Source organism: Pseudomonas sp. KnCO4 (assembly GCF_045344305.1).
Classification (GTDB): Bacteria; Pseudomonadota; Gammaproteobacteria; order Pseudomonadales; family Pseudomonadaceae; genus Aquipseudomonas; species Aquipseudomonas anuradhapurensis.
The window spans coordinates 2645586-3104033 of record NZ_CP174199.1 but is presented as its reverse complement, the minus strand read 5'-3'; the positions used below and the strand labels follow the sequence as shown (position 1 = coordinate 3104033).

The following is a 458448-nucleotide window of genomic DNA, read 5'->3' as shown; positions in this document are numbered from 1 at the left end:
GTGCGCCTGCTTGCCGACACCCTCAGGCAGGTGACCTTGGCCCCGGCGGCAGCCATCCAGTTCGGCAACGATGGCACCTTCGCCTACGTGGTCAACGAGCAGAGCACGGTGAACGTGCGCAAGCTCAAGGTGGGCGCCAGCGACGGTGAGTACAGCGTCATCCTCGAAGGCCTCAAGGCCGGTGAGCGCCTGGTGCTGGAGGGCACCGACCGGCTGCGCGAAGGCACCAAGGTGGAAGTGGTCGAAGACAGCTCGCAAGTGCCGACCAGCCCCGGCCAGCAGCTGCAGGGGCAGGAGGCCAAGGGCGCGGCGCAGGCCGGTGAAGCCCAGCCCGGCCAGGCCGCAGGCAAGGCCGGCGCATGAACCTCTCGCGCCCGTTCATCCTGCGCCCGGTCGCCACCACGCTGAGCATGCTGGCCATCGTCCTGGCCGGCCTGATCGCCTACAAGCTGCTGCCGGTTTCCGCCTTGCCGCAGGTGGATTACCCGACCATCCGGGTCATGACCCTGTACCCCGGCGCCAGCCCGCAGGTCATGACCAGCGCCGTCACTGCGCCGCTGGAGCGCCAGTTCGGGCAGATGCCGGGCCTGGAACAGATGGCCTCGACCAGCTCCGGCGGCGCCTCGGTGCTGACCCTGCGCTTCAACCTCGACATGAACATGGACGTGGCCGAGCAGCAGGTGCAGGCCGCGATCAATGCCGCCAGCAACCTGTTGCCCAGCGACCTGCCGGCGCCACCGGTGTACAACAAGGTCAACCCGGCCGACACGCCGGTGCTGACCCTGGCCATTTCCAGCAAGACCATGCCGTTGCCCAAGCTCAACGACCTGGTCGATACCCGCGTGGCGCAGAAGCTCGCGCAGATCAGTGGCGTGGGCATGGTCAGCATCGCCGGCGGCCAGCGCCAGGCGGTGCGGATCAAGGTCAATGTCGATGCCCTGGCTGCCAACGGCCTGAACCTGGAGGACGTGCGCACCCTGATCGGTGCCTCCAACGTCAACCAGCCCAAGGGCAACTTCGACGGGCCGACCCGCGTCTCGATGCTCGACGCCAACGACCAGCTGCGCTCTCCCGAGGAGTACGCCAACCTGATCCTGGCCTACAACAACGGGGCACCGCTGCGCCTGAAGGACGTCGCCGAAATCGTCGATGGCGCGGAGAACGAACGCCTGGCCGCCTGGGCCAATGACAACCACGCGGTGCTGCTGAACATCCAGCGCCAGCCGGGCGCCAACGTCATTGAAGTGGTCGATCGGATCAAGGAGCTGTTGCCGTCGATCACCGACAACCTGCCGGCCGGCCTCGACGTCTCGGTGCTCACCGACCGCACCCAGACCATCCGTGCCGCAGTCAAGGACGTGCAGCACGAGTTGCTGCTGGCCATCGCCCTGGTGGTGATGGTCACCTTTGTCTTCCTGCGCCGGTTCAGCGCCACCATCATCCCGTCGATTGCCGTGCCGCTGTCGCTGATCGGAACCTTCGGCGTGATGTACCTGGCCGGTTTCTCGGTCAACAACCTGACGCTGATGGCCCTGACCATCGCCACCGGCTTCGTGGTCGACGATGCCATCGTCATGCTGGAGAACATCTCCCGGCACATCGAGGAGGGCGAGACACCGATGCAGGCGGCGCTCAAGGGCGCCCGGCAGATCGGCTTCACCCTGGTCTCGCTGACCTTCTCGCTGATTGCGGTACTGATTCCGCTGCTGTTCATGGCCGATGTGGTCGGCCGCCTGTTCCGCGAGTTCGCCATCACCCTGGCGGTGGCCATCCTGATTTCCCTGGTGGTGTCGCTGACCCTCACGCCGATGATGTGCGCGCGCCTGCTCAAGCGTGAGCCCGAGCCCGCAGAACAGGGCCGTTTCTACCGCGCCAGTGGCGCCTGGATCGACTGGCTGATCAGGCACTACGGCAGTGCCTTGCAGTGGGTACTCAAGCACCAGCCGCTGACCTTGCTGGTGGCCGTGGCCAGCCTGGCGCTCACCGTGTTCCTCTACATGATGGTGCCCAAGGGCTTCTTCCCGGTGCAGGACACCGGGGTGATCCAGGGTATTTCCGAAGCGCCGCAAGCCACCTCGTTCGCCGCCATGAGCGAGCGCCAGCAAGCCTTGAGCAAGGTGATCCTGCAGGACCCGGCGGTGCAGAGCCTGTCGTCCTACATCGGCGTCGATGGCGACAACGCCACGCTCAACAGTGGCCGCCTGCTGATCAACCTCAAGCCGCATGGCGAGCGCGATGTCAGCGCCAGCGAGGTGATCAGCCGCCTGCAGCCGCAACTCGATCGCCTGGTGGGGATCCGCCTGTTCATGCAGCCGGTGCAGGACCTGAGCATCGAGGACCGGGTCAGCCGTACCCAGTACCAGTTCAGCCTGTCGTCACCGGATGCCGACCTGCTGGCGCAGTGGAGCGGCAAGCTGGTGCAGGCGCTGCAGCAACGCCCGGAACTGGCCGACGTGGCCAGTGACCTGCAGGACAAGGGCCTGCAGGTATACCTGGTGATTGACCGCGACATGGCCAGCCGCCTGGGCATCAGCGTGTCGCAGATCACCAACGCCCTGTACGACGCGTTCGGCCAGCGGCAGATCTCCACCATCTACACCCAGGCCAGCCAATACCGCGTGGTGCTGCAGTCGAAAGACGCAGCGGTCATTGGCCCGCAGGCGCTGGAGTCGGTCCATGTCAAGGCGAGTGATGGCGGCCAGGTGCGGCTGTCGGCCCTGGCGCGCATCGAGCAGCGCCAGGCGCAGCTGGCGATTTCCCACATCGGCCAGTTCCCGGCGGTGACCCTGTCGTTCAACCTGGCCCACGGCGCATCGCTGGGCAAGGCGGTGCAGGTGATCGAGCAGGTGCAACAGGACATCGGCATGCCGCTGGGCGTGCAGACCCGCTTCCAGGGCGCCGCCGAGGCGTTCCAGGCGTCGCTGTCGAGCACCCTGCTGCTGATCCTGGCGGCGGTGGTGACCATGTACATCGTGCTCGGCGTGCTGTACGAAAGCTACATCCACCCGGTGACCATCCTCTCCACCCTGCCGTCGGCAGCGGTCGGGGCCTTGCTGGCCTTGCTCATCAGCGGCAATGACCTGGGCATGATCGCCATCATCGGCATCATCCTGCTGATCGGCATCGTCAAGAAGAACGCGATCATGATGATCGACTTTGCCCTCGAGGCCGAGCGCCAGCAGGGCATGAGCCCGCGCGATGCAATCTACCAGGCGGCACTGCTGCGCTTCCGGCCGATCCTGATGACCACCCTGGCCGCGCTGTTCGGCGCCGTGCCGCTGATGTTCGCCACCGGTTCCGGTGCCGAGCTGCGCCAGCCGCTGGGCCTGGTGATGGTCGGCGGGTTGCTGGTCAGCCAGGTGCTGACGCTGTTCACCACCCCGGTCATCTACCTGTACTTCGATCGCCTGGCCCGTCGCTGGCGCCCGACCACCGATGTTAGGCAGGCCCAGGCATGAACCTGTCCGGCCCGTTCATCCGTCGCCCGGTGGCAACCATGCTGCTGAGCCTGGCGATCATGCTGCTGGGTGGGGTCAGCTTCGGCCTGCTGCCGGTGGCACCGCTTCCGCAGATGGACTTCCCGGTGATCGTAGTGACGGCCAACCTGCCCGGCGCCAGCCCCGAGGTCATGGCCTCCACCGTGGCCACGCCGCTGGAACGCAAGCTCGGCAGTATCGCTGGCGTGACCACCTTGACCAGCAGCTCCAACCAGGGCTCCACCCGGGTGATCATCGGCTTCGAGATCGGCCGTGACATCGACGGGGCGGCGCGCGAGGTGCAGGCCGCGATCAACGCCACCCGCAACCTGTTGCCCAGCGGCATGCGCAGCATGCCCACCTACAAGAAGGTCAACCCGTCGCAGGCACCGATCATGGTGCTGTCGCTGACCTCGCAGGTGCTGCAGAAAGGCCAGTTGTACGACCTGGCCGATACCATCCTGGCGCAAAGCCTGGCACAGGTGCCGGGGGTAGGGGAGGTGCAGATCGGCGGCAGTTCGCTGCCGGCGGTGCGGATTGCTGTGGAACCGCAACTGCTCAACCAGTACGGTGTGTCGCTGGACGAGGTGCGCACGGCGGTATCCAACGCCAACCAGCGCCGGCCCATGGGCTTTGTCGAGGATGCCGAGCGTAACTGGCAGGTGCGCGCCAACGATCAGCTGGAAAGCGCCAGGGACTACGAGCCGGTGGTGATCCGCCAGCAGAACGGCACCATTCTGCGCCTTTCCGACGTGGCGACCATTACCGATGGTGTCGAGAACCGCTACAACAGCGGTTTCTTCAACGACCAGAGTGCCGTCCTGCTGGTGGTCAACCGCCAGAGCGGCGCCAACATCATCGAGACCGTGGACCAGATCAAGGCGCAACTGCCGGCCTTGCAGTCATTGTTGCCGGCCAGCGTGCAACTGAACGTGGCCATGGACCGCTCGCCGGTGATCAAGGCCACCCTGAAGGAAGCCGAGCACACCCTGCTGATCGCGGTGGTGCTGGTGATCCTGGTGGTCTACCTGTTCCTCGGCAGCCTGCGCGCCTCGCTGATCCCCAGCCTGGCCGTGCCGGTGTCGCTGGTGGGGACCTTCGCGGTCATGTACCTGTGTGGCTTCTCGCTCAACAACCTGTCGCTGATGGCGCTGATCCTGGCCACCGGGCTGGTGGTGGACGATGCCATCGTGGTGCTGGAAAACATCTCCCGGCATATCGAGGATGGCCAGCCGCCGCTGAAGGCGGCCTACCTCGGTGCCAGGGAGGTGGGCTTCACCTTGCTGTCGATGAACGTGTCGCTGGTGGCGGTGTTCGTGTCCATCCTGTTCATGGGTGGCATCGTGCGCAACCTGTTCCAGGAGTTCTCGATCACCCTGGCGGCGGCGATCATCGTGTCGCTGGTGGTTTCGCTGACCCTCACGCCGATGCTCTGCGCCCGCTGGCTGCGGCCACACCGGGCCGAGCAGACCCGCCTGCAGCGCTGGAGCGACAAGCTGCACCGGAACATGGTCGAGGCCTATGACCGCAGCCTGGGCTGGGCCTTGCGGCACAAGCGCCTGACCCTGGTCAGCCTGCTGGCGACCATCGGCATCAATATCGCCCTGTACGTGGTGGTCCCCAAGACGCTGATGCCGCAGCAGGACACTGGCCAGCTGATGGGCTTCATCCGGGGTGACGACGGTTTGTCGTTCAGCGTGATGCAACCGAAGATGGAAATCTATCGCCGTGCCTTGCTGGCCGACCCGGCGGTGCAGAGCGTTGCCGGCTTCATCGGCGGCAACAGCGGCACGAACAACGCCTTCGTGCTGGTGCGCCTGAAACCGATTCACGAGCGCAAGCTCGATGCGCAGAAGGTGATCGAACGCCTGCGCAAAGAGATGCCCAAGGTGCCAGGCGGGCGCCTGTTCCTGATGGCCGACCAGGACCTGCAACTGGGCGGCGGCGGCCGTGACCAGACCTCGTCGCAGTACCTGTACACCTTGCAGAGTGGCGACCTGGCGGCGTTGCGCGAGTGGTTCCCGAAAGTGGTTGCAGCACTGCGTGCGCTGCCGCAGCTGACCGCCATCGATGCCCGCGACGGGGCCGGGACCCAGCAGGTAACCCTGGTGGTCGACCGTGACCAGGCCAAGCGCCTGGGGATCGACATGGACATGGTCACCACGGTGCTCAACAACGCCTACAGCCAACGGCAGATCTCCACCATCTACGACAGCCTCAACCAGTACCAGGTGGTGCTGGAGATCAACCCGAAATACGCCTGGGACCCGAGCACCCTGGAGCAGGTGCAGGTAATCACCGCTGATGGCGCCCGCGTTCCGCTGTCGACCATCGCCCATTACGAGAACAGCCTGGCCAACGACCGGGTCAGCCATGAAGGGCAATTCGCGGCCGAAAGCATCGCCTTCGATATCGCCGAAGGCTACAGCCCCGACCAGGCCATGGTGGCGCTGGAGCGCGCGGTGGCCAAGCTGGGCCTGCCGGAGGAAGTGATTGCCAGGCTCGGTGGCAGTGCCGATGCCTTCGCCAAGACCCAGCAAGGCCAGCCGCTGATGATCCTGGGCGCGCTGGTGCTGGTGTACCTGGTGCTGGGTATCCTCTACGAAAGCTACATTCACCCGCTGACCATCCTGTCGACACTGCCCTCGGCTGGCGTCGGCGCCTTGCTGGCGCTGTACGTCACGGGTGGCGAGTTCAGCCTGATCTCGCTACTGGGCTTGTTCCTGTTGATTGGCGTGGTGAAGAAGAACGCGATCCTGATGATCGACCTGGCCTTGCAACTGGAACGTCACCAGGGCCTGTCGCCGGAGGCGTCGATCCGCCGTGCCTGCCTGCTGCGCCTGCGGCCGATCCTGATGACCACCCTGGCGGCCATCCTCGGTGCCTTGCCGCTGCTGCTGAGCAGTGCCGAAGGCGCGGAAATGCGCCAACCGCTGGGCCTGACCATCATCGGAGGGCTGGTGTTCAGCCAGGTCCTCACCCTTTACACGACGCCGGTGGTGTACCTGTACCTGGACCGCCTGCGTCACCGTTTCAACCGTTGGCGCGGCGTGCGCAGCGACGCCGCCCTGGATACCCCGCTATGACTTTTGCCCACACCCCGCTTCACCGAACCCTGCAAGTGCTGGCGCGTGCGCGTGGCTCACACCTGCTCGCTGCCGGGTTGTGCGTGGCCTTGCTCAGTGCCTGCACCCTCAGCCCGGATTATCACCGCCCCGAGATGAGCGGCACGGCGCAGTTCAAGCACGCCGAAGGCTGGACCCAGGCCACGCCGTCCGATGCCATCGCCCGCGGAGCCTGGTGGGAGATCTACGGCGATGCCGGGCTCAATGCGCTGGTCGAGGAACTGAACCGCAGCAACCAGACCGTGGCGCAGTCCGAGGCCCAGTATCGCCAGGCCCAGGCGCTGGTGCGCAGCAGCCGCGCGGCACTGTTCCCCAGCCTCGACCTGAGTGTCGGCAAGAACCGCTCGGCTCAGGGCACCGGCAGCTCCAGTTCGAGCCTGTCCAACAACAGCAGCGGCATTCGCAACACCTACAATGCCCAGCTCGGCGTCAGCTGGGAAATCGACCTGTGGGGCAAGCTGCGCGAAACCCTCGATGCCAACCAGGCGAGTGCCGAAGCCAGCCTGGCCGACCTGGCCTCGATCCGCCTCAGCCAGCAGTCGGAACTGGTGCAGAACTACCTGCAGTTGCGGGTGATCGACGAGCAGAAGCGCCTGCTGGAAGCCACCGTGGCCGCCTATGAGCGTTCGCTGCGGATGACCCAGAACCAGTACCGCGCGGGCGTTGCCGGCCCGGATGCGGTGGCCCAGGCGCGTACCCAGCTGAAAACCACCCAGGCCGACCTGATCGACCTGGCCTGGCAGCGCGCGCAGTTCGAGAATGCCATTGCCGTGTTGCTGGGCAAGGCCCCGGCCGAGTTTGCCCTGGCCGACAGCAAAAGCCTGCCGACACTACCGCAGGTGCCGGTATCCCTGCCATCGCAGTTGCTGGAACGGCGCCCGGACATCGCTGCCGCCGAACGCAACGTGATGGCAGCCAACGCCAACATTGGCGTGGCGCGGGCGGCGTATTTCCCGGACCTCAGCCTGAGCATGAGTGGCGGCTATTCCAGCAGCAGTTTCAACAACTGGATCGAGCTGCCCAACCGCTACTGGTCGGTGGGCCCGCAGCTGGCGCTGACCCTGTTCGATGCCGGCAAGCGCAGCGCCGAAGTGGACCGCACCGTGGCGGTGTATGACCAGACCGTGGCGCAGTACCGCCAGACCGTGCTCGACGGCTTCAAGGAAGTGGAGAACCTGCTGGTGCAGCTGAAAGTGTATGGCGATGAGGCAGTGGTGCGCCAGGAAGCGCTGGATGCTGCGCGCGAGTCGCTGCGCCTGACCGAAAACCAGTACCGTGCGGGGCTGATCGGCTACCTCGATGTGGTCAATGTGCAGACCACCGCGCTGAGCAACGAGCGCAGTGTGTTGAACCTGCTGCAAGGGCGCCTGGTGGCCAGCGTTCAGCTGATTGCCGCGCTGGGCGGGGGCTGGGATGCCGGGCAGGCATTCGCCGCGCAGGACTGACCTGCCTGGCGTCCGCAAGGCACAAAAACCCCGTGCGTTTCGCCTAAGCTTGAGTACAATCGTCAGCTTTTTCCGGGCCTGGCCCCTCGCTGGTACCTTCCAATGCTGACCGGTAGCTACTCCTCTTCGCTGGTGTTGATTTCGCTGTGCGTGGCGATTCTGGCGTCCTATACCGCCCTTGACCTGACTGGCCGCATCGCCACGGCAAAGGGCCGGGCGGCGTTGCTGTGGATGGGGGGTGGTGCACTGGCCATGGGCATCGGTGTGTGGTCGATGCATTTCATCGGCATGCTCGCCTTCAGCCTGCCCATCGAACTGGGCTATGACTTGGGCCTGACCGCGTTTTCGCTGCTGATTGCCGTATTGTCTTCGGGTTTTGCCCTGTGGCTGGTCAGCCAGCCGAGCCTGCCGGCGTTGCAGCTGGGCTTCGGTGCGCTGGTGATGGGGGCCGGCATCGCCTGCATGCACTACACCGGCATGGCGGCGCTGCGCATGCTGCCGGGCATCGACTATGACCCGAGCCTGTTCGGCGCCTCGTTGCTGATTGCCGTGGGCGCCTCGGCAGCGGCCCTGTGGATTGCCTTCCGCCTGCGTACGCACACGCCCTACGTCCGGCAGATCCGCGGCGTGGCGGCGGTAGTGATGGGGATTGCCATCGTCGGTATGCACTACACTGGCATGGCCGCGGCGAATTTCCCCGAAGGCAGCTTTTGCGGCGCGCTGGCGGGTGGCGGCTTGCAGGGCGATGGCCTGGTCTACCTGGTGCTGATCACCACCCTGGCGGTGCTGGCCGTGGCCTTGCTCACCTCGGTGCTGGATGCCCGCCTCGAAGCGCGCACCGCCGAGCTGGCCCGTTCGCTGACCCTGGCCAACCAGGAGCTCACCCAGCTGGCCCTGCACGACACCCTCACCGACCTGCCCAACCGTACCCTGCTGGCCGACCGCATCGAACAGGCCATCGCCAAGGTGGCGGAGCAGGGCGGCTGCTTTGCCTTGATGTTCATCGACCTGGACGGTTTCAAGCCGGTCAACGATGCCTTCGGCCACCACATCGGCGATCTGCTGCTCAAGGCCGTTGCGGCCCGCCTGCGCGGCCACCTGCACAGCCAGGACACGCTGGCGCGCATTGGTGGTGACGAATTCGTGTTGTTGGTGGAATTGCAGGAGCCGAACGATGCCGTGGACGTGGCGGTGAAGCAGGTCAACCTGGTATCGCGGCCGTTCCGCGTGGCCGAGCATGACCTGCAGCTGTCGGCGAGCCTGGGCATCGTCCTGTACCCGGGTAACGGCCAGGACCAGCACGAGTTGCTGCGCAACGCCGACGCCGCCATGTACCACGTCAAGAGCGCCGGCAAGAACGGCTACAGCTTCTTCGACGCGTCGATGAACAGCAACGCCCGCCAGCAACTGCAACTGCTGCAGGACTTGCGCCAGGCGCTGGAGCTGCGCCAGTTCCGCCTGCACTACCAGCCCAAGTTCGACGCCCAGGCTTGCCAACCGATCGGCGCCGAGGCCTTGCTGCGCTGGGAACATCCGCAGCAGGGCCTGCTGCTGCCCGATCGCTTCATTGGGCTGGCGGAAAAGACCGGCCTGATCATCCCTATCGGTGAGTGGGTGCTGATCGAGGCCTGTCGGCAGATGCGTCAGTGGCTGGACCAGGGCTATCAGGGCTGGCGCATGGCCGTGAACCTGTCAGCCATCCAGTTCTGCCATGCCGGGCTGGTCGAGAGCGTGGCCCGGGCGTTGCAGCAATCCGGTCTGCCAGCCAACTGCCTGACCCTGGAAATTACCGAGACCACCGCCATGCACGACGCCGATGCCAGCCTGACGGTGCTGCAGCGCCTGTCCGACATGGGCGTGGACCTGTCCATCGATGATTTTGGTACCGGTTATTCCAGCCTGATGTATCTCAAGCGTCTGCCGGCCAACGAGCTGAAGATCGACCGCGGGTTCGTCCGCGACCTGGAGCAGGACAGCGACGATGCGGCGATCGTTTCCGCTATCGTGGCGTTGGGCCAGGCACTGGGCCTGCGGATCGTTGCCGAAGGGGTGGAAACCGACAAGCAGCAGGCGTTTCTGACCCGCCTGGGTTGTGATTCGCTGCAAGGTTACCTGCTAGGCCAGCCGGTGCCGGCCGAGCAGTTCATGGGCAAGTTGCAGGCCATGCGCGAGGGTACTACGGCAGTGGGTTAGACCGCGTCGCGCAGGGGGATGGCGGGGATGAAGGCATCCATTTCCGCTTCGACGGCTTCGATGATGCGTTCTACGTCGGCCGCGGCCATGATCGCCGCACAGGGGATGCCGGCGATCGCCAGCAGGGTTTCGCCGGTGGCGCGGTCGAACAGCCGCGCGACCATGCTGCGTGGCGCATCCATGCTGGCTTCGAAGCCCAGTGGGTGGAAATGCCAGCGCATCACCTGGCAGGCGTTGGGGAACGTCATTTTGTTCATGCCAGCCTCCTTGTCCGTACCCGGACGTGGTGAGCGGGTGGCCACCTCGCTGTGGCCACCGGGAAGGTAACCATAGCACCTGCCACGAGCAATTCTCGCTGGCAAATGCGACAAAAGTACTAATGCATGATGGCGGTCACAACTCTGGCCTCGCCGTCGACCTCTGCGTGCCGCGCTGGCAAACGTTTGCCCGGCAGCATAGCGGCGGTCAGCCTGGTGTCGTCCGCCGCTGCATGGATGTGCGGGTGAGGTTTTTTTCGGACGAACGGCCCGGTTAACCCAGCAACCCCGCCGCGATATTGATGGTGAACCCGAGAATCGCGGTATTGAAAACGAACCCCACCAGTGAATGCGCCAGCACCACCTTGCGCAGGCCGCGCCCGGCGACGCCGACGTCCGAGGTTTGCACCGCGATGCTGATGGTGAACGAGAAGTAGTGGAAGTCCCAGTAATCCGGGTTGCGCTCGCCGTCGGCGAAACGCAGCGGCGGCTCATGCTGTTGCGCGGTGTAGAACAGCCGGGCGTAATGCAGGCTGAAGATGCAGCCGATCAGCAACCACGAGCCGGCCACGGTCAGGCCGGTATAGAGGTAGTGCAGCGCCTGTGGGGTGCCTTGCAGGCCGCGACTGGACACCAGTTGCAAGGTGACTGCAGCGAGGCTGGCTATCGCGGCGATGCACACGGTGAGCAAGACCAGGCCGGCGTTTTCATCTTCGACCCGGGCAACCTTGCGCACCTTGTCCGGGTTGGCATTCCAGGTCAGGTAGAACACCAACAGCAGGTAAAGCCATACCCCCAGGTTCCAGCCGGCAAGGATGCGCTGGACGGTGTCGTCTGCAGGAATCAGCCAGGCGCCGAGCAGGCCGGCCAGGGTGGCGACAGTCAGGCGCGGGTGGGTGTGGGTCAGGCGGTGAAAAGCCATGTGGCCTCGCTGGCAAAGGGAGTGGCTACTACTCTAGACGGTGACCGAGATAAGTGGCACGCCCCGGTCCATTGTCGGCGCGAGCATGCCCGCTCGCACGGGGCGGGCGCAATCGTCGGGCTGCGTGGCCGGGTGTTTGTTTGATGTCGCCCATCGCACGGCATTGCAACTCTCAGTACACTGCACGCTCCAATCAACATCCCCACCATCCGTTGAACTCGAGGTTTTTGCATGACGCTCAGTCCTTTGGCAGGCAAGCCGGCTCCGGCCAGCGTGCTGGTCGATATCCCACGACTGCTCACCGCCTATTACACCGGCCGCCCCGATGCTGCCGTGGCGGCCCAGCGGGTGGCCTTCGGCACCTCGGGGCACCGGGGCACTTCACTTGAGTTGAGCTTCAACGAATACCACGTCCTGGCCATCACCCAGGCCATCTGCCTGTATCGCCAGGAGAAGGGCATCGACGGCCCGCTGTTCATCGGCGCCGATACCCATGCCCTGTCGGCACCGGCTACTGCCAGCGCCGTGGAAGTGCTGGCGGCCAACGGCGTGCAGGTGATGCTGTCCAAGGACGACGAGTACACGCCGACCCCGGCCGTGTCCCACGCCATCCTCTGCCATAACCGTGGCCGCACGCAGGGCCTGGCCGATGGCATCGTCATCACCCCGTCGCACAACCCGCCGCAGAGCGGTGGCTTCAAGTACAACCCACCCAATGGCGGCCCGGCCGACAGCGACGTGACCAAGTGGATCGAAGCCAAGGCCAACGAACTGCTGGCGGCGAACCTGGCGGGGGTCAAGCGCATGGCGCATGCCCAGGCGCTGCAGGCCGCCACCACCCAGCGTCACGACTATGTCAGCAGCTACGTGGCCGACCTGGAAAATGTCATCGACTTCGACGTCATCCGTGGCGCCAAGCTGCGCCTGGGTGTCGACCCGCTGGGCGGGGCCGGGGTGCGCTACTGGTCGGCGATTGCCGAGCGCTACCAGCTGGACCTGGAAGTGGTGAATACCGAGGTCGACCCGACCTTCCGCTTCATGAGCGTGGACTGGGACGGCCAGATCCGCATGGACCCGTCCTCGCCGTACGCCATGCAAGGCCTGATCGGCCTGCGCGAGCGCTTCGACGTGGCGTTCGCCTGCGACCCGGACCATGACCGCCACGGCATCGTCACCCCGGATGGCCTGCTGCAGCCCAACAACTACCTGGCCGTAGCCATCGACTACCTGTACCGCCACCGCCCGCAATGGCGCAGTGACGCCGCAGTGGGCAAGACCGTGGTGTCCAGCGGCCTGATCGACCGCGTTACCCAGCGCCTGGGCCGCGAGTTGTACGAAGTGCCGGTGGGCTTCAAGTTCTTCGCCCAAGGGCTGTTCGACGGGACGCTCGGCTTTGGTGGCGAGGAGAGTGCAGGGGCTTCGTTCCTGCGCCGCGATGGCTCGGTCTGGGCCACCGACAAGGACGGCCTGATCCCGGCCTTGCTGGCTGCCGAGATGACCGCCCGCACCGGGCGCAACCCGAGCCAGGCCTACGCCGACCTTACAGCGGCGCTGGGCAAGCCGTTTGCTACGCGGGTCGAAGCCAAGGCTGATGCCCGGCAGAAGGCGCTGCTGAGCAAGCTGGCACCAGAGCAGGTGAAGTCGACCGAACTGGCCGGAGAGCCGATCGTGCAGATCCTCAGCCACGCGCCGGGCAATGGCCAGGCGATTGGCGGGCTGAAGGTGATGACCGCCAATGGCTGGTTCGCCGCGCGGCCGTCGGGCACCGAGGACATCTACAAGATCTACGCCGAAAGCTTCATCGACGAGGCGCACCTGCAGCGCCTGGTGCAGGAAGCGCAGGTGTTGGTGGACGCCGCGATCGCCTGACCAGGGCAATCCGTGCAGGAGCGGCCTTGCGTCGCGATGGGCTGCGCAGCAGCCCCGGCAATGTGCATATTCGCTGAGATCCGGGGGCTGCTGCGCAGCCCATCGCGACGCAAGGCCGCTCCTGCAAGCGACCGCGTCAAACCGTTCAGGCGGGGTCGGGCACCACGGCGATCACGTCGATCTCCATCAGCCACTCGGCCTGGGCCAACCCGGCGACCACCAGCCCGGTGGAAATCGGGAACACGCCTTTCAGCCATTTCCCCACTTCCTTGTACACCGGCTCGCGAAAGCGCGGGTCGGTGATGTAGGTGGTGGTCTTGACGATGTGCGACAGCTCCGAGCCGGCCTCTTCAAGCAGTTGCTTGACATTCTTCATTGCCTGCTCGGCCTGCGCCCGCGGGTCGCCCAGGCCCACCAGGTTGCCGTCGAAGTCGGTGCCGACCTGGCCGCGCACATAGATGGTATTACCGGCACGCACCGCCTGGCACAGGTCGTTGTCCAGGGTCTGGTTGGGGTAGGTGGCCTTGGTGTTGAACATGCGGATGCGAGTATGGGTAGGCATTAGTGGGCTCCGAAGGTGCTGACGTTGCTGATCTGGGTTTGTTGCTGCTCATCCGCGGCGCGTTGCTGGCGGTCGCGGTAGGCGCTATAGGTGCGTTGCGTGGCGATGTGCCCGGCGACGTGCTTGGCGTCGTGCCATACGCCCCAGATGAACGATGAGCCACGCCGCGACAGCCACGGCAGGCCAAGGAAGTAGATGCCCGGCTCGCGGGCCACGCCGCGCTGGTGCTGGGGCTTGCCGTTGGCGTCGAAGGTGTCGACCTGCAGCCAGCTGAAATCCACGCTGTAACCGGTGGCCCAGATGATGCTGGTGACCCCGGCCTTGGCCAGGTCCAGTTGCAGCAGCGGGTTGCGCATGCAGTCCGGGTCGGCCAGGCGTTGACGGGCTTCGGGCTCTTCCGGCAGGTCAAGGCCGTTGCGCTGGATGTAGGCATCGGCGGCATCCAGCAGGGCCAGGTAGTTTTCGTCGCCGCGGTTGATGTTCTCGACCAGGTTGTCCTGGAAGCGTGCCACACCGTTGTCGAACGACTGGGTCAGGCCGACCAGGGTCATGCCTTGGTGGGCAAGGGCGCGGAAGTCCACGGTATGGCCGCCACGGGCACCGCTGACGGCAATGGTCACATGCTCGCGGCCGGGCTTGGCGACTTCCGCGTCCCACTCACCCAGCACACCCAGCCACCAGCAGAAGTCACGGTTGCGGTAGGCGCGTGGCGGGCGGTCGTGGGCACCGACCGACAGGTATACCTGACGCCCGGCACGCATCAGTTCTTCGGCGATCTGTACACCCGAGGAGCCGGCGCCGACCACCAGCACAGCCCCTGCTGGCAGTTGTGCGGGGTTGTAATAGGCCGCCGAGTGGATCTGGTGCAGGTTGCTGTCGTGCGGCGCGATGGCCGGGATCACCGGTTTCTGGAACGGGCCGGTGGCAGCGACGACGCGGTTGGCGCGGATCACGCCTTGGTTGGTTTCGATGGTGAAGCCGGGGCGGTCGCTGTTGCGCACGACCTTCTTCACTTCGATGCCGGTGCGTACTGGCAGGTTGTACTTGCGTACATACTGCTCGAAGTAGTCGGCCACTTGGTCCTTGCCGGCAAAGGCATCGGCGTCGAGGTCGAATTCCAGCCCCGGGAAGCGGTCGTGCCAGGCCGGGCCGTTGGCCACCAGCGAGTCCCAGCGGCCGCTGCGCCAGGCCTCGGCGATACGCTTGCGCTCCAGCACCAGGTGCGGCACGCCAAGCTTGCTCAGGTGTTCGCTCATGGCCACGCCGGCCTGGCCGGCGCCGACCACGAGCGTGTCGATTTCGAGATTGTTCAGTGTCATGTCCGAGCCCTTGTTCAGGCGGTTTTTGTCAGGTCGGTTTGGAGGACCGCCGTTGCCTGGGGCCAGACTAGGGATGCCGTGGAAACGGCGAAAATAGTATTTAGCTGGGGCTTGCCGATAAAACGGCGAAGGCCCCTGTTCTTGTGGCCTGCAGGGCTGAGTACAGCAGTATTTGCGGGGATTCTGGGGGGGGGCTTGGCCTGGCCTTAGTTTTTTCCTCTGCAAGGCCTCGGAAAAAGGTGGTTTCGTCTGCCGGAAGGTTCCACCCAGAATGCCCTGCATCGCACAGCACAACAGGAACCATGACATGACTTTCTCCATCATCGGCCGCTGTCAGGAAACCGGGCAGGTCGGTATCGCCATCAGCTCGTCGAGCATCGCGGTGGGCGCCCGCTGCCCGTGGGTGCGGGCCGGCGTTGGCGCGGTGGCCACGCAGAACATCACCTTGCCAGCTTTGGGGCCGCAGATTCTCGATGCCCTGGAACAGCAGCTGCCGCCCGCCGCGGCGCTGGACCGGGTGCTGAGCGCCAATGGCTGGAGTGAATACCGCCAGGTCACGGTGATCGACAGCCACGGCCAGGTCGCGCTGTTTACCGGGAAACAAGCCCTGGGCACGCATCACGCCGTGGCCGGTGAACAATGTGCGGCAGCTGGCAACCTGCTGGCCTCGCCCCAGGTGATCGAGGCGATGGTGCAGGCTTTTGAACAGGCTGGAGGGCACCTGGCCGATCGCCTGCTGGCGGCCATGCAAGCGGCGCTGGCCGCTGGCGGCGAGGCCGGGCCTGTGCACTCGGCGGCGTTGAAGATTGCCGGCGAACTGACCTGGCCGTTGGTGGACCTGCGGGTGGATTGGGCCGACGCCGACCCGATCGGCGTGCTCGACGGCCTGTGGCAGGCGTACCGGCCGCAGATGCAGGACTACGTCACCCGTGCGCTCAACCCGACTGTGGCGCCAAGCTACGGGGTGCCGGGCGATGAGTGAAGATGCCAGCCGCACGCTGCTGGCCCGGCTGATCGGCTTTGCCACGGTCAGCCGCGATTCCAACCTGGCGCTGATCGGTTTCATCCGCGATTACCTGGCCGGGCTGGGCGTGGAAAGCGAACTGTTCCATAACCCGGAGGGCACCAAGGCCAACCTGTTCGCCACCATCGGGCCGAGGGACGTTGGCGGCATCGTGCTGTCTGGGCATACCGATGTGGTACCGGTCGACGGCCAGGCCTGGACCGTCGAACCGTTTGCCCTGAGCGAACGCGACGGTCGCCTGTATGGCCGCGGCACGGCCGACATGAAGGGCTTCATCGCCTCGGTCCTGGCGGCTGTGCCGGCGTTGGTCGCGCAGCCGTTGCGCCTGCCGGTGCACCTGGCGTTTTCCTATGACGAGGAAGTCGGCTGCCTGGGCGTGCGCTCGCTGTTGGCCGCACTCGAACAGCGCCCGCACAAGCCTCGGCTGTGCCTGATTGGCGAGCCCACCGAACTCAAGCCGGTACTCGGGCACAAGGGCAAGCTGGCGATGCGTTGCCAGGTGCAGGGTGCGGCCTGTCATTCGGCCTATGCGCCGTATGGGGTGAACGCCATCGAGTATGCGGCGAAGCTGATCGGCAAGCTCGGTGATATCGGTGAGGCCCTGGCCTTGCCGGAACACCACGACGCGCGCTTCGATCCGCCGTTCTCCACGGTGCAGACCGGTGTGATCAAGGGCGGCAGGGCGCTGAACATCGTGCCGGCAGAGTGCGAGTTCGATTTCGAAGTACGCACTTTGCCGGGGTTTGCAGCGCAGGCGGTGGCCGACCAGTTGCAAACCTATGCCGAGGCCGAGTTGCTCCCGCGCATGCGCAAGGTCAATGCGGCCAGCGCGATACGCTTGCAACCGTTGAGTGCCTACCCGGGGCTGGCGACCCCGGCAGACAGTGAGGCGGCACAGTTGGTGGCGTTGCTGAGCGGGTCGGAGGCGTTCGGTACGGTGGCGTTTGGCACCGAAGGTGGATTGTTCGACCAGGCGGGGATCCCGACCGTGGTGTGTGGGCCGGGAAGCATGGATCAGGGGCACAAGCCGGATGAGTTTGTCAGTGTCGAGCAACTGCAGGGCTGCGATGCCATGCTGTCGAGGCTGGTGGATTACCTCAGGCAGCACTGATGGGCTGGCCGTGAATGGGCCGCACGGCGGCCCATGCGCCTCAGAAGGTCGCCTTGACCTGCAGGCCAAGCACCAGCGCGTTGTCGATGGCTTTCCCGGAGAATGCCCCTGGCTCGATGATGTACTGCATGTCCGGGCGCAGGTTCAGCCACGGCGTCGCCTGGTAGCCATAGCTCAGCTCGATCAGCTGCTCGGCGCTGTCGATATCGGGGAACGGCTGGCCAGCGTTGTAGGCGGCATCCTCCAGTGCGTCGCGGCTACGTGGGTTGGGCACGGCGCGGCCATAACCCAGCGCCACGGTATCCTTTGGGCGCCCCGCGAACGGCTGGTACAGCACCACGCCGGCACCATACCAGCGGGTGAACGGCGAAGCGGCCTTGCTCGATGCCGAATACTGGCCGAAGGCATGCAGGCTGCGGCCCGGCGAACCCTCATCGTTCCACAGTGCCTGGTCGACCAGCAGGTAGTGGCCGCCACGCCCTGACACCTGCTCATGGCTGCCGATGCGCTTCACATCGGAGCTGTCGTAGTAGTAACCCAGCTTGTACTCGCCAGGCAGCGCGCCCTGCAGCTTGTACACCAGCTCGACCGGTATCACGGTGCCCGTCGTGTGCTTGGGCCCCAGGTGCCAGGCGCGGCTGGCGTTGCCGTTGCTCTCGGGGTCGACGTTGAACGCCGCCACGCGCAGTTGCCAGGCCGGCGACAGGTCGTACTTCACCCGTGCGCCCAGGTGCGCATTGGGGTAATTGGTCCAGCCACTGCCGCCGGACATGTTCAGCGGGTGGCCGCAGAAGCCGGCGTTCATGAAATTGCACAGGATGCCGCTGTCCAGGCCGCCGAGGTCGTTGCCCATGGCCATGTAGCCAAGCTTGACGTTGAGCGCCGGGGTAAACAGGGTGCGCTCGTAGCTCAGTTCGGTCAGGCGGGTGTAGAGGCCGCCGTAGTTTTCCTGGATCGGCAGGCGGTTGCCCACCAGGTCTTCCGAAGCGCTGTTACCGCGCCGGTCGTTGATGGTCAGCTGGACCTTGCCGCCGTTGTCCAGGCCATACAGTTTCGACAGGTCGAACTGCACGCCCAGTTTCAGGTTTTGCGAATAGCGCGCCGAGCGGTGCAGGCCGCCATGGGCGTTATAGGCGGTTTCGCCGCTGTAGTCGCCTGTTAACTTGACGCCGTCTGCTTCCAATTGATGGCGCAGGCCGCCCCAGTCGCCGGTAAGGGTGCTGCGGGTGGTCAGGTCGCCGTCGGCCAGGGCGGTGGTGCTGGCCAGGGCCAGTAGCAGGGTGGGGGTGATGCGGGTTACGCAGGGCATTACTGAATCTCGGAGTGTGTTCCAGGGGTATTCGCAAGCAAGCCTGCGTCCCACAGGGCCACTGGTGGCCCTGTGGGAGCGGGCGTGCCCGCGAAGCAGGCGACGCGGTGTCACGGCAGCGCGTAAGCCATCACGTAGTCGCCGCGGTCAGTCGACTGGCGCGCGCCGCCAGCCGTGACTACCACGTATTGCTTGCCGGTTTTCGGCGAGACATAGGTCATCGGGCCGCCCTGGCTGCCCACGGGCAGGCGGGCCTTCCAGACTTCGTTGCCGTTGCTGCTGTCGTAGGCGCGCAGGTAGAAGTCCTGGGTGCCGGCGATGAACACCAGGCCGCCTTGGGTCGACAAGGTGCCACCGAGGGTCGGCAGGCCGATCTTGATCGGCAGGTGCATGCGGATGCCCAGCGGGCCGGTGTCTTCGACAGTACCGACCGGCACCTGCCAGGCCACCTGGCGGGTTTTCATGTCGATGGCGGTGAGGGTGCCAAATGGTGGCGCCTGGCACGGAATACCGGCTACCGAGAGGAAGCGGTTCTTGTTCACTGCATACGGTGTGCCCTTGAGCGGTACGGCGCCCATGCCGGTATTCAGCGCCTCGCCGCCCGAGGCGGCACCGCCCTTGTTCTGCGACGGGATCATCTGGATCCACAGGCCCAGGCGCATGTCGTTGACGAAGATGAAACCATGCACCGGGTCGGTGGAAATGCTGCCCCAGTTCATGCCGCCCAGCGAGCCCGGGAAGCTCAGCGCCAGGTCGGTGCCGGGTGCGGTGTACAGGCCGTCATAACGCATCTTCTTGAAGTCGATACGGCACAGCAGCTGGTCATATGGGGTGGCGCCCCACATGTCGGATTCGGTCAGCGTCTGTGCGCCGATCTGCGGCATGCCCACCGACTTCGGCTGGGTCGGGGAATAGGGTTCGTTGGGAATGTTGCCGGGCTTGACCGGCACTTCGTCGACCTGGGTCAGCGGCTTGCCGGTGGCGCGGTCGAGCACGTAGATCTGCCCGGCCTTGGTGCCGATTACTACCGCCGGTACCGACTGGCCGTCATCCTTGGTGAAGTCGATCAGGCTCGGCTGCATCGGCAGGTCGAAGTCCCACAGGTCGTTGTGCACGGTCTGGAACACCCACTTCTGGTTGCCGGTGGTGGCGTCCAGGGCCAGCACCGAAGCGCCGTAGGTGTGGTCCAGCCGGGTGCGTTCGACGCCGTAGATATCGGTGGACGACGAGCCCATCGGCAGGAACACGGTGTTCATCGCCGGGTCGTAGGACATCGGTGCCCAGCTGTTCGGGGTGCTGCGCACGTAGGTCTTGTCGCCCTGTGGCGCCTGTCGGTCGTCCGGGTTGCCCGGGTCGAAGGCCCAGCGCATTTCACCGCTGAACACGTCGAAACCACGGATCACGCCGCCAGGCATGTCGGTCTGCACGTTATCGGCGATACGCCCGCCGACCACCACCGTGGTGCCGGCCATCAGCGGTGCAGAGGACAGCTGGTAGTAGGAGTCCGGTACATTGCCCAGGCCGGCCAGCAGGTTGACCTGGCCGTTGTTGCCGAAGCCTTGGCAGAACTCGCCGGTGTCGGCGTCTACGGCAATCAGGCGGCCATCGATGGTATTGGTCAGCAGGCGACGCTGGCAGTTGGCACCGGCCGGCACGCTACCGACAGTGACCGGCGTGCTGTTCGGCTGGGTTGGCTGGGCGATTGGCGCGCTGGCGTCGAAATAGGCCATGCCACGGCAGCGCTGCCAGACCTTGGACTGCGCGTTGATCGGGTTCTTCCACAGTTCCTTGCCGGAGTCGGCGTCAAGCGCGATCAGGTTGTTGTGCGGGGTGCAGATGAACACCTTGTTGCCAACCTGCAGCGGGGTCAGCTGGTCCTCGGCACCGTTGCCGTCGCTGATGGCCACGTCACCAGTGTGGTAGGTCCAGGCCACCTGGAGCTTGCTGACGTTGTCGCGATTGATCTGGTCCAGCGCGGCGAAGCGGCTGCCGCCTTCGCTGTTGCCGTAGTGCGCCCAGTCCTTCTGCTGCTTGCCGGCTTCGACCGGGGTCATGCCCGGGCCCTTGCCGGTAGGGGCGACAGTGGGGTGGGCAACGAACATGTTGCCGACGGCGATGACCAGTGCCACGGCCATGACCGCGGCCACGCCATAGGCACCACGGCCGCTGCTGGCGCCGCTGGCACGCGCCAGCAGCGGGTAGACCAGCGCCACCACCAGGCCGATGGCGGCGAACATGAACAGGCGCGAGAACAGCGGCCAGAACACCAGGCCGGCGTCGGCCAGCGCCCAGATCGCGGTACCTACCAGGAACGCTGCGTACAGCCAGGCGCCAGCCGGCTTGCGACGTGCGATGAGAATACCGGCGATGGCCATGGCCAGGCCGCCGATCAGGAAGTACCAGGAACCGCCCAGGCCGGCCAGCTTGACGCCGCCCGCCGCCAGGAGGAGGCCAAGCAGGGCGACGATTACGCCCAGGCCGACCAGGATGATGTGTGTGGCGCCGGAAGCGCGCGGTATTGCTTTCATGCCAGGGATCTCAGCAGGTGGAATACGCGCAGTTTAAACGCTTAGCTTGCTAATTAACAAGTTGGTACATAATTTTGTGAGGCTGATTGTCGCAGGGTTGAACTGGCCTGTTAGCCGCAAAATGTATGGATCAGGCGGCGAAAATGACGATAAAAAAGCGCTTCGGGTGGGCCGGGCTGCGGAAACTCGACAGGTTACGCCGGCCACGGACTGCCTCTGCTGTAGAAAACCGCAAGCCAGATCGTCGCTGTGCCGGGGGCAGTCCATTCCACGCGATGGCGGTAATGTGGCGGGATGTCCAGGCAATCGCCCGCCGCCAGCAGGCGGGTGTACTGTTCGTGCTCGAAGCGCAGGCCCGCGGCACCGCTGAGCAGGACCACCCATTCGCCTTCGGCCTGGTCGTACCAGAACCCGGGTGGGCTGGCCTGCCCAGTGGAGACGATGCGTTCCACGCGTATGCCCGGGCGACTGAGCAGTTCATCGACACGTTCAGCGCTGGTGGCGGCGCAAGGGGGCAGGTCGGTCAGGAGGTTGCGCAATGTCATGGAATGCCTCGCTCGAAGGGGACTGCTTCCACTATGGACGCGATTTCCCGGTGCCGCGCTTCTTGACCCGCCCGGCCGTTTGTAAGAACTTTCCGAGATTTGGAAGACGGGCAGCAAATGGACAAACTCCTGGCGATGAAAATGTTCGTGGCCACCGTCGATGCCCAAGGCTTTTCGGCTGCCGCGCGCAGGCTTGGGCTGGCGACTTCGTCGGTGACGCGCCTGGTTGACGCCCTGGAAACCACCTTGGGTGCCACCTTGCTCAACCGCTCGACCCGCCAGGTCAGCCTGACCGAGGCCGGCGCGCGCTATTACGAGCGCGCCCGGGGTATTTTCGAAGCGCTGGACGAGGCCGATGCCAGCGTCGCCGACCGCGGCGAGGAGCCGGTCGGCGTGCTGCGCCTGTGCTTGCCGGTGGAATTCGGCAGGCGGGTCATCGCCCCGCACCTGGGGCCGTTCCTGGCGCAGCACCCGGCACTGGAACTGGACATCGACCTCAGCGACCGCCTGGATGATTTGCTCGATGGCCGCTACGACCTGTCGATCCGCCTGGGTGACCCTTCGCCCAACGATGAGCTGGTGTGTCGCCAGCTGGGCCGCTTCGAGCGCTGGCTGGTGGCCAGCCCGGCCTACCTGGCCGGGCGTGATGCGCTGCAGCATCCCCGGCAGCTGCTCGAGCACGCTTGCCTGCGCTTTCGCTATGGTCAGAAAGGCCGCCCTTGGCGCCTGACCCGGGCGCAGGAGAGCCTGGAGCTGGAAGTGAGCGGGCCGTTGCGCAGCGCCAATGCCGACCTGCTGCGCGAGACCGCATTGGCCGGCAGCGGCATTGCACTGCTGGCCGATTGGTTGGTGCGCGAGGACGTGGCGGCCGGGCGCCTGCAGCGGCTATTCCCCGATTGGCGGGCCAGCCCTGGGGCGGCCAACGACAGCATCAATGCCCTGTACCTGCCCAACCACCGTGGTTCCAGGCGGGTGAACGCGTTCATTCACTTTTGCGAAGCGGTACTGGCGCAGCGCGCCTAGCGTTGCGCAACACGCAAAAGCCCGTTGCGCCAGCGCCGGATTCCCGCTGCCGACGCCGCTGGGTAAGGTGGTCGGCATATTCCATCCGTTGCCGAGGAACCTCGCATGAATCCCTCCCTTGCCGCCGCGCAGCCGGCAGCCACCGGCCTGAGCCGGGCCCTGGTCGCACTGCTGGCGTTCTGCTGTGGCGCGATTGTCGCCAACATCTACTATGCCCAGCCCATCGTCGGGCTGATTGCCCCCGACCTTGGGCTGTCCACCGAACACGCCAGCCTGATCGTCTCGCTCACCCAGCTGGGCTATGCCTTGGGCCTGTTGCTGCTGGTGCCGCTGGCCGACCTGCTGGAAAACCGCCGGCTGATGGTGGCCACTGCGGTACTGGCCGGGGTCAGCCTGCTGCTGGCGGGCACCAGCCGCAGTGGCCAGGGCCAGCTGTTCCTGGGCTATGCACTGCTGATCGGCTTCAGCTCGGTGGCGGTGCAGATGCTCATCCCGCTGGCGGCGCACCTGGCGCCGGAGCAGCAGCGTGGACGCGTGGTCGGCAACATCATGGGCGGCCTGCTGCTGGGCATCCTGCTGGCGCGGCCGTTGTCGAGCCTGGTGGCCGACCACTTTGGCTGGCGTGCAGTGTTCATCGGCGCCGCTGCGGTCATGCTGGCGATCATCCTGTTGCTGGCGCTGACCCTGCCGCAGCGCCGCCCCGAGCACAAGGCCAGCTATGCCGACTTGATGCTGTCGCTGCTGACGCTGCTGCGCCGTTACCCCTTGCTGCGCCAGCGCTCGCTGTACCAGGCGTTGATGTTCGCGGCGTTCAGCCTGTACTGGACCGCAGTGCCGATGGCCTTGGCCGGTGCGCATGGCTTGTCGCAGAGCCAGATCGCCGTATTCGCCCTGGTCGGCGCGGTGGGTGCCGTTGCCGCCCCGCTGGCCGGTCGCCTGGCCGATGCCGGGCATGCCCGGGCTGGCTCGCTGCTGGCGCTGCTGCTGGCACCGGCGGCCCTGCTGCTGGGGCTGACGGCGCCGGGCTACAGCGTGATTGGCCTGGGGCTTACCGGGGTGCTGCTGGATTTCGCCGTGCAGATGAACATGGTGATTGGCCAGCGCGAGGTCTACGCACTGGACCCGGCCAGCCGCGGGCGCTTGAACGCGGTGTACATGACCAGCATCTTCCTCGGCGGGGCGCTGGGCTCGGCGGTCGCCAGCGCGTTGTTCAGCCAGTTCGGCTGGCAGGGTGTGGCGTGGCTGGGGGCTGGGTTGCCGGGTGTAGCCTTGGTCATTTTCCTGGCCAAGGCCGGCCGCAACTGAAGGACGACGCGCCCTGCTGCGCAAGCTGCCTGGCTCATCGCCCAAGCGGCAGCGCGACGCCGATCAGGGCAAACAGGCTGCCACAGCAGCGATTGAAACCTTTGCCGCCCTTGGCCAGCCAGGGGCGGATGCGAAACGCCAGGCGGGCCAACAGGTATTCGACCAGAAACTCGACACTGGCAAAGGTCGCTGCCATGACCACGAACTGCACGAACAGCCCACGCTGCGGGTCGATGAATTGCGGCAGGAACGCACCATAGAACAACAGCACCTTGGGGTTGGCCATGGCCGACAGCAGGCCCTGGCGGAACAGGCTGGCATTGCCCAGCCGGGCGCTTTGCCCGGTCAACTCAAGGTGCAAGCCGGGGCTGCGCCACAGCTGGATTCCCAGCCAGATCAGATAGGCACCCCCCACCCACTTGAGCACGCTCAGTACCGAGGCCGAAGCCTGCAGCAATGCGCTGAGGCCGAACATGGCCAGGGCGATCAGGGCGCTGAAGCCGAACACCCCGCCGATGATGGTGAACAACGTCCGCCGCGCCCCATACAGTGCGCCATGGCTCAGGGCCAGCAGGCTGTTGGGGCCAGGGGTCAGCGACAGGCCGATGCTGGCCAGCAGGTAGATCAGCCAGGTGTGGAGTGCCATGGCGGGTGAGCCTCGTTGAGAAGAAAATAGCGCCAATTGTAGGAGCGGATTTATCCGCGAAGCAGGCGACGCGGAGAATGGCACGGGCTCTGCCGGTATTCGCGAGCATGGAGGGATACCACGATGTGAGCTGAGCCCCTCATGCCGAACGGCTGAAACCAGGCTATCTCCGCCTGGCTCATTGCGGGGCCCCGAACACCCCCGTCCAGTAGATGCCCGCATCGCTCTTCGGGTCCACCGCATAGGCAGCCCCCAGTTCGCGGAACTCCGGGTTCATCAGCGTGGCGCAATGCCCCGGACTGTCCAGCCAGCCATCGACCACCTTGTGCGCAGTGTCACGCCCTGCAGCGATGTTCTCGCCAATCTGCCGGTACAGGTAGCCGGCCAGTTCGGCCCGGTCACCGGGGGTACGGCCATCCTTGTCGATATGGTCGAAGAAGTTCTGGTTGGCCATGGCCCGGGTGTGGTTGGCGGCGACGCCGGCCAGCACGCTGCTCCAGCTCAGCGCAGGGGCGGCGGCAAACGGCTGGCCACCGCACTGGCGCGGCACTTTGCGCGCAGCATTGATTTCCTGCAGCACTTTCTGCCCTTCGGCCTGCCAGTCGCCCAGGCGGCCACTGAGCAGTGGCCGCGCCAACACGATACGCCATTCGCGGCCTTCCTGGCTGACGCCGATATCGACGAACTGCGGGTCGAGCACCACCTGGCAGAAGCTCTCCTCGATGGCGTGCATGGCGGCGCGTGCATCGCGCGGCCCCGACAGGCTGATGGCCTGCACGTTGACCATCGGGTAAGCGGCGCGGGTCATCGCCTGCTGCAGGTCGCGGGTGCCTTCCGGTGACAGCGCCAGGCGGGTATCGCTGTTGAGTGGCGGCAGCTCCAGCGACGCTTCGCCACCGCAGGGCTGGGCCTTGCTGCGGTAGGTATTGATCGAATCGATCAGTTGCGCCTCTTCGCCGGTGGCAGCCAGCGCCCCGGTCGAGACGACCAGGGCCAGCGCCAAGGCGGCAACAGATGACAGGACGCGCATGTGGATCTCCCTATGACTGGCAGCGTCGTGGTTTGCGCTGCTCATCCTACACAAGCCCGGGGCTTTTGGCCCGGGATCGTGCAAAGCAATGAAAACGCCGGCAATCGTGGCTGGCGGCAAAAGAGGGAGTAGACCTGCCAGCGCCGAAAAAGTGCGATCAGCGCCTCATTGGCCAGCCTGGGCCCGTGTCAGCGGGCCAGTGCCTGGTTGGGCTTGTAGAACAGAAAATGCTGCGTCTGGGCGGTCCTGCGATAGGCTTTGGCCCAGTCCGGGCGAACGTTGCGGTCATGAAAGTACAACGCCCCGCCGGTGCTGTCCTTCAATTGCTGGTTGAGCGCCTTGCGCGCGATCTCCTTGGCAATGCCATAACGCTGCGGTTCCTCGACCTGGTCAGGGCGCCCGTCGCACCACCAGGAGAACTGGCAGGCCTTGCTCTCGACACCTTGTTTGACCACGCCGCAAATAGTGTCCGGGAAGCCCTCGCTACCCAGCCGATTGAGTACCACGCTGGCCACGGCGGCCATGTCTTCGGCGTCGGCGCCCTTGGCCTCCCAGTAAACGGTCCGGGCCAGGCAGGTGATGCTGTCATCCAATGCTGCCTGGCCGGCCGGGTCCACGGCCTGCGCTTCTGCCGGGGTAAGGGTTTCTGCCTTGTTTGGCGGTGGCGCGTCGTTCACCACCTTGTCCTCGAGCCGCGTGGCCTTGTCTTCGGCGATCGCTGCCTTGACGGGGTCGGCAGCGTCCACTGGGCCCGAGAGCAGGGCCAGGCCGGTCAGTATCCAGAACAGGCGCATGGGCGGGCTCCGAACCGTGAGGTGGTTCACAGTCTAGTCAAGCGCAAGCATCAGTACCAAGGGCAACGTCGCAGCGGCAGCCACGGTCTGCAGCGCGATGATGGCAGCCATCAGCGGTGCGTTGCCGCCCATTTGTCGGGCCATCACATAGGAAGAGGAAGCCGTGGGCAGCGCCTGGAACAACACGGCCACCACTGCCGCCTGGCCACCCAGGCCCAGCAAGCGACACAGGCCCCAGGTCGTCAGTGGCATGATCAAGAACTTGAACGCCGAGGCGGCCAGCAACGGGCGCAGCTGCTGGCCCAGGCTGGCGCCGCCAAGGGCGGCGCCGACACACAGCAGGCCCAGCGGCAGGGCCGCCTGGCCCAGCGCCTTGACGGTGGGCTCGATACCCGCCGGCAAGCCCAGCCCGCTGGCGCGCAGCAGCAAGCCGCCAGCGCAACCGACGATCAGCGGGTTGGCGAAGATCGCCCGCAGTACCGTGGCGGGTGAGCTATGGCGGGCGCTGAAGCGGGCGAACACCAGCACGCAAAGCAGGTTGACCAAGGGCACGATGGCGGCGTTGGCCACCGCGGCCAGGGCGATGCCGGCGCTGCCGTAGATGCCCGCTGCCAGGGTGGCGCCGATGTAGTTGTTGAAGCGGATACCGCCTTGGAACACTGACGTGAAGTCGGCACCAGCATGGTTCATTGCGCCCTGGTACAGCACCAGCAGCACGGCCCCGGCCAAGGTCGAGAGCATCAGCACGCCGACCATGCCGAGCACCGGTACGCCATCGAGGTTGGCGCTGGCCAGGCCGTGCAGAAACAGCGACGGCAACAGCACGTAGTAGCTCAGGCGCTCGGCGCCAGGCCAGAAGCTTTCTACGACAAAGCCACGCCGCCGCAGGAACGTGCCCAAGGCAATCAGCAGGATGATCGGTAGCAGGGTGGTCAGCAGCAAGTGGAGCATGATCAGCGTTCCGTGGCCGGGTACCGGGCAAGATTACGGAGGCTGTTTGATTTATAAAAACGTTGTTTTCTTCATTGACCGTTGAGCAAAAATGCATGTTCGCCCAGCCACTGAGTGTGTAGGAGCGGCCTTGCGTCGCGAAAGGGGTGCGAAGCGCCCCCAGCGCTTCATCTTCGCCACCACCTTTTTACGGTTCGTTCACGACAAAAGGCCGCCCCTGGCGGTCACCCGTAACCTCAAGCTTCCAACGCAGTCTTCAGCACTGCACTCAAATGCCGCCGTTGGCTTTTCTGATGCTCCAGCAAGACCACCCGCCGGGTCAGCTGCGGTTCGCCAAACGGCAGGCAGGTCGCTGCTGGCAGGCGGGCAAGGTCTTCGTCGGCCATGGGCACGATCGCCACACCCAGGCCCATCACCGCCATGCGCGCCAGGGCTTCCTGGCTATCCAGTTCCATCTGTTCACTCACCTGCAGGTGCTGGCGGCGCAGTTCCTGCTCGATCTGGCGGCCGGCCCAGGCACGCTTGTCGAAGCGCAGGAAGGGCTGGCTGGCCAGCAACTGCGCCACACTGTGCCCGGCCAGCTCGGCGCTGGCGATGGCCCAGAAGCGGTCCTCGAACAACGGCGTGTAGTCCAGGCTCTGCGGGTAGGGGCTGACCGGTTCGGTGGTGATCGCTGCATCGAGCTCGCCATCTTCCACGCGCCGTGCCAGTTCGGCCGACATGCCGGATGCCACGCTGATGTGCAGCTGTGGGTGGTGCGCCTTGAGCCACACCAGCGCCTTCGGCAAGCGCCGCGCCAGCACCGTGTGGATCGCCCCCAGGCGCAGGCGGCCGCGCAGGCTCGGGCCGCTGGCCAGGGTATCGGCCAGTTCGTCATAGGCAGCCAGGATGGACTCGGCGCGGGCTACCGCCAACTGGCCGGCCTCAGTCAGCGCCACCTGCCTGCGGCTGCGGTCGAACAGTGTCACTTGCAGTTCGTCTTCGAGGGTCTTGATGTGCAGGCTCACCGCCGAGGGCGTGAGGCTGAGCAGGTCGGCGGCACGGGCAAAGGTGCCATGCCGGGCGATGGTCACCAAGGTGCGCAGGGCTTTGAGAGACATGCGGGTGGGTCCGGGCTGGTCGGTCGGTGCGGCATTGTCAGGCGCGGCCCTGTTGCCGGCAAGCCAGGACCTTGCCGGCCAAGCCTGCGCCAGCCGCTGCTCAGAGGCTGGCCTCGACCTTGCTGGCGACGTCCGCAGGCAGCCAGGCCTTCCACACTTGGCGGTTATCGCGCAGGAAGGCTAGGGCGGCGTCACGGGGTGGGGTGCGCTTTTCGCTCATGTCGGCCAGCGCCTTGTTCAACCGATCGATGGGCAACTCGACCTGCTCGAACACCCGCACCAGCTCCGGGTAGTGTTGATGAAACGCCTTGGACACCCCGATCGACAATTTCGCCGGCAGCGAACGGCTGCCCTTGGGGTTGGGGTTGCCGGGATCGGTGAGGGTGGCCCAGGCCTGGGCGTCGAACGGCGGTTCTTCCAGGCGTATGAGCTTGTAGCGGCCCATCAATGGGGTCGGGTTCCAGTAATAGAACAGCACGGCTTGGCCGCGGCGGATAGCCGAGCCGATCTCGGCATCCATCGCCGCTCCCGAGCCCGTACGGAAGTTGCTGTACAGCGTGTCCAGGCCATAGGCCTTGAGTTTCTGGCTGTTGACGGTTTCCGATGTCCAGCCGCTGGGGCTGTTCAGAAAGCGCCCTTTGCCGGGCGATTCCGGGTCGCGGAAAACCTGCGGGTAGCGCTTGAGGTCCTCGACGCTGCGAAGGTCGGGTGCCATGGGCTTCAGCTTGCGTGCAGCGTCACCTTCGATCACATAGGCAGGTACCCACCAGCCTTCCTCGGCGTTTTTCACGGTATCGCCCAAGGCGTACACCTGCCCGGCCTGCTCGGCCTTGACCCATGCGGGGCTGCGCCCGGCCCATTCCTCGGCGATCACCTGCAGGTCGTTACGGGCCAGCGCCACCTCCATGCTGACCGTGCTGCCGGGCAGGGTGTCGGTGGGGTAGCCATAGCCACGCTCCACGATCAGGCGCAGGATTTCGGTGGTCAGGGCGCCGCTTTCCCAGCCTATGGCGCCAAAGTGGATGGGCTCGCTGCGTTCAGCCGAGGCGGCACTGTCGGTACTGGCCAGGCCTAGGGTGAGCAGCAGGCCGGCCAACAGTGTTGGGATCTTCTTCATCCAGGCCCTCGTCGGTTGCCGTTGAGTGGTGCGGCAAGTGTAGACGACCCGCCCGGATGCCCGGCGGCGGCGAGGTTGCAGGGCCGGCGGGGCGCCGGCCCTGCCTGCGGTCATACGCGGAACTGATCCATCAGCGCCTGCTGCTGGTTGGCCAGGCTGTTCAGCGACTGGCTGACCCGCGCCGATTCGTTGGCTTGGCCCGACAGCGACTCGGTGACGTCGCGGATGGTCGCCACGTTGCTGTTGATTTCCTCGGCTACGGCGCTCTGTTCCTCGGCAGCCGAGGCGATCTGCAGGTTCATGTCGGTAATCACCGTCACCGCCTGGCCGATGCGTTGCAGCGCAGTGACCGCCTGGCCAACCTGCTCGACACCACCCTGGGCCTGGCGGTGGCTGTTGTCCATTGCCCCGACCACTTCACGGGTACCGTTCTGCAGCGCCTCGATCACCTGGCGGGTTTCTTCCACCGACTCCTGGGTACGCTGGGCCAGGTTGCGCACTTCGTCGGCCACCACGGCAAAACCACGTCCTGCCTCGCCGGCGCGGGCAGCCTCGATGGCGGCGTTGAGTGCCAGCAGGTTGGTCTGTTCGGCGATCGAGCGGATCACCTCCAGCACCGAACCGATTTTCTCGCTGTTTTGCGCCAGGCCCTCGACTTCGGCCATGGCTTCGCTCATGTTGGCAGCCAGCGCATCGATGCTGGTGGTCGTACGCTCGATCACCGCGAGGCCCTCGCGGGTCGCCTGGTCGGCGTCGCGGGCGGCCTGCGCGGCCTGCGCGGCGCTGCGGGCGACGTCCTGGGCGGTGGCGCTCATCTCGTGCGAGGCGGTGGCCACCTGGTCGACCTGGCGATACTGCTGCTCCATGCCAGCGCTGGTCTGCGTGGCAATTGCCGAGGACTGGTCGGCGGTGCCACGAGCGGCTTGCACCGATTGCTTGACCTCGGCAATGGTCGGCTGCAACTTGTCGAGGAAGCGGTTGAACCAGCCAGCCAATTCGCCCAGTTCGTCACGCTTCTGGTAGGTCAGGCGGCGGGTCAGGTCGCCTTCGCCGCTGGCGATGTCCTTGAGCATGGCCGCCACGCCGAGGATCGGCCGGGTCACGCCGCGAGCCATCAGCCACACCATCAGCAGGCCGGCCACTGCCGCAGCCAGGCCGAGGCCCAGCTCCAGCAGGGTGCCGCTGGTGTTCAGCGCGTCCAGTTCCTGCTTCAGCGCCTCGGCCGGGCCGGTCAGGGCATCTTCCGGCACGTCCAGCAACACGCCCCATGGCTGGGCATCCGGGATCGGGCGGAACGCTGCCAGCACTTTCAGGCGCTGTTGGTCGTGCAGGGTGGTCAACTTGCCATCGGCCAGCGTGCGCACCAGTTCGGCGCCCTTGGCTGTATCGACCTGGTCGAAGCGCTGGGCCAGCTTGCTGGCATCGGCGCTGTAGCCGGCCAGCAGGCCGACCGGGCTGAGGATGCCGACCGTGGTGCGGCCTTCGTACAGGCTGCGGCTGGCCTCCTGGCTCAGGGCCTGCAGGCTGTTGAGGTTGATGTCCACGGACAGGGTGGCGATCACCTTGCCGTCTACCCGCAGCGGGAAGACGATGCTGGTCATCAGGACCTGCTGGCCATCGATGTCATAGAAGTATGGTTCCACCACACAGACCTTGCCGGACGTACGCGGGCAGACCCACCAGGTGTTGGCCGGCTGGCCGCTGGGGCCGATCTCGGTGTTGGCCATGTCGGTTTCAGGCAGGGCCATGGAGGTCAGCTGGCCGACCCGCGGCTGCGACCAGTACAGGGCGAAACGCCCGGTGGCGTTGCTGCCCAGTTCCGCCTTGCCGGCGAACAGGCTGTCCTTGTTGTCCAGCGCGTTGGGTTCGAACACCAGCGACAGGCCGAGCAGGTCCGGGTTGGCCTGCAAGGCAGCGCGCACCTGACGGGTCATGTCTTCACGCAGGTCGAAGGCATCGAGGAAGCGCTTTTCGGCCTGTTCACGCAGGAACAGCACCTGGCGGGCGAAGCCGGCGCCGTACTGGTAGGCGTCCATGAACTGGCGGCGGATGTTCAAGGCCTGCACCTCGCCTTGCGATTCGATGCGCGACTGTGCCGACTCGGTCAGCATCTGCATGCTGCTGGCCTTGACCAGGTCCGAGCTGTGCTCCATGCGGTACAGCGACAGGCCGACGAGCAGGGTGACGATGCCGGCCAGGCAGAGACCGGCGAGCAGGGTAATCTTCCACTGGATGGAAAGTTGTCGCAAAGGCATGGGATGGGTCCCTTGTAATAGGAGTGTGGCTGACGTCTGTGTCGGCCGGCGCAGGTTTTTCTTTATTCAAACGTTCAATTTAACCTGCAGGCCTGCGTCGCCCTGGTAGGAGCGGCCTCGTGTCGCGAAAGGGCCGCAATGCGGCCCCAGGGTTCCAGCATCAGCAGACGAATGGCTGCGGCCGCGTTGCGCCTCAGGCGCGACGCCAGGCCGCCCTTTCAGGGCAGCGCGCCGGGCATTGGTAATCTGCCGCAGCATGGCGCTTTTGACTTCTGCCGCCCACTGCTTCAGAGTGCCGGCTTTTTTTCTGTCGCAACGAGGTAAGCCAACCATGAATGCAGTGATCGCCGCGGTCGGCATCATGCTGATACTCAGCCTGTCCCGCGTGCACGTGGTCATCGCCCTGATCATTGGCGCCCTGGCCGGTGGGCTGGTCGGTGGCCTGGGTATCGAGGGTACGCTCAAGGCCTTCAACGGCGGCCTGGGTGGTGGTGCCACGGTGGCCCTGTCCTATGCACTGCTGGGCGCCTTTGCCGTGGCCATCGCCAAGTCTGGCCTGGCGCATGCCCTGGCCGACCGTGCCCTGGGCATGATCGAGCGCCAGGGCCATGCCAATGGCGGCAAGGTGAAATGGCTGCTGATCGGCCTGATGCTGGTGGTGGCGGTGTCGTCGCAGAACATCCTGCCCATCCACATCGCCTTCATCCCGCTACTGGTGCCGCCGCTGCTCTATGTGCTGACTCGCCTGCGCATCGACCGTCGGTTGATCGCCTGCGTCATCACCTTCGGCCTGATTACCCCGTACATGTTCCTGCCGGTGGGTTTTGGCAACATCTTCCTCAACGAAATCCTGCTGGCCAACGTCGCCCGCGCGGGCGTCGATGTGAGTGGCGTCAATGTCACCCACGCCATGGCCATTCCAGCCGGCGGCATGCTTACCGGGCTGTTGCTGGCGGTATTCGTCAGCTACCGCAAGAAGCGTGACTACGACCTGGCGCGCATCGAGCAGGTAGAGCAGGTGAGCGTGCAGTACAACCCGCTGACCCTGCTGGTGGCCGGGCTGGCCATTGCCGCGGCGTTCATCGTCCAGTTGTGGCTGGACTCGATGATCATCGGTGCCATGGTCGGCTTCCTGATCTTCTCGCTGTCGGGCATCGTGCGCTGGAAAGACACCGACGACCTGTTCACCGAGGGTATGAAGATGATGGCCATGATCGGCTTCATCATGATCGCCGCCTCGGGCTTCGCCGATGTGATGAAAGCCACCGGCGAGGTGAAAAGCCTGGTGGAAACGTCGGCGCAGTGGATCAACCACAGCAAGGCTGTCGGTGCCTTGCTGATGCTGTTGGTGGGGCTGCTGGTGACCATGGGCATTGGCTCGTCCTTCTCCACCGTACCGATCCTGGCGGCGATCTTCGTGCCGTTGTGCGTGCAACTGGGCTTCGACCCGCTGGCCACGGTGTGCATCGTGGGAACTGCGGGTGCCCTGGGCGACGCGGGTTCGCCGGCCTCGGACTCGACCCTTGGCCCGACCTCGGGGTTGAACGTGGACGGCCAGCACCACCACATCTGGGACACCGTGGTACCCACCTTCATCCATTACAACCTGCCGCTGCTGGCGTTCGGCTGGCTGGCGGCGATGACGCTGTAGGGCAGGGTAGGCGTCAGCCCTTGTCGGGTGGCGGCGAGATGCGGTTGAGCACAGTGCTGCCATCCTTGCTGCGGGTCAGGTAGACCGGCAGCACCTTGGGCAGGTTGTTGACCAGGCGCCCCACCTCGCGGGTGTTGTAGATACCGCTGATGCGGATGCGCCCGGTGCTGGCATCGGCCAGCAGCAGCGGTGCATCGAGGTAACGGTTGATCATCGGCAGCGCCTGGGCCAGGCTCAGGTTGTCGAGCACCAGTTTGCCGTCACGCCAGGCCAGGCTGTTGGCGTAATCGCCGCTCTGTTGCAATTGCGGTTCGAAATCGCCCTGGCGATAGCTGGCCTGCATCCCCGGGCCGAGGCGGTAGCCGCCGTCGCTGCCGTCGCTGGACACCAGTACCGAACCTTCCACCAGCGTGACCTTGACTTGGTCCTGGTACTTCCACACGTTGAACTGGGTGCCGGTGACACGGGTCTGGCCACGGCCGGCATGCACGATAAACGGGTGGTTGCTGTCGTGGCGCACCTTGAAGAACGCCTCGCCACGCTTGAGCGTGACCTGGCGCTGGTCCTTGTAGTTGAGGTAGGTGAGCTCGGTGTTGAGGTTGAGCTGCACCGTGCTGCCATCGCTCAGTTCCACGGTCTGCATGTGCTCGACGGCGGCGAAGTGCTGGTAATGGTTGGGCAGCCAGCCTTGTTCCCAGCCCAGCCAGCCGGCCAGCGGCAGCACTGCCAGGGCGATGGCGGCAGCCGAGGCGAATGGCCGCCAGCCACGCGGGCGTGCCGGCTGCTGGACGGGCGGGTTGAAATCGATGGCGGTGGCGGTGCGTGGCAGCAGGTCGGCGGTGTGCCAGATCTCCAGCATTGCCTGGTATTCCTCGGCATGCTGCGGGTCGGCCGCCAGCCAGCGGCTGAACGCCTCGCGCTCGACCAGCGTGCAATCCTCGGCATGCAGGCGCATGCACCAGTGCGCGGCGGCGTCGGTGATGGCATCGTCTGGGCTGGGGTTGCGGCGGTCGTGGTTCATTGCGGCTCCGGGTTTTGCGCATTCTACCCTTGGCGCAGGGCTCCGGAGAACTGCGGTAACGGCGAGTGATTCTCTGTTGTGCCGGTTTTTCGTCGGATTGGCAACGGTTTTCCAGCGTTTGAGAACGCTTCGCGGCAGCAACCCGTTCCACCTGGCCGCCATCGCCGGCAAGCCGGGCTCCTACAGGGCCTGCGCAGTGCCTGTGGGAGCCGGCTTGCCGACGCTGAGGGCGGGCAGGGCGATCAGAATTGCCCGGCGGTCATGCCATAAAGGCTGGCGCTCCCTGCACGAATACTCGCGTCCAGGCCCAAGCCACGTGGCAGGACGCGCTGGAAGTAGAACTCCGCACAGGCCAGCTTGGCCGCATGAAACGCATCGTCCTCGTCACGCTTGGCCAACGCCACCGCGGCCATCCGTGCCCACATGTAGGCATACGCGGTCAGCCCGAACAGCTGCAGGTATTCCACCGCCACGGCACTGACCAGGTTGGGCTCCTCGCCCGCGCGCGCGCGCAGCCAGGCGCTGGTCGCCTCCAGCCGTGCCAGGCTCGCTTGCAGGGCTTCACGGTGCAGCGGCGCGTCGAGGCTGAAGGCACGTACCTCGGCAGCAAAGCTGGCCAGTGCCTGGCCGCCGTCGGCCAGCACCTTGCGCCCGAGCAGGTCGAGGGCCTGGATGCCGTTGGTACCTTCATAGATCTGGGCGATGCGCACGTCGCGCACGCGCTGCTCCTGGCCCCATTCACGGATGTAGCCATGGCCACCATACACCTGTTGGCCGAGCACGCAGCTTTCCAGGCCGTTGTCGGTGAAGAACGCCTTGGCCACTGGCGTCAGCAGTGCCACCAGGCGCTGGGCGTGCTCGCGTTCGCCGGCGTCCTCGGCGTAGCGCGCCAGGTCCAGCTGTTGGCCAACGTAGGCGGCGAACGCCCGGCCCCCTTCGGTGAGGGTGCGCATGGTCAGCAGCATGCGCCGCACATCGCCATGCTGGATGATCGGGTCGGCCATCTTGTCCTTGGCTTGCGGGCCGCTGGCTGCGCGGCTTTGCAGGCGTTCATTGGCATAGCGGGCGGCGCTCTGGTAGGACGCTTCGGCACAGCCGATGCCCTGCAGGCCGATGGACAGGCGCTCGTAGTTCATCATGGTGAACATCGCGGCCAGGCCCTTGTTCGGCTCACCCACCAGATAGCCGACCGCACCGTCGAAGTTCATCACGCAGGTGGCCGAGGCCTTGATGCCCATCTTGTGTTCGATCGAGCCGCAATGCGCCGGGTTGCGCCTACCCAGGCTGCCATCGGCCTCGACCAGGTACTTGGGCACCAGGAACAGCGAGATGCCTTTGGCACCTGCCGGCGCATCCGGCAGTTTGGCCAGTACCAGGTGGATGATGTTTTCGGTCAGGTCCTGCTCGCCGCCGGTGATGAAGATCTTGCTGCCGCTGATGCGATAGCTGCCGTCGGCCTGGGGCTCGGCGCGGCTGCGGATCAGCCCCAGGTCGGTGCCGGCATGAGGCTCGGTGAGGCACATGGTGCCGGCCCAGCGGCCTGCGTAGAGGGGCGGCAGGTAGGTGGCCTTGAGCGCTTCGCTGGCGTGGGCATCGATCGCCAGGCAGCTGCCGGCGCTCAACGCCGAATACAGGCTGAAGCTGCAGTCGGCGGCATAGAGCATCTCCTCGAACAGCACGCCGAGCATTTTCGGCATGCCCATGCCGCCATGCTCGGGGTTGCCACCCAGGCCGACCCAGCCACCTTCGCGGTAGGTGTGCCAGGCCTCGCGGAAGCCATCGGGGGTGGTGACGGTGCCGGCCGCGAAACGCACGCCCTGCTCGTCGCCGTTGCGGCTGAGCGGGGCGATCAGCTGGCCGGTGACCTTGGCTGCTTCCTCGAGGATGGCATCGGCGGTTTCGGCGTCGATGCGCTCGGCCAGGGCGGGCAGGCGGGCCCACAGGGCGGGGGCGTTGAACACATCATGCAGGACGAAGCGCATGTCGCGCAGGGGGGCGGTATAGGTGGTCATCGTGTGCTCTTGGAAGATTGAGGTTGTCTGTGCGCGCCCCACCACCGGCCAGCTGCCACAGGCATTGCACAAGGATCGAGGCTTGCCTCGACCCTGTGGCAACTGGCTTGCCGGCGATGAGGCAGCTGCGGCTTCAGAGGGCCTTGGCCCGGTCGCGCAGCACGTACTTCTGGATCTTGCCGGTGGAGGTTTTCGGCAGTTCGCCGAACACCACGGTCTTCGGCACCTTGAACCCGGCCAGGTGCTCGCGGCACCAGCCGGTGATGTCGGCCTCGCGGGTGTCTTCGCGGCCCGGCTTGAGGGCGACGAAGGCGCACGGGGTTTCCCCCCATTTTTCATCCGGGCGTGCCACTACTGCGGCTTCCAGCACGGCCGGGTGCTTGTACAGGGCGTCTTCCACCTCGATGGTGGAGATGTTCTCGCCGCCGGAAATGATGATGTCCTTGAGCCGGTCCTTGATCTCGACATAGCCGTCGGCATGCCACACGGCCAGGTCGCCGGTGTGGAACCAGCCACCACGGAAAGCTTCGGCGGTCGCTTCGGGGTTCTTCAGGTAACCCTTCATCACGGTGTTGCCACGCATGAAGATCTCGCCCAGGGTGTTGCCGTCGCGCGGTACCGGCTCGAGGGTCTGCGGGTCGGCGACCATCAAGCCATCGAGGGTCGGGTAGCGCACGCCCTGGCGCGACTTGATCCGCGCGCGTTCTTCCAGCGCCAGTTGGTCCCATTCGTCATGCCAGGCACACACGGTCACCGGGCCGTAGACTTCGGTCAGGCCGTAGGTGTGGGTCACCTGGATGCCCATTTCCTCCACCGCGCCGATCACCTTGGCGGGAGGCGCGGCGCCGGCGACCATGGCCTGCACCGGGTGCTCGATGGCCGCCTTGGCCGCCTCGGGCATGTTGACCAGGGCATTGAGCACGATCGGCGCGCCACACAGGTGGCTGACCTGGTGTTCGCGGATCAGGGTGAGGATTTTCTGCGGGTCGACCCGGCGCAGGAACACGTGGGTGCCGGCCAGCGCGGTGATGGTCCACGGGTAGCACCAGCCGTTGCAGTGGAACATCGGCAGGGTCCACAGGTACACCGGGCGGTGGCCCATGGCCCAGGTCATCTGGTTGCCCAGGGCATTCAGGTAGGCGCCACGGTGGTGATAGACCACGCCCTTGGGGTTGCCGGTGGTGCCGGAGGTGTAGTTGAGCGAGATCGCCTGCCACTCGTCATCGGGCCATTCCCAGGCAAATTCCGGGTCGCCTTCGGCGAGGAAGGCCTCGTAGTCGAGTTCGCTGAGCGCGCGGCCTTCGCCGTACTCCGGGTCATCCACATCCACCACCAGCGGCGGGTGTTCGAGCAGGGCCAGGGCAGCCGCGATGACCGTGTGGAATTCGCGGTCGGTAATCAGCACCTTGGCCTCGCCATGCTGCAGCATGAAGGCGATGGCCTCGGCATCCAGGCGCACATTCAGCGTGTTGAGCACAGCGCCGGTCATGGGCACACCGAAGTGGGCCTCGAGCATGGCCGGAATGTTCGGCAACATCACCGCCACGGTATCGCCGCGGCCGATACCCCGGCCGGCCAGGGCGCTGGCCAGGCGTCGGCAGCGCTGGTAGGTTTCCTGCCAGTTGCGGCGGATGGCACCGTGGACCACCGCTGGATAATTGCCGTAAACGGCAGCGGTGCGTTCGATGAAACTCAGCGGGGTGAGGGCGACATGGTTGACGGCAGCGGGCATCAGGCCCTGGGCATAGATCGACATGCGGTAATCCTGTAGGGGAGGCAGGCGCAGCCAGTGCGCTTGGCCCCCGGTGGCTGATTGTTAGCTCTGATCAGGGTGCAGGGTGACGGACGGTGGGCCGTTACCCTTGTCGCTGTTTTACGCGAGTCGCTATGGTATTAGGAATATCGACTATAGCAATATAGTAAAACTACTATAACAACGAGCTGCTCATTTTGGACAAGACTGCCTACCCCTTGCTTGCCAAGGACCCTCAGCCCAGCCTGATGCTTTCCGCCGACGCCACGCCGCTGGCAGTCAACCCGGCGTTGCAGGCGTGGCTCGATGAGGGCCCCGCACTGGCCAGCTGGTTGCCAGCCAACTGTGCCTCCCTGGTGCGCGCCTGCCTGCGCCAGCACCGGGCGATTGCCGACGTCGAGGTACAGGTTGGCGAGCGCATCGTGCTGTGGAACTTCATCCCCGACGATCAGGGCCAGCAAGTGCTGGCGCGTTGCCGCGACGCCAGTGACGAGCGCCACGCTGCACGCGAGGCCAGCCGCGCCCGGCGCCTGTACCGGTTGATCATCGAGAACACCACCGACCTGATCTCCCGGCACAGCCCTGATGGCCGTTTTCTCGATGCCTCGCCGGCGGCCTTTCGCCTGCTTGGGCTGTGGCCCGAGCAACTGCGCGGCAGGCTGGTGCATACCCTGCTGCACCCGCGCGAACGTCGCCAGGTGCTGCGCCAGGCCGCCGCCGCCCTTGACCAGGACGGCTACCACACCATGACCTGCCGGGTGCGCCAGGCCGCAGGCGGCTACCGCTGGTTCGAGATCGCCAGCCGGGCCATCCGCGAAACCTATACCGGCGCGGTGGTGGAGGTGGTCAGCGTGTCCCGCGACATCACCTTGCGTATCGAGGCCCAGGAGAGCCTGGCGCACAGTGCCCGCCTGGCCACCCTGGGCGAGCTGGCTTCTGGTATCGCCCACGAGATCAACCAGCCATTGGCCGCAGTGGTCAACTATGCCAATGCCAGCCAGCGCTACCTGCAGGCTGTGGCACACGACCCGCAGGCGCGTGAGCGGGTTGGGCAGGGCCTGCAGCGCATCAGCGAGCAGGCCACCCATGCTGCCGAGGTGATCCGCCGCCTGCGCGCCTTCCTGCGCAAAGGGCCGCGCCGCCTGCAGGCACTGGACGTGGCCGAGGTGGCCGGTGAAGCCATGCGCCTGTGTGCCTGGGAAGCTGCGCGCGACCAGGTGCTGGTCGAATTGCGCATGAGTGCGCAACTGCCCTCGGTGTACGCCGACCGGGTACTGCTGGAGCAAGTGCTGCTGAACCTGCTGCGCAACGCCATCGAGGCCAACCGCGAGCAGCACGGCGAGCGGCCGTCGCGTATCCTGCTGAGCGCCACGCGCGATGGCGACGGCGTGCTGGTAGAAGTGGCCGACCAGGGACCGGGCGTAGCCCCCGAGCGGCTGGATGATATCTTCACGCCGTTCACCACCAGCAAGGCCGACGGCCTGGGCCTGGGTTTGAGCATGAGCCGCAGCCTGATCGAAGGCTTTGGCGGCAGCCTGTGGGCGCGGGCAGGTGACAAGGGCGGTCTGGTGCTGTGCTGCCGCCTGGCGGTCAGCAGGGGATAAGGGGAGGCGCGGTGCAAGCGAAAGTGTATGTGGTCGATGACGACCAGGGCATGCGGGATTCGACGGTGTGGCTGCTGCAGTCGGTAGGTTTGCAGGCACTGCCGTTTGCCAGCGGGCAAGCGTTTCTCGATGCCTGCGTTGATGACGGGCCGGCCTGCGTGCTGCTGGATGTGCGCATGCCGGGGTTGGGTGGGTTGGCAGTGCAGCAGGCGATCCGCGAGCGCGGGCTGGCGCTGCCGGTGATCTTCGTCAGTGGCCATGCCGATGTGCCGATCGTGGTGCGGGCGTTCAAGGCTGGCGCCTGCGATTTCATCGAAAAGCCGTATAACGATCAGTTGCTGCTCGACAGCGTACAGGCCGCGCTGGACCAGGCCGGGCGGGCGCGTCAGGACGATCAGGCGCTGGCTCAGGTGCAGGCGCGGGTCGATGCCCTGACGCCGCGCGAGCGCGACGTGTTCGTGCCGTTGGCGCAGGGCTTGAGCAACCGTGAGGTCGCCGAACGGCTGGGAGTCAGCGTGAAGACCGTGGACCTGTACCGCGGCCGGGTGATGAAACGCTTGCAGGCACAAAGCCTGGCCGAGCTGGTCGGTATTGCCATCGCCTGCGGGGCGGTGCAGGCATTGGGCCTGCGCGCCTTGTAGGAGCGGCCTTGCGTCGCGATGGGCCGCGCAGCGGCCCTGGATCTGTGTTGCGGCACAAACTGTTGGGGCCATTTTGTGGCCCATCGCGACGCAAGGCCGCTTCTACACAGGCCGGCGGATCGGGCGAAATCATGAAATATTTCATAGCTTGCTAATCAAGGCTTTGACATTCACTGCCTAAGCAGTAATATTTTTACACACTTACCCGAGCAGTTCCCGATGGCCCATTTCACCCCAGACAACTTTCAGACCTGCGCCATCGGCATGCTGCTTGGCCGTGCGGCAATCCTCAAGGACCGCATCCTTGACTGGCACCTCGAATCCGAGGGCGTCACCGCCGCGCAGTTCAAGGTGCTGATCATCGTCACCCAGTACCAGGTGGATACCCCGGCCGAATTGTGCCGCTACCTGGGCCTGGACAGCGGTTCGATGACGCGCATGCTCGACCGCCTCGAGCAGAAGGAGCTGATCGTGCGCACCCGTTGTGCCGACGACCGTCGCCAGGTGCGCCTGGCCTTGACTGCCGACGGCCAGCGCCTGGCCGACCGGCTGCCGGAGATCGGCGCCGCCGCCATGAACGAACTGTGCGGCGCACTGGACGCCGAAGAACTGAAGGCCCTGGAGGGCCTGCTGGCCAAGGTGCTGCTCGCTGCCGGCGACCCGTTGACGATCCGCCGCTTCGGTGATCGCTGAACCCTGTCACGCATTTTCCAAGGTACTGTCATGGCCACTTCCGCAGACACCCCGTCTCCCTCCGCAACGCCCGAGCCCTCGCGCAAGCGCAAGGCCTGGCTGCTTGGCCTGTTGTTGCTGGTGATCCTGGCCGCCGCAGGCGCCTGGGCCTGGTACAGCCTGGTCGGGCGTTGGCACGAAAGCACCGACGATGCCTACGTCAACGGCAACGTGGTGGAAATCACCCCTTTGGTCAGCGGTACGGTCACCAGTATCGGCGCCGATGACGGCGACCTGGTGCATGCCGGCCAGGTGCTGCTGCAGTTCGATCCAGCCGACAGCGAAGTGGCCTTGCAGTCCGCCGAAGCCAGGCTGGCGCGCAGCGTGCGCCAGGTGCGCGGCCTGTACAGCAACGTCGACTCGCTCAAGGCCCAGCTGGAAACCCGCCTGGCCGAACTGCGCAAGGCCCAGCAGGACTTCAACCGGCGCAAGGTGCTGGCCGACAGCGGCGCCATTGCCGCAGAAGAACTGTCCCACGCCCGCGACGACTTGAGCGTGGCCCAGGCCGCCGTCAACAGCGCGCGCCAGCAGCTCAGCACCAGCAGCGCGCTGGTCGATGACACCGTGGTGTCCTCGCACCCCGAGGTGATGGCTGCCGCGGCCGACCTGCGCCAGGCGTACCTCGACCATGCCCGTACAACCCTGGTGGCACCGGTGACCGGCTACGTTGCCAAGCGTACCGTGCAACTGGGCCAGCGCCTGCAGCCTGGCACCGCGACCATGGCGGTGATCCCGCTGGATCAGGTGTGGATCGATGCCAACTTCAAGGAAACCCAACTGCGCGACATGCGCATTGGCCAGCCGGTGCAGATCAGCGCCGACCTGTATGGCAGCGAGGTCAAGTACAGCGGCACGGTCGACAGCCTTGGCGCCGGCACCGGCAGCGCCTTTGCCTTGTTACCGGCGCAGAATGCCACCGGTAACTGGATCAAGATCGTCCAGCGCGTGCCGGTACGCATTCACCTGAGCCCCGACCAGCTCAAGGAGCACCCGCTGCGCATCGGCCTGTCCACCGTGGTCGAGGTCGACTTGCACGACCAGAGCGGCCCGGCACTGGCCCAGCAGCCACCCCAGCAGGCCAGCTATACCACCCAGGTCTATGACCGTCAGCTGGTCGAAGCCGACAATCTGATCGCCCGGCTGATCCACGAGAACAGCGCAACCGGCAAGACGGCGCAGCGATGAGCAATACTGCTGCGGCCCAGTTCACCCCGCCAAGCCTGCTGCTGACCACCATTGGCCTGTCGCTGGCGACGTTCATGCAGGTGCTCGACACCACCATTGCCAACGTGGCCCTGCCGACCATTTCCGGCAACCTGGGGGTGAGCTACGAGCAGGGTACCTGGGTCATTACCTCGTTCGCGGTGAGCAACGCCATTGCCTTGCCGCTCACTGGCTGGCTGAGCCGGCGGTTTGGCGAAGTGAAGCTGTTCATCTGGGCCACACTGCTGTTCGTGCTGGCCTCGTTCCTGTGCGGGATTGCCCAGTCGATGCCGGAGCTGGTCGGCTTTCGCGTGCTGCAGGGGGTGGTGGCCGGGCCCTTGTACCCGATGACCCAGACCTTGCTGATTGCGGTGTACCCACCGGCCAAGCGCGGGATGGCCCTGGCGTTGCTGGCGATGGTGACCGTGGTGGCGCCGATTGCCGGGCCGATTCTCGGTGGCTGGATCACCGACAGCTACAGCTGGCCGTGGATTTTCTTCATCAACGTACCCATCGGCCTGTTCGCCGCCGCCGTGGTGCGCCAGCAGATGCGCAGCCGGCCGGTGGTCACCAGCCGCCAACCGATGGACTACATCGGCCTGTTGACGCTGATCATTGGCGTCGGTGCCTTGCAGGTAGTGCTGGACAAAGGCAACGACCTGGACTGGTTCGAATCATCGTTCATCGTCACCGGCAGCCTGATTTCGCTGGTGTTCCTGACGGTGTTCGTGATCTGGGAGCTGACCGACCGTCATCCGGTAGTGAACCTGCGCCTGTTCGTGCACCGCAACTTCCGGGTTGGCACCCTCGTGCTGGTCGGCGGCTATGCGGGGTTCTTCGGCATCAACCTGATCCTGCCACAGTGGTTGCAGACGCAGATGGGCTATACCGCCACCTGGGCGGGCCTGGCGGTGGCGCCGATCGGCCTGCTGCCGGTGATCATGTCGCCGTTCGTGGGCAAGTACGCGCACCGTTTCGACCTGCGTGTGCTGGCGGGGCTGGCATTTCTGGCGATCGGCGCCAGTTGCTACATGCGCGCCGGCTTCACCAATGAGGTGGACTTCCAGCACGTGGCGTTGGTGCAGCTGTTCATGGGCATCGGCGTGGCATTGTTCTTCATGCCGACCTTGAGCATCCTGCTATCCGACCTGCCGCCACAGCAGATTGCCGATGGCTCCGGGCTGGCGACCTTCCTGCGTACCCTGGGCGGGAGTTTTGCGGCGTCGTTGACCACCTGGATCTGGATTCGTCGAGCGGACCAGCACCATGCCTACCTGAGTGAACACATCAGCCAGTTCGACCCGGCGACGCGGCATACCCTCGAGCAGTTGGGCGGGGCCAGCCCGCAAAGCTATGCGCAGCTGGAGCAGATGCTGAACGGCCAGGCCTACATGATGTCGACGGTGGATTACTTCACCCTGATGACCTGGGTGTTCGCCGGGTTGATCCTGCTGGTGTGGTTTGCCAAGCCGCCCTTTACCGCCAAGGCGGGGCCGGCGTCGGCGGGGCATTGAGGCGACCGGGTGCCTGGCTTGGGATGTCGGCTGGGGCGCATCGAGCGCCAGCCAACCGCTTGCGCCAGGCACCTGGCAGGCCCCGCCTTCTATTCCCACACGGTGCCTTTTCCCCTATTGTCGATCGTCCCTTCCCAACGATCGACCTATCCATGCAGAACGTCATCGTCATTACCGGTGCCAGCCGTGGCATCGGCGCCGCCACAGCGCTGCTGGCCGCTCGCCAGGGCTACCGCATCTGCATCAATTACCACGCTGACGACCAGGCTGCGGCAGACATCCTCGGCCAGGTCCGCGCCCTGGGCGCCGAGGCCATTGCCGTGCGGGCCGACGCCAGCGTCGAAGACGAGGTCATACAGCTGTTCCTGCGTGTCGATCAGGAACTCGGCCCGGTCACCGCGCTGGTCAACAATGCTGGCACCATCGGCCAGCAGAGCCGGGTCGAGGACATGTCCGAATTCCGCCTGCTCAAGGTCATGAAAACCAACATTGTCGGCCCCATGCTCTGCGCCAAGCACGCCTTGCTGCGCATGGCGCGCCGACACGGCGGCCAGGGCGGTGCCATCGTCAACGTGTCATCGGTGGCTGCACGCCTGGGCTCGCCCAACGAATACGTGGACTACGCCGCCTCCAAGGGCGCGCTCGATACCTTTACCATCGGCCTGGCCAAGGAAGTGGCAGGCGAGGGCGTGCGGGTCAATGGCGTTCGGCCAGGCTATATCCATACAGGGTTCCACGCGCTGTCCGGCGACCCCGACCGGGTCAGCAAACTTGAGCCCGGCTTGCCCATGGGCCGTGGCGGGCGCCCCGAGGAAGTCGCCGAGGCCATCCTCTGGTTGCTCTCGGACAAGGCGTCGTACGCTACCGGCAGCTTCGTCGACCTGGGCGGCGGGCGCTGACCCCCGTCAACCGTCCAGCAGCGTGCGTATCCGTTCGGCCAGTACCTGCAGCTCGAACGGCTTGGTCAGCACCAGCGTGCCTTGCAGCAGCTGGCCGTCTCTGAGCGCCGCGCTTTCATCGTAGCCGGTGATGAACAGTACCTTGAGGTTGGGGTAGCGCTCGCGGCAACGTTCCGCTACCTGGCGGCCATTCAGCCCTCCCGGCAGGCCGATATCGCTCAGCAACAGGTCTGGCCGCGCGCCGGTTTGCAGGTGGGCGAGGGCGGCCGGGCCGTTGTCGAAAGCATCGACCTGGTAGCCCAGCTCTTCCAGCACTTCGCAGACCACCACGCGCAAGGCGATCTGGTCTTCGATCAGCAGGATACGCTGCGCCGCCGTGCTGCGTTTTTCCGGCGCCGTGCGCTGCGCCATGGGCGCCGGTACTTGCGGTTGCTCATGGTGACGGGGCAGCAGCAGCTCGACGCGGGTGCCTTCGCCAAGCGTCGACAACAGCCGCAGTTGCCCACCCGACTGACGCACGAAACCGTAGGTCATCGACAAGCCCAGGCCAGTGCCCTGGCCCATCGGCTTGGTGGTGAAGAACGGGTCCACTGCGCGCTGGGCCACCTCTGCCGACATGCCCTTGCCGTTGTCGCTGATGCTCAGCCGCACATACTCACCGGCGGGCAGTTCCAGGGCGCGGGCGTGCTCGTCGTCCAGCAACAGGTTGTCGCCATGGATATCGATCACGCCACCGTCAGGCATGGCATCGCGGGCATTGATGCAGACGTTGAGCAGGGCGCTTTCCAGTTGCGGCGGGTCGATGAACGTCGGCCACAGCTGGTAGGGAAAGCGGCTGGTCAGGTTGATGGACGGACCGATGCTGCGGCGCAGCAGCTCTTCCATGCCAGCCACCAGCGTGGCCACCTGGGTGGAACGGGGTTGCAGGGTTTGCTGGCGGGAAAACGCCAGCAGCCGGTGCACCAGCGCAGAAGCCCGTTGCGCCGAGCCACTGGACAATGCCAGCAACGGCTCCAGGCTGTCGAAACGTGACTGCTCCAGGTGCTGGCGCATCAGTTCCTGGGCACCCAGGATGCCGCCCAGCAGGTTGTTGAAGTCGTGGGCGATGCCACCGCTGAGCTGGCCTACTGCTTCCATTTTCTGCGCCTGGCGCAGGGCCTCCTCGGCCTTGGCCAGCCGTGCTTGTTCCTGCACCCGCTGGCTGATGTCATAGGCGAACAGATAGGCGCCCTGGATCTCGCCGGCATGGTCGCGCAGGGCGTTGAAGCGCAGCTCGTAATGGCGCTGCACGGGGGCCTGGCCAAAGGTGCCGGTCTCGATGAACTGCTCGCCCTGCAGTGCGCGATGCCACAGGGGCAGGATCGGCGTCTGCTCGGGCTGGCCGTCATCGATCAGCGCGGGCATGTAGTCGCCGATCTCCGGCGTTTGCCCGTACAGCAACTGGAAATCGTGCCTGGCCTGCCGATTGACCGCCAGCCAGCGCATGTCCTTGTCGATCACATGCACGTTGACCACGCTGTGATCGACCAGCTCGGCAAACAGCCTGCGCTCTGCCAGCGCAGTGCTTACCCGCTGCTCGAGCTCTTCGTTCAGGCGCTGCACGGCCTGCTCTGCCCGGCGCCGTTCGGTGACGTCCTTGAACAGCACGGCCACCTGGCGTTTCTCGGCGGGCTCGACGCGGAACGTGGTAATGGACAACACCCGCCCGGTAGCCACCAGCTCCTGCTCGAAATGCAGGGGTTCGCCGGTGCGCAGCACGGCACCGTAGCGTGCTGCCCAGTCATCGGCCTCATCCGGCACCATCTCGCGCAGCTTCTGCCCGACCACATTGGCAATGCCGGCATGCTTGGTATAGGCCGCGTTGGCCAGCACATGCACGTAGTCACTGAGCGGGCCGTGCGGGCCGTCGAAGAACTCGATGATGCAGAAGCCTTCGTCCATGGTGTCGAACAACCAGCGGTAGAAGTCCTGGCCGTGGTCCTGCTGGCTCGAAAGCTGTGCTTCCAACAACGCGTTCTGCCGTTGCAGGTCTTCGACTTGTTGACGCAGGGTGAGCAGGTCGCGATGAGGCATGTCGCTATCCGACAAAAGGTAACGCCCAGACTTTAGCGTGTTAGCCTGCCGCCGAATAGCGGTCAGCGCGGCTGCGGGTGGGTGCCCAGCAGCTGGCCGATCCGTTCGCCAAGGGTTTGCAGGGTGAACGGCTTGGCCAACAGGGCGGTGCGCTGGCCAAGCCCGGCCTCGGGTAGCGCATCGGTCATTTCGTAACCGGTAATCAGCAATACCGGGGCGTCTTTGACAAGTTTCTGATAAATCTCTGCCAGCTGGTAGCCGTCGGTTCCTCCGGGCAGGCCGATATCCGCGACCAGCAAGTCCGGCGGTGGGTTCTGGCGCAGCGCCTCGACGGCCTGACGGCCATCTTCCAGGGCCTGCACCTCGTGGCCCAGCTCGGTCAGCACTTCGACCAGCACCAGGCGCAGCGCCGGCTGGTCCTCTACCAGCAGGATGCGCTGCCCGCGTGGGCCTGCGGGTTCGCCATGGGCTGCGCCAGCCAGCGCGCTGTCCGCAACACCCGGGCCTTGGTACCGGGGAAAGTACAGATGAACGCAGGTGCCCCGCCCGGCGATGCTGTCGATCAATAACTGCCCACCGGACTGGCGAGCAAAGCCATAGGCCATCGCCAAGCCCAGGCCGGTCCCCTGGCCCAGTGGCTTGGTGGTGAAGAACGGTTCGAGGGCGCGCTGCAGTACCGCACTGGGCATGCCCAGGCCGTTGTCCTCGACAGCAATGTGCAGGTAGTGGCCTGGCGGCAGGTCCAGGCGCTTGGCCTCGGCCACTGCGAGATCGACGTTTGCACAGCTGATGCTCAGGTTACCGCCGCTTGGCATGGCGTCACGGGCGTTGATGCACAGGTTGAGCAAGACGCTTTCCAGCTGCTGCGGGTCGATACGGATCGGCCATTGTCCGGCCAGCGTCTGGTCCTGAAACGCGATGTGCGGGCCGGTCGAGCTGCGGATCAGGTCGTGCATGTCGGCAACCAGCTGGTGCACATCGACGGCTTGCGGCACGAGGGTCTGCTGGCGTGAAAAAGCCAGCAGGTGCTGCACCAAGGCAGTGGCGCGCAATACGTTGTTGCGGCTGAGTTCGAGCATCCGCGCGGTGTCAGCGAGGCGCTGCTGGCCCAGGCGTTGCTCGGCGAGTTCCAGCGAGCCCAGCAAGCTGCCCAGCAGGTTGTTGAAGTCGTGTGCGATGCCCCCGGTCAACTGGCCGACGGCTTCCATTTTCTGCGCCTGGCGCAGTGCTTCCTCGGCCTGGCGCAGGCGCTGCTGGTTGGCCATGCGCTCGGTGATGTCATAAGCGAACATGTAGCCGCCCAGGATCCGCTGCTCGGCATCGCGCCACGGGTGGTAGCGGATTTCGTAATGGCGCGGGGCCTCAGACGGCCCGACGGTAATGGTATCGATGAACGCTTCACCGGCCAGCACGCGTGGCCACACCGGTGCCAGGCGGCCCATGAGGTCGGGTTGGTCGAGCAGAAACTGCGGCACGTAGTCGCCAATCTGCGGCACAAAGCCACGATACCGTTCGAAGGTTTCCCGGGCCGTCCGGTTGATCGCCACCAGGCGCAACTTGCGGTCGGCGGCAAACACGTTGGCCCGGCTGTTGTCGAGCAATTCGCCCAGCAAGCGGTTGTGGGCCAGGGCGCCGTCGTCACGCTCGGCCAGGCGTGCCTCCAGTTCGGCGACACGCGCCTGCAGCTGCGCCAACGACGGGAGCGGATCGGGTTGCATGGCGAAGTCCCGGTGAACGGATCGGGCAACTATAGTCGCCTACCGGGTCATCAGCCATCAGAACGAGCGAATGATCCGCCCCAGGGTCTCCATGGCGCGTTCGGCGTCGTCATGCCAGGGGCTGCCGTAGTTCAGGCGGATGCAGTTGCCGAAACGCCGGGTGGGCGAGAAGATCGGCCCTGGAGCGATGCTGATGCCTTGGGCCAGGGCCATGTGGAACAGCTTCAGCGCATCCATCTGTTCGGGCAGCTCCAGCCACAGGAAGTAACCGCCGGAGGGCTGGCTGACCCGCGTCTGCGCCGGGAAATGCCGCGCGATGGCCGCCAGCATGTTGGCCTGCTGACCTTCCAGGGCGTAGCGCAGCTTGCGCAGGTGGCGGTCGTAGCCGCCGTGCTGCAGGTAGTCGGCAATGGCTGCCTGGGCCGGCATCGATGCACACAGCGAGGTCATCAGCTTCAGGCGCTCGATCTTTTGCGCAAAGCGCCCGGCGGCGACCCAACCGATACGGTAGCCAGGTGCCAGGCTCTTGGCAAACGAACCACAATGCATCACCAGGCCCTGGGTATCGAAAGCCTTGGCCGGTTTGGGGGCCTGCTGGGCGTAGTACAGCTCGGCATACACATCGTCTTCGATCAACGGTACCTGATGGCGCGTCAGCAGCTCCACCAGTGCCTGTTTTTTCGCTTCCGGCATGCTGGCGCCCACCGGGTTCTGGAAATTGGTCATGCACCACACGGCTTTGACCGGGTGTTTTTCCAAGGTCTGCGCCAGCACGCCGAGGTCCATGCCTTCGCGCGGATGCACGGGTATTTCCACGGCCTTGAGCTTGAGCCGCTCCAGCACCTGCAGGCAGGCATAGAACGTCGGTGCCTCGATGGCCACCAGGTCGCCGGGCTGGGTGACCGCCTGCAGGCACAGGTTCAGTGCTTCCAGCGCGCCGTTGGTGATCAGCAACTCTTCCATCGGCAACATCAGCCCGCCGACCATGTAGCGCAAGGCGATCTGCCGGCGCAGCTGCGGGTTGCCGGGCGACAGGTCGGTGACCACCATGCGCGGGTCCATGCTGCGGCCGGCGCTGGCCAGCGAACGCGACAGGCGTTGCAGCGGGAACAGCTCGGGGCTGGGGAAGGCCGAACCGAACGGCACGGTGTTGGGGTCCTTGATCGAGTCGAGGATCGAGAACACCAGTGCGCTGACGTCGACATTGGTGGACTCGCTGACCGGCTGCAAGGCCTGCGGCTCGCTGAACTGGCGAGGGGTATAGGCGTTGACGAAGTAACCTGAACGCGGCCGCGCGCGGATCAGGCCACGGCGCTCCAGCAGGTAGTAGGCCTGGAACACGGTGGACGGGCTGACCCCATGGGTCTGGCTGGCATAGCGCACCGAGGGCACGCGCTGGCCGGGGCCTAGCACCCCGGAGCGAATCAGTTCGGCAATGTCATCGGCAAAGCGTTCGTAGCGTTTCATTCTGGCCTTCTGTCGAAGCCTGGCAGGCAAGGTGGGGTCAGTGTACGGGATCAACGGTTCAGCGGTGCGACGAAGCGGCTACGGGCCACACTGCGGATGGCCGGATCGTCGCGCTCGCTGATTTCGAAGCTCAGCGTCTGCGCGCTGCTGGCCGGGCGCTCGGCCAACAGCGCCACCGACACCGGCAGTTCGCTCATTTCGCCGGCCGCGAGGGTGAATGCGGTCTTGCCCTGCAAGCGCAAGCCGTCGGCATCGAGCAGGCGCAACGTGTAGTGCTGCGGGCGGGCGGTCTTGTTGATGACCTTGAGCAGATAGATGTTCTCGATCTGGCCGAGGGCATTCTCGCGGAACAGGCTGCGGTCCTTGATCACATCCAGCGATACCATTGGCCGCAGGTGCAAGGCCAGCACCAGCGCCGTGATCATCACCCCCAGGGCGGCGGCATAGCCCAGCAGGCGCGGGCGCCACCAATGGGTGGTGCCACCTTGCAGGCTGTGTTCGGACTTGTAGCCGATCAGGCCGCGGGCGTAACCCATCTTGTCCATGACTGCGTCACAGGCGTCGATGCAGGCGGCACAACCGATGCAGGCCATCTGCAAGCCGTCACGGATATCGATGCCGGTGGGGCATACCTGCACGCACAAGGTGCAGTCGATGCAATCACCCAGGCCCTGCGCGCGGGCATCGCTGCCTTTCTTGCGCGCGCCACGGGCCTCGCCACGCCGCGGGTCATAGGCGACTGCCAGGGTGTCCTTGTCGAACATCACGCTCTGGAAGCGGGCATAGGGGCACATGTGCAGGCACACCGCTTCGCGCAGCAGGCCGGCATTGAGGTAGGTGGCGGCGGTGAAGAACAGTACCCAGAACAGCGCCACACCGCCCAGTTGCAAGGTGAACAGCTCTGCGGCCAGTGGGCGGATCGGGGTGAAATAGCCGACGAAGGTCAGGCCGGTGAGCAGGCCGATGGCCAACCACAGGCTGTGCTTCAGCGCGCGGCGGCCCAGTTTGTTCAGGCTCCAGGGGGCGGCGGCCAGCTTGATGCGCTGGTTGCGGTCACCCTCGGTGACCTTTTCGCACCACATGAACAACCAGGTCCAGGTGCTTTGCGGGCAGCTGTAGCCGCACCACACGCGGCCAGCGTACACCGTGATGGCGAACAGGCCGAAGGCACAGATGATCAGCAGCGCCGACAACAGGATGAAGTCCTGCGGCCAGAAGGTGGCGGCAAAGATGTGGAACTTGCTGTTGCCCAGGTCCCACAGCACGGCCTGGCGACCGTCCCAGTCCAGCCAGGCCGTGCCGAAAAACAGCAGGAACAGGGCGCCGGCGAAGCCGATGCGCAGGTTGCGGTACCGCCCGGAGAAGCTGCGGGTATGGATGCCGGTGTCGGTGCGTGGTGACTGGGGGCTGGCTGGGGCAGTGGCGATCTCTGTGCAAAGGATTCTATCGGTCATGGCGCGGTGCTCATCAGGCCTCGATCAGGCGTGAACACTATGGCCCTGAGCCTGTTATCAGCACAGGCTCAGATTTTACGATAAAAACCGTATCAGATTGCCTGGCTTGCCCCGCCAGGCCCTAGGCCCTGCACGAAAAGCCTTGATACTTGTTCATGCTGCGTTGAAAACAGCCTCGGAATGCTCATGTACTCCAGTACACTCCGCTTCCTCGGCTGTTTTCGCCTTGCCTGACCTGCGTCTCAAGACTTTTCGTACAGAGCCTAGATGACCGAGCCTGGCGCGCTGGCCTTCAGATGCCTGCGGCTATCCACCGCACCCGCTACAGTCAGCGCATCGGCCTCGGCCTCGGTGATCGGCACGCGCTGGCCGGCGAGCAGGGCTACCGACATGCGCAGCTGTTCATCGGTGATGATCTCGATGGCCGGGCCTTCGCCTTCGATGCGCAGATCCTCGCCGATGAGGGTGCAGCGGCGGGTGGTTGGGTCGATTTCAACGGGCATGGGGTGGTCCTCCTGCAGCAGTTAAAAAGTGGACCACCGAATCGGGCCGGTTGCTGCATCGGCAGGTTCAGCGGCACTTTGCCCTGGCTATGCTGGTCAATCGTTGCAGATGCCAGGCCCGGCCTCTTCGCAGATGAACCCGCGGGCCTGGTAACACCAAGCTCAGGCATGGGAACGACCGCGATGGACCTCATCTGGCAAGCAATCCAGGCCGAATTCGCCGATATCACCGACGCCCGCGAAGTCACGCAGATACTCGTGCGCCTGCTGATGGCCGCCTTGCTCGGTGCGGTGCTGGGCTTCGAGCGTGAACACAAGGGCAAGTCGGCTGGCGTGCGCACGCATATGCTGGTGTCGCTGGGAGCGGCACTGTTCGTGCTGGCACCGAGCATGGCCGGTGCCGAGGAAGACGCCTTGAGCAGGGTGATCCAGGGTATCGTCGCCGGTATCGGCTTTCTCGGTGCAGGTACCATCCTGAAAGGTAACGGCCAGGACCCCAGCCATGTCAAAGGCCTGACGACGGCCGCCGGGTTATGGATGACTGCCGCCATCGGCACGGCCGCCGGCATGGGCCGCGAAGCCACGGCACTGATCAGCACGGTGCTGGCCCTGCTGGTGCTGGGCACGATGCCGTTGCTGGTAGAGAAGCTTGAAGGGCAGGATGAGAAAAAGCAGGAAGAGGAAGAGGGCAGGAAGCACTGAGGGGAGCCGAAGCTCCCCTCAAAGCGTTGTTGCCTGCTCTATTTTTATTATTGGGACCGGCCTGTTGTTGTTTTTGTCAGCCTGTCCGGGTGTTGCGGGCGACCCCCATGCGGGGTCAAGAGCAAACGTATTTTTTTGAGCGCTGACCTGCTTTCATCATGGCTGATCCGAACCTGGCTGCCGCTACCTTGAGGTAGTTTTATTGTTCTGTGCCAGACCGCGGGGCGTACCCCTGAAAAGCGTGTCGACTCCAAAAAAATCTGCTTGCTACGCCTCTGCCGTATTGTTCTTGTTATGTCAGAGCCGTTACCTGTTGTTTTTATTGGGTGTCACGTTTTTTTTGTTGTTGTGCCAGAGATATAGCAGGGTGCGTGCCAACTTTTTAAATCCCTTTAAAAACAGGCGGTTAAGGATTTTCACCGGCATCGCCTGGCCTGAGATTTTGCCGATTTGTTTCCCTGTTACCCGATTTTTTGCTGTGAAACGTGGCGGCGGTAACACTTCACCCACATCGATGTGACACCCGTATGACTATCGTGCGCTGCACGCGCGTGCGACCCGCGACCCATTGTCGCGGCCCAGCACAGCGCTGATGCGCTGGCCGGCAGCGATCAGCCGCTGCAGGTCGATGCCGGTGTCGATGCCCAGCCCCTGCAGCAGGTACACCACATCTTCGCTGGCGACGTTGCCAGTCGCGCCCTTGGCGTAAGGGCAACCGCCCAGCCCGGCGACCGAGCTGTCGAACACGCTGATGCCTTCGAGCAGGCTGGCATACACATTGGCCAAGGCCTGGCCATAGGTGTCGTGGAAGTGCCCGGCCAACCGCTCGCGCGGTACTTGTGCCGACACTGTGTCGAACAGGCGTCGGGTATCACCTGCGGTGCCGGTGCCGATGGTGTCGCCCAGCGAGACCTCGTAGCAGCCCATGTCGTACAGGGCGCGAGCCACTGGCGCAACCTGGCCGGCGTCGACCTTGCCTTCATAGGGACAGCCAAGTACGCAGGAGACATAGCCCCGCACACGCACGCCGTGCTCACGGGCGGCTTCCATGATCGGCTCGAAGCGCTTGAGGCTGTCGCTGATCGAGCAATTGATGTTGCGCTGGGAGAAGGCTTCCGAAGCCGCGGCGAATACCGCCACTTCCTTTACCCCGGCAGCCAGGGCATCTTCGAAACCGCGCAGGTTGGGCGCCAGCGCGGCATAGGTGACACCCGGGCGTTGCTGGATACCAGCGAACACTTCTGCGGAACCGGCCATTTGCGGCACCCATTTGGGCGAGACGAAACTGCCCACTTCGATGTAGGCCAGGCCCGCCTCGGTAAGGTCATCCACCAGGCGTACCTTGTCGGCGACGCTGATGGGCTGGGCTTCGTTCTGCAGGCCGTCGCGAGGGCCGACTTCGACCAGGCGGACGTGTTTGGGCAGGGACATGGCGGGTTTCCTGTGGCTTCAGCGGTTGTCTTTGTTGTTCAGGGTGGCGGCCAGGGCCTGTTCGCAGCGCTCCTGGGCGGTATCCAGTTCCAGTTGCATCTGGTGGATGTCGAGCATCTGCTGTTCCAGCTGGGCGCGGCGCTCGGCGATTTTCGCCAGCATGCTGTTGAGCTGCTTGAGGTTGCCGCTGGACGGGTCGTACAGCTCGATCAGCTCACGGCATTCGGCCAGCGAAAAGCCGATGCGCTTGCCGCGCAGGATGAGCTTCAGGCTGACCTTGTCGCGCGCCGAATAGATACGTTCCAGGCCACGGCGTTCAGGGCTCAGCAGGCCCTGTTCTTCATAGAAGCGGATGGCGCGGGTGGTGATGTCCAGCTCGCGGGACAGGTCGGAAATGCTGTAGGTCTGGGTGCTCATGCTGGGGCTCGGCGTGGTGTATGGCGGTATCCTGACCGCAGGTTGACGTAAACGTCAAGCAGAGGCTGAGTGTGTTTATCGCCGGTACCGGCGATAGCCAATCAGCCCAGCTGCACTGCCCGCCGATAGCCATTGGGCGTCTGCCCACTCAAGCGCTTGAACCAGCGGGCAAAGTAGGTCGGGTCGGTGAACCCCAGGCTATCCGACAGCTGGCCGATACTCATCCGCGTGTAGGCCAGATTGCGCCGTGCCTCCAGCAGCAGCCGCTGGTGCACCACCTGCAGCGCCGTTTGCCCGCTCAGCGCCCGGCACAGCTGGTTCAGTTGCAGGCTGGGAATGTTCAGCCGGGCGGCAAAATCCTCCACCGACAGGTGCTCGCGATAATGCGCCTCGACCAGGCGCAGATACTGCCCGAGCACGTGCCGGTCCCGCTCGTCCCGGTTGCGCGGTGCCTGCCCCGACTGCTGGCGACGGCTGATCCACACCATCAGCGCCGTCACCAGGGCCTCGAGCAGCGCCGCGCGTGCCGGTGCGTTGCCCTGGTATTCCTGCTGCAGGGTGTCGATCAGGCTGCGCAGGCGTACACGGTCCTGGCCCAGCGGGTAACACGCCGCTTTCGCCAGCACCGCCAGCGGTGCCTCCAGGCGCTGTTCCAGGTTCGCCAGCAGCGCCGTACCGAAGGTCAGCACATGCCCCTGGATGTCGGCACTGAAGCGAAAGCCATGCACGGTCAGCGGCGGCACCACCTGGATCGCCGCTTCGCCGATGGTACTGCGTAGCCCTTCGATTTCCACCTCGGCCCGGCCGCGCTGCACGTACAGCAGCTGGAACAGCTCGGCATGCTGGTGCGGCTTGATTTCCCAGTGGTGCAGGCGGCTACGCGCCGGGATCGACTCGCAGTGCAGCAGGTCGGTGCCGGGCCAGGCCTGGTTTTCTCCGTACAGCTTGAACAACGGGACACCGGGGAGCGGAGATTTCATGCGGGAGCGCCTGTCCGTTAATCGAACGTTATTTGTAAAAGTGCAGTTTTTGCATGGAATAGCACACTTCAGTGGCAGTTTTTGCCCGTAAAAATGCACAGGCAAACCCTAACAGCAGGTGCCGCTCCGCTGCCAGTCCCGGGCCGGCATCGTCCGCACAGAGACAACAACAATGAACACTCAGGTTGCAATTATTGGTGCAGGCCCGTCTGGCCTGCTGCTGGGCCAGCTGCTGCACAATGCCGGGATCGATACGCTGATCGTCGAACGCCAGACCCCGGCGTACGTGCTGGGCCGCATCCGTGCCGGCGTGCTGGAACAAGGTACGGTCGATCTGCTGCGCGAAGCCGGCGTAGCCGCGCGCATGGACCGCGAAGGCCTGGTCCATGAAGGCGTCGAGCTGCTGGTCGGCGGGCGCCGCCAGCGCCTGGATCTCAAGGCCCTGACCGGTGGCAAGACGGTGATGGTGTACGGCCAGACTGAAGTCACCCGTGACCTGATGCAGGCACGTGAGGCCAGTGGGGCGCCGATCATCTACGCGGCGAGCAATGTCCAGCCGCATGAGCTCAAGGGCGAGCGGCCCTACCTGACGTACGAGAAGGACGGCCAGGTCCATCGGCTGGACTGCGACTACATCGCCGGCTGTGACGGCTTCCACGGCGTCTCGCGGCAAAGCATTCCCGACGGAGTGCTGAAGCACTACGAGCGGGTCTACCCGTTCGGCTGGCTGGGCCTGCTGGCCGATACCCCGCCAGTCAATCACGAGCTGATCTACGCGCACCACGCACGCGGGTTCGTGCTGTGCAGCCAGCGCTCGCCGACCCGCAGCCGCTATTACCTGCAAGTGCCGCTGGACGAGCAGGTGGAGGCGTGGTCCGACGAGCGCTTCTGGAACGAGCTCAAAGCGCGGCTGCCCGAAGACGTGGCGGCGCGCCTGGTGACGGGCCCGGCCCTGGAGAAGAGCATCGCGCCGCTGCGCAGCCTGGTGGTCGAGCCGATGCAGTACGGTCGCCTGTTCCTGGTCGGTGACGCCGCGCACATCGTCCCGCCGACCGGGGCCAAGGGCCTGAACCTGGCGGCCTCGGACGTCAACTACCTGTACCGCATCCTGCTCAAGGTGTATCGCGAGGGGCGCACCGACCTGCTGCAGCAATATTCGCCGCTGGCCCTGCGCCGGGTGTGGAAGGGTGAGCGCTTCAGCTGGTTCATGACCCAGCTGCTGCATGACTTCGGCAGCCACCAGGACGCCTGGGACCAGAAGATGCAGGAGGCCGACCGCGAGTACTTCCTGACATCGCCGGCGGGGTTGGCGAATATTGCCGAGAACTATGTGGGCCTGCCATTCGAGGAAGTTGCCTGAAGCCCGCGCCCATTGCCAGCAGGCCAAAAAAACGCCAGGGCTTGCAGTCAAGTTTGCCTATGCCCACAGTGCCGTGCTGAACAGGTAATGGCAGGAAGCAAACGATGACATTCCCCAAGTCCCTGGTGGGCACCCTGTGCCTGCTGGCTACCAGTGGCTGGGCCTGTGCCGACCCGGTACTGCCCGCGCCACCCGAACTGGCCTCTGGCTTCCGCACTGGCCTGCAGCCGGTGCACGCCAGCCGGCACATGGTGGCTGCCGCCAACCCACTGGCCAGCGAGGCCGGGCGAGCCATGCTGCGTGCCGGCGGCAGCGCGATCGACGCGGCCATCGCCATGCAGATGGTGCTGACCCTGGTCGAGCCGCAATCCAGTGGTATTGGTGGCGGGGCGTTCATCCTGTACTGGGACGGCCAGCGCGTGCAGGCCTACGATGGCCGCGAGACGGCCCCGGCAGAAGTGTCGGAAAATCTGTTCCTGCAGGCCGACGGCTCACCGATGCCGTTCCGGGCCGCGCAGATCGGCGGGCGTTCGGTGGGGGTGCCCGGGGTCTTGCGGGCATTGCAACTGGCCCATGCGCAACACGGCAAGTTGCCTTGGCGTGAGCTGTTCACCCCGGCGATCAGGTTGGCGCGCAACGGTTTCCCGGTTTCCGAACGCCTTCATGCCCTGGTGGCGAGCGACCCGTTCATTGCTCGGTCAGCGGCCATGGCCCGCTACTTCCTGGATGAGCACGGCAAGCCGCTGGCGGTCGGCACGACCTTGCGCAACCCCGAATTGGCGCACACTTTCGAGCAGATTGCCGCGCATGGCGCCGAGGCGTTCTACACCGGCGCAATCGCCGAAGCCATGGTGGCCAGGGTGCGCAGCCATGCCAACCGCGGCTACCTGTCGTTGCAGGACCTGCAGCAGTACCAGGCCAAGGTGCGCGAGCCGGTCTGCGGCCCGTACAAGGCCTGGCGCATCTGCGGCATGCCACCGCCGTCGTCGGGCGGGGTGGCGGTGCTGCAGACCCTGGGCATTCTCGAAGCGTTGCAGCGGGCTTCGCCGTCACGCGACCTTGCCGCCATGCGGCCGTTGCGCACGTCATCCGCGGCCGGGCTGGAGGCGCCGCCGTTGGCCGTGCACCTGGTTGCCGAGGCCGAGCGCCTGGCCTATGCCGACCGTGCCCAGTACCTGGCCGACAGCGATTATGTACCGGTCCCGGTCAAGGCCTTGACCGACCCCGCCTACCTGGCCGCCCGCGCCGCACAAGTCGGCCAATACAGCATGAAGCGCGCCCGCCCTGGCCAGCCGCAGGGCGCCGACCTGGCGATGGCCCCCGACCGCTCGCCACTGCGCATTTCCACCTCGCACCTCAGTGCGGTGGATGACCACGGCCAGGCGCTGGCCATGACCACCTCAGTGGAAGCGGCGTTCGGCGCGCACCTGATGGTCAAGGGTTTTCTGCTCAACAATCACCTGACCGACTTCTCGTTCATTGCGCAAGAGCAGGGCAAGCCTGTGGCCAACCGGGTGCAACCGGGCAAGCGGCCGCTGTCGTCCATGGCGCCGACCCTGGTGTTCTCGCGGGCCTCTGGCGAACTGGTGGCCAGCCTCGGCTCGCCCGGTGGCTCGCAGATCATCGGTTACGTCAACAAGGCGCTGGTCGGCCTGCTGGATTGGCAGCTTGATCCGCAGCAGGCCGCCGGCTTGCCCAACTTTGGTAGCCGCAATGCCGCCACCGAAGTGGAGGCGGGGCTGGCCAGCCCGGCGCTGATCCGCCAGCTGGCGGCCTGGGGGCATGCGCTGACGCCGATGACCATGACCAGTGGCATGCAGATCATCCAGCGCAGCGGCGATGGCTGGTCGGGCGGTGCCGACCCGCGACGCGAAGGCGTGGCACTGGGCGACTAGTGGTGTGCGTTGCGGTGCAGGGAGGGGCGTGATAGAAAACAGCCTTGCCATTAAAAAGTTGAATACCAGGATGTCTACTGGCGTGAAATCGAATAGGGCGCTGTTCGACCTCGACCTGCTGCGTGCCATCGTGGTGGTGGCCGATTGTGGCAGTTTCACCACGGCTGCGGCCCGCCTGCATTCGACCCAATCGACCATCAGCCAGAAAGTACGGCGCCTCGAAGACATGGTTGGCCATCGCCTGCTGGTGCGGGGCAATCGCGATGTATTGCCGACCGACGCCGGGCAGACCTTGCTCGGCTATGCCCGGCACATGCTGGCCCTGAACGACCAGATGCTCGAAGCCCTGGCCGGGGCGATGGTGGGGGTGAGCGTACGCCTGGGGGTGCCCGAGGACTTCGTCGGCGGGCGCACCACCAACGCGCTGTCGGCATTCAGCAGGCGCAACCCGCAGGTAAAGCTGGAGGTGACCAGCGGCCTGTGCCGCGACCTCAGCCAGGCCTACGACAACGGTGAACTCGACCTGGTGCTGCTCAAGCAGCGGCGCAACGCCCGCGAGGGCGTGGCTTGCTGGCCGGAGCGCCTGCAATGGATCGACAGCGCGCGCACGCCGGCCTTCGAGCTGGACCCGATCCCGCTGGTGACCTTCCCGCCCCGGGGCCTGTACCGCGACGATATGATCAACGCCATCGAGGGCATCGGCCGCCGCTGGCGCATCAGCTTCACCAGCTCCAGCCTCAGTGGCATCCAGGCCGCAGTGGCCGATGGCATGGGCATCAGCCTGCTGCCACCGCGGGCCGCTACCGGCGAGCACCGGGTGCTGGGCGCAGGCCAGGGCCTGCCGGAGGTCGACAGCTATGAAATCGTCATCGTCCACCGGCCGACGGCGGATGCCATGGTCAAGGCCCTGGCCGAGGTGATAACGCAATTGCTGGCGGGCGGCGGCATCTGAGCGCTGCAATTGCGCTAACGGGTTCGGCGACGTGTCGAATGCGGTGTATTTCCCCTGCAACGATGGCTGCAGCCTCGATCGTTCCCACACGGCAGGAGCGGGTTTCTGAATGATTCGCGGGGAGTCTGGCTAAAGCCATCCAGGCTGGGCAGAACATAGGATCTGCTGCGCAACCCCTTTGATCTCATTCCGGAGACCCTATGAAAAAGATTGCATTCATAACCCTGCTGGCCGCCGCAGGCCTGGTTCAAGTAGCCCATGGCAACGAGCCTGAAGAGGCGGATACTGCTGTCAGCGAAGCGACTGCAGCGGCTACCGAGCAGCCTGAAGCTCGTCGTAGGACTGTCCGGAGCGTGCCCAGTACACCCTGCCCTGAAGGTACCTACCTGACCGAGGCCGGCCATTGCAACCCGCCCTTCGATTTTGACTGAAACCCGGGCTTTTTGACGGGGCCCTCCGGCGAGCATTCGCCTGGGCCCCTGACTACCGCGCAGCGGCCCTCAAGGCTGGCGCTCGGCTACCGCCCTCAGGGTTCTGAGGGTTACCACCGGCGCATCCACCACGAACCGATTGGCCAGCCAACCCGGCACATCCCCTGCCGGGTCGGCTTGCAACTGGTAGATCACCTCGGTCTTGCGCTCGCCGAGCGGCTTCATGATCCATTCGCCCGACAAGTGCTGCACGCGGATCAGCCCGGGCTCTTCGGGCAAACGGCCCGGCTCGGCGCTGAGGTGGCGCACCAAGGTACCGTCGTCAAGCCGCTCGGTGGTCACCTTGAGCACGATGTCGCGTGGCATTGTCGGCCATGGCAGGTCGGTGGTCAGGTACACCCAGGTATCGGCACCGTTCACTTCCAGCAGGCGCATCTGGGCGCAGGCATACAGCCATTTGCAGGCGACCCGCAGGTTTTCCTGCAGGTCGGTGAGCGTGCGCAGGCTGGCTTGCATGGTACTGACACCACGGAACTGCTGGTATGGCGAACCGGCAACGCCACTCAGGTACACGCGAATGCCTTCGCGGTCGTAGGCCAGGTTCCAGCCATCGGCGGCCAGGGCGCGGGCGCAGAGCAGCAGGGCGGCGAGCAGCAGGCAGCGGTTCATGACAGGTACCGCGCAGGGACGGGGTTCCAGTATGCGCGGCAAACACAAAGCCCGCCAGATTGGCGGGCTTGTGGGCATCAGCCGGAGCTTAGCGCTTGGGGTTCAGCGTCAGGTGCACGTGGCGGTTCACATCCTTGTACAGCAGGTAGCTGAACTTGCCTGGGCCACCGGCGTAGCAGGCTTGCGGGCAGAACGCGCGCAGCCACATGAAGTCGCCGGCTTCCACTTCGACCCAGTCCTGGTTCAGGCGGTATACCGCCTTGCCTTCCAGCACGTACAGGCCGTGTTCCATCACGTGGGTTTCGGCGAACGGGATCACGCCGCCGGGCTGGAAGGTGACGATGTTCACGTGCATGTCGTGGCGCATGTCGGCCATGTCGACGAAGCGGGTGGTGACCCAGCGGCCTTCGGTGCCTGGCATTTCGATGACGGTGGCGTTGTCACGGTGGGTGACGAAGGATTCTGGAACGTCCAGGCCCTCGACCTTCTGGTAGTGCTTGCGCAGCCAGTGGAAGGTGACGTTGGCCTTGCTGTTGTTGCGCAGGCTCCACTCGGCGCCGGGTGCCAGGAAGGCGTAGCCGCCCGGTACCAGGGTGTGGTGCTTGCCTTCGACGGTGATGTCCAGTTCGCCTTCGACGATGAACACCACGGCTTCGGCGTTCGGGTCCAGCTCAGGGCGCTCGCTGCCGCCTTCCGGGGCGACTTCGACGATGTACTGCGAGAAGGTCTCGGCAAAACCGGTCAATGGGCGGGCGATGACCCACATGCGCATCTTGTCCCAGAACGGCAGGTGGCTGGTGACGATGTCACGCATCACGCCCTTGGGGATGACCGCATAGGCTTCGGTGAACATGGCACGGTCAGTCAGCAGCTCGGTCTGAGCCGGGTGCCCACCGTGGGGGGCGAAGTAGGAATGGTTCGACATGGACGATCTCGACTTGTTGTTCTCTCCCCATGCCGTGAACCGCACCGGCCGGTGCGGCGCAGGGGATGTGGCGACAGAATAGGGGCGAGTGCGTGCCATCCACAAATTAAATGTTGGAATACCCGGTATTTGCCAGCTAAATGCGAACCTGACGGCCTGGGTGCGCTGCCGGCAACCGGTCACCTTGGCCGAACAGCTTGTGCCGCAAGCTGCCCTCGGCATAGCTCAGCGGGTAGCGGCCACGCCGTTGCAGCTCGGGTACCAGTAGCTCGACCACTTGGGCGAGGTCGTCCGGTTGCACGGCGTAGGTCAGGTTGAAACCATCGATGCCAGTCTCCTCCAACCAGCTTTCCAACTGGTCGGCGACTTCGCCGACGGCGCCGACCAGCACCGGGCCCCGGCCACCCAGGCCGACGAATTCGGCGGCCTCGCGTACGGTCCAGCGGCGGTTCGGGTCGGCCGCGGTGAAGGCGGCGAGGGCTGCACGGCCGGCATCGTTCTCGACATATTCGATCGGCGCATCGGGATCGAGGCCGGCGAAGTCGATGCCGGTCCAGCCCGACAGCAGCGCCAAGGCGGCGTCCAGGTCTACATAACGGCGGTACTCGGCGAAGCGTGCTTCGGCTTGTTCCCGGGAGGGCGCGACAATTACCAATGCCTGGGCGTAGATCAGGACTGCGTCACGCTCGCGCCCGGCGGCCTCGCTGGCCTGGCGGATGCCGTCGGCGTAGCGGCGCAGCACCGTGGGGGTCGGCCCGCTGATGAACACGCATTCGGCGTGCCGTGCCGCGAACTGCTGGCCGCGTGCCGAGGCGCCGGCCTGGAACAGCACCGGCGTGCGTTGGGGCGACGGCTGGCACAGGTGCATGCCGGGCACCTGGAAATGCTCGCCGGCATGCTTGATAGGGCGCACCCGGGAGGGCTCGATATAGCGCCCGCTGTCACGCTCCAGCAACACGGCGTCGTCGTCCCAGCTCTTTTCCCAGAGTTTGTACAGCACCTGCAGGTATTCCTCCGCCAGGTCGTAGCGCTGGTCATGGCCCAGCTGCTGCGCCAGGCCCAGGTTTCTTGCGGCGCTGTCGAGGTAGCCGGTGACGATGTTCCAGCCGACCCGGCCATTGCTCAGGTGGTCGAGCGTGGACATGCGTCGGGCGAACGGGTAGGGGTGTTCGTAGGTGAGCGAGAAGGTGACGCCAAAGCCCAGGTGTTCGGTAACCCCGGCCATGGCCGGCACCAGCAGCAGTGGGTCGTTGACCGGTACCTGTACGCCGCCGCGCAGGGCGGCTTCGGGGCCGCCCTGGTACACGTCGTAGATGCCCAGCACATCGGCGATGAACAGGGCGTCGAACAGGCCGCGTTCGAGCAGGCGGGCCAGGTCGGTCCAGTAGTCCAGGCGGTTGAACGCCACACTGGTGTTGCGCGGGTGACGCCACAGGCCGGGCGACTGGTGGCTGGCGGCGTTCATGCTGAAGGCATTGAAGCGGATCGGGCGCGGCATGCTGGGGGCTCCGTTCAAGGCAACACGGAAGCCGGGTAGACCGCATCGGCCACCTGCAGCTTGCGCGGAATCAGGCCCAGGCCCTGGAAGGTATCGGCCAGCTTCTGCTGCTCGGCGACGATCTGCGGGGTGATCGCCACGGCGTTGTAGTTGCGGCGCTCACTGGCCACTTGCAGCACGTCGGCGCTGATCCCCAGTTGGGGGGCCAGCAGCGCGGCGACTTCGCCAGGCTTGGCATTGGCCCACTGGCTGACCTTGCCCAGTTCGCTGAAGAAGGTTTTCAGCAGGTCGCGGTGCTGGTCGGCGAAGCTGGCGGTGGACAGGTAGAAGGTGCGGTTGTTGGACAGGCCGCTGCCGTCGCGCAGGTTTTTCAGGCCTGGCTGGCTTTCTGCCGCAGCCAGGAACGGGTCCCACAGGGTCACGGCCTGGACGCTGCCTGATTGCAGGGCGGCCACGGCATCGGCGGCGTTGTTGACGTAGGCCGGGGTGATGTCACGGTAGCTGAGGCCGGCCTGCTCCAGGGCAACTGCCAGCAGGTACTGGGCATTCCAGCCGCGCCCCGTGGCGACGCGCTTGCCCTTGAGGTCCTGGACACTGGCCAGGTGATCCTGCTCGCGCACCACCAGGCCGATGCCACGTGGGTAGGGCTGCTCGGCAGCCAGGTACACCACCGGCTTGCCTGCGGCCTGGGCGAATACCGAGGGGGCGTCGGCGGCATGGCCAAGGTCGATGGCGCCGGTGCTCAGCGCTTCGAGCAGTTGCGGGCCGGCGGCGAACTCATGCCAGCTGACGGTCACGCCTTGCGGTGCCAGGGCCTTCTCCAGGGCGCCGCTGCCCTTGAGGATGTTGATGCTGTTGAACTTCTGGTAGCCGATGCGCAGGGTCCTGGTGTCGTCGGCCAGGGCTTGCGACCAGGGCAACAGGGTGCTGACGACACTGGCCAGCAAGCCGCCGAGCAACAGGCGGCGCAGGGGGGAGAAAGCACGGGCAGGCATGGGCGTGGCTCCTTGGATCGGTTGGGAAAGGATGCAACCAGACTAAGGAGGTGGCGTTTGGCTTTCAATTTTTATATTCCATTTGATTAGATCATTTAGGCATTTCTATATCGTTTTGTTTTATGTCGATCGATGCACGCCAGGGGCGCTCCACCAACAGCGTGCTTCCCTGCGTCGCCGCGCTCACGGATAATCCGCTCAATCCAATAAGCAGCCTGTGAGTGGGTATGAGTGATTCCGTAGTCAGCCTCGGCCAGCCTGAAATCGAAGGGGGGCGCAAGACGCGCAAGAACAACCCCGAGAAAACGCGTGAGGACATCCTTCAGGCCGCCATCCACGAGTTCGTCCAGCAAGGGCTGGCCGGTGCCCGTGTTGACGCCATCGCCGAGCGCACCGCCACCTCCAAGCGCATGATCTACTACTACTTCGGCAGCAAGGAGCAGCTGTACTGCGAATGCCTGGTCAAGTTGTACGGGGATATCCGCAAGACCGAGCAAAGCCTGGACCTGGAGTCGCTGCCGGCCGAGCAGGCGATCCGCCGGCTGGTGGAGTTCACCTTCGATCACCACGACCGCAACGTCGATTTCGTGCGGATCATCTGTACCGAGAACATCCACTATGGCGAGTACGTGAAGCAGTCGCCGGCGATCCGCGAAATGAGCAGCCTGGTGCTCGAGGCCCTCGGCAATACCCTGCGCCGGGGTGTCGAGGAAGGGGTGTTCCGCGCCGGCATCGAGGTCATCGACCTGCACATGCTGATGAGTTCGTTCTGCTTCTACCGGGTATCGAACCGCCATACCTTTGGCGAGATCTTCCAGATCGACCTCTCCGCTGACGAGGTCAAGCAGCGCCACAAAGCCATGATCTGCGATGCAGTGCTGCGCTATATCCGCGCCTGACCGGTATTTTCTGAATACCTGGGCGGGCCGTCATTCGCCCAGTCGCTGCTCACGCGATGGCGGGTAGCCGAAGTACGCCGCATAGCACTTGCTGAAGTGTGATACCGAGACGAAACCGCAGGCCACTGCCACCTCCATCACCGACAGGTCGGAGTACTGCAGCAGGCGGCGGCTCTTGGTGATGCGCAACTCCATGTAGTAGCGCCGTGGCGAGGTACCCAGCTGGGCCTGGAACAGGCGGTCGATCTGCCGGCGCGAGCGCCCACTGTAGGCGGCCAGCTGGTCGAGGCTGAGGGTTTCCTCGAGGTTGTTCTCCATCAGCTCGACGATGGTGCGCAGGTGCAGGCTCATGGATTTCTTCGCCCCCGGGCCAACCTGGCGGTAGCGCGCGCCGGAGAACGACAGGATCTCTTCCACGCCTTCGGCCAGGCCGTCGCCATACAGCCGGCGCACCAGGCCCAGCATCAGCTCCATGGCGCCATTGGGGCTGGCGGCACTGAGCCGGTCGCGATCGAGGGTGAAGCTGGCCGGGGTGATGCGGGTTTGCGGGCTGCGTTCACACAGGCTGGCGCGTTGTTCGGGGTGGATGCTGCACCCATAATCGTCCAGCACCCCGGCGCGGCCAAGGAACCAGGCACCGTTCCACAGGCCGCCCAAGGCCATGCCGTGAGCTGCACAGTCACCCAGCAGGCGGTCCAGCTCGGGGTATTTCAGCGGCGTGCGCAAGCCGCCGCAGATAATCAGCAGGTCAAGTTCCTTCAGCGCCTCGGCAGACATTTCGCTGGCCACCAGCTCCAGCCCCAGGTCGCTGAGCACACGGTCGCCGTCCAGTGACAGCGGGGTGAAGCGGAAACTGTCGGCACGCAGCAGGTTGGCCGTGACCAGCACGTCCATGGCCACGGTGAAGCTGGCCATCGAGAAGTGTTCGAGCAATACGAAATCGACCCGGTAAGGGGCCTGGGCACTGGTGCTGTTGGACTTCAGCCGCAGCATGTTGCTGGTACTGGTCTTCTTGCTGAACTGGCGTGGCGTGGGCACTCTGGACTCCGCTTCCGGGCTGGCCTGGAGAGTGTGGCGGGTGGCCGTGGGAAAGACAATCTCGTGGGTGGCGCTGGCATATTCGAGGTCGTGTTCAGGCAAGCTGTCTGGCTGGGTCGGTTACCGTTATGCTGATGCTCCCGTCACTGAGGATGCCTTGATGAAATACGCCGCTGCCGTGTTGCTTTGCCTGATGCCGCTCTTGGCCAATGCCCTGCAACCGGGTGAGAAGCTCGCACCGTGGACGTTGCTCGACCAACACGACCAGGCCTACAGCCTCGATGCCGGCACGCATATCCTGCTGGTGGCGCGCGACATGGACGGTGCCAAGCTGGTCAAGGCGGCCTTGGCCGAACAGCCCAAGGGCTACCTGGAAGCGCGTGATGCAGTATTCGTCGCCGATATCCAGCGCATGCCGGCGCTGATCAGCAAGCTGTTCGCCATTCCTGCCATGCGCGACTACCACTACCGCGTGCTGCTTGACCGCGATGGGCGGGTAGCCAGCCGTTATCCCGGGCAGGATGGCCAGGTGCAGTGGCTGCAACTGGAACAGGGCAAGCTGGTGAGCCAGCAGGCGTTTGCCGATGCGCCAGCGTTGAAGGCGGCGCTGGAGAATGCACCACGGCACTGAGGCCGGCCTGTGCAGCCTTGAAGCCGGAAAGCCAGACAAATCAATCTGAACCCCGGGCGTCCTCCGCAACCCAAAGCAGTACATGCCATTGGGAGGATGCTCATGGAAATCGGAACGATCTGGTTCATCGTCGCCATTCTGGTGATCGTGCTGGAAATCTGGGCCATCTGGCACATCATCGGCAGTGACCGGCGCGCCGAACGCAAGATGCTGTGGATTGTCTTCGTGGTCTACGCGCCATTCCCCGGCCTGCTGTTCTGGGCCTGGCGTGGGCCACGGGCGGTGAAGGGCAGGGCGGTGCTGGAGGAAAAATAAGCTGGTCGGCATCAGGCGCGGGGGCGCCTGATGCCTTGCCGTCCTACAGGATATCGATGCGAATGGCCGGGCCCAGGCCACTCACCATCAGGCTGCCATAGAACTTGACGCTCGACAGGACCTGCAAGCGCTTCAGTTCGGCGTGGATCCGCTCACGGACCAAGCGCTGCGCTTCCCTGACCCGATCATCCGCGGTTGTGCTGGCCAGCTGCACAAGGCCCAGCAGTGTGGTCTCGATATGCTCGACGGTGTCCAGGCCAAGGTTTTCACGCAGGTGGTGGCGCGCCTGGGCTGCATCCGGCTCATCCCGCTCAGGGTCGCGCGGCTTGATGGTATAGGCGAGTTGAAAGTCGTGTTTGCTCATGGTTTTTCCTTGTTGCGTGCAGGCCTCCGTGCCGGGGCATGCAATCTAGCGTGTAGCCGCCACCGTGCATACATACGCGTGGTTCACGGGGGGGCTGCGCCTTGTGCGAAAGGTCCTACGCATCGCACTTGACCTCGAGTTAACTCGAGGTCCGATACTGCGCCCTTCCTGCAACCGATCGAGGGCTTACCGTGACCCATTCAACCGCATTCCAGCTGAGCAATCCCGAAGGCCTGTACGACCCTGGCGACAATGCCTATTCCCACGTCGCCGAGGTCCGTGCCGGCAGCCGTCTGCTGTTTATCGCCGGCCAGGGCGGGGAAGACCGCCACGGGCAGCTGTCGCCGCTGTTCGCCGAGCAGGCACGCCAGGCGCTGGCCAACCTGGAGCTGGCCCTGGGTTCGAAAGGCGCCAACCTGGCCCAGGTGTTCAAACTCACGCTGTTGATCGTCGACCACTCGCAAACGCGCCTGCGTGAGTGGGTCGCCGAGGCTGACAAGGCCTGGGGCCCGCAGCTGAAACCGACCTGTACGTTGATCCCGGTAGCGCGGCTGGCGCTGGACGACATGCTGGTGGAGATCGAGGCGGTGGCAGCGCTGTAGCGCCGACGATGCACTGGTGGCGGCAACGGAACAGGCTGTTGTATATCGGTGCTGGTCAGATCAGCATGGCCGCTATAACAACAATTCCTTCTCAGAGGTGACCACACCATGAGTACCGGCACCACCACGCTCTACCACCGCAAGGCCCGGTCCTGGCTGTGGCCTGCACTGTTCAGCCTGGTGGCCTTTGCTGCCAACTCGGTGTTCTGTCGCCTGGCGCTGAAGGACGGCGCCATCGACCCGGCATCCTTCACGGTGGTGCGCCTGGCCAGTGGCGCACTGTTTTTGCTGGCCCTGATCCGCCTGCGCAAGCCGGTGTTGGCCATGGGCGGCAGCTGGCGGGGTGGCCTGGCCTTGTTCCTCTATGCGTTCCTGTTTTCTGCCGCGTACCTGCAACTGGGCGCCGGTGCCGGTGCGTTGCTGTTGTTCGGTGCGGTGCAGATCAGCATGTTCGGTTTCGCCTGGTACACCGGTGAACGGATCACCGCGCGGATGTTGCTGGGCATGCTGATTGCCTTTGCCGGGCTTTTGCTGCTGCTGTTGCCCGGCAGCGCAGCGCCCCCCTTGGCCAGTGCCTTGCTGATGGCGGCGTCCGGCGTGTCCTGGGGGGTGTATTCGCTCCTCGGCAAAGGCTCGCCCAGGCCGTTGGCGGACACTGCTGGCAATTTCGCCCGCAGCCTGCCGTGCCTGGTACTGCTGGCGCCGATGCTGTTACTGGGCGCCGAGCTGCAGGTGACCCCATTGGGCGTGTTGTATGCCCTGGGCTCCGGCGTCCTGGCATCAGGTGCCGGCTACGCCGTGTGGTACAGCGTGGTCAGGCAGATCAGTGCACAACAGGCGGCAACCTTGCAGCTCAGCGTACCGGTGATCGCCGCACTGGGTGGGGTTGCCCTGATCGGTGAAACGTTGTCGTTGCGCTTGCTGCTGGCGTGCGTCGTTGTGCTCGGCGGCATAGCCCTGGCCCTGGTGCGAAAACGCTAGAAGAACCTGCGCTGCGCCTTCAGCGTGAGCATGCTGTCGCAATAGCTGTTGCTGCCGGAATACGCATCGCAAGCACCACCACTGAGGTTGGAGTCGCTGTAGATCAGGTCCAGGTCAATGCCAAGCCAGGGCCGGGACAGCGCCAGCGACCAATCGGCAAAGCCGTTCACCTGGCTACCATCGCCAACGGTGAAGGGCTGGCCCAGGCGGTGATGAGCGAGCTTGGCGGTGAGCTCGACGCCGAACAGCGGCAATTGGCCGAAATCGGCGAACAGCGTGCCGGTGCGATGGCCAGGGCTGTCGCGCAGCGCGCCACCGAAACGGCTGCCCAGTACCGACACCCCAGCGTACAGGGCATGACTGTCAGGGCCGGCGATGTTTGGCTGGCTATACTGGATCAACCCCACCTCGTAGCCCAGGCTGCTGTCGAAGCGCTGTTTGTAACCGAGGTAACTGTCCAGGCGCAGGGTGGAATCAGGTGACACGCCCATGCTTGGGGCGTATTGGCCGAGGTACCAGCCACTGCGGTGGTTGAAGTCGAGACCACCGTGGAACGCACCGATCGCCGTGGGCGAGATCAGCCCTTGGGCCATGCTGCGTGAGGGGCTGGTGCCGAGGGTGAAGTCGAATTCGCCCAGCTCGCGTTTGATCTGTTGGGCCAGCAGCACAGGGCAGAACAGCAGTGCCGCACCCAGCAACAGAAGGGGCCTGGTCATGGTCGCCATCCTGCAAGGCTTGTGCTTGAGCGGTAAAGCATACCGGTGCGGGAGGACCGAGGGAACCTCTGGCGGGCCCGTTCAGCCGTTGCTCAAACCGTCGCTGTCGGCGGCTTCGGTCACCACAGGCAGGCTGCCGGCACGCTGGATCACCCGCCGTTGTTGCTCGTAATCGTCCAGCGACAAGCCACGCCGTTGCAGCGCCTCGAGTTGCAGCTGGCGGGTTTCTTCGGCGCTGTAGGGGCGCAGTTCGGGGTGGTTGGCACAACCGCTGGCGCTGACGATCGCAGCAGTGGCAAGGGTGGCGAACAGCAGGCGGGCCAGGGTGTTCATCGGGTAGCTCCAGGGACCGGTGTCGGGAAGGTCAAGTCGATGGAGTCAGGGTATTCCGCCAGGCCACTGGGCAGAAATTGCCGTTCTCGATAGTGACTATCGATGGGTGCTGCAGAACCGGGAGGGCGTGATGAAGCTGCCACCACGGCACTGCACCCTTGGTGCATGAAAAGTTTGCGCCTGTGCATCTGGCCAAAAGCATGGCCGTTGCTACCCTTAACCCACGCGGTCCGGCCTCATGGAGAGAAGCGATGCGCAAGCCATTGTCAATGGTGTTGTCGGTGCTGCTGTATCTGAGCGCGATGCCTGGCCCGGTGTCGGCAGAGGATGTGCCCGCCCCGGACCCGGCACCGCAAGCCGAGACGGTGCTGGCCAAGGACCCGGTGTTCAGCCAGGAACAACTGGACCAGATGCTCGCGCCCATCGCCCTGTACCCCGATGCCTTGCTGGCCCAGGTGCTGATGGCCGCCACCTACCCTGGGCAGGTCAGCGAAGCGGTGAGTTGGTCCAAGGCCAACCCCAAGGCCTCTGGTGACGCGGCCGTCAAGCAGGTGGCGAACCAGCCCTGGGACCCCAGCGTACAAGCGTTGGTGGCCTTCCCCCAGGTATTGGCCACCTTGGGCCAGGACCCGGTGTGGGTGCAGCGGCTGGGCGATGCCTTCCTCGCGCAGCCCGACGATGTCATGGGCGGCGTGCAGCGCCTGCGTCACCAGGCCCAGGCGGCGGGTAACCTGCAGAGCAACCAGTACCAGAACGTGACCGTGCAGGCCGCCCCGGCACCAGCGCCGGCCGCCAGCGGTGGCACTACCCAGGTGGTCGCGGCCAGCAGCCCGCCCACCACCATCGTCATCGAGCCGGCCGACCCGCAAGTGGTGTACGTGCCCAGTTATAACCCGACTACCGCCTATGGCAGTTGGGCCTACCCGGCTTCGCCGCCACCGTATTACCCGCCGCCACCCATGTACTACCCCGGTTCCGCGCTGGTTGCCGGCCTGGCCTTTGGTACCGGCGTGGCGATCGTCGCCTCGTTGTGGGGGGACTGCGACTGGGACAACCACGACATCGATATCGACGTCGACCGCTACAACAACATCAATGCCAACAACCGCATCAGCAACACCCAGAACAAATGGCAGCACAACGCCGCCAACCGCGACGGCGTGCCGTACCGCGATGCCCGCAGCCGCCAGCAATATGGTCGCCAGCTCGACGGTGCCAGCCAGCGTACCGCCTTCCGTGGCGATGACGCCCAGCGCGCCCAGGCCCGCGACAAGGCCCGTGCGTCCATGGACCGGGCCGGCATCGAACGGCCGGCCACCAGCAATCGCCAGGCGCGCCAGCAGATGCGCGAGGCGCAAGCGGGCAATACGCTCGGCAACCGCCTGCAAACGCGTGACGACAACACCAGGGCAGCCGAGCGCCGTCAGGACGCCCGCAGTACCCAGGCCCGCCTGCAGAACAACCAGGTGACCCCGCGCAGGCAGGGTGAAGGCCAGGCGCGGCAACTCGCGCAGAAGCGGCCCGGCAGCGGTGCCGGTCGGGCCCGCAACAATGCCTTCGATGGCGTGCGAGCGCCGTCGCGCACCAGCATGCAGGCCAGCCGTGGTCGCACCAGCCAGTCGTTCGCCCAGCGGCCGGGCGCGTCGCGTGCCGCCGGGCACACGATCTCCCGGCCCAGTGCGCCTGTACGCCGCGGGGGAGGTGGCCGTCGATGAACCGTCAACCGATAGCGGCACTGGTAATCGCGGCCGGTATGATCTGGTCAACCCTGGTTACGGCGCAGGAAGCCTTCCCGACACCGGAAAAGGCCGTGGACGCCTTCGTTGCGGCGCTGGGCGAAGCGAAACCCGATGAAGCCCGTCTGGCCCAGCTGCTGGGCGATGACTGGCGTATCTACATACCGCGCGGCGGTGTGCAACGCAGTGACGTGGACACGTTCCTGGAGCAGTATCGCGCGCAGCACAGCATCGACCGGTCGGGGGATGGCAAGGCCATCCTCGCGGTGGGCAGTGAACACTGGACGCTGCCCATCCCGCTTACTCAAGGTAGCCAGGGCTGGCGCTTCGACCTCAAGGCCGGCAGCGCCGAAATCCGCGCCCGGCGTATTGGCCGCAACGAACTGGGGGCCATGCAATCACTATTGGCCTACCACGACGCGCAGATGGATTACGCCACCCAGGACCATAACGGTGACGGCGCCCTGGAATATGCGCAGAAGATCTTCAGCGAACCTGGCAAGCATGACGGGTTGTACTGGGATGAGGACGGCGACGGGCAAGTCAGCCCACTGGGCCCGCTGTTTGGCCAGGACGTGGCCGGCGACGCGTGGTATGGCTACCACTTCCGCATCCTCGACGCGCAAGGCCCATCCGCCCCCGGCGGTGCCTACAGCTACCTGATTGGCAAGCACATGAGCCGCGGCTTTGCCATGGTCGCCTGGCCGGCGAAGTACGACGATAGCGGGGTGATGAGCTTCATGATCAGCCATGACGGCGAGGTGTTCGAGAAGGACCTCGGGCCGCAAGGTGACCACCTGGCCAGGCAGATGAAGCGCTTCGACCCGGATGACAGCTGGAAGGTGGTGGAGGTGCCGGCGGAGGATTGAGGGGGGGGGGCCCGTGATGGTTCAGGGCGCGGTTCGCGATTCCAGGTCCATTTCTGCTGGCCACACGACCCTAGGCGCCAGGCGCAGGGCGAATTCACACCAGAGCACATCATTGTGGTCTTTGGGTTCGCCGGCTGGTGGCAGGGCTGAGGGGCCTTCTTCCATGTAGGTGCAAATGTAGGCCCATACGTGCTCATTGGCGCCCATGAAACTTAAATGGAAGCGGTCTATGACATTATTCGTGCCAGGCTCCACGATGGATAGCACAACGCCGTTGTTGAAAAAGAACCCTCCGTTAGGAAGAACTGCGTTGCGCCACCAGAGCTCAGCACGTACCTGTGACCAGTCGTAGCTCACGGGAACAACCTTCCATGCTTCGAAGGGATTCCACCATCGGTATCTAAAGTTGTAAGCATAGACTTTCCGACGAGCTCTGTTGAAGCGGATGGGTTCATCTCTCGGTGCGGAAGTACTGAGTCGAAACATGAAGAGGGAAGCCCATAATCCAGGGGTGGCTGCAAATACGCACATCAGTGCAGTTTCGTAATCACTATGATGTATGCTGTCAACGATTAGGCTGGGTAACTGCAGCGTAGCTAAGGCGGTAAGCAAGGAATAAATCATGAGTAAATGTCTAAAGTTAAATGTGCGCCTTGGTAATTCCAGGTATAGCGGGCATTGATGATTGGGTACCTGACTGCCTACTGCTGCTTTAGATGAAATAGACTCCTCAGGAGCAGGTAGGTCCTTCATCCATCCAGGGCAAGGGGGGTTAAGCAGTGGGCGTTTCATGGGAACGGCCTCAGGCTGTTAAGTCTGTTTTCCCTGAAGATTATTTTGGCTTGCGTCGAACTGTCGTTTTTATCTGGCCAGTAAGTGAGTGTCAGGTCGATCGAGAGGATGTTGTGGTTGGTTGTAAGGGGTAGAGAATCTTGGATGCGCAGCGTGCTGGTGTATGGATCGATATATAAGAAGCGTGGTGATTCCGGGTTAAGCAGTATGCTTTCAGCATTTTCTATAGCTACGAAAGGCTCCGCGTTAGTGTGCTCGCTTAATAGGGTGGCTGTTTTTCCGTATTCGCCTGATTGAAGTAGTCTCATCTGCCATTGGTAGTGTGACTTATTTTTGCAGAAGTTTGGAAGTTTCATGGCGTAGTTCAGTCTGTAGTGCGCCGGTACCGAAGCGTCATCACTGCTGATAGGGGCTGGAGTGTTGTGATTGACCTCTGAGCCAAGGTGAATTTCAAATGCGGCCTCGGCTGTTAATCCGAGCGTGGCAGCATTGAGCGAACCGATCGCAGAATCTAGATCTTTTGCATCAATCAAACGCCGATGCTCTGAAGGCAAACCCCACCTGCTATGGCGAGCCCATAATTCCGTTGCGGACGATTCGAGCGTTTTGGCTGATGTTGCGAGTCTGTATGCCATAAGGCCCAAAATAGCCGCCGCGGCGACAGGAAGTAATAACCCGGTGAGCGCCGCAGCGATACCTGCACCCGACGCAACGACAGAAATCACAGTCGCAGCTTTGTATCTTCGGGAAGATGTTGAGTCTCCTGTCCGTGTTGTTCTCATCGCAGCATATGCGTACTGCACACCATCCATGACTCCTGCGATCGCCGTAATTGCACCACCATACTTGGCCAGGCTGCTCCCCAGTGATGCCGCAGTTACCGTCCCGGGCCACGGTATCTTCGGGCGTACTACCGCGACGACACCCCCAGCCACTTCAACCCCAACCCCCAGCAACCCAAGCGACGAAGACCAGATCGCCGCCAGCGCTTCCGGATTGTTCTGATGCGTTTCCTGCAATGCCCGATAGTTCCTGCCCAGGCTGTCCTGGTGAAACCACAGGCTGCCCAGGGCAAACAGCAAGCCGACGCTGCCGCCACTGGCGGCGGCATCGCGCAGGCTGCGCATGGCGTCGCTGGCCACGCTTTGCGCGGCCAGCGAGCTGATCTTCAACCCCTCCGTGACCTGTGTACGCAGCGTACCCGCACCTATCGCGATATTCCGTACCAGCGCCCCGACACCACCGGCTGCTCCCTCCCGCAGCTGCACCAGCCGCGCCTGCAAGCTCTCGGCGCTTTCGAACGTCCACAGCACCACCTCGATCATCTGGTTGCGATTGCCCGGCGCGGTGATATTGATCGCCCCGCTCAGCACCATGGCCCGCACCTTGCGGCCCAGGGGATCGCGGAACTGCTGGTCGACCTGCTGCAAGAACGCCTCGGTGCGTGCCTGCACGGCCTCGTCGAGCAGGCTCATGTATTCACCCAGGGTCAGCGAGAGCCGGAACGGGGTCACCTGCTGCCCGGCGAACAGTGCCAACGCCGAGCGGTGCACGTGGCCGATCAGCCTCTTGGCCCGCTCACTGAGGTGCTGGCTGAGTGCGTTCCCCGCACTGTTGGTCGCGCCCAGCAACTGGCCGACGGCATCCTGGATCGGCTTGATCATCAACAGCTGGCCGTCGCCAGTCCCGGCGATGCCCTTGATGATGTCGTGCACCTTGCCGAAGTCGTCGCCGGACAGCGCAGCGACCACCTGCTGCATCAGGCCCTGGTGCTTGGCCAGCAGTGCCTGGTACAGCAGGCTCTGGTCATCTTCCAGCAGCTGCTGCCAGACATGCTGGGTCAGCCCGAGCGGCTGGCCTTGCTCGGGCAGGGCTTCAGTAGGGCCACCGGCCAGGCAGGACGCCATCATCTGGATGAAATACTCGACCGAGACAGGATCTGTCGCGTCATAGTCGAAGTAACCGATCTGCTGAAACGCGCTCGCAGCGTAGTGCCGTGCATACAGCTTGCCGACCTGATCGATCATCGCCTGCCAGTTCTGCAGCTCGCGATCGTAATCGGCCTGGAACGCGGCGCGGGCGCTTTCGTCGTAACGCTCCTCCAGGCGCTCGCGGGCTTCCTGCTGTTTGCGCGCGATGTTGCGTTCGCTCCTTGCCTCGATGTCCACCGACGGCAGGGGCGCCTTGCCGGCCAGCGCGCTGTGGTTCCACTGCTCGACCTCTCGCGCCTCGCGCTCTGCGTCCTCGGCACCCTGCGCGGCGGCAGTGACGGCGTGCAGCTCGCGGATGCCCAGCAGCGCCTGCGAGGTGAAGTATTCGAAGTGCCGCTGCGGCTGCGCGCGCCACTCCTGCATGGCCTGGACCCAGCCCGTGCGTTGTGCATTCAGCTCCATCACCAGGCCGACCGGGTCGGGCACTGTCAGCGCCAGGATGCCGTTGGGCAGTTCCTCGCGCTGGATGGCGTTGCGCACCTGGACGCGGGTTTCGTGCCAGCGCCCCAGGCGGCTGTAGAAGCCATGCACGCTGGCATACCTGGCAGAGGAAAACGTCGAGAACTCCAGCACATCCTCCAGGCCGAAGCGGAAGCTGTCGGTCATGGCGATGCCGAGGCTGGCAGGGTCGTTGCGCGCGGTGTCCAGGTCCACCTCGACAAAGCGGGCGAGGGTGCCCGGGTCAGCGCTGGCGATGCCTTGCCGGTAGCGGTCGAGGACCGCCCGCGGCCAGGGGTCGTTGGCGAAGGCGATCCAGGCTTTGCGGTAGAGCAGGGTGTCGATGTTGATGAACGAGGCGATGATGTCATGGCCCTCGGTGGCGCACCACTTGGGCAATGGCCTGGGTGGCGCCAGGGGCATCTGCGACACCGGGAAACGCTGCAGGGTCCCGGCTGCCGCAACCTCGTAGGCTTGCCAGATTTCCTGGTCGAGCAGCACGTAGACGTAACCTTGGCGCAGCAGGCGCAACTGGTCGGTGTGCATCGGGTGGAAGGTGATCTCGCTGTCTTCCGCCAGGCGATAGGGGCGCTCGCTATCCGGGCGCGGGGCGTAGGCTTGGCGCAGCAGCAGGATCGGCAGGCCGAGCCGTCCGCAGGCATTGCAGTGGCCGTAGGTGTTGGGGATCTCTTCCTGCATGGCGATGTGGATGGCTTTGCTGATGCTCATGAGGAGTTCCTTTCCAGTGATTTGACGCAACGGTCAGAACACTAGCGAGGAACACCTTCGCGGGGGAGCAACAGGCTTCCTAAAACATCGTAGGAATCTTCGGTTTAGCGCCCGGTGCGGGCTGGCTGCGTGCCGGCCAGATCAGCCTGCTGCCCCAGCATCTGCCGCACCAGCCACTGCCCCGCAGGCCCCAGCGCCTGCCTGCCTGACCAGACCACATCCATGGCGACACGCCGTGGGTAACCGGCCACCTGCAGCTCCAGCAACCCGTCGCCAAACCGCGCCACCAGCGCCCTGGGTAGTTCGGCCCAGCCAAATCCGCGCACGGCGAACTCCAGCAGGGTGAGGTAGTCCGGCGCCGACCAGGCCTGGCCGCGGCCCTGGTGCGGGCTGGGGGCATAGGTCCTGATGTACAGCTGGCGTGTGCTTTCAAGGTGCTGCATTTGCAACGGAGCCTGGTTCGCCAGCGGGTGATCGCTGGCCACGTATACGCCGAACTCCGCCTGCTCCGGCAAGCGGGCGACGGCCACGTCGGCGGGGTACCCAGGTTGCGCGGCAAGGATGCCGATCTGCGCCAGGCCCTGCTGGATCAGCTCGATGACATCGGCATCTTCGGACGGGCCGCAGCGCAGTTCGGTATGCGGATAACGCTCGGCAAAGCGGGCCATCAGCGCGCCCTGGAAGGTGACGCTGTAACTGTCCGACATCACCACCGACACCAATGCCTCGACCTTTTCCGCCAGCCGTACCGCCAAGGCATCGAGCTGGGCGCTGGCATCGAGAATCGCCTCGACATGGCTCAACACTTGCCGGCCCGCCTGGTTCAAGGTGGGGTGGCGACCGCTGCGGTCGAACAATGGGCAGCCGATATCGGCCTCGAAATTGGCGATGGCGATGCTGATGGTGGACTGGCTTTTACGCAGCTTGCGCGCTGCCGCGGAGAACGAGCCCAGCGATGCGGCTTCGACAAAGGCGAGCAGAGCTTCGGGTGAGTAGCGCATGGTATTGATAAAACCGATGGTAGCTATGTCGCGAGTATCAGTTTTAACAAAGAAAATGGGAAGCACGACTCAAGCAATATGATGGGCTTTGCCATGAAAAACGTTTCCTTCATTGAACGCCTGGTTCATGCCGTTGGTTATGAAGTGTTCGCCGTGCTGCTGTGTGCGCCGCTGTTGTCCTGGATCATGGGCAAGCCGCTGGCAACGACAGGGATGCTGGCGGTGATGCTGTCGCTGATCGCGATGCTGTGGAACATGGTCTACAACGCGCTGGTCGATCGCCATGTACGGCTTGAGCGGATCCACTGGACGGCCCGCGCACGGTTTGTGCACGGCCTGGGTTTCGAGGCGGGGCTGGTGGTCTGGTGCCTGCCGCTGGCGGCGTGGATGCTGGATATTTCCCTGGTGCAGGCGTTCATGGTGGAGCTGGGCTTCTTCGTGATCATCCTGCCTTACACCGTGCTGTACAACTGGGTGTTCGACAAGGCGCGGCACCTGTTTCTGCTGCGCCGTGCTGAACAAGTCACCCGCTCGACCCGAACCCTGTAGCAGCGCGCAAGTTCAATGAATGCAAGTAAAAACGGGGCATGCCATCGCTGGCATGCCCCGTTTCATTCCACCAAGGCGCCTCAGGCGACTTTGACGATCCAGCCTGCCGGTGCTTCGATATCACCGCTCTGGATGCCGGTCAGCTCGTTGTAGAGCTTCTGGGTAACCGGGCCGACTTTTTCCAGATCATGGAACACGTGCAGCTTGCCGTTGTACTCGATGCCGCCGATCGGGGTAATCACCGCAGCAGTACCGCAGGCGCCGGCTTCGACGAAACGGTCCAGCTTGTTGATTTCGACATCGCCTTCGATCACGGTCAGGCCCAGGCGCGATTGCGCCAGTTCCATCAGCGACAGACGGGTGATGCCCGGCAGCACCGAGGCCGATTTCGGCGTGACGAACTCGTTGTTGGCGGTGATGCCAAAGAAGTTGGCCGAACCGACTTCCTCGATCTTGGTGTGGGTCAGCGGGTCGAGGTAGATGGCATCGGCGAAGTTGGCCTTCTTCGCTTCGGCGCCCGGCTGCAGGCTGGCGGCGTAGTTGCCACCGACCTTGGCCGCGCCAGTGCCTTGCGGGGCCGCGCGGTCGTAGCTGGAAATCTGGAAGTTGTGCGGCTTCATGCCGCCCTTGAAGTACGAGCCCACCGGGATGGCGAAGATCGAGAAGATGAACTCGGGGGCGGTGCGCACGCCAATGTTGTCACCGGTGCCGATCACGAACGGGCGCAGGTAGAGGGCGCCTTTGCCGTGAGGCGGGACGAACTTCTCGTTGGCCTTGACCACTTGCTTGCACGCCTCGATGAACACATCGGTCGGCACCTGCGGCATCAGCAGGCGGGCGCAGCTGCGTTGCATGCGCGCGGCGTTCTGGTCCGGGCGGAACAGGTTGATCGAACCGTCCTTGCAGCGGTAGGCCTTGAGGCCTTCGAAACATTGCTGGCCGTAGTGCAGGGCAGTGGAGCCTTCACTGATGTGCAGCACGTTGTCTTCGGTCAGGGTGCCTTTGTCCCACTCGCCATTGCGCCATACGGACAGGTAGCGTTTGTCGGTCTTGATGTAGTCGAAACCCAGCTTGTCCCAATTAATGCTTTCGTTGCTCATGACACCCTCATTGTCTTGCAAGTGCCCAATCACTCGGGCTGCTGTTATATGCGCACCACGCCACCATAATACATCCGCGGCAGATCGGGAACGGCCAGTCACGAAACTCCCTGCTGGCGGAGGTCTTTCAGCGCCTGGAGGGGCCGGGCGCCGCCAGGCGGCGCTCGGTCTCCCAGGCGCTGAACATATCGCGACAAACCCCAGCGGCAATGGTTGACCACCCGCCAACCACTGCGTAGCCTTGCCACTTCGAGGTTCTTCGGCCAGGCCGAAGCTAAGACGGGAACGCGGTACAAGCCGCGGCTGCCCCCGCAACTGTAAGCACCGACAACGGATCGACACAGCCACTGCGCCCGCGCGCGGGAAGGCGTCATCCCGCCAGCCTGCCGCATTGGCGAGCAACTGGAACGGTGCGAGCCAGGAGACCTGCCTCGGCACGTTTTCGACTTTCAACCGGGCGGGGTGATCCGGTGGCGAACAAGCCCGGCCGGCCTGGCCTGCGGCTGTCGTCCTGCATGCCCGCGCCAATCTGCCAAGGGCAATGCGACATGAAAACACTGGCCAAGCTCCCCGTCACCATCGTCACCGGCTTCCTCGGCTCGGGCAAGACCACCTTGCTGCGGCACATGCTCGACAACGCCCAGGGCCGCCGCATCGCGGTAATCGTCAACGAGTTCGGTGAATTGGGCATCGACGGTGAAATCCTCAAGCAGTGCAGCATCGGTTGCACCGAGGAAGAAGCCAGCGGTCGGGTCTACGAGCTGGCCAACGGCTGCCTGTGCTGCACCGTGCAGGAAGAGTTCTTCCCGGTCATGCGCGAGCTGGTGGCGCGCCGTGGCGACCTTGACCACATCCTCATCGAAACCAGCGGCCTGGCCCTGCCCAAGCCACTGGTGCAAGCCTTCCAGTGGCCGGAAATCCGCAATGCCTGCACCGTCGATGCGGTGATTACCGTGGTCGACAGCCCGGCGGTGGCCGCCGGCACCTTCGCCGCCTACCCGGAGCAGGTCGATGCCCAGCGCAAGCTTGACCCCAACCTCGACCACGAGTCGCCACTGCACGAACTGTTCGCCGACCAACTGGCCAGCGCCGACCTGGTAGTGCTGAACAAGGCCGACCTGATAGACGCTGCGGGCCTGGCCAAGGTCCGTGCCGAAGTGGCCGAAGAACTGCCACCGGCAGTCAAGGTGATCGAGGCCAGCAGCGGCAAGTTGCCGCTGGACGTGCTGCTGGGCGTGGGCGCCGAAGCCGAGGCACACATCGATGGCCGCCGTACCCACCACGACGCGCACCATGACGGCGATGAGCATGACGATCATGACCACGACGCCTTCGACTCCATTTCCATCGACCTGCCAGAGGCTGACGAAAGCCTGCTGCTCGATGCCCTGACCCAGTTGGTGGTCGACTTCGGCATCCTGCGTGCCAAAGGTTTCGCCGCCATTCCGGGCAAGCCGATGCGCCTGCTGGTGCAAGGCGTGGGTACCCGTTTCGACAAGCACTTCGACCGCGCCTGGCGGGCCGACGAGCCACGCATCACCCGCCTGGTGCTGATCGGCCAGGACCTCGACGCTGCCCGCCTGGAAGCGCGCCTGCGCCAGGCCCTGGGCGCCTGACCCATGCACCTGCTGCGGACCCAGCCCGGCGGCTTCGTGCCGGATGACAGCATTGCCGACCTTGGCCAGACCCCTGCCGAGCTGGTGATCCTATGCAGCGGCGATTCGCACCTGGCATTGCTCGCCGATACCGCCGAGCTGTTGCCCGAGGATTTCCCCAGCCTGCGCCTGGCCAACCCGATGCAGGTGCAGAACCATGCCTCGGTCGACTTGTACGTCGACCAGGTGTTGCGTCATGCCAAGGTCATCCTGGTGTCGTTGCACGGTGGTGTGGGGTACTGGCGCTACGGCGTCGAGCAACTGGTCGAGCTGGCTGCCCGCGGCGTGCAGCTGATCCTGGTGCCGGGCGATGATCGCCCGGACCCGGAACTGACCCGCCTGGGCACCGTCAGCGGCGAGCAGGCCGAGCGCCTCTGGCACTACCTGCGCCAGGGCGGCAAGGCCAACGCCATCAACCTGTTCAACTGCCTGGCCAGCGAATATCTGGGCCGCGATTATGCCTGGGACGAGCCGCAGCCGTTGCCACGCACCGTGGTATATCACCCGGCCAAGGGCAGTGCCACGTTGCAGGACTGGTACCCGCAGTGGCACCCCGAGCAGCCGGTGGCACCGCTGCTGTTCTACCGCTCGCACCTGCAGGCGGCCAATACCGCATTCATCGACGTGTTCTGCCAGCGGCTGCAGGCTGCCGGGCTCAACCCCCTGCCGATCGCCGTGGCCAGCCTCAAGGAAAGCGCGTGCCTGGAGCAGATCGAAGCCTGGCTGGACGAGGTTGGCGCCGAGGTGCTGGTCAATACCACCGGCTTTGCCCTGTCCAGCCCCGAACGGCCCAACCTGCGCCCGTTCCGTCGCGACATCCCGGTGCTCCAGGCCATTTGCGCGCAGGACAACCAGCCCGGTTGGGAAGCCAGCGAGCAGGGCCTGGGCGCGCGCGACCTGGCCATGCACATTGCCTTGCCGGAACTGGACGGGCGCATCATCACCCGCCCGGTCAGTTTCAAGGACATGGCCTGGCGCAGCGAGCGCAGCCAGTCCGATGTGGTGTGCTACCGTGCCCACCCCGAACGCATGGATTTCGTCGCCGAGCTGGCCCGCCGCTGGGTCGAGCTGGCGCGTTTGCCTAATGCCCAGAAGCGGGTGGCCCTGGTGTTGGCCAACTACCCGACCCGGGATGGCCGCATCGGCAACGGTGTCGGCCTGGACACGCCAGCGGCTGCGCTGAACATTCTCAAGGCGCTGCGGGCCGAAGGTTACCCGTTGGCCGATTTGCCGGGCAGCGGCACGCAACTGATTCAGCAACTGCTGGGTGGCGTGACCAATGACCTCGACCAGCTGGACCTGCGCCCCTGCGCGCAAAGCCTGAGCCTGGCCGATTACCAGGCCGCCTTCGACCGCCTGCCCGAAGCCAACCGCCAGGCAGTGCTGGAGCGCTGGGGACCGCCACAGCAGGACCCGATGTACCGCAGTGGCCGGTTGATGGTCGCCGGCCTGCGCTTCGGCCTGACCTTTGTCGGTATCCAGCCGGCCCGCGGCTACCAGGTGGATCCCAGTGCGGTGTACCACGACCCCGACCTGGTGCCGCCGCACGGCTACCTGGCGTTTCACTTCTGGCTGCGCCATGCCTTTGCCGCCGACGCGGTGATCCACGTGGGCAAGCACGGCAACCTCGAATGGCTGCCGGGCAAGGGCGTCGGCTTGTCGGCACAGTGCTGGCCGGACGCGCTGCTCGGCCCGCTGCCGAACATCTACCCGTTCATCGTCAATGACCCGGGCGAGGGCGCCCAGGCCAAACGGCGTACCCAGGCGGTGATCATCGACCACCTGATGCCGCCGCTGACGCGCGCCGAAACCTATGGCCCGTTGCGCCATCTGGAGCAACTGGCCGATGAATTCTACGAAGCGCAGCTGCTCGACCCAAGGCGCGCCCGCGAACTGCAGCGCGACATCCTCGAACTGGTCAAGGCCAACCACATCGACCGCGAGCTGCAACTGGAAGGGCAACTGGACGACGCCGCCGTGTGGCTGCCGCGCCTGGATACCTACCTGTGCGACCTGAAGGAGTCACAGATTCGCGATGGCCTGCATGTGTTCGGCCAGTCGCCGCAAGGGCGGCTGCGCGTGGATACCCTGCTGGCGCTGTTACGGGTCGAGCGGGGCGATGGTCGTGGCGGCAATGCCAGCCTGCTGCGCGTGTTGGCCAAGGCGCTGGTGCCGGGCTTCGACCCGCTCGATTGCGACCTCGGCCAGCCGTGGCAGGGCGCCCGCCCCGAGCGCCTGCAGGCCATCAGTGATGAGCCTTGGCGCACCTGTGGCGACACCCGCGAGCGTCTTGAGCTGTTGGCGCTGCAGGCGATCGAGCAGGCACTGGACGGCACCGTACAGTTACCGGAACAGGGCGTATGGCAGCCGGTGCATGATGTGCTGCAGGCCCTGCGTGAAGCGGTGGCGCCCAGCCTGGACGCCTGCGGCGCCGCCGAAATCAGCGGCCTGCTGGCTGCGCTGGCAGGGCGTTTCGTGCCTGCCGGCCCGAGTGGTGCACCCAGCCGTGGGCGCCTGGATGTGCTGCCCACCGGCCGCAACTTCTATACCGTGGATGTGCGCAACCTGCCCACCACCACGGCCTGGCGCCTGGGCTTCGCCTCGGCCAACCTGATCCTCGAACGCCACCTGCAGGACCACGGCGACCACCTGCGCCAGCTCGGCCTTTCGGTATGGGGCACGGCGACCATGCGCACCGGTGGCGACGACATCGCCCAGGCCATGGCGCTGATGGGCGTACGGCCGGTCTGGGCCAGTGGCAGCCAGCGCGTCGACGATTTCGAAATCCTGCCGTTGAGCTTGCTCGACCGCCCGCGGGTGGACGTGACCTTGCGCGTTTCCGGGTTTTTCCGCGATGCCTTCGGCAACCTCATTCGCCTGTTCGATGCCGCTGTGCAGGCGGTCGCTGCGCTGGACGAGCCGGACGATCTCAACCCCTTGGCTGCCCGTGTGCGCAGCGAACGTGCCACGCTGCAGGCGCAAGGGCTGGATGCCGAGCAGGCTGCGCGCCAGGCTGGTTGGCGGGTGTTCGGCGCCAAACCCGGGGCCTATGGCGCCGGCGTCCAGAACGCTATCGACGGGCGCCTGTGGCACAGCCGCGACGACCTGGCCGAGGTCTACCTCAACCATGGCGGCTATGCCTACGGCGGCAGCGACGACGGGACACCGGCCCGCGCCCAGTTCGCCCAGCGCCTGGCCAGGGTGCAGGCGGTGTTGCAGAACCAGGACAACCACGAGCACGACCTGCTCGACTCCAACGACTATTACCAGTTCCAGGGTGGCATGCTGGCGGCGTCGGAAACCTTGTCCGCTGCGGCCGTGGCCAGCTACCACGGCGACCACAGCCAGGCCGACCGACCGCGCATCCGTACCCTCAAGGAAGAGCTGAACCGGGTCATCCGCGCCCGCGCGCTCAACCCGAAGTGGATCGACGGGGTCAAGCGCCATGGCTACAAGGGCGCGTTCGAGATGGCGGCGACGGTCGACAACCTGTTTGCCTTCGATGCCACCACGCAGCTGATCGACGACCATCATTACCAGGCGCTGGCCGATGCCTATGTGCTCGACCCGGCGACCCGCAACTTCATGCGCGAGCACAACCCCGAGGCCTTGCGCGACCTTACCGAGCGCCTGCTGGAGGCCCAGCAACGCGGCCTCTGGCAGGCGCCGGGCGATTACCGCGAAGCCCTCGAGGAGCAGCTGCTCGACGGCGAGGAACAGGCTTGAAATGAGTGAACCCGTGCAATTTCCGCTGGCCGCCGTGGTCGGTGCCGACGACCTCAAGCTGGCGCTGTGCCTGACGGCCATCGACCCGAAGATCGGCGGTGTGCTGATCGAGGGGCCACGTGGCATGGCCAAGAGCACCCTGGCCCGTGGCCTCGCCGACCTGCTGGGGGAGGGCCCATTCGTCACCCTGCCGCTAGGGGCCAGTGAGGAACGCCTGGTCGGCACCCTCGACCTGGATGCCGCGCTCGGCCAGGGCAAGGCGCAGTTTTCCCCGGGTGTGCTGGCCCAAGCCGATGGCGGCGTGCTGTACGTCGACGAGGTCAACCTGCTGCCCGACACGCTGGTCGACCTGTTGCTCGACGTGGCGGCCAGCGGTACCAACCGGGTCGAGCGTGACGGCATTTCGCATCGGCACAGTGCCCGCTTCGTATTGATCGGCACCATGAACCCGGAGGAAGGCGAACTGCGCCCGCAGCTGCTCGACCGCTTCGGCCTGAACGTGGCCCTGGAGGGCTTGCCCGAGCCTGCGGCGCGTCAACAGATCATTCGTCGCCGCCTGGCGTTCGACAGCGACCCGCAGGCATTCTGCGCGCAATGGGCCCCGGCCCAGGCGCAATTGCGCGAACGCTGCCAGGCCGCCCGCCACGCCCTGGCCGACATCGCCCTGGATGACCAGGCGCTGGCCTGGATCACCGAGCGCTGCTTTGCCGCCGGGGTCGATGGCCTGCGTGCCGACCTGGTCTGGTTGCGGGCTGCGCGCGCGCACTGCGCCTGGCGCGGTGCTGCAGCCATCGAAGAGGCCGATGTCGAGGCGGTGGCCGAGTTCGCCCTGCGCCATCGTCGCCGGGTTACAGCCCAGGCCAACCCGCCGTCGACGCCATCGCAAGCTGAGCAGCAGCCTGTGCCGCAAGGTGCCGGTAACCCGGGCGCACAGGCCGGGCAGGGCGACTGGGGGGCATTGCCGGCGCAGCCGGTCGCCAGCGGTGCTCGCCGTGAGGTGCCGAACTGGGCAAAAAAGCCCTGAGCATCCCCCAGCCAACTGCCAAGGGGCCGGATGCCAAAGCAGGCGCAGGCAAGCAGGACGGTACCCGCACGGGCCGTGCGCGGCATGCCGCGAGCGGTCGGGTGGCCTGGCTGCCGACCTTGCTCAAGGGCCGGCCACGGCTGCGCCAGGACCTGTGCTGGCAGCTGCGCCAGGCCAGGCCAGCCGAGTTGTGGCTGGTTATCGTCGATGCCTCGGCCTCGACCCGGCGCCACCAGGCGCTGGCGCAGACCAAGGGGCTGCTGGCGACACTGTTCGACCAGGCGTACCGCCAGCGCGCCCGGCTGGCCTTGCTCACCGCCAGCGGGCGCACGCCGCAGTGGCAGCGCCACGGCCTGAAGGCTTCAGCGGCCTTGCAGCCGTGGCTGCAGGCCTTGGGTGCCGGTGGCGGGACGCCGTTGCTTGCCGCACTGGAACAGGCCCGGCATTGGCTACAGGCGCGGCAACGCGCCCACCCGCAGGAAGCGTTGCGTTGCCTGGTGTTTACCGATGGCCGCCTGCAGCACTGCAATGGCGTACGGCCGATGCCGTGTGCCACGTTGCTGGTGGATATGGAACTGGCGCCGGTGCGCCTGGGGCGCGCGCAGCGTCTGGCGGAACAACTGCAAGCGGATTATCAGCACTTGCAACAGTTCAAGGTGCGGGAATGAAAACTATCGGCGCGACACAATGTCGCAACAAGCAGCGTTGCCACAACAGCAACTGTGGAAGTTGTACAAGTGCGTGGCAATGCACGCACTTGGTTGTGGCCGGCTTATATTATTTCGGCATCGACCACGGTTGCAGGTCGTAACCTTTTTCGCACAGTTCCGCGCGCACTTCTTCAATCAGGCTGGCCCACTGGGCCGGGTCGGAATAGATGCTCGACGACACTTGCTTGCTGCCGATGCGGGTGCTGGTCCGGTCGATCACTGCCAGGCTCAGTTCACCAGTACCGTTGGGAGCATCCCAGGCTACGCACTGGAAGGGTTCGAAGGCGTGGTCGGCGATCAGCAGTGCTTCGTTGACACGGAGCGGGGCATTCATGGTTCGGTCTCTCTATGGTCCCAAACATCCAGATGAAGTCCGCGTTGCTTTGAAGTCGCCTCAGTGGTCGCGAAGTGCAGCGCGGGGTTATGTGTACTGATGCTCAATGTCCGGGGGCAAGTCACACAGGGTTGGTAAAAATTTTTTCAGGGCGGTGTTTCATTCCGGCCCTTGCCGCCATGTGATGTCGATAAAGTGCGAAAATTCCCATGGCAGATTGTAAAAAAATGATTCGGCAGACAGACGGTACTGGGCACCGTCAACTTCGTTGCTACTGTTAATCGGGCGCCACAACTTGCTGTTTTATTTCACAAAACCAAAAACTGGCGCCAAGGATCGGTCATGCAACAGCCAGCCGCCCAACGCCGTCTGCTCATCGTCGACCCTTGCGACGACTGCCACCGCTTGTTGCCAGGCCTGCGCAGCGCAGGCTGGGATGTGGACAGCTGCAGGCTCGGCGCCGCGCTGGATCAACCTTGCGATGTGGGCCTGTTACGCTTGCAGGCTAGCCACCTGCGGCATCCGGATGCGGTCAAGGACCTGATCACGCGCAGCAACACCGAATGGATTGCCGTGCTCAGCGCCGAACAGTTGCGCATGCCGGCGGTCGGCGATTTTGTTTGCGAATGGTTTTTCGACTTCCATACCCTGCCATTCGACGTATCCCGGGTGCAGGTCACCCTGGGCCGTGCCTTCGGCATGGCCCGCCTGCGCGGCAGGGGCGTGCGCAAGGTCGAGGAAACCACCCACGAGCTGCTGGGTGAAAGCCGCCCGATCCGCGAGCTGCGCAAGCTGCTGGGCAAGCTGGCACCCACCGAGTCGCCAGTGCTGATCCGTGGTGAAAGTGGTACCGGCAAGGAGCTGGTCGCGCGTACCCTGCATCGCCAGTCGCAGCGCAGCGAGCAACCGTTCATCGCCATCAACTGCGGGGCGATACCCGAACACCTGATCCAGTCGGAATTGTTCGGCCACGAAAAAGGGGCGTTCACCGGTGCCCACCAGCGCAAGACCGGGCGCATCGAAGCCGCCCACGGCGGCACGCTGTTCCTCGACGAAATCGGCGACTTGCCGCTGGAGCTGCAGGCCAACCTGCTGCGCTTTCTGCAGGAAAAGCAAATCGAGCGCGTGGGCGGCAGCCAGCCGATCCCGGTAGACGTGCGGGTGCTGGCGGCTACCCATGTGGACCTGGAAAAGGCCATCGAACAAGGGCGCTTCCGTGAGGACCTTTACTACCGCCTCAACGTCCTGCAGGTGGTTACCGCGCCACTGCGTGACCGGCATGGTGACCTGGCCATGCTGGCCAGCCACTTTGCCCAGTTCTACAGCCTGGAAACCGGGCGGCGCCCGCGATCGTTCAGCGATAACGCCCTGGCGGCCATGGGCCGGCATGACTGGCCGGGTAACGTGCGCGAGCTGGCCAACCGGGTGCGCCGCGGGCTGGTACTTGCCGAGGGCCGGCAAATCGAGGCGCAGGACCTCGGGCTGGAGACGCTCGACCCGGCACAACCGCCACTGGGCACGCTGGAGCAGTACAAGCACCGGGCCGAGCGCCAGGCGCTATGCGACGTACTCAACCGGCACAGCGACAACCTGAGCGCGGCGGCCAAGGTGCTGGGTATTTCGCGGCCGACATTCTATCGGTTGCTGCACAAGCACCAGATACGCTGAAGGCGGGTTGCCCGGGCCTTGGCGGACCGGGAAACCCGCTGCCGGGCCATTGCAGGCCTATGCTCAATGCGGCCCGCGTGGAATGGTCTTGAGCAAGTCTTCCGGGCTGATGTGCCCGACCACCTGGGCCACCGCGCTGCCTGGGGTCGGCAGGTCGATGATGTGGCTCTTCATCTTGCCGATCACATGCATTTCGCACGGCTTGCAGTCGAACTTCAGGGTCAGTACTTCGTCGCCTTGAATCAGCTGCATCGGCGCCACCTTGGTGCGCACGCCGGTCACGCCCTTGGCCTGCTTGGGGCACAGGTTGAAGGAGAAACGCAGGCAGTGCTTGGTGATCATCACCGGCACTTCGCCATGCTCTTCATGGGCCTCGTAGGCTGCGTCGATCAGTTGCACCCCGTGGCGGTGGTAGAAGTCGCGGGCCTTCTGGTTGTACACGTTGGCCAGGAACGACAGATGCGACTCGGGGTACACCGGCGGTGGCGTGGTCTCGGCCTTGCGCCCACCACGCGGGTGCGCCTGCACACGTGCGGCGGTCAACGCCTCGATGGCTTCGCGGCGCAGGGCCTTGAGCTGCGAGTTGGGGATGAAGTACGCCTGCGGGGCGTCCAGCTCGACGCTGTCGGCGTGGTACATCGTGGTACCCAGCTGGCCGAGCAGGTCGTGCAACTGCTCCAGCGCCTGCTGCGGCTTGTTGGCCGGGCCGAACGGGCCGTCCAGCGCCACCTGCGCATTCACACCTTCCTCGCTGGTGACGGTCAGCGCCAGGCGCTGCTCGCGCAATACCGCGTGCCAGTGCACGCCGACCCGGCGTTCGGCCGAGGTGCGTTGCAGGGCCTGCTGCCAGTTGTGGTCGAGGTTGCGCGACAGCGGGTGGTTGGGCCGCAGCTTGTGCAGGCCTTCGGGCATTTCGTTGGGCTCGACGCGGTAACGGTAGCGCTTCTCGCCGTCTTCCTCGAATTCGCTGCGCAGCTCGGCGATGTTGGCGCGGAAACCCACCACTTCGCGCTTGACCAGCACGTTGAGGCCGTCGCCATTGGTCAGCGGCACTTCGGTGACTACCTGCAGGTCGCGCTTGCCGACTTTCTCCACCACACCCACCGGCAGGCCGGTGAAGGTCGGCGAGTCGAAGGCACCGATGTCGACCTTGCGCTCGGTGACGAAGTAGTCGGTGCTGCCGCGGTGGAAGGTCTTGTCCGGGTCGGGTACGAAGAAGTGCTCGGTGCGGCCGCTGGAGGCGCGGGCCAGGTCCGGGCGGTCTTCGAGGATGGCGTCGAGTTCCTTGCGGTAGTGGGCAGTGATGTTCTTCACATAGCCCATGTCCTTGTAGCGGCCTTCGATCTTGAACGAGCGTACGCCGGCATCGACCAGGTCGCGCAGGTTGGCGGTCTGGTTGTTGTCCTTCATCGACAGCAGGTGCTTCTCGAAGGCCACCACGCGGCCCTGGTCATCCTTCAGGGTGTAGGGCAGGCGGCAGGCCTGGGAGCAATCGCCACGGTTGGCGCTGCGGCCGGTTTGCGCGTGGGAGATGTTGCACTGGCCGGAGAAGGCCACGCACAACGCGCCGTGGATGAAGAACTCGATGGCGGCATCGGTCTCGGCGGCAATGGCGCGGATCTGCTGCAGGTTCAGCTCGCGGGCCAGCACCAGCTGGGAGAAGCCGGCCTGGTCGAGGAACTTGGCCCGCTCCAGAGTGCGGATGTCGGTCTGGGTACTGGCGTGCAGCTCGATCGGCGGGATGTCCAGTTCCATCACGCCCAGGTCCTGCACGATCAGGGCGTCGACGCCGGCGTCGTACAACTGGTGGATCAGCGTGCGCGCGGGTTCCAGTTCGTTGTCGTGGAGGATGGTGTTGATGGTGGTGAAAACGCGTGCGTGGTAGCGATGGGCGAACTCGACCAGTTCGGCGATATCGCTGACTTCGTTGCAGGCGTTATGGCGCGCGCCGAAGCTCGGGCCGCCGATATAGATGGCGTCAGCGCCGTGCAGGATCGCTTCGCGGGCGATGGCAACGTCACGGGCAGGGCTGAGCAGTTCCAGGTGATTCTTTGGAAGGGACATGTCGTTATAGGTTCGGGCTGTCACGGTTTAGGCGGGCATTGTAGCGGCGAAAGCGGGCGGCAGCATCATTGCACTGCCGAGAGGTGCAGGACGGTAGCGGGTAGGGCCTGTGTAGGAGCGGCCTTGCGTCGCGATGGGCCGCAACGCGGCCCCGGCGATATCGACGCGCAACTGATGGCCTGGGGGCGCTGCGCACCCCTTTCGCGAGGCAAGGCCGCTCCTGCACGGATTGTGCGTTATGGATCGCTCAGCGCTTGGCGGCCATCGCGGTCACTTCCACGCGCATGCCATCGACCGCCAGCGCGGCCACGCCCACGGCGGCGCGTACTGGCCAGGGCTTGCTGAAGTAGCGCTGGTACACCTCGTTGAACGCCGCGCGGTCGGCCATGTCGGTCAGGTAGATGGTCAGGTGCAGCACGCGGTCCATGCCGCTGCCGGCTTTTTCCAGCGCCACCTTCAGCGCCTGCAGGGTGCACTCGCTCTGCTCGACGATGCCACCCAGCTCCAGGCTGCCATCGGCGTGGGTCGGGATCTGGGTGGTGACCAGCACGCCATTGTATTCGGCGACGTCAGAAGAGATCGACTCGGCGTCCGGGTCCGGGGTGTAGATGATGTCTGCATTTGCCATGGTGTGTCTTGCCTTGCAACGGAAGGAAAGCGGCAAGCCTACGCGAGCGCGCTGGCCCGGTCGAGGGCGCCCCGGAGTTTGAAATGCCTGGCGTTCGCCGTCACAATCGCGCCCCATTGCAAAGCCAGGGGTTTACCGTGAACGAACAGACATTGTCCAGGCGCCTGGAGCGCGTGGCCGCCTATGTGCCACAAGACGCGCGCCTGGCCGACATCGGCTCGGACCACGGCTACCTGCCGGTGGCCCTGATGTTGCGTGGCGTGCTGACGGCAGCGGTTGCCGGCGAGGTGGCCCAGGCACCGTTCGCCTCGGCCCAGCGCAACGTGCGCAGGAACGGCCTGGACGGCCGGGTCAGCGTGCGCCTGGCCGATGGCCTGGCAGCGATCGAGCCGCAGGACCGCATCTCGGTGGTGAGCATCTGTGGCATGGGCGGCGACACCATGCGTGACATTCTCCAAGCCGGCAAGCAGCGCCTGGCTGGCGTCACCCGCCTGGTGCTCCAGCCCAATGGCGGTGAGCGCGAGCTGCGCCAATGGCTGATGGACAATGGCTTGCGCATCGTCCACGAAGAACTGCTGCGGGAGAACCGCTTCGACTACGAGATCATCGTCGCCGAGCCAGGTGTGGCGGCGTACACCGCTGAACAGCTGTATTTCGGCCCGCTGCTGTTGCAGGAGAAGAGCGAGGCGTTCCTGGTCAAGTGGCGGCGCATGCTGCGGCAGAAGCAGCAGACCCTGGCCAACTTCGAGCGGGCTCGCGATGCGGTGCCTCAAGCGAAGCTCGACCACTTCAGGCAACAGCTGGGCTGGATCAGCGCAGTCCTGGCCTGAGTCATTGCTGCGAGCAGTTGCCCATCTCCCGGTAGTCGATTTCACGCTGCTGGCCCTGGTGGTCGACATACACCATGTGCGCGGTGCCGACCTGGCAGTCGGCGGCATTGCTGGCCGGGGTGATGGAAATGACCTTGGCCACGTCCAGCGGCATGCCGTATTCATAGTGGGTACTGACGGGCTGGCTGCCAACGGTGTCGGCGAGGGCGCCGAACGAGGCGAGGCTGGCGGCTATGGCAAGGACAGTGATCGAGCGTTTCATGGCAGGCTCCTTTGAATGGATGCTGATGATCCATTCATTGCTCATCCACAATAAATGGGCTAATCCGTGATAGATTCCTGCCTATGGCGCAAGAATAATGTGATCAAGGAGCCCCATTCATGGACATGCTGCATGCCATGCGTACCTTCGCCCGGGTAGTGGAGTGCGGCAGCTTCGCTGCGGCTGCCAATGCCCTGGACATTTCCGCGGCGCAGGTATCGCGCATTGTTGCCGAGCTGGAAAACCAGCTGCAGACCCGCCTGCTGCACCGTACGACGCGGCGTTTGCGCATGAGCGAGGCCGGCGAGCGATTTCTTGAACGCTCGCGGCAGATCCTGTTGCTGACCGAAGAAGCGGTGGGCGAAGCCCGTGGTGCGCACCTGACCCCGCGTGGCCACCTGCGTCTGCATTGCCCGCACGGCCTGGGGCTGTTGCTGATGCCGCTGGTGGCCGGCTACAACGCGCTGTGCCCGGAGGTGGTGATCGAGCTGACCCTGTCGCAGCGCAACCCCGACCCACTGGCCGAAGGGCATGACGTGGTGATTACCGTAGACGGGGCCCTGCCGGACTCGCAGTTGATCGCCGTGCCGCTGGGCAACATCTTCAGCATTCCGTGTGCGGCGCCCAGCTACCTGCAGGCCAACGGCGTACCCGAGCGCCCGGAAGACCTGCACCAGCACCGCTGTCTGCGCATGGCCTACCCGATGTACGAAGGGGACTGGGTATTCCCGCAAGGGGTGGACCAGTGCGTGATCGCGCCGAGCGACAGTTTCTCCACCAACGTCGCCGACGCCATGCTGGTGGCCAGCGAGCTGGGCATGGGCATTGGCCTGCTGCCGTTCTATACCGCCAGCCAGGCGATTGAACAGGGGCGCTTGTGCCGCTTGCTGGCCCCGTACCGGCTGCGGGAGAACGCGCTGTACGCGGTATACCCGTCACGCCATTACCTGGATGCCAAGGTGCGGACCTGGATCGACTACCTCAAGGAGCAGTTGCCGGCGTTGTTCGAGGGCCATGCCAGCGTGGTGGATGATGCGCGCTATTGGCGATAGCCGAGTGGGGGGGCGGTCAACGCTGGCTTGTGCAGGAGCGGCCTTGTGTCGCGATAGGGCCGCATGGCGGCCCCAGCAATGTGTGCATCAAAGCTGACATCCTGGTGCGGCGTTACGGCCCTGTCGCGACACGAGGCCGCTTAGGCTCTGTACCAAAAGTCTTGAGACGCAGGTCAGGCAAGGCGAAAACAGCCGAGGAAGCGGAGTGTACTGGAGTACATGAGCATTCCGAGGCTGTTTTCAACGCAGCATGAACAAGTATCAAGGCTTTTCGTACAGAGCCTAGGGTGTGTGCAAGGCTTTAAATCGGGTAGTGCTTCAGCTCGCGGGCAATCAGCATCCGCTGGATCTCGCTCGACCCCTCATAGATCTGCGTGATCCGCGCATCGCGGTAGTAGCGCTCCACCGGGTAGTCCTCGAGGTAGCCGTACCCGCCATGCACCTGGATCGCCATCGAGCACACCCGCTCGGCCATTTCCGAAGCGAACAGCTTGGCCTGTGACGCTTCCGACAGGCACGGCTTGCCGGCGCTGCGCAGGCGCGCGGCATGCAGGATGAGCAGGCGCGCAGCATTCACCTGTACCTGCATGTCGGCCAGCAGGTTGGCGATGCTCTGGTGCTCGTTGATCGGCTTGCCGAACTGTACGCGGTCCCGTGAGTACAGCAGCGCGGCCTCGAAGGCGGCGCGGGCAATGCCCAAGGCTTGCGCGGCAATGCCGATGCGGCCGCCTTCGAGGTTGGACAGGGCGATGGCCAGGCCCTTGCCACGTTCACCGAGGATATTGGCAGCGGGGATGCGGCAGTTGTCGAAGGTCACGGCGCAGGTATCGGAGGCGCGGATGCCCATCTTGTGCTCGCTGCGGTCGACCTTGAAGCCCGGGTTGTCGGTGGGCACCAGGAATGCCGACAGGCCCTTCTTGCCCAGCTCAGGGTCGGTCACCGCGAAGACGATTGCCAAGCCGGCGCGGCGGGCGTTGCTCACGAACTGCTTGGCGCCGTTGATCACCCACTGGCCGTCCACCAGCTCGGCGCGGGTGCGCAGATTGTGCGCTTCGGAGCCGGCCTGCGGTTCGGTCAGGCAGAAGCAGCCGATCACCTCGCCGCTGGCCAGGCGCGGCAACCACTGCTGTTGCTGCTCCGCTGTGCCGTAGGCCAGCAGCGGGCCACAGCCCACCGAATTGTGGATGCTCATCATCGCCCCGGTGGCGCCACAGCCGGCGGCGATCTCTTCCACGGCCAGGGCGTAGGCGACATAGTCGGTGTAGCTGCCGCCGAATTGTTCCGGCACGACCATGCCCAGCAGGCCCAGTTCGCCCATCTTGCGCACCACGCCATCGTCGATCCAGCCGGCCTTTTCCCAGGCCTGGGCATGCGGGGCGATCTCGCCGCGGGAGAAGTCCCGGGCCATGTCGCGGATCATGATCTGCTCTTCGCTCAGTTCCAGGTCTTGCATCTGTGTACTCCCCGGCTCACAGGCCTTCGAAGAATTGTTCGACGCGCTGGCGCTGCAACGCGGCCAGGGTCGGTGGGTTCCAGCGTGGCTGCTTGTCCTTGTCGATGATCAGCGCACGCACACCCTCGATGATGTCGCCGTGCTGGAACCACTGGCGGTCCAGGTGCAGCTCCATGGCAAAGCAGTCCTCCAGGCCCAGGTGGCGGCCGCGGCGCAGCATTTCCAAGGTAACCGCCATGGCCAGCGGCGAGCGGCTTTCCAGCTGGTCGGCGGTGGCCACGGCCCAGGCGTGGCTGTCGCCAATGCTGACGGCACGCAGTTGCTCGACGATGGCCGGCACATCGGGCAGGGCGAAGAAGTGGTCGATGACCGGGCGCAGTTTTTCCAGCGGGGCATCGTCGAGCACCTGGGTGCCGAGCCTGGCCAGCAGGTTCTGCAGGTCCTTGAGTGGATGGTCGCCAAAGCGCAGTTGGTCGAGGCCCTGGTCGAGGGCGGCGAGCTGGTCGCTGGCCAGGTACCAGTCGGCCAGGCCGCAGTACAGCGCATCGGCGGCCTGGATCTGCGCGCCGCTGACGCCCAGGTAGGTGCCCAGCTCGCCGGGGATGCGCGACAGGAAGTAGCTGCCGCCGACATCCGGGAAATAGCCGATGCCCACTTCGGGCATGCCCAGGCGGCTGCGCTCGGTGACCACGCGCAGGTCGCAGCCCTGGGCCAGGCCCATGCCGCCGCCCAGGGTGAAGCCGTCCATCAGCACCAGCACCGGCTTGCGGTAATGGTGGATGACCAGGTCGAGCGCGTATTCCTCGACGAAGAACGTCTCGTGCAGCGTTTCGCCCGCTTTGAAGCTGTCATGCAGCGAACGGATGTCGCCACCGGCGCAGAAGCCTTTGGGGCCCTCGCCACGCAGCACCACGGCCTGCACCTGCGGGTCTTTGGCCCACAGGTCGAAGTGCCAGCGCAGGCTACGCACCATGTCCAGGGTCAGGGCATTGAGGCCGGCAGGGCGGTTCAGGGTCAGGTGGCCGATATGGTTGCGGACTTCGGCCAATACAGGGTCGGTGGCTGAGGTAGTAGCGTGCGCAGTCATTGCGTTCTCCCTGCTTTGTTATTGATTTTCCAAGTGAAGTCTGGAATTCGCTGGAGGATCGCAGAATCCTGTCATGCGAATTTGCCGTGCACAATCGACAAATCTGCAGGGGGATTCTGCATTTTTGCCTTGGCCGACGCCATCAACACTCTAGCAAGGTTTCGCCTGGTCCCCGAATTCGGGCCACCGCCCGCTGGCATTCGTTAACCTGGGCGTAACGATAAGCCCCTGAGCTTGATTGATGCGGCAACCACCCCAGCCCTAAGGTGGCTCCACGACAGCGAACCCGTGGAGTCAGCATGACAACAACACACAATCCACCGCCGCAATGGTCGCGACGGCGCGCCGAGAAGCAGCGCCGTCTCGACCGGGTACGCCACCTCGCCGATGGCGTGGTGCTGCCCAGCGAACGCATCGTCGAAGCCCTGGAGCTGCTGCTAGCCCCCGGCGACCGGGTGGTGCTGGAAGGCAACAACCAGAAGCAGGCCGACTTTCTTTCGCGTGCCCTGGCCAAGGTCGACCCCGGCCGCCTGCATGACCTGCACATGATCATGCCCAGCGTCAGCCGCGCCGAGCACCTGGACCTGTTCGAACGCGGCATCGCGCGCAAGCTGGACTTTTCCTTTGCCGGCCCGCAAAGCCTGCGCATCGGCCAGCTGCTGGAAGACGGCCTGCTGGAAGTGGGCGCCATCCACACCTACATCGAATTGTACTCGCGGCTGCTGGTGGACCTGATTCCCAATGTCACCCTGGTGGCAGGTTTCATGGCCGACCGCGACGGCAACCTGTACACCGGCCCCAGCACCGAGGACACCCCGGCGCTGATGGAGCCTGCGGCCTTCAGTGACGGCATCGTCATCGCCCAGGTCAACCAGCTGGTGGACCGCGCCGCTGACCTGCCACGGGTCGATATCCCCGCATCCTGGGTAGATTTTGTGGTGGTTGCCGATCGGCCCTTCTACATAGAGCCGTTGTTCACCCGGGACCCGCGCCATATCAAGCCGGTGCATGTGTTGATGGCGATGATGGCCATCCGCGGCATCTACGAAAAGCACCAGGTGCAGTCGTTGAACCACGGCATTGGCTTCAATACCGCAGCCATCGAACTGATCCTGCCGACCTACGGTGAGTCCTTGGGGCTGAAGGGCAAGATCTGCCGCAACTGGACGCTCAACCCGCACCCGACCCTGATCCCGGCCATCGAGACTGGCTGGGTGCAAAGCGTGCACTGCTTCGGCACCGAGCTGGGCATGGAGGACTACATCGCCCAGCGCCCCGATGTGTTCTTCACCGGGCGCGATGGCTCGCTGCGGTCAAACCGCATGATGTGCCAGCTGGCTGGGCAGTACGCCGTCGACCTGTTCATCGGCGCCACCCTGCAGGTGGATGGCGATGGCCATTCCTCGACCGTGACCCGTGGCCGCCTGGCCGGTTTCGGTGGTGCCCCGAACATGGGCCACGACCCGCGTGGCCGGCGCCATGCCACCCCGGCGTGGCTCGACATGACCGTGCCGGAAACCTTGCTCGAACGTGGCCGCAAGCTGGTGGTGCAGATGGTCGAGACCTACCAGGAGGGCGGCAAGCCCACCTTCGTCGAAACCCTGGATGCCGTGGAGGTGGCCAAGAAGGCCGGCATGCCGCTGGCACCGGTGATGATCTATGGCGACGACGTCACCCACCTGTTGACCGAAGAGGGGATTGCCTACCTGTACAAGGCGCGCAGCCTGGAGCAGCGCCAGCAGATGATCGCCGCTGTCGCCGGGGTCACCGTCATCGGCCTGCGCCACGCCCCCAAGGACACCTTGCGCCTGCGCCAGCAGGGCCTGGTCGCCTTGCCGGAAGACCTCGGCATCCGCCGCACCGACGCCAGCCGTGAGCTGCTGGCCGCGCGCAGCATTGCCGACCTGGTGGAATGGTCCGGCGGCCTCTATAACCCGCCTGCACGGTTCAGGAGCTGGTGATGAAAGCACACGACATGCTGGATACCGCCGCAGCCCCTGTGGCAGCGGGCCTGCCCGCGCAGAGGCCGGCCCAGGTAGCTGCAATCTCCCTGGCCGAACACCTCGCCGACCTGGCGGTGGAGGCCCTGATCGACGAAGCCGACCTGTCTCCCAAGCCCGGCCTGGTCGACCGCCGCGGCAGCGGCGCGCACGGCGACATGACCCTGGCCCTGATGCACGCCTCGGCGCTTTCCCTGTGGCCATGCCTGCGGCAAATGGCCGAAGCCGCTCAGGCCATCGGCACCGTCAGCCAGGCCCTGCGTGCCCGCCTGGGCCACCTCGGCCGTGAAGGCGAGGCGGCCATGCTGGCCGTCACCGGCGGGGTGAACACCCACCGTGGCGCCATCTGGGCACTGGGCTTGCTGGTTGCCGCCAGGGCCCTCGATGCCCGCGCCGACGCCGCTACCCTGGCCGCTCGCGCCGGGCGCATCGCCGTGCACGACGACCCGGCTACCGCTGCGCACGACAGCCATGGCCAGCAGGTGCGCCGCCGCTATGGCTCGGCAGGCGCCCGCGAACAAGCACAACAAGGCTTCCCTGCGGTCATCGAGCACGGCCTGCCACAACTGCAGCGCAGCCGCGGCAACGGTGCCAGCGAGGCGCATGCCCGGCTTGACGCCTTGCTGGCGATCATGGCCGTGCTCAGCGACACCTGCGTACTCTGGCGCGCCGGCCCACAGGGGTTGCAAACCCTGCAGGAGGGGGCCCGCGCGGTACTGGACGCCGGCGGTAGTGGCAGCCTTGCTGGTCGCCGCCAGTTGCGTCTGCTGGACGCCCAGCTGCTACGCCTGAACGCCTCACCGGGCGGGGCTGCCGATCTGCTGGCCGCTTGCCTGTTCCTCGACAAAGCCGGGAGCCTGTGACATGGAAACCCTGACCTTTCAATTCCCCGCCGGCGAACCGGGCCGTGGCTGTACAGTGGTGGGCTGCGTCAGCTCTGGCGACCTCGAAGTGCTGATCGAACCGGGTACCGCCGGTACTTTGCAGATCCAGCTGGTGACCTCGGTCAACGGCAGCGGCGCCCGCTGGAGGCAATTGTTCCAGCGCCTGTTCGCAGGCCACACCTGGCCGGCCATGAACATCGACATCCATGATTTCGGCGCCACCCCAGGCGTGGTCCGCCTGCGCCTGGAGCAGGGCTTCGAGGAGATCGCCCCATGACTGACACCGCACGTTTGCTGCGCAGCCGCAGCTTTGTCGAACTGGGCGGTCGCCAGCGTGCCCGTGCCTTGCTCGACCCGGGCAGTTTCCGCGAACTGCTGGGCCCGTTCGACCGGCTGATGTCGCCGTGGCTGCCGCGCCAGGGCATCGTGCCGCAGGCCGATGATGGCGTGGTCATCGCCAAGGGCCTGTTGAACGGGCGCAACGCCGTGGTCGCGGCCATCGAAGGTGGCTTCCAGGGCGGCAGCATGGGCGAGGTGGGCGGGGCCAAGATCGCCGGTGCACTGGAGCTGGCCATCGAAGACAACCGCAACGGCATCCCCACCTGTGCCGTGTTGCTGCTGGAAACCGGCGGTGTGCGCCTGCAGGAAGCCAACCTGGGGCTGGCCGCAATTGCCGAAATCCAGGCAGCGATTGTCGAGCTGCGGGAGTGGCAACCCGTGGTCGGGTTGATTGCCGGCGCGGTCGGCTGCTTTGGCGGCATGGCCATCGCCGCTGGCCTGTGCAGCCATTTGCTGGTTACCCGCGAGGCGCGCCTGGGCCTCAACGGCCCACAGGTGATCGAGCAGGAGGCCGGCATCGCCGAGTACGACGCCAAGGACCGGCCGTTCATCTGGAGCCTGAGCGGTGGCGAGCAACGCCATGCCAGCGGCCTGGCCGATGGCTATGTGGCCGATGACATCGAGGCCCTGCGCGAACGCTTGCTGCAGCTGCTCGAGCAGCCCTCCAGGGACCGCGCCAGCCAGCACGGCTGGTTCCTTGAACGCCTGGCCCGGCTGGGTGCTGCCTGCCCGCAACTGGACGCCGCCGCTGTGTGCGCCCTCTACCAAGGAGAAGCCCAATGAACCGCGCCTTGAACTGGCTGGCGAGCCTGTCCGGCAGCCAAGCCCTGCCGGGTTACCCGGCGTCGTTGCGGGTAGTCGACGCTGAACTGGACAACCGCCTGGCGCGCTTCATCGCCGTGGTGCCGGATGCCGACAACCCGTTCCCCCGGGCCCGCTCGGGCGAAGTCGGCTTGCTGGAGGGCTGGGCCCTGGCCAAGGCTGTGAGCGAGGCGGTCGAGGCTGACCGTGATGGCCAGAAGCGGGCGATCGTTGCGGTGATCGACGTGCCCAGCCAGGCCTATGGCCGCCGTGAAGAGGCGCTGGGCATTCATCAGGCGCTGGCCGCTGCAGTGCAGGCTTATGCCCAGGCGCGCCTGGCCGGGCACCCGGTAATCGGCCTGCTGGTCGGCAAGGCCATGTCCGGTGCGTTTCTGGCCCACGGCTATCAAGCCCAGCGCCTTGTCGCGCTGGATGATGCCGGGGTCATGGTGCACGCCATGGGCAAGGCGGCAGCGGCGCGGATCACCCTGCGCAGTGTCGAGCAACTGGAGGCCTTGGCTGCCGAGGTGCCGCCGATGGCCTACGACCTGGCCAGCTACGCGTCCCTCGGCCTGTTGTGGCGCCGGTTGACGGTGGATGACGCCGAGGCGCCGAGCGCTGCCGACATCGCCCGGGTGCGCGCTTGCCTGGCCGAAGCAGTACACGATATCGGCACTTCGACCGATCTGTCACCGCGGCTGGCGGGCGAGCAGCGCAACGCTTCGCGCCAGGTGCGCGAACAATTGCGCCGCCAATGGCAGGGCGCTTGAAATGAACGCGCCAAGGCCGCACGACCTGCTCTGGGGGATGCCTGCCTCCGGCTTGCCAAGCGACGCGCCGCAGTGGGCGCGAGAGGTGTTGCTTGGCGGCCAGCCGGTGGTGGTACGCCGAGCCATGGGTAGAGACGGCTGGGTGGCGGTGGGGGTGCGCGGCCAGGGCCGGGCGCAGCGCCTGGCAACAATGATGCGCCTGGCGCATATCCAGCGTCAGCAAGGGCCGGAAGCACTGCACTGGCAAGCGCAGAGCCGGTGGCCGGCCTTGCAGGCATTGGTCTCGCTCGCGCCAGTACTGAATGCCAGCGGGCTGGCCTGGGGGCCTACCGGCTCGGTCGGTTACCAGCTCGCTAGTGGTATCGAAGTGGTCCACGCCGAGAGCGACCTCGACTTGCTGCTGCGTGCGCCACAACCGCTGTCCCGTGCGCAGGCGCGGGGCCTGCTGGCTGCCCTCGACGGTGCGCCGTGCCGTGTCGACGTGCAGCTGGAAACGCCGGCGGGCGCTGTCGCCTTGCGCGAGTGGGCCGGCCTGGCCCGCCGCGTGCTGCTCAAGGCAGCCCATGGCCCACGCCTGGTCAGCGACCCGTGGGCAGTCATGGAGTGTGTCGCATGAGCAGCCTGTTCGCCTTCCCCGGCCAGGGCGCCCAGCAGGTGGGCATGTTGCAGCACTTGCCTGATGGCGCCGGACCGTTGCTCGAAGAGGCCAGCGACATCCTTGGCCTGCAGGCGCTGGCGCTGGACAGCCAGCAGGCGCTGCAGACCACCCGTGCCGTGCAACTGTGCCTGCTGCTGGCCGGTGTGGCCTGGGCACGCTGGTTGATGCAACGTAGCCCCGCGCCGGGCTATGTCGCGGGCTTGTCGATCGGGGCTTACCCGGCGGCAGTCACGGCGGGCGCCCTGGGCTTTGCCGACGCCGTGCGCCTGGTTGCCCTGCGGGGCGAGCTGATGCAGCGCGCCTATCCGCAAGGTTATGGCATGACAGCGCTCAGTGGCCTCGACCTGGCCAGCGTCGAGCGCTTGCTGAAGGCGGTGGGCGGCGAGGTGTACGTCGCCAACCTCAACAGTGACAACCAGATCGTCATCGCTGGCAGCGACTCGGCGATGGCGGCGGTGGCCAACCTGGCGCGGCGGTCGGGGCAGGGCAGTGCCCGGCGGCTGGCGGTTGGCGTGCCGTCGCATTGTCCGCTGCTGGCCGGCCCGGCAGCGGAACTCGCCAGTGCGTTCGCCCGGGTCGAGCTGCAGCGGCCACGTATTACCTATCTCAGTGGCAGCAGCGCGCGGCCAGTCTTCGACCCGCAGCGGCTGCGCGACGACCTGGCCGGCAACATGGCGCGGCTGGTCGACTGGCGTGCGACGTTGCGCAACGCCTACGAGCGCGGTGTGCGCCTGCACCTGGAAATGCCACCTGGCAGCGTACTCAGCGGGCTGGCCAGGCCGGTGTTCGAACAAGGCCGGGTGATGGCTGTTGAAGGCACCCGATGGGACAGCCTGGATGCGCTATTGCGCCAGGAGGTGGCCAGCGATCGATGATGGCACCCCCCCACACATCGGCCCTGCGGCACACGTGTGCTTACGAAGGACAACAACAAGCAACTTCGACACTACCTGAGGACAACAACAATGATTATCTATGGTGTGGCTCTGCTGGCGGTCTGCACGCTTGCCGGCGTCATCGTCGGCGACTTCCTGGGCGTGCTGCTGGGTGTCAAATCCAATGTGGGCGGGGTCGGTATCGCCATGATCCTGCTGATCTGTGCGCGCCTGTACATGCACCGCAACGGTGGCATGAGCAAGGAGTGCGAATTCGGCGTGGGCTTCTGGGGGGCCATGTACATCCCGGTGGTGGTCGCCATGGCGGCCCAGCAGAACGTGGTGACCGCCTTGCACGGCGGGCCGGTGGCGCTGTTGGCCGCAGTGGGCGCGGTACTGGTATGCGGTGCGACCATCGCCCTGATCAGCCGCAGCCATCGCGGCGCACCCTTGCCGGCAGACACCGGCGCCGAAACCAGCGCGCAGGCTGCCCCTGCCGGAGGGCACTGAGCATGTGGCCGATCATTGACAATGCGCTGCAACATAACGCCCTGATCACGGCATTCGCGGTGGTGGGCGCCATCATGTGGCTGTCGGTGCTGCTGTCGAAGTACCTGACCTTTGGCCGCGTGCATGGCTCGGCCATCGCCATCGTCATCGGCCTGGTCCTGGCCTGGGTGGGCGGTACCCTGACCGGTGGCCAGAAAGGCCTGGCGGACACGGCGCTGTTCTCCGGCATCGGCCTGATGGGCGGGGCCATGCTGCGTGACTTTGCGATTGTCGCCACGGCCTTCGAAGTGCAGGCCACCGAGGCACGCAAGGCCGGCCTGGTCGGCGCGCTGGCGCTGTTGCTGGGCACGCTGCTGCCGTTTGTGGTTGGTGCGGCGGTGGCCTATGCCTTCGGCTACCGCGATGCGGTAAGCATGACCACCATCGGCGCCGGTGCGGTGACCTATATTGTCGGCCCGGTGACCGGCGCGGCGTTGGGCGCCAGTTCGGACGTGATGGCCCTGTCGATTGCCACCGGGTTGATCAAGGCGATCCTGGTGATGGTGTTCACCCCGGTGTCGGCGCGGCTGCTGGCGCTGGACAACCCGCGCTCGGCGATGGTGTTCGGCGGCTTGGCAGGGACGGTATCGGGGGTGACCGCCGGCTTGGCGGCGACCGACCGGCGCTTGGTGCCGTATGGCGCGTTGACGGCGACCTTCCACACCGGGTTGGGCTGCCTGATGGGGCCTTCGATCCTGTACTTCTGTGTACGCGGCCTGGTCGGCTGAGGCTGCTGCCACGCCAGTGTCGCAGGCACCCGTCGGCTGGAGCCGAAACCATCGTCCGCGGGAGGCCAGCCCCCACAGGTTCAGCGTGACCCAGCACAACGCCGTCCCTGTGGGAGCGGGTTCACCCGCGCAGAGGCGCCCGCATCAAGCCCAGGAAATTTCCGAAACTTGAAAGTGGCTGGCCGAGGTCGGCCGAGCCAGGGCATGCCCTGGCCACCCATCACGCATCCACCAGATGACGCCCGGCCTTTTCTCGCGCACACTGCGGAAAATTCCCAAGCCCGTTCCCCGCCACCTTGTGGGGCACAGCCGGAGTAGAACATGGCGCGACAACTTATAACAAACGCCCACGATCCGTTGCACGAATCCCGCCAGGCCCGCCTGAAGCTGGCCCGCGAAGGCGAACTGCCGCTGGGCATGCTGCGCGACGAGATAGACGCTTCCTGGCGCCGTAGCCTGGGCCATGGCCTGGACTGCCTGCAGGGCGAGCAGGTCGGCCTGGGCCTGGAGCAAGGCCATGACCTGCGCCTGCTGCTGGAGCGCAACCGTCTGCTGCTGGATGCCGTCACCCCCGAACTGGACTACCTGGTCGCGCGCCAGGGCAAGGCCGGTATCGTCATCCTCGGCGATGCCCAGGCCAATGTGCTGGCCATCGAAGGGCAGAAGCACGTGCTGCAGCGCGAAGGCCTGCGCGACCTGCACCCGGGCAGTTGCTGGAGCGAGTCGCTGCGCGGCACCAATGCCATTGGCACGGCGGTGGTGGAAGGCCGGCCAACGCTGATCAACTGCGGCGAACATTACCTGGACCGCCTCAGCCCGTTCTCCTGCACCTCTGTGCCGCTGCGCGACCCGCAAGGCGAAGTGATCGGTGTGCTCGACATCACCCGCGAGGGCGTGATGGCGCAGCCGCAGGACAGCTTGTCGACGCTGATGCTGGCAGCCGGCAACATCGAAAGCCGGCTGTTCGGCTTGTGCCACCCGGAGCAGTGGGTGCTGGCTTTCCACAGCCGCCCGCAGTACCTCAACAGCGCCTGGCATGGCCTGCTGGCACTGAGCCTGGAGGGTGAAGTACTGGCCGCCAACGACAGTGCCTGCCAATTGTTGCAGGTGCCGCGCCGTGAGCTGATCGGGCGGCGCAGCAGCGACCTGTTGGGCGAACGTGCACCGGCCTTCATCGCCCGCCTGTGGCAGGGCGGCGTGAGCAGTGTGCAAACGGCCAAGGGCGAGTTTCATTTCCGCGCCCTGCAGTTGCCGCGCCATGCCCGGGTCAACGGCAGCACCCCGGCCAGCAAGCCGGCGCCGAGCAAGCAGTCGCCGGCACTGGATGCCCTGGCCGGTGGCGACCCGCGCCTGGCCCGCAACCTGCGCATGGCCGGCCAAGGCTTGGGCAGTGGCCTGCCGGTGCTGCTGCTGGGCGAGACCGGCACCGGCAAGGAAGTGGTCGCCCGCGCCTTGCACCAGGCCAGCGCGCGGGCCGGCAAGCCGTTCGTGGCGGTCAACTGCGCGGCCATTCCCGAAGGGCTGATCGAGTCCGAGCTGTTTGGCTACCGCGAGGGCGCGTTTACCGGTTCGCGCCGGGGCGGCATGGTCGGGCGGCTGATGCAGGCTCATGGCGGCACGCTGTTCCTCGACGAGATCGGCGACATGCCCCTGGCCCTGCAGGCGCGCCTGCTGCGCGTGCTGCAGGAGCGGCGGGTGGCGCCGTTGGGCGCGGGTGACGAGCAGGACATCGACGTGGCGCTGATCTGCGCCACCCACCGCGACCTCAAGCGCCTGGTCCAGGAGCAGCATTTCCGCGAGGACCTGTACTACCGGGTCAACGGCGTGTCGCTGCGCCTGCCGGCGCTGCGCGAGCGCGATGACCTGGCGGCGATCATCCAGGGGCTGCTGGACAAGTCCGAGGCGCGCGGGGTCACGCTCGACCCGGCGCTGAGCGCGCTGCTCGCGGGGTTCGACTGGCCGGGCAATATCCGCCAGCTGGAAATGGTCGTGCGCACGGCGCTGGCCATGCGCGAGGACGGCGAGCAAGTGCTGACCCTGGACCACCTCACCGATTGCCTGCTGGACGAACTGGCCAGCGCCGCGCCAGCCTCCGGCAGCCTCAAGGACAACGAACTGGAAATGATCCGCGGCGCCCTGGCGCGCCACCAGGGCAACGTGTCCGCCGCCGCCGAGGCGCTTGGCATCAGCCGGGCCACGTTGTACCGCAAGCTCAAGCAGTTGCGGGGCTGACATGGGCAGCCTGTTCGCCCGCCTGGTAGAGTCCAGCGACCCGGTCCTCATGCGCCAGGCGTTGGCCTGGTTGTATGGTTTCGTGCGCCCGCATCGGCGCGCCATCGGCTTGTTGCTGGGCTTGTCGCTGGGCGCCTCGCTGCTGGCCCTGGCGCAACCCTGGCTGGTCAAGACCTTGATCGACGAGGGCTTGCTGGCCAGGGATTACCAGACGCTCTGGCACATCGCGGCGTTGATGATCGCCGCCGGCCTGCTGGGTACCGTGCTGGCCGGGGTCAACCGCTACCTGCACACGCGCCTGTCGGGGCGCATCCTGTTTGCCCTGCGTGATGACCTGTACCGGCACCTGCAGCAATTGTCGCCGACGTTCTATGGCCGGCGCCGTATCGGCGACCTGCTGTCGCGGCTGGATGGTGACGTGGCGGAGATCCAGCGCTTTGCCGTGGATTCGCTGTTCTCCGCCGTGTCCGCCGTGATTGGCCTGCTGGGCGCGGTGGCGTTGATGCTGATGCTGTCGTGGCAGTTGTCGTTGCTGCTGGTGCTGCTGGTGCCGATCGAAGTGCTGTGGCTGCGCTGGATGCGGCGCAAGGTCGAGCGTGAAGTGCGCAACCTGCGCGAACGCTCGGCGGATGTGTCGGCGTTCCTGGTGGAAACCTTGCCGGCGATGAAGTTCATCCAGGCGGCCGGCCAGCAGCACCGCGAGGCCGGGCGCCTGGACCAGCTGGGGCAGGGCTACATGCGCCAGCTGCTCAAGGTACAGGTGACCGAGTTCTTCACCCAGGCCATCCCCGGTACGCTGACTTCCTGGTGTCGCGCCTGTGCGTTCCTGGTCGGCGGCTGGTGGGTGATCGAGGGTACCTGGCAACTGGGCGCGCTGATCGCTTTTTCCACCTACATGGGCATGGCGGTCGGGCCGGTGCAGAGCCTGCTGGGCCTGTACGTGGCGGTGCAGCGCATGGCGGTGAGCCTGGGGCGGGTAATGGAGCTCAAGCAGGAGGCAGTAACCGTGCGCTCGCCGGCCAGCCCGCAGCCGATACCCGCAGGCCCTGGCGAACTGCGCCTCGAGGCGCTGAGCTTTGCCCATGCAGGGCGCCAGGGTGCAGTCCTGAACAACGTGCAGCTGTGCGTGCCCGGTGGCCTGAAAGTGGCCATCAGCGGTGCCTCGGGGGTCGGCAAGTCGACCCTGATCGATCTGTTGCAGCGCTTCTACGACCCGGATGCCGGGCGCATCCTGCTGGATGGCACCGACCTGCGCGAACTGGACCTGGTCGCATTGCGCCGGCGCATTGCCGTGGTCAGCCAGGACATCGTGCTGTTCCGTGGCACCCTGGCGCAGAACCTGGCCTACGGCATGCCCGAGGCCACCCGCGCAGAGCTTGAGCGGGTGGTGCAACTGGCACGCCTGGGCAGCCTGGTCGAAAGCTTGCCACAGGGCCTGGACGGCATGCTCGGTGAGCGTGGCCAGCAATTGTCCGGCGGCCAGAAGCAACGCATCGCCATCGCCCGCGCGGTGCTGCAGGCCCCGGCGATCCTGGTGCTGGACGAGGCCACCTCGGCGGTGGACGAAGCGACCGAGCGCGAAGTGATCGCGGCCATCGACCAGTTGTTTGCCGGCCGTACGCGGATCCTGATCAGCCACCGTGCATCGACCCTGGCCGATGCCGACCTGCACCTGCAATTGCACGATGGCCAACTGCAGGTGTTGCCGCGGGAGGTGCTCAGCCATGGGCACTGACCTGTGCGTTGGCATCATCGACAGCGGCTGCTCGCCGGAGCAGGCCAGCGCGCTGCGGGGGGCGCGACGTTTCTGGCTGGAGGATGGCCAGTTGCGCGAAGGTGAAACGCTGCCCGACCCGCTCGGGCACGGGGGCGCGGTGCTGGACGCCTTGCAGCGTCAGGCCGGGCCGGTACCGGTGCTGGTGGCCCAGGTATTCAATGGCCAGGCCAGTACCAGTGCGTTGCAGGTGGCAGCCGCGCTGCTGTGGCTGGTAGAGGCGGGGGCCAGTCTGGTCAACCTCAGCCTGGGCCTGCAGCAAGACCGGCCCGTGCTGCAGCAGGCGTGTGCCGAAGCCGTGGCCGCCGGCGTGCTGCTGTGTGCCTCCAGCCCGGCACAAGGCGGGCCGGTGTATCCGGCCAGTTACCCAGGGGTGATTCGGGTCACCGGCGATGCCCGCTGCGCGCCGGGCCAATGGTCGTGGCTTGGCACCCGCCAGGCGGACTTCGGCGGCTATGTGGGGGCGGGTGGCAGGGCCGGCGCGAGCCTGGGGTGCGCAGCCCTGAGCGGGCGAATCGCTGCGCTGCTGCGGGAGGCGCCCGGCATGGGTCGCCCGCAGGTGCATGACTGGTTGCGCCAGCACGCGGCGTTTGCCGGCCCCGAGCGGCGGGGGGGCGGGCATGCCTGAACCGCACATTGTAGTGCTGGGTGCCGGCCCGGCGGGCGCGGCCACGGCCATTGGCTTGCGGCGCCTGGGCTACCCGGTCACGGTGGTGTCCGAGTGGCGGCGGTTCGCGGCGGTCGAAGGGGTTTCGCAACGGGTGCTGGAGGGCCTGCGTCACGCGGGCCTTGGCGCGGCCCTGGGCCAGGCGGCGCTGCCGGCCACGCGACGGGTGCAGTGGAACGGCCAGCAACTGCAGCTGAACCAGGAATTCCTGCTCGACCGGCAGCGGTTTGACCGGGCGCTGCGCGACGACCTTCGGCAGGCGGGCGTCAGCGTGGTCGAGGGGCGCGTGCGCGACGTCTCGCGCGACGGCGGCCACCAGGTGCGCGTGGACGATGGCCAGGTACTGCTGGCCGATTTCCTGGTCGAGGCCCGCGGCCGTCAGGCGCCGTTGACAGCTGATCGCCTGCGCGGGCCGGAGACGGTCAGCCTGCTCAATGTCTGGCAGGGCAGCCCGGGTGCACCGGCATCGGCGGTCGAGAGCGTGGAGGATGGCTGGGCGTGGATGGCGCGACTGGAAGATGGCCGCTGCTACTGGCAGGTCACCGTGGACGCCGCCGGCCTGCCGGGCAAGGCCGGGTTGCCGGCGTACTGTGCAGCGCGGCGCGCCCGCAGCGCGCTGGTGGCAGAGCTGTTCGACGCCCAGGCATTGGCGCCGGCGCAGGTGCATGCGCGCAGTAGTACGGCAATCCTGGCTGGCGACTGCGTGGGGCAGGACTGGATACGGGTAGGCGATGCCGCGATGGCTGTTGACCCGTTGTCGGGCAACGGGATCTTTCAGTCGCTGTCGTCAGCGTTGCAGGCGCCGCTGGTGATCAATACCTTGCTGGGCCAGCCCGAGCGGGCTGCATTGGCGCGGCGCTTCCACCAGCAGCGGGTCGAACAGCTGTTCTTGCGCTTTGCCAGGATCGGGCGGGATTTCTATGGCCAGGAACAGACTCGGGCGGGGCAGGCGTTCTGGGAGCAACGCCAGGCATGGCCGGATCGGCAGGCGTTGCATGTGGCGGCAGACTGGCAGACGCTCAGGGTTGAGCGGCGGCCGGTATTGCGCGATGGCTGGGTGGACGAGGCCGATGTGGTGGTGACGACGGATCAGCCGTTGGGGGTGTGGCATTTGCAGGGGGTGGAGTTGGCGCCAGTGGTACGGGCGTTGCAGGCTGGCCGGCCACTTGAGGCGCTGATGCACGATCTGCCGGTCGCGCAGCAGATGATGGTGCGGCGGTGGCTGGCAGAGCAAGGTTATCGCTGAGAGCCCGGGGCCGTTTTGTGGCCCGGGCGCCATTAAGCCAGTTCCACAGGGACAGCACTGGCCGCGAGGGCAGTGGTTGAGCTGTGGAGCTGGCGGGCCGTCGAGCGAGCCAGATCTGAGGTTTGGTCAGAGCTTGATCAGCACCGACTTCAGTTCGGTGTAATGCTCGATGGCCGCCGCGCCCATCTCGCGGCCGACACCGGACATCTTGTAGCCACCAAACGGCAGGGCCGGGTCCAGCGCGCTGTGGCAGTTGACCCACACCGACCCCGACTTGATGCGCGGGATCATCCGGTGCACGGCGGCGAGGTCGTTCGACCAGATGCTCGCGCCCAACCCATAGGGGTTGTCATTGGCCAGGCCGATCACTTCGTCGATGTCGTCGAACGGCATCGCCACCAGCACTGGCCCGAAGATTTCTTCCTGTACCAGACGATGGCGCTGGTCGACGTCGACGATCACCGTCGGCTTGACGAAATAGCCCGGCCCGAAACCTTCGCCACCACAGGCGATGGTCGCGCCCAGTTCACGGCCAAGTTCGATATAGCCGGTGACGCGGTCCTGCTGCTTGGCCGAGATCAACGGCCCCATCTGCACCGCCGGGTCCAGTCCGTTGCCGAGTTTCATGCCGTTGGCGATGCCGGCGATGTCGGCCACCACATTGTCGAAATGCTTGCGCTGTACATACAGCCGGGAACCTGCGCAGCACACCTGGCCCTGGTTGAAGAAAATCGCCGTGGCGGCACCGGCGGCCGCCTCCTGCAGGTTGGCATCGGGCATGACGATGGTCGGCGACTTGCCGCCAAGTTCCAGGGTGACGCGGGTCATGTTGTCCATGGCCGCCTTGCCGATCAGCTTGCCAACTTCGGTGGAGCCGGTGAAGGTCAGCTTGTCCACGCCGGGGTGGCGGCTGAGCGCGGCGCCGGCGTTCAGGCCGGTGCCGGTGACCACGTTGAACACCCCGGCCGGGTAGCCGGCTTCATCCACCAGTTCGGCCAGCTTGAGCACGCTCAGCGGTGTTTCATCGGCGGGCTTGAGCACTACGGTACAACCCGTGGCCAGCGCCGGGCCGAGTTTCCAGCAGGCCAGCAGCAACGGGAAGTTCCAGGCGACGATGGCGCCGACCACGCCGACGGCTTCGCGGCGGACGAACGCGTGGAACTGGTCGTTGGGCAGCAACGGCAGCGAGGGTTCGACGGTGCTACCCTCGATCTTGGTGGCCCAGCCAGCCATGTAGCGCAGGAAATCGATGGCCAGCTGCACGTCCATCACCTGCGCAACGGCGGCACTCTTGCCGTTGTTCAGGCATTCCAGTTCGGCCAGTTGGCGGGCGTCGCGCTCCATCAGGTCGGCCAGGCGCCACAACAGGTTCTGCCGCTCTCGCGGGCGCAGGCGGCTCCAGGCGGAATCGTCGAAGGCCTGGCGTGCCGCGCGCACCGCGCGGTCGACGTCTTCGGCGTCGGCGGCGGGCACCTCACCCAGCACCTCACCGGTGGCCGGGTTGCGGAAGGACAGGGTGCGGCCGCTGGCGGCGTCCTGCCAGTCGGCGCCGATGCGCATCTTCAGCTTGCGTTCGAGGAAGGCGCGGGTGGCGGGCAGGATGGGCAGTTCGGAAAGCATCGGGCTGTGCCTCTTGTCATTGGGTGTGACGGGCATAGGCGCAATGGCCGTGCCAAGCTGGGCAAGTGCCGGTAAAGCCTTGAAGGCGCTGGCTTTTGCCTGCGAGCAAGGTTGCCGGTGCAGGGTGGCGCTGTTGCACATTGAGACGCTGTGAGACGGTGTTGCAACACTGGCCTCCCGGGCCGTTCGCCGGCAAGCCAGCGCCCGCGGGTACAGCGCCGAACCCAGGCACCGTGCAATTTCTGTGGGCGCTGGCTTGCCAGCGATTGGCCTGCGCCGCGGGCCCTGTCTCAAGCTGAAACACGCTGTCGCGAAATGGCACGCTGCACTCGGCCATCGCTGCTGGCATCAAACGCCCGGAAACCGCCTAACAGGTTGAAAGAAAACGCTTTTGCAACATCTGGCACAGATCCTGTATCGCAACCGTCACATGCACACCTGCTGTTCCAAAGCGTGCGAAAACGATAAGAACAACAACCGTGGAGGTCTGACCTTGAAGACGACTCGACTCCGGCGGCATGCGGGCAAACTGGCGCTGGTCGCCGCCGCGCTGCTGAGCACCCAGGCCATGGCGGCCGAGCAGGGCCCGAGCCTGTTGCAGAACAAGTGCATGGGGTGCCATATCCCCGAAGGCAACGACAGCTACAGCCGTATCAGCCACCAGCGAAAAACACCGGAAGGCTGGTTGATGAGCATTGCGCGCATGCAGGTGATGCACGGCCTGCAGATCAGTGACGATGAGCGCCGCACGCTGGTCAAATACCTCGCCGACAAGCAGGGCCTGGCACCCAGCGAAACCGAAGGTGTGCGTTACGCCATGGAGCGCCGGCTGAACACCGTCGAGCAGTTCGACACCCAGCTCAGCGAAACCTGTGGCCGTTGCCATTCCGGTGCCCGCGTTGCCTTGCAGCGTCGTCCGGCCAAGGAGTGGGAACATCTGGTCAACTTCCACCTCGGCCAGTGGCCATCCCTCGAGTACCAGGCCCAGGCGCGTGACCGCGACTGGCTGCCGATCGCCCTGCAGCAAGTGGTGCCCGAGCTGGCCAAACGCTACCCACTGGAAAGCCCGGCCTGGGCTCAATGGCAGCAGCTGAAACCGAAAGCCGACGCGCTGCCGGGGCAGTGGCCGTTCAGCGGCCACATGCTGGCCAAGGGCGATGTACGCGGGGTGATGAGTGTGACCGCGGACCAGGGCGATACCTTCAAGGTCGAGATCAACGGGGCCTACGCCGACGGCACGCCGTTCAATGGCAGTGGTACCGCAATCCTCTACAACGGCTACGAATGGCGCGGCACCGTCAAGGTTGGCGAGGTCAACCTGCGCCAGGTGTTCGCCGCGCTGGACGGTGAAATGAAAGGCCGCATGTTCGAGGCCGAGCATGATGAGCGCGGCCTGGACTTCACTGCGGTGAAAGCGGGCCAGGCGCGCCTGCTGGCCGTGCAGCCGGCCTTCATCAAGGCCGGCGGCGAAAGCGAGATCACCCTGGTCGGCAGCGGCCTGGCTGGCAGCGCGGACCTGGGCGCCGGGGTGCAAGTGGTCGAAGTGCTGGAGCAGACGCCAAGCCTGCTCCGGGTCAAGGCGCGCGCCGCGGCCGACGCCAGGCCTGGCCAGCGCGAAGTCGCGGTAGGCGCGCTCAAGGGCGCGTACCTGGCGGTGTACGACAAGGTCGAGGCAGTGAAGGTGGTCCCGGCGTTCTCCATCGCCCGCATCGGCGAAAACGGCGCCTCGGTGCCCAAGGTGCAGGGCCGCTTCGAGGCCGAGGCCTGGGGCAAGGACGCCAACGGCCAGCCACTGCGCATCGGCTACCTGCCGGCCAGCTGGAAGGTCGAGCCGTTCAACGAGCGTGCGGTCGAGGACGAAGACGTCAAGTTCGCCGGGCAGATGCAGGCCGATGGCGTGTTCGTGCCCGGCGGCGCCGGCCCCAACCCGGCGCGCAAGATGATGACCAACAATGCCGGCAACCTGAAGGTCATCGCCACCCTGGCCGACGGCGGCCAGACCGGCGAAGGGCACATGATCGTCACCGTACAGCGCTGGAACAACCCGCCGCTGCCGTAACGGCAGGGGCTGACGGTTTGCCAACGGATCGATTATCGGAGGTCGCCATGGGCGCACTACTGAACCTGGTCGAACGCAACCTGCACGAAGTGCAGGTCGATGCCGACCGCATGCTGTTCCACATTCCCAGCAGTTCGCTGTTTACCGCCGATGCGGTGACCGCTGGCATCATCGACACCCTGCGCCAGCAGGGCTGCTCGGCCGAGGAGTTGCTGCAGCGCCTTGGCCAGCAGTTTGCCGGCGATGATATCCACGACACCCTGCGCGAGCTGATGGCGCTGGAGCTGGTCAGCGACGGCTCGCCGCTGACCCCGGAAATCGCCCTCAAGCAGGTCGAGCGCACCGCGCTGAACACCGTGGTGCTCAACGTCAACACCGGTTGCAACCTCAGCTGCACCTATTGCTACAAGGAAGACCTGGACAAGCCCTCGGCGGGCAAGAAGATGAACGTTGCCACCGCCGAGGCTTCGGTGGAGATGCTGCTCAAGGAATCGCCCGACGAGCCGCGTTACAGCGTGGTGTTCTTCGGTGGCGAGCCGCTGTCCAACCGGCCGTTGATCGAGCATATGGTGGCCTACTGCGAGCGGCGCTTCGCCGAAGCCGGCAAGCAGGTGGAATTCATCATGACCACCAACGCCACCCTGCTGAGCGAAGAAATCATCGACTGGCTCAATGCCCATCGCTTCGGCTTGTCGGTGAGCATCGACGGCCCCAAGACCGTGCATGACCGCAACCGCATCACGGTGGGCGGGCAGGGTACCTATGACGTGGTGCGGCGCAAGGTCGACCTGCTGCTGTCGCGTTACCACAGCCGCCCGGTGGGCGCGCGGGTGACCCTGACCCGGGGCATCACCGACGTCGAGACCATCTGGAACCACCTGTTCAACGAGCTGGGCTTCGCCGAAGTCGGTTTTGCCCCGGTGACCTCCGGCGACATGGCCGCTTTCAACCTCACCAGTGAAGAGCTGGTGCAGGTGTTCGCCAACATGAAGGCGCTCGGTCGCAAGTACCTGCAGGCGGCGCTGGAGCACCGCAACATCGGTTTCTCCAACCTGCACCAGCTGATCACCGACATCCATGAAGGGCACAAGAAGGCACTGCCGTGTGGTGCTGGGCTGAAGATGCTGGCGGTGGATCACCAGGGCGAGTTGAACCTGTGCCATCGCTTCACCGGTTCCAGCCTGCCGACCTTCGGCAATGTGCACCAGGGGGTGAAGCAGGCGCAGCTCAACGACTTCCTGTCGCAGCGCCTGGACCGCAGCAACACCGGCTGCGACAGCTGCCGCATCCGCAACCTGTGCTCCGGCGGCTGCTATCACGAAAGCTACGCCCGCTATGGCGACCCGCAGCACCCGACCTACCACTATTGCGAACTGATGCGCGACTGGGTCGACTTCGGCATCGAAGTCTACAGCCGCATCATGGCCGCCAACCCGGCCTTCATCGATCGCTACATCACCCCGCGCAAGGCACACTGACATGAAGCACTTGAAGCCCCTGAACAACAAGGCGCGCATCCTCGAGCAGGCCGCCGCCGAAGATCGCGTCGAAGAGGTCATGGCCATGAGTGCGGTGGCCGGCTGTACCGCCACCACCGACCCGGGCTGGGAAGTGGACGCCTTCGGCGGCGTGAGTTCGCTGTGCCAGCCGATGGAGGCCGACCTGTATGGCTGCTCCGACCCTTGCTGGTGGCCGGCCCAGGTGCCGGACATGATGAGCACCTACCAGGACTGGAACGCCCAGGCGAGCAATTCTGCCGAAGACTGGCGCAACCTTGGCACCGTGTTCCCGAAAGACAAGTGACCGGCCCAACAAGAACGACAAGGGGAAACCGCATGAAAGCTGGACGCTGCGCGTCACTCGCGCTCACCATCGCCGCCACGGCCTGCGCCGGGCTGGTACAGGCCGCCGACACCGGGCCGGCGCTGAAGGCTGGCCACGAATACATGATCGTGACCAACTACCCGAACAACCTGCATGTGCTCGATGTGGCCAGCGACACTGTCTACAAGAGTTGCAACATGCCGGACAAGTTCGGCCCCGGCAGCGCAATGATGGCGCCGGACAACCGCACCGCCTATGTGCTCAACAACCACTACGGCGACATTTACGGCATCGACCTGGACACCTGCAAGAACACCTTCCATGCCAGCCTGTCCAGCGTGGCGGGCGAGGTCGGCAAGTCGATGTACTCGTTCGCCATCAGCCCCGACGGCAAGGAAGTCTATGCCACGGTCAACCCGACCCAACGGCTGAACGACCACTACGTGGTCAAGCCACCGCGGTTGGAAGTGTTCAGCACTGCCGATGGCCTGCAGGCGAAGCCCGTACGCACCTTCCCGATGCCGCGCCAGGTGTACCTGATGCGCGCGGCGGACGACGGCAGCCTGTACGTTGCCGGGCCGGACATCTACAAGATGGATGTGCACACCGGCAAGTACACGGTGGCGCTACCGCTGCGCAACTGGCATCGCAAGGGCTACAGCGCCCCGGACGTGCTGTACTTCTGGCCGCACCAGAGCCCGCGTCACGAGTTCTCGATGCTGTACACCATCGCCAGGTTCAAGGACGACAAGCAGGACCCGGCCACTGCCGAGTTGCTGTATGGCTACCTGAGCGTCGACCTGAAGACCGGCAAGACCCACACCCAGGAATTCGCCGACCTGACCGAGTTGTACTTCACCGGGTTGCGTTCGCCAAAAGACCCCAACCAGATCTACGGTGTACTCAACCGCCTGGCCAAGTACGACCTCAAGCAACGCAAGCTGATCAAGGCGGCGAACCTGGACCACACTTACTACTGCGTCACCTTCGACCGCAAGGGCGACAAGCTGTACCTGGGCGGCACCTTCAACGACCTGGCGGTGTTCGACCCGGATACCCTGGAGAAGGTGAAGAACATCAAGCTGCCGGGTGGGGACATGTCGACCACTACGCCGCAGGTGTTCGTCCGCTAAGCCGGTGTTGGCTTCATCGCGGATAAATCCGCTCCTACAGGATTTATCCGCGATAGGTCCGGTACAACCAACAAAAGAACAACAAGAGAACGCCATGCCCCAGCCAAGCTACTCCCAGGGCAACCAGACCAAGGCCCTGCTCAGCCAATGCATCGGCGACGCCTTCGACAGCACCGTTGCCCGCTTCCCCGAGCGTGAAGCCCTGGTGGTCCGCCACCAGGCCCTGCGCTACACCTGGCAGCAATTGGCCGCGGCCGTCGACCAGCACGCCCGGGCGCTGATGGCCCTGGGCGTGCAGCCCGGCGACCGCCTGGGTATCTGGGCTCCGAACTGCGCCGAGTGGTGCATCACCCAGTTCGCCAGCGCCAAGGTCGGCGCGATACTGGTCAACATCAACCCGGCCTACCGTTCCAGTGAACTGGACTATGCCCTTGGCCAGTCCGGCTGCAGTTGGGTGATCTGCGCCGACGCGTTCAAGACCTCCGACTACCACGCCATGCTGCAGGGCCTGGTGCCGGGCCTGGCCAGCGGCCAGCCGGGGGCCCTGGCCTGCGAGCGCTTCCCGCAACTGCGCGGGGTGGTCAGCCTGGCCGCCGCGCCACCGCCGGGCTTTCTTGCCTGGCACCACCTGCAAGCCCGTGCCGCAGCCGTCAGCTGCAAGGCCCTGAGCGAGCGCCAGGCGCAACTGCGTTGCGATGACCCGATCAATATCCAGTACACCTCCGGCACCACGGGCTTCCCCAAGGGCGCCACGCTCAGCCATGCCAATATCCTCAACAACGGCTACATGGTCGGCGAAAGCCTCGGCCTGACCGAGCATGACCGGTTGGTGGTGCCGGTACCGCTGTACCACTGCTTCGGCATGGTCATGGCCAACCTCGGCTGCATGACCCACGGCAGTACCCTGATCTACCCCAGCGACGCGTTCGACCCGCTGGCCACGCTACGTGCGGTCGCCGAAGAACGGGCCACTGCGCTGTATGGCGTGCCGACCATGTTCATCGCCGAACTGGACCACCCGCAGCGTGGCGAATTCGACCTGTCCAGCCTGCGCACCGGGATCATGGCGGGTGCCACCTGTCCTATCGAGGTGATGCGCCGGGTGATCGGCGAGATGCACATGGCCGAGGTGCAGATTGCCTATGGCATGACCGAGACCAGCCCGGTATCGCTGCAGACTGGCGCCAGCGACGACCTGGAACGTCGCGTGACCAGCGTCGGGCGCACCCAGCCGCGGTTGGAGAACAAAGTGATCGATGGCGACGGCAACACCGTGCCGCGCGGCGAGATCGGTGAGCTGTGTACGCGCGGTTACAGTGTGATGCTGGGCTATTGGAACAACCCCGAGGCCACCGCCGAAAGCATTGACCAGGACGGCTGGATGCACACCGGCGACCTCGCGGTGATGGACGAGCAGGGCTACGTGCGCATCGTCGGGCGCAGCAAGGACATGATCATTCGCGGCGGGGAGAACATCTACCCGCGTGAACTGGAGGAGTTCTTCTTCACCCACCCGGCGGTGGCCGATGTGCAGGTGATCGGCGTGCCCTGCAGCAAGTACGGTGAAGAGATCGTCGCCTGGGTGAGGCTGCATCCGGGGCAGGTGGCCAGCGAGGAACAACTGCGCGAGTGGGCGAAGGCACGGATCGCCCACTTCAAGGTGCCGCGCTACTTCCGCTTTGTCGAAGAGTTTCCCATGACGGTGACCGGCAAGGTGCAGAAGTTCAGGATGCGTGAGATCAGTATCGAGGAGCTGACGGCCAGTTGATGTATTGCCTGTGCCGGCCCTCTTCGCGGGCTCGCCCGCTCCCACAGGTACAGCGCATAGCTCAAGTAATGCGCAAGTCCTGTGGGAGCGGGCGAGCCCGCGAAGAGGCCATCAAAGACAGTAGAGGTTTCAGCCTTGTAGCAACTCCGGGCTATTGAAGTTGCTCAACCTGCGATCATCCTCGGCACACTCCAGCCCTTGCACGGTCTCGCGCAGCAAGGCCTTCTGCAAACTCCGCTCACCCGCCGCCCAGGCCTGCTCCAGCACCGGCAACAGCCGACGTGGCAACACGCTGAACATTGGTTGCCAGTAGCCACCCTGGCGCACCATGGCCGCACTGTCACGGGGCACCGCCAGCCGCAGCAGGTCCTCGACCAACCCCCGGTCAACCAGCGGCGCATCACAGGCCAGCAGCACCACCCATTCATGCCGCGCCACCTTGAGCCCGGCAATCACCCCCGCCAACGGCCCGGGGTAGCCGGCCTCGGCATCGCCCACCAACTGGTCGGCATACGCCCGGTAGGCCTGCTGGTTACGGTTGCAGGAAATCACCAGGTCATCGCTGAGCGGACGTACCGCGCGCTGCACATGCGCCACCAGCGGTTCGCCCTGCCAGTCGATCAGGCCCTTGTCGCGGCCGCCCATGCGTTGGCCGCGGCCACCGGCGAGAATGAGGATCGAGCAGGGGGGCAGTGCATCAGGCATGAAAAAGGGTTCCAGGCAGTCAGTGCCGGGAACCCTCCCATGTCACGCGCTGCTTGTCCAGTCAGCGCTCGCTGGCCACGCCCGGTGTGTCGCTATCACGCGCTTGGCGGCGCCCGGCCAGGCGCATCACCACCACGAAAAACACCGGCACGAACACCACCGCCAGGGTGGCGCTGAGCATGCCGCCGATCACCCCGGTGCCAATCGCCTGCTGGCTGGCCGAGCTGGCGCCGCTGGCGATGGCCAGGGGCACTACGCCGAGGATGAACGCCAGCGAGGTCATCACGATCGGGCGCAGGCGCAGGCGTGCGGCTTGCACGGCGGCGTCAACGGCATCGACGCCCTGGTCGACCAGGCTCTTGGCGAACTCGATGATGAGGATGGCGTTCTTCGCCGACAACCCGATCAGGGTGATCAGGCCAACCTTGAAGAACACGTCGTTGGGCATGCCGCGCAGGGTCACGGCCAGCACCGCGCCGAGTACCCCAAGCGGCACCACCAGCAGCACTGCGGTCGGGATCGACCAGCTTTCGTACAGCGCCGCCAGGCACAGGAACACCACCAGCAACGACAGCGCCATCAACATCGGCGCCTGGCTGCCGGACAGCCGTTCCTGCAGCGACAGGCCGGTCCATTCCAGGCCGGAGCCGGCCGGCAGCTGGGCCACCAGGCGCTCGATCTCGGCCATGGCTTCGCCCGAGCTGTAGCCGGCCGCCGGCTCGCCGGAAATCGACACTGCCGGGTAGCCGTTGTAACGGGTCAGCTGCACCGGGCCGCTGAGCCATCTGGCCTGGACGAATGCACCCAACGGCACCATCTTGCCGCTGTCGTTGCGCACGTGGATCCTCAGCAGGTCCTCGACCTGGCTGCGCTGGTCGCCTTCGGCCTGCACCACCACCCGTTGCATGCGGCCCTGGTTGGGGAAGTCGTTGACGTAACTGGAGCCCACGGCCACGTCCAGGACCGTGCCGATATCGGCGAACGATACGCCCAGGGCGTTGGCCTGGCGGCGGTCGATTTCCAGCTGGACCTGCGGGCTTTCCGCCAGCGACGCTTCGCGCACGTTGGCCAGGACCTTGCTCTTGCCCGCATTGGCCAGCAGCTCGTCGCGGGCGGCCATCAGTGCGGCGTGGCCCATGCCGCCGCGGTCCTGCAGGCGGAACTCGAAGCCGGTCGACTCACCGAGGCCGTCGATCGGTGGCGGCAGCACGGAGAACGCCACGGCGTCCTTGAGCTGGGTGAAGGCCAGGGTGGCACGGTCGGCGATCGACTGGGCGCTGTCATCGCCACCGCGCTCGGACCAGTCCTTGAGCGTGGTGAAGGCCAGCGCCGCGTTCTGCCCGCTACCCGAGAAGCTGAAGCCGAGAATCAGCGTGGTGTTGCCCACCCCCGGCTCCTCGGCGTTGTGCGCCTCGATCTGGGCCGCCACCTGTTCGGTGCGCATGCGGCTGGCGCCTGGCGGCAGCTGGATGTCGGTGATGGTGTAGCCTTGGTCTTCGGTAGGCAGGAATGCCGTCGGCAACTGGCTGAAGCCATAGCCCAGCACGGCCAGCAGCACCGCGTACACCAGCAGGTAGCGGCCACTGCGCCTGAGCGCCTGCATCACCCAGCGCTGGTAGCCGTTGCTCATGCTCTCGAAACGGCGGTTGAACCAGCCGAAGAAACCTTTGCGCTCATGCTGCTCGCCCTTGGCCACCGGCTTGAGCAGGGTGGCGCACAGTGCCGGGGTCAGGCTGAGGGCAAGAAACGCCGAGAACAGGATCGACACCGCCATCGACAGCGCGAACTGCTGGTAGATCACGCCCACCGAGCCTGGCATGAAGGCCATGGGCAGGAACACTGCGACCAGCACCAGGGTGATGCCGACGATCGCGCCGCTGATCTGGCCCATGGCCTTGCGCGTGGCCGCTTTCGGCGGCAGGCCTTCCTCGGCCATGATCCGCTCGACGTTCTCCACCACCACGATGGCATCGTCGACCAGGATGCCGATGGCCAGCACCATGCCGAACAGGGTCAGTACATTGACCGAGAAGCCCATGGCCAGCATCACGGCAAAGGTGCCCATCAGCGCCACCGGCACCACCAGGGTGGGAATCAGGGTGTAGCGCAGGTTCTGCAGGAACAGGAACATCACCGCAAACACCAGCAGCATGGCCTCGAACAGGGTGTTGATCACCTGCTCGATCGACACCTTGACGAACGGCGAGGTGTCGTAGGGGATGTCGTACTTCACGTCTGCGGGGAAGTAGCGCGCCAGGTCGTGCATTTTCGCCCGCACCAGCGTGGCGGTTTCCATGGCGTTGGCCCCCGGCGCCAGCTGCACGCTGAAGGCGGTGGCCGGCTTGCCGTTCAGGCGGGTGCCGTACTGGTACTCCTGGGCGCCGATCTCGACCCGGGCGACATCACCGATGGTAACGCTGGAGCCGTCCGGGTTGGCGCGCAGGACGATGGCGGCGAATTCCTCGGGGGTGCTCAACTGACCCTTGACCACCACGTTGGCGGTGATTTCCTGGGTGCTGCGGCCGGGCAGGTCGCCGATGCTGCCAGGCGCAACCTGGATGTTCTGCGCCGCGACCGCCGCAGCCACGTCGTTGGGCGTGAGGTTGAAGCCGATCAGCTTGCGCGGGTCGATCCAGATGCGCATGGCGCGCTCCGAGCCGTACAGCTGGGCCTTGCCGACGCCCTTGAGGCGGCGGATCTCATCCATCACGTTGCGCGCAAGAATATCCGACAGCGCGGTTTCGTCGAGCTTGCCGTCCTCGGAGGTGAGCGTGGCCAGCAGCAGGAAACCGGTGGATACCTTCTCCACCTGCAGCCCTTGCTGGGTGACCGGGCGCGGCAGGCGCGACTCGACCACTTTCAAGCGGTTCTGCACGTCGACCTGGGCCAGGTCCGGGTTGGTGCCCGGGGCGAAGGTGGCGGTGATGGTGGCGCTGCCCAGGCTGCTCTGCGACTCGAAGTACAGCAGGTTGTCGGCGCCGTTGAGCTCCTGCTCGATCAGGCTGACCACGCTTTCGTCCATGGTCGCCGCCGAGGCGCCCGGGTACACGGCGTAGATCTCCACTTGCGGCGGTGCCACATTGGGGTACTGGGCCACCGGCAGCTGCGGGATGGCCAGCGCGCCGGCGAGCAGGATGAACAGTGCGACCACCCAGGCGAATACCGGGCGGTCGATGAAGAATTGCGGCATGAATCAGGCCCTCACTGGCCAGTGTGCTGTGCGATGGGCGGCGCCCCGGATGCATTGTCGACCTGCACCTGGTCACCGGCCTTGACGTGTTGCAGGCCCTCGACCACCACCCGCTCGCCGGGCGCCAGGCCTTCGCTGACGATCCAGCGGTCGCCCTGGGCGCTGCCCAGGACCACCTGGCGATCGCTGACCCGGGCCTGCGGGTCGACCACCAGCACCTTGGGCACGCCGGCACTGTCGCGCAGGATGGCACGCTGCGGCACGCTCAGGCCCTGGGGCTGCACGGCCTGCTCCAGGCGCACGCGCACGTAGCTGCCGGGCAGCAGGTCGAGGTCCGGGTTGGGGAACTCGCTGCGCAGGGTGATCTGGTTGGTGCTGGGGTCGACGCTGATATCGGAGAACAGCAGCTTGCCTGGCAGCGGATAGGCGCTGCCGTCGTCCTGGATCAGCGTGGCACGGGCCTGACCATCGCCGACCTGCTGCAGCTCACCCGCCCGCAGGGCCCGGCGCAAGGCGTTGAGTTCACGCGTCGACTGGGTGACATCGGCGTGGATCGGGTCCAGCTGCTGAATGGTCGCCAGCGGCGTGCTCTCGTTTTGCCCGACCAGCGCGCCTTCGGTGACCAGGGCGCGACCGATACGCCCGGATATCGGCGCGGTCACGGTGGCATAGCCCAGGTTCAGGCGGGCACGCTCCAGGGCGGCCCTGGCTTCGGCGACGGCGGCATCGGCCTGCAGGAACGCCGCCCTGGCGTTGTCGTATTCCTGGCGGCTGACGGCCTTGTCGTCGACCAGCTCGCGGTAGCGCTGCTCTTGCAGGCGTGCCTGGTACAGCGTGGCCTCGGCCTTGGCCAGGGTGGCGCGGGCGCTGTCATGGTCGGCCTTGAACGGCGCCGGGTCGATCAGGAACAGCACATCGCCTTGCTTGACGTCGCTGCCTTCGCGGTACACCCGCTTGAGCACCACGCCAGCCACCCGGGCGCGGACTTCGGCGGTGCGCGGCGCCAGGATGCGACCGCTGAGTTCGCTGCTGATGGCCAGTGGTTGCAGCTGCAGGGTTTCCACCCGTACTTGCGGGGTGGCGGCCTGTTCGTCTTGCTCGGCGCTGTCGCCGCAGCCAGCCAGGGACAGGCCCAGAAACGCCAGAAGCGCCACGGGGCGCAGGCATTGGGGGAGGGTAATAGACATACGGATCTTCCGATGATGACCGCCCATATGCTAAGGCAGGCGCTGCTTGGGTGGCTGTTAATACCTGTAGGACGAGTGTGAAAAAGTGTGAAGAACAATCCTGTGGTGCTATCGGGTTCTATATTCTGCGTACGTCTGCACCGGGCGGTTCGCGGAGTTTTCCACGCACAGCCCGGTAAGGTCTACCACCCCTGGATGCCCAACCGCCTATGCCGAACATTTTCCTGGTCGAAGACGACAGTGCCCTGTCCGAGTTGATCGCCAGCTACCTGCAACGCAACGACTTCCATGTCCAGGTGATCGCCCGTGGCGACCACGTGCTGGACGAGTACCGTCGGCAAAGGCCCGACCTGGTCATCCTCGACCTGATGCTGCCGGGCATCGATGGGCTGCAGCTGTGCCGCCTGTTGCGCCAGGAATCGCAGAGCCTGCCGATTCTGATGCTGACCGCCCGCGATGACAGCCATGACCAGGTCCTGGGCCTGGAAATGGGCGCCGACGACTATGTGACCAAGCCCTGCGAGCCACGCGTGCTACTGGCCCGCGTGCGCACCCTGTTGCGCCGCAGCAGCATCCACGAACCGCGCCTGGACAACGAGCTGATCCTGATCGGCGGCCTGCGCATCGACCTGGCCGAGCGCACAGTGAGCTGGCGCGGCGAGGAGGTGGAGCTGTCCAGTGGTGAATACAACCTGCTGGTGGTGCTGGCGCGCAATGCCGGCGAGGTGCTGAACCGCGACCGCATCCTGCAGCAGCTGCGCGGCATCGAGTTCAATGGCACCGACCGTTCGGTGGACGTGGCCATTTCCAAGCTGCGGCGCAAGTTCGACGACAACGCTGGCGAGGCGCGCAAGATCAAGACCGTATGGGGCAAGGGCTACCTGTTCAGCCGCGTCGAGTGGGAGTGCTGATCGGCCATGCTCAAGATCCTGGTGCGCCTGTACCTGGTCATCATCGTCGCCTATGCCGGTGCGCTGCTGTTCATCCCTGACACCATCGTCGGGCTGTTCCAGGAGCGCTTCATGGCCTACAACCTGGACCAGGCCAAGGGCGTGCAGGCGCTGATCGTGCGCCAGTTCCGCCAGGCCCCGCGCGAGCAGTGGCCGGCAGTGGAACAGGAGCTGGCCAGGGATTTCGCGCCGCTGCAATTGCAGCTGCTGCGCATGGACCAGGCCGGCCTGAGCGAGGCCGAGCAGGCGCGCCTGGAGCATGGCCTGCATGTGGTGCGCATCGCCGAGTGGGGCTACTACGAAACGGTGCTGGCACCGCTGGACAAGGAATGGCTGGTGCGCCTGCACTCACCCCCCGACCCGCTGGACATCAACGTGCTGTCGTGGGGGGTGACCGTACTGATCGGTGCGGTCATGCTCGGCTGCCTGCTGCTGTGGGTCTGGCCGCACTGGCGCGACCTGGAGCGTTTGAAAGAAACCGCCCGGCGCCTGGGCCAGGGGCAGATGGCCGAGCGCACGCACATCTCGCCGCATTCCAACATCGGTGAGCTGGCCGGGGTGTTCGACACCATGGCCGGCGACCTGGAGCGCCACGTCAACCAGCAGCGCGAGCTGCTCAATGCGGTGTCGCACGAGTTGCGCACACCGCTGACCCGGCTGGATTTCGGCCTGGTGCTGCTGTTCGACGAAGTCCCGCCGGCCAGCCGCAAGCGCCTGCTGGAGCTGGTCGGGCACGTGCGCGAACTGGACGAACTGGTGCTGGAATTGCTGTCCTACAGCCGCCTGTACAACGCCGACCAGGCCCGCGAGCGGGTCGAGGTGTCGTTGTTGGAGCTGGTCGACAGCGTACTCGGCGGCTTTGCCGAGGAGCTCGATGGCCGCGGCATCAAGTGGGAAGTGCGCGCCGAAGGTGATTTGCCACGTTTTGTCCTGGACCCCAGGTTGACGGCGCGCGCGGTGCAGAACCTGGTGCGCAATGCCATGCGTTATTGCGACGAGAGCTTGTTGCTGCGTTTGCGCCGGGAAGAGGATGGCACCTGCCTGGTGACGGTGGAAGATGACGGGATTGGCATACCGGTGGAAGAGCGCGAGCGGATCTTCCAGCCGTTCTACCGGCTGGACCGCAGCCGTGACCGCAATACGGGTGGGTTTGGCCTGGGGCTGGCGATCAGCCGGCGGGCGATCGAGGGGCAGGGCGGTACCTTGACCGTGGCGCAGTCGGCGCTGGGCGGGGCGCAGTTCCGGATTCGCCTGCCTGCCGGGTGAGGTGTCGGCTGTGCCGGCCGCTTCGCGGGTAAGCTCGCTGGCGCAGCTATCGCGCTGAACCTGCGTGCCATGCAAATGCTGCAGGAGCGGGTTTGCCCGCGAAACGGCCGAGCCTGCTAATCAGTGCCTGCCAGCGTGCCTGACCACAGCACGAAGCGGTCCTTGCCACTGTGCTTGGCTTCATACAGCGCCCGGTCGGCGCGCACCAGCGCCGTGGTCAGGCTGTCTCCCGGGGCTACCCGGGCCAGGCCGATGCTGACGGTCACCGGGTGCTCGGCAATGTCCTCGCGCACCCGTTGGCACAAAGCCGCCACCCGCTGCTCGACACCTTGCTGGTCCAGCCCCTGGAAAAACACCGCGAACTCCTCGCCGCCCAGCCGGGCAAATTCGAAACCGGCCATGCTCGCCTTGATATGCATGGCCACGCGCTTGAGCACTTCATCACCCACGTCATGGCCAAAGCGGTCATTCACCCGTTTGAAGTTGTCGATGTCGATCATCGCCAGGTACTGCCCGGCCTTAGCCAGGCGCAGTTGGTCGCCCGCCTGGGTCATGAACGAGCGGCGGTTGGGGATTTCGGTCAGGGCGTCGACATAGGCCTGCTCCAGCAGCACCTTGGACAGATAGAAGTTGTGCAGCTTGGCCTTGCGCATCTGCACGTAGCTGTAGATGACCAGGCCGCTGAGGAACACTGCGTAGCTCAGCAGCATGGCCCCTTCGAGTTCGTCCGCGTCGATACGGGTGTGATAGAACGGGCTGAGCAGCACCCAGGTGATGGCCATGGCGCAGAAGAACGACCAGCGCCGAACCGGTAGCACCGACACGGCATACAGCACGGTGGACACGCCGAGGACCAGCCACACCGGGCGCTGGGCCACCGGGATGCCTTCGATCACCAGGCGCATGCCCAGGGTGATCACCGCGACGAACAGCAGGTTGAGCACATCGAAGTGATGGCTGCGGCGGGTGAAGCGCAGCACCAGGGTAAGGCAGCCGAGCAGGGCGAGAAACAGGCACGACAGCCAGGTGAAGCCCTGGCCGCCGAGGAAGCTGACGATCAGGTCGAAGACCAGCCAGATCAGGATACTGACGCAGAACACCAGCAGGCAGAACGGGCGCATGGACTCGAATTCGTGCTGGCGGAACTCGGCGCGCAGGGCGGCTGGGGCGACCTGCTTGCGTACGTGCGCTTCGATGGTCTTGAACATCGCTGGGCTCCTGGGAGTACTGCCAGGCCCGGCCTGTTCGCGGGTAGGGCCGCCTCTACCGGTCCGCCACAGTGCCCCAACACCTGTGCCGTCCCTGTGCGAGCTGGTTTACCCGTGAACAGGCCGGGCCTGGCGACTCAATTGTTGGGCAGAATACCCCGGGCCCAAGGCCGGTAACGCAAGTCGAACACGGCCTCGGCATGGCAACCGCCGCCCAGCTGCGGTTCAGCGGGCTCGGCGCGGAACGGCTGCCCTGGCGCGCTTACCTGGCGGAACGCCTCGCGCACCACGCCCACCCGGCACGGCAAGGCCTGCTCATAGCCCTGGCGTACCAGCGCGGGCAAGCGCCCGGTGCCAGTGCCGTCCTGCCACCACACGGTCACGCCCAGGCCGGCCAGCTGATCCAGCCAGGCGCCATTGACCCGCGGCGACAGTTTGCCCGCGCTGAAGGCACTGATGTGCAAGGGCTTGTCGAGCTGGCGGTTGAAGGCCTGCAACTGGCTGAACAGCGCAGCGCGCCGCTCGGCTTGACGAAAATGCAGGTCGTCCAGTTCCATCGGCAGGTACCAGCCATCCACAGGCAATTGCCAGGTCTGGCGCAGTTGCTGGTAGTGGCTGAGCGAGCGCCCCAACTGTGCCTGCCAGTACCTGGTGAGGCCATCACCATCGAGCTGGTCAAGGCGCTGGTAATAGGCCGGGTCCATGTACAACCCCAGCACCAGCTGCAAGCCTTCGGCGCGGGCGCTGCGCAGGCTGTTGGCCAGCCAGCCGTTCGCGCCGCCGAAATCGCTGTCGCCGTAGGCGCTCCATTGCACGATCAGGGTCTTGCCGCCCTGCGCGGCGGTGGCGTGCCACAGCTGTTGCCATTGGCCAGGGGTGATGCTGGCGTCGCGGTTGAGCGGTTGGTAGAACAGGCGCTGGTCGGCGTTGGCCGGCAACCACAGGGCGAGCAGGCACAGGGCAAGGAGTGTACGCATCAGAAGGTCATCTCCGCACCGACCAGCACGCCATTGGCGCGCTCATAGAGGTTGCCGCCCAGCGATTGCTGGTACTCGGCACGCACTTTCAGCGAACCGCGGTAGGCGTTGTAGCGGTCGTCATCGAACCACCATTGCCAGCGCACACCGACCCCGGCCCGGGCATCCTGGCGCCAGTCGTTGCTCGGGTCCTGGCTGGAGAACTCGACAAAGCCATACGGCATGAGGGTCTGCGGCGAACTGCCCGGCAGCTTCCAGGCGTGGCCCTGCTGGTAGCGCGACAGCCAGGCGTGGTCACCGGCACGGGTCCACCAGGCGGCGTCGAGGTAGAGGAAGCGCTCGTTCCAGTCGTCCTCGTCGACCCGCCAGTCGTTGCGCCAGGCGCCCTGGTCGAGGAACGAGGCGGTGGCGCGCAACAGCAGGTCATTGCTCGATTCGGCGTGGTGGCGCAGGTCGCCCCAGTTGCCGCCGACCTTGGCCGGGCTCAGCAGCTGCCCCAGGCTCAGGCCGCGGTAGTGCGCCTCGTCGACCTGGCGCTGGTGGTACAGCTCGGTGTACAGGTTGAGGTTGGCCTGGCCGAGCGGCTTGTAGCGCAGGCCGACGCCGGTGCCCATGCTTTGTGCGTAGTCGGTACGGCTTTGCCCGCCGAACAGCACCCGGCCATACACCGACAGGGTGCTGCCATTGCGGCTGGGCTCTTCACCCAGGGCATGGTCCCACATGGCCAACTGCACGTTCTGCGATTGTGCGTGGCGCGAAGTGCCACTGCGCTGGCCATTGTCGAGGAACCTGTCGTTGGTCGAGGTACCGGCCGGCGACCAGGTGCTGGCCAGGGTGATGGTGTCGCGCCGCGACAGGCTCTCATGGGCCCGCCGCTGGCGGTACTTGCGGGCCTCCAGGCTGCCGTACTCGTCATCGCCGTCGACCAGGTTCTGCTCGACATCGAGCACCCGGCGCAGCTCGCGACGTGCCGCGGCGCTGTCTTCGACCTCGTCGTAGCGCAACGCCAGCGTCTCGCCCAGGCGGAAATCCTCGGGAAAGTCGTGGGTGGCACGTTCCAGCAAGGGGATCGACTGGCGGCGCTGGTTTTTGTCTGCCGAGCCGGCCAGGCGCATGCCGTAGTCGGCGCGGTAGCGCGGCTGGTCGGGGGCCAGGCGTACGGCTTCGGCCAGCCAGGCGCTGCTTTGCGCGGGGTCGCCGGCCAGTTGCGCGGTGCTGGCGGCGGCGTAGTAATGGTCGGCTCGCGGCGCATGCGCCAAGGCCTGGCGTTGCAAGGCCAGCGCGCCCTGGTAATCGCCTTGCTGCTGGGCGATGGCCGCACCCAGCGCCCAGTCGTCGGCGCTATGCTGCCCGGCGGCCTCCCAATAGCGGCGGGCCGCCTGCGGGTCGCCGGCGTTCAGCGCGCCACGGGCAGCGGTGAGGCGCGCGTTCTCGGTCCAGGTACTGTCCGGCAGGCTGCGCCAGATGGCCAGGGCGGCCTCGGAGTCACCGGCAGCCTCGAGGGCATAGGCCAGCGGCAGACGGCTGCCACGGTCGCCCAGGCGCTCAGCGGCCTGATAGTAGACGACTGCTTCACCGGGCTGGTCAGGCATGGCGCAGCGGCCCAGCGCGCGGTACTGGCCGGGCTCGCTGGGGGCGGCCGGTATGGCCTGGCGCACGGCATCGCAGTGGCCGGCCTCGGCCAGGCGGCCGAGCAGCTGGGCGCGGGTATTGGCGTCGACCCGGGGGACCAGGCCGAGCATGCGGCGACGGTCCAGCGGCCCGTCGTTGCGTGCATACAGGTTGCCCAGGCGCTGCAGCAGCGACGGGGCCAGGCGGCCCTGGTGGCGGTCGTAGGCTTGCTCCAGCAATTGCCGGGCGTGATCAGTGCGGCCCTGTTGGGTCAGCAGGAAGGTGGCTTGCTCCAGCGCCGCCAGGTCACCGCTTTGCCGGTAGCGGTTTGCCCATTCGGCGGCAGTGTGTGGTTGCGCAGGCTGTGGTGGGTCACCGTACAGACGCTGCCTGAGCACGGCGTAGGCCTTGGGGTCGGTGCTGGCCGTGCAACCCTTGAATTGCTCGCGGGCCAGCGCCGGGTCGCGGCGCGACAGCCAGTCGACGGTTTCCAGGCAGGGGCGTTGCAGTTCGTTGCTCAGGCGCTGCACCAGCGCGGCATCCTCGCCTTGGCGGGCCAGTTCCCACAACTGCTGGCGCTGCTCCGGCTGGTTCAGTTGCTCGGTCGGCAGCGCCTGCAGCCAGCGCTGGGCCTGCTGGTTGTGGCCGACGGCGATGGCTCGGTTGGCCATGGCCAGGCGGGCCTGGTCGGCGGCTGCGGCGGATGGGGCGCTGGGCAGCAGTGCGTTCAAGCCGTTTTCGTCCACCTGCTGGATATAGGCATTGGCCAGGCGCTGCCAGTCCTGGGCCGGCAACTGGCGCTGATCGGCGAGCGGCTGCAGCTGTTCGATGGTTTCCTTCCAGTTGTGCAGCTGTTCGGCAAAGTTGGCCCGGGCCAGGCGCAGGACCTGGCCGTCCTCCCGTAGCGGCAGGTGATTGAGCCAGTCCAGGGCCTTGGCGGCGCCAGCGGACTTGGCCAGGCTCAGGCTGTAGGCCTGCCACAGGCGCACGCGCTGGGCGCCATCGCTGCTGGCCAGCCAGCGCTCCACCTGGCTGGCCGCGGGCGGGTCCTGCTCGATCCAGGCCAGACGCAGTTCGAGCAGGGCGTTGGCCTGCGCCGGGTCGTCCCCCAGTTGTTCGGCCAGCGCTTCGGCTTCCTGGTAGCGGCGTTGGTGGGCCAGGGCTTGCACCAGCAATGCGCGGGCTTCGTCATTGTTCGGTACCCGCTCGAGGACGTGCCGGGTCAGGCGCTCGACCTCGGCCCAGTTGTCCTTCTTCGCCTCTCGGTAGCTACGTTCCATGAACGGGTAGCTGGTGAACCGCTGGAAGTCGGTCATCGGTGTCGATGCTGCGGCGGGCAGGGCGGCGGAACACAGCAACAGGCCAGTGAAAGTGAGGGAAAAGCGCGGCTTCATGCCACCTCCCGGGTCAGGTCAAAGGCGGCCTGCTGTTCGCTGGCCTGTTCGATCAGGGCTTCTTGCAGCACCTGCTCGGTGATGATGCCGCGGGTGATCAGGTATTCGCCCAGGCTCTGGTGGTCGGGGTTGTAGTCGATCAGCGCCTGGTTGAACAGGGTCACCGGCACCATGCCGCGCACCTGCAGCAGGGCACCGAGCATCACCTGGTGATGGCTGACCCGTTCCAGCAGCGCTTCATCGTCCTGGCAGCGTTCCAGAACGGCCAGCATGTCGCGGGTTTCGGCTTTCTGCCAGGGGCTCGGGTAGTGATAACGCAGGCCCAGGGTCACCCGGCCCTGGGGGGCCAGGCGTGCGCTGACCGGGCGTTTCAACTGCCGGCTTATCACCCCCAGCGACACCTGGCTGACCGGGCTTTCGCTGGCCAGGATCAGCGTGTCACCGTCTTCGGCTACCGGTAGCACGCCGTAGTGCGTGGCCAGCTTGCGTGGCAGCTTGGCGATCAGCCGCGGGTCGAGCTTGAACGGGTTCAGCGGTGCCCAGGGCAGGTCGAGTTGTTCGGCCAGGGTAGCCACCAGCTGTTCGCTGTTCAGCCAGCCGCGCAGCAGCAGTTCACGGCCCAGGCGTCGGCGTACCGGGCTGATGATCGCCTGTTGCAACTGCTCGTCGCTGATCAGGCCCTTGGCAATCAGGCGTTGGCCCAGCGGGGTGCGGGCCGGGGCGGCAATGGCGGGGAATTCGTGAGTGGTCTTGTCCCAGGCCACGCGCCGCGAGTCGCCCATTTCCATCACCTGGCGCAAGGCGCGCAAGTTGGCGAAGAAGTTGACGAAGTTGCTCCACATCATCCGGGGTGCCGACAGCAGGCCCTCGCCGATACCGTAGAAGCGGGTGACGAACCAGGCGCGCTGGAACAGGCGGTTGACCAGCAGCAGGCCGTTCAGCCAGAGCAACGTGGCCAGCAGCGGGCTGTCATCGAGGATCGACATGAAGCGCCACGACTCCGGTGCAATGACCGTGACCAGCCACATGGCCAGCAACACCAGCAGCAACAGGTTGACCAGGAAGCTCAGCAGGTAGGCGAACAAGCCGCGGCGGTCACGCCAGAGGAAGTAGTTGAGCGCGCCCTTGCGGCTCCAGCCAAGGTTGCTGGTGCCCTGGAACACGATGCCGACGATCCAGCGTGACTTCTGCCGGATGGCGTGTTGCCAGTCGCGCGGGAAGTGCTCGCGCACGCAGATCACCTGCGAGAATTCGCGGCTCATGCCCGGGCGCCACTCCTGCTTCAGGGTCAGGCTCGGGTCGGTGATGGAATAGCGGGCGAAAATGCACTTCATGCCCTTTTGCTTCAGGCGAAAACCGATGTCGTAGTCTTCGGTCAGGCTCTGCACGTCGAAGGCGATGCCGTCGCCGTCCTCGAGCAGCGCAGCGATGGCGCGGCGGCTGAAACAGGTACCCACGCCAGCACTGGGCACCTGGCCGGTGAGGGCTTCGCGCACGATCACGTCCTTGCCGTGGTTTTCGGCAAACTCGTCGACATAATGGCCGGCGGTGAAGCCTTTCCATTCCGGTGCATAGGGGTACACCGGAATCTGGATCATGTCCTTGTTCGGCAGCAGGTAATTGAACAGGCGCAACTCCATGGGGGAAATCACGTCTTCGGCGTCATGCAGGATGAAACCGGCGAATTCGATGCCAGCGTCCTGCTGGAAGCGCAGCAGGGCGTCGATGATGTTGTTCAGGCAGTCGGCCTTGCTGGTGGGGCCGGGGCGCGCGCAGACTACCTTGTGCACGTTGGGGTAGTGCAGGCACACCGCGTCGACATCGGCCTGGGTTTGCGGGTCGTTGGGGTAGGTGCCAACGAAGATCTGGTAATTTTCATAGTCGATGGTCGAAGCGGCAAGGCGCGCCATTTCGCCCACCACGCCCACTTCGTTCCAGGCTGGAACCATGATCGCCAGGGGCTTTTCCGGTACCTCGAACAAGCGTTTTTCGTCGGCTCTTTCGTACTTGTCATAGATACGAAAACGCCGGACCAGCTTGCGGCACCAGTAGCACAGGTCGATGAACAGGTCGTCCAGGCCCAGCAGGAACATCAGCGAGGCCAGCACGATCGCGAAGATCTTCAGGCCGAACAGCACATAGGTAAGGAAATCGATGAATGCCAGGCTCATGTGCCGGCCACCAGTAAAAAGGCGTAAGCCATTGTCTTTATCCTCGTTCGATTCCTTGGACGAAGTAGTACGACATGTCGGCGTCTGTCCTCGATAGATACAAGCAGCCGGATGCAGTGTTGTCCAAATTTCAGGCTTTTTCTTACAAGCCAGTTCTAGTAGTTTACAGATCGTTCACCCAGGGAGCAGAACATGCAAGGCAAGGCACGCAAGATCGTCCAGGCCATTCTCTACGAAGCCATCGCCGTCGCCTGTGTGGCGCCCGCGCTGGAACTGGCGTTCGGCGCAGGTATGGCGCAGTCGACCGTGTTGTCGGTGCTGATGTCGGGCATCGCGATGAGCTGGAACATGGCCTACAACTGGGTATTCGAGCGCTGGGAAGCGCGTCAGCGCCGGCGTGAGCGGACCTTCCTGCGACGTCTGATGCATGCCCTGGGCTTCGAAGGCGGGCTGGTGCTGATCCTGCTGCCGCTGGTGGCCTACTGGCTGGATGTCAGCCTGTGGGCGGCGCTGCTGACCAACCTGGCGTTGTTCGTGTTCTTCTTCGTTTATGCGTTTGTCTTCCAGTGGGGCTTCGACAAGGTGTTCGATGTGCCGCTTTCGGCGCAGCACGCCAAGTGTTGACTTCATGCCGCAGGACCGGCTAAGTTCTTGGGCATGAAAACCTTCCCGCACGCGCACGCCATTATTATTACCGCCATTATCAGCTTGGCGGGCTAGCGCGTACGTGCACCGAACCCGCCCTGGAGGCGGGTTTCTTCTCTCTGACTCCTGGGCAACGTGAATAAAAGCCAAGGAGTTGCAATCGATGACCAGCCTCAATGTCAGCCCTCGTACCCCGACTTCCACGCAGCAACTGCTGTCGGAACAGGTGCGCCGTATTCTCTCTGCGCCCGTGTACGACCTGGCCATCGAGACACCCTTGCAAGGCGCGCCCGCGTTATCGGCGAGGCTTGGCAACCAGGTGTTGCTCAAGCGTGAAGACCTGCAACCGACCTTCTCGTTCAAGATTCGTGGTGCCTACACGCGTCTGTCACGCCTGAGCAGCGTGCAGCGCGAGCGCGGGGTGATCACCGCGTCGGCAGGCAACCATGCCCAGGGCGTGGCCCTGGCAGCGTCGCACCTGGGCATGAAAGCCACCATTGTCATGCCTACCACGACACCGTCGCTGAAAGTGGAGGGTGTGCGTTCGCGCGGTGGCCATGTCGTGTTGCACGGTGAGAGCTTCCCTCATGCCCTGGCCCACGCGCTGAAACTGGCCGACAGCGAAGGCGCTACCTTCGTGCCGCCGTTCGATGACCCGGATGTGATTGCCGGGCAAGGCACCGTGGCCATGGAAATCCTCCGCCAGCGACCGGGTGCGCTGGACGCCATCTTCGTGCCGGTGGGCGGTGGCGGGCTGATCGCGGGTATTGCTGCCTATGTGAAGTACCTGCGCCCGGAGGTGAAGGTGATCGGCGTCGAGCCAGAAGACTCCAACTGCCTGCAGGCGGCCATGGCCGCTGGCGAACGGGTGATCCTGCCACAGGTCGGCACCTTCGCCGACGGGGTGGCGGTGGCACAGGTGGGTGCCCATTGCTTCGAACTGTGCCGGCAGTTCGTCGACGAGGTACTGACCGTGAGCAGCGATGAGTTGTGCGCGGCGATCAAGGATATCTACGATGACACCCGTTCCATCACCGAACCGTCCGGCGCCCTGGCTGTGGCCGGGATCAAGAAGTACGTGGCGCGCGAAGGCGTGCAGGGTCACACCCTGGTGGCCATCGACTCCGGGGCCAACGTCAACTTCGACCGCCTGCGCCATGTGGCCGAGCGTGCCGAACTGGGCGAGCAGCGCGAGGCAATCATCGCCGTGACCATCCCGGAACAGCCCGGTAGCTTTCGTGCCTTCTGCCAGGCGCTGGGCAAGCGGCAGATCACCGAATTCAACTACCGCTACTATCCCGGCAAGGAGGCGCGCCTGTTCGTGGGGGTACAGACACACCCGCTGCACGACCCGCGCGAGCGCTTGCTGGCCAGCCTGCGTGAGCAGGGCTACAGCGTACTTGACCTGACCGACAACGAACTGGCCAAGTTGCATGTGCGTCATACGGTGGGCGGCCACGCCGCGCCAGGTGCTGACGAGCGGGTGCTGCGCTTCGAGTTTGCAGAGCGTCCGGGGGCGTTGCTGGGCTTCCTGGAGCGATTGGGCAAGCGCTGGAACATCAGCCTGTTCCATTACCGCAACCATGGTGCGGCAGAGGCTCGGGTGTTCGCTGCGCTGGAAGTGCCGGGGGATGAGCTGGCGAGTTTGCCGCTGGCGCTGGATGAGATGGGGTACCGCTATTGGGACGAGACCGACAACCCGGCGTACAAGCTGTTTCTTGGCTGAGCCGTTTGTTTGGTAACGGGGGTGCATGCCGTTTGATTTGTAGCGCCTGTGAGATCGAGCGCCGCCCGCGCGGCGCTCGATTTGCCAGGCGCTACAAAGGCTCCGGCGAGCCCCCAATGGCCCTCAGCGCTCACGCATGAAGAACCCCGCAACGTACTTGCGGAAGGTTTCCGGGCTCTTGAAGTCAGCGTAGCGCTTGAAGTTCTCGGTATCCGGCTCGGGCCCGATCGGCTGCTCCAGCAGCGATACCGACAGCACCCGGTCCTGGTCCGAGGTCAGCACCAGTTCATCCATCACCTCGCCGCCGATCACCGGCCGGCGCATCTGCACTTTCACGCCCTTGCTGGCCATCCAGTCGATCAGTGACACCAGCGCCTTGAGCGGTTCGCGCTCTTCATCGCGATAGACCGGAAACAGGTGCGCCCGCGACAGCACCGGCACGCTGGCCACATGAATCAGCTCGTAGAAATGGCTGCCAGCGCTGGTCGGCGAGTACAGCGCCAGGGCCAGCAACGGCCCGGCGGTGCGGCTGCCACCCCAGTACAGGTGGTGCCCCTGGAAATCGAAGCCATCGGCATTGCCGTGGTTGAACAGCTTGCGTCCTTTGACCTGGTCCAGGCAGTCCAGCAGCAGGCCGTGGCGGCGGTGGTTGCCGAACACCGTGGCTTCGCGCAGGCGGGACTTGAGCATCATCATGTGCTTCATGTCCAGGCGGGTTTCCAGGTAGTTGCTGGCCGGCACCCGCTCCAGCAGCGGGTAGCGGCTGGCCACGCTGCGCAATTCGGCAAACTGCCCGGTCAGGTCCCGTTTCAGGTGGGTGGCATACAGGTTGAGGCCGCTGGTTTCGATCCAGGTCAGCAGCAGCGCCAGCAGGCGCTGCTGCTCGCGCCGTTCGTTGCTGTCGCCGCCGGCACCGGCAGCGCCGCTGTGGAAGTCACCGATCAGGCGCAGGGGCGTGTCCGGAGGCAGCCAGGCAGCAGGCGGGGCGGGGTGGTTTTCGCGCTCGGCGGCTTCCCGCTCGTCCTTGCTGAACGGGCAGCCGGGCGCATGCTCGGCGGTACCGGGGTTGTTCTTGAGAAACAGCGTACCGGTATTGCCGTTCAGGGTGACATTGAGCACCGGCAAGGCATCGCTGCGGCAGTCGCAGGCCAGCCACTGGTTGGCGCTGCGCACCTTCATCAGCATCTGGTTGGCTTGCAGCAGGCGCGGGCCGGCGAGGGTGCCGCTGGCAAAGCCGACCAGCAGCTCCTCTTCCGCGGGGGTCAGGCTGCGCACCTGTGCGGCGGTTTTGTCGATGATTCGCATGAAGCGGCTCCAGGCTACGAGCGCCAAGCTTCAGGCAAAGTCGCGCCGCTTTCAACCTGCCGCTCAGTTGCCGCCGAACAGCTTCGCGGCCCGGGCGCGAATTTCCTCGGGGGTCAGGTCCTCCTTGTGGGTGGAAATGAACCAGATATTGCCGAATGGGTCTTTCAGCGTGCCGCTACGGTCGCCATAGAACTGGTCTGTCACTGCGCTCAGCTGGGTGGCGCCGGCTGCCAACGCCTGGGCATGGACCTTGTCGCTGTCCTCGACATACAGGTGCAGCCCTACACCCGCGCCGGTGAGCTTCTGGCTGGCGGTGAGGCCGCCTTCCATGTCGCACGGGTCACCCAGCATCAGCGACGAGTCGCCGATCTTCAGCTCGGCGTGGCCAATGCGGCCACCCGGGGCGTCGAGGCGGAACATTTCGACGGCACCGAAGGCCTTCTTGTAGAACTCGATGGCCTTGGCGGCATCGTTGATGGCCAGGTAGGGGGTGATGCTGTGCTGGCCTTCGGGAATGGGTCTGGCTGGCATGTTCGACGCTCCTTTGCAATTGGGCGCCGGCGGGCGCCCTGTTGCTTAGAGTCGTTTGCGCGGATGGAAAATCGACCGTATTGATGGATCGATTGGCTATAAGGGCGCTGGTCAGAAGATGTAGTCGGTAGTCAGGAAACTCGACTGCCGGTTGCGGATGATCTCGCTGATGAGCGCCTTGTTGGCTGCCTGGAAGCGTGTTGCCACCAGCGTCCGGATCGAGAACACGCGCAGGGCGTCATGCACCGACAGGGTGCCTTCGGCGCTGTTCTTGCGGCCATTGAACGGGTAGGTGTCCGGGCCGCGCTGGCATTGCGCGTTGATGTTGATCCGGCCGACCTGGTTGGCGAAGGTGTCGACCAGGCTGCCGATGGTTGCCGGGTCGTTGCCGAACAGGCTCAGTTGCTGGCCGTAATCGGAGTCCAGCACGTAATCGATCACCGTCTGCAGGTCGCGGTAAGGCACCACCGGCACCACTGGGCCGAACTGTTCCTCGTGGTACACGCGCATGTCGGGCTGCACCGGGTACAGCACGGCCGGGTAGAAGAACGAGCCGCGGCTGTGCCCGCCACCTGCGTTGACTACCCGTGCACCCTTGGCCTTGGCATCGGCGACCAGGCCGTCAAGGTAATCGACCTTGCCCGGCTCCGGCAGTGGCGTCAGCGCTACACCAGGCTCCCAGGGCATGCCGGGCTTCAGTGCGGCCAGCTTGCGCTGGAACTTGTCGAGGAAGGCGTCCACCACGTCCTCGTGGACGAACAGGATCTTCAACGCCGTGCAGCGCTGGCCATTGAACGACAGCGCGCCGGTGACGGCTTCCTCGACGGCGTTGTCGAGGTCCACCTGGGGCAGGACGATGCCCGGGTTCTTGGCATCCAGGCCCAGCGCGGCGCGCAGGCGGTGCGGGCGCGGGTGCAGTTTTTTCAGGTCACTGGCGGCCTTGTGCGTGCCGATGAAGGCGAACACATCGATCTTGCCGCTGGCCATCAGCGCGCTCACCGTTTCCCGCCCACGGCCATAGATGACGTTGATCACACCTGGCGGGAAGCTGTCGCGGAACGCTTCGAGCAGCGGCCGAATCAGCAGTACGCCGAACTTGGCCGGTTTGAACACCACGGTGTTGCCCATGATCAAGGCCGGGATCAACGTGGTGAAGGTTTCGTTGAGCGGGTAGTTGTACGGCCCCATGCACAGCGCTACGCCCAACGGCGCCCGGCGGATCTGGCCCAGCGTGCCCTGTTCCAGCTCGAAGCGACTGGAGCGGCGATCGAGGTCCTTGAGGGCGTTGATGGTGTCGACGATATAGTCGCAGGTGCGGTCGAATTCCTTTTCCGAGTCCTTGAGGTTCTTGCCGATTTCCCACATCAGCAGCTTGACCACTGCTTCGCGCTGCTCACGCATGCGCGCCAGGAACGCCTCGACATGCTGGATGCGCTCGGCCACGCGCAGGGTGGGCCAGGCGCCGCGGCCTTTGTCGTAGGCCTGTACGGCGGCATCAAGGGCGGTAAGCGCGGTATCGGCGTCGAGCAGCGGCGCGCTGCCCAGCACCACCTGGTGTTCTTCGTTGCCGTCCTTGAGCCAGACCGGGCTGCGCACCGTGGCCAGGGGGCCGTCCCAGCGCCTGAGCTCGCCGTTCACCAAGTAGTCGCGTTGTTCCAGGGGAGCTTCCAGGCGCCAGGCTTGCGGGATGTTTTCGGCACTGGGGAAGAGTGAATCGAGCAGACGGTCCATGGGTACTGCACCTCACATTGCTGGGCGGGTTTAGAGCCGGGTGAAACGCTTCAGCTGCGAGCATGCACCGGCTGCCGGAAAAACACCAGTCTGGCCTAACCTGGGCACAAGTGCCTGCTGTTGTAGCGGCAGGCACCCCGGAGCAAGGTCAAATCGGCAGGTTGAACAGGTCGTACGGCGGGTGCGTCAACCATTGCTGGCGCAGGTCAGCGTCAGCGTCGAGCACGGACAGGCGTCGCCAGAACTCTGTACGGGCATGTTGTGGATGGGACAGGAACGGTTCACGTTCAAGCAAGGGCCTGAGATCGCGGCGGTACTGCAGTGGTAACCGTTGCCACAGGGCCGCTTCGGCCGGGCCGGTCTGCTCGAAGAATTCCAGGTAATCACCTGCGTTTACCAGCAGGTCCACCTGGTGCATGGCGTTGTAGGCTTCGATCTGCGCAAGCACCGGGGCGCCCAGCCACTCGCTTTCCAGGCGCAGCGCGTCGGCGACTGGCCGTGGCACGTTGAAACCCTCGGGCAACTGCAGCAGCTGATTGTCGCCAATATCGAGGATGATCGGCTCGCTTACCAGCTCCAGGCCGCGTGGTAATTCGCTGAGCGTACAGTTGTTCAGGAACAGCGTTTTCAGATAAGCCAGCCCGCGCAGGTCCGGCGCCTGCACCAAGGGGTTGCCCGACAGGTCCAGAACAACCAGGCCGAAGCAGCTATCCAGGGTTTGCTGGGCCTGGGCATCCCAGATGATACGGTTGCCTTCCATATCCAGCCAGCTCAACTGGGCAGGGTTGCCCAGGCGCGGCAGTGTGTCGAAGCGGCAGTCAGTCAGCAGCAAGCGCCGCAGGTTGGGGAAGCGCTGGCAGAATCCGCCCGGCAACTGGCTGAGCGAACGGTTATAGCTCAAGGACAGATGCTCCACATGGCTGAAGTCATTGGGCAGTGGCAGGCTGGCCAGGGCCTGGTTGTCCAGTTCCAGGCCGGACAGGTCCAGGCTGTGCAGGCGACCACCGCCTTCCAGCGCTACGGTCGAGAGCCGTTGCCAGGCATTGAGGATGGGGCGGATCGCCCGGTGCCTCTGATGCGCGCGCTGCGGGTCGGGCCGGGCCCACACCCGCAGGTTGCGACGCAGGGTATCCAGACGCTGCTGCAGGTCGCGCAGCCGCTGGGTGGGGGAGCGAAGGTCATCGAGGTACGGGTTGTCCTCATCGTTGCCGAGCCAGTTTTCAAATTCCTGATCGGTGGCGTCGGGGTACAGGCGGCGGTAGGCCCCGGCCAGCGACCCTGCCAGGCGCGGCTGCTGGGGGTGTGGGGCAAGTGGCCGGCCGCCGTACAGGGTGCCCTTGGGCCTGCGCAGCAACGCGCGGTGCCCCCACAGCCGCTGTGCCAGTGCCGCCCGGTGCTGGTCGGCCCACGCCAGTACACGCTGGCGTAGCGTGCTGCCATCGTCGGTGAGCAAACCCAGCGCCTGGCGTTGCGCGGCTGGCAGGGCCTGTTCTACCGCACGGCACAGGTCGTGATCACGCCGTGCGGGTGCAGGGCGTTCGCCGAGGTCGGCCTCATAGCCATCGGCTGTCTTGATCACGCGGCACAGGGTGGTGGCCCGGTCGCTGCCGACCTGGTCCAGGCGGACGCCTTCCGGGCTGGCGCCGCGCAACTCCAGGCGCTCTTCCTCCGGCCAGCCCGGCATGGCATCCAGTGCGCTGAACAACAGGCGTTCGCTGGCGCTGCTGGCCCGGGCTGGCTGAAGCAGGCCTTCCAGCGCGCGTACCAGCGGTAGCTCGCTGTGTACCTGCTCCAGCGCTTGACGAACCCGCACAGGCAACTGGCTGCGCTGTTGCCAGGCGAGCAGTTCGGCCTCATCCAGCGGTGCCAGCAAGCGCCTGGCCAGGGCAGGGGAAAGCCGCGGGTAGGTGTCGAGCAGTTTCTGCGTCGGCGGAGTAATGGCTGCGTTACCGTTGTACAGCCGTTCGAACAAGCCGGTCGGGGCCTTGCCAGCCAGAACCTTGACCTCGGCCTGTGCCGCCATGCGTTGCAGCGCATCGAGCAACAGTGGCGGCGTTGGCAGGCCTTCCAGGTGCACCCGGCGCAACTGCGCGGCATCGATGCCACAGAGCTGTCCAGCCTGCGCCAACTGCTCGGGGGTGAAGGTGCGGTAGGCCTCGCCAAGCCGGCGCGCCAGCTGGGCAAATGGCCACTGCTCGGGGTGCTCATGCTGGCCACGCCAGGCGCCTTGGCCATTATGCGTCAGCGGTGGCTGCCAGGCATCCGGCGTATCGGGGTGAACCACCCGCCATTGCTGCAGGTCGTTGTCGAACCGTTGTTCGAACAGATGGCCGTCCATGCGGATGAAATGGCGGCCCTCGTACAGGTATTGGCCAAGTGGATTGGGCTGCAGGTATTCGGGCAGGACCCGGGCACTGCGGTAGGGGGTGAGGTCTTCATTCCACAGCCGGTAGCGCCCGTCGCGGCCGCGTACCTGCTGCAGGCTTTCCATCAATGGGCTGTTGAACAGCTTGGGTACCACCTTGGCAGCTACCGCGAAGCCGCCGATCAAGGCCAGGTTCAGGCCGACCGCCTCCAGGTGGCGCAGCGCCAGGTGCCGGTCGCCTTCCTGCCAGGCCTCATAGCCCTCGAAGGCTTCGCCGAGCAGCTGGCATGCGGTAACGGCCAGCATCAGGGTGCCTACGCCTGGGATGAAGAATCCGGCGATGTTCAGTGCATCCAGGCCAAGGCTTTCCCATGCCTCCAGGCGCTTGGCCCGCGCGCTGGCATCGGCCGCGGCGGTCGGCACCGCCAGCAGGCTGGCTTCGTGCTTGAGACGGGCCAGGTGCAGGTCCTGGTAGTGGCCGAAAGGCTCGGCCGTGATCGCCAGGCGCGTGGGGCGCAGGTCGGCGTGTGCTGCACGCTGCCAGGTGCGGTCGAGGGCGCTGTTGCCGGTAGCGTCGAGGTTCTGCTGCAACAGGTCGAGAAAGTGCGCGCGCTGGTCCTGGCTGATGTAGGCGCTGAAGGTCTGGCGGGCATCGGCTTCCAGCAGCAAGGTCGCCAGGGCATCGTGCACCGCCTCCAGGTTGCTGCACTGTCGCAGGGCTGGGTCATGGCCGGGCAGGTACAATGCCAACCCTGCGTGGCCGGCATCGATCAGCATGACTTCGTGCAGGGTGATGCCGAACAGCGCCAGCTGCCAGCACTTCACCTCGCCACCTTGCAGCAGTTGCTCGACCTGATCACGCGTACTGCCGTCGATCAGGTGCCGCAGGTAGGCAAGGTCGGCGGCCAGGCGCAGGCGGCCTTTCTGCACCTTGATGGCCAACGCTCGGGTGGTAGGTTGGGCGAAGTGTTGTTCAAGGTGGTGCTGGTATGCACCCCCCAGGTCCAGTTCACGGCACAACGTGGCAAAGGTGGCGGCGGGCAGCGGCAGGCGCTCCACCCGGTAGCGCTCGGACTTCAGCGGAAAGTGGGCCACGGGTACCTGCATGCCCAATGTGACCGAACCTTGTACCTCGACCTCTGTCACCTGGATGTTGCCGCTCAAGGCAATGGCACTCTCGGCGGTGAACACCTCGTCGTCGGCGAAATTCTGCAGGGCGGCCTGGAGCAAGTCATGCCGCTGGTGACGATAGAGATAGCGCATGCCGCCCCAATGCCAGGTGCGTTCGACCCGCAGCAACTCGGCGCTGCGCAGGGCGTGAATGCCATGTTGGGCAAGGCGGCCCTGCAGCAATGGCTCAGCGAATTCAGTGATCTGTTTCAGGCTTTTCAGTGAGTGGGCCAAGGCTGCTTGCGCGTGGAGCAGGCGCGTGCTGCTGGCGTGCACGGCCTGGCGCAGGTCTGGGGGTGAATTGGCGAACCAGTCCTGTGCCTGCCACGGGGCGACCTGGGTACGCGGCAAGGTGGCCCACTGTTCTGGCGTTGCCTGGCGGGCCCACTGCGGTAGTTGCGCTTCGAGCACGGTTTGATGAGGGTTGTTGGCGGGCACGGCGATGCTCCTTCTCGGTAAAGAAGGCATCAAACGTTATTTCTTGCTGGCCAAGTGGTAACGGGATAACGCGGGAGCGCAGGCTCACGGCGCGTGTTCAGCGGATGCGCTGTTCAGGCAGGAAATTGACGCCATGAAACGCTGCAGCAGCCGGAACAGGTGTCAGAAAATGCAATCAAAGCGTTGCTTGCGATACGGTTCAGCTACACCTTAAATTTTTATTCGATAGCACACTTTCTGGGTAAAACGCGCCTATCCCTGACCAGCCGTTGCTGAACAGTTGTCCTGTCCCGATAGACCAAGAGCACATCGAAGGACGTCGAAGAAGAAATGAAAGCGACCTTGACGGCTTTGGCGCGTAAACACTTGTCGCCCTCGATACGCTACGAAATCAGACACCTGGCCAGCAAACTGCGTGAAGGACTGGCGCGTGCCTGCTTCTGGCGCTGGGAAGTGGCCAGGTTCCGCTTGCAGCAGGAAAGCCCCTACGAGATTGTCTACGTCGGGCGCAAGCAGCAGAGGGAAATGGCCAAGCTGCTGATCGCCGGCAAGGGCCAGGCCAGCACGGCAATCATCGACAGCGCCAGCGCGACCACGGCAGCCGACCACCGGGTGGTGGTCAGCGAAATGCCGACGGCGGGGGCGTTGTCGGTGCCGCATTACCTGAGCGCCGTGGTGCCGCTGGGCCGTCCGCTGGAGGACATCACGGCGCGCTACGACAGCGAGCTCAGACGCAGCATCCGCAAGCATCGCCCGCTGTACCGTATGCGCCAGGCCCTGACGGACGAGGAGATCGCCATGGCCGACCGCGACCTTCTGCGCCCCTATGCCAGCGCCAGGCAGGGGATCCATGCCGCCCAGTTCCCCACGCCGGAAGTGTTCCGCATTGCCAGGAGCGCCGGTCGGCTCGACCTGATCACATTGAACGACGAAGTGATTGGCTGCCACCTGGGCTGTGAAGTGGTGCGTGGCGGCAAGCGTTATTGGAGCACGTTGCGTTTCGGCTATTGCGAGGCGGTGTTTGCCGATGCGCGCAGGTTGCGCGAGGTGAACTCGATCACCACCTTCATGGCGCTGGAATGGGCCCTGGAGAAGGGCTTCGATTACTACGACATTGGCCTTTGCCTGGCGCGCCCGGACGACGGGTTGCTGAAATGGAAGCGCCGCCGCGGCGGCGATATCGATTCGCTTGGCAACCATGCCTGTCTGTTTGTTCGCTTACCCAGGACCGGCACCGCGAAGTTCCTCTGGGACACCCCGATGTTCGCCATCGAAGGCGACAAGCTCACGCTGCATCTGGGGTTGCCCGAAGGCCCGAGTGACGCGGAAGTCGCCAGCCGCTACCAGGAAATGGTGTTTGGCGGCCTGCACAAGATCTACCTCTACGGCCGCAGCGGTGCAGGCGAGCCATTCATGGAGAGCTTACGCAGCCGCTACGCCAGCCTGCAGTCACCGCCCAGCATGGAGCGGATCATGTGCAGTTGAAGGGCTGCCAGGGAGACGTTGATGTGGCGTGCAACGCCAGGTCGCGTCTTGTCAGCAAGGGAGGACGCCTCATGGGCAGCGACATCTCGCAGTGCAGTGCATCACCGCCCGCCAGGCAGCACACCTGGACCTTGGCCGCCTACCAGTACATGTTGCGCAAACGGCTGGGCAGGTGCAGCGTCATCGACCTGAAGAGCGTCGCCGCCAACAGCTGGGACATCGCGCCCGGTGAAGTCACGCTCTCGCCCCCGGCCATTTACCTGCCAGGCCAACTGGAGCGGGTGACCGGGTGGGAAGGCCAGCGGTTCTATCCGTACGTGCACCCGGGGCCGACCATGCGCGGCGGCATCAGCATGCAGCAGGGGCCGACCCGCGGCTACCTGATCAAGGATGTATGGCTGGTAGAAGGGGCACTGTACAAGGGCAATGCCAGCCACTGGCTGTCGCTGAAGCCCAGCACTTTCCCGACCATCAGCGTGGACCACGAAGTTGATCGCGCGGCAATCTACTGCACGCAGAACGGTAATACCTGGTTCGGCAACTGGCTGACGGAAGATTGCCCGACCTACGCGTTGGCCTGCAACGAGGGCATACCGGTGACCACGGCACCTTCGGCCAGATTCCCGCTGTATCCGCAGGTGCCGGCCTATGAAGACTGGCTGGAGATGAGGCCGCTGCGCTTGCGCAGTGCGTTCTTCCGGGAACTGGTGCTGTTCGATGACCAGGCCAACAACCGCAACCGGCATGCCCGTTACCGGGCCATGGCCGACAAGTTGCTGGCGCATGTGGCACATGCCCCGCACCCTGGTGTGTTTGTGCTGCGGGGCGGGGAGGGCGACCGGCGGCTGTTGCGCAACGAACTGGCGCTGGCCGAGCACCTGCGCGCGACCCGCGGCTTTCGCATCGTCAACCCGGCGCAGGCCGACGTCGCGAGCATCGTGGCGGCCTGTGCAGGTGCGCGCGTGGTCATCGGCGTCGAAGGCAGCCAGCTGGCACACGGGGTCAATGTATTGCCGCCGGGTGGCTGCCTGCTGGCCTTGCAACCGCCCAACCGCTTTGTCAGCTACTACAAGTACCTGACGGATCGTGACCACCAGCATTTTGCCTTTGTGGTGGGGAGGCCGGACGGCGATGGCTTCACGGTCGATATCGGCGAAGTGGAACGGACGCTGGACCTGGTTGCACGACAGGCGTGTAGTATCCAGGGCCATGGCGCTGACAAGCGGAGCGAGGGATGATCGAAGTATCAAGGTTCTGGCGCGATCCGGCGTTGCCCTTCGTCGAAGCGCGACGGGTAGGGGATGGGCGCCAGGTGTGTTACGCCGCGCACTCCCATGAGAGCTTTTCCCTGGGGGTGATCACCGGTGGGCGCAGCACCTACCTCAACGGTGACCGGCAGCTCGAGGTGGCAGCGGGTACCACGGTGCTGATGAACCCAGGCGTGGTGCATGCCTGCAACCCCATTGCCGGGGAAGCATGGTCGTACCTGATGCTGTTCGTCGACATGCCCTGGTTGCAGGCGCAGGGGTTTGCCTTGCCGGCCCAGGCCTGGAGTCGCTCGGCGGAATTGTACCGGCGGCTGTTGCAGCTGTTTGCCGACCTGTTCGATGCCAGTGTGCCAGACCGCGAACGCCGCCTGGCGGCGCTGTTCGCCGCGTTGCCGGGCCTGCTCGGCGGCAACAGCGGGGTGGCCGAGGAGGGCAACCCGCGGTTGGCCGCCGCGGCTGCGTTCATCCGTGCCCATCGCAGCGACCCGCTGAGCCTGGAAGACATCTGCGCCGCCTGCGGTCTGTCACGCTCCTACCTGATCCGCGCATTCCGCCAGCGCTTCGGCCTGACGCCGCATGGCTACCTGCTCGACCAGCGCGTGCAACTGGCCAGGGCGCAATTGCGCCAGGGCCGGGCGATTGCCGAGGTAGCGCAGGAAGCCGGGTTTGCCGACCAGGCACACCTGCAGCGGGCGTTCAAGCAGCACCTGGCGGCCACCCCCGGGCATTACCGCAATGCCGCCCCTTGCTGGCCCTGAAACACCAGGTAGATCGCGCTGCCCACCAACAGCACGGCCAAGCCCCGGTTCAGCCGGCGCAGGTGCCGTGGGTTGCCCAGGTATTGCCGGACCACGCTGCCTGCCCACGCCCAGCTGGCCACTGAAAGGAAACAGATCGGCCCATAGATCCAGGCGAACAGCCACAGCAGCTGCTGCTCACCGCCGGTGTAGGCACCAACCCCGGCCACCGCTGCCAGCCAGGCCTTGGGGTTGAGCCATTGCATCGCCGCGCCGTGCCACGCCGACGGGGCCTGCAGCGGATGGCTGCCAGCCAGTTGCCCATCGTCGGCTGCCAGCTTCCACGCCATGTACAGCAGGAACGCCACGCCGCCCCAGTGCAACAGCAGGCCCAGTAGTGGCCAGCGCAGCAGCAACTGGTGCAGGCCCAGGCCGACCAGCACCAGCAGCAGACAGAAGCCCAGCGTGGCGCCGGCCACATGGGCCAGGCTGGCACGCAGGCCATGGCGGGCACCGCTGCCCAGCGCGACGATGTTGACCGGGCCGGGGGAGATCGAAGCCGCCAGTGCGAAGGCGGCCATGGACAGGGACAGGCTCATGAGGAAATCCGTTTGGTTGAGAGAGGGCTTCATCCTCGGCTAATGACGGCCGCTGGTATTGAAGAAAAGTACCCAGCGCCGGGCCAGCGGTTTGCTACGGTGAGTGGCTACAGGTTTTGTAATAGTTTTGTGTTATCAAGATCAGCTGCTCAGCCGGTACGATCGTTTTCCCTATTTGCTATCAAGGTCCCTATGAGCACCTTCGCGGAGCCCCCCAGTCCCCGGCCTTCACGGTCTTTCTTTTCTCGTCCTCGTGACGTTGCCCAGATGAGTATCCGCTAATGGAATGGCTAGCCGACCCCACGGCCTGGCTGGGCCTGTTGACGCTTATCATCCTCGAGCTGGTGCTGGGCATCGACAACCTGGTGTTCATTGCCATCCTCGCCGACAAGCTGCCGCCGCATCAGCGCGACCGCGCGCGGGTGATTGGCCTGAGCCTGGCGCTGATCATGCGCCTGGGCCTGCTGGCCAGCATTTCCTGGATGGTCACCCTCACCACGCCGTTGTTCGAGGTGTTTGCCAAGAGCTTCTCCGGCCGGGACCTGATCATGCTGTTCGGTGGTGTGTTCCTGCTGTTCAAGGCCACCATGGAGTTGCATGAACGTCTGGAGGGCCATGTGGCCCAGGCCAGCGGCGCGGTGCGCCACGCCGCGTTCTGGCCGATCGTTGCGCAGATCGTGGTGCTCGACGCGGTGTTCTCGCTCGATGCGGTCATCACCGCAGTGGGCATGGTCGAACAGTTGTCGGTGATGATGATCGCGGTGGTCTTCTCGATCGGCATCATGATCGTTGCCAGCAAGCCGCTGACCCGCTTCGTCAACGCCCACCCCACGGTGATCATGCTGTGCCTGGGCTTCCTGATGATGATCGGCTTCAGCCTGACGGCCGAAGGCCTGGGCTTCCATATCCCGAAAGGCTACCTGTACGCGGCGATCGGCTTCTCCATCCTGATCGAACTGTTCAACCAGCTGGCCCGTGCCCGCCGCAAGCGCAGCCTGCAGCAGCACCGGCCGCTGCGCGAACGTACTGCGCATGCTGTGCTGCGCCTGCTGGGTGGTCGCCGGGTCGAGGCTGACGAGGTGGGTGAAGAGATCGCCGACCTGGTCGCCGGCGGCGAGGAGCAGGTGGTGTTCGACCGTCGCGAGCGGGTGATGATCAGTGGCGTGCTGAACCTCGCCGAGCGGCCGATCCGCACGGTGATGACGGCACGCACCGAGGTCGACGTGATCGACCTGGCGCAGCCGGCCGACGCCATTGCCCAGGCCCTGGCCAATTCGCCGTACTCGCGCCTGCCGTTGATCCGCGATGGGCGCGTGGACGAGCCACTGGGCTTCGTGCACAAGAAGGAACTGCTCAAGGAGCTGCTGGCGGGTAACCAGCCGGACCTGGAAGGTATGGCTCGGGCGCCATTGAACCTGCTGGAAAGCTTCAGCATCCTCAACGCCCTGGAACAGATGCGTGGCCAGTCCACCCACATTGCCTTCGTGGTCAACGAGTTCGGTGACTTTACCGGCTTGCTGACCATGACCGACATCCTCGAGTCGATCGCCGGTGAACTGCCCGATGCCAGCGAGGTTGAAGGGCCGGGCATCGTCGAGGAGGGTGAGGGCTTCGTCGTCAGCGGTGCGGTGAACCTGAGCCAGGTACAGGCACGCACGGGGTTCAGCGCCCGCGCCACCGAGGACTACCAGACCCTCGCGGGCCTGGTCATGAGCTTGCTGGACCGCCTGCCGGTGGTTGGCGACCGCCTGGCCTGGAACGGCTGGACGCTGGTCGTGGAGGCGGTTGAAGAGCGACGGGTGCGCCAGGTTCGGCTTACACCGAACGACGCCGTTGACGCAGCAGGTGCCTGAACCCTTCGAGGATCAGCACCAGCACCGCGGCCCAGATCGGCAGGTAGGTCAGCCACTGGTCCGGGCCGATGGTCTCGCCGAGCAGCAGCGCCACACCCACCAGCAGCACGGGTTCGACATAGCTGAGCAGGCCGAACAGGCTGAAGGGCAGCAAACGGCTGGCCAGCACATAGGCGATCAGCGCCGAGGCGCTGATTGCTCCGAGAATCGGGATCAGCGCATACAACCCGGGGTATGCCTGCAGGTCGGCCGTGGACAGCGGGCCCTGGATCACGAAATACAACGCCCACGGCAACAGCAGGCACATGTCGCACCACAGGCCACCGAGGTGGTCTGTGCGGCAACGCCGGCGCAACACGAAGTAGATCGGGTAGCCGATCGTCACCACCAGGGTTTCCCAGGCAAAACTGCCATGCTGGAACAGTTCGTGGCCTACGCCCAGCGCGGCACACGCCACGGCCACCTTTTGCAGGCGTGACAGCCGCTCGCCATAGACCAGCCGCCCGGTCAGGACCATGGCCAGCGGCAGCAGGAAGTAGCCCATCGACACTTCCAGGCTGCGCCCGTGCAGGGGCGCCCAGAGGAACAGCCACAGCTGCACCCCCATCAGCCACGATGTACCGAGCATGCCCAGCGCCAGCAGCGGCGTGCGTCTGACCCGGGCGAGCAGTTCGGCGACCCGTTTCCAGTCCTGCGAGACCAGCATGAACAGGGTGAGGCAAGGCAAGGTCAGCAGCGTGCGCCAGCCGAAGATTTCCTCGCCGTCCAGTGGAGTGAGCAGCGAGGTATAGAAGTACATCACGGCGAACAGACAGGACGCCATGACCGACGAGAGAATGCCTTTTGACACGAATGCCTCGAATTGGGAGTTGAGCGGCTGGATCAGCCGCGCATGATCTCAGGGGGCGCAGCTTGCGGCAACCGCGATGCGCTCGCATGTGCAGCCAACGCTTCGAGGAACGCCGCCGCCGGCATGGGCCTGGCGTACAGGTAGCCCTGCTGGAAGTCGACATCATGATGGGCCAGGTAGTCGCGCTGGGCTTCGGTCTCGACCCCCTCGGCGACAATCCCCAGGCCCAGCTTGGCCGACAGCTCGATGATGGTGTCGAGGATGTGCACCGACAGCGCGTCACCGCCGATCATGGCGACGAAACTCTGGTCGATCTTCAGGTAGTCGACCTTGAACTGGCGCAGGTAGTTGAGGCTGGACTGGCCGGTACCGAAGTCGTCGAGGGCGATTTTCACGCCCATGGCGTCCAGCTTCTCGAACAGTTCCAGGGTCACCGGCGTAGCCTCGATCAACTTGCGCTCGGTCAGCTCCAGGGTCAGCACCACCCGGCCAGGTGGGAAATGCTGGAGGAAGGTACGGCAGTCGTCCAGCAGGCTAAAGTCGCGGCAATGGTCGGCGGTGATGTTGATGCCGATATGAAAGCCGTCTTCCAGTAGCCCGGCATACGGCGCCAGGCTGTGGGCCGTGTGCGTCATCAGCGCGCGGGTCATGGCGACGATCTGCCCACTGTGTTCGGCGTAGGGGATGAACAGGTCGGGCCGCACCAGGCCTTCCTGCGGGTGATTCCAGCGCATCAGCACTTCGGCGCCGGCCCAACGGTAATCACCCTTGCGCACCACCGGCTGGAAGAATGGCAGGAATTCGTCGGCCTCCAGGGCCCGGCGCAGCTCGGCACGGGGCGAGGTGATGCGGCGTATCTGCCAGCGGCATACCAGGGCGGACACCGCACCCAGCACCAGCAGCAGGCCGAACAGGGCGGGGTAGTGGCTGCGCCATAGCTGGCCTGGCCTGTCGCTGCCATAACCTCCCTGCACGCTGAACGGGTAACGCGTCGAGCCCACCTGCACATTCGCCTTGGCGGCGGCGGGGGGCTGGCCCTTGTGCACGATGCCATCCTTGCCCAGCCAGGCATTGCCCACGCGGATCTGCAGCGTTTCGTCGGGGCCGATCAGGCGCAGCGCCGTGAGCAGGTGCTCACCATCGACCGTGCTGATCGCGCCCTGGTCATTGTCGCTGGCCCGATAGACCAGCAGTGGATGGCCCGGGGTGACCGAGTTGCCATCCATCAGCCACAGCTTGCCGTCGGCATAGTCGCCAGCGTTGACTGGCTCGTCGAAGTCGCCGAACAACGAGGTGCAATAAAGGGTGTTATGCCGGAACAGGTTGGTCGAGCGGACGAAGGCGTTGCGCGTGACCTCGGCGCGCAATCTGAGTTTGACCTGCTCGCACGGGCTGCCGGCAAGCGGCAGCAGGGAGTCGGCAGCACTGGACAGGTTGTCGAGAATACGTTCGACATGCGCCACCACCTGGCGAGTGGTGGCTTGGCTGCTGGCCTGCATTTCGCGTTCGATCTGCCAGTTCATCACGGCCAGGCCGCACACCACCGGCAGCACGCCGACGACCCAGGGCAGCAGGGTGCGCCAGGTCAGGCCGGCGCGGCGTTTGGCTGTAAGGGGCATGCTGGCTGATCTGCAAGAATAAAACCAGAGGATAGCCGTTTGTCGGCAGGCGTGAGCAACTAAAAACGCGACAAACCAATTTACGCCCTGTAGAATCGATTTACGAATACAACAATAAGGTCCTTCAATGCCGAAGGATCAAGCCCGCCGAGAATGGGTCCATATGACATATCATGGGTTCAAGCTGATCATAGGTGACTTCCTCGCCCGCAGCGTGCGTGGAATCCCCTGCTCACCGCCGTTTCCGTCCGACATCCCACGCAATCATTAATTTTTCGCTGCAGATGAGGACACGAACATGGCTGATATCTTCGACAATCCAATGGGCCTGATGGGCTTCGAATTCATCGAGCTGGCTTCGCCGGCGCCTGGCGTACTCGAGCCGGTATTCCAGATGCTGGGCTTCACCAAGGTGGCTACCCACCGTTCCAAGGATGTGCACCTGTATCGCCAGGGCGGCATCAACCTGATCCTGAACAACGAACCCAAGAGCATCGCCTCGTACTTCGCCGCCGAACATGGCCCATCGGTGTGTGGCATGGCGTTCCGCGTGCGCAACGCCCATGAGGCCTATGCCCGTGCCCTGGAGCTGGGCGCCCAGCCAGTGGAAATCGAAACCGGCCCGATGGAGCTGCGCCTGCCGGCCATCAAGGGTATCGGCGGAGCACCGTTGTACCTGATCGACCGCTTCGAAGAGGGCAGCTCGATCTACGATATCGACTTCAAGTTCATCGAAGGCGTGGACCGTAACCCGGTGGGTGCCGGCCTGAAGATCATCGATCACCTCACCCACAACGTTTATCGTGGGCGCATGGCGTACTGGGCCGGCTTCTACGAGAAACTGTTCAACTTCCGCGAGATTCGCTACTTCGACATCAAGGGCGAATACACCGGCCTGACGTCGAAGGCCATGACCGCACCGGATGGCATGATCCGTATCCCCCTCAACGAAGAGTCTTCGAAGGGCGCCGGGCAGATCGAAGAGTTCCTGATGCAGTTCAACGGCGAAGGCATCCAGCACGTGGCCTTCCTCACCGATGACCTGCTCAAGACCTGGGATGCCCTGAAAGGCCTTGGCATGCGCTTCATGACGGCACCGCCGCAAACCTACTACGAAATGCTCGAAGAGCGCCTGCCTGGCCATGGCGAGCCAGTCGATGAACTGAAGGCACGGGGCATTTTGCTCGATGGTGCCTCGCAACCTGGTGACAAGCGCCTGCTGTTGCAGATCTTCTCGGAAACGCTGCTCGGCCCGGTGTTCTTCGAGTTCATCCAGCGCAAGGGGGATGATGGTTTCGGCGAGGGCAACTTCAAGGCGCTGTTCGAATCCATCGAACGTGACCAGGTACGCCGTGGTGTGCTGAGCACCGACTGATAGCTCGAGGGGTACCGCCGTCATGGATCGATGGCGGCGGTATCTGCCTTTCTCTTGCGGTTTTTGGCCAGGCCCAGGTATGTAATGAACATGCTGGCGACCCCGACCAGTACCAGCGAAGGGAGTACCTGATGCAGGGAAAGGCGGAACTCCTGCGCGGTATACCCTTTGGCGTAGCCTCCGATCACCACGTAGCCATATTTTTCCGATACTGCTCGCTGGTTGTATTCGACTTGCGAAGGACGTTGTGGGTCGCGGCTGTCGCCGTCGCTCCAGATGTACTGGTCGTTGAATTCCAGCAGCAAGGTCAGGCCGTCCTGAAAGGCGCGCAGTTCGTCGCGCAACAGTCGACCATAGGCGGTTGCGATGACACCGGGATCGCTGTGCGGTTTCTGGATCTTGATAATCGCCGCGTTGGGCGACGAAGGGGCGTCGAATGCCAGCTTCGCCTGCCGTCCGGACTCGGAGAAGGCAGAGAGATACTCCAACGGGTCCATGTCGGTCGCACAATACGCTTGTTGCCCGCGGGTCAGCGCCAATGAACGAAGGTGCGGGCTGCTGGCGACGCTCTGGTCCAGCGCATCCAGCACAACGGTACAGGGTTTGCCGGCCAGCGGCAGGATTGTTTCCAGGCTGGCCTCCATGCGGCCCAATGCCTGGTCGATACTGAAAACCGCCTCCTGAACGGAAATCTGGGCGTTCTCTTCAAGTTTCCTTTCCAGTTGATAATCCATCATCAGCAACCCGGATAGCACGGGTATGACGCCGATGGCCAGAATCAGCAACAGTTTTCGCCAATTGATAGTGTGAATCATGATAGTTGCCATAGGCGTGCCGCTCCGTTGACCCTTGCTGTTCGGGGTGAACAGGTCAGCATCGATCCTATGTGCTTGATGACAGGCCGGCTGTAGGCGACAAGTGTTGCAGCTTTACAGAAAAGCCGAAGCCCGTTGTCAGCTTCAACTCTGCTTCAGTTTCGCCAACACCTTCTCGGCCAGCAGGGCGGTGGAGGCCGGATTCTGCCCGGTAATCAGCCGATCATCGGCTACCACGTAGGGCATCCACGGGTCCTCATGCTTGCTGTAGTGGCCGCCGCGCGCACCCAGCTCGTTCTCCGTCAGGAACGGGACCACCTTGTCCAGCTCGGCGAGCTTTTCCTCGGTGTTGGAGAAGCCGGTTACCTTGCGCTCCTTCAGCAACAGGCTGTGGTCGCTGAGCTTGATGTTCAGCAGGCCGACAACACCATGGCAGACTGCAGCGACAATGCCGCCGTTCTCATATACCTGGCGCGCCAGTTCCTGCAGCGGCTGGTTATCGGCAAAGTCGTACATCACCCCATGGCCGCCGGTGTAGTAGATGACGCTGTACTCGGTGGCCTTCACCCGGCCAGGGCTCAAGGTACTGCCCAGGCGCGACATGAAACGTTTGTCGTCATACCACTGCCAGTCCAGGTCGGGGGCCATTGGCAGGCTGTGCGGGTCGACGGGGACGTAGCCGCCCAGCGGGCTGACATAATCGACCTTGTAGCCGGCTCTTTCGACTTTCTCGACAAAGTGCACGGCTTCCCCCAGCCACAATCCGGTTGCCCGCTTGAGGGTCGGATACTTGGCCGTATTGGTCAGCACCACCAGCATTTTCTTGCTCATGACCACGCTCCCGTCGGCAACCTGAGTGGGCCGTTGTTCCCTGGCCCAGGGGAAACCTAATGAGCATAGCCGTCCTGTGCACGTACGCCATAGCAGCTGGTGCGCGCTGTGCTACCTTGAACGAAAACCATGGTGCAGCCCTGAGCACAGCGGGAGTAAGAATAATTGGTCGCAAACGCTACGCCGCACGAACCTGCGTCGCAGGTCACCCTGCAACCGCCTGTTGCGCCGTTGGCCGAAACGATGGCCGAGCGGATTTCGCAGTTCGATTGGGGGCGTACTGCGCTTGGGCCCTGGCCGCGCTGGCCGGCATCGCTGCGTATCGCCGTCGACATGATGCATGTGTCACCGTTCCCGTGTGCCGTGGTCTGGGGGCCGGATCTCAACGTGGTCCACAATGATGCCTATCGGACGCTGCGGCCTGTTGCCCCGGATGCGTTGGGCATGGCCTTCGATGCATTGTGGAGCGACGTCTGGCCGCACATGGGGCCCTGGGTGTTCAAGGCCCTGGAGGGGCGCTCGAGTTTTGTCGAGGACCCTCCGCTGCGTATTGCCCGCAATGCCGGTGCCGAGGCACTTTGGTGTGCGTTCGGCTATGCCCCGTTGCACGATGAACTGGGCAGCGTGGCGGGGTTCCTGCACACCGTGATCGAGACTGCCGCCGACGTCGAGGCCCACCGTCATTGGCGCGAACAGGCACGCAGTTTCGAATTGCAGATCGAACGGCATGTGGCTGAACGCGAGCAATTCTGGCAACTGTCGCGTGACGCGATGATGACCGTGACCCCCGAACTGAGGATGTGCGCCGCCAACCCCGCCTGGTACCGCATCCTGGGCTGGAGCGAGGAGCAAGTGCGCGATGCGCTGGTGCTGGACCTGGTGCATCCGGCCGACCGGGCAGAGGTGCAGGTGGCCGTCAGCGGCTTCCTGCAGTACCGCAACAGCGAGCAGATCGAGACCCGCCTGCGCCACCGCGACGGCCATTATCACTGGTTTCGCTGGAGCGCGCGTTTCGATGGCAGCCTGCTGACTGCGGTCGGCCGGGATATCACCGAAGACCGTGAGGAAGCCGCTCGTCAATCCGAAGCACTGATGCGCAACCACCAGCGCCTGGAGGTGGTTGGCCAGTTGGCCGGGGGCATGGGCCATGAAATGAACAATTTGCTGTCCGGTATCGGCGGTAGTCTGGAACTGTTGCAGCGCCGCTTCCAGGAAGGGCGCCTGGAACGGGTCGAGGCGTATGTGGAAGTGGCGCGCGATTCGGTGCAGCGTGCCATGGAGCTGACCCATCGCCTGCTGGCCTTTTCACGCCATCAGCCGCTGGCGCCGAAGCCGCTGGATTTCAACCGGCAGCTGCGCTTGAGTGAGCCGCTGCTGCTCAGGGCCCTGGGCGCAGAGATGTGCCTGCACTGGCAGCTGGATGTCACCCCGTGGGCGGTATGCCTCGATAGCGTCCAGCTCGAAAATGCCTTGATCAACCTCTGCACCAATGCGCGCGAAGCCTGTCTGGAGCGGGGCAATGTCACCGTGCGTAGCGTCAACAAGCGTCTGACGGCCTGGTTCCCTGACGAAAAGGGTTTACCGCCAGGCGACTATGTCGCCTTGCATGTCGAGGATGATGGTCATGGCATGGCGGCAGCGGACATTGCCAGGGCCTTTGAGCCGTTCTTCACTACCAAACCCATCGGGCGTGGGTCCGGGCTTGGCTTGTCGATGGTATATGGCTTCGTTGGCCAGTCGGGGGGCTATGCCTGGATCGAGTCGGCGCCGAACCAGGGCACCCGGGTCTCCATGCTGTTTCCAAGGTGCCGTGAGCCGATTCCCGAGGCGCCTCGGGTGGTAGAGCGCGCACAACGCATGTCACGCGGCGAGCGCCTGCTCCTGGTTGATGACGAGCTGGGTTTGCGCGCGGTCATGCGCGAGTACCTGGCCGAGCGTGGTTTCGACATCACCGAAGCTGGCGACGCCAATACCGCGCTGGAGCGCTTCCGCCATGATGGCCCGTTCGACCTGGTGATCACCGACATCGGCCTGCCGGGTGGTTTCAGTGGCCGACAAGTGGCCAAGGCCATGCGCATGCAGCTTCCGCGTCAGAGGATCCTGTTCATCACTGGCTATGCGGACCAGCGGATCGAGCCGCAGTTGCTTGAACAGCCCGGCACCGCATTGATGAACAAGCCGTTCCCGCTGGCGGACCTTGCGGACGAGGCAATGCGCCTGCTCGACGAGTGAACTGTTCAGGGCCGGCCGAGGATCTGGCTCACCAGCGCCTGCAGTTGCTGCAGCTCGAACGGCTTGCCCATCAAGTGCATGCCAGCCGCCAGGAAGCCGTCGCGGGCCATGGCTGTTTCCGCGTAACCGGTAATGAACAGTACCGGCAAGCGCGGGCGCAGGTTGCGGGCAATCTCGGCCAACTGCCGGCCGTTCATGCCGGGCAAGCCTATATCCGTGAGCAGCAGGTCAATGGGTTGGCTCGAGCGCAGCACCTTCAGGCCGTGACTGGCATCGGCGGCACTGTGGCAGGCGAAGCCATCTTCGCACAGGGCCTGGCACAGCAATTGGCGCACATCCGGGTCATCTTCGACCACCAGCACGTGACGGCCACCGCCATGCTGCACGGCTGGCATCGGCTCGTTCGATGCCTGGGCCTGGCCCAGGTGGCGCGGCAGGTACAGCTCCACCTGGGTCCCTCGGCCGATCTGGCTATGCAGGGTGACATGGCCGCGGGACTGCTTGCTGAAACCGTACACCATCGACAGGCCGAGGCCGATGCCCTGGCCGATCGCCTTGGTACTGAAGAACGGCTCGAACGCGTGCTCCAGCGTGCTCTGCGCCATGCCCTGGCCGTCATCGATGATACGCAAGCACACATAGTCACCGGCACACAAGGCACCGTCCATGGGATGCCCGGCAGCAATCGACTGGTTACTCGCCTCGATGCGCAAATGACCGCCACTGGGCATGGCTTCGCAAGCATTGAGCAGCAGGTTGTCGAGGGCTTCCTGTAATTGCGCGCCATCGGCTTCGACAGGCCATAAGCCCTGGGCAATATCCACTTGCAGGCTTACGGCCGGGTTCACGCACGCCATCAGGCGCTTCGCCTGCAGCAGGTCATGCAGGTCGATACGCTGGCTATGCAGTGATTGCCGCGAGGAGAAGGCCAGTAGCCGATGGGTCAGTTGGGCCGCGCGTGACACCGCCTCGCGGCCCATGCGCAGCATGCTGCCCAGGCCGTCGCTGCGGCCCTGCTGCAGGCGCCGGTCGATCAGTTCGAAACTGCCGCCGATGCTGGTGAGCAGGTTGTTGAAATCATGTGCGACTCCACCGGCGAGCTGGCCGATGGCTTCCATTTTACGCGCCTGGTAGCGGGCGAACTCGTCACGCTCCCGGGCCTCGCCGGGTATGCCCTGAGCTTGCAAGCGTAGCTGCAGATCAAGCAGCTGGTCGCGCACCCGGTATTGCCGGTGTCGGTTGCGCAGTGCGGATTGGGCCATCTGCAGCAGTTGGGCGTGTTCGAACGGTACCGCCAGCCGTATCAGATTGCCCTGCGGAAGGTGACACGCAGGCGTGACGCCATGAGCGCCCTGGGTGAGCAGCACAATGGGCAGGTCCGACCAGTTGGGTTGCTGGTCGAGGAACGCCTGCAGCAAGGGGCTCGGGCCTGGATCGAAGACCTGCTCGGCAATCAACGCCAGGCCTGCGCCTTCCGCCAGGCCAGCCTGCAGTTGGGCCAGGTCGAGTGCGCACAGGCTATCGATACCGGCGCCAGCCAGCTGCCGAGCGACATCGGTAGCTAAGGACGACGGCGCCAGGATCAAGGCACGTTCGTCCAACGCCAACGAACTGGCCAAAACGTTTCTCCCGTAAGGGTGGTCCGATATCCACTGGACCCTGGCCACGGCCTCCGGGTTCAACCCAGTTGCAACTTGCCCTACAGGCCCTGTTGCAACACCGGGTCGTCCGGGTTCTGCTGCTCCAGCTCCGCCAGCAGCACCTGCACGTTCTGCAACTGGCCGGTTTCTTTCCAGTACTGGATCAGCAACACCCGCGCGCGGCGATTGGCAGGTTGCCGGTTGATTACGGCTTCCAGCTGTTTTTGCGCCGCGTCGTACTGCTCCAGCTCATGCAGGGTCACCGCCAGGGTGTAGCGGTAGTCGGTGTTGTCCGGGTCCAGCTCGACAGCACGGGACAAGGCCAGCAGGGCGTATTCGCGCTGTTCATGGCGGTTGAGCCAGAGGCCTAGCTCGTACTGCAGGAATGCCGAGTCGGGGCTCAGTGCCAAGGCCTTGGCCAGGACCTGCCGCGAGGCATCGTGATGGCCCTGGCGTTCCAGCAGGCGGACCTGGGTCGCCAATGCGTCGAGGTTGCCGGGGGCGACCGCGAGGGCGCGCTGCAGGGCGGTGGCGGCGCGCGGGTAATCGTTTTCGTGCAGGTACAGGCGCGCCAGGTGTACTTGGGCGTCGGCATCCTCGGGTTGTTCCTCAAGGGCCTGTTGATACTGTTCGAGGGCGGTCTGCAAGGGGCCGAAATACAGGCCGATGGCGTCCGGGTCGAGGCCCAGCAGGGCATCCACGGTGGCAAAGCGCACGCTTTGCTCGTCGTCGTCCAGCAGCGGGCCGAGCACCAGGCTGCGCTGCGCCGCTGGCAGCAGGCGGCGGATGCTGGCAATGGCCGCTCGCCGTACCAGCGGGTCGCCGTGTTCGAGGTCCTGGCGGGCAAGTTTCAATGCCTGCGGCGAAGGATAGTTGGGCAATTCGGCGTACAAGGCGGCACGTCGAACCGCAGGCAGATCGTTGCGTTGCAGTTGCTGGTACAGCACCCGCGCAGCGCCGGGCTGGCCTTCGTGGGCCTGGCGCAAGGCCTTGGCATAGCTGTGTGCAGGCAAGGTTGGCGGGGTTGGCTGGTCGTCGCGCCACAGGTAGCCGAACAGGGCCGATACCAGGATCAACAGCAGCAGGGCGATCAGGTAGCGGTTGCGTCTGGGCATCGGACGATCCGTGGCGGCGGGAAGGGCAGAGCTTGGGGCAGGTGAGGGGTAAATGCAACCGGGTGGGGAGAGGCAAGTGTCTGGCTTGGGTTTTGCGGTGGGGCGGCGCTCGGCCTCACAGGCAACGCACATTCCATGGCGTACACCCCGCGCCCGATATACCTCCCGGACCATAAAAAAGCCCCGCGGGCCTTCGCCTGCGGGGCAAACGGTTGGGGGAGGTGCCAACCAAAGGAGTCGTTGAAACAGGTCGAATCAGCGGGCGCTGGCGACGGTCTCCGGTTGCCAGCCGCCGCCCAGGGCCTTGTAGATCGAGACGATGCCGCGGTACAGCTCGACCTCGCCCTGGGCTTGCGCATCTTCCGCACTGAGCCGCTCACGCTCGGCATCGAGCAGCACCAGGTAATCCACCGTACCTTCGCGGTAACGAATCGAAGCCAGCTCCGCTGCCTTGCGGCTGGCATCGCTCTGGCGCATCAGCGACAACAGCCGCTGCTGGGTCTTGTCGTAATCGCTGAAGGCGTTGGCCGATTCTTCCAGGGCCAGCAACACTTGCTGTTCATAGTTGGCCAGCGCCCCTTCGGCATCGGCCTTGGCACCGCGCAGGCGGGCCCGCACGCTGCCCAGGTCGAAGGCGGCCCAGGTGATGCTCGGGCCCAGTGCCCAGGCGTTGGCCGCCGAAGAACCGATCTGCGAGCCGCGGGCGGCAGTAAAGCCTAGGAAGCCGCTGAGACTGACGCGGGGGAACAGGTCGGCCGTGGCTACGCCGACATTGGCCGTGGCCGCCGCCAACTGGCGCTCGGCGCTACGGATGTCCGGGCGACGACGCAGCAGTTCTGCCGGGTCTCCCACCGGCAGAGCCTTGGCGATCGCCGGCAAGGCCTTGGGCGACAGGTCGACGCTGAGCGCTTCGGGGCGTTGGCCAAGCAAGGTGGCGATACGGTGCCGGGCGCGGGCCTGTTCCGCCTGCAGTTGCGGCACCGTCGCCTCGACCCCGGCCAGGCGCGCGTCGGCACGCACCACGTCGAGGTCATTGCCGACCCCGGCGTCACGCAGGGTTTCAGTGATGGCCCGCGATTCCTGTTGGGTCTTGAGGTTGGCCAGGGCAATTTTCTCGCGCAACTGCGCGCCGCGCAGCTGGCCGTAGGCATCGACCAGCTCGGCGATCAGGCTGACCTGCAACTGCTGCAGGTCGGCTGCAGCCACCGCTTCCTGGGCTTCGCTGGCCTCGATCTGGCGCTGGATGCGGCCGAACAGGTCAAGCTCCCAGGCCATGTCCAGGCCCAGGTCGTAGCGCTCGCTGTTCACCCGTTGCGTGGTCTGGCCGGGGATCTGGCCCTTGCCGATATCGCTGCTGGCGCGGCTGGTGACTACCGGGAACTGATCATTCTCGGCGTCTTCACGGATCGAGCGGGCCGATTTCAGCCGGGCGAAGGCCACGCGCAGGTCACGGTTGCCGTCCAGCGAAGCCTGCACCAACTGGTTCAGTACCGGGTCGTCGAACTGCTTCCACCACAGGCTTTCGAAGCGGCTACGGTCGTAGGCCTTGGCCTGTACGTCGCTGCTCAGCTGCGCGGGTTCGGTGGCCGGTGCCTGGTAGTCCGGGCCTACCGCGCAGGCCGCCAGGGCCAGCGCCAGCAGGCTCGGGGTCAAGGGTTTGAGCAGGTTCATGCATGGCTCTCCAGCGAGTGCACGCGTTCGGCCTTGCGGGCCTGGCGGCGTTCGACAAAACGGCGGATCAGGAAGAAGAACACCGGGGTCAGGAACAGGCCGAACACGGTCACGCCGATCATCCCCGAGAACACCGCCACACCCATGGCATGGCGCATTTCCGAGCCGGCACCGGAGGAGAACACCAGCGGTACCACACCCATGATGAAGGCAATCGAGGTCATCAGGATCGGCCGCAGGCGCAAGCGGCAGGCTTCCAGCACCGCGGCCAGCGGATCGAGGCCCTCGGCCTGCTTGTCCTTGGCGAACTCGACGATCAGGATCGCGTTCTTGCACGCCAGGCCGACCAGTACGATCAGGCCGATCTGGGTGAAGATGTTGTTGTCACCGCCGGAAATGATCACCCCGGTAATCGCCGACAGCAGGGTCATCGGCACGATCAGGATCACCGCCAGCGGCAGGCTCCAGCTTTCGTACTGGGCGGCCAGCACCAGGAACGCCAGCAGCACGCACAGCGGGAAGACGAACAGCGCGGTGTTGCCCGCCAGGATCTGCTGGTAGGTCAGGTCGGTCCACTCGAAGGTCATGCCGTTGGGCAATTCCGCTTTCAGCAGCTTTTCCATCGCCGCTTCCGCCTGGCCAGAGCTGTAGCCCGGGGCCGCAGCACCGTTGATTTCTGCGGTGATGAAGCCGTTGTAGTGCATGACCCGGTCCGGCCCGGAGGTGTCGCTGACCTTGAGGAAGGTCGCCAGCGGGATCATCTCGCCGAGGTTGTTGCGTACCTTCAGTTGGCCGATCTGTTCGGCGTCGAGGCGGAACTGCTGCTCAGCCTGGACGTTGACCTGGTAGGTGCGGCCAAAGCGGTTGAAGTCGTTGGTGTACAGCGAGCCCAGGTAGACCTGCAGGGTGTCGAAGATGTCGGTGATGGCTACGCCGTGGGTCTTGGCCTTTTCCCGGTCGATGGCGGCATCCACCTGCGGCACGTTGACCTGGTAGCTGGTGAACAGGCCCGCCAGCTCCGGTACGTTGCGGCTCTTGGCGATGATGTTCTGGGTTTCCTTGTACAGCGCTTCGTAGCCCAGGTTGCCGCGGTCCTCGATCTGCAGGCGGAAGCCGCCAATGGTGCCCAGGCCTTGCACCGGTGGTGGCGGGAAGATCGCGATGTAGGCGTCCTGGATATCGGCGAACTGGGCATTCAGCGCGGCGGCGATCGCGGCGGCCGACTGGCTCGGGTCCTTGCGCTCGTCAAACGGCTTGAGCGGGGTGAACACGATGCCGCTGTTGGGGCTGTTGGTGAAGCCGTTGATCGACAGGCCAGGGAAGGCTACCGAGTCGGCTACGCCAGGTTGCTTCAGGGCGATCTCGCTCATGCGCTTGATCACCGCCTCGGTGCGGTCGAGGCTGGCCGCGTCAGGCAATTGGGCGAACGCTACCAGGTACTGCTTGTCCTGCGCCGGCACGAAACCGGTCGGGGTGGACGAGAAGCCCAGGTAGGTCAGGCCCATCAGGCCGGCATACACGAACAGGGCGATACCGCTGGAGCGGATGACCCGGCGCACGCCACCGACGTAGCGGTTGGAAGCCCGGTCGAAGAAGCGGTTGAACGGCGCGAACAGCCAGCTGCCCAGCAGCTTTTCCAGGAACCGCGAGAAACGGTCCTTGGGCGCATGGTGGTCCTTGAGCAGCACGGCTGCCAGGGCCGGCGACAGGGTCAGCGAGTTGAAGGCCGAAATCACCGTGGAAATCGCGATGGTCAGGGCGAACTGCTTGTAGAACTGCCCGGTCAGGCCGGAAATGAACGCGGCAGGCACGAACACGGCGCACAGGACCAGGGCGGTGGCGATGATCGGGCCGGTCACCTCGCTCATGGCCTTTTGCGTGGCATCCAGCGGTTTCAGGCCCAGGCCGATGTTGCGCTCGACGTTTTCCACCACCACGATGGCGTCGTCGACCACGATACCGATGGCCAGGACCAGGCCGAACAATGACAGCGCGTTGAGCGAGAAGCCGAACAGGTGCATGACCGCGAAGGTACCGATCAGCGAGACCGGCACGGCCAGCAGCGGGATGATCGAGGCGCGCCAGGTCTGCAGGAACAGGATCACCACCAGTACCACCAGCACCAGCGCTTCGAACAGGGTGTGCACCACCGCTTCGATCGAGCCACGGACGAACACGGTCGGGTCATAGACGATGCTGTAGTCCATGCCTTCGGGGAAGTCCTTTTTCAGCTCGGCCATTTTTGCCCGCACTTCGTCGGAAATCTCGATGGCATTGGAGCCTGGGCGCTGGAAGATCGGGATGGCCACCGCCGGCTGGTTGTTCAGCAGCGAACGCAAGGCGTACTGGCTGGAGCCGAGCTCAACCCGGGCGATGTCCTTCAGGCGGGTGATTTCGCCATCGGCGCCGGCGCGGATGATGATGTTCTCGAACTCTTCCTCGTTGACCAGGCGGCCCTGGGTGTTGATCGACAGCTGGAAGCTGGTCGCACCCGGGGCGGGCGGCGCGCCCAGCTGGCCAGCAGCCACCTGGCGGTTCTGCTCGCGGATCGCTGCCACTACGTCGCTGGCCGTGAGGTTGCGTGAAGCGGTCTTGTTCGGGTCGAGCCACACGCGCAGCGAGTAGTCACCCATGCCGAACAGTTGCACGTCGCCCACGCCGCCCAGGCGCGCCAGCTCATCCTTGATGTTGAGGATGGCGTAGTTGGACAGGTAGAGCATGTCGTAGCGGTTGTCCGGCGAGGTCAGGTGCACGACCATGGTCAGGTCGGGCGAGGCCTTGTCGACGGTGATGCCGATGCGGGTCACTTCCTCGGGCAGCTTGGGCTGGGTACGGGTGACACGGTTCTGTACCTGCACCTGGGCATTGTCCAGGTCGGTGCCCAGGGCGAAGGTGATGGTCAGCGTCAGTTTGCCGTCAGCGGTGGACTGGGAAGACATGTACAGCATGTTCTCCACGCCGGTGATGGCCTGCTCCAGCGGTGCCGCGACGGTTTCGCCGATGACCTTGGGGTTGGCGCCGGGGAAGTTGGCACGTACCACCACGGTCGGCGGCACGACTTCGGGGTATTCACTGATCGGCAGCTGGAACAGCGAGATCGAGCCTGCGATCAGCAGCACCAGCGACAGCACCGCGGCGAAGATCGGCCGGGTAATGAAGAATTTCGAGAAGTTCATCGGTGTGGTCCCTTAACCGCGTGGCGCCGGGGCGCTGGCGACTTTCACGTTGTTGCCCGCCACCTTCGGCGTCGGGTTGCTGGCCTCCAGTGCCTGGCGCTGCTGGGCGAGGGCGGCGAGGGTCTGTTCGCTGGCCATCGGGGTCTCTTCCGGGGTGACCGGCGAACCTGGGCGGACGCGCTGCAGGCCCTTGACCACGATACGGTCGTCCTTGCCCAGGCCGCTGCGCACGATGCGCAGGCCTTCCAGCTTCGGCCCCAGCTCCACGGCGCGGTAGGCGGCCTTGTTGTCCTTGTCCATCACCAGCACGAACTTCTTGCCAAGGTCGGTGCCCACGGCTTCGTCATTGATCAGCACGGCTTGGTACTGGGCGCTGCCGACCAGCTTCAGGCGCGCGTACAGGCCCGGGGTGAACTGGCCGTCGCTGTTGTCGAACACTGCGCGACCACGGATGGTGCCGGTGCGCGGGTTGACCTGGTTGTCGACGAAGTTCATCTGGCCCAGGTGCGGGTTGCCGGTTTCGTTGGTCAGGCCCAGGTATACCGGGGTGCTCTGGCCACGCTGGCCTTCGCGGGCCAGCTGGGTGTACTTGAGGTACACGCGCTCGTCGGCGTCGAAGTAGGCGTAGACCTTGTCGGTAGACACCACGCTGGTCAGCGGGGTGACATCGGCAGTGACGATGTTGCCGGCAGTGAACTGGGCACGGCTGACCCGGCCGCTGATGGGCGCGGTGACGCGGGTGAAGCTGAGGTTGAGGCGCGCCAGGTCAAGCTGGGCCTGGATCGCATCAACCCCGGCGCGGGCTTCGGCGGCGGCGCTGCTGCGCGATTCGGCAAGCTCCGCGGAGATGGCGTTGCTGTCCCGCAGGCGCTCGCCGCGGCGCGCTTCGTTGGCACTGCGGATGGCAGTGGCCTTGGCCTGCTGCAGTTGCGCTTCGAGGCGGCGGACCTCGGCCTGGAACGGGCGTGGGTCGATCTGGAACAGCAGGTCGCCTTTCTTGACCTGGGCGCCTTCGGTGAATGCCACCAGGTCGATCTGGCCGGACACCCGCGGGCGTACTTCGACGGTTTCCGGGGCCTCGAGGCGGCCGGTGAACTCGTCCCATTCGTTGATCGGTTGCTCGATCACCTTGGCCACACTGACCTTCGGCGCGGTGGGAGCCTGCACAGCGTCGGGGGTTCGGCCGCAAGCGCTGATCACCACCACTGCCAGGGCAGCGAGGGGAAAGCGCAAGGGTTTGAGTGATTGTTCCATGGAGAACTCCGCCAATGTATTAGTAGTGGGCGGAGTGTGAGTGTCTTGCGCGCGAGGCACGAATCGAACGAGACGAAGGTTATTATCACGCTGAATGATATCTGCCGATGAATCATCGACGGCGGCCATGGCGCGGCTGCCAGGCCGCGTGCCAGGGCGCCCCGCTGCATGCAGACAGGGCGCCGGCGCCTGGGTGCATTAGCCGGGTTCAGCGCGGCCACTGCAACCTGAGGCAGCTGGCAAATCGGCGTCTCAACGCTGACTGTCGCCGGTGCCCTGGCGCCCGGTGCCTTCCGAGCCACTGCCATCCATTCCCGGCAAGTCGCGGTTGTCGTTCTGCTTCGCCGGCGGGCTGTCGGGGTCGTTGCCCTTGATGCGCGGGTCGGTGTCCCGTGGCATGGGCTTCTCGATCGGGTTGAGGGTGCTGTCCACGCCCGGTTTCGGGGCCGGGTTGTGCGGGTCGTCGGGGTAGGTGGGGCCGGTACCGGCCGCCAGGGCCAGCGGCGTAGCGAGCAGGGCGATCAGCAGGATGCTTGGACGGTGCATGGCAGGCTCCTTTGCTTCGGGTAGGGCTGATACTTCCTTTCGGCCCTACCCGAAACGTCAGGGTGCCATTACCCCGATCAACGGTTACACCACCAGTGACAGCAACAGGATGAAGATGATGCCGACGATCGACAGGATGGTCTCCATCATGCTCCAGGTCTTGAAGGTTTCCGCCACGGTCATGTTGAAGTACTGCTTCACCAGCCAGAAGCCGGCGTCATTGACATGCGACAGGATCAGCGAGCCGGCACCGGTGGCCAGCACCAGCAACTCACGGTTCACCCCCGGCACCAGGTCGATCACTGGCGCAACGATACCGGCGCCAGTGATGGTGGCGACCGTGGCAGAACCAGTAGCGATGCGGATTACCGCAGCCACCAGCCAGGCCAGCAGGATCGGCGAAATCTCGGCCTGCACGGCCATCTGCCCGATCACGTTGCCCACGCCGGTATCGACCAGCATCTGCTTGAAACCACCGCCGGCACCGACGATCAGCACGATCGCGGCGGTTGGTGCCAGGCTCTGGTCGAGCATCTTCATGATCTGCTGGCGGTTGAAGCCACGGGCCGCGCCGAAGGTATAGAAGGCCAGCAGCAGGGCTGCGAGCAGGGCGGTGATGGGGTGGCCGATCAGGTCCATCCACTGGCGCACGATGTGCTCGGCAGGCAGCACCACGTCGGCGAAGGTCTTCAGCAGCATCAGTACCACGGGCAGCAGCACGGTGACCAGGGTGATGGTGAAGCTCGGCAGGTTGCCCTGGTCGGATTCCTTGGCGATCTGGTCCATCAGTTCCTGCGACGGGCTGCCCGGGATGTAGCGGGCGATGAAGTTACCGAACAGCGGGCCGGCGATGATGGCGGTCGGCAGGGCCACGATCAGGCCATAGAAGATGGTCTTGCCGATGTCGGCATGGAAGATGCCGATGGCCAGCAGCGGGCCCGGGTGCGGCGGGACCAGGCCGTGCACCACCGACAGGCCGGCCAGCAGCGGAATGCCGATCTTGATCAGCGACACCCCGGAGCGCCGGGCAACGATGAACACCAGCGGGATCAGCAGCACGAAGCCGATCTCGAAGAACAGCGGGATGCCCACCAGGAAGGCGGCGAACATCATGGCCCAGTGCACGTTCTTCTTGCCGAAGGCGCGAATCAGCGTTTGCGCGATCTGGTCGGCGCCGCCGGAGTCGGCCATCAGCTTGCCAAGCATGGTGCCCAGGGCGAGCACGATGCCGACGAAGCCCAGCACGCCACCAAAACCGTCCTGGAACGATTTCATCACCTTGGCCACCGGCATGCCGGAGGTCAGGCCAAGGAAGCCGGCCGCGAGGGTCAGGGCGACGAAGGGGTGGACCTTGAAGTGGGTAATCAGCAGGATCAGCCCGACGATGGTAACCAGCGCGTCGAGCAGCAGGAAGGTATCAGTAGCCAGTCCGAACATGGTTTGAAGGCCTCGGTATTATCGTTGTTTTGGCGTAGATGTTTGAAACTTTGCCCGCAGGTACGGGTCGGGTAGCGCTGTCTTTGCCAGGCCGATGAAGCCGCCGGGTCAGGCGGTTTGTGCCAGGCTCCGCTCACCGCGCTGCTTTAGCCAGCTGTCCACCGCCTCGGCAAGGGCATCGACGGGCTGGGTTGCGTCAAGTGCCAGGGTCAGGGGTTCGCCACGGGGCGATTCGAGGGCGGCGAACTGGCTGTCGATGAGGCTTGCCGGCATGAAATGCCCAGGGCGGGCCAGCACGCGTTTTTCCGCCTCGGCGGGCGACAGTTCGAGGAACACGAACACCAGCCCGGGCATGGCCTGGCGCAGGGTTTCGCGGTAGCGGCGCTTGAGCGCCGAGCAGGTCAGGATCGGCCGCTCGCCCGCCTGGGTGGTCGCCTGCAGTTCCTGGCCGAGGCGCACCAGCCAGCCGGCACGGTCACTGTCGTCCAGGGGAATGCCAGCGCTCATCTTGCGGATATTTTCGGCAGGGTGGAAAGCGTCGCCTTCGATCAGGCGGCCACCGCTTCGGGCGGCGATGGCAGCACCGATGCAGCTTTTGCCGCAACCGGCCACGCCCATCACCACGATGGCAGACAGGGGAGAATTCATCAGTACCTCCTGCGGGTGAGATAGCGCTGTCTCGTCGTCGACGAACAGTCACCTCCCCGGTGTTATTGATCTTGTCCTTACGCAGTATGGACGCCTGGCGGCGAGCCGATGATGGCTGCGACCAAAGATTACATTGCCTGCATCCTGAGACAGCGCTACCTTAGTGGCCGTTCCCCTTCCTTGCAAGTAGTAAAATTACAACATTCATGTCCCGCACCGGCTCCCGTACCACAGGTCGTCCTACTCTGGCAGAAGTTGCCAGGCATTCCGGGGTTTCCCCGATTACCGCATCGCGCGCCCTGCGTGGTGTCAGCACGGTTGCCCCGGAGCTGGTGGAAAAGGTCCTTGCCGCAGCGGCGAGCCTGGGCTATGTGGCGAACCCGGCAGCCCGTGCCCTGGCCTCGGCCCGCAGCCAGTCAGTAGTGGTATTGATCCCGTCGTTGTCCAACCAGCTGTTCATCGACACCCTGGAAGCCATCCACGATGTCATGCGCCCGCGTGGCTTGGAGGTGCTGATCGGCAACTACCACTATGACTTGGCCGAGGAAGAAAACCTGATCCGCAATTACCTGGCCTACCAGCCTTGCGGCATGTTGCTGACCGGTTTCGAGCGCAGCGAGGCGTCGCGGCAGATGCTGGCGGCCAGCGGTGTGCCTTGTGTGCACATGATGGAACTGAACGGCGATGCCGGGGCTTTGTCGGTCGGTTTTTCCCAGCAGCAGGCCGGCCGCGCTGCGGCGCGCCATTTGATCGAGCGCGGGCGCAAGCGCCTGGCGTTCATTGCTGCGCAGCTCGACCCACGGGTGATGCAGCGCGCCGAGGGCTTCCGCCAGGCGCTGGCCGAGGCCGGCTTGCAGGCGGCCGAGCTGGAGGTGCTGGCGCCGGAACCGTCTTCCATCGCCCTCGGTAGCGCGCTGTTCAGCCAGTTGCTGCAACAGGCGCCGGATGTCGACGGCATCTTCTTCTGCAACGACGACCTGGCCCAGGGCGCGGTGCTGCAGGCATTGCGCCAGGGGGTCGAAGTACCCGGTCAGGTGGCGATGGTCGGTTTCAACGACCTGCCGGCTTCGGCGCACATGGTGCCGCGGCTGACCTCGATTCGCACGCCCAGGGCCGCCGTGGGACGCGGTGCGGCACAGGCGCTGCTGGCGTTGCTGGATGGCAAGCGGGTGGCGAACGCCCAGCAGGACCTCGGCTTCGAACTGATGGTGCGGGAAAGTTCCTGATCTGCCTCTGGCCAAGTGCCGCGTTCGGTAACGCGGCTATTGCCTGTACACGCTGATAGCACTGTGCTTGCATGGCCCCGACGGCGATCTATGCTCAGGACACCGCGCATACAGGAGGCCGTCGCCATGTTCGATTTTCATCGCCAATCCGATCTGGTCGAGATCCAGCGCAGCCATCAGGCGTTGGCCGGTTTGCAGGCCAAGCTGGCGGCGATCAGCCGCGCCATGGCCATGATCGAATTCGCTCCCGACGGCACCATCCTCGACGCCAACGAGCGTTTCTGCCAGGCCATGGGCTACAGCGCCGACGAATTGCGTGGCAAGCACCACCGGCTGTTCTGCGACCCTGACTACGCAAAAAGCGCTGAATACCAGCAATTGTGGCGTGAACTGGGGCAGGGCAAAGCCATCAGCGGTACCTTCGAGCGCATCGACAAGGCGGGCCGCGAGGTTTGGCTGGAGGCCAGCTACATGCCGGTACTGGACGAGCAGCAGCAGGTCAGCAGCGTGATCAAGGTCGCGGCCGATATCAGCCAGCGGGTGGTCGAGGAACACGAAAGCGAAAGCTTGCTCAAGGCTATCAGCCGGTCGATGGCGGTGATCGAGTTCACCCCGCAAGGCCGGGTGATCACGGCCAACCAGAACTTTCTCGACACCATGGGCTATCGCCTGGAAGAGGTGGTCGGCCGCCATCACGGGCTGTTCTGCCTGGCGCAGGAGCGCGAGTCGGCGGGCTACCGCGAGTTCTGGGCGTCGCTCAACCGCGGCGAATACCATTCGCATCGCTTCGAGCGCGTCGACAAGCACGGCCGGACGGTGTACCTGGAGGCCTCCTACAACCCGATCTTCGACAGCAAGGGCCGCTTGTACAAGGTCGTCAAGTTCGCCCGCGACATCACCCGCCAGGTCAGTACCCAGCAAAGCGCTGCCGATGCCGCCCATGCCAGCTCGGTGCAAACCGATGCCTGCGCACGCAAGGGCACCCAGGTGGTGCAGCAAGCCGTGCAGGTGATCGAACAGATTTCCCAGGAACTCAACGACGCCGCTCGCAGCATCGACGCGGTGAGCAAACAGTCGGATGTGATCGGCCAGATCGTGCTGACCATCCGCGGGATTGCCGACCAGACCAACCTGCTGGCGTTGAATGCGGCGATCGAGGCGGCCCGCGCCGGCGAGCACGGGCGCGGTTTCGCCGTGGTAGCCGACGAAGTGCGCAGCCTGGCGGCGCGGACCAGCAAGGCCACCCTGGACATTGTCGATGTGGTGCGGCAGAACCATGACCTTTCACTGTTGGCCGTGGCCAGCATGCAGTCCAGCCTGACCCGCACCGGGCATGGCGTGGCCCTGGCCAACGAGGCCGGCACGGTGATCATGGAAATTCAACAGGGTTCACGACACGTGGTGGATGCCATCAGCCAGATCAGTTCGTCGCTGCAATTGCACTGAGCGTATCGCCCAGTTCGCCTTGCAGGGCCTGTAAGCTGTGTTCCAGTTGCAGGCGTAGTTCCGCCGTTGGCAGGCCCTGGGCGTGGGCCTGTTCGATGGCTTCGCAGGCCTTGACCAGTGCGCGCATCCTGAGCATCTTCGCGCCGCCCTTGATCCGGTGGGCCAGGGCGCGCACTGCCTCGCTGGGGGCGTCTGGGCCCAGTGCGCGCAGTGCGGCCAGGTCTTCGCTGGTACTTTGCGACAGTTGTTCCAGCAAATGCCGCGTCAGTTGTTCATCGTCCTGGGTCAAATGGCGTAGCTCGCCGAGGTCGAAGCCGCTGGCGTGCTGGGCTGGCGGCGGTTGCCGGGGCTGGGCCTGGGGCAAATGGGTCTTGAGCGTACGCAGGCCGATCGGTTTGAACAGGCACTCGTCCATGCCGCTGGCCAGGCAGCGGGCACGCTCCTCGGCCTGGGCGTTGGCGGTCACTCCGAGAATTCGGCAAGGCGCCAGGCCGCGCTCGCCCTCGAGGCTGCGGATTCGACGGGTCAACTGATGGCCGTCCATGACCGGCATGCTGCAATCGGTAATCACCAGGTCGAAGTGCGCCGCCTGCCAGCGGGCCAAGGCGATTTCGCCGTTCTCGGCCAACGTCACGCTGTGCCCCAGGCTGTGCAGCTGGCGTTCCAGTAACAGCAGGTTGGCGGGGTAGTCGTCCACTACCAGTATGTTCAACGGGCCACTGCTGTCTTCCGATACTGGCGCATGTTGTTCGGCCGGGGTTGGGGCTGTGCAGGCGGGCAGTTGCAGGTTGACCTGCACCTTGGTGCCTACGCCTTCGACGCTTTGCAAGTTCAACGAACCGCCCATCAATTCGGCGAGGGTGCGGCTGATGACCAGGCCCAGGCCGGCCCCCTGGCGGGCCCGGGGGCCGTCGGCCTGGACGAAGGCATTGAACAGCCGGGCCTGGTCGGCAGGGCTGATGCCGATGCCGGTGTCGCGTACTGTCAGTTCCACCGTCAACGGGGCGGCGTCGGTGTCGGCGGCAAGCAGGCGCAGGCTGGCCTGGACCTCGCCGCGGTCGGTGAACTTGATGGCGTTGCTGATCAGGTTGGACAACACCTGCTTGAGGCGTAGCGGATCCGCCTCGACCCAGACCGACGCGTCAGGCAGCTCGCTGTACAGGTGCAGGCCTTTGGCGCGTGCGTTGCCTTCGAACACGCGGACGCTGGCCCGTACCAGCTCGACCAGGTTGGTGGGCACCGGCTGCAAAGTGATGTGCCCGGATTCGATGCGGGAAATGTCGAGAATATCGCCGATCAGCTCAAGCAGGCCGATTGCCGAATCATGCGCGGTCTGCAGCGTCTGGGTGTCGCAGTGGCCGCTGCGGCTGTCCTCCAGGGCCATCTCGAGCAAGCCGATCACCGCGTTCATCGGGGTCCGGATTTCATGGCTCATGGTGGCCAGGAAGGTACTTTTGGTCTGGCTGGCCTGCTCGGCGTCGTCCTTGGCCTGACGCAGTTGCTCCAGCAGGCCGCGGCTGAGTGCCAGCTGCGCTTGCAGGGCATGCTGGGCCTCGGTGCGCTGGTTGATCAGTTTGCGCAGGTAGCTGTTCCAGAACACCACCCCAGCCAGCAGCAAGGCCGACAGCACCAGTACCTGCAGGGCCAGGGTGCGATAGTCGCGCCAGGGGCTGTCGCTGACCAGGGTGCTGGTGCGCCAGCGGTTGATCAGCTGGTCCAGCTCGTCCGGGGGGATGCTCAGCAGGGCCTTGTCGAGGATCGCCTGCAGCTGTGGCTGGTCTGCGGCCACGGCAAAGGCAGCGACGGCTGGGTCGTCGTCGAGCACACTGGTGATGCGCAAGCGGTCCTTGAACACATGGCTGATGTAGTAGGCGGCATTGATATGGCTGCTCAAGGCGACGTCGGCGTCACCGTTGGCCACGGCTTCCATCAGGCCGAGCGGGTTATCCACTTCGACCAGCGTGGCTTGGGGATAGCGCCGCTGCAACATGGCCCGTTGCGGAGAGCCGCGTACCAAGGCAATGCGCTGGCCCTGCAGCGTGTTGGCCTGGGCGGGTGGCGCGGGTTCGTTGCGGGTGACCAAGACCCGCGGGCTGACCAGGTAGGGGCGGGTATAGCGCAGTTGTTTCGAACGGTCCGCGCCATAACCCAGGGCACCGATCATCTGTGCATCGCCGCGCATCAGGCGTTCGATCATTGTATGCGCCGAAGGGCTTTCGACCGGCTTGAAGCGCAACCCCGTGCGCAGCGATATCTGCTTGAGCAGATCGAGGGTGATGCCGCTGGGATGATTTTGCGGATCGTTGAAGGTCAGTGGTGCCAGCGAGGTATTGATCAGCACACTGACAGTGGGGTTGGCGGCGATCCAGGCTTCTTCCTCGGCGGTGAGGGCGGCGAGGTGGCGTTGCAGCAGCAGGCTGGTATTGCCGCTGCTCCAACGGCGCAGGATGTTCAGGCGCTCGCTTTCGCTGATGCGCGCCAGCGCCTCGTCGACCAACCGACGCAGGCGTGGGTTGTCGCTGGCCAGGGCGAAGGCAAACGCCCCGGGCGCGACCTGACAGAAGTGGTCGATCTTCAACAGGCCCTGGTAGCTCTTGCCAATCGTGAAATCGGTACTGATGGCATCGCCCAGGTAGGCATCGGCCTCACCCAGCTCGACGGCAGCCAGGCCCGCCAGGGTGGAGCGATACAGGCTCAATTGCGCCTTGGGGTAGAGGGCCCGGACAGTGCTGGCGGGCAGGTAGTGGTCGACCATGGCCAGGCGCAGGCCAGCAAGATCGGAGCCGCTCTTCAAACGTTGCCCTTCGCGGGTGACGATGACCGGCAGGTCATCAGCGTAGGGGGCGCTGAGGCTGAGTTGGGCATCGGCTGCCTCGAACGCGTTGGAACTGCCCAACAGGTCGATACGGCCATCGCGCAGCGCAGCGATGGCTTCGTGGCGGCTGTCAAAACGGCGCACTTCGATATCGACACCCAGCTGTTCGCCAATGATGCCTGCGTAATCGGCGCTGAGGCCTTCATAGTCACGTTGGCTGACATTGATTTCCAGCGGTGGATAGTCGGGCCGCGAACTGCCCAGCAGCAGGCGCTGGCGTTGCTGCAACCATTGCCGGTCGTCGCTGGAAAGTGCCATTGGCGCGGCCGCGCTGACCGAGCGGGCCAGCAACTGGCGGGGCTCGCTGCTGGCTAGCAGCGCACTGGAACTGGCCAGGGCGATGACCAGAAGGGCGCTTGCCAGCAGGCGTTTCATGGCGGGGCCACGCTCACTGGACGCTGTTGCGTTTGGCCAGGTCGACCATTTCCACCAGGGATTCGGTCTTGAGCTTTTCCATGATGCGGCCCCGGTAGGTGCTGATGGTCTTGGCACTGAGGTTCATGCAGGTGCCGATGTTCTTGTTGTTCTCGCCGCGCGCCAGGCGCCGCAGCACTTCCATTTCACGGTTGGAGAGGCTGGCCAGGCGCACCGGCTCGCTTTCCAGCGAGTTGCTGTTGACCGACATCTGCGGGAAGGTCGAGTAGCCCTTGACCAACGCCTTGAGGGCAAACAGCAATGCATCGTGGTCCTCTTCCTTGGTGACGAAGGCACCGATCCCGGCATCCAGGCAGCGCCGCACGTACAGGTCGGTCGCCTGCCCGGTCAGGACCATGACCTTGGGTACCGGCTCCAGGCATTGCAGGCGTTTGATCACTTCCATGCCATCCAGGCCGGGCAGGCCGATATCGAGAATGACCACATCCGGGCGCAGTTCGCGGGCGACCTGCGCCACTTCGCTGCCATTGCCGACCTCACCGACGACATCGAAGCGCTCGCGCTCGAGCATTATGCGCAAGGACAGCCGGACGATGGGATGGTCGTCAACGATCAGCACGGTTGTCATGAAGGAAACTCCTGTCGGGATGTGGTCCGCTTCCTGGAACACTCAGGAATACGTCTGAACAAGGGGGGTTATCGGAAGCGCTGCACGATACGACCATTCCCGAAGTTTGGTAATGCCGAGTATAGAAGTGTTGAAAGTCCCCGCGCTTGTTGTTGAAAATTCCTACAAATATGGGAAGCATCACCCTACCAAAGCGGTGATGCCCGTTTGTTGAGGCGGGTCAAGCGCAGGCAGAATGCGCCTTGTTCACCCGCAGAGTCGAGGCAGGGTTGTTGGCCAGCGCCTGGCCGACCCGCGTCGGGCGGGCCACCAGCTGGCCGGCGCAGTTCGGGCAACGCCCGTGGAAACGGGTTTCGGCACAGGTGCGGCAGAACGTGCATTCGAACGAGCAGATCAACGCATCGGGGCTGTCACCCGGCAGGTTGGCATCGCAGCACTCGCAGTTGGGGCGTAGATCCAGCATTGGCATGACTCCTGTTCGCAGGTAGGAACAAAGAGTCTGCTATGCCTGCGCCGGCCCTGGCAATGCTCAGTTCCCAGGGCGATACAGATGGGCGTGGCCGGCACGGTACAGGGCCGACTCGGCGAACGGTGTGTCGCCCAGGACATGCCCGACCAGGATCAGTGAGGTACGCCGAAAGTCCTTGGCTGCTACGCGCTCGACGATATCGCCCAAGGTGCCACGCACCCAATCCTGGTCTGGCCAGGTGGCGCGATGCACCACCGCCACCGGGCACTGTGCGCCGTAGTGCGGCAGCAGTTCATCGACAATGCGCGGCAGGTGCCGGACCCCCAGGTGAATCGCCAGCGTGCTGCCATGCCGCGCCAGGTCGGCCAGTTGCTCGCCGGGAGGCATTGGCGAGCTGTCGCCATAGCGGGTCAGGATGACCGTCTGGGCGACTTGTGGCAGGGTCAGTTCGCAGCCGAGCAGGGCGGCGCTGGCCGCTGTGGCAGTGACCCCGGGAACGATCTGGTAGTCGATGCCCAGCGCCTGCAGGTGGCGAATCTGCTCGCCGATCGCGCCGTACAGGCTGGGGTCGCCGCTGTGCACCCGGGCCACGTCCTGGCCTTGTTCGTGCGCGCTGCGCATGGCGGCGATGATTTGCTCCAGGTGCAGTTCGGCACTGTTGATCACGGTCTCGGCCTGATGGCCCTCGAGCACTGCGGCAGGGACCAGCGAACCGGCATAGATGATCACCGGGCACTGGCGGATCAGCCGTTGCCCCTTGACTGTGATCAGTTCCGGGTCGCCGGGGCCGGCGCCGATGAAATAGACCGTCATGGAAAGTCCTTGCAGAAAAGTGGCGGTGAAACCTTCAACAAGCCAGGGCGAGGGTCGCCGGGCCCAGTACCTGACGCGTCAGCAGCAACCTGGCGGTGCCACGTCGCTGGCTGGCCAACGCCAGGGCTGCGCTTTCTGCCACGCCCCAGCAGCCGCTGTGGGCATGGGCCGCAGCAGAGTGGTGGCTGAGCTGCGCCTGGTAGGCGTGTAGTTGCGCGGTAGGGTACAACACCAAGGGCACGGCGAGGCGTTCGGCCAGCTGTTGCAGGCCGGGTTCGTCGGCCTTCAGGTTGATGCTGGCGATGCCATGCAGGTCGGCCAGGGCCAGGCGCTGAGTGCTCAGGGCCTGGCGGAGCAACGCTTCCAAGGCCTCCGCCGGGCAACCCCGGCGGCAGCCGAAGCCGGCATAGAAGGGCGCCATCAGGCCTGCTTGGCGCGGCGGAACAGCCAGGCGCTGAGCAGGCCCAGGGCCAGCCAGAAGGCGGCGTTGGTCAGCCACGAGGCGAGCTTGAACTGGGTTTCCAGCGCTTCGGGAGCCAGGCTTTCATGCACCTCGGGCTGTGGCGCGCCAATCACATGCGGGACCACCAGCAGGGCAACGCCCAGCACTTTCAGCAGCCAGTGGCGGGCGAACACCAGCAAGGCCAGGCCCAGGGCGGTAGCGCTGGCCGTGCCGATCCACCAGGCCTGGCGTTGGCCCAGGTCGGCGGCAGCGGTGCCTGGCAGCTCCGGCGGCAAGCCCAGGGTCGGGGCCAGGCAGAACACGGCGAAACCGGCCAGGCCCCACAGTGCACCGGTGCCGATACGCCGCGGTTCGCGCAGGCTGTAAAGGGCGGCCAGGATCAGGGCAAAGCCGACGGCAACCACCAGGTTGCCGCCAGTAGTCGACAGCACGCGTTGCCAACCGTCTTCCGGCGACCAGGCTTCGGCACTGTGCTCATGGGCCGGCACTTCGCTGCCATGCTCGTGCTGAGCCGCTGGCGCCGACGTCTCGTAGGTTTCCGCCTCGAGAATCAGCGGGGCGACCCAGAAGCTTTGCAGCAGGGTCAGCAACAAGGCCGCTAGCAGCCCGCTGAAGCCCGCGGTACGGGCAATGCGCATGATCATCAGGCGTACTCAGTGGCAGGGGAAGGCGGCGCTGTGGCGGGTGTCGTGAGCGGCGTTGTGCACGGCCTCGATGTGTGAGAAACCGGCGAAGTACACCAGGCACAGGCCCAGCAGGCTGGCGCCGACGGCGATGACGACACGCTGGCTGAGCGTGACGGGAGTGGCAAGGCTGTGTGGCTTGGCGCTGGTGACAGGCATGACGCGTTCCTCTGCTGTTGGAAGCAACGGGCGAGCGCGGCAACCCCGGGCGTGACTGCCCAGGGAAATGCAACAGCGCCCGCCCACCGCGGGGTGTTCATGAACGCCAGGCCGGTCTCCGGGCTTGCGAGGAGGAGCCGGGCTCCTGGAAAGCATCGCCTTCCCATGCCCGACTACAGGGCACAGTGGTATTGACGCTTCGCTCGCTTACCGTTGCGGGGGCAGCACCGGCTTTGTCCGGCCCTGCTGGAGGGCCTGTGACGCACCGGTTTCCCGTTTCACCCCAAGGGGGCACCTGAACGCGAGGTGTAAGAAGACCATGGGCTGCGCCTGGCGTCAATTGTCAGATGCCTCTGGGGCAGGGAATTGATCGGCGCCAAGCGGGTGCCGCGAAGGCTCGCAAGGCCGCCCGCGGCAGTGTATGGCTGCTCACCCGCGCGCAAATGCCGCCAGCTTGTCGCCATCCAGGCGATAGCGTACCCACTCATCCTGCGCCTCGGCCCCCAGCGACCGGTAAAAGCCGATCGCCGGCTCGTTCCAGTCCAGTACGCTCCATTCGAGCCGCCCGCAGTGGTTGGCCACCGCTTCGCGGGCAATGTGCCGCAGCAGTTGCCGACCGGCACCGTCGCCGCGTTGTTCAGGGGTCACGTACAGGTCCTCGAGATAGATGCCGTTGCGCCCCAGCCAGGTCGAATAGCTGTAGAAATACACGGCAAAGCCAATTGCCCGGCCATCGCGCTCGCAGATCAGGCTGTGCACCGTGCTGCCTTCACCGAACAGGCTGTGCTCGATATCGGCAACGCTGGCGATGACCTCGTGACGGGCGCGTTCGTACTCGGCCAGCTCGGTGATGAAGGCCAGGATCTGCTCGGCATCGGTGCGTACGGCAGGGCGAATGGTGACGGTCATGGTGACGGCTTCCTTGGGCTCATGGTGGCGGTACAGTAATGTGTATCTGAATAATTTATCGGAACTGTACCCGTCGCGAAGAAGGCAACTCCGCTAGTGTGGCAGCACCGATGAAGAAAATGGAATGCCCGCCATGCTTGCCTCTGCCGACCTGCTGACCGCCTTTGTGCTGTTCGCCTTCGTATCCTCGATCACGCCAGGGCCCAATAACACCATGCTGCTGGCGTCGGGGGTGAACTTCGGTGTGCGCCGCTCGATTCCGCACGCGATGGGCATCAGTGTCGGTTTCATGCTGATGGTACTGGCCGTCGGCCTGGGCCTAGGCGAGGTGTTCAAGGCCTGGCCAATGCTGTACACGGTATTGCGCTACAGCGGCGCTGCCTACCTGCTGTACCTGGCGTGGAAGATTGCCACCTCCGGGCCGGTCGGCACGGCCTCGACCAGCGCCGGTAAACCGCTGGGGTTCTGGGGGGCTGCGGCATTTCAATGGGTCAACCCAAAGGCCTGGGTGATGGCGGTGGGGGCCATTACCACCTACACGCCGGCGCAGGGCTATGTGGCCAACGTGATCGTCATTGCCGCCTTGTTCGCCTTGGTCAACCTGCCCAGCGTGGGGGTGTGGGTGATGTTCGGCAGCGCCCTGCGCACACTGTTGCAGAACCCGCGCTGGCTGATGCTGTTCAATGTCCTGATGGCCTTGCTGCTGGTGATTTCACTGTACCCGCTGCTGTTTGTAGAATCGGCGTTTTCCTGACCCCGCGAGTACAGCAAGCCGATGCAGTTGATCCCCTGGTCCCATGAATGCACCGAAGGCTTCACCCTGCGGGGCTGGCGAAGCCCGGCCAGTGGCCGGCCGTTGCTGCACTTTTTGCACGGCAACGGCTTCTGCTGCCTGGCTTACCAGCCTTTGCTGCTGCGGTTGGGCGAGCATTTCGACCTGTGGCTGAGCGATGTCCAGGGCCATGGCGACAGCGACCATGGTGGGGCCTTTCGTGGCTGGAACCGTACCGCTGCGCTGGCGGTGGAGGCTTTCGCCGCCGGGCGGGGCGAGTATGGCGATGTACCACGGTATGCCGTGGGGCACAGCTTCGGGGGCGTGCTCACGGCCTTGATCCTGGCCAGTGAGCCGCAACTGTTCGGCCGTGCCGTGCTGCTTGATCCGGTGTTGTTCAGCCGGCGCATGCTCGGGGTAATGGGCGCGGCTGCATTGCTTGGCCTGCACCGGCGCCACGCGCTCGCACGCAAGGCCGCCAGCCGCCGTAGCCACTGGCCTGATCGAGAGACGGCGCTGGCTTCGCTACAGGGCCGCGGGATCTTCAAGGGATGGACCGATGCAGCGCTGCACGCCTATGTCGAGCATGCCATCGGTGACTGCGGTGAGGCGGTGGTACTCAAGTGCCGGCCCAGCCGCGAAGTGGAAATATTCAGTTCGTTCCCCCGTCGCCTCTGGGCCAGCCTGGCGGCGATCCGCACACCTACGCACGTCTTGTATGGCGAGGATACGTATCCCTTCGTGCCCCATTCGGTCAAGCGCCTGACCGCGCTCACCCCTCAGGTGAGCGGCAGGCAGGTTGCCGGTGGGCACTGCTTCATGCAGGAACATCCCGAGGCTTGTGCCGATGCCGTGCGGGCCTTCCTGCTGCAGCAGGCGGGATAGTTTTCCAGCCAGCATTGGCCAGGACGGCGTGGCTGATCTGGAGCATTGTTCGAGGTCGCAATACCCGGGGCATCCGATCCTCCACGCCCTGTTCTTCTGATTGTCCTTCATATGGAACGATGTATGCCATTTCAGCCAGCTACTGCCTGATTGGCATCGCTGGTAAGGTGATCGCAGCCAAGAGAGGAGCCTTCTCATGAAAAGCATACTGGGTATCCACCGCAGCCCTCACGCCCATTGGGTGGGTGATGGCTTCCCGGTGCGTAGCCTGTTCACCTACGACAATCTGGCCAGCAAGATCAGCCCGTTTCTGTTGCTGGATTATGCCGGCCCTCATCCGTTCACGCCGACCAACGCGCGGCGCGGCGTCGGCCAGCATCCGCACCGCGGCTTCGAGACCGTGACCATCGTCTACCAGGGCGAACTGGAGCACCGTGACTCCACGGGTGCGGGTGGCTTGATCGGCCCCGGTGACGTGCAATGGATGACCGCTGCCAACGGCATCATCCATGAGGAGTTCCATTCCCCAGGCTTTGCCCGCAGTGGCGGCATGCTGGAAATGGTCCAGCTGTGGGTCAACCTGCCGGCGCGGGACAAGCGTGCAGCGGCTGGCTACCAGACGCTGCTGGCCAAGGATATCCCGCTGGTCATGCTGGACGGCGAGGGCGGGAGCCTGCGGGTGATCGCGGGTGACTATCGCGGGCACTCGGGGCCGGCGCGGACCTTTACCGCCATGGATGTCTGGGACTTGCGCCTGAATGCCGGTGCCACCCTGCGCCTGCCGGTGGCCGCCGGGCGCAACGCGGCGCTGGTGGTGTTGCGCGGCAACGTGCGGGTCAACCATGAGCGCGAAGCTGGCCCGGCCAGCCTGGTGCTGCTTGACCGGTCGGGTGAAGACGTCGCCATCGAAGCGCTGGAGGGTGCCAGCGTACTGCTGCTCAGCGGTGAGCCGATCGATGAACCGATCGTGGGGTATGGCCCGTTCGTGATGAACAGCCAGGCGGAGATTGCCGAGTCGTTCGATGATTTCCATGCCGGACGGTTCGGGCAGATGCACGACGCCCGGAACACGACGGAACCGTGATTGAACGGCCTGTACCGGCTACGACGCCGGTACAGCTCGTGCATTTGCTGGCATGATGCAGCCATGGCCAAGCTCACTTCCCTGCACACGGTGCGCCGATCGCTGCCCGGCGCCAGCCACCAGACCCTGTGGCTACGCTACCGTGCCCCCTATCATTGGCCCTCGACCCTGGCCTTCCTCGCCGCCCGCTGTATCCCTGGCGTCGAGACCTGTCTGGGTGGCACCTACAGTCGCTCGATGGTGGCTGCGGGGCGGCATGCGGTTGTACACGCCACGCCTTCGGGTAACCAGTACCTGCGCATCCGTCTTGAAGGCGTTCCGGCCCGGGCGCTGCCAGGCCTGGTCGCCAGGCTGCGGCGGGTGTTCGACCTTGATGCCGAGCCTGCGCAGATCAATGCCGGGCTTGCCCACGATCCGCTGATGGCCCGCTTGCTGCAGCAGCGCCCAGGCCTGCGCGTGCCACAAGGTTGGGACGCCGGTGAGCAAGCCATGCGCACAGTGCTGGGCCAGCAGATCAGCGTGGCCGGGGCCATGACCCTGGCCGGGCGCCTGGTGCAACGCCACGGTGAAGCCCTGCGCCTGGTGGTACCAGGGTTGAGCCACGTTTTCCCGACACTGCCGGTATTGGCGGCCGCGCAGTTCGAAAACATGGGGATGCCACGTGCACGCGCAGCGACCCTGGGCACCCTGGCCAATGCCTTGCTCGCCGAACCTGGATTGCTGCGGCGTGGGCAGCCGCTTGATACGCTGCTGCGCGACCTGTGCCGGCTGAAAGGCATCGGCCCGTGGAGCGCGTCCTACCTGGCGCTGCGCCAGGCCGGCGCAGCCGATGCCTTGCCGTTGGGCGATGTGGCCTTGGCCAAGGCGTTGCGCAAGCTTGAAGGCGACCAGGCGAACCTGGCCGAACGGGCCCTGGCCTGGCGACCCTGGCGAGCCTATGCGGCTCAGCACCTATGGGCGTCCTTGGGGCCGGATGGGACCGCTCGTCGTTAAATCCGCCATTGGATCCGAACACCCGGCGCACACCGGCAATCTTCCACTAAGGTGCTAAAGGATTTCCGCATGACCATTGCCTCGGCGTTATGAATGCCTGCCCCGGCATGCGCAATATCAATTGGCACCGTGCCTGACAAAGGTGTACTCCACACAAACAGGCCATCCCACAGAGAGGGTCGTACCATGTCGTTGATAGGAGTTTCGATGCTGGAGATGCGGCAGATGATCGAGCAGGCCTGCCTGCCCGACCGCTGTGAAGTCAGCTGCCCGGACGGCGCCAACCTGACCATCCGCCTGGGTCAGGGCCAGAGTCTCGAAGAGGGCGTGACCCTGAGCGGGGTCCCGCTGCAAAGCCTTAACAGTTGCCGCGACCTGGTCAACCTGGTAGGGCAACTGCACGCGCTGCGTGACAGTCACCCCGCACCCCTCAAGGCGATTGCCTGAAGGGCGCCTTTGCGCTCCGGTCAGCCCAGGCTGGCCGGGCGCACATATTCCGGCATGAGGCCGTTGAACCAGAACAGGATCATCGCCACCAGGATGGTTACCAGCAGCAACAGGCCCACCCCCCACACGCAGGTGGCGAACAGCAAGGCCTGTTCTTTTTTCAGCCGCAGGAACGTCTGCAATCCGCCATACAGCAACACACTGGCATACGCCGACGCCGCCAAGAGCGCGACCACGGCCAGCCAGCGGATCGGCAGCAGGCCGACCACGCCGGCAAAGAACCATGGCGTGGCGCAGTAGGCGGCAAAGCCGATGCATTGGTTGAGGCTGGGCTGGGCATCGAAACCTCGCGACATCCAGCGAATCATCACCCCCATCAGCATGACCCCGACCACCGTGGTGCCGTAGAGCAAGGCGGCCAGTTGCGCGGCACTGCCCATGCTCAGGCGCACCCGCTCCCCGGCCGCCAGGCTCCAGCCGAACGTGGTGGTGCCAACGAACAGGCAGACGGCAGGGATCAACGCCAGGGCCAGCAGACGTGGCAGGTATTGCTGCGGGCGGTCTTCCTCGGCCCGGCGGATGTCCAGCCAGGCGTCGGCGGGGTGGGTGAAGAGCTTGAGCAACGGGCTGTTCATGGCATTCTCCGGCGGGCGTGGGCTCTTTTGTATGGAGACGCGCCGTGCCCGGCAGGTTCAGCCGGGTTGGCCACCGTTGATCGGCTTCACTGCAGTTCCAGCAGCAGGTTCAGGCCGCCGTCCCCGCATTTGCCCTGGTCGCGGACCACGCCGTGGTAGCTGCGCCCATCCCAGACAAACGCCACGCTGTGGGCACGCTCCACCTTGTCGGGCAATGGCGGGCAGATGTGCAGGCGCAGGCCTGGGCGGCCTTGCAGGTTGAGGGCGGCAATCTGGCATTGGCATTCCATGCTCTGCGCGACCGGGCCGAACAGGGTGTCGCGCACGTAATCGAGCTGCAGTGAGGCATTGGGCGCGCGGCAGGGCATTTTCATGGTCGCGCTGCTCCGGTGCAAAGGCGGCTGGCAGAGTACAGGTAGGGCATGGCGGGCTCCCGGCTGAAAAAGGCATGGCCTATCTTTTGAAGCTTGCCAGGCCAAGATGTTCAACCTGTTTCATGCGCGTTCATCCAGTTGCGCCGATGCTGCAGCCCAGGCCCGGTTCAGCGCCCGGCCTTGCGCAGGGTCAGGTTGATGCGCCGTTCACCCAGGCGCGGATGCACGCCAGGCTTGATCGGCAGCACGCCATGGAAGCGCAAGCGGTCTGCGCCACCCCAGACCAGTACATCGCCATGGCTCAGGGCGATGCGCCGGGGCTTGTCGGCGCGCTGCAAGCCACCGAACAGGAACACCGCCGGCAAGCCCAGGGACAGCGACACGATCGGCTGGCCGAAGTCCTGTTCATCGCGGTCCTGGTGCAGGCTGAGGCGGGTACCGGGGAGGTAATGATTGACCAGGCAGGCATCCGGCACGAAACCGTCGAAGCCGGCCACGGCCGCCGCGCGGTTGGCCAGGGCAAGCAATACCGGGGGCAGGGCAGGCCAGGGTTGGCCGCTGAGCGGGTCGCAGTGGCTGTAACGGTAACCCTGTTCATCGCTGACCCAACCCAGCGTGCCGCAGTTGGTGAGCGCTACAGCCATGCGCAGGCCACCCGGGGTGTACATGTGCCGGAACGGCGCGGCACGCAATACCGGGCGCAGGGCGTCGAGCACAGGCTCGACTTCAGCCAGGGCGAAGCCGGGCAGCAGCACGGTGTGGCTGGCCAGGCGTTGCGCTTGGGTGCCGAACAGGTCGAGGTCGGACTGGATCATTGGCTGGAGTATCGGGCCGAGTAGCAAGCATTGTACTGCGCTTGCCGGGCCTGGCCTATCCATGCGCAACCCACTGCCAGATACAGATCCATGTTTATCATTATTATCAATTGCTTATTAACGATAGTTAATGTTTGACATTGTTTCATCCATGGCTTGCCGACCAACGGCAGGTTGACGAACGCGCATGGTTTTGCTGTATTGAAACCGGTTTCATCGCTATCACAACAATCATAAGGAACAGCCCATGACCGACGCGCCTGGCCATCCCCGTGAACGGGTCACCATCAGCGAAGTGGCGCGGGTCGCCGGCGTGTCCAAGGCCACCGTCTCGCGCTATATCGGCGGCGACCGGCAGTTGCTGGCCGAAGCCACGGCCAAGCGCCTGGAGCAGGTCATCGAGCGCCTCGGTTACCGCCCCAACCAAATGGCCCGTGGCTTGAAGCGCGGCCAGACGCGGTTGGTCGGCATGCTGGTAGCCGATATTCTCAACCCCTATTCGGTGGCCGTGATGCACGGCGTGGAAACCGCCTGCCGCCAGCACGGCTACAGCCTGGTGGTATGCAACACCAACCGCGACGACGAGCAGGAACGTCACCATCTGGTGGCGTTGCAGTCGTACAACGTCGAAGGGCTGATCGTGAACACCCTCGGCCATCACCCCGGCGAACTGCTCACCCTGCAGCGCGACATCCCGATGGTGCTGGTCGATCGTCAACTGCCCGAGCTGAAGGTCGACCTGGTGGGGCTGGATAACGCCGACGCGGTCGAGCAGGCCCTGGACCACCTGCAAGCGCAAGGCTACCGCGATATCCTCGCGGTCACCGAGCCTCTGGATGGCACCAGCTCACGTGTGGAGCGGGTCCAGGCGTTTGCCGCGTCGATCGGCCGTCGCCCTGGCATGCGCCAGCAGGTACTGGAAACCAACACCGGCTTGAATGGCCAACTGGCCTCGTTTCTTGCCGGCAAAGGCCATGGCCCGCAGGCCATCTTCACGTTCAACGGCATTGCCACCCTGGCCGTCACCCGGGCCCTGCATGACGCCGGATGCAACCTGTTTGCAGACGTCGGTCTGATAGCCCTGGACGACCTCGACTGGTACCCCTTGGTCGGCAGTGGCATCACCGCACTGGCCCAGCCTACCGAGCGTATCGGTATGGCGGCGTTCGACAGCCTGCTGGCTCGTCTGCGCGGCGACAGTGGGGCGGCCAGGCGCATCGATTTCAAGGCCAACCTGATCATCCGCGGTTCAACCCCCCGACACTAATCAGCGGCAGGTGACTGCCTGCTGGGCTATCAAGAAATGAAACCGGTTTCATAAGGACAACAACAATGCACACGAACCCCGTTTCCATCAGCCTCTCCAGCTACGGTGCCGATCTGGTTAGGCAACGTGGCCAGGAGCACTTCCTTGGCCTGCTGGTTGCCGCTGGCGCTACCCGTGTGGAACTACGCGAAGAATTGTTCAGCGGTGTGCCGGACACTGCCGCGCTGGCTGCTGCCATTGCCGCGCAGCGCCTGGAATGCGTGTATTCCACGCCACTTGAGTTGTGGACGGCGCGCGGCCTGCCTGACCCGCAACTGCGGGACAGGCTGGCAACCGCCCACGCCCTCGGCGCGGTGGCTCTCAAGGTTTCCCTGGGGCATTACCGGGAAGGGTGCGATTTCGCGGCCCTGGCGCGGCTGTTGCCAGGCCCCGGGCCAGTGCTGCTGGTGGAGAATGACCAGACCGTGCAGGGCGGCAGCATCCAGCCGCTGCAGCAGTTTTTCCAGCGCGCCGAAGAGCTTGGGCTGAGCCTGGGCATGACCTTCGATATCGGCAACTGGCAGTGGCAGGGCGAGCCTGCCCGACACGCCGCGCGCCTGCTCGGCCGCTGGGTGCGTTACGTGCATTGCAAAGCCGTGCAGCGCCTGGCCGATGGCCGCCTGGTTGCCGTACCACCGCAGGCCTCGGACTTGCAGGAATGGGCTGCGCTGCTGGCGGAGTTCACCCCCGGTGTGGTGCGCGCTGTCGAATACCCCTTGGCCGGCGGCGACCTGCTGGCGCTGACCCGCACCCAGGTGCGCAACTTGGCGGCGCTGGGACGGCGTGCCACAGCGCACAAGGAGCCGAGCCATGCATGAACATGACGTGCTGTGTTTTGGCGAGACCATGGCCATGTTCGTCGCCGAGCAGGCCGGGGACCTGGCCAGTGTCGGCCAGTTCGGCAAGCGCATTGCCGGGGCGGACAGCAACGTGGCCATCGGCCTGGCGCGGCTCGGCTTCAAGGTCCGTTGGCTGAGCCGGGTGGGTGACGATTCGCTTGGCCGTTTCGTGCTCGACAGCCTGCGCCGCGAAGGCCTGGATTGTTCCGCTGTCGAGGTCGATGCCAGCTATCCCACCGGTTTCCAGCTCAAGGCCCGCTGCGACGATGGCAGTGATCCGGCGGTGGAGTACTTCCGTCGTGGCTCGGCGGCCAGCAGACTGTCGCCGGCGCTGATCCGCCCAGGCTGGCTGCAGGCTCGCCACCTGCACGCCACCGGCATCCCGCTGGCCTTGTCGGCAGGTTGTCGGGCGCTGTCGCATGCCCTGGTGGATGGCATGCGCGATGCCGGGCGCAGCATTTCCTTCGATCCCAACCTGCGCCCCTCGCTGTGGCCTGACCAGGGCAGCATGCTGCGCGAAATCAATGCCCTGGCGGCCAAGGCCGACTGGGTGTTGCCCGGCCTGGAGGAGGGCCGGCTGCTGACCGGCCAGCACACGCCGGCAGACATCGCGGCGTTCTACCTCGACCTGGGGGTGACCCGGGTGGTGATAAAGCTGGGCGAAGCGGGTGCCTACTTCCGCAGTGCCGAAGGCGAGGGCCTGGTCGCGCCAGTGCCGGTCAGCCGCGTGGTGGACACCGTCGGTGCCGGCGATGCCTTCGCTGTCGGCGTGCTCAGCGCGCTACTGGAAGGCCGGCCCATGGCCGAAGCGGTGGCGCGCGGCAACTGGTGCGGCAGCCGCGCCGTGCAGTCGCGCGGCGACATGGAAGGGCTGCCGCTGCGCCATGAACTGGAGGCCCACGACCTGCGCAGAAGTGCCTGAACAGCGCATACCTCGAAACACCTGTTGCAACAAAAACAACAAGCTCAGGAGAAACACCGATGCAAAAGCACAACCTGGCCTCGCGCCGCTGGTGGTACATCATCCCGATCGTCTTCGTCACCTATAGCCTGGCGTACCTGGACCGCGCCAATTACGGCTTCGCCGCCGCTTCCGGGATGGCCGAAGACCTGCACATCACGCCCGTGCTGTCATCGCTGCTGGGGGCGCTGTTCTTCCTCGGCTACTTCTTCTTCCAGGTACCCGGTGCCATCTATGCCGAGAAGCGCAGCGTGAAGCAGCTGATCTTCGTCTGCCTGATCCTCTGGGGCGGCCTGGCCACGCTCACCGGCATGGTCAGCAACGTGTACATGCTGGTCGGCATCCGCTTCCTGCTCGGGGTGGTGGAGGCGGCGGTGATGCCAGCGATGCTGGTGTACCTGTGCCACTGGTTCACCCGTGCCGAGCGCTCGCGAGCCAATACCTTCCTGATGCTCGGCAACCCGGTGACCATCCTGTGGATGTCGGTGGTGTCGGGTTACCTGATCAAGCATTACGACTGGCGCTGGATGTTCATCATCGAAGGCCTGCCTGCGGTGATCTGGGCGTTCTGCTGGTGGCGCCTGGTCGACGACCGCCCGGCCCAGGTGAACTGGCTGAGCGAGCAGGAAAAGACCGCCCTGCAGCAGGCGCTGGCCGCCGAGCAGCAAGGTATCAGGCCGGTGAAGAACTACCGCGAGGCGTTCCGCTCGCCACAAGTGATCATTCTCGCGCTGCAGTATTTCTGCTGGAGCATCGGCGTGTACGGCTTCGTGCTGTGGTTGCCGTCGATCCTCAAGCAGGCGGCCAACGTTGATATCGTACAGGCCGGCTGGCTGGCGTCGGTGCCGTACCTGGCGGCGGTACTGGCCATGGTAGGCGTGTCGTGGGCGTCCGACCGCCTGCAGAAGCGCAAGCGCTTCGTCTGGCCGCCATTGCTGATCGCCGCCGTGGCCTTCTATGGCTCCTACGCCCTGGGCAGCCAGCACTTCTGGCTGTCGTACGCGCTGCTGGTGCTGGCCGGCGCCTGCATGTATGCACCTTATGGGCCGTTCTTCGCGATCGTGCCGGAAATCCTCCCGGCCAATGTCGCTGGCGGCGCCATGGCGCTGATCAACAGCATGGGCGCGCTGGGCTCGTTCGGCGGTTCGTGGCTGGTGGGCTACCTCAATGGCGCCACCGGTGGGCCCGGTGCCTCTTACCTGTTCATGTGTGGCGCGCTGCTTGCCGCAGTGGCGTTGACCGCCGCACTGGACACTTCCCAGACGTCCGGCCGAGCCAAGCGCGGCGGTTCGCGTCTGGCCATGAGCCAATAGGAAACCTGCGATGAACAAGCGAATCGTGTTGTACAAACGCCTGTCCGACGACCTGATGGCGCGCCTGCAAGCGCGCGTCGAGGTGACCTGGGTGGATATCAACCAACCCGACGGCCTGGCCCGCCTGCGCGATGCCTTGCCGGGGGCGCACGGGCTGCTGGGGGCCAGCCTGCGGCTGGACGCAGGCCTGCTTGACCTGGCACCGCAATTGGAAGTGGTTGCCAGCGTTTCGGTTGGCGTGGACAACTATGACATTGCCGAGCTCAGCCGCCGCGGGGTGATGCTGACCAACACCCCCGATGTGCTGACCGAGACCACCGCCGACACTGGCTTTGCCCTGATCCTGGCCACTGCCAGGCGGGTTGTGGAGCTGGCGAACTGGGTCCGCGCCGGGCACTGGCAGGCGAGCCTGGGCGCGGCGCATTTCGGTAGCGATGTGCATGGCAAGACGTTGGGCATCGTCGGCATGGGGCGCATTGGCGAGGCCCTGGCCCGGCGCGCCGCGGCTGGCTTCGGCATGCGTGTGCTGTATCACAGCCAGCGGGCCAAGCCGCAGGTGGAGGCGCGTTATGCTGCGCGTCAATGCAGCCTGGACGAGTTGTTGCAGCAGGCAGATTTCGTCTGCCTGACCGTGCCGCTGAGTGCCGCCACCGAAGGCCTGATCGGCGCACGGGAGTTGGCGTTGATGAAGCCTGAGGCAATCCTGGTGAATATTTCCCGCGGGCGGGTAGTGGACGAGGCCGCACTGGTCGAAGCGCTGCGCGCCAGGCGCATACGCGGCGCGGGGCTGGATGTGTTCGTGCAGGAACCGTTGTCGCTGGACTCGCCCCTGCTGCAACTCGACAACGTGGTGGCGACCCCGCATATCGGCTCGGCGACCGAGGAAACCCGCCAGGCCATGGCACGTTGCGCGGTGGACAACCTGCTCAGCGCACTGGCGGGTGAGCGGCCGGCGAATCTGGTCAATGAGCTGCCCAGGGCTTGAGGTTGCGGGCATACCCGCGAACGGCTGCAGGCGCGGCTTCAGCCGCGATCACCGGCAAGGCCGGTGCCAGCCACCGCGTCGCTTGCTTCGCGGATAAATCCGCTCCTACGCCCTTGCAGCGCACCGCAGGTGCTTACCGGCAGTTGCCCGCCTTGCGATAACCCGCCGCCTGCGCTTCACCCTCGGTAGCGAAGGTGACCTGGTTCTTCGCCGTAACCTGGGCATACCCCGGGCAGCCGTTGGCCAGGTGATAAACGTGGCTGTTGCGGTTGCCAAGCACTGGCCCCAGCGACCCACCGCTGGCCAGGCTTGGCTTGGCTTCGGCCTTGGTGGGCTTGGCCGTTGCCGCTTGCACCACGCCGCTACCCACCGGCTTGTAGTCGGCTGTCCATTTGCGCTCCCCGGTCACGAACGGGTTGGCGTGCCCCATGATCGCAGCAATACGGCGGTTACGCTCTTTTTCCCAGGCCGATACCGGGTACTGCCTGTCCCAGGCCATCAGCAGTTGTTGCTGCTGGCGCGACATGTTCAGCTTGTAGCGGTCGTACATGTAGAACGTTGTGCGCGCCACCAGGCCCTTCACTTCGTCACGCGGTTCGGCCGCACGCTGCACGAAGTCGACCTTGGTGCTGCACTGCCCGTATTGCCCGGCATTGCCATTGACCATGGCGTAGTTGAAGTTGCTGCGGTCACCGTTGACCTCGCCCACCGCCGGGTACAGGTTGAACAGGTCGGCTTCCATGGCGCGGAACACCGGGTCGTCGTCCACACAGTGCTCGCGGCCGCCGTTCTTCCAGCACTGGCGCTGGCTGCCGAAGGTGTAGGCGGGCACGATGTGCTCCCACTCGGTGCGCTCGGCGCGGTTTTGCTGCTTGCGCGTCTGGTAGCCGCACGAGGCGGTATCGATACGCCCGCCGGATTTGCCCACCCAGGTCCACTTGCAGCCGCAGTACAGCTCGCCCATGGCACTGCTGGCCTGGTCCATGTACACCTGCTGCTTGGCCACTACCTTGGCCTCGGTAAAGGTGGCTGGCGGACTGGCCAGGGCAGGGAAATTGAAGGAAAACAGTAAGGTTATGGCGTAAAGCAGTGATTTCATGGGGAAAACATATTTCAAAGACGGGCCGGCATTGTAAAGGTTTCGCCAAGGCTGGCCAGCCCGCTGAACTCAATGCCCGCCCTTCATCCGCCGCGCCGCCAGGTAGATCAGCAGGCCGACCAAGGCAGTCGCCGCGCCGATGTACCCGGTGCTGGTCCAGCCCAGGCCGGCGCTGATCGCCATGCCACCCAACCATGGCCCAAGCGCATTGGCCAGGTTGAACGCCGCATGGTTCGACGCAGCCGCCAGGCTCGGTGCTTCATGAGCGATGTCCATCAGGCGGATCTGCAGCGGTGCCGCCAGGGCAATCATGGTCCCGACCAGGCCAATGCCCAGTAGCAGGCTCCACAATGCCTGGGCAGCGAAGGTGAAGAACAGCAGCACGGCCATCGACCATATCAGCACCAGCCCCACGGCGCGGAACTGCAGGCGGTCGAACAGCTTGCCGCCAGCCAGGTTGCCGACGATGCCACCCACGCCGAACGCAGCCAGGCCGAACGGAATCCACTGCGGCGACACCTGGGTCACCTGCAACATGGTCGGCGCCAGGTAGCTGAATACACAGAACATACCGGCAAAGCCGATCGCGGCGATCGCCAGGGCCATCCATACCTGCGGCAGGGCAAATGCTTGCAATTCCTTGCGCGGGTCGCTGCGCACTTCATCGTGGCGCTGGGGCACGAAGCGCCAGACCAGTGCCAAGGTGCACAGGGCAATACCACCCACCAGCACGAATGCCGAACGCCAGCCGAAATACTGGCCCAGCAACGTGGCGACCGGGTTGCCGAGCAGCATGGCCAACGTCAGGCCCAGCATCACCCGCGCCACCGCCCCGGCGCGCTGGTTGTTCGCCACCATGCTCGAGGCCACCACGGCGGCTATACCGAAGTAGGCGCCATGGGGCAGGCCACTGATAAAGCGGAAAGCGACCAGGCCGCCGAACGAGGGAGCGAAGGCGGTCGCCAGGTTGCCGAGGGCGTACAGCGCCATCAATAACAGCAGCATGTGCTTGCGCAGCAGTCGGGCACCGAGAATGGCCAGCGTCGGGGCGCCGACCACCACCCCCAATGCATAGGCACTGATCGCGTGGCCTACCTGGGGCTCACTCAGCTGCAGGTTGCTGGCGATATCCGGCATCAGGCCCATGATGGCGAACTCGCCGGTGCCGATGGCAAAACTGCCCAGCGCCATGGAGGCTTCCATTTTCGCGATGGTGCTTTTGTGCGGGGGAGGCGCTAATTCCTGAACTGACATCTGAATCCTTGTTGAAACATGCTGAAACGTTCAAGTCGGGGATCATAGTCAATTCAGGGCGGCAACGTCGATGAAATGCGCGGCTTGCCACTGGCTTGTGCCGCGCAATGGCCCGGCCGGCGTCAGCGCTCGAGGTAATGGGTTTGCGCGGCAAAGTCGATGAAGCGCTTGCTGGCGAGCGACAGGTATTCCCCCGAGCGCCAGCACAAGCGGAAGCTCATCAGCTGCGCTGGCCGGAACGGTACGCCGACGATGCCTGGCGTGCGCTGCTGCACCGAGCGCAGCAGGGTGGCCACCCCCATGTTGTCCAGAGCCGCCTGCACCACCAGCGAGACGAAGTTGCTCTGCAGTGCCACCTGGTAGGTGATGCCGTGTTCGGCGAAGAACGCGTCGAGCAGGTGACGCTGCACGAAGGTGCGGTCGAACACCACCATGTCGGTATTGCGCAGGTCCTCGGCAGTGAGGAAGGCCTTGCCGGCATAAGGGTGATCGGGGTGCATGCACGCCAGCATCTCGTCGCTGCCCAGCAGGATCGATTCCTTGTCGGGCGGCACGCGCCTGGACTCCAGCAGCGCAAGGTCGATTTCCCGCTGTTCGAGGCGCTGGCCAATGTCCTCGGCGCTGCCTTCGAACACGGTCATGGCAATGCCCGGGTACAACCGGCGGAAGGCGTTCATCAAACCGGGTACATAGTGCAAGCCGAACATCGGTGGGATACCCAGGCGTACTTCGCCGCGCTTGAGGTCGGCCATGTCGCGCAGCTCCTGCCGGGCCACGTCCATTTCGCGCAGGGCCGAGGCAATCCGTGGCAGGAACCGCTCGCCCTCGGCGGTGAGGATGACTTTGCGGGTAGTGCGGTTGAACAGGGTCACGCCCAGTTCCTCTTCCAGGCGGGTAACGGCCATGCTCAGCGCCGGCTGGGCGATGTGCAGGTGCTGCGCGGCCTTGGTGAAGCTGCCCTGGCGCACGATTTCGACGCAGCAACGCAGTGCCTTGAGATTCATTGTGGGGGACTACCAATCAGAGGAGTTGCATTCATAACGAACTGTGATGTCAGGCATCATAACAATATATTTATTATTATTAACCGGAGGGCCTACGATGCGCGCCACTGAGACATCCTGCAACATCTCAGTCACGCAGCTTGATAAATCTGCAATCCCACGAAGATTTTGAGGTAGTACCCTAAATGGCCAAGGCCGCCGATGTCGTTGTGCAATGCCTGGAAAACGAAGGTGTCGAGTATGTATTCGGCATTCCAGGTGAGGAAAACCTCGACTTGCTGGAATCCCTGCGCAAGTCGAAGATCAAACTGGTACTCACCCGTCACGAGCAGTCCGCAGGTTTCATGGCTGCCACCTATGGTCGCCTGACCGGCAAGACCGGCGTCAGCCTGTCCACCCTCGGCCCCGGCGCGACCAACCTGGTTACCGCCAGCGCCTACGCCTACCTGGGCGGCATGCCGATGATGATGATCACCGGCCAGAAGCCGATCAAGAAGTCCAAGCAGGGCCGTTTCCAGATCATCGACGTGTGCGGCATGATGGACCCCATCACCAAGTACACCCACCAGTTCGCCTCAGCCGACAACATCCCGGCGCGCATGCGCGAAGCCTTCCGCCTGGCTGAAGAAGAAAAACCGGGTGCGGTCCACCTGGAACTGCCAGAAGACATCGCCGCCGAGCAGACCGACGCACTGCCGATCCCGCCAAGCCTGCACCGCCGCCCGCTGGCCGAGCACGTGGCCATCGAGGCTGCCGTGCAGAAGCTGCAGAACGCGCGTAGCCCGATCCTGGTGATCGGTGCTGGCGCCAACCGCAAGATGACTGCCAAGGTCCTCAAGCAACTGATCGACAAGACCGGCATCCCATTCGTCACCACGCAGATGGGTAAAGGTGTGGTCGACGAGCGCCACCCGCGCTTCCTCGGCAACGCTGCGTTGTCGTCCGGTGACTTCGTCCACCGTGCGATCGAAGCTGCCGACCTGATCGTCAACATTGGCCACGACGTGATCGAGAAGCCGCCGTTCTTCATGGTCCGTGGCGGCACCGAGGTCATCCACATCAACTTCCGCTCCGCTGAAGTGGATGCCGTGTACTTCCCGCAGGTGGAAGTGATCGGTGATATCGCCAACGCCGTCTGGCAGATCGGCGAAGCGCTGAGCGACACCTCGCACTGGGACTTCACCCGCCTGATGGCCATCCGTGAAGCCAACGAAGCACAGATCGCCGAAGGTGCCGATGATAGCCGCTTCCCGGTCTACCCGCAGCGCCTGGTCGCCGACATCCGTCGCGTGCTGCCGTCCGAAGGTATCGTGGCCCTGGACAACGGCATCTACAAGATCTGGTTCGCCCGCAACTACAAGGCGCACAAGCCCAACACGGTGCTGCTGGACAACGCCCTGGCGACCATGGGCGCCGGCCTGCCATCGGCGATGGCGGCGCACCTGGTGCACCCGGACCGCCCGGTGATTTCGGTGTGCGGCGATGGCGGCTTCATGATGAACAGCCAGGAGCTGGAAACGGCAGTGCGCCTGGGCATGCACATCACCGTGGTGATCCTGCGTGACGACGGCTATGGCATGATCCGCTGGAAGCAGGCCAACATGGGCTTCACCGATTTCGGCCTGGACTACGGCAACCCGGACTTCGTCAAGTACGCCGAAGCCTACGGGGCCAACGGCCACCGCGTGGAAAGCGCCGACGGCCTGCTGCCGCTGCTCGAGCACTGCATCAAGACCCCGGGCGTGCACGTGATCGACTGCCCGGTCGATTACAGCGAGAACGACCGCATCCTCAACAGCGAGCTGCGTGAGCGCGCGCTGGCGGTGTAACGCCTGACCGGCCTGCGCCAATGCAGGCTTGTAGGAGCGGCCTTGTGTCGCGATGGGCCGCAGAGCGGCCCCCGGTTATCAGTATCACCGCGGCAAACGCCGGGGGCCGCTCTGCGGCCCATCGCGACACAAGGCCGCTCCTACACAATGAGCTGCGCCCCAGCGATGGACAGGTATCCGACATTAGCGGCGCAGGTCAGGTTGCGCTTCAACCCTTGCACCGTTAGCGGAGTCTTCTACGCTCTGAAGGGGGCAGGGGGAGCCGGTTTCATGGAGCGAAAGAGCGCGCAGTTCATTGGCATTCGCGGCCTGATGCTGGTGCTGTTGTCAGCCAGTGTCCTGGTCACGCTGGCCACGTGCCTGGTCGTGGCGCATGGGGTGCTGCGCGACGCGCTGATCCATTCGGCGCTGGAATCCCATAAGGCCTACGCCTACAAGGTGGCGTCAGGCATCGACCAGTTCATCCATTCGGTGCACGAGCGCCTGCAATACAGCAGCTTGCTGATTGGCCCGGGCTTTACCGACCGCAGCCTGGTGCAAGCCGAAGTGAAACGCCTGCAGGTGCAGGATTCCGAGCTGCAGATCGTGATCACCGCCGATGCTTCGGGGAACATCCTTGACGGTTACCCGCCCTTGGACTTCGACAAGGCCGTGAACCTTTCCAACGCCGTCAGGCGAGCGGCAAGCGCAGGGCGTCCGCTGGTCAGCCAGGCGTTCATTTCTCCAGCAGGGCACTTCAGTGTGCTCATCTCCAACCCGGTACGCGACGGCGCGGGCAAGGTGCTCGGCTTGATCGGCGGGGTGGTCAACCTGCGCGAGGGCGGGGTCATGAGTACCTTGCTGGGTGGCCATCAACTGGCTGATGCATTTGCGTTCGTCGTGGATGAAAACCTGCAGATCCTTTACCACCCGGATGCAGCCAGGCTGGGTGCGGTACTGAACACCAGCGCGACGGCTCATGCGGCCTTGCGCAGCGGGGAAGAGGGCGAACTGGAAGCGACGGATTACCGGGGCATTCCGATGTTGGCCGGGTATGCCGAAGTCAAGGGCGCGCATTGGGCAGTCGTCACCCAGCAGCCACGAGACAACGCATTGTATCCCTTGCGTAACCTGATGCATGACATGTTGTTCAAGTTGCTTCCGGTGAGTTTGCTCGGGTTGGCGCTGATGCTGGTGGTGTCCACCTGGGTGACTCGCCCGCTGCGCCAGTTGGCCAGAAGCGCGCAACACGTTCCTGAACTGGCCGCCAGCCGGGAACTGAATGCAATGAACGCCTGGTACGCGGAAGCCGCCGCCATTCGCAGCGCATTGGTGGCCGGGATACAGTCATTGGACCGCAAGATCAGCAGCCTCAGCCAGGCTGCAGAAAGTGACCCACTGACCGGGCTGGTCAACCGTCGGGGCATGAACGCAGCGCTGGCAATCCTCGACGGGCAGGCGCAACCGTACTGTGCGCTGGCACTGGATATCGATCATTTCAAGCGGGTAAACGATACCTGGGGGCACGATGTGGGGGATATTGCCTTGCAGCATATCGCGGCCATCATCCAGGCCTGTTCGCGTGCCGGCGACCTGGCTTGCCGCGCCGGGGGCGAAGAATTCTGCCTGCTGTTGCCGGATACTGGCCTGCAAATTGCAACCGAGATTGCCGAACGCATCCGCACGACGATTGCGACCAGCCCGCTGGACAAGGTCGGCACCATGACGATTTCCATCGGGGTTGCCTGTCGCAGCCGTGCAGAACAGACCTCCGCCGCTATCCTCAAATGCGCTGACGAGCGCTTGTACAAAGCCAAGGCAACAGGGCGCAACCGTGTGATCAGCGCCGATTGGCCGCTGGCAGGCGAGCCGCCCGCCTGAGCTTCGGCCTGGCTGATGGCGTTATCGAGCCGCGCCCTGCTTGCGGTCACGCAAGCCTTGAAGCCAGGCCACGATCAATGCTCTCATCCCGCGCCCAGACCAACTGGTATCGAGCAATGACCCGCCCGTTTTTTGTTTCCATCGATGGGCCCAAGGGCACCGGCAAGACCACGCTTCTTGAGGCCGTTACCAAAGCCTTGAGGGCCGCCAACCATAAAGTTGTCCGGCTCAGCGAAAAGAACAGCGACCCCTGCCGCAGGGAAACCATGGCCTTGGTCAATCAGCTGGCCAGGCATCCCTGCCGGGATCTGGAGTTGCGCGTGTGCGAGCGCCTTGCCGAAAGCCGTGCGTGGATTTCCCGGCAGGTGTTGCCGGCGCAACCACCGGGCAGCATCATCCTGATTGACCGCTGGTACCCGTCGGATGCCGCATTCCGCCGCACAGTGCCGTTCGACGAGATCCTGCGGCTGAACATCGCCCGACGTGTGCAAGTGCCGGATTTGCACGTCGGGGTTGTCACCGCCGCTGTTACTTCATGGGCAAGGGCGGCGGCACGAACGCGCGGGTTGGGCAGTACGGTGATGCATAGCCTGGACGAGCAGGTGGCTTGTACCGAGGCGTTCGAACGTGCGGTTGTGGAGCATGGCTGGGTACTGTGCCGTAATGAAGGGCCGATTGAGCAGGCAACACTGCAGATCGTGAGCGAGATCAGTGCCTGCATCGGCCGTCTCGCCTGAGCCTGGCCCCCATTCCTGTTGCAGGAGAAATACGATGGCAATTGATTCGCTGGCGTTCACGCCATGGTCCGCGCTGGCCGGTGGTGTGTTGATCGGGCTCGGCGCAGGCCTGTTCGCAGTGCTGAACGGCCGTATCGCCGGGATCAGCGGTTTGCTCGGTTCGTTGTTGCAGCCCGGCGGGCAAGGGCGCGCGGAGAAACTGGCCTTCATTCTGGGGTTGCTGGCGGCACCGCTGCTGTGGGGGATGTTTGCCAGCGTGCCGGCCCCCCGATTCACCGCAGCAGCCGCGACACTGGTGGCTGCCGGGCTGCTGGTCGGGCTCGGCACGCGCTACGGCAGTGGTTGTACCAGCGGCCATGGTGTCTGTGGCCTGTCGCGGCTGTCTCCCCGGTCAGCCGTGGCAACGCTGTGCTTCATGGCCAGCGGTTTTGCCACGGTGTATGTCGTCCGACACCTGGTACAAGGGGCCTGACATGCGTGCTCTCAGTGGGTTTATCGCCGGGCTGTTGTTCGGCGCAGGGTTGCTGCTGGCCGGGATGGCCGACCCGGCTAAAGTCCTTGCTTTCCTCGACATCGCCGGGCAGTGGGACCCTTCGCTGGCGCTGGTGATGATCGGCGCTATTGCTGCGGCATGGTGGCCTATGCGCTGGGCACGCGGGCATCCGGCGGCATTGCTGGGTGGGCCGATGCAGCTGCCTCACCGACGTGACGTAGATCGTCGCCTTGTCGGCGGCAGCCTGTTGTTCGGCATAGGCTGGGGCCTTGCCGGCATGTGCCCGGGGCCAGCGTTGGTGCTGTTGCCGGCGGGGTACTGGCAAGCCTGGCTGTTCGTGGCATCGATGCTAGGCGGCATGGTGGTGTTCGAGTTGTTGCACAAGCGTGGGGGGACGGTATAGCTCGGCGGTACATGCATATTCCAAAATGGTAGTTCAATTAGGTTTTATATTTCTATTTACTATTTATAAGCCTATTGTCTACTGAGTAACCGTCGATGTCCGAAGCGAAGCCCCTATTGTTTGCGCTCTACGAACAGGCCAGTGTTGGGTGCGGTGGTGCACCGAGTCTCTGGACCCACCCAGCTGACGAGCGCCTGGCGGCCAATACCTTCGAGTTCTGGTCCAACCAGGCCCGAATTGCCGACCAGGCCAACCTCGACATGCTGTTCTTCGCCGATGTACTGGGGTTCTACGACGTGTTCGGCGGTAATCCGGATGCAGCGCTGAAATGGGCCGTCGAGGCGCCTGCCAACGATCCGTTGATGATCATTCCGGGGCTGGCTGCGATCACTCGGCACTTGGCATTCGGTGCCACCGTTACCACGACCTACGAACACCCGTTCAGCCACGCCCGGCGGTTCAGCACGCTGGACCACATGACCCAAGGCAGGATCGGCTGGAACATCGTCACCTCGTATCTTTCCAGCGCGGCGCGTAATTTTGGCCTGGAGCAGATGATCCGCCATGCCGACCGCTACGAGCGTGCCGAAGAATTCATGGACGTGGTGTACAAGCTGTGGGAAGGCAGTTGGGCGGATGATGCGGTCGTCGCCGACAAGGCACGCCAGGTGTATGCCCAGGGTGACCGGGTCAAGCCTGTCGGGCACATTGGCGAGCATTATCGAGTGGCTGGGCCACACCTTTGTGCGCCGTCACCACAGCGCACGCCGCTGTTGATCCAGGCCGGCTGGTCGGGCAGGGGCCGCGAGTTCGCCGCCAAACATGCCGAGCTGATATTCATCGCCAAGTCCGACCCCCACGAAATTCGCCAGGGCCTGGAACAAATCTGGGCCATGGCCGAGGCCCGTGGCCGCAGCCGGGGCGATGTGCAGTCGTTGACGGTGCTGCGGATCGTCACCGGCAAAACCGAGATCGAGGCGCAGCGCAAGTACGATCAGTTGCAAGGCAACTACCACCTGGAGGCCCAGCTGGTGAGTTATGCCGGCGACACCGGCTTCGACCTGAGCCGCTATGCCGACAGTGATGCACTGTCGAATCATACCGAAGGCCTGACCTCCTACATGATGCGCCCGGATGGCAGCGGCAAGCCGTTGACCGCAGGGGACGTCAGGAAGCGTTTTGCCAACGTCACGCGGGGCACCGACCTGATCCTGGTGGGCACGCCGCAGCAAGTGGCTGATCGCATCGAGGAACATGCGCGCATTTCAGGTACCAGTGGCTACATGCTCAACCCATTGACCAGCCCCGGGACGCTGGAAGATTTTGTCGAGTTGGTCGTACCGGAGCTGCAGAAGCGTGGGCTTTACCGGAGCCAACCGCAAACCGGAACCTTCCGCTCCCGATTGAGAGCGGATGGTGCCAGCCGTCTGCCACCAAGCGCCTATGGCGCGTCATTCCGTTCGGCCTGGTGACGGCCTGGCGGCGGATGCGTGCGGGTCGCCCGCGGGGCCGACTCAGGCAACGGGAATCGGGTTGTCGACCAGCGCCTGGTTGAACTGGTTGATCAGCGCGTGCTCGTTGATCCCCTGGTTGGCGCGCAGCGGGACGACCTGGTCCACCAGCACCTCGGTCGTCGCGCTCTCGAGCTTGACCAGGGTCTGCTCGATGAAGGCATCGAGCGGCATGGCACGTGCGTCGCCGCTTTTGTGGACCAGGTCGGTATCGACCCAAGGCGGGGCGATTTCCAGCACCTTTACACTGGTGTCGCGCAGGCTGAAGCGCTGCGACAGGGAATAGGAGTGCAGGGCAGCCTTGGTCGCCGAATACAGTGCGGTGGCCGCCAGTGGCAAGTAGGCGAGCACCGAGCTGTTATTGATGATGTAGGCGTCAGGCTGGCGTTTGAGGTGTTCGACGAAAGCGGCGCTGACACGCACCGGGCCGAGCAGATTGGTCTGCAGCAGGCTCACCGCCTGGGCGTCGTCGTAGTCACCCGATGCCGGGTTGTCGAACGGCATGATACCGGCGTTATTGATGATCACATTCAGCGAAGGGTGGCGCCGGATGACCTCCTGGGCGACCTCCTTGATCTGCTGCGGGTCGTTGATATCGAGCCGCACGGTATCGATACCGGGGTTGGCCTTGGCGATCTCGTCCAGCAGTGCTTGGCGGCGGCCCGCCACGATCACCTGGTTGCCTCGCTGATGGAAGGCTTCGGCCAGGGCGCGACCAATGCCCGAGGTGCCGCCAGTGATGAAAATGGTGTTGGCGCTGAGTTTCATGGGTGGTTTCCTGTCTTGGCGATCAATTGGCGGCGTAACGCGGGGCCAGGCGGTTGCTGGACAACTGGCTGAACAGAGCCTGGCGGCTGGCTTCGTAGCGCTCGAACGCCTCGAGGTCATGCAGCGAGGGAATGGAGATCAGCTTGCCGGCGTCGAAATCCTGCAGGGCACCGTCCACCAGGTCCTCGGCCGACATCACGATGGCGGGGTCGAGGTTCTCGACCGGCAAGCCGCCGATCTGCCAGAAGTCGGTCGCGGTGGCGCCGGGCAGTACCGCCTGGATCTGGATGCCTTGGTCGGCAAGTTCCCTGTGCAGGGAATGGCTGAACGCGGTGACATAGGCCTTGCTGCCGCCATACACGCCATTGAGCCGCTCGGGGGCGAGGCTCACCACCGACGAGATGTTGATCACCGCGCCGTGCTGGCGAGCGACAAAGCCCGGGACGGCGGCGTAGGTCAGGCGGGTGAGGGCGGTGACGTTGAGGGTGATCATTTCGGCCATGCGCTCGACATCACTTTCCAACAGGCTGGTATGGGTGCCGATGCCGGCATTATTCACCAACAGGCTGATACTGGCGTCTTCGCGCAACTTGCGCTCCACCTTGGCCAGGTCCTGGGCATTGGCCAGGTCTGCCGGAAACACTTCCACGTTCTGTCGGGTTTCGCTGGTAAGGCGGCTGGCCAGGTCGTTCAGGCGCTCGCGGTTGCGCGCCACCAGTACCAGGTCGTAGCCGCGTCGGGCCAGGCGTTCTGCGTAGATCGCGCCGATTCCGGTGGAAGCGCCGGTGATGAGCGCGGTGCCTTTGAATTGCTGCGTCATGGTCATGCTCCAGTGGTGGGTTGCGGTGGAGCCATGATGACAAAGGCCAGGCTTGTCTCAAACGACGTATATGGTACGCTTTCGAGACATTGCAGCAGGAGTTCAGCGATGCACCGGGTCGGCTATCTGATGACCGAAGGCTTCCAGATCATGTCCCTGGCGACCCAGGCTGTGTTCGAGTTTGCCAATATCGTGACGGGCGAAGCGGTCTACCGGATTCAGAACTTTTCCATCCAGGGCGGCACCGTGCGCTCCTCCCTGGGCATGCATATCGACACGCTGCCTGTGGGCGCTCCGGGCCTGGCCGACACCTGGATGGTCACTGGCACCCTGACGCCCTTGACGGCACCTGATGAGGCGGTGCTGGCCAGTGTGCGCGGCTTTGTCGAAGGCGCCCGGCGCACCGCCGGCCTGTGTACCGGCAGCTTCGTCCTGGCCCATGCGGGTGTGCTGCAGGGGCGTCGAGCGACGACCCACTGGGCCTATGCGAAAAAGCTGCGCGAAATGTACCCGCAGGTCGAGGTAGAGGAAGACCGCATCTTCATCGTCGATGGGCCGGTCTGGACCTCTGCCGGCATGACGGCAGCCTTGGACATGGCGCTGGGCATGGTGGAAAAGGACCTCGGCGCTGACGTGGCCAGGTCGGTAGCGCACAAGCTGGTCATGCACCAACGCCGTTCAGGCGGGCAATCGCAGCATTCCGAGCTGCTTGCGCTGTCGCCCCGGTCGGACCGTATCCAGGCCGCGCTGGATTATGCGCGCAAGCATTTGAGCCGTTCGTTGAGCGTCGAGGAGCTGGCCGGGGTGGTGCACCTGAGCCCGCGTCAGTTTACCCGCGTATTCACCGCCGAAACCGGGCAATCACCGGCCAAGGCTGTGGAAGGCCTGCGCCTGGAGGCGGCGCGGTTGATGATCGAGCAGAGCCGGCATAGCCTCGATGTGGTCGCCAGGGAGACCGGTTTCAGGGACCGCCGTCACATGCGCGAGGTCTTCCTGCGCGGCTTCGGCGTGCCGCCGCAAGCGGTGCGCAGGGATGCCAGGCGGGTAGTTTCTGCATGAACAACAGGGCGCAAAGGCCCTTCAACACCGAACCAGGAGCGTGCACATGGCTGCTGTCGAGCAGAACAAGCTGTATTTCGAAGACCTTGCGGTAGGTGCGTCGTTCGCCAGCGAGTCCTATGAAATGACCACCGAGGGCATTTTGCAGTTCGCTTCCGAGTTCGACCCGCAACCGTTCCATACCGATGCCGAGGCAGCGCAGGCGAGTTTTTTCAATGGCCTTGCGGCCAGCGGGTGGCACACGGCGGCGGTGACCATGCGCTTGCTGGTGGCAAGTGTTCCGTTGGCTGGCGGGCTGATCGGTGCCGGCAGCGAGGTCAGCTGGCCGCGGGCCGTGCGTCCGGGCGACCGCTTACGCGTCACGACGACGGTAAAGGAACTGATCAGCTCCAAGTCCCGGCCTGAGCGGGGCATGGCGGTGCTGGAAAGCGAAACCTGCAATCAGGACGGCGCCGTGTGCCAGCGCAGCGTGGCGCGGGTACTGGTGTTTCGCCGCGAGCCAGGCTAGGACACACTCGGAACCGAAGTCGGGGCGATCGATGATCGCCCCGTGTGCGCTTCAGCGCCGGTCCTTCAGGGTTTCGAAGGCTTGGACACGCTTGATCAGGCTGTGCTTGCTGGCGGAGCTGGCACTGTTGAACAGGAACGAGAAGTCCGAGGCCAGCGAACTGCTGCCGGCAATCGTCGCGTACTGATGGCACTGGTTGCAGTCATCACCTTGCACATAGGTTTCCAGGGTGGTGTTGGCCACGGGCACATTGCCCTGGCTGATGTACGCCCCGTACGACAACGGCACCGGCGCGTTGGCGCCGGGTTCCGGGCTGGGCGGGTTGGGCGCGAGGGTCCAGAGTACGTTGATCAGTTTGTAGTACTGGAACACCGACTTGCCCTGGCTGTGCTGCGCGAAGGTGGCTTGCACTGCACCGTTCAGCGCTTGCAGGTCGCTCGGCACAGGATGCTCGCGCGTGGTCTGCACTGGCTGGTCGCGTGGGAACAGATCGGTGCAGTCCCGGTCGGGGTGGTGTTGCTTGCATTGGATGCGGGGCTGGTTCGGTTCACACTCAGGGCCGCTGCCGCAGTCCGGGTTGTTGAAGGCGAAGCCGTTCGGCGGGGTTTGTTGCGGCGGTACCTGACCCGGCTCGGGCACGTTGTCGACCTGCTCGAAGGTAGTCCAGATGAAGTTCGGCGAGGCCTGGGTCTTGTTGATGATATGCAGGCCCACCAGCCCCACTACCTCCTGGGTACACGTCAGCGTGTCGGGGCGCTTGAGCCAGGCGACGGTGGTCAGGTAGCGCCCGAACAGTTCGGGTTTGCCGGTCAGTATGCGCCAGGCGGCCTTGAGCTCGATCGCGCCGAGTTGTTCCTGCGGCACCGGGGATGGCGGCAGCGAGCGCATCGGCTCGCCAATGGGCAGCGACAGCCCCTCCGGTGTAGTGCCGTCGGCGTTTTGCGCGACCTTCAACTGGTTGGCGGCGTCATACAGCCCCTTGCCGACGATGTAGTCGAACTCGGCCTTGCCCACCTTGCGCTCGAAGAACACCAGGTTGCCCGCCTGGTCGGTCAGCCAGCCGCCGGATGCTTCCATGATCGAGTCGGGAAGGGATGCGAGCGTCCCGCTGGACAAGTGGAAACCGTGCACGGCGTTGATCGCGCTTTCGGAGGTGGCGTTCATGAACTTGCGTGCTCCCACCTTGAGCGCCTTGAGGCTGCCCTGGGTGCCGCAACCGGATGGCACCAGGGTTTGCTCGCCCCAGCCGCTGGGCTTGGGCGCGCCGGGCAGGAAGATGTCGTTGGCGTCCTTGTAGCTGGCCCACACCGGCGCCACGCTCATCGGCTGCCCTGGGTCGGTGGGTACACCGAACTGCGCCAGGGTGCTGTTCATGTCGGGTTCGCCGGCCAGGCTGGCGGTGGCTGGCCAACCGGGATTCACCGGCCAGTTCAGGGCAATGAACAGCTGCCAGGCAAAACAGTTCATGAACGCCTGGTTGCTGGCATTGAAGTTGTTGACCGGCAGAAACCTGCCGCTGGCCGGGTTGAACACCAACTGTTGCTGTACGCAGGCGTCGGCCTCCGCCATTGGCGCCGCCGTGGCGGCTGGCAGGGTCGACAGGCACAGCAGCATGCCGCTTAGTAGCGACAGAAGACTCAAGCGTAACCTGGACATCATCGCGCTCCTTGCAAGCAGTGAGGCCGCACCCGAAGGTGCGGCGATAGAGGGCGTGCTTCAGGCGCCAGGCACCAGCGCCAGGCCGGATTCCCACGGGTGGTCCGCCGCGCTCACGTTCGCGTCTTCGCCCGGATTGAGCGCACGTACCGTTACCAGGCCGGGGGCTGCGCTGGGGCTGACCGTGATGCTCAGGATGTAGGCCTGGGTGCCGCCCGCGTTGGTCTGCCCGGGAATGGCCGAGGCGTCAGGCAGGAACTGGGTGACCTGCGCGTTAATACCGGGGTTGGAGAACTGCACCCTGGCAGTCTGCGCCGTGGTGTTCGGGTCGGCGCCTTGTACCACCAGCACGAACTGATTGCTGCTGCCCGGGGCAAGCCAGGCCGGCAGGTCGGTGGGCGACTGGCCGTAGAACAGGTCCAGCGGCAGCAGTTGCACCGGCCAGGGCTGCAGGCCTGTCACCCGGTCCTGCACGCAGGGGAAGGAAGGCGGGGTGGTGGCGGGCGGCAGGGCACTGACGCTCAGGCCTACCAGCAGTTGCTGGGCGATGACCCATACATAGTCGACCGGTTGTTTGTTGATGGTGATCTCGTTGATCGAGAAGCCAGCGCTTTCCGGCACCTCGAACACGGCCTGGAGGATCTGGTCGGAGCCATTGGCAGCCGACTTGGCAGTGCCGCGCGTGACCCGCCAATACTGGCTCACGTCCTGGCCTTGCGGGCCTTTCCAGCTGCTGAAATCGGTGGGTTGCTGCAGGTACAGGCCAATCGGGTTGGTCAGTGACAGCCGGTTGTTCACTGCCGCGGAGTTGGCCATGAAGCCGATGTGCGGGTCGGAGTTGCGGTAGTTCTGCCCATACTGGGCGCAGCAGATCAGCGACTGGGCGTTCTGGCTGCTGGCTATCGGGCGCAGGATGGTGGCGGCGGCGGCCAGGTACACCTCGGCGCTGAGGGTGTTGGGGCCGGAGGTCAGGTGCATCGCCCCGCCATATTGGCCAGGCACACAGGCGGTGCCGGCATTCCACTTGTTGACTGTGTCATAGGCCGGCAGGCCAGTGGGGGGGTCGATGACCGGGTCGCCGGCCTTGCCAGTCGGGCAGTCGACGGTGTAGCGCAGGTACAGGTCTTCGAGCTGTACGTTGGGGTCGATGTATTCGCGGTACAGGCCCAGCACGGCGTTCGGGTCAATGCGCCACATGGCCAGGTAGTACGCCGGGTTTTCGCAGGTGAAGGTGATCTTGCGCATGTTGCCGTTGGCATCGCGCACGATCGACCACTCGCAGTATTCATCCAGCCAGCCGCGTGGGCCGGAGGGCGAGAACGCGGTGTACTTGCCGTTCCAGTCGATGCTGGGGCAGCGTTTGGCCGGCAGCTGCAGCAGGGTGCCCTTGTTGTCCGGGTCGTACAGCGTGTAGAGGGTGTCGTTGAGGGTGATCTGACCGTAGTCGGCCAACTCCATCACCTGTTGCAGGGTCATGGCTTTGCCGCCCAGCTGGGGAACGACTGCGGCTCCGTTGTTGTAAAAGAACGTCCATAGCCGGTTGGGGAAGGGCGCCCAGGTGATCGCCGGCACCACCACATCACCGAAACCTTCCACCAGCGGGTTGTAGTAGCCCGAGCGCGGCGCGTCGTACAGGCTCGACCATGGGTTGCCGATGATGGACGATTCGGTCCAGCCGGTGAGGTAGTTGTTCCAGTCGCGTTCGAACTTCGGCAGCTGGTCTTCCAGGCCCAGCTTGTTGTAGTCCTTGGGCGCTTGTTCGGCGGGAGAAGTGAACTGGTTGAAGGGCGTGCTCATGTCGGTTCTCCAGGTGTGCGTGGGGTGGAAACGGAGCAGCAGCCGGCGACCGGGGGCGGGCCGGCGAGGGTCTGGCGTGGGTCGTCCCACACCAGTTGGGCGATGAAACCGGGCAGGTGGATGTATTCGTCAGGCGTCAGCACGCGGCCACTGTCGGGATGGGTCACCAGCAGCGACACCTGCACTGCATCGGCGGGGCCAAGGCCCAGCGCAGTGGCGTTGCGGGCCGCATTCAATGCGCGCGACACGCCATGGCTGATACAGCGGCCCTTGTCGTCCTCCAGGCCCATGCCGATGCGGCTGAAACGCCCCACGTAGTGAGGGTTGTCGGCGCTGATGTGCTGTGCGGTAGCGTCGGGCTGATCGAGAAACACGTCGATCAGATAGGTGTCGTGGGTGCAGCGCACATGATCGAACACCACCCATGGCCCGGGCCCCGTGCTGTTTTCGGCGCTGGCGGCGACTGCGCTGTGCTGGCAACAGGCGTGGCTGGCCGCCTTGCGCGTGCCGAACTGGGGGGCTACTGGCACGCCGTAGTCGTAACCGATATGCCGGCTGTCCTGGGCCATGTCGCCGAGGGTGGTGTAGCGCCAAGCGTCGGCGCTGGTAAAGGTGACCTGCGTGGCGTCGCGGCCGGAGAACGGCTGGAGCAGGCACTGCGTGGTGAATTGCGCCCCCGGGTTGGCCCTGATCCAGACTTCGAGCATGCGGTCGATGTTGGCGTGATAGGAGCAGAACACCGGGTCGAAGGCGGTGTAGGCGTTGTCGGCCATGTCGCCGCCGATCCAGCCGTGATAGTTGTCGTGGGGTTGCTCGTAGAGGCCGTCGAAGTTGAGGGCACGGTTGGGGTACAGGCTGTCCTCCTGGGGCGGGTCGAACACCGGGATGTTGGCCCAGGGATAACCGGGCACACCCTGTGGCTGGCTGAAGGTGGTGAACTTCAGGGCATCCACCACCTGCTGCTGGAAAATCCGGCTCATGCCATACAAGCGGGTGCGCTCCAGGCGCGATTGATCCCCGCGGGTGTAGAACAACGGGTTGCGCTGCACATACAGGCAGTCCACGTCCTTGGCCGCGCTGGTGCACAGCTTGGAACGGCCGTCCTTGGCGGCTGCGAAGCGCAGGGGGTTGCGTCGGGTTTGGCCGGTGTGCGGGTGCACATAGCTTTCATCGAGAAAAGCCTGGGGCAGGCCGGCCTGCGGGCTGCCATCGACGCTGGCGTCCTCGGCCATCCAGTCCCAATAGGGGATGGCGCAGTCGATCAGTTGCTCCAGGTACAACAGGTACGCCCGGTGCCAGAGCGCGAACGCCTCCTGGTAATGCAGGCACCAGTTGGTATGGATGTAGGCGTAGCGTTGCCATGGCGAACCGCTGTCGGGGTCGCCTACCTGCATCACGTCGTCCAGGCGGGCGCGGTACAGGTTGAGTTCCTCGAGGCTCAGCGCGCGGATGTCCTGCCGCACCCGCTTGACCGGGTGCGGCAGGTCGGGTGGCGGGATGCGCTCGGCTACATCGAATGGCGAACTGGCGTCGAGGCGCCAGCCCTGGTTGACCCACAAGCGGAAGGTTTCCAGCGCATCGATGGGCCAGAACTGCTGCTGGTCGAGGGTCAGCGGCATGTTGCGCGAGGCCAGGTGCTGGTAGATGGTCTCTGACCAGGCCTTGACCGACGCCGGTTCATCCAGATACACGAAATAGCCGTTCATGCACCCGGCCCAGGACGCCGCCACGGCCGCACGCTGCGCGGCAGGAATCCAGTAGGGGGCGGTAAAAAGGCCGTGGATGTCCGCCGTCCACGTTGGTTTGGCAATGATCATGAGGTCCCTCTCCTGCGCCCTGCAGGCCAGATCTGGCCGGGCTGCTAAGCTGAGTTGATGTTAGAGGGCCAGCGCGCAGGGAATCGTGCAACTTGGCGCGTCCGTGCGGCGGATTCATTGCATTTTTTCAAGGAAGACACGGGAAAAATGACAGACGCCATGGATCTGAAGATTCTGGGAAAGCTGCAAAAGGATTGCTCCCAGAATCTGGAGCTGCTCAGTGACAGCGTCGGGCTGTCTTCCACCAGTTGCTACCGGCGGATCAGGCGCCTGGAGAGCGAGGGCATCATCAAGGCCAAGGTCGCGATACTGGACGAGCGCAAGCTGGGTATTCAGGTGACCGCCTTTTTTCTGGTCAAGCTGGACCGCGACAGCAACGACATCGATCGCAAGATGCAGCACATCCTGACCCGCCACCCGGAGATCCAGGACTGCTACCTGATGACCGGCGAGTTCGATTTCGTCATGGTGGCCAAGTTTCGCGACGCTACCGAGTACACCGACTATATCTATCGGTTCCTCGACACGTACCGGGATATTCCGATCCGCACGTATACCTCTACCTTGGTCGTGCGTACGGTGAAGAAGTCTTTCGAGTTGCCACTGGGAGGCGGTTTACAGCACGCCCTGGATGGCTGACCCTGAAATTGCCCCAGAGAGCACCTTATTGCGCCATGGCTCGGCTAGCGAACGAGTACCGGGGCGGCCGCGGCCAACCCCGGTTGTTAAACACTAGGCTCTGTACGAAAAGTCTTGAGACGCAGGTCAGGCAAGGCGAAAACAGCCGAGGAAGCGGAGTGTACTGGAGTACATGAGCATTCCGAGGCTGTTTTCAACGCAGCATGAACAAGTATCAAGGCTTTTCGTACAGAACCTAGGTTTGCTCAGCTTTCGTTACTCTGGTCACACCTTCCCAGCGAGCAATGACCAGCGGTGCAACGGCATTGCCCAGGACATTGAGTGCAGTGGTTCCACTTTCGATGACACGGAAGATACCAGCCACCATGGCTACCGCTTCGAGTGGCAAGCCCGCTGAAGCGAGCGTTGCCGAAAGGATGATGATGGCAAAACCAGGCACGCCTGCTGCGCCTTTGGATGTCAGCACCATGGTCAACACCAGCAATACCTGCTGGGTAATGGACAGGTCAATGCCATATAACTGTGCGATGAAGATGGTCGCCACACCGAGGAAAATGGACGCGCCATCGAGGTTGAAGGCGTACCCTACAGGCACTACGAAACTCACGATCCGACGCGGTACGCCGTATTTTTCAAGTTTTTCCATCAGCTGAGGCATGACGGCAGCAGACGCTGCACTTGAGCAGGCGAGGATCAGCTCATCTTTGAAATAGCGAGTCAGTTTGAACAGACTCTCGCCCATCATGTAGCAGATACCCCCCAGAACAACCAGGGCAAACAGGATCAGCGCGAAATAGACGACGCCGACCAGTTTCAGCAGCGGCAGCAGCGAGGCAAAACCGAACGTGGCGACTGTGGAACCAATCATGCCGAAGACACCGACAGGTGCGTAGGCCATGACATAATTCGCCAGCTTGAACATCGCATCGGCTGTCCCTCGCAGCACGGCGACCACCGGAGCGCTCTTTTCTTGTGGAAGGGCGTTGAGCGCCATGCCAAACAGAACGGCAAAGAACAGCGTGGAAAGCAGCTTGCCTTCGGAAAGCGCGCGAAAAAGGTTATCCGGGACGATATGCTGCAGGACTACCAGGGCCCCTTTGGGCGTCTCGGTGTTTATAACCGCCTCTGTATAAGCCATGCCGGTGAACCGAGTGCCGACACCCGGTTGCAGAAGGTTGCCGAGCACCAGGCCAACGATGATCGCCAGGGTCGTGATGGCAAAGAAGTAACCGAGTGCTTTCGCGCCCATGCGCCCGAACGACTTGTTTTCACCGCCGCCTGTGACGCCCAGCACCATACAGCAGAAAACGATGGGCATGACGATCATCTTCATCATGCTGATGAAGATTTCACCGAGCGGTTTCAGTATTTCAGCACTGGCCCATTGCTGATGTTGCGGATTGGTATTGAAGTACCATCCGACCAGTATGCCTAACAACAGCCCGGCAACTATTTGCCAGACGAGTGGGATTCTTTTCATGGCTCTAGCCTTTTTTTTATAAGAAGGTTTGCTGCCTGTCAGGCAGTAGCTAGATGCGTGCCCGGGTCGCTCACGCTGCTTGGGCATGCTCTGCAACGCATGCCTGAGCGCGCTTACCTGGCGAAGATCTGGCTCATGTCCTTGAACGACTTGAACTCCAGCGCGTTGCCGCACGGATCGAGGAGAAACAGAGTGGCTTGCTCACCGACCTGGCCTTTGAAGCGGACGTAGGGCTCAATCACGAACTGGGTGCCCAGGTTGGTCAGGTGTTGTGCCAGCGTTTCCCACTCGTCCCAGCGCAGGATCACGCCGAAGTGAGGGGCGGGGACGTTATGGCCGTCAACCGGGTTGCTGAGGGCATTCTCCTGGTACGCCATTTTCGGGTGTTCGTGGATGACCAGTTGATGGCCGTAGAAATTGAAGTCGACCCACTGTGCTGCGGAGCGGCCTTCTTCCAGGTTGAACACTTCACCGTAGAATTTGCGCGCTGCAGGCAAGTCGTAAACCGGGATTGCAAGGTGGAAGGGGGACAGGCTCATCAGAAACTCCGGATTGTTCATTCTTGAAAATGTTCAAAGGCCTCTGCTTTCGAACGTTCTGCCAACATCGACGACGAGAACCCGGTCGGCCGCGCCGGCCCTTTTGCTGTTGGTCACGGTGATTCTAGGGCTGTAGAATCTAAAAAAAAATCAATGTATTTTTGTTAGAATCACAAAGGATATCTATCAGTGATACGCGAGCTGAAGACCCTGGTGGCCGTAGCGCGAGAAGGCACCTTTGCCGCTGCTGGCGCCAGGATCAACCTGACCCAGGCGGCCGTCAGCGCCCAGATGCAGCGGCTCGAAGCCGAGCTGGGTTTCAAGTTGTTCGAGCGCAAGGGGCGCACGGCTCAACTGAACCGGCGTGGTCAGCAGATCTTGCTGCAGGCGCAGGAAGTGATCCGGCTGTATGGCAATCTGGGGGCAACCGAGCCGGGTGCATCACCCTCAGTCCAGTTGAACATCGGCGCCATCGCCTCTATTCAGCGCTCCTTGCTACCTGGCGCTCTGGCTCAGTTCCATCGGGCCAGGCCGGAGTGCCGCACGCGGGTCATCCCCGGGCTTTCTCTGGAACTGTTGAGTGCGGTCGACTCTGGCGAAATTGACCTGGCAGTGATCATCAGGCCGCCGTTTACGCTGCAGTCCGACCTTTGCTGGACGAACCTCGCCAGCGAGCCCTATCGGCTCATCGTTCCCAGAACGTTTGCGCAGGCAGACTGGAGCGAACTGCTTTCGACTCAGCCGTTCATTCGTTATGACCGATCCTCCTTCGGCGGACGGCAGGTTGACCGTTTCCTGCGCCAGATGCATTTCACGCCCAGAGAGGTATGTGAAATGGACGAGCTCGATGCAATCACTGAACTCGTGGGGAAGGGGGTAGGCGTGGCGCTGGTTCCGCAGACCGTGATGCGCCGACGCTGGCCTTCCGCAGTAAGGGCACTCGACCTGGGAGACAACACCTTTCACCGCGATATCGGGCTTGTTCACCACGCCCACATCATGCTGAGCGAGCATGTGACTCAGCTGGCGGAACTGATTGCGGAGACGGTCACGGGCGTGGACGGTGATAACTGAAACTGTTCAACCCGTATGAGTCGAGCGTGGATTTTCACGGCCAGCCGCCTTGCTGCACCTCAATCGTAATCAGCCCAGCCGCTCATTCCGGATTTGAACGAGCCCTTGATGGTAAGTGGTAACTTTGAAATCGGGAAAACGCTGCTTGTACTTCGAGGAGTCGAACAAGTTGTCGTGTGCGTAGCGTGGCAGCAGCTCCCGCAGCTCACGCACCTGCCTGGATACCAGGCCTGCCGCTGTCAGAGTCAGTTTGCCCAGCACTTTATAGGTAGCGTCCCTGCCAAAGATCTGGGCCGCCAGGCTGACAAGTTGTTGATAGGTCAGCCGTTCATCATCACAAGGAAGGTGCCAGGTTTGCCCGAATGCGTCGGGTGTATTTCCCAGCGCCGCCAAGGCCCGGCTTGCATCCGGCGTCCAGATAAGTGTGCGCAGCGTATCGTCTCGCACGGGGACGCGGGGTGTCTTGCCGGCCTTCAGGCTGTCGATGACCAAGGTATTGGTGATGCTCTGCGTCTTGCCGGGCCCATAGAACTCCGGAGCGCGCCCGATGACGACAGGAATGTCACCGCGTTGCATCTCCTGCAGCACCATCGATGCCATCCGTGCCCGAACCTGGCCCTTGCGGCCGACCGGTGCGAAGGGGGTGTCCTCGATCAGCAGGCGATCATCCTGCGGATACATATAGGTGTTATCGAAATAGACGAAGCGGGCATCCGCTGCGCGCGCCGCATCAAGAGCGTTTTGCAGCATCGTTGGAAACTGCGTTTCCCAGAGCTGGGTATCTGGCGGCAAGCCCGCAGTGAAATAAACGATGCTGCTACCTTGCACGGCCTTGGTCGCCTGGCTGGCGTCGAGCAGGTCAGCCGCAACCAAGGTGTCGGAGTAACTGACTTTGCGCGGGTTGCGGCTGACCAAGCGGATATCTTCGGTAAAGGTCTGGTTCAGTGCCCGTGCCAATTCGATGGCTATCTGGCCAGTTGCGCCTAAAACGGTTTGCATTTGGTCTCCTGGAAACCTCGGTAACAAGGTTTCTCGCTGCAATGATGGTGGCCCGTTCACCTGTGCTGTACGTATCGGTGATTGTCGCGCCTGAGCGCTCTGCACCATGGTGCTCGTTGCCCAGGCACCTACCTTAAGATTAAAGTCAGCTTTAAGGTCAAGCCCTTGTTGTACGCCTGATTGGCACTGCAGGGCTTGCAGGCTTAAAGTGACTTCACCCTGAAAACTTGCGCAAAGGTGTCGGATGAGGATAGGAGAACTTGCGAAAATCACGGGTCTGGCCGCTTCACGTATCCGTTTCTACGAGGCAAGCGGGCTGATTCAATCGGTTGAACGCAAGGCCAACGGTTACCGCGACTATTCAGATGATGCCGTCTGGATCCTGGAAATGATCACCAGCGCCCAGGCAGCAGGCTTCACCCTGGATGAAATCCGCCATCTGTTGCCGGTGAGTGCACAAGGTTGGCGTCATGACCAACTGCTGTCCGGATTGAAGCGCAAGGTCGAGGAGATCGAACTGTTGCAGCAGCGCTTGGCTCGCAACAAGGAGCAGTTGCTGACGGTTATCGAAGGCATTGAAAGCAAGCCAGACGGGATGCCGTGCGTAGACAATACCCAGCGTGTGCTTGGCCGTCTGCGCGAAGAGATCGCCTTGGGCAAGACGGGCGCTTCACCTGCCAAATGACTGGTTGGTGCGCCGGCTCAAGGGCCGGCGCTGATACAGCGTTCAGTCAGCGGTATTCAAATTCGCGAGCAGCTTCGGCGCATAGAGGGCGCTCTGGAATTCAGGCACGTATTCGTATCTGACCATCTTGCCCACCTTCAAGGAGCGGATGTAGCTCGACAGGCTCCCGTCGCCGAGCACCAGGCGCGCCGAGTCTGCGCTCATGCTTGACCCGTGGCGGGTCTGCCGGGACGTTGCATAGCCATAGCTCAGCCGGCCCGCGTGGTCGAGGTTGGTAAAGCTGTTGGTTACCAGGCCGGCTTCAGTGGATACGTCGTCGAGTTTTCTGGCCTTGAAGATGACGTCGATCTTGCCCGTCTGGGCATCGGCGATGTCATAGGCCACGGTCGCGGCGTCCTCTCGGCGGTTGATCTGCGTCAGCCACTTCGGCAGGTTGTAGCCGACCACGCCACGGACACGGGCAAGCTCGGTATTTACCGGCAACTTGAGCACATAACCCCAGAAGTCCTTGGACAGGGACTGGCCGATCAAGCTGAACGGCCCGAGATTGGACTTGCCTGGCTTGTTGGTGATGATCGACAAGGCAATCTCGTTGTAGCTGTCGTTGTCGCAGTAGTCGTAGGTGTAGGCGGTGAACGCTACCAGGCCGCGGCCAGGCCAGACCTGCAGGGGTTGCACCTGGTCGAGCACTTCGGCGGGCATCAACGCGCGCAGGCGATCAAGGTCTGCCGTGTATACGGCGGTAACCCTGCTGTTCTTGTAATAGAAGTTAGGCGAGTAGGATTCGAAACCCATGTCGACCTTGGTCTTTTCCAGGCCCTTGAACCAACTGAGGTCCATGCCTGGGGCTTCGGCCTGGATCACCGACAGCGGCGGGTTGGAGCGGTAGCGGTCGTACAAGCCACCTTTGACCACGGGTACCGGGTGGCCTGCGATATCGATGACCGTGGTTTCGACATGCCCGGGGTTGCCGCCAGGGTCGGCCAGGGTGGGGTTGGCAACGGGCGTCATTAGGGCACCTGCCACAGCAGCGACGGTTCCGAGTTTCACGTTTCAGTCTCTCCGGTGAATTGCATCACGCATTGATGAATGCGCCCAGGCATCGCGCTTGGCGCCGAACTGGATGTACCTTGCACTGGCACCTTAACGTTTAACTTAACTTTAATGTCAAGGCGCCAATGGGCCGGCTTTTCTGCCACCGGGCATGCCGTTACGGACGTGGCCGCAGGGAAAAGGCGAGGGCCAACTCGACCAGCTTGCCGAAAGGTGCGCGCAGCAGCCTCGGCAGGTTCCAGCGCCCCTGGACGAACACGCCCTTGGCATGGCTCATGGCGCGAAAACCCTCGATGCCGTGGTAGGCGCCCATGCCACTGGGGCCTACGCCGCCGAACGGCAGGTCGTCCACAGCGACGTGCATCAGGGTGTTGTTGATGCCGACGTTGCCGGAGGTGGTGCACTTGAGTAGCGCTTCGCTGTCGGCCCCCACCTTGCCGAAGTAGTAGAGCGCCAGGGGGCGTGGCCTGGCGTTGATGTAGCCGATCGCTTGGTCGAGCGAGCGATAGGTGCGCACGGGTAGCAGAGGCCCGAAGATTTCCTCGCGCATGACCGCCGTATCGTCACCAGCGCCCACGATGAGTACCGGTGCCAGTGTCCGCGGTCGCTGCGCCGCGCGCTCTGGCATCACGCCCGCCTCGATGATCTGGGCACCGCTGGTACGCGCGTCTTCGATCAGCGCCTGCAAGCGGGTGTAATGCCTGTCACTGACGATGGAGGTGTAGTCCGGGCTGGTCGGGCCTTGCGGGTAACCACGGGCGACAGCCGCGCGGTACTGGGAAATGAATGCATCCAGGTCATCTTCATGGACCAGGGCGTAGTCAGGTGCCACGCAGGTCTGGCCAGCGTTGGCCAGCTTGCCAAAGACAATGCTCTCGACGGTGCTGCGAACGGCATGCCCCGGGGCCACGACCACAGGGCTCTTGCCGCCCAGTTCGAGGGTAAGTGGCACCAGATGGTCACTGGCAGCGCGCATCACCATTCGACCAACTTGGGTACTGCCGGTGAACAGCAGGTGGTCGAAGGGAAGGGCGCTGAAGCTCGCGCCTACCTCAGGGCCGCCGAGTATCACCGCCACCTCATCGGTACTGAAACTGGCCGCCAGCAGGCGCTGAATCAGCTTACTGGTGCGTGGCGTCAGCTCGGAGGGCTTGATCATCACCCGATTGCCAGCCGCCAGGGCGGTGGCCAAGGGGATGAAGGTCAACGCGACCGGGTAGTTCCACGGCGCCATGACGCCGATGACGCCTTTGGGCTGATACTCCACGTAGGCGCGGCCAGTACGGTGAAACGCCGCGACGTGACGACGTTCGGGCTTCATGAAGCGACGTAGGTGCCGCAGCAGGTAATCGATGGACTGGACCACGCCAAGCAGTTCCATGATGTCTGTTTCGTGCCTTGAGCGGTTGCCGAAATCGGCGTTGATCGCTTCCTCCACATCGCGTCGGTGGGCAAGCACTGCCGCGCGTAGCTTGAGCAGGTTGGCCTTGCGTTGCGCAATGCTGGGTGAGCCGTCGTGGAGAAACGCACGGCGCTGCTGTTCGAGGGTGGTTGTCGCGTTGCTCGTTGGGATGGAAGTTGCGGCAAGGGTCATCTCGCACCTCTCAAGGGCTTTGCAATGTAGACACTGTAAACTTGATTTGCGATGATCTTAGGAAGACAATGTGTTCACTGTCAACATGAGCGGAGAGCCGTATGTCATCCGATGAAACCTGCGAAGCAAAGCCCTACCACCATGGCGACTTGCGTCGGACCATCATCGACACTGCGCTGGCGACCCTGAAAGAACAGCAAGGCTGGCAATTCACCCTGCGCGAAATAGCCAGGCGAGCCCAAGTGAGCCATTCGGCTCCGTATCGGCATTTCCCGGACAAGGGGGCGCTGCTTCATGAGCTGGCGCTATTGGGCTTCGAGCGACTGAACGCGGCGATGCAGGACGCGATGTTGCCGACGATGTCAGCCCCGCAGCGTTTGCAGGCCATGGCCTATGCCTACCTGGCGTTTGGCCAGGACAATCCGGACTTGTACCGGTTGATGTTCTCGACACAGGCCGGAGACCCGGCGCAGATCCATGTCGATCCCCGAGCTCAGGCGCCGTTCTACCTGGTGATCGAGGTACTCGAGCGCGGGCAGGCGGAAGGCACCATTCGCGCCCGTTCCGCCTTGGGACAGGCGACCGCAAGCTGGGCGCACCTGCATGGGTTGACCCTGCTTTCGATCGATGGCCGGTTGCTGCCGGCCAAGGTTGGCGAGCATGCCATCGAGGATGCCTTGACCACCTTGCTTGACGGTTTGCTGCGTGATCAAGCGACCTGATGGCTTGTCGCCCGTGTTCAACGCTGATGACCAGGAACTGCTCGCCTGTACATGAGCGATGCTTGGCCCCATCCCACAACTATCAGGTACCGAGGCATGACCAAACGCATCCTGCACGTCGTCACCAACATTGCCCATTACAGTGACCCGAGCCATCCCACGGGGTTGTGGCTGAGTGAATTGACGCATGCCTGGCATGTGTTCGCTGACAGCGGCTACGAACAGCACCTGGTGAGCCCGCTGGGTGGCAAGTCACCACTCGAGCCTCGCTCGCTCAAGTGGCCTTTGCTCGATAGCACGGGCAAAGCCTGGTTGAACAACCCGGCGGCAATGGCACGGCTTGCCAACACCTCGAGCCCGCAGGCGCTAGTGGCATCAGACTTCGACGCCATCTACTTTACCGGTGGCCATGCGGTGATGTGGGACTTCCCCGAAGACGAGGGCCTGCAGCGGCTGACGCGCGAGATCTATGAGCGTGGTGGCGTCGTCTCCTCGGTTTGCCATGGGTATTGTGGGTTGTTGAATACCCGGCTGTCTGACGGTCGTCTTCTGGTAGAGGGACGCCGGCTGACTGGCTATGCCTGGATCGAAGAGGTGCTGGCGGGCGTAGCGAGCAAGGTCCCCTACAACGCCGAGCAAGAGATGAAGCGTCGAGGGGCGCGCTACGAAAAGGCATTCCTGCCATTTATTTCCAATGTGGTTGTCGATGGCCGCTTGGTGACGGGCCAGAATCCACAATCTGCCAAGGCCACTGCGGAGCAGGTCGTGGCATTGCTTCAGCAGCGTAGCAAGTAGGTTTCAAGACTTTGCCGAGCTTGTCGCTTGAGCGTTGTGGGCCACGGTTCGCGTCCAGCCTGTCTCCAGGTATTGCAGCCTCGCTCGACAACCGAGGTCATCTGTTTGCGAAGCAATGAGGTGCTGCTCGTGCGCAGAAAGGACGCCAAATGGGAGTTCCCAAGCGGTCTGCTCGCGAGCGGGGAGGCACCATTGGTTGCCGCTGCCCGCGAGATCTGGAAAGAGTTGTCGCTACACTGCCCCGGCTTGAGCGCAGTTGGCACCTTTGAGGTCGGCAACGTTCTATACCATGTTTTTAAAACCTGCCTGACTGAGGACTGCAACGTCGTGCTTGGCAGAGGTATCGTTGCTTGTAAGTGGGTCGACTGTGAAGAGTTGACGGCAACCATGTTGAAACCCGCAGCGGCTGCCTTGCTATCACGAGATCTTTCAGCGCTTGTCCATTCTGATGAACCCGCTGCATCATCATTAGCCGCCGACGCGAACATCAGGCCGGAGCGACTGTAAGATGCCCACTATCGAGATTTACGTTGCCTTTGCAGCTCTTTGTTCAACCAGCTATTTGCCGGTTCGACACCTTCTGGGCATCGCACCTCATAGGCACGGCCACTGATGCTGCTTCTGGTGGCTGCAAGGTCAATGAAGTCTTCCGCAGTTTTCACCCGGTTCTGGCTTTCCAGGTAATGCAGCTTCTGCTCCAGATGCGCCCGGGCTTGGGGCCCTGTGTATTCGGTTCCGTTACGCACAAACCTGCAGCTGCTGTGCTCGACAAAGTCCAACAAGCGCTTGATCTCCTGATCGGCTTGAGGTGTGGCTGGTACCTGGCAACTGAGGAGGATGGCGAGCGGGGCGATAGCCACTGTCACCAGCGATTGACACATGGGACGCGCGGGGGCCTTGATCCACTGCTGCATGTTTCATCTCGCGTCTGAAAGCTGAATGCCCCACCGCCAGCAGCGACCTTGGCCACACCCATCCTATAACAACTTCTCCAACCCAATCGTGCTGCTGAGCCATGAGTTGAAGCGTCGCCACCAGCCCCCCGGTTCCTTGGGCAACGTATGGCGTTTGCCATTGTCTTCGGTGATCCAGACCAGATGGCCATTTTCCAGCCGGACCTGATAACTCAGAGCAGGTGCCATGCCTTCGAGGGCCAATCCGCGCACCTGCCCGGCCAGTGCTGGATCATCGACCAGTACCCCCACCTCGGTGTTCCACAACAACGAGCGTGAGTCGAAGTTGAACGAACCGATAAACGCTTTCCGCTGGTCGAAAACCATCGCCTTGGTGTGCAGGCTGGAGTCGGAACTACTGGCGGAACCCTTATGCCAGAGGCGCGGCCTTCCCTGGTCATGGTCACCCGATTGGCGGCGTAATTCGAACAGCTGCACACCATGCTCCAGCAAGGTTTTGCGATAAGGCGCGTAAGCACCCTGGGTGGCGGGCACGTCGTTGGCTTCCAGTGAGTTGGTGAGCAAGCTGATCGACACCCCAGCGTCGGCACGGCGGGTCAAGTACACCACCCCCGGTTGGCCGGGCACCATGTAGGCCGAAACCAGAATCAGCTCCTTGTTGACCCCGTTAAGCTCGGGTTCCAGCTGGGTGGCCAATAGTAAGTACGGGGCGGGTTCGCCACTGGACAGGACTTTGCTCGGTGCATCCCACATCGCTTTGTTCCAGGCCCAAATCAACCCCCGTCGCCAGTTGTTCAGGCGTGGCTGCGTGATATAGGTCATCAGTTTGCTATACAGCGCAGGGTTCTGTTTGTGGGTTTCCTCGAGCGATTCGTCAAGCTGGGCCTTAAGTTTGGTCAGGTCCGTGGCCGTCGGTTTGATCGTAGTGAACTGCTCGATGGGCTTGCTCAGGACACTGTTCCAGTACTGGTCAAAGCACTGTCCTAACTGTTGTGCAACTGGGCCGACACTGAGCATGTCGATGTCAGTGAAGTTCCTGTTGGGCTCGGCATCGAAGTACTCGTCGCCCAGATTGCGCCCTCCGACGATGGCCACGCTGTTGTCCACCAGCCACAGTTTATTGTGCATACGCCGGTGCTGCTGCGACAGGTTGAACAGCCGCCCCAGTGTACGTGTCACCACGGTGCTGCGGCCCAAGTGCAGAGGATTGAACACACGGATCTGTATGTGCTGATGCGCCGCCATGGTTGCGATTATGCGCCCCAGGTCATCACTGGCGGTGTCATCGAGCAAGATTCTCACGCGGACGCCGCGATCAGCGGCCGCGAGCAACTCGCGCATCAGTATCCGTGTAGTGAAACCGTCGTGGACGATGTAGTACTGCAAATCGATGCTGCTTTGCGCGTTGCGAATCAGCTCGGCGCGGGCGGCGAAAGCCTCGGCACTATCGGGAAACAAGCGAAAGCCCGATTGACCTTGATGGGGCGCAACCTGGGCCTGGATCGAACGGCCGAACGCCGAATCGTCCGCCGGCAGGGCCTGGCTCGGTTCGAGAGCGACTTCGGGTGTCGTACAGCCGCCAGACAGCAGTATGAGCAACAGTAGGGCAAGCAGGGGCTGGTTGGTTATCACGGAGCGTACCCGGCTGTGGCGATGAAGGTATCGGATTCCGAAGAATGGCCATCCCTTACCACCAGCATTGGGTCGTCACGACCGTGTGCAATGGTTCTTCGATCTGCGGTGTGGTTTGAAAAGCGTAGTTCAATCCGTGCAGTACTGGCGCGGAAAAATTGGCCAGGCGATCCTGGTGCCTAATGGTCTGGCGTTTAGTGCGTGGACGATGGCGACCGTCAGGAGGATCCATCAGCGGCCGCAATCTGCCGCCCGCGAATCTCGATTCGCGTTCAATTTCGGCGCCTGATCAAGTTGCCGGCTCGGCATTCTGGCAAGAGCAGGCTGGGCGGGAATCTGCAATGTCGCTACCCTTGGGCCCTCACGCCAAGGTCAAGAATTGTCCACTGTGAAGAAAATAGTTCGAGTTGATGACCTTCAGGTCTTCGTCACCACGGCCTCTGCAGGCAGTTTCTCGGCAGCGGCCAGGTTACTGGATATCTCGCCGGCACTGGCCAGCGGGGCCGTCCAGCGTCTGGAGGGCAGCCTGGGCGCCAGGCTGTTCGTGCGCTCCACGCGGCGTTTGCGCCTGTCGGGCGATGGCGAGCGATACCTGGCCCATGCTCGCCAGGCACTGGAGGCACTGGGTAATGGTGAGGTTGCCCTGACCGAAGGGCGCGATGAAATCGCCGGCGTGCTGCGCTTGTCGATGCCTTCGGATATCGGCAGAAATGTGCTCTTGCCCTGGCTTGACGAGTTCCAGCAATTGCACCCCAGGTTGCTGTTGCAACTGCGGGTCAGCGATCAGGTGGCTGACCTTGTCGGCCAGCAACTGGATGCGAGTATCCGCTACGGCCAGCTTGCCGATTCCAGCCTTGTCGCGCTGATGCTTGCTGCGGAAAACCGCCGAACGGCTTGCGCTTCAACTGCCTATATCGCTCGACATGGCGCGCCAGCCACTCTTGAAGACCTGGCCAGGCACAACTGCCTGCGCTATGTGATGGGCGAGCAGACCTACGAGCGATGGAGCTTCGATACGCCCGACGGACTCAGGACCATCCCCGTGACCGGTGATCGCGTCAGCGACGACGCCGATATCGTAAGGCGCTGGGGCGTTGCAGGGTTTGGCATCGTCTACAAATCCAGGCTGGACGTTCTGGCGGACCTGCGCGCAGGGCGCCTGATCGAGCTGTTCCCTGGTGATTACGGTCAACCCGCGCCCTTGCAGCTGGTGTGCGCTCACCGAACATCGCTCACGCCCGCTGTCCAGGCGCTGAGGGCGTTCCTGGCGGAGCGTTTCGAGCAACTCCTGGCGGGTAACGGAGGAGGATGACGGGGCTGGTGGCCCCGTCACGCCATGGCGCCGTGTCAATACGTCCGGGCGGGCCCGGCGTCGATCTTCACACGCATCAGGCTATAGGGCTTCACGCGTTTGTCTTGCCCGTCGTTGAAGCCTGCCGACCGATGCAGTTGGTTGGCGGTGAAGTAAAGGTATCCATCCGGGCCGATGGACAAGGTATCCGGCCAAAGCACCCGGGAATCCTCGACCAGGGTCTGCCAGCTGCCGTCGGCGTGGCGTTTGCGAATAGCGTTATGTTCGTAATCGCCAGCATAGACAGCGCCATTGGCATCGGCTTCAAGTCCGTCCGAAGCACCTTTCTCACCCAGGTCGACAACCGCTTGTTCAAGCTCCGCTTCGCTTATTGATGGATCGCGCAGCAGCTGCGTCGGCACTGAGTAAAGATGTCGACTCGACAACGGGCAGAAGTAGAGGGTCTGGCCGTCGCTGGAAAGTGCGATACCGTCCGAAGCCACGGTCAACAGGCCTGCCTCGCCGCTGGCGTTACGCGTGATCAGCGCCGGTTTGCCTTCCACGACCGGAACGAATGCAGGGTCCGCCGAAGTGGACTTGGCACCGCTCAGGCGCCGTACGGCATTGCCGCTGGCAAGATCGACGACAATGATCCCGCCCGGGCCGCTGATCGAAGAGTCCGTTATATACGCCGTACCTTCATCGCCAACCCGAAAGTCGAAGCGCACATCGTTCACATAGGTGCTCGGCAGGATGACCGAATCAGGGAAAACCACCGTCTTCACAGGCTTGTTGGTGGCCAGGTCGATGGCGACCAGCTTCGCGCCACCCCGTGTGGGTTGGGCGAACTTCGGCGCGGCCGTGTCGAGAACCCAGACACGGCCTTTGCCGTCGGCCACCACGCTTTGCACACTGATGAAGTTTTTAGCCGGATGCGCAAGATCAGCCACGTTGGTCTGCAGGTCAGGGTAGGGCACCAGGCGCCCTTGAGCGACTTCTGCCACCGTGTACGGAACATCATCACCCCATCTTGGGAAGTTCACGAATATCCGCCCCGTTTCGCTCACCGTCACGCCGGTCGGCATTGCCCCGTTGAAGGCGTAGACGCGTTCGAGGCGTGCCCCGGTGCCGCTAGCACTGGCTGCGACCGCAACACCATTGAGGGCGACAGCCAGTGCCAGGCCAGCCATTTTGAACCATGTGTTCATTGTCCAGTCCTTGAGTGGATGAATGATCAGAAGCCTTCCAGGACAATCTTGCCTTTCGCCTTGCCGCTTTCGATCAGCGCGTGGGCCCGTTTGAGGTTGCTGGCACTGATGCTGCCGAAATGTTCGCCAACGGTAGTCCGGATAACCCCGTCGTCGATCAGTGACGATATCTTCTCCAGCAGTTGGTGCTGCTTGATCATGTCTTCGGTCTGGTACAGCGAGCGGGTGAACATCAGCTCCCAATGCACCGACAGCGACTTGCGCTTGAACGGCACCACATCCAGCTGCGCCGGGTCGTCGATCAGTGCGAGCTTGCCTTGTGGGCGCAATACTTCGACGATCTGCGCCAGGTAGCTTTCGGTGTGGGTCAGGCTTATCACGTAGTCCACCGGGTGCAGCCCGAGTTGCTGCAGTTGCGGGGCGATGGCTGCCGAGTGGTCGATGACGTGATGCGCGCCGAGCTCAGTGACCCATGCCTGGGTTTCAGGGCGCGAAGCGCTGCCGATCACCTGGAGCTGGGTGAGCTTGCGGGCGAGCTGCAGCAGGATCGAGCCGACACCGCCGCTGGCGCCGATGATCAAAAGGCTCTGACCGGCACCGCCATTTTCCTCTACACCCAGGCGGTCGAACAGCAGCTCCCAGGCAGTGATGGAGGTCAGTGGCAAGGCGGCGGCGCTGGCGTTGTCCAGCGTACGCGGCTTGTGCCCGACGATGCGCTCGTCGACCAGGTGAAACTCGCTGTAGGTACCAGGGCGATCGATTGCGCCGGCATAAAACACTTCGTCGTCAGGCTGGAACAACGATACCTCGGCGCCGACTTCGCGAACGATACCGACTGCATCCCAACCCAACACTTGAGGGCGGTCGCCGCCACGGCTGGCTCTGACCTTGGTGTCGACCGGGTTGACCGCGATGGCCTTGACTTCGACCAGCAGATCCCTGGCGCCCGGCGTCGGCTTGGGCAGTTCGTGCTCGAACAGCGACTGCGAGTCTTCAATCGGAAGGCCTGGGGTGTCGTAGACGATGGCTTTCATTCGGAGGTGTCCTTGCAGGTGAGAAGTCGTGACAGGCTAGCCGTTGGGCGTTTTCTGAAAAACAAGGCGATTGCCGGAAGACTTTCCGCGTTTTGCTGAAAATCTGAACGCTGGCGCCCTCGGTGATTCGCAGCGTCCAGGCCTCTGGTTCGGGCTCGCTGTGCTGCTGGGGACATGTGAGGCGGCATCCAGTTGATCCTGTCGCCAGCCGCGTGCGTTATCACCTTTCGGGATGGTAGCCACCGATGGCCATCGCAGCTCTTAGGGCCGCCAGGTGAGTCAAGCCCTGCGGAAGGTTGCCCAGATACTGCCCCGTCTGCGGATCGACCATCTCCGAGTAGATGCCTACCCCGTGGGCTAGCCCTTTCAAAGCGTCTGAATAGGCGGCCACCGCGCGCTCCTGGTCTCCCAGAATGGCCCAGGCTTCGATCAACCAGAATGTGCAGGCCAGGAAGCAACCTTCCTCTCCCTGTGCATCGGTGTAGCGATAGTGGAAAGCGCCGGCTTTCAGATCATGGTCGAGGGCGTCCAGCGTGCTGCGTAGACGTTTCGTGCTGGGGTAGCCGAACCTGACGGCCAATGCCAGCGAGGCATCCAGCCGCTCGCTGTCTGGATGAAAAACATAGGCCTGGCGTTCCTCATTCCAGCAGTGCACCTCAATCCATTCCTGGATACGCTGCCGCTCGCGATCCCAGCGTTCCCGGCAGGTGGTGGGAAGATGGCCTCCATCTGCCAGTTCGATGGCTCGGCTCAAGGCTTGCCAGCAACTGATCTTGGACATCGTGTAGTGCTGCTTTTCCGGCAATTCCCAGATACCGGCGTCCTGCTGGCGCCAATCGTCGGCGCACTGGTCGGCAAGGCCTGAGAGGAGCATGGCGCTCGGGGCATCGAGAATGTTGCCGCTGTCGATGAAGCAGCGCGCTGTTTCGAAGATGTCACCGAACACCCCGTGTTGAAGTTGGTCGCGGGCGTCGTTGCCGACAACGGGGGGCGAGTTCTTGTAGCCAGGCAGAGCGACCGGGCGCAGGCAATCACCGATTGCACCGTCGAGGGTATAGAACACCCGCGGCCCATGTTCATCCAGCCGGCGCAATAGCCAGGTAAAAGCAGCCTTGGCTTCTGGCTGAGCGCCGATGCCCAGAAACGCTTCGATGGTGTAGCCGGCATCGCGTATCCAGGCGAAGCGGTAGTCGTAGTTCTTGCCGCCGCCAATCCGTTCGGGAAGGGACGAGGTCGCTGCCGCCATGATCGAACCACTCGGAGAGGACAGCAGCAGTTTGAGGGCCAGCGCATTTCGGATGACCTGGGCCTGATACGGGCCGTCGTAGAGCAGCCCCCTTGACCATTGGCACCACTCCCGATGCGAGCCGTCGATGCGTTCATCGATCAGGGCCAATGGCGGTACCACCAGCGGCTCATCACGCCCCGCGATGATTGCGACCACCGAGCGTTGCCCCGCAGCAAGGCGAAGTACAGCACGGACGCCCATGTCGTCCTTGCGTTGGATGTGCACATGATGGTCGTGCAGGAACATGCCGAGTATTCGGCCTGCATGAAAAACGCAGGCATTGTCATTCGGCGCCACGTAGGGGCTTACCGTGTCGGCTTGGGTTCCGAAGTCGATGGCGATCTCGAAGTCGACCCTACCCTCGATACCTTCGATGCGCCTGGCAAGTTCGGCCCAGGGCAAACGCCCGGCAGGGCCACTGTTCAAGGACTCGGTCAGCCGCGCACGACCGTCGTCGGTCGTGAAGAGTGTCTCGAGGACGTTGCTGCCTGGCAGGTAGCGCCGCTCAGCAACGAACGGCTGGTTGGGGGTAATGGAAAAGTAGCCTCCTGTTTGGGGGGCCAGCAGCTTGTCGAACAGGGGGGGTGAGTCCATGTGCGGCACACACCACCAGTCGATGGAACCGTCCAGACCAGTCAGTGCCACAGAGCGCCCATCGCCGAGCGCACCATATTGCTCCAGGGGCAACCATCCACCCTCATCTCGCTGAGCTGCACCCTGTTGAGCCTTTACCGGTTCTCTTTCCATCGGTGTGCCTTCGATATCACCTGTTCTGATTCCGACACGGCTATCCGGCGTCTGGTTCGCCTTGTGTGAGCGCTGCGCAAATAGAGGAAAATGAACTTTGTCCACGCTTGGGCTTCCCTTGTTCAAAGGCTGAAATTCGGAGCGCAAGATGAAGAAAAAGAGTGATAGGCAGAAGGCAGGCGCGCAGACGAAGCCGCATGGGGAAGAGGAACGAGACAACGATGCCCATCGTCCGGATGGATCCACGGGTACAGCCCATGATTCGACAGCGCAGAAAACGGCCCGTGATCACGTTCAGCACAAACGCTGATACTGCCATGCAAAAGCGAAAGGCTCGCCAGCACGGCGAGCCTTTCGCCAAGGATCGTCGCTAAAGGATCGGTTTGCCGCCAGTCACTGCGTAACGTGAGCCACTGATGTAACTGGCTTCGTCGGAGCCCAGCAGCACGTAGATCGGCGCGACTTCGACCGGCTGCCCCGGTCGCCCCATCGGATAGCTGGAGCCAAAGTTCCTGACGGCCTCGTCCGGCATGGTTGCCGGAATCAAAGGCGTCCAGATAGGGCCTGGCGCGACGCTGTTGACCCGAATGCCTTTCTTGCCAAGCAGTTGAGCCAGGCCAGCAGTGAAGTTGGCAATGGCCCCTTTGGTCGCGGCATAGGCCAGCAGGCTGGGGGACGGATCGTCGGAATTGACCGAGCTCGTATTGATGATCGAACTGCCCTTGGGCATGGAAGGCAGTGCCGCCTGGCAGATACGGAAGATGGCGGTGATATTGGTATCGAAGGTCTTCACCCATTCATCATCGTCAATCTCTTCCAGGGACTCATGGGCCATCTGAAACGCCGCGTTGTTGACCAGGATGTCGATTCGCCCGAACTGGCTCACTGTCTTTTCGACGATGTCGTAGCAGTGCTGTTTCTGCGCCAGGTCTCCGGGTAAAAGCAGGCATTGACGGCCTGCGGCTTCGACCCAGCGTGCGGTTTCTTGCGCGTCTTCATGTTCATTCAGATAAGCGATGGCGACGTCGGCACCTTCACGGGCATAGGCAATCGCTACGGCCCGTCCGATGCCGCTGTCTGCTCCGGTAATCAGTGCAATCTTACCTTCGAGGCGATTGTGGCCGGTGTACGACTGCTCACCACAATCCGGGTGGGGCTCCATCTTGCGCTGTGAGCCAGGGACACTCTGAGGCTGAGAAGGAAACGGCGGGGTAGGGAAGTCTCGCATGGTAGAAGCTCCTGCAGTTGAGAACATTCATACCGGTTCGAGAGGCCTGGCCCCGGCGTGTTGGTTTCAATCTGCAGTTGGTACGACGAGCGGTGCGGGACATCATTGCAACTGAATTCCACGCCCCATCGCCTGTTCTACCGCACTCAGGTCCAAACTCATTCCGTAGCTCGGAGGCCAAGAAGGCGGCGATAATGGGGGCGATTCCCAGGGGCCATGCCATGCTGACCATCTCCAATAACGTACATCTGCCAGATGCCGAAATCGAACTGAGCTACATTCGCGCGCAAGGCGCGGGTGGGCAGAATGTCAACAAGGTGTCCAGCGCTGTGCACCTGCGCTTCGACATCCCGGCCTCATCCTTGCCCGAGTTCTACAAGGAGCGGCTGCTGGCGCTGCGTGACAGTCGCATCACTGGCGACGGCGTGTTGATCATCAAGGCGCAGCAGTATCGCACCCAGGAGCAGAACCGGGCCGACGCATTGGCGCGTCTTGCCGAGTTGATCATCGCTGCCGGCAAGACCGAGAAGAAACGCCGCCCCACCAAACCGACCCTCGGCTCGAAGACCCGCCGCCTCGAGGGGAAAGCCAGGCGCAGCACGGTCAAGGCGGGGCGGGGGAAGGTGGATTTCTAGTGCTTGTGGGAGCGGGCCTGTAGGCGCGCAGACACCCGCGCCGTTGTTTGACCGGGTACATGGCTTCATCAGCGCATTTCAGCCACGTTTCAGTGGTGCTCGCGTGATCAGGCGCAATCGCAAAGCCAATGCTCGGCAACAGTGATGGCCTTTTGCAATCAACGAAATCCCTCTAGAATCCGCATCGACTTCATGTGAAGCAACTTATTGATCTTGCAAGGAAGATGAAATGCGATTTGTAAAATTCCTGGGGCTTGCCTTGGCTGTCAGCCTCGGTGGATGCGCGAGCTTCACCAAGGATGAGGTAGCGCCTGTGGAACTGCCGTCGATGGCCAGCTACGCGAACAAGCCGAACGTCTATGTGGATTTTGACTTTTTTCAGGGCGATCCCAGTAGCGCTAATGAAGTACCGCAAGCTCGAGACATGTTGAAACCAGAGCTCAAGCGTGCGTTCAACGAATCAGGCCTTTTTGGCCATGTGACCTTTGATGAGTTCGAGAAGCAACCTGGCGATTACAACCTTCGACTCAAGGTCTACAACCATGCGCCTGGTGGTGGGCAGATGGTGCTCGCCTTCATCAGTGGTTTCACGTTCACCATCATCCCGGCATTGGCAACAGATCAATACACCATGAGCCTGGAAACCTTGGACGACCGTGGTCAGTCGCTTGGCAAGAGCAGCAACCATGACGCGATCAATACGTGGATGGGAATCTGGTTCCTGCCACTCGTAGGTAACACCCCGAAAGCAGCGGTTACCGATACTTTCAATCGGCAGGTGAATGCACTGCTGAAGGACTGGTTCGAGAGCAATCGCCTGAAGTATTCCGCTGTCGGTACACCTGTCCCACGCAGCTGAGCCGGTGAGAAATGAGCCGCGACTGCGGCTCTATTTCCGTGTTTATTTCAATGCCTGGATAAACTGCGGGTCGGTATAAAGCGTCTTGAGCAGGTTTTGCAGCATCGGGTTGTAGTTGTTCGCTGCAGCGGGTATGGCGATCGGGCCGAAAAAGCTGCTGTTCCAGTCCTGCTGCACCTGTTTCGTGGTTTCATACAACACCACATCACCCTTGCGCACAGTGAAGTGAGCGGCCAGCTCACCATGGCCGTTGGCTACACCAGAATTGAGTTGACTCTTGATCAATTGGATTTGTAGCTGTCGATCGGCGTGCGGATCAAGCAGGCCGGCATGACGGAGTTCGTCATTGATCGCGGCTTGAATGTGCAGGGGAACGCTACCTTCGGGTGAAGATATCGGGTTCAGACGAACCATGAGCGAGTCCTGGCCGGCGTCAGCTGCAACCTGGGCCTCTTGCACCGGTTGTAGTGGCGCATTCTGCTTGAGCTGTTGAACGTTCTGGAAGTTGGGCTCATAACGGGCCATGGTCACACCACACCCCTGCAGTAACAGAGCACAGAGGGGGAGGGTCAGGTAGCGCTTCTTCACGGCAGGTCCTTGCGTGATACGGAGAAAGCACCATTATTAATTGGTGGCTTTGTGCCATCAAGTCTTGACAGCCAAGTCGCTGCACGGAACGTGCGGAGCAATACACGTCGGTAAACCCTGGCTGCCCTCACGAGCGGTTTCAAGTAGATAAAATGCGCCGTAGAGCGGCCGGTTGCGCATGACAGATGTGTTTGCCTGAAGTTCTTCGTTGCCTGTGAGACCGAGCGCCGCCCGCGCGGCGCTCGGTCTCACAGGCGCTACATCCCCCAAGGTGAACACTTGTCCAGGCTCACAGCACCTTGAACCCATGGGTGCCGTCACGCTCGAGTTGGGCAATCAGCCCAAATTCCCAATCCAGATACCCCTGCATCGCCTCGCGGGGATTGTCCGTGCCCTCGTACGGGCGCCGGTAGCGATCGCTGCGTGGAACGGCAAGCCGCGTTTCGCCGGTTTCCAGCGGTTGCCCGGCCGCGATCCAGCGTGCGGTGCCACCTTCGAGCACGTACACCGGGGTTCGCGTCAGGGCCTGCAGATCGCGCGCGGCAAAGCGCGCCAGCAGGCTGCTGCCACAGGTCAGCACGAAGCGGCTGGCCTGGGGCAGGCGTTCCAGCACTTGCCCCAACTGGGCACGGATTGCCCAGTAGGCACCGGGGATATGGCGCTTGACGTAGTTGGCGCTGGTGGTGAAATCGAGCAGCACGGTGCCGTCCTCCTGCAGCCAGCTGGCCAGTTGTTCGACACTCACCGCGCTGACTGCGGGTAATTCCGGCAGCGCTGGCTGCCATTCGCCAGTCGCGCTGAAGTCCGCCGCGACCAGGCCATCGAGCACCGCCACTTGCCAGCCCATCTGTGCCAGCCATGAGGCGCTCATGTTGGCGCGTACACCGTCGTCATCCACCAGCACGATGCGCGCCCCGCGCACGCTTGCCACATGGTCGGTTTCCTGCACCAGCTGACCACCCGGTACCGAGCGGCTGCCAGGCAGGTGCCCGGTACTGTATTCCTCGGGCGTGCGCACGTCGAACAGGTAGGTGGTGCGCCCGGCTTCGGCCTGCCATTGCGCCAGCCCGGCGCGGTCCAGGCGCAGGACCCCGGCACGGTCGGCCACTGTTCGGGCCTGGCGCGCCGCATTGGCACGGGTGCCGGCACCGACTTCGCTGAAGCGCCGCTGCTGACCGTGGGCCAGTTGCTGGCCGGCCAGGGTCCAGCCGATGGTGCCGTTGCGCAGGGCCGCCACCGGGTTGGGGATGCCGGCGTTGACCAGGGACTGGGTACCGATGATGCTGCGGGTACGCCCGGCACAGTTGACGATCACCTGGGTGTTAGGGTCCGGCGCCAGTTCGGCCACGCGCAGCACCAGTTCGGCGCCGGGCACGCTGATGCCGCCTGGAATGCTCATGGTCTGGTATTCGTCGAAACGGCGGGCATCCAGCACTACCACGTCAGCCTTTTCATCCAGCAGCGCATGCACCTGCTCGGCGGCCAGCGACGGCGTGTGGCGCACGCTCTCTACCAGTTCGCCAAAAGCCTTGCTGGGTACGTTGACGTCGCGGAACAGCTCGCCACCGGCGGCGCGCCAGCCAGCAAGGCCGCCTTCGAGTATGGCGACGTCGCTGTAGCCCAGCGCCAACAGGCGTTGCGCGGCCACGGCGGCGAGGCCTTCGCCATTGTCGTAGACGGTGATGGCGGTATCTGCCCGCGGCACCCGGGCGAGCACCTCCAGCTCCAGTTTCGACAGCGGAATGTTGGCGGCGAAGAGTGGGTGGTCCTGGGCGAACGGGTCTTCTTCGCGCACGTCGATCAGGGCGAGTTCCTCCCGGGCCAGCAGGGCGTGGCGGATGTCGTGGTAGTGGCGGGTGGTGACGGTGCTCATCGGGCAGGGTTCTCGCTGGACAGGTCCCAGATGTTGGGCAGGTGGGTGTTGGAGTAGCCGGAAATGAACGGTTTCTCGCTGCCGTCCACGGCGTATACGGCGCGCTTGACCGCGCCGATGTTGCCGCCGTAGACGTGGATGCTGATCGAAACCTGGTCGCTGAAGGCATTGCTGACTTGATGAATGTCGCCGATACGCGGCGACACCGCTTCCACCTGGCCGGGCGCCAGGCGCACCGCCGCGCCCTCGAGCCGCAGCGCGCCCTGCGCGTCGCGGGCGAAGCCCTGGGCGAGCTCGGCGCCGCGCAGCATGCCGATCAGGCCCCAGACCCGGTGGTCGTGGATGGGGGTCTGTTGCCCGGGGCCCCAGACGAAGCTCACCACTGAAAAGCGTTGGCGCGAGTCGCAATGCAACAGGTACTGCTGGTAGCGCTGCGGATCGGGCTGGGCAAGCTCACCCGGCAACCAGTCGTCCTCGGCGACCAGTTCGGCCAGCAGTTGCTGGCCATGGTCGAGCAGGGTGGCCTCGTCAGGTTGCTGGTCGAGCAACGCGGCGAAGCGGTCGATGAAATGACGCAAGCGCTCCGGGCGCAGGTTCTGGGTCATGGGGCAGGCTCGGCTTTCGGGTTTGTAGTAACCCTAGCAAACCTCTTTTCTATTCTCAAAATGCAAAATGATAATAAGCTAATATGCGAAAAACGCATTTACACAGGCGCTGTTCTGTTTTGAAATGGTGCCGGTCGCAAGCATGAGGTTATGCCTAATGCGCATTTCACAGGCCGGCGAACACGCTTTAAATTATAAAAAACGCTAAATCAATGCCTTAGGGCTATAAATAAACCCTGGACGAGACCGCACGCGCGGATCGCCTCACATACCCCAGGCGGGTATCCGGAGACGAACGTGCGCTACATCAAACATCTGGCCGCCACGCTGCTGGCCACCACCTTCAGCCTTGCCGCCGCTGCCCAGAGCCTGGTAGTCGGTGACCAGAGCTACAATGCCCGTGCGGTGATGGAAGCGGCCGGCGTGCTCGACAACCTGCCCTATACCCTGGAGTGGAAGCAGTTCACCGCAGGTTCGCCGGTGGCCGAGGCACTCAACGTCGGCAGCCTCGACATCGGCCTGCTCGGTGATGCGCCGCCGTTATTCCTCGGGGCCCTGGGGGCGCCGATCAAGGTGATCGCGGTCAGCCGGCAGAACCTCGAAGGCGTGGCCATCCTGGCGCGCAAGGATTCGTCGATCCACAGTCTGCAGGACCTGCGCGGCAAGCGCGCGGCGATCTGGAAAGGCTCGTGGAGCCAGCAACTGCTGTTCAGCGCCCTGGACAAGGCGGGTGTGCCGCGCGATGACCTTGAGCTGCGCTACCTCAGTGCCCTGGATGCTTCCCACGCCCTGGATGGCGGTGCGGTGGACGTGATCGCCACCTGGGAGCCTTATGTCACCCAGCAGGAGCGCCAGGGCGCCCGGGTGCTGGCCACCGCCGAAGGGGTGATCCCGGCGCAGAGTTTCGTGGTGGCCAACAGCAAGGCCGTGGAAAACAAGCGTGCCCAGATCGCCGATTTCCTGCAGCGCCTGAAAAAGGCCCGCGACTGGGCCCTCGACAACCCGGCCAATACCGAGGCCTACGCCGATGCCTGGGCCCAGCGCACCCGCGCCGACCGCGACATCGCCCGTGCCTGGTTCGCCCGCGCCCGCACCGACCTGGCGCCGTTGAACCCGCAGGTGATCGTCGACGCGCAGAAGACCGTGGACTTCTTCGCCGGGCTCGGCCTGATCAAGGCCTACCCAGCCGCAGAGCTGTTCGACAACTCGTTTGGCGCGGCCTTCCAGACGGCCGATTCCAGCAGCCATTGAAAGGATTTCCCGTGAGCAAACGACAGATCAAACTCGGCGCCCTGACCATGGGCTGCGGCGGCCCGGGCCGGCATAACCTGTGGCTTGATCCCGAGCTGCCAGCCGACGCCAGCGTCAGCATCGACTGGTACATCGACATCGCTCGCCAGGCAGAGGCGGCACTGTTCGACCTGATATTTATCGTCGACAGCCAGTTCATCACCCCGGGCTCACCGTCGCACTACCTCAACCGCCTGGAGCCGCTGACCCTGCTCTCGGCGCTGGCGGTCAGTACCCGTCATCTGGGCCTGGTCGGTACGCTTACCACCTCCTACAACGCACCGTTCAACGTCGCCCGCCGGCTGGCCTCGCTGGACCTGATCAGCAAGGGCCGCGCGGGCTGGAACGTGGTCACCAGCGGCGATGCCGGCACCGCCGGCAACTACGGGCTGGACGAGCATTACGACTACGACACCCGCTACGCCCGGGCCGAGGAACATGTGCAGGTGGTGCAAGGCCTGTGGAACTCCTATGAAGACGATGCCTTCCCTCGTGACCGGGCCAGCGGTCGCTTCCTCGACCCGGCGAAGCTGCACGCCCTCGACCACAAGGGGCCGCACTTCTCGGTGGTCGGCCCGTTGAACATCCAGCGTTCGCCGCAGGGGCAGCCGGTGATTTTCCAGGCCGGCGATTCCGAGCAGGGCCGCGACCTCGGCGCCGCCACTGCCGACGTGGTGTTCACCCACGCCGCCAGTATCGAGCAGGGTCAGGCCTTCTACCGCGACATCAAGGCCCGTGCCGCGCGCTTGGGGCGCGATCCGGAGCAACTGCTGGTGCTGCCGGGGGCGGAGATCTATGTGGGCGATAACGACGAGCATGCCCGTGAGATCGAACGCCACTACCACCAGGTCGACCACAGCTTCGAACTGGCGCTGAAGGAGTTCGGGCGCAATTTTGGCTGGCATGATTTCAGCCAGTACGACCTGGACGCGCCGTTCCCCCAGCAAAGCCTGGAATATGCGCGCAGCAGTTTCTTCACCAACGCCAAGCGTATCGCCGACCAGGCGCTGGCCAAGGGCTTCAGCTTGCGCCAGGCGGTCGAGTTCGGCCGTCAGTTGCGACCGGGGGCTTTCGTGGGCTCGGCTGAAACGGTGGCGGCGAAGATGACTGAGTGGTTCGAGGCGCGGGCGCTGGATGGTTTCAATATCTACATTGGCCATCCGGGACAGTTCCGCCGGTTTACCCAGGAGGTGGTGCCGCTGTTGCAGGCGCGCGGGGTCTATCGTACTGCCTATGAGGGGACTACCTTGCGTGACAGCCTGGGTCTGCCGATCCCGCGCTTCAGCCGCTAGATCGTCGGGGCTGCACCAGCAGCCCCGACTGCCTCAGAAGGTGTAGGTCAGCCGCCCGAAGTAGTAGCCCCCGGTGAAGCCATACGGCGAATACACGCCGTACCCCTTGACCATGGTCTTGCTGCTTGGCGCCTGGCGCTCGGGGTACACGTCGAACAGGTTGCGCGCCCCGATCGCCAGCTCCAGGTCCTTGGTCAGCTGGTAGCCCACATCCACGTCAGTGATCCAGCGCGCCTTGTACTCGCGGTCCAGCGAGCGGTCGTTGGCCGCATTCACCTCGCGCCACGAGCCGTAGCGGGTCAGCCCCAGGTTGACCCGGTAGCGGTCCAGCCGCCAGTTGCCGCCGAGGATCAGCTTGGTGTGCGGCTGCACCTCGGTCAGCAGGTTGCGCGCCTGGCGGTTCATCAGCTCGTATGAGGTCCCGAGGATGCTCACGCTGTCCTTGTAGGCGAGGATCTCGGTGTTGTTCCAGTTGAAGGCCGCCGTCCACTTCACGCTCCCGGCACTGCCCAGGTCCTGGTCATAACTGCCCACCAGGTCCAGGCCTTTGGTGCGGGTGCTGGCGCCGTTGGTGAAGTACTGGCCGCCCGAGGTCGAGTCGATGCCGTTGGCCAGCAAGGCCTGGGTCACTTCCGGGCCGAGCAGGGTGCCGGTCAGGGTAATGCGGTCGCGCACGTTGATCAGGTAGGCATCGGCGGTGAAGGCCAGGCGCTCGCTCGGCTGCCAGGCCAGGCCAAGGCTGTAGTTGGTGGATTTTTCCGGTTTCAGCGGCTCGGCGCCCAGGGCCTGGGCCGCGGCAGAGTCCACCAGCAGCACGCCGTAGTTGATCGACTGGTATACGCCGTCGACCACGCCGTAGGTGGTGGAGCGCGCGCTGAACAGGCTGTTGGCCAGCGACGGGGCGCGGAAGCCGTTACTCACAGTGGCCCGCACGGCCAGCTCAGGGGTCAACGCGTAGCGCGTGGTCAGCTTGCCGCTGCGGGTGGCGCCGATGCCGCGGTCATAGTGCTCGTAGCGCAGGGCCGCGCCCCAGTACCACTGGGGTAGCGGGTTGAAACCGACATCCAGGTAGCCGGCGTAGCTGTTGCGGCTGGCACTGCTGGCTTCGGCAGGCGAGATGCCGTTGGTGACCTGGGCGCCTGAAGCTGCGCAATTGCCAGGCGCCACACAGTATCCGCCGTCGGCCCAGCTGGCCCAGTCGCCGGCCTGGACCTGGTAGGTATCGCGGCGCTGCTCGAGGCCCCAGGAGACGTCCAGGGGCCTGGCCAGGCCGACCTCGAAGCTGCGCCGCAGGTCGAGGTTGCTGGTCAGCTGCGAGCTGACCCAGGTGCCGGATTCGAAATGGTCGGGCGTGGCCTCGCCCAGGGACGGGTTCTGGTTGTTCCAGGTGCCTTGTTCGGACTGGTTGCGCCCGTAGGTGCTGGACAGGTCCCAGTCCCACTCACCGGCCAGGCCCCTGGCGCCGAACGCCGCCTGGTAGTCGTACTCTTCGATGTACCAGGTAGGCGTATAGCCGGAAGGGCGACCGTTGGGCCCGGTGGTGATGGTGTTGACGATGGTCGGCAGGCGGAAGTTCTGGCCTTGCTCGGCCTTGCGGTAGGACCAGGTGCTGAACGAGTAGAGGGTGAGGTCGTCCTGCAGCGGCAGTTCGGCGTTGTAGCCCAGGGTCAGCAGGTTGATCTTCGGCGTGCCATAGCCGCCGTAGGTGACCTTGCCGGCCCGGTCCAGGGCTTCGGCCTGGCTGTAGCCGTTGGCGCTGGCCTTGTTGTCGTCGTTCTGGCTGCGGGCGTCGAGGGCCAGCTGGACGACACCGTCGCGGCCGATCTCGAAGCCTTTGTTCAGGTTCTGCTGCACGGTCTGTTTCTTGCCGTCGTAGCCTTGGCCGACGCTACTCACCGCCGTGCCACTGGTGTCGGCCTTGAGAATCACGTTGATCACCCCGGCGATGGCGTCGGAGCCGTACTGGGCAGCTGCGCCGTCACGCAGCACTTCGTCATGGTCGATGGCCGCGATGGGGATGAGGTCGAGGTCGCTGGGCGCCGCACCGGCGTTGATGCCGCTGATGTTCAGGGTGGCGCTGGTGTGGCGGCGCTTGCCGTTGACCAGCACCAGCACCTGGGCGGCATTGAGCCCGCGCAGGTTCGGTGCGCGGGCCATGCCGCTGGCGTCCCAGCCGGTCTTCTCCGGCAGGGTCAGCGACGGCACGCTGGCACTGAGGGCTTCCATCAGGCCGGGCTTGCCGGTTTCCTGCAGTTGCCTGGCGCTGATCACGTCGATCGGTACCGGGCTGCTGGTGATGGTGCGTTTCTCGCTACCCCGGTTGCCGGTGACGATCACCGTGCCGAGGGCCTGGGCGGCGGGTTCCTCGGCCAGGCCGGGAGCGCCGTGCAGCCCGGCGGCCAGGGCCACGCTGAACAGCGGGGCCGTTTTCAAAGCTTGCTTCATGCACGCATTTCCTTGTCTGGCAGGGCGGGCGCGCTCACGGCGCCTTGGCCGCGATCGCGTCGATTTCCACCAGCGCGCCCGGCAGCGGCAGGGCCACCACCTGGATGGCCGTGCGGGTCGGGGTGCGGGGTTGTTCGGCAGTGGCGAAGAACTCGGTGTAGGCCGCCTGCAGCCCGGCGAAGTCGAGTGCGCCGCCGTTGGCCGGGTCGCCTACCAGGAACACCCGCAACTGGACGATGTCGCCCAGGTCCAGGCCTTGGCGCTGCAGCGCCGTGCGCAGCTTGTTCAGCACCGAGCGGGTCTGGGTTTCGGTGTTGCCCAGTGCGGCCGTGCTGCCCTTGGGCGCGTTGGGGTCGACGACATCCGGCAGGGTGCCACTGACGAACGTCAGCTGGCTGCCGGCCGGTACCGTGACCAATTGCGAGATGGGAAAATTCGAGCCGGGCGGCGCGATCCGTGTGATGCGGTCGGCGTGGGCGTTGAGGCTGAGCGACATGAGCACTCCGGCAAGCAGGAGAAGACGAGGCATGGGCAAGGTTCCTTGCAGGTCAGGCGGCGACGCCGCGGGTGGGCTGGCTGGCATGGCGGGCGATCAGGGCCACCACCCGGCGGGCGGATTCGGCTGCGCTGTTCTGCCAGATGCCCACGCCACCATGGGCCAAGGCATCGCTGGCCAGCCAGGTGCGGCCCTGGGGCTGGTTGAGCAGGTCGTAGCCCGGCTGTGCGACTTCGTCATGGACGATCCACGGGGCTTCGCTGAACGGGATCTTCGACCAGTTCACCACCACCGGCCGGCCAAGCTTGTGGCTGTGGCCGGGGTGCAGCGACTCCACGGCCTGGCGCGACGAGGCCACCTGCGCCTGCAGCGACTTGGCGGCAAACTGCCGGGCCACCTCGCCGGTGTTGTAGGTTGCGACCAGTACGCCCTGGGCGCTGTTGAGGTGATCGCTGGGGTACCACAAGGTGCGCGCCTCATGGTTGATGTAGCTGAGCCCGCCGTAGATCTGGAAATCGGTTTCCCAGAAGCGCGGTGATTGCCAGGCGACCTTGTTGGCCTTGTCGCCTTCGGCGCTGGCAATGGCTTGCCTGAAGGCCTGGTCGAAGTTGTTCGGCAGCTTGGCCAGCAACGGCAGCGGCAAGGTGACGATGGCGTAGTCGGCGTGCTCGACATGCTGCTGGCCACTCTTGCGGTCGCGCCAGGTCACCCTGGCGCCGGTGGTGCCGGTGTCCAGCGCCAGCACTTCAGCGCCCAGGCGTACGCTGTCCTTGACCTGGCGGTAGAACGCCTTGGGGATCTGGTCCATGCCGCCAACGGGCTGGAACATGGTCGAGGAGAACTCGGGGATCTCGTCGAATACCAGGGGCAGCAGCAGGTTGCTGTCCAGCAATTGCTCCAGCGGCACCGGCTGGCGCTGGATTGGCGTCTGGTCGCCGGCACCGGCAAAGCGTGTGTAGCCGGCGCGCACCGAACCGCGGTACTGCTGCTGGCTGTCGAGGTCGCCATAGACCTTGAGGAACGCCAGCAAGGCCTTGCGCTGGCTGCTGCTGAGGTCGGCATCGAGGCTGTTGCGGTTGATGCTGCGCGCCAGCAGCTCGCTGAAGTGCCCGCGGGTGTCGTTGACCGCCTGGCGCAGCAGCAGCGGCGGGCGGGCCAGGTCCGGCTGGGCCAGGGCATTGCGGCTGCTGTTGACCAGCACCTGCAACTCCACGCCCAGCTCACGGCAGTAGCCCAGGATGGTCAGGTGATGGCTGGGCAGGCGTGCCGCGCCGGCGTTGAAGAAGTGCCCCGGGTCGAACTCGACGGTTTGCGAGCTGCCGTTGCACCGAGGATCGGCCGCAGCGACAGGCTGAAGCGGATATGGTTCTCCCGCCCGTAGCGGGCAGCGGCCTTGCGTACCTGGGCAATGCGCTCGCGCACTTGCGCCAGCGGCTCACCCCACATCATGTAGACATCGGCGTGCCTGGCCGCGACTTCCACTGCCGCGTCCGAGGCGCCGGAGAAGTACACGGGCAGCTTGCCCACGGGTTTGACCAGGGTCAGGTTGTCTTCCACCCGGTAATGCGTTCCGTGGTGGTCGAACGGCGTGGTCTGCGTCCAGGTATTGTGCAGCACCTCCAGGTATTCGTCGGTGCGGGCGTAGCGGGCATCCTTGTCGAGGAAGTCGCCGTCGCGTTGTAGGTCGCCGCTGTCGCCGCCGGTGATCACGTTGATCGAGGCTCGGCCACGGCTGAGCTGGTCGAGCGTGGCGAACTGGCGGGCGGCGAAGGTCGGGGCCTGGAAGCCGGGGCGGTGTGCCACCAGCAGGCCGATGCGCTCGGTCAGTGCAGCGACGTAGCTGGCCAGGATCATCGAGTCCGGCGCACTGGTGTTGACCGCCAGCAGGGCCTTGTCGAACCCGGCGTATTCCTGGGCCTGGGCGAACGCCTTGATGAAATCCAGGTCGACCAGCGGGCCCCGCGGAGCCTGGGATTCACTGCTTTCCTGGGGGCCGATGAGGCCAATGAATTCGAGGGTCATGCGGTGGAACTCCTTTTCAAGGGGCGGCGGTCAGGCGACGGCGGCCTGGAGGCGACGTTGGGTATTGCGGTTGCTCGGTACGCCCAGGCCGAAGCTGTCGCGCAACGTGCTGCCGGTGTACTCGCTGCGTACCAGGCCGCGCGCCTGCAGCAGGGGGACCACCAGCTCGGTGAAGTACTGCAGGCCATCGGGCAGCAACGCGTTGATGATGAAGCCATCGGCGGCGCCGCCCTCGAACCAGCCTTGCAAGGCATCGGCAACTTGCTCTGGGGTCCCTGTGAAGTCCCGCCGCGGGCGCGAGAAGCGCAAGGCAATCTCGCGCAGGCTCAGGCCCTCGTCGCGGGCCAGCTGTTTCAGCTGGTCGGCGGTGCCCTTGTGGCTGTTGTCGCCGAGGCTGCCCAGGTCGGGGAACGGTGCATCCAGCTCATGCCGGCTGAAGTCATAGTCGTTGAACGGCCGGCCCAGGGCGACCAGCGCGTCTTCGATGCTCACCAGGTCTACTGCCTGCTGGTAGCGGCGCTCGACCTCGGCTTCATCGCGGCCGACGATGGGGCGGATACCCGGCAGGATGAACAGTTGTTCCGGGTCGCGGCCATGGCCCGCGGCGCGTTGTTTCAGGTCCTGGTAATAAGCGCGGGCATCACTGAACGACTCGGGGTTGACGAAGATCGCGTCGGCCTTCTGCGCGGCGAAGTTGCGCCCGTCCTCCGACACCCCGGCCTGGAAGATCAGCGGTTGGCCCTGGGGTGAGCGCTGGATGTTCAGCGGGCCCTTGACCTTGAAGAACTCGCCTTGGTGGCCCAGGGTGTGCAGCTTGGCCGGGTCGAAGAACTCGCCGGTCTGTTTGTCGCGGGTGAAGGCGTCGTCTTCCCACGAGTCCCACAGGCCCTGGACGACTTCGACATGTTCACGGGCGATGCGGTAGCGCACGGCATGCGGAGGGTGTTGATCCTTGCCGAAGTTTTCAGCGGTGCCCGAGAGCCATGAGGTGACCACGTTCCAGCCGGCACGACCGCCGCTGATCAGGTCCAGCGAGGCGAACTGCCGGGCGACCTGGAAAGGCTCGGTGTAGCTGACCGTGACCGTGGCCACCAGGCCGATGCGCGAGGTCACAGCTGCCAGTGCCGAGAGAATGGTCAGCGGCTCGAAGCGGTTGAGGTAATGCGGGCTGGAGCGGGCGTGGATGTGCAGGCTGTCGGCGATGAAGGCAAAATCGAACTTCGCAGCCTCCGCCAGTTGTGCCTGTTGCCTGTAGTAAGCGAAATTGACGCTGGCGTCGGCCAGTGCCTCGGGATGCCGCCACTCGCCCCAGCCGTGGCCGACACCATGGATCATCGCGCTGAGATGGATCTGTCGTTTGCTCACGTTCAATACCTCTGGCCAGATAGGCCTCAATGTCTGATCCACGCGGCACGCCCGTGCCGCGTGGCACAACGGTCAAACCGCCACGGGCAGTACGCTGCGCGAATGCCCAGGGATGGCCTCGATCAGCGCTCGGGTATAGGCGCTGGCCGGCTGGCCGAACACCTGCAGCGCCGGCCCTTGCTCGACCACCTGCCCGCGCCGCAGCACCAGCACCTGGTCAGCCATGCTTGCCACCACCGCCAGGTCATGAGAGACCAGTACGTAAGCCATGCCCGATTCGCGCTGCAGCTCATCCAGCAGGGCGAGGATCTGTGCCTGCACCGATACGTCCAGTGCGCTGACCGGTTCGTCGAGCAGCAACACGTCCGGTTGCAGTGCCAGGGCCCGGGCAATGGCCACCCGCTGGCGCTGGCCGCCGGACAATTCCCGCGGCAGGCGGTCGAGGAAGGGCAGCGGCAGGTGCACCCTGGCAACCAGTTCGCGGGCCTTGCGTTCCAGTGCCTGGCCCTTGAGTAGGCCGAACGACACCAGCGGCTCGACGATGCTGTCGAACACGGTGAAGCGCGGGTCGAGTGCGGCAAACGGGTTCTGCTGCACCAGCTGGATGCGCCGACGCAGGGGGCGGAACTGCCGCCAGCTGAGCGTGCTGACCGCTTCGCCGGCGAACTCGACCTGCCCCTGGCTGGGCTTTTCCAGCCCCAGGGCAATACGCAGCGCTGTACTTTTGCCTGAGCCCGACTCGCCCACGATGGCCAGGGTCTGCCCGGCGTGCACTTCAAGGTTCAGGTCATCCAGGGCGGTGAAGGGGGCAGGCTGCCCCGGCAGCGCAAAGCGTTTGCCGACGTTGCTCAGGCGCAGCAGCGGCGCCTGGCCCGGCACCACGCCCGGCCTGCGCCGCGGCACGAAGGCCGGCGCTGCATCGAGCAGAGCACGGGTATAGGGATGCTGTGCACCCCAGAGTATCCGCCTGGGGGAGGCGTGCTCGATGAGCTTGCCCTGCTTCATCACCAGCAGGCGGTCGGCGCGGTCGCATGCCATGCCAAGGTCATGGGTGATGATCAGCAACGAGATGCCGCGCTCGGCCACCAGTTGTTGCAAGTGGTCGAGAATGCGCCGCTGCACCGTTACATCCAGTGCGCTGGTGGGCTCGTCGGCAATGATCAGCCGCGGCGCGCCAGCCAGGGCGATGGCGATCAGTACCCGCTGGCGCATGCCGCCGGACAATTCGTGGGGGTACTGGCGCGCCCGCAGCGCTGGCTCGTCCAGGCCAACCTGGGCCAGCAAGGCCAGGACTTCGCTGTGCACCTCGCGGTAGCGCCGGCCGCGGGCCAGCACCAGCGCCTCGGCGATCTGCCGGCCAATGCGCAAGGTAGGGTTGAGGCTGACCATCGGGTCCTGTGGCACCAGCCCGACGGTACGCCCGCGCAACTGGCGCTGGGTGCGCTCGTCGGCCTGGGCCACATCGACCCCGTCGACCCACAGCTGGCCCTGGTCGATTTGGGCATTGCCGGGCAGCAGGCCGAGCAAGGCGTTGGCCAGGGTCGACTTGCCCGAACCGGACTCGCCGACGATGGCCAAGGTCTCCCCCTGGGCCAGGCTGAACGACAGCTGGCTCACGGCCTGGGTGCGTTGCCCGGCGAAGGCGTAGCTGACACTCAGGTCGCGTACCTCGATCAACGGCGACAGGCTCATCGGGCATGCTCCTCGGCGCTGCGCGCCAGGTGGTTGAGGCTGAACACCACGGCCACCACGAACAGCCCCGGCAGCAGGGATACCCAAGGCGCAGTGATGAGGAAGTGGCGGCCGTTGGCGATCAGCGTGCCCCATTCCGCCGCTGGCGGAGCGGCGCCGAAGCCGAGGAAGCTGAGCCCGGCGGTAGCCAGGATGGCGGCGCCGAAGTCCAGGGTGGCGAGCACCGCCACCGGGCCCCAGGCGTTGGGCAGCACGTGGCGCAGCAGCGTGCGTGCCCAACTGGCGCCGCCCAGGCGCGCGGCTTCGACATAGGGCAGGGTCTTGATTCGCAGCACTTCGGCGCGGGTGGTGCGGGCGAAACCCGGAATGATCCCGACCCCCACGGCGACGGCCACTGGTACCGTGCCGAAGCCGATGGCCGTGACGATGGCCAGTGCCAGCAGCAGGCCGGGCAGGGCCAGCAACACATCGATCAGGCGCATCAGCGCCGCGTCGATGCGCCCGCCGGCAAAACCAGCCAGTACACCTAGACCCAGGCCACCGAACAGGGCGATGACCACCGCCAGCAGGGCGGCCATCACCGACAGGCGTGCGCCGTACACCACCCGGGTGTAAAGGTCGCGGCCCAGCTCGTCAGTACCGAACCAGTGCGCCAGGCCGGGGGCGCTGAGCTTGTCGGCAGGCGACGTGGCATAAGGGTCGTAGCTGGTCAGCAGGTGGGGTGCCAGCGCCGCGCACAGGGCAAACAGCACGACCAGCAGCGCCAGGCTGAAGCCGGGTCGGCGCAGCAACGGGAGCAAGGTTTGCCATACGCGCTGCCAGCGTGTGCGACGCTTCCAGGTAACCGCAGGGCGAGCCTCGTCGTTGGCGGGTGCGGTGCCAATCGGGGTCAGGGAGATATCGAGGGTCATTTCAGTTCACCTTGGCCGTATGGGTGATGCGCGGGTCGAGGCAGGGGTAGAGCAAGTCGACGAGCAGGTTGACCACCACGAACGCGGTCGCCGATACCGCGACGATCGCCAGCACTACCGGGATGTCCTGGCGCAGCACGGCCTCCTGTGCCAGGCGGCCGACGCCGTTACGCGAGAAAATGGTCTCCACCAGCACGGCGCCAGACACCGTATTGCCGACCTGCAGGCCGACCAGGGTCAGCAACGGCAAGGCGGCGTTGCGCAGGCCGTGACGGGCCTGCACCTGGGCCCGGCTGAGGCCTTTGGCGAAGGCAGTGGTGATGTACGGTTCCTGCCACACCCCCTGGAAGCCGCGTTGCAAGACCTGGGCGTAGACGGCGGCGCTGGGTATCGCCAAGGTGATCGCCGGCAGCACCAGGCTGGCAAGGCCCTGGCTACCGGTGGCCGGGAACCAGCCGAGGGCGAAGGCGAACACCTGGATCAGCAGCAGGCCCATCCAGAACACCGGCACCGAAAAGCCCAGCGAAGGCAGGCGGGCCAATGCCGTCTTCAGCGGTCGCCATTGCAGGTAGGCGGTCAGGTAGGCCAGACCGACCCCGGCCAGCAGCGACAGCACGATGGCAGAGCCCGCCAGCGCCAGGGTCTGCGGCAGGCGCTCGGCCAGCAGCGCGGTGACCGGACGCCCCAGGGACAGCGACTGCCCAAGGTCGCCGTGCAACGCGCGCCACAGCAGGTCGAAGTACTGCTCGAACAGCCCTTTGTCCAGCCCGTAGTAGGCGCGGGCCTTGGCCAGGTCCTCGGGTGACAGGCCGTCGGCCTCCAGGCCCGAGGCACTGAGCATGATCGCCAGGGTATCGCCGGGCAGCAGGTAGAGAATGAAATAAGTGATCGTGTAGGCACCCCACAGCACCAGCAGCGCCTGGCCGATACGGCCGGTCAGGTAGCGCTTCATGGCTGGCCGACCTGGATGTCGCTGAACAGGGCGAAGCCTTCTGCGGTCCAGCGGAAGTCCTTGACCCGTGGCGCGGTGGCGGCCTGCCAGACCCGCTCGTACAGCGGGAACGCCGAGGCTTCGTCAATCAGCAGGTCCTGCAGCTGGCCATAGGCCTGTGCCCGCTGCGGATCGGCGGTGGCAGTGATGCCACGGTCAAACAGTACCTGGGCCTTGGCCAGTGTGTGTGGCTCGTAGGTGTTGGTGGCCAGCGTGGCGCTGTTGGCCGAGCGGGGGTCGAGGATGGTCTGCAGGATGATCGGGTCGGCGCGGGTCATGTAGGTGGAGGTCAGGTCATAGTTACCGGCTGCGTTGCCGGCAACCCATTCGGCACGGGTCAGCACATTCAGCTTGAGATCGATACCCACCTTGCGCAGTTGGTCCTGCACCAGCACGTCACCGGCGCTTTCGGCCGGAGTGAGGTTGTAGCGCAGGGTCAGGCGCTGGCCGTTCTTGTGCCGGTAGCCATCCTCGCCCTTGCGCCAGCCAGCGGCATCCAGCAGTTGCTCGGCGCCTTCGGGGTCATAGGCAAGCTTGCTGGCCTGTGGCTTGAAGTACGGGGTGGTGACGTCATACACGCCGCTCACCACCGGGAACGCTGCGTTGTACACGGTGTGCGCGTAGCTGCTACGGTCGATGGCTTTCTGCAGCGCCAGGCGCACCTGGCGGTCGGCCAGCAGGCGGTCGTTGCGGGTGTTGGGGTAGAGGTTCAGCGCCGGGCCTGGCAACGAGCGGCTCTGGATGGTCGCGCCCTTGGCCTGGAACAGCTTGAGGTCGACTTCCGAGAACGGGTTGCGTGGCCACAGGATGTCGGCCTTGCCCTGCAGGAACAGGCCATTGCGCACGCTTTCTTCAGGTATGTAACTGATCTCCACGGCCTCCACGTGGGCTGGGCCCTGGTTGCGCATGTTGGCCGACGGCCAGGCGTAGTCGGGGCGCTTGACCAGGCGTGCGCCGACCTCGGGGGTGTAGTGCTCGAGGATGAACGGGCCGGTACCGATGATCTTGCCTAGCGAACGTTCCTGCGCGCTCAGCTGGTACGAGGCCGGCGCGAGGATCGCCAGGTTGGTGGTGGAAGTCGCCTGCAGGAAGCCGGCATTGGGCCGTGACAGCACCAGCCGCACGGTAAAGTCGTCGATGACCTCAGCGTGGTCGTAGCCGGCGAGGTAGGTGGCACCAAAGGTGGCGGGCAACTGGCTGGCGAAGGCTTTGTTGCTGTCGAAGGCAGCTTTCACGGCGTGCGCATCGAAGCGCTCGCCATTGCTGAAGGTGACGTCCTGGCGCAGGTGGAAGGTGTAGTTCAGGGCGTCGGCACTGATCTCCCAGCTTTTTGCCAGCCACGGGATGATGCGCCCGCTGTCCAGGTCCTGGTCGGTGAGCGATTCAGCGACGTTGCGCAGCAACACGCGGTGTTCCAGCCAGTAGACCTGGAAAGGGTCGACGCTGACCAGGGTGGTGTTGTCGCCCCAGAAGGCAACGCTGAGGGTTTTGCTGGTGGTGCTGTCGTCGGCGGGCGAGCAGGCAGCGAGGGCCAGGGCCAGGCAGCCGGTGGCGAACAGGCGATGCAGTGGGGGCATGGGATGTCCTTCGATGAGAGAGGGTTATCTGTACCCGCGAAGAGGCCGGCACAGACGACGGTTGCCTTGCAATCAGTCCTGGTAATCGCGGCCCTCGCGATCCAGCTGCCGGATCAACGCATCCCAATGCCGCTGGATACCTTCGCCCTTGCCATCGGCAAACCGCTTCGATTGCTCATGCACCTTGGCAATCGCCGCTTGCGGTGCATGCAACAGCTGGTCATTGCCCCCGGCCTGGGCCGCCACCTGGATGTTGCACGCCCGCTCCAGCCCATGCAGTTCGCGGAACGCATGCTCCACGCTGATGCCGCCGGTGAGCAGCCCGTGGTTGCGCAGGATGAGGATGTTGCTGTCGCCCAGGTTGGCCACCAGCCGCTGCTGCTCGTCCAGGTCCAGGGCCACGCCCTCGTAATCGTGGTAAACCACCCGGCTGTAATAGGCCAGGGCGTGCTGGGAAATCGGCAGCAGGCCGTCGCGTTGGGCCGACACCGCCGCACCGTCGCGGGTGTGGGTGTGCAGCACCGCCTTGAGGTCGGGCCTGGCGCGGTGAATGGCGCTGTGGATCACATAGCCGGCCTGGTTGATACCCAGGCCCAGTGGGTCGTCGATGATCGTGCCGTCGACGTCCACCTTGACCAGGTTGGAAGCGCTGATTTCGTCGAACAGCAAGCCAAAGGCGTTGATCAGGAAGTGTTCGTCCGGCCCCGGCACGCGGGCGGAGAAGTGCGTGTAGATATGGTCGGTCCAGCGGAACAGCGCCGCCAGGCGGTAGGCTGCGGCCAGCTTGACGCGTACCTCCCATTCTTCGGCGCTGACCCGCTCGCGCACATTGGCAGAACGGGGCGTGATGGCAGACAGTGAACTCATGGTGTGCTCTCCGGTAATCAGTAGCCGCGTGTGGTGTCGACCAGGTTGGCCAGGGGCGCCTGCGCGCGGTAGCGGTGGAAGTTGGCGAGGAAGGCTTCAAGGAAGGCGGGGTAACCCTCCTCGGAAATGGCCGAGGTATGGGGTGACAGAAATACCCGTGGGTGGTGATACAGCGGGTGGCCGACGGGCAGCGGCTCGGGGTCGCTGACATCCAGGCTGGCACGGCCGATCAAACCGCTGTCCAGGGCCTCCAGCAGGGCCTGCTGGTCGAGCAGCGCACCCCGGGCGATGTTGACCAGATGCAAGCCAGGGCGGGCGTCGCTCAGCACCTGGCGGTCGATCAGGCCGCGGGTGGCAGGAGTGAGCGGGGCGGCCAGCACCAGATGGTCGCTGCCAGCGAACAACTGACGCAGGTCGTCGGCACGTTCCACACCAGGTATTTCGGCAATTGGCTGGCCAGGGCGGCTCAGGGCCAGCACCCGCATACCCAGTGCCACGGCCTTGCGCGCCAGGCGCTGGCCGATGCTGCCGAAACCGAGAATACCCAGGGTGCGGCCACGCAGCGGCGCCAGCGGGGTCAGGCGCCAGTCGGCATCCTTGACCCAAAGCCCTGGCAGGTGCTTGGCAGCGGCGAACACCAGGGCCAGCGCGAACTCGGCCACCTGCTCGGCGTTGCCGCCCTTGCCGCTGGTCACCGGCGCGCCTTTGAAGACCCAGTCGGGGTAGAAGTCGATGCCCGAAGACACCAGCTGCACCCATTTCAAACCCCAGGGCCAACCTGGCGGCGGGCTGTCGACGCGCTGCCCGCGCACATTGACCGGGCGCAGGATGAACACATCGGCGGGCGCTTCGAGGGCCAACTGGCCGGGGGCGATGTCGAGCACTTCATGGTCTGGCAACTGCTCGCGCAGCTGCTGGTTGGCCTGGACGTCGAGCTGGCTGGCAATGATCGAATGGCTCATGGGCGGACCTCCGTCAGCGCGGCGCGGCCGACCTGGCCGAATACCACGTCGTCCTGCGGGGTGTGAATGCGGCTGCAGAGTACGTCGCGGTAGTGCCGCTCCAGCGGGTTGCGTCTCGAAAGTCCGGGGTTGCCGGCGGCCTCGACGGCGAGGGCCACGGCCTGGATGGCATTGCTGCTCACCAGGTGCTTGAGCTGGCCGGCGTGCTGCGCCGCCGTTTGCCCGGCGACAGCGGCATCGAGCAGGCTCTGGTTGGCGAACAGCAGCGTGTCGATGCGCCCCAGCACATCCTGGAAACGCGCCAGGCTGGCCAGCGGTGCACCCAGGTTCGACGGCGTGCGCTGCTTGAGGAAGCCCGCCAGCCAGTCGCGGGCGGCGCGGGCCACGCCGTCATACACCGCTGGCAGCAGCACGGCCATCCACAGCAGGCCGTGGCCATCGAGTTCGGCTCTCGCGGCACTGGCGGGGCTGGCGCTGACGGCGTGGTCGAGAGGGATCAGCACGTCATCGAATCGCACCTCATGGCTGCAGGTGGCACGCATGCCCAGGTGGTCCCAGTCGTCGATGATGGTGATCCCGGGCGTGTCGCGGTGCACCAGGAAGCCGCCCACCAGTGGGTCGGCATCGTCGCTGCGCGCCCAGACCAGATACCAAGTCAGGCCGTGGCTACCGGTGGAATAGATCTTGCGCCCGCTCAGGCGCCAGCCTTCGGCGGTACGCCGGGCGACGGTGGCCGGCAAGCCGCCGCGGGCGGGGCTGCCAAGTTCGGGTTCGACGCGCAGCGCGTTGATCAGAGCGCCCTGTTGCACGGCTTCACGGGCCACGCGCTGGCGCAGGTGCTCGGGCCAGCGCGCTTCGTCCTGCAGGCGGAAATGCTGCAGGTACTGCATCACCAGGATCAACGCGGTGGCCGGGTCGCCCTTGCCGACCGCGCCGATCACCCGGCGAGCGCTGGCAAGGTCAGCACCGCCGCCGCCGAGGGCCTGGGGCACGGTGAAGCCGAGCAGGCCGTGACGTTGCAGCAGGTCGAAGTTGTCCTGCGGAAACTGGCCGCTGCGATCATAACGCTCGGCATTGGCGGCGAGGGCCTGCGTCAGCTCGGCGAGGGCGCTGTCGGAGGGGTGACTCATGGGGTTTCATCCCTGAATGACGGTAAGTGCTTAAGACCGTATTCGTATGGATGAAGGCTGTAAAAGTCTTTTTTGTTCTATGCTAATTATTTGTTTTAAGAATCTATGCAGCGGCATGTTATGCGAAAAATGCATTTAGTGACACTGCACACGCTGGTCCTCGGCACGCTCAGCCCAGCAGTCTATGCCCGGCTACTTCACCAAACAGTTCCACTGGCTCCTGCAAATTGCCCAGGTAGCGCGGATGGAACAGCCACAGGTCTACCTGCGGTTTGAAATCGGTGACATTGAGCACGTCCAGGGCATCGCGATGCCGGCTTGCTTGCAGCAACGGTTCCGGGACCAACCCCAGCCCCTGGCCATTGGCGACCAGCCCCAGTTGCAACTCGGTGCCGAAGGTCTCCAGGTTGATGGACAGGCTCAGCCCCTGTTCGCTCAGCGCTCGCTGCAGCCCTGCGCGGAAACCGCAGCCGTCAGGGTTGAGCACCCAGCCGCGGGTATAGCAGTCCTTGAGCTTGTAGCTGCGCTTGCCTGCGCTACCCCTGGCCGCCACCACTTTCAGCGGCATGCGTGCGATGGACTGGCTGGCGATGCCCTCGGGGAAAATCTTGCCTGGCGGGAACAATGCGGCAGCGGCGTCCAGTTCGCCGTTGTCCATGCGCGCGATCAAGCTGCTGCCCCAGCCACTGCTGACCTGGGTGCGTAGCTGTGGGTAGGCTTCGCGGATCTGTGCCAGGGCGTCAAGCAGTACCACATCGCCCAGGGTCTGCGGCACGCCCAGGCGCAGCGTGCCCGACGGGGCGCCATCGTTGGCCACCAGTTCGCGCAGCGAGTCGATCTCGCGCAGGATCGCCTTGCACTGCTCGTATACTCGCAGCCCCATGGGCGTCGGCTTGAGCGGTTTGGTGTTGCGGTCGAGAAGGGTGGCGCCAAGGTCTTCCTCGAAATTCTGCACCCGGCGGGTAATGGCCGGTTGCGTCAGTTGCAAGGCTTCGGCGGCAAGGTTGGTCGACTGGCAACGAATGACTGCGACGAAGGCGTCCATATCATCGATTTTCATAATCGGCGCTCACGGAATCGAACGGGAAAAATAAGGCATCAGCATAATCGCACTGGCGGGTAATGACATCTGCAGGGTTTGCTTTGATTAAAACGCATATTAGGTTATTCCTAAAATCAATTTAGTTTATTTGATGGTTGTCGCTAGAGTCGCCTGACCGGGCTGCATGACGCCGCCCGCCCAGGCAGCGAGGAGCGCCATGTCCATTCGAACGAAATTGTTGACCCTTGCCGCGGCCCTGTTGCTGACAGGCCAGGCGATTGCCGCAGAGCGCCTGACCCTGCGCATCGGTGACCAGAAGGGCAACATGCGCGCCCAGCTGGAGGCAGCCGACGCCTTGCGCGATCTGCCCTACGACATCCATTGGGCCGAATTCCCCGCTGCCGCGCCGCTGGCCGAGGCGCTGAATGCCGGGGCGATCGATGCCGGCATCATTGGTGATGCGCCGCTGTTGTTCGTGCTGGCTTCGGGGGCGCCGGTCAAAGCCGTCGCCGTGGACAAGTCAGACCCTTACGGTACCGCGCTGCTGGTCCGGCCTGATGCGCCGCTGCAAGGCGCAGCGGACCTCAAGGGCAAGCGCATTGCCACTGGCCGAGGTTCGATCGGGCACCACCTGGCGCTCAAGGCACTGGACCAGGCCGGGCTCGGCGAGAAGGACGTGGAGTTCCGTTTTCTCGGGCCGGTGGACGCCAAGATCGCCCTGGCCAATGGCGCGGTGGACGCCTGGGCGACCTGGGAGCCTTACACCGCGCTGGCCGAGCTGAGCGGGCAGGGCCGGGTGCTGGTCAACGGCCGCGGTCTGTCCAGCGGCAACAGCTTCCTTGCCGCCACCGACAAGGCGTTGGGCGAGCCTGCGCGGCGTGCGGCACTGCAAGACTACCTCAACCGCCTGGCCGAGGCGCAGGTGTGGGCCAACCAGCACCTGGACAGCTACTCGAAAACCCTGGCCGCAATCATCGGCTTTCCCGAGGATGCCGCCCGCCTGCAGTTCGAACGCCGCCATCTGCGCTGGCAAGTGATCAACCCACAGACCGTGGCAACGCAGCAGGACACCGCCGATTTCTATCATGCCCACGGCCTGATGAACGAACGCCTCGATGTGGCACCGACCTTCGCCAGCGGGTTCAGCATTCCTGCGACCGCCAAGCTGGCCGCACAACCCTGACTCAGGAGATTCCTTCATGCCATTCAAAGCTCTACGCCAGCTGGGTCTGGCGCTGCTGGCCAGCGCCCTGCTGCCAAGCCTGGCCAGCGCCGACCAGACCCTGCGCATCGGTTACCAGAAGTCCTCGACCCTGCTGACCCTGCTCAAGGCCCGCGGCAGCCTCGAGCAACGCCTGCAGGCCGAGGGCATCCGGGTCAGCTGGCATGAGTTTCCCAGCGGGCTGCCGCTGCTGGAGGCACTGAACCTGGGCAATGTCGACCTGTCGGCGGACGTCGCCGACACCGTGCCGGTGTTCATCCAGGCGGCGGGGGCCGAGCTGACCTACTTCGCCCGCGAAACACCATCGCCAACGGCCCAGGCGATCCTGGTGCCGGCGGATTCGCCGCTCAAGACCCTGGCCGACCTCAAAGGCAAACGCGTGGCGGTGACCAAGGCGGCCGGAAGCCATTACCTGCTGATCCAGGCCCTGACCAAGGCCGGGCTGACGTTCAAGGACATCACCCCGGCCTACCTGATCCCCGCCGACGGCAGAGCCGCCTTCGAGAACCACAAGGTCGATGCCTGGGTGACCTGGGACCCTTACGTGGCCAGTGCCCAGCGCCAGCAGAACGCGCGCATCCTGGCCGATGGCAGCGAGTTGGCCAGCTACCAGCGCTATTACCTGGCCAGCAGCGACTACGCCAAGGCCCACCCCGAGGTGCTCCAGCAGGTCTACCTGGCCTTGCGCGAGGTCGGGGCCTGGACCAAGGCCAACCCGGCGCAGGCCGCGCGGATCCTTGGCCCACTGTGGGGCAACCTGGACAGCACCACGGTACAACAGGCCAACGCCCGGCGTAGTTACGACGTGCAGCCAGTGAAGCTGGAGAACCTGGCCGAGCAGCAGCGCATCGCCGATGCGTTCTATCGCGAGGGGCTGCTGCCAAAAGCGGTGGATGCCCGCGCGGTAAGCCTTTATCAGCCGGCGCAGGATTAGTCAGCGCATGGATGTAGCAGGGCGCGCGAACCAGGACGTCAGCCAAGCTGCAGGAGCGAGTTCTCCCGCTCCTCCTGCGGCGGCCGTCAAGGTTCAGGGAATGGCAAAGGTGCGGTTGTAGGGCGCCGGACAGCGAAAACGTTAAGCGTCATGGCCACCAAGGCGTAGTACCCGAAAATCGCCACCAGCTCGACTACGGCGGGCTCGCCGAAAGCATCCACCGCGTCCTGGTAGCGCTCATCGCTGACTCGGCGCGTACGGTAGAGCTCTTCACCCAAGTGGTAGACGATGGCCTCATCTTTCTGGATGAAAGTGGGCGTACGTTGTACCCGCAGCGCCTCGATGACCTCATCGCTGAGCCCGCTGCTGCGAGCAATAGGCTCATGGATCTGCCACTCTGCCTGGGACTGCCACCATGCTGCGGTGAGCAGGATCGCCAGCTCGCTCAAACGCAGGTCCAGCCGCGTGTGGTATCTGCAGAAAGCGCCAAGCCGTTGTGCGTGATCAGCCAGTGCAGGGCTATGGATCCAGGCGAGGAAGGGGCCGTCAAGATTTCCCCTTGGCCCCTGAAGAATGTCACTCAGCACCTTGCGCTGATCCTGGCTCATCTCCTCTTCATGGAGTGAGGTCAATCGGGATCGAATGTTCATAAGCGTCCTCTCAAACCCCCGCGATTGCGCTGTCTATTGCCAACGCGAGCTTGTCCACGATCGCGTCGATATGACTTGAGTCGATGATGAAGGGCGGTGCCAGCAGAATGTGATCGCCTCGTTGCCCATCCACAGTACCGCCCATGGGGTAGCACATGAGGCCGTGTGCCATGGCGGCTTTCTTCACCCGTGCGTGCAGTTTGACCGATGGATCAAAAGGCGTTTTCGTTGCGCGATCATTGACCAGTTCGATGCCACGGAATAGCCCGCGCCCGCGGACATCACCCACATGAGGGTGCTCGCCGAACCGCTCGGTCAAGCGTGCTTGCAGGGTGTCTCCCAGCGTCACGACCCGGTTCAGAAGCCCGCGCTTGTCGATGGTTTTCTGCACGGCCAATGCCGCGGCACAGGCGGTCGCGTGGCCTATGTAGGTGTGGCCATGCTGAAAGAAGCCTGAACCGTTGGCGATAGCGTCACGGATCTTCGCGCTGACCATCGTTGCGCCAATCGGCTGGTAGCCGGCGCCCAACCCTTTGGCGACAGTGATCAGGTCGGCCGTGATTCCCTCCTGTTCGGCCGCGAACAATGAACCCGTGCGGCCCATGCCACACATGACTTCGTCGAGAATGAGCAGCACGCCATGGCGATCGCAGATTTCACGCACGCGTTTGAAGTAGCCCGCGACAGCTGGAACGGCACCCAAGGTGGCCCCTACGACAGGCTCAGCGATGAAAGCCATGACGTTTGCCGGGCCCAGGCGGCAGATTTCCGATTCCAGCTCTGCGCCCAGGCGCTGAGCATATTGCTCGACGGTCTCAGTCGGTAACTGATCACGGTAGGCATAGCTCGGGCTTACGTGGCTGACGTTGATCAGCAACGGCTCGAATTGCCGCCGTCGCCATTCGTTACCACCTGCCGCCAGGGCGCCCAACGTGTTTCCGTGATAGCTCTGACGACGCGCAATCACATGCTTGCGGCTGGGCTGGCCGATTTCCACGAAGTATTGCCGCGCCAGTTTGAGTGCGGTTTCCACCGCTTCAGAACCCCCGGACACGAAATAGACAGACTCCAGACCCTTCGGGGCGCGAGCGACGAGAAAATCTGCCAGCTCTTCCATGACGTCAGTGGTGAAGAAAGAGCTGTGGGCGTAGGCCAATTGCCCTATCTGATGGCGTACCGCTTCGATGACCTCGGGGTCGCTGTGGCCAAGGCAGGAAACTGCTGCGCCGCCACTGGCATCCAGGTAGCGCTTGCCGGCGCTATCAATCAGATAGGGCCCATCACCTGCTACGGCTGTGGGGTAGGTATGGTTGAAGCTTCGATGCAAGACGTGGCTCATGATCACCTCCAAGGGGTGTGCAAATAATACTTGCATATAGATCATAAGCAACGGATATTTGCATCTAGCCGTAGGGAGTGCGGCTCGCCTTGCGCTGGTGGACGCACACCACTGGCATGGAATTGCCGCCAATAACAATCAGGGGCCTGCCCCATATCTTGCTACTGCCGCTTTCCCTCGGGCCGCCAATGGCAACCGAGCCTCCCCCTTACAGAGGAAAGACGATGAAAAAATTTCTTAAGGTATCGCTTGCAGCTTTTGCTCTGGCCATTTCAGGCACCTCCATGGCTGCCGGAAAAGAGCTGCTGATCGCAACAGACACGGCGTTCGTGCCTTTCGAGTTCAAGCAGGGCAATGAGTATGTGGGCTTCGATATCGATCTGTGGGCGGCTATCGCCAAAGAGCTGGGTTGGACCTACCAGCTCAAGCCGATGGATTTCAACGGCATCATTCCTGCGTTGCAAACCCATAACGTGGACGCGGCGCTGGCGGGGATCACGATCAAGGAAGAGCGCAAACAGGCCATCGATTTCTCCGACGGCTACTACGACAGCGGCTTTCTGCTGATGGTCAAGAGTGACAACGAGACCATCAAGGGGGAAGCAGACATTGCCGGCAAAAGCCTGGCGGTGAAGAGCGGAACGTCGGCCGCCGACTACGCCAAGGCCAATCTCAAGGCCAAGGATCTGCGTCAGTTCCCCAACATCGACAACGCCTACCTGGAACTGCGCACGGGGCGCGTCGACGCCGCCATGCACGATACGCCGAACGTGCTTTATTACATCAAGACCGCCGGCGAAGGTCAGGTCAAAGCCGTGGGCGCGCAGATGATGGCACAGCAATACGGCATCGGCTTCCCCAAAGGCAGCGAATTGCGTGAGCCAGTCAATGCAGCCCTGAAGAAACTTCGGGAGGATGGCACCTACGCCAAAATCTATGAAAAGTGGTTCGGCACCCAACCACAGTAAATCTTCCCAAGTTTTCTGAGAGTTCACCGTCATGCATTTTCAATGGAGCGCCATCTGGGATGCGCTCCCGGTTCTGCTGGAGGGCGCCAAACTCACGCTCTGGATCTCGATCCTGGGCCTGATCGGCGGCGCCATCATCGGCGTGATCGCGGGCTTCGCCCGCGCTTACGGCGGTTTCTTCAGCAGTCGGGTAGCGTTGGTATTCATCGAGCTGATTCGCGGCACCCCCATCATGGTGCAGGTGATGTTCATCTACTTCGCCTTGCCCCTGATGATTCCCGTGCGCATCGATCCGTTCGGGGCCGCTGTGTTCACCATCATGATCAACTCGGGCGCCTACATCGGCGAGATTACCCGAGGCGCTGTGCTGTCGATCAACAAGGGCTTTCGTGAAGCTGGACTGGCGCTGGGCCTCTCTGGCCGCGACACCCTTCGCTATGTCATCACGCCGCTGGCGTTTCGCCGGATGATCCCGGCCCTGGGCAACCAGTGGATCGTCAGTATCAAGGACACGTCGTTGTTCATCGTCATCGGTGTGGCCGAACTGACTCGCCAGGGCCAGGAAGTCATCGCCGGCAATTTCCGTGCGATGGAGGTCTGGTCTGCCGTGGCCGTGATCTACCTGATCATTACCCTGGTGCTCAGCTACATCCTGCGCCGTATGGAAGCGAGGTTGAAAATCCTGTGATCGAATTCAAGAACGTTTCCAAACACTTCGGCAGCACCCAGGTGCTGCATAACATCGACCTGAGCATTGCCAGCGGTGAGGTCGTGGTCATCATCGGGCCGTCGGGCTCTGGCAAATCCACCTTGCTACGCTGCATCAACAAGCTGGAAGAAGTCACCGAGGGCGAGCTGATCGTCGACGGCTTGAAGGTCAACGACCCAAAGGTCGATGAACGCCTCATTCGCCAGGAAGCCGGCATGGTGTTCCAGCAGTTCCATCTGTTCCCACAGATGACGGCCCTGGAAAACGTGGCGTTCGGGCCGATCCGGGTGCGCGGGGCAAGCAAGGCCGAAGCACATGCGCTTGGTCGTGAGCTGCTGGCCAAGGTAGGCCTGGCTGAACGCGCTGACCATTACCCGTCGCAGCTGTCCGGCGGCCAACAGCAGCGAGTGGCCATTGCCCGGGCACTGGCGGTCAAGCCCAAGATGATGCTGTTCGACGAGCCGACCTCGGCGCTGGACCCTGAGCTGCGTCATGAGGTGCTGACGGTGATGAAGGCGCTGGCAGAGGAGGGCATGACCATGGTCATCGTCACCCATGAAGTGGATTTCGCGCGCAAGGTAGCCAGCCGACTGATCTTCATCGACAAGGGGCGCATCGCCGAAGACGGCAAGCCACAAGAGCTGATCGCCAACCCACCCAGCCCGCGCTTGCGCGAGTTTCTCCAGCACGTTTCATAAGGGGCAATGCGATGCTCACTCAACTTCACATCGCCGGCGATGCGTTCGAGCTCGGACGGCGCCTGGGTGAATTCGGTCGTCAATCCGTACGTGGCAAACTGCGCAGGTTGCCGCTCTGGCAACACCTCGCTTCGTTGGCTGATACGGACAAGGCGCGGCAAATGAAAACGCTGGTGCGTGAACGCTATCCGCGCTACTGGCAGGAGATCGAAGGCCTGGCCGCCGGGCTTGAATTGCCCGTCGATGAAGTCTTCATGTGGAACTGCAGGGGCGATTTTCCTGGGTTGGTCAGTGTGGATGGCTGTACCACGGTATTGGGTCAGGCAGAGCAGGGGACCCTCATCGCGCACAATGAAGACGGGCTGCCGCAATTGCGCGGTGATTGTGCGATTGTCCACGCCAAGCCGGAGGACGGCGCGGCCTTCATCAGCTTCGTCTATCCCGGCTCGATTCCGGGCCATACCTTTGCGGTCAACGAGTTCGGCGTCGTTGCGACGGTCAACAATATCCGCCCGGTTGATATCCCCGTGGGCTTGCCTCGGATGATTCTGGCGCGTGCCTCGCTGGATGCCCGAACGGTGGATGAGGCAGTTGCCGCAATCTCCCCGACGCCTCGCGCCGGGGCGTTCCACCACGCATTCGGGCAAGCGGGTAGCGCTCGTGTCGTCAGTGTCGAAGCAACGTCAGATGGCGTTGTCGTTCGTGAGGTTGAAGCATCGACTGGCCACTCGAACCATCTGGTCGATTCGTCGTTCCGGGAGTTCAAGCAGATCGTGACAGGTAGTTCTGGTGCTCGTCAGCAGCGAGTCGATCATCTGTTGGCCGGCTCAAGCCGTAAGCTTGATTTGACGCTGGCGCTGCAAATACTGCGCGACGAGCAGAGCGCAACGTTGCCAGTCTACCGCTGTGCGGAAGATGACCCTGATGACGAAAATACGCTTGCCACGGCGATCTTCACGCTGACGTCCAACGCTGTAGAATGGCGGGTTTATGCGCGCCGAGTGGCAGATCATCCTGACGCCCAGGGCGCCGTTGTGTTAGTCCAATAGCGGATAGCTTCGATGACGCAGTTCAATGAATACCTGCCAGAGACAGTGGCTGAGCTGAAACAGCTGCTGGCTGCCATCGATAGACAAGAGGTGGATATCGCTTTAGGCGGCAGTTCGACGCGAGTGTTGACCCAGATGATTGAATCGCCGCAATACGCGGCGGTGTCTTCAATCACCGAGTTGGCCGCGCAGTTCGGGGTCAACGCCTCGACACTGTCCAGGCTCGCCAGACGTCTTGGGTATTCAGGGTTCAGCAAATTGCAGGATGTCTTCCGACGAGAGCTGACAGAAGGCAAAAGCTTCTACAGCGACCAGGCCTCGCGGTTGGTGGTCAATACGGAAGGCGCTGGAGCGATTAGCCAATTGGCGCGACTGGGGCGCCAGGAAAGCGCCAACATCGCCAGTCTGGTCGAGCAGGTCGATCCCGCTGCGTTTGACGATGTCGTTGGCCTGCTGTGCAGCGCCAAACGCGTGCGAATCCACGGCATGAGGCAATTCAATTCGCTGGCGCTGTTCATGTCTTATGGGCTTGGAATGCTTCGGCCTGATGTCAGCGCACTGGATTCCAGTCGCCAAGGCGTTGCTGATGCGCTTGCTCAACTGGATGCCGGAGACCTGTTGGTTGTCGCCAGCTGCTTTCCGTATACCCCGAGCGTGCTGGCGACTGCCGAGGTGGCCCAACGACACGGGATAAAGGTCGTTGCTTTGACCGACTCCGCCAGTTCGCCTTTGGCCAAGACCGCGCTGCACAGCTTTTACGTGCCCAACCATAGCCTGTTCTTCAGCAACAGCATGTGTGCGTTCATGCTCCTGGCGCAGGGACTGCTCAGTGCGGTCGCCAGCTCCTTGGGCGAGACCGCAGTCGCCGCACTCAAGTATCGGGAAGAGCTCATCTCTGAGTTGAATTCCTCGCTGTAGCAGTACGCTGAGGTTTGTCACGCAGATGACAGGTTGCCGTATTGCCGAATTGCAACCGGGAGGGTGACTAGCACAGTACGGCCATCTGTCGCCCACAGGCACCCGATGTCAGCTATTGGTAGTCCACTGCTTACTTATAGACTGCGAGAAGCCCGAAGTGAGCATCCATGGAATCCCCTCCGAATAGTAGTAATGACCGCGACGCAGCGAACCTTGATGGTCAATATGATTTCGAATGCCTTGTCATCGGGGCTGGCCCTGCCGGATTGACCGCTGCAATCTATCTCAGCCGTTTCCATAGGCGAGTGCTGGTCGCCGATGGCGGCCACAGTCGGGCAAGGATGATTCCTCGCTCGCATAACTATCCCGGATTCCCACCTGGCATTTCTGGAGAGGAGTTGCTTGCGCGTTTGGCGGAGCAGGCCACTCAATATGGCGCATTGATCGAGGCTGGTTGTGTCGAGGGGGTAGCCCACGAGAGGTCTGGGTTTGTCGCCACGCTCAACGGCCGTTCGATCACCGCGCGAACGGTAATCATGGCCACTGGCATGAAGGATGTACTTCCTCCTGTTGAGGCCGCTTACGACGCGGTTGCGCAATCGAGGATTCGCCTATGTGCAATTTGTGATGGCTACGAAGTGAACGGAGACAATGTCGCTGTCTACGGTGAAGCGGAGTGCGCAATCCGCCACGCTCTGTTCCTGCGCAACTTCACTGACCGACTGACAGTGCTTATGAAGGCCAGTGCTGCAGAATGCCAGGGAATTGCCGGTGAAGCGCTTCAAGCTGGAATCCAGCTAGTGGAAGATGCGGCGGTGGACGTCATCCGGTTGGCCGGAGATCAGGTTGAGGTACAAACTCTGAAGGACGGTTCATTTCACTTCGATATCGTCTATCCGTGCCTAGGGTCTGAATCGTGCTCAGGCCTGGCTTCGGCGCTGGGCGCTGAAGTCGATGAGCAAGGTGCCGTGGTTGTCGATTCCCATCAATGCACCAACGTGAAGGGGCTTTATGCGGTGGGAGATGTGGTTGGCTCGCTCAAACAAATCAGTGTTGCTACTGGACAAGCGACTATTTGCGCCACTGCGGTGCATGGTCAATTGGATCGGCGACTGTGGGAACCACGCGACTGGTTCGGCTAGGGTCACCGCCAAGCAATGAGCTGCTTGATGAAAGCGAGAAAGGCGCGGTGCTCATTGCTGCTTTGATCGGTGTCGTGGCTTAGGAGACTAGAACACGTATTACATAATCTTTCATTTAACATAATACTCATTATGCGCAGATTCATATTTTCCACACAGGGCACTACTCAGATACATTTGAACCCTGAACCCATCACGGACGTTCGACCTTTACAGCCAAGGATGAGAGCGCGGAAGAAAAACTGTACCTACATCTGGAAGCAATCCGGGTTATCGCTCCCCATTTTCCATAACTCCAATCTTGCTTCGCGATTAACACCCTCACGCTGGGTGCTTTTCGCTAGACCACAAATCTAAGGTTGTCCAGATCATCCTTGCTGCACATTCACTTCCCAGGCACGCTGGACTCAAGATCCGGGCTGAATTCAGACTCCGAGGTGTCGCACGTGTTGCCATGTGACTTTCAGAAATCAGGCAATTACGGAGAACATGAGCTGGAGATCACGACGTAGCTGCATGTTTGTATCTAAGCATAATCTAAGCGTGACTTGGCGGTAATCCGATCGAAGGCGCCGCCGGTGAATCGGAAGTAAGTTAGGTTTTACTGCAGCGCGGAAGTAATTAAGGTGCTTCGGCAGCATGGTTCGATCAGCTCTGCCACATAAACTCCACACCAACCTTAGTGTCGGTATCGCTGAGTCGTTGGATTTATTCCTAATCTTGTGATCTCGGCTGCGTGGTAATCACCCAATTGCTGAGTTAATTTTTAGAAGTCTGATAAGCGCAGGCGCTTGGTGTCTGGTGTTAATTGATCGAAATAAAGAGTCGTGGGCAATCGCCAGCATTTGAATTAGGGTCGTTAATTTCAGATGGCTAGAAAGCCTGGCTTAAATGCTGTTAGCATCGAGAACACCTACTCATCCATATCACTCCTACCTGCCCTATCTTTTTCTAAGAGGTGGTGGCATAACTCAACTAAATGAATATTTAGTTGAGTAAACTCAGATCAAGTCTCGGTTTTATCTCGACGCCCTACTAACTTGTCGTGTAGCTCCTTGGTTTGTTCGCTGGCTCCTTCTTCGCGTGCGCTATCTAGATATCCCGGCTTGAGCATCTCTATCACATCGCGTGCGGAGTAGTCATTGTTGTGGGCGAGTCGGTCTAGCGCTCCGAGAAATTTGAATTTTCTAGCTACCTCTTCTTCTTGTAGCAAAGAGCTAGCGCAGCTGTATTCAGCAGATATCCTTCTATCTACTTCGAAAAGCACGCCCATTTTCTGGATGTCTGCAGTGAAATTCTTAGACATGCCCGCACCCTGCCCTCAGTCTTTTGGTAGCCAGGTTGGCCGATCTGCTCCCTCGGCGATTTGGATTTCAGCAATGCTGAAAATGTGACGCAATTGGTAAATCGTCTCACCCATGAACGGCTTTTGATCGATGTCCCCTCTCAGCATTAACAGCTCTACGACCTCGTCTACCTCCACGTGGTAGTGTTGCATGAGGTTGGCTAGATCCTGGAGAAACTGCTGAGCACGCTCAACCTCCGCTTCTTTTTGAAGCCTACCTATCTCGTCCTCTAGCTCGACGATGCGCTGTTTGGCTGCTCGTATGGCGTCTGATCGATGAGGGGCGTTCATGGTAGCAAGCTCCCGTAGCCATTATTTTTGCATTTTAGCGCGCTTGGAGTGACCGCCCGTCGGGCCAAAAAGCAATTGTTACTAGAAGCGCAAAAGTGCTTGGAGGCTCCATTGAGGGGCTGGAGTCCCTGTAAAGGTGAGTGCTAGCCAGTGCCTAATAGCCGTAGCCAAAAGTCGTGATGTCCAAGCACTCCTTCTAAATATTTAGCATAAATTGACAGGAGAAGCTTTCTCCCAGGCCACAGATTCTCCAACGGCAGCGTCAATTTACGAAAAATGTGGCGTTCGTGTTGGGTGGCCGGCGAGAGCAGCCCCGGCCTGCTGGCCGACCACGGTTTGCTCACGCACCTCATCAAGCGCCTGTAAGCCGAGGACACGCAGGCGCCCGCCCGCAGCCGTGAGGACGTACGGGGATCAAGTCGATGCCGCGTTTCTTAGGATCTCTTCTCTCTGGAGACCATGTGGGTAGAAATCTGAAATGAGAAAGCCAGGAGTTCACCTGGCTTATGGAAGCGGAGTGCAAGGGTTGGCCACTACGAGCGTCTGTCCTGTAAAGCGCCAGACAAGCTCTGCGCTTTTCATATTCCGCAGGCACAAAAAGGAAGGCGTGGCCCCTCCTCTTTGCTAAGGTCGTGAGCCTTCAGCTCTTTTTGAAGAGCTGCTCGAACTCTTCAGTCGACATTATTTCCACATCCGAAATAGGTTTCAGGGCGCGTAGGTTTGTCTGCTTCATGAGCATTGACTTCGAGATCCTGTGAAAAACAGATTCTATTTTCCCGCGCGATCGCTTAAGACGATTGGAGGGCTGAGTGATTTCAATCCCCGCTTCTAGGGCCATTTGCTTAATCCGTGCAGACGTAAAGTCGTGACCCAAATCAAGCTGGAAGATGTGGTAATCGTTGGTACCATTTCCTCCATCATTATCACCATGCACAGCCGAATCTAGCGCATCGGTCAAAGCATCGACCTCTACAACTTCTTGATTGCCAGCAAATGAAACGGCGCTTCCAAGGACGGTACCAGAGGTGATATGGGCGACGACAGCTACTAACGGGCGAACAACTGAGCCGTCATCCCTTTGAACCAACTGATCCACTTGCATGCTGTCAATAATCGCCGTGACGTCCGCGGCTGGCTTGACTTCCCTCAAGATCAATCCAGATCGGCCAGCTTTTGCATGAGTGAGCAGCACATCGATTTTCTGAAGCTCAGCGTCCGACGCGATGCTCTCCAGTGATACTTCAGCATGGACGTGCCATAAGCGACGCGCTTCCCAGATTGGCTCATAAAATGAAAGGCGCTGGCCAAGGCTGAGCTTGTAGCTCGAGCGCCAATCTGGCCCGAGGTGCAATCCCAGTGGCGGACTATTTGTCAAAGCTGCGATTACTGCGCTGATGCCATTACGCTCAAGGTAAGCGTCCACGCTTGGGAGAACCTGAGCTGGCAGGCATTCCTCCAGCGCCGCGATGCACGTGGGCAGCACCTCACCTGGAAGCTCGAACAGCTCAGCTGCTCGGCATTCGCCAAGCTCCTGGTGGAGAACGATAAACTGTGCATCGGACAGATGGTTCTCAAGCTCTTGATCATCCTCTTCGAGTTTGAGTGCCCTGTAGGTTTGGTAGCCAAGGAGCGCAGCCAGGACTTCCTGAAGTTTCGCGTGTCCCACTTCGATGCCCGCAGCGAGAAGTTCTGCTTTAGCATGTCGAGCAGCATGGGTGAGAATGTTGACCATCTCATGATCCTCAATCGCTGTCTTTGCTGCTAGTCGCTTAATCTGTCGGTCGACCAGAGCTTAGGAAACCTCTTGTGACTGTAGTCAGGCGGGTTAAAGTCGCATTGAAAAACGACAGGTGGTCAACTTTATCCACAACTTTAGCACTCTGCTCTTACAGTTAAATCAAGCAATTGCTAAATAGTTTGCTCCAAGCGCCCTCCTCATCTAGCATTCGCCAACGTTAAGCCTACCCAGGTTCAAGGTACTCGATGAATTTTCTCTTCAAAATTTGGGCTCATTTGTTCCCAGATCGCAGGCGCGAGGCCGAGATCAAGCGTGAGCGCGAATTCATCGAGGCTGTAAACAAGCTCAAAACGCTGAGGGTCGAGCGTGGTGTGATGTCGATCGATCCGGAAGAAATCCGTGACCAAGTCTTGCGGAGCCGTGAAGCTGCGAAGCATTTAGTGGATCCTGCGCACCGGAAGCGCCCAAGAACAGGGGCTGCAGACTGACAGCCTCATCAGCACCCTACCCTTATTGCCCTCTTTTAGCGTGCCCCTACGGGGTCGGCTGTTGTGAACCAAGCCACCGCTAGGCGGCCGTCTTGGCCCTTCGGGCTGCCATCCTCACGCCTTCGGCCGTAGGCCTGCACGCTCCGCTTGCTCGGTTAATAGATGTTCGTCTCGTGGCATCTGCCACCTTTAGCAATAATATGTGAACGGAGCAATCGCTGAATATCAAATTTAATTACGGCTTGCGTGGCCAATCCAAATGTTCTTTATACGGTACACGAAGCTATTCCCCGTACCGTATAAGAAACACTTTGTTGCTCTAGAGCTTTTGAATTCGCCTTTTGCTGGGTGAGGCTCCACTTGCATCGAGTTTTTAGCAATCGCAGTTATGCTATCTTGCTGAGCGTTAATGCGCGCCATTATCTAAGCCCACTTTATGCGCGCAGCTCAAAATTACTGTTTGTTGAGACCTTATGGCTTCTAATCACCCAACATTCCAGATCTTCAGCGGCGCCGACGATACTAGCTGCATCCGTATGCCGCAAAACCACCTTGCTTCCACGCTCTACATGCACCAGATACACACACTGGCATCCAATCTTGAGAAGTACTCAGCCGACCCTGGCAGTGCGCGTGCCCAGTACCCATGGGCAACCCGATTCGCCATGGGGCATCCCCTCGCCCCCTGGCAGCGTCCGGCTGTGTGGACGGATGAGCAGAGGGTCAGGTTCATTACCTCGATTTGGATGGGGGCAGACCTTGGCTCGTACCTCGTCAATGAGTGGTATGCGTATGCCGATCGCACTGGAGCGTTTGCGATCAATAGCGAGGTGCTGCTTGACGGCCAACAACGCCTCACCGCTCTAGAGGGTTACCTGCTTGGGGAGTTTGGCGTGCCCGATGCGCTAGGCCAGGTGAGGTTCTGGTCTGAGTTGGGCAATGCAGAGCGTCGCCGATTCCTCAATACGCCGTTTGCCCAGGCCCGGGTGCACTCGGATGATGAAACGGCACTCAGGCAGGCTTACGATCTTAGGGCGTTTGGTGGCACGCCACACACCGAAGATCAGCGAGCATCTGCATAACCGGTCATAGCTATATAGAGGGCACCTGCAAGGCGCCCTCCTCTTGATCTGCAATGCCACCTGGTTCCCGCGCGGCCAGAGATCACCGGTCAGTCCGACAGGTCTAACATAAAGCTGCCTCCTAGACGCTGTGCCAACGAATCGACTTTCCGTTGATCTCCCACGTCCTGTGCTTCAGACCGAAAGCTGCGCGTGCAAGCCCAAGATACAGTAGCTCAATCTGTGTCAGGGACGTTTGTTGACTGGAGCCAGGGCACCCTCGGTCATGGATGCTTTGACGCCTCGATAGTCCAACGAGATTTGCGCCTTTTCGGCTGACTCCAGGTGATCGCTTAGAATTTGTCGAAGATGATAGTCAACCCCGGGAGATGATTTAAGCGTCCGAGAATCAATCGTGGCCACCGAGAGCGCCCGCGGGCGCCGAGTGATTTCATTGTCAGCAAACGACCGCCATGGGTTTCGATGAAAAGATCAGAGACCACATCCGCCGCTTGGCCCTTATGGGGCTTTCATCCTCGGGCCTCCGGCCACAGACCTGCGCGCTCCGCTTGCGAGATCAGATGCGTCTTAGCGCAGAAAGTGTATTGCATTGCGGTGCTAGGCTCTGAACGACCAGGGAGCAAGTAGAAGCAGGCCAACTAGACCTGCTCCAACCTATGGCCTTAAGCGTATTCAGCTAGGGAACGTACTTTGCCTCCTTCAAATTTCAACAACTCGCACCAAGGCTGGATGGTGTTGAGCGCTTCAACAGGTGACAACTCGGCGTTTGAGATGTAGCTGATATGCAGCAAGTCACGGGCGCGAGTCATCGCAACATACAGCTTGGCAACATCGGCAGCATCAGATGCTTCTTGCGGGCGGGTACTAGAGAGCGACTCAGCCACGCTAGCAAGTAACACAGTGCCAAACTCGAAACCTTTGGCGCTTTCTACGGTAGATACGCGTACTCCAGGGGCGTCGATCGAAGCCTTGATGTCAACATGAGGTATTCCCGAGCTCTCCATGGCTTGAGTAACGTCATTTCGGAAGGCTCGCGACCGGGAGATCACGCAAACATCATTGAGCGCTTCGTCGCCGTGGATTTCCCTGATTTTGGTGATGGCCGAGATGACGTAAGCCAGCTCGTCCTCTTTGCTTTTGCAGCGAACGAGCCCTGGACGCTCACCCCGTCGAACAGCAAAGTCAGGTGCCAACGGTTTTTGTTGCGAGTCTTCATCAATGTCCGAGAACTCGTAGTTGATGATCAACGCATACGCGGCCTGCAGGATCTCCTTGGTGTTGCGGTAGTTCTTCTTAAAAACGCTCGCCCGGTTGAGCGTGATACCGAGCGTTTTCAGCGAAAAACCCCGCTTGTAGATAGTCTGAGCACCATCACCTACCAGGAAAAGACCATCTGGGGCCGTTTTCAGTAAATCACCAGCTTGCGTCCGGATCAACGACAGCATCTGAATCTCGTTCTGACTCAGATCCTGAACCTCATCGGCGAGGACAGCGCGCCAGCGCTTGGTGCTCTTTTCACCCTGAGCACTCAGAAGGGTGATGGCTTCCTGCACAATGCCCTCAAAATCTGGAACGCCGCCCTGTGCAATGATTTGTTCATAGGCTTGGAGGGCTTGCATGACCTGTCTGCGGGCAGGCTCTGCCAACGCTTTACCCCGGCCGATGCGTCGGAATGACGACTTCACGTAGTTCGAGTAGTCAGATGGCAGCAACCGTGTGCGGATGTAGCTCAGCTCTTCTCGCAAGAAATGCTTGAGGTCATGCGCGGACAATCGGCCAAGCGCGGAGGCTCCTGTATTGAACTCAGGCACGGCCTTGAGAACCGCAGACATCGCAGAATCGGTGTAAGACTCAACTGGCCTACGGGTTGGATCGGGCTTCAGTTCGTGGACAAGATCACGCGCCAACGACTGAATAGTAGTTACATGAATCAGTGAGCGTTCGGGGCCGCACAGGGACGTAACGAGCGAATTCAGCAGCTTACGCATGCTATCAGTCAGCGTCACCACCAGGACATATTCGCCATATTTTTTGGCCAAGAACTGAGCGCGATGAACAAGGACACAAGTTTTTCCACTCCCGGAAACACCTCTCAAACGCGAAGGGCCTGCAAGGTCAGCATGTGCGATCTTGCGCTGCTCAGGGTGCAGGTACAGCATCCACTCTTCCCGGTTGGACGGGTCAGGCATGCCCTCCTCTTCTTTCCAGGTGTAGAAGGTTTCTGCGTTTATAGGGGCATTGACAGCTTCCCAGAGTTCAGTAGCAGTGGCTTCATGGGCCTGTTTGGCGTCTAGGCGCAGACGCTGGCGAGCACCTTCCAGGTCGCCATGGTCGGCCATACCCAGCAGATCCGCCGCGAGCACAGCTGACTCGATATCCTGCTGCTTTTCGACCATATCCAGGATGCTGTTTGCTCCTTCACCCCAATCACCTTTAGTGACCCCCAGCAAAATCTGAATGGTCTCTGCGCGAAGCGTCGAGCCTTTGAAGTCTTCGGCAGAGAACGTCGAAAGCAGCGGTTCATCCAGGACGTGCTCGGGTGTGTCCAGCGAAACGTCGATGATCGGTGCCCTGATCGGCTCTTCTGCGCTGGAGACCTGGATGAAGTCGATCTTGCCGTCGGAATCCTTACGCACCCATTTGTAACCTCGGTGCAACTCCAGCCAGGTATCGGAATCGGCATGTGAACCGACAAACAGCATAATCAGAAAATCTTCGGTGCCGACTTTGTTGCGCTGGAGCACCAAACGGTAGCCGTCGCCGAGTTCGTACTTCTCGCAATCTAAACGCGACTCACCATTTTTCGTGCGCTCCAGGCGAATTTGGTCGCTCAGGTTTGCTTGTGTGCAAGCGGCTTCAGCGCGTTGGGCCGCTGTTTTACCCACTTTGTCAGCTTTGCTGAGGTCTCGAAGCATTTTACGGAATGAGCGCGGGATGATGACCTGAGGCATAACCTTCCTTGATAAGTCGACGTGAATGTCAGACCGCCTGTAGCCTTCGCACGAGGCGCTGGGCTGGAATAGTGGCACATTGCGATGATGGCTTCGATACCCTAAGCTCCAGATTGCCATTACCTAGACGAAAGTCGTACTCACCAGCCGCGAGCACCTGCAATCTACCTCGGCGCATGAGTTACGAGGCGTGAAGCGGTCGATATGATTCACCCGAAGAGAGCCTCTATAGCACGCCATCGAGCATCCGTCGGACGCTCTTGGCCACAGGTGTTGATAAAGAGATCAGAGACCAAACCCCGGGGCTCGTCCGAGAGTCCGTGACGCTTTGCCAGCACAGAATTCCTTTCCGTCAATGGCAGGGGACTCTAGAAAATCTAGCGTTCAAGGGTCGGCGATTGTGTTTCATGGGATTTCATACAGCGCCTAGCAGCACCTGCAGATCAGCTGAGCCCTGCATGTAAAGCTCTACCAGTATCTCTGGCAGCTTGGGCGTCCTCCCCGCCGCCCGAAGCGCCAGAAACTCAGCCACCAACTCGGTGTTGAACCAACGTGGGTTCAGTTCCTCAAGAATCCCTCGTCCACCAATTCGGTCGTTCAGGGCTGGCAAGATGGCCTCCATCAATGTGGACTTCCCAGTGTCATTGTCACCGACGAGAATGTTCACGCCCGAGTTGGGTTTAAAGCTCGAAATCTTTGTAGATGCGGTACCCACGAATGCCGATTTTTGTGATCACAGTCGACGTACCTTGGCGATGTTCTTTTGGATGGCCTAACTGCCATGCGGTGGTGCATCGTGGATCGGAGGTTATGAGCATTGCGAAGCTTAAAGAGCATCTGGCTGAAGCAAAGAGGCGCTCCACCCCAGGGGCCTGACATCATCGTTTGTAACGCAGTTTTTGGAATGTAACGTGGCCGATGTTACATTCCAGAAACTACGTTACAACCCCCAAGCCTCGGGCTTCTGCACGAGAATCACCCCCTCTGCTTGGCAAGCCTATTCGTCAGCCATCGCTGCGAGGTATCCGGCGATCTGAAGATTTTCCATCAGCCATAGCGCCTCTTCTATGCTTATCGGAAAAGCTCTGTTGTCGATGCTGATACATGGAAGGCCTACGTCTTCATCAAGTGCGATGAGCACGCGGTGATAGAGAGCGGCGCTTGCAGATGGTGCATTGCTCTGAAAGTACGCAGAAGCGATGAACTCGTAACCTCTCTTTTCGCCAGTAATAATGTCCATGGGATTCGCGCCAGCGCAGCCTGCACGTTCATGGATAAATTTATGCCATTCTAGTGAGGCTGCAAGCAGGGCCAGAGTAGCTTCGTCAAAGTGCTGAAATCCTAGCTCACAGTTGGTCGCTAGCAATATAGCGATATTTTTCGCGATTTCAACGCAGTTTTGTGCTGAGAGATGATAGTGTGAGCCATCCATGTCTAGTATCACATGCTTTTTCAAATTTTTCACAGCTACAGGGAAAGTGCCACTAAGCCCATATCCGTGCCATTCAAATTGGCGAAGATTTTCGAAGGCTTCGCCGCCAGCCGACTGTTCATGGGAATTAAACCTTGGGCCACAAGAGTTTTCGAGTTCGGCGGAAGGAGCGGAAACGTTACGTTCGACAGCTGCTTCTGCCTGGGCTTTGAGGTATCCAGCAATCCAGAGTTGCTCTACCAACCTAGAGGCCTGTACTATATCCATTGAAATGATGTTTCTGTCATAAGAGAACACTGTTCGATTTGTGTTTATACATGCGGCTATTTGTACCGCGTGATAATTATTAGTTCCAGGATTCGACTGAAGGCATCGGAAAGATCCGGCATAGAAATGCTCATGCGAGGTTCGCCTGTACACGTAGCTTTCCAGTGTGTCCTCTTCTTCTGAAGTCGTCCGCACCTCTATCAGCTCATACCATAGCATGTAGTTTTTAACGATCAGCGCTGCTTGTCGGCACACTTCAGAGTCGGATGCGCCAGCTAAGAGCTTGACTGTTTCTCCGAGAATGAAAACTAAAATTCCACATTGGTGGGCGGTGAGCTCATGCGGGAGGCCATCCATAAGAAGGCGGGAGTGGCCGCTTTGAAAGTCTATCGATAGCTCAGCACAGTTAGAATATGTGGTTTCATCGATCTTCGGCTCGGCGTGATGTAGAAGGGTGCCGCTGGCCCAGGCTTGGTCTTGCATAAATACCTCAATAAGCTCATATATTATAAATACGGCTCATTCGGCCAAAACCTTTAGAGAAAAATTAAAAATATTTTAATGGGCGCCTACATTTATTCTCTGTGAGCGCCGTTGCGGATCGAAGAAATACGGAATATCAGTAATCGCATTGATGCAACCATCCGTGATGGTCGGAAGTTTTTTTCACTGCTGATAGGCGTGCCCGTCGGGCCCGGCTGTCGTAAACCGAGCCGTCGCGCGGCGACATCTCGGCCCTACGGGCTTCCATCCCGTCACGCCTGCGCACTCCGCTAGCTATGCGTAGGGGCTGATAGACGGGCGCCAGCCAGCCGGCAAGCAAAAAATACCGCCAATCGGCGGTATTCAAGGTCTTGCTCGGCGTCTCCGGCTCTCATCGGCGAGGTTTGAGTTGCCGATAAAGAGGTCTTTTCCTGCATAAGGTTTTGGTGCCGGACACATACGCGATCAGACTATTGCCGCGGGATAGAGGTATCAACGTGCGGGGCTAGACATTAGCCTTCAACGAGATCGAGCATTGTTTCACTCCTCCTCGCTTAGGCCGGCTTTCGCCTGGTTGGCCTTGATGGCTTTGGCTGCTGCCTGTCCTCCCCGCTTGGTAAGGTCGACGCCGATGACCATTACGTCCTCAACGCCTGGATACCTGGATGCAATGCTCAGCCAGTGTTCCTGCAGAGCTGCAACCAAGCCTTCAAATCCAACCCGATCACCCTTTGGAGTCTCCCATTTGTCTTGATCATCTCTGCTGACAAGCAAGAAGATTCCGCAGCTCGACCTGTCATCACGCAGGTAGTCCCCGCATAGCTGATTTTCAAGTCGCTCGAAATGCTGCGGCCCACTCCAGTTCTGGGAGAGCTTCAGTTCGACTGGTACCGGAGCATCAAACTGGGTGTTCAGGAATCTGTAGTCTGGTCGCTTATCGTCCGCAAGCTGTTCTTCTTGGGTTACACCGTAGCGCCCTGCAGCGTGGTCTCTGCACCAGTCTCCGATAAATTTGCGAACAGAGGTCTCCTGGCTTGAAGGCAAAAGAAGCTCAGCCCAGCTTGAATCACTCTCTTCCAGCAGATGCTTCAGATCCAGTAGCCGATCGATCGCGAGATTCCAGAGCTCTCGATGTGTGGTGGGAGTGCTTTCCAGCGAGTTATGGAAATCGATGACCTTCTCTGGCGGCCAGGGCGGAGTCTGCGAGTCGGCGGTAGCTTTCTGCTCAGCATAAAACGCACTCCATGGGCGAAGGCTTTCTGCGGGATGGGCCTGGGCAATTTCCTCCAAGGCCAGGAATGCTTCCTTACCAGGTGTTTCTCGAATTAGAGCAAGTAATCCGTCTCGAGCACTCTGGGCGTCGTCCCTCAGTCCTGGCGAATAGACGCCTGTTCCTGCGCGCTGGATGTCATCTGCGATACGTACGTACTCGTTAACTAGCAGATACAGCGCTTTTGCATGTTTTACTGTTTTGTAGTTCTGCCGGCAACGGTGCGCATTGTGGCCACCAACGATGCCAATCAGGCAGAGCATTGCAAATTGCGCTTTTGCCTCATCTGAAGGCAGCGAATCGATACGAGCTGCCAGTGCCGGTATACCCTTGGCTGGTTCTGATCCAATCCACATAGCAAACCAATACGGCGCGATATCCAGACTGCTCTCTGCGATGGCACGCTCGCTGGCGAGCACAGCCAGTGCCCGATCACTGATGGAGGACTCCACCACAACGCTCAGGACGAGTTGAAGGGATTCCAGGTTTTTCACAGGTTGAGCCAAGCGAGTCATGAGCGGAGTTGCTAGTGCCTCATACAGCCATTCACCACCGTAGCGGAGCCTGCGCAGGACATGATTGCCACCAGAATCCGAGCATGGTTGACCCAGCTCGTAACAGATCTCACGTCCTACGATTTCTAAAAGAGGTTGCGGCCAACGTTTAAACAACGTAGGTAGCCACTCTGGGAAGCCATTCAGTTCCAGCAGCGAATAACGAACGGCATACTCGGCATCCCTACAAGACATTTGGAGGAAACTGGACGATTCTTCCCTGGCTTCGATAGCAAGCCCCGTTAACCCAAAAATTACCTGGTATGGGGTTGTATTCGCCGGCGCGCCTTCAGATGGAAGCTGCGGGCAATAACCCCTCCAGAAACTAATCGCCCCATCACGAAACGCTTGAGCGACCGGCATTCCGAACTCAGGAACGAGTGACTCCCAGTTCCCGTTGCTCCATGTGCTTGAGGATGACGTACCATCACGCATCTCTTCCAGTAGATAGGCTTGACGACGAGTCATCACGCCCGGATCGGGACTGTTGATACTCGCTACATCAGCGGCAAGCCCTTCACGCCACTCGCGACGTCGATTCGCTTCCTTACCCTCTCGTTGGGCCGCTTCTTCTTTCCACTGGGCCTGCTGAATCTCCCATTCATCGACTTGTCGCGGCGGCGGATTCAGCATGAGTTCCAGCTTTTTGCTAAGCTCGGCGTCGCACTCAGTTGCCTTCCGAAGCTGGATCTCCCATTCAGTCGGCTTGCCATGCTGCTTATAAATTTCGACGCCCAGACTCATCGCCATGTGGCGATCTTGAAAATCAGTGAGGCTAGCAATCTGGTCGCATGCGAGAACAAGGTTCTCCTTGTTCAACGACCAAAATGGCCGGAAACCGATCAATTGCCAGACATTGATCACTGGCTCGTTGCGGTGTGCACGCCCCTTACGGGCAACCTCGACGTCATGCCAAAACAATTTGTAATCGAGCTCAGGCCACGCGGGCACCGCTAATCTGAGGTTTTCACCTAACTCCCGAACATCCCGCTCATCGTACACATGTGCCAGCGCGAGTTTGCTCAGGATGTCTAGAGCGGCCTCATCGAGTGCAAATGGATCACGCTTCTGAATCAGCCGGAGCACGCCCTGGCCAGCAATCTCGGCAAGCCAGATGTGATTTTTCGAGATGGAGATGAATCCGTGATCTTTGGTAGGCGGCTTGGCCAAGAGCTCACCCAGCCCTCGGACTAAGGTTGGGAGGTGTCTCTGTGGCAAGTCCGCAGCCAATGATGAAAGGTTTAACGCTAGGCTGTCCCTCCCACTAAACCGCTCCTTCTTAGCGGCCCGCTCGATCGCAGCAAGCAGCCACCCAAGCGATTCATCGTTTGCGGGTAAGGCATCTACAAGCTCAGCCAACCACTCCCGATTAATTTCCTTGTCACCGTGCAGCAACCCTTGGCGTAAATCGGCGACGTCCTGGGGGGTACCCAAATCGATGACAGCGCGTATGGCTGCCAAACGCGTGTGTTTATGCTGGGCAGTGAGGGCGAATTGCTTCGCTTCTGCGAGCGCACCCACCACCTCGCCTTGCCACACCATGCGCAGCAGGAACCAGGTGATATCGTCGTTTGTGCTGTAGAGCGCCAGCAGGTCTTTGATATCTTCGGTGAGATCATGGTGAGCGAATCGCTGCACTGCAGAAAAGTCAGTCATCGACCAGCTATGTGCCGGCTTTGCCAAGTGTTCGCAAGCCTTGCGCAGTACGTTCCGGCGAGTCGTTAGCTGAAGCTGCCCGGGATCACCCCCCTCGAAAAACACCTCGGGTGCAACCTCCTCTAGCCTTGAGCAAATGCGCGTGTCCAAAAGCGCCAGCCAAGGTAGAACTGGGCGCAGTGAAGGGTTGATGACTTGGATGCCATATTGAGTGCGGAAGAACAGATTCTCGATTTTGACTCGAGAGGCGGCATCGCGAATCAGCTCGTGAAGCCACTCAGCCGTTAGGTATTCTCGGACTGTGCGATGGTGAAAACGTACCGTTCCATAGATGCCAGGCTCGAAAATCGGCCGGCTTAGCAGTGTGCCTGCGTCTGCGTCATTCCAATCCTTCAGGACAGAACGAACCGGGATGCCCTTTTTATTGGCATCGCCATCCGGTACACGGACAGCAGACATCTGACCCAATGTTGTCGCGGCGGCGATGAGACGAACACCTTCGCGGAGTTTCTCTGGAGCGATAGGTCTGATCTCAGCGCGATTTTGATCGTGCTCTTCTAGACGGCGCTCGATGCTGCTTCTCATCAGCTCCAGGCGCGAGCCTACACGGTGATGGGCGTGCCAATAGTCGACGAGCTCCAGGAAATCCAGCGGGCGCGTGGTCAACGACCATGCATCCCTCCGGTCAAGTTCAGCGCGAAACCCTTTGCCATCTACGACACCAGTGGCTGCCAAGAAGCGGTCGACCTGCGCTCCATGGATATCGTCCAAAGTAACAACAAGGAACGACCTGCCTGACTTCGGTTTTGTTGGAGCCGTGTGAGCTACAGCTTCACTCGCATCTGCCGCGGTTGATTGCTTAGTGATAGGCTCAAAGGCAAAGCTCGCCTCACAGATCGCGAGATCCGTCCTGGCGCGCCACGCTGTGCTACGACCGGTAATAAGTAGGTGCGCCTGGGCGCCAAGGCGTTGTGTCAAACGGCCGATTTTTCGGATTGCGCGTTCAAAATCTCGCGGATCCTTTAACCGAGCCTCGTCCACAGAATCCATGAACAGCCAGCCTTCCGCACCGGAATCTAACCAGCTTTCGAATTCCTCGAAGCTGCCTTCTTCGATCGCGTCTTCCAATTCTGGATAGACGTTTTCGATCCGCAGGAAGAAGGCGATTTTTCCTTGGCGACGGAGCTGGCGAGTAACGTTCCGGATTTCGGCGGTTTTACCCGATCCAGCCTCCGAAAGCAGAATCACTCGGCGATGCTGAAGCAAGTCTGGCCAGCGACGATCTCCGCTCCCATTATGGCGGCCGCTCAGTTCTACATCATCGGACGCGTCTGCATCGAAGGGGATAATGGAGAAGGTACGATCAAGGTCGATGAAGGCGTCCAATTGCCACGTCATAGCGAGTCTCAAGCAGGTCGTGAGCAGTCCCAATATGGGCTGCAGAGGCTCTGACATCCTACCTGAATTGGCGCCAGCATCGGTGCCTGCGCGGGAGTCCGGCCTAGGTATTCCTTGAGTGCCAGCTTCGTCGATTCAACCTCATCTTCGACACGAAGCACGTGCTTTGTCAGGTATTGCGATGTTTGCTAATGGCGTGTTGGAGAGTGACCACCGAGGGCTTCGAGCTGGTAGTCCGTTACGGTTTGAAACGCGTACTCAGCCTCGAGGCGGAGCCGCTCTACTACAGCTTCAGGCTTTCCATCCGCTTTGGCTTGGTCGTATTTCTTCATGGCGTCGATAGCCTGCTGGTACATCGGGTCATCAGGAAGCAGCGGTTGTCGAATTTTTTGATGCATGTTGTCCCTCGACCTCGTTGTTAACTTGAGCTAGTGGCTTGGCATTTTCCCTAATGTTCCGTCTGCCCAAGACTGCCTGCCTTCTGCAGCTGTTAGTCGATCACCGTCTGATAGAGGTGGTCGGCTTCGAGTTTAAGGCGCTTGAGCTCTTCATCCGGACGACCCTCAGACTCTGCCAGGTTGAAGGCCCGAATTGCGGCAAGCGCTTGTCTTAGGAGCGGCTCTCCAGCTTCTGCCATACCCAGCAAGGTTCGCTTCATTGATGATCTCTAGGAGAACAGAACGCAATGAAACCACTATAGAGTCTTGTAAAACGATGGACAAACACACGGTGTTTCGGGGGCAAATCCGTCAGGAGTACATTTGTACTCCTGTCTACCTTTCCCCTTTAAGCCGCGTTTTCATAACAGGTAGACATGCATGAGGCCTCTTTAACGACTCATCCTCGAGCTCAAAGAGCTGCCCACCCAGACAGCGTGCTACGGTCGGCGGCTACTAGCTGTGCTTATGACGACATTGGCTGGGATCTACGAAGGGAGCGCTTGGCCCAAGGCCGGCGTGTCTGTAAACCGCGGTATAAGGAGCTAGAGAAGTTCTATGAAGATTCGAGGCATTATTTTCGACTGCGACGGCACCCTGGTAGACAGCGAACGACTTGCAGCGCAGCTGTTGAGTCAGTTGCTCGGAGAGCAGGATATTGAGATGACACCTGCCAACGTACTCATCCGGTTTCGGGGCGTACAATTCCAGAGCTTCGTAGATGGTCTGCGTGACCTCTACCCTACGCTTTCCTCTGAGGCCCTCACTGCTGGGTTTCGCACGCGCAGCCTGCCGCTGTTTGAGGCGAGCCTAGAGCCTATGCCGGGCGCGATCGAGTTTGTTGAGGCGCTCAAAATTCCTGCATGTGTGGCCTCCAACGGCCCTCGCATCAAGATCGAAACCTGCCTCAAAGCTGTTGGCCTATATCCGGCCTTCGAGAACACCATAATCAGTGCATATGAGGTGCAGGCCTGGAAGCCCGACCCCAAAATCATGCTGCATGCCGCAGAGCGTTTGGGATTAGCCCCCGACAACTGCCTAGTGGTAGAAGACAGCTTGTCTGGTGTTGAGGCAGGACTGCTCGCGGGCTGCCATGTGGCGGGCTATGGAGAGACAGACTTTTCCAGGTTCGTAGGTGAGGAGAATTTCCACCATTGCGATGATTACCGTGCTCTGGATCAGTTTTTAGGCCGTTTGGTCGCTTAGAAACGGCCAGAACTGTCTCAGTCATGCAGATACGACCCGTCGGGCATCCCTCCGCACGGTTTGAGGCGGTACACCAAATCCGCGGATAAAAACCTCTCGCAGATGGCGGCGATCCCTGAAGCCGGTCTCCCGAGCTACTACATCAAGGCTGTGCCGACTCTGCTCAATCATCAATCTGGCAGCCTCGAGGCGCAGGCTTTCCACGGCCTTCGCCGGTGATTGCCCCGTCTCGGCGGTGAATACGCGCGTGAATTGCCTAGCGCTTAGATGAACGACCTCAGCAAGTTCGTCCACGCTCAGAGGGCGGCTCAGATGCTTACGGGCGTAATCCAGAGCCATCTGAATACGGTCAGATTTTGGTGAAAGCGACAGCAGCTCGGAGTGCTGTGATTGACCACCGGAGCGGCGCTGATGCATGACCAGCTTACGCGCCACCGACCGTGCCATCTCGGTGCCCAGATCCTTCTCAACCATGGCCAGCGCCATATCCAGAGCGGCAGTCATACCTGCAGACGTCCATATTGGCCCATCCACGATGAAAATACGGTCTTCCTCGACTTCGATCTTCGGGTGCATCTCACGAAGCTTGTTCGCATAGGCCCAGTGCGTCGTTGCCCTGCGGTTATCGAGCACACCTGCCTGCGCCAGCACGAAACAGCCCGTGCAAAGGCCTGCCGTGCGTCTCGCGCCATCGACAAAGCCGCGCACGCTCGCCAGCACGTCCTCACCTGGTGGTGTCAGAGGCGTCAATGTCCCCGTAATCATCCAGGTGTCGGCCAAGCCTGGAGCACCCAGGGGTAGCGTATCCATGTACATCCCGAGAGACGATCGGACGGTACCGCCTTCTATGGAAAAGTTCTGGATCTTGTAAGCCGTTTCGCCGGCAACAATGTTCGCGAACTCGAATACAGACTGAGTCGCCAGTGACATGACCTGAAAACCTTCAGTGATGAGGTAGCCGACCCGGTGCATGGTTGAAGCTCCATTATTCGATGTCCGGAAAACGTAGCATATGTGTCGTTTGAGACGAAAGCACGTTCCGCCATCATGACTCCACACCCAATCGCTGGAGCATGACCATGACGCAGGAATTCAAAGGCACCGCGATCATCACTGGCGCATCCACCGGGATCGGTTCGATCTACGCGGAGCAACTTGCTCGTCGCGGCTACGGCCTGGTGCTGGTTGCACGCAACCGTGAGCGACTCAATGCCTTAGCCGGTCGGCTCACTACCGAGACCCAACAGGCTGTGGAGGTGTTCGCAGCAGACTTGGGTAATGCCGAGGGCCTGCGCCAGGTGGAGCGCAAGCTGCAGGATGACGCCAGTATCACGATGCTGGTCAACAACGCAGGTATAGGCACTCATACCAGCTTGCTGGATAGCGATGTGGAGCGCATGGCTGAGATGATCAATCTCAACGTCACCGCCCTCACCCGCCTTACCTACGCTGCCATCCCAGGGTTCGTTGCTCGCCAGCATGGCGCCGTCATCAACATTTCGTCCGTCGTGAGCCTCGCGCCAGAGATGCTCAATGGCGTTTACGGCGCCAGCAAGGCGTATGTCACCGCCTTTACCCACTCCCTGCACAAAGAACTTGCGGACAAGGGCATCAAGATCCAGGCGGTACTGCCTGGAGCCACTGCAACCGACCTCTGGCAGATCGGCGGCTTACCCCTCGAGAATCTTGACCCTGGCATCGTGATGTCGGCTCAGGATCTGGTGACTGGCGCCTTGCAGGACTTCGACCAGGACGTATTGATCTCCCTACCGTCGTTGCATGACCTGCAGGCTTTCGAGCGTTACGAAGCCAACCGACAAGCACTGTTCGGCCAGCTTTCCAAGAGCCAGCTCGCCCCGCGTTACAGCGCCAACTGACTAACCGCGAAGGACACCATTCATGAAACTGACTGCCAACACCATCTTTATCACTGGTGGTACCTCAGGCATTGGCCGCGCCCTTGCCGAAGCCTTTCACCAGCGTGGTAACAAGGTAATCATTGCAGGCCGCCGGCAGGCACTGCTGGACGAGATCGCTCATGCTCACCCAGGCATCGAAACGGTAAGACTGGATATCAACGATCCCCAGCAAATTGCACAGGTGGCCCAGGAGGTTATCCAGCGCCACCCCTCGCTGAATGTGATCATCAACAACGCCGGCATCATGCCGTTCGACAACCCAGCATCCGGTGATTACGACGATGCCCAGGCGGTAAGCCTGCTGGAGACTAATTTACTCGGCCCAGTACGAGTCAGTGCCGCCTTCGTTGAGCATCTCAAGCGCCAGCCGGACGCATACATCATTAACAACAGCTCGGTACTGGCCTACCTGCCACTGGCAGCCACCGCACTGTATTCAGCTACCAAGGCAGCCCTCCACTCCTACTCCCTTTCGCAGCGCTTCACCCTGCGTGACACGAGCGTCAAGGTTTTGGAGATCGCCCCACCTTGGGTCGATACCGATCTGATCCACAAAAGCGGTGACGACCGTGCAATGCCGCTGGATGACTTCATCCAGGAAACTCTGGCCAAGCTTGAAACCGCTACCACCGAAGTTTTGGTAGACCGCGTCCTGCCGCTGCGTGCGAACCAAGGGGCTAATGAGCATGAACTGATCAACCTGTTCAATCAGTCCGTGGTCGAAAACCCGATCCCGGTTGCCTGACCTGACACCGGTACGAATATTTTTCAAGGAGTCGACTCATGACGCGTATCAATGCTCTCACTTTGGATCAGGCGCCTGCGGCCGCCCAAACGGCGTTGCAAGGGGTAGAAAAAGGCTTGGGCTTCATCCCGAATGCTTTCGCCACCCTCGCCCACTCGCCTGCAGCGTTGGGCGGATACCTCGCGTTGTCCCAAGCTCTGAACAAGAACAGCCTCAGCCCCGCCGAGCGTGAAGTGGCGGCGCTGGCTGCATCTGAAGTGAATGGATGCGACTACTGCATCTCTGCGCACAGCTTTTTCGGGGCCAAAGCAGGACTGGATGCCGATGTGCTGCTGGCTGCACGGGCCGGCACGCTCGATGGCGTTGCTGCATTCGCCAGGGCAGTGACAATCAGTCGAGGGCAGGTCAGCGATGCTCAGTTGCTAGCGGCACGGGAAGCAGGGTTGGATGATGCGAAAATCGTGGATGTGATCGCCCAGGTTTCCCTGCTGACGCTGACCAACTACCTCAACAACGTGGCGATGACGGATATCGACTTCCCACCTGCCGGCAAGTGATGGACTGTGAGGCATCTGGGTCTGGTCTCCAGTACCTCACGCCACTTTCATTTCAAGCGAGAAAGTCTTACTGCATTTAGGCTGTTTTTTGAGTGAATCGAAGCGAATAGCCTACGCCCACTTTGAATCTCATAGAGGTAGCACCATGAAGGCTGTCGTTTACACCCAACCCGGATTACCTATTCAAGACGCGCAGTCGCTGTATGACGCAGAAATACCTGAGCCAAAACCCGGTGCCCGTGATCTGCTCGTCGAAGTCCGGGCCATTGCCGTCAACCCGGTCGATACGAAGATTCGCGCCAGCCGCGGCGGTGATCAGCCACAGGTCTTAGGGTGGGATGCTGTTGGAGTCGTCCGCGAGATTGGCTCGGATGTGACACTGTTCCAGCCTGGTGATGAGGTGTTCTACGCTGGAGCCATTGATCGTGCTGGCAGCTACAGCGAGCTTCACGTTGTGGACGAGCGCATCGTTGGGCACAAGCCTCGCAGTTTGGATAATGCTAGTGCCGTAGCCCTGCCACTCACGTCCATCACTGCCTGGGAATTGCTGTTTGATCGTTTGGGCGTTGAAGAGAATGGTGGCGAGGGTCAAAGCCTTCTTGTAGTCGGTGCTGCAGGTGGTGTGGGTTCGATCCTAGTTCAGCTAGCTAGGAAGCTGACTCAGCTCACCGTCATCGGTACCGCTTCCAGGCCTGAGACTCAAGCGTGGGTCAAGGAGCTGGGAGCCCACCATGTCATCGACCACACAGTCTCGATCCCTCTTCAGCTGCAGGAACTAAAGCTGAATCCGGTCGATTATGTGATCAGCTTGACGCACACCGACACCTACCTTCCTCAGCTTGTTGAAGTGCTTCGTCCGCAAGGCAAGCTCGCACTGATCGATGACCCAGCGCAGCTGGATGTCATGCCGCTCAAGCGCAAATCGTTGTCCCTGCACTGGGAGCTCATGTTCACACGCTCGCTGTACAAGACGGAGGACATGATCAAGCAACACCACCTGCTTGATAGGGTCTCGAAACTGGTTGATGAGGGAATTATCAGGACGACGATGGGCGAGCACTTCGGTACGATTCGCGCCGAAAACCTCAAGCGTGCTCATGCCCTGATCGAAAGCGGAAAAGCGCGGGGCAAGATTGTCCTGGAAGGCTTCTGATAGCAGCGCGAGGTAAGCTGGCGCTCAATCGTTACAGGGCATGAGCGCCAGCATGTCTTGGTTAAACGGGTAAGCGGAAGGAGGCTCCGTAGGCAGAGTCTGGCAGGCGGCTAGATCCGTCAGCTCTCAATCTGGATCGGAAACTCCCGCTCTGAGGACTGGTTCGGTAGAGCCCTCTCTTTTGCAGCTCTGGCACCACCAGCTCCACGAAGTCTTCCAATGTGCCAGGGCTAGTTAAGGGGTTGAGCATGTAGCCACTCGTACCTGAGATCCGTGCATGCTCCTCGATTCTGTCTGCCACCTGCTCCGGAGTGCCAACCAGGATCAGATCGGTGCCCCGTGTAACATTGGCAAAGCGCTTCCTGACGTCCCCGGCGGTTAGAGGCTTGCCGCTTCCGTCGGGTCGCAGCATGTAAGAAGTAAGACCCTCGGTATGAGTCGACAACGCATCGCTGTCCGCGTAGCGGCTCAGGTCGATGCCTGTGTCGCCGGCATAGCTGACGAGTTGTGCTTCCAGGTGATAGTTGCTCTGGAGCTCGTCGTATTTGCGCTGGGCTTCAATCTCGGTTTTCGCCGTCACGATGCGCAGCACTGTCAGCGACTGCACGTCATCCCGAGCGCGGCCACGTGCCTCAGCCATCGTCCAGATTTCTTCCAACCCTTGACGGATTTCATGAGGGTTCGACTTGGCTATGAAGATCAGTTCAGCATGCTTGGCCGCGAACTCGCGCCCTCTTCCAGACCAACCCGCCTGAATCAGGAGTGGCGTTCGCTGTGGCGACGGAGCGGACAGATGAGGCCCCGCCACTCGATAGCGCTCTCCTACATGGTCGATCGGCTTGACCCGGTCGCCTTGGGCGTACACCTGGCGGGTTTTGTCGGCGACCACAGCGTCATCTGCCCAACTGCCCTCCCACAGCTTGTAGACCACGTCCATGAACTCCTCGGCGCGCTCATACCGATCTCCATGCTTGAGCATTTCCTCCAGACCGAAATTGCGCGCAGCGCTGGAAAGGTAGGAGGTAACGATGTTCCAAGCGATCCGGCCGTTTGTCATGTGATCAAGCGTACTGAACCGTCGGGCATGGGCAAAAGGATGCTCGTAGGTCGTGGACACGGTAGCGCCGAACGCCAGATTCTTCGTGATCGCTGCCAAGCCCGGGATAATCATCAGCGGGTCATTTGCAGGCGCCTCGACAGCCCACTTCACGGCTGCCTCTGCGTTACCGCCGAACACATCATAGAACCCCAATACATCTGCAAAGAACAGCATGTCGAGGTTGGCCTGGTCAGCGATGCGTGCCTGGTTGGCCCAAAACTCGAAGGTGTTGGCTGCCAGGCGCTCGTCGGCCGGATGTGTCCACAAGCTCGGCGCGCCACCGCAGCCGACGCTGGCTTGTTCGTAAAGGGCAAACAATAGGGGTTTAGGGTCAGACATCACTGTTCCTGTATTCATTGGTGTCAGCACTCAACTTATCGCTGATCCTGAAAGCCTTTGCCGTAGTAGCGCTCGAGTCGGTGTTGGACAAGCTCCAGCCCAATGGACAGAAGCCAATAGATGAGTGCGGCGGTGGCCAGCATCTCGATGTAGCGGTACGAAGAGCGGCCGTAAGACTGCGCCAGGAACATCACTTCCCATACCCCCATCACTGAAATCAACGATGAGTCTTTCAGCATGGAGATGAACTGGCTGGTGGTCGGAGGAATGATCGTGCGCATCGCCTGAGGCAGGATGATGTGGAAGAACGTAGTGGTCGGGTTCATTCCCAGCGCCACTGCTGCCTGGCGCTGGCCGGGTGGTACCGCCATGATACCGGCACGGAAAATCTCGCTCAGGTAGGCCCCGTAGTTGAGGGACAGCGCGATAACGCCCGCACTGATTGCGCCTGGCACTACGCCGAGTTGGGGCAGCCCCAGGTAAATAAGCAGAATCTGGATAAGCAAAGGCGTGCCACGGAAAAAAGAGGCGTAGAAGCTCGCCACTCCAAAGGCCACAGCGCTTCGAGAAAGCCGCGCCAGCGCTGTTACGAACCCCAGCACCAGCGACAGCCAGATCGAGCAAAAGCACAGGAACAACGTCAGTGCTGCACCCTGCAGGAACCCATTGGGCCCCAGTTTGAGTCCAACCAGGTTTGGCAGCTTATCGAGAATGATCGAGAACTTGAGGTCGAAGCTCAGGAAGAAAAATATACAGGCGCCGAGCAATGCCGCCCATGTCAGGTACAAGCGGGTTTTGAAGCCAAAGATTCGCCAGATGCGATCCCTCTGCGTGTTGGGCGCCAGCGCGGTTTTGGCCGGATGCGGATTAAGGGCTGTCATTTAGTGATATCGGCGCCAATCCATTTTTCGGAGATCTTGGTCAGCGTCCCATCTGCCTTGAGCTCAGTCACAACCAGGGCGACCTTTTCACTCCACTGGCGATCGTTTTTCTCAACGGCGACTACGTTCGGCTCGGCATACAGGGTCTCACCGGCAATCTTGAAGCGAGGATCTTGGGCGATGCGTTCTTTAGCCGTAATGAGATTGGTGACCATGGCATCCAACCGTACTCCGGTGCCTAGCGCCAGATCCTGGAACGCTACGGTTTCGTTGTCGTAGGGTGCGACCTGGACGGTGTCAAATGGGTACGCCAGGGGTTTGTCCTCAGCCCCCTCGATGACGAGATCCTTGTTCAGATAGGCTTCATAGGTGGACGCACTGATTACGCCTACCTTCTTTCCAGACAGCTCTTTACCAGAGCTGATGGTGCTGTCCTTGGCGTTGACCACGATGACCGCGGGTGATTGGTAATACTCGACAGGGAAATCGAATACCTCTGCCCGCGCTTTGCTTGGCGTCATGGAGCACACACAGATGTCGTAGCGCCCACTCCAGCGTCCAGCCGCGATCACATCCCACGACGGTGTTTCGAGTTTGAGCTTCACCCCAAGCCGTTTAGCTACCGCCTTGGCGACATCAACGTCGAACCCGTCGAGCTGATTCTGATCATTCAGGAACGAGAACGGAGGGTAGTTTTCCATCAGTACCCCGGTGAGCGCCCCTTTGCTTTCTACACGTTCAAGGGTTGAGCCAGCGAAGGCAGATGAACAGGCAGCAAGAAGCGCTAGGCCAGCCGGGAGGAGAGAAATAGCTTTCAACGACAGATACTCCGTTATCAAAGGATCTAAATATTAAAACGCAATATAAAATACTTTCGTACTAACATTATGGAATATCAATGGATTGCTCAGCTATATCTCTGCTGTTTCAGGCGGCTGAGGATGACATTGCGGCGATGGCCATCGACTAGCCACCGACCGTGCCCTTTCACATGCTCATTTTTTCACCGTAGCGCGGGAATCAGCACTACCCATAATGATCCCGTTTGGGATCATTAACCCATAAAAACGGCCTTAATGTTCCCATTTGGGATCACTATGGGAGGCGTTGACGAACCGCGTTTTCCCCTCGACTTGGGCCCTATCGAAGCGGAAAATTGTCAGGTCAAAGCCCCTCCACAGCACGCGAACGGAGCCGCATCCTCCCCCATGAGACCCAAGGTACTCCAGCTCGAGAAAAACCTTCACGGCCGCGACTTTGTGGTCGGAGACATTCATTTCAAAACCACGGATCTACACCGCGGATTGCATGCGCTGGACTTCGACAGGACGAAGGATCGCTTGGTCGCGGTGGGTGATGTCATTGACCGTGGGCCCGGCGTGATGGACGGCCTCAAGCTGCTGGGTGAACCTTGGTTTTTTAGTGTGCAGGGCAACCACGAATGGATGCTTATCGACGCTTATGAGGCTAATCCCGAAGCTCGCTATTCGGCGCATGGCGCGGGTTGGTGGATGACCATAGCTGATGAGTCCAAAGGGATGATCATCGACAGGCTTCGAGACCTGCCGATTTGCATTGAGATTGAGTCCGTCCGAGGTGTAGTCGGCGTCGTTCATGCTGATGTGCCCTTCGGCATGAACTGGCCGAACTTTGTCACCCAGCTCGACAACACCGCGATCGAGGAAATCGCTCTGTGGGGACGAGATCGGATTGTTAAGCATCACCGTGAAGGAGTCCCTGGCGTATGGCGAGTTTGCACTGGGCACACATGGATTCCCCGGCCCTTGAGATTGGGCAACGTGCTCGCCTTGGATGTCACCGGTGGCGCCGACGGCTCTCTGGCCATCTACTGCGTACAGGAAGACAAAATCTACATCGACGGTGAAGCCACATCGATTGATCGGGCTGAATGCTTGAGTGAACAGCTCCAGGAGCTTGAGGAGCGCGCCGGTGCTCTCAAGACGACGGTCAATAAAAACAAGCTCATTGAAACGCAGGTGTTGGCGGCTGAGCTTGAGTCGGTAGCGAAACTGGTCAACTCAATGTGGCTAGAGGTTCGCGAAGGGATCGAGGAGCAACAGCGGCTGACCAATGCTTTGCATGGACTCAGTCTCGCGGGTGGTGAGCGCCGCAACGCTAAGCTCGAGGAGCTTTGTGCTAGGTATGAAAACACTCAGGTCGAAGGGCTTCTTCGGCGGTTGTTAGGTTAAGAGGGTTTTATGGAGTACCTGATGAGCATCAGCCAAGCGCGTCGACGTTTTCGTCGCATCCTCAAGCTCGCAGAGAAAGGTCATACGTTCATTTTGACGCGGTGTGGGAAGCCGGTAGGTCGGCTGGAGCTTCATGAGTAGGCGTTTCGAGCATGACAATGCGTGCCCGTTGGGTTGGGGCTAGCCAACCAAGCCGCCCGCTTGCCAGGATTCAGATGATCGATTTAGGCAGCATTTCCTTGATTACGTCCGCCATTAAGGACTGAGTTTCTGCCTGAGAAATCCACCGCGAATTGGAGCCTATTTTTTCCTGCAGATCTGACATTTGGTCGCTGCAGGAGATGAAATATCTCATCGAGCAACGGGCCACCTGTTCCACCAAGTCGTAATTCAAATCACCAACAGCGCCAGCTGCGCTGCCCAAAAGGTACTGATTTGAGGACAGCGGAAGCACGACGTGAATCACCTCGTCATGCTTATCGAGGAATGGCTTGAAAGCCCTATCTCCTTTGACGTGGAAAAGTACGATCGAATCGCCCAACGGGAGATTGTCGGGTTCGAAGCTTTTGACTGAGTAATTCATCACGGCCAGGCGCGCCGCCCGCGCGGATGGTGAAATCGACTCGGACATGATTCGTACATGGCTCTGTTTCACTATTGCGTTGATCTGAGGCAGGAAGCTCGGTAAGGCATTGGTGATATCGGCTGCAAACCGTTCAGTCATGGGCCGTAAGGCTTCCTTAAGCGTTGTCTGACTGTGTTGCAGGATGGACTGCATCTGATCGAGCGTAATCCCATGCTGTGCCAAAGCCTTGCGAAACATTTCTGACTCTGGCGTGAGATGTTCATCGATGAGCAAGCCCAAGATATGCGGGTCTGCCAGGTACGACATGATCTGGCTAGTAACCTCTTCGAAAAGCTCACCCATGTTCTCTCTGACGTGCCTACTTCGCACCTCAAAATGAGCGAGCATCTCGGCAATGAGGCTCGTATCTTCCGGGCGAGCGTATCCCTTCCGGAGCCGATCTATGAGTGGCGCGTAGACCTCGCGTTCTGCCTCAGTAATTTTGTCATCCAGGTCGGTTTCTGCCTGGATGGCATAGAAGCGGCGCACGAGCCCTACATCAGCTATGTTTGCAGGTCGCGGCGCCCGGGTATGTTCGTACACCCAGCAGCGGACAGTTTTGCCGTTCGAGGGAATGCGAAATCCCTTCTGCAGAAATTGAGGTATGAAATGCTGACGGACACCTGACACTGGTCACCAATCCTTCTGTAGCGAATCCCTGCCTTGATGCATGCGGGCATAGAGCCGACTTGCACTCACAGCCTTGAGAGCTCCGCCAATGATGCCGCGGATTCGTTGACTAATTCGAGAATCCCCCTCGCGGCGGGCTGCCTCGAGCCGCTCTATTTTGGCGATCATTCGAGCAATGTTTTCCCTAGCCCGCTGCCGGCTTCCAAGCCTTTTCATTTTGCCCCCAAGATTCGGTAAGTGGCGTTGAGACCTTCACCCTAGCACCGTAGAAAGTGAAGCGCCTACCCCACCAACCACCTGGCAAGATACGCCGAATCAGGATACTGTATACCTATACAGTGTTTCGTCGGGTTCGGTAAATTCGGCACTGGAGGTAGTTGTTGCGTCGCTCGAATGTCCAGAAAAGCTCTTCCAAATAGCCTGGAGGCCCTGCCCTCTGGGGCCTTGAGATGATCTCTATATCTGGAGAGGCTTGCATAGACGGTTCAAGCGGTCGGTGCTAGACGTGGACGTTGGGGCCGTTCAGTACCCGGCTGAGCGGTGTGAAATCAAATGCTGTATGTACATACAGTTAATGATGGCCTAAATCTGTGACTGCTTACAGAGGTTGCGCCAGATATGCGGAATCCACCTCCACAGCACTAGCGTGGTTTTGTGGACATCTGAGCGACTTCCTTCGAGGAACTCTCCTGCCTAGCTGATCGTCTTCAGCTTGTCGTACCAAGCAGCGTAAGGGGTATCAACCACCCGAGACCGGTTGTAATCGGGGCTGCCATCAGTCCACCAGACGCCCCCGCGCTCACCAAGTGCCACTTTGGCAGCGTTGACCATCTCGTGGGCAAGCCTCAGAGCGCTCAGGTCTTCCTCAAATTTCGCCCGTTTTACCTCACGACGAGCGTCCATGAGCTGGATTACCAGGCGCTGCCGAACATCCTCAGGGATTGCGGGGTTCGAGCAGCGCCATAGCTGTCCTTTCACTACGAAGTAGCGTCCATCTGGTGTCGTCGGATGCATTAGGTAGATTTCGTGTTTTGGCTGATCCTATTCAACAGAGCGCGATCGCGCTGCGTAGGTTCAGCAAAGCCCCCTATCGGCTCGAATACTACTGACATCCAGGACACCTTCTATGCCCAGCAGTATCATTGCGGGACTTCTGCGAGAAGCGAAGCACGTAGTGGTTTTCACCGGCGCCGGCGTATCAGCAGAGAGTGGCATCCCTACCTTCCGGGATGCATTAACCGGACTCTGGTCTCGCTTCGATCCTGCACAGCTGGCAACTGCTGAGGCATTCCGTGCGGATCCGAGCCTGTGCTGGGGTTGGTATGAGTCACGCCGACTGAAAGTGCTTCAGGCGAAGCCGAATGTTGCACACATGGCGATAGCAGAGCTCGCCAAGCACGTACCTAGATTGACGGTTGTGACCCAGAACGTTGATGACCTGCATGAACGGGCCGGGAGCTTGGATGTGATTCATCTCCACGGCAGCCTTCACTCACCCCGGTGTATTGACTGCGGAAATCCCTATGAAGCCGCCATACCCCCAGGTGGTGTGTCTGACGAAAATTGCCGTCTTGAACCACCGCGGTGCGGTGCATGCAACGGGCACATCAGACCCGGGGTGGTCTGGTTCGGAGAAATGCTTCCTGAGGATGCATGGAGCGCTGGTCTAGGAGCTGCAGAAGAGTGTGACCTATTCTTTTCAATCGGTACTTCAGGCGTTGTCTTTCCAGCCGCAGAACTGCCCTTACGTGCTCTCGGCGCTGGCGCGTCAGTGATACATGTCAATCCCATAGCGTTCGAGATCAGTAGCAAAGAACATTTCCTACAAGGGCCTGCCTCTACAATTCAGGCGTTGATCGTTGAAGCGTTCGGCTGATATTCCTCTGCCCTAATCCAGCGGTGGATGTGGTTTGGAGCGTTTACAGGTGAGCAACGCCATCACTGGGCGTCCTGAGGACGACCTTCTACCACCGCCCTGCCCTCAAACACCTAGGTCATCGTCAATTCGCCTCCCCACCAGTTCTCGAGGGATGACGTCAGCGGGCACTATCAGCAAGAGACGGTCGGCGAGGTAATCGCTATAGCCCGCCAGGATCGTAACCCTATTAGGTAGGTCGTCCGGCCCTGGCGCTTCAATGCCCGCCTTGATCTGAGCGCTCTGAACTATCCTCAGAATGTCCTCGCCTAGCCATTGCTGTTCGAGATATTCCTTTTGGCTACGGGCGGGTTTCGGCCCGAACGAACGCAGCAGATCAGCCACGGTTTCGAGAAGTCGTTGAGGGCCCAGGTGCTTTAACGCAGCTTTCCAGAGCATTCCTTCTTGAGGCATCGTGAGTCGGTTACGAAGCATTGGTAGTACAGGATCCTTCTGATGAGACTTTTTCTAGATTGCGAATTCACGCATCTCAACGCCCCAGCAAAACTGATTTCGCTGGCGCTGGTGGCAGAAGACGGCAGGGAATTTTAGGTCGAATTGCTCGACACATGGCACCTGGACTACTGCAGCGATTTCGTAAAGGAGATCGTGCTGCCTCAGTTATGGGGTGGCGACTACAGATATCCCGTACTCGATGCCAGGGACAGGCTGTTGGCATTTCTAGGCTCATTTGACTGCATGACTAGAGTGGTGACTGATGCCCCGGAGTACGATTGGGAGCTGTTCTGCGAACTCGCATATCACGAAGGTAGGTGGCCGCAGAATGTCTATCCGGCACCTACCAATGCGCTCAGCCTTGAGCCGCTGCACGATGGATCCGACCTCCCTCATCATGCCTTGCTCGATGCTCGGATCATCGCTGGAATGTTTGTCCCGAAGGCCAGTGGCTAGGCACTACCTGCTTCCCTGCTTTTGCTGTCCACCCAATTGTCGACTGAGTGACTACGAGAAAAATCTCCCGAGGACGCTGGAGTCGTCAGCTTGTGTCCATCCGTACTGGCAGCTTCAGAGACTGATCGACATGTCAAATACCCACAAAAAAATCAGGTTTATTTGTATGTTGTTTGGCTGCAAAAGCAAGCTGAGGGCCTTGCAGGCCCCAAAGAAGCGACAATGCTTCGTGCGGGCATGCCCACCGTCCATTTCTTCATGATTTTCCTTTGAGATTGCTTAAAGAGCCGCTTCGCAGTAGATCAAGTGCGAAAAGGCCAAATCACAGCGATACAAGCCAGAGTGATCCGGCGAGTTGAGAGGTGGCAGGGACACCGCTGCTTTGCTTTTGAGAACAAACAAAAGAACTCCGTTTTTGAATTTTTGATTCAAGGGTAGCTCTTGAAAAATGTCGCATTTTTGACAATATTGACGCATTTAGGACATTGCTGTGAGCGCTGGGCGAAGCCAGTTGGCTGAATTCCCTCCCTGACTATAGAGGAATGGCAGAGCGCTCGATCTCAAGTTTTAGATGCTCAGGCATGTTGCTCGCGACGTTCAATTCAACCGGTACGCCCAGCATCTCCTCAAGCCTTGACTCAAGATCGAAGATCGTGAAGAGAGAGATTTTCCCTTCCCGCTGGGCTGGTATGGTCACCAGAAGTTCGAGGTCGCTCCCCTCGACGTCTTCATAACGACAAACTGAGCCAAAGATTCGAACGTTCACGAAGCCGCAGGCTTCGATGGCTTCCCGCATTATCTTATTTTTGCCTTGAATGGCCTGGGATGGCTTCACTGTTCACCTGGTCGGCTGGACGTCTTCTGCATAGCTGGATATGTACGTCACAAAGTCGATTATCGCGGCCCATGGCCTAGCCTGCTTAAGACAAGGGCGTGGCCTCCGCTGGGGCTGCAGGCTAACTCGCCCACCAGTCGCTTTCATCTCTGACCACCCTGTACTCGGAAAAGTATTGCTCAATTTCACAATCTAATGACACGACTTCGAGCGATGTCGACGGGTCTAAGAGATCGGCCTGTTGTCGCGCCCACTCAGCCCATGCTTTGACCTGTTCGTCTTCTGCCTGGCTCGCTCTGACTACCTGCTCTACAAAGGAGCGTAATCTATTCGCCTTTTCCCACCGCTCTAGATTCCGCACCAACCGCTTGCGCATTCGGCGCTGTTGTTCTGCTTTGATAGCTTGAGCTTTGCGAGCTCTCTCCTCTTCGTCGTCGCGCCTCCTCCTTTCCTCAGATTCCTTACGATCTGTCCTGATCCGTAAGATCAACGCTTCTAAGCCGGTGATAAAAAGGTGGATCTTCTCCTCTATCTTGCCCGTTTTTGCGTCGGCAAAGGTTTTCTGGGGCCCGTAGTCTGGACTTTCCCTGAGGATCAAAGTCAGCTCCCCGGTAGAGAGATATTCGTATTTTGGTAGGCCCATACGTGATAGATCCAATGACCACACCTTCGCGGGTTTTGGGTCAGGCGGCGGCGGTGGGAGCTCTTGCTTCGATAGCCTTTCACGAAGGGTTACGTAGACAGTCTCTCCGTCGAAGGTGACCGTCGTGTGCTGTTTGGCAACGGCCCACTTACAGCCATTCGCTTCAGTGTGTTTGAGCAGCGTGTCCAGGAATATTGCTGAGCGCTCGATCAGTGCAGCCGAGATGCGAGTATTGAGCACGTTGTTTTGCTGCAGTGCTAGTCGCCCTTCAACCGATTTAGCTTTTTCAGCCGCTTTGCGCCAGCGCTCTACGAGGGGATGCGGATCAACCAGGACATCAGGTATTGGCACCTGGGGAAGCGGAGGCGCTTCGCTGGGGATCTTGGTTGGCTTCGGTGGGAATAAGGTGCGATCTAATACGCGGAATGAAACCAACTCGTTTGAGGTTGGTGGCGTTGGTTTCTTGGGTCTTTCTGCTGCTGGCTTTGCCCAGTGGCCTCGACGAGGGACAGCGATGCCGGCCTTTCTGCAGGCTTTACCAAGCGCTACATCTGAGACACCTATCTCGCGAGCAAGGGTCAGAACTGGTGTTGACCAAACCTGCTCGAAGAGCTCTTGGGCTGGGAACGATACTGTCTTGTACATCTAGCCGCCTCCAGCCATTTTCACCGGGTTCTCAGCGAAGGTTAGCTCCTTGAGCATCTGGGAGCTCGGGGAGGCGATTTCGATGGGCTCCCAACGGCACCTGCGAAGCCAATGGGACATCAAGTCTATTAGGCCTGAGCTACGAGTGGCGCTAGGACTGTGAGGGTAGATCCTGGCACCTCGCGGGTTGCTCGACGGGTTAGCTCAGTTTTGTAGCCCATCGTATCGAGCCAGGCATGGCCATCCAGCTGATCAACGTGATCTGTCTGACTGTGGGGCATGAATTGCGCCTATCGAGCACGTAGCCGGGTACGGCGCTTTTCCCATGCTGATGGCTGTGAGGAAATCAAAAGCAAGGAGCACATCTGTACGCCATCGTGTGATATCTCTCGATTGACTGGCTTATCCCTCTGACTCATTCGTACCGATGGAGGCTCGCAGCTCCTGGATTTCAGCTTCTGCCTTTGCGAGCTTTTGCGCTAAATCAACTTCCTTACGCTTCGCTTCGGCGGCATCGGAGCGAGCTTCATTAGACTCTTTCGTCTTGCTTTCAAGCTGGTGCGCAAGGAGCTCTTTGGCGCCTTCCGCCCGGGCAGTCGCGGAATTGGCGATGCCTAGGTCGCCTTTCAGATGCTCAATAGTGTGGCGATGCTGGTTGGCTTCCTTGGCGTGCTGGCGGCTTTCAGCGATTAAGCGTTCGTTGTCGCGGATCATCCGTGTGGCCTCCTCCTGCTTAACCATCAGCGTCTGCTGCAGGACTGTCACCTCCTGCTGCATCTGATAGATCTGTGACTCATGGCGGCTTAGATCCTGGTCGCGCTGTTCTTTTACCGCAGCGCGGTAGTGTTCAAGCGATTCCCTCGCATGCGTGTGCTTCTCCTCGAGCGACTGGATTTGGGTGTCCTTCTCTTGGATACGAACTTCAAGGTCAGCGCAGTTCTGGCTGATCCTGGCGTTACGAGTAATCTCAGTTTGGAGGCTGGATTGAAGGGTCTTGAGCTCTTCATCCTGGCTCTGCAGCGCGGACTGGAGTTTGGTGATTTCCAATTGCGCCTGATCGAGCTGAGCCTGAAGTGTACTGCTTTCCGCCTTCATCGCTTTGCGCTCTAACTCGAATGCCGCTCGCTCATGCGCCAGCGCTGCATTCCCCTCCTCCAGCAAGCGTTCAAGCATCTTGCCCACCATCTCCGTGAGCTCATCACTCAGGCGCGAAGGTGAAGCGGATGGTCGCGGATCGTGCGACTCAATTTCCTTCAAATATCGCTGAATTGTTGTCTTTGAGCCGGTATTTCCGAGCTCGATGCGTATAGCGTCGATACTAGGGTTTTGCCCTCTGGACAGCAGTGCCTCTCGAGCCTTGCGCACCAATGCCAGGTTAATGCCGCCTCTAGCCATTTCAGCTCCTACGATTTCGTACTGTTTTACGTGTCATGTAATTACGTGACACGTTACCATTATCTTTAGGTTGAGATCGCCTAATTTCTGGTAAGACATAATTGAGGATTATCTCTTGTCAGATGCTTGAGCGGGGTTAAAATGGCCCAGAAGGCAGTACAAATGGCAAAAGCGAGCCACCGGAGGCGAAAACGGTGAAAAACGTGGTTGAAGGGGCGAGTAAGGCAGAAAGGTATCTAGAGGCGAGTGTTCGTCAGAACACGTCGAAGAGCTACGCGGCCGCCCTATCCCACTTTGAAGTCACCTGGGGCGGACTTTTGCCAACCACCACCGAGTCTGTGGTGAGGTACGTCGCTGAGTACGCCGACCAGCTGGCGCTCAGTACGCTCAAGCAACGCCTGGCTGCACTCGCCAATTGGCATCAAAGCAATGGCTTCCCCGATCCCACCAAAGCTCCGAAGGTCAGGCAGCTGCTAAAAGGCATCCGAGCCTTACACCCTGTTCAGCAAAAACAAGCAGCCCCACTCGCGTTGCTACACCTCGAAAAAGCCGTCGCCCACCTCGAGGATGAAGTGGCTCAGGCAAGATCTGCCGGCAATATGGCCGCCCAGCTCAAGGCGACCCGAGACATCGCCCTGCTCACAATCGGTTTTTGGAGGGGCTTCCGCGGGGACGAATTGGCCAGACTCACGATCGAAAACACGCATGCAGAGCGTTACGTCGGGATCAGGTTTTACCTGGGGTCTAGTAAGGGCGATCGGCAAAACATCGGTCGCGAGTACAAAACCCCATCGCTGAGCAAGCTTTGCCCTGTGGAGGCCTATCTGAACTGGATCGAAACTGCAGGCCTAGTCCGCGGTGGTGTGTTCAGGGGGATCGATCGCTGGGGGAACATCAGCGAGAAAACTATTGCTGCCCACAGCCTGATCCCTCTTCTCCGAGACATCCTCCAGCGCTGCGGCCTTCCCTCGGAGACCTACAGTGCTCACTCAATCCGGCGTGGATTTGCCACATGGGCATCGAGCTCCGGCTGGGATATCAAAACGCTCATGGAATACGTGGGCTGGAGTGACATGAAGTCAGCACTTCGGTACGTGGAACCAGCACAACAATTTGGCGGACTCATTAGGAAGCTCGAAGGATGAGTCGAAGGTTCAGCATTCTCCAGTGCAGGGCGCTGAATCGTTGAACTCATTGGCCCGGAAGTAACCAGGAAGCGGGAGCCCCATGGCGCTTAAGGAATCGTTTGCAAACGTGCTCCGAGCAATCCGGAGTAAAAGGAATCTCACCCAAAGACAATTGGGCGAGGTCGCAAGTCGCACGTACCTCTCGAAATTGGAAGCCGGCAAGTCGAGCATCACCATCGACAAGCTGAATCAGCTCAGTGGGCATCTGAATCTCAGTCCACTGACACTGCTTACCTTAACGATAAGCGAGCAAACTGGGCAGTCTGCAAGCAGCCTGGTTCTAAAGCTCCGCGATGAGCTCCAGGAGATATTGCTTGACGGTGAGTTTGATGGATTGGCCCTGCCGGGCAATGAAGCGCTTGCAATGCCGGCTTTACTTCGCGCCTACAGGAAACCGCTGGTAGGTCGTAGCGCTGGTACGATCGGATCTCCCGGGCAGACCGAATTGTTCTTTTCTGAGAATGAACCGAGTCAGGCGTAAAGCCATCCTTGCAGTGCTTTGCAACAGCGCTTGGCCTGCCGGGGCCGCCCTCGGAGTGAACCGCTCGGGGCGCTAGGCTCACCGTTCGCCTAACGTGAGCCAATTGCACCAAACAGTTTTTGGGCATTTCTAACATCCGTGCAACTGGACTCCACCGGCCCAGATAGTGGCGCATAGCCACACACCAGCTACGCTGAGAGGCCATCCCCACCGCACACAGGGAAGTCCCGCCATGCACGCGTTGAGCAAAATCCACATCCAAAACTTCCGCTCTTGCAATCAAGTGTTTTTGCCGCTGGGTGATTTCACCCCACTGGTTGGTCAAAACAATGCAGGGAAATCCACGATCCTCGACGCGATCAGGTTGGTGCTTGCGCCCAAGGCATTTGCAAAGACAGATGCAAACGACCCCAGCCAGCCGATCATCATCAGTGCATGCGTATCTGGCATCACCCAGGAACTGATCGAACAAATTCCTGAAGCCAAGCATCGAGCCGCGATTACCCCCTACTGCATCGGCGGAAACCTTTGGATAAGGATTTCTGCATCAGGCTCAGCAAAGCCGATCTCGGAGGTCTGGGCAGACGCCAATCTAGACGAGCAAGGCCTGCCTACCTCCTGGCGCTCCTATCCCACGGGGCTGCCGCAGGCTATTTCGGCATTGCTACCTGAGGCGTTGCACATCCGCGCCATGGACGATGTCCAAGAGGACTTAGGCAAAGGCAAAGCAGGCAGCACAATTCGAGGACTGCTGGACGAAATCATGGCGCCTATCCTCACCGCGCACCAAGAAGTACAGGACGCACTCACAGCGGTCAGGAACATCCTGGGCGCCAACGGCGAGAATAGATCCCCTCTCCTGACAGATTTTGATAACAGTGCCAACAGTGCCCTCTCCAGCTTCTTCCCTGGCTTGCTGCTGAACCTGGACGTACCGTCTATCGACGTTAAGGAGTTCTTCAAAAGTGGTGATTTAAACGTGACCGATGAGATATCCGGTCAAACCAGGCGATTCGACACCCTTGGTAGCGGTGCACAGCGTGCGATCCAAATGGCTTTGATACGGCTTCTGGCTGACATTAGAAAAACCCGCGATCAAGATCTTGCCCGTCGACTCCTACTGATCGACGAGCCCGAAATTTTTCTCCACCCGCAAGGTGTCAGGGGCCTCCGGGAAGCACTCCAGATGCTTTCAAAATCTGGCTACCAGGTGGTGTTCACCACGCACTCGCCATTGATGGTTAGCAGGGATAACGCACCAGATACGGTGATCGTTCGCAGGTCACGAGAGCACGGTTCGGAGGTTCGCGTCCCCATGGGTGCAGCGGTTGCGCAAGCCATCTCAGAGGCACAAGCCCAATCTCGGACTCTCTTTGAGCTGGGGAACATTGCTGAGATCTATTTTGCCGAAAAGGTGATTCTCTGCGAGGGCAAGACCGATCAGAGGCTGCTGCCTCTCATCTACGAAAAACTCTATGGAGTAAGGCCTGAGCTCGAACGTATCTGCTTTGTTGCACTAGGTAGCTGCACGTCCATTCCCAAGGGCTTCTCTGTACTGACAGCGATGGGCATCAAATGCGGCGTGATCGCTGACTTGGATTTTGCATTCACGCACGCCAGAGGCCCTTGGCTGCCGAAGGAGTGCGAAGAGATGACCAACGTCAAATCTGTACTTCAAAACGTTAGCCAAGCTGAAGGCTTTCAACTCGGCGGCCATGGCATGCCTCAAACATCAAAGAGTGGATCAGCCGCTGACTGCTGGGCCGCCTTTGCTAAGCACTCCGATGGGCAACCGCTCGCAAATGCTGCTCATGAGGCCATGAAAAATCATACAACCTGGGTATGGCCCATGGGATGTATCGAGGATGCCTTGAACATCACAGAGAAGGGAGAGGCAGCAATAATCGCTCAGGAGGACAACATCAGGAATTGGCAACCGGAGGTGATTGATCAGGAGTACCCCGTTTTCCGTAGAGCCCTGGATTGGATGCGGGCCATCTAAACGATTGAGCTAGCTAACCCATCTGGGATCACCTGACAGCATCTCCATAGAAAAGCCCCCATCAGGGGGCTTTAGCAAACCATTAGTGGAGCATGTTACTGGGCGAGCCAGCCCTCCACCACATCAGAACCGTACTCAGCCTTCCACTCCTTGAGCAGCTTGTGATTCCCACCCTTGGTTTCAATGATTTCACCGTTGTGCGGGTTCTTGTACTGCTTAACCTGGCGAGCGCGACGCGGGGACTTTTCAGCTACTGCTGGAGCGGCGGCACGACGGGTGGCTTGAGGATCCAGAATGTTGATGATGTCACGGAGGCTGAAACCGTATTTGTTCAGCAGATCACGCAATTTGGTCTCAAATTCGATTTCTGCTTGAAGCTCGGACGAGCCTTTCATTGCTTCCAGTTCGGCCAGCTGCGCGGCCAGTGTTTGCTCAAGCTAACGGAATTCTGCGAGACGAGACATATGAGATCCTCAATTTAAGGGAAACAGGCGGAACATCCTAAAGCATCCCGCGAGCGATGTCTTTTAATAGGACGTTGATGCTGGATCTTCGTTCGGTTTAACTAACCTAGAATTTTCTAGAAACCAGCAAATTATGCCTGGCCTTCTCAATCAGCTGTCCGGTGCGAAAGCATCAAGTGAGGATAGGAGCTTCTCCAGATCCGTAAGTCTAGAGACCTTGATGATGTCGTACTCACCGCTACTACTGAGCTTGTAAACCTCTCGGGCCTTTTTGACACGCTCAAGCAATGGCACGACCACGCCAGATGCCATTTCCAAGAAGTCATTGATGTCCGCCCTTGTCTGGGGAATTTTGTAGCCTTTGGATGTACTTGTGATGATGACATCAGCATCCCGAAGCTTCGCAATGCCACTTGACCGCACCCGCTGCTCCGACAGGTCGCCAAAACCTCTGTCACCAAGATGGGCCAGAATGTCGGCTGTTGGGATGTAGTCCTTCGTGACGAACTCGCTCTGGAATCTCAGGTAATCCAGGATGCTGACCTGCAGACGTTCATCCTCGTCCGGGTACTGGCCGGCCTTCTCGATGAAACGGTCTGCCTGGCGGAGGGCTTCCTGATGCACCTGGTAGTCCGCGTAGCTGGACTCATCCATCGGTGGAGCAAGCAGCGAATTGAACTTGGGTGGCCACTCCAGAAGGCCAAGGGTCTGCTCGCGGAGGAGCTTTTTATAGACCTCAGCAATATCGCCAACAGCCTTCTGCTCATAGAGCTGGGCTGCAGATCCCGCAAAGAAATCAGCGACCTGAATCAGGACATCATCTTTGCTGGATTTCGTCTGGAACGCATGGTCGTCTCCGAAGAGATCATCGACATAGCGATCTTGGACGTATGCCTTCAGGCTCTCCTGAAACTCGACGCCTCCATGCTCATCCACAGTCATCTGTAGATTGCGGCAGTTCCTAAAAAGCCTCCCGTAGAGCAATCCGTTGATGTGCTTTACGAACGAGGTCTTAAACTGCAGGCCTCCATCTTTGTAGATGCGCTCCTTGTCAACGACGACGAAATAGAGCTTGATCGGAAGCTTCGCCAGGTCGGAAAGGATACGAACACGCCGGTCAGCATCCTTCGCTCGCACCTTACTCGACTTGATTTCGCCTGTCTGAAAATGCTGCCGGCGAAGCTCCTCGGCACGCTGGTAGGCGTCCTGCAGGTCTTTCTCAGCCACAAGGATGGAGCAAACCACGAAGAAGCCAGAGCTCCCAGCCTTGGATGTGTCTAGGTCAGAGTTACCTGACTCATCAACATAGGCATACGTTCTGTCCAATCAGGTGCCTCCCTCATCAATAGGTGGCTGTACTGCTACCAGGAGCGGGCCCTTCGCTGAATGTGTAGTTGATGACTACATCATCGCGGATCAGGACATCCAGCGTCTTCTGCGTACCGGTGGTGGTGACCTTCATCGTCACAACGTAGCTCTGCGCATGGGCAGAGCCAGACGTGTACGTGTAGATCCACTTCTCATCGGTCTCGCTCACAGCACTCTTCGTGTAGGGCTCACCGAAAAGTGTTTTCAGCTCTGTTGTCGTGGTCTTTCCTTTGGTGATGCTCGCTACGCCCGCCGATGGGAAGTCGCGTCCAGCGGTGTAGTGGGAGGTGGCACACGCACCTAGCAAGAAGCACATCCCAACGACAGCAATGAACTTGTTCATAGTCTTCCTTGAAAATCGTAAAGCCCGAGCTTATCGCGCGAGCAGGCCAAACGCCATCATCCAGTGCTCGCGGCACACGTACGGGACGAGATTTGGAAGGGCAATCCATGGGTGTCCCATTTTTGCAGCTGGCCTGTCCTCGCCTTGTCGATCCGAGTGCCTCTGGCTTCATGCCCACTGGAGGCAAGCGGCAACGCCTCAGCACACCAGGCTAGAAATCATTGAAGATGTCACAAATTAATCATTGACGATGTAATATTTTCAATCTAATCTCCGCTTACACCTTCTGAACGGGCCGACACGATGAGCACTTATTGGCGTAACCAATTTGAGAAAACCTTTCTCTCGCCAGAGGAGAAGCTCGATTTGGACGAGATTCTCCAGGAAGCGCACGATGTTTATTGGGGTTCACTGGGTGCCTCATTGATCAAGTTCAATGGGGAAGTCGACTCCAGTCACTTGGCAAATCTCAATCAGATTTATCGAGGTCAGAGCCCTGTTCAGGAAGCAGCAAGAGATTGCTATGACTATGCGATCAATGGCCGGCTGAAACTCGCTACAAATGGTGCAGAGCAAAGCCGAATGAACGACAGCTGGATGCGTTTGGCCACACTTGTGTTGTCTGCAAGACCCGACATCGAAGTCTTCTCGCCGATCATCGGCGGCCGAGAAATGAACTTACCTAAGGGGCTCGAAAAAATTATGCTCCACGCTTTGATTCGAGCACGGCTAGACCTCGATACCCACCCGGCATTTCAAGATGACGAGGCACTACCCATGTTCTTGTCGGGTGAAGATCAAAGCGGATATCTGACCCTCAAGGAAATTGCAGTGTTGGGGCAAATGACAGAGCGAGCAGTACGCAACGCGGCTCAACCCACCGCAGCTGACCAGCTTCAAACACGTAAAGAACAGAATCAGACGGTGGTCGACTCTAGCGAGGCCTTGCGCTGGCTGAAAGGACGCCGTGGCTTCATCGCTACCCGTGCTGACTAACTCAACTGCCAATCAACATAGGACGTGACCATGAGCCTCGAACAATTCAGCACCCTGCTTGCTACTACAACACACAGTTTTAGCAACGGCCTGCCAGCGGAGCTGTTGTTGGCGTCGGAAGGCAAGTTGCAAACCTTCTATGCCCCCTTCGACCACATCAACACCGATGCCCGTATCGTGCTGTGCGGCATCACACCAGGATTGCAACAAGCCAGCCGCGCCTTGGATGAGGCTTGCAGACAACTTCGCCAGGGGGCTTCTATCGAGCAGGCCAGGGAAGCCGCCAAGGCAACCGCTAGCTTCGCCGGGCCGATGCGAAACAACCTGGTCAACATGCTGGATCATGTGGGTGTCCAAACGCTCCTAGGTATCGACAGCTGTGCACGACTCTTCGATACACACCGTCATCTGGTGCACTACACCTCAGCATTGCGCTATCCAGTTTTCGTTGACGGCCAGAACTATAGCGGTAGTCCAGCCATGCTCAGCCGCTCCAGCTTGAGGCATCAGGTAGAAACTCATCTGGTGGAAGAGATCAAAGCCCTGGGCACCAAGTGCCTGTATGTGCCGCTGGGGCCGAAGGTAACGGAGATCTTCCTACACTTGCAGGCCAAAGGTCTGCTGAATGATGAGCAGCTTCTTGATGGCCTACCCCATCCTTCAGGGGCAAACGGCGAGCGCATCAGCTATTTCCTCGGCAGAAAGCCTCGTGATGAGCTGTCGGCTCTAACCAATCCAATGGTGTTGGACAGCGCCAAATCAAAGATCTTGGACAAGCTTGAAAAACTCCAAGAGACGAATCGGCTTTAACCGAAGGGTGGAGCTGTATCGGCAGTAGATCGTGGTCACCGCCTGGGGTGGGGCGGCAATTCCCCCTCTCTCTCGCGCTGGGCTCGCCCAGCTTACTGCTCAGCAGTGCAGCGGCTCTAGTCTTCAGTAGCCGCTTTTTTCTGAGCTGCTTTTGCGCTGTACCAATCGAGCAATCGCGAGATCATTTACGGAAAACCGTCCATAGCTCATCAACTCGAGTGGTAAAACTCTGGCTCATCATTTCGCGCCGCATGCCCCAGCCGGGATCGACCGGCACGCTCGCAACCCGCATCGTCCCCCTACCCCACCTGCCATTCACCGCATCGATCACCCCCATCAGCTTTTCACTCGCCACCGGCTGAGCCGCCGCGAACAGATCACCCGTGATTTCGTTCGGCTGGCTCAGATCGAGTAGCAGCACCTCTGCCTTGCTATAGCGGAAGCCTTCTCGGAACTCCCGCTCCACACCCTCCTGCGCCGCCTTTGTCAGCAAACGCGTGTCGTCTGTTGGGTATGGCAACTCGACCAGGACGCCGTTGGCGTATTTCGCTTCATCCGGATTGAACATGCCCGTGCGGATACTCACCCGTAGCCGTTTGCAAAGCGATTGCTGAGCGCGGAGCTTTTCAGCTGCTCGCGATGTGTAGGTGGCCACGGCCTCTTTGATCGGAGCCAGCTCGGTCAGCCGGGTACCGAACATGCGGCTAGAGCAAATCTCCTGTTTCGGCGGGTCGGGCTCGTCGAGTTCGAGGCAGGTGGTACCACCAAGCTCGCGGACTGTCTTTTCCAGCACCACGCTGAACTGCTTTCTGAGCGACCAGGCATCAGCATGCGCAAGCTCCCAAGCGGTGCGGATGTCCATAGCCGCCAGGTGGGCGGAGAGACGACGGCCAATACCCCAGACATCTCCAGCGTCGCATTTCTTGAGTACCCAGCTGCGCATCACTTCATCGCGCAGGTCGACGACCCCGCCAGTGTGCGACTGCCACCTTTTGGCGGCATAGTTAGCGAGCTTAGCCAGCGTCTTTGTCGTAGCAATCCCGACGCCGACCGGGATGCCTGTGCGGCGGTACACCTCTGCCCGGATCTGTCTTCCAAGCCGCTCCAGATCGCCCGGCATGCCAGTAAGCTCAGCGAAGGCCTCGTCGATGCTGTACACCTCGGCTGCTGGCACCATCGACTCGATGACGGTCATCACCCGCTCGCTCATGTCGCCGTACAACTCGTAGTTTGACGAGCAGGCAACGATGCCATGCTTACGAAGTTTGTCCTTGATCTGAAAGTACGGCTCGCCCATTTTCACGTAAGGCTTCGCGTCCGCCGACCTGGCAATCACGCACCCGTCGTTGTTGCTCAACACGACGACGGGTTTGGTACGCAGGTCGAGGCGGAACACCCGCTCACAGCTCGCGTAGAAGCTATTGCAGTCTATTAGGGCGAAGACCCGCTCAGGCTTTGTCATGGCTTCGCACGCTGTAGGTCACGACACCCCATACCTGGAGTTCTTCGCCTTCGAGGAGGTAACGGGATGGGTAGCGTGGGTTTTCGGATTTGAGCACGACCTGGCTGCCGTCCCGGGCAAGTCGTTTGCACAGCGGCTCGCAGTTCACAGCCGCGATCACAATGTGCCCAGGCTCAGCCTCAATGGAGCGGTCGACAATCACCAGATCGCCAGGGTAGATGCCGGCGCCGATCATGCTGTCCCCTTCCACACGCACCAGGTAGATATGCGGGGCCCGGACGTCGAGCAGCTCATCAAGCGAGATACGCTTCTCAAGGTGATCGGCTGCCGGCGAGGGAAAGCCTGCTGGGACGTGAAAGGAAAAGAGTGGGAGCTTTGCTCCGCTGGGCTCAAGGGGGCCGAGGATGGTGACCATGACGAAAACGCCTATACTGTATATTCGTACAGTTAAGCGTTTTGGCATCACTTGGTCAATCCGCAGTAGGGCAGATTAGATGGCCGGCACCTCGAGCGTGGCCCCTGCGGGGCACGGCTGTCGTGAACCGCACCCAGGCTGCGCCTGGTTACGGCCCTACCGGGCGTCCATCCTCACGCCTTCGGCCCATCCTGGCCGGCGCGCTCTGCTTGCTCTTTTGTTCACAAAATGTGTGGTGCGGAAAGAGCATTCCAGGCGCTAGAGAGTCAACCTTGCCCGCTTTCAATCCGGAGTCAGTTGAATGGTCGAAAAAATTCCGCCAAGTCAGAAACGCCATCATTGAAGCGCTTCAGCCTGCCGTCCTTCAAGTAAACGGACACCACAACAAAAGGCGTGTTCAAGCAGAAAAATGCCAACATACCCCACGCTCCTTTACCAAGCAGCAATATCGCAGAACCCGCCAGTATTACAGCCGTTACGAGCAAATAGGCAATTCTCAGTGGGATATAGCTTCTGCGATCCGTGTCGATAATCCTCATGGCTTGAGCCCCTCAATTTTCGTGTTTCTAAATGAACCGATGCGGGCACGCCACTGCCTGGAAGCATCAGCCACATCAAATATCTTGTCTCATACGATCAGGCGACAAAGTTGAGAAACCAATACCTGCGCATCCGCTTGATACCCCGCGCGCCACCGGTGGAGCCAATCATCAGGAGACCCCTGCTCCTCCCACTCGGCCAGCGCAAGGGCATTGACGATTTCCATCTCAAACCAGATCGCCTGCCACCCAGCAGCATCTGTGACCAGAGTATGGTCTTGCCAGACAAACTCAGTCAGCGATACGAAGCTCGACCACGATCTGAAATCATCGGGTGCACGATGAGCCAATGATGTCAGTTCCGACGCAGTGCGCATCGCTGCCTTCCTTCTACAAGAGTTAGCTATCTAGCATTCTGCCAGAGGATGGCAAGAGAGGTCTCGAACCCCTATGCCAGAGCCATCCACTGAACCGAACTGGCATTCCCTAGTCGAAGTTGTGATGCTCAAAACTGGACGGAGCCGCGACCTTGTTGATCGGATTGCCCATTCTGGCGGTAACGGTACTGCTGACTGCCTGCACTCAGTACCGTTACATCGACCCGCAGACCTTTGAAGGCCTAGATTGCCTCCACAAGCTCGACGCCGAGGTAAATGAGTGCGAACGCAAAGTCAAAGCACAACAGGATAATTTCAACTCGCTACACGAGACCCAAGCACGCTCGACGCAGCAATGTGAGCATTTCAACACCATCAACACACCGAATGCGTGCCCACCGCCACCCAGTCCCACCCAGGTGCCGAACTATTGCCGCTCTGGTTACAAGGAAAAATATGTAGCGTGCGGCGGCAGGATCGAGAAGATCAAGAAGTAGCTAGTGAGATCTGCATGATGATGGGGCCGTCATGGTCAGCCAAACCGTGCCCAAGTCGCCGTCAGGAGCTATATGCGGTCAACGCCGGCAATCGACTTGACAAAAGCCCAGCGGCTGTCGCATTCAGCATCGCGGGAGTGAGCTTGTCTCTGAGCACCCATTTGCAGGCCACGATCTCATTGCAAGCAACAGGCCTTTCTTCATCATCGAAATGCGTGGTGAACACGTGGTGGACGGTAAGACCCACCTGAACAGTGCACAGGGGAAACAAGCCGTGGCCTTCAATGGACGTCTCCTCTTGAAGCTCCCGTGCAGCCGCTGCCGCAGGTGATTCACCTGGCTCGATAGCACCGCCAGGAAAATTCCACTTCCCGCATTGCTTCCGTACTAAAAGAATCCTGCCGCTTCGAAGACAGATTATCGTTGCCCTGGCCTTGATCTTAGCTTTTCGCGCTTTTTTGTCCCGCATGCACACACTCAGCTCGTCATTAGGTTCATATCCGTCTCGTTTAGCGAGGAGAGACTTATTCCTTGAAGACTCACCTCTGTGACGAGTCGTTCAACCTGATAGGCACGGCTGCCCAGCTGACAAATCCATAACTCGGTTTACTAGGCTCGCGATTGGCTGGGCTGTGCATGACGATCAAAGAGACTCGCTGGCTCTTTTCACTCGGAGGAGCCGCTGGGTCAGCGCAAGTACCGTGAGCCATGGCAGTTCGGATTACAGAATGAGGACGTACTTTTCACTCAATTTTCACGACTCACCGTCGACACTTGAGTTAACCCTACGTGTGATAGAAGCTCCCATTAACCCGCCTAGCAGCGGGTTTTTCTTTTGCTGATTTCTTGAGCCGGCCATCCGTCTCTTGGGCCGCTCATTCGATAGACCAAAGCTGTCCATTCTGGACATCAGCCAGAGCCTATCTCATGCGACCTTTCCTAAAACCCGTATCCATTCCATTGGCCTGCTGCGTTCTGTGGGCTTGCTCTGCTCCCGAGACGAGGTCGCCAGTGGACACGCCCGGCAGGCCTGAATCAGCAAAGACTCAACTGCTGGAAGCGGGTGCAGCGACACTGCAGGCCAAGCCGCCCATTGAGGCTATCAACGCCTATCTGGATGGCTTTCATTTTTACAACGGTCACCCCGATGTGCAGATGGAGGCGCATCACTACTGCTCCATCCTCAACGAAGATGTCATCCAGTGTGTGATCTTCGACGGCAATAGGGCGGACGCGAAGATCATGGGCGTTGAGTACATCATCGACGAGAAGCTCTTCGCTGGGCTGCCGGCCAAGGAGAAAGCGATGTGGCACAGCCACGGGTATGAGGTCTCTTCCGGGCAGCTGATCGCGCCAGGAATTCCTGCGCCTGCTGAACATGCCTTGATGGAGCGGCTTGCCCATACCTACGGAAAGACATGGCACACGTGGCACACCGACCAGGACAAAGCGCTCCCTGTGGGTGTTCCGCAATTGATGATGGGCTTCACCACCGATGGACAGGCTGACCAAGCGATGATCGAGCAGCGGAATCGACGGTTGGGAGTGGATGCGGCGAAAACCAAAGCTCAGAGAGCCGATATTCAAATCCCTGCGGCTGACCCCAAGGCGGATGGTTGGAAGCACGGCACCGTAATACAAATCACCGATCCAAACGGCACGCACCTGCATCCTCCCGCTACACCGACCCCAGCAACTACAAACAGCCGTTCAAGCGAGTAGCTGCCGGGGCAGTGTGAAATAGGCTCAACCGCGCGCCGGCTCCTTCGGGGACGCCTGACGTGAACCGTACCCTGGCGCTGCCAGGGTACGGCCCTGCGGGCTTCCATCCTCAGGCCTTTGGCCCTTCCATGGGCCGGCGCGCTCCGCTTGCATTGTAGCCGCGTTCAGCAGGACGAAGCCCGGTGGGGAGCTTGATATCTTTCCTCGCTTATGAGTGAGAAGATGTCCATATAGCTTCTGAACAGCCGCTAACCCACGTCCTACTGCTCCGGGAGGAGTCAGGCATGACTGAGTACGAATCGATCCGAATTACGGCGCAACTTAATGCTTGTGGCGAGGTACTCAGGTCGCTCAGGGCTTTGGACGCCATAGATAGCTCATCCCATGACTGCGCAAATCTGCGGATGAGAGCTGACTTTCAATACGCGGCGTTGAAGATCTTGCGGGACGTGCAGCCAATGGCTGACCCTAGCGCCGGTGAATGGGCTTGGCTATTGAGAGGAGATGGTAGTGGCCGGTGACGTGTGAGCCAACGGCCACTGGATACTGGTTGCAGCTAGGCCACTTGTTTCACGTTAGGGCGCTGATCTGTCGCCAGACGCCTTGCTCGACCAACCCCCCACGCTAATGCTCGGGTCATTGACTCGCCGGGTCGGGACTCGAAAGCTTCCTCATGCAGCGCCATTCCACATCCTGCGTACACGCCGATGAACATTTGCGTCTGACCTGTGCGCGAAAGCCTGACCTGGACATCGATAGTCGTGCCGTCATCGAGCTCCTCGTCATGGCTGCGATGATGAAGCACTGGATCCGCCCAATCCCAAAAAACATCACCACGAATACGCATGCCGCCCTCCTACGACTTTAGTCTTGTACGGGAACCTAACCATAGCAAAGCAAGACAGCTGTTCAATGACTGGATTTAAATAAAAACCTTTATCGGACAGTTGGCCGTATTTCCTGTACAAACAAATATGTTTGTACAACTTTTCTTCTCCTGTTCGACAAGGTCTTTAACGTCGTTGCGCCTGTTAACGCCCAGCTGTCTGATTCATTGACCACCCACCGAAAACCTCTGAACTCCATCGTGGAGGCTCACTCTTCTGGGTATACCCCAAGCCTCGCAGCGTAGGAAACAGCGCTAACCCAAGCCCTAGGACAGGCCCATGGAACGCATGTCTTCAAGCCGAGAATCAGCTACCACATTCACGAGCACAGCGCCTATTGGGGGTAGTGTTCATGACAGTGAGATGAGGTTCAGAGCGCTCGTCACAGCAACAAGCACGACGGTCTATAGGATGAGCCCCAACTGGGAGGAAATGCGGCAGCTGACCGGTGACGGCTTTCTGGAAGAGACCTCTGAGCCGTGCAAGAGCTGGATGGAGAAATACATCCCTGACGGCGACCGTGAACAGGTCATCGCAGCCATCAACAAGGCCATCCAGAACAAATCTGTGTTTGAGCTGGAACACCGGGTACTGCTACCCGATGGCACATTTGGATGGACGCTGTCGCGCGCCATCCCGATCCTGGATGAAGTAGGCGAAATCACTGAGTGGTTTGGTGCCGCTAGCGACTTGACCGAACGACATCTCACACAGGCTCGTTTGAGAGAAAGCGAAGCCGCCTTCAAGATTATGGCGGACACCATGCCGCAGTTGGCTTGGGTATGCGACGCGGATGGCAAGATCGTCTTCGTCAATGACCAGTGGAAGCAGTATTTTGGCGAGGCAGGCGAACAGAAGAACGCCAGGCTTTTGGCTGCAGCCTGTATCCACCCGGACGATATCCAGCACACGCTCGATGATTTCGACCGAGCGTGTTCTACAGGAGAGCCCTTCGAGTCAGAACATCGCCTCTGTGCCGATGACGGTGAGTATCGATGGTTCATGGTTCGAGCAATGCCCTACCGAGATCCTGAGTCAGGAAAAATACTCAGATGGTATGGCATGTCCCTGGATGTTCATGATCGCCATGCTGCTGAGGAACAACTACGAGATTTCAACGAGCAATTGGAAGTGGAGGTTCAGGCCCGCTCACATGATCTATTGGCCGCTGAAGCGCAGATGCGCCAGATGCAGAAGCTAGAGGCCATCGGGCAGCTCACTGGCGGTGTCGCCCACGACTTCAACAATCTTCTGACCATCATTCGAAACGCCGCCGAGCTCTTGAGCCGCAGTGAGCAACTGTCAGCCAAGCAGACCCGCTACGTTGAGCTGATCAACCAGACCACTGACCGTGCGGCGAGGGTGACCACACAACTACTCGCCTTTGCAAGGCGTCAGGCCTTGAAGCCAGAAATCTTCCTCGTCGCTCATCGCGTGGAGCGAATAGCAGAGATGCTTCGAAGCATGGTGGGTGAAACGGTGGATATCGTCGTAACTCTCCCTTCTGAAGACCACTACGTGAGTGCCGATCCGAATCAGTTTGAAACCGCATTGGTGAACCTGGTCGTGAACGCTCGCGATGCAATGAGAGGTTGTGGCGAGGTCGCAATCGACATCGTCGCCGGAGAGGCCCAGGATGAATCCGCTGGCTGCTCTGTCATCATCAGCGTTGCAGACCATGGCCATGGCATCGAACCTGCAATTCTGGAACGGGTTTTCGAACCGTTTTTCACAACCAAGGCGATTGGCAAAGGTACTGGCTTAGGCCTTTCTCAGGTTTATGGTTTCGTGCATCAATCCGGCGGCAAGGTCGACGTAGAAAGTGAAGTTGGCAACGGGACGACCATTCGTATCGCATTGCCCACTGTGGGCGCACCAGAGCCGCTCACCGCCCCTCGACAGGCAGGAGGCATTACCGGAAGCGCTGCTAGGGTGCTGTTGGTTGAGGACAATCTCCAAGTTGGCGAGATAACGGTCAAGCTGTTGCATGAGCTCGGCTACGACGCTCAACTCGCAGGTGACGCCGCCAGCGCAATCGAGCTGCTCGAACACCATCTCGACAAAATTGATGTGGTGGTGACTGATGTCGTGATGCCAGGGATGAGTGGGTTGGAGCTAGGAAATGTCATCGCCGATAGATGGCCAACACTGCCTGTTGTTCTCGCCAGCGGGTACAGCCACGCGCTGGCGAAAAACTACAGGCACAAGTTTCGACTGTTAAAAAAGCCATACTCCATTGATGAGTTAGTGACAGCTTTGAGCCAAGCAACAGTGGACTGACCAACTTAAGCTCTCAAGTAGCAACGACTTGCACTGCATTTAATCCGCTGGCGTGGCGTAATGAAAGTATGCCCACAATGTTGATCAGCCCAGCACCCGTCCCATCGCAGAGTGACACTACCTCGATATAGCCATCCAACCTGCACAAGCGGTCATTATTCCTGCTGAGGTTCGGTTTAGCCGCTTCATGGCCTTTGTCGAGCGAATCGCCTGCGTGATCTTCGATGCGGCAAGCAGGTAAGCCAGCTGAACGGTCAGATCAATACCGATGCCGAGTAGCGTAATGAACACCATCTCAGAGGTAGTCAGAGAGGTAAGGTCAAACGCATGAGGCAAAACAGCGCCGAAGAACACCACGGCCTTAGGGTTGCTCAAGGTCAATGCAGCGCCGGCAAGAAGCCCACGACCTGCAGATCGGTTGTCCGGCTGCTGCGGTTTTTCGACATTCTTTGTCCAAAGGCTCCAGGCGATGAATAGGATGAATGCAACACCCAACCACTTCACTGCCACGAACACGTGCTCAAACTGCAGAGCCAATGCAGCGAGCCCTAGCGTTGCCACGAGCAGCCACACTGCATTACCCAATACCATGCCAGCAATGTAAGGCACCGACGAACGAGCCCCACGGGCAACCACCTGACCGAGGAGGCCAGCTTGGGCCGGGCCGGGAATGGCCGCTGCGATAGCGAACGGCACAGCGAAAAACCAAATTGAGGACGTTGCGCTCACGAAACCACCCTTAACTCTGTTCTATTTTCGCGATAATGGCCCAGACAGCGTGCGCCCTCAACCCACCTGCAGCAACATCAAGGCCTACTTCATTCCGATCCGCGTTTTCATTTCCAAGGTGATCAGTTGCCTGATGCTTGGCATACCCTCCCACGGGTCATCGCCACCCAGCTCGTCCAGCCGCTCCTGAACATTCTTGATGTTCCACTTGGCAGCCGACTGCAGCTCGACGATCTCCTCCCTGAAGATCGGCACCGATACCGGTAGCCCCTCCCTGGCCCGTGCGGAAAAGACATTGGCAGTGGTGGCCCCTTTTCCGTTGCGCAGATAGTCGATGAAGATTTTGCCAATACGATTCTTCGGGCCCAGCACGGCAGAGAACCGATCCGGGATCAGCTTGGCGATGTACTTCACGATGGCCTGGCTGAAGTCCTTCACTTCTTCCCATGAAGCTTTAGGCGCGAGCGGCACCATGATGTGAATGCCCTTGCCGCCACTGGTCTTAAGAAACGACTGCAGGCCCAATTCATCGAGTACCACCAAGGTCAGCTGGGTGGCTTCGACCATGGCCTTCCAAGGCAGCGCGGGATCAGGGTCGAGATCCAACACGAAGCGGTCTGGCTGCTCGATGTGGTCGGTCGTGCCGTTCCAGGAATGCAGCTCAATGGTGCTCATCTGCACGGCACCGACCAAGGCCTCGACGCTGTTGATGACCATACCCGCTTTGCCCGCTTCTGCCTTCGGCACTGTTGTGATATTCGGGATGGCAAGGCGGTCAGCGTTTTTCTGGAAAAACAACTCTCCGGTGATCCCTTCGGGCGCTCTTACTAGAGCGATGGGCCGGTCTTTTAGATGGGACAGCAGCCAAGGTGAGACCTGCGCGTAGTATTCGGCCAGGTCTCGTTTGGTAAGGCCGCTGCTCGGATCAATCACACGCTCAGGGTGGGTAATCCGTACCTTGGTCGTGGCGGCCTTGTCGTCCGATTTCGCTTTGGCTGACCTTCGCTCCTTCGGCGCAGGCGCCGGCTTCTCCTCCGTAATATCCTGGGCAGGCTTGTCCGTCCGAATCCCCTGGAACACCGCGTGCCTGACCACGCCGTCCGAGGTGATCTCAGCGAAGGTCACCTCGGCCAGCAGCGTCGGCTGCAACCAGTGAATGCCTTTGCCGTCGACACCTTTCGGTGGGTTCATCACCGGCACCTGTTTCTGCTCGAGCGGCAACAGCGTTTCCAGGATGGTGGCGAGGGTCGACTCGGTAAAACCAGTGCCGACTTTGCCTGCGTACCGCAACTTTCCACTGTCTTCATCATTGAGGGCCAGGACGAGGGCCCCGAAGCCGCTCCTCGCGCCTTTCGGGTCGGTGTAGCCGACGATGACGAACTCCTGGCGATGCTTGCACTTGAGCTTGATCCACGTATCGCTGCGGCGGGATACATAAGGGCTGCCCAAGCGTTTGCCGATGAGCCCCTCCATCCGCATCTGGCAGGCACTGTTCATTAATGCGTCCACGTCTTCGGTGAAGTCTTCGGAGAACCTCACCAGCGGGTCGGTCGCGTCAGCGAGAAGCTGCTTTAGCAATCCACGACGGCTCTCGACCGGCACCTGCCGAAGATCGACGCCATTGAGGTATGGAAGGTCGAACAGGTAGTAGACGATGCTTTGGCTCCTGCCGGCGTCGAATGCATTTTGCAGCAGCTGGAAGTTAGGTACGCCGTTTTCATCAGGGATCACAATCTCGCCATCCAGCCAGGCTGATTCAAGTCCGAGCGAGGCGATTGCACTGGCCTGCTTGGGCAGTTTCGCAGTCCAATCGTGACCGTTGCGAGTGAAAAGCCGGACGTCATCCCCATCGACCCTGCACAGCATGCGGTACCCATCAAACTTGATTTCGTAGCGCCACTCTTCGCTTCGAGGGCTGGAATCGACCAGGGTCGCTAGCTGCGGAGAGAGCTTCTCTGGCAGCGCTCCAGCCACAGCGCCTTCAGTGCTCGGCCCGGTGACGGTTGTGGGAGGGTTCGGCTTAGGTGACGTGGCCTTCGCCCGACCGCGCTTCTTGGGGATGATGGTACGGTCGCTGAGGACACTATTGGGCAGTTTGACCACAACGTCGAAATCAGCGAGTGGCTTAGCGGCCTCATCCTGATGCTTGATTAGAAACCATTGCTCCTGCTTACCCTCGATGTTCGTCCGAACAAGGTTCCATAGGCCCGAGAGTTTCTCGCCCTGCAGTTCGAACTTCATACGACCTTTCTTGTAGGCCTCAGCCGGATCGCCCTGGGGAAGCCATATTCCACGATCCCAGACGATGACATCCCCGGCACCGTAGTGCCCTTCCGGGATCGTGCCTTCGAAGGACGCGTAATCGAGCGGGTGATCTTCGACATGCACCGAGAGGCGCTTTACCTTCGGATCCAGGCATGGCCCCTTGGGAATCGCCCAGCTCTTCAGCGTGCCGTCGAGCTCCAGGCGGAAGTCGTAGTGCAGCCGAGTGGCATCGTGTTTTTGAACGCAAAATTGCAAGGCGTGAACGGATGAACGCTTCGAACGCTTTCCAGATTTCTCCGCACCTGATGGTTCCGGTGAGGCGTTGAAATCACGCATGCGGTTGTACTTTTCCAAGCCTGGAACGCTCGGATCCTCCTCCACGTCGTCCCTGCGGATCAAGGATTGAACAAGATCATCGAGGGAAACGCCTTGCTTGCTGGCTTCAGCCATGAGGGCCTGGACAACCATGGTGTCACGCAGGGCCGACAGCGGCTCTCCAGCCTCCAGCGCTTCCGCTTCACTCAAGACTTGGACTTGGGCAAGCGCGTCCGGATGATCCGCCGCGAAGATCATGAATGCCAGGGCCGTGTCGTCCATATCCCGAATCCCTCTGAGACCGTGTCCAAATTCGAGGGGGCAGAAAGGACTTCAGTTCAGCGCGAGAGCCGAATGGCCAGGGCCTGAAACAGTTCTACTGGGATGCTAAGAGTTGGCTCGCCACAGTCCGGGAATCAGCTTCCTTAGCGCAACTCGTCGGGCAAAGCGAAACTCAGGTGAGCGAACTAGCCGCTTTCACCCCTCGGAGTTGAACACAGACTTTCCTGTGTGCCACATGAGGTGAAAGATCATGGCTAACAATCAAAGTAATCGCGGTCATCAAGGCGGCACTGCTGAGAACAACCCAGGCAACTTCGCCAACGACCGCGAAAAAGCGTCTGAAGCAGGCCGTAAAGGTGGTCAAGCGTCGGGCGGGAATTTCGCTAACGACCGCGAGCGGGCTTCCGAGGCGGGTCGCAAAGGCGGGCAAAACAGCCACGGTGGTGGCCGCAATAGCGAAAACCGCTAAGCGGGCATGAGTTATGCCAGGGTGTCTTCACCCTGGCAACTTCGAGGCCCCGTAGACTCAGGTCAGGAAGCGAGAAGAATTGGCAGGAGCGGCTTGCTTCGAATCTGGCAACGTCTCCCCAACAAGATCAAGGTGCCAGACAATGCGGCAGTACACAGGCTCACAACGAGGCCTTGGTCTGGATTAGCGAGCTCCCCAGTAGCGGCCATGGCTATCAGCCCCACAGCTACAAAGAGACCGCCACAACCCAGCCCGGTAAGAAGCCATCCGACTACACGCATTACTTTTCTCCCAGAACAGCTTCACGCTTGAAGATTTCCAACGTCTTCGGCCCTATGCCCTTGAATCTGAGCAACCACGCGTCAAACTCAGCTGGTTTCATTGACCGGCTCTCTACAGCATTCGTTCGAGATTCAAGTTCGGCAGCCAGGCCAACACCTAGCTCATGCAATCGCGAGGCAGTGGATTCGTCGTAACGCGCATATCCTGCCTGGCCCAAAAACCTGACGAGATCCCGATGGGAGCAGCCAGCCAATTTTTCAGGCGTATCCAACCCAAGCCGATCAACCAGGTTCCGGTAGGCCTCGACTGCGACCGAAGATCTAATCCTCTTCCCAATCAGAAAGCTTGCGAGCAGCCACTTGTACAATCCGTAGCCGCTCGGATCTCGGACATCAATACCGAGGTCAGCTGCGGTGATAGGAATCACCCCTTCGAACGCTTTGGGTCGGCGGAACGCGGGTAAGTGCGCTCTTCCTCGATGGTACCGTCAGCCTTGTGGATCTTCACCGAGGCTATTTTGCCCTCAAAGAAATCGGACAGCGAACCCACCAACTCCTGCTTCGTGGCAGCTCGCTTGGATGCTCGTTCCGCACCGGCTTTCTTGAGCTCCCAGCCATCAGCGGTTGGGCTCAGGTGGTAGTTGTCCATGGCGCTGCTCCTCCGCTTTAAATCGACTCTGCGTCGTCCTGGATGTCTTCCTCAGCCTCTGCTGCGTCCGTGGCGTCGGCATCGTTCAGGGGCGGTGAGGTGGGCTTTTCCGGATCGTTAATGTAGGGCACGCCGCTGGGGCCTTGCTCTTCAAGTCCTTCGGTTTTCGGCTGCATAGTGAATTCTCCAGTTGTTGTACTTAGAGCTCCGGCGTGCATCAATGTTCATCTGCGATCTCCCCTGCTCCGGGGTGAGCAAAAGCCTGTAGACAAGTTAGAGAATGCTCTGAGGGCGCTATATAAATACATACCGTAAGGAAGCGACCTCAAGAAGAATGAGTGCATTTTTATGGCATCGCTTTAGGAGCGGCCACCAGGGCAGGCCTCATAATTCAATAAAGCCGTCAAAGCCTGAGCCAGCTGATGCAACACTGGCGGTGTGAATCTGGCGAGATACAAATACACGTCGTCGCAAACGCGATACTTTAGGGCACTTTGCTCAGCTATGATTAGCAAGGCTTGAAACAATCCTCTTAAAGCTGACTGATCCAAAGCGTCAGTGGAGGATACAGATCAAGATCGCACAATTGCGCTTACGTCGTAGTGCAAACACATTCCGGTGCAGGTGAACTCTGAGTTTGGCACAAGCCAGTGCTGTTGCTACTGCTCAGCACGTCAAACCACGAGGTTGAACGTGTCTAGTTTATCCATCCCTCCTGCACAATCATTCGCTACACCTTGCTTGCTGTTGGCAAGCATACTCCTACACACCCCTAACTTTCTTGCTTCGTTCAAAAGACTTAGCCAAGCATTGGGCGACACCCGACCTACTTTCGGCTACGAAGCCAAGAGCTTTGGGCTTCTGCATGCCCTAATCATTATTATCTCCGCCTCGGTGGCACTAGCAGCCTTCGAAACTAGATACCCAGAAAAATCCAGTTACAACCATCAATCAGCTGAACATAGCCTCGATGATACGCCCCTATTCGCCCACGAATAGAGGCCCGACTCAGAGTTCACACTGCGAGTATGTCTTAATCATACATATGCACCTTCAAATCATTGACTTCAATCATCAGCTTATAAACTTGACAAAAGAGAAAATCAAATGTCTAAAAGCGTACTGATTTCAGGAGCCGGAATTGCCGGTTCGACATTGGGATACTGGCTTTGCAAGTTCGGATACCGCGTGACGATTATTGAGAGATCCCCTGTTCCGCGCTTAACTGGGCAAACCGTCGACATACGAGATGAAGGCCGAGACGTCATTAGCAGGATGGGGATCCTTGACAGTATCGAAAACCTCATGACAAATGAAAGTGGGCTTAGATTCGTGGATGATGATGACACCATCCGCGCTGAACATCCACGCGCTGGTGGAAAAAAGTCTTTCGTAACTGACATAGAAATTCTCCGAGCCGATCTATGCAATATACTTCTAAACGTAAATAAAGAGAAAATTGAATACATATACGGGGACACGATCACTTCGTATGTAGAAGGAGATGACAATGTTGACGTGGGCTTTAAAAGCGGCGCCCGGCGTCAGTTTGATCTCGTCTTTATCGCTGAGGGCATGCGATCTAGAACTAGAGAGCTTGTATTCGGATACGTGCCAGTTCACCACATAGGCTTATACACGGCATATTTTGCGATACCTTACGAAGAGCAGGACGGCAACTGGGTCAGATGGCACAACTGTGTTGGCGGGAAATCCGTACTACTGCGTCCCGATAGGCAAAAAACTTCGAGAGCCTACCTTTACATTAGAAGCAATGAGCGCGGCCTAGACTTGAAAGACCGCCCTGAAGTCATTCGTTTCATTCAAAACACCTTCCAACACGATGGCTGGGAAGTACCAAGGATCATCGAAGGTCTACGCCACGCCGAAGATCTGTATTTTGAAGATCTCGGTCAAATAAAAATGAAATCGTGGTCGAGAGGACGCATTGCAATCTTAGGCGACGCAGCATACTGCGCAACGCCTATTAGTGGCATGGGAACCACCCTTGCGATCGTAGGGGCATACCTACTTGCAAGATCGCTACTCGAAAATCCCGTACATGCACAGGCGTTTGCTAGCTATGAAAAAAAGATGCGCCCATATGTTAACAAAGCGCAGGCTTACAACCCTTGGACTATTCGCCTAGAACAGCCAGATACCAAGCCAGGGATAAATTTTTTCTACACACTTAAAAAAATTGATCAATACCCCTTAATCAATCTCGTAAAATCCTTGTTCAACTCGAACAAATATGACCCTGATCTGCTGGGAGATGAATCACTCACAACATGCCAATTAGCAATGACCACCAAACAACGCGGAGGTGTAAGTCATGACCAATAGCTCCAAGCCTAGTTATAAAATTTACAAGGTTGAGATTAAAAAGGTGCAGTCCATCACACCGATGATGCGAAGACTCACACTGGATGCCTCGGGTGTACCAGGCTTAAGAGCAGACCGACCTGGCCAGTGGGTGAAAATCTTCGTTAGAGATGAAGCAGATAATCTTCAACCAGGCCGCGCTTACACAATCCGAAATATGGATGAAGCGACAGGAGAAATCGATGTAGATTTTTTCCTGCACAACCCATCCGGCCCTTTGTCTACATGGGCAGCTCTGACTAAGGCTGGTGAGTTTTGCGAAATCAGTTCGCCGCATCGTAGCAGTGGGATCGTCATCGCTGAACAGTCAACCAAGTATTTTCTGGCAGCCGACGACACTGGGCTCCCTGCGATTCTTTCAATTCTCGAAAACCTCCCAGAAAACGCCACTGCGAAAGTTTTGATGGAGGTTGAAAACGAGGCAGAAAAACAACCTATTAAATCTCTTGCGCAGATCGATGCACAATGGCTTTACAGAGCATCAGATAATTATTCCGGATTGTCTGAAGCCATTTTATCAAATATCCCGCCCACGCCCTGCGAGGACTTCATAGCTGCAGAATCTAGCGATATTAAAAAATTAAATCCCATCTTAATGACAGACCCGAGTTCAGGAACATGGACTTAAGCGGATACTGGAAGCGAGGCGAAAAAGACTATCGAGACGAGTAAAAAATCTGATATTTCATCCTGTGCATCAAGATGACGTTTCATGAAGAGTGGATGAGCTCGATGCTGTTCGAGCTCCCCCACAACTGTCCAGCCCCGCCGCGGCTTAGCCGCTAATGGCGGAGATAAAGCCTGGAGTGAATCTGAATTGGTTATTCAGAAAATGCTCAGAGGGTACTCCACGAAAACTCGAACCTCGTTGCCGCCAATGTTGTAATCCGAGGATTTTTCCGAAATCCTGAGTATTGAGCTTCGGGCTCGGAAGGTAAGATCCTTGGCCGGCCCACTTTGGACGATATATTTGATCTGGTTTAAAATCTCACGCTCGGTACCGCCCGTGCTGTCGCGAGTGGTGATATCGGTGCCGCGCACGTAGGCGAAATTGTAGGTCAGCCCAGGAATTCCAACCGCGGCAAAGTCGAACCCGTAACCCAGCTGCCAGCTACGTTCATCAGCGGCGTTGAAGTCCGACCAGTACGAGTTGGCAAGCCATACCGTACTCCCGCCATCACCGATGCCGCCTGCATTTTGATAGCCGCCATATGGGTAACCAAGAAGACTATCACCAGAGCTCCGCTGATGAGCAACGGTAACGCTATGCGACCCAAAGCTGTAGGTTGCCGCCAGACTCCAGATTTTGTTGTCGTCACCTTGAGTGTTCAAACGGTCGACAACAGCGCTATCAAGCTTTGTTTTGTAGCCATTGAAGTCAAGTTTGAGGGACGAATCTTTTTCGATCGGCAACACATAATTGACATTGAGGTACTGCTTCTCCACCTGATCCTCAACATCAGAGAAGAACAGGGAGGTACTCAGGTTATCGTTGAAGCTGTATGAGCCACCCAGCACGTTGATGGATTTCAAGCCGCTGTCGCGACTGGCTTCGCTTTTTCGCGACTCAGCGTGAAAACGTGCAAGGTTGAGTTCCAACCCCGTAATCTCTTTTGATACCACAGATGTCCCTGTGTAGGTTTCTGGCAGAAGCCTGGTGTCGGCGTAGCTGAGCACGGGATAGTTGGGCATCTGATCACCGTAGCTGATGACGGTGTTGGAGAATCGCATCTTCACGGCACCGCCGGCCTTCGAAATGTCATCCGCGGCTTTGCCACTATCTCCATGTTTGAAAAAATCGATACCGCCTGCCCCACTTCGGCCCCGCCCCCCATCTAAACGCACAGCCAGCATTGCATGAGCATCAACGCCAAGCCCAATCAGTCCAGGGGTGAATCCCGAACTGAATTTCCCGATCACGCCCTGCCCCCACTCAGCACGATCGCGGACGCCATCTTTGAAGTCACGATTGATATAGGCATTACGAAGCAACAAGTTAAACTTGCTATCATCTTCGAACTCACCAGCCTGAGCAGTTCCAACGAAAACTGGACTTGCTGCCAATATCAGGCTTCCAGCTAAGGCGACAGCATGGTTGTTCAACATTTGTTTTCCTTATTTTTGCTGATAAATAATCTGGGCAGAGCTCGCCCGAGCGAGCGCCTGGGCGTCACTCTGCAAGTCAGTAGAGAGCCAGAATCAACACTTCCGCAGGAGGTTATTCAAGGAGGAGCAGCCCTCGTGGTAGGGCGCTGCAAGGATACTAGACTGAAATATAGTTCACTGACAATACTATTTTAACGTCATCAGCAGCACTTTTTGATGATCGCCTGAAACCACCGTAATAGAGCGCCTAGAGAGGGTAATGCCATGCAGGGGGGAGATGAGGACGCGCCCTGACATAGGATTTTCTGGGCCGAGCGCAGGATCGAGCCATCGGACTCATAGCCGAGAAAAACCGATCTTGGCGAGAAATGAACATAAATTGGCAGATTAAAGCACATGAGAAATCGGGGGATGCGTTGAGATATTTTTGAGTATCACCTCATGCCTCCCCCTTGGAAAGCTCAGAGGAAATCAGAACAACACAATAGACGACTGGAAACTTGCTGACTTACATTAGTAAACAGAGATTCGAAGTCAGCACCCATTTCAGCCGCCTGATGAAACAGGATACTAATTAGAAAGTAGCCTGAACTCAAAAGCCGGCGGCCCAGGCGTCTTCTTCCTCACTCACACCACCAGGATGTCGCACCACTGACGGTTGGGCTTCCCTGTGAGGCGATCCTACTCGTGCACTCCACGGTAAGCTTCGGTGGTACTCGCCTGCTATACCTATAAAGCTCATTTTTTCTGTAAAGGGTCGCCTCGCAGAAAGAAAACGAGTATCACGGCTGCGATGAAGAGCGGAATAAGTGAAACCCACAGTACAGTCTGCCATCCGTAAACGCTGAGGATGCCGCCCGACGAAAACGAACCAACGGCCATCACTCCGAACACAATGAAATCGTTGAGCGACTGCACCTTGGTTTTTTCTTCAGGTCGGTGGCACTCCAACACAAGTGCGGACGCGCCAAGGAAGCCGAAGTTCCAGCCCACGCCAAGCAATACGAGCAACCCATAAAAATGGAGTACATCAACCCCAGCGAGGCCTATGCAGGTCGACATCATCGTCAAAAGCAGGCCGGTAACCGCAATTGTTTTCGCTCCGAATCGAGCGATCAGATTGCCCGTGAAAAAACTGGGCGCGTACATCGCGACCACATGCCATTGAAGGCCGGTATTGGCACTGTGAAGCGGATGACCTTCGTGGTGCATTGCCAGCGGCGCCGCGGTCATCAGAAAATTCATCAGCATGTAAGAGATGGAGCCGCAGACTACAGCAGCCAAGAAAGGCTGATGCCTCACGATTTGCGAAATAGGCCTGCCACCGGATGATGCTGCGTAGGTTGGCAACGGCAAGCGCACTCCGACGAGTATTGCCCCTGAGAGCATTGCCACCGCGGCTTGCGCTAGGAACGTAGCTCCGTAAAGGGGTTGCGGCCATAAGCTCATCGTCCAGTTCACTAGCTGGGGGCCTACTACTCCCGCTGCAACTCCGCCAGCCATGACCAATGACATCGCCCGGGCGCGCTTGGAAGCAGAGACCCCATCAGCCGCGGCGAAGCGAAACGACAGGACTACTGCCGCATATGCACCTGCGAAAAGCATTGCAGCACAGAACAGCCAGAACGAAGCGACTGTCACCGCTGCGAACGCGGTAAGGCCAGCAACTACTCCGGCACCGGTGCCTAGCAGGAACGTCGCACGCCGGCCAAATCGCTGTGTGAACATGCCAATTGGGAGAATGCTCAAGGCCATGCCCACTACGAAAATGGAGATGGGTAAAGTCGCGAGCAATTTTGAGGGTGAGAGCGTCTCCCCTACGATCGCTCCGGTCGCATAGACCACTACCGAGTTTGCGCCCGCCAGGGCTTGTGCGATCACTAGGCGCCAAAGATTGCCTCGCTGGCGGCACTCACCCAACTCGACTGCCACCGCTGTCATGAGGTTATCCCTGTGTTTAGTTTATTTTGGCCGCCGACCACCTCGAACACAGCCTTCTCGGTAGTCTCGACAGCACCTGCCAGATAGCCAGGAAATTGATGCGACCACTCACTGGCAATACACCTCAGCCGCCCAGCCCAAGGTGCAAATTTGACCTCAGCTTCTAGACGCATCGGGTGGTGATCGCCGACAAATAAATCTTCAGCCGTAGCAGTGAAGAGCTCAGTCGACCAATCTTGAAGAAACTCCGCTGTAGGTGTTCCAGCTTGGGGGCCAAAGATTCGAACCAATTGATCGCGGCACATCGCCTTGATTTGCTGGAGGGATAGCCGCTTACGAGCCTGGGCGGTCACTCCCAAAAAACCGAAAAGTGCGGCATGACCGCCAGGCACCGAGGCATCATGCATTTCCACCATGGGCCCGACAGTGCTTCGAGCTTGTCCTGATAGCCCCTCCCCGCTCCAAAAGTCGGCTTCATACACGGCTACATATTTGGCATGAGGAGCCATCCAGGTAGCGGTTGCACGCCAGCTTTGGATAATCTCGTTCGGTAGCATCGGCTCGAAAATCAAATTCTGAGCAGCAATGCGCGGTGGCACCGCAAGCAACACATGCTCAACCGCCCAGTGCTGCACCTCATCATCACCACTCTGGCATTCGATAATCACGCAAGAGCCGTCAATCTTCATGTGGCGAACTGGGGTGCCGACAATCAGTTTCGCAGGGTCAAGACTCTCCACTAGGGCGTCAACCAACGCACTCATGCCGCCGAGCAGTCGAAATGAGCTTGGCGCAGAATGAAAACTGGGCACTCGAACTGGAAGGGAATCTACTGCTCGCTCGATGAAAGCATCACCCTGCCCTGGCTGCTCAAAACGCTTCAGACCAAGGCTATTGATCAGGGCATCCAACTGAGGCTGAAACTCTGGCCAAAACCATGATGGCCCCAGGTCGAACCGATTAGTGATGGTTTCGGGTGCAACACCAATTCCGTCTGGCGAAACCGAAAGAATACGTCCACCCAGACGATTCCGAGCTTCGAGCAAAACGTAGTCGATACCGTGCGCCTGAAGCAGATACGCTGCGTAAAGTCCGCTCAGCCCTCCCCCAACGATGCCGACCCGCGCGCGCCTCATCTCAAATCTCCAAGTCCAATCAGTTGCCCCTGCCGAAAATAAACTGTCGCACCTCCCTCATCAGCATGAAGGGTTGTGAAACCACCAGCCGGAAACCGAAGCCAACTGCCGGCTGCGTAATGCTGGTTACCCTCAACCAACGCTCCCGAGACGATAAGAAGTTCGCAATCATCCTCAGCGGGGTTGAGCACCTCAGCGCCCGCAGGCAGGCGCAGTAGGCATACACGCTCTCGTGGGCTGACATGCAGCGGACACATCTGCTGACCATCGACTTCACGCCATGTCGCAGGCGCGTGCGTGTCAATTCGCGTCACCACCTGGTCATTGGCATCCATCTGCCACAGCTTCACGAAAATTACCGCGCCCTTTGGGCTTGAAGGTGAGTGGCTAGAGCCTGGCGGGTTACGCAGATACCAACCTTCCGGGTACTCGCTTTCATCGTCGGCGAACGTACCGGACAACACCAAAATCTCTTCGCCGCCTGGATGTTCATGGGCTTGAAAGCTGGAGCCAGGGGCGTAACGAACAAGGCTGGTGGCTCGTGCTTTTTCACCGCCAACGCGATCAAGCATTACCCTCTCGACACCTGGTTGAGGAGAGGCAGTCCACCGCTGTTCCTCTGGAGTTACGATGGCACGGAGAGAAAAATCTGCGTTGATAAGCACGCGGTCGGTCTCCTGGATCTAGCCGCAGGGGGCAAGCAAATTGCCCCCTGCGCGTTCCACAATCAGGTGGTGGGCAACTGCCCGTGAGCCTCTAATACACGCGCAGAGTAGACCAGCGCAGCACCGGCATTGAGCGCGACAGCGACACCCAGCGCTTCTGCGATTTCTCCACGGGTCGCCCCATGCTCGGCGGCCTTTTTGGTATGTACGCTGATACACCCATCGCAGCGCGTTGTGACAGCAACGGCTAGCGCGATCAGCTCGTGGGTCTTGCCATCCAGATGACCCGTCTTGGCCGCCGCGCCGTCCATCGTCACCAGGCCGCGGACAGTGTCCGGGCTCTGTTTGGCGAACTCCCCAACGTGCTCCATAAGAGCATCACGGTAAGCGTTCCAGTCCTTCATCATTTCAGTATTCCTCGCCAATAGGCTATGACGAGGGTGCGAGCATCATGGCCACACCCCCTTGTCATTCTTCAGTTACGGCCAGCCATCACACCACCGTCAACGTCCCAAATCGCGCCAGTTACCCAGCTGGCTTTTTCGGACAGCAGGAACGCAACAACCTCTGCGACCTCCAGTGGAGTGCCGACTCGGCCAATCGGGTGGAAGCCGTTGAAGCCCTGAAGTGCAGAGTGGACTTCTGCCTTGGGAATGAACCCTTCGTAGATTGGCGTCTGAACGACTGCAGGCGATACGGCATTGACGCGGATGTTTTTGGAAGCAAGCTCCATCGCCAGGTGCTGGGTCAGAGAGTGCAGCGCCGCTTTTGCCATCGAATAAGCGGAGGATGGCGTCGCGGCAATGGCTTGCTTGCCCCACATCGATCCGATATTCACGATGGCACCAGGGCGACCTTGTGCGGCGAGATTCGCAGCAACTTTTTGGGTGATGAAGAACGTTGCCTTGTTCAACTGCATGTACTGGTCATAGTCGGCATCCTGGTGCTCCAGGAAGGGCTTGGGAAAGAACACCCCGGCAGCATTCACCAGCAGGTCAACGTCTTTGTGCTGTTCGTCAATAGCCTTGAGCAGGGCAGCGACACCTTCTGCGTCCTTGAGGTCGGCAGTCAGAGCGCTGACTTTGCCGAGACCGGACAGTTCATGCTGGGCTTGCTGTGTCTTTTCAGCGCGGCTGCCGACAATGACCACTTCCCCGCCTTGCTCCAGCACCAGCCGCGCCGTTTCGAGGCCCATGCCACTGGTGCCACCAATAACCAACAATTTCTTGCCGAAGAATTGACCGTTCATTCTGAGATCCTCACACGCTAGGGCTTTTGAAAGAGCAGCTGATCCGCTGCTTGGTGAGGGAATTATTCGCAAGGAAGCGGACACCAGACAAACGAGATAAAATGCCTATACGATAAAGAAAAGGTTTAGCGTCATGATCGCCCCCAACCGCTTGAATGCGCTGCGTGCTTTCGAAGCCAGTGCTCGCCACCAGAGCTTTGCAGGCGCCGCTCAGGAGCTCAACGTCACACCTGCGGCGGTAGGCCAACTCGTGCGCACCCTTGAACGATGGCTGGGCACTCCTCTATTTCACAGAGGCTCAACCGGCAAGGTTCGACTCGTGATGACCGAAACGGCAGAACGGGCACTGCCAGACATCCGAGCAGGGTTTGAAAGATTGATGATCGGCGTCGAGAAGATGAGAGAACAGTCGCCCAACGGTTTGCTCACCGTAACAGTCAGCCCTGCCTTCGCTGCCAAATGGTTACTGCCTAGAATCGAACGATTCCATGCGACCTGGCCGGACACTGACGTGAGGCTCGATACCCAACTTAAAGCCGTCGACTTCTTGGCTGATCGCGTGGATATAGGGGTTCGATACGGCGCAGGGACTTGGCCTGGCCTGACAGCGGTGAAGCTCATGGAGGAGGAAATCTATCCGGTCTGTTCACCGCGCTTAGCAAGCGGTGTCGCAGCAATGACTCAACCCTGCGACCTGCTTAAGCACACCCTCATCCACGACATGTCGATGGACGCTAGTGCCGGATTCACCACATGGGATAACTGGTTAGGCTCATGTGGCGTCAGTGGAGCAGCCACACAGAGAGGCATGAAAATCAACAACTCGGCAGCCGTGCTGCAGGCGGCAATCGAGGGACAGGGAATAGCGCTCGCTCGAAGCGTGATGGCCCGGGATGATATCGCCTCAGGCCGCCTGATACGGTTGTTCCCCGATATACAGGTGATGTCACCCCTTTCCTATTTCGTAGTCTATCGAAGCGAGTGTGCCGATCAGGTACGCGTGAAAGCGTTTCGAGACTGGTTGATACAAGAGGCGCAGGCGGTGACTGGCGAGAAATGAGCACAACATGGCAGGAAGCAGCATTTTCGCTTCCGGCAAGGTTGATATCATTGCTGAGCGCTCAGTTCTGGCGGCGCTTGGGTCGCGATCGGTGATCCAGTCTTGATAGTTGGTGTCTGCAATACGTGCAGATGCATCCCGTGCAGGTGAACTCTGAGTTTGGCACAGCCCCTGTGCTGAAGCCTTGCTCAGCACGTTGATAGTGAGGTTTAACGTGTCCACTTCATCTGCTGCAACGTCGTCGACGTCTGCCACCAAAAGCTGGCTGTTACTGGCGAGCATTCTCCTACTGGCCGCAACCCTTCGCGCCCCCATCACAAGCCTGGGCCCGGTGCTCTTGGATATTCAGAGCGCCCTCGGAATCGACGCGCGCGTTGCGGGATTACTACACGCCACCCCCCTGGTTATCTTCGCTGTCGTCGCACTTGCAGCCCCAGCTATTGGTCGCAAGATGGGAATTGCGCGAGCCATTTGGTTTGCACTTATCCTGATCGTTGCTGGCACGACCGTGCGTTCGATTTCAGGCGCAGGCTTGATCTGGCTCGGGACTGCAGCACTCAGTACAGGTATCGCAATCTGTAACGTGCTGCTGCCAGGCTTCGTCAAGCAAAAATTCGGAGCCAAAGGCCCTGGAGTGATTGGTCTGTACGTAGCTGCGATGGCCGTAATGGCCGGCGTGGCGACCGGTGTCGCGGTGCCTATCGCGACAGCGCCAGGTTTTGACTGGCACTGGTCTATAGGCATCTGGGCCATCCCCGCCCTGGCAGCGCTGCTGCTTTGGCTACCCCAACTGAAAACTGATGCTGCAGGCACTCAAGCAAAGGGCACGAGCATGCCGGCTGCATCACCATGGGCGAGCTCGAAAGGTTGGCAAATTGCGATCTTCTTTGCACTGCACTCTTTCGTGTTTTACTGCGTCATCGACTGGTACACCGCGTATGCATCCGTACACGCAATTTCACCTGCCACCGCGGGCCTTTACCTGTTGCTCTACCAGATTGTCTCGACGGTAGCGAACATAACGACCGGCCCCATGATCAAGCGACAGTCCGATCAAGCAGCCATGGGCTTCGCATGCGGCCTGGTAATGGTAGCTGGCTCCTGCGGCCTGCTGTTCCAGCCCGAGCTCTCCATTGTGTGGATGGTTTTGTTGGGACTGAGCGCTGGCGTCTCTATGGTGCTGAGCATCTCCCTGTTCGGCCTGCGTACTCATTCACCCGAACAAGCTGCCAAGGTGTCAGGCATGGCCCAATTTTTTGGTTACGCAATTGCAGCACTGGGCCAGGTCGGTGTGGGCATGCTGCATGAAACCAGCGAAAGCTGGACAGGGCCGCTCGTACTTATGGTTGCAGCCAGCGTTGGCGTGATGATCTTCGCAGCCATGGCAGGTCGTACAGGCTACGTCGAGTAGTTGCCCCCCAGATGCTCGGCGCCTCGTGGCGCTGAGCATCTCAGTTCAGCCGCCACCGGAAGCGGCGCAGAGAGGCTAAAAATGTTCAAGCGACTATCAGCCAACACGAAAGGTCGGGATTACATTGTTGGTGATATTCATTTCAGAACAGAGCAGCTCTACCTGGGGTTGAATGCTCTCGGGTTTGATTACAACAACGACCGCCTGATCACGGTTGGAGATGTGGTCGATCGAGGCCCGGATGTCCGCGAGGGACTGGAGCTATTCAACAAACCCTGGTTTCACTCGGTGCGAGGCAACCATGAATGGATGCTGATTGAAGCCTTCAGACAAGGCCCCCAAACCCCATCAAAAGGTAATGGCGCGGACTGGTGGCTTACTTTGGACATGACGCTTCAACAGCACCTTGTGCGCACATTCGAACAGCTTCCGATAGCCATCGAAATCGACTCATCCAACGGAACAGTTGGCGTTGTCCATGCTGACGTTCCAAAGGGAATCAGCTGGGGTCATCTGACCCAACGGTTGGGCAGGAAGAGGATCTCAGGAACTGCCTTGTGGAGTTCAAAGCGGGTGAAGACACGTGATCACTCTGGCGTGAGCGGAGCCTGGCGTGTCTGTGTGGGCCACACCACAGTAGATGCGCCGACGAGGCTTGGGAACGTCCTTGCATTAGATACAACGGGTGGGCTGGGTGGCTCTCTGGCATTCTACTGCCCCTCTACCGACCTCATCTTCATGGACGGCCACCCCTGCACTTCCTGAATCCTGAGCGCGGAAAGTAGATGAGCTTGACCTTGCGCAAGCTCATCCACACCTGTTCAGGCGCGCCCTGGCTTGCCTGACAGAGAGGCAAATACTGTTACCCCTACACTTGCGACCACTATCAAGGTCAGCGGCCAGAACCAGCCGTCCATCGCATCTCGCAACACGCCAATTCCCAGCGGCCCGAGTGCTGCGCCGGTATATCCAATAAATTGCGCCATCCCTGACAGCTTCGCTGCCTGCTGTGGCGTTTCCGTGCAGATGGCGAACAGGGCAATGCTCATCACCATCGTGCCTCCTGCGCCCAAGCCAAGTAACGCAACCCACAGCAATGCGAGCTGGGGTTGAATCAGCAATCCGGTCGCCCCCACCACCAACACTGAACCACACGCGAACCCAATCCACGAGAGGTTCGTCAATTTGCGAATGATCGGGCCGGTGAAGATGTTCGCGATCGTCGAAATGATCTGGTAAATGAGAAGGTGATAGCCAGCAGTCGCAGCAGACATCCCTGTGTCCTCTGCATAAGCCGTATACCAGCCAATGACGCAGTAGAACACCAGTGAGTGCAATGCGAAGAAGATCGCTATACACCAGCCTTTCCTACTTCTCCACGGAGAAAAGGTACAGGTACTGTTTTCTGATCGAACAGACTGAGTCCGACTGGAGCGCAATTGCGGCATCCAAATGATCAGAGCAAGCAGAGATAGCATGGCCCAGATACCGAGCGACCAACGCCAATCGAGACCCGGCATTTGGGCAATGGGTATCGCAATGCCGGATGCAATCCCTGCAACAATGGCCATTGCAGCGACGTAGAGACCGATCAGCCACGGGCCACGCTCACCGAACTCATGCTTGACGTAGCTCGGCAGCAGCACGTTACTGATCGCAATGCCAGCACTGAGCAGCACTGTCCCTATCCATACCGCCCCTTCCCCAGGAGAGGAGCGCACCAGTGTGCCCGCGGTGATGATCACCAGCGACAGGCCTAACGCTCGCCCCACTCCCACTAGACGCCCAATTTTCGGCGCTATCAGTGAGACCAGCGCAAAACAAACCAAGGGTAACGCCTGTATCAGGCCCGCTGCGAGTGATCCAAAATCACCGTCTCGCTGAATGTCCAGCAGAACCGGGCCCACGCTTGTGATGGGAGCGCGCAGCGTAGCGCCAATCAAAAGGACACCGAGGATCAAAAGCCACCGCCGCTGAACCTTCAGCGCGGCGATTTCTATAGCACGACTATTCACAACTTACCTCACGTCGACAAGGCAGAGCTATGCACTTGGACTTAAGCACTGTAGCGATCAGAGCTTCGGTGGAAGCAACAGCGAAAATCTGACCCAGCTCTTGTATGTAATTGTTGGTTTAGAACCAGCGCATTTCGGAAAGCTGAAGCAAAAAAAAGCCGCCCCGTAAGGCGGCAAAAAACCTCACCAACACAACACTTGTGCGAGATTACTCGAAGCGGTTTTCGATAGCGCCGAGGCCATCGATTTCAACCCGTACGACATCTCCAGACTTGAGGAAACGTTGTGGGTTGAAGCCCATCCCAACGCCAGCTGGGGTGCCGGTCACGATGATGTCACCTGGGTAGAGGGTGATACCACGCGAGCAGGTCTCGATCAGGGTCGGGATATCGAAGATCATGTTTTCAGTCGGGCCGTCCTGGCGCAGCTCGCCATTGACCCAGCAACGTACGCGGGTCTTGCAACCGTCGAGCTCGTCAGCGGTTACCAACCAAGGCCCCATTGGGCAGAAGGCGTCCAGCGACTTACCCAGATCCCACTGCTGGTGACGAACCTGGAGGTCACGGGCACTGACGTCGTTCACTACGGTGTAGCCGTAGACATGATTCAGGGCATCAGCTTTGGAAATGTTTTTACCACCCTTGCCGATGACCAGTGCCAGCTCTGCCTCGTAGTCCACCTGGCTGGTGACATCAGGCTGAAGAGGAATGGTGTCGTACGGGCCGGTAACGGTCTCCGGCAGTTTGTTGAACACGATCGGCCAGGATTTGACGTCGGCGTCGTTCGCTTTGAAGACAGAACCCGAGAGTTCTTTGGCGTGTTCGTGGTAGTTGCGACCTACGCAGATAATGTTGCGCAGAGGGCGCGGCAATGGCGCTTCAATTTTCACGTCGGAGACCTGGACGGACTCGTCACGCAGGCTCGGCAGCGACTGGCCCTCTGCGTTTCGACGAATCAGCTCCAGCAGACCATCTTCAGCAGGGGCATCAAAAGGCTGGATGGACTTTTCATCTTTGCTCAGCAAACCGATGAAGCGTTGACCTGCTTGGGAATAAGTTACCAGTTTCACGGTAGTTCCTCGCTAAAACAACTCTCGCTTAGAGAGTCAGGAAAGATTGTGTTTTTTGAAAAACGCCATAACTTCGCGTACTACACGCTCAGGATGCTCGGTTGCAGGCAAATGCGCACAGGCACCCAGGAGGAGCACATCGGCGTGCGGTAAGTGCTCGGCAATCTTGAGCGTCAGCTCTTCGGCTGGGAACATCACATCGTTTCTTCCGTGAATGAGAAGCGTCGGGCATTTGATCTGCTCAAACTCTTCCCCTGTCAGGGTTGCTTCATCAATGTAACTTTGCTTATTACCCTGGAACATGCGGGTAAAATACGGGCCATAAACGCCGTCATGGAGAATATCCATGCGCAAATCGAGAAGCTCGTCCGTGATTACAGACGTATCAAACATCAAACCCGTCAGGGTGGATTTCAAGGCTTCACGCGTCTCCGGGAACGTCCAGCACTTTTCCGTTTCGGCGTTGCACTCGAAATGCTCACCCATTGTCCCTGTCGTAACCAGGGCTTTGACGCGAGCGTCCTCTGCCGCAAGGCGCAACGCGAGGTAGCCCGAGATCGAGTGACCAATGACGTAGACCTCATCTCGCCCGGTATGAGCAACCAAGGCACGGACTTGATCCATCCACAGTTCAAGATCGAACGGTTCACCCTCGGGTTTCTTTGCAGATCCACCGAAACCAAACATGTCCATGATGAACACGTTGAAATGCTCAGCCAAAGGCTCAAGGACGAATCGCCAAGTACCGAACGCCGCCGCACCTGGGCCAGATCCATGAAGCAGGAGGAGCGGCGTGCCTTTACCAGCCTCCCAGCACTTGGCAACCAATCCTCTGACTTCAAGATCGAATGCGTTCAGTTGCATGGCTTTTCTCCAATCTGTACGTGATTAATCAGTCGCGCGCCTGAACAATGGCTTCTACTTCGAAGAGGAAGTCCTCTTTGACCAGGCGATCGATGGTCAGCAGTGTGTTCGGCGGATAATCAGTGCCTTCGAACCATTTCGGGAAGTGCTCGGCGCGCAGACGGTGGAAATGCTCCAGATCCTGCGAGTGCACCACGTAGGTGGTGAAACGAACGATATCGTTGAAGCCGCAGCCCAGCCCACGAAGCACGTCGCCCAGATTCTGGAAGACTTGAAGGAACTGCGCTTCGAAGTCATGACGACCAGCAACGCTGCCATCTGGAGCTACTGCAAGCTGGCCTGCCAGGAAATGCAGCTTACCGCCGCTGGTGGTACCCACGTGGGAATAGCGACCTTGAGCAGGTGCAGCGCCTTCAGGATTGCTGTAAGTAACTTTATGAGCCATGACATGCTTCCTTTATTAATATTTGAACAACAACTTTCAGCAGCTTTCACAGGGTAAACGCTGCCCTCCCCCTGCTATAAGCCGGGGATTTTTACTACTAAAACTTAGAACAAAACTGCGAGAGTCTTAGTGGACAAAGTTGCCTTTGCCGGTTTCTTCATCGAACTGATACAACCCGCCCAGGAAAATCTTGGTGCGTTCATACCATTTGCGCTTGCGCGGTGCAGGCGGAGTACGATCGATTGGCTTGCCGCCTTTGAAGATGTAGTCGAACTGGGATGGCTTTTGCAGAATGCAGATGTCATCCAGAGGATTGCCAGGAACTACGAGAATGTCGGCGTAGCGCCCTGCTTCCAGCAGCCCCACTTTATTCCGGTACCGCGGCGACAGCAGACGCGTCACTGCATGAGTATTGGAGTGAATCGCTTGCAATGGGGTAAGACCCAAGAGCTTGACGAAGATCTCCATTTCACGAGCGTGCCATTGACCGTAAGGCACCGGCGACCAGCCGCTTTCACTACCGGCCAGCAGCGGGACACCTGCATCAAATGCTCGACGCAAGTTGACTTGTGCAGCTTCGATCTCGCGTTTGAATGCATCAGCGCCCGATGCACCTGCAAGCGACTGGTTAGCTTCTACGAGGTTGTAGAGCAGTGTGATGGTAGGCGTGATGACCACGTTATTGGTCAAGCACGCTTCGATACCACGATCGTCGATGTATGAGGCATGGAACAGGTTGTCGAAGCCTGCAATCGCGGCATCGCGTGCGGAATCGGTAGAGCGCGCATGGACACTGCACAGCTTGCCCAGACGGTGGGTTTCATCTGCGATGATTTTGAGCTCTTCGAGCGTAAACGCAGAGCAGTCTTGAGCATCCGGGGTGATCAGGTTGTCGTTGGAACCAGACACCTTGATGGCATCCACTTCTTCTTTAGCCTGCAAACGGATCGCTTCAACCAGGTCGCTGTGAGTCTTAACCAGCACCGCGCTTTGGCCAAGCGGGAACTCCATGTTGCTTGGGAAGGAGTCCTCCAAGCCCTGGTGGTTGGTCAACTGTTTCCCCGAAACGGTGAAGCGCGGCCCAGGGAACATGTCGGTATCAACCGCGTCTCGCACCGCTTGGGCGACTGCGTAGGTGGTTGCAGCGTCAAAGGCGCTGGTCACGCCAGCCTGGAGTACCTTTTTGGCGTAGTAGAGAGCCTTGGCGGTACGGAACTCTACCGGGGTGTACAGCGCATTTTCTTCCTCGGAACGAGACTCGCCGAAGGAGATATGGGTATGCCCATCAATGAGGCCTGGCATGATAGTTCGCCCTTCGAGAGCGATCACTTGATAGGCAGGCCCTTGATACTGAACAGGGAGTGAAGCTGCCGGCCCAACCCAGGCGATCAGCTCGCCCTCGGTGACTACGGCACCTTGTTCGAGAGGAGCGTTCAAGCTCCCATCGACGACACGTCCCTTGAGGATGTAGCCCTTTTGCTGACTCATAGATTTCTCCTGTTTTTACTTTTGTTGTGGGCAGGTAGGAATGAGTTTTTGCGCCGTTCTCGGCGTCGCTTATTTTGTATAAAATCGACTCTACACAATGAAATTTTGCCCGGCAATACCGAAAGACCGCCAACAACATTTACGCAGAAATCACATAACTAGCTGATTTTTAAGGATATTTTTAAGATGAAAATCAGAAGTGGCGAGATACAGTGATTTTTTGTCGTTTGTATGCAATATTATTTTTCTCATAGCGATGGTCATTTTCATGGCACAAAAATCTCAGCAACGCATTGGGGCGAACCCGCCCCTCTCCCTTCACGAGGTGGCATACCGCGAATTGCGCAATGCCATCCTCAACGGTGTGTTCAGTCCAGGTCAGGTTTTGCGTCAAGAAGAGGTGGCGAATCGGCTGGGGGTCAGTCGCAGTCCGCTCAGGGAAGCTCTGCCGAGGCTCGAATCGGAGGGAATGGTTGTGCTCAATCCTCGCCGCGGCTATTCAGTTGCCAAGCTTGAAGCTGAACACATCATCGAAGCATTTGAGCTACGAACACTCCTGGAGCAGGAGCTGGGGCGACACGCGATCCGCAGACGCACGAATGCCGAAATCGCGGAGGTCTATTCAATCCTTGCGGAAATGGGAACAGCGGCAGAGCTGTCAGAGGAGGATATGAATCAGTGGTTTGAGCTGAATGCTCAGTTCCACCTTGCCTTGTTTGCCAGCGCTAACCGACCTCAATTCATGAGAGCCTTGAATGGCACGCGCGGCGCCATCGAGTGCTACGTTCGTGCAGAGGTACGACTCACGGGAGACCTGATGGAGGCGCAAGCCGAGCACAGTGAAATTGCACGAGCATTCGCCACCGGAGATGAGGAAGGGTTTCTTTCACTCATTCGTGAGCACTCCTTCCATACCAAGAATCGGTTGCTTAGCGGGCTGGAGAGACAAGTCGAAGCTTGACGATCAGGGAGAGCACCTTAAGCATGCTCTCCCTCGCCCGGACTACCATCGAATGTATTGAAGCATCTCCCAAGATCGGACAAGTTTTCGTCCGAACTGCTTGACGTTGGCGCCGATGCGCCGCACCTGAAATCCAATTTTCATCACCCTACTCCCAGCGTCTGCCGATGACCCGCAAACGAATCTGCGGGCCGAGCATTGAATGGCGATTGTCAGTTAGCTTTGCCGCGGAAGCGGTCAAGCATCACAGCCAGGATGATTACCAGGCCAACTGCAAGCATCTGGTAGAAGGTCGATACGCCAGTGATGTTCATGGCGTTCGTCAGCATGCTTAAGATGATCACGCCATACAGAACGTGGTGGATGCCGCCGCTGCCACCCTTGAGCGCAACGCCACCCAAGACGACCGCCGCAATGGATTCGAGCGTCAAATTAGGTGAAGCCACTGGCTCGGCAGCGCTAGTCCAACTGGTCATGACGATGGCACAGATACCTGCGGTCAAACCCGAGAACCCGTAGACCAGCGTTGTATAGCGCGGCACATTCAATCCTGATTTGGTCGCCGCGCTGCTGTTGGAACCAATCGCGTATACATAGCGACCGAAAACGGTTTTGCGCAGAAGAATCCATGCTGCAACTACGGTCGCGCCACCGATCCAGATGATCACTGGCAACCCCAGGAGCGTGCCAAAGCCTACGGCGTTAGCGAAGCTCTCAGGGATGTTATAGATAGGAACACCGTGGGACAGGATCAGGGCCAGCGCCTGCGAAATTGAGAGCATGCCAAGCGTAACGATCAAAGGGGTCGTCTTCATATAGGAAATGATGGCGCCACTGAACAACCCCATGACGCTACCCGTGATCAGCATTGTGGCAATCCCCGCCCATACGCCGTACTGCTCCATCACCAGGATTCCGGACACACCGGCAAGGGACATCACTGCCGCAATGGAGAGGTCAAGACCTCCACTGATTACTGCCAGGCATTGACCGACAGCTGCTATCGCAAGCGGCACCATCTGCTTGCCAAGGTTCGCCAGGTTGCTCGCTGACATGAACCGTGGCTCGATGAGCGTGGCCACTACCGCAATCACCACGATAAAAAGAGGAAGAATGAGCTCACCCTTCTTGAATCGGCGGCGCCGGCTGACCACTGGGGCACTCATCGAGACTTCTTTAATTGCTGCCATGGATCAATTCCTCACTGCGTTGCACGGTACCGCCTAAAACATCACGGAGAATTTCAGGGGTGAGCTGGGGATCAGGTTGCGGGTAAAAGCCGGCCACCGAACCGTGGTACATCGTATAAACCACGTCGGAGAGCGATAAGGTTTCCGGCAGATCGCTTGACAGCAGAAGCACCGAAAGCCCTTGATCGGTCAGCGTCCTGAGGAGGTTGTGAACTTCTTCCTTGGCGCCGACATCGATACCTGCCGTGGGATCTTCAAGAACCAGCAGCGATGTTGAGTAGGTAAGACACCTCGCCAGCAAAACCTTTTGCTGATTGCCACCACTGAGGTCAGTGAGTGGCTGCTCAGGAGTTGCCAAACGAGTCCGCACCTCGGCAACACGCTTGGCGACATCATCCCGCTCGCGCTTGGCATTGATCCAACCGAAACGACTGAAGCTGCGCACGTACTGAATGCTCAGGTTTTCACGGATGTTCATATCAGCGAAAACGCAGTTCGCAGCTCGCCCGGTAGGCAGGAATGCAATCCCTCGCTCCGCCGCATGGGCAGGACTTTTCGGGCAGTATTTAGCTCCGTCGATCTCGATCAACAAAGGTGTACGAGGAGCCAGCCCAACGACCGCATCCATGACTTGCTCACGACCGCAACCAACGACACCGTACAGACTGACAATCTGCCCACGCTTGATCTCGATCCCGGCAACTGGCGCACCGGCCACCCCATGGATTGTCATGACTGGAGCGGAGTCGCAGCGGCGCGCCGTTCTGGTAACAGTACCGGCGAGTCGCCTGCCGGCAATCAACTCTGAAAGGTGATCCTGGTCTCGAATGCTGCTAATCGATGCAGACTGAACGAGCTGACCGCTGCGCATGATGCTGACCTGGTCAGCAAGCTGCATAACCTCTTCAAGGTGGTGAGTGACGAAAATGATTCCGATACCCTGCCCCTTCAAGCGGTCGATCACTCGATAGAGCTTTGCCTTTTCATTGGCGTTGAGCATCGCCGTAGGCTCATCCAGGATGAGCAACCTTGGCGACTTGATCAAAGCCTTGGCTATCTCGATCAGTTGCTGAGAAGCAACAGGAAGATCTCCCGTTCTGGTATCGAGATCCACGTCCAGGTCGAGCTCGTCGAGCAACCCCTTCACGGTCTGGATTTCCGACCCGGGGGCACTGCGCCACAACCGGGTCTCGCTGCCCAGGCATATGTTCTCGCGAACCGTCAGGTCGGGCAGGACGGAAAGCTCCTGGAAAACCACCGCAACTCCCAGCGCCTGAGAATCCCGGATGCTACGCACCTGGGCCTCAGCGGCGCGGAACAAGACCTTTCCATCATCCTGAGGATAGAGCCCGCAAATGATCTTGCCGATGGTTGACTTACCCGCGCCATTTTCACCAAGCAGGCAATGAACCTGCCCCTGATAAAAGCTGAGCGAAACGTCCTTGAGTGCCTGGGTAGCGCCGAACGCCTTACTCAAATTGCGCACCTCAACCAGAGGCTCAGAGGCACACTCGCCGCCCAGCTGCGAATACATGACCGCGCTCATCGCGATGCACTCGACAGCTGTTCTGGCGACCACCCCTCAGGTGGGAGGTCATAAACATCGTAGGGGTAGGTTTTTACGTTGCTCGACTGCAGGAGCTGATTAGGTACAGCAATTTGTGGGTAAGGCATGCCTTCAGACTTCTGCATAGCAGGCATCGGCAACCCTTCGTTCTGCCTGATGGCGTACTGAACGATCAAGCGCCCGATGAGAATGCCTGGCTCTGAGGCCACCGCCAGCAGCTGCTTGTTTTCAATGAGTGGCACTACTCGGCGGGTAATCGTGCCGGTCACGACTTTTGCCTGACTACCCTGCTGCTTCACAGCTTGAACTGCGCCCATACCCGTGGGAATTGCAGGGGTGTAGACATAGCTCGCATCAGCATTGGTCTGCAGCAAGTCGGAGGTCATCGCGAGCCCCGACTCCAGGTTCATGCCGCCACCCTGTGCGCCGTTGATGACTTCCAGGCCCGCGCATTTAGCCGCCGCATCGTTGAAGCCAACTGCTCGCAGACGAGCCCACTCTGCACCGGCTGGGCCAGGTACCACGATGACCTTCCGGTGCTCAGCGCCCTTATCAGTGCACACCGCCCCGGCCAAGGCCGCCCCGATACCAACGTCACTTTGACCAACACCGAAGTCCACACTGGGGCTGTTCACCGGGATCCCAGCAGCCGCAACGTTGATCCCGCTTGCCTTCAGCCGCTTCAGAAGTGGCGTGTAACCATCGAAGGCTGCAGCGCCCAAAACAACCGTATTGACACCTAGAGATTGCAAGGTTTCCAGCTGACCAAACTGCTCCCGCACCTTCCCGTACCCGCCCGCCACAGTGAGCTGAACGACTTTCACATTGGACAGTTTGGCCTCATCAGCGATGCCATAGGCGATGCCCTTCCAGAAATCATCCTGCAAGTGCACGAGGCTTGCGCCGATGGTCAGTGGCTTGGTGGCAGTTAAGGGAGGGACGACGCCTTGGAGGCGATCGACTTCGGCAAATGCGCTACTTCCCAGGCTCAACACCCCAAGGGTGATGGCCGTGAATGCGGTGCGCACAACAGGGCTGGAACGTCTGCTTTTCATCACTGGATCCTTTCTTGTGGACTTATTTGTGGCAGTGAAAAACGGCAACGCTGAGTACAGCTAGCGGTGATTTCTTGTTTTTGCCCACTTTATACAATCACAAAGACTTGACAAGACCCTTCCGTAGAAAATTGCATGCAGAAAATATTTATCCAATAGAATCAATAGGATAGAAATCACGACAAAAAAATACAGGCGACAAAAAATTGCATGCAAAAATCAAAGGCATGCTGATTTGACGGTTTTTGAGTGTGATGAGCAGCCGAACGCTTGGGTTGCGCCCTCGATGGCGTGCCTTGAAATGAGCCAGCGCTTTCGCAATCTACGCGGGGCGGCGAGAGCGAAGGAAATGATGAAGATAGGTAGTGCATGCATCTGGCTGTGCAGGCAGTGACCTATGCCTTAGGCATATCTAATTCTGGGTCAAACCACCTGTCAATCGGTGCAGTCCGCACGTTGGCGTGACGAAGTTACTAATTGGCGCCTTCGCAATATCTGATGCATCGCGGAGCATCGCAGAATAGCCGGCAATTTCTAGATGAGAAGCAAGTCGGAGTGTAAATGCGTCGCATTAGCCTTATCAGTAGCTTCATCGTGGCCACGGGCACCTTGGTCAAACCCCTCCTGCTTCAAGCAGCGGAACAACCAGAGTCCTCGCAGCCAGGCGTGTATGAAATTCCAGCTTCAGATGTGACGGCTGACGCCTATTACCCCGTAGCCGTGACCGAAGACTCGGGTTCCTATACGACAGGGCAAACTCCGGCGGCGACCCGGCTTCCATTAACCATCAAGGAAACACCCCAGTCGGTTACGGTGGTCACGCGCCAACGGATGGACGATCAGCACCTCAACTCCATCAAGGAAGTTTTGGACAATACCACTGGGATCTCCCCTTCCACGCTCGACTATCGTTCCAGCTACTACGCCCGCGGCTTCAAGGTCGACAGTTTCCAATATGACGGTATCCCCACGACTTTCATGAGTGGGACTGACTACCTCGACACGGCTTTCTACGATCGAGTCGAAGTCGTCAGAGGGTCGACGGGGCTGCTCACAGGTGCGGGGAACCCGTCGGCCTCGATCAACCTGGTCAGGAAACGACCGACCCAGGAGTTTCGTGGCGAACTCTCGCTAAGCGCCGGCAGCTGGGACAATTACCGAGGGACGATCGACTTGTCCGGCCCACTCTCAGAAACAGGCAAACTTAGAGGGCGCTTCATTGCTGTAGAACAGGATGCGCACTCGTTCATCGATGGCTACACCGACAAGCGTCGTGCCTACTATGGCACTCTCGCTGCGGATCTGACTGACGATACGACGGTGACTGTCGGATATGACTACCAGAACCTCAAGCCGCGAGGCATGCCTTGGGGAGGCCTGCCACTCTTCAATAGCGATGGCAGCCGCACTGACTGGTCGAGGTCGCAAACAGCTGCCGCGCCTTGGAGTAGGTGGGACAACCGGGTGACAACCGCATTCGTGGATGTAGAGCATCGTTTAGGCAATGACTGGACACTGCGTGGCGTTTTCAACCAAGGCCGCATTGATTATGAAGAACGCCTGTTTGGCGTGGGGTCGACTGTCGCCGCTGACGGCTCGGTGTCTGTCGATGCTCTTGGGGACGACGGGAAAGTGCGACAGAACAGCTTCGACGTGATGGCATCGGGGCCCTTCACCTTCATGGGCAGGGAGCATGAGATGGTGATCGGCGCAATGCAATCGAAGAGAAAGCAAAATGACGCGAGCACCGGTTATCTCGCCAGGAAGATGACGCTCGACCCAATTGCTGATTTTGGAAACTACTCTGGGAACTACCCTAACCTCGATTTCGATGCTGCAGGTTTCGACACCTTTTCAGACAGCACCATCAAGCAGAAGGGGCTTTACACGGTCGGTCGCTTTTCTTTGGCTGACCCGCTCCATCTGATCATCGGTGGTCGGTTCAACTATTACGAATACGAGAGTGACAGCGCCAATAACAGTCTCACTAAGCGAAAATTCGTGCCATATGCAGGCCTGATTTACGACATCAACGACACCTACTCGACCTACGTGAGTTACACCAGCATCTTCAACCCTCAGACCTATCGTGACAGTAGCGGCTCTGTACTCGCCCCGACAGAGGGCAAGACAACCGAGATCGGTTTGAAAGGCGAATACCTGGACGGTCGTTTGAGTGCGAGCGTGGCAGTATTTGAAGCCAAACTGGATAACGTGGCTGAACAGGATCCTGCCAACCGAACCCCCGATGGCGCTACAGCCTACAACGCGGTGAGTGGCACCAAGAGCAAAGGTTTCGACATCGACATTCAGGGCGAGCTGACGCCCAATTGGAATGTGTTCACTGGGATCTCTCATTTCACAGCTTCGTCTGCAGACGGCAGTCGGTTGAACAGCAATATCCCCCGCACGACTGCCAAGCTGTTCACTACGTATCGCATGCCGGGCGACTTCAATAAGCTGACAGTGGGCGGCGGAGTGAATTGGCAGAGCCGGTTCTACCAGCAAACCACCGGGTCTCAAGGCGCAGTCACAGTCAACCAGGAGTCATATGCATTGGCGTCGCTCATGGCTCGCTACGATGTGACAGAGGATACGGACGTTACCCTCAACGTGAACAACCTATTCGATAAAACCTACTCCACCATGACTGGCTTCTACGGCACCTACGTGTATGGGGCTCCACGTAACGCCAGCGTGACCCTCCGCTATCGTTTCTGACCGTTGTACGAGAGCTACATGAGGGGCGGTCACCGACCGCCCCTTACAACCTCAGCTGAAATAGCGCGCTGGCGTTACTCCAAACATTTCCCTGAACGCTGCAACGAAAGCTGATGACGTGCTGTATCCGATCTCAGCAGCGACTGTTGCCACAGGCGCACCGTATGCCAATAGCTCCAAGCCAACGATCAGACGCAAGCGCTGTCGCCAAGCTCCAAATGACAGCCCGGTTTCGCTGGCGAACAGCCGCTCTACTGTCCTCGCGCTCGTATCATTCTTTTTCGCGATGTCGGTGAGGGGCAAACGCCCACCTGGATCCGTCTTCACCGCATTGGCCACTGCCAATGCGCGTTCATCGGTTGGGAGCGGCAAGCTAACAGGAGTCTGGCCTACCTCGCTTAACTGATCGAGCAGCACCTGAGCCAGTCGTGCCTGGCGAGAATCCAACGGATAGTCCCAGGCGAATTGAGTGCAGGTGGTGATGAGCTCTTTTACCAAAGGCGAGGCGTCGAGCACAAAGCACTCCCCGAGATCCGGGCCAGTGAGTGCATCAGGCTGGATGTAGAGAACATTCGCCAAGGCTGGCTTTTTGAGCCGAACGCTATGAAGCGTATTCGAGGTGATCCAGATCGCACGCGAGGGCGGCAAAATCCACTCATTGGATGCGGTGGCCACGTGCAACACTCCTTGAGTGGCAAACATCAATTGATGCTTCAGGTGCAGATGGCTATCCACATAGCCAGGCTGCCACTCCTCCACTCGCCCCACCATCAAAGCGGGTGCCGCGTCCGGATCGTCGTGACCACCATGAATCATTGACATAGCAATTGCCCTTCGCTTCCAGCCCAAACGCCTCGATCACAAAACCGGCTCGGCCCTGTAGTACGTGCAGATTCTCGCATCACCGACGTCATGAATCACGATAGGCGTGTCGTAGAGGTCGGACAGCAGATCAGCTTGAATAATGGCATCGGGCGAGCCATGGTGCACGACACACCCGTCACGCATAGCGATGATCTGATCAGCGTATGCGGATGCGAAATTGATATCGTGCAGCACGATGACCATCGTCTTGCCCAGCTCATCAGCAGCCCGCCTGATCGTCCCCATCATGGCCGCGGCTTGCTTCATATCCAGGCCATTCAAAGGCTCATCCAGGAATACGTAGCGAGTGTCCTGGCAAAGCACCATTGCGATAAATGCCCGCTGACGCTCGCCGCCAGAGAGCTCATCCAGATAGCGATCAGCTAAAGCGGCCAGGTTCAGATATCCAATGGATCGGGTCACCAATGCTTGGTCATGCTCGGTCAGCCGGCCTTTAGAGTGAGGGAATCGACCAAATGAAACCAGATCCCGAACCGTCAGCCTCACGGCCACCTGGTTATCCTGACGCAGGACTGCAAGGTGCTTAGCCAACTCGCCATTAGCAGTCATCATCACATCCATGCCATCGATACTGACGGATCCAGTGCTGGGCTCTGACAGCCTACTCATCAAAGAAAGAAATGATGACTTACCGGCGCCATTAGGCCCAATAATTACCGTTATCCCGCCTTGGTCAATGGTGAGCGAGACATCATCAACTACAGTGCGCTCATTGTAGCGCTTGCTTAATTTACGAACATCTATCATTTCTTCAACCGCTTCATGACCAAGATAATAAATAGAATTCCGCCCGAGAATTCAATTACGGCACTGATGGGAAGGCGCAACGCGAAAACATGCTCCAGCAACGTTTGGCCGCCTACGAGGCACAACACAGCACAGAAGAACGCCGCCGGAACCGTGAGACGATGGCGATAATCCTTCATCACCCAGTAGGCAAGGTTGCTGACCAAGACTCCAAGAAATGTCACCGGCCCCACCAAAGCGGTGGATACAGAAACCAGGATAGACACACCTACAAGACTGACAATTAGAGTCCGAGAGTAATTTACGCCCAACCCTATAGCAGTCTCTCTACCTAGCGCGACAACATCGTATTGCCAGCGGCAGATCCAGAAAATTAGCGTTCCTGCAGCGACCAAAACCAAGGCCAGCGGTATAAGCTTCGCATGGAGTGAATTAAAGTTTGCAAACATCAACCCTTGCAAAAGCATAAAATCATTGGGATTGATCATACGCATCACAAAGCCGGTGAGGCTTTTAAATAACAGGCTAAATACAATCCCCATCAGTAAAAGCATGTGAATGCCCTGAGCATTTTTGGGCGCCACCCAACGAAACAGAGCAGTGGACGCAATCGACATGATCAAGGTGTTCGCCACAAACCCTATAAGCTCGTTCTCTCCGAACATTCCGGCTTGGCCATACAGCAAAATACCTAGTGCCTGGATCAGTATATAGAGGGAATCGAAACCCATTACTGAGGGACTGAGAATATTATTCTGCGTGATGGTTTGAAAAATCACAGAAGAGACCGCAACACAATATGCGACCACTATAATAACCGCCAATTTCCCAGCGCGAAAAGGCAGGACATATTCCCATTGACCATATGCCTCTAACGTCATGAATGCATAGACGGCCACTAGACAAAGAACGCCTAGCAGCACTAGCTTAACTCCAGGCTTAGCCAACATTTAATTTCCGAACCCTTAACATAACAAGAAGCAAGATGCTACCGAGAACGCCTATCACAGTACCGACTGGAATTTCGTGAGGATATATCAAGACCCTACCCAGCACGTCACATAACAAAAGAAACGATGACGACCAGACTGCAATCCAGGGTAACGTAACCTTAACGTTATCGCCGCATTTAAGCCTGACAAGATTGGGAATGATCAAACCAATAAAGGCTATGCCTCCTGCCACAATAACAACCAATGCAGAAATGGCTGAGACGATGGCCAACCCGATTGCCGTTAGCATATTGTGATTTAACCCGAGGCCGGTCGAAAAGTCCCGCCCAAAACCGGAGACTGTAAATTGGTTTGCCAAGTGGTAGACCAACAAAACTAACGGAACCGCCAGCCAAAGCAGCTCGTAACGCCCTCGAATCACGCTAGCGAAATCGCCGGCTGTCCAGGCATAGAGTGATTGGGTCAAATTATGGTCAAGTGCAATGGCCGTAGAAATGGAGTGAATGATTCCTCCAAATATCAGACCTATGAGTGGAGCCAGGTAAGTCGAGCGCAGGGGAATTCGATTCAAAATCACCAGATAGACCACTGCACAAGCTGCTGCACAAGCCGCCGAAACCAGCGTTTTCCCTGCCATGCCTAGGGTAGGAAAGAAGATGGCAGCTAACACAAAGCCTAATACAGCGCCTTCCATTGTTCCTGTTGTAGAAGGTTCGGCGAAACGATTACGAACGATCATTTGCATGAGCAGGCCCGCCACTCCGAGCGATGCCCCAGCTAAGATCAGAGCGAAAGTCCTCGGCACGCGGCTTTCGAATAGAACAAGCTGATAATGCCGAGCAGCCCCGCCCCATAGCTCCCATGGTCTGAAACTATCAGCACCCAGGAGCAAACTTGAAATTATCAGGACAATTAGCGTAGCTACTGAGAAAGATTGCCAAGGCCTCATTTGACAACCTCACAATTGTAGCCCTCTGCTGCACAATCAGAGGAGTCACCGGATAGCCGTAAGATCAAGCTATCAACTGTTCGTTGAAGCGACCCTAGACCAGTCAAACCGATCATGTACCAGTCATCGGTATCCAAATAGATGATCTGATTTCGTTTCCAAGCCGGTGTTTGATGAACCAGCGCATTGTCCAGCAATCGCGAGGCCGCAGCGCCATCTTCCCCGATCGCGCTGTCTCGATCGATGACAAATAACCAGTCCGGCTGCATTTTGCTTAGATACTCATAGGAAACTGGCTGCCCGTGCACAGCAACTTCCAGATTTGGATCGACAGGCCTAATACCAAATGTGTCATGAAGTATTCCAAACCTAGATCCCGGCCCGTACGCACTCATGCGCCCACCGGACGTCAGTAGAATCAAACCTCTACCCTGGCGCGAAGCCAAGGCCTTCAGACTTTTAATTGAATGTTCAAGGTTGTTTATCTTCTCAACCGCAGTTGAAACCCTTCCAAAAAGCTCCCCGAGCTTTAGGGCGTTGCGCTCACTTTCAATAAGTAGATTTCGATCATCTACCGTCAGATCAAGCGTTGGGGCGATTTCAGACAATTGCTTGAGATGGGAGCGCGACCTGTCAGCAATCAGTATGAGATCTGGATGCGCCCGGTACACCGCCTCAAAATTTGGATCGAATAACGAACCTACTTTCAGAAAACGTGAGTCGGCGTACTTGCGCAGTGCCCCTGCCCAGTGATCCACAGGTACACCACCAGGTTCAATACCAAGCTCACTCAGAGTGTCGAGGGAGCCAGGATCAAATACCAGGACAGACGAGGGTCGAACAGGAACATGTATGATCCCTTGATGAATAGGATTGATATTGGCGTAGACCAGCCCGCTTGAGCATGAAAGTGCCAAGCCCAGCAGAATTGACAGAAAGATTCTTTTCGTCATCAGAACACTAATGATTTGTATTAAAGGCAATGGTCAAATAAAAAACAAGACCACTCTCACATTGCGGCTATTTAAAATAACCGCCAGGTGTGGTTCCGAAGTGGCTTCTGAAAGCGTTGATGAATGCAGATGTACTGTCATACCCAACAGCCGACGCGACCTGATTCACAGCCAAACCTTCTGATAGTTTTTCCAAAGCTTCGACCAGACGAAGGCGGTGTCGCCACTCAGTGAAAGACATTCCCGTTTCATCCCGGAATATTCGCTCAAGGGTGCGTGGGCTTGCGCCTGCGAAGTTGGCCAGTTCAATCAAGGTCTCTTTAGATGCCGGATCGGCCCGCAAACGAGCAGTCACGCGCCGAGCTCGATGATCGACAGCCTCTGGCAGATTGACCGGGGCTCTTGGCATTTCGATCAGCTGCTCAATAAGAACTCTCACCAGTCGGGCGGATGGAGAGTCAGGCAGATAATCCCACGGCAGCTCTACGCTCGTGGCGACGAGCTCCTTGACCAGTGGAGTGACATTGATCACGGCACATTCTTGCCAGTCGGGTGCCTCCATGATCGACGGTTCGATGTAGAGCACCTTGAGCTCGACAGTGCGCTTTGCCGAAAAGCTGTGTTCCGTGCCTCCTCGAATCCAGATCGCGCGGCTCGGAGGCAGCATCCAGCTACCCTGCTGTGTTTCAACGTGGATGGAGCCTCTGATGGCATACATCAGCTGATGCCGCTCGTGGCTGTGCGTGGGCAAGCTGTCAGCATTCCAGCTCTCTGTCGCACCTACGACGAGCGCTGTTGCCAAGTCCGGATCATTGTTGCTTTGGTTAATTGCTTTCAAAGCCGCCACCATGGTTCGTGCCCATCTATCTAATGCTACTCAAATGCCGAACGCACAAAGGCGGCCCGAGAGGGCCGCGCTTTGCGCCGTATGAAGGTGCCTTTATCAGTGCCCGACTTTGGCACAGAGGGATGGCACCACCAGCATGACCACAATCACCAATGCTGCTACCGAGTAGAAGGAAGCGATCAGGCCGATGTAATGGGCAGCGTGGCCAATCGCGCCAGGGCCAGCCAGGACACCGAGGTAGCCCAGGATGCTTACCGCGGCGACGGCTTGTTGCGCTGGCATTACCTTCTGACGGCTGGTCAGGTTGAACAGGGCCGGGACAATGTTGCCTGCGGCGAAACCTGCAACCACCATACCGATCATCACGCCAACATAGCTCGGGAGCGCGGCAACCATTGCGACACCCAGGCCGGTGACAAGGAAGCCAAACATCAGCATGGTGCGTTCACCGAAACGGCTAACCAGCTTGTCACCAACGACCCGGCTTACGGCCATCGCAATTGCGAAAGCGGCATAACCAGTACCCGAAGCAGAAACGTCTACATGCTTGTGTTGAGTAAACAGAATAGCGCTCCAATCCAGCATCGCGCCCTCAGCCAGGAAGATGATGAAGAGCAAAACGCCAATTGTGATGACGTAACCTTTAGGGGCGACAAACAGAGGATGCTTCTCTTCGGACTTGGTGATGAGGAAGCCAGGCATGGCAGTGAGCACGCACCCCAAGATAACCAAGCACGCGACCGCTGCAGCGATGGCAACTGGCACACCAGCCGTCAGCAATCCAGCCATGCCACTGGCACCGATCAGGCCACCCAGGCTGTACATGCCATGGAACCCAGACATGAGGGGGGTCTTAGCCAAGTTTTGAACTTCGATGCCGTGAATGTTGGCCGCAACATCAATGGCACCAATCGAGGCGCCGAATCCGATCAGGCACAGCCCCAGCAGCTCCGGAGATGATACGGTAGCGAGCAGTGGCATTGTGATGACCAATCCAAAGCCACCAGCAATGATCAGCGGCTTGGTACCTACGCGACCCGCAAGAGCGGATGCCAATGGCATACCCAGCACCGCGCCGAAGCCCAGGCAGAGAAGGATCGTGCCCAGAAGTGCCGAATCGGCATGCATGCGAGCTTGAGCAAATGGCACCAGGGGCGCCCAGCACGCCAACGCAAAACCAGCGATGAAAAATGCCAGACGAGTGGAGCGCTTACCGCCTTTGACCACACGATCTGCATTTTCCGAAACGTTGCTGATGGTTGCGCTGGTGGCCTCACCAGCGTTGTACTGACTCATAACAAAGACCTCTACAACTGTGAATGATTTTCAATCATGCATAGTTTACCGATTTGGTCAGAATAGACATCGAGCCACTACGACTAGATATATCGATTTCTCGCCAATTCGTTCGGGGCGTACCTCCGCAGCATTTCTGCGCCTACGCCCACCCCTCCAGCTTCCCGTATAATTGACCGGGAACGCCCTAACTCACGGACAGCGCTTGATCACTCCAACCATCCAACGACGCTCACTTGTCGAGCAAACCATTGACGCCATCCGTCAACTGATTCGGGCGAAGACTTGGAGAGTCGGCGAGTGCATCCCGCGTGAGGCAGAGCTGGTAGAGCTGTTTCAGGTAGGAAGAAACACCGTGCGTGAGGCAATTCGCGTCCTTTCCCATTCGGGAATGCTCGAAGTCCGCCAAGGAGATGGAACTTACGTTCGCCGGGAGCTGGATCCTGCCGAGACGATCACTCGACTCAACCAATCAGCATTGAGCGATCACTTGGAAATGCAGTGCATCCTCGAATCGGAGGCCGCCCGCTTTGCAGCCATGCGGCGGACATCTGACGACTTGGTACGGTTAAAGAAGGCGCTAGATCTACGAGCCGCGCATGCAAGTGGCACTAACGTGGATCAACTCATAGAGCATGATCGCGAGTTTCATGAAGCGATCGTAGACGCTTCGCACAACGAAGCCCTTCAGGCGCTTTATGGGTACTTCTCCTCGTCGCTCCGGGCGCTGACCAAGACCACCATGGCCAACGAAGCATTGCCCGATCCCAGCCACGCAGACCATCTCGCGATATACGAGGCAATCCTCGCAGGCAACGATGAAGCCGCGGCACAGGCAGCCCGTGGAATGCTGGCTCCCCAGATAAGCCGCCTCAAGGAATAGGTCTACCCTACTGCCAGGTCTCGATGGTCGATTTCTCCAACCTTCCAGTATCCCGCCGCCTGGATTCTTCCTGCTTCAATGCTCCGCTCGCGGAGCAAGCGTTGACGTAAGGCTCGCACCACCGATGCCTCTCCCGCTAACCAGGCATGCCCGCCTTTGGAAGGAAACGCCGCGGAGTTCACTGCGCTCAACAAGCCCTCGCGCTCAACTGAGGCACCTTGCGAACGGTATATCCATTGCACGAGCACTCGTTCACTAATGGGCAACACCTGCCGTTCGCTGGGGTTAGCCACCTCAATGAAGACGTACGCCAGCATGTCACCGGGAAGGCTTTTCAGGATGGATTTGATGGCAGGAAGAGCAGTTTCATCACCGGCAAGCAACAGCCACTTACCGGAATCTACTGGCCATAGCCCACCCCTGATGCTGGAAAGGTGCACTTCATCCCCGACATTCGCTTGCTGAACCCATTGGCTCATGACACCACCAGAGTGGAGCGCAATCTCGAATCCAAGCTCGTCGCCATTCGGCCCGTAATTCTGAATCGTGAATGCACGCCCCTCTGCCGCTGGCTTCTCCGAGGGTAGAAAGATTTTTACCCACTCCGCAGGCTGGAGATCTCTATACGACTCCAGGCCTTGCCCCTCCAACACGACTCTGCGCACCAGCGGCGCAAGGCTTTCAATGCGTTTCACTCGGGCCAAAGTCAGCGAGGTCTGTTTCCGAAGAGGCTGAATGTGCTCACTTAAATCCGGAATGTTGCCCGTAGGGATCAGCGTCGACCGAGACTTGATGATGATGCCATCCTTTCTCAAAGCCGAACCGCATGCTTCCAAGAGCCCGCCGAAAGCAACAGGCTGGAAAGGGTTTGGATGATCGCCAGCGATAACCTTGTTACGAGTTACGCCTCCTAGAGCAACCATCATGTTCAGCTCATCCCTGGAGACGAACTGGGAGTCCGGGCCGAGCAACTCAAATTCAGGAGCAGCTTCCACCAGCCCCATGATGAGCCGGGCGAACAGAAAGGTATGCTCGGGGCTAACACCTATTTCCTCTAGAAGAAAGCCTGCTTGCGTAGGCCACGCCTCTCGCCAATTCAAAGCCCGTAGAGCCTTCAGCAGCTTCTTCTCCATCGCTGAGCACTGATGGTGCAAGTACATAACACGGCTCATCACAACCTCACAGATTCACGCATTCCAACGACTTGGTGCCACGCTTGCCGCCCCCCCAGCTCACGCCACACCCTAGGGCATAACGCACCTTTATGAGATGAAATCTCATTTGCGCATCATACATGGGATGTTAGGATGTATAAACCTTATGAAGACAGAGACAGCACGCGATGGATTACCGACTGCACGACGTCACCCAGTTTCCATTTGTCAGCCTGAAGGCATCGTCCTGTTACCCGGGTTACTCATCACAATGGGGCGCGGAGATGGAAGCGCTACTCGACAGCAATCAGCCATTCGTGGTGGCCTACGAGCCAGGCTCCTCCCAGGAGACCCCAGAGGATTACAAAGCCCGAGGGCTCTGGTTGAAGCAAAATAAGGCAAGATTCGCCGGGCGTTGTGCTGCGATGATCGCGATCATGCCGGATGCCTCTGATCGCGAGGATTTCAAGAAAAATGCTGAGAAGCGCACCAAGGGGATGGGGGTGACATACTGCTCCGCAGAAAGCTTCGAAGCTGCCGCGGCCCAGGCCGCAGCACTTATAGAGGCTGCCGAGAAATCCCACTCCTAGTGAGAAGACGCAGCGCAGGAAAGGGCAGCTAGGCCAGCAAAGCAGTTGCCCCGCCTGTATGGACAAAGAGCACACGACTTCCTGGAGCAATTTGTCCAGGTTCGACCTGTCCGATCAGCCCCGACAGGACTTTACCCGTGTACGTGGGATCCAGGAGAATGCCCTCCCTTGAAGCCATGGTATTCACAGCAAAGTCTCCCGCAGGACTCGGAATGCCATAGCCAGGCCCGATGTAGCTATAGTCCAGCCCGATATCAGCAGCAGTCCAGCTTTGATCGAATCCTGCCATTGCAGCGGCTTCCTCCGTCAGCTTGGCCATGTGCTCACGCTGAGCGAAGTAATTCGTGGTGATCACAATGCCAATTACCTTGGTACCTGGCCAGAAATGAGCGCAGCCGGCAGCGATGCCAGCAAAGGTACCCCCAGAGCCCCCGGCAACCACCAGATAATCGGGCGGCGCCTCCCCGGCAGCCTGGTACTGCTCCGCCATCTCGTGCACGCAGTTCACGTACCCTTGGCTGCCAAGCGCATTCGACCCACCTACCGGTACGATGTAAGCCGCCTCTCCCTCTTGGGCTAATTGCGCCTGGCGTTGCGCCATGTAATCCCTGACATCTTCGACAAACCGGTCGCTTTCAAAGAACTCCAACTCCGCACCCAAGAGCTTACTGAGCCGCAGATTCCCGGAGTATGTCTGAGGCGCAGCACCATCCATCACAGCGATCACACGCATCCCACTCTTGCGACCTGCCGCGGTGGTCTGTAACACATGGTTCGACTGAAGAGCCCCTGCGGTGATGAGCACCGAACACCCCTGGCTCTGAGCATCGGCAATCAAGTATTCCAACTTACGGATTTTATTGCCTCCAGCGGCGAGGCCTGTCAGATCATCCCGCTTGATCTTCAGCGTGATGCCGAGATCTTCGCTGAGACTGGGCAAATCGTGAATAGGAGTAGGGAAACATCCGAGTGGCAACCGTGGAATGCTTTGCATCGTTCGTACCTTTACATTGCTATTTCCAGCACCGGCCTTGCGAGTTTTGAGGCCGAAAAAAAGCGCCTCATAAGAGGCGCCAAGGGGAGCTTACCGCGCTGCTGCAATTGCTGACGCCATGCGTTCCATGACTTGAACCAACATTTCCCGGGGGCATGCTGGATTGATGCGGATGAAATCGTCACCTTCAGGGCCGTATTCACTCCCTGCCGATACCAGGACATTGGCATTTTTCAGGAAGAACTCTTTGAGCTGCATGCCCTGCATACCCGTTTTCGAGCAATCTACCCAAATCAGATACGTGCCCTCCGGCTTGACGACCTTGAATTCAGGAATGTTCTTCTCAACGAAGTCCATCAGGTAGTTGGCGTTGCCTTGAATGTAATCGATAGCTTCATCCAACCATGCCTCTCCTTTCCCATAAGCCGCCTTCAAACCAATGTTTGCAAAGACATTGGGCCGTTTGCTGTCCCTAGACAGCAGATCTTTGGCAAAGCGAGCGCGTAGATCAGGGTTGGAAATCACGTTCACCGAGATCTGCAGACCCGCCATGTTGAACGTTTTGGTAGGCGAAAGGCAGCTGATGGTGATATCTGCCACTGCTTCACTCAAGGATGCGATAGGAATATGCTTATGCGGCTGGTAAACCATGTCGCAGTGCACTTCATCCGAGACGATCAGGACGTTGTGCCGCAAGCAAATATCAGCAATTTTTTCCAGCTCATCACGTGTGTATACGCGCCCCGAAGGGTTTTGAGGGTTACACAGCATGAAGATCTTGGCTTTGGGGTGGCTTGCTTTCTGCTCTAGGTCATCGAAGTCGATGGAGTAAACACCGTCCTTATAGATGAGCGGGTTCCTGACCGAAACACGATCATTGGTAACTGTCAGCTCGTTCAGCAGATAGAAGGCCGGGGTCTGGAAAATGACGTGATCGCCAACCTCCGAGAAGGCCCGCACTGCACTACCCATACCGGCGATGACGCCTGGGGTGTAGCTCAGCCACTCTTCTTTCACCTGCCAATCGTAGCGACGGGCGCACCAGTCGATGAAAGAGCTGTAATAGCCTTCGGAAAGGATCGAATAACCGAAAACGCCAAATTCAGCGAGTTTTCTGACCTCTTCCACGACCACATCGGCAGTCAGGAAATCCATATCTGCTACGCCTACAGAGATGGTCTGCTCGCTATTGACCCCCGCCCATTTCATGGACGAAGTGTTGCGGCGATCAATTACGGTATCAAATTTTTTCGACATATCCACTCCAAAGGCAATCAGCAAGTTGCCCAAACTGAACTCAATTACACTGCAGCGATGACTTCTACTTCACACAGTACATTCTTAGGGAGCGTTTTAGCGGCGACGCAGGAGCGCGCCGGCTTGCTCACGAAGTATTCTGCGTAAATTTCGTTGAATTCTGCGAAATCAGCCATGTCGCTCAGGAAGCAAGTAGTCTTGATGACTTTCTCAAACGAAGTGCCAGCAGCGTCCAGAATTGCTGCAACGTTTTTCATCACGAGCTCTGCCTGCTCGCGCACGTTCGTCCCGACGACTTGGCCGGAAACAGGGTCGAGGGGAATCTGACCCGAAGTGAACAGGCAGCCATTGAACACCATGGCCTGCGAGTAGGGGCCTACCGCAGCGGGGGCGGAAGCGGTTTGAATCACACGAATATCGCTCATCACGGGGTTCCTTGAGGTAAATGCATCCCCAAACGCTATCGCATTAATTTTTTTCAGTCAATGAAATTTAGTATCGCAATCCCGCCATGGGGTCGACCGTGATTTGGCCGTGGGAGCTGTAGAATGCAAAAAGCCGCAGGCTAAGCTGCGGCTTCTCTAACCTAAGGGCCTTCAGGCTACTTAGCGCTGTTTCGGATGTGCAGATACACCGTATTCTTCGAGACCTTCAACTCGTTGGCAACGATGTTGACGGCATCCTTGAGCTCAAAAATCCCTTTGTCGCTCAACAGTGAAACGATGGTCTTGTTTTGATTGACGGCTGCAATGCTAGGATCACTCTGAACCTCCTCGCGAGCCGCATCAATGGCCGAAGTAATCAACAGCTCTGAATTTGCTGCGTAGTTTTCGGTTACTGGGGGAAGGGTATCGCCCCCTTGAGCGCCGAAGAAGCTCTCCAGGAAAGAACCCAGCGGTATGCTCATGTGCAGGTTGATGCAGAGCAAGCCGATGATGCGCTCACCCTGGCCTATGACAGGGAGGGTTGCCGACTTGATGGGTGTTTTGCCGCGGCTTCGATTGACATAGACCATGTTCTTACGGATGTCTCCGCCCTGCTTGATCTCTTGCAACATCGTCATCGCCAAATCAGTGATCGGTGCTCCCTCTGTCCGCTTTGAATAATGCCCGTTAACGACCTTGATCGCAGATTTGTCCAAATCCTCAAGGCTATGCAGGACAAACTCAAACCCGTCGCCCAAAAAAAGCGAGAGCCCATCGAGTACGGATTTGTAGGAGTCAAGGATGGCTTGATCGGTAGCAGACAGCTTCATTGAGAACTTCATCCGATAAAATTTGGCGTCAATTATTTCCATGCTATCCCATGGGGCTTGCTCTCACCAAGGAGAAAAAAACCGGCTGAGCGCGTGGCCGCACGGGGTCAAGACACATCGCGATGACTGAAATTCTTTTCATTGACTGAATTTTTTTAATGTGAAATGATCTGCCTCCATCGCGCTCCAGGCCCCCGAGATCAGGGTCTGCGAGGTGATGCACCAGGCCATGCAGCTTCACAACCTATAAAAACGCAGCCGATTAGCCGATCCGAAGTCGAAGGAGCCCCTTCCATGTCGCAAGCCAAAACAATAAAGAAACCGACCCTATCATTTGCCCTGATAACCCTGGCTTCTCTGGTATTGTTCATCGTTGTTTCTCTGGTCACGCTTAAACTTCCAATTCTTATTGTCCTGTTTTCGTCGTGGCTTTTCCTTGGCCTTTTTGCCCTTCGACTGGGTTATAACATCAAGGAAATCGAAGGAACGATCTACGAAATGCTTAAGTCCGGGGTCGGAGTATTCGCTCTCTTGCTCTCGATCGGTTGCATGGTCGCTATCTGGCTTTGTGCGGGTACCATTCCCACATTGACCTACTGGGGCCTGAGCCTCGTCACACCTCAGATGTTCCTGGTGGTAGCCTTTTTGCTCTGCACCGTAGTGTCCATGGCCACCGGGAGTTCCTGGGGCACCATGAGCACCGCCGGCGTCGCAATGCTTGGCGTTGGCATCGGTCTCGGCATCGATCCTGCGATCGTCGTAGGCGCAACGGTCTCAGGAGCTCACGTTGGTAACTCGCTCTCCCCTACCGCAGATAACTGCCTGCTTGCCTCAAGCACCTCGAAAGTCGACCTGATGGTGCTGGTCAAGCACAACGCCAAGCTCATCATTCCGGCAGCGTTGATCACTGCGCTCATGTACATGTTCTTCGGTTTCACATACGTGAACTCCGAGATGGATCCGAGCATCATCACCGGTCTGCTGAACGACCTTCATCACGTGATGAAGCTCAACATCTTCACCCTCTTGCCGCTCGCCGTCATCGTTACCCTTCTGGTTATGCGCAAGCCAGCCCTGACCGCGATTTTCGTGGGTAACCTGGTCGGCCTGTTGATCGCCGTCTTCTACCAGGGCTTCTCCGTTGCAGAAGTGGGTAACTACATGGCCAACGGCTTCACGATTAGCACTGGCAACCCCTATCTCGACCCGATTCTCAACCGCGGCGGCATCAGCAGCATGCTCTCCTTGCTGAGCATGATCATCGCCTCCCTCGGCATGGGCGGGATTTTGAAGGGCACTCAGATTCTGGATGTGATCGTTGAGTCCTTTAGTAAACTCATCCAAGGGCGGATGGGCTTGACCACTGCTTCGACGCTGGGCTGTACGCTGTGCCTGGGCGTGGTCTCGACCAACTACTTCTCGATCATCCTGAACTGCACCCTGCTCACCCCGCTTTACGTGAAGATGGGCTACAAGCCGGAAAACGCAACGCGCATCATCAACGACCTGAGTGCTTGCATGGCAACCTTCGTACCTTGGGGCTTGGCAGGGTTGTTCATCAGCGCGACGTTCAACATTGATGTCGTCTCGGTCATCCCTTACATGTTCTTCAACATCGTCGCATCAGTGCTCTGCATCGTGTACGGCTACACAGGTTTCACTATGACCAAGCTGTCCCATGAGACGCCTCAAGCGCCACAAGCTGTAGCAGCGGCGAACCACTAAACTTTGGTTTCCTTTGCCCCGGTGAACGTTATCCACGATAAAACGTTCACCGGGGCTTTTTTATGGGACGCTGATTTAATTCTCGCCTATGCCTAGGGCATCTGGGTGATCTAAAAACGCCCCTCCTTGATAACCCCATGGGCACTCTCTGCAGGGTGATCGGAGCGCACGCAAAAACCGCAGGTGACTTCCCTACAGCCATTGCAGACCTGAGCGTTTACCCGCGCAATGAGCCTGCCCCTCCGATCACCTGCATCGTCGAGCCAAGCATTGTGTTGGTCGCACAGGGCGCTAAGGAAGTGGTCATCGGAGGAGATGCCTTCCCCTACGACACAACTCGATTTCTGGTCACCTCGCTGAATATTCCCGCTCACTCCGGTAACGATTGCTAGCGACGACGCCCCTTGCCTGGGGCTGGTGTTCAAGCTCGATCTTCGGACACTGGCTGAATTGATCGCGCAAGATGGCCGGCTTCCTTCGAGTGGACATGGCCTCCAAGCAAGTGCCGGTGTAGGCGCGATGAGCTCCAAGCTGCTCGAGAGCTTCACTCGTTTGATTGAGCTCCTGGAGGAGCCTGATGCAATACCCGTCCTCTGGCTCTTGATCCAGCGTGAAATCCACTACCGACTGTTGCTGAGTGACCAAGCACCGCTACTGAGGAACATCGCCTCGGTCGGAAGCAAGGGACATAGGATTGCGAAAGCAATCGACTGGATGAAGCTGAATTATTCAACGCCGCTGCGAGTGGACGAACTGGCTTCACAGGTTCAAATGTGGCTCTCAACCTTCCATCAGCATTTTCGTCAGCTCACCGCAATGAGTGCTCTCCAGTACCAGAAATGGTTGAGGCTGAACGAGGCCAAGCGGTTGATGCTAAATGAAAACCTCGATGCTGCCACTGCAGCCTTCAAGGTCGGCTACGAGAGCCCCTCGCAGTTCAGTCGCGAATAGGGGCGCCAGTTCGGAACACCACCAAAAACGGACATAGCTGCACTGCGCCGCGGTACCTCAAATGCTTAGATAGCGGCTTACTGTGGTTTCTGAAAAGCTGCCCTGGTACCGGTAGTTTCTTCGATGAGAAGCGTCACCTTCCGGTGCCACCCTGCATCCAGATTTCCTGTCAAAAATTTCAAGCCTCGCCTTCCAAAACTCACGCTGTCTGAACGACACTCCCCTATCACACACCCATAGCACTCACCCAACAGGAACGGACTCCGATGCACCCTGATTTCCACGTCCAAGACGAATTGAAGCAACAGTTTGCGCAGCTATTGGATGAGGCTCATCCCGAGCAGGTCTACCAAACCTTCCTGGAGAAGCATACGCAGTTCATCCCTCGTGAGTTCGTCCAGAACCATGGCATTCATTTCGACCTGGTTTTCAGAAAGCTCCATTTGGCCAGCGACTACGCACCTGACTTCTTCTATATGTCGAAGAGCTCTGCTGACTGGAATCTGGTACTGATTGAGATTGAGAAACCTCAATCCAGGTACTTCAAAGAAGGCACTAACGACCTCCACCCAGATTTAGTGTCAGCTTACAATCAAATTTTGCAATGGCGCGGCTGGTTCCAGGATCTCAGTAACTACAATGGCTTCATAAATGGCACATTGGGGTCAGTACGCGAGCCCATGGGGAGGAACGCTTGCCATATCAAATATGTCCTCGTTCATGGACGCCGCCATGAATTCGCTGAGAATACGATTAGGCGCAACAAAATCAAGAGCATGGAGGGAGATGACTTCAAGATCCTGTCTTATGACAGCCTCCTTGAGGCGTTGAACAGGAAATACCCACTATACGTGTGCGCTCGGAAAAATGAGTGGGTGGATTTCCTCTCGACTGAATATGTCTCTGACGAGGTCTTCTCATATTTTGCTCCGAGCATGCTGAGGATCAATGATGAACTCAGAAAGGACATCCTCGAGAACAGGCCTAACTGGCGTATTAGTAGCCTGAAAGGCGGACGTGCGCTCGATCACGTTCTGGATAAGCTAGGTCGCTGCTGATCGACATGAGTGACTGCTGGATTTTTTCTCCATTGCGCATTTGACCACGTCCGGCAAGCGGAGCGCGCAGGCCGGGGGCCGGAGGCGTGCAGGATGGAAGCCCGCAGGGCCGAGACCCGCAAGATGCGGGGCTCGGTACACGACAGCCTGGCCGCGCAGCGGCACGCCCAAGCGCATTGGATTTTACTTGTGAAGCTTACTGAACCGCTCAACCACGACACTCGGAGCAACGCTCGGCCAGGCTTCTAAATTCGCTGACTTGCGCCAAAAATCAATAGCGCACCAGAGGAAAAACAATCCAGGAATTGCCCCACCAATCATTGAATAGCTGTGCAGAACGGGTATAGCTCCATTCGTAGGATGCTCTGCGAGAACTGGTAGAAGCGCAAGAAGAAACACAGCCACATAAGCTACCGCGAACCAGATAGCCCCATAAACCATCATGTACACCGGCGTCGCTAAGCGAAGCTTCGTCAGGCTGCGGATCCGACCATCTTCTTCTTTAAATGCATAGATCACGCCCGTGTTCTTAAGCTTGTTCCGAGACTTCTTGTACACACAGTAAAAATCGTAATGCTTGCCCGCCTCAATCTCTTCGTAAAGCTTAATTGGAATGTCAGTATTCGGAATGAGGACACCATCAATTTTCATGATCACTCGAACATTTCCTACCTTGTGCTCGAAGACTCGAATATCCTCTAGCTTTCCAGAGACCTTGATGTAATCAGCAATTGCCACGACTTGTAACTCCTGTCGGAAGAATTTCCAGCGCTTGAAAAAAGGCAAAGAAATAGCATCAGCGGCATCCTCAGGAAGCCACTTTTTATAAAACAATCTTTCAGTGCAAGCGATTAGGGCTCACAAAGAACCCCTTTGACCCGACCTTTAGAAATTCCTGCAGCCCTGCCCGGCCACCGCCCCTTCGGAACGAAGCAAGGACGTACCTTGAGTTCAGCGTGGTCGCAACCCAAAACCGCCCTTCTTTCTGAAGGCTTTGGATGTCAGACGTGCGAAGGTAATGGCCATCGGCGAATCGTCCGATCGGGCTGGCGGCGTGCACATGGCCGAAAACAACGCCTACAGCGCTGCAGGCCATGATCTGGACATTTACCAGAAACGCAGTCACGGGCAGCGGGTACCCCTGGCCTACAGCACGAGCGATTCGCAAGAGATCAAAATCTGAGTACCGCCGGCTGTGCAGGTCGACGGCATACGTATTAGAGGCAGCCAAAGAAAAGCTCCTTGCTAAGGACATGCATTAGATTGGGAGGTCTAGACCCGATCAGGCTGGCGCTCGATAGAGCTCCCTGACCTGACTGAGGGTGGCTGGATCGAAATTAGCGTCGAAGGAGTCGTTGTAGACCTTCCCGCTCTCGACCTCGAGAAGACAGACAGCACAGTCACTCTTGTCGAAACCAAGCGAAAGAGAACTCAGCCGCTCCATACGCCAATGCTCACCACCGTTCAGCCTCCCTGGGGTGACGACCTGGACATCGTCAACGATGAACTGCTCATCCTGTGCTTTCAGCATTTCGTGCAAGCGGGGCTCATCATTGAGCATCTCCTCGCCTCGCACAAACCGGCCTTCAACCCAACGCCTTACGCTGACGTGGTACCAATGCGTCGACAGCGCTCTCGACACACCATGCCAGTGTGCTAGGCCATCACCAAACATACCTGGAACACCTGCAAGCTCAGTGGTACTGGTTCTAAACATCAGTCGGATAACTCAACCGCGAGCTAGGGCTCGTCAACGTCAATAAAAGGAAAAAATTGTCTTGAGCGAAGCAGTCTGCTCCGCACCTTTGCCCACCAAAACGTAGACAGTGTTCCTCGTTTCGAAGAAATGACCATCTACCATTGCTACACCAATGCTGGAGCGTACCCAGTGACCAGGCTCAAATCGCCCTGCACTGTCCAGAACCACGTGGTGGGCGAAAAGGAACAGCGGGAGATGCCCCGCGGCTGCCACCTTTGCCAGCTCAGGCTCGGTCAGCGCCGCTCGAAACAGCGTCCACTCACGGACGAGGCAGTAGGCCTTTCCCGGGTAGCGCTCTTGCACCATCTCAACAAGCTGATCCAATTCTCCGCTGGCGCCTTCGCGCCAAACGGCCGCTTCCTGAAGCAGCTCAATTTCTGAGGTATCCACCTAAAAAGCCCTTGGTTGGTGCTCCTGCAGAGAAGACGCAGTGGCGTCCTACCACCCTTCTCTCACCTCGATGCCAGCTCCGTGAGCCTCGACGACTACGAATAATACACTGATTTAGCGTTTATTCGTAAAGCCTGGATGTGGCTATATCCTGACTTTTGAGCAAGTCATGGATCTCAGAACCGCTTTCGCAGGGGTGCTGCGCGCACTCCGCCTCGTTCGTGGCGCCCGGTACGCCGATCTCTCGGATGCCACGCACCGCCGCAAAGTCGCTGAGCTCGAGAACGCTCAGACGAGCATCACGCTCGAGCAGTTCGACGCGCTCGCAGAATCCCTAGGTCTGGATGCAATCTCTCTGATGGCGCTTTGTGTGGCGCAGCGAGAAGGAGTCGTCGCTCGTGTGCGGGTTGGGGAGTCGATGGCCAAACTCACTGACTTCGAGGCCGCCGGCGGAATAGAGTTGATCCAAGAGCAATTCGACGACACTGGTTCTCTGGTGAAGAGATCTCGTGGTCGGCCGTTGAACGCTGATAACGAGAAGGCAGTTCTCGCTCTCAAGGCTGAGGGGCTTTCGCCTCAGCAGGCAGCTACCAGGCTGGGGTTGGCGCTGACTTCTGTGATGGAGTATTGGCGGAAATAATCACTATGGCGATGTTTTAGAAAATATCGGAGTGGTACCTAAATTTCTATATCGTGTGTCCCGCCGCGCTTCATGCCAGAATTGAACAGGGCACAGCTTATATTATCTTTTTTAATATGAAATCGTTTTCTTGCCGTATCGGCCTCGATGGTTAGAGGAAGGCTAAGCCTCATCCTACAATTACCTTTCCCCTTACTAATGAGTGAGTCTGGATCCTCCATGAATAAATGTCTATCGCAGTCAGTTGACACCCCCCATATTGAACCAGTCTGATAAGACTCTGGGGTAAACCCCCAGACCCTTCTAAAATTTCTATCGAGACAAAGAACACATTCAGCGTCGACAAGATGAGAGTTTCTTAGCATGTCCCAGAGCCGATAAAAATCACCCAGCTTCGTAACGAGTTCAGCCTCGAACTCACCATGTATCCGGGAAGCTTCTTTTCCACGTGCATCGCTTACGGAATTCAACCTTAAACGCTTACGAGTATGGATGAAATCGAATGGCGTGACCCCCCAATTTTTAGCCACCACCAGCAAATATGCCATTACACAAGGACATGCAACGTCAGCTCTGAGCATATACCATTGGTCATGCTCGATCCGCCTCAGGCGCATTAAGCATTTTCTATGGTACCGAATGTAGCGCTTAAAAATATATCTTCGAAGAGATTTGACACATGCTCTCATCTCATGGCGCTCATGCTCTGACAGGCCACCCATGATTGCGGGCAAGCCCAGATTGCGACTTACGCCATTTTCGCTATTGCTTCTTAATTTTGGGCAAGGTAGCGTTAGTACAACTGAGTTATTAAACGCATCGTTGGCAAAACCCGGCGAGCCGAGATTTCTAACCAAGTAGCCATATGCAATTGATACGTCCATCATCTCGCTTTTTAAAGTGTTTACCAGCACCTCATGTGCGGAACGCCCTATCAAATTAATGCTGCCACGTATCCAATCGGCGAAATCTGTCACCCATTGATCGACTTCATAAAAGAACCCGGCATCCAGGTTTTGAGGCCTTGTCAGGCCAAGAACCACCGAAAGGTGATCACACTGGCCGCCGAATCTATACATAGCCTGTTGTGAAGTAAAATCTACATTAAGTAAACGAGTGCATTTTTCACATAGCTCCAGAGCATGTCCATGCCAAGGACAGTGCGTCACTCGCTCGAAGTAAAATATCACGGAATGATAGCCTGCCTTAATGCATTGCGGGCAATGGCGAATTTGTGCCCTGTGCGAATGCTCCATGTCCGGAAACCACCAATCAATGAAGCTAGATTTCAGCGCCCCGACCTCTAAGCTCATCGCAGTCTCTAGTTCAGTCATTGGAAAGTTTTTGCTGTATTCCCAGTGAACACTAGGCTCGCGCCATTGGCTGGAAAGCAAGAAATACTCCCTCAACTGGCGAATATCGTAAAATCTATTCCACTTGAGAAGATTGGCAAACACAAGCCAGGAAGATGAATAAGGGAGCATGACCCCCGAATGAATCAGTGATTTACTGCTACTTATTATCACGACCTGCGCTCGGCTTATTGAAACTAGCTGCATAATTCTCGATCTGACATTCGTTAATTGCCCCAGCTAAAACCCTTGAATCAATTACGAATTCTGGGGAATCGTTTGACCGAGATCGAATAAGAATGAAACGTACCATTTCAAGCACGCAAACAGTAGGTAGACATGGCAGCTTTTTAGCCGTCTTAGCCTCGTCCAGAGCTTGAAAAATGGGACGTGAATAATTAGCCAATCTGAACCCAGCATCAAAGGCCATTGGCATAAAGAAACGTGTATAGCTGCATTCGCTATCGACGGGATAAAACAGAGAATCATCGTAATATTCGAGCGTTTCGCGAATCCATGCCTCGCTATCGCAAAGCGGAAGCTTGACTAGCTCATTCAAGAATCTAATTATCAGCTCAGGCCGCCCCCTCGTGCGCAAATTGGTGACGCATTTTTCAATATCCGCCTGCGCAAAACCAATCACCGTGACACCAATGTTTCTAATTGCCAACTCGTTTTGCAGAAATTGCAAGCACTCGTAGTCATCCGTGGTAAGTCGCTGCATTTCGTCAATAAAGAAAACTGCGTGCCTGCCTTTTATCAAAGTCAGGCGCCCCTCGATCATATTTAATACATCTTCACGCACAAAATCCAAATTAAAAATTTTAGGCATTGCAAGGCCAAGAGACCGCACAAGAGTCCTCATCACGCTTTCATGTGAGTTCGGATCCGCTGAGATTTTGATGATTAACCGATCCTGATAGTCAGGATGCTCCTCCAGCGCTACTATGCAGCTATTACAGATCTTAGTCTTACCCATTTGTGGCAGCGCATTAAAGCAGATGCTTTTCTTGTGAAGCATTACCGCATCAAGCACTTCGCCCGCGACTTTGGGGATGCTAGGAGTGAAAGTGGTGAACTCATTTGTGATCAGCGGATGATGCGACATAAGAGCACGCCGCGCATCAGGATCATGGGGATTGAATTCACTCATAGCGATATCACCTTATTTTCTTGAGCAAACCACGTATATCAAAGTCGTGGGGTGGGCTCACCCAACCGCTAGAGGGCATAGCTGGTGGAGCTTCTTCTAAGGGTCGATTTTCATCCAATCGCGGGTCTGGTGGATCTGGTTTAGAGTATCGCGGTGTTTCGGGGGGCTCCCCAGTTGCTCGGGATACCTCTTGTTTTAATCTATCAAGTTCCGCCGCTGCTTTCCGGTTGTCCCCCCGCCCCCGCTTACCCTGACTGGATATGAGTGAGTTTTTGTAAACTTGTAGTAAATTCCCGCCATTCACAAACTCTTGAATTCTTTGATAAAGCTTAGAGTTGATCGCCTTGCGGGTCTTTCTACTATGCGCCTCGTCTCCCCAATAACCCTCGGCTTTCATCCACCCCAATGGATCTCCACTGAGTGAAAAAGCGTTGAACCCTCTGATATCGGACTCGTTTACTTCAATAAAAATCTTCTCCCCAATCAGATGCTCTGCTTTAGCCGAATTTTCGAACCGATACCTTATTCTTTCGAAATTTATAAAAGGGCGAATCCCCTTATGAAGGTTCCCTCTTACAAACACCAGAACACGTACGAGTGCTCTCCCAATCACCTCAACCTTATCGGCAGGCAGGGTTCGTGGTAGAAAATGGCCGTCCCTTTGAGCAAGAAAGCCAGCAATAGCTGCCTTGGGTGTGGTATTACCCAACCCCTCAGTTGTCTGAATATTCGAATTTGCAAACGTTACATAAGTTAAATGCTCTAGTACATCGCTAGAAATTGAATATTTCACTGAGGCCCCCACAGCATCAGTGGCCGCACCTCTTCCTGGCCCGGCCCCAACCGTGCTTCTAAGGCGTTTCGCAAGCTCAGCAGAAAAACGGTCGAAACGACTTTCTATCCGAGCTCGTCTCTCGAACCTCTTGGGTGGGCCATAGTCGTATGCACAACCGATATCTTTCCGCAATGTGTAGCAAACCGCATCCCCGTGATGCGCCCAAGCGTTGTCTAAGGCAATCCATGACGGTGGTGATTGAGCAAGTTCAGGATACAGTTCGGTCACGAATCCTGCCCCCGGATCCGGCGCTAGATTTGGGATTACTTGACGAGGTTTTGGCAGTTCCTTAGATAATGCCTCTCTCACCAATGCCGAGACATCATTTGCCGTCACATCAGCCCCATATACCACTCTGTACCATATGGCAGCACGCGCCAGTGGCTCATACAAAAGTAGCACATGCAGGCGTGTCAATGGCTTCGATGATATCACCCCTTCTTCGTTAACAATTTCAATGGAGGAGATATAATCAACAGTGTGACTGTCAACTAGCCAGCAGTCGAAAAAGTCGTCGTAATGAATAAGTGGTGTATCACCGGTACCAATTGACACATGTGCTTTGGCGGCACCATCACCACCTATGCGCACATATCTTTCAATGTTATTCTCCCGCAAGTCTTTGACATACGCTGTAATTGTCCGGCGACCGAGATTGTCAGTATTAAATGGCCAGGCTTCAGTCGGATGTCCATAGCCCCGCAGCAGATCGATGAAAAATTTATGTACATCTTTTGGGCGGTTGTTGAATTTATCCAATTCATCCTCTAGCGATCCTTTCTTGTCCTTTCTGCTAATCTTTAAGATGTACGTATTCAATGTTTCTTGCAGATCTGGATAGCGCCTAAATACTTGACCTAGTACACCTGCCATCCCTGCGTTTTTTGGCGCCAGCGGATCAAACTCTTCTTTGCTCCGCACATAGTTTTTTGTACGGAAGTTTGGGACAAGTGCGCGGTAACCAAAGGGCATGCCATCGGGCGCAATAGCAAGGCATCGAGCAATAATTTTTCGGAGAAAATTCCCACTTACGCCTGTAGACTTTTTTATATCTTTTATTGCTTGCCCTTCAATATATTGCTCCAGAGCGTCCCTTCTATACCTAAACGTCGCCGCGTCTTCCGGGCTCAGGAGATCGGCACGTACTTCGCTCCATGGCATCGACGTTTCAATAAGCAGACTAATTTCAGATCTAGGACGCTTGGTTCTCATGGCATCCTCCATGGAGTGTTTAGACCAAAGCTTCTGAAATTGTTCGGGCTAATTATGATGTGACCTTGGAGTATCGTTCTACAAATGGCCCCGATTGCCAAGGCAGAATCTTTGATATTAACCGATTCCAAAATATCATTGATCGTGCCTTCTCTGTATAAGCTTATGGATGTACCAACTTGCCCCATCTCATATCTCAGATCATAGCCCCTAACCTGAGATACAAAAGCAATCACTTTCAACCAGAAACTCAGCGAAGAATTGGAAAAAACCCTGAGCCGTGCAGCCGGAATTGTTACCAAACGTCCGACTTCAATACGATTATCAATGCGATATCTAACAGGTACGATAGTGTCGTCAAACGATTCGTACTGTTTTGAATCAATTTGGTGAAATTCGACTGAGCCGTCTGTCTTTTCAATTCGCGTTACTGTAAACCTTTTGAATGTTTCACCTTGTTCATCCAGCGAAATATCCACCTCGCACTCCAATGTGAAGCGCTTAACCTGTGGCTGTATCTCTAACTCAGACAACCAGTAAAGCATTTCAAGATCGCCAATGATTGGAATGTCTTCATCGAGCTTTAAACTGTAGAACAGCCAGATGCTGGCTTTCCCAGCAGATTTTTTTCGAGCTCTTACGAGTCGATTGCGTAAGTGACCTTTAATGGATCCCACTGCTTCACCTGCTGCATAGGTACCAAATTCCTTCCTCAATCCTAAGCGGATGAACGGACTACATAAGACAATTTCGAAGCTACCATGTAGTCGCAGATAGCGTTAGGCTATGAAAAAGCGGTTCAAGGTCAACTTTTGCAAACAATCCGACCAGTGGCATTCCCAGCCACGCCTTGTGAGCAACGGTTGCTGCAAATCAACTGTTTTTACTTCTCGATGTTGCGATCACACCTTCTTTACTTCTTCAAGTGCGAAGAGATGATGGAGTTTTAACTTGACTCACAATTTGAGAGCCTACGTTAAAGATCTGATTTATATGGGCATGGGGTATAGGAGGGATAGCGCCGTTGTTATTTCCGCGCTCTGGATGTCCCACCATGCCGCATCATCCATCCGCCGATCAGATCATCAGTCTCTACGATCGCCACGCATCGATCTGGAACGATCTGCGCTCCAACCATTTTGTTGATCGCAAATGGATCGAACGCTTCCGCTCGTTGCTTCCACCAACGGCAACCGTTCTGGACCTGGGCTGCGGCTCTGGTCAACCTGTAGCACGCCATCTGATCGACGCCGGCGTATCGGTTGTCGGTGTGGATTCGTCTACGCAGATGCTCGCCTTGTGCAGCAAGCGATTTCCAGCGCAGGAATGGATTCATGAAGACATGCGCACGCTAGCGCTTGATCGCCAGTTCGCAGGCATTCTCGCTTGGAACAGCTTTTTCCATCTCAAGCCTGACGATCAGCGCCGGATGTTCCCGGTCTTCGAGCACCACGCAGCACCCGGTGCACTGCTGATGTTTACCAGTGGACCTGCACATGGCGAAGCGTTGGGTGAATTCCAGGGCGAAACCCTCTATCACGCCAGCCTGGATCCTGAGGAATACACCGCTCGATTGAACGACCACGGTTTCGGCATGCTGGAGCACATCGTGGAGGATGCAGAATGTGGCGGGCAAACGGTTTGGCTAGCTCGTCGCCTGTCCCGATGATATGCATTTTACTTATAACTACACTAAATATTCATTTAGCGTAGTTATAAGCAAGCGTTCCCTACACCAGGCCACCAAAACGTTTGTAGAACCCTTCATTCACATCTGGCAGTGGCCCATCAGCCGTTTCCAGCGCAGCATTCAGCCACTCTTCAGCCTTGGCGAACACCAGGCGATACAGATTACGGCACAGCTGTCGTGCGGCCCTTCCCTCCCAATCCCCTGGCAGTAGTTCGTCTGGCAGTTGCGGATCGCGCAGCAACAGCCGGCGGTATTCGTGAATGAGCAACGTACGGGCCAGGAAGCAATCCTGCGCATCCAGTTGCTGCTGCTCTTTCAAGCCTTGCCATAGCGGCCGGAACAGCTGGATGAATTCGCTGTACTGCTGCCCCAGTTCGTCGATACGCCAGCTTTCCCGGACCTGGGCGCGCATGGCCTTGGAGGCAAGCACTTCCTGAGTGTGGGTTTCGAAGACAATGCTCTCGTCAGCGGCATCCAGCTCGCGCAAGGTGGCCGTCAGGTCGACGCGGTCTGCCCGTGGGCAACCCAGCAGGTTCGGCGCCATCGCACCAAACCCCTGCCACTCCAGTTCTTCACGCAACGCTTTGCGCTTGCCAGCCTCGAGTTGCGACAGCAATACCAAGGTCCAGGCGCCGTCCCAGGCGGGTTGGCTGGGGCTGTAGACCCTTTTGAACGCTTTCTCGAAGCGCCGCCGGCCAGTACCGGTCAGGCTGTAATAGCTGCGCCGGCCAACCTTCTCGGCGGTCAGCCAGCCTTCCTTGGTCAGGCGGAAGATCGACGTGCGAATCAGCCGCTCGTTGATGCCGACCGGCTCCAGCAGGTTGATCAGGCTGCCCAGCCAGACAGTACCACCATGCGGCTCGATGGCGTCACCGTACAGAGTGATGATCAGGGAACTGGCGCGGATCGGCGTCTGTTCCTGGAAGCGGGTGATCAGGTTGTTCAGTGGGACGAGATTGCTCATGGGCGAACTGTGCGCGGATAAAGCACCGACTATACCTGCGCGGCGGACCGTCTGACCATGGCGTGACGCTACCAGGCTCATGCCGGCGCCGAACCTTTGGGTCTGACGCCGGAGTCTTCCATGCGTCGGCGCCCGGGCTCGGCTTCGTTCAGTGGCAGGCATTCAACCAGGCTATTCATGCAGCGTTGTGCCAGGTGTTGGTACTCAGCGGTGCCGCGTTGCTTCCAGGCCAGTTCCTGTTCGTTCAGCAAACGCTTGACCTGAGCTGGCGCGCCCATCACCAGGCTTTGTGCTGCGCATTCGAAACCCGCTTTGACGAATGCGGTGGCCGCAACGATGCAGCGTGGCGCCACCCGGGCACCGTCCATGACCACGGCGTTCATGCCGATCAAGGCGTCTTCACCGATCCGGCAACCGTGCAACACGGCGCCATGCCCGACATGCCCGTTGCGTTCGACCACCGTGTCGCCGCCGGGGAAGCCATGCATCACGCAGGTGTCCTGCAGGTTGGCCCCCTCCTCCAGCACGATGCGGCCGAAATCCCCCCGCAGCGATGCCAGTGGGCCCACGTAACAGCGAGGGCCGATGATCACGTCGCCAATCAGCACGGCGCTGGGGTGCACATAGGCTGTGGGATGAACCACGGGCGTCAGGCCGTCCAGTCGATAGCAAGGCATGGCGAAAGCTCCTGAAGTGATAAGAAACGTCGCTACATCTTGTATCGCATTAAATCAGCCGTCAATCGCCCAGTTCGCGTATCACTTTTTCCACCGAAACAGCTTTTATAACCGGCAGGATTGGTACATTGTCCCAGGTAGAGCCTATTCTGACGCTTCGATAGGGCCAGCTGCGATGCGAGTGTCGCAGAAAGAAAGGATACATATACTATTTTTAGATGTTGCATAACTGTATCGTAAAGTGCATATACTGGGTTCACCCTGAACGTGACCCAGCATCACGTCCCTGCAGACAATTCCAAGAAATGCCGGCCCCACGGGGTGCCGTGCGTGCAGCCAGAGGAACCCGACATGCCGCGATATCTCGACGTGCAGGCACCCGAACAGGGCGTCCAGCTCATTACCCTGCAGCGGCCCGAGGCCCTGAACGCCCTGTGTACCGAGCTACTGGCAGAACTGGCCGCTGCACTCAGTGCGGCTGAGCACGACGAACTGACCCGCGTGGTGATCATCACCGGTGATCGCAAGGCGTTCGCCGCGGGCGCCGATATCCGTGAGATGGCCGAGCGCGATCTGGTGGGCATCCTCAATGACCCCCGTGTTGCGCACTGGCAAGGCATCACTGCTTTCAGCAAGCCACTGATCGCTGCGGTCAACGGCTATGCCCTGGGTGCTGGGTGTGAGCTGATGATGTGCGCCGATATCGTCATCGCCGGCACCGATGCGCGCTTCGGCCAGCCGGAAATCAACCTCGGCATCATCCCTGGCGCCGGCGGCACCCAACGCCTGCTGCGAGCCGTAGGCAAGCCGCTGGCCATGCAAATGGTCCTGACTGGCGAGACCATCAGCGCTCGCCACGCGCTGCAGGCGGGCCTGGTCAGCGAAGTCACCCAGCCCGAATTGACTGTGGAACGCGCCATGCAGGTCGCCCGCAGCATCGCCGCCAAGGCGCCGTTGGCGGTGCGCCTGGCCAAGGAAGCGCTGCTGAAGGCAGCGGACACCGACCTGGCCAGCGGCCTGCGCTTCGAGCGTCATGCCTTTACCTTGCTGGCCGGCACCGCCGACCGCGACGAAGGCATCCGCGCCTTCCAGGAAAAACGCCAGGCCCGCTTCCAGGGCCGCTGATCATCTTTCCCTAGCCTGACGAAGCGAGTCTGTCATGACCTTCCAGCACATCCTGTTTTCTATCGAGGACGGCGTCGCCCTCCTCTCCTTGAACCGTCCGGAGCAACTGAACAGCTTCAATACCGCCATGCATCTGGAAGTACGCGAAGCACTCAAGCAGGTGCGCCAGAACAGTGATGCACGGGTGCTGTTATTGACCGCTGAAGGCCGTGGCTTCTGTGCCGGCCAGGACCTGTCCGAGCGCAATGTCGCACCCGGCGCCGAGCTGCCGGATTTGGGCGAATCAATCGAACGCTTCTACAACCCGCTGGTGCGTACCCTGCGTGACTTGCCATTGCCGGTGATCTGCGCGGTCAATGGCGTGGCAGCCGGCGCCGGTGCCAATATCCCGCTGGCCTGCGACCTGGTGCTGGCTGCCCGTTCGGCCAGCTTCATCCAGGCATTCTGCAAGATCGGCCTGGTGCCGGACTCCGGCGGTACCTGGCTGCTGCCGCGGCTGGTCGGCATGGCACGGGCCAAGGCCCTGGCCATGTTGGGCGAGCGCCTCGGCGCGGAACAGGCTCAGCAATGGGGGCTGATCCACCGTGTGGTGGATGATGCTGCCCTGCGCGATGAGGCCCTCGCCCTCGCCCGCCAGCTCGCCACCCAGCCAACCTATGGCCTGGCCCTGATCAAGCGCGGCCTCAACGCCAGTTTCGACAATGGTTTCGATGAACAGCTGGAGCTGGAACGTGACCTGCAACGCCTGGCCGGGCGCAGCGAGGACTACCGTGAAGGGGTGAGCGCCTTCATCGGCAAGCGCACCCCGGCATTCAAGGGGCGTTGATCATGAGTGCACTTGCAAGCAATGCGCAGGTGGCGGTGATCGGCGCGGGTGCGATGGGGGCTGGTATCGCCCAGGTCGCGGCCCAGGCCGGCCACCCGGTCAAGCTCTACGACAACCGCCCTGGCGCTGCTGCGCAGGCGCTGGCTGGTATCGATCGACAACTTGCCCGGCTGGTGGAAAAAGGCACCTTGCAGCCCGCCGAACGGCAAGCGATCAGCGCCCGGTTGTGCCCGGTGGACAGCATTGAAGCCTTGGCCGATGCGCGCCTGGTGATCGAAGCGATTGTCGAGAACCTGCACGTCAAGCAAGCGCTGTTCGGCCAGCTGGAAGCCTTGTGCGCTGCCGATTGCATCCTTGCCAGCAACACCTCGTCGCTGTCCATCACCAGCCTGGCCGCCGGGCTGAAACTCCCGCAGCAGGTGGTCGGGATGCACTTCTTCAATCCGGCACCGCTGATGGCGCTGGTTGAGGTGGTCTCGGGCCTGGCCACCGCCCCAGCCGTTGCCGCATGCATTCATGCCACCGCCAAGGCCTGGGGCAAGCAGCCAGTGCACGCGCGCTCGACGCCGGGTTTCATCGTCAACCGCGTGGCTCGGCCATTCTACGCGGAAAGCCTGCGTCTGCTGCAGGAAGGCGCAGCCGATTGCGCAACACTGGACGCGCTGCTGCGGGATGCCGGCGGTTTCCGCATGGGCGCATTCGAGCTGACCGACCTGATCGGCCAAGACGTCAATTACGCGGTCACCTGCTCGGTGTTCGAGGCGTTCTATGGCGATTTCCGCTTCCAGCCTTCGTTGCTGCAGAAGGAACTGGTCGACGCCGGCCGTCTCGGCCGCAAGACCGGCCAGGGCTTCTATAGCTATGCCGAAGGGGCCGAGCGTGCGCAGCCGCTCGAGCTGCACAGCCCGGTCCCAGCCGAGGCCTGCGTCGTCGAAGGTCATCTCGGGGTGCTGCAGCCGCTGGTCGAGCGCTTGCGCGGCAGCGGCATCAGCGTGACCCAGCGTGCCGGTAGTGGTCTGATTCAGGTAGGCGAAGCCACCTTGGCGCTGTCGGATGGCCGCCTGGCCAGCCAGCGTGCCCGGCAAGACGGCCTGCGCAACCTGGTGCTGCTGGACTTGGCACTGGATTACGGCAGCGCCACACGCCTTGCCATCAGCTGGTCGGTGGACACCAGCGACTACGCCCGCGACCAGGCGGTGGCCTTGCTGCAGCGGGCCGGCCTGCGGGTAACCCCGGTCGCCGACCTGCCTGGGCTGGTGGTGCTGCGGACCGTGGCCATGCTCGCCAACGAGGCCGCCGATGCCGTGTTGCAGGGCGTTGCCAGCGCCGCCGACATCGACCTGGCCATGCGCGCAGGCGTCAATTACCCGTGCGGCCCGCTGGCCTGGGCGGCACACATCGGCATTGCCCACACCCTGCGTGTGCTCGACAACCTGCAGCGCAGCTACGGCGAGAGCCGCTACCGCCCGTCCCTGCTGTTACGTCGCTGCGAAGCCAAAGGAGGCACCCTGCATGACTGAAGTCGAACTGGCACAAGCCTGTGCCGATGCCATGTACGCCCGCGACCTGGCCACCCAGGGCCTGGGCATCCAGTTGCTGGCCGCCGGCCCCGGCCAGGCATCCCTGCGCATGCCGGTACGCGCCGACATGATCCAGGGCCATGGCACCTGCCATGGCGGTTTCCTGTTCGCCTTGGCCGATTCGGCATTTGCTTTCGCCTGCAACAGTTACGACCAGGCCACTGTCGCCCAAGGCTGCAGCATCGACTACCTGGCCCCGGCACTGCCCGATGACGTGCTCACCGCCAGCGCCAGCGAGATCAGCCGCAGGGGCCGCACTGGCCTGTACCAGGTCAGCATCGAGAACCAGCGCGGTGAATTGCTGGCGATGTTCCATGGCAAATCCTACAAAGTGCGCGGCACTGTGCTGGCGCAGGAGACGCAAGATGACTGAACACACCCTGGCCGATGCCTTGATCATCGACGCCGTGCGCACCCCCATCGGCCGCTATGCCGGGGCCTTGAGCAGTGTGCGGGCCGATGACCTGGCGGCCATCCCGCTCAAGGCGCTGATCCGCCGCCACCCGCAACTGGACTGGAAAGCCATCGACGACGTGATCCTCGGTTGTGCCAACCAGGCTGGCGAGGACAACCGCAACGTGGCGCACATGGCCAGCCTGCTGGCCGGGCTGCCCATCGACGTGCCCGGCACCACCATCAACCGCCTGTGCGGCTCCGGCCTGGATGCCATCGGCAATGCTGCCCGCGCCCTGCGCTGCGGCGAAGCCGGGTTGATGCTGGCCGGTGGCGTGGAGTCGATGTCGCGTGCGCCGTTCGTCATGGGCAAGGCGGAGCAGGCGTTCGGCCGCGCGGCCGAGCTGTTCGACACCACCATCGGCTGGCGTTTCGTCAACCCATTGCTCAAGGCGGCCTTCGGCACCGATTCCATGCCGGAAACCGCCGAGAACGTTGCCCAGCAGTTCGGCATTTCCCGCGCCGACCAGGACGCGTTCGCCCTGCGCAGCCAGCACAAGGCCGCCGCGGCCCAAGCGCGTGGCCGCCTGGCACGGGAAATCGTGCCGGTCGAGGTCGCACAACGCAAAGGCCCGGCCAAAGTGGTCGAGCACGACGAGCACCCGCGTGGTGATACCACCCTGGAGCAACTGGCCAGGCTTGGCACCCCGTTCCGTGAAGGTGGCAGCGTCACCGCCGGCAATGCCTCCGGGGTCAACGACGGCGCCTGTGCGCTGTTGCTGGCCAGCGGCAGCGCCGCCCGTCGCCATGGCCTCAAGGCCCGAGGGCGCATCGTCGGCATGGCTGTGGCCGGGGTCGAACCGCGGCTGATGGGCATGGGGCCGGTACCGGCTACCCGCAAGGTCCTCGAGCTGACCGGGCTGTCGTTGGCCGACATGGATGTCATCGAACTCAACGAGGCCTTTGCTGCCCAGGGCCTGGCGGTGCTGCGCGAGCTGGGCCTGGCCGATGACGACAAGCGGGTCAACCCCAACGGCGGAGCCATCGCCCTGGGCCATCCGCTGGGCATGAGCGGCGCACGCCTGGTCACCACTGCCCTGCACGAGCTGGAGGAAAGCGCCGGGCGCTACGCCCTGTGCACCATGTGCATTGGCGTAGGGCAAGGCATCGCGATGGTCATCGAGCGCCTTTGAGCGGCTCCGACCATCGGCCCGTTACCGAACCGAATGCAGCCGTATATGCTGCGTCCATGACACTCACCGCGCACCTGCAACCGCTGTCGCGCGGCGTACAAGAACAATTCGAGTGAAGCCATGAACATGTACCATGATGCCGATCGTGCCCAGCTGGACCCGATGGAAACCGCCAGCGTCGACGCCCTGCGCCAGCACCAGCTGGAGCGCCTGCGCTGGAGCCTGAAGCACGCCTACGACAACGTGCCGCTGTACCGCCAGCGCTTTGCCGAGTGCGGCGCCCATCCTGATGATCTCGAGTGCCTCGAAGACCTGGCGAAGTTCCCCTTCACCGGCAAGAACGACCTGCGCGACAACTACCCCTACGGCATGTTCGCCGTGCCCCAGCAGGAGGTGGTGCGCTTGCACGCATCCAGCGGCACGACTGGCAAGCCGACGGTGGTCGGCTACACCCAGAACGACATCGATACCTGGGCCAACGTGGTGGCTCGCTCGATCCGCGCTGCTGGCGGGCGCAAAGGTGACAAGGTGCATGTGTCCTATGGCTATGGCCTGTTTACCGGCGGGCTAGGCGCACATTATGGTGCCGAGCGCCTGGGCTGCACGGTGATCCCCATGTCTGGCGGCCAGACCGAGAAGCAGGTGCAGCTGATCCGCGACTTCCAGCCCGACATCATCATGGTCACCCCGTCCTACATGCTCAACCTGGCCGACGAGATCGAGCGCCAGGGCATCGACCCGCACGCGCTCAAGCTGCGCCTGGGCATTTTTGGGGCCGAGCCCTGGACCGACGAGCTGCGTCGCTCGATCGAACAGCGCCTGGGCATCGACGCCCTCGACATCTATGGCCTGTCGGAAATCATGGGCCCGGGGGTGGCGATGGAATGCATCGAGACCAAGGACGGCCCGACCATCTGGGAAGACCACTTCTACCCCGAGATCATCGACCCGGCCACTGGCCAGGTGTTGCCAGATGGCGAGCTGGGCGAACTGGTATTCACCTCGCTGAGCAAGGAAGCGTTGCCCATGGTGCGCTACCGCACCCGTGACCTGACCCGGTTGTTGCCCGGCACCGCCCGGCCGATGCGGCGGATTGGCAAGATCACCGGTCGCAGCGATGACATGCTCATCATTCGCGGGGTCAATGTGTTCCCGACCCAGATCGAGGAGCAGGTGCTAAAAATAAAACAGCTTTCTGAGCTTTATGAGATTTATCTGTATCGAAACGGCAACTTGGACAGTGTCGAGGTGCATGTGGAACTGCGCGCGGAGTGCCAGCACCTCGATGACAGCCAGCGCAAGCTGTTGACCGGGGAGCTGACCAAGCAGATCAAGACCTATATCGGTATCAGCACCCAGGTGCGCCTGCAACCCTGCGGCACGCTCAAGCGTTCCGAGGGCAAGGCCTGCCACGTATTCGACAAACGGTTGGCCAGCTGATTCATTCAGCTGCCTGTTCGGCCCCGGCATCGTCCGGGGCTTTTTTTTGCCTGGGGTTTGCTGGGGGCGCTTGGCGCCCCGATCGCGACGCAAGGCCGCTCCTACAACAGATTGCGTTCCCGTGTAGGAGCGGCCTTGTGTCGCGAGAGGGCTGCAAAGCAGCCCCCCCCTCGGCCAGCAAAGCGATACATAAATCTTATTCGATACACACAAATATCTTTGACGTTGAGTTTTGTATCGCTTACAAATGACTCATGCCTTAGCAGGAGTCGCAGCACATGTACGCACAGCTAGTGGAAACCGGAGTCAAGCGCGTCAAGTCGCTGGAAGAGATGTCGCCCGAAGAGCGCAACTTCCAGGAAAAGATCGACGCCGAAATCAAGATCGAAGCCAAGAACTGGATGCCCGAGGCCTACCGCCAGACCCTGATCCGGCAGATCTCCCAGCACGCCCATTCGGAAATTGTCGGCATGCTCCCCGAAGGCAACTGGGTGACCCGCGCCCCCAGCCTCAAGCGCAAGCTGCAACTGATGGCCAAGATCCAGGACGAAGCCGGCCACGGCCTGTACCTGTACAGCGCCATGGAAACCCTGGGCGCCGACCGCGACGAAGAAGTCGCCAAGCTGCACAGCGGCAAGGCCAAGTATTCGAGCATCTTCAACTACCCCACCCTCAGCTGGGCCGACATGGGCGCGGTGGGCTGGCTGGTGGATGGCGCCGCCATCGTCAACCAGGTGGTACTGCAGCGCACCTCCTATGGCCCTTATTCGCGCGCCATGATTCGCATCTGCAAGGAAGAGAGCTTCCACCAGCGCCAGGGCTACGAAATGCTCCTGACCATGATGCGCCACGGCACCCAGGCCCAGCGCGACATGGTCCAGGACGCCATCAACCGCCTGTGGTGGCCGGCGCTGATGATGTTTGGCCCCAGCGACGAACATTCCCCCAACAGCGCCCAGTCCATGGCCTGGAAAATCAAGCGCCAGACCAACGACGAGCTGCGTCAGCGCTTCATCGACCAGACCGTGCCGCAGCTCGAGCTGCTCGGCTGTACCGCCCCAGACCCCGAGCTGAAGTGGAACGCCGAACGCGGCCACTACGACTTCGGCGAGATCCAGTGGGACGAATTCTACGAAGTGATCAAGGGCAATGGCCCATGCAACCAGGAACGTATCGCCACCCGGCGCAAGGCTATCGAGGACGGCGCCTGGGTACGCGAGGCGGCGGTGGCCTACGCACGCAAGCAACAGAACAAGAACGCCGCCTGAGCGGCGATTGATGCGGAGATCGAAAATGTCTGTCTGGACCCTCTACGAAGTGTTCGTGCGCAGCAAGCACGGCCTTAACCACAAGCATGTCGGCAGCGTGCACGCGGCCGATGCGGCCATGGCCATCGAGAACGCCCGCGAGCTGTATACCCGCCGCAGCGAAGGCGTAAGCCTGTGGGTGGTACCTTCGGCCCTGATCACCGCCTCCTCCCCCGACGACAGAGACCCGCTGTTCGCCCCGGCGGACGACAAGGTCTATCGCCATGCCAGCTTCTACGAACTGCCCGACGAAGTCGGGCACATGTGAGGTTGGCCATGCACAAGCACGACCTGATCCCCTATCTGCTGCTGCTCGGCGACAGTGCCCTGGTGCAGGGCCAACGCCTTTGTGAATGGTGTGGCCGGGCCCCGGCCCTGGAAGAAGAACTGGCCTTGATGAACGTGGGCCTCGACCTGGTCGGCCAGGCGCGTAACTGGCTGGAGTACGCCGCCGAGCTGCTGGCCGACGGCCGCGATGCTGACGCCCTGGCCTTCCGCCGCGACGAGCGGGCCTACCGCAATCTGCTGCTGGTCGAGCAACCCAATGGCGATTTCGCCGTGACCATGACCAAGCAGTTCCTTTACGACGCCTGGCATCTCGCCATGCTGCAGGGCCTGGTCGGTTCCGCTGACGAGCGTATTGCCGGCATCGCTGGCAAAGCCTTGAAAGAAGTCACCTACCACCTGCGCCGTTCCAGCGAATGGGTACAGCGCCTGGGCGGCGGCACCGAAGAAAGCCGCCAGCGCATGCTTGCCGCCATCCCGGCCCTGTGGCGCTTCACCGTGGAACTCACCGCCGGCAGCGACAACGAGGCACAACTGGCGCAAGCGGGCATCGCCGCCGACCCGGCCAGCGTTGGCGCGGCCTGGCGGCAACAGGTTTGCGAGGTGTTCAGCGCGGTCGATCTGCCGCTGCCCAAGGCCGCCAGCCACTTCTACCTGGACGGCCGCAAAGGCCTGCACACCGAGCACCTGGGCCTGCTGCTGGCCGAGATGCAGTGCCTGCCGAGGGCTTACCCCGATGCAACCTGGTGAGCTGATTGCCGGCGACCGTGGCGCCCGCGCGCCACGCGGTGACGACCTGGCTCGTGCCTGGGCGGTGCTGGCCCAGGTCATGGACCCGGAAGTGCCGGTGGTCAGCGTGGTCGACCTGGGCATCGTGCGCGACCTCGGTTGGCGGGCCGGCCATCTGCACCTGGTGGTCACGCCGACCTACTCCGGTTGCCCGGCCACCGAGGTGATCGAGACGGATATCCGCCTGGCGCTGGAACGGGCTGGTTTCCCGGCGCCCGAACTGGAGCGCCGGCTGACGCCGGCCTGGACCACCGACTGGATCAGCGAACTGGGCCGCGAACGCCTGCGTAGCTATGGCATTGCCCCGCCACAAGGCAGTAGCAGCAAGCGCAGCCTGCTCGGCGAGGCGCCCCAGGTGTGCTGCCCGCAGTGCGGCAGCGCGCAGAGCGAATTGCTCAGCCAGTTCGGCTCCACTGCTTGCAAGGCGCTGTACCGCTGCCGCGAGTGCCTGGAGCCGTTCGATTATTTCAAATGCATTTGAGCCGTGGAGAACGCCATGAGCCTGTTTCACAGCCTGACCATCAAGCAGGTGCGCAACGAGACCCGCGATGCGGTATCGATAGCCTTCGACGTGCCTGAACACCTGCGCGATGCGTTCCGCTTCACCCAAGGCCAGTACCTGGTCATGCGTACCCAGCTGGACAACGAAGAAGTCCGCCGCTCCTACTCCATCTGCAGCGCGGTACAGGACGGCGAACTGCGCGTGGCGGTCAAGCGCGTGCCAGGCGGGCGCTTCTCGGCGTTCGCCAATGACGTGCTCAAGGCCGGCCAGCGCCTGGACGTGATGCCGCCGTCAGGCAGTTTCTTCGTGCCGCTGGACCCAGCCCGCCAGGGCAACTACCTGGCGGTGGCCGCCGGCAGCGGCATTACCCCGATCCTGTCGATCATCGCCACCACCCTGGCCAGCGAACCGCACAGCCGCTTCACCCTGCTGTACGGCAACCGCTCCAGTTCCGCGGCGCTGTTCCGCGACAAGCTCGAAGACCTGAAGAACCGTTACCTCGAGCGCCTGAACCTGATTTTCGTGTTCAGCCGCGAACAACAGGATGTTGACCTGTACAACGGCCGCATCGATGCCGACAAGTGCGGCCAGTTGTTCTCGCGCTGGCTGGACGTTGCCAGCCTGGACGCGGCATTCATCTGCGGCCCGCAGGCGATGACCGAGACGGTGCGCGACAGCCTGCAGGCCAATGGCCTGGCCAAGGACCGTATCCATTTCGAGCTGTTCGCCGCAGCCGGCAGCGAAGCCCGACGCGAGGCCCGCGAAGCGGCGCGCCAGGTGGACTCGGCACTCAGCCACATCACGGTCATCAGCGATGGCCGGGCCCTCACCTTCGACCTGCCACGCAATACCCAGAACGTGCTGGACGCCGGCAATGCCATCGGCGCCGAGCTGCCGTACTCGTGCAAGGCCGGCGTGTGCTCGACCTGCAAGTGCCGGGTAATCGAGGGCGAGGTGGAGATGGACAGCAACCATGCCCTGGAGGATTACGAAGTGGCGGCCGGGTACGTGCTGTCGTGCCAGACCTACCCGCTGAGCGACAAGGTAGTGCTCGACTTCGACCAGCTGTAGGCCCAAGCCCCTGGCTGCTGACGCGGTTTGTGCAGGAGCGGCCTTGTGTCGCGAAAGGGCTGCAACGCGGCCCCAGGATCCTGGCCCTGATCATGGATTACCGGGGCTGCTGCGCAGCCCTTTCGCGACACAAGGCCGCTCCTGCAAAAGGCCGCTCCAACAACAATGCAACACCCGCGTGACCTCAACAAAACAATTACAACACCCAGAGATCGCAACCCATGACCCCCGAACGCATCGAAAGCATCACCAACCACCCCGACTTCCAGCACCTGGTGCGGCGCAAACGCCGCCTCAATGGCGGCCTGACCCTGGCCATGCTGGTGACCTACTACGGCTTCGTCCTGCTGGTGGCATTTTCGCCCAGTACCCTCGGCCAGTCCCTCAGCGGTGGCGTGACCACTGTCGGCATGCTGGTTGGCGTGCTGATGGTGCTGTTGTCCTTCGCCCTGACCGGCATCTACGTGCATCGCGCCAACAACGTGCTCGACCCGCTCAATGACAAGGTCAAGCAGGAGTGTGCGCAATGAACTGGACCGCCATCTCGATGTTCATGGTGTTCGTCTGCTTCACCCTGCTGGTCACCCGCTGGGCGGCCCTGCGCACCCGCTCGGCCAGCGACTTCTACACTGCCGGCGGGGGCCTGAGCGGCATGCAGAACGGCCTGGCGATCGCCGGCGACATGATCAGCGCCGCCTCGTTCCTGGGCATTTCGGCGATGATGTTCATGAACGGCTACGACGGCCTGCTATACGCGCTGGGCGTGCTCGCCGGCTGGCCGATCATCCTGTTCCTGATCGCCGAACGCCTGCGCAACCTGGGCAAGTACACCTTCGCCGACGTGGTCAGCTACCGCCTGGCACAGACCCCGGTGCGCCTCACCTCGGCGTTCGGCACCCTGGTGGTGGCGCTGATGTACCTGGTGGCGCAGATGGTCGGCGCCGGCAAGCTGATCGAACTGCTGTTCGGCATCAGCTACCTGTATGCGGTAATGCTGGTCGGCGTGCTGATGGTCGCCTACGTCACCTTTGGTGGCATGCTCGCCACCACCTGGGTGCAGATCATCAAGGCGGTGATGCTGCTGTCGGGCACCAGCTTCATGGCATTCATGGTGCTCAGGCACTTCGGCTTCAGCACCGAGGCGATGTTCGCCAGTGCCGTGGCCGTGCATGCCAAGGGCCAGGCGATCATGGCCCCTGGTGGCTTGCTGTCGAACCCGGTGGATGCCATTTCGCTGGGGCTGGGCATGATGTTCGGCACGGCCGGCCTGCCGCATATCCTGATGCGCTTCTTTACCGTCAGCGATGCCAAGGAAGCGCGCAAGAGTGTGTTCTATGCCACCGGCTTCATCGGCTATTTCTACCTGCTGCTGATCGTCATCGGCTTTGGCGCCATCGTCATGGTCGGCACCGAACCGTCCTACCGCGATGCCACTGGCGCGATCATCGGCGGCGGCAACATGGTCGCCGTGCACCTGGCCCAGGCAGTGGGTGGCAACCTGTTCCTCGGTTTCATCTCCGCCGTGGCCTTTGCCACCATCCTTGCCGTGGTGGCCGGCCTGGCGTTGTCCGGGGCGTCGGCCGTATCCCACGACCTGTATGCCTGCGTGATGCGCCAGGGCAAGGCCAGCGAGCAGGAGGAAATGCGCGTGTCGCGGATCGCCACCCTGCTGATCGGTTTGCTGGCGGTGATCCTCGGCCTGCTGTTCGAGTCGCAGAACATCGCCTTCCTTTCCGGCCTGGTGTTGGCGGTGGCGGCCTCGGTCAACTTCCCGGTACTGCTGCTTTCGATGTTCTGGAAAGGCCTGACCACCCGTGGCGCGGTGTGCGGCAGCATGGCCGGGCTGGTCTCGGCGGTGCTGCTGGTAGTGCTGGGCCCGGCAGTGTGGGTCAACGTGCTGCATCACGAAAAGGCCCTGTTCCCCTACAGCAACCCCGCGCTGTTCTCCATGAGCCTGGCGTTCCTCGGCGCCTGGGCGTTCTCGGTCACCGACCATTCCGCACGCGCCAGCCAGGAGCGTGGCCGCTACCTGGCGCAGTTCATCCGCTCCATGACCGGTATCGGCGCTGCCGGCGCCAGCAAGCACTGACTCCAGGGAAGAACAACCATGTCGGGTAAAACAACAACAATGAACCGTACACACTTCATGTCGGCCGCCTGGCTGGCCACCCTGGCCCTGCCGCTGCCGGCAATGGCCGACTTCGTCGGTGACAGCCACGCCCGGCTGGAGCTGCGCAACCACTACCTCAACCGCGACTTCCGCCAGAGCAACGCGGCGCAGGCCAAGGCCGAGGAATGGGGCCAGGGCTTCACCGCCAAGCTGGAATCGGGCTTCACCGAGGGCACGCTCGGCTTTGGCGTCGATGCCATGGGCCAACTGGGTATCAAGCTCGACTCCAGCCGCGACCGCCGCAACACTGGCCTGCTGCCCTTTGGCCCGAACAGCCATGAGCCGGTCGACGACTACAGTGAACTGGGCCTGACTGGCAAACTGCGGCTGGCCAAGAGCACCCTGCGCCTGGGCACCCTGCAACCGATCCTGCCAGTGGTGGTGTACAACGACACCCGCCTGCTGGCCTCCACCTTCCAGGGCGGCCTGCTGACCAGCCAGGACCTCGCCGGCCTGACCTTCAATGCCGGCCGCCTGAGCAAGGCCAACCTGCGTGATTCCTCGGGCCGCGATGACATTGGCTATGGCGCCGCCAGCAGCGACCACCTGGACTTTGGCGGTGGCAGCTATGCCATCACCGCTCAAACCAGCGTCAGCTACTACTACGCCAAGCTCGAGGACATCTACCGCCAGCAGTTCATCGGCATGGTCGATACCCGCCCGCTGGGCGAAGGCCTGAGCCTGCGCACCGACCTGCGCTATTTCGATAGCCGCGAAGACGGCGCCGAACGTGCCGGCACCATCGATAACCGCAACTTCAACGCCATGTTCACCCTCGGTGTGCGGGCCCACAAGTTCACCGCCACCTGGCAACAGATGTCCGGTGACAGCGCGTTCCCGTTCGTCAACGGCGGCGACCCGTTCACCGTCAACCTGGTGACCTACAACACCTTCACCCGCGCCGGCCTGGACTCCTGGCAGCTGCGCTACGACTACGACTTCGTCGCCATGGGCATTCCCGGCCTGAGCTTCATGACCCGCTACACCGACGGCCGCCACGCCGAAACCGCCACGCTCAGCAACGGCCGTGAGCGCGAGCGTGACACCGACATCACCTACGTCATCCAGAGCGGCCCGTTCAAGGACGTCAGCCTGCGCTGGCGCAACGTCACCTTCCGCTCCGGCAATGGCCTGACCAACGCCGTGGACGAAAACCGCCTGATCATCGGCTACACCCTGGCGCTGTGGTAACAGCGCCCCTTACCTCTGAACAGCATGGAGAACAGCATGTCTGCCGCCCCTACCCTGCAAAGCTTCATCGCCGGCCGCTGGCTCGGCCAGCACGGCGCCCAGGCCTTGCGCAGCGCCCTCGACGGCCACGTGCTTGCCTATAGCCATGAAGAACGCCCGGACTTCGCCGAGGCGGTGGATTTCGCCCGGGCGCGAGGCCTGGCCAGCCTGATGGCCATGGACTTCCAGCAACGCGCCGCGCGCCTGAAAGCCCTCGCCCTGTACCTGGCCGAACGCAAGGAGCAGCTCTACGCCCTGTCCCACCACAGCGGCGCCACCCGCGCTGACAGCTGGATCGACATCGAAGGTGGCAATGCCACGCTGTTCTCGTACGCCGGCATCGGCAGCCGCGAATTACCCTCGGGCAACCTGGTGCACGAAGGCCCGGCCATGCCGTTGGGCAAGCAAGGCCACTTCGCCGGCAGCCATATCCTGGTGCCGCGCGCCGGCGTGGCGGTGCACATCAACGCCTTCAACTTCCCCATCTGGGGCATGCTGGAGAAATTCGCCCCGACCTTCCTGGCCGGCATGCCCTGCATCGTCAAGCCGGCGACCTCGACCAGCTACCTGACCGAGGCCGTGGTGCGCCTGATGCACGCCTCCGGCCTGCTGCCGGAAGGCAGCCTGCAACTGGTAATCGGCAGTACTGGCGACCTGCTCGACCGCCTGCAGGGCCAGGACGTGGTGACCTTCACCGGTTCTGCCGACACCGCCGCCAAGCTGCGCGTCACGCCGAACCTGGTGCGCAATTCGGTGCCGTTCAGCGCCGAAGCCGACTCGTTGAACTGCGCCATCCTCGGTCCGGACGTGACCCCGGACAGCGAGGAATTCGAGCTGTACATCAAGGAAGTAGTGCGCGAAATGACCACCAAGGCCGGGCAGAAATGCACCGCCATCCGCCGCGCCATCGTCCCGGCCAAGCACATCGATGCGGTTGCCACGCGGCTGCGCGAGCGCCTCGCCAAGGTGGTGGTCGGCGACCCTTCGCTGGAAGGCGTGCGCATGGGCGCCCTGGCCTCTCATGACCAGCAGCACGACGTGGCCGAGCGCGTGCGCAGCCTGTTGCACAGTTGCGACCAGCTGTTCGGCGCCAGTGACGGCTTTGCGCCGCGTGGCGAAGGCGTGGCCGAAGGTGCGTTCTTCGCCCCGACCCTGCTGCAGGCGCGCGACCCGCATGCCGAGGGTGGTGCCCATGATATCGAAGCGTTCGGCCCGGTCAGCACCCTGATGGCCTATGACGACCTCGACGAAGCCCTGGTGCTGGCCGCCCGTGGCAAAGGCAGCCTGGTGGCCACCCTGGTCACCGCCGAGCGCAGCATCGCCGCCAAGGCCATCCCGGCCGCCGCTGCCTGGCATGGCCGGCTGCTGGTGCTCGACCGCGAAGCGGCCAAGGAGTCCACCGGCCACGGCTCGCCATTGCCGCAACTCAAGCACGGTGGCCCGGGCCGCGCTGGCGGTGGCGAAGAGCTGGGTGGCCTGCGTGCGGTCAAGCACTACCTGCAGCGCGCGGCGGTGCAGGGATCGCCGAGCATGCTCACAGCGGTTACCGGCGAGTACGTGCGCGGTGGCGCAGTGATCGAAAGCGAAGTGCACCCGTTCCGCCGTTACTTCGAGCAACTGCGCATCGGCGAATCGCTGCTCACCCACCGCCGCACCGTGACCGAAGCCGATCTGGTCAACTTCGGCTGCCTGTCGGGCGACCACTTCTACATGCATTTCGACGAAATCGCCGCCAGGGAGTCGCAGTTCGGCAAACGTATCGCCCATGGTTACTTCGTGTTGTCGGCGGCTGCCGGGCTGTTCGTGTCGCCGGGTGCAGGGCCGGTATTGGCCAACTACGGCCTGGATACCCTGCGCTTCATCAACCCGGTGGGCATCGGCGATACCATCCAGGCGCGGCTGACCTGCAAGCGCAAGATCGACCAGGGCAAGACCAGCCCGCTGGGGCAACCGCAAGGCGTGGTGGCGTGGGACGTGGAGGTGACCAATCAGCTGGGCGAGCTGGTGGCGAGCTACGACATTCTGACCCTGGTGTTGAAACAACCGGCAGCATGAGCGCTGCCACTGGTCGGCATCTGCCTGGATGCGAATGATCGTCCCCCGCGTCATCGGGTTCTGATGGCATGAGGGGTGGTCAATGGCTTCGCCTCTCACTCCTGTGTTGGCCCGCCGGCCTGGCGGGCCTTTTTTACCGAAACGGAGGCCAAGGGCATGAACGACAAGCAGTGGCTAGGCGGCGGGAATGTACAGGATGACTGGCCGGAACTGGAGCCGGACGGGCGCAATGACAAAGTGGACGATCCCGATACCGACCCCAATCTGACGGATGATGAGCCGAACCGGCCTGGGGTTCCTGCCAGCGATCCCGAATCCGGGGCATGAGCGGTCGGTGTATCGGCGAGCCGGTTTCAGGCGGTGGTGACAGGGTCTTCCAGCGACTGGCCAGGCTTGCTGCCGGAGGCGCGCCAGCTCACCTCGGTCACCCCATAGCGCTCGGCCATCGGCTTGCTTACCTTGCGGATCTTTTCGCGGCCGAACTTGGGGATGATGCCGATACCGGCGTCGCAGCTGGCCCAATGCCAGGCTTCGGCATTGTCCATGCGTTCCAGGCGGATGATGAAGCTGCGCGGCTTGCCGTGTAACCGATAGTCGATGATGTACAACTGCGGATTAGGCATCGCGTGGCCCTCCTCTTTTCCATGGATGACTTCGTGTTGAGTCGAGCGCGCCGCGAAGATTCAAAAAGATTGTGAAACGCTTCGCAACAAAGGTGGCCCAGCGCAATGCGCGCCGGGCCACCGCCGCTGTTGCCAGCCGCTGCGTTACTGGTTGCGGCCGCCGCCGTGGCTGTTCTGGCCACCTTTGCGGCCTGCTTCCGAGGCGCGTTCGCGGTCATTGGCGAAATTGCCGCCGGAGGCCTGGCCACCTTTCTGCCCGGCGCGGGACGCTTTTTCGCGGTCGTTGGCGAAATTGCCCGGGTTGGTTTCCTTGGTGCCGCCACGTTGGCTGGTTTGATCTTGATCGCGAGCCATGTCGTTTCTCCTTGCGGTTGGAATGGTAGTCACGGTCGCATACCGTGCCCTTACTCCGAACCCAGGCGGCGCCGGGCGCTCATTCCAATGCGTGGTTTGTGGACGAGTGGCGCCAAATGACTGGCAGGTCGCAAATTGGTGCACTGCCTTTTGGCACTCTGTCCAACCCCTCGCGATTGCCGCGCCAGCCTGCCTATAATGGCCTTTCACAAGCCCGGCGATGCGTCGATGGGCCGTCTGTCAGGTCTGTACAAGGCACCGCCATGAAGTCGTCTGCTAACCAGCCCGCCTCGCCGCAAAACCCCAACCTGAGCCCTAGCCATCTGGACTTCCCCGTGGTCGGCATAGGCGCCTCGGCAGGTGGCCTCGAGGCCTTGTGCACGTTGTTCCGGCAAATGCCGGCCGATTCTGGCATGGCCTTCGTCATCGTCCTGCACCTGTCGCCCGACCACCAGAGTGTGGCGGACCGCATCATCCAGGAAACCACCGCGATGCCGGTGCGCCAGGTGACCGAGCCAGTGCCGATCGAGCGCAACCATGTGTATGTGATATCGCCCGCCAACCGCTTGTCGACCAATGACGGTTACCTGCGGGTGACCCCAGCCAACCGGCGGCGCGGCGACCACGTGGCCATCGACCTGTTCTTTCGCGACCTGGCTGACGTGCACAAGGACCATGCCTTTTGCGTGGTGCTGTCCGGTAGCGGTGCCGACGGCGCGGTCGGGCTCTCGCGCATCAAGGAGCAAGGCGGCGTCACGCTGGTGCAGGCGCCCGATGACGCGCAGTACGACAGCATGCCCCGCGCGGCCATAGACACCGGTATGGTCGATATCGTCCTGCCGGCTGCGGAAATCCCCCAGAAACTGCTGGAGCTCTGGCAGAACGCCAGCCAGGTAAAGCTGCCGCGGATCGATGACGATACCCTGCCACCCGCGCTGGGCAGCCGCGCAGGCGACCCGCAGGCCTCCGAGCCGCTGCTGGAGGAGATTCTCCTGCAGCTGCGCAGTGTCACCGGGCATGACTTCCAGCATTACAAGCGCGCCACCGTGCTCCGGCGCATCGAGCGCCGGCTGCACGTGACCGGGCAGGCCGACCTTGGCGCCTACCTGCGCTACCTGGAAGACCAACGCGAAGAGGCCACGGCCTTGTTGGCCGACATGCTGATCGGTGTCACCAACTTCTTCCGTGACCGCGAGGCCTTCGAGGCGCTGGAACGCCATGTGCTGCCGCAGCTGGTCAGCGAGCCCGAGCCAACCGAGGGCGCTGGCGAAATACGCATCTGGTCGGCGGGCTGCTCCACTGGCGAAGAAGCCTACAGCCTGGCCATGCTCGCCTGCGAGCAACTGGCCGTGGAACAGCGCGCCAGCCAGGTCCAGGTGTTTGCCACCGACCTCGATGAGCGTGCCATCAGCATTGCCCGGGGTGGTTCGTATCCGGAGGCGATCGTCACCGACGTGCCACCCTCGCGGCTGCGCCAGTTCTTCGTCAAGGAAGACCAGCACTACCGGGTACGCAAGGAAATTCGCGAGAAAGTCCTGTTCGCCCGGCACAACCTGCTGTCCGACCCGCCGTTCTCGCAGATCGGCCTGATCGTCTGCCGCAACCTGCTGATCTACCTCGACCGCGAGATCCAGCAGGACATTCTGCAGATGTTCCATTTCGCCTTGCGGCCCGGGGGGTTCCTGTTCCTGGGCTCAGCCGAGTCTGCCGACCTGGCCAGTGAACTGTTCGCCGTGGTCGACAAGCGCAACCGTATCTACCGAGCCCGCGACGTCAGCACGTTGGGCCGCCGCTCGGGCCGCCAGTTGCCGGGGCCGGACCTCACCAGCCCGCCCCAGGTCGCACGCGGGCAGGACAAGCCCGGGCGCAAACCCGTCTACGCCGAAGTGCACCACCGGGCCTTGGCGCGCCGGAACCCGCCCAGCCTGATCATCGACGGCGAAGGTACGATCCTGCACCTGAGCGAGGGCGTTGGCCGCTTCATGCAACTGGCCGGCGGTGAACTCAGCCGTAACCTGTTGAGCCTGGTGCTGCCGAGCTTGCGCCTGGCCCTGCGCAGCACCTTGTTCCAGGCCCGCCAGGGTACCGAGGCGGTGACCTCGCGGCCGGTGGAACTGGGCGAAGGTGGCGACCGGGTGCAGGTGGAAATCACCGTGCAGCCGCACAAGGACGAAGTGAGCGCTGGCGAATACCTGCTGGTGGTTTTCGAAGAGCGTGCAGCCGGCCCGTCGTTGCCCATCGCCGAGTCGCTTCGCCAGACCGACAGCATGGTGTTGCACAACCTTGAGCGCGAGCTGCAGCGCACTCGCCTGCAATTGCAGGAAACCATCGAACAATGGGAAATCTCCAGCCAGGAACTGACCGCCTCCAATGAAGAAATGCAGGCCATCAACGAAGAACTGCGCTCCGCCAGCGAAGAGCTGGGCACCAGCAAGGAAGAGCTGCAGTCGATCAACGAGGAATTGCTGACGGTCAACTTCGAGCTGAAGAACAAGGTCGAGGAAACCGACAAGGTCAATGATTACCTCAGCAACCTGATCGCCAGTACCGATATCGCCACGGTGTTCGTCGACCGCAACCTGCATATCCGCTGGTTCACCCCGCGCGCCACCGACTTGTTCAACATGCTGCCGGTCGACACCGGCCGCTCGTTGCTCGATATCACCCACCGGCTCGACTACCCGGCGCTGGCCGAGGATGCCCGCACCGTGGCCCAGGGCGAACACATCATCGAACGCGAGGTCGGCGGCCACGACCAACGCTGGTACCTGGCGCGGTTGCTGCCGTACCGCTCGAGCGAGCAGGACAGCGATGGCACGGTGCTGACCTTCATCGACATCAGCAAGAGCCGGGCGGCGGAGGAACGCGTGCGCCTGGGTGAGGAGCGCATGCGCGTGGTGGCCGAAAGCACCCACGATTTCGCCATCATCCTGCTCGACGAACAGGGCCTGATTACCGACTGGAACACCGGCGCCAGCCTGATGTTCGGCCACAGCAAGGCGGATGTGCTGGGCCAGCATTACCGCTTGATCTTCACCGAAGAGGACCGTGCGCGCGGCGTTCCCGAACAGGAACTGCATGCCGCCCGGGTCAATGAGCGCGACCAGGACGAGCGCTGGCATGTGCGCAAGGATGGCAGCCGCTTCTACTCCAGCGGCGAGATATCCCAGCTCAAGGGCAGCACCCTGCGCGGCTTCGTGAAGATCGCCCGCGACCTCACGGGGCATAAGCGCCGGCAGGACGAGCAGAGCAAGCAACTGGCCGAGTCGCAGAGCAGCAGCCACATGAAGGACGAGTTTTTCGCCATCATGTCCCACGAACTCAAGCACCCGCTCAACCTGATCCAGCTCAATGCGGAAATCCTCCGGCGCTTGCCGACCATCGCCCACAGCGCAGCGGCGAGCAAGGCTGTGGCGAGCATCCGCGAGGCGGTCAACAGCCAGGCGCGAATCATCGACGACTTGCTCGATGTCGCCCGTATTCGTACCGGCAAGCTGAAGCTCAAGACCGAAGCGGTGGATATCCGCGCCATCCTGCAGGGCATCCATGCACTGGTGCAGAGTGAACAACCTGCCTGCAATGTGCTGCTGGAGCTGCCGGCTGACGGCTTGCCGTTGATTATCGAAGGCGACAGCACGCGGCTGGAACAGGTGGTCTGGAACCTGCTGAACAACGCGCTCAAGTTCAGCCCGCCGGGTGGCCTTGTCCGCTTGGTATTGAGCCATGACGAAGCGCAGGTATGGCTGCGCGTCATTGACCATGGGGTTGGCCTGACAGCAGATAGCCTGGAGCACATTTTCGACCTGTTCAGCCAGGCCGCACCGCAAGTGGGCAACCATCCGCGCGAAGGCCTGGGTATTGGCCTGTCGCTGGTTCGCCAGTTGGTCGAAGCCCATGGTGGTAGCGTAAGTGTTGATTCGGCAGGCATCGGCCAGGGCTGCACCTTCACCGTCAGCCTGCCCTGCTCGGACAGCGGTCAGCGCCCCGCCGTGGCGCCAGCGGATGCGACAGCCGATGGCCGCTTGAGCGGCATCCGGGTGCTGTTGGTCGACGATTCGCCAGATGTACTGGAAGTGATGCAGCAGCTGCTGGAAATGGAATGCGCCGAGGTCAGTGCGTTCAGCGACCCTCGCCAAGCGCTGGAAGCGGCGGCGGCCGCCAGCTACGACATCATTTTGTCTGACATCGGCATGCCGGTGATGGACGGCCACGCCCTGATCAAGGCCTTGCGTGGCCTGAGCCACTTGCAGCACACCCCGGCGATCGCCTTGACCGGCTACGGTGCCAGCGCCGACCAGCACAAGTCACGCCAGTCGGGCTTCGACCGGCATTTGAACAAGCCGGTCGGTTACGACGAACTGGTCGAGGCGATCGAGGCCCTGTACGGGTCCGTGCCCTACTGACCACCCATCTTGTTCTGCGCATATAAACACAACGTTGATTGCGCGCCTGGTGACTAATTCCGTATAGGAATAGCGTCACCAGGAGGTCGCATGAAACCGGTCAAAGCACGCGCAACCGTTATCTGCCGTCACGCCAAGCACGCCCATAAATGGCTCTGGGTCAGAAAACCCAAAGCCCCGTGGACCCTGCCAGGCGGCAAAGTCGAGCCCGGCGAAACGCCACTGCAGGCGGCCGAGCGTGAGCTGCTTGAGGAGACTGGCTTGCAAGCCGAAACAATGACCTTGTTGATGCGCCACGAAACCCCGGAGCGCATGCATTACGTCTTCGAAGCCGAATTCGCCGACGCGCCCCAGCCCACCGCCCAGCACGAAATTGCCGACTGCTGCTTCGCCCATATCGACCGGGTGCCGATGCTCAAGGATGACATCAAGCTGCTGATCCGCTCGCTGCTGGCCTGTGACCAAGCCACAGCCGCTTCCATTCGCTAGCGCTGGCACCGGCGCAGCCGGTGCCGTTGTTCAGGCCGTGGCCTAGTCAGGCGTGCACGCTCCACTGGCAGGCATCGGCTTCGGTCGGCAGTTCGTCTATGGCGTGGATCATGCCGCTCTCCAGCGCCTCGCGCGGGCCCAGAATGCGTGGATAGGCCATCAGGTAGCGCGGCACGTCCAGCACCTCGCTGCTGCCCTCGGTCCGCTCGGCGACAATCTGCGCGTACAGGCGCAAGTCGTAATCCAGGCTCATGGCGTATTCGGCCATGCGCGAATGGTCCACCGAGCCGTGCAGGGTCCAGTGGAACGGGTGAAACAGGAACTTGCTGTGGGCACAGGCAGTGCGGTGCTCGCCGGCCAGGAACAGAATGTTGCCCATCGACTCCACGGTCCCCAGGTTGTGCGTGTGCAGCGGGATCGGCAGCCCGCGCAGGAAGTTGTACAGGGTGAAGCCATAGCTGCATTCACCCCCCATGGTGGCAATGTTCAGCTGCAGCAGCTCGGCGCCCTGTTGCAGGGCTTTGGCACAGGTGCCGATGAGGTTGCCACAGGTGGAGGAATTGATCGGGCCGGTAAAGTGGATGATGTGTCTGGGCATGCTTGCCTCCAGGAGTCAGCGGTGTTCATTCCAGTGAAATGGGCAGGCCTTCACTCTGCGGGTGGGTCATGTCGCCCCTGGCGACCCTCCTCGCGCTCGCCCATGCGTTGGTACTGCTTGCGCAGCGCATGCAGTTCGGCAGGGTCCATGTCTTCCAGGTCGAGCAGTGCCTTGTGCGCGCGTCTGGTCGTGCGCAGCAGTTCGTCGATCTTGATGTGCAGTTCGTCGTTGTCGCGGTTTTGCGTGTTCTGGATGAGGAACACCATCAGGAACGTGATGATGGTGGTCGAGGTGTTGATCACCAGTTGCCAGGTGTCGTTGTAATCGAACAACGGCCCGGTCAAGGCCCAGGCCATTATCAGCAACAGGGCAATGGCGAAGCTCAGCGGGCGGCCGGTCCAGTTCGCCAGCCATTGCGCGAAACGGTCGAATTTCATGGCATCGCTCCTCACCGTAACCACAGCTGGGGCAGCGTTCACTGCCCTCAGGCTGCTAAAGGGTGGAATCGTTGCTGGCGGCAAAGTTCAATCCGGCGCCGCCTGCACCGTCGATCAATCCTGCTTGAACCCTCGCGCGGCTGCACCGGTCGCAACTGATGAACCGGTGCAACAAGCAATTAGGAGGCAGCGTGAGCGAAGTGCGCATTGGCATTTCAGGATGGCGCTACGGCCCCTGGCGCAAGGACTTCTACCCCAAGGGCTTACCCCAGGACGACGAGCTGGCGTTTGCTTCACGGGCAGTGAATACCATCGAGATCAATGGGTCGTTCTATAGCTTGCAGACACCAGAGCGCTATCGCAGCTGGGCTCAGGCGACCCCGGAAGATTTCGTCTTCTCGGTCAAGGCACCGCGCTACATCACCCATATACGGCGCCTGAAGAATATCGAACAGCCGCTGGCCAACTTCTTTGCATCCGGCCCTCTGCTGCTCGGGGACAAGCTGGGGCCGTTCCTGTGGCAGTTCCCGCCCAGCATGAAGTTCGATGAAGCGCTGTTCGAGGCGTTTCTCGAACGGCTGCCGCACGACCGCGCCGCTGCGCGTCGGTGTGCCGAAGGATGCGCCGAGCGCCTGCAAGGCAACGGCGGCACCGCCATCGAGGGCAACCGGCGCCTGCGCCATGCGGTGGAAATACGCCATGAGAGCTTCCTCTGCGAGGCCTTCGTGCACCTGCTGCGCAAGCATCAGGTGGCGCTGGTGGTGGCCGACAGTGCCGGTAAATGGCCCTACGTGGAAGACGTGACTGCCGACTTCGTCTACATGCGCCTGCATGGCGACGTCGAGTTGTACAGCAGCGGTTATACGTCACGCGCGTTGCGCCGCTGGAAAGAGCGCATCGTGCACTGGAGCGAAGGCCGCCAGGCCGAGGACGCCGAGCTGATCGTGCCCGGGCCGCCGCCAAGCCAGCGGCCGCGTGACGTCTATTGCTATTTCGACAATGACCAGAAAGTACACGCCCCCTATGACGCCCGACGCCTGCTGGAAAAGCTCCATCTGGATCACCACCTGATGACTGAACCCGGCGTGGAACCCGAGGTGGACCTGTGAACAAGACCTTGCCCACCCCCCGTTGCATCATCGACAAGATCACCGCCGTGCATCGGCTGAACGTGCTTACGCTCAACGTGCACAAGGGCTTCACCTTCTTCAACCGGCGCTTCATCCTGCCCGAGCTGCGCGAAGCCGTACGCGCCACCGGCGCCGACCTGGTGTTCCTGCAGGAAGTGCACGGCAGCCACCAGCAGCATGCCATACGCCATCCGGCATGGCCGGATACCCCCCAATACGAATTCCTGGCCGACAGCATGTGGCCGCAGTTCGCCTATGGCCGCAACGCCGTCTACCCGCATGGCGACCACGGCAATGCGCTGCTGTCGAAGTTCCCGATTACCCGCTTCGACAACCTGGACGTTTCTGTCCACGGCAACGAACAACGCGGCCTGCTGCATTGTCAACTGGAGGTGCCCGGGCATGAGCAGGTGCATGCCGTGTGCGTGCACCTGGGCCTGCGCGAGGCGCATCGGCAGAGCCAGGTGAAACTGCTGTTGGAATTGCTCGACCGGCTGCCAGCCCACGCGCCGGTGATCATCGCCGGTGACTTCAATGACTGGCGGCTCAAGGCCGATGCGGTGCTGTCCCGGCGCCTGGTCGAAGCCTTTGGCGAGCGGTTCGGGACCCCAGCCCGCAGTTTTCCTGCGCGCATGCCGCTATTGCGGCTGGACCGCATCTACTTGCGCAATGCCACGCCCTGCAAGGCGCAAGTGCTGTCCAGCTACCCGTGGTCGCACCTGTCCGACCACGCGCCCCTGGCTGCGGAGATCACGTTGTGAAAAGACCCTGGGTGGATGGCAACAGTGTAGAGCTGTTGATCAACGGCGAAGCGTTCTACCCCCGTGTATTCGAGGCTATCGGCCAGGCGCGGGAAGAAGTCCTGCTGGAAACTTTCATCATCTTCGACGACAAGGTCGGCCAACAGCTGCAACGGGTGCTGATCGATGCGGCACGTCGCGGTGTGCGGGTGGAGGTAGTGGCCGATGGCTACGGTACCGCCGACCTGCCAGGCAGCTTCATTGCCGCGATGACCGAGGCCGGGGTCAGCTTTCACCTGTTCGATCCGCAGCCACGTCTGGCGGGCATGCGCACCAACCTGTTCCGGCGCCTGCACCGCAAGATCGTGGTCATCGACGGCGAACGGGCGTTTATCGGCGGTATCAACTACAGCGCAGACCACCTGGGCGATTTCGGGCCCATGGCCAAGCAGGACTATGCCGTGGAAGTCACCGGCCCGGTGGTGGCGCAGGTGCATGCCGTCAGCCGTCGCCTGATGTCGCCGGTGCTCGAACCGCCCAGCGAGGTACGCCCGGTCACCGCCCCCACCGGCGATATCACTGCGGTATTGGTCGAGCGCGACAACGGGCAGCGCAGCACCGCCATCGAAGCGTATTACCTGGAAGCCTTGCGCAATGCCCGCAAACGCATCGTGGTGGCCAATGCCTACTTCTTCCCCGGTTACCGGCTGTTGCGCGAGCTGCGCAATGCCGCCCGGCGTGGTGTCGAGGTCTCCCTGATCATGCAGGGCCAGCCGGACATGCGCTGGGTCCGGGCGCTTTCCCGGCTGCTGTACAACTACCTGCTGCGCGATGGCGTGCGCATTCATGAATATTGCGAAAGGCCCCTGCACGGCAAGGTTGCCCTGGTGGACGACGAGTGGTCCACGGTCGGCTCCAGCAACCTCGACCCGTTGAGCCTGGCCTTCAATCTCGAGGCCAACCTGTTCATCCGCGACCGCCGCTTCAACCAGCAGTTGCATCAGCACCTGACATCGTTGGCCAACCAGCAATGCAAACCCGTCACCCTTGAGCGCATGGTCCGTGGCTACTGGTGGCGGGCGCCGTTGATATTCCTGTGCTTCCACGTGATCCGCCACTTCCCGCGCATTGCCGGCTGGCTACCCGCGCACCGCAAGCGCCTGAAGTCGTTGCAGCCGGAAGTGGAGACGCAAGGCAACCTGCACGAGGGCAATACCTGATGGAGCGAAAGCGTTGGCATACCTGGGCCAAGCGCCTGTTCACCCTGCTGTTCCTGGTGCTCATCCCGGTGCTGCTGTTTACCCTGGCGCGCAACCTGGACTGGAACGAAGTGCGGCAGTCCTTGCTCGCCTACAAGCCTGGCAGCCTGGCGATCGGGCTGGCAATGGCGCTGTGCAGCTTCCTGATCTTTGCCAGCTATGACCTGCTGGCACGCAGCTACACCGGCCATACCCTGCCCGCCCGGCAGGTGCTCCCGGTGGCTTTCGTGTGCTATGCCTTCAATCTTAATTTCACCACCTGGGTCGGCGGCGTGGCCTTGCGTTACCGGCTGTACAGCCGGCTCGGGCTGGATACGCCTACCATCACCCGCATCCTCACTCTCGGCCTGCTGACCAACTGGATGGGCTACATGCTGCTGGCCGGCGGTGTATTCGCCTTGCGCCTGGTGGAGCTGCCGTCCAGTTGGCCGGTCGGCACCGGCGGGCTGCAACTGATCGGCTGCGCGCTGCTGGCCATCACCTTGGCCTACCTGCTGGCCTGTGGTTTGGCCAAGAAGCGCACCTGGCAATGGCGTGACCATGAACTGACCTTGCCTTCGCTGCGCCTGGCGTCATGCCAGGTGGCGCTCGGTGCCAGCAACTGGGCGGTGATGGCATTGCTGATCGACTGGCTATTGCCTGACCAGGCGTTCTACCCGTCGGTCCTTGGCGTGCTGCTGATCAGCTGCGTGGCGGGCGTGGTGGCGCACATCCCGGCCGGGCTGGGCGTGCTGGAAACCGTTTTCCTCGGCTTGCTCCATGGCCAGTTCGGCCAAGGCAGCCTGGTGGCGGCCCTGCTGGCGTACCGCACCTTGTATTACCTGATCCCGCTGGTGCTGGCGGTGATGACCTACCTGATTCTGGAAAAACGCGCCAAGGCCATGCGCCGGCGCGAAAAAACAGCTTAATGTCGACGACGGCCCTGGGGCCGGGAGGTGACCATGCGTATTGCCTGGGTGACATTGATAGTCATGAGCCTGGTCAGCGGCAGGGTGCTGGCAGAGGCCTGCGACGTGATGACCCGATCGTCCAGCGAAGCGGTGCGGCCGGTGGAGCAGCACACCTGCTACACCTACGGCAACATGCCGCCTGAAGCGCTCAACTGGTCGTGCAGCAACCAGAGCAAGGACATGCTCAGTGCAGAGAAGCGCAAGGTGGCACGCTGCGCCGACGGTAGCGTAGGCAGCTGCATCGCCCCGCTGACCCAGGAAGCCCTGGCCAACCCCAAGGCCACGGGTAATGACCAACCTGCCACCCGCCCGGCCTTACCCAAGGATGCACGGGTGGTGACCTACTACTACGATACCCCGAGCCTGGGCCAGGCCCGAACCGACTGCGAGCGCAGTAACGGTATCTGGCAGACCCATTGACGTCATTCAGGCAACCAGCGCCTGGTCGGGTTCAGCCGGCGGCATAGGTGGGGGCGGTTGCACCCGCAGAAGATGAGATGCGGTGTAGGGCACCGGCCATTGCCGGTGTTCGCGGGTAACCCCGCTCCCACAGGTTGCCGCCCCCGTTGCCAGTGATCACGGCGAAATCGGATCACTCGCCGGGAAGGTTTCGTCCAGGGCGTTGTCCACACTGCTCTCTTTCGGCTGCGCTACCTGTGCGCAGTTGCAGCCCGGCATGCGGCACGGTTCGCCGTTGCGATGCCCGGTAGCACAGGCTTCACAGCAGTAAGCCTTGCCATCCTGGGGGGCGGCATCCACCGTACAGGTACATTCACGGCAGGCGCATCGTAATTCGTTCATGGCTTGCCCTCCTCGTCTTCATCGATTACATCGTCGCTCCACGGCTGGCCATCCAGCGGCGCGGAACGGGCCAGCTCGGCTTCATCGAGGCCGATGCCGCCGCCGATCTCCCCGGCATCAACGTGGCGCAGGGATTTGTCGGCCGGGCCGCCATGGCCAGGCTCGTGCGGGTCGCGAGCGCCCGACTCGTCCAGCAACGTGTCGGGGCTGAGGTCGTCATAGGTGACGTTGTCTTCATGCAAGCTGTCGCTCAGCGTTTCGCCACCGGTCATGCCACTTTGCGCAACGCGACGGGCCGGGAACTCCTGGGCGACTTCCTGCGGCGGCCGCTCATCCCCCACCCGTCCTTCGCGATCGTCGAGGCGATCACTGAAGTCCAGCTCGTGCACACTGCCCATGCGGTCTTCGGTGTCGTCGATTTCGCTCGGGGTGTAGGGTTTGGGGTCATCAGGTCTGGACATGGATTGTCTCCCTTGGTTGGCTTACTCACGGTCGACTCCGCCAAGCGCCGGAAGATTCAGAGTTTCTTGTATGCCTGCAGCGGCTTTTTTTGAACTCCGCCTGCCTCAGCTGCCTCCCAACGATAAGACCGCGAATCGCCCCGGAGCCTGCCATGGCCAAGCCCCTCGAGGAATACGCACGCAAACGCGATTTCAACGCCACGCCCGAACCCAGTGGCAAGCAGAAGCGCACCCGACGCGCACACGCCCTGCAGTTCTGCATCCAGAAGCACGATGCCAGCCACCTGCATTACGATTTCCGCCTGGAACTGGACGGTACGTTGAAAAGCTGGGCCATCCCGAAAGGCCCGTCGCTCGACCCCAAGGTACGCCGCCTGGCCGTGCACGTCGAAGACCACCCGCTGGACTACGCCGACTTCGAAGGCCACATCCCCGAAGGGCATTATGGCGCCGGCGATGTGATTGTCTGGGATCGCGGCATCTGGGAGCCGGAGGGGGACGCCCGCGAGGCCTATGCCAAAGGCAAGCTGCGTTTCCGCCTGCAGGGCGAAAAGCTCAGCGGGGTATGGAACCTGTTCCGCACGCACCTGGCCGGCAAGAAGGAACAGTGGATGCTGGTCAAGTCCCACGACAGCCAGGCGCGCAGCGAAAGCGAATACAGCATCGTCGACGCGCAGCCGGACAGCGTGCTCAGCGACCGGACCCTGCTGCCCAAGCGCAGCAGCGGCAAGCCGGCCAAGGCCAAGCCTGCGGCCGGCAAACGCTCGGCCACGGGCAAGGCAGCGCCGCTGCCAGAGCTGTTGCAGCCGCAGCTGGCCACGCTGGTCGACTCGCCACCGGCGGGTGACTGGCGCTACGAAGTGAAGTTCGACGGCTACCGCATCCTGGCGCGCATCGACGGCGATGACATTCGCCTGTTCACCCGCAACGGCCATGACTGGAGCGCCAAGATGCCGCGCCAGGTGGCTGCGCTGCGCCAGCTTGGGGTCGATTCGGCCTGGCTGGATGGCGAGATGGTAGTGAACAACGAGCAGGGGGTGGCGGACTTCCAGGCGCTGCAGAACGCATTCGATACCGATCACGACGAACAGATCACCTATTACCTGTTCGACCTGCCCTTTCTCGGCGGCCGAGACCTGCGCCAGGTGCCGCTGCAGGAGCGCCGCGACACGCTGCGCCAGCTGCTCGAAGCGAACGACGCCGACAACCTGGTGTTTTCTGCCGATTTCGACCAGCCGGTGGAGTCGTTGCTGGACAGTGCCTGCCGCCTGGACCTGGAGGGCTTGATCGGCAAACGCGTGGACAGCACCTACGTCGGCCGGCGCAGTGCTGACTGGATCAAGCTCAAGTGCAAGAAACGCCAGGAGTTCGTGATCGTCGGCTTTACCGAGCCGAAAGGTAGCCGCAACGGCTTCGGAGCCCTGCTGCTGGCGTTGCATGACAACGACAGCGGTGAGTTGCGCTACGCCGGCAAGGTCGGCACCGGCTTCAGCGCCACCACGCTGGACAGCATCCATGCGCGGCTCAAACCGCTCGAAATCGCCAAGCCCGCCCTGCCCAGGCCGCCTGGCGGGGCCGAGGCCCGCGGCGTGCACTGGCTGAAGCCACAGTTGCTGGCGGAAGTAGCCTACGCGCAGATGACCCGCGAAGGGATCGTGCGCCATTCGGTATTTCACGGCCTGCGCGACGACAAACCTGCCACCGCCATCGACCTGGAGCGAGCCATGCCCGGCAAGACCCTGCGCAAATCCAAACCCGCCAAGGCCGCGGAGCACTTCGGTGACTTGCGCCTGACCCACCCCGAGCGCGTCATCGACGCCAGCAGCGGCGCCACCAAGCGCGACGTGGCGGAATATTATGCCGAGGTCAGCCAGTGGATCCTGCCGCAGCTCAAGGACCGCCCGGTCGCCTTGGTGCGCGCCCCTGACGGGTTGGCGGGCGAGCTGTTCTTCCAGAAAAATGCCGGCCAGTTGCACATCCCCAACGTGCTCAGCTACGGCAAAGCCGAGGCAGGCCAGGCGGCGATGATCATCAATCGCCCCGATACCTTGCTGGGCGCGGTGCAGATGAACATGCTCGAACTGCACACCTGGAACGGCACCGACAAGGATTTCGACAAGCCCGACCGCTTCGTCCTCGACCTCGACCCGGATCCCGCCCTGCCCTGGAAAGCCATGCTGGAGGCCACCCAGCTGACCCTGACCCTGCTCGACGAGCTAGGCCTGAAGGTGTTCCTGAAAACCAGCGGCGGCAAGGGCATCCATGTGGTCGTGCCGTTGAACCGCAAAGCCGGCTGGGACGAGGTGAAGGACTTCAGCCACGCCATCGTCAATTACCTGGCCCGGCTGTTCCCCGAGCGCCTGAGCGCCGTTTCCGGGCCAAAAAACCGCGTGGGCCGCATCTTCATCGACTACCTGCGCAACGGCAAGGGCGCGACCACTGCCTGCGCCTATTCGCTCCGGGCGCGCGAGGGCTTGCCGGTTTCGGTACCGATCTGGCGCGAAGAGCTCACCCAGCTGAAGGGTGCCAACCAATGGAACATCAACAACCTGCGCGAACGCCTGGCAGAGGTCGACGATCCTTGGGCAGACATGGGCAAGGTACGCCAGTCCATCACCGCACGGATGCGCAAGCTGCTGGGCCAGTGAGAGGCTGGTCCCGCAGCCTGTACCGATAAAGGCTATCAGGACGCCTTGCGCGTCCGTTTGGCGGGTTTCTTCTCTGGCGCTGGCTTCTTCTTGCCTGCTGCGCCGCCCTTGCCGCCAAGGCTGCGCTTGAGCAGCTCGGTAAGGTCGATGATGTCCGCGCCTTTTTCGGTGCCGCTGGCCTCGCCTGTTTCCACCGTTTCGATCTTGCCTTTGCTGGCCTTTTCTTCCACCAGGTCGAGAATGGTCTGGCGGAAGGCATCGTGATAGTCGTCAGGCGACCAGGCGCCGGTCATGTCCTCCACCAGCCGTTTGGCCATGTCCAGTTCGCGCTTGTCCACCTTGGCTTCGGTAACGCTGCTGTCCAGCTCCAGCGTTTCCAGGCCACGCACCTCTTCCGGCCAGCGCAGGGTGATCATCACCAGCGCCTCGTCCAGTGGCCGCAGCAAGGCCAGATGCTGACGGGTATGCAGCACCACCGTGGCCAGTGCCACCTTGCCGGTGCTGGCCAGGGTCTCGCGCAGCAGCGCATACACCTTGCCACCTCGCCGGTCCGGGCTGAGGTAGTAAGGCGTGTCGAAATGCTGCAGAGGGATCTCGCCGGCGTCGACGAACGAAAAGATATCGATGGTCTGGGTCGCCTCGGGGCGCGCCTTGCGGATCTCTTCTTCGCTGATCACCACATAGCGGCCTTTTTCGTACTCGACCCCTTTGACGATGTTCTCCTTGTCGATGTCCTTGCCGGTCACCTTGTTCACCCGCTTGTAGCCCACCGGCTCCATGCTGCGCTTGTCGAGCCAGTCGAAGTCGACCCGCTCGGTGCGCACTGCGGTATTGAGCGCCACAGGGATGTGCACGAGGCCAAAGCTGATGGCGCCTTTCCAGATTGCCCTTGCCATGAATCTGCCCCCAGGTTGCCTGCCGATACCACAAGTGACTGCACCAAGCCGCGAAGGTTTAGCCGGCCAGCCCTACGGCAACGGGTTGCCGCCGGTGACGCCGAACACCTCGCCGGTGATATAGCTGGACTCCTGGCTGGCCAGCAGGACGTACACCGGCGCACACTCGGCCGGCTGGCCCGGGCGCTTCATCGGCGTTTGTGCACCGAATTCGGGGATTTTCTCCGGTGGCTGGCCGCCGCTGGGCTGCAGTACGGTCCAGATCGGCCCCGGGGCCACGGCGTTGACCCGGATGCCGCGTTCGATCACCTGTTTGGCCAAGGCCTTGGTGAAGGCGACGATAGCAGCCTTGGTGGTGGCATAGTCGAGCAAGGTGGCCGACGGCTGGTAGGACTGGATCGAGGCCGTGTTGATGATGGTTGCGCCCGCCGGCATCAGCGGCACCGCCGCCTGACACAACCAGAACAGCGCGTAGACGTTGGTCTTCAGGGTATGGTCGAACTGCTCGTGGGTGATCTGGCTGATGTCCTTGCGCGCCTCCTGCTTGCCAGCGACGTTGACCAGGATGTCCAGGCCGCCGAGCTGTTCATGGGCCTGCTCGACCAGCTCTTTGCAGAACTGCTCGTCCTTGAGGTCGCCGGCAATCGCGACCACCTTGCGGCCTTCGGCTTCGATCAGCTTGATCACTTCGCGGGCATCGGGTTGTTCGATGGGCATGTAGTTCAGCGCGATGTCGGCCCCTTCGCGGGCAAAGGCGATGGCGACTGCGCGGCCGATACCCGAGTCTGCGCCGGTGATCAGCGCCTTGCGCCCGGCCAGCCGGCCGAAGCCCTTGTAGGTGGCTTCGCCGTGGTCGGGCTTGGGCTGCATGTTGACGTCCAGGCCCGGCGCAGGCTGGCCCTGGGCCGGGAATGGTGGATGCGGGTACTGGGTCAGCGGGTTCTGCATGCTGAACTGGTCTTGGGGTTTGTTGGGCATGGGGGCTCCTCCTCTGCTGAAACCGGGCCGGCCCGTCGCAGGGCCGATACCGGTTTCGAGAAGCCCCCTGGGCGATGGTTTGCTTCAGCTGGCAACACCCCCGACCAGCGGTCACACTGGGCTGAACAGCACCCGCTGGAACGCCTCTGCGGCCAGGTGCACCTGCACCGCCCAGTCGCCAGCCGCATCGCTGCCGGCATCGTCGGAGATGTATTTCAGGCAGACAAATGGAATGCTCTCGCTGCGCGCGATCAAGGCCAGCACATAGGCCTCCATGTCGACCACGTCGTACGGCGCGTCGCCGTGGTTGATCTCGAAGCTGTCGCCGCTGCCGCAGGTTTCCACGGGCAAGCCGGGGATCACCACGCCATGCTCCAGCAGCACCGGGATATCCGACAGCGGCGTTTCGTAACGGGCGAAGCCCAGCGCGGTAACGTCCATGTCCCGTTGCACGAAGCGGGTGCAGCACACCACTTCGCCCTTGCCATGCCGCAGGCTGCCAGCCGACCCGAGGTTGACGATCAGCCTCGGCCTGTTGGCGGCGATTGCTCGTGTCAGGGCGATGGCGGCATTGACCTTGCCGATGCCGGTGAACACGCTGTTCATCCCGGCGAACACGCTTCCCGCCTCGGCCTCGAGGGCAAAGACGAACAAGGTGTCAGCCAGGGAAATATCTGGGAATTGCTGGGTCAAGATCATGCTGCTGGGTGTCCGGATGGCTGGCAAAGGGCGCCGCCATTGTCGTTCAACCCTGCGCGATTGCAAGTGCCGTGGCGCTGTGAAGAGCGTATTTGCCGCCCTCCGCCAGTACTTGGTCCACGACCAGGCGTAGTGCTTGCGGCGCGGTCTTGCCGCTGGCGCGGGCGTGCTCGAAGCAGGCCAGCTGACGGTCTGCGCTGGTGCCTTCGGCAACGATCCGGCGCGCATGCAGCATCGCCCGCTCGGCGTCTGCCGTGTCCACGGGGAATGCATCCTGCAGCTGGGCGAGCCAGCCGTGGGCGGAAACAGCCTGCTGTTGCCGCTGGCCGATGAAGGTACCGTGGCGGCCGTGGCGCATGGCGCGCCAGTAGTTTTCCTGGGCGACCCAGCGCAGCTCGCGGGTCAGCGGTTCGGGGTCGTGCCCCCAGCGTACGCAGTGCTCGACGATATGCCGGAACAACCCGGCGATACACAGCACATCTTCCAGGTCCGGGCAGGCATCACAGATGCGCAGTTCAACGGTCGGGTAGCGCCGCGACGGGCGCACGGCCCACCAGAAGTCGCCATCCTTGGCCAGCGACCCGGTACGTTGCAGCAAGGCCCGGTAGCGCTCGTAGGCCGACCAGTCAGGCAAAGGCTCGGGCAAGCCCATGTGCGGCCACTCGCCGCAGATCACCCGGCGGTAGCTCAGGTAGCCCGTATCCTGGCCGCACCATAACGGCGACGACGTGCTCAGTACCAGCAGCAGCGGCAGCCACGGCACCAGGCGATTGATCAACTGCATCCGGTCGCAACCGGCCGGCACACCGACATGCACATGCAGGCCGTTGACCAGGCTGCGTCGCGCCACGTGCTGGTAATCATCGAACAACTGCCGGTAATGCGCCGCAGAGGCCGCTTTCTGCTTCTGCCACAGGGCAAACGGGTGGCTGGCCGCGCCGTACAGGCCCAGGCCCTCCTCGGCCAGGGCCTGGCCAAGGCGCTGCCGGCTCTGGGCAAGGCATTCGCGTGCCTGGTGCGTGTTATCGAATATCGGCGACACCACCTCGATCTGGCTTCGGAACATTTCCTGGGCAAATTGCTCGCCCAGCAGCTCCCGACAGCGCCTGGCCACCCCCGGCGAAGGGGTGGCCGGCACCCGGCCGCTGGCAAGGTCTGTCAACAGATATTCTTCTTCGATGCCGAAGGTACAAGGCGCTGGCATGCTGGTTCAGCCGTTACGGGTGACGGTGAGGGCAACTGCGGCGATGCGCTCGACCTGTTCGTAACCGCGCTCGCCCAATTGCTCAGCGAACACGTCCGGGTCGACCTCGCGGTAGACCCACGACCACCCAGGCCCCGCCAGGCGCAGGCGGATGGCTTCAAGCAAGGCATCCCTGCCGTCGACGATCGCCACGCCGGTATACAGCACCAGCGAGCCCCCAGGGCCGAGCCGCTCGAGCGCCTGCTCGACGATGCGCAACGACAGCTCGGCACCCAGCACGCCACCACCGTGACGGTAGGTGCGCTCCTGCACATCGAGCATGTACGGCGGGTTGGCGATGATCAGGTCGAACAGGCCGGTAATGCCGTCGAGCAGGTCGCTTGGCTCCACCGAGACATTGCTCACGCCTGCCAGGGCCGCATTGATCGCTGTATAGCGCAGCGCAAGCGGGTTGATGTCCACGGCGGTAACCTGGGCGTGCGGTACCGCCTGGGCCACCAGCAAGGCACCGACACCGGTGCCGCAGCCAATGTCCACGGCATGCTCGACGCGCTTCGGGGTGCGTTGCAGGTGCTCGTGGATCACCTGGGCGAAACGGTAGCTGTCCGGGCCGAAGAACACCGCGTCGCTGGCCTCGGTGGGGTACGCCGAGTGCACCAGCAGCAAGTCTTCGAGGGTGGCCCAGCGGACCGTACTCACCAACCACTCGCCACGCGTCGCCAATACCTGCGCCTGGCGTAGCTGGTCCAGTTCGTCGGCGGAAACCAGCGAGGGCGGAAACGGGCGGCTCCAGCCGAACACATCGCGCAGCGTCCTGGCCCGCTCTGCCCCTGGGCGGGCGTTGACCCGGGCGTGGGTGGCCGGTGTGACACAGGTGAAGCGGTAGCCGTCGGCACGCAGGCGCTTGCCCAATTGCAGCAATGCCTGGTCTGCCTGGATCTGTTGTGGGTCAAGCTGCATCAGCGCGGTTCCTCCTGGGCCAGGCCGGTGGCACGCAGGTAGCCCTGGGTCGCCAGCAATCCTTCCGGTGTGGCATGACGGTTACCGGCCATGCTGTCGATCAAGGTCTCGATGTCGGTTTCCTGTGCGGTACGCTCCAGTGGTGTATCCAGTTGCAACGGCTCCTCCCAGCTGCCAGGCATCACCCGCGAGCCAGGGGCTTGCCAGCCCGCTGCGATCCAGTCATGCCACAGCTGTTTCTCATAGGCGGTGAACACACCGTACATGGGCGCCGACGGGCCTTCGACCAGGCGCCACCAGCGGCTGTTGGCAGGGGCCTCTCCCCGGCGGATCCAACCTTGCGCCTGCAAGGCTTCGAGGAACGCCGGCATGCCGCCTGGCTCGGCCAGCCACTGGTTGACGGTGCGTTTCTGCAGGCGGCAATGATCGGAATGCATGAACTGGCCGAAATGCCGCTTGTGCTCCAGGGCCATGAGCAGCTCGGCCTCCAGGTCGAAACTGCCGATCAGGCTGGGGGTATCCACCCCCAGGTCATTCAGGCGATAGCCTTGGCGTACACGTTGGTAGAACCTGCACAGGTCGTGCGCCGGACACAGCTGGCGCAGCGCCTGGATGGACAAGTGCGCATGCCCGCTGGCGGCATTGTCGATGGTCACGTGCAGCTGGAAGTAATGGCCGTCGATGCCCAGTTCTGCCAGTTCGTAGGTGGTGATCAGCAAATGCAGCGGCGGTTGTTCGTAGCCCAGGTTGTAGCCGATGACCTCGGGCAGAAACGCGTCGGCATGGTGCCCCAGGGCCAGTTGCAAGGCCCCTTGCAGGTAGCGTTGGTCATCCAGTTCGGGTAGGTCCAGACAGCCCAGCCGGCTCAGCAGGCGTTGATAGATCAACACGTGGTTGCAGCGCGGATCACCGCTGCCCAGTTCTTCCAGGTAAGTGCGGATCAGGCCGTGGTAGCGCGGGTCACGCCAATGGCGCAGGGTACCGTGCAGCCACGCACCGTCCACCGCCTTGGTGGGCGCGACCTGCTGCAGGAACCACAGCGCCTGGGCGCGATTGGCGAAATAGCGCCGTGGGCTACCCTGGCGACGTTGCGCCAGGTAGGCGGCGTAGGCTGCAGCGACCTCGGCAGCATGCCGAGCGCTCCAGGCCTCCAGCTGCGCCGGGTCAGCAGGCAGATCGTCCGGCAAACCTTGCACCTGGGCCAACTGCTCGTTCAACCATGCGGCGCTGGCCGCATCGGCACCGCCCAGCAGTGCGTGGTAACGGTCGTACAGGCTTGGCCCATTGGTCGAGGCCGGTACCATCGCGGCGGTCTTGCAGGTCATGACCGTCATGCCGTATTCCTTGTGCGCGTGTTATTGGCTGGGTTTCTGCCCGGGCATCGGCTCAGGGCCTGGCGCAGGTTGTGAAGCAGGCTTGTCGCCGGGTTGCTGCATCTGCAGGGACGGTTTGCTTTGGTCGGCATCCTTCGCCGGGTGGTCTTTGTCGCGGTCGAAACAGCCACCGACCAGGGTGAAGGCGCCCATCAGGGCTATCAGGGGGAGCAATCGCATGGGGCACTCCTGTTTGCGCAAAATCGCAGTGCCAGGCTAACCCGGCACTGCGTAGCCTCACTTACGAACGGCCGCCTTTGCGGCTCGATTCACTGCTGCGGCCGCCACCGGAATGCTGGCCGCCCTTGCGTCCAGCTTCGGAGGCTTTCTCGCGGTCATTGGCAAAGTTGCCTGGGTTCTTGTTACCACCCTGGCTGCCTTGTTGATTGCCGGTACGGCTGTTCTCTTTGTTGGCCATGGTCTTAAACCTCGTATGACTTCGGAATGCACGGCATTACCTGCCGTACACCTGTTCGGAGTTCGGTCATATTGAGGGATTCGGTTTATTGCGAAGCGTTCGGACCAGCGGCATTAAATAAGCGGTAACGCCATATTTGGCGCGCCACAGAGTCGCACGGTGGGGCCTGGTGAATGGGCAGCGCAGCGGCAGCCTTGCGCCACCGCGGAGCCCCTGGCGAATGTGCCAGGGGCGGGATGTTCAGCTGTCAGGCCGACAGCAACAGGCGCAGGTCGACACCGGCGTCGGTCATCGGTGGGCACCAGTAATAGCCACCACTGAGCGGCCGGCTAAAGCGGTACAGGCCGTCAATGATGCCGTCCTCCAGGCCGCTCATGCGTCGCAGCTGCACCTCGAAGGCGTCGAAGCTGCGGCCCAGCGCGACGAACGCCAGGCCCGCGCCGCGGGTGTCTGCCCAGGACACCGAGCGACGTACCATGAACGCCTCCGGCGCGAAGCTCTCCTGGGCGGTCCGCTTGACGTGTGCAGACTCTGGCGCGTCATCCAGTTCTTCGTTGTCGCTCAGGCGGCGGCCGATGATGTCGTCCTGTGCATGCTGGGGCAGCGACTTGAAGTACTGCAGATCGTGCTTCCACAGCTGGAATGCCGCAAAGCACGACCCGTCGAGGCCAGGCTGCGCAGCCTTGAGGATGGCCGCCTCGACGGCGGCCTCATCACGTGGGTTTTCGGTACCGTCTTCATAACCGGTGAGGTCACGCCCGCCCTGGTGGAGAAAACCGTCCACCTGGTCCACCAGGCTGAATGCCGGGCTCAACAGCTGTTCCAGGGCCTGGGCCCGCAGGTACAGGTCGCCACGCTCTTCCCCGCGCAGCCACAGCCACAGGGCATGTTGGGTGCTGGGGTTTTCCACCGCGGCGTCCAGTTGCGGGAAAGGCTTCAGGCCATCGACCTGGCTGCCCAGGGCTTTTGCCAGCGGTGCACCGATGCCCAGCGTCAGGCGCACGCCGTCGACATGGCCCGCCAGCGCATCCAGGGCTGCCGGCAGCGCTTCCAGTGCTTCGATGGCAAAGAACAGGTGGCGGGCGTGAACCGGCACCGGTGTGGCAAGCAGACCTTGCTGAAACGGCATGACAGGCTAATCCTCGGTAAAACCGGGAATGCTACTGCGCCGGCAGGCGCGCTGCAACGCGACATGTGGCCTCGCTGGCTGCTGGTATCTGGCAACTGGAGATTGGCATTCACAACGGCACTTTCCGGCGGCGCTGTATAGCCTGATCATGTTCTTCACCGCGGCGGGGTTCGGCGGGTGGGTCAGTTGCGGGCATGTGGCGCTGCAGGCCAAGGGTGAGGCAATGAACTGAAGGGATTGCCGCAGGCAAGGCCAGTCGCGATTGTCACGGCTGGCTGCGCCTGCTGCGCAACTGCTGTTTCAATACCCGCAATGGCGGTGCATAGAAGAACCCGAACGATACACTGCCGGTGCGCCCTTTCACCGCATGGTGCAAGCGGTGCGCGCGGTGCAGGCGCTTGAGGTAGCGGTTGACCGGGCGTGGCTTGCGTGGCCAGTGCCGATGAAACAACCCGTCATGGGCCACGACATACAGTACCCCGTAGCCCGCCACGCCAGCGCCAACCCACTGCAATGGTGCATAACCGCCCTTGCCCAGGGCAACCAGCGCCGTGGCGACCAGCCCCAGGGCCAGCAGGTACAAGTCGTTGGTTTCCAGCATGCCCAGCTGTGGCTCATGGTGCGAGCGGTGCAGCCACCAACCCCAGCCATGCATGATGTACTTGTGGGCCAACGTGCCAACACCCTCCATGGCCACCAGGGTGCCGAACAGCACGGCGAGATTGAACAGCATGGAACAGTCCGGTGGATGGCGAATGAAGGCGCAAGGGTACCGATTGCCTGGCATTTTTTCCATGCAGGCGTGCCCGGTTGCTGGTGCTGGCTGATGAAGCCATTGTCACGTTTCAGCCCTTGACCGGCTGCGCGCTTCGGATTAAGACGTAGCGCTTTGCAAGGAGTGAGTCCATGCGCATCCGCCCTACCCTCGAGCGCGATATCCCATGGCTGCCGGCGCTGGAACGCTCGGCTGCCCAGGCTTTCGCCGACTGGCCGGCACTGGCGTGGCTGGCGCAGGCCGATGTGCTGGACGTTGATGCGCACCGCGCATTCGTCGCCGCGGGCGCCAGCTGGGTGGCCGACGACCTGCAAGGCCACGTGCTCGGTTTCGCCTGTGCCCGGTTCGAGCGGCAGGCGCTACACCTGTGCGAGATCTCGGTGCGTCGCCAGGCCCAAGGGCAAGGCGTCGGCCGCGCCTTGCTGCGGCAGGTGGTGGATGCCGCGCGCCAGGCGGGTGCCCGCGAGCTGACCTTGACCACGTTTGCCGATGTGCCGTGGAATGCGCCGTTCTACGCACGTTTCGGCTTCGAAAGAATTGACGAGGAACGGCTGGATACACGCCTGCGTGGCATCCTTGCCGATGAGCTTGCCCATGGCCTCGTCGGGCGCTGCGCGATGCGCCTGGGTCTAGGGCAATGAGCCCGGGCGCGCAACGCGCCCCTGCCGCTCGCCCGCAGGCTCAGGAATCCGCACTCGCCCAGCTGTCCTGCGCCACGCAGTACCTGTCCCGGCCTTGACGTTTGGCCTCATACAAAGCCGCATCCGCTGCCGCCATCAGCCGCTCGGCGGTCACCTCCTCGCGCGCCGGGTCTCCCGTGGCGATGCCGGCACTGCACGATAACCGCCCCAACGGGCTGCCTGCATGTTCCAGCATGTGCCGGCGCAACAGCTGCTGTACCTCCTGCACCAGCAGTTCCGCCCCGCGGGCATCGGTGTCAGGCAGCAGCAGGGTGAACTCCTCGCCTCCGTAGCGCACTGCCAGGTCGGCCGGCCGCTTCAGCGCCTGTTGCAGCACTTCGCCAAAGCGCCGCAGGCACTGGTCGCCCGCCGGGTGGCCATAGCGGTCGTTGTAGGCCTTGAAGTGGTCCAGGTCGAGCATCACCAGGGTCAGCGGATAGCCCTGGCGCCGTGCCCGACGCAGTTCCGCTTCGAACACCGCATCCAGCCGCCGGCGGTTGCCCAGCCCGGTCAGGCTATCGGTCAGGGCCAGCGACTTGAGCGTCTGGTGCGCCTGGTGCAGCGCCCGCTCGATGAAGATACGCTCGCGCAACTGGCGCAGTACCACACCAGCAAATGCCGCCAGCCCTAACAGCAAAAGCAGCAGCACGGCCATTGATTTGATCGCATCGTGGCGCCAGGGTGCTACGATCGACTCGCGCGACAAGCCGGCCTCCACCACCAATGGGTAGCTCGCCAGCGCGCGATAGGCATACAACCGTGGCGTGCCGTCTACCACCGCAACCGCTTCTACCAGCCCCTCTGTGGCATAGGGCAGATGGTTGCGGAAAATCTCACTGTTGGCCAGGCTGCTCCCCACTACCCGCTCGACGAAAGGCCGCCGAACCAGGATGGTGCCGTCGCGCATGGCCAATACCAGCGCGCCGCGTTCGTCGATCTTGAAGTCGCCGTAGTAATGCACGAACCAGTCCACCTTGATGGTGCCCAGCAACACCCCGGCGAAGCTGCCGTCGGCATGTTGCAAACGCCGGGAAATGGGAATGATCAAGGCACCCGTGGAGCGGCTGCGTACCACCGAGCCGATGTGTACGCCACGGTCGTTGTGGGTGCGGTGGTAGATGAAGTAGTCGCGGTCGGCATTGTTGGCATTGGGCGGTATTGCTGCCTGGTCGGTAACGATCCAGTTGCCCTCGGCGTCATACACGAACAATCCATGCAACTGCGGCATGATGTTCTTTTGCTGTACCAGCAAGGCATGCAAGCGCGGCCGGTCGATATGCCCGAAACCATCGCCTTCCAGGCGCTCAGCCAGGGCTGCGGTGATGGCATCCACTTGGCGGATGGCATCTTCAGCGTGCTGCGCCGTGGCTCTGGCCAGGTTGGTGACCATGTTCTCGGCATTGGTAAAGGCATGCCGGTAGTCACGCCAGATGCGCCAGCCTTCGACCACGACAAAGGCCAGCATCACCATCAGCATGAACGCCAGAACCAGACGGAACAGCGCCACGGCACGGCCCTCACCGGTCATGGCGAAAAGCCCCTCTTCGTCCTTATTCCTGGCTGCGTACATTGAAATCCCTGGCCACCCCGCGCTTGCCGCTGTTCACTATAGTTGACCAGCATGTGGACACCGCCGACGAGGAAAAAGATTAAACCTTTGCCCTGCTTTCACCCTCAACCGTACGCGACACTGAGGTCGCGTCACGGTTTAAGGAGTGAAGCATGAGCAATCTCTTCATCAAGCGCGTCGGTTTTTCCATGGTGCTGGGCCTGGCATCGGTACATGCCCTGGCGGCGAGTTCCGATGACTTTGTCGAGGCCGCCACCGAGTCCGGCATTGCCGAAGTGGTTACCGGTAAGCTGGCCCAGGAGAAAAGCCAGAACACCGAGATCAAGACATTCGCCCAGCAAATGGTCACTGACCACACCCAGGCCAACCAGAAACTCGGTGATATCGCTCGCAAACTGGACATTTCCGTACCCGATGAAGCGGCGATCACTGACAAGGTCAAGAAAATGATCCTGGAATGGCGCGAGGAGTCCTTCGACAAGGCCTACATCAACAACCAGGTGGATGCTCACGAAAAGGCGGTGGAACTGTTCAAGAAAGAGGCCGCCTCGTCTGACAAGGCCGAACTGAAGGCCTTCGCCAGCGAAACCCTGCCCAAGCTCGAACAGCATCTGGAGCACGCCAAGGCACTTCAGGCCAAGCACGGCAAGTGAGGCCCGCCATGAGTAATGATGCATTGAAGGCCGAGGTTCTGACCCGCCTGCTGCACGCCCACCCGCAAGGGCTCGGCAAGGAGGTGCTGGACAACTACCGCGGCGAGAAAGCGGTGGCCGGTATGCTCAAGACCTTGCAGGAGGCCGGTTTGATCCAGGACGGCAGTGTGGCGGTCGGCAGCGACCACCAGATCAGTGTCAACTACCCGATCAAGCTGTCGGCTGCGGGTGTGGAGGCAGCCAGGCAAGCCGACACTTGAGTGTCGCTCGCCTGGCCCGCCCTGTCGCCGGTAAGCCAGTGCCTTCATCGGCCGTGCCTGGTATCAGGCGCAGCCGATGGGGTGGCTGGTTTGCCGGCGATAGGCTGCAAGCCAGAGGCTATGGTTTTTTCTCAACGTCTCTGGGGGGCTTGGCCGGCCCTTGCGGGTCGACTTGCGGGTCTTCTGCATCCGGGGAATCCGGGTCGAAACCCAGGTCGACCTTCTTATCGGCCTGCTCGGACGAGTGAGGCCCCTCTTTGCGTACGGGTTGCGATTCGGGCATGACACTATCTCCAGGGAATGTATAGGGAAGAAAGCACCCGCCCGAAAAAGTTTGATCAATCTGCAGCCTGGGCCAGTTGCGCCTTGCACTGTACCAGTGCTTCATCACGTTCCTTCAACTGCTCATCAAGGCGCTGCAGTTGCCGCGCCATTTCGGCGCACTGGTCGCGGCGCTGCTCCAGGCTCTGCGCCTGAGCCTCCAGCTGCCGACGCATCTCCTCGCTGGCGCCCTGCGCCTGGGCCAGGATCGTGCGCAGGCCCTGGATCTGCGCATCACGCTGCTCCAGCAGTTGCTCCTGCGCCCTGCAGGCGCCGGAGGCCTGGCGGTGTTCCCCCAGCAACCGCTCGTTATCGCGGTGCAGGCGGGTCAGTTCGTCCTGCTTGACGATCATGCCCTGCTGCAACTGGCGCACTTCCACCTGCAACTGCTGCAGTTGCGCTTCGTGGCGGCGTTGTTCCTGTTCGCGCTGTTCGCGGCTGGCATTGCGGTAGTGCTCCAGCGCGTCACGGGCATGGCGGTGCTTGTCCTCCAGCGACTTCACCTGCTCGTCCTTGTCCGCCAGGCGCACCTGCAGCTCGCCGAGCGCCTGGTTGAGGCTGGCACTGCGCAGCTGTTCGGCTTGCAGGGTGCTTTGGGTGGAGCGCAGCTTTTCCGCTTCGGCGGCCAAGGCGGCCGCGTCGATCTGATGCTGTTGATGCGCGGCCGCCAATGCCTGCCGAGCGATTGCCAGCTGCGCTTCGAGCTGCTCGCGCTGCTCGATGAAGCGGCTTTCGGCCTGCTCGATCTTCAGGTCGGCCTCGTCCTGCAACTGGGTCGCCAGCTGCCCGACCATTCGGCTGAGCACGTCGCTCAGTGCCAGGCCGCCCTCGGCGGCGACGGGCTGCTGGCCGTTCAGCTCCTTCAGGTAACGGTGGATCGTGGTCTTGGAACCGGTATTGCCCAGCTCGATACGAATGGCATCGATGCTGGGGTTTTCGCCCCGTGCAATCAGTGCCTGCCGCGCTTGCTGCACGACCACCTTGTTGATACCGCCTCGGGCCATGCCTGCTCCTACGATTTTGTACTGTGTTATGTACCATGTAATTACATACCGATTATGCCGATATGCACGCCTGCCTGCAAAGCGTTACTAAGAAGGAATAATCACGGCTTATCGCATGTGAAGGAAAAAAGCTGCCTGTCCGGCGCTCAGGCAAGCGTATGGAGCCGGCCGGCCAGGCGCCTTGTGTCGGTTACGCTTTGCCGCCACCATGGTGCCTGGCCTTCGATCATCGACAGAAAATGACCCTGGAAAACTACAAGGCAATCGCCGACAGCATCGCGCTGCTGCTGTACCCGCACGCTGAAGTCATCGTTCACGAGCTGCGCAGCCAGACCGTCGTTCACATCGCCAACAATTTCTCCCAGCGCAAACTGGGCGATGAATCGGCGATCGACCATGAGCTGGAGGACCTGTTGAACGGGGTCAACCTGGGCCCCTACGAAAAGCTCAACTGGAACGGCCAGAAGGTCCGCTCGATCAGTACCGTGCTGCGCAACCAGGCCGGTGAAGCCGAGCACCTGATGTGCATCAACCTGAATGTTTCGGTACTGGAGCAGGCACGCGCAGCGCTGGATGCCTTCTTCCAGATGAGCCGGCTGGTGCCGCAGCCCGACTCGCTGTTTCGCAACGACTGGCAGGAACGCATCAACACCTTCCTGCATGCCTGGCTTCGCGAACGCAACCTGTCCCTGCAAACGTTGCAGGCAAAAGACAAGCGCAGCCTGGTGCAGGCGTTGCATGCCGAGGGCGCGTTCGAAGGGCGTAGCGCTGCCGACTACATCGCCAAAGTGCTCAATATGGGCCGCGCCACCGTGTACAAGTACCTGAAGGAACTGCGCGCCTAGGCGGCAGGCAGCGCCTTGCTTTTCGTTCCATGACGCTGGCGAGCCAGGCAGTGGCGCGGGTGGGCGGGCTCACCCTCTTGTCATGAATGGACAATATGTCTATTGTGGACTCAATTTCTACGATTGTTCAGGAATGCAATCATGTCCACCGCCACAGGTTCGCCCACTGTCGATGCCATTTACCTCGACACGCTGTACCAGGCGATCAAGGATGCCCATGTGGCGCTACGCCCGGCCGTCAGTATCACACCGCTGACTTACAGTGCCCGGCTGTCGGCAATCAGCGGCTGCCTGGTGCTGCTCAAGTGCGAGCACCTGCAGCACACCGGCTCGTTCAAGTTTCGTGGGGCCAGCAACAAGATCCGCCTGTTGCCGGAGGACCAGCGTACCCACGGGGTGATTGCCGCTTCTTCCGGCAACCACGGCCAGGCGCTGGCACTGGCAGGTAAAGCAGCTGGGGTGCCGGTCACCGTGTACACCAGCAATGGTGCTTCTGCCTACAAAGTACAAGCCATGCGCGCACTTGGCGCAGAGGTGATCGGCTTGCCCACCGACCCGTTGGGGGCCGAACTGGAGGCTGCCAGGCAGGCCCAGGCCCAGGGCAAGCCATTCGTCTCCCCCTACAACGACCCGCAGGTCATTGCCGGGCAAGGCACCATCGGCTTCGAGCTGTTCGAGCAGGCAGCGGACCTGGACGCGGTATTCGTTGCCGTTGGCGGTGGCGGGATGATCTCCGGCATTGCTGCAGCCCTGCGGGTACTCAAGCCGGGTACCGATATCATCGGCTGCTGGCCAGAAAACGACCCGGCGCTGGAGCAGTCGCTCAAGGCCGGCGAGATCATCGAGGCGGATGCCACCGACACGCTGTCCGACGGTACCGCCGGCGGCGTCGAGCCTGGCAGCATTACCTTGCCGCTGTGCCAGGCGTTGCTGACCGACACCGTGCTGGTCAGCGAAGCCGAAATCAAAGCTGCCATGCGCGAGATCGCCAGCAGTGAACGCTGGATCATCGAAGGAGCCGCGGCGGTTGCCGTCGCCGGCATGCTGAAGCTGGCCGAGCGTTACCGCGGCAAGCGCGTCGCGGTCATCCTGTGTGGCCGAAATATCCTCCTGGACGAATTCCTTCAGGCTGTGCGCTGAACGGCCGCCCGGGGTGCGCTGGTCTCGCCCCGGGCGGTAGTGTCAGTGCGGGGCGAGAGCCATCGACATCAGGCAAAGCGCTGCACGTGCGCTGGTGTCCGCTGCATCAGCACCTTGCCATGGCGCACCGACACCAGCGCATGCCCCTGGCTGCGTACCATTTCGTAATCATCCGCTGCCGACAGCAGTAGCAGGTTCGCCGGTCGCCCTGCCTCGATACCGTAGCCCTCCCCCAGGTTCAAGGTTCGGGCGCTATTGTCGGTAATCAGGTCCAGGCAGCGCTGCAGGTCTTCATAACCGAGCATGTGGCAGATGTGCAGGCCGGCCTCGAGAATGCGCAGGATGTTGCCGTTGCCCAACGGGTACCAAGGGTCGACGATGGAGTCCTGGCCAAAGCACACGTTCATCCCGGCGCGATCGATCTCGGCCACGCGGGTGACGCCACGGCGTTTCGGGTAGTTGTCGAAACGCCCTTGCAGGTGAATGCTCTCGGTCGGGCAGGAGACGAAATTGATACCCGACAGCTTCAGCAGGCGAAACAGCTTGTAGCAGTAGGCATTGTCGTAGGAACCCATGGCCACTGTGTGGCTGGCGGTAACCCGCGGCCCCATGCCGCGCACCCGTGCCTCCTCGGCCAGCACTTCAAGGAAGCGCGACTGCGGGTCGTCGGTTTCGTCGCAGTGCACGTCCACCAGGCAGCCGGTACGTTCGGCCAGGTCCATCAGGAACTTCACCGACGTCACGCCCTGGTCGCGGGTGTTCTCGAAATGCGGAATACCGCCAACCACATCGGCGCCGATGGCCACCGCTTCGGTCATCAGCGCCCGGCCGTTGGCATACGACTCGATGCCCTCCTGGGGGAACGCAACGATCTGCAGGTCGACCAGGTGACGCACTTCGTCACGCACCTCGACCATGGCCTTGAGCGCGGTAAGGGTCGGGTCGGTAACATCGACGTGGGTGCGGACATGCTGGATGCCATGCTCCACCAGCATGTCGATGGTCTTTTTCGCACGGGTCTTGATGTCGTCGTGGGTGGTGATCTGCTTGCGCTCGGCCCAGCGCTCGATGCCTTCGAACAGGGTACCGCTCATGTTCCACTGCGGCTCGCCGGCGGTCAGCGTGGCATCGAGGTGAATGTGCGGCTCGACGAAAGGTGCTATCACCAGGTTTTGCCGCGCATCCAGGTCGCCCACAGTAACGGGCGCCACCCCCTCGGCCTGGGGGGCGATTGCGGCAATGCGCTCGCCGTCCAGTTCGATGCGGAACAGCCCGGGCTTGCCGCGCAGGCGTGCGTTGATAATGTTCATCTTGTTACTCCTTGCCGTGGTCTTCGCTCATGCGCCATATCAACAGGGCGACGGAAGCATTCATGCGAAAAAGCGGGTCGTCGAGAGTCTGCCCGCTGAGTTGTTCGATGCGCAGGATGCGCTGGTTGACGGTATTGCGGTGCAGCCCCAGGCGCTGTGCGGCCTTGAAAGCGTTGCCATTTTCCATGAGCAGGGCGTCCAGGGTGTGCACCAGTGCATGGGCATGTTTGCGCCCGGGGCTGATCAGCGGGCCGAGGGTGCGGCTGACGAAATCGTCGATCAGCGAGCGGTCGAAAATGCCTTGTAGCAGGCGTAGAACACCCAGTTCGCTGAAGTTGCAGTAGCCGTTGCCCGGACGCAAGTGCCGCGCTACATCGAGCGCCTGGCGCGCCTCGTTGAGGGCCTGGCGGTAGTGCGCGCAATCGTCGGCCAGGGCCGACAGGCCCATGTACAGCTGCAGTTCGCCGGTCGCCGCCTGCAACTGCCGGTACAGGGTAGCCAGTACCTCGGGCAGGTCGCGGCTGTCGGCCAGCAGCACCACGAACAGGTCGCCGGGCAACTGCGCGGTGACGCTGCCCGGATGTTGCCGGCACCAGGCTTCGAGCTGGTCTTCCAGGGCCTGGCGGATAGCCTGCCAGGTACGTTCACCCAGTACCAGGCCGTGGCGCTCGAACAGCTCATCCACACCTGACAGGCGCAAGGCCAGCAGGCGCCGCGGCTGATCCAGGGCCAATCGCAGGTGTGCTGCCCGTTGCCGGGCAATCGCCAGGCTCGGGTAGTCGCCGGTGAGCAACTGGCCCAGTAAGTCATTGCGCGAGCGGCGCGCCTGGCTGGTCTGCACCAGCGCCGTGCCGATCAGGTGGGTCACCACCACCATCTTCAGCGCATACGGCTGCTCGATCAGCGGCAGGCCCAACTGTTCGGCACGGGCGATGACCGCTGGCGGGATGACCTGGATGAAACTGTCGCCGGTGAGGATGACCATGCCGGCAATACCCACAGCGTCGCCATCCTCTATCAGGCTCAGCAGGTTGGCCTCGCCGCGTGGGTGGTTTATACCGGTGACGAACACCAGTTCGCCGCCCATCACCCATTCGGCGATGCCTTCGTTTTCTGCCACGTACGGCCAGCGCACCCGGCGGTGCAGGCTGCGCGCCCCGGCCCGCACGCTCAGTTGGTGCAGGCCGGGCAACTGCAGGATCTGCTCCAGCGCCAGGCTCACGGCTCGACGCCTGCCTGGCCTGGCGCGCGGCGCCGAGCAGCCAGTTCGACGAAGGCGATGTAGCACAGTGCCGAAGCGCCGATGCCTACCAGCGGGGCGATCCACGGCGAGGCGCAGGCCAGCACCGCGCCCACGGCATAGGCAGACAGCCCGGTCAGGTTGTAGCGTGGCAGGCGTGCCGTGCCCAGGGCCGGGAACCTGCCGCGGTGGCGGTACCAGAAGTCGGCCATGATCACCCCGCCCAGCGGCGGAATGATCGAGCCCAGCAACACCAGGAACGGGATCAGCAATTCGTACATGCCGCCGATCGCAAGCACAATCCCGACGCCGGCGGCCACCAGCGTTGCGGTACGCCGGCGCTCGCTGCGCAGCAGGTGGCAGGCGGCCGCCGACACGTTGTAGATGGTCGGCCCCTGGATCGTCCACAGGTTCAGGCAGAGCATGACCACCGCCGCGAACGACAGCCCTTGCAGCACCATTACCTCGACGATATCGGCTTGCTGGTAGACCATTGCGCACCAGGCCCCGGCCACTACCATCAGGCCGTTGCCGAGCAGGAATGCCACCACGCTGGCAATGACCGCCACCCGGCCGCTACGGGCCAGCCGGGTCCAATTGGTCGCCTGGGTGGCACCACTGGCGAAGGTACCGAAGACCATGGTTACCGCTGCTGAAAAGGTCATGGCCTCATGCGGCACCACCGCAGCCAGGCCGGCAAGCCCCCCGGCATCGCGGGTAGCGATGTACATCGATACCACCAGCAGCCCGAACATCAGCGGCACCGACACCCGCGACAGTCCATCCAGGCCCTTGAAGCCAATGATGGCCGTGAGGCTGAAGCCCAGGCCAAACAGCACCATCAACGGCATGCCGAAGCCTTCCGCCAGCCCCAGCAACCTGACCAGCACGATGGCCACCGTGGCCGTGCCCCAGGCGTACCAGCCCAGTTCGGCGAAACCCAGCAGGAAATCGGAGAGCCGGCTACCCGCTTCACCGAAACAGAAGCGCCCCATCAACACGGTGTTCAGCCCGCTGCGCGCGGCGATGAACGCGAGTGCTGCGGCATACAGGGCCAGCAGGCTGTTGCCGATGGCCGCCACCCATAGCATGTCGACAAAATTGAAGGCCATGCCCAGCTTGCCGCCGGCGAACATCGTGCCGGTAAAGAAGGTGAAGCTGAACAGGACCATGGCGATCGGCAGCAAGCCCTTGCGGGCGGATTGCGGGGCTTCGCTGAGCGGGAATTCGCTGGATGAACTCATTGCACGGGGCTCCAGGTTGTAGTCGGGAGCAGGGAGAGCAAGATGCAGGCCGCTTTTCACCCGGTGGGAAATGCCGCTCGGAACAGGCGCATGGCACTACCGACTATGTGCATGCTGAACAGTTAAGTGGAAAAAGTACGAAGTGAAAGTGTGCCCAATGACTTTATTTGAGACACGGGTGCACCAAAGCAGGTCGGTGTTGGGTAGTTGCTTCCCAGGCAGACATGGCCTGGAGGAGCAGCCTGTCGCAGGCCCTTTGTGGCCTCCGCAAGGGAAATCCTTAAAGGCGATTAGCCATCAGTCATGAGGCTGTCATCTTACTGTCGTATTTTTCGACCATTACCCAGGGTCGGGAACTACCAGCAGTGATTCGCCGTTCGCTTTCATCCGCCAGCCTTCTCCGGCTGCTGATCCTGATGCTGTGTGCAGCGACCCTGGCGTTTCTCTGGGGGCTGCACGTGTCGCAAAGGGCGACCGCAAGGCAGGATGCGCTGGCGGCCAAGGCTGCCGAACACCAGAACCTGGCCAGCCTGGTCGGCGAAAGCCTGCGTCAGCTGGTCGACCGCGCACAGGCGCTGGGCCGGGTTACCCAGGATGACCTGGAGGCCCTGCGCCAGGGCAATGTCAGCCTGCCGAAGCTGCTTGCCGAAGACCCGCTGTTCAAGCGCATGAGCCTGTACGACCGGCAAGGCAGGCTACTGTCGGCCAGCCATGCCGACGTGGCTGCCGAATTGCCCCAAGCCTGGCTGCAGGAGCTGCAACGGCACGTGTCGCGCTATGGCTTCAAGCCCTTCCTGCCCAGCCTGCAACCCTCCCGCCAGCCAGCTACCCTGCCCGACCGGCAGCTAGCCTTTCTGCTGCCGCTGACCGATCCGCGCGGCCACGACCTCGACAGCCTCCTGCTGGTGCAGCTGGATAGCGGCTACCTCGCGGTGCTGCTGCAGCACATCGACCTGGGCAGCAGCGGGCTGGTGCGGTTGCTGCAGGAAGATGGCCTGGAACGCCTGCGCATTGACGGCCGTCATCGCCAAGGCCACTGCTGCGCTGCAGCCTGTGCTGCCCGGCAACGCCAATGAAGCGGGCAAGCTGACGCAGTACGCAGCCGGTGTCCCCTACCAGAGCCTGTACCGGCGCATACCCGAGCGCGGCTTCAGCGTGGTGGTCAGCCAGCGGCAGGACGAGGTCCTGGCACCTGCTGCACTGGCCAACACCTGGCAATTCTGGCTGACCCTGGGCATGACCCTGATGATCCTCGCCAGCCTGCTGTGGACCTTGCGCCTGTTGCGCAAACGCCAGGAGGCGTTCAGCGCGCTGGAGCAGGCTCAGCAGGTCAACCAGCAACTGATCGAGCGCCTTGAGGCGGAACACCGGCGCAGCAGCCACGCCGCTGCCACCGACCACCTCAGCGGCCTGCACAACCGCCGCCAGTTCGTCGAGGTGGCTGGCCAGGCACTGACCCGCCAGCGCGGCAAACGGCGCCTGATGGCAATTCTGTTCATCGACATGGACCGCTTCAAGTCGATCAACGATTCGCTGGGGCACAAGGTCGGCGACCTGCTGTTGCAGGCCGTGGCCGGGCGCATCCAGCGCCTGCTGGCGCCCGGCGACGAGGCTTCGCGCTTTGGCGGCGACGAGTTCGTGGTGTTGCTGGCGGGTGAGCGCAGCGAGGAACAGATCAATGCCTGGGTCCGCCAACTGGTGCAGAGACTTTCGGCCACCTACGCCCTGGACGGCCAGGAGGTCAACACCAGCCCCAGCGTAGGCGTGAGCATCTGCCCGCGCGATGGCCAGGACATCGACAGCCTGATCCGCAGCGCCGATGCCGCGATGTACTCGGCCAAGCAGGCCGGGCGTGCCCAGTACCGCTTTTTCGACCCGTCGCTGAACCTGGCCGATATCCAGGCTTTCACCCTCGAACAGGCCTTCGGCAGCGCCTTGGCCGAACGCCAGTTCGTGCTCCACTTCCAGCCGCAGATCCGTCTCGACACCCAGCAGGTACTGGGCTACGAAGCCTTGGTACGCTGGGACCATCCCGAATTCGGCCTGCTCTACCCGGACCGCTTCATCGGCCTTGCCGAGCGCAGCGGCTTCATCGTCGAGCTGGGCTGGGAGGTGCTGCGCCTGGCCTGCGAGGCATTGGCGGCGTGGGCCAGCCAGGGCCGTGAGACGCGGCTGGCGGTGAACGTATCTGCCCTGCAACTGCGTCAGCCGGGTTTCGCCGCGCAGTTGTTGGCCAAACTGCAACAGCACGGCATCGAGCCACAGCGGCTGGAGCTGGAAATCACTGAAACCACCATTCTTGATCCTGAAGGCACGTCAGTGGCGCAGCTACACAGCTTGCGCAGGGCCGGCCTGGGTATCAGCCTGGACGACTTCGGCCGTGGCTACGCCGGCTTTGCCCACCTGCACACGCTGCCGCTGAGCAAGCTGAAGATCGACCGCTCGCTGATCGCAGCATTGTCCAACAGCCATGACGACAGCCCGATCGTGTCCTCCACCATCATCCTGGCCAAACGCCTGGGCCTGGAAGTGGTAGCCGAGGGCGTGGAAACCCGCGAGCAGGTGGTATGCCTGAAACTCGCCGGCTGCGATATTGCCCAGGGCTACCACTTCAGTCGGCCACTGTCGCCGGCGCAGCTGCGTGACTATGCGCCGTTCAACGGCCTCCAGGCCAAGGCTTGCGTCTGACCCGGGTGCCGGCAGCGCAGGACAGCCAAACCCTTTTCGGTTTATTGTGTGCCCATTGCCCATCGACACCGCACCATGACCGACATCGAGCGCTACCTGCGCGCCGCCACGCGTGACAACACCCGGCGCAGCTACCAGGCCGCCATCGCGCATTTCGAAACCCACTGGGGTGGCTTTCTCCCGGCCACGGCCGAGAGCATCGCCCGCTACCTGGCCGAGCATGCCGAACTGCATACCGTCAGCACCTTGCGCCAGCGCCTGGCTGCGCTCAGCCAATGGCACGTTGCCCAAGGGTTCCCCGACCCGACCAAGGCACCGTTGGTGCGCCAGGTGCTGCGCGGTATCCGCACCTTGCACCCGACACCGCCGAAGCAGGCCGCGCCGTTGTTGCTGCAGCATTTGCAAAGCGCCGTGGCGTGTTTCGAAGAAGAAGCCCGCCAGGCCCGGCAACGGCATGACCTGGCCGCCCTGCGCCGCGCCCGTCGCGATGCGGCCTTGCTGTTGCTGGGCTTCTGGCGCGGTTTTCGTGGCGATGAGCTGGCGCGGCTGCGTATCGAGCACATCCATGCCGAGGCCGGTGTCGGCATTACCCTGTTCCTGCCGCGCAGCAAGGGCGACCGCGAAGCGCTGGGGGTGCAGCACCGCACGCCGGCGCTGAAGGCGCTGTGCCCGGTCACGGCCTACCTGCAATGGCTGGAGGTGGCCGGCATCGCCCACGGGCCGGTGTTCCGCAAGCTGGACCGCTGGGGCAACCTGGGTGACGCCGCGCTCAACAGCAACAGCCTGGTCGGCCTGCTGCGGCGCATGCTGGCGCGTGCCGAGGTGCCGGCGGCGCTGTATACCGGCCACTCGCTGCGCCGTGGTTTCGCCACCTGGGCCACGGCCAACGGCTGGGAACTGAAATCGCTGATGAGCTACGTGGGCTGGAAGGACGCCAAATCCGCATTGCGCTACATCGACGCGGCGCAGCGCTTTGGCGAACTGGCCGTGCTACCGGCCAGCCAGGCGCAAGCGCTGATTCCCTGACGCCTCGCTGGCAGCCTGGCCGTGCTGCCGAGCGGCCGGGCCAGCGCTATTCCGGCGCGCACGGGCAGCCCCAGCAGCGATCAGCTTCGCCTTGCGCTGTGCCACAAACGGCCAATGTCACAGGCCCGCGCGCGCAGCAGGCTGGCAGCATCGGCACAGGCCTGTTCCAGGCTCATCGGCCCGCTGGCCAAGGCAAAGGCCGCATCGACCCCATGCGCATACAGCTGCTGGTAGCCTTCACCCAGGGTCCCGGCCAGCACCACCACCGGCACGCCATGGCGCTTGGCCAGGCGCGCCACGCCCATGGGGGTCTTGCCGCGCAAGGTCTGCGCATCGAAACGCCCTTCGCCGGTTATCACCAGGTCGGCGCCCTGCACCAAGGCCTCCAGGCCGGCCAGTTCGGCCACCACTTCCACCCCGGGGCGGAACTGCGCGGCCATGAAGGCCCGGGCCGCGAAGCCCATGCCGCCGGCAGCGCCACAACCCGGGTAGTCGCGCACATCCTTGCCCAGCAGCTGCGCACAATGGTTGGCAAAATGCCCCAGGGCCTGGTCCAGCGCCTGTACCTGCTGCGCATTGGCACCCTTCTGCGGACCAAAGACCACCGACGCACCATGGCTGCCACACAGCGGGTTGTCGACGTCTGCGGCGACCTCGAACGCTACCTCGGCCAGGCGCGGGTCGAGGTCGCTGGCATCGATGCGGGCCAGCCTGGCCAGGGCCAGGCCGCCCTCCTCCAACGCTTGCCCGTCAGCGTCCAGCAGGCGCAGGCCGAGTGCCCGCAGCATGCCGCTGCCGGCATCGTTGGTGGCGCTACCACCGATTGCCAACACCACCCGCTGCGCGCCGGCGGCCAAGGCGGCAGCGATCAGCTCACCGGTCCCCCAGCTGCTGCTGCGACAGGCATCGCGCTGGCCGCTGGGCACCAGTTGCAGGCCACTGGCCTGGGCCATTTCGATGATTGCTGTGCGGCTCTGTGGCAACCAGCCCCAACCGGCTTCGACGCTTTGCCCCAGGGGACCACGCACGGTCTGCCGGCGCAGTTCGCCGTGGCTGGCGGCAAGAATCGCCTGCATGGTGCCCTCGCCGCCGTCGGCCATCGGGCATTCGCGCAGCTCGGCGTCCGGCCAGGCCTCGCCCAGGCCCGCGGCGATGGCACGGGCGACAGCGGCAGCGTCGAGGCTGTCCTTGAACGAGTCGGGGGCGATGACGATCTTCATGGGGCTTCTCCTGTCCTGATCAGCGGCATGCTGACAGGTGGCTGCCACGCTGGCCTCGGTCGCTTGCACAAAATGCTCTGCGGGTTGTTTGGGCAAATGCCTTCGTGCACCGGCGCAGGCCTTTTCTGGCGGCGCAAGGCCGCGCCTACAGCGATCGCAGCGGCGTCAGTCGGCGGGCAGTAGCTGCAACGCCAGGTACAAGCTGAGCATACCTTCCATGCGCAGCGGGTCCACTTCGCCCAGCTCGGCGATGCGCTCCAGGCGGTAGCGCAAGCTGTTGCGGTGGATACCCAGTGCATCGGCACAGGCCTGGCTCTGGCCGTCATGGGCACACCAGGCACGCAGGGTGGCGAGCAGCTGGCCGTTGCTGTCCTTGGCGCGAATACGCTGCAACGGTTCCAGCAATTCATCCAGCGCATCATCGTTGCGGTGCCGCCATAGCAGGGCCGGCAGCCGGTAGCGCTGCAGGCTGAGCAGGCGCTCGCCAGGCACCACCTCGCGGCCATAGGCCAGCAAGTCACGTACCCGGCGGTAGCCCCGGCGCAGTTGTTCCAGGCTTTGCGCTGCACTGCCCAGGGCCAGGCGCGCGACCAGCCAGCCATGGCGCTCCAGGCGTTCCAGCAGGCGCGGCGCGTCGAGCGCCAGCGCCGCGGGGCGGCACCACAGCAAGGACTCGCGCGCGGGGCTTACGCACCAGCTGTCCGGATAACGGCTGGTCAACCACCCGGCCAACGCTTCGGCAGGTGCCCCCGAGGCCAGTTCGAACAGGCAGGGTACCCGCGGCAACTGCGGCTTGAGCCCCAGTTGCCGGGCTTCGTCGAGCAGCCGGGGCGAATCACCGCTGCCGCCCAGCAGCAGCGCCAGCAGGTCATCACAGCGCTGCCGCCGCCATTGCTGGTCGGCCTGCAAATGGCGCTGGGCCAGGAGCATTTCGGCGGTCATGCGTACCAGCTCACCGTAGGTGCGCAGCTGCTGTGGGTCGCCGGTCAGGCCAAGCACGCCCATCAGCCTGCCATCGAACATCAGCGGCAGGTTCACCCCCGGTTGCACGCCCTTCAGGCACTTGGCCGCGTCGCTGTCCAGTTCGACGATGCGGCCGTTGGCCAGCACCAGTTGCGCCCCCTCGTGGCGGGTGTTGATACGCTCCGGTTCGCCACTGCCCAGGATCAGCCCCTGGCTGTCCATCACATTGACGTTGCACGGCAAGATGGCCATCGCCCGGTCAACGATATCCTGTGCCAGGTCATGGTCGAGTTCGAACATTCAACGGTCCTTGGGGTGTTAGGCTCTGTACGAAAAGCCTTGATACTTGTTCATGCTGCGTTGAAAACAGCCTCGGAATGCTCATGTACTCCAGTACACTCCGCTTCCTCGGCTGTTTTCGCCTTGCCTGACCTGCGTCTCAAGACTTTTCATACAGAGCCTAGGCTTTTGGGCTCGGGCACAGCCGCGCGGCACCAGCGCTGTGCAAAAGCACAAAGACAGGCTCGCCGCCGTCCCCGAGACTCGTCAGGGCGAGCGCCGGAACAGGCGACGCGGCGACAACCATAACAACAGAGAACCCGATCATGGCATACAGCCCCGCCCCTGACCAAGGCACGGACACCAACCGCGACGCGCTGTACCGGCGCATCACCCTGCGGCTGATTCCGTTCATTTTCATCTGCTACCTGTTCAACTACCTGGACCGCGTCAACGTCGGCTTTGCCAAGCTGCAGATGCTCGACGCGCTGCAATTCAGCGAAACGGTGTACGGCCTTGGCGCCGGCATCTTCTTCATCGGCTACGTGCTCTGCGGCCTGCCGAGCAACCTGGCGCTCAACCGCTTCGGCCCACGGCGCTGGATCGCGCTGATGATGATCGCCTGGGGTAGCCTCTCCACCTGCCTGTTGTTCGTTACCACGCCTACCGAGTTCTACGCGTTGCGCCTGCTGACCGGCGCCGCCGAAGCCGGCTTTTTCCCCGGCGTGGTGCTGTACCTCTCGCGGTGGTTCCCGGCCGCCCGGCGTGGCCGCATCATGGCCCTGTTCATGTCGGCGATCCCGGTATCGGGGCTGCTCGGCGGGCCGTTCTCCGGCTGGATCCTGGAGCACTTCGCGGCCGGCCAGCACGGCCTGGCCGGCTGGCAGTGGATGTTCCTGATCCAGGGCCTGCCAACCGTCGCGCTGGGGGTATTGGCGGCGTTCCTGCTCAGTGATGGCTACCAGAAAGCCAACTGGCTGAGCCCCGCACAGCGCCAACTGATCGCCGCCGACCTGCAGGCCGAGGCCGCCAGCAAGCCGAGCACCCGCGGCGACGGTGTGCTCGCCGTGCTCGGCAACCCGCTGGTCTGGACGTTCGGTTTCGTCTACTTCTGCATCCAGAGCGGCGTGTACGCGATCAACTTCTGGCTGCCGTCGATCATCAAGAACATGGGCTTCGACAACCCATTGCTGATCGGCTGGCTCAGCGCCATCCCGTATTTGCTGGCCGGTGTGTTCATGATCCTCTGCGGGCGCTCGGCCGACCTGCGCAACGAACGCCGCTGGCACCTGGTGGTACCGATGCTGATGGGCGCCGTCGGCCTGCTGATCGCGGTGAATTTCGCCGGCAACCCGACCGTCGCCATCCTCGGTCTGTCGATCGCCACCATGGGCGCACTCACCGGCCTGCCGATGTTCTGGCCGATGCCGACCGCGCTGCTCACCGCCAGCGCGGCAGTGGCCGGGCTGGCGATCATCAACTCGGTGGGCCAGATGGCCGGTTTCCTCAGCCCGTACCTGGTCGGTTTCATCAAGGATCAGACCGGCTCCACCGATGCTGCGCTGTATTCGCTGGCAGCGCTGATCGTGCTTGGTAGCCTGGTGGCCTTGCGGGCGACGCGTGCCGCTGCACTGGATACCGCACGGGCCAGTTGAACCCTTTCGTGGGTAAACCCGCTCCAACGGGGTACTGCGCTGGCTTCGAATTGCCGCGGCTTCAGCCGCGACCACCGGCAGAGCCGGTGCCAGCCACCGCATCGCCTGCTTCGCGGATGAATCCGCTCCTACAAACGGCTTCGACTGGACGCCGTACCTGTAGGAGCGGCTTCAGCCGCGATCACCGGCAGAGCCGGTGCCAGCCATCGCGTCGCCTGCTTCGCGGATAAATCCGCTTCTACATCGAGCCGACGCTCACAATGGCTTGCCCCTCCGATCGTCAGCTCGACGCATCGCCACCACCGTCCAGGCGTCAAATGATTCCAAAGGCCCCTTTGGAGAATTCCATGACCGAGCACGCCGTGGCCCGCCTGGCCGAGCTTGACCCACATCGCCCCCTGCGCGTCCAGGCCGGCAGCGAGGAACTCATCCTGATCCGCCAAGGCGACCAGGTACATGCCTACCAGGGCAACTGTCCCCACGAAGGTGCTCCGCTCAACGAAGGTGTCGTCTGCGGCGGCCTGCTGGTCTGCCCATGGCACAAGGCCGCGTTCGCTGTCGACGAAGGCGCGGTGTGCGAGCCGCCGGCCCTGGCCGACCTGCGCCGCTACAAGGCCTGGGTCAAGGGCGACGAGGTCTGGGTCGATGATCAACCGCTGCCGGCCGTCGAACCCCCCAGGCACAGCGATGCCCGATGCTTCGTGGTGGTCGGCGCCGGTGCAGCCGGCAGCGCCGCGGTGGCCACGCTGCTGGCCCATGGTTTCGCCGGGCGCCTGATCTGGATCGACCAGGAACGCCAGCCAGGCTATGACCGCACGGCGCTCAGCAAATTCGTCATCGCCGGGCAGATGTCACCCGACGACGTACCTGCCCTGCTCGACCCCAACGCCCTGCGCCAGGGCCAGTTGCAGCGCAGGCATGGCAAGGTCCGCACATTGAACAGCCAGAAGCGCCAGCTGACCCTGGCCGACGGCCAGCAGATCGACTATGACGCCTGCCTGCTGGCCACGGGTGGCAAGGCGCTGCGCCCCGAGATCCCGGGGGTCGAGCTGCCTGGGGTGTTCACCCTGCGTTCACGGGAGGATGCCGCGCAACTGCTCGATGCTGCCGAACCCGGCCAGCCGGTGGTAATCGTCGGCGATGGCTTCATCGGCCTGGAAGCCGCCTCGGCCTTGCGCAAATACGGTGTGCAGGTGCACCTGGTCAGCCGCCATGAAGTGCCCCTGGCTCGCCAGTTGGGTGAGCGCATCGGCCGTAGTATCCGTGCCCTGCATGAACGCAAGGGGGTGGTCTTCCACGGCCCCACCGAGGTCGAGCGCATCGACGGCAATGGCAAGGTCGAAGCCGTGCTGCTGGCGAACGGTGAACGGCTGCACACGCCCCTGGTCTTGCTCGGCACCGGGGTCAAGCCGGCCACCGGGTTCATTCAGGGCGTGCAGCTGAGGGAAGACAAATCGGTGCAGGTCGATGCCGAAATGCGTGCTGCAGATGGCCTGTGGGCTGCGGGCGATATCGCCACCTTCCCGCTCACCGGGCGCCCGGTGCGCATCGAGCATTGGCGCCTGGCCCAGCAACACGGGGTGATCGCCGCCGCGAACATGCTCGGCGAACAGCGCCGCTACGCCGACGTGCCGTTCTTCTGGACCTACCAGCACGGCTGCACCTACGAGGTACTGGGCCATGCGCAGGAGTGGAACCATATCGAGTTCGTCGGCGCCCCGGAGCAAGGTGACTTCATCGCCTTGCAATGCCTGGACGAGCGGGTCGAGGCGGTAATTGCCAAGGGCTACTCGGATGCCATGGCGACACTGTCGCAACGCATGAAGCGCCCGTTGAGCCTGCAGGAGGCACGGCTGCTGATCGGTTGAGGTGCGCCTTTCAATGCGCCCCGGTTGTGTGTAAAACAGGCAGCTCAGCCGACTGCAAAAGGAACCACGCGCATGATCTACCGCCCCCTCGGCCACAGTGGCCTGCAGGTTTCCGCCCTGACCCTGGGCAGCATGATGTTCGGCGAGCAGACCAGCACCGAAGACGCCCTGCGCATCATCGACAAGGCCTGGGACCAGGGTATCAACTTCATCGACACCGCCGACGTGTACAACGCCGGGCGCTCGGAAGAGATCGTCGGCGAAGCGGTGGCCCGCCATCGTCAGGACTGGATCGTCGCCAGCAAGGTCGGTTTCGGCCCGGCCGATGGCTTGCCCAACCGCAGCGGGCTGTCGCGCAAGCATATCTTCAATGCCTTGCATGCGACCTTGACGCGCATGGACATGGACTACCTGGACATCTACTACCTGCACCGCGAAGACCACAAGGTGCCACTGGAAGAAAGCGTGCAGGCGATCGGCGACCTGCTGCGCCAGGGCAAGATCCGCTATTGGGGCGTATCCAACTTCCGCGGTTGGCGGATCGCCGAGGTATGCCACATTGCCGAGCGCCTGGGCGTGCCCAGGCCGGTGATCAGCCAACCGCTGTACAACATCGTCAACCGCCAGGCAGAAGCCGAGCAACTGACGGCTGCCGGTGCCCACGGCCTGGGTGTGGTGCCCTACAGCCCGCTGGCGCGCGGCGTGCTCAGCGGCAAGTATGCACCGGGCGCCACGCCGGATTCAGCTAGCCGGGCCGGGCGCCAGGACAAACGCATCATGGAGGTGGAGTGGCGCCAGGAGTCGCTGGCCATTGCCCGGCAGATCCAGGCCTACGCGCAGGCCAAGGGCGTGGGCATGGTCGAGTTCGCGATCGCCTGGGTGCTGAACAACCAGCTGGTCAGCTCGGCGATTGTCGGCCCGCGCACCGAGGAGCAGTGGGCCACCTATGGTGGTGCGCTGGCCGTGAAGATCACCGCCGAAGACGAGGCGTTCATCGATTCGCTGGTGACACCGGGGCATGCGTCGACGCCGGGCTTCAATGATGTAGCGCATTACGTGAGCGGGCGGCTCGCGCGCAACTGACTGCCCTGCTGTTGCGGCCGCTTCGCAAGCCAACCCGCCCCCGCCGAGGTTGCACCGGCCTGTGGGAGCGGGATCACCTGCGCGAGCTGCGGAACAGGTAGCCTACCCGCTCAGGCATCAGCCATTGGCCGCTCAGTGTCCCCGCTCAGCGGTGCTGACGCCCAGGTAACGATCGGTCCATGCAGCCAACGGCAACGGTGGCTGCTGGTCGACGATACGTCGCCAGATCAGCACCAGGTCATCGCCATTGAACATCGACCCTGGCCCGGCACCCTGCCACATCGAGGGCACGTCGGCCATCCAGCGCCCCTGGTCGTCGCGGTGGGCCATGGTGAAACGGAACGTGTAGTTGCCTGGAATACCCATGCGCAGGTCGGTGACCACCAGCGCATCGCCGATCTGGTCGTAGCGCAGCCAGTCATCGGTGAACCAGCGCAGGCGCTGGTGCAATGGCTGGTCGGCAAGCACCTTGGCCAATTCCAGGTTACGGGGCAAACGCTGCATTTCTGGCGCCTGCCGGTCAAACCCGCTGCTGATGCCTTCGTAGTAATCGCCATCCGGGGTCTTGGCCAGCACCCGCCAGACCAGGCTGTTGAAGGCGATCGGCACGGCGCGTACTTCGCTGGCGACAAGGCCTTGCTGGTCGAGCGCCGCCTGGAAGCGCTGCTCGGCCGCCATGCGCCCGGCCAGGCCGAAACCCAGGTAGGCCGCGCCGAACAGCAGGGCCAGGGTCAGCAGCCGCGTGGCCTTGCCGGTCAGCCCTTTGCAGCTGGCGTAGATCACCGCCGCCAGCAGCGGCAGGGTGTAGACCGGGTCGATGATGAAGACCGCAGCCCAGCTCTGCGGGGTTGTCTGCAAAGGCCAGAACAACTGCGTGCCATACACCGTGAAGGCGTCGAGCAGCGGGTGGGTGACCAGTACCAGCCAGAATGCCAGGAACAGCCTGGGCATGCTGTAGCCCTGGCCTGGCCAGCAGCGCTTGACCAGCCAGGCCAGCAGCCAGGCCAGCCCGGTCAGCACCAACAGCGAGTGGGAAAAGCCGCGGTGATAGGTCATCTGCGACACTGGGTCGGCGTAGCGGATGATCACATCCAGGTCGGGCAGCGTGGCCAGCGCCGCACCATACAGTAGCGAACGGCGGCCCTGGAGGCGGCCGAGCACGCTACCTTGCAAGGCGGCGCCGAGTACGGCTTGGGTAATGGAGTCCACGGGCGGCATTCCTGAAAGCTAGGTTTGCAAAAACTACCCTCAACCCGCCACGAGGCGCAATTCCCGGACCTCAAACGTGATGCACCAGCCTGGTGGAGGAACGGCCTTGCCTCGCGATGGGCTGCGCCAGGCCGTGCCTACAGGATGCGAAACCGGGGTCTAGAACAATTGCCAGGTGTAAACCAGCGTCAGGCGATTCTCGTCGATATCGCTGCGGTAGTTGCACCATGCCAGGGCATTGCTCAGCCGAGGTCGCCGCCCCCCACCGGCAAGACCACGCCGGTGATGTACGAGGCCTCGTCGGAAGCGAGGAAGAGAATTGCGCCCACCTGCTCGTCGATGCTGCCGTAGCGGTGCATCAGGCTGCTGTCCAGGGTCTGCTCGACGATCTGCTGGTACCAGCGCTGTTCCTGCTCGGTCTGTTCGGCGTTGTTGCGCGGCACGCGCCGGGGTGGCGCTTCAGTGCCGCCGGGCGCGGTGGCGTTGACCCGGATGCCGCGCCCGGCCGTTTCGAACGCCAGGCAGGCCGTGAGCGCGTTGACGCCGCCCTTGGCCGCCCCGTAGGGCACGCGGTTGATGCCCCGGGTGGCGATGGACGAGACATTGACGATGGCGCCGCTGCCGCGTTCGAGCATGTAGGGCAAGGCGGCGTGGCAGCACCACAGCGTGGGGAACAGTGAGCGGCGCACTTCGGCTTCGATCTGCTCCACCTGGTAGTGCTCGAACGGTTTGGCCCAGATGGTGCCGCCGACGTTGTTGACCAGGATGTCGAGGCGGCCGAAGGTGGCTACCGCGCTGGCCATGACCCGCGCACAGTCGGCATGCTGTTCGAGGTCGGCAGTGAGGGTGAGCATGCCCTCGCCAGCCAGTTCGTGGACCAGTTCGGAGCGGTCTACCGCGACCACTTGCGCGCCTTCGGCCTTGAGCCGCCAGCATACGCCACGGCCAATGCCCTGGGCGGCGCCGGTCACCAGGGCGACCTTGCCTTGGAATCTGTTGTTCATATCCATCTCTCCGGTTCGCCACGGCCCCTGTGGGAGCGGGCAGGCCCGCGAACGCATCCGGCCAGACAACGTCGTTGAACTCGCTGGCCTCTTCGCGGGCACGCCCGCTCCCACAGGGTTGGCGTATTGCTTGCGATGAAAGAAGCGGTCAGGCCGCTGCCGCGAACTTCTCGTAGTAGAAGTTCGCCGGGGTGATGCCCTGCTCACGCAGGTACTGGCTCACCGCCTCGACCATTGGCGGCGGGCCGCACAGGTACACGTCGACATCGCCATCGTTGAGGTGGCATGGCTCGATGTGCTGGGTCACGTAGCCCTTGCGTGGGTACTGGCTGTGCGGGTTGGCCACGCAGGCGCTGAAGGTGAAGTTGGGGATGCGCGCCGCCAAGGCCTGCAGGCGGTCGAGCTCGACCAGGTCGAAGTCGTTGGTCACCCCGTAGACCAGGTGCAACGGGTGCTCGCTGCCCTGCTCGGCGATCTTCTCCAGCATTGCCGTGAACGGTGCCAGGCCGGTGCCACCAGCCAGCAACAGCAGCGGGCGCTGGATTGGCCGCAGGTAGAAGCTGCCCAGCGGCCCGGCCAGGGTCATGCTATCGCCGGCCTTGGCCAGGTGGGTCAGGAAACTGCTCATCAGCCCGCCCGGCACGTTGCGGATCAGGAAGCTGACCTCGCCGTCCTTCTGCAGCGAGCTGAACGAATAGGCGCGGCTGTGCTCGCTGCCCGGCACCTTGAGGTTGACGTATTGCCCGGGCAGGAACGCCAGGCGGCTGAGGGCCTCACCCCTGAGCGACAGGGCGATGGTACTGGCCGACAGCTGGCGCACGCCACTGATCGTGGCCTCGAAACAGGCCTGCTCGGTCTTGCACAACTGCGACGAGGCCGGAATGCGGATCACGCAGTCACTTGCCGCGCGCATCTGGCAGGTCAGCACGTAGCCTTGGGCGACTTCGTCTGCGCTCAGGGCATCGTCGATGAAGTTGTCACCGAGCTCGTAACGGCCGGACTCGGCCTTGCACTTGCAGGTGCCGCAGGCGCCGTCGCGGCAGTCCAGCGGAATGTTGATGCCCTGGCGGTAGGCAGCATCGGCCACGGTTTCATGGCCGGAGGCTTCGATGAAGCGGGTTACCCCGTCTTCGAAATTCAGTGCGATCTGGTAGTTCATGTTGCACCTCGCGGGCGAGCCGGGCCGCGGCGCATCGCAGGACGCGCCGGGCAGCACTCGCAAGACCCTGGATCAGATGTGGTAGATGTCGATGACCTGGCGCACGTAGTCGTTCTTCAGCACCACCTTCTTGGCCTTGATCAGCGGCTGCTCGCCGCGCAGGTCGAGGGTGTAGAAACTGCTGCCGAAGTAACTGTCGGTGGTCTTGTAGCGGAAGCTCAGGGTGTGCCAGTTGAAGCGCACCTGGCACAGCCCGGCAGCCTGCCCGACGATCTCGATGTTGCTGATGTTGTGCGAGGTGCGGGTGTCGGGCACGGTCGCGCTGGAACGCTCGGTCTTGATCCGGAACACGCGGTCTTCCAGGCCGCCGCGGTTGCCATACCAGATCAGCGAGATTTCGCTTTGCGGGTCCTCGGTCAGGGTGTCGTCATCGTCCCAGCTCGGCATCCAGAAAGTGGCATCGCTGGCGTACAGTTCCAGCCACTGGTCCCATTGCGCGTCGTCCAGGTAGCGCGCCTCGCGGTAGAGGAAGTCGCGCACGGTGTCATACAGGCTCATTGCACGGCCTCCACGGGGATCAGTTGCTGTTCGTCCTTCAGGGCCTGGATCATGGTGTCCTGCCAGTACTTGTGCTGCAGCACGAACAAGCCTTCGTCCTCGGTGCGCACGCCAGACAACAGCGGCTTGAGCGCAATCTCCCTGGCCGCCTCGTCGGCGCCTTGCACCCAGTGCGCAGCCCCACGGGACATGTCGTTCCAGCCGCTGCCGCCGCCGTAGCCGGTCTGGCACGAGCGGAACTCTTCGAGGTCGTCCGGGGTGGCCATGCCGCTGACGTTGAAGAAATCTTCGTACTGGCGAATGCGCTTGGCGCGGGCATCGGCGCTCTCGCCTTTCGGCGCGATGCAATAGATGGTGATTTCGGTCTTGTTCACCGAAATCGGCCGGGCGATGCGGATCTGCGAGCTGAACTGGTCCATCAGGTACACATTCGGGTACAGGCACAGGTTGCGCGAGTTCTCGATCATCCAGTCGGCACGCGCCTGGCCGAAATCGGCCGCCAGCTGCTCCCGGCGCTCGTAGGCCGGGCGGTCCTCCGGGTTGGCCCAGCGGGTCCACAGCAGCAGGTGGCCGTGGTCGAAGGAGTAGAAACCACCGCCCTGCTTGGCCCAGGCCCCAGCGCTCATGGTCTTGATCGCCTCGCCCGCCTCGCGCTGCTTGCGCTGGTTCTGGGTGGCGGCGTAGTTCCAGTGCACGGAACTGACGTGGTAACCGTCGGCGCCGTTTTCGGCGGTGAGCTTCCAGTTGCCTTCGTAGATATACGAACTGGCTCCACGCAACACTTCCAGGCCTTCTGGCGACTGGTCGACGATCATGTCGATGATTTTCGCCGACTCGCCCAGGTGTTCGACCAGCGGTTTGACGTCGGCCTTCAGGCTGCCGAACAGAAAGCCCCGGTACGACTCGAAGCGCGCCACCCTGGTCAGGTCGTGGGAGCCGTCGCAGTTGAAGCTGGCGGGGTAGCCGGCATTGCCTGGGTCCTTCACTTTCAGCAGCTTGCCGCTGTTGTTGAACGTCCAGCCGTGGAACGGGCAGGTGTAGCTGGAGCGGTTGCCGCGCTTGTGCCGGCAGAGCATGGCGCCACGGTGGCTGCAGGCGTTGAGAAAGGCATTCAGCTCACCGTCCTTGTTGCGCGCGATGAAGATCGGCTGGCGCCCCATGGTCAGGGTGAGGAAGTCGTTGTTCTCGGGGATCTGGCTTTCGTGGGCCAGGTAGATCCAGTTGCCCTCGAAGATGTGTTTCATCTCCAGATCGAACAGGCGTGGGTCGGTGAACATCTCGCGCTTGCAGCGGTAGATGCCCTTTTCACGGTCGTCCTCGAGCAAGGCATTGAGGTAGTCGAATCCCAGGGACATGGCCAGGGTCTCCCTTGTTATTGTTTGGACCTGGTCAGGTTAGGGATGGGTAGGCGCCGGCAATATCCGCTTTGTGCGCAGTGCTATCCGTTTTGTGCAGGTTGTGGCTGTGGTTCAGCGCCGCTTGCGCAAGGTTTCCGAGGGCAGCTCGCCAAACTGCTGCCGATACACCTCGGAAAACCGCCCCAGGTGCAGGAAGCCGTAGTCCATGGCCAGTTCGGTCACGCTGCGCACGCTGCAGCTGGCATCGCCCAGGCAGGCATGCACCTGCGCCAGCTTGCGCTGGCGCACATACTGCTTGGGCGTGGTGCCCAGCTGGCGGTCGAACAGTGCATACAACGAGCGCAGGCTCATGCATGCCTGCTCTGCCAACGCTTCGGCGGAAAGTTCGAGTCTTAGGTTGCGTTCGATGTAGTCGAGGATTCGTTCCAGGCTTGCTCCGGGTGAACCCAGGCGCTCGCGACGGATATTGGTCGTCATCAGCGTCAGCAACTTGCTGGCGACGATCTGGCTGTAATGGCCCTGTACCCTTGGCAACGAATCGCTCACTTCCGCTTCATGGCACACCATCGCCAGCAGGTTGACGAAACCGTCCAGCTCATCCAGCCGATAATGGTTGCGCAGGAAGCGCACACCGCCATCGGGCCGCTGCCAGCGCTGTTCGTCGCAGATCGAGTCGAGCAGCCGGGCCGGCAGCTTGAGGATGAATTTCTCGCAGTCTTCCGAATAGGTCAGGTCGACCGGATCATCCGGGTTGATCAGCAGCAGCTCGCCCGGTACCAGGTGCTGCTCGCGCTTGGGCCCACGCCACAAGCAGTTGCCGTTGAGCAACACCTGCAGGTGGTAGATGGTTTCCAGTGCTGGCGAGGTGACGCGTACGCTGCCGCCATAGCTGATGCGGCACAGGTCCAGTTCGGCGAACTTGCGGTGGCTGAGGCTGGCCTGGGGATGGGTGGTGCGGGACAGGCCGATGCAATGCTGGCCTACATGCTGGTTCACATAATCGGACACAGCATAAGGGTCGGCGTGATGAAACACGCTACTGCGCTCGCTCAGCAGGCGGCTTTCCATAGGCAAGGCACTCGGTATCGTTGTTGTTCTGGTCGCCGCGCCCGATGGCCAGACAGGCAGTGATTGCGGTCGTCACGCTCATTCTATCGAGCCGGCCGGGGACGCAGGGTGCAGGCGACAACCGGTGAATGCCCCACTTAAGCAAAATGGCCGGTGTCGGGCAATGCACGGGAGAAATGCCCGGGCGGATAGCGGACAGCGGGTGACGATGGGCGTTCGGTTATCGCACGCTGTTTCCAGTGCCGTACTCTCACTGTACTGGCAGGAAGTTCATCAACAACAAGCTCTGCGCGTAATTCAGGCCAATCCGCCGATAGCGTTCGTCAAGCAGCTCGGCCAGCAAATCCAGGCGCGCCACGATCTTGCCGAACTCCACGGCAAAGCTGAGGTTGCTGCCTTCCTCGGAGATTTCATTGGAGAACAGCAACAGCTCGCCATTGGCATCTTGTCGCTGGCTCAGCATCCAGGTGGCCTTTTCGATGTTGCGCGCAGCGTTGTTGACGAACAGCGGATCGATGGTATCGGTCATGTAGAACTCGGTACGCCCGCCATGCGCGGTGATCAGCATGCTGCCGATGGCGTAGATGAACGCGCCGACCCGATCGCCGCGAAACTCCGGGCTCAGGGCATAACTCAAGGCCGCCAGGTCACGGCGCTTGCCCAGTTGCGGCAGCGGCTGGCGTTGTTCGATGGCGATGCGGATCTGCCGCTCGGCAGTGGCGGCGTCGACGTAGCCGGACAGTTTCCACTGGCTGGGGTTGCGCAGGTACAGCTTGTTCATCAGCAGGTACAGGCTCTGCAGGTTGTCGCGCATGGCCAGCGTGGCCATGCGGTCGACGCTGGTCTGGAACAGCTCGCTGGGCTTGCCGTTGCCGAACTGGTCGAGCATGTCGCGGCCCTGTTCCTGGGTGCAGGCGCACAGGCAGGTGAAGGCGCCTGCCAGCAGCAGGCGCGAGAGGATTTTGGGACTGCTTGCAACCATCGGCACCGGGTCGATATTCGGTGGCCGCTCCGGGTATCGGTGCGGCTTGGCCAAGAATAGAGCGTGGAAAGTGCGAAAAGTGCCAGATGCAGATAATCAGGATCTGCCAAATGCAGCATGCGACGTGGCCGCCATTGAGTGATTCACCTGGTAAATTTGCCAGTTTCGGGTTTGCCCAGGGTGATAAAGAATATTCATCCACCCACGGAGGAATCACCATGGACAAATATATAGCGAACCCCGGTGAACTGGACCCTGACTTTGGCGTTAACGGTTATGCCTATTTCCCATCCCCTCCAGGCAGTTTGTATTCGGGCGCGGTTTTTTCGACAACGCTGGATTCAGCAGACCGTATTAGCTGGGCCGGCGCAGTCAAGATCGATCAAAAGGTTTTTTACTATTTTGCGAGGCTGGATGCCAAGGGTGTCTTGGAGTCGGACCCAGGCTTCGTCGAAATTGAAGACCCTGAGCTGGACCCGTCGCTTTACCAGGGGCAGTTGTTCCAGTTCATCTCGCCCGCGACACCTGAGCCTGACTCGAACTACATCGCCCAGGCAGTATGTACAACCTGGAACGGTGATGACTGGCTCTGGCATGCCGCTATCGGCCACTACCAAAACAACTTCGCAGCGCTGGCCGGCTTCGGCACGAAAGGGATGATCCTGGTAAAACCTGACAGCCAGCGCAACGCAAATGCAACATTCACCGCCCCGCCCGAACAGCCCCCGACAGCCAAACCGGGTATTGAGTCAAAGGTCCCTGAACAGCTGAAGAACAGATTTAAGGACGAAGTGTCTCCACACACCGTCCGTAGCGTGTTGCTGGGCGAAAATATCAAGACCTTGTACGCCTCTTCGCTCGAGTTCCAGCCAAACAGTCAACGGCTGTGGGTCGCTCTGCATGATGCCAGGACTGGGGCCCCGGTAACCGGTCTCGGTCCAGATGGCAGTCAAAGCCAATGGCTCATTCCGAGTTTTCTGGGCGGTACATTCGTGCCATGGGGCTGCTGCTTCTTTAAGGACGGTGGTTTTGTTCTGGCAGGAAACGAAAGTGCAGCCAGTATCGTCGCCAGATACAAGAGCAACGGCGAACTGGATACGGACTTCAACCAAACCGGCTTTATCCAACTCGCTAACGGCAGCATTCAGGTGGCTGCTGATGAAAGCAGGATCATTGTCAGCCAAGGTGATTCCCATCGCGAGGCGGGACGCCCAATCAACCTGACGATCCGTGTGTATCACAAGCAAACCGGTTTACCGGATACGCAATTCAACGGAGACGGTGTGCTCACTATCGAAGTTGATCCTGGTTCTGATATCAGGACCCTCACAACGGAATCCATCATGCTTGCCCCCGATGGTTCGATCTATCTCGCAGGAAACTTGTTTCATGTTGGCGAGTCCACCTTCTACCAGCAAGGGGTCATCCATAAGGTCACCCAGGATGGCAGATTGGACGCGAACTTCGCTTCCGGAGGTCGCTACCTGGTCCCAGAAGACGAATTTGGCGCCTTACGCGCAGCGCACCTGGGATCGGATGGCCTCCGCTTCATCTCACAACTGGCTAACGGAGATGAATGTGCCATGAAACTCTTTATCTGAATGCCGCTGAACCGCTGGCAAGCCATTCGCGCGCGCGGGTCTTCAACGGCGTACCGTTGCGCCAGGCGCCTTCCGGCGTGCCGACGAAGCGCTCGCCGGTGAAGGGCTGGTTCATCACCCCTACAGCCGGCTGCGTGCCGTCGTTGAGGGTAAACAGGATCGCCGAACGCACAGGCTACCTAGCCGCCGTAGAGTAAAGTCACCTGATATATTTGCCAGTTTCGGGTTTGCTCAGATGGAGAAATACTCAGCGCCCCAACGGAGGATTCACCATGAGCAGATATTTAAAGAACCCCGGTGAACTGGATACTGACTTTGGCATTGACGGTTATGCCAGACTTCCTGTTCCTCAAGGCGCCCTGTCTTCGGGCTCGCTGTATTCGGCGACAACCGATTCAGCGAACCGTATTATCTGGGTCGGCGGCGCTCCGATCGACGGAGAGGATTTCTATTTTTTTGCAAGGCTGGATGCCAAGGGTATTCTGGAACCTGATCCAGGCTTCGTCGCAATTGAAGATCCTGCGCTGGATCCGTCGCTTTCCTATGTACAGGAGTTCCACTTCGTCACACCCGCGATACCTGCGCAGGACTCGAATTATATCGCGCATTCGAAATGTGCAACATGGACAGGTGAAGATTGGCTCTGGCAAGCCGCTGTCGGCCACTACAGAAACAACTTCGCAGCGCTGGACGGTTTCGGCGTGAAAGGGATTATTCTCGTGCGGCCTGACAGTCAGCCCATACCAACAGCAACATCCATCGCCAAGCACGAACAACGGCCGAAAACAAAGCCTGGCAATGAGGCAAAGATTTCAGGAAGCCCGAAAAACAGCTACAAGGAAGTGGTAGCTGCGCCCGCTACCCGCAGTGTGTTGCTAGGCAAGACGATCAAGACCTTGTATGCCTCTTCGCTCGAAGACCAGCCGAACAGCCAACGGCTGTGGGTCGCGCTGCACGATGCCGAGACTGGAGCCCCAGTAGCCGGCCTTGGTCCAGATGGCACGCAGAGCCAATGGCTTATTCAGAACTTTTTGAGTGGTACCTTCAAGCCGCAAGGTTGTCACTTCTTCAAAGACGGTAGTTTCGCCCTGGCCGGGAAGGAAGGCGTACCCGGCATCGTCGCCCGATACAAAAGCAACGGCGAACTGGATACGAACTTCAATCAGACCGGTTTTATCCAACTTGACGACCGCAACATCCAGCTTGGTGCTGACCAAAGCAGGGTCGTCATCAGCCAAGGTACCTATTTCACCAGCGAGCCAGGTCGCGCAATCAATTTGACGGTCCGTGTCTATCACCAGCAGACCGGCTTGCCCGATACGCAATTCAACGGAGACGGTGTCCTCAGTATTGATATTGATCCGGGCGTTGATGTCAGAGCCGTCTCAACAGAGTCCGTTATCATTGCCCCGGATGGATCGATCTACATCGCTGGAAACTTGAATCACTTCAGCCAGTCCGGTTTTTACCTGCAGGGTGTCATCTACAAAGTCACCTGCGATGGCAGATTGGACACGAACTTCGCTTCCGAGGGGTGCTACCTGGTACCGACAGATAAATACAACGCCTTGCGCGCAGCATACCTGGGAGTGGACGGCCTCCGTTTCATCTCTGAACTGAAGGAGGGTGGTCACTGTGCCATGAAGCTCTTTACCTGATTGCCGCTAATTCGCTGGCAAGCCATTCGCGCAGTGGCTTGCCAGCTTTGGCGTTAACGCCTGTTCAGTGGTAGTGGCGCAACATATCCACGACCTGCGCATGCAGCGCCGGATCACCGCAAGCCACCACGCAGCCACCATTCTGCGCGCTGCTGCCGTCCCACGCGGTGATCACCCCACCCGCCCCTGCGATGATCGGCATCAGCGCCTGGACGTCATACGGCTGCAGGCTGGCCTCGACGATCACGTCGACGAACCCGCTGGCCAGCATGCAATAGGCATAGCAATCGCCGCCATAGCGCATCAGCCGCGCCTTGCCGGCAACCGCCTCGAACGCCGCCTTGCGTTCAGCGGTGTCGAACATGTCCGGGGTGGTGCACATCAGCGTGGCCGAGGCCAGGTCACGGCAGGCACGGGTCTTCAATGGCGTACCGCTGCGCCAGGCGCCTTCCGGCGTGCCGACGAAGCGCTCGCCGGTGAAGGGCTGGTTCATCACCCCTACCACCGGCTGCGTGCCGTCGTTGAGGGCGATCAGCGTGCCCCACAGCGGCAGGCCGGTGATGAAGGCGCGGGTACCGTCGATCGGGTCGAGCACCCAGGTCAGCGGGCTGCTGCCGACCGCCACCCCGGCTTCCTCGCCGAGAATGCCGTGCTCGGGGTAACGGGCCTGGATCAGCGCGCGCATGGCGTCTTCGGCCGCCTTGTCGGCCACGGTCACCGGGTCGTACAGGCGCCCGCCCTTGTCCTCGACATCCAGACTGGCGCGAAAGTAGGGCTTGATCGCTTCGGCGGCTGCATCGGCCAACTGCTCGGCAAAGGCGCGGTACTCGCCGATCTGTTCAGCACTCAGGGACATGGGACGGGCCTCGTGGCAAAGATGGGGCACGCATCATACCCGACACATCGCCCCGCTGTACGTGGCAGCGGTCTAGACTGAACATGACCAGGTCACCGGGGGGCTGCCACACGTGGAGGTGTGCGATGAGCCAGTTCAAGCGTCTGTTCGTCATGCTCGGCCCGCAGATGCGTCACACGCCGGCGCTGCAGCGCGCGGCGGCGTTGGCGGAATCCAACGGTGCCTTGCTGGATATCAATGTATTCGTCGACGATGTCGACACTTTCGGTTTGATGAGCGATAGCCGCGAACGCGAACGGCTGCTCAGCGACAACCGCCAATGGTTGGCGGACGAAGCCGAACAACTGGCCAACGCCGGCCTGGATGTGTCCACCGAACTGCTGCTGACCCGTGACCCGCTGGGCAGTGTGCTGGAACGGGTCGAACGCCTGGGGTGCGACCTGCTGATCAAGGACGTGCAGCACGAACCGGTGCTCAAGCGCCTGCTGGTGACGCCACTGGACTGGCAGCTGCTCAAGGACAGCCCGATCGCCGTGCACCTGGTCAGCGATATCCGCCTGCCCCTGCCCCGGCAGATCGCTGCCGCAGTGGACCTGAACAACCACGGCGCTGGCGAGCATCTGGACGAACAGGTGATCCACTACGCCCATGCCCTGGCCCTGCAGTGCAACGCCGAGCTGCACCTGCTGCATGTGTGCGACGCGGCGAAGACCCACATTGCCGACTTCGGTGCCGGTACGGTCACCATGCCCGGCTTCGATGCCAACCTGCGGGCGGCGCAGCGGGCGGCGTTCAACCGCCTGGGCGACCACCATCAGATCCCGTTGGAGCGCAGGCACTTCCTGGAGGGGCCTGCGATCAAGGCCATTGCCCAGTTCGTCGGCCACAGCCGGGCCGACGTGATCGTGATGGGCAGCCACCGGCATGACGCCCTGCGGACTTTCCTGGGCGGGACCACGGCGCATGTACTGGAGCACCCGCTGTGCAACGTATTGGCAATCAAGGCGGTCCGCTGAGTACTGGTTGGCTGAACCGACCGATTCGCGCGGGCGCGCTCCCACGGGTGATCGCAATTGCCAGAATCCGTGACGCACTTTGTGGGAGCGGGCGTGCCCGCGAAGGCGCCAATACCGCTTGGCCCGCCTGGCATCTGGCACATCCGTGCCACATAAAAATAATGCATCTGATAATGATTCGTAGTAGTTTTGCGCCGCTTCAGCCCCTTACCTTCAGCGCCCTACTCCAGGATCGTCCCGTCGATGCGTCGCACGTTCGTTTCGCTTTGTGTGCTTCATGCCGTCTCCCCGTTGGCCTTTGCCGAGCCAGAGCCGCTCGGCACGCCGTCCCAGATCGAACTGCAGGCCCTGAGCATTACCAGCAGTGCCGACAGCGAACGTGCCGATGGCCCGGTCGACGGCTACAAGGCCAGCCGCTCGGCCAGCGCCACCCGCACCGACACCGCGCTGCATGAAACCCCGCAATCGGTCAGCGTGGTGCCCAAGGACGTGCTGCAAGACACCGGTGCCACCCGCCTGCAGGACGGCCTGGACTACGCCGGTGGTGTCGGGCGCGCCAACAATTTCGGTGGCCAGGGCCTGACCACCTTCACCGTGCGCGGCTTCACCACCGGTGAGTTCTACCGCAACGGCTTCCCGATCAACCGTGGTTACCCCAACGCCCCGGACGCCAACACGGTCGAGCGCCTGGAGGTAATCCGTGGCCCGGCCAGCAGCCTGTATGGCCGCGGTGACCCCGGCGGTACCTTCAACGTGGTCAGCAAGCAGCCGTTGCCGGAATCGAAGGTCACCCTGGGCAGCCAGTTCGATGACCAGGGCATGCACCGCGCCACCCTCGACGCTGGCGGGCCGCTGAACCAGGACGGCTCGCTGGCCTATCGCCTCAACCTGCTGGGCGAAGGCGGCGACAGCTTCCGCGACGATGTGCAAAGTGAACGCTACGACGTGGCGCCGGTGCTCAGCTGGCAGGTCAATGACAGCACCAAGGTTGTCTTCGAGGGCGACTTCATGCGCAACAACCACCCGCTGGACCGTGGCCTGACCCGCTATGCCAACCAGACCGGTCGTGCCTCGCGGGATACCTACCTCTGGGAGAAAGGCAGCGACAACCTGCTGCACAACGACAACAACATGACCCAGCTGCGCTTCGAGCACCTGCTCAACGAAGACTGGACGCTGGCTGGCGGCTTCCAGTACCTCGACGGCTCGCTCCAGGGTAATGCGGTCGAGGGCACGCGATTACGCGCAGATGGCCGGACGCTTGACCGCAACTTCAACTACCGCAAGCTGGAATGGACCGACCGCGACTGGCAGTTGAACCTGACCGGGCATTTCGATACCGGTACGCTCAGCCATACCCTGCTGACCGGCATCGAGTACGAAAACTACCACTACAGCTCGATCATCCGCCGTTCCTCCGCGCCCTACCCGATCGACATCTACGACCCGGTACTGGGCCAACCGCGACCGGCACTGAACCCGACGCCAACGACCTGGGACAATGAGAAGCTGCAGACCTGGGCCTTCTTCATCCAGGACCAGGTGGCGCTGACCGAGCGCCTGAAGGCATTGGCCGGTGTGCGCTTCGAGCGTTTCGAGCACGACTACGACGACCGCCGTGCCGCCAACCGCGATTTCCACAAGGGCGAAAACGGCGTCACGCCACGCTTCGGCCTGATCTACGACCTGACCGATACTGTGGCGGTGTATGCCAACACCGCGCGCTCGTTCAAACCCAACACTGGCACGCCCGCCGGCAACGGTAGCAGTGGCTTCGACCCAGAGAAAGGCAAGTCCTACGAGCTGGGTGTGAAATGGGAAGCACTCGATCGTCAGCTGAGCGTCGACGCGGCGATCTACCACATCGTCAAGGAAAACGTACTGGCCAACGACCCGAACGACGCCACCGGTACCTACAAGATCGCGGCCGGCGAAGTGCGTAGCCGTGGCCTGGACATCAATGTCGCCGGCAACCTCACCCCCGAATGGCGCGTGATCGGTGGCTATGCCTACGTGGACGCCGAAGTGACCAAGGACACGAGCCTGCCCAAGGGCACCCACCTGGCCAACATCCCGCGCAACAGCTTCAGCCTGCTGAACACCTACGAGTTCCAGGATGGCCTGGCCAAGGGGCTGGGGCTGGGCGTTGGCGTGAAGTACGTGGATGACCGGGCCGGGCAGACGGCGGCCAGTACCTACACCATGGAAAGCTACAGCGTGGTGGACCTGTTGAGCTTCTACCAGGTCAACGAACAGGTGCGGTTGAACCTGGACGTGAAGAACCTGTTCAACAAAGGTTATGACGAGGGAGCGTTCAACAGCTACGTCTACCCGGGCGCGCCACGGACGGTGCAGGCTGGCGTTTCCTATACCTTCTGAATCGCCGGGGCTGCCTTGCAGCCCATCGCGACACAAGGCCGCTCCTACCGAATGAACGCGTCTGAGCGGCCTTGTGTCGCGATGGGCCGCAAAGCGGCCCCCGGTCTCAGAAGCCTTTGCTGTAGAACAGCGAGTACGATTCGATGCCGTCGTTAGGCTGCTTGAGCCCCGCGTTGGAATAATGCATCGCGCGGATCCCCACCTTCTGCTCCCCCGGCAATTTCAGGCCAAAGCCGATGCGGTCCTCGAAGTTGAGCGACGACCCCAGGCGCTGGTCGCCCACGTCGGTCTTGGAGAACGCCGCCAGGCCAATGCCGGCCTCGATGTAGGGGGTGTACCGGAAACCGCTGAATTCATAGGTGAACACTGGGCTCACCGACAGCGAATGGGCACCGCTGGCCTCACCGCCTTCCCAATAGGTGTAGGCCGCATCCCAGTATCCGCTGAGGTAGCCGGTGCTGCTTTCCAGCCATTTCTTGTCCCAGTCGAACGACAGGCCGATACGGTAGGTCATGTCGCCTTGGCCAGTTGCGCCAACGGCACCGGCCACCTGCGCTGCCTGGGCCATGTTGGCCGCGGTAAAGGCCAGCACTGCTGCAGCCAGCGAGGCTGCGAAACGGGTTTTCATCAATGACTTCTCCTGATGGTCGATACGGCAAGCGGGGGCTCGAGCCCCTCGATTTATGGTGACCGGACCATCCAGCCCGGTCACACCAAGTAATACTTTTCTGATTATTGTCCAGATAATCAGAAAGTTGGAAGTGAATTGCCACTATTGGCTAATCCCTTCGACTTGCACCGACCTTCCGGTTACCGCTACTCAGTCGTATTCCGCTTCGGCATGTTCGCCGAGCAAACGCCGTTGCCTGGGCGTGGCCGCCTCCAGCACCTGCGGGTTGAAGCGCCAGTCCAGGTAGGGAGAAAACTTCTGCGCCACCATGCGCCGGCCATAGTGCACTTGCAGCATGTCGCGCACACGTGCCTGGCTGTTGTTGGCACCGCCGCGGTGCCAGACATCGCTGCGAAATACCAGCGCATCGCCTGCCTGGCACAGCACCGGCAGCGCCTGGCGGCCTTGCCACTGGTCCTCTCCAGGCTGCGGAGGCCGCCCAGCACGATGGCTAGCGGGCACGATCCAGGTCGGCCCGAGGTCCTGGTCGATGTCGCTGAGGTACAACTGTGCCGTAAGGATCTGCGCAGGCTGGACGAAGTCGCCACGTTCGCTGAGCCAGTCGGGCAGCTGCATGGGCAGGTGGTCCAGGTGCAGGGCCATGCCGGGGTAGCCGGGGTGGCTACGCCAGGCGGTCTGGCCGATTACATGGCAGTCGGCGCCCAGCGCCGCTTCGACCAGGGCAATCAGCGCAGGCAGGTCGAGAAAGGGTAGCCACAGCGGGTTGCGGTTGAACACGCACTTGTAGTGTTCCAGCAGCCCCTGATAGTCCCAGTGGATGGGTTGCAGGTCATCGATGGCACAGCGCAACAAGGCGATGCGCAAGGGCTCGAGCACAGCGGGGAGCAGCACGTAGCCCTGCTCGTCCAAGCTTCGTAACTGCAGGTCCAGGGTCATGATGACACGCCTTGTGCAGGCAGGAGTACAGCTGTACTCCTGCCGTGTTTTTCCATCAACGCCAGTTCAGATTCACGGTCGCAGGCGACTTGCCGTTGACGGTGACCATTTGTTGCACCGTTTCGCCCTGGGCGTTGCCAGTGACTTTGTACTTGCCCGGCGGCAACTGCACGTACAGCAGCGGCCCGGCATCCGGGATGCTGAGCACGGGCTGACCCTGGGCATTCTGGATATCCACGTTGGCACCGCTCTGGAACTTGCCTTCCGGGCCAGTCGAGAGCTCGACGTGGAGGTCATAGCCCGGGGTCTTGCGCAGGGCATTGGCCTCGTCCTGGCCGATGCCGCCTTGCAGGTAGCGCACGCCGTTCTGCTCCTGGGGCTGCAACTGCACAGCCTGCATGTCGATCGGGGCATTCAGGTCGGCGGCAGCCGCCAGGGTCCAGGGCAGCGCCAGGGCGACCAGCAGTGCGGCACCGAGGGCATAGTGATGATTACGCATGGTACGACCCTCCGTTCGAGGATGGCTTACCTATTATCTGATCGTTCTGGCGAAACAGTGTTCGTACAGACGCGTGGTCGCCTGGATGAAATTCGCTTTAACAAACCAGTTTTACTTGCAGCAACATCAGCTTGCGCGGCGTTCCTCGAGTAATTTCACGAACATGCTCAAGCTGCGTGACACCGTGCCCCGTCGCCACACCAGCCAGGTTTTCAGGTAGCGGAAATCCTCCGACATTGGCCAGGCGCTGACGGTGCTGCAACCAGGCATGTTGTCGAGCATGCTGCGCGGCATCATGGCCAGGCCGGCACCAGCGCTGACACAGGCCAGCATGCCGTGGTACGACTCCATTTCGTGGATCTTGCCCGGCACTGCCTGGTCCTGCACGAACCAGTTCTCGAAGTGGTGGCGGTACGAACAGTTGGCGCGGAAGGCGTAGATGTTTTCGCCGTTGACGTCCTGGGCGCGCTGCACCGGGGCATGGTTGAGCGGTGCGATGACCATCATTTCTTCCTCGAATACCGGCATGCCTTCCAGCGTCGGGTGCAGTACCGGCCCGTCGACGAATGCCGCCACCAGGCGCCCGGACAGCACGCCCTCGAGCATGGTCCCGGATGGCCCGGTAGACAGGTCCAGGTCGACCTTGGGGTAGCGCTGGTTGTAGGCCGCCAGCAAGGCCGGGATGCGCACTGCCGCCGTGCTTTCCAGCGAGCCCAGGGCGAAGGTCCCTTGCGGGTCTTCACCAGCCACGGTCAGCCGCGCCTCGTGGACCAGGTCGAGGATACGCCGGGTGTATTCGAGGAAGTTCCAGCCTGCCGGTGACAGGCGCAGGCGGCTCTTTTCCCGAATGAACAGTTCCACGCCAAGGTCTTCCTCCAGCTGCTTGATGCGTGTAGTCAGGTTCGACGGTACCCGATGGATGTGCTGCGCGGCGGCGCTGATGCTGCCCTGCTCGGCGACCGCCTTGAAGATTTCCAGTTGCACCAGGTCCACAGTCATTCTCCAAACGTGAATGTTTCGCTCATTATTATTCAGTTTTCATTAAAGCCCTAGCCCACTAGTCTGGCGTCTCGGATCAACGAAAACGAGAGTGTCCCGCCATGAGCGCGATCAGCAGCCTGACCCACGCCATCTCCCTCGACCCGTACAGCGGTGAGCAGATCGGCGCCTACCCGTTCGACACCGACGCCGCACTGGAAGCGGCGCTGCAACGTGCCAAGGTTGGCTTCCGCCAGTGGCGCCAGGTGTCGCTGGGTCAGCGCAGCGAGTACTTGTTGGCGCTGGCCAGCACCCTCGAAACCAAGGCCGAAGCCTTCGCCCAGATGATCAGCCGCGAAATCGGCAAGCCGGTCGCCCAGGCCCGTGGCGAGGTCAGCAAATGTGTCGGCCTGTGCCGCTGGTACGCCGAGCATGGCCCGGCGATGCTCGCTGCCGAACCGACCCAGGTGGAAAAAGCCCGCATCGAATACCGCCCACTGGGCCCGATCCTGGCAGTGATGCCGTGGAACTTCCCGGTATGGCAGGTACTGCGCGGCGCCGTGCCGGCGATCCTGGCCGGTAACACCTACGTGCTCAAGCATGCGCCGAACGTGATGGGCAGCGCTTACCTGCTGGGTGAACTGTTCAAGGATGCCGGCCTGCCGGCAGGCGTGTTCGAGGTGTTGAACGTGACCCCGGACGGCGTCACCCGCGCCATCAATGACCCGCGCATTGCCGCCGTCACCCTCACCGGCAGCGTGCGGGCCGGCATGGCGATCGGGGCGCAGGCTGGCGCTGCGCTGAAGAAGTGCGTACTGGAACTGGGCGGCTCCGACCCGTTCATCGTGTTGGCCGACGCCGACCTGGATGCTGCCGTGAAGGCGGCGGTAATCGGCCGCTACCAGAACACCGGCCAGGTCTGCGCGGCGGCCAAGCGCCTGATCGTCGAGGCCAGCATTGTTGACGAATTCACCCGCAAGTTCGTCGAGGCGACCCGCGCGCTGAAAGTCGGCAACCCGCTGGAAGACGACACCTACATCGGCCCCATGGCACGCTACGACCTGCGCGACGAACTGGACGGCCAGGTCCAGGCGACCCTCGCCGAAGGCGCTACCCTGTTGCTGGGCGGGCACAAGGTCGATGGCGTGGCCAACTTCTACGCGCCGACCGTGCTGGCCAACGTTACCGCGGACATGACTGCCTTCAAGCAGGAGCTGTTCGGGCCGGTGGCGGCGATCATCAGTGCGCGTGATGCGGACCATGCGGTGGAGCTGGCCAACGACAGCGAATTCGGCCTGGCCTCGACCATCTACACCGCTGACTACGCGCTGGCCGAGCGCATGACTGCAGCGTTGGACACCGGTGGCGTGTTCATCAACGGCTACTGCGCTTCCGACCCCCGCGTGGCCTTCGGCGGGGTGAAGAAGAGCGGCTTCGGGCGCGAGCTGTCGCACTTTGGCGTGCGTGAGTTCACCAATGCGCAGACGGTTTGGCTGGATCGTAACTGATCAGTGCCTTGGGGCTGCTGTGCAGCCCATCGCGACGCCAGGCCGCTCCTACCGATCCGCCCCCGCGTGGTTCGAGCAGGTTCGGGTAGGAGCGGCCTGGCGTCGCGATGGGCCGCGAAGCGGCCCCATATCTCAATCCCGAACCTGGTCCTTGACCCAGTCCAGCATTCCTCCCGGCACGATCAGTTCATGCCGCGCCCGCGAACAGGCGGTGTACAACCCGGCCAACATCCGCGCACGCTCGTTGCGGTTGCCGGCCACCTGCGGCGCCACCATCAGCTCCGGCGACACCATCACCCGGGCAAATTCCATGTTCTTCACATCCCGCACCCGCCCCAGGAACAGCTTGGGCGCCTTGTCCCAGCGGTAACGGCTCTTGGCCCTGGCAAAGTGCTCCGGCGTGTAGCCCTTGCGCAGCATGTTGGCCACGGCAACGAAGGCCTTGTCATCGCCCTTGTCCTGCTCCAGCGCCTGCCAACTGGCATAACGGAACAGCATCGGGTGGCGTGGCCGGGTGCCATGGCGATACAGCTCGATACAGTCCTCGACGAACAGCTCGAAGTCCTTGCGCGCGCTTTTCAGCAGCACGAACGGCACGCCCTGGTGCGTCAGGCGCTGGAACCAGCCGAACAAACCCCATTCGTCGTCGACGATCAGCGCGGTGGGCTGTTCGGGAACGCTGACGACATCGAAGAAGCTGACCCGGGTGTAATGCTCGGCGCTGCCGCTGAAGGCCCCCTGGATCGCCGCTGGGTGGGCCTGGATCAAGGGGTTGAGCACGTTGTCCATGGCCGGCCCGGCGCGCAGTGAGCGGTCGATGCAGCGCTGGCGAATGAAGCTGCCGTGGTGCGGGCTGAGGCCGTTGAGGTTCTGCAGCTCGTCACCCAGGGCAATGATCGACTGCGGGCTGCGGTCGAGCACGGCGAGCATCGGCGCCGACAGTTCGTGGGCTTCGTCGACGATGACATGGGTGTAGCGGCTGTCGATCACGTCCGTGGTCAGCGACAGCAACTTGACCCGGTGATAGTCGCGTACCGGCAACTGGATTTCCCGTGCTGACGGGCGAATCAGCTCCTGCCAGTACAACCGTGCCTTTTCCAGCAGCACCTCCTGGTCCAGCGGCGTGGTCCCTGGCCCGGCCCACGGCAGATGGTGCAGTTGCAGCTGGCTATCGGCGCTGTGGCAGAAGCTGCGCACCGCGCGAATGCACAAGGCCACCACCTCACGGGCAGCCAGCGGGCCGATGTCGGGGATGCCCAGCCAGCGGACCACCTGGGCATCCTGCGGGCGCCACGACAGTTTGGTGCGATACGGGTCGCGCAGGCGCCAACCGTTGCTGGTAAGGTCGCGATTGAGCAACTCGTCGGCCAGTTGGCCGAAGGTCAGCGCGGTGTAGGCGGCGGCGTCCTTGACGCGCGCCTGCAAGGCCCGCAATTGGCCTTCGGTCAATGCCAGCAGCAGCGTACGCCGGGGGTCGAGCAGGCGGGCGAACTGATGGATCAGGAAGGTCTTGCCGGTGCCGGCGAAGCCCTGCACGGCCACCGACTCGTCGACCCCACAGAGAAACTCGCGCAACAGCCGGTTCTGCTGGTCGCTGAGCATCAGGTCGCTGGCCAGCGACGGCAGGTACACCGGGTGCAGTGGCGTGGCGCGCTGGCGATAGCTGTCGGCGAACTGGAAGTTCCATTGGCCTTCGGCGTCCAGCAGCTCGTCGGCCTGGTACGCCACCTCGCTGGACAACAGTGCGATACCGTTCTCGCCGAGCATGCCCAGGCCCATCGCGAAGGCTTCACGGTCGAAGTGCTGCGCCACCTGGCCCTGGAAACGCCCGGGTGCGGCGCTCTTGACCTCATTGGCGATGCGCACGATTTCAGCGAAACGGCGTTCCTGCGCGTCCGCCGAGGCCGTGGCGGGCTGGCGCGGCAGGTTTTGCACGAACAGCACTGTAGCGGCTTCCAGCAGGCTGGCGGTACTGAAGAACTCGGTAGCAGGCGCGCTGGCGAGGCGGTCGGCCTGGTCGCTGGGCAAAGGCAGGTAGAACATCGGCACCTCGGGTGGAAACAGGGCGGCACGATAGCAATTTTTGCGCTGCGATGCTGGGTTCAGTAGCGCCTGGGGCCAGCCCTTGCGCAGACAACCCCGCCGCCACAGGGTCACCACGGGTTTGGGAGCGGGTTTACCTGCCAAAGGGCCAGCAGCTATTCGCCGACGCTCAACCCCTGCCCCGCTTCAATGTCTCGCTGGGAAATTCCTTGAACAACTGGCGGTAACTCTCTGAAAACCTTCCCAAATGCCAGAACGACCAGCGCATCGCCACCTCGGCCACCGTCACCCCGCCGTGGCGCAACAGATCGCGCCGCGCACCGTTGAGCCGACGCAGACGCAACCAGTGCGCCGGCGACATCCCGGTAAACGCCTTGAATGCCTGCTGCAGCTGGCGCAGGGAAACCCCGGCAACCGCTGCCAGTTCCACCAGGTTCAGTGTCTCCTCCGGGCAGTCGGCCGCCCACTCGCTGACCCGGCGCATGATCGCCCGTTCCTCGTCGCGCCGCCCCAGGGCCACGCCCTGCAAGCGTTGGCAGGCATTGTCGAGGATGAACAGGCAGTCATCCAGCAGCTGTTCCGCCAGGGCCTGCCCCTGCAATGGGCAATCGGCCTCGCCCAGTCGGGTCAGCGTGGCACTCAGCCAACTGCCGAACAGCGCATTCTGGCCGCTGCCCAACGGCACCATGAACAACCCTTCGAGGCGCTGTGGGTCCAGGCCATGACCGGCCAGGAACGCCTGGTCGAACACCACCGCCACTTCCTCGTAGTTCTCCGGCGTGATCCAGATGTTGCGGCTCTGTTCGTTCAGCAGGTACAGGCTGTTCTCGCTGCGGTCGAAGCAGAACGCCAGCGCACCGCTCGGCGCGCGGAAGAATTGCTCCACCCGGGTGTTCAAGCGCTCCTCGTACACCTGCACCCCTTCCAACCCCAGGCAACGCAGCTCACCGCTGAAATGCCCGGGCGACATCTGCCGATACTGCTGCTGCCAGGCAGGGGTGGCACGCACCTGCTCGGTGACGTCGGTGGTATGGAAAGCCTGGACTTGCAAGGCATTGGCGGTCGTCACGCACGGTCCTAGTTGCACTCTTATGGTGCATTCATTGCCGGAGAAAGTGGATAGATCGGCCACAGGGGCTGCGACCAAGATAGTCTCCAGTGCGTCAACTGGGAAGCGCAACGCCTTCGAAACCTGTAACGGGTTTCAGCGCAGCCCGCTCCCCCACTGAAACCCAACCAAGAGGTCTGTATGAACGCCCCCTTCGATCAGCTGTCCACCTGGCTGAAAGAACACCGCATCACCGAAGTCGAATGCGTGATCAGCGACCTGACCGGCATCGCCCGCGGCAAGATCGCCCCCACCGCCAAGTTTCTTCACGAACGCGGCATGCGCCTGCCCGAGAGTGTCCTGCTGCAGACGGTCACCGGCGACTACGTTGACGATGACATCTATTACAACCTGCTCGACGCCGCCGACATCGACATGGTCTGCCGCCCTGACCCGACTGCCGTCTACCAGATCCCGTGGGCGATCGAGCCGACCGCGATTGTGATTCACGACACCTTCGACAAGCAAGGCAACCCCATCGAACTGTCGCCGCGCAACGTCCTGAAGAAGGTCCTCAAGCTGTATGCCGACCATGGCTGGCAGCCGATCGTGGCACCCGAGATGGAGTTCTACCTGACTCAACGCTGCGAAGACCCGGACCTGCCGCTGCAGGTACCGCTGGGGCGCTCGGGCCGTGCCGAAAGCGGCCGCCAGTCGTTCTCGATCGATGCCGCCAACGAATTCGACCCGTTGTTCGAAGATGTCTACGACTGGTGCGAGATCCAGGGCCTGGACCTGGATACGCTGATTCACGAAGACGGCCCGGCGCAGATGGAGATCAACTTCCGGCACGGCGACGCGCTGGACCTGGCCGACCAGATCACGGTGTTCAAGCGCACCATGCGCGAGGCGGCGCTCAAGCACAATGTCGCGGCCACCTTCATGGCCAAGCCGATCACCGACGAGCCGGGCAGCGCCATGCACCTGCACCAGAGCGTGGTCGACATCGCCAGCGGCAAGCCGATCTTCGCCAATGACGACGGCAGCATGAGCCAGCTGTTCCTGTACCACATCGGTGGCCTGCAGAAGTACATCCCCAAGCTGCTGCCGATGTTCGCCCCCAACGTCAACTCGTTCCGCCGCTTCCTGCCGGACACCTCGGCACCGGTGAACGTCGAATGGGGTGAAGAAAACCGCACTGCCGGCCTGCGCGTGCCCACCTCCAGCCCCGAGTCGATGCGCGTGGAAAACCGCCTGCCCGGCGCCGATGCCAACCCGTACCTGGCCATTGCTGCCAGCTTGCTGTGCGGCTACCTGGGCATGGTCGAGCGCATCGAACCCAGCGCCCCGGTGCAGGGCCGCGCCTACGAACGACGCAACCTGCGCCTGCCGATCACCATCGAAGACGCCCTGCAGCACATGGAGGACTGCGAGACCGTGCAGCAGTACCTGGGCAAACAGTTCGTCCAGGGCTACGTGGCGGTCAAGCGTGCCGAGCACGAGAACTACAAGCGGGTGATCAGCTCGTGGGAGCGTGAGTTCCTCATGCTCAGCGTCTGAACCGGCCCCTGGCCGCCCCTATGCGGCCTTTTGTAGGAGCGGCCTTGCGTCGCGATGGGCTGCAAAGCAGCCCCAAGGCCCCAGCACGTGAGGTACAGATTGTTGGGGCTGCTGCGCAGCCCATCGCGACGCAAGGCCGCTCCTACACACGGCAACCCCCCCAGCGAACTCGAAAAACAAGACCAACGAGGTGTCCCCATGCGTCATCTGCAAACCCTGATCCCCGCCGCGTTCACCCTGCTGTTCGCCAGCACCAGCCACGCCACCCCCTCGGTCAGCGTGTACAACTGGACCGACTACATCGGCGACACCACCTTGGCCGACTTCCAGGCCAGCAGCGGGATCAAGGTGGTGTATGACGTGTTCGACTCCAACGAAACCCTCGAAGGCAAGCTGCTGGCCGGGCGCAGCGGTTATGACGTGGTGGTACCCTCCAACCATTTCCTCGCGCGCCAGGCCCAGGCCGGTGCCTTCCTGCCGCTGGACCGCAGCAAGCTGCCCAACTGGCAGCACCTGGACCCCAAGCTGCTCAAGCAGCTTGAACAGAACGACCCCGGCAACCGCTACGCCGTGCCCTACCTGTGGGGCACCAACGGCATCGGCTATAACGTCGACAAGGTCAAGGCGGCCCTCGGCGTCGATCACATCGACTCGTGGGCGGTGCTGTTCGAGCCCGAAAACCTGAAAAAGCTCAAGCAGTGCGGTGTGGCGTTCATGGACTCGCCCGACGAACTGTTCCCCGCCGTGCTCAACTACCTGGGCATGAACCCGCGCAGCGAGCAGCCGGCCGACTACGCCAAGGCCGAAGCCCGGCTGCTCGAACTGCGCCCCTACATCACCTACTTCCACTCCTCCAAGTACGTTGCCGACCTGGCCAATGGCGATGTCTGCGTGGCCTTCGGTTATTCCGGCGATGTGTTCCAGGCCGCCAACCGCGCCGTGGAGGCGAACAACGGCGTAAAGGTCGCCTATAGCATCCCCAAGGAAGGCAGCAACCTCTGGTTCGACCTGCTGGCCATCCCCAAGGATGCCAACAACCCTGAACAGGCCCTGGCCTTCATCAACTACCTGCTCGACCCCAAGGTGATCGCCAAGGTCAGTGCCACGGTCGGCTACGCCAACGCCAACCCTGATGCCCAGGCCTACATGGATGCCTCGCTGGTCAACAACCCCGAGGTCTACCCACCCCAGGCAGTGCTGGACAAGCTGTACATCTCCAGTACCCCGAGCCCGAAGATCATGCGCGTCATGACCCGCTCCTGGAGCAAGATCAAGTCCAACCGCTGAGCCGAGAATAACCATGTCTTTCACAACCCAACACGCCGCCTCGTACTACGCCGCCACGGCTCGCGATGCGGTGCCCTACCCCAACCTGGACGGCGAGCTGACGGCCGACGTGTGCGTGGTTGGCGGCGGGCTGACCGGCGTCAACACGGCCCTGGAGCTGGCCGAGCGCGGCCTGTCGGTGGTACTGCTGGAAGCCCGGCGCATCGGCTGGGGCGCCAGCGGGCGCAACGGCGGCCAGCTGATCCGCGGTATCGGCCATGACGTCAGCGGCTTCGCCCGCCATGTCGGCCAGGACGGCGTGCGTTATCTCAAGCAGGCCGGCATCGATTCGGTAGCATTGGTGGCCAGCCGCATCGCGCAGTACGGCATTGCTTGCGACCTGCGCTGGGGCTTCTGCGAACTGGCCAATACGCCCGCCCAGTTCGCTGCATTCGAGGATGAGCTGGGCGACCTGGCTGCCCTCGGCTACCGCCCTGAAACCCGCCTGGTCGGCGCCAACCAGCTGCACGAGATCGTCGCCAGCGACCAGTACGCCGGTGGCCTGGTCGACATGGGGTCGGGCCACCTGCACCCGCTCGACCTGGTGCAGGGCGAAGCGCGTGCCGCGCACGGCCTGGGCGTGCGCATCTTCGAACAGAGCCCGGTGCTGCGCATCGAACATGGCGCCCAGGTCCTCCTGCATACGCCGCGTGGCAAGGTGCGCGCAAGTAGCCTGGTGCTGGGCTGCAATGCCCACCTCGACGAACTGGAACCGCGCCTGAGTGGCAAGGTGCTACCTGCCGGCAGCTATGTGGTGGCCACCGAGCCTCTGCCCGAGGCGCTGGCCAGCCGCCTGATCCCGCAGAACATGGCGCTGTGCGACCAGAAAGTCGGCCTGGACTACTACCGCCTCACGGCGGACCGGCGCCTGCTGTTCGGCGGTGCCTGCCATTATTCCGGTCGCGACCCCAAGGACATTGCTGCCTACATGCGGCCCAAGGTACTCAAAGTGTTCCCGCAATTGGCCAACGTGCAGATCGACTACCAATGGGGCGGCATGATCGGTATCACCGCCAACCGCTTTCCCCAGGTCGGCCGCCTCAACCAGCAGCGCAACGTGTACTACGCCCAGGGCTATTCCGGGCACGGGCTGAACGTGACGCACTGGACCGCCAGGCTGCTCGCCGAAAGCATTGCGCTCGGCCACAGTCGCGGGCTGGACGTGTTCAGCGCGGTGCCGCACCTGACCTTCCCCGGCGGCAAGGCACTGCGCTCGCCGCTGCTGGCGCTGGGCATGTTGTGGTACCGCTTGCGTGAGGCACTGGGCTGAACAGCCGCGACAGATGGGCCATTTTCATGGCGATTGAACTCAGCCACTGGCCATCTGTCGCGCACCTGCTAGCGTTGTTCTGGCCGACCCATCATGGATGCATGCTGATCATGAAATCACTGCCTCGCATTACCCTGTTGTGCGCCGCATTGCTCGCCGTTGCTGCCTGCTCCAGCAACCGCGTGGACCCCAAGGACTACTCCGGCTTCCTCAAGGACTACAGCCGGCTGGCAGAAGCCAAGAGCCCCTCGGGAGACCCGGTGATGCGCTGGATCGACCCCAAGGTCAACGTCAACCAGTACAGCCAGGTTTACATCGAGCCCAGCCAGTTCTACCCCAAGCCACAGCCGACGGAGGTCATCTCGGCGCAGACGCTGCAGGATATCACCCGCTACTTCAATGAGGCCCTGCGCCGTGAAATGGGCAGCGTCGTGCCCTTGGCCAAGGGCCCCGGCCCGGGGGTAATGGTGGTGCGTCCGGCCATCACTGCGGTATCCACCAGCAACGAAGGCCTCAAGCCTTACGAGGTCATTCCCATCGCGTTGATCTCGGCCGGCGTGAACACCGCCATGGGCGGCCGCGACCAAGAGGTGGATGTTGGTGTCGAGGCGGCCTTCCTCGATGGTGCCAGCCAGAAGGTGCTGGCCCAGGTGGTGCGCAAGGGGACAGGGCAGGAACTGGAAAACAAGACCACCAAGTTGACCCTGAACGATGTCAAGCCGGTGCTGGATGGCTGGGCCAAGGACATGCGCGCGAGCTTCCTGGCAGCGAAACAGAAAGCCCGCCAATAACTGCCCGTTGTAGGAGCGGCCTTGCGTCGCGAAAGTGCCGCAAAGCGGCCCCGGGATTTCAATGCAGATAGATGAAACGGGGCTGCTTTGCAGCCCCTTCGCGACGCAAGGCCGCTCCTACAAAAGCGCGGTAGGCGATGAGGTTACTCAACACTCGACGAACGCAACAGCCAAACCACCGCGCGAGGTTTCCTTGTAGTTGGCGTGCATGTCCGCCCCGGTATCGCGCATGGTGCGGATGACCCGGTCGAGCGAGATGAAATGCTCGCCATCCCCGCGCAAGGCCATCTGCACGGCGTTGATCGCTTTCACGGCGGCGATCGCGTTGCGCTCGATGCAGGGCACCTGTACCAGCCCACCAACCGGGTCGCAGGTCAGCCCAAGGTTGTGCTCCAGGGCAATCTCGGCCGCGTTTTCCAGTTGCGGCGGTGTCGCGCCAAGCACCTGGGCCAGGCCGGCAGCGGCCATCGAACAGGCCGAGCCCACCTCGCCCTGGCAGCCCACCTCCGCCCCGGAAATCGACGCGTTCTTCTTGCACAGGATACCGACCGCCGCGGCCCCCAGCAGGAAGTCCACCACATCCGCATGGCAGGCGCCGGGGTTGAACTTCATGTAGTAGTGCAACACTGCCGGAATGATGCCAGCCGCGCCATTGGTCGGTGCGGTCACCATGCGCCCGCCAGCGGCGTTCTCTTCGTTCACCGCCAGGGCGAACAGGTTGACCCACTCCATGGCACTGAGGGTGGAACCGATCACGTTGGGCTTGCCCAGCTCCTGCAGGCTGCGATGCAACCGTGCCGCGCGCCGCTTGACCTGCAGGCCGCCGGGCAGGATGCCTTCGTTGCGCAAGCCGTTATCGACGCATTCACGCATGGCCGCCCAGATCCGCAGCAAGCCCTCGCGGACTTCGGCCTGCGGGCGCCAGGCGCACTCGTTGGCCATCATCAATTGCGCCACGCTCAAACCATGGGTTTTGCACAAGGCCAGCAACTGCGCAGCGCTATCGAACTCGTACGGCAGCTGCACCGCGTTCGCTTCGCCTGGTGGCGCATCGATATCGGCTTGCTCGACGATAAAGCCACCACCGACCGAATAGTAGGTCTGGTGCAACAGGCTGGCCTGCCCGTCGAGGGCTTCCAGGCTCATGGCGTTGGGGTGATAGGGCAGGTTTTCGTCGAGCAGCAGCAGGTCCCGGCTGTATTCGAACGGCAGCGGGTGGCTGCCATCGAGCATCAGGCGTTGCGCCTGCATGACCTGGGCGATGCGCGCCTCGATGGTGGCCGGGTCGATACGGTCCGGCCACTGCCCCATCAGGCCGAGCAGGCAGGCGCGGTCGGTGGCGTGGCCAACGCCGGTGGCCGACAACGAGCCATACAGGCGCACCTCGACTCGGCTTACCCGGCCCAGCAGCCCTTGCTCACGCAGGACCTGGGCAAAGGTCGCTGCTGCCCGCATCGGGCCGACGGTATGGGAGCTGGACGGGCCGATGCCGATTTTGAAAAGGTCGAAAACACTGATAGCCATGCTAATGCCTGAGCGTACCCGGCTATGTAGCCGCAGCACGCTAATCCGAAAAAATTGAGCGGTATTGCGAAGTTGCGCGATACTGCCGCGCTGGCTCATGGATGACCAACGAAACTTCCTAAGCATGGCTTTAGCGGTACTAAACGATGCGTCGACAACTCAATGGCCAGGTGTTCGTCTGGCTGCATGTATTTGCCTGTGCGGCCCGGCACTTGTCCTTCACCCGCTGCGCCGAAGAACTGCACATTACCCCCGGTGCGGTCAGCCAACAGATGCGCCAACTGGAGGAACGCCTGGGCTATCGCTTGTTCCTGCGCCGGGCGCGCGGCGTCGAACTGAGCGCCGAAGGGCAGCGCCTGGCACAGACGGTGGCCGAAGCCTACGGCAGCATCGAAGCCGAACTGTTGCGCCTGGACGCGGGCGAAATCCGCGGCACCTTGCGCTTGCGTTCGATCCCGTCGTTCCTGGCCAAATGGCTCACGCCGCGCCTGCCGCGTTTCCAGCAGCGCTACCCGGACATCGAGCTGCGCCTGGTCGCCGAAGACAGCGCCCAGGCCTTGACCCCGGGCGATTTCGACCTGGCCATCGACCTGAACGATGGCAGCTACCCCGGCATGCTCTCGACGCCACTGCTGGACGAGCAGATCTTCCCGGTGTGTTCCCCCACCCTGCTGCGCGGCCGCCCGCCGCTGCACGGGCCGGCAGACCTGGCGCATTATCCGCTGCTGCATGACATCACTGCCTGGCGCGGCAGTTCGGAATATGCCGAATGGGAGTTCTACCTGGAGGGCATCGGCGCTGCTGGCCTGGATGTGCGGCGCGGGCACACGTTCAACCGTAACCACCTGACCATCGAGGCGGCGATTGCCGGCATTGGCGTGGCGATCGCGCGACGCACACTGCTCAACGACGAACTGGAGCGCGGGGCACTGATCGTGCCGTTCGGGGTGCCGATTGCCAACCACAAACGCTACGTGGTGCATTACCCGCCGGGCGGGTTGAACCAGCCGGGGGCGCGGGCGGTACATGACTGGCTGGTGGAAGAAGCGCGAGGGTTCAGGGAGCTGCACCCGCTAAGCAAGGACCAACCAACCTGAACGCGGTCTTTGTAGGAGCGGCCTTGCGTCGCGATGGAGCGCGCAGCGGCCCCGGCGATTTCGGCGTCGACGCACGGATTTCCGGGGCCTTGCGCGCCCCATCGCGACGCAAGGCCGCTCCTACGACAAGCCAGGTCAATATGCCTGCTTGCCGGTGAACGCGTTCAGCGTGCGCACCAGGATCACGAAATCCAGCCACAGCGACCAGTTGTTGATGTATTCGATGTCCGAGTCCACCCGCTGGATCATCTGCTCGATATCCTTGGTCTCGCCGCGGAACCCGCGTACCTGGGCCAGGCCGGTCATGCCTGGCTTGATGTTGTGGCGGGCGAAGTAATCGACAATGTCCTGCGAATACAGCGTGCCATGCTGCAAGGCATGCGGCCGGGGCCCGACCAGCGACATTTCGCCGGTCAGCACATTGAACAACTGCGGCAACTCGTCCAGGCTGGTGCGGCGGATAAAGGCACCGACCCGTGTCAACCGCGGGTCATTGCGCTGCGCCTGCCTGATCACGCCCTGCTCCGGCTGGTGCACGTGCATGCTCCTGAACTTCCAGATGCGAAACGCTTCCCCGGTCCAGCCGGTGCGCTCCTGGCGGAAGAACACCGGGCCGCGGCTATCGAGCTTGATTGCCAGCGCCACGGCCAGCAGCACCGGCGAGGCCAGCAGCAGGATCAGCGCCGCCAGCACCCGGTCCTCGAGGTTTTTCAGGAACAGGCTCATGCCGGTCAAGGGGGTTTCCGACAAGGTCAGCACCGGGATGCCGGCGATTTCCCGCACGCTGTGGTTGATCAGGCGCAAGGAGAAGATATCTGGCACCCAGTTCACCGCAATGCACTTGTCGAGCAGCTTGAAGTACACATCGTTGATCACCTCGGAACCGCCCAGCGGCGTCACCAGGTACACCGTGCGGATGGCATGCCGGGCGACGATCTCGTCCAGCTCGGCAATCTGCCCGAGCACCGGCAGGCGTTGCTTGCCTTCGGCAGCCTCGTCCCCCGGCTCGTCGAGCTTGTCGATCAGTACGCAACCCAGCACACGTTCACCGAACCAGGGGTTGTTGCTGATTTTCTGGTAGAGAAAGTTGGCCAGGTCACCGGCGCCGATGATCAGGGCATTGTCCAGGCGTGCATGCGTGCTGAAGCGCTTTTGCAGCTCGCGCACGGCAAAGTGCAGAAACAGCTGGGCGATGTAGCCGATGATGAACAGCTGCACGATCAGCAGCCGCGAATAGGCTTCGCTCTGTTTGGTCAGGAAGGCCATGACCACCAGGAAGCAAAAGGTTGCCGACCACGCCTTGAACAGCCGGAAAGCCTTGATGGAAAGCCCGACGTTGGTGCGGTAGATCGCATAGTGGTCGTAGATCACTGCCAGCGCGCCAACCAGCAACAGCAGCATGATCACATAATCTGAGGTGATATAGCCAAACTGGTCGTAGATCAGATACCAGGCGATACCGGTGACTGCGATGCCATCGAGGCCGGCCTGGATGGCGTTGCTGACGCTGCTTCTTCGCTGAAGTAGGGAACGACTGCTCCTGGGTTCGAGAACCATTTCAGACCTCTTCGATTCGAGCGCAGCAAGTGCTTGATCCAACCGCAAGCCTTGAAAACGGCCCATATGCAAAGCCAGCGAAACAGGATCGTGTCGCCCACGACCCTTGCTCTCACTGTAGCAGCCAACCGCCACCAGTGTGCCGGCAACGCCGCTGGCGTAGCGTCCAGCCGGCTTACCGGGCGAGTCTGCCTGCGCCTTTGCTGCGGCGGTACAGCAGGGTACGCAGCAGGAACAACGGGTTGCCCACCACGTAACGGGTGAACAGGCGCTTGGGTTCACGCGACAGCCGGTACAGCCACTCCCCGCCCAACCCTCGCAGCCACTTCGGTGCGCGGCTGACCTTGCCACCGAGAAAGTCCAGGATGGCCCCGCCGCAGACGATCAGGCACGGCCCGCCAGTGGCCACCAGCCGCGCCGCCACGGCCTCCTGCCTGGGCATGCCCATGCCCAGCACGATCAACTCCGGTTGCCGCTCCCTGGCCAGTTGCAGATAGGTTTCGATGCTGGCAAAGCCATCGTGAACCGACACCGGCAGCACCCCGAACAACGCCGCGCAGCGTTGCACGGCCTGGTCCAGGTACGGTTGCCGGGTCCCCCAGAAGGCCACCCGCCGCCCGCGGTAGGCAGCCATCAGCTGGGGAATGAAGTCGGTGCCATTCATGTTACGGCCGGGCTCGAGGCCGAGGTGACGATACAGCATCGCCATGCCGGCACCGTCGCGCAGCAGCACGTCGGCCGCCGACAATGCCTGGCTGTAGGCGCGATCGCGTACCACCAGGTTCATCGCATGGGCATTGACGAAACCCAGCACCGTTGGCGCTTGCGTTACGGCGAGGCGCTCGAGCAGGTGCTGCGTCGCAGCGTCGTCGGCCACCGTTTCGAGCTTGTCGATGATGCTGTCCCAGCGTGTCAGCCAGGCGGCCATCAGTCGTCATCCCGTTTCGAACGAACCCAGTCAACCTGGCGCTTGATCAGGAACCCCAGGTACATGGGAATTTTCCTTGCCGCGTAGAACGGCGCGTACAGCAGCACGGAAAACGGGATCAGTTCGCGACAGAAACGCGCCCACGCCAGCGCGACCGCCAGGCCGAGCAAGGCCAACCCGCACAGGGCGATCCATGCCGGTGCCGCCACGCCGAACAGCAGGTAGGCCAGCCAGGCCAGCAGGTTGACCGCG

General features: G+C 62.0%; 400 protein-coding genes, 14 pseudogenes and 2 riboswitches (2 of these 416 running past the window's edge). Of the genes and pseudogenes, 184 read left to right on the top strand and 230 right to left on the bottom strand.

The genetic code is table 11. The features are described from left to right. The 5 genes from ACJA3S_RS14570 to ACJA3S_RS14550 all read left to right on the top strand — a co-directional run. Window positions 1-363, top strand: the 3' end of a protein-coding gene (locus tag ACJA3S_RS14570; protein WP_406819018.1) for an MdtA/MuxA family multidrug efflux RND transporter periplasmic adaptor subunit. It extends 951 nt beyond the left edge of the window; 363 of the gene's 1314 nt are visible here — the last part of the coding sequence; the start codon falls outside the window, past its left edge; the stop codon is at window positions 361-363. Further along, window positions 360-3458: an MdtB/MuxB family multidrug efflux RND transporter permease subunit gene (locus tag ACJA3S_RS14565; RefSeq protein WP_406819017.1), complete on the top strand. Its 3099-nt coding sequence runs from the start codon at window positions 360-362 to the stop codon at window positions 3456-3458. The genes ACJA3S_RS14570 and ACJA3S_RS14565 overlap by 4 nt, the downstream gene beginning before the upstream one ends. Beyond that, window positions 3455-6562, top strand: coding sequence for an efflux RND transporter permease subunit (locus tag ACJA3S_RS14560; RefSeq protein WP_406819016.1), 3108 nt, complete (start codon window positions 3455-3457; stop codon window positions 6560-6562). The genes ACJA3S_RS14565 and ACJA3S_RS14560 overlap by 4 nt, the downstream gene beginning before the upstream one ends. Then, a complete protein-coding gene (locus tag ACJA3S_RS14555; RefSeq protein ID WP_406819015.1) occupies window positions 6559-8046 on the top strand; it encodes an efflux transporter outer membrane subunit in 1488 nt (495 codons plus the stop codon). Before ACJA3S_RS14560 ends, ACJA3S_RS14555 begins: the two co-directional genes overlap by 4 nt. Window positions 8047-8148: 102 nt before the next feature. After that, on the top strand, window positions 8149-10239 hold the full coding sequence (locus ACJA3S_RS14550; protein WP_406819014.1) for a putative bifunctional diguanylate cyclase/phosphodiesterase: 2091 nt from the start codon (window positions 8149-8151) through the stop codon (window positions 10237-10239). On the opposite strand, the gene ACJA3S_RS14545 is transcribed toward ACJA3S_RS14550, so the two are convergent. Continuing rightward, the gene (locus ACJA3S_RS14545) at window positions 10236-10496 is read right to left on the bottom strand and encodes a DUF1652 domain-containing protein (protein ID WP_170030233.1); all 261 of its coding nucleotides are present in this window, start codon (window positions 10494-10496) and stop codon (window positions 10236-10238) included. The two genes, ACJA3S_RS14550 and ACJA3S_RS14545, sit on opposite strands and share 4 nt — an antisense overlap. Window positions 10497-10770: 274 nt before the next feature. After that, complete coding sequence (locus ACJA3S_RS14540; RefSeq protein ID WP_406819013.1) at window positions 10771-11418, bottom strand: DUF1345 domain-containing protein; 648 nt, start codon at window positions 11416-11418, stop codon at window positions 10771-10773. A 231-nt stretch (window positions 11419-11649) separates the two neighbouring features. On the opposite strand from ACJA3S_RS14540, the gene pgm reads away from it, so the two are divergent. Continuing rightward, a complete protein-coding gene (gene pgm / locus ACJA3S_RS14535; protein WP_406819012.1) occupies window positions 11650-13287 on the top strand; it encodes a phosphoglucomutase (alpha-D-glucose-1,6-bisphosphate-dependent) in 1638 nt (545 codons plus the stop codon). Between the two features lie 145 nt (window positions 13288-13432). Here pgm and ACJA3S_RS14530 read toward each other — a convergent pair whose 3' ends face one another. Next, window positions 13433-13849: a RidA family protein gene (locus ACJA3S_RS14530; protein WP_170030230.1), complete on the bottom strand. Its 417-nt coding sequence runs from the start codon at window positions 13847-13849 to the stop codon at window positions 13433-13435. Then, complete coding sequence (locus ACJA3S_RS14525) at window positions 13849-15168, bottom strand: flavin-containing monooxygenase (RefSeq protein WP_406819011.1); 1320 nt, start codon at window positions 15166-15168, stop codon at window positions 13849-13851. Before ACJA3S_RS14525 ends, ACJA3S_RS14530 begins: the two co-directional genes overlap by 1 nt. A 307-nt stretch (window positions 15169-15475) precedes the next feature. Here ACJA3S_RS14525 and ACJA3S_RS14520 point away from each other — a divergent pair, with 307 nt between their 5' ends. After that, window positions 15476-16150 carry a DUF1028 domain-containing protein gene (locus ACJA3S_RS14520; RefSeq protein WP_406819010.1) on the top strand — a complete coding sequence of 225 codons (675 nt, stop codon included), beginning with the start codon at window positions 15476-15478 and terminating at the stop codon, window positions 16148-16150. Further along, window positions 16143-17303: an acetylornithine deacetylase gene (argE, locus tag ACJA3S_RS14515; RefSeq protein ID WP_406819009.1), complete on the top strand. Its 1161-nt coding sequence runs from the start codon at window positions 16143-16145 to the stop codon at window positions 17301-17303. Before ACJA3S_RS14520 ends, argE begins: the two co-directional genes overlap by 8 nt. A 40-nt stretch (window positions 17304-17343) precedes the next feature. On the opposite strand, the gene ACJA3S_RS14510 is transcribed toward argE, so the two are convergent. The 3 genes from ACJA3S_RS14510 to ACJA3S_RS14500 all read right to left on the bottom strand — a co-directional run bounded on the left by ACJA3S_RS14510 (window position 17344) and on the right by ACJA3S_RS14500 (window position 21685). Then, window positions 17344-18612 (bottom strand): carbohydrate porin, encoded by a 1269-nt coding sequence (locus tag ACJA3S_RS14510; protein ID WP_406819008.1) that lies wholly within the window; start codon window positions 18610-18612, stop codon window positions 17344-17346. Between the two features lie 110 nt (window positions 18613-18722). Then, a complete protein-coding gene (locus ACJA3S_RS14505; RefSeq protein WP_406819007.1) occupies window positions 18723-21140 on the bottom strand; it encodes a glucose/quinate/shikimate family membrane-bound PQQ-dependent dehydrogenase in 2418 nt (805 codons plus the stop codon). A 194-nt stretch (window positions 21141-21334) separates the two neighbouring features. Next, window positions 21335-21685, bottom strand: a complete 351-nt coding sequence (locus ACJA3S_RS14500) for a cupin (RefSeq protein WP_406819006.1) — start codon at window positions 21683-21685, stop codon at window positions 21335-21337. Between the two features lie 117 nt (window positions 21686-21802). Between ACJA3S_RS14500 and ACJA3S_RS14495 the strand changes: the two genes are divergently transcribed. Then, on the top strand, window positions 21803-22708 hold the full coding sequence (locus tag ACJA3S_RS14495; protein WP_406819005.1) for a LysR family transcriptional regulator: 906 nt from the start codon (window positions 21803-21805) through the stop codon (window positions 22706-22708). 105 nt (window positions 22709-22813) lie between these two features. Continuing rightward, complete coding sequence (locus ACJA3S_RS14490; protein WP_406819004.1) at window positions 22814-24013, top strand: MFS transporter; 1200 nt, start codon at window positions 22814-22816, stop codon at window positions 24011-24013. A gap of 34 nt (window positions 24014-24047) precedes the next feature. Here the strand turns inward: ACJA3S_RS14490 and ACJA3S_RS14485 are convergent, their stop codons facing one another. The 8 genes and pseudogenes from ACJA3S_RS14485 to ACJA3S_RS14450 form a co-directional block, all read right to left on the bottom strand. Then, entirely contained in the window at window positions 24048-24659 is a 612-nt protein-coding gene (locus ACJA3S_RS14485) for a LysE family translocator (protein WP_406819003.1), read from the bottom strand. A 178-nt stretch (window positions 24660-24837) separates the two neighbouring features. After that, window positions 24838-25689, bottom strand: a complete 852-nt coding sequence (locus ACJA3S_RS14480; RefSeq protein ID WP_406819002.1) for a CAP domain-containing protein — start codon at window positions 25687-25689, stop codon at window positions 24838-24840. Between the two features lie 188 nt (window positions 25690-25877). After that, window positions 25878-26483, bottom strand: a complete 606-nt coding sequence (locus ACJA3S_RS14475) for a cell wall hydrolase (protein WP_406819001.1) — start codon at window positions 26481-26483, stop codon at window positions 25878-25880. 33 nt (window positions 26484-26516) lie between these two features. Then, window positions 26517-27434, bottom strand: a complete 918-nt coding sequence (locus ACJA3S_RS14470; RefSeq protein WP_406819000.1) for an AEC family transporter — start codon at window positions 27432-27434, stop codon at window positions 26517-26519. A gap of 236 nt (window positions 27435-27670) precedes the next feature. Next, entirely contained in the window at window positions 27671-28534 is an 864-nt protein-coding gene (locus tag ACJA3S_RS14465; protein WP_406818999.1) for a LysR family transcriptional regulator, read from the bottom strand. Between the two features lie 100 nt (window positions 28535-28634). Beyond that, on the bottom strand, window positions 28635-29651 hold the full coding sequence (locus ACJA3S_RS14460) for an ABC transporter substrate-binding protein (protein WP_406818998.1): 1017 nt from the start codon (window positions 29649-29651) through the stop codon (window positions 28635-28637). Between the two features lie 110 nt (window positions 29652-29761). Continuing rightward, window positions 29762-30274, bottom strand: a pseudogene (locus tag ACJA3S_RS14455) (methyl-accepting chemotaxis protein); the annotation flags it as partial. Between the two features lie 393 nt (window positions 30275-30667). Next, window positions 30668-31585, bottom strand: a pseudogene (locus ACJA3S_RS14450) (chemotaxis protein); the annotation flags it as partial. A 652-nt stretch (window positions 31586-32237) separates the two neighbouring features. Here ACJA3S_RS14450 and ACJA3S_RS14445 point away from each other — a divergent pair. Further along, window positions 32238-33557: a Na+/H+ antiporter family protein gene (locus ACJA3S_RS14445; protein WP_406818997.1), complete on the top strand. Its 1320-nt coding sequence runs from the start codon at window positions 32238-32240 to the stop codon at window positions 33555-33557. A 13-nt stretch (window positions 33558-33570) separates the two neighbouring features. Here ACJA3S_RS14445 and ACJA3S_RS14440 read toward each other — a convergent pair whose 3' ends face one another. From ACJA3S_RS14440 to ACJA3S_RS14430, 3 genes are all read right to left on the bottom strand, one after another. Continuing rightward, the gene (locus ACJA3S_RS14440) at window positions 33571-34578 is read right to left on the bottom strand and encodes a FecR family protein (protein WP_406818996.1); all 1008 of its coding nucleotides are present in this window, start codon (window positions 34576-34578) and stop codon (window positions 33571-33573) included. Between the two features lie 242 nt (window positions 34579-34820). Next, window positions 34821-36590, bottom strand: a complete 1770-nt coding sequence (locus ACJA3S_RS14435; RefSeq protein WP_406818995.1) for an acyl-CoA dehydrogenase C-terminal domain-containing protein — start codon at window positions 36588-36590, stop codon at window positions 34821-34823. Window positions 36591-36723: 133 nt separating this feature from the next. Next, window positions 36724-38346 (bottom strand): acyl-CoA synthetase, encoded by a 1623-nt coding sequence (locus ACJA3S_RS14430; RefSeq protein WP_406818994.1) that lies wholly within the window; start codon window positions 38344-38346, stop codon window positions 36724-36726. A gap of 194 nt (window positions 38347-38540) precedes the next feature. On the opposite strand from ACJA3S_RS14430, the gene ACJA3S_RS14425 reads away from it, so the two are divergent. From ACJA3S_RS14425 to ACJA3S_RS14400, 6 genes are all read left to right on the top strand, one after another. Further along, the gene (locus ACJA3S_RS14425) at window positions 38541-39947 is read left to right on the top strand and encodes a sensor histidine kinase (protein ID WP_406818993.1); all 1407 of its coding nucleotides are present in this window, start codon (window positions 38541-38543) and stop codon (window positions 39945-39947) included. An 11-nt stretch (window positions 39948-39958) separates the two neighbouring features. Beyond that, complete coding sequence (locus tag ACJA3S_RS14420; RefSeq protein ID WP_406818992.1) at window positions 39959-40588, top strand: response regulator transcription factor; 630 nt, start codon at window positions 39959-39961, stop codon at window positions 40586-40588. A gap of 219 nt (window positions 40589-40807) precedes the next feature. Then, the gene (locus ACJA3S_RS14415; protein WP_406818991.1) at window positions 40808-41281 is read left to right on the top strand and encodes a MarR family winged helix-turn-helix transcriptional regulator; all 474 of its coding nucleotides are present in this window, start codon (window positions 40808-40810) and stop codon (window positions 41279-41281) included. Between the two features lie 30 nt (window positions 41282-41311). Next, entirely contained in the window at window positions 41312-42505 is a 1194-nt protein-coding gene (locus ACJA3S_RS14410; RefSeq protein WP_406818990.1) for an HlyD family efflux transporter periplasmic adaptor subunit, read from the top strand. Further along, entirely contained in the window at window positions 42502-44037 is a 1536-nt protein-coding gene (locus ACJA3S_RS14405; RefSeq protein ID WP_186685675.1) for a DHA2 family efflux MFS transporter permease subunit, read from the top strand. Before ACJA3S_RS14410 ends, ACJA3S_RS14405 begins: the two co-directional genes overlap by 4 nt. Window positions 44038-44189: 152 nt before the next feature. After that, entirely contained in the window at window positions 44190-44936 is a 747-nt protein-coding gene (locus ACJA3S_RS14400; RefSeq protein ID WP_406818989.1) for an SDR family oxidoreductase, read from the top strand. Between the two features lie 6 nt (window positions 44937-44942). Here the strand turns inward: ACJA3S_RS14400 and ACJA3S_RS14395 are convergent, their stop codons facing one another. From ACJA3S_RS14395 to ACJA3S_RS14375, 5 genes are all read right to left on the bottom strand, one after another. Further along, complete coding sequence (locus tag ACJA3S_RS14395) at window positions 44943-47009, bottom strand: PAS domain-containing protein (protein ID WP_406818988.1); 2067 nt, start codon at window positions 47007-47009, stop codon at window positions 44943-44945. Between the two features lie 62 nt (window positions 47010-47071). Continuing rightward, entirely contained in the window at window positions 47072-48727 is a 1656-nt protein-coding gene (locus tag ACJA3S_RS14390; RefSeq protein ID WP_406818987.1) for an ATP-binding protein, read from the bottom strand. A gap of 57 nt (window positions 48728-48784) precedes the next feature. After that, window positions 48785-50194, bottom strand: coding sequence for a GntR family transcriptional regulator MpaR (gene mapR, locus ACJA3S_RS14385; RefSeq protein WP_406818986.1), 1410 nt, complete (start codon window positions 50192-50194; stop codon window positions 48785-48787). Between the two features lie 50 nt (window positions 50195-50244). Further along, window positions 50245-51648 (bottom strand): cytochrome c oxidase accessory protein CcoG, encoded by a 1404-nt coding sequence (gene ccoG, locus ACJA3S_RS14380; protein WP_406818985.1) that lies wholly within the window; start codon window positions 51646-51648, stop codon window positions 50245-50247. A 263-nt stretch (window positions 51649-51911) separates the two neighbouring features. Continuing rightward, a complete protein-coding gene (locus ACJA3S_RS14375; RefSeq protein ID WP_406818984.1) occupies window positions 51912-52151 on the bottom strand; it encodes a DUF3203 family protein in 240 nt (79 codons plus the stop codon). Between the two features lie 183 nt (window positions 52152-52334). Here ACJA3S_RS14375 and ACJA3S_RS14370 point away from each other — a divergent pair, with 183 nt between their 5' ends. After that, window positions 52335-52853 (top strand): MgtC/SapB family protein, encoded by a 519-nt coding sequence (locus ACJA3S_RS14370; RefSeq protein ID WP_186685687.1) that lies wholly within the window; start codon window positions 52335-52337, stop codon window positions 52851-52853. 306 nt (window positions 52854-53159) lie between these two features. Here the strand turns inward: ACJA3S_RS14370 and ACJA3S_RS14365 are convergent, their stop codons facing one another. The 4 genes from ACJA3S_RS14365 to ACJA3S_RS14350 all read right to left on the bottom strand — a co-directional run bounded on the left by ACJA3S_RS14365 (window position 53160) and on the right by ACJA3S_RS14350 (window position 55681). Continuing rightward, window positions 53160-53363, bottom strand: a complete 204-nt coding sequence (locus ACJA3S_RS14365; RefSeq protein WP_406818983.1) for a hypothetical protein — start codon at window positions 53361-53363, stop codon at window positions 53160-53162. 21 nt (window positions 53364-53384) lie between these two features. After that, window positions 53385-54284, bottom strand: coding sequence for a hydroxymethylglutaryl-CoA lyase (locus ACJA3S_RS14360; protein ID WP_406818982.1), 900 nt, complete (start codon window positions 54282-54284; stop codon window positions 53385-53387). Window positions 54285-54302: 18 nt separating this feature from the next. Beyond that, on the bottom strand, window positions 54303-54701 hold the full coding sequence (locus ACJA3S_RS14355) for a MerR family DNA-binding transcriptional regulator (protein WP_013972930.1): 399 nt from the start codon (window positions 54699-54701) through the stop codon (window positions 54303-54305). A gap of 101 nt (window positions 54702-54802) precedes the next feature. Next, entirely contained in the window at window positions 54803-55681 is an 879-nt protein-coding gene (locus ACJA3S_RS14350) for a helix-turn-helix domain-containing protein (RefSeq protein WP_406818981.1), read from the bottom strand. 172 nt (window positions 55682-55853) lie between these two features. On the opposite strand from ACJA3S_RS14350, the gene pobA reads away from it, so the two are divergent. The 4 genes from pobA (at window position 55854) to ACJA3S_RS14330 (ending at window position 60319) form a co-directional block, all read left to right on the top strand. Beyond that, the gene (gene pobA / locus ACJA3S_RS14345; RefSeq protein WP_406818980.1) at window positions 55854-57041 is read left to right on the top strand and encodes a 4-hydroxybenzoate 3-monooxygenase; all 1188 of its coding nucleotides are present in this window, start codon (window positions 55854-55856) and stop codon (window positions 57039-57041) included. A gap of 104 nt (window positions 57042-57145) precedes the next feature. Then, window positions 57146-58936: a gamma-glutamyltransferase gene (ggt, locus tag ACJA3S_RS14340; protein WP_406818979.1), complete on the top strand. Its 1791-nt coding sequence runs from the start codon at window positions 57146-57148 to the stop codon at window positions 58934-58936. 70 nt (window positions 58937-59006) lie between these two features. Then, entirely contained in the window at window positions 59007-59888 is an 882-nt protein-coding gene (locus tag ACJA3S_RS14335; RefSeq protein WP_406818978.1) for a LysR substrate-binding domain-containing protein, read from the top strand. Window positions 59889-60088: 200 nt separating this feature from the next. Beyond that, the gene (locus ACJA3S_RS14330) at window positions 60089-60319 is read left to right on the top strand and encodes a hypothetical protein (RefSeq protein WP_406818977.1); all 231 of its coding nucleotides are present in this window, start codon (window positions 60089-60091) and stop codon (window positions 60317-60319) included. 69 nt (window positions 60320-60388) lie between these two features. On the opposite strand, the gene ACJA3S_RS14325 is transcribed toward ACJA3S_RS14330, so the two are convergent. The 4 genes from ACJA3S_RS14325 to ACJA3S_RS14310 form a co-directional block, all read right to left on the bottom strand. Beyond that, a complete protein-coding gene (locus ACJA3S_RS14325) occupies window positions 60389-60988 on the bottom strand; it encodes an START domain-containing protein (RefSeq protein WP_406818976.1) in 600 nt (199 codons plus the stop codon). Between the two features lie 88 nt (window positions 60989-61076). Then, a complete protein-coding gene (locus tag ACJA3S_RS14320) occupies window positions 61077-61913 on the bottom strand; it encodes a bifunctional allantoicase/(S)-ureidoglycine aminohydrolase (protein ID WP_170030190.1) in 837 nt (278 codons plus the stop codon). 136 nt (window positions 61914-62049) lie between these two features. Continuing rightward, window positions 62050-63411: an LLM class flavin-dependent oxidoreductase gene (locus ACJA3S_RS14315; RefSeq protein ID WP_406818975.1), complete on the bottom strand. Its 1362-nt coding sequence runs from the start codon at window positions 63409-63411 to the stop codon at window positions 62050-62052. Between the two features lie 14 nt (window positions 63412-63425). Next, window positions 63426-64406, bottom strand: coding sequence for an aliphatic sulfonate ABC transporter substrate-binding protein (locus ACJA3S_RS14310; RefSeq protein ID WP_406818974.1), 981 nt, complete (start codon window positions 64404-64406; stop codon window positions 63426-63428). A 227-nt stretch (window positions 64407-64633) separates the two neighbouring features. On the opposite strand from ACJA3S_RS14310, the gene ACJA3S_RS14305 reads away from it, so the two are divergent. Beyond that, complete coding sequence (locus ACJA3S_RS14305) at window positions 64634-65305, top strand: TetR/AcrR family transcriptional regulator (protein WP_406818973.1); 672 nt, start codon at window positions 64634-64636, stop codon at window positions 65303-65305. Between the two features lie 30 nt (window positions 65306-65335). Here ACJA3S_RS14305 and ACJA3S_RS14300 read toward each other — a convergent pair whose 3' ends face one another. Next, a complete protein-coding gene (locus ACJA3S_RS14300; RefSeq protein ID WP_406822256.1) occupies window positions 65336-66343 on the bottom strand; it encodes a GlxA family transcriptional regulator in 1008 nt (335 codons plus the stop codon). 160 nt (window positions 66344-66503) lie between these two features. Here ACJA3S_RS14300 and ACJA3S_RS14295 point away from each other — a divergent pair, with 160 nt between their 5' ends. Next, on the top strand, window positions 66504-66974 hold the full coding sequence (locus ACJA3S_RS14295) for an FAD/FMN-containing dehydrogenase (protein ID WP_406818972.1): 471 nt from the start codon (window positions 66504-66506) through the stop codon (window positions 66972-66974). A 102-nt stretch (window positions 66975-67076) separates the two neighbouring features. Then, window positions 67077-67289: a PLDc N-terminal domain-containing protein gene (locus ACJA3S_RS14290; protein ID WP_186676653.1), complete on the top strand. Its 213-nt coding sequence runs from the start codon at window positions 67077-67079 to the stop codon at window positions 67287-67289. A 43-nt stretch (window positions 67290-67332) separates the two neighbouring features. Here ACJA3S_RS14290 and ACJA3S_RS14285 read toward each other — a convergent pair whose 3' ends face one another. Beyond that, window positions 67333-67653: a hypothetical protein gene (locus ACJA3S_RS14285; protein ID WP_406818971.1), complete on the bottom strand. Its 321-nt coding sequence runs from the start codon at window positions 67651-67653 to the stop codon at window positions 67333-67335. A gap of 191 nt (window positions 67654-67844) precedes the next feature. On the opposite strand from ACJA3S_RS14285, the gene ACJA3S_RS14280 reads away from it, so the two are divergent. Beyond that, window positions 67845-68255, top strand: a complete 411-nt coding sequence (locus ACJA3S_RS14280) for a RidA family protein (RefSeq protein WP_406818970.1) — start codon at window positions 67845-67847, stop codon at window positions 68253-68255. A 108-nt stretch (window positions 68256-68363) separates the two neighbouring features. Continuing rightward, complete coding sequence (locus ACJA3S_RS14275; protein ID WP_406818969.1) at window positions 68364-69236, top strand: DMT family transporter; 873 nt, start codon at window positions 68364-68366, stop codon at window positions 69234-69236. Here ACJA3S_RS14275 and ACJA3S_RS14270 read toward each other — a convergent pair. Both ACJA3S_RS14270 and ACJA3S_RS14265 read right to left on the bottom strand, forming a co-directional pair. Further along, window positions 69233-69952 (bottom strand): TorF family putative porin, encoded by a 720-nt coding sequence (locus tag ACJA3S_RS14270; protein ID WP_406818968.1) that lies wholly within the window; start codon window positions 69950-69952, stop codon window positions 69233-69235. The two genes, ACJA3S_RS14275 and ACJA3S_RS14270, sit on opposite strands and share 4 nt — an antisense overlap. An 81-nt stretch (window positions 69953-70033) precedes the next feature. After that, complete coding sequence (locus tag ACJA3S_RS14265) at window positions 70034-70285, bottom strand: hypothetical protein (RefSeq protein WP_406818967.1); 252 nt, start codon at window positions 70283-70285, stop codon at window positions 70034-70036. 251 nt (window positions 70286-70536) lie between these two features. Between ACJA3S_RS14265 and ACJA3S_RS14260 the strand changes: the two genes are divergently transcribed. Both ACJA3S_RS14260 and ACJA3S_RS14255 read left to right on the top strand, forming a co-directional pair. Further along, entirely contained in the window at window positions 70537-72000 is a 1464-nt protein-coding gene (locus tag ACJA3S_RS14260; RefSeq protein ID WP_406818966.1) for a DUF3300 domain-containing protein, read from the top strand. Continuing rightward, entirely contained in the window at window positions 71997-72890 is an 894-nt protein-coding gene (locus ACJA3S_RS14255) for a DUF2950 domain-containing protein (protein ID WP_406818965.1), read from the top strand. Before ACJA3S_RS14260 ends, ACJA3S_RS14255 begins: the two co-directional genes overlap by 4 nt. Window positions 72891-72911: 21 nt before the next feature. Here ACJA3S_RS14255 and ACJA3S_RS14250 read toward each other — a convergent pair whose 3' ends face one another. The 3 genes from ACJA3S_RS14250 to ACJA3S_RS14240 all read right to left on the bottom strand — a co-directional run bounded on the left by ACJA3S_RS14250 (window position 72912) and on the right by ACJA3S_RS14240 (window position 77841). Then, window positions 72912-73421: a DUF6708 domain-containing protein gene (locus ACJA3S_RS14250; RefSeq protein ID WP_406822255.1), complete on the bottom strand. Its 510-nt coding sequence runs from the start codon at window positions 73419-73421 to the stop codon at window positions 72912-72914. A 257-nt stretch (window positions 73422-73678) separates the two neighbouring features. Continuing rightward, entirely contained in the window at window positions 73679-76840 is a 3162-nt protein-coding gene (locus ACJA3S_RS14245) for a T6SS effector BTH_I2691 family protein (RefSeq protein ID WP_406818964.1), read from the bottom strand. A 104-nt stretch (window positions 76841-76944) separates the two neighbouring features. Beyond that, window positions 76945-77841, bottom strand: coding sequence for a LysR family transcriptional regulator (locus ACJA3S_RS14240; protein ID WP_406818963.1), 897 nt, complete (start codon window positions 77839-77841; stop codon window positions 76945-76947). 93 nt (window positions 77842-77934) lie between these two features. Between ACJA3S_RS14240 and ACJA3S_RS14235 the strand changes: the two genes are divergently transcribed. After that, complete coding sequence (locus tag ACJA3S_RS14235) at window positions 77935-78390, top strand: multidrug/biocide efflux PACE transporter (RefSeq protein ID WP_406818962.1); 456 nt, start codon at window positions 77935-77937, stop codon at window positions 78388-78390. Between the two features lie 80 nt (window positions 78391-78470). Here ACJA3S_RS14235 and ACJA3S_RS14230 read toward each other — a convergent pair whose 3' ends face one another. After that, the gene (locus tag ACJA3S_RS14230) at window positions 78471-79490 is read right to left on the bottom strand and encodes a branched-chain amino acid aminotransferase (protein WP_406818961.1); all 1020 of its coding nucleotides are present in this window, start codon (window positions 79488-79490) and stop codon (window positions 78471-78473) included. 235 nt (window positions 79491-79725) lie between these two features. Continuing rightward, window positions 79726-79939: riboswitch (cobalamin riboswitch) on the top strand. Between the two features lie 99 nt (window positions 79940-80038). Between ACJA3S_RS14230 and cobW the strand changes: the two genes are divergently transcribed. From cobW to ACJA3S_RS14210, 4 genes are all read left to right on the top strand, one after another. Next, complete coding sequence (gene cobW, locus ACJA3S_RS14225) at window positions 80039-81106, top strand: cobalamin biosynthesis protein CobW (protein ID WP_406818960.1); 1068 nt, start codon at window positions 80039-80041, stop codon at window positions 81104-81106. 3 nt (window positions 81107-81109) lie between these two features. After that, on the top strand, window positions 81110-84871 hold the full coding sequence (gene cobN / locus ACJA3S_RS14220; protein ID WP_406818959.1) for a cobaltochelatase subunit CobN: 3762 nt from the start codon (window positions 81110-81112) through the stop codon (window positions 84869-84871). A gap of 1 nt (window position 84872) precedes the next feature. After that, window positions 84873-85895, top strand: coding sequence for an ATP-binding protein (locus tag ACJA3S_RS14215; RefSeq protein ID WP_406818958.1), 1023 nt, complete (start codon window positions 84873-84875; stop codon window positions 85893-85895). Between the two features lie 101 nt (window positions 85896-85996). Continuing rightward, on the top strand, window positions 85997-86563 hold the full coding sequence (locus tag ACJA3S_RS14210; RefSeq protein WP_406818957.1) for a vWA domain-containing protein: 567 nt from the start codon (window positions 85997-85999) through the stop codon (window positions 86561-86563). A 109-nt stretch (window positions 86564-86672) separates the two neighbouring features. Here the strand turns inward: ACJA3S_RS14210 and ACJA3S_RS14205 are convergent, their stop codons facing one another. Continuing rightward, complete coding sequence (locus ACJA3S_RS14205; protein WP_186676691.1) at window positions 86673-86939, bottom strand: hypothetical protein; 267 nt, start codon at window positions 86937-86939, stop codon at window positions 86673-86675. A 342-nt stretch (window positions 86940-87281) separates the two neighbouring features. Here ACJA3S_RS14205 and ACJA3S_RS14200 point away from each other — a divergent pair, with 342 nt between their 5' ends. Then, window positions 87282-88607 (top strand): sigma 54-interacting transcriptional regulator, encoded by a 1326-nt coding sequence (locus tag ACJA3S_RS14200; protein WP_406818956.1) that lies wholly within the window; start codon window positions 87282-87284, stop codon window positions 88605-88607. 63 nt (window positions 88608-88670) lie between these two features. Here the strand turns inward: ACJA3S_RS14200 and ACJA3S_RS14195 are convergent, their stop codons facing one another. Beyond that, window positions 88671-90671, bottom strand: coding sequence for a U32 family peptidase (locus tag ACJA3S_RS14195; protein ID WP_406818955.1), 2001 nt, complete (start codon window positions 90669-90671; stop codon window positions 88671-88673). A 247-nt stretch (window positions 90672-90918) separates the two neighbouring features. Continuing rightward, window positions 90919-91299 carry a RidA family protein gene (locus ACJA3S_RS14190; RefSeq protein WP_406818954.1) on the bottom strand — a complete coding sequence of 127 codons (381 nt, stop codon included), beginning with the start codon at window positions 91297-91299 and terminating at the stop codon, window positions 90919-90921. Between the two features lie 137 nt (window positions 91300-91436). On the opposite strand from ACJA3S_RS14190, the gene ACJA3S_RS14185 reads away from it, so the two are divergent. Next, a complete protein-coding gene (locus ACJA3S_RS14185) occupies window positions 91437-92129 on the top strand; it encodes a tRNA (adenine(22)-N(1))-methyltransferase (protein WP_406818953.1) in 693 nt (230 codons plus the stop codon). 1 nt (window position 92130) lies between these two features. Here the strand turns inward: ACJA3S_RS14185 and ACJA3S_RS14180 are convergent, their stop codons facing one another. After that, complete coding sequence (locus ACJA3S_RS14180; protein WP_406818952.1) at window positions 92131-92391, bottom strand: DUF2790 domain-containing protein; 261 nt, start codon at window positions 92389-92391, stop codon at window positions 92131-92133. A gap of 119 nt (window positions 92392-92510) precedes the next feature. Between ACJA3S_RS14180 and ACJA3S_RS14175 the strand changes: the two genes are divergently transcribed. After that, complete coding sequence (locus ACJA3S_RS14175) at window positions 92511-93443, top strand: LysR family transcriptional regulator (protein ID WP_406818951.1); 933 nt, start codon at window positions 92511-92513, stop codon at window positions 93441-93443. A gap of 301 nt (window positions 93444-93744) precedes the next feature. Here ACJA3S_RS14175 and ACJA3S_RS14170 read toward each other — a convergent pair whose 3' ends face one another. Then, complete coding sequence (locus ACJA3S_RS14170) at window positions 93745-94896, bottom strand: acyl-CoA dehydrogenase family protein (RefSeq protein ID WP_170030161.1); 1152 nt, start codon at window positions 94894-94896, stop codon at window positions 93745-93747. Window positions 94897-94912: 16 nt separating this feature from the next. Continuing rightward, window positions 94913-95983 carry an enoyl-CoA hydratase/isomerase family protein gene (locus tag ACJA3S_RS14165; protein WP_406818950.1) on the bottom strand — a complete coding sequence of 357 codons (1071 nt, stop codon included), beginning with the start codon at window positions 95981-95983 and terminating at the stop codon, window positions 94913-94915. Between the two features lie 299 nt (window positions 95984-96282). On the opposite strand from ACJA3S_RS14165, the gene mdcA reads away from it, so the two are divergent. The 13 genes from mdcA (at window position 96283) to ACJA3S_RS14100 (ending at window position 109506) form a co-directional block, all read left to right on the top strand. Continuing rightward, window positions 96283-97944 carry a malonate decarboxylase subunit alpha gene (gene mdcA, locus ACJA3S_RS14160; RefSeq protein ID WP_406818949.1) on the top strand — a complete coding sequence of 554 codons (1662 nt, stop codon included), beginning with the start codon at window positions 96283-96285 and terminating at the stop codon, window positions 97942-97944. Further along, complete coding sequence (locus ACJA3S_RS14155) at window positions 97944-98846, top strand: triphosphoribosyl-dephospho-CoA synthase (protein ID WP_406818948.1); 903 nt, start codon at window positions 97944-97946, stop codon at window positions 98844-98846. Before mdcA ends, ACJA3S_RS14155 begins: the two co-directional genes overlap by 1 nt. Before the next feature lies 1 nt (window position 98847). Continuing rightward, on the top strand, window positions 98848-99144 hold the full coding sequence (locus ACJA3S_RS14150) for a malonate decarboxylase subunit delta (RefSeq protein WP_406818947.1): 297 nt from the start codon (window positions 98848-98850) through the stop codon (window positions 99142-99144). Next, window positions 99141-99989: a biotin-independent malonate decarboxylase subunit beta gene (locus ACJA3S_RS14145; RefSeq protein WP_406818946.1), complete on the top strand. Its 849-nt coding sequence runs from the start codon at window positions 99141-99143 to the stop codon at window positions 99987-99989. Before ACJA3S_RS14150 ends, ACJA3S_RS14145 begins: the two co-directional genes overlap by 4 nt. After that, on the top strand, window positions 99986-100777 hold the full coding sequence (mdcE, locus tag ACJA3S_RS14140; RefSeq protein WP_406818945.1) for a biotin-independent malonate decarboxylase subunit gamma: 792 nt from the start codon (window positions 99986-99988) through the stop codon (window positions 100775-100777). The genes ACJA3S_RS14145 and mdcE overlap by 4 nt, the downstream gene beginning before the upstream one ends. A 1-nt stretch (window position 100778) precedes the next feature. Continuing rightward, entirely contained in the window at window positions 100779-101393 is a 615-nt protein-coding gene (locus tag ACJA3S_RS14135; RefSeq protein ID WP_406818944.1) for a malonate decarboxylase holo-ACP synthase, read from the top strand. Beyond that, complete coding sequence (mdcH, locus tag ACJA3S_RS14130; RefSeq protein ID WP_406818943.1) at window positions 101390-102310, top strand: malonate decarboxylase subunit epsilon; 921 nt, start codon at window positions 101390-101392, stop codon at window positions 102308-102310. Before ACJA3S_RS14135 ends, mdcH begins: the two co-directional genes overlap by 4 nt. Before the next feature lie 90 nt (window positions 102311-102400). Then, the gene (gene madL, locus ACJA3S_RS14125) at window positions 102401-102820 is read left to right on the top strand and encodes a malonate transporter subunit MadL (protein WP_406818942.1); all 420 of its coding nucleotides are present in this window, start codon (window positions 102401-102403) and stop codon (window positions 102818-102820) included. Window positions 102821-102822: 2 nt separating this feature from the next. Then, window positions 102823-103587: a malonate transporter subunit MadM gene (gene madM / locus ACJA3S_RS14120; RefSeq protein ID WP_406818941.1), complete on the top strand. Its 765-nt coding sequence runs from the start codon at window positions 102823-102825 to the stop codon at window positions 103585-103587. Between the two features lie 321 nt (window positions 103588-103908). Next, window positions 103909-105819 carry a sigma-54-dependent Fis family transcriptional regulator gene (locus tag ACJA3S_RS14115; protein ID WP_406818940.1) on the top strand — a complete coding sequence of 637 codons (1911 nt, stop codon included), beginning with the start codon at window positions 103909-103911 and terminating at the stop codon, window positions 105817-105819. A 1-nt stretch (window position 105820) separates the two neighbouring features. After that, complete coding sequence (locus ACJA3S_RS14110) at window positions 105821-107554, top strand: ABC transporter ATP-binding protein (RefSeq protein WP_406818939.1); 1734 nt, start codon at window positions 105821-105823, stop codon at window positions 107552-107554. Then, the gene (locus ACJA3S_RS14105) at window positions 107544-108221 is read left to right on the top strand and encodes a peptidase S8 and S53 subtilisin kexin sedolisin (protein ID WP_406818938.1); all 678 of its coding nucleotides are present in this window, start codon (window positions 107544-107546) and stop codon (window positions 108219-108221) included. Before ACJA3S_RS14110 ends, ACJA3S_RS14105 begins: the two co-directional genes overlap by 11 nt. Further along, the gene (locus tag ACJA3S_RS14100) at window positions 108214-109506 is read left to right on the top strand and encodes an NAD(P)/FAD-dependent oxidoreductase (protein ID WP_406818937.1); all 1293 of its coding nucleotides are present in this window, start codon (window positions 108214-108216) and stop codon (window positions 109504-109506) included. The genes ACJA3S_RS14105 and ACJA3S_RS14100 overlap by 8 nt, the downstream gene beginning before the upstream one ends. 126 nt (window positions 109507-109632) lie before the next feature. Here the strand turns inward: ACJA3S_RS14100 and ACJA3S_RS14095 are convergent, their stop codons facing one another. Continuing rightward, entirely contained in the window at window positions 109633-111126 is a 1494-nt protein-coding gene (locus ACJA3S_RS14095; protein WP_406818936.1) for an aldehyde dehydrogenase family protein, read from the bottom strand. Window positions 111127-111619: 493 nt separating this feature from the next. Between ACJA3S_RS14095 and peaA the strand changes: the two genes are divergently transcribed. The 5 genes from peaA to ACJA3S_RS14070 all read left to right on the top strand — a co-directional run bounded on the left by peaA (window position 111620) and on the right by ACJA3S_RS14070 (window position 117910). Continuing rightward, window positions 111620-113185: a quinohemoprotein amine dehydrogenase subunit alpha gene (peaA, locus tag ACJA3S_RS14090; RefSeq protein ID WP_406818935.1), complete on the top strand. Its 1566-nt coding sequence runs from the start codon at window positions 111620-111622 to the stop codon at window positions 113183-113185. A gap of 47 nt (window positions 113186-113232) precedes the next feature. Beyond that, entirely contained in the window at window positions 113233-114663 is a 1431-nt protein-coding gene (peaB, locus tag ACJA3S_RS14085; protein ID WP_406818934.1) for a quinohemoprotein amine dehydrogenase maturation protein, read from the top strand. Window position 114664: 1 nt separating this feature from the next. Further along, window positions 114665-114988, top strand: coding sequence for a quinohemoprotein amine dehydrogenase subunit gamma (gene qhpC, locus ACJA3S_RS14080; protein ID WP_004375838.1), 324 nt, complete (start codon window positions 114665-114667; stop codon window positions 114986-114988). Window positions 114989-115020: 32 nt separating this feature from the next. After that, complete coding sequence (peaD, locus tag ACJA3S_RS14075) at window positions 115021-116142, top strand: quinohemoprotein amine dehydrogenase subunit beta (protein WP_406818933.1); 1122 nt, start codon at window positions 115021-115023, stop codon at window positions 116140-116142. 94 nt (window positions 116143-116236) lie between these two features. Beyond that, window positions 116237-117910, top strand: a complete 1674-nt coding sequence (locus ACJA3S_RS14070) for a fatty acid CoA ligase family protein (RefSeq protein WP_406818932.1) — start codon at window positions 116237-116239, stop codon at window positions 117908-117910. Between the two features lie 129 nt (window positions 117911-118039). Here the strand turns inward: ACJA3S_RS14070 and mobA are convergent, their stop codons facing one another. From mobA to ACJA3S_RS14055, 3 genes are all read right to left on the bottom strand, one after another. Beyond that, window positions 118040-118615 carry a molybdenum cofactor guanylyltransferase MobA gene (mobA, locus tag ACJA3S_RS14065; protein WP_406818931.1) on the bottom strand — a complete coding sequence of 192 codons (576 nt, stop codon included), beginning with the start codon at window positions 118613-118615 and terminating at the stop codon, window positions 118040-118042. 61 nt (window positions 118616-118676) lie between these two features. Continuing rightward, window positions 118677-121805 (bottom strand): multidrug efflux RND transporter permease subunit, encoded by a 3129-nt coding sequence (locus tag ACJA3S_RS14060; protein WP_406818930.1) that lies wholly within the window; start codon window positions 121803-121805, stop codon window positions 118677-118679. Between the two features lie 11 nt (window positions 121806-121816). Then, window positions 121817-122992 carry an efflux RND transporter periplasmic adaptor subunit gene (locus ACJA3S_RS14055; RefSeq protein WP_406818929.1) on the bottom strand — a complete coding sequence of 392 codons (1176 nt, stop codon included), beginning with the start codon at window positions 122990-122992 and terminating at the stop codon, window positions 121817-121819. 209 nt (window positions 122993-123201) lie between these two features. Here ACJA3S_RS14055 and ACJA3S_RS14050 point away from each other — a divergent pair, with 209 nt between their 5' ends. Together ACJA3S_RS14050 and ACJA3S_RS14045 are read left to right on the top strand one after the other, a co-directional pair. Continuing rightward, a complete protein-coding gene (locus tag ACJA3S_RS14050; protein ID WP_406818928.1) occupies window positions 123202-123903 on the top strand; it encodes a response regulator in 702 nt (233 codons plus the stop codon). Between the two features lie 6 nt (window positions 123904-123909). Next, window positions 123910-125208 (top strand): ATP-binding protein, encoded by a 1299-nt coding sequence (locus tag ACJA3S_RS14045; protein ID WP_406818927.1) that lies wholly within the window; start codon window positions 123910-123912, stop codon window positions 125206-125208. A gap of 116 nt (window positions 125209-125324) precedes the next feature. Here the strand turns inward: ACJA3S_RS14045 and ACJA3S_RS14040 are convergent, their stop codons facing one another. The 4 genes from ACJA3S_RS14040 to nrfB form a co-directional block, all read right to left on the bottom strand. Next, window positions 125325-126416 carry a diguanylate cyclase domain-containing protein gene (locus ACJA3S_RS14040; RefSeq protein WP_406818926.1) on the bottom strand — a complete coding sequence of 364 codons (1092 nt, stop codon included), beginning with the start codon at window positions 126414-126416 and terminating at the stop codon, window positions 125325-125327. Window positions 126417-126553: 137 nt separating this feature from the next. Next, on the bottom strand, window positions 126554-127393 hold the full coding sequence (locus ACJA3S_RS14035; protein ID WP_406818925.1) for a DUF4434 family protein: 840 nt from the start codon (window positions 127391-127393) through the stop codon (window positions 126554-126556). After that, window positions 127393-130398: a phage receptor gene (locus tag ACJA3S_RS14030; RefSeq protein ID WP_406818924.1), complete on the bottom strand. Its 3006-nt coding sequence runs from the start codon at window positions 130396-130398 to the stop codon at window positions 127393-127395. The genes ACJA3S_RS14035 and ACJA3S_RS14030 overlap by 1 nt, the downstream gene beginning before the upstream one ends. After that, window positions 130395-132569, bottom strand: a complete 2175-nt coding sequence (gene nrfB / locus ACJA3S_RS14025) for a cyclic di-3',5'-guanylate-activated glycosyltransferase NrfB (RefSeq protein WP_406818923.1) — start codon at window positions 132567-132569, stop codon at window positions 130395-130397. The genes ACJA3S_RS14030 and nrfB overlap by 4 nt, the downstream gene beginning before the upstream one ends. Before the next feature lie 192 nt (window positions 132570-132761). On the opposite strand from nrfB, the gene ACJA3S_RS14020 reads away from it, so the two are divergent. Both ACJA3S_RS14020 and ilvA read left to right on the top strand, forming a co-directional pair. Beyond that, window positions 132762-133193, top strand: coding sequence for a PACE efflux transporter (locus ACJA3S_RS14020; RefSeq protein WP_406818922.1), 432 nt, complete (start codon window positions 132762-132764; stop codon window positions 133191-133193). Window positions 133194-133377: 184 nt separating this feature from the next. Further along, entirely contained in the window at window positions 133378-134940 is a 1563-nt protein-coding gene (ilvA, locus tag ACJA3S_RS14015; RefSeq protein ID WP_406818921.1) for a threonine ammonia-lyase, biosynthetic, read from the top strand. A 123-nt stretch (window positions 134941-135063) separates the two neighbouring features. Here the strand turns inward: ilvA and ACJA3S_RS14010 are convergent, their stop codons facing one another. The 4 genes from ACJA3S_RS14010 to ACJA3S_RS13995 form a co-directional block, all read right to left on the bottom strand. Continuing rightward, window positions 135064-136245, bottom strand: a complete 1182-nt coding sequence (locus tag ACJA3S_RS14010; RefSeq protein ID WP_406818920.1) for a hypothetical protein — start codon at window positions 136243-136245, stop codon at window positions 135064-135066. Between the two features lie 63 nt (window positions 136246-136308). Continuing rightward, on the bottom strand, window positions 136309-136776 hold the full coding sequence (locus ACJA3S_RS14005) for a VOC family protein (protein ID WP_406818919.1): 468 nt from the start codon (window positions 136774-136776) through the stop codon (window positions 136309-136311). 111 nt (window positions 136777-136887) lie between these two features. Further along, the gene (locus ACJA3S_RS14000; RefSeq protein ID WP_406818918.1) at window positions 136888-138507 is read right to left on the bottom strand and encodes an NADP-dependent glyceraldehyde-3-phosphate dehydrogenase; all 1620 of its coding nucleotides are present in this window, start codon (window positions 138505-138507) and stop codon (window positions 136888-136890) included. A gap of 148 nt (window positions 138508-138655) precedes the next feature. Then, window positions 138656-142480 (bottom strand): dermonecrotic toxin domain-containing protein, encoded by a 3825-nt coding sequence (locus ACJA3S_RS13995; protein ID WP_406818917.1) that lies wholly within the window; start codon window positions 142478-142480, stop codon window positions 138656-138658. Between the two features lie 330 nt (window positions 142481-142810). Between ACJA3S_RS13995 and ACJA3S_RS13990 the strand changes: the two genes are divergently transcribed. From ACJA3S_RS13990 to ACJA3S_RS13980, 3 genes are all read left to right on the top strand, one after another. Next, the gene (locus ACJA3S_RS13990; protein ID WP_406818916.1) at window positions 142811-143965 is read left to right on the top strand and encodes a hypothetical protein; all 1155 of its coding nucleotides are present in this window, start codon (window positions 142811-142813) and stop codon (window positions 143963-143965) included. Between the two features lie 71 nt (window positions 143966-144036). Beyond that, window positions 144037-145203: a glycosyltransferase 61 family protein gene (locus ACJA3S_RS13985; protein WP_406818915.1), complete on the top strand. Its 1167-nt coding sequence runs from the start codon at window positions 144037-144039 to the stop codon at window positions 145201-145203. Next, the gene (locus ACJA3S_RS13980) at window positions 145200-145991 is read left to right on the top strand and encodes an AraC family transcriptional regulator (protein WP_406818914.1); all 792 of its coding nucleotides are present in this window, start codon (window positions 145200-145202) and stop codon (window positions 145989-145991) included. The genes ACJA3S_RS13985 and ACJA3S_RS13980 overlap by 4 nt, the downstream gene beginning before the upstream one ends. Here ACJA3S_RS13980 and ACJA3S_RS13975 read toward each other — a convergent pair. Further along, window positions 145961-146569: a LysE family translocator gene (locus tag ACJA3S_RS13975; RefSeq protein ID WP_406818913.1), complete on the bottom strand. Its 609-nt coding sequence runs from the start codon at window positions 146567-146569 to the stop codon at window positions 145961-145963. The genes ACJA3S_RS13980 and ACJA3S_RS13975 overlap by 31 nt on opposite strands. A gap of 281 nt (window positions 146570-146850) precedes the next feature. Here ACJA3S_RS13975 and ACJA3S_RS13970 point away from each other — a divergent pair, with 281 nt between their 5' ends. Continuing rightward, window positions 146851-148422 carry a TerC family protein gene (locus ACJA3S_RS13970; protein ID WP_406818912.1) on the top strand — a complete coding sequence of 524 codons (1572 nt, stop codon included), beginning with the start codon at window positions 146851-146853 and terminating at the stop codon, window positions 148420-148422. Here ACJA3S_RS13970 and rarD read toward each other — a convergent pair. Continuing rightward, complete coding sequence (gene rarD, locus ACJA3S_RS13965; RefSeq protein ID WP_170030121.1) at window positions 148385-149272, bottom strand: EamA family transporter RarD; 888 nt, start codon at window positions 149270-149272, stop codon at window positions 148385-148387. The genes ACJA3S_RS13970 and rarD overlap by 38 nt on opposite strands. 32 nt (window positions 149273-149304) lie before the next feature. Then, window positions 149305-150891: an EAL domain-containing protein gene (locus ACJA3S_RS13960; RefSeq protein ID WP_406818911.1), complete on the bottom strand. Its 1587-nt coding sequence runs from the start codon at window positions 150889-150891 to the stop codon at window positions 149305-149307. A gap of 298 nt (window positions 150892-151189) precedes the next feature. On the opposite strand from ACJA3S_RS13960, the gene hppD reads away from it, so the two are divergent. Continuing rightward, window positions 151190-152266, top strand: coding sequence for a 4-hydroxyphenylpyruvate dioxygenase (hppD, locus tag ACJA3S_RS13955; RefSeq protein WP_186685793.1), 1077 nt, complete (start codon window positions 151190-151192; stop codon window positions 152264-152266). 20 nt (window positions 152267-152286) lie between these two features. Here hppD and ACJA3S_RS13950 read toward each other — a convergent pair whose 3' ends face one another. Then, on the bottom strand, window positions 152287-153081 hold the full coding sequence (locus ACJA3S_RS13950) for a CSS-motif domain-containing protein (RefSeq protein WP_406818910.1): 795 nt from the start codon (window positions 153079-153081) through the stop codon (window positions 152287-152289). Window positions 153082-153225: 144 nt separating this feature from the next. After that, window positions 153226-153912: a type 1 glutamine amidotransferase domain-containing protein gene (locus ACJA3S_RS13945; protein ID WP_406818909.1), complete on the bottom strand. Its 687-nt coding sequence runs from the start codon at window positions 153910-153912 to the stop codon at window positions 153226-153228. Between the two features lie 59 nt (window positions 153913-153971). Here ACJA3S_RS13945 and ACJA3S_RS13940 point away from each other — a divergent pair. Further along, window positions 153972-156144, top strand: a pseudogene (locus ACJA3S_RS13940) (ATP-binding protein). Window positions 156145-156149: 5 nt separating this feature from the next. On the opposite strand, the gene ACJA3S_RS13935 reads toward ACJA3S_RS13940, so the two are convergent. The 8 genes from ACJA3S_RS13935 to ACJA3S_RS13900 all read right to left on the bottom strand — a co-directional run bounded on the left by ACJA3S_RS13935 (window position 156150) and on the right by ACJA3S_RS13900 (window position 167631). Continuing rightward, on the bottom strand, window positions 156150-157763 hold the full coding sequence (locus ACJA3S_RS13935) for a response regulator (RefSeq protein ID WP_406818908.1): 1614 nt from the start codon (window positions 157761-157763) through the stop codon (window positions 156150-156152). An 80-nt stretch (window positions 157764-157843) separates the two neighbouring features. Continuing rightward, on the bottom strand, window positions 157844-158899 hold the full coding sequence (locus ACJA3S_RS13930; RefSeq protein WP_406818907.1) for a tetratricopeptide repeat protein: 1056 nt from the start codon (window positions 158897-158899) through the stop codon (window positions 157844-157846). Window positions 158900-159154: 255 nt separating this feature from the next. After that, window positions 159155-160570 (bottom strand): efflux transporter outer membrane subunit, encoded by a 1416-nt coding sequence (locus ACJA3S_RS13925; protein ID WP_406818906.1) that lies wholly within the window; start codon window positions 160568-160570, stop codon window positions 159155-159157. After that, window positions 160567-163746 carry an efflux RND transporter permease subunit gene (locus ACJA3S_RS13920; protein ID WP_406818905.1) on the bottom strand — a complete coding sequence of 1060 codons (3180 nt, stop codon included), beginning with the start codon at window positions 163744-163746 and terminating at the stop codon, window positions 160567-160569. Before ACJA3S_RS13920 ends, ACJA3S_RS13925 begins: the two co-directional genes overlap by 4 nt. 12 nt (window positions 163747-163758) lie before the next feature. Further along, on the bottom strand, window positions 163759-165000 hold the full coding sequence (gene mexE, locus ACJA3S_RS13915) for a multidrug efflux RND transporter periplasmic adaptor subunit MexE (protein ID WP_170030112.1): 1242 nt from the start codon (window positions 164998-165000) through the stop codon (window positions 163759-163761). Window positions 165001-165252: 252 nt separating this feature from the next. Further along, complete coding sequence (locus ACJA3S_RS13910) at window positions 165253-165546, bottom strand: hypothetical protein (protein ID WP_170030111.1); 294 nt, start codon at window positions 165544-165546, stop codon at window positions 165253-165255. Between the two features lie 84 nt (window positions 165547-165630). After that, window positions 165631-166983 (bottom strand): GntP family permease, encoded by a 1353-nt coding sequence (locus ACJA3S_RS13905; protein WP_406818904.1) that lies wholly within the window; start codon window positions 166981-166983, stop codon window positions 165631-165633. 108 nt (window positions 166984-167091) lie between these two features. After that, on the bottom strand, window positions 167092-167631 hold the full coding sequence (locus tag ACJA3S_RS13900) for a gluconokinase (RefSeq protein ID WP_170030109.1): 540 nt from the start codon (window positions 167629-167631) through the stop codon (window positions 167092-167094). A gap of 206 nt (window positions 167632-167837) precedes the next feature. Between ACJA3S_RS13900 and ACJA3S_RS13895 the strand changes: the two genes are divergently transcribed. From ACJA3S_RS13895 to ACJA3S_RS13885, 3 genes and pseudogenes are all read left to right on the top strand, one after another. Then, window positions 167838-168857 (top strand): LacI family DNA-binding transcriptional regulator, encoded by a 1020-nt coding sequence (locus ACJA3S_RS13895; protein ID WP_406818903.1) that lies wholly within the window; start codon window positions 167838-167840, stop codon window positions 168855-168857. A gap of 90 nt (window positions 168858-168947) precedes the next feature. Further along, window positions 168948-169718: pseudogene (locus ACJA3S_RS13890) on the top strand (PAS domain-containing protein); the annotation flags it as partial. A 90-nt stretch (window positions 169719-169808) separates the two neighbouring features. Beyond that, window positions 169809-170303 (top strand): methyl-accepting chemotaxis protein, encoded by a 495-nt coding sequence (locus ACJA3S_RS13885; protein WP_406822254.1) that lies wholly within the window; start codon window positions 169809-169811, stop codon window positions 170301-170303. Here the strand turns inward: ACJA3S_RS13885 and ACJA3S_RS13880 are convergent. From ACJA3S_RS13880 to ACJA3S_RS13845, 8 genes are all read right to left on the bottom strand, one after another. Beyond that, a complete protein-coding gene (locus ACJA3S_RS13880) occupies window positions 170278-173553 on the bottom strand; it encodes a transporter substrate-binding domain-containing protein (RefSeq protein ID WP_406818902.1) in 3276 nt (1091 codons plus the stop codon). The two genes, ACJA3S_RS13885 and ACJA3S_RS13880, sit on opposite strands and share 26 nt — an antisense overlap. A 13-nt stretch (window positions 173554-173566) precedes the next feature. Next, the gene (locus tag ACJA3S_RS13875; protein ID WP_406818901.1) at window positions 173567-174181 is read right to left on the bottom strand and encodes a response regulator; all 615 of its coding nucleotides are present in this window, start codon (window positions 174179-174181) and stop codon (window positions 173567-173569) included. Window positions 174182-174401: 220 nt separating this feature from the next. Next, on the bottom strand, window positions 174402-174644 hold the full coding sequence (locus ACJA3S_RS13870) for a DUF1272 domain-containing protein (protein WP_406818900.1): 243 nt from the start codon (window positions 174642-174644) through the stop codon (window positions 174402-174404). Window positions 174645-174710: 66 nt separating this feature from the next. Beyond that, the gene (gene cobM / locus ACJA3S_RS13865; RefSeq protein ID WP_406818899.1) at window positions 174711-175463 is read right to left on the bottom strand and encodes a precorrin-4 C(11)-methyltransferase; all 753 of its coding nucleotides are present in this window, start codon (window positions 175461-175463) and stop codon (window positions 174711-174713) included. A 34-nt stretch (window positions 175464-175497) separates the two neighbouring features. Beyond that, entirely contained in the window at window positions 175498-175884 is a 387-nt protein-coding gene (locus ACJA3S_RS13860) for a cobalamin biosynthesis protein (protein ID WP_406818898.1), read from the bottom strand. After that, window positions 175884-176570, bottom strand: a complete 687-nt coding sequence (locus tag ACJA3S_RS13855) for a CbtA family protein (RefSeq protein ID WP_406818897.1) — start codon at window positions 176568-176570, stop codon at window positions 175884-175886. The genes ACJA3S_RS13860 and ACJA3S_RS13855 overlap by 1 nt, the downstream gene beginning before the upstream one ends. Window positions 176571-176579: 9 nt before the next feature. After that, on the bottom strand, window positions 176580-176768 hold the full coding sequence (locus ACJA3S_RS13850; protein ID WP_110742999.1) for a CbtB-domain containing protein: 189 nt from the start codon (window positions 176766-176768) through the stop codon (window positions 176580-176582). A gap of 91 nt (window positions 176769-176859) precedes the next feature. After that, window positions 176860-177082, bottom strand: a riboswitch (cobalamin riboswitch). A gap of 115 nt (window positions 177083-177197) precedes the next feature. Then, window positions 177198-177677 carry a GNAT family N-acetyltransferase gene (locus ACJA3S_RS13845; RefSeq protein WP_186685831.1) on the bottom strand — a complete coding sequence of 160 codons (480 nt, stop codon included), beginning with the start codon at window positions 177675-177677 and terminating at the stop codon, window positions 177198-177200. Between the two features lie 124 nt (window positions 177678-177801). Here ACJA3S_RS13845 and ACJA3S_RS13840 point away from each other — a divergent pair, with 124 nt between their 5' ends. From ACJA3S_RS13840 to ACJA3S_RS13820, 5 genes are all read left to right on the top strand, one after another. After that, entirely contained in the window at window positions 177802-178431 is a 630-nt protein-coding gene (locus ACJA3S_RS13840) for a LysE family translocator (protein WP_406818896.1), read from the top strand. Between the two features lie 21 nt (window positions 178432-178452). Next, window positions 178453-179334, top strand: coding sequence for an alpha/beta fold hydrolase (locus ACJA3S_RS13835; RefSeq protein ID WP_406818895.1), 882 nt, complete (start codon window positions 178453-178455; stop codon window positions 179332-179334). A gap of 196 nt (window positions 179335-179530) precedes the next feature. Next, complete coding sequence (locus ACJA3S_RS13830) at window positions 179531-180418, top strand: pirin family protein (RefSeq protein WP_406818894.1); 888 nt, start codon at window positions 179531-179533, stop codon at window positions 180416-180418. 63 nt (window positions 180419-180481) lie between these two features. Beyond that, window positions 180482-181411 (top strand): DNA-3-methyladenine glycosylase family protein, encoded by a 930-nt coding sequence (locus tag ACJA3S_RS13825; protein WP_406818893.1) that lies wholly within the window; start codon window positions 180482-180484, stop codon window positions 181409-181411. 186 nt (window positions 181412-181597) lie between these two features. Continuing rightward, entirely contained in the window at window positions 181598-181858 is a 261-nt protein-coding gene (locus ACJA3S_RS13820; protein ID WP_406818892.1) for a DUF1652 domain-containing protein, read from the top strand. 20 nt (window positions 181859-181878) lie between these two features. On the opposite strand, the gene ACJA3S_RS13815 is transcribed toward ACJA3S_RS13820, so the two are convergent. The 3 genes from ACJA3S_RS13815 to alkB all read right to left on the bottom strand — a co-directional run bounded on the left by ACJA3S_RS13815 (window position 181879) and on the right by alkB (window position 183682). Then, window positions 181879-182493, bottom strand: coding sequence for a Yip1 family protein (locus ACJA3S_RS13815; RefSeq protein ID WP_406818890.1), 615 nt, complete (start codon window positions 182491-182493; stop codon window positions 181879-181881). 86 nt (window positions 182494-182579) lie between these two features. Continuing rightward, on the bottom strand, window positions 182580-182867 hold the full coding sequence (locus ACJA3S_RS13810) for a hypothetical protein (protein ID WP_170030093.1): 288 nt from the start codon (window positions 182865-182867) through the stop codon (window positions 182580-182582). 167 nt (window positions 182868-183034) lie between these two features. Beyond that, window positions 183035-183682: a DNA oxidative demethylase AlkB gene (gene alkB / locus ACJA3S_RS13805; protein WP_406818889.1), complete on the bottom strand. Its 648-nt coding sequence runs from the start codon at window positions 183680-183682 to the stop codon at window positions 183035-183037. Window positions 183683-183929: 247 nt separating this feature from the next. Here alkB and ACJA3S_RS13800 point away from each other — a divergent pair, with 247 nt between their 5' ends. The 5 genes from ACJA3S_RS13800 to ACJA3S_RS13780 all read left to right on the top strand — a co-directional run bounded on the left by ACJA3S_RS13800 (window position 183930) and on the right by ACJA3S_RS13780 (window position 189086). Then, window positions 183930-184949, top strand: coding sequence for a LacI family DNA-binding transcriptional regulator (locus ACJA3S_RS13800; protein ID WP_406818888.1), 1020 nt, complete (start codon window positions 183930-183932; stop codon window positions 184947-184949). A 65-nt stretch (window positions 184950-185014) separates the two neighbouring features. After that, window positions 185015-185806: an AP endonuclease gene (locus ACJA3S_RS13795; RefSeq protein ID WP_406818887.1), complete on the top strand. Its 792-nt coding sequence runs from the start codon at window positions 185015-185017 to the stop codon at window positions 185804-185806. Continuing rightward, window positions 185799-186749, top strand: coding sequence for a sugar kinase (locus tag ACJA3S_RS13790; RefSeq protein WP_406818886.1), 951 nt, complete (start codon window positions 185799-185801; stop codon window positions 186747-186749). The genes ACJA3S_RS13795 and ACJA3S_RS13790 overlap by 8 nt, the downstream gene beginning before the upstream one ends. Window positions 186750-186808: 59 nt before the next feature. After that, entirely contained in the window at window positions 186809-188101 is a 1293-nt protein-coding gene (locus ACJA3S_RS13785) for an MFS transporter (RefSeq protein WP_406818884.1), read from the top strand. A 10-nt stretch (window positions 188102-188111) separates the two neighbouring features. Then, window positions 188112-189086, top strand: a complete 975-nt coding sequence (locus tag ACJA3S_RS13780; protein WP_406818883.1) for a 2-hydroxyacid dehydrogenase — start codon at window positions 188112-188114, stop codon at window positions 189084-189086. Window positions 189087-189219: 133 nt separating this feature from the next. Here ACJA3S_RS13780 and ACJA3S_RS13775 read toward each other — a convergent pair whose 3' ends face one another. The 3 genes from ACJA3S_RS13775 to ACJA3S_RS13765 form a co-directional block, all read right to left on the bottom strand. Next, the gene (locus tag ACJA3S_RS13775) at window positions 189220-190185 is read right to left on the bottom strand and encodes an endonuclease (protein WP_406818882.1); all 966 of its coding nucleotides are present in this window, start codon (window positions 190183-190185) and stop codon (window positions 189220-189222) included. Window positions 190186-190254: 69 nt separating this feature from the next. After that, window positions 190255-191439: an MFS transporter gene (locus ACJA3S_RS13770; protein ID WP_406818881.1), complete on the bottom strand. Its 1185-nt coding sequence runs from the start codon at window positions 191437-191439 to the stop codon at window positions 190255-190257. A 122-nt stretch (window positions 191440-191561) separates the two neighbouring features. Continuing rightward, entirely contained in the window at window positions 191562-192443 is an 882-nt protein-coding gene (locus ACJA3S_RS13765) for a LysR family transcriptional regulator (protein WP_170029763.1), read from the bottom strand. A 185-nt stretch (window positions 192444-192628) separates the two neighbouring features. On the opposite strand from ACJA3S_RS13765, the gene ACJA3S_RS13760 reads away from it, so the two are divergent. The 6 genes from ACJA3S_RS13760 to ACJA3S_RS13735 all read left to right on the top strand — a co-directional run bounded on the left by ACJA3S_RS13760 (window position 192629) and on the right by ACJA3S_RS13735 (window position 199237). Continuing rightward, a complete protein-coding gene (locus tag ACJA3S_RS13760; RefSeq protein WP_406818880.1) occupies window positions 192629-194272 on the top strand; it encodes an acetolactate synthase large subunit in 1644 nt (547 codons plus the stop codon). Window positions 194273-194542: 270 nt separating this feature from the next. Continuing rightward, window positions 194543-196132: a diguanylate cyclase gene (locus tag ACJA3S_RS13755; protein WP_406818879.1), complete on the top strand. Its 1590-nt coding sequence runs from the start codon at window positions 194543-194545 to the stop codon at window positions 196130-196132. A gap of 116 nt (window positions 196133-196248) precedes the next feature. Further along, window positions 196249-196869: a dTMP kinase gene (locus ACJA3S_RS13750; protein ID WP_406818878.1), complete on the top strand. Its 621-nt coding sequence runs from the start codon at window positions 196249-196251 to the stop codon at window positions 196867-196869. A 34-nt stretch (window positions 196870-196903) separates the two neighbouring features. Further along, on the top strand, window positions 196904-197341 hold the full coding sequence (locus ACJA3S_RS13745; protein WP_406818877.1) for a YeeE/YedE family protein: 438 nt from the start codon (window positions 196904-196906) through the stop codon (window positions 197339-197341). A 1-nt stretch (window position 197342) separates the two neighbouring features. Further along, a complete protein-coding gene (locus tag ACJA3S_RS13740; RefSeq protein ID WP_406818876.1) occupies window positions 197343-197765 on the top strand; it encodes a DUF6691 family protein in 423 nt (140 codons plus the stop codon). Window positions 197766-197860: 95 nt separating this feature from the next. Then, complete coding sequence (locus ACJA3S_RS13735) at window positions 197861-199237, top strand: LLM class flavin-dependent oxidoreductase (protein WP_406818875.1); 1377 nt, start codon at window positions 197861-197863, stop codon at window positions 199235-199237. A 42-nt stretch (window positions 199238-199279) separates the two neighbouring features. On the opposite strand, the gene ACJA3S_RS13730 is transcribed toward ACJA3S_RS13735, so the two are convergent. Then, window positions 199280-200044 (bottom strand): SDR family oxidoreductase, encoded by a 765-nt coding sequence (locus ACJA3S_RS13730; RefSeq protein ID WP_406818874.1) that lies wholly within the window; start codon window positions 200042-200044, stop codon window positions 199280-199282. 22 nt (window positions 200045-200066) lie between these two features. Next, on the bottom strand, window positions 200067-200864 hold the full coding sequence (locus ACJA3S_RS13725; protein WP_406818873.1) for an SDR family NAD(P)-dependent oxidoreductase: 798 nt from the start codon (window positions 200862-200864) through the stop codon (window positions 200067-200069). Between the two features lie 108 nt (window positions 200865-200972). Between ACJA3S_RS13725 and ACJA3S_RS13720 the strand changes: the two genes are divergently transcribed. Together ACJA3S_RS13720 and ACJA3S_RS13715 are read left to right on the top strand one after the other, a co-directional pair. Next, window positions 200973-201923 (top strand): GlxA family transcriptional regulator, encoded by a 951-nt coding sequence (locus ACJA3S_RS13720; protein WP_406818872.1) that lies wholly within the window; start codon window positions 200973-200975, stop codon window positions 201921-201923. 46 nt (window positions 201924-201969) lie between these two features. Next, window positions 201970-202431: a MaoC family dehydratase gene (locus ACJA3S_RS13715; RefSeq protein WP_406818871.1), complete on the top strand. Its 462-nt coding sequence runs from the start codon at window positions 201970-201972 to the stop codon at window positions 202429-202431. 51 nt (window positions 202432-202482) lie between these two features. On the opposite strand, the gene ACJA3S_RS13710 is transcribed toward ACJA3S_RS13715, so the two are convergent. The 3 genes from ACJA3S_RS13710 to ACJA3S_RS13700 are packed head-to-tail and all read right to left on the bottom strand — an operon-like array spanning window position 202483 to window position 207701. Further along, window positions 202483-204087 carry a hypothetical protein gene (locus ACJA3S_RS13710; RefSeq protein WP_406818870.1) on the bottom strand — a complete coding sequence of 535 codons (1605 nt, stop codon included), beginning with the start codon at window positions 204085-204087 and terminating at the stop codon, window positions 202483-202485. A gap of 60 nt (window positions 204088-204147) precedes the next feature. After that, entirely contained in the window at window positions 204148-205884 is a 1737-nt protein-coding gene (locus tag ACJA3S_RS13705) for a hypothetical protein (RefSeq protein WP_406818869.1), read from the bottom strand. Next, on the bottom strand, window positions 205881-207701 hold the full coding sequence (locus ACJA3S_RS13700) for a tyrosinase family protein (protein WP_406818868.1): 1821 nt from the start codon (window positions 207699-207701) through the stop codon (window positions 205881-205883). The genes ACJA3S_RS13705 and ACJA3S_RS13700 overlap by 4 nt, the downstream gene beginning before the upstream one ends. Before the next feature lie 159 nt (window positions 207702-207860). Between ACJA3S_RS13700 and ACJA3S_RS13695 the strand changes: the two genes are divergently transcribed. Continuing rightward, the gene (locus ACJA3S_RS13695; RefSeq protein ID WP_406818867.1) at window positions 207861-208340 is read left to right on the top strand and encodes an Lrp/AsnC family transcriptional regulator; all 480 of its coding nucleotides are present in this window, start codon (window positions 207861-207863) and stop codon (window positions 208338-208340) included. Window positions 208341-208575: 235 nt separating this feature from the next. Here the strand turns inward: ACJA3S_RS13695 and ACJA3S_RS13690 are convergent, their stop codons facing one another. Next, window positions 208576-209820 carry a cation:dicarboxylate symporter family transporter gene (locus tag ACJA3S_RS13690; protein ID WP_406818866.1) on the bottom strand — a complete coding sequence of 415 codons (1245 nt, stop codon included), beginning with the start codon at window positions 209818-209820 and terminating at the stop codon, window positions 208576-208578. 113 nt (window positions 209821-209933) lie between these two features. Then, window positions 209934-210359, bottom strand: a complete 426-nt coding sequence (locus tag ACJA3S_RS13685; protein WP_406818865.1) for a VOC family protein — start codon at window positions 210357-210359, stop codon at window positions 209934-209936. Window positions 210360-210548: 189 nt separating this feature from the next. On the opposite strand from ACJA3S_RS13685, the gene ACJA3S_RS13680 reads away from it, so the two are divergent. Beyond that, entirely contained in the window at window positions 210549-211433 is an 885-nt protein-coding gene (locus tag ACJA3S_RS13680) for a LysR substrate-binding domain-containing protein (RefSeq protein ID WP_406818864.1), read from the top strand. A 69-nt stretch (window positions 211434-211502) separates the two neighbouring features. Here the strand turns inward: ACJA3S_RS13680 and ACJA3S_RS13675 are convergent, their stop codons facing one another. Then, on the bottom strand, window positions 211503-212432 hold the full coding sequence (locus ACJA3S_RS13675; protein WP_406818863.1) for an NAD-dependent epimerase/dehydratase family protein: 930 nt from the start codon (window positions 212430-212432) through the stop codon (window positions 211503-211505). Between the two features lie 244 nt (window positions 212433-212676). Here ACJA3S_RS13675 and ACJA3S_RS13670 point away from each other — a divergent pair, with 244 nt between their 5' ends. Continuing rightward, entirely contained in the window at window positions 212677-213117 is a 441-nt protein-coding gene (locus ACJA3S_RS13670; RefSeq protein ID WP_406818862.1) for a MerR family transcriptional regulator, read from the top strand. A 42-nt stretch (window positions 213118-213159) separates the two neighbouring features. Here the strand turns inward: ACJA3S_RS13670 and ACJA3S_RS13665 are convergent, their stop codons facing one another. Both ACJA3S_RS13665 and ACJA3S_RS13660 read right to left on the bottom strand, forming a co-directional pair. Then, window positions 213160-214128 carry an acetoacetate decarboxylase (ADC) gene (locus tag ACJA3S_RS13665; protein WP_406818861.1) on the bottom strand — a complete coding sequence of 323 codons (969 nt, stop codon included), beginning with the start codon at window positions 214126-214128 and terminating at the stop codon, window positions 213160-213162. Window positions 214129-214327: 199 nt separating this feature from the next. Then, window positions 214328-215764 carry a coniferyl aldehyde dehydrogenase gene (locus ACJA3S_RS13660; protein ID WP_406818860.1) on the bottom strand — a complete coding sequence of 479 codons (1437 nt, stop codon included), beginning with the start codon at window positions 215762-215764 and terminating at the stop codon, window positions 214328-214330. A gap of 101 nt (window positions 215765-215865) precedes the next feature. Between ACJA3S_RS13660 and ACJA3S_RS13655 the strand changes: the two genes are divergently transcribed. The 3 genes from ACJA3S_RS13655 (at window position 215866) to ACJA3S_RS13645 (ending at window position 217788) form a co-directional block, all read left to right on the top strand. Next, window positions 215866-216486 carry a TetR/AcrR family transcriptional regulator gene (locus tag ACJA3S_RS13655; RefSeq protein WP_406818859.1) on the top strand — a complete coding sequence of 207 codons (621 nt, stop codon included), beginning with the start codon at window positions 215866-215868 and terminating at the stop codon, window positions 216484-216486. A gap of 96 nt (window positions 216487-216582) precedes the next feature. Next, entirely contained in the window at window positions 216583-217281 is a 699-nt protein-coding gene (locus tag ACJA3S_RS13650) for a type 1 glutamine amidotransferase domain-containing protein (RefSeq protein ID WP_406818858.1), read from the top strand. A 129-nt stretch (window positions 217282-217410) separates the two neighbouring features. Continuing rightward, window positions 217411-217788 carry an NUDIX domain-containing protein gene (locus tag ACJA3S_RS13645; RefSeq protein ID WP_406818857.1) on the top strand — a complete coding sequence of 126 codons (378 nt, stop codon included), beginning with the start codon at window positions 217411-217413 and terminating at the stop codon, window positions 217786-217788. 8 nt (window positions 217789-217796) lie between these two features. Here ACJA3S_RS13645 and ACJA3S_RS13640 read toward each other — a convergent pair whose 3' ends face one another. Next, the gene (locus tag ACJA3S_RS13640) at window positions 217797-218195 is read right to left on the bottom strand and encodes a DUF5329 domain-containing protein (RefSeq protein WP_406818856.1); all 399 of its coding nucleotides are present in this window, start codon (window positions 218193-218195) and stop codon (window positions 217797-217799) included. 63 nt (window positions 218196-218258) lie between these two features. Next, a complete protein-coding gene (locus ACJA3S_RS13635; protein WP_406818855.1) occupies window positions 218259-219827 on the bottom strand; it encodes a phospholipase D family protein in 1569 nt (522 codons plus the stop codon). A 397-nt stretch (window positions 219828-220224) separates the two neighbouring features. On the opposite strand from ACJA3S_RS13635, the gene ACJA3S_RS13630 reads away from it, so the two are divergent. Beyond that, entirely contained in the window at window positions 220225-221139 is a 915-nt protein-coding gene (locus ACJA3S_RS13630) for a LysR substrate-binding domain-containing protein (RefSeq protein WP_406822253.1), read from the top strand. A 35-nt stretch (window positions 221140-221174) separates the two neighbouring features. Here ACJA3S_RS13630 and ACJA3S_RS13625 read toward each other — a convergent pair whose 3' ends face one another. The 4 genes from ACJA3S_RS13625 to ACJA3S_RS13610 all read right to left on the bottom strand — a co-directional run bounded on the left by ACJA3S_RS13625 (window position 221175) and on the right by ACJA3S_RS13610 (window position 226623). After that, window positions 221175-222326, bottom strand: coding sequence for an L-dopachrome tautomerase-related protein (locus tag ACJA3S_RS13625; protein ID WP_406818854.1), 1152 nt, complete (start codon window positions 222324-222326; stop codon window positions 221175-221177). Window positions 222327-222352: 26 nt separating this feature from the next. Continuing rightward, window positions 222353-223360 (bottom strand): zinc-binding alcohol dehydrogenase family protein, encoded by a 1008-nt coding sequence (locus tag ACJA3S_RS13620; RefSeq protein WP_406818853.1) that lies wholly within the window; start codon window positions 223358-223360, stop codon window positions 222353-222355. 220 nt (window positions 223361-223580) lie between these two features. After that, complete coding sequence (locus ACJA3S_RS13615) at window positions 223581-225335, bottom strand: glycoside hydrolase family 15 protein (protein WP_406822252.1); 1755 nt, start codon at window positions 225333-225335, stop codon at window positions 223581-223583. A 430-nt stretch (window positions 225336-225765) separates the two neighbouring features. Beyond that, window positions 225766-226623, bottom strand: coding sequence for an SDR family oxidoreductase (locus ACJA3S_RS13610; protein ID WP_170029777.1), 858 nt, complete (start codon window positions 226621-226623; stop codon window positions 225766-225768). A gap of 221 nt (window positions 226624-226844) precedes the next feature. On the opposite strand from ACJA3S_RS13610, the gene arfB reads away from it, so the two are divergent. Both arfB and ACJA3S_RS13600 read left to right on the top strand, forming a co-directional pair. Then, complete coding sequence (gene arfB, locus ACJA3S_RS13605; protein WP_225777687.1) at window positions 226845-227258, top strand: alternative ribosome rescue aminoacyl-tRNA hydrolase ArfB; 414 nt, start codon at window positions 226845-226847, stop codon at window positions 227256-227258. 229 nt (window positions 227259-227487) lie between these two features. Beyond that, window positions 227488-228117 (top strand): hypothetical protein, encoded by a 630-nt coding sequence (locus tag ACJA3S_RS13600; RefSeq protein ID WP_406818852.1) that lies wholly within the window; start codon window positions 227488-227490, stop codon window positions 228115-228117. A gap of 42 nt (window positions 228118-228159) precedes the next feature. On the opposite strand, the gene ACJA3S_RS13595 is transcribed toward ACJA3S_RS13600, so the two are convergent. From ACJA3S_RS13595 to ACJA3S_RS13585, 3 genes are all read right to left on the bottom strand, one after another. Further along, window positions 228160-228705 carry a hypothetical protein gene (locus ACJA3S_RS13595; protein ID WP_406818851.1) on the bottom strand — a complete coding sequence of 182 codons (546 nt, stop codon included), beginning with the start codon at window positions 228703-228705 and terminating at the stop codon, window positions 228160-228162. 289 nt (window positions 228706-228994) lie between these two features. Then, complete coding sequence (locus ACJA3S_RS13590) at window positions 228995-230578, bottom strand: rhodanese-related sulfurtransferase (RefSeq protein ID WP_406818850.1); 1584 nt, start codon at window positions 230576-230578, stop codon at window positions 228995-228997. Next, window positions 230575-231183, bottom strand: a complete 609-nt coding sequence (locus ACJA3S_RS13585) for a cysteine dioxygenase (protein ID WP_406818849.1) — start codon at window positions 231181-231183, stop codon at window positions 230575-230577. Before ACJA3S_RS13585 ends, ACJA3S_RS13590 begins: the two co-directional genes overlap by 4 nt. Window positions 231184-231480: 297 nt before the next feature. On the opposite strand from ACJA3S_RS13585, the gene ACJA3S_RS13580 reads away from it, so the two are divergent. Then, window positions 231481-232434, top strand: a complete 954-nt coding sequence (locus tag ACJA3S_RS13580; RefSeq protein WP_406818848.1) for an ABC transporter substrate-binding protein — start codon at window positions 231481-231483, stop codon at window positions 232432-232434. An 11-nt stretch (window positions 232435-232445) separates the two neighbouring features. Further along, the gene (locus ACJA3S_RS13575) at window positions 232446-233765 is read left to right on the top strand and encodes an LLM class flavin-dependent oxidoreductase (RefSeq protein WP_406818847.1); all 1320 of its coding nucleotides are present in this window, start codon (window positions 232446-232448) and stop codon (window positions 233763-233765) included. 33 nt (window positions 233766-233798) lie between these two features. Here the strand turns inward: ACJA3S_RS13575 and ACJA3S_RS13570 are convergent, their stop codons facing one another. The 13 genes and pseudogenes from ACJA3S_RS13570 to ACJA3S_RS13510 form a co-directional block, all read right to left on the bottom strand. Continuing rightward, window positions 233799-236210 (bottom strand): TonB-dependent receptor plug domain-containing protein, encoded by a 2412-nt coding sequence (locus ACJA3S_RS13570; protein ID WP_406818846.1) that lies wholly within the window; start codon window positions 236208-236210, stop codon window positions 233799-233801. A gap of 34 nt (window positions 236211-236244) precedes the next feature. Then, complete coding sequence (locus tag ACJA3S_RS13565) at window positions 236245-236739, bottom strand: RidA family protein (protein ID WP_406818845.1); 495 nt, start codon at window positions 236737-236739, stop codon at window positions 236245-236247. A 19-nt stretch (window positions 236740-236758) separates the two neighbouring features. Further along, window positions 236759-238030: pseudogene (locus tag ACJA3S_RS13560) on the bottom strand (flavin monoamine oxidase family protein); the annotation flags it as partial. Further along, window positions 238027-238728, bottom strand: a pseudogene (locus ACJA3S_RS13555) (LLM class flavin-dependent oxidoreductase); the annotation flags it as partial. The pseudogenes ACJA3S_RS13560 and ACJA3S_RS13555, both read right to left, overlap by 4 nt. Before the next feature lie 30 nt (window positions 238729-238758). Continuing rightward, on the bottom strand, window positions 238759-240093 hold the full coding sequence (locus tag ACJA3S_RS13550; RefSeq protein ID WP_406818844.1) for an LLM class flavin-dependent oxidoreductase: 1335 nt from the start codon (window positions 240091-240093) through the stop codon (window positions 238759-238761). A gap of 72 nt (window positions 240094-240165) precedes the next feature. Further along, entirely contained in the window at window positions 240166-241785 is a 1620-nt protein-coding gene (locus tag ACJA3S_RS13545) for a dipeptide ABC transporter ATP-binding protein (RefSeq protein WP_406818843.1), read from the bottom strand. Further along, complete coding sequence (locus ACJA3S_RS13540; RefSeq protein WP_406818842.1) at window positions 241782-242696, bottom strand: ABC transporter permease; 915 nt, start codon at window positions 242694-242696, stop codon at window positions 241782-241784. Before ACJA3S_RS13540 ends, ACJA3S_RS13545 begins: the two co-directional genes overlap by 4 nt. Window position 242697: 1 nt before the next feature. Then, on the bottom strand, window positions 242698-243648 hold the full coding sequence (locus ACJA3S_RS13535; protein ID WP_406818841.1) for an ABC transporter permease: 951 nt from the start codon (window positions 243646-243648) through the stop codon (window positions 242698-242700). Next, window positions 243645-245264 (bottom strand): ABC transporter substrate-binding protein, encoded by a 1620-nt coding sequence (locus ACJA3S_RS13530; protein WP_406818840.1) that lies wholly within the window; start codon window positions 245262-245264, stop codon window positions 243645-243647. Before ACJA3S_RS13530 ends, ACJA3S_RS13535 begins: the two co-directional genes overlap by 4 nt. Before the next feature lie 72 nt (window positions 245265-245336). Next, entirely contained in the window at window positions 245337-246131 is a 795-nt protein-coding gene (locus ACJA3S_RS13525) for a class II aldolase/adducin family protein (RefSeq protein ID WP_406818839.1), read from the bottom strand. Window positions 246132-246148: 17 nt separating this feature from the next. Then, window positions 246149-247093 (bottom strand): D-isomer specific 2-hydroxyacid dehydrogenase family protein, encoded by a 945-nt coding sequence (locus tag ACJA3S_RS13520; protein ID WP_406818838.1) that lies wholly within the window; start codon window positions 247091-247093, stop codon window positions 246149-246151. Continuing rightward, window positions 247090-248223 carry an acyl-CoA dehydrogenase family protein gene (locus tag ACJA3S_RS13515; protein ID WP_406818837.1) on the bottom strand — a complete coding sequence of 378 codons (1134 nt, stop codon included), beginning with the start codon at window positions 248221-248223 and terminating at the stop codon, window positions 247090-247092. Before ACJA3S_RS13515 ends, ACJA3S_RS13520 begins: the two co-directional genes overlap by 4 nt. 169 nt (window positions 248224-248392) lie before the next feature. Then, window positions 248393-249283 (bottom strand): LysR family transcriptional regulator, encoded by an 891-nt coding sequence (locus tag ACJA3S_RS13510; protein WP_406818836.1) that lies wholly within the window; start codon window positions 249281-249283, stop codon window positions 248393-248395. A 199-nt stretch (window positions 249284-249482) separates the two neighbouring features. On the opposite strand from ACJA3S_RS13510, the gene ACJA3S_RS13505 reads away from it, so the two are divergent. Together ACJA3S_RS13505 and ACJA3S_RS13500 are read left to right on the top strand one after the other, a co-directional pair. Continuing rightward, window positions 249483-250448 (top strand): ABC transporter substrate-binding protein, encoded by a 966-nt coding sequence (locus tag ACJA3S_RS13505; protein ID WP_406818835.1) that lies wholly within the window; start codon window positions 249483-249485, stop codon window positions 250446-250448. 16 nt (window positions 250449-250464) lie between these two features. Beyond that, window positions 250465-251421 carry an aliphatic sulfonate ABC transporter substrate-binding protein gene (locus ACJA3S_RS13500; protein ID WP_406818834.1) on the top strand — a complete coding sequence of 319 codons (957 nt, stop codon included), beginning with the start codon at window positions 250465-250467 and terminating at the stop codon, window positions 251419-251421. 86 nt (window positions 251422-251507) lie between these two features. Here ACJA3S_RS13500 and ACJA3S_RS13495 read toward each other — a convergent pair whose 3' ends face one another. Both ACJA3S_RS13495 and ACJA3S_RS13490 read right to left on the bottom strand, forming a co-directional pair. After that, window positions 251508-252071 carry a carboxymuconolactone decarboxylase family protein gene (locus ACJA3S_RS13495; RefSeq protein ID WP_406818833.1) on the bottom strand — a complete coding sequence of 188 codons (564 nt, stop codon included), beginning with the start codon at window positions 252069-252071 and terminating at the stop codon, window positions 251508-251510. A gap of 10 nt (window positions 252072-252081) precedes the next feature. Then, entirely contained in the window at window positions 252082-253410 is a 1329-nt protein-coding gene (locus ACJA3S_RS13490; RefSeq protein WP_406818832.1) for an aspartate aminotransferase family protein, read from the bottom strand. Between the two features lie 224 nt (window positions 253411-253634). Between ACJA3S_RS13490 and glnH the strand changes: the two genes are divergently transcribed. The 6 genes from glnH to ACJA3S_RS13460 all read left to right on the top strand — a co-directional run bounded on the left by glnH (window position 253635) and on the right by ACJA3S_RS13460 (window position 258894). Next, window positions 253635-254378 carry a glutamine ABC transporter substrate-binding protein GlnH gene (gene glnH / locus ACJA3S_RS13485; protein ID WP_406818831.1) on the top strand — a complete coding sequence of 248 codons (744 nt, stop codon included), beginning with the start codon at window positions 253635-253637 and terminating at the stop codon, window positions 254376-254378. Between the two features lie 31 nt (window positions 254379-254409). Further along, window positions 254410-255066, top strand: coding sequence for a glutamine ABC transporter permease GlnP (gene glnP, locus ACJA3S_RS13480; RefSeq protein ID WP_170029801.1), 657 nt, complete (start codon window positions 254410-254412; stop codon window positions 255064-255066). Further along, complete coding sequence (gene glnQ / locus ACJA3S_RS13475) at window positions 255063-255785, top strand: glutamine ABC transporter ATP-binding protein GlnQ (RefSeq protein WP_406818830.1); 723 nt, start codon at window positions 255063-255065, stop codon at window positions 255783-255785. The genes glnP and glnQ overlap by 4 nt, the downstream gene beginning before the upstream one ends. Before the next feature lie 11 nt (window positions 255786-255796). Next, window positions 255797-256834, top strand: a complete 1038-nt coding sequence (locus ACJA3S_RS13470; RefSeq protein WP_406818829.1) for a C45 family autoproteolytic acyltransferase/hydolase — start codon at window positions 255797-255799, stop codon at window positions 256832-256834. Between the two features lie 12 nt (window positions 256835-256846). Beyond that, window positions 256847-257752 carry a MurR/RpiR family transcriptional regulator gene (locus tag ACJA3S_RS13465; protein ID WP_406818828.1) on the top strand — a complete coding sequence of 302 codons (906 nt, stop codon included), beginning with the start codon at window positions 256847-256849 and terminating at the stop codon, window positions 257750-257752. Window positions 257753-257919: 167 nt separating this feature from the next. Next, window positions 257920-258894: an NAD(P)/FAD-dependent oxidoreductase gene (locus ACJA3S_RS13460; protein WP_406818827.1), complete on the top strand. Its 975-nt coding sequence runs from the start codon at window positions 257920-257922 to the stop codon at window positions 258892-258894. Window positions 258895-259900: 1006 nt separating this feature from the next. Here the strand turns inward: ACJA3S_RS13460 and ACJA3S_RS13455 are convergent. From ACJA3S_RS13455 to ACJA3S_RS13440, 4 genes are all read right to left on the bottom strand, one after another. Then, window positions 259901-260200, bottom strand: coding sequence for a hypothetical protein (locus ACJA3S_RS13455; protein ID WP_289514817.1), 300 nt, complete (start codon window positions 260198-260200; stop codon window positions 259901-259903). 15 nt (window positions 260201-260215) lie between these two features. Beyond that, a complete protein-coding gene (locus ACJA3S_RS13450; protein ID WP_289514818.1) occupies window positions 260216-260530 on the bottom strand; it encodes a hypothetical protein in 315 nt (104 codons plus the stop codon). A 640-nt stretch (window positions 260531-261170) separates the two neighbouring features. Beyond that, window positions 261171-262262 carry a hypothetical protein gene (locus ACJA3S_RS13445; RefSeq protein ID WP_289514819.1) on the bottom strand — a complete coding sequence of 364 codons (1092 nt, stop codon included), beginning with the start codon at window positions 262260-262262 and terminating at the stop codon, window positions 261171-261173. Between the two features lie 239 nt (window positions 262263-262501). Beyond that, on the bottom strand, window positions 262502-262705 hold the full coding sequence (locus ACJA3S_RS13440) for a hypothetical protein (protein ID WP_289514820.1): 204 nt from the start codon (window positions 262703-262705) through the stop codon (window positions 262502-262504). A gap of 524 nt (window positions 262706-263229) precedes the next feature. Between ACJA3S_RS13440 and ACJA3S_RS13435 the strand changes: the two genes are divergently transcribed. Then, on the top strand, window positions 263230-263838 hold the full coding sequence (locus ACJA3S_RS13435) for a DUF262 domain-containing protein (RefSeq protein ID WP_289514821.1): 609 nt from the start codon (window positions 263230-263232) through the stop codon (window positions 263836-263838). Between the two features lie 662 nt (window positions 263839-264500). On the opposite strand, the gene ACJA3S_RS13430 is transcribed toward ACJA3S_RS13435, so the two are convergent. The 6 genes from ACJA3S_RS13430 to ACJA3S_RS13405 form a co-directional block, all read right to left on the bottom strand. After that, window positions 264501-266789, bottom strand: coding sequence for a 3'-5' exonuclease (locus ACJA3S_RS13430; RefSeq protein ID WP_289514822.1), 2289 nt, complete (start codon window positions 266787-266789; stop codon window positions 264501-264503). A 415-nt stretch (window positions 266790-267204) separates the two neighbouring features. Beyond that, window positions 267205-267456 (bottom strand): hypothetical protein, encoded by a 252-nt coding sequence (locus ACJA3S_RS13425; RefSeq protein ID WP_289514823.1) that lies wholly within the window; start codon window positions 267454-267456, stop codon window positions 267205-267207. A 330-nt stretch (window positions 267457-267786) separates the two neighbouring features. Further along, entirely contained in the window at window positions 267787-268971 is a 1185-nt protein-coding gene (locus ACJA3S_RS13420) for a hypothetical protein (RefSeq protein ID WP_289514824.1), read from the bottom strand. A 540-nt stretch (window positions 268972-269511) separates the two neighbouring features. Further along, window positions 269512-273849, bottom strand: coding sequence for an NACHT domain-containing NTPase (locus ACJA3S_RS13415; protein WP_289514825.1), 4338 nt, complete (start codon window positions 273847-273849; stop codon window positions 269512-269514). Between the two features lie 188 nt (window positions 273850-274037). Beyond that, window positions 274038-274247 carry a hypothetical protein gene (locus ACJA3S_RS13410; RefSeq protein WP_289514826.1) on the bottom strand — a complete coding sequence of 70 codons (210 nt, stop codon included), beginning with the start codon at window positions 274245-274247 and terminating at the stop codon, window positions 274038-274040. Between the two features lie 92 nt (window positions 274248-274339). After that, window positions 274340-274507, bottom strand: a complete 168-nt coding sequence (locus tag ACJA3S_RS13405; RefSeq protein WP_289514827.1) for a hypothetical protein — start codon at window positions 274505-274507, stop codon at window positions 274340-274342. 337 nt (window positions 274508-274844) lie between these two features. On the opposite strand from ACJA3S_RS13405, the gene ACJA3S_RS13400 reads away from it, so the two are divergent. Beyond that, window positions 274845-275492: an HAD family phosphatase gene (locus ACJA3S_RS13400; RefSeq protein WP_289514828.1), complete on the top strand. Its 648-nt coding sequence runs from the start codon at window positions 274845-274847 to the stop codon at window positions 275490-275492. 21 nt (window positions 275493-275513) lie between these two features. On the opposite strand, the gene ACJA3S_RS13395 is transcribed toward ACJA3S_RS13400, so the two are convergent. Further along, window positions 275514-276464, bottom strand: coding sequence for a GlxA family transcriptional regulator (locus ACJA3S_RS13395; protein WP_289514829.1), 951 nt, complete (start codon window positions 276462-276464; stop codon window positions 275514-275516). A 107-nt stretch (window positions 276465-276571) separates the two neighbouring features. Here ACJA3S_RS13395 and ACJA3S_RS13390 point away from each other — a divergent pair, with 107 nt between their 5' ends. The 4 genes from ACJA3S_RS13390 (at window position 276572) to ACJA3S_RS13375 (ending at window position 279866) form a co-directional block, all read left to right on the top strand. Next, window positions 276572-277369: an SDR family oxidoreductase gene (locus ACJA3S_RS13390; protein WP_289514830.1), complete on the top strand. Its 798-nt coding sequence runs from the start codon at window positions 276572-276574 to the stop codon at window positions 277367-277369. A gap of 22 nt (window positions 277370-277391) precedes the next feature. After that, window positions 277392-278156, top strand: a complete 765-nt coding sequence (locus ACJA3S_RS13385; protein ID WP_289514831.1) for an SDR family oxidoreductase — start codon at window positions 277392-277394, stop codon at window positions 278154-278156. Window positions 278157-278194: 38 nt separating this feature from the next. Next, window positions 278195-278713, top strand: a complete 519-nt coding sequence (locus ACJA3S_RS13380) for a carboxymuconolactone decarboxylase family protein (protein ID WP_289514832.1) — start codon at window positions 278195-278197, stop codon at window positions 278711-278713. 145 nt (window positions 278714-278858) lie between these two features. After that, window positions 278859-279866, top strand: coding sequence for a zinc-binding alcohol dehydrogenase family protein (locus ACJA3S_RS13375; protein ID WP_289514833.1), 1008 nt, complete (start codon window positions 278859-278861; stop codon window positions 279864-279866). Between the two features lie 61 nt (window positions 279867-279927). On the opposite strand, the gene ACJA3S_RS13370 is transcribed toward ACJA3S_RS13375, so the two are convergent. Genes ACJA3S_RS13370 through ACJA3S_RS13360 form a run of 3 tightly spaced genes read right to left on the bottom strand, consistent with a single transcriptional unit; the run spans window position 279928 to window position 283003 of the window. Then, complete coding sequence (locus ACJA3S_RS13370; protein ID WP_289514834.1) at window positions 279928-281304, bottom strand: LLM class flavin-dependent oxidoreductase; 1377 nt, start codon at window positions 281302-281304, stop codon at window positions 279928-279930. Between the two features lie 35 nt (window positions 281305-281339). Further along, complete coding sequence (locus ACJA3S_RS13365; protein ID WP_289514835.1) at window positions 281340-282185, bottom strand: amino acid ABC transporter permease; 846 nt, start codon at window positions 282183-282185, stop codon at window positions 281340-281342. Further along, entirely contained in the window at window positions 282182-283003 is an 822-nt protein-coding gene (locus ACJA3S_RS13360; RefSeq protein WP_289514836.1) for an ABC transporter substrate-binding protein, read from the bottom strand. The genes ACJA3S_RS13365 and ACJA3S_RS13360 overlap by 4 nt, the downstream gene beginning before the upstream one ends. Before the next feature lie 390 nt (window positions 283004-283393). Here ACJA3S_RS13360 and ACJA3S_RS13355 point away from each other — a divergent pair, with 390 nt between their 5' ends. Continuing rightward, a complete protein-coding gene (locus ACJA3S_RS13355; protein ID WP_289514837.1) occupies window positions 283394-284395 on the top strand; it encodes a metallophosphoesterase in 1002 nt (333 codons plus the stop codon). Between the two features lie 211 nt (window positions 284396-284606). Here ACJA3S_RS13355 and ACJA3S_RS13350 read toward each other — a convergent pair whose 3' ends face one another. Beyond that, window positions 284607-285650 (bottom strand): DUF4238 domain-containing protein, encoded by a 1044-nt coding sequence (locus ACJA3S_RS13350; RefSeq protein WP_289514839.1) that lies wholly within the window; start codon window positions 285648-285650, stop codon window positions 284607-284609. 693 nt (window positions 285651-286343) lie between these two features. Next, entirely contained in the window at window positions 286344-286664 is a 321-nt protein-coding gene (locus ACJA3S_RS13345; RefSeq protein ID WP_289514840.1) for a hypothetical protein, read from the bottom strand. A gap of 112 nt (window positions 286665-286776) precedes the next feature. On the opposite strand from ACJA3S_RS13345, the gene ACJA3S_RS13340 reads away from it, so the two are divergent. Beyond that, a complete protein-coding gene (locus ACJA3S_RS13340; RefSeq protein WP_289514841.1) occupies window positions 286777-287526 on the top strand; it encodes an NAD-dependent deacylase in 750 nt (249 codons plus the stop codon). Window positions 287527-287631: 105 nt separating this feature from the next. Here the strand turns inward: ACJA3S_RS13340 and ACJA3S_RS13335 are convergent, their stop codons facing one another. The 4 genes from ACJA3S_RS13335 to ACJA3S_RS13320 all read right to left on the bottom strand — a co-directional run bounded on the left by ACJA3S_RS13335 (window position 287632) and on the right by ACJA3S_RS13320 (window position 291995). Beyond that, window positions 287632-288000, bottom strand: coding sequence for a hypothetical protein (locus ACJA3S_RS13335; RefSeq protein WP_406818826.1), 369 nt, complete (start codon window positions 287998-288000; stop codon window positions 287632-287634). Window positions 288001-289009: 1009 nt separating this feature from the next. Continuing rightward, complete coding sequence (locus ACJA3S_RS13330; RefSeq protein WP_289514843.1) at window positions 289010-289312, bottom strand: nucleotidyltransferase family protein; 303 nt, start codon at window positions 289310-289312, stop codon at window positions 289010-289012. A gap of 121 nt (window positions 289313-289433) precedes the next feature. Beyond that, window positions 289434-290600 (bottom strand): hypothetical protein, encoded by a 1167-nt coding sequence (locus tag ACJA3S_RS13325; protein WP_406818825.1) that lies wholly within the window; start codon window positions 290598-290600, stop codon window positions 289434-289436. A gap of 402 nt (window positions 290601-291002) precedes the next feature. Then, window positions 291003-291995 carry a DNA-binding protein gene (locus tag ACJA3S_RS13320; RefSeq protein ID WP_289514845.1) on the bottom strand — a complete coding sequence of 331 codons (993 nt, stop codon included), beginning with the start codon at window positions 291993-291995 and terminating at the stop codon, window positions 291003-291005. A gap of 194 nt (window positions 291996-292189) precedes the next feature. Here ACJA3S_RS13320 and ACJA3S_RS13315 point away from each other — a divergent pair, with 194 nt between their 5' ends. The 3 genes from ACJA3S_RS13315 to ACJA3S_RS13305 all read left to right on the top strand — a co-directional run bounded on the left by ACJA3S_RS13315 (window position 292190) and on the right by ACJA3S_RS13305 (window position 295665). After that, window positions 292190-293140 carry a tyrosine-type recombinase/integrase gene (locus ACJA3S_RS13315; protein ID WP_289514846.1) on the top strand — a complete coding sequence of 317 codons (951 nt, stop codon included), beginning with the start codon at window positions 292190-292192 and terminating at the stop codon, window positions 293138-293140. A gap of 82 nt (window positions 293141-293222) precedes the next feature. Beyond that, a complete protein-coding gene (locus ACJA3S_RS13310; RefSeq protein WP_289514847.1) occupies window positions 293223-293663 on the top strand; it encodes a helix-turn-helix domain-containing protein in 441 nt (146 codons plus the stop codon). A gap of 232 nt (window positions 293664-293895) precedes the next feature. Then, a complete protein-coding gene (locus ACJA3S_RS13305; protein WP_289514848.1) occupies window positions 293896-295665 on the top strand; it encodes an ATP-dependent endonuclease in 1770 nt (589 codons plus the stop codon). A 95-nt stretch (window positions 295666-295760) separates the two neighbouring features. On the opposite strand, the gene ACJA3S_RS13300 is transcribed toward ACJA3S_RS13305, so the two are convergent. The 3 genes from ACJA3S_RS13300 to ACJA3S_RS13290 form a co-directional block, all read right to left on the bottom strand. Beyond that, the gene (locus tag ACJA3S_RS13300) at window positions 295761-296090 is read right to left on the bottom strand and encodes a histone-like nucleoid-structuring protein, MvaT/MvaU family (protein ID WP_289515483.1); all 330 of its coding nucleotides are present in this window, start codon (window positions 296088-296090) and stop codon (window positions 295761-295763) included. 189 nt (window positions 296091-296279) lie between these two features. Beyond that, complete coding sequence (locus tag ACJA3S_RS13295) at window positions 296280-297455, bottom strand: DUF3800 domain-containing protein (protein ID WP_289514849.1); 1176 nt, start codon at window positions 297453-297455, stop codon at window positions 296280-296282. A 16-nt stretch (window positions 297456-297471) separates the two neighbouring features. Then, window positions 297472-297840: a hypothetical protein gene (locus ACJA3S_RS13290; protein ID WP_289514850.1), complete on the bottom strand. Its 369-nt coding sequence runs from the start codon at window positions 297838-297840 to the stop codon at window positions 297472-297474. 303 nt (window positions 297841-298143) lie between these two features. On the opposite strand from ACJA3S_RS13290, the gene ACJA3S_RS13285 reads away from it, so the two are divergent. Both ACJA3S_RS13285 and ACJA3S_RS13280 read left to right on the top strand, forming a co-directional pair. Continuing rightward, window positions 298144-298836 carry a hypothetical protein gene (locus tag ACJA3S_RS13285; RefSeq protein ID WP_289514851.1) on the top strand — a complete coding sequence of 231 codons (693 nt, stop codon included), beginning with the start codon at window positions 298144-298146 and terminating at the stop codon, window positions 298834-298836. A gap of 30 nt (window positions 298837-298866) precedes the next feature. Then, the gene (locus ACJA3S_RS13280; RefSeq protein WP_289514852.1) at window positions 298867-299646 is read left to right on the top strand and encodes a hypothetical protein; all 780 of its coding nucleotides are present in this window, start codon (window positions 298867-298869) and stop codon (window positions 299644-299646) included. Between the two features lie 181 nt (window positions 299647-299827). On the opposite strand, the gene ACJA3S_RS13275 is transcribed toward ACJA3S_RS13280, so the two are convergent. The 4 genes from ACJA3S_RS13275 to ACJA3S_RS13260 all read right to left on the bottom strand — a co-directional run bounded on the left by ACJA3S_RS13275 (window position 299828) and on the right by ACJA3S_RS13260 (window position 302439). Next, the gene (locus tag ACJA3S_RS13275) at window positions 299828-301108 is read right to left on the bottom strand and encodes a Y-family DNA polymerase (RefSeq protein WP_289514853.1); all 1281 of its coding nucleotides are present in this window, start codon (window positions 301106-301108) and stop codon (window positions 299828-299830) included. Next, complete coding sequence (locus ACJA3S_RS13270; RefSeq protein ID WP_029886617.1) at window positions 301095-301523, bottom strand: LexA family transcriptional regulator; 429 nt, start codon at window positions 301521-301523, stop codon at window positions 301095-301097. The genes ACJA3S_RS13275 and ACJA3S_RS13270 overlap by 14 nt, the downstream gene beginning before the upstream one ends. A 293-nt stretch (window positions 301524-301816) precedes the next feature. Next, the gene (locus tag ACJA3S_RS13265) at window positions 301817-302062 is read right to left on the bottom strand and encodes a hypothetical protein (protein ID WP_289514854.1); all 246 of its coding nucleotides are present in this window, start codon (window positions 302060-302062) and stop codon (window positions 301817-301819) included. An 89-nt stretch (window positions 302063-302151) separates the two neighbouring features. After that, window positions 302152-302439 (bottom strand): hypothetical protein, encoded by a 288-nt coding sequence (locus tag ACJA3S_RS13260; RefSeq protein WP_289514855.1) that lies wholly within the window; start codon window positions 302437-302439, stop codon window positions 302152-302154. A gap of 152 nt (window positions 302440-302591) precedes the next feature. Here ACJA3S_RS13260 and ACJA3S_RS13255 point away from each other — a divergent pair, with 152 nt between their 5' ends. Continuing rightward, window positions 302592-302936 (top strand): hypothetical protein, encoded by a 345-nt coding sequence (locus ACJA3S_RS13255; protein WP_289514856.1) that lies wholly within the window; start codon window positions 302592-302594, stop codon window positions 302934-302936. Window positions 302937-302997: 61 nt separating this feature from the next. Here the strand turns inward: ACJA3S_RS13255 and ACJA3S_RS13250 are convergent, their stop codons facing one another. Continuing rightward, on the bottom strand, window positions 302998-303405 hold the full coding sequence (locus ACJA3S_RS13250; RefSeq protein ID WP_289514857.1) for an NUDIX domain-containing protein: 408 nt from the start codon (window positions 303403-303405) through the stop codon (window positions 302998-303000). Window positions 303406-303863: 458 nt separating this feature from the next. On the opposite strand from ACJA3S_RS13250, the gene ACJA3S_RS13245 reads away from it, so the two are divergent. Continuing rightward, window positions 303864-304658, top strand: coding sequence for an OBAP family protein (locus tag ACJA3S_RS13245; protein ID WP_289514858.1), 795 nt, complete (start codon window positions 303864-303866; stop codon window positions 304656-304658). A 556-nt stretch (window positions 304659-305214) separates the two neighbouring features. Here the strand turns inward: ACJA3S_RS13245 and ACJA3S_RS13240 are convergent. Beyond that, window positions 305215-305505, bottom strand: a complete 291-nt coding sequence (locus tag ACJA3S_RS13240) for a hypothetical protein (protein WP_289514859.1) — start codon at window positions 305503-305505, stop codon at window positions 305215-305217. A 319-nt stretch (window positions 305506-305824) separates the two neighbouring features. On the opposite strand from ACJA3S_RS13240, the pseudogene ACJA3S_RS13235 reads away from it, so the two are divergent. The 3 genes and pseudogenes from ACJA3S_RS13235 to ACJA3S_RS13225 all read left to right on the top strand — a co-directional run. Then, window positions 305825-306886, top strand: a pseudogene (locus ACJA3S_RS13235) (PAS domain-containing protein); the annotation flags it as partial. Window positions 306887-306997: 111 nt separating this feature from the next. Next, window positions 306998-307351: pseudogene (locus ACJA3S_RS13230) on the top strand (sensor histidine kinase); the annotation flags it as partial. Next, complete coding sequence (locus ACJA3S_RS13225) at window positions 307334-307825, top strand: response regulator (RefSeq protein ID WP_406822251.1); 492 nt, start codon at window positions 307334-307336, stop codon at window positions 307823-307825. The pseudogene ACJA3S_RS13230 and the gene ACJA3S_RS13225, both read left to right, overlap by 18 nt. 117 nt (window positions 307826-307942) lie before the next feature. Here ACJA3S_RS13225 and ACJA3S_RS13220 read toward each other — a convergent pair whose 3' ends face one another. Both ACJA3S_RS13220 and ligD (ACJA3S_RS13215) read right to left on the bottom strand, forming a co-directional pair. Next, window positions 307943-308554, bottom strand: coding sequence for a LysE family translocator (locus ACJA3S_RS13220; protein ID WP_289514861.1), 612 nt, complete (start codon window positions 308552-308554; stop codon window positions 307943-307945). Window positions 308555-308638: 84 nt separating this feature from the next. Further along, the gene (gene ligD / locus ACJA3S_RS13215) at window positions 308639-311416 is read right to left on the bottom strand and encodes a DNA ligase D (RefSeq protein ID WP_406822184.1); all 2778 of its coding nucleotides are present in this window, start codon (window positions 311414-311416) and stop codon (window positions 308639-308641) included. Window positions 311417-311666: 250 nt separating this feature from the next. On the opposite strand from ligD (ACJA3S_RS13215), the gene ACJA3S_RS13210 reads away from it, so the two are divergent. Next, window positions 311667-311885, top strand: coding sequence for a general stress protein (locus ACJA3S_RS13210; protein ID WP_260270056.1), 219 nt, complete (start codon window positions 311667-311669; stop codon window positions 311883-311885). A 280-nt stretch (window positions 311886-312165) separates the two neighbouring features. Here ACJA3S_RS13210 and ACJA3S_RS13205 read toward each other — a convergent pair whose 3' ends face one another. From ACJA3S_RS13205 to ACJA3S_RS13195, 3 genes are read right to left on the bottom strand one after another with little or no spacing between them, the layout of a single operon-like run. Then, window positions 312166-312594 carry a DNA methylase gene (locus ACJA3S_RS13205; protein ID WP_406822183.1) on the bottom strand — a complete coding sequence of 143 codons (429 nt, stop codon included), beginning with the start codon at window positions 312592-312594 and terminating at the stop codon, window positions 312166-312168. Beyond that, a complete protein-coding gene (locus ACJA3S_RS13200; RefSeq protein ID WP_260270058.1) occupies window positions 312591-312815 on the bottom strand; it encodes a DUF2188 domain-containing protein in 225 nt (74 codons plus the stop codon). Before ACJA3S_RS13200 ends, ACJA3S_RS13205 begins: the two co-directional genes overlap by 4 nt. Window positions 312816-312832: 17 nt before the next feature. Next, on the bottom strand, window positions 312833-312991 hold the full coding sequence (locus ACJA3S_RS13195) for a hypothetical protein (RefSeq protein ID WP_172830919.1): 159 nt from the start codon (window positions 312989-312991) through the stop codon (window positions 312833-312835). A 931-nt stretch (window positions 312992-313922) separates the two neighbouring features. On the opposite strand from ACJA3S_RS13195, the gene ACJA3S_RS13190 reads away from it, so the two are divergent. Together ACJA3S_RS13190 and ACJA3S_RS13185 are read left to right on the top strand one after the other, a co-directional pair. Further along, the gene (locus ACJA3S_RS13190) at window positions 313923-315161 is read left to right on the top strand and encodes an FAD-dependent monooxygenase (RefSeq protein ID WP_406822182.1); all 1239 of its coding nucleotides are present in this window, start codon (window positions 313923-313925) and stop codon (window positions 315159-315161) included. Beyond that, on the top strand, window positions 315151-315828 hold the full coding sequence (locus ACJA3S_RS13185; RefSeq protein ID WP_406822181.1) for a siderophore-interacting protein: 678 nt from the start codon (window positions 315151-315153) through the stop codon (window positions 315826-315828). Before ACJA3S_RS13190 ends, ACJA3S_RS13185 begins: the two co-directional genes overlap by 11 nt. A 197-nt stretch (window positions 315829-316025) precedes the next feature. Here ACJA3S_RS13185 and ACJA3S_RS13180 read toward each other — a convergent pair whose 3' ends face one another. From ACJA3S_RS13180 to ACJA3S_RS13155, 6 genes are all read right to left on the bottom strand, one after another. Further along, window positions 316026-317306 carry an OprD family porin gene (locus ACJA3S_RS13180; protein WP_406822180.1) on the bottom strand — a complete coding sequence of 427 codons (1281 nt, stop codon included), beginning with the start codon at window positions 317304-317306 and terminating at the stop codon, window positions 316026-316028. A 738-nt stretch (window positions 317307-318044) separates the two neighbouring features. After that, entirely contained in the window at window positions 318045-319247 is a 1203-nt protein-coding gene (locus tag ACJA3S_RS13175; RefSeq protein WP_406822179.1) for an MFS transporter, read from the bottom strand. Then, the gene (locus ACJA3S_RS13170) at window positions 319244-320383 is read right to left on the bottom strand and encodes a flavin monoamine oxidase family protein (protein WP_406822178.1); all 1140 of its coding nucleotides are present in this window, start codon (window positions 320381-320383) and stop codon (window positions 319244-319246) included. The genes ACJA3S_RS13175 and ACJA3S_RS13170 overlap by 4 nt, the downstream gene beginning before the upstream one ends. Then, window positions 320380-321048 (bottom strand): cupin domain-containing protein, encoded by a 669-nt coding sequence (locus tag ACJA3S_RS13165; protein ID WP_406822177.1) that lies wholly within the window; start codon window positions 321046-321048, stop codon window positions 320380-320382. The genes ACJA3S_RS13170 and ACJA3S_RS13165 overlap by 4 nt, the downstream gene beginning before the upstream one ends. A 62-nt stretch (window positions 321049-321110) precedes the next feature. Further along, window positions 321111-321452, bottom strand: coding sequence for a carboxymuconolactone decarboxylase family protein (locus tag ACJA3S_RS13160; RefSeq protein WP_279845968.1), 342 nt, complete (start codon window positions 321450-321452; stop codon window positions 321111-321113). A 71-nt stretch (window positions 321453-321523) separates the two neighbouring features. Next, on the bottom strand, window positions 321524-322297 hold the full coding sequence (locus ACJA3S_RS13155) for an SDR family NAD(P)-dependent oxidoreductase (protein ID WP_260270064.1): 774 nt from the start codon (window positions 322295-322297) through the stop codon (window positions 321524-321526). A 133-nt stretch (window positions 322298-322430) separates the two neighbouring features. Here ACJA3S_RS13155 and gcvA point away from each other — a divergent pair, with 133 nt between their 5' ends. From gcvA to ACJA3S_RS13140, 3 genes are all read left to right on the top strand, one after another. After that, a complete protein-coding gene (gene gcvA / locus ACJA3S_RS13150; protein ID WP_406822176.1) occupies window positions 322431-323357 on the top strand; it encodes a transcriptional regulator GcvA in 927 nt (308 codons plus the stop codon). A gap of 214 nt (window positions 323358-323571) precedes the next feature. Then, the gene (locus ACJA3S_RS13145) at window positions 323572-324768 is read left to right on the top strand and encodes an MFS transporter (RefSeq protein ID WP_406822175.1); all 1197 of its coding nucleotides are present in this window, start codon (window positions 323572-323574) and stop codon (window positions 324766-324768) included. An 81-nt stretch (window positions 324769-324849) separates the two neighbouring features. After that, entirely contained in the window at window positions 324850-325533 is a 684-nt protein-coding gene (locus tag ACJA3S_RS13140) for a metallophosphoesterase (protein WP_406822174.1), read from the top strand. 56 nt (window positions 325534-325589) lie between these two features. Here ACJA3S_RS13140 and ACJA3S_RS13135 read toward each other — a convergent pair whose 3' ends face one another. From ACJA3S_RS13135 to ACJA3S_RS13115, 5 genes are all read right to left on the bottom strand, one after another. Next, window positions 325590-326783 carry a CynX/NimT family MFS transporter gene (locus ACJA3S_RS13135; RefSeq protein ID WP_406822173.1) on the bottom strand — a complete coding sequence of 398 codons (1194 nt, stop codon included), beginning with the start codon at window positions 326781-326783 and terminating at the stop codon, window positions 325590-325592. A gap of 208 nt (window positions 326784-326991) precedes the next feature. Next, window positions 326992-327852, bottom strand: a complete 861-nt coding sequence (locus tag ACJA3S_RS13130; protein ID WP_260270069.1) for a fumarylacetoacetate hydrolase family protein — start codon at window positions 327850-327852, stop codon at window positions 326992-326994. A 36-nt stretch (window positions 327853-327888) separates the two neighbouring features. Beyond that, a complete protein-coding gene (locus ACJA3S_RS13125) occupies window positions 327889-328716 on the bottom strand; it encodes an alpha/beta fold hydrolase (RefSeq protein WP_260270070.1) in 828 nt (275 codons plus the stop codon). A 28-nt stretch (window positions 328717-328744) separates the two neighbouring features. Next, window positions 328745-329161, bottom strand: a complete 417-nt coding sequence (locus tag ACJA3S_RS13120) for a RidA family protein (RefSeq protein ID WP_260270071.1) — start codon at window positions 329159-329161, stop codon at window positions 328745-328747. Between the two features lie 126 nt (window positions 329162-329287). Beyond that, the gene (locus ACJA3S_RS13115) at window positions 329288-330649 is read right to left on the bottom strand and encodes an amidohydrolase family protein (RefSeq protein ID WP_260270072.1); all 1362 of its coding nucleotides are present in this window, start codon (window positions 330647-330649) and stop codon (window positions 329288-329290) included. A gap of 268 nt (window positions 330650-330917) precedes the next feature. On the opposite strand from ACJA3S_RS13115, the gene ACJA3S_RS13110 reads away from it, so the two are divergent. Beyond that, window positions 330918-331610 (top strand): GntR family transcriptional regulator, encoded by a 693-nt coding sequence (locus ACJA3S_RS13110; protein ID WP_406822172.1) that lies wholly within the window; start codon window positions 330918-330920, stop codon window positions 331608-331610. A 212-nt stretch (window positions 331611-331822) separates the two neighbouring features. Here the strand turns inward: ACJA3S_RS13110 and ACJA3S_RS13105 are convergent, their stop codons facing one another. The 3 genes from ACJA3S_RS13105 to ACJA3S_RS13095 are packed head-to-tail and all read right to left on the bottom strand — an operon-like array spanning window position 331823 to window position 335422. After that, complete coding sequence (locus ACJA3S_RS13105) at window positions 331823-332800, bottom strand: ABC transporter permease (RefSeq protein WP_406822171.1); 978 nt, start codon at window positions 332798-332800, stop codon at window positions 331823-331825. Continuing rightward, entirely contained in the window at window positions 332787-334334 is a 1548-nt protein-coding gene (locus ACJA3S_RS13100; RefSeq protein ID WP_406822170.1) for a sugar ABC transporter ATP-binding protein, read from the bottom strand. Before ACJA3S_RS13100 ends, ACJA3S_RS13105 begins: the two co-directional genes overlap by 14 nt. Before the next feature lie 8 nt (window positions 334335-334342). Continuing rightward, window positions 334343-335422 carry a substrate-binding domain-containing protein gene (locus ACJA3S_RS13095; protein WP_406822169.1) on the bottom strand — a complete coding sequence of 360 codons (1080 nt, stop codon included), beginning with the start codon at window positions 335420-335422 and terminating at the stop codon, window positions 334343-334345. A gap of 561 nt (window positions 335423-335983) precedes the next feature. On the opposite strand from ACJA3S_RS13095, the gene ACJA3S_RS13090 reads away from it, so the two are divergent. Continuing rightward, complete coding sequence (locus tag ACJA3S_RS13090; protein WP_406822168.1) at window positions 335984-338143, top strand: TonB-dependent siderophore receptor; 2160 nt, start codon at window positions 335984-335986, stop codon at window positions 338141-338143. 51 nt (window positions 338144-338194) lie between these two features. Here ACJA3S_RS13090 and ACJA3S_RS13085 read toward each other — a convergent pair whose 3' ends face one another. The 7 genes from ACJA3S_RS13085 to ACJA3S_RS13055 form a co-directional block, all read right to left on the bottom strand. Next, window positions 338195-338965: an AraC family transcriptional regulator gene (locus tag ACJA3S_RS13085; RefSeq protein ID WP_406822167.1), complete on the bottom strand. Its 771-nt coding sequence runs from the start codon at window positions 338963-338965 to the stop codon at window positions 338195-338197. Window positions 338966-339001: 36 nt separating this feature from the next. Further along, window positions 339002-339775 carry an ABC transporter ATP-binding protein gene (locus ACJA3S_RS13080; RefSeq protein WP_406822166.1) on the bottom strand — a complete coding sequence of 258 codons (774 nt, stop codon included), beginning with the start codon at window positions 339773-339775 and terminating at the stop codon, window positions 339002-339004. After that, the gene (locus ACJA3S_RS13075; protein WP_406822165.1) at window positions 339772-340725 is read right to left on the bottom strand and encodes an iron chelate uptake ABC transporter family permease subunit; all 954 of its coding nucleotides are present in this window, start codon (window positions 340723-340725) and stop codon (window positions 339772-339774) included. Before ACJA3S_RS13075 ends, ACJA3S_RS13080 begins: the two co-directional genes overlap by 4 nt. Further along, window positions 340715-341677, bottom strand: coding sequence for an ABC transporter permease (locus ACJA3S_RS13070; RefSeq protein ID WP_406822164.1), 963 nt, complete (start codon window positions 341675-341677; stop codon window positions 340715-340717). The genes ACJA3S_RS13075 and ACJA3S_RS13070 overlap by 11 nt, the downstream gene beginning before the upstream one ends. Then, entirely contained in the window at window positions 341674-342630 is a 957-nt protein-coding gene (locus ACJA3S_RS13065) for a siderophore ABC transporter substrate-binding protein (protein ID WP_406822163.1), read from the bottom strand. The genes ACJA3S_RS13070 and ACJA3S_RS13065 overlap by 4 nt, the downstream gene beginning before the upstream one ends. A 67-nt stretch (window positions 342631-342697) precedes the next feature. Then, entirely contained in the window at window positions 342698-343468 is a 771-nt protein-coding gene (locus ACJA3S_RS13060; RefSeq protein ID WP_260270083.1) for a helix-turn-helix domain-containing protein, read from the bottom strand. Window positions 343469-343573: 105 nt separating this feature from the next. Then, complete coding sequence (locus ACJA3S_RS13055; protein WP_406822162.1) at window positions 343574-344773, bottom strand: MFS transporter; 1200 nt, start codon at window positions 344771-344773, stop codon at window positions 343574-343576. Between the two features lie 205 nt (window positions 344774-344978). On the opposite strand from ACJA3S_RS13055, the gene ACJA3S_RS13050 reads away from it, so the two are divergent. Beyond that, window positions 344979-345656, top strand: coding sequence for a FadR/GntR family transcriptional regulator (locus ACJA3S_RS13050; RefSeq protein WP_260270085.1), 678 nt, complete (start codon window positions 344979-344981; stop codon window positions 345654-345656). Between the two features lie 2 nt (window positions 345657-345658). Here ACJA3S_RS13050 and ACJA3S_RS13045 read toward each other — a convergent pair whose 3' ends face one another. Continuing rightward, a complete protein-coding gene (locus ACJA3S_RS13045) occupies window positions 345659-346789 on the bottom strand; it encodes a siderophore-interacting protein (RefSeq protein ID WP_406822161.1) in 1131 nt (376 codons plus the stop codon). A 209-nt stretch (window positions 346790-346998) separates the two neighbouring features. Here ACJA3S_RS13045 and ACJA3S_RS13040 point away from each other — a divergent pair, with 209 nt between their 5' ends. Next, entirely contained in the window at window positions 346999-347400 is a 402-nt protein-coding gene (locus ACJA3S_RS13040) for a hypothetical protein (RefSeq protein WP_260270087.1), read from the top strand. A 28-nt stretch (window positions 347401-347428) separates the two neighbouring features. On the opposite strand, the gene ACJA3S_RS13035 is transcribed toward ACJA3S_RS13040, so the two are convergent. The 4 genes from ACJA3S_RS13035 to ACJA3S_RS13020 form a co-directional block, all read right to left on the bottom strand. Beyond that, window positions 347429-348394 (bottom strand): 1-aminocyclopropane-1-carboxylate deaminase/D-cysteine desulfhydrase, encoded by a 966-nt coding sequence (locus tag ACJA3S_RS13035; RefSeq protein WP_289514863.1) that lies wholly within the window; start codon window positions 348392-348394, stop codon window positions 347429-347431. Between the two features lie 90 nt (window positions 348395-348484). After that, complete coding sequence (locus ACJA3S_RS13030) at window positions 348485-349684, bottom strand: MalY/PatB family protein (protein ID WP_289514864.1); 1200 nt, start codon at window positions 349682-349684, stop codon at window positions 348485-348487. An 11-nt stretch (window positions 349685-349695) separates the two neighbouring features. Next, window positions 349696-350076: a RidA family protein gene (locus ACJA3S_RS13025; RefSeq protein WP_260270090.1), complete on the bottom strand. Its 381-nt coding sequence runs from the start codon at window positions 350074-350076 to the stop codon at window positions 349696-349698. Window positions 350077-350252: 176 nt separating this feature from the next. Further along, window positions 350253-350948: a transcriptional regulator gene (locus ACJA3S_RS13020; protein WP_260270091.1), complete on the bottom strand. Its 696-nt coding sequence runs from the start codon at window positions 350946-350948 to the stop codon at window positions 350253-350255. A 252-nt stretch (window positions 350949-351200) separates the two neighbouring features. Between ACJA3S_RS13020 and ACJA3S_RS13015 the strand changes: the two genes are divergently transcribed. The 3 genes and pseudogenes from ACJA3S_RS13015 (at window position 351201) to ACJA3S_RS13005 (ending at window position 354640) form a co-directional block, all read left to right on the top strand. Beyond that, window positions 351201-352631, top strand: a complete 1431-nt coding sequence (locus tag ACJA3S_RS13015) for a Na+/H+ antiporter NhaC family protein (protein ID WP_289514865.1) — start codon at window positions 351201-351203, stop codon at window positions 352629-352631. A gap of 137 nt (window positions 352632-352768) precedes the next feature. Beyond that, window positions 352769-353582, top strand: a pseudogene (locus tag ACJA3S_RS13010) (AraC family transcriptional regulator N-terminal domain-containing protein). A 266-nt stretch (window positions 353583-353848) separates the two neighbouring features. Then, window positions 353849-354640, top strand: a complete 792-nt coding sequence (locus ACJA3S_RS13005) for a Shedu anti-phage system protein SduA domain-containing protein (RefSeq protein ID WP_406822160.1) — start codon at window positions 353849-353851, stop codon at window positions 354638-354640. A 183-nt stretch (window positions 354641-354823) separates the two neighbouring features. Here the strand turns inward: ACJA3S_RS13005 and ACJA3S_RS13000 are convergent, their stop codons facing one another. Continuing rightward, window positions 354824-355378, bottom strand: coding sequence for a hypothetical protein (locus ACJA3S_RS13000; RefSeq protein WP_406822159.1), 555 nt, complete (start codon window positions 355376-355378; stop codon window positions 354824-354826). A gap of 280 nt (window positions 355379-355658) precedes the next feature. Here ACJA3S_RS13000 and ACJA3S_RS12995 point away from each other — a divergent pair, with 280 nt between their 5' ends. After that, the gene (locus ACJA3S_RS12995) at window positions 355659-355823 is read left to right on the top strand and encodes a hypothetical protein (RefSeq protein WP_406822158.1); all 165 of its coding nucleotides are present in this window, start codon (window positions 355659-355661) and stop codon (window positions 355821-355823) included. A gap of 99 nt (window positions 355824-355922) precedes the next feature. On the opposite strand, the gene ACJA3S_RS12990 is transcribed toward ACJA3S_RS12995, so the two are convergent. Continuing rightward, window positions 355923-356201 carry a hypothetical protein gene (locus ACJA3S_RS12990; protein ID WP_406822157.1) on the bottom strand — a complete coding sequence of 93 codons (279 nt, stop codon included), beginning with the start codon at window positions 356199-356201 and terminating at the stop codon, window positions 355923-355925. Window positions 356202-356396: 195 nt separating this feature from the next. After that, window positions 356397-356789 carry a DUF6957 family protein gene (locus ACJA3S_RS12985; RefSeq protein ID WP_289514870.1) on the bottom strand — a complete coding sequence of 131 codons (393 nt, stop codon included), beginning with the start codon at window positions 356787-356789 and terminating at the stop codon, window positions 356397-356399. Between the two features lie 169 nt (window positions 356790-356958). On the opposite strand from ACJA3S_RS12985, the gene ACJA3S_RS12980 reads away from it, so the two are divergent. Continuing rightward, the gene (locus ACJA3S_RS12980; protein WP_289514871.1) at window positions 356959-357429 is read left to right on the top strand and encodes an XRE family transcriptional regulator; all 471 of its coding nucleotides are present in this window, start codon (window positions 356959-356961) and stop codon (window positions 357427-357429) included. A 38-nt stretch (window positions 357430-357467) separates the two neighbouring features. On the opposite strand, the gene ACJA3S_RS12975 is transcribed toward ACJA3S_RS12980, so the two are convergent. The 4 genes from ACJA3S_RS12975 to ACJA3S_RS12960 all read right to left on the bottom strand — a co-directional run bounded on the left by ACJA3S_RS12975 (window position 357468) and on the right by ACJA3S_RS12960 (window position 362658). Further along, the gene (locus ACJA3S_RS12975) at window positions 357468-358823 is read right to left on the bottom strand and encodes a hypothetical protein (RefSeq protein WP_289514872.1); all 1356 of its coding nucleotides are present in this window, start codon (window positions 358821-358823) and stop codon (window positions 357468-357470) included. 118 nt (window positions 358824-358941) lie between these two features. Then, window positions 358942-359934 (bottom strand): ATP-binding protein, encoded by a 993-nt coding sequence (locus tag ACJA3S_RS12970; RefSeq protein ID WP_289514873.1) that lies wholly within the window; start codon window positions 359932-359934, stop codon window positions 358942-358944. A gap of 7 nt (window positions 359935-359941) precedes the next feature. Further along, the gene (locus ACJA3S_RS12965) at window positions 359942-361981 is read right to left on the bottom strand and encodes a hypothetical protein (protein WP_289514875.1); all 2040 of its coding nucleotides are present in this window, start codon (window positions 361979-361981) and stop codon (window positions 359942-359944) included. Beyond that, window positions 361978-362658, bottom strand: coding sequence for a hypothetical protein (locus tag ACJA3S_RS12960; protein WP_406822156.1), 681 nt, complete (start codon window positions 362656-362658; stop codon window positions 361978-361980). The genes ACJA3S_RS12965 and ACJA3S_RS12960 overlap by 4 nt, the downstream gene beginning before the upstream one ends. Before the next feature lie 377 nt (window positions 362659-363035). Here ACJA3S_RS12960 and ACJA3S_RS12955 point away from each other — a divergent pair, with 377 nt between their 5' ends. Beyond that, window positions 363036-363650: a class I SAM-dependent DNA methyltransferase gene (locus tag ACJA3S_RS12955; protein WP_406822155.1), complete on the top strand. Its 615-nt coding sequence runs from the start codon at window positions 363036-363038 to the stop codon at window positions 363648-363650. A 61-nt stretch (window positions 363651-363711) separates the two neighbouring features. Here ACJA3S_RS12955 and paaX read toward each other — a convergent pair whose 3' ends face one another. Then, window positions 363712-364635, bottom strand: a complete 924-nt coding sequence (gene paaX / locus ACJA3S_RS12950; protein ID WP_406822154.1) for a phenylacetic acid degradation operon negative regulatory protein PaaX — start codon at window positions 364633-364635, stop codon at window positions 363712-363714. Between the two features lie 77 nt (window positions 364636-364712). Beyond that, a complete protein-coding gene (paaY, locus tag ACJA3S_RS12945) occupies window positions 364713-365312 on the bottom strand; it encodes a phenylacetic acid degradation protein PaaY (RefSeq protein WP_406822153.1) in 600 nt (199 codons plus the stop codon). Between the two features lie 351 nt (window positions 365313-365663). Between paaY and paaF the strand changes: the two genes are divergently transcribed. The 16 genes and pseudogenes from paaF (at window position 365664) to ACJA3S_RS12865 (ending at window position 381605) form a co-directional block, all read left to right on the top strand. Beyond that, entirely contained in the window at window positions 365664-366437 is a 774-nt protein-coding gene (gene paaF / locus ACJA3S_RS12940) for a 2,3-dehydroadipyl-CoA hydratase PaaF (RefSeq protein WP_406822152.1), read from the top strand. 34 nt (window positions 366438-366471) lie between these two features. Beyond that, window positions 366472-367263: a 2-(1,2-epoxy-1,2-dihydrophenyl)acetyl-CoA isomerase PaaG gene (gene paaG, locus ACJA3S_RS12935; protein WP_406822151.1), complete on the top strand. Its 792-nt coding sequence runs from the start codon at window positions 366472-366474 to the stop codon at window positions 367261-367263. A 2-nt stretch (window positions 367264-367265) separates the two neighbouring features. Then, entirely contained in the window at window positions 367266-368783 is a 1518-nt protein-coding gene (paaH, locus tag ACJA3S_RS12930) for a 3-hydroxyacyl-CoA dehydrogenase PaaH (protein WP_406822150.1), read from the top strand. Beyond that, window positions 368776-369216 carry a hydroxyphenylacetyl-CoA thioesterase PaaI gene (paaI, locus tag ACJA3S_RS12925; protein WP_406822149.1) on the top strand — a complete coding sequence of 147 codons (441 nt, stop codon included), beginning with the start codon at window positions 368776-368778 and terminating at the stop codon, window positions 369214-369216. The genes paaH and paaI overlap by 8 nt, the downstream gene beginning before the upstream one ends. Continuing rightward, entirely contained in the window at window positions 369209-370429 is a 1221-nt protein-coding gene (gene pcaF / locus ACJA3S_RS12920) for a 3-oxoadipyl-CoA thiolase (protein ID WP_406822148.1), read from the top strand. The genes paaI and pcaF overlap by 8 nt, the downstream gene beginning before the upstream one ends. 120 nt (window positions 370430-370549) lie before the next feature. Further along, a complete protein-coding gene (gene paaK, locus ACJA3S_RS12915; protein WP_406822147.1) occupies window positions 370550-371869 on the top strand; it encodes a phenylacetate--CoA ligase PaaK in 1320 nt (439 codons plus the stop codon). 278 nt (window positions 371870-372147) lie between these two features. Continuing rightward, window positions 372148-373137 (top strand): 1,2-phenylacetyl-CoA epoxidase subunit PaaA, encoded by a 990-nt coding sequence (gene paaA, locus ACJA3S_RS12910; RefSeq protein WP_186685898.1) that lies wholly within the window; start codon window positions 372148-372150, stop codon window positions 373135-373137. Between the two features lie 25 nt (window positions 373138-373162). After that, window positions 373163-373444, top strand: coding sequence for a 1,2-phenylacetyl-CoA epoxidase subunit PaaB (gene paaB, locus ACJA3S_RS12905; RefSeq protein ID WP_406822146.1), 282 nt, complete (start codon window positions 373163-373165; stop codon window positions 373442-373444). A gap of 8 nt (window positions 373445-373452) precedes the next feature. After that, entirely contained in the window at window positions 373453-374211 is a 759-nt protein-coding gene (gene paaC / locus ACJA3S_RS12900; RefSeq protein ID WP_406822145.1) for a 1,2-phenylacetyl-CoA epoxidase subunit PaaC, read from the top strand. Next, window positions 374198-374731, top strand: a complete 534-nt coding sequence (paaD, locus tag ACJA3S_RS12895) for a 1,2-phenylacetyl-CoA epoxidase subunit PaaD (protein WP_406822144.1) — start codon at window positions 374198-374200, stop codon at window positions 374729-374731. The genes paaC and paaD overlap by 14 nt, the downstream gene beginning before the upstream one ends. A gap of 15 nt (window positions 374732-374746) precedes the next feature. Continuing rightward, the gene (gene paaE / locus ACJA3S_RS12890; RefSeq protein ID WP_406822143.1) at window positions 374747-375823 is read left to right on the top strand and encodes a 1,2-phenylacetyl-CoA epoxidase subunit PaaE; all 1077 of its coding nucleotides are present in this window, start codon (window positions 374747-374749) and stop codon (window positions 375821-375823) included. A gap of 221 nt (window positions 375824-376044) precedes the next feature. After that, window positions 376045-376353, top strand: a complete 309-nt coding sequence (locus ACJA3S_RS12885; RefSeq protein ID WP_170029897.1) for a DUF485 domain-containing protein — start codon at window positions 376045-376047, stop codon at window positions 376351-376353. Then, window positions 376350-377912, top strand: a pseudogene (locus tag ACJA3S_RS12880) (cation acetate symporter); the annotation flags it as partial. The gene ACJA3S_RS12885 and the pseudogene ACJA3S_RS12880, both read left to right, overlap by 4 nt. A 39-nt stretch (window positions 377913-377951) precedes the next feature. Beyond that, entirely contained in the window at window positions 377952-379184 is a 1233-nt protein-coding gene (locus ACJA3S_RS12875; RefSeq protein WP_406822142.1) for an OprD family porin, read from the top strand. Between the two features lie 36 nt (window positions 379185-379220). Continuing rightward, entirely contained in the window at window positions 379221-381278 is a 2058-nt protein-coding gene (gene paaZ / locus ACJA3S_RS12870; protein WP_406822141.1) for a phenylacetic acid degradation bifunctional protein PaaZ, read from the top strand. A gap of 156 nt (window positions 381279-381434) precedes the next feature. Continuing rightward, window positions 381435-381605, top strand: a complete 171-nt coding sequence (locus ACJA3S_RS12865) for a hypothetical protein (protein ID WP_406822140.1) — start codon at window positions 381435-381437, stop codon at window positions 381603-381605. Window positions 381606-381631: 26 nt separating this feature from the next. Here the strand turns inward: ACJA3S_RS12865 and ACJA3S_RS12860 are convergent, their stop codons facing one another. Both ACJA3S_RS12860 and ACJA3S_RS12855 read right to left on the bottom strand, forming a co-directional pair. Then, on the bottom strand, window positions 381632-381901 hold the full coding sequence (locus tag ACJA3S_RS12860; protein ID WP_186685914.1) for a DUF6555 family protein: 270 nt from the start codon (window positions 381899-381901) through the stop codon (window positions 381632-381634). Window positions 381902-382045: 144 nt separating this feature from the next. Next, window positions 382046-382255 carry a general stress protein gene (locus ACJA3S_RS12855; protein ID WP_114170448.1) on the bottom strand — a complete coding sequence of 70 codons (210 nt, stop codon included), beginning with the start codon at window positions 382253-382255 and terminating at the stop codon, window positions 382046-382048. A 263-nt stretch (window positions 382256-382518) separates the two neighbouring features. On the opposite strand from ACJA3S_RS12855, the gene ACJA3S_RS12850 reads away from it, so the two are divergent. Both ACJA3S_RS12850 and ACJA3S_RS12845 read left to right on the top strand, forming a co-directional pair. After that, window positions 382519-386658 (top strand): CheR family methyltransferase, encoded by a 4140-nt coding sequence (locus ACJA3S_RS12850; protein ID WP_406822139.1) that lies wholly within the window; start codon window positions 382519-382521, stop codon window positions 386656-386658. 90 nt (window positions 386659-386748) lie between these two features. Continuing rightward, window positions 386749-387147: an NUDIX hydrolase gene (locus tag ACJA3S_RS12845; protein ID WP_406822138.1), complete on the top strand. Its 399-nt coding sequence runs from the start codon at window positions 386749-386751 to the stop codon at window positions 387145-387147. 46 nt (window positions 387148-387193) lie between these two features. Here the strand turns inward: ACJA3S_RS12845 and ACJA3S_RS12840 are convergent, their stop codons facing one another. Both ACJA3S_RS12840 and ACJA3S_RS12835 read right to left on the bottom strand, forming a co-directional pair. Further along, window positions 387194-387745, bottom strand: coding sequence for an ATP-dependent Clp protease proteolytic subunit (locus ACJA3S_RS12840; protein WP_406822137.1), 552 nt, complete (start codon window positions 387743-387745; stop codon window positions 387194-387196). Between the two features lie 50 nt (window positions 387746-387795). Then, window positions 387796-388182: a low affinity iron permease family protein gene (locus tag ACJA3S_RS12835; RefSeq protein WP_406822136.1), complete on the bottom strand. Its 387-nt coding sequence runs from the start codon at window positions 388180-388182 to the stop codon at window positions 387796-387798. Between the two features lie 191 nt (window positions 388183-388373). Between ACJA3S_RS12835 and ACJA3S_RS12830 the strand changes: the two genes are divergently transcribed. From ACJA3S_RS12830 to ACJA3S_RS12810, 5 genes are read left to right on the top strand one after another with little or no spacing between them, the layout of a single operon-like run. Continuing rightward, window positions 388374-389291 (top strand): DUF72 domain-containing protein, encoded by a 918-nt coding sequence (locus ACJA3S_RS12830; protein ID WP_406822135.1) that lies wholly within the window; start codon window positions 388374-388376, stop codon window positions 389289-389291. After that, window positions 389288-390073 (top strand): endonuclease/exonuclease/phosphatase family protein, encoded by a 786-nt coding sequence (locus ACJA3S_RS12825; RefSeq protein WP_406822134.1) that lies wholly within the window; start codon window positions 389288-389290, stop codon window positions 390071-390073. The genes ACJA3S_RS12830 and ACJA3S_RS12825 overlap by 4 nt, the downstream gene beginning before the upstream one ends. Beyond that, window positions 390070-391272 (top strand): cardiolipin synthase ClsB, encoded by a 1203-nt coding sequence (gene clsB, locus ACJA3S_RS12820; RefSeq protein WP_406822133.1) that lies wholly within the window; start codon window positions 390070-390072, stop codon window positions 391270-391272. The genes ACJA3S_RS12825 and clsB overlap by 4 nt, the downstream gene beginning before the upstream one ends. Next, a complete protein-coding gene (locus ACJA3S_RS12815; protein ID WP_406822132.1) occupies window positions 391272-392219 on the top strand; it encodes a lysylphosphatidylglycerol synthase domain-containing protein in 948 nt (315 codons plus the stop codon). The genes clsB and ACJA3S_RS12815 overlap by 1 nt, the downstream gene beginning before the upstream one ends. Before the next feature lie 33 nt (window positions 392220-392252). Further along, a complete protein-coding gene (locus ACJA3S_RS12810) occupies window positions 392253-392681 on the top strand; it encodes a hypothetical protein (protein ID WP_406822131.1) in 429 nt (142 codons plus the stop codon). A 156-nt stretch (window positions 392682-392837) separates the two neighbouring features. On the opposite strand, the gene ACJA3S_RS12805 is transcribed toward ACJA3S_RS12810, so the two are convergent. Together ACJA3S_RS12805 and ACJA3S_RS12800 are read right to left on the bottom strand one after the other, a co-directional pair. Next, window positions 392838-393062, bottom strand: a complete 225-nt coding sequence (locus ACJA3S_RS12805; RefSeq protein ID WP_170029911.1) for a metallothionein — start codon at window positions 393060-393062, stop codon at window positions 392838-392840. Beyond that, entirely contained in the window at window positions 393059-393523 is a 465-nt protein-coding gene (locus tag ACJA3S_RS12800; protein ID WP_406822130.1) for a phosphotransferase system, HPr-related protein, read from the bottom strand. Before ACJA3S_RS12800 ends, ACJA3S_RS12805 begins: the two co-directional genes overlap by 4 nt. 152 nt (window positions 393524-393675) lie before the next feature. On the opposite strand from ACJA3S_RS12800, the gene ligD (ACJA3S_RS12795) reads away from it, so the two are divergent. Next, complete coding sequence (gene ligD / locus ACJA3S_RS12795; protein WP_406822129.1) at window positions 393676-396171, top strand: DNA ligase D; 2496 nt, start codon at window positions 393676-393678, stop codon at window positions 396169-396171. Window positions 396172-396206: 35 nt separating this feature from the next. Here the strand turns inward: ligD (ACJA3S_RS12795) and ACJA3S_RS12790 are convergent, their stop codons facing one another. The 9 genes and pseudogenes from ACJA3S_RS12790 to ACJA3S_RS12750 form a co-directional block, all read right to left on the bottom strand. Next, window positions 396207-397067, bottom strand: coding sequence for a Ku protein (locus ACJA3S_RS12790; protein ID WP_406822128.1), 861 nt, complete (start codon window positions 397065-397067; stop codon window positions 396207-396209). A 72-nt stretch (window positions 397068-397139) separates the two neighbouring features. After that, window positions 397140-398045 (bottom strand): SDR family oxidoreductase, encoded by a 906-nt coding sequence (locus ACJA3S_RS12785; RefSeq protein WP_406822126.1) that lies wholly within the window; start codon window positions 398043-398045, stop codon window positions 397140-397142. Window positions 398046-398156: 111 nt separating this feature from the next. After that, complete coding sequence (locus ACJA3S_RS12780) at window positions 398157-398744, bottom strand: nucleosidase (RefSeq protein ID WP_406822125.1); 588 nt, start codon at window positions 398742-398744, stop codon at window positions 398157-398159. A gap of 46 nt (window positions 398745-398790) precedes the next feature. Continuing rightward, entirely contained in the window at window positions 398791-399948 is a 1158-nt protein-coding gene (locus tag ACJA3S_RS12775) for a carboxylate-amine ligase (RefSeq protein ID WP_406822124.1), read from the bottom strand. Between the two features lie 6 nt (window positions 399949-399954). After that, complete coding sequence (locus ACJA3S_RS12770; protein ID WP_406822123.1) at window positions 399955-400908, bottom strand: methyltransferase; 954 nt, start codon at window positions 400906-400908, stop codon at window positions 399955-399957. Beyond that, a complete protein-coding gene (locus ACJA3S_RS12765; RefSeq protein ID WP_406822122.1) occupies window positions 400908-402242 on the bottom strand; it encodes an iron-containing redox enzyme family protein in 1335 nt (444 codons plus the stop codon). Before ACJA3S_RS12765 ends, ACJA3S_RS12770 begins: the two co-directional genes overlap by 1 nt. Window positions 402243-402263: 21 nt before the next feature. Further along, window positions 402264-402461, bottom strand: a complete 198-nt coding sequence (locus tag ACJA3S_RS12760) for a hypothetical protein (protein ID WP_186674139.1) — start codon at window positions 402459-402461, stop codon at window positions 402264-402266. Window positions 402462-402522: 61 nt separating this feature from the next. Continuing rightward, a pseudogene (locus ACJA3S_RS12755) lies at window positions 402523-402642 on the bottom strand (KGG domain-containing protein); the annotation flags it as partial. Window positions 402643-402946: 304 nt separating this feature from the next. Then, window positions 402947-403828, bottom strand: coding sequence for a Dyp-type peroxidase (locus ACJA3S_RS12750; RefSeq protein ID WP_406822121.1), 882 nt, complete (start codon window positions 403826-403828; stop codon window positions 402947-402949). 124 nt (window positions 403829-403952) lie between these two features. Between ACJA3S_RS12750 and ACJA3S_RS12745 the strand changes: the two are divergent. Further along, window positions 403953-404060: pseudogene (locus ACJA3S_RS12745) on the top strand (bile acid:sodium symporter family protein); the annotation flags it as partial. 33 nt (window positions 404061-404093) lie between these two features. On the opposite strand, the gene ACJA3S_RS12740 reads toward ACJA3S_RS12745, so the two are convergent. After that, complete coding sequence (locus ACJA3S_RS12740; protein ID WP_406822120.1) at window positions 404094-404561, bottom strand: sterol desaturase family protein; 468 nt, start codon at window positions 404559-404561, stop codon at window positions 404094-404096. A 173-nt stretch (window positions 404562-404734) separates the two neighbouring features. Here ACJA3S_RS12740 and ACJA3S_RS12735 point away from each other — a divergent pair, with 173 nt between their 5' ends. After that, window positions 404735-405244, top strand: coding sequence for a GNAT family N-acetyltransferase (locus ACJA3S_RS12735; protein WP_406822119.1), 510 nt, complete (start codon window positions 404735-404737; stop codon window positions 405242-405244). Between the two features lie 40 nt (window positions 405245-405284). Here ACJA3S_RS12735 and ACJA3S_RS12730 read toward each other — a convergent pair whose 3' ends face one another. Then, window positions 405285-406853 carry a diguanylate cyclase gene (locus tag ACJA3S_RS12730; RefSeq protein ID WP_406822117.1) on the bottom strand — a complete coding sequence of 523 codons (1569 nt, stop codon included), beginning with the start codon at window positions 406851-406853 and terminating at the stop codon, window positions 405285-405287. Between the two features lie 152 nt (window positions 406854-407005). On the opposite strand from ACJA3S_RS12730, the gene ACJA3S_RS12725 reads away from it, so the two are divergent. Then, complete coding sequence (locus ACJA3S_RS12725; protein ID WP_170029928.1) at window positions 407006-407506, top strand: DUF4142 domain-containing protein; 501 nt, start codon at window positions 407006-407008, stop codon at window positions 407504-407506. Between the two features lie 8 nt (window positions 407507-407514). Continuing rightward, the gene (locus tag ACJA3S_RS12720; RefSeq protein ID WP_170029929.1) at window positions 407515-407766 is read left to right on the top strand and encodes a hypothetical protein; all 252 of its coding nucleotides are present in this window, start codon (window positions 407515-407517) and stop codon (window positions 407764-407766) included. Window positions 407767-407884: 118 nt separating this feature from the next. On the opposite strand, the gene ACJA3S_RS12715 is transcribed toward ACJA3S_RS12720, so the two are convergent. Together ACJA3S_RS12715 and ACJA3S_RS12710 are read right to left on the bottom strand one after the other, a co-directional pair. Next, window positions 407885-408049 (bottom strand): DUF6021 family protein, encoded by a 165-nt coding sequence (locus ACJA3S_RS12715; protein WP_406822116.1) that lies wholly within the window; start codon window positions 408047-408049, stop codon window positions 407885-407887. Between the two features lie 55 nt (window positions 408050-408104). Beyond that, the gene (locus ACJA3S_RS12710) at window positions 408105-409091 is read right to left on the bottom strand and encodes a DNA-binding protein (protein WP_406822115.1); all 987 of its coding nucleotides are present in this window, start codon (window positions 409089-409091) and stop codon (window positions 408105-408107) included. 239 nt (window positions 409092-409330) lie between these two features. Here ACJA3S_RS12710 and ACJA3S_RS12705 point away from each other — a divergent pair, with 239 nt between their 5' ends. Together ACJA3S_RS12705 and ACJA3S_RS12700 are read left to right on the top strand one after the other, a co-directional pair. Then, window positions 409331-409936 (top strand): transcriptional regulator, encoded by a 606-nt coding sequence (locus ACJA3S_RS12705; RefSeq protein WP_406822114.1) that lies wholly within the window; start codon window positions 409331-409333, stop codon window positions 409934-409936. Window positions 409937-410077: 141 nt separating this feature from the next. Continuing rightward, entirely contained in the window at window positions 410078-411076 is a 999-nt protein-coding gene (locus ACJA3S_RS12700; protein WP_406822113.1) for a threonine/serine dehydratase, read from the top strand. A 68-nt stretch (window positions 411077-411144) separates the two neighbouring features. On the opposite strand, the gene codA is transcribed toward ACJA3S_RS12700, so the two are convergent. From codA to codB, 3 genes are read right to left on the bottom strand one after another with little or no spacing between them, the layout of a single operon-like run. Next, the gene (gene codA / locus ACJA3S_RS12695) at window positions 411145-412386 is read right to left on the bottom strand and encodes a cytosine deaminase (protein ID WP_406822112.1); all 1242 of its coding nucleotides are present in this window, start codon (window positions 412384-412386) and stop codon (window positions 411145-411147) included. Between the two features lie 4 nt (window positions 412387-412390). Next, window positions 412391-413608 (bottom strand): PucR family transcriptional regulator, encoded by a 1218-nt coding sequence (locus ACJA3S_RS12690; RefSeq protein WP_406822111.1) that lies wholly within the window; start codon window positions 413606-413608, stop codon window positions 412391-412393. Next, window positions 413605-414870 carry a cytosine permease gene (gene codB, locus ACJA3S_RS12685; protein ID WP_406822110.1) on the bottom strand — a complete coding sequence of 422 codons (1266 nt, stop codon included), beginning with the start codon at window positions 414868-414870 and terminating at the stop codon, window positions 413605-413607. Before codB ends, ACJA3S_RS12690 begins: the two co-directional genes overlap by 4 nt. Before the next feature lie 365 nt (window positions 414871-415235). On the opposite strand from codB, the pseudogene ACJA3S_RS12680 reads away from it, so the two are divergent. Both ACJA3S_RS12680 and ACJA3S_RS12675 read left to right on the top strand, forming a co-directional pair. After that, window positions 415236-417558: pseudogene (locus tag ACJA3S_RS12680) on the top strand (putative bifunctional diguanylate cyclase/phosphodiesterase). A 75-nt stretch (window positions 417559-417633) separates the two neighbouring features. Then, entirely contained in the window at window positions 417634-418584 is a 951-nt protein-coding gene (locus tag ACJA3S_RS12675) for a tyrosine-type recombinase/integrase (RefSeq protein ID WP_406822109.1), read from the top strand. Window positions 418585-418664: 80 nt separating this feature from the next. Here the strand turns inward: ACJA3S_RS12675 and ACJA3S_RS12670 are convergent, their stop codons facing one another. Next, window positions 418665-419804 carry a glycerate kinase gene (locus ACJA3S_RS12670; RefSeq protein WP_406822108.1) on the bottom strand — a complete coding sequence of 380 codons (1140 nt, stop codon included), beginning with the start codon at window positions 419802-419804 and terminating at the stop codon, window positions 418665-418667. A gap of 165 nt (window positions 419805-419969) precedes the next feature. Continuing rightward, window positions 419970-421067, bottom strand: a complete 1098-nt coding sequence (locus tag ACJA3S_RS12665; protein WP_406822107.1) for a sugar diacid recognition domain-containing protein — start codon at window positions 421065-421067, stop codon at window positions 419970-419972. Window positions 421068-421372: 305 nt separating this feature from the next. Here ACJA3S_RS12665 and ACJA3S_RS12660 point away from each other — a divergent pair, with 305 nt between their 5' ends. From ACJA3S_RS12660 to ACJA3S_RS12650, 3 genes are all read left to right on the top strand, one after another. Beyond that, window positions 421373-422701, top strand: a complete 1329-nt coding sequence (locus tag ACJA3S_RS12660) for an MFS transporter (RefSeq protein ID WP_406822106.1) — start codon at window positions 421373-421375, stop codon at window positions 422699-422701. 347 nt (window positions 422702-423048) lie between these two features. Next, the gene (locus ACJA3S_RS12655) at window positions 423049-424569 is read left to right on the top strand and encodes an FAD-dependent oxidoreductase (RefSeq protein ID WP_406822105.1); all 1521 of its coding nucleotides are present in this window, start codon (window positions 423049-423051) and stop codon (window positions 424567-424569) included. A 72-nt stretch (window positions 424570-424641) separates the two neighbouring features. Further along, a complete protein-coding gene (locus tag ACJA3S_RS12650; protein WP_406822104.1) occupies window positions 424642-425652 on the top strand; it encodes an aldo/keto reductase in 1011 nt (336 codons plus the stop codon). 132 nt (window positions 425653-425784) lie between these two features. Here ACJA3S_RS12650 and ACJA3S_RS12645 read toward each other — a convergent pair whose 3' ends face one another. The 7 genes from ACJA3S_RS12645 to ACJA3S_RS12615 all read right to left on the bottom strand — a co-directional run bounded on the left by ACJA3S_RS12645 (window position 425785) and on the right by ACJA3S_RS12615 (window position 432990). Further along, window positions 425785-426861 carry a metal-dependent hydrolase gene (locus ACJA3S_RS12645; protein ID WP_406822103.1) on the bottom strand — a complete coding sequence of 359 codons (1077 nt, stop codon included), beginning with the start codon at window positions 426859-426861 and terminating at the stop codon, window positions 425785-425787. A 242-nt stretch (window positions 426862-427103) separates the two neighbouring features. Next, a complete protein-coding gene (locus ACJA3S_RS12640) occupies window positions 427104-427865 on the bottom strand; it encodes a 1,6-dihydroxycyclohexa-2,4-diene-1-carboxylate dehydrogenase (protein WP_406822102.1) in 762 nt (253 codons plus the stop codon). 148 nt (window positions 427866-428013) lie between these two features. Continuing rightward, the gene (benC, locus tag ACJA3S_RS12635) at window positions 428014-429024 is read right to left on the bottom strand and encodes a benzoate 1,2-dioxygenase electron transfer component BenC (RefSeq protein ID WP_406822101.1); all 1011 of its coding nucleotides are present in this window, start codon (window positions 429022-429024) and stop codon (window positions 428014-428016) included. 72 nt (window positions 429025-429096) lie between these two features. Continuing rightward, window positions 429097-429582, bottom strand: coding sequence for a benzoate 1,2-dioxygenase small subunit (benB, locus tag ACJA3S_RS12630; RefSeq protein ID WP_406822100.1), 486 nt, complete (start codon window positions 429580-429582; stop codon window positions 429097-429099). Then, window positions 429579-430937, bottom strand: coding sequence for a benzoate 1,2-dioxygenase large subunit (benA, locus tag ACJA3S_RS12625; RefSeq protein WP_406822099.1), 1359 nt, complete (start codon window positions 430935-430937; stop codon window positions 429579-429581). The genes benB and benA overlap by 4 nt, the downstream gene beginning before the upstream one ends. Window positions 430938-431051: 114 nt before the next feature. After that, window positions 431052-432008: an AraC family transcriptional regulator gene (locus tag ACJA3S_RS12620; protein WP_406822098.1), complete on the bottom strand. Its 957-nt coding sequence runs from the start codon at window positions 432006-432008 to the stop codon at window positions 431052-431054. Between the two features lie 250 nt (window positions 432009-432258). Continuing rightward, on the bottom strand, window positions 432259-432990 hold the full coding sequence (locus tag ACJA3S_RS12615; RefSeq protein WP_406822097.1) for a hypothetical protein: 732 nt from the start codon (window positions 432988-432990) through the stop codon (window positions 432259-432261). 110 nt (window positions 432991-433100) lie between these two features. Here ACJA3S_RS12615 and ACJA3S_RS12610 point away from each other — a divergent pair, with 110 nt between their 5' ends. Further along, window positions 433101-434591, top strand: a complete 1491-nt coding sequence (locus ACJA3S_RS12610) for a hypothetical protein (protein WP_406822096.1) — start codon at window positions 433101-433103, stop codon at window positions 434589-434591. Window positions 434592-434622: 31 nt separating this feature from the next. On the opposite strand, the pseudogene ACJA3S_RS12605 reads toward ACJA3S_RS12610, so the two are convergent. Beyond that, window positions 434623-434748 (bottom strand): annotated as a pseudogene (locus ACJA3S_RS12605) (histidinol-phosphatase); the annotation flags it as partial. Between the two features lie 115 nt (window positions 434749-434863). Here ACJA3S_RS12605 and ACJA3S_RS12600 point away from each other — a divergent pair. After that, a complete protein-coding gene (locus tag ACJA3S_RS12600; RefSeq protein WP_406822095.1) occupies window positions 434864-436249 on the top strand; it encodes a hypothetical protein in 1386 nt (461 codons plus the stop codon). A 64-nt stretch (window positions 436250-436313) separates the two neighbouring features. Here ACJA3S_RS12600 and hisN read toward each other — a convergent pair whose 3' ends face one another. Further along, window positions 436314-437105 carry a histidinol-phosphatase gene (gene hisN / locus ACJA3S_RS12595; protein WP_406822094.1) on the bottom strand — a complete coding sequence of 264 codons (792 nt, stop codon included), beginning with the start codon at window positions 437103-437105 and terminating at the stop codon, window positions 436314-436316. 125 nt (window positions 437106-437230) lie between these two features. Here hisN and ACJA3S_RS12590 point away from each other — a divergent pair, with 125 nt between their 5' ends. Further along, window positions 437231-438121, top strand: a complete 891-nt coding sequence (locus tag ACJA3S_RS12590; RefSeq protein WP_406822093.1) for a universal stress protein — start codon at window positions 437231-437233, stop codon at window positions 438119-438121. Window positions 438122-438364: 243 nt separating this feature from the next. Beyond that, the gene (locus ACJA3S_RS12585) at window positions 438365-440500 is read left to right on the top strand and encodes a TonB-dependent siderophore receptor (RefSeq protein WP_406822092.1); all 2136 of its coding nucleotides are present in this window, start codon (window positions 438365-438367) and stop codon (window positions 440498-440500) included. A gap of 106 nt (window positions 440501-440606) precedes the next feature. On the opposite strand, the gene ACJA3S_RS12580 is transcribed toward ACJA3S_RS12585, so the two are convergent. The 4 genes from ACJA3S_RS12580 to ptrR form a co-directional block, all read right to left on the bottom strand. Further along, window positions 440607-441068, bottom strand: coding sequence for an acyloxyacyl hydrolase (locus ACJA3S_RS12580; protein ID WP_406822250.1), 462 nt, complete (start codon window positions 441066-441068; stop codon window positions 440607-440609). Window positions 441069-441320: 252 nt separating this feature from the next. Beyond that, window positions 441321-442067: a phytanoyl-CoA dioxygenase family protein gene (locus ACJA3S_RS12575; protein WP_406822091.1), complete on the bottom strand. Its 747-nt coding sequence runs from the start codon at window positions 442065-442067 to the stop codon at window positions 441321-441323. Between the two features lie 55 nt (window positions 442068-442122). Continuing rightward, window positions 442123-442566 carry a carboxypeptidase regulatory-like domain-containing protein gene (locus ACJA3S_RS12570; RefSeq protein WP_406822090.1) on the bottom strand — a complete coding sequence of 148 codons (444 nt, stop codon included), beginning with the start codon at window positions 442564-442566 and terminating at the stop codon, window positions 442123-442125. Window positions 442567-442692: 126 nt separating this feature from the next. Further along, window positions 442693-443559, bottom strand: coding sequence for a putrescine utilization regulator PtrR (ptrR, locus tag ACJA3S_RS12565; RefSeq protein ID WP_406822249.1), 867 nt, complete (start codon window positions 443557-443559; stop codon window positions 442693-442695). Window positions 443560-443666: 107 nt separating this feature from the next. Between ptrR and ACJA3S_RS12560 the strand changes: the two genes are divergently transcribed. Next, window positions 443667-445052: an aldehyde dehydrogenase family protein gene (locus tag ACJA3S_RS12560; RefSeq protein ID WP_406822089.1), complete on the top strand. Its 1386-nt coding sequence runs from the start codon at window positions 443667-443669 to the stop codon at window positions 445050-445052. 132 nt (window positions 445053-445184) lie between these two features. Here ACJA3S_RS12560 and ACJA3S_RS12555 read toward each other — a convergent pair whose 3' ends face one another. Beyond that, window positions 445185-447095, bottom strand: a complete 1911-nt coding sequence (locus ACJA3S_RS12555) for a hypothetical protein (RefSeq protein ID WP_406822088.1) — start codon at window positions 447093-447095, stop codon at window positions 445185-445187. Between the two features lie 169 nt (window positions 447096-447264). Continuing rightward, on the bottom strand, window positions 447265-448164 hold the full coding sequence (locus tag ACJA3S_RS12550) for a helix-turn-helix domain-containing protein (protein WP_406822087.1): 900 nt from the start codon (window positions 448162-448164) through the stop codon (window positions 447265-447267). Between the two features lie 180 nt (window positions 448165-448344). On the opposite strand from ACJA3S_RS12550, the gene ACJA3S_RS12545 reads away from it, so the two are divergent. The 4 genes from ACJA3S_RS12545 (at window position 448345) to ACJA3S_RS12530 (ending at window position 453090) form a co-directional block, all read left to right on the top strand. Then, window positions 448345-449703 carry a glutamine synthetase family protein gene (locus ACJA3S_RS12545; RefSeq protein ID WP_406822086.1) on the top strand — a complete coding sequence of 453 codons (1359 nt, stop codon included), beginning with the start codon at window positions 448345-448347 and terminating at the stop codon, window positions 449701-449703. Between the two features lie 198 nt (window positions 449704-449901). After that, the gene (locus tag ACJA3S_RS12540; protein ID WP_170029998.1) at window positions 449902-450990 is read left to right on the top strand and encodes a polyamine ABC transporter substrate-binding protein; all 1089 of its coding nucleotides are present in this window, start codon (window positions 449902-449904) and stop codon (window positions 450988-450990) included. A 13-nt stretch (window positions 450991-451003) separates the two neighbouring features. Beyond that, a complete protein-coding gene (locus tag ACJA3S_RS12535) occupies window positions 451004-452299 on the top strand; it encodes an NAD(P)/FAD-dependent oxidoreductase (protein WP_406822085.1) in 1296 nt (431 codons plus the stop codon). A gap of 110 nt (window positions 452300-452409) precedes the next feature. After that, window positions 452410-453090 carry a DUF3313 domain-containing protein gene (locus ACJA3S_RS12530; RefSeq protein ID WP_406822084.1) on the top strand — a complete coding sequence of 227 codons (681 nt, stop codon included), beginning with the start codon at window positions 452410-452412 and terminating at the stop codon, window positions 453088-453090. 147 nt (window positions 453091-453237) lie between these two features. On the opposite strand, the gene ACJA3S_RS12525 is transcribed toward ACJA3S_RS12530, so the two are convergent. After that, window positions 453238-454614 carry an L-serine ammonia-lyase gene (locus ACJA3S_RS12525; RefSeq protein WP_406822083.1) on the bottom strand — a complete coding sequence of 459 codons (1377 nt, stop codon included), beginning with the start codon at window positions 454612-454614 and terminating at the stop codon, window positions 453238-453240. A gap of 146 nt (window positions 454615-454760) precedes the next feature. On the opposite strand from ACJA3S_RS12525, the gene ACJA3S_RS12520 reads away from it, so the two are divergent. Beyond that, window positions 454761-455711 carry a LysR substrate-binding domain-containing protein gene (locus ACJA3S_RS12520; protein WP_186690310.1) on the top strand — a complete coding sequence of 317 codons (951 nt, stop codon included), beginning with the start codon at window positions 454761-454763 and terminating at the stop codon, window positions 455709-455711. A 135-nt stretch (window positions 455712-455846) separates the two neighbouring features. On the opposite strand, the gene ACJA3S_RS12515 is transcribed toward ACJA3S_RS12520, so the two are convergent. The 3 genes from ACJA3S_RS12515 to ACJA3S_RS12505 form a co-directional block, all read right to left on the bottom strand. Beyond that, the gene (locus ACJA3S_RS12515; protein ID WP_406822082.1) at window positions 455847-457268 is read right to left on the bottom strand and encodes an undecaprenyl-phosphate glucose phosphotransferase; all 1422 of its coding nucleotides are present in this window, start codon (window positions 457266-457268) and stop codon (window positions 455847-455849) included. A 175-nt stretch (window positions 457269-457443) separates the two neighbouring features. Continuing rightward, on the bottom strand, window positions 457444-458196 hold the full coding sequence (locus ACJA3S_RS12510) for a WecB/TagA/CpsF family glycosyltransferase (RefSeq protein WP_406822081.1): 753 nt from the start codon (window positions 458194-458196) through the stop codon (window positions 457444-457446). Then, window positions 458196-458448: the end of a glycosyltransferase family 2 protein gene (locus ACJA3S_RS12505; RefSeq protein ID WP_406822080.1), read on the bottom strand. The gene runs 935 nt beyond the window's last position; 253 of the gene's 1188 nt are visible here — the last part of the coding sequence; the start codon falls outside the window, past its right edge — the gene reads right to left on this strand; its stop codon occupies window positions 458196-458198. The genes ACJA3S_RS12510 and ACJA3S_RS12505 overlap by 1 nt, the downstream gene beginning before the upstream one ends.

Coding starts and splice junctions, on each gene's coding strand:
- cobM (WP_406818899.1), bottom strand. CDS start 175,463: ATGACGGTCTATTTCATCGGCGCCGGCCCCGGCGACCCGGAACTGATC.
- paaA (WP_186685898.1), top strand. CDS start 372,148: ATGTACGCACAGCTAGTGGAAACCGGAGTCAAGCGCGTCAAGTCGCTG.
- ACJA3S_RS13405 (WP_289514827.1), bottom strand. CDS start 274,507: ATGAAGCGAACCTTGCTGGGTATGGCAGAAGCTGGAGAGCCGCTCCTA.
- qhpC (WP_004375838.1), top strand. CDS start 114,665: ATGAAGCACTTGAAGCCCCTGAACAACAAGGCGCGCATCCTCGAGCAG.
- madL (WP_406818942.1), top strand. CDS start 102,401: ATGATTATCTATGGTGTGGCTCTGCTGGCGGTCTGCACGCTTGCCGGC.
- ACJA3S_RS14035 (WP_406818925.1), bottom strand. CDS start 127,393: ATGCGTACACTCCTTGCCCTGTGCCTGCTCGCCCTGTGGTTGCCGGCC.
- ACJA3S_RS13640 (WP_406818856.1), bottom strand. CDS start 218,195: ATGCAGCAGTGGATCAAGGCCCCCGCGCGTCCCATGTGTCAATCGCTG.
- ACJA3S_RS14250 (WP_406822255.1), bottom strand. CDS start 73,421: ATGTGCGTATTTGCAGCCACCCCTGGATTATGGGCTTCCCTCTTCATG.
- ACJA3S_RS14105 (WP_406818938.1), top strand. CDS start 107,544: ATGGGCACTGACCTGTGCGTTGGCATCATCGACAGCGGCTGCTCGCCG.
- ACJA3S_RS13755 (WP_406818879.1), top strand. CDS start 194,543: ATGGAGCGAAAGAGCGCGCAGTTCATTGGCATTCGCGGCCTGATGCTG.
- ACJA3S_RS13110 (WP_406822172.1), top strand. CDS start 330,918: ATGGCACAAAAATCTCAGCAACGCATTGGGGCGAACCCGCCCCTCTCC.
- ACJA3S_RS12600 (WP_406822095.1), top strand. CDS start 434,864: ATGAGCAGATATTTAAAGAACCCCGGTGAACTGGATACTGACTTTGGC.
- ACJA3S_RS13945 (WP_406818909.1), bottom strand. CDS start 153,912: ATGAGCAAGAAAATGCTGGTGGTGCTGACCAATACGGCCAAGTATCCG.
- ACJA3S_RS12590 (WP_406822093.1), top strand. CDS start 437,231: ATGAGCCAGTTCAAGCGTCTGTTCGTCATGCTCGGCCCGCAGATGCGT.
- ACJA3S_RS12710 (WP_406822115.1), bottom strand. CDS start 409,091: ATGGCCCGAGGCGGTATCAACAAGGTGGTCGTGCAGCAAGCGCGGCAG.
- ACJA3S_RS13895 (WP_406818903.1), top strand. CDS start 167,838: ATGTCCCGCACCGGCTCCCGTACCACAGGTCGTCCTACTCTGGCAGAA.
- ACJA3S_RS12525 (WP_406822083.1), bottom strand. CDS start 454,614: ATGGCTATCAGTGTTTTCGACCTTTTCAAAATCGGCATCGGCCCGTCC.
- paaG (WP_406822151.1), top strand. CDS start 366,472: ATGACCTTCCAGCACATCCTGTTTTCTATCGAGGACGGCGTCGCCCTC.
- ACJA3S_RS14205 (WP_186676691.1), bottom strand. CDS start 86,939: ATGAATGCCCCGCTCCGTGTCAACGAAGCACTGCTGATCGCCGACCAC.
- ACJA3S_RS14485 (WP_406819003.1), bottom strand. CDS start 24,659: ATGGCACTCCACACCTGGCTGATCTACCTGCTGGCCAGCATCGGCCTG.
- ACJA3S_RS12615 (WP_406822097.1), bottom strand. CDS start 432,990: ATGGTTGCAAGCAGTCCCAAAATCCTCTCGCGCCTGCTGCTGGCAGGC.
- ACJA3S_RS13905 (WP_406818904.1), bottom strand. CDS start 166,983: ATGTTCGGACTGGCTACTGATACCTTCCTGCTGCTCGACGCGCTGGTT.
- ACJA3S_RS12705 (WP_406822114.1), top strand. CDS start 409,331: ATGACCCTGGAAAACTACAAGGCAATCGCCGACAGCATCGCGCTGCTG.
- ACJA3S_RS13270 (WP_029886617.1), bottom strand. CDS start 301,523: ATGGTCACCATCCTCGGCCCCCTTGAGCCCAGCGGAGCAAAGCTCCCA.
- ACJA3S_RS13020 (WP_260270091.1), bottom strand. CDS start 350,948: ATGGAAATAATTGACGCCAAATTTTATCGGATGAAGTTCTCAATGAAG.
- ACJA3S_RS12560 (WP_406822089.1), top strand. CDS start 443,667: ATGAGCGCGATCAGCAGCCTGACCCACGCCATCTCCCTCGACCCGTAC.
- ACJA3S_RS13845 (WP_186685831.1), bottom strand. CDS start 177,677: ATGACCGTCACCATTCGCCCTGCCGTACGCACCGATGCCGAGCAGATC.
- glnP (WP_170029801.1), top strand. CDS start 254,410: ATGCATTTTCAATGGAGCGCCATCTGGGATGCGCTCCCGGTTCTGCTG.
- ACJA3S_RS12990 (WP_406822157.1), bottom strand. CDS start 356,201: ATGCTCAATGATGAGCCCCGCTTGCACGAAATGCTGAAAGCACAGGAT.
- mdcE (WP_406818945.1), top strand. CDS start 99,986: ATGAACCGCGCCTTGAACTGGCTGGCGAGCCTGTCCGGCAGCCAAGCC.
- ACJA3S_RS13600 (WP_406818852.1), top strand. CDS start 227,488: ATGCGATTTGTAAAATTCCTGGGGCTTGCCTTGGCTGTCAGCCTCGGT.
- ACJA3S_RS13380 (WP_289514832.1), top strand. CDS start 278,195: ATGACGCGTATCAATGCTCTCACTTTGGATCAGGCGCCTGCGGCCGCC.
- ACJA3S_RS13240 (WP_289514859.1), bottom strand. CDS start 305,505: ATGCGTATTCGTGGTGATGTTTTTTGGGATTGGGCGGATCCAGTGCTT.
- ACJA3S_RS13585 (WP_406818849.1), bottom strand. CDS start 231,183: ATGACCCAGAACCTGCGCCCGGAGCGCTTGCGTCATTTCATCGACCGC.
- ACJA3S_RS13665 (WP_406818861.1), bottom strand. CDS start 214,128: ATGACGCCCGTTGCCAACCCCACCCTGGCCGACCCTGGCGGCAACCCC.
- ACJA3S_RS12775 (WP_406822124.1), bottom strand. CDS start 399,948: ATGCCAGCGCCTTGTACCTTCGGCATCGAAGAAGAATATCTGTTGACA.
- ACJA3S_RS12750 (WP_406822121.1), bottom strand. CDS start 403,828: ATGCCGTTTCAGCAAGGTCTGCTTGCCACACCGGTGCCGGTTCACGCC.
- paaX (WP_406822154.1), bottom strand. CDS start 364,635: ATGAGCAATCTCGTCCCACTGAACAACCTGATCACCCGCTTCCAGGAA.
- ACJA3S_RS13415 (WP_289514825.1), bottom strand. CDS start 273,849: ATGACGTGGCAATTGGACGCCTTCATCGACCTTGATCGTACCTTCTCC.
- ACJA3S_RS13510 (WP_406818836.1), bottom strand. CDS start 249,283: ATGAAAATCGATGATATGGACGCCTTCGTCGCAGTCATTCGTTGCCAG.
- ACJA3S_RS12610 (WP_406822096.1), top strand. CDS start 433,101: ATGCAGCATGCGACGTGGCCGCCATTGAGTGATTCACCTGGTAAATTT.
- ACJA3S_RS13835 (WP_406818895.1), top strand. CDS start 178,453: ATGCAGTTGATCCCCTGGTCCCATGAATGCACCGAAGGCTTCACCCTG.
- ACJA3S_RS12955 (WP_406822155.1), top strand. CDS start 363,036: ATGCCGCATCATCCATCCGCCGATCAGATCATCAGTCTCTACGATCGC.
- ACJA3S_RS13730 (WP_406818874.1), bottom strand. CDS start 200,044: ATGAAACTCAGCGCCAACACCATTTTCATCACTGGCGGCACCTCGGGC.
- ACJA3S_RS13100 (WP_406822170.1), bottom strand. CDS start 334,334: ATGTATTCGCAGCTGGGCGGCGAGTGTGCCTCTGAGCCTCTGGTTGAG.
- ACJA3S_RS12545 (WP_406822086.1), top strand. CDS start 448,345: ATGAACGCCCCCTTCGATCAGCTGTCCACCTGGCTGAAAGAACACCGC.
- ACJA3S_RS14270 (WP_406818968.1), bottom strand. CDS start 69,952: ATGACCAGGCCCCTTCTGTTGCTGGGTGCGGCACTGCTGTTCTGCCCT.
- ACJA3S_RS14285 (WP_406818971.1), bottom strand. CDS start 67,653: ATGAGCAAACACGACTTTCAACTCGCCTATACCATCAAGCCGCGCGAC.
- ACJA3S_RS13370 (WP_289514834.1), bottom strand. CDS start 281,304: ATGTCTGACCCTAAACCCCTATTGTTTGCCCTTTACGAACAAGCCAGC.
- ACJA3S_RS13455 (WP_289514817.1), bottom strand. CDS start 260,200: ATGTCTAAGAATTTCACTGCAGACATCCAGAAAATGGGCGTGCTTTTC.
- mobA (WP_406818931.1), bottom strand. CDS start 118,615: ATGCCTGATGCACTGCCCCCCTGCTCGATCCTCATTCTCGCCGGTGGC.
- ACJA3S_RS13450 (WP_289514818.1), bottom strand. CDS start 260,530: ATGAACGCCCCTCATCGATCAGACGCCATACGAGCAGCCAAACAGCGC.
- ACJA3S_RS12665 (WP_406822107.1), bottom strand. CDS start 421,067: ATGTTCGAACTCGACCATGACCTGGCACAGGATATCGTTGACCGGGCG.
- ACJA3S_RS13690 (WP_406818866.1), bottom strand. CDS start 209,820: ATGAAAAGAATCCCACTCGTCTGGCAAATAGTTGCCGGGCTGTTGTTA.
- ACJA3S_RS13355 (WP_289514837.1), top strand. CDS start 283,394: ATGAGACCCAAGGTACTCCAGCTCGAGAAAAACCTTCACGGCCGCGAC.
- ACJA3S_RS13045 (WP_406822161.1), bottom strand. CDS start 346,789: ATGGAGAAGAAGCTGCTGAAGGCTCTACGGGCTTTGAATTGGCGAGAG.
- ACJA3S_RS13335 (WP_406818826.1), bottom strand. CDS start 288,000: ATGCTTCGTAACCGACTCACGATGCCTCAAGAAGGAATGCTCTGGAAA.
- ACJA3S_RS13830 (WP_406818894.1), top strand. CDS start 179,531: ATGAAAAGCATACTGGGTATCCACCGCAGCCCTCACGCCCATTGGGTG.
- ACJA3S_RS13985 (WP_406818915.1), top strand. CDS start 144,037: ATGGGCAGCGACATCTCGCAGTGCAGTGCATCACCGCCCGCCAGGCAG.
- ACJA3S_RS13520 (WP_406818838.1), bottom strand. CDS start 247,093: ATGAGCCATTCGATCATTGCCAGCCAGCTCGACGTCCAGGCCAACCAG.
- ACJA3S_RS14040 (WP_406818926.1), bottom strand. CDS start 126,416: ATGTTCAAGACCATCGAAGCGCACGTACGCAAGCAGGTCGCCCCAGCC.
- ACJA3S_RS14375 (WP_406818984.1), bottom strand. CDS start 52,151: ATGCCCGTTGAAATCGACCCAACCACCCGCCGCTGCACCCTCATCGGC.
- ACJA3S_RS14215 (WP_406818958.1), top strand. CDS start 84,873: ATGAGTGAACCCGTGCAATTTCCGCTGGCCGCCGTGGTCGGTGCCGAC.
- ACJA3S_RS13460 (WP_406818827.1), top strand. CDS start 257,920: ATGGAATCCCCTCCGAATAGTAGTAATGACCGCGACGCAGCGAACCTT.
- ACJA3S_RS14370 (WP_186685687.1), top strand. CDS start 52,335: ATGGACCTCATCTGGCAAGCAATCCAGGCCGAATTCGCCGATATCACC.
- ACJA3S_RS13500 (WP_406818834.1), top strand. CDS start 250,465: ATGCCATTCAAAGCTCTACGCCAGCTGGGTCTGGCGCTGCTGGCCAGC.
- ACJA3S_RS13390 (WP_289514830.1), top strand. CDS start 276,572: ATGACGCAGGAATTCAAAGGCACCGCGATCATCACTGGCGCATCCACC.
- ACJA3S_RS13430 (WP_289514822.1), bottom strand. CDS start 266,789: ATGCCTCAGGTCATCATCCCGCGCTCATTCCGTAAAATGCTTCGAGAC.
- ligD (WP_406822129.1), top strand. CDS start 393,676: ATGGCCAAGCCCCTCGAGGAATACGCACGCAAACGCGATTTCAACGCC.
- ACJA3S_RS13505 (WP_406818835.1), top strand. CDS start 249,483: ATGTCCATTCGAACGAAATTGTTGACCCTTGCCGCGGCCCTGTTGCTG.
- ACJA3S_RS12815 (WP_406822132.1), top strand. CDS start 391,272: ATGGAGCGAAAGCGTTGGCATACCTGGGCCAAGCGCCTGTTCACCCTG.
- ACJA3S_RS13005 (WP_406822160.1), top strand. CDS start 353,849: ATGCACCCTGATTTCCACGTCCAAGACGAATTGAAGCAACAGTTTGCG.
- ACJA3S_RS13590 (WP_406818850.1), bottom strand. CDS start 230,578: ATGAGCACCGTCACCACCCGCCACTACCACGACATCCGCCACGCCCTG.
- ACJA3S_RS14525 (WP_406819011.1), bottom strand. CDS start 15,168: ATGACACTGAACAATCTCGAAATCGACACGCTCGTGGTCGGCGCCGGC.
- ACJA3S_RS14240 (WP_406818963.1), bottom strand. CDS start 77,841: ATGCGCTACTCACCCGAAGCTCTGCTCGCCTTTGTCGAAGCCGCATCG.
- ACJA3S_RS13725 (WP_406818873.1), bottom strand. CDS start 200,864: ATGACGCAGCAATTCAAAGGCACCGCGCTCATCACCGGCGCTTCCACC.
- ACJA3S_RS12835 (WP_406822136.1), bottom strand. CDS start 388,182: ATGAAATTCGACCGTTTCGCGCAATGGCTGGCGAACTGGACCGGCCGC.
- ACJA3S_RS12555 (WP_406822088.1), bottom strand. CDS start 447,095: ATGTTCTACCTGCCTTTGCCCAGCGACCAGGCCGACCGCCTCGCCAGC.
- ACJA3S_RS13190 (WP_406822182.1), top strand. CDS start 313,923: ATGTCTAAAAGCGTACTGATTTCAGGAGCCGGAATTGCCGGTTCGACA.
- ACJA3S_RS14030 (WP_406818924.1), bottom strand. CDS start 130,398: ATGAAGCCGCGCTTTTCCCTCACTTTCACTGGCCTGTTGCTGTGTTCC.
- cobN (WP_406818959.1), top strand. CDS start 81,110: ATGCACCTGCTGCGGACCCAGCCCGGCGGCTTCGTGCCGGATGACAGC.
- ACJA3S_RS13740 (WP_406818876.1), top strand. CDS start 197,343: ATGCGTGCTCTCAGTGGGTTTATCGCCGGGCTGTTGTTCGGCGCAGGG.
- ACJA3S_RS12805 (WP_170029911.1), bottom strand. CDS start 393,062: ATGAACGAATTACGATGCGCCTGCCGTGAATGTACCTGTACGGTGGAT.
- ACJA3S_RS14020 (WP_406818922.1), top strand. CDS start 132,762: ATGCAAGGCAAGGCACGCAAGATCGTCCAGGCCATTCTCTACGAAGCC.
- ACJA3S_RS13660 (WP_406818860.1), bottom strand. CDS start 215,764: ATGACCCTTGCCGCAACTTCCATCCCAACGAGCAACGCGACAACCACC.
- ACJA3S_RS14245 (WP_406818964.1), bottom strand. CDS start 76,840: ATGAGCATCAGCAAAGCCATCCACATCGCCATGCAGGAAGAGATCCCC.
- ACJA3S_RS13820 (WP_406818892.1), top strand. CDS start 181,598: ATGTCGTTGATAGGAGTTTCGATGCTGGAGATGCGGCAGATGATCGAG.
- ACJA3S_RS14435 (WP_406818995.1), bottom strand. CDS start 36,590: ATGACCACCTATACCGCCCCCCTGCGCGACATGCGCTTCGTCCTGCAT.
- ACJA3S_RS14320 (WP_170030190.1), bottom strand. CDS start 61,913: ATGTCGAACCATTCCTACTTCGCCCCCCACGGTGGGCACCCGGCTCAG.
- ACJA3S_RS12675 (WP_406822109.1), top strand. CDS start 417,634: ATGACCGACATCGAGCGCTACCTGCGCGCCGCCACGCGTGACAACACC.
- ACJA3S_RS12790 (WP_406822128.1), bottom strand. CDS start 397,067: ATGGCAAGGGCAATCTGGAAAGGCGCCATCAGCTTTGGCCTCGTGCAC.
- ACJA3S_RS14265 (WP_406818967.1), bottom strand. CDS start 70,285: ATGAACACCCTGGCCCGCCTGCTGTTCGCCACCCTTGCCACTGCTGCG.
- ACJA3S_RS12540 (WP_170029998.1), top strand. CDS start 449,902: ATGCGTCATCTGCAAACCCTGATCCCCGCCGCGTTCACCCTGCTGTTC.
- ACJA3S_RS12700 (WP_406822113.1), top strand. CDS start 410,078: ATGTCCACCGCCACAGGTTCGCCCACTGTCGATGCCATTTACCTCGAC.
- ACJA3S_RS13280 (WP_289514852.1), top strand. CDS start 298,867: ATGAGCCTCGAACAATTCAGCACCCTGCTTGCTACTACAACACACAGT.
- ACJA3S_RS12735 (WP_406822119.1), top strand. CDS start 404,735: ATGCGCATCCGCCCTACCCTCGAGCGCGATATCCCATGGCTGCCGGCG.
- ACJA3S_RS13545 (WP_406818843.1), bottom strand. CDS start 241,785: ATGAGCCTGTCGCCGTTGATCGAGGTACGCGACCTGAGTGTCAGCTAC.
- ACJA3S_RS13075 (WP_406822165.1), bottom strand. CDS start 340,725: ATGTTGGCTAAGCCTGGAGTTAAGCTAGTGCTGCTAGGCGTTCTTTGT.
- ACJA3S_RS14180 (WP_406818952.1), bottom strand. CDS start 92,391: ATGAAACGCTCGATCACTGTCCTTGCCATAGCCGCCAGCCTCGCCTCG.
- ACJA3S_RS12850 (WP_406822139.1), top strand. CDS start 382,519: ATGAAGTCGTCTGCTAACCAGCCCGCCTCGCCGCAAAACCCCAACCTG.
- ACJA3S_RS14315 (WP_406818975.1), bottom strand. CDS start 63,411: ATGCCGCGCCCGATCCGCTTCAATGCCTTCAGCATGAACGCCGCCAGC.
- ACJA3S_RS14115 (WP_406818940.1), top strand. CDS start 103,909: ATGGCGCGACAACTTATAACAAACGCCCACGATCCGTTGCACGAATCC.
- ACJA3S_RS13090 (WP_406822168.1), top strand. CDS start 335,984: ATGCGTCGCATTAGCCTTATCAGTAGCTTCATCGTGGCCACGGGCACC.
- ACJA3S_RS14555 (WP_406819015.1), top strand. CDS start 6,559: ATGACTTTTGCCCACACCCCGCTTCACCGAACCCTGCAAGTGCTGGCG.
- ACJA3S_RS13015 (WP_289514865.1), top strand. CDS start 351,201: ATGTCGCAAGCCAAAACAATAAAGAAACCGACCCTATCATTTGCCCTG.
- ACJA3S_RS12845 (WP_406822138.1), top strand. CDS start 386,749: ATGAAACCGGTCAAAGCACGCGCAACCGTTATCTGCCGTCACGCCAAG.
- ACJA3S_RS14310 (WP_406818974.1), bottom strand. CDS start 64,406: ATGCCTGCCCGTGCTTTCTCCCCCCTGCGCCGCCTGTTGCTCGGCGGC.
- ACJA3S_RS13395 (WP_289514829.1), bottom strand. CDS start 276,464: ATGCACCGGGTCGGCTACCTCATCACTGAAGGTTTTCAGGTCATGTCA.
- ACJA3S_RS13525 (WP_406818839.1), bottom strand. CDS start 246,131: ATGAGTTCACTGTCTGCCATCACGCCCCGTTCTGCCAATGTGCGCGAG.
- ACJA3S_RS14295 (WP_406818972.1), top strand. CDS start 66,504: ATGAAATACGCCGCTGCCGTGTTGCTTTGCCTGATGCCGCTCTTGGCC.
- ACJA3S_RS12620 (WP_406822098.1), bottom strand. CDS start 432,008: ATGGAAAGCCGCCTGCTGAGCGAGCGCAGTAGCGTGTTTCATCACGCC.
- ACJA3S_RS13385 (WP_289514831.1), top strand. CDS start 277,392: ATGAAACTGACTGCCAACACCATCTTTATCACTGGTGGTACCTCAGGC.
- ACJA3S_RS13720 (WP_406818872.1), top strand. CDS start 200,973: ATGCACCGGGTCGGCTATCTGATGACCGAAGGCTTCCAGATCATGTCC.
- ACJA3S_RS14390 (WP_406818987.1), bottom strand. CDS start 48,727: ATGCAACCCGATCCGCTCCCGTCGTTGGCGCAGCTGCAGGCGCGTGTC.
- ACJA3S_RS12770 (WP_406822123.1), bottom strand. CDS start 400,908: ATGCAGCTTGACCCACAACAGATCCAGGCAGACCAGGCATTGCTGCAA.
- ACJA3S_RS14335 (WP_406818978.1), top strand. CDS start 59,007: ATGTCTACTGGCGTGAAATCGAATAGGGCGCTGTTCGACCTCGACCTG.
- ACJA3S_RS12670 (WP_406822108.1), bottom strand. CDS start 419,804: ATGAAGATCGTCATCGCCCCCGACTCGTTCAAGGACAGCCTCGACGCT.
- ACJA3S_RS14465 (WP_406818999.1), bottom strand. CDS start 28,534: ATGTCTCTCAAAGCCCTGCGCACCTTGGTGACCATCGCCCGGCATGGC.
- ccoG (WP_406818985.1), bottom strand. CDS start 51,648: ATGACCGATAGAATCCTTTGCACAGAGATCGCCACTGCCCCAGCCAGC.
- ACJA3S_RS13105 (WP_406822171.1), bottom strand. CDS start 332,800: ATGGCAGCAATTAAAGAAGTCTCGATGAGTGCCCCAGTGGTCAGCCGG.
- ACJA3S_RS13855 (WP_406818897.1), bottom strand. CDS start 176,570: ATGATCATGCGCATTGCCCGTACCGCGGGCTTCAGCGGGCTGCTAGCG.
- ACJA3S_RS12730 (WP_406822117.1), bottom strand. CDS start 406,853: ATGTACGCAGCCAGGAATAAGGACGAAGAGGGGCTTTTCGCCATGACC.
- ACJA3S_RS13960 (WP_406818911.1), bottom strand. CDS start 150,891: ATGCCCCTTACAGCCAAACGCCGCGCCGGCCTGACCTGGCGCACCCTG.
- ACJA3S_RS13535 (WP_406818841.1), bottom strand. CDS start 243,648: ATGAAGCGCTACCTGACCGGCCGTATCGGCCAGGCGCTGCTGGTGCTG.
- ACJA3S_RS13625 (WP_406818854.1), bottom strand. CDS start 222,326: ATGAACACATGGTTCAAAATGGCTGGCCTGGCACTGGCTGTCGCCCTC.
- ACJA3S_RS13695 (WP_406818867.1), top strand. CDS start 207,861: ATGGATCTGAAGATTCTGGGAAAGCTGCAAAAGGATTGCTCCCAGAAT.
- paaK (WP_406822147.1), top strand. CDS start 370,550: ATGAACATGTACCATGATGCCGATCGTGCCCAGCTGGACCCGATGGAA.
- ACJA3S_RS13745 (WP_406818877.1), top strand. CDS start 196,904: ATGGCAATTGATTCGCTGGCGTTCACGCCATGGTCCGCGCTGGCCGGT.
- ACJA3S_RS14325 (WP_406818976.1), bottom strand. CDS start 60,988: ATGAACCGCTGCCTGCTGCTCGCCGCCCTGCTGCTCTGCGCCCGCGCC.
- mexE (WP_170030112.1), bottom strand. CDS start 165,000: ATGGAACAATCACTCAAACCCTTGCGCTTTCCCCTCGCTGCCCTGGCA.
- ACJA3S_RS14430 (WP_406818994.1), bottom strand. CDS start 38,346: ATGTCGATCTATGCCCAGGGCCTGATGCCCGCTGCCGTCAACCATGTC.
- ACJA3S_RS12875 (WP_406822142.1), top strand. CDS start 377,952: ATGAACCGTACACACTTCATGTCGGCCGCCTGGCTGGCCACCCTGGCC.
- ACJA3S_RS12740 (WP_406822120.1), bottom strand. CDS start 404,561: ATGCTGTTCAATCTCGCCGTGCTGTTCGGCACCCTGGTGGCCATGGAG.
- ACJA3S_RS13495 (WP_406818833.1), bottom strand. CDS start 252,071: ATGAACATTCGATCCCGATTGACCTCACTCCATGAAGAGGAGATGAGC.
- ACJA3S_RS13310 (WP_289514847.1), top strand. CDS start 293,223: ATGGCGCTTAAGGAATCGTTTGCAAACGTGCTCCGAGCAATCCGGAGT.
- ACJA3S_RS14490 (WP_406819004.1), top strand. CDS start 22,814: ATGAATCCCTCCCTTGCCGCCGCGCAGCCGGCAGCCACCGGCCTGAGC.
- ACJA3S_RS12535 (WP_406822085.1), top strand. CDS start 451,004: ATGTCTTTCACAACCCAACACGCCGCCTCGTACTACGCCGCCACGGCT.
- ACJA3S_RS13785 (WP_406818884.1), top strand. CDS start 186,809: ATGCAAAAGCACAACCTGGCCTCGCGCCGCTGGTGGTACATCATCCCG.
- ACJA3S_RS14510 (WP_406819008.1), bottom strand. CDS start 18,612: ATGCCCTGCGTAACCCGCATCACCCCCACCCTGCTACTGGCCCTGGCC.
- ACJA3S_RS13400 (WP_289514828.1), top strand. CDS start 274,845: ATGAAGATTCGAGGCATTATTTTCGACTGCGACGGCACCCTGGTAGAC.
- ACJA3S_RS13070 (WP_406822164.1), bottom strand. CDS start 341,677: ATGAGGCCTTGGCAATCTTTCTCAGTAGCTACGCTAATTGTCCTGATA.
- ACJA3S_RS14480 (WP_406819002.1), bottom strand. CDS start 25,689: ATGCGCGTCCTGTCATCTGTTGCCGCCTTGGCGCTGGCCCTGGTCGTC.
- ACJA3S_RS14060 (WP_406818930.1), bottom strand. CDS start 121,805: ATGCCGCAATTCTTCATCGACCGCCCGGTATTCGCCTGGGTGGTCGCA.
- ACJA3S_RS13210 (WP_260270056.1), top strand. CDS start 311,667: ATGGCTAACAATCAAAGTAATCGCGGTCATCAAGGCGGCACTGCTGAG.
- ACJA3S_RS14290 (WP_186676653.1), top strand. CDS start 67,077: ATGGAAATCGGAACGATCTGGTTCATCGTCGCCATTCTGGTGATCGTG.
- ACJA3S_RS13810 (WP_170030093.1), bottom strand. CDS start 182,867: ATGAAAATGCCCTGCCGCGCGCCCAATGCCTCACTGCAGCTCGATTAC.
- ACJA3S_RS13275 (WP_289514853.1), bottom strand. CDS start 301,108: ATGACAAAGCCTGAGCGGGTCTTCGCCCTAATAGACTGCAATAGCTTC.
- ACJA3S_RS12860 (WP_186685914.1), bottom strand. CDS start 381,901: ATGCCTAATCCGCAGTTGTACATCATCGACTATCGGTTACACGGCAAG.
- codB (WP_406822110.1), bottom strand. CDS start 414,870: ATGAGTTCATCCAGCGAATTCCCGCTCAGCGAAGCCCCGCAATCCGCC.
- ACJA3S_RS12760 (WP_186674139.1), bottom strand. CDS start 402,461: ATGCGATTGCTCCCCCTGATAGCCCTGATGGGCGCCTTCACCCTGGTC.
- ACJA3S_RS13705 (WP_406818869.1), bottom strand. CDS start 205,884: ATGAGCACGCCCTTCAACCAGTTCACTTCTCCCGCCGAACAAGCGCCC.
- ACJA3S_RS12840 (WP_406822137.1), bottom strand. CDS start 387,745: ATGCCCAGACACATCATCCACTTTACCGGCCCGATCAATTCCTCCACC.
- ACJA3S_RS14135 (WP_406818944.1), top strand. CDS start 100,779: ATGAACGCGCCAAGGCCGCACGACCTGCTCTGGGGGATGCCTGCCTCC.
- benA (WP_406822099.1), bottom strand. CDS start 430,937: ATGTCCCTGGGATTCGACTACCTCAATGCCTTGCTCGAGGACGACCGT.
- ACJA3S_RS13800 (WP_406818888.1), top strand. CDS start 183,930: ATGACCGACGCGCCTGGCCATCCCCGTGAACGGGTCACCATCAGCGAA.
- ACJA3S_RS13065 (WP_406822163.1), bottom strand. CDS start 342,630: ATGACGAAAAGAATCTTTCTGTCAATTCTGCTGGGCTTGGCACTTTCA.
- ACJA3S_RS12570 (WP_406822090.1), bottom strand. CDS start 442,566: ATGCGTAATCATCACTATGCCCTCGGTGCCGCACTGCTGGTCGCCCTG.
- ACJA3S_RS14395 (WP_406818988.1), bottom strand. CDS start 47,009: ATGCCTCATCGCGACCTGCTCACCCTGCGTCAACAAGTCGAAGACCTG.
- ACJA3S_RS12725 (WP_170029928.1), top strand. CDS start 407,006: ATGAGCAATCTCTTCATCAAGCGCGTCGGTTTTTCCATGGTGCTGGGC.
- ACJA3S_RS13700 (WP_406818868.1), bottom strand. CDS start 207,701: ATGATCATTGCCAAACCAACGTGGACGGCGGACATCCACGGCCTTTTT.
- codA (WP_406822112.1), bottom strand. CDS start 412,386: ATGAACATTATCAACGCACGCCTGCGCGGCAAGCCCGGGCTGTTCCGC.
- ACJA3S_RS13900 (WP_170030109.1), bottom strand. CDS start 167,631: ATGAATTCTCCCCTGTCTGCCATCGTGGTGATGGGCGTGGCCGGTTGC.
- ACJA3S_RS13345 (WP_289514840.1), bottom strand. CDS start 286,664: ATGCATCCGACGACACCAGATGGACGCTACTTCGTAGTGAAAGGACAG.
- ACJA3S_RS12510 (WP_406822081.1), bottom strand. CDS start 458,196: ATGGCCGCCTGGCTGACACGCTGGGACAGCATCATCGACAAGCTCGAA.
- ACJA3S_RS13490 (WP_406818832.1), bottom strand. CDS start 253,410: ATGAGCCACGTCTTGCATCGAAGCTTCAACCATACCTACCCCACAGCC.
- ACJA3S_RS13125 (WP_260270070.1), bottom strand. CDS start 328,716: ATGCAACTGAACGCATTCGATCTTGAAGTCAGAGGATTGGTTGCCAAG.
- ACJA3S_RS13085 (WP_406822167.1), bottom strand. CDS start 338,965: ATGTCAATGATTCATGGTGGTCACGACGATCCGGACGCGGCACCCGCT.
- pcaF (WP_406822148.1), top strand. CDS start 369,209: ATGACTGAACACACCCTGGCCGATGCCTTGATCATCGACGCCGTGCGC.
- ACJA3S_RS12865 (WP_406822140.1), top strand. CDS start 381,435: ATGAACGACAAGCAGTGGCTAGGCGGCGGGAATGTACAGGATGACTGG.
- ACJA3S_RS14190 (WP_406818954.1), bottom strand. CDS start 91,299: ATGGCAAATGCAGACATCATCTACACCCCGGACCCGGACGCCGAGTCG.
- argE (WP_406819009.1), top strand. CDS start 16,143: ATGAGTGAAGATGCCAGCCGCACGCTGCTGGCCCGGCTGATCGGCTTT.
- ACJA3S_RS13715 (WP_406818871.1), top strand. CDS start 201,970: ATGGCTGCTGTCGAGCAGAACAAGCTGTATTTCGAAGACCTTGCGGTA.
- pobA (WP_406818980.1), top strand. CDS start 55,854: ATGAACACTCAGGTTGCAATTATTGGTGCAGGCCCGTCTGGCCTGCTG.
- mdcA (WP_406818949.1), top strand. CDS start 96,283: ATGACAACAACACACAATCCACCGCCGCAATGGTCGCGACGGCGCGCC.
- ACJA3S_RS13320 (WP_289514845.1), bottom strand. CDS start 291,995: ATGGCTAGAGGCGGCATTAACCTGGCATTGGTGCGCAAGGCTCGAGAG.
- benC (WP_406822101.1), bottom strand. CDS start 429,024: ATGAACTACCAGATCGCACTGAATTTCGAAGACGGGGTAACCCGCTTC.
- ACJA3S_RS12970 (WP_289514873.1), bottom strand. CDS start 359,934: ATGAGTGAATTCAATCCCCATGATCCTGATGCGCGGCGTGCTCTTATG.
- ACJA3S_RS14560 (WP_406819016.1), top strand. CDS start 3,455: ATGAACCTGTCCGGCCCGTTCATCCGTCGCCCGGTGGCAACCATGCTG.
- ACJA3S_RS12520 (WP_186690310.1), top strand. CDS start 454,761: ATGCGTCGACAACTCAATGGCCAGGTGTTCGTCTGGCTGCATGTATTT.
- ACJA3S_RS13160 (WP_279845968.1), bottom strand. CDS start 321,452: ATGAAGGACTGGAACGCTTACCGTGATGCTCTTATGGAGCACGTTGGG.
- ACJA3S_RS13375 (WP_289514833.1), top strand. CDS start 278,859: ATGAAGGCTGTCGTTTACACCCAACCCGGATTACCTATTCAAGACGCG.
- ACJA3S_RS14165 (WP_406818950.1), bottom strand. CDS start 95,983: ATGACTGCGCACGCTACTACCTCAGCCACCGACCCTGTATTGGCCGAA.
- ACJA3S_RS13875 (WP_406818901.1), bottom strand. CDS start 174,181: ATGACAACCGTGCTGATCGTTGACGACCATCCCATCGTCCGGCTGTCC.
- ACJA3S_RS13200 (WP_260270058.1), bottom strand. CDS start 312,815: ATGGACAACTACCACCTGAGCCCAACCGCTGATGGCTGGGAGCTCAAG.
- ACJA3S_RS13290 (WP_289514850.1), bottom strand. CDS start 297,840: ATGAACAAGTTCATTGCTGTCGTTGGGATGTGCTTCTTGCTAGGTGCG.
- ACJA3S_RS14505 (WP_406819007.1), bottom strand. CDS start 21,140: ATGAAAGCAATACCGCGCGCTTCCGGCGCCACACACATCATCCTGGTC.
- ACJA3S_RS13445 (WP_289514819.1), bottom strand. CDS start 262,262: ATGGTCAACATTCTCACCCATGCTGCTCGACATGCTAAAGCAGAACTT.
- ACJA3S_RS12640 (WP_406822102.1), bottom strand. CDS start 427,865: ATGAACAACAGATTCCAAGGCAAGGTCGCCCTGGTGACCGGCGCCGCC.
- ACJA3S_RS13040 (WP_260270087.1), top strand. CDS start 346,999: ATGGATTACCGACTGCACGACGTCACCCAGTTTCCATTTGTCAGCCTG.
- ACJA3S_RS12585 (WP_406822092.1), top strand. CDS start 438,365: ATGCGTCGCACGTTCGTTTCGCTTTGTGTGCTTCATGCCGTCTCCCCG.
- ACJA3S_RS13340 (WP_289514841.1), top strand. CDS start 286,777: ATGCCCAGCAGTATCATTGCGGGACTTCTGCGAGAAGCGAAGCACGTA.
- madM (WP_406818941.1), top strand. CDS start 102,823: ATGTGGCCGATCATTGACAATGCGCTGCAACATAACGCCCTGATCACG.
- ACJA3S_RS12530 (WP_406822084.1), top strand. CDS start 452,410: ATGAAATCACTGCCTCGCATTACCCTGTTGTGCGCCGCATTGCTCGCC.
- ACJA3S_RS13750 (WP_406818878.1), top strand. CDS start 196,249: ATGACCCGCCCGTTTTTTGTTTCCATCGATGGGCCCAAGGGCACCGGC.
- ACJA3S_RS13250 (WP_289514857.1), bottom strand. CDS start 303,405: ATGCGGGACAAAAAAGCGCGAAAAGCTAAGATCAAGGCCAGGGCAACG.
- ACJA3S_RS14565 (WP_406819017.1), top strand. CDS start 360: ATGAACCTCTCGCGCCCGTTCATCCTGCGCCCGGTCGCCACCACGCTG.
- paaD (WP_406822144.1), top strand. CDS start 374,198: ATGCAACCTGGTGAGCTGATTGCCGGCGACCGTGGCGCCCGCGCGCCA.
- ACJA3S_RS13815 (WP_406818890.1), bottom strand. CDS start 182,493: ATGAACAGCCCGTTGCTCAAGCTCTTCACCCACCCCGCCGACGCCTGG.
- ACJA3S_RS14475 (WP_406819001.1), bottom strand. CDS start 26,483: ATGCGCCTGTTCTGGATACTGACCGGCCTGGCCCTGCTCTCGGGCCCA.
- ACJA3S_RS13840 (WP_406818896.1), top strand. CDS start 177,802: ATGCCCGCCATGCTTGCCTCTGCCGACCTGCTGACCGCCTTTGTGCTG.
- ACJA3S_RS14410 (WP_406818990.1), top strand. CDS start 41,312: ATGGCCACTTCCGCAGACACCCCGTCTCCCTCCGCAACGCCCGAGCCC.
- ACJA3S_RS13880 (WP_406818902.1), bottom strand. CDS start 173,553: ATGAAACGCCTGCTGGCAAGCGCCCTTCTGGTCATCGCCCTGGCCAGT.
- paaY (WP_406822153.1), bottom strand. CDS start 365,312: ATGCCTTGCTATCGACTGGACGGCCTGACGCCCGTGGTTCATCCCACA.
- ACJA3S_RS13910 (WP_170030111.1), bottom strand. CDS start 165,546: ATGCACCGTCCAAGCATCCTGCTGATCGCCCTGCTCGCTACGCCGCTG.
- ACJA3S_RS14405 (WP_186685675.1), top strand. CDS start 42,502: ATGAGCAATACTGCTGCGGCCCAGTTCACCCCGCCAAGCCTGCTGCTG.
- ACJA3S_RS14255 (WP_406818965.1), top strand. CDS start 71,997: ATGAACCGTCAACCGATAGCGGCACTGGTAATCGCGGCCGGTATGATC.
- ACJA3S_RS13180 (WP_406822180.1), bottom strand. CDS start 317,306: ATGTTGAACAACCATGCTGTCGCCTTAGCTGGAAGCCTGATATTGGCA.
- ACJA3S_RS12715 (WP_406822116.1), bottom strand. CDS start 408,049: ATGCCCGAATCGCAACCCGTACGCAAAGAGGGGCCTCACTCGTCCGAG.
- nrfB (WP_406818923.1), bottom strand. CDS start 132,569: ATGAGCCTGGCATTCATCGATTTCCTTACCTATGTGCTGTTCGGCCTG.
- ACJA3S_RS14415 (WP_406818991.1), top strand. CDS start 40,808: ATGGCCCATTTCACCCCAGACAACTTTCAGACCTGCGCCATCGGCATG.
- ACJA3S_RS13795 (WP_406818887.1), top strand. CDS start 185,015: ATGCACACGAACCCCGTTTCCATCAGCCTCTCCAGCTACGGTGCCGAT.
- ACJA3S_RS13435 (WP_289514821.1), top strand. CDS start 263,230: ATGGCTTCTAATCACCCAACATTCCAGATCTTCAGCGGCGCCGACGAT.
- peaB (WP_406818934.1), top strand. CDS start 113,233: ATGGGCGCACTACTGAACCTGGTCGAACGCAACCTGCACGAAGTGCAG.
- ACJA3S_RS14050 (WP_406818928.1), top strand. CDS start 123,202: ATGCCGAACATTTTCCTGGTCGAAGACGACAGTGCCCTGTCCGAGTTG.
- ACJA3S_RS13325 (WP_406818825.1), bottom strand. CDS start 290,600: ATGTACAAGACAGTATCGTTCCCAGCCCAAGAGCTCTTCGAGCAGGTT.
- pgm (WP_406819012.1), top strand. CDS start 11,650: ATGACGCTCAGTCCTTTGGCAGGCAAGCCGGCTCCGGCCAGCGTGCTG.
- ACJA3S_RS13925 (WP_406818906.1), bottom strand. CDS start 160,570: ATGAACCTGCTCAAACCCTTGACCCCGAGCCTGCTGGCGCTGGCCCTG.
- ACJA3S_RS14350 (WP_406818981.1), bottom strand. CDS start 55,681: ATGAAATCTCCGCTCCCCGGTGTCCCGTTGTTCAAGCTGTACGGAGAA.
- ACJA3S_RS14175 (WP_406818951.1), top strand. CDS start 92,511: ATGGACATGCTGCATGCCATGCGTACCTTCGCCCGGGTAGTGGAGTGC.
- ACJA3S_RS13440 (WP_289514820.1), bottom strand. CDS start 262,705: ATGCTTCGCAGCTTCACGGCTCCGCAAGACTTGGTCACGGATTTCTTC.
- ACJA3S_RS13780 (WP_406818883.1), top strand. CDS start 188,112: ATGAACAAGCGAATCGTGTTGTACAAACGCCTGTCCGACGACCTGATG.
- ACJA3S_RS13170 (WP_406822178.1), bottom strand. CDS start 320,383: ATGAGGCGCGCGCGGGTCGGCATCGTTGGGGGAGGGCTGAGCGGACTT.
- ACJA3S_RS14305 (WP_406818973.1), top strand. CDS start 64,634: ATGAGTGATTCCGTAGTCAGCCTCGGCCAGCCTGAAATCGAAGGGGGG.
- ACJA3S_RS13025 (WP_260270090.1), bottom strand. CDS start 350,076: ATGAGCGATATTCGTGTGATTCAAACCGCTTCCGCCCCCGCTGCGGTA.
- ACJA3S_RS13140 (WP_406822174.1), top strand. CDS start 324,850: ATGTTCAAGCGACTATCAGCCAACACGAAAGGTCGGGATTACATTGTT.
- ACJA3S_RS13260 (WP_289514855.1), bottom strand. CDS start 302,439: ATGCGCACTGCGTCGGAACTGACATCATTGGCTCATCGTGCACCCGAT.
- hisN (WP_406822094.1), bottom strand. CDS start 437,105: ATGTCCCTGAGTGCTGAACAGATCGGCGAGTACCGCGCCTTTGCCGAG.
- paaF (WP_406822152.1), top strand. CDS start 365,664: ATGCCGCGATATCTCGACGTGCAGGCACCCGAACAGGGCGTCCAGCTC.
- ACJA3S_RS13790 (WP_406818886.1), top strand. CDS start 185,799: ATGCATGAACATGACGTGCTGTGTTTTGGCGAGACCATGGCCATGTTC.
- ACJA3S_RS14230 (WP_406818961.1), bottom strand. CDS start 79,490: ATGAGCAACGAAAGCATTAATTGGGACAAGCTGGGTTTCGACTACATC.
- ACJA3S_RS14150 (WP_406818947.1), top strand. CDS start 98,848: ATGGAAACCCTGACCTTTCAATTCCCCGCCGGCGAACCGGGCCGTGGC.
- ACJA3S_RS13990 (WP_406818916.1), top strand. CDS start 142,811: ATGAAAGCGACCTTGACGGCTTTGGCGCGTAAACACTTGTCGCCCTCG.
- ACJA3S_RS13675 (WP_406818863.1), bottom strand. CDS start 212,432: ATGCAAACCGTTTTAGGCGCAACTGGCCAGATAGCCATCGAATTGGCA.
- ACJA3S_RS13055 (WP_406822162.1), bottom strand. CDS start 344,773: ATGAGTCAGTACAACGCTGGTGAGGCCACCAGCGCAACCATCAGCAAC.
- ACJA3S_RS14500 (WP_406819006.1), bottom strand. CDS start 21,685: ATGACATTGCGCAACCTCCTGACCGACCTGCCCCCTTGCGCCGCCACC.
- ACJA3S_RS13610 (WP_170029777.1), bottom strand. CDS start 226,623: ATGCGAGACTTCCCTACCCCGCCGTTTCCTTCTCAGCCTCAGAGTGTC.
- ACJA3S_RS12575 (WP_406822091.1), bottom strand. CDS start 442,067: ATGACCCTGGACCTGCAGTTACGAAGCTTGGACGAGCAGGGCTACGTG.
- ACJA3S_RS13515 (WP_406818837.1), bottom strand. CDS start 248,223: ATGAGTCACCCCTCCGACAGCGCCCTCGCCGAGCTGACGCAGGCCCTC.
- ACJA3S_RS14440 (WP_406818996.1), bottom strand. CDS start 34,578: ATGAACCACGACCGCCGCAACCCCAGCCCAGACGATGCCATCACCGAC.
- ACJA3S_RS12855 (WP_114170448.1), bottom strand. CDS start 382,255: ATGGCTCGCGATCAAGATCAAACCAGCCAACGTGGCGGCACCAAGGAA.
- ACJA3S_RS13265 (WP_289514854.1), bottom strand. CDS start 302,062: ATGAGGATTATCGACACGGATCGCAGAAGCTATATCCCACTGAGAATT.
- ACJA3S_RS14360 (WP_406818982.1), bottom strand. CDS start 54,284: ATGTCCCTGCCCAAACACGTCCGCCTGGTCGAAGTCGGCCCTCGCGAC.
- ACJA3S_RS14155 (WP_406818948.1), top strand. CDS start 97,944: ATGAAAGCACACGACATGCTGGATACCGCCGCAGCCCCTGTGGCAGCG.
- ACJA3S_RS13735 (WP_406818875.1), top strand. CDS start 197,861: ATGTCCGAAGCGAAGCCCCTATTGTTTGCGCTCTACGAACAGGCCAGT.
- ACJA3S_RS13825 (WP_406818893.1), top strand. CDS start 180,482: ATGGCCAAGCTCACTTCCCTGCACACGGTGCGCCGATCGCTGCCCGGC.
- peaD (WP_406818933.1), top strand. CDS start 115,021: ATGAAAGCTGGACGCTGCGCGTCACTCGCGCTCACCATCGCCGCCACG.
- ACJA3S_RS14520 (WP_406819010.1), top strand. CDS start 15,476: ATGACTTTCTCCATCATCGGCCGCTGTCAGGAAACCGGGCAGGTCGGT.
- ACJA3S_RS12720 (WP_170029929.1), top strand. CDS start 407,515: ATGAGTAATGATGCATTGAAGGCCGAGGTTCTGACCCGCCTGCTGCAC.
- ACJA3S_RS13245 (WP_289514858.1), top strand. CDS start 303,864: ATGCGACCTTTCCTAAAACCCGTATCCATTCCATTGGCCTGCTGCGTT.
- ACJA3S_RS13650 (WP_406818858.1), top strand. CDS start 216,583: ATGACCAAACGCATCCTGCACGTCGTCACCAACATTGCCCATTACAGT.
- ACJA3S_RS12885 (WP_170029897.1), top strand. CDS start 376,045: ATGACCCCCGAACGCATCGAAAGCATCACCAACCACCCCGACTTCCAG.
- mdcH (WP_406818943.1), top strand. CDS start 101,390: ATGAGCAGCCTGTTCGCCTTCCCCGGCCAGGGCGCCCAGCAGGTGGGC.
- ACJA3S_RS14460 (WP_406818998.1), bottom strand. CDS start 29,651: ATGAAGAAGATCCCAACACTGTTGGCCGGCCTGCTGCTCACCCTAGGC.
- ACJA3S_RS12980 (WP_289514871.1), top strand. CDS start 356,959: ATGGATCTCAGAACCGCTTTCGCAGGGGTGCTGCGCGCACTCCGCCTC.
- ACJA3S_RS14170 (WP_170030161.1), bottom strand. CDS start 94,896: ATGCAAGACCTGGAACTGAGCGAAGAGCAGATCATGATCCGCGACATG.
- paaZ (WP_406822141.1), top strand. CDS start 379,221: ATGTCTGCCGCCCCTACCCTGCAAAGCTTCATCGCCGGCCGCTGGCTC.
- ACJA3S_RS13775 (WP_406818882.1), bottom strand. CDS start 190,185: ATGAAATCACTGCTTTACGCCATAACCTTACTGTTTTCCTTCAATTTC.
- ACJA3S_RS14355 (WP_013972930.1), bottom strand. CDS start 54,701: ATGAGCACCCAGACCTACAGCATTTCCGACCTGTCCCGCGAGCTGGAC.
- ACJA3S_RS14145 (WP_406818946.1), top strand. CDS start 99,141: ATGACTGACACCGCACGTTTGCTGCGCAGCCGCAGCTTTGTCGAACTG.
- ACJA3S_RS13115 (WP_260270072.1), bottom strand. CDS start 330,649: ATGAGTCAGCAAAAGGGCTACATCCTCAAGGGACGTGTCGTCGATGGG.
- ACJA3S_RS13185 (WP_406822181.1), top strand. CDS start 315,151: ATGACCAATAGCTCCAAGCCTAGTTATAAAATTTACAAGGTTGAGATT.
- arfB (WP_225777687.1), top strand. CDS start 226,845: ATGCTGACCATCTCCAATAACGTACATCTGCCAGATGCCGAAATCGAA.
- paaH (WP_406822150.1), top strand. CDS start 367,266: ATGAGTGCACTTGCAAGCAATGCGCAGGTGGCGGTGATCGGCGCGGGT.
- ACJA3S_RS13420 (WP_289514824.1), bottom strand. CDS start 268,971: ATGCAAGACCAAGCCTGGGCCAGCGGCACCCTTCTACATCACGCCGAG.
- ACJA3S_RS14045 (WP_406818927.1), top strand. CDS start 123,910: ATGCTCAAGATCCTGGTGCGCCTGTACCTGGTCATCATCGTCGCCTAT.
- ACJA3S_RS14540 (WP_406819013.1), bottom strand. CDS start 11,418: ATGGCTTTTCACCGCCTGACCCACACCCACCCGCGCCTGACTGTCGCC.
- ACJA3S_RS13095 (WP_406822169.1), bottom strand. CDS start 335,422: ATGAAAAGCAGACGTTCCAGCCCTGTTGTGCGCACCGCATTCACGGCC.
- ACJA3S_RS13870 (WP_406818900.1), bottom strand. CDS start 174,644: ATGCTGGATCTACGCCCCAACTGCGAGTGCTGCGATGCCAACCTGCCG.
- ACJA3S_RS14095 (WP_406818936.1), bottom strand. CDS start 111,126: ATGCTTTCCGAACTGCCCATCCTGCCCGCCACCCGCGCCTTCCTCGAA.
- ACJA3S_RS14530 (WP_170030230.1), bottom strand. CDS start 13,849: ATGCCTACCCATACTCGCATCCGCATGTTCAACACCAAGGCCACCTAC.
- ACJA3S_RS13155 (WP_260270064.1), bottom strand. CDS start 322,297: ATGAACGGTCAATTCTTCGGCAAGAAATTGTTGGTTATTGGTGGCACC.
- ACJA3S_RS13765 (WP_170029763.1), bottom strand. CDS start 192,443: ATGAATCTCAAGGCACTGCGTTGCTGCGTCGAAATCGTGCGCCAGGGC.
- ilvA (WP_406818921.1), top strand. CDS start 133,378: ATGACCAGCCTCAATGTCAGCCCTCGTACCCCGACTTCCACGCAGCAA.
- ACJA3S_RS13860 (WP_406818898.1), bottom strand. CDS start 175,884: ATGGCGCCCTTCTATGCCGGCTTCGGCTGCCGCCGGGGTTGCCCGGCG.
- ggt (WP_406818979.1), top strand. CDS start 57,146: ATGACATTCCCCAAGTCCCTGGTGGGCACCCTGTGCCTGCTGGCTACC.
- ACJA3S_RS13980 (WP_406818914.1), top strand. CDS start 145,200: ATGATCGAAGTATCAAGGTTCTGGCGCGATCCGGCGTTGCCCTTCGTC.
- paaE (WP_406822143.1), top strand. CDS start 374,747: ATGAGCCTGTTTCACAGCCTGACCATCAAGCAGGTGCGCAACGAGACC.
- ligD (WP_406822184.1), bottom strand. CDS start 311,416: ATGGACGACACGGCCCTGGCATTCATGATCTTCGCGGCGGATCATCCG.
- ACJA3S_RS12660 (WP_406822106.1), top strand. CDS start 421,373: ATGGCATACAGCCCCGCCCCTGACCAAGGCACGGACACCAACCGCGAC.
- ACJA3S_RS13540 (WP_406818842.1), bottom strand. CDS start 242,696: ATGACCCTCGATATCTCCCTGACCCCGATTGGCACCGCACCCGCCAAC.
- ACJA3S_RS13760 (WP_406818880.1), top strand. CDS start 192,629: ATGGCCAAGGCCGCCGATGTCGTTGTGCAATGCCTGGAAAACGAAGGT.
- ACJA3S_RS13620 (WP_406818853.1), bottom strand. CDS start 223,360: ATGAAAGCCATCGTCTACGACACCCCAGGCCTTCCGATTGAAGACTCG.
- ACJA3S_RS13470 (WP_406818829.1), top strand. CDS start 255,797: ATGCTCACTCAACTTCACATCGCCGGCGATGCGTTCGAGCTCGGACGG.
- ACJA3S_RS12650 (WP_406822104.1), top strand. CDS start 424,642: ATGATCTACCGCCCCCTCGGCCACAGTGGCCTGCAGGTTTCCGCCCTG.
- ACJA3S_RS12785 (WP_406822126.1), bottom strand. CDS start 398,045: ATGCCCAACAAACCCCAAGACCAGTTCAGCATGCAGAACCCGCTGACC.
- ACJA3S_RS13465 (WP_406818828.1), top strand. CDS start 256,847: ATGACGCAGTTCAATGAATACCTGCCAGAGACAGTGGCTGAGCTGAAA.
- ACJA3S_RS13920 (WP_406818905.1), bottom strand. CDS start 163,746: ATGAACTTCTCGAAATTCTTCATTACCCGGCCGATCTTCGCCGCGGTG.
- ACJA3S_RS13685 (WP_406818865.1), bottom strand. CDS start 210,359: ATGAGCCTGTCCCCCTTCCACCTTGCAATCCCGGTTTACGACTTGCCT.
- ACJA3S_RS13655 (WP_406818859.1), top strand. CDS start 215,866: ATGTCATCCGATGAAACCTGCGAAGCAAAGCCCTACCACCATGGCGAC.
- ACJA3S_RS13080 (WP_406822166.1), bottom strand. CDS start 339,775: ATGATAGATGTTCGTAAATTAAGCAAGCGCTACAATGAGCGCACTGTA.
- ACJA3S_RS12995 (WP_406822158.1), top strand. CDS start 355,659: ATGGCCATCGGCGAATCGTCCGATCGGGCTGGCGGCGTGCACATGGCC.
- ACJA3S_RS13930 (WP_406818907.1), bottom strand. CDS start 158,899: ATGCCCAGACGCAACCGCTACCTGATCGCCCTGCTGCTGTTGATCCTG.
- ACJA3S_RS12810 (WP_406822131.1), top strand. CDS start 392,253: ATGCGTATTGCCTGGGTGACATTGATAGTCATGAGCCTGGTCAGCGGC.
- ACJA3S_RS12965 (WP_289514875.1), bottom strand. CDS start 361,981: ATGAGAACCAAGCGTCCTAGATCTGAAATTAGTCTGCTTATTGAAACG.
- ACJA3S_RS14200 (WP_406818956.1), top strand. CDS start 87,282: ATGCAACAGCCAGCCGCCCAACGCCGTCTGCTCATCGTCGACCCTTGC.
- ACJA3S_RS14260 (WP_406818966.1), top strand. CDS start 70,537: ATGCGCAAGCCATTGTCAATGGTGTTGTCGGTGCTGCTGTATCTGAGC.
- paaI (WP_406822149.1), top strand. CDS start 368,776: ATGACTGAAGTCGAACTGGCACAAGCCTGTGCCGATGCCATGTACGCC.
- gcvA (WP_406822176.1), top strand. CDS start 322,431: ATGATCGCCCCCAACCGCTTGAATGCGCTGCGTGCTTTCGAAGCCAGT.
- ACJA3S_RS14470 (WP_406819000.1), bottom strand. CDS start 27,434: ATGCTCCACTTGCTGCTGACCACCCTGCTACCGATCATCCTGCTGATT.
- ACJA3S_RS12515 (WP_406822082.1), bottom strand. CDS start 457,268: ATGGTTCTCGAACCCAGGAGCAGTCGTTCCCTACTTCAGCGAAGAAGC.
- ACJA3S_RS12580 (WP_406822250.1), bottom strand. CDS start 441,068: ATGGCCCAGGCAGCGCAGGTGGCCGGTGCCGTTGGCGCAACTGGCCAA.
- ACJA3S_RS13195 (WP_172830919.1), bottom strand. CDS start 312,991: ATGCAGCCGAAAACCGAAGGACTTGAAGAGCAAGGCCCCAGCGGCGTG.
- ACJA3S_RS13365 (WP_289514835.1), bottom strand. CDS start 282,185: ATGACAGCCCTTAATCCGCATCCGGCCAAAACCGCGCTGGCGCCCAAC.
- ACJA3S_RS13570 (WP_406818846.1), bottom strand. CDS start 236,210: ATGAAGCAAGCTTTGAAAACGGCCCCGCTGTTCAGCGTGGCCCTGGCC.
- ACJA3S_RS13710 (WP_406818870.1), bottom strand. CDS start 204,087: ATGTCCAGGTTACGCTTGAGTCTTCTGTCGCTACTAAGCGGCATGCTG.
- ACJA3S_RS12800 (WP_406822130.1), bottom strand. CDS start 393,523: ATGTCCAGACCTGATGACCCCAAACCCTACACCCCGAGCGAAATCGAC.
- ACJA3S_RS13175 (WP_406822179.1), bottom strand. CDS start 319,247: ATGACAGCGGTGGCAGTCGAGTTGGGTGAGTGCCGCCAGCGAGGCAAT.
- ACJA3S_RS13410 (WP_289514826.1), bottom strand. CDS start 274,247: ATGCATCAAAAAATTCGACAACCGCTGCTTCCTGATGACCCGATGTAC.
- ACJA3S_RS14330 (WP_406818977.1), top strand. CDS start 60,089: ATGAAAAAGATTGCATTCATAACCCTGCTGGCCGCCGCAGGCCTGGTT.
- hppD (WP_186685793.1), top strand. CDS start 151,190: ATGGCTGATATCTTCGACAATCCAATGGGCCTGATGGGCTTCGAATTC.
- mapR (WP_406818986.1), bottom strand. CDS start 50,194: ATGAAACGCTACGAACGCTTTGCCGATGACATTGCCGAACTGATTCGC.
- ACJA3S_RS14275 (WP_406818969.1), top strand. CDS start 68,364: ATGAGTACCGGCACCACCACGCTCTACCACCGCAAGGCCCGGTCCTGG.
- ACJA3S_RS14445 (WP_406818997.1), top strand. CDS start 32,238: ATGAATGCAGTGATCGCCGCGGTCGGCATCATGCTGATACTCAGCCTG.
- ACJA3S_RS12765 (WP_406822122.1), bottom strand. CDS start 402,242: ATGACGGTCATGACCTGCAAGACCGCCGCGATGGTACCGGCCTCGACC.
- ACJA3S_RS13120 (WP_260270071.1), bottom strand. CDS start 329,161: ATGGCTCATAAAGTTACTTACAGCAATCCTGAAGGCGCTGCACCTGCT.
- ACJA3S_RS14055 (WP_406818929.1), bottom strand. CDS start 122,992: ATGTCTATTACCCTCCCCCAATGCCTGCGCCCCGTGGCGCTTCTGGCG.
- paaC (WP_406822145.1), top strand. CDS start 373,453: ATGCACAAGCACGACCTGATCCCCTATCTGCTGCTGCTCGGCGACAGT.
- ACJA3S_RS13975 (WP_406818913.1), bottom strand. CDS start 146,569: ATGAGCCTGTCCCTGTCCATGGCCGCCTTCGCACTGGCGGCTTCGATC.
- ACJA3S_RS14070 (WP_406818932.1), top strand. CDS start 116,237: ATGCCCCAGCCAAGCTACTCCCAGGGCAACCAGACCAAGGCCCTGCTC.
- ACJA3S_RS14400 (WP_406818989.1), top strand. CDS start 44,190: ATGCAGAACGTCATCGTCATTACCGGTGCCAGCCGTGGCATCGGCGCC.
- ACJA3S_RS14110 (WP_406818939.1), top strand. CDS start 105,821: ATGGGCAGCCTGTTCGCCCGCCTGGTAGAGTCCAGCGACCCGGTCCTC.
- ACJA3S_RS13850 (WP_110742999.1), bottom strand. CDS start 176,768: ATGCCTGTCACCAGCGCCAAGCCACACAGCCTTGCCACTCCCGTCACG.
- ACJA3S_RS12780 (WP_406822125.1), bottom strand. CDS start 398,744: ATGATCTTGACCCAGCAATTCCCAGATATTTCCCTGGCTGACACCTTG.
- ACJA3S_RS14005 (WP_406818919.1), bottom strand. CDS start 136,776: ATGCCAGCCAGACCCATTCCCGAAGGCCAGCACAGCATCACCCCCTAC.
- ACJA3S_RS13530 (WP_406818840.1), bottom strand. CDS start 245,264: ATGCCCCCACTGCATCGCCTGTTCGCCACCGGCTGCCTGGCCCTGGCC.
- ACJA3S_RS13285 (WP_289514851.1), top strand. CDS start 298,144: ATGAGCACTTATTGGCGTAACCAATTTGAGAAAACCTTTCTCTCGCCA.
- glnH (WP_406818831.1), top strand. CDS start 253,635: ATGAAAAAATTTCTTAAGGTATCGCTTGCAGCTTTTGCTCTGGCCATT.
- ACJA3S_RS14195 (WP_406818955.1), bottom strand. CDS start 90,671: ATGTCCCTTCCAAAGAATCACCTGGAACTGCTCAGCCCTGCCCGTGAC.
- ACJA3S_RS13970 (WP_406818912.1), top strand. CDS start 146,851: ATGGAATGGCTAGCCGACCCCACGGCCTGGCTGGGCCTGTTGACGCTT.
- ACJA3S_RS13950 (WP_406818910.1), bottom strand. CDS start 153,081: ATGATTCACACTATCAATTGGCGAAAACTGTTGCTGATTCTGGCCATC.
- ACJA3S_RS14550 (WP_406819014.1), top strand. CDS start 8,149: ATGCTGACCGGTAGCTACTCCTCTTCGCTGGTGTTGATTTCGCTGTGC.
- ACJA3S_RS12655 (WP_406822105.1), top strand. CDS start 423,049: ATGACCGAGCACGCCGTGGCCCGCCTGGCCGAGCTTGACCCACATCGC.
- ACJA3S_RS14495 (WP_406819005.1), top strand. CDS start 21,803: ATGGACAAACTCCTGGCGATGAAAATGTTCGTGGCCACCGTCGATGCC.
- ACJA3S_RS14000 (WP_406818918.1), bottom strand. CDS start 138,507: ATGGACCGTCTGCTCGATTCACTCTTCCCCAGTGCCGAAAACATCCCG.
- cobW (WP_406818960.1), top strand. CDS start 80,039: ATGAAAACACTGGCCAAGCTCCCCGTCACCATCGTCACCGGCTTCCTC.
- ACJA3S_RS13035 (WP_289514863.1), bottom strand. CDS start 348,394: ATGCAAAGCATTCCACGGTTGCCACTCGGATGTTTCCCTACTCCTATT.
- ACJA3S_RS13305 (WP_289514848.1), top strand. CDS start 293,896: ATGCACGCGTTGAGCAAAATCCACATCCAAAACTTCCGCTCTTGCAAT.
- ACJA3S_RS14545 (WP_170030233.1), bottom strand. CDS start 10,496: ATGAACAAAATGACGTTCCCCAACGCCTGCCAGGTGATGCGCTGGCAT.
- ACJA3S_RS13565 (WP_406818845.1), bottom strand. CDS start 236,739: ATGCCTCGTCTTCTCCTGCTTGCCGGAGTGCTCATGTCGCTCAGCCTC.
- benB (WP_406822100.1), bottom strand. CDS start 429,582: ATGAGCCTGTATGACACCGTGCGCGACTTCCTCTACCGCGAGGCGCGC.
- ACJA3S_RS13670 (WP_406818862.1), top strand. CDS start 212,677: ATGAGGATAGGAGAACTTGCGAAAATCACGGGTCTGGCCGCTTCACGT.
- alkB (WP_406818889.1), bottom strand. CDS start 183,682: ATGATCCAGTCCGACCTCGACCTGTTCGGCACCCAAGCGCAACGCCTG.
- ACJA3S_RS14100 (WP_406818937.1), top strand. CDS start 108,214: ATGCCTGAACCGCACATTGTAGTGCTGGGTGCCGGCCCGGCGGGCGCG.
- ACJA3S_RS14010 (WP_406818920.1), bottom strand. CDS start 136,245: ATGCGAATCATCGACAAAACCGCCGCACAGGTGCGCAGCCTGACCCCC.
- paaB (WP_406822146.1), top strand. CDS start 373,163: ATGTCTGTCTGGACCCTCTACGAAGTGTTCGTGCGCAGCAAGCACGGC.
- ACJA3S_RS14235 (WP_406818962.1), top strand. CDS start 77,935: ATGAAAAACGTTTCCTTCATTGAACGCCTGGTTCATGCCGTTGGTTAT.
- ACJA3S_RS13770 (WP_406818881.1), bottom strand. CDS start 191,439: ATGTCAGTTCAGGAATTAGCGCCTCCCCCGCACAAAAGCACCATCGCG.